Source organism: Enterococcus sp. DIV2453a, assembly GCF_050533535.1.
Classification (GTDB): Bacteria; Bacillota; Bacilli; order Lactobacillales; family Enterococcaceae; genus Enterococcus; species Enterococcus faecalis.
Window position 1 is genome coordinate 1,025,343 of the sequence record NZ_CP172899.1, and the last position, 461,373, is coordinate 1,486,715.

At 37.4% G+C, this 461,373-nt stretch carries 434 protein-coding genes, 3 tRNA genes, 6 pseudogenes, 5 riboswitches and 1 other annotated feature (2 of these 449 running past the window's edge); of the genes and pseudogenes, 295 read left to right on the forward strand and 148 right to left on the reverse strand.

Going from position 1 to position 461,373, the window contains the following annotated elements:
• The 5 genes from tagD to IGK03_RS05190 all read left to right on the forward strand — a co-directional run.
• A protein-coding gene (gene tagD, locus IGK03_RS05170; protein WP_002384695.1) for a glycerol-3-phosphate cytidylyltransferase crosses the window boundary here: on the forward strand, positions 1-2 show a 2-nt sliver of it. Its footprint begins 409 nt before the window's first position; just 2 of its 411 coding nucleotides fall inside the window; its start codon lies beyond the left edge, outside the window; its stop codon straddles the left edge of the window (only 2 of its three bases are visible, at positions 1-2).
• 138 nt (positions 3-140) lie between these two features.
• On the forward strand, positions 141-1,205 hold the full coding sequence (locus tag IGK03_RS05175; RefSeq protein ID WP_010713509.1) for a DUF916 and DUF3324 domain-containing protein: 1,065 nt from the start codon (positions 141-143) through the stop codon (positions 1,203-1,205).
• Positions 1,198-1,410 carry a hypothetical protein gene (locus IGK03_RS05180; protein ID WP_002357965.1) on the forward strand — a complete coding sequence of 71 codons (213 nt, stop codon included), beginning with the start codon at positions 1,198-1,200 and terminating at the stop codon, positions 1,408-1,410. The genes IGK03_RS05175 and IGK03_RS05180 overlap by 8 nt, the downstream gene beginning before the upstream one ends.
• Positions 1,411-1,636: 226 nt before the next feature.
• Entirely contained in the window at positions 1,637-2,515 is an 879-nt protein-coding gene (gene scrK, locus IGK03_RS05185) for a fructokinase ScrK (RefSeq protein WP_002357964.1), read from the forward strand.
• Positions 2,516-2,605: 90 nt separating this feature from the next.
• Positions 2,606-2,854 carry a YtxH domain-containing protein gene (locus tag IGK03_RS05190; RefSeq protein ID WP_002357962.1) on the forward strand — a complete coding sequence of 83 codons (249 nt, stop codon included), beginning with the start codon at positions 2,606-2,608 and terminating at the stop codon, positions 2,852-2,854.
• Positions 2,855-2,911: 57 nt separating this feature from the next.
• Here the strand turns inward: IGK03_RS05190 and nfsA are convergent, their stop codons facing one another.
• Positions 2,912-3,646 (reverse strand): oxygen-insensitive NADPH nitroreductase, encoded by a 735-nt coding sequence (gene nfsA, locus IGK03_RS05195; protein WP_002360554.1) that lies wholly within the window; start codon positions 3,644-3,646, stop codon positions 2,912-2,914.
• An 83-nt stretch (positions 3,647-3,729) separates the two neighbouring features.
• Entirely contained in the window at positions 3,730-4,188 is a 459-nt protein-coding gene (locus tag IGK03_RS05200) for an S-ribosylhomocysteine lyase (protein ID WP_016617202.1), read from the reverse strand.
• 206 nt (positions 4,189-4,394) lie between these two features.
• Between IGK03_RS05200 and IGK03_RS05205 the strand changes: the two genes are divergently transcribed.
• The 17 genes from IGK03_RS05205 (at position 4,395) to IGK03_RS05285 (ending at position 21,791) form a co-directional block, all read left to right on the forward strand.
• Positions 4,395-5,462, forward strand: coding sequence for an aspartate-semialdehyde dehydrogenase (locus IGK03_RS05205; protein ID WP_010823592.1), 1,068 nt, complete (start codon positions 4,395-4,397; stop codon positions 5,460-5,462).
• Between the two features lie 33 nt (positions 5,463-5,495).
• A complete protein-coding gene (dapA, locus tag IGK03_RS05210; RefSeq protein ID WP_002361644.1) occupies positions 5,496-6,368 on the forward strand; it encodes a 4-hydroxy-tetrahydrodipicolinate synthase in 873 nt (290 codons plus the stop codon).
• Positions 6,369-6,398: 30 nt separating this feature from the next.
• Positions 6,399-8,087 (forward strand): ribonuclease J, encoded by a 1,689-nt coding sequence (locus IGK03_RS05215; protein WP_002375145.1) that lies wholly within the window; start codon positions 6,399-6,401, stop codon positions 8,085-8,087.
• 124 nt (positions 8,088-8,211) lie between these two features.
• The gene (locus tag IGK03_RS05220; protein ID WP_202334800.1) at positions 8,212-9,594 is read left to right on the forward strand and encodes a bifunctional metallophosphatase/5'-nucleotidase; all 1,383 of its coding nucleotides are present in this window, start codon (positions 8,212-8,214) and stop codon (positions 9,592-9,594) included.
• A gap of 34 nt (positions 9,595-9,628) precedes the next feature.
• Positions 9,629-10,258 carry a YutD family protein gene (locus IGK03_RS05225; RefSeq protein ID WP_002377795.1) on the forward strand — a complete coding sequence of 210 codons (630 nt, stop codon included), beginning with the start codon at positions 9,629-9,631 and terminating at the stop codon, positions 10,256-10,258.
• Positions 10,259-10,263: 5 nt separating this feature from the next.
• On the forward strand, positions 10,264-11,034 hold the full coding sequence (locus IGK03_RS05230; protein ID WP_002357953.1) for a TIGR01457 family HAD-type hydrolase: 771 nt from the start codon (positions 10,264-10,266) through the stop codon (positions 11,032-11,034).
• Positions 11,022-11,675 carry a TIGR01906 family membrane protein gene (locus tag IGK03_RS05235; protein ID WP_002396099.1) on the forward strand — a complete coding sequence of 218 codons (654 nt, stop codon included), beginning with the start codon at positions 11,022-11,024 and terminating at the stop codon, positions 11,673-11,675. The genes IGK03_RS05230 and IGK03_RS05235 overlap by 13 nt, the downstream gene beginning before the upstream one ends.
• A gap of 126 nt (positions 11,676-11,801) precedes the next feature.
• Positions 11,802-12,371 carry a DUF1836 domain-containing protein gene (locus tag IGK03_RS05240; protein ID WP_002361647.1) on the forward strand — a complete coding sequence of 190 codons (570 nt, stop codon included), beginning with the start codon at positions 11,802-11,804 and terminating at the stop codon, positions 12,369-12,371.
• Entirely contained in the window at positions 12,364-13,224 is an 861-nt protein-coding gene (locus tag IGK03_RS05245) for a DegV family protein (protein ID WP_010823595.1), read from the forward strand. Before IGK03_RS05240 ends, IGK03_RS05245 begins: the two co-directional genes overlap by 8 nt.
• 117 nt (positions 13,225-13,341) lie before the next feature.
• Positions 13,342-14,043 (forward strand): MIP/aquaporin family protein, encoded by a 702-nt coding sequence (locus IGK03_RS05250; protein ID WP_052133323.1) that lies wholly within the window; start codon positions 13,342-13,344, stop codon positions 14,041-14,043.
• Between the two features lie 173 nt (positions 14,044-14,216).
• Positions 14,217-14,921: a response regulator YycF gene (gene yycF / locus IGK03_RS05255; RefSeq protein WP_002357947.1), complete on the forward strand. Its 705-nt coding sequence runs from the start codon at positions 14,217-14,219 to the stop codon at positions 14,919-14,921.
• Positions 14,922-14,927: 6 nt separating this feature from the next.
• Positions 14,928-16,757, forward strand: coding sequence for a cell wall metabolism sensor histidine kinase WalK (gene walK, locus IGK03_RS05260; RefSeq protein WP_002357946.1), 1,830 nt, complete (start codon positions 14,928-14,930; stop codon positions 16,755-16,757).
• A complete protein-coding gene (locus IGK03_RS05265; protein ID WP_002385989.1) occupies positions 16,754-18,064 on the forward strand; it encodes a YycH family regulatory protein in 1,311 nt (436 codons plus the stop codon). The genes walK and IGK03_RS05265 overlap by 4 nt, the downstream gene beginning before the upstream one ends.
• Entirely contained in the window at positions 18,064-18,918 is an 855-nt protein-coding gene (locus IGK03_RS05270) for a two-component system regulatory protein YycI (protein WP_002365516.1), read from the forward strand. Before IGK03_RS05265 ends, IGK03_RS05270 begins: the two co-directional genes overlap by 1 nt.
• Positions 18,919-18,974: 56 nt before the next feature.
• Positions 18,975-19,781: an MBL fold metallo-hydrolase gene (locus IGK03_RS05275; RefSeq protein WP_002357943.1), complete on the forward strand. Its 807-nt coding sequence runs from the start codon at positions 18,975-18,977 to the stop codon at positions 19,779-19,781.
• 210 nt (positions 19,782-19,991) lie between these two features.
• On the forward strand, positions 19,992-20,906 hold the full coding sequence (locus tag IGK03_RS05280) for a permease (protein WP_002357942.1): 915 nt from the start codon (positions 19,992-19,994) through the stop codon (positions 20,904-20,906).
• An 18-nt stretch (positions 20,907-20,924) separates the two neighbouring features.
• A complete protein-coding gene (locus IGK03_RS05285) occupies positions 20,925-21,791 on the forward strand; it encodes a TIGR03943 family putative permease subunit (RefSeq protein WP_002382171.1) in 867 nt (288 codons plus the stop codon).
• Between the two features lie 51 nt (positions 21,792-21,842).
• Here the strand turns inward: IGK03_RS05285 and IGK03_RS05290 are convergent, their stop codons facing one another.
• Both IGK03_RS05290 and IGK03_RS05295 read right to left on the reverse strand, forming a co-directional pair.
• Positions 21,843-22,343: a threonine/serine exporter family protein gene (locus IGK03_RS05290; RefSeq protein ID WP_025188862.1), complete on the reverse strand. Its 501-nt coding sequence runs from the start codon at positions 22,341-22,343 to the stop codon at positions 21,843-21,845.
• A gap of 5 nt (positions 22,344-22,348) precedes the next feature.
• Complete coding sequence (locus tag IGK03_RS05295) at positions 22,349-23,101, reverse strand: threonine/serine exporter family protein (protein WP_002357938.1); 753 nt, start codon at positions 23,099-23,101, stop codon at positions 22,349-22,351.
• 435 nt (positions 23,102-23,536) lie between these two features.
• Here IGK03_RS05295 and ireB point away from each other — a divergent pair, with 435 nt between their 5' ends.
• From ireB to IGK03_RS05315, 4 genes are all read left to right on the forward strand, one after another.
• Complete coding sequence (gene ireB / locus IGK03_RS05300) at positions 23,537-23,806, forward strand: regulatory phosphoprotein IreB (protein ID WP_002357937.1); 270 nt, start codon at positions 23,537-23,539, stop codon at positions 23,804-23,806.
• Entirely contained in the window at positions 23,803-24,225 is a 423-nt protein-coding gene (gene ruvX / locus IGK03_RS05305) for a Holliday junction resolvase RuvX (RefSeq protein ID WP_002357936.1), read from the forward strand. The genes ireB and ruvX overlap by 4 nt, the downstream gene beginning before the upstream one ends.
• A 37-nt stretch (positions 24,226-24,262) precedes the next feature.
• Positions 24,263-24,568 (forward strand): DUF1292 domain-containing protein, encoded by a 306-nt coding sequence (locus tag IGK03_RS05310; RefSeq protein ID WP_002357933.1) that lies wholly within the window; start codon positions 24,263-24,265, stop codon positions 24,566-24,568.
• A gap of 500 nt (positions 24,569-25,068) precedes the next feature.
• Complete coding sequence (locus IGK03_RS05315; protein ID WP_002385984.1) at positions 25,069-25,917, forward strand: helix-turn-helix domain-containing protein; 849 nt, start codon at positions 25,069-25,071, stop codon at positions 25,915-25,917.
• Between the two features lie 71 nt (positions 25,918-25,988).
• Here IGK03_RS05315 and IGK03_RS05320 read toward each other — a convergent pair whose 3' ends face one another.
• Together IGK03_RS05320 and IGK03_RS05325 are read right to left on the reverse strand one after the other, a co-directional pair.
• Positions 25,989-27,158 (reverse strand): NAD(P)-dependent malic enzyme, encoded by a 1,170-nt coding sequence (locus IGK03_RS05320; protein WP_033921766.1) that lies wholly within the window; start codon positions 27,156-27,158, stop codon positions 25,989-25,991.
• A 31-nt stretch (positions 27,159-27,189) separates the two neighbouring features.
• Positions 27,190-28,515 (reverse strand): 2-hydroxycarboxylate transporter family protein, encoded by a 1,326-nt coding sequence (locus tag IGK03_RS05325; protein WP_016617210.1) that lies wholly within the window; start codon positions 28,513-28,515, stop codon positions 27,190-27,192.
• Between the two features lie 147 nt (positions 28,516-28,662).
• On the opposite strand from IGK03_RS05325, the gene IGK03_RS05330 reads away from it, so the two are divergent.
• From IGK03_RS05330 to IGK03_RS05340, 3 genes are all read left to right on the forward strand, one after another.
• Positions 28,663-30,213, forward strand: coding sequence for a Spo0B domain-containing protein (locus IGK03_RS05330; protein WP_002371305.1), 1,551 nt, complete (start codon positions 28,663-28,665; stop codon positions 30,211-30,213).
• A complete protein-coding gene (locus IGK03_RS05335) occupies positions 30,194-30,886 on the forward strand; it encodes a response regulator (RefSeq protein ID WP_010713498.1) in 693 nt (230 codons plus the stop codon). The genes IGK03_RS05330 and IGK03_RS05335 overlap by 20 nt, the downstream gene beginning before the upstream one ends.
• A gap of 185 nt (positions 30,887-31,071) precedes the next feature.
• Complete coding sequence (locus tag IGK03_RS05340; protein WP_002357926.1) at positions 31,072-32,415, forward strand: NADH peroxidase; 1,344 nt, start codon at positions 31,072-31,074, stop codon at positions 32,413-32,415.
• A 52-nt stretch (positions 32,416-32,467) separates the two neighbouring features.
• On the opposite strand, the gene IGK03_RS05345 is transcribed toward IGK03_RS05340, so the two are convergent.
• Positions 32,468-33,379 carry an LCP family protein gene (locus tag IGK03_RS05345; RefSeq protein WP_002385983.1) on the reverse strand — a complete coding sequence of 304 codons (912 nt, stop codon included), beginning with the start codon at positions 33,377-33,379 and terminating at the stop codon, positions 32,468-32,470.
• A gap of 277 nt (positions 33,380-33,656) precedes the next feature.
• Here IGK03_RS05345 and alsS point away from each other — a divergent pair, with 277 nt between their 5' ends.
• The 3 genes from alsS to IGK03_RS05360 all read left to right on the forward strand — a co-directional run bounded on the left by alsS (position 33,657) and on the right by IGK03_RS05360 (position 37,257).
• The gene (alsS, locus tag IGK03_RS05350; RefSeq protein WP_010713497.1) at positions 33,657-35,309 is read left to right on the forward strand and encodes an acetolactate synthase AlsS; all 1,653 of its coding nucleotides are present in this window, start codon (positions 33,657-33,659) and stop codon (positions 35,307-35,309) included.
• An 11-nt stretch (positions 35,310-35,320) separates the two neighbouring features.
• Positions 35,321-36,025: an acetolactate decarboxylase gene (gene budA / locus IGK03_RS05355; RefSeq protein ID WP_002366507.1), complete on the forward strand. Its 705-nt coding sequence runs from the start codon at positions 35,321-35,323 to the stop codon at positions 36,023-36,025.
• 149 nt (positions 36,026-36,174) lie between these two features.
• Positions 36,175-37,257 (forward strand): PA2928 family protein, encoded by a 1,083-nt coding sequence (locus IGK03_RS05360; RefSeq protein WP_033921761.1) that lies wholly within the window; start codon positions 36,175-36,177, stop codon positions 37,255-37,257.
• A 114-nt stretch (positions 37,258-37,371) separates the two neighbouring features.
• Here IGK03_RS05360 and IGK03_RS05365 read toward each other — a convergent pair whose 3' ends face one another.
• Positions 37,372-38,133, reverse strand: a complete 762-nt coding sequence (locus tag IGK03_RS05365; RefSeq protein ID WP_025188861.1) for a WxL domain-containing protein — start codon at positions 38,131-38,133, stop codon at positions 37,372-37,374.
• Between the two features lie 230 nt (positions 38,134-38,363).
• On the opposite strand from IGK03_RS05365, the gene IGK03_RS05370 reads away from it, so the two are divergent.
• From IGK03_RS05370 to IGK03_RS05480, 23 genes are all read left to right on the forward strand, one after another.
• Positions 38,364-38,744 carry a hypothetical protein gene (locus IGK03_RS05370; RefSeq protein ID WP_002393185.1) on the forward strand — a complete coding sequence of 127 codons (381 nt, stop codon included), beginning with the start codon at positions 38,364-38,366 and terminating at the stop codon, positions 38,742-38,744.
• Positions 38,745-38,951: 207 nt separating this feature from the next.
• Complete coding sequence (locus IGK03_RS05375) at positions 38,952-39,788, forward strand: ABC transporter permease (protein ID WP_002382189.1); 837 nt, start codon at positions 38,952-38,954, stop codon at positions 39,786-39,788.
• The gene (locus IGK03_RS05380) at positions 39,781-40,560 is read left to right on the forward strand and encodes an ABC transporter permease (protein ID WP_002357916.1); all 780 of its coding nucleotides are present in this window, start codon (positions 39,781-39,783) and stop codon (positions 40,558-40,560) included. Before IGK03_RS05375 ends, IGK03_RS05380 begins: the two co-directional genes overlap by 8 nt.
• 38 nt (positions 40,561-40,598) lie before the next feature.
• Positions 40,599-41,639 carry an ABC transporter ATP-binding protein gene (locus IGK03_RS05385; RefSeq protein ID WP_002384674.1) on the forward strand — a complete coding sequence of 347 codons (1,041 nt, stop codon included), beginning with the start codon at positions 40,599-40,601 and terminating at the stop codon, positions 41,637-41,639.
• Positions 41,640-41,665: 26 nt separating this feature from the next.
• Entirely contained in the window at positions 41,666-42,730 is a 1,065-nt protein-coding gene (locus IGK03_RS05390) for an ABC transporter substrate-binding protein (RefSeq protein WP_002357914.1), read from the forward strand.
• A complete protein-coding gene (locus IGK03_RS05395) occupies positions 42,706-44,490 on the forward strand; it encodes an adenine deaminase (RefSeq protein ID WP_161975012.1) in 1,785 nt (594 codons plus the stop codon). Before IGK03_RS05390 ends, IGK03_RS05395 begins: the two co-directional genes overlap by 25 nt.
• A complete protein-coding gene (locus IGK03_RS05400) occupies positions 44,474-45,802 on the forward strand; it encodes an amidohydrolase (protein ID WP_202334803.1) in 1,329 nt (442 codons plus the stop codon). The genes IGK03_RS05395 and IGK03_RS05400 overlap by 17 nt, the downstream gene beginning before the upstream one ends.
• A 184-nt stretch (positions 45,803-45,986) precedes the next feature.
• A complete protein-coding gene (locus IGK03_RS05405) occupies positions 45,987-46,877 on the forward strand; it encodes a helix-turn-helix domain-containing protein (protein ID WP_002399965.1) in 891 nt (296 codons plus the stop codon).
• A gap of 219 nt (positions 46,878-47,096) precedes the next feature.
• Positions 47,097-48,032, forward strand: coding sequence for an FAD:protein FMN transferase (locus IGK03_RS05410; protein WP_085406256.1), 936 nt, complete (start codon positions 47,097-47,099; stop codon positions 48,030-48,032).
• A gap of 26 nt (positions 48,033-48,058) precedes the next feature.
• Complete coding sequence (locus IGK03_RS05415; RefSeq protein WP_002357907.1) at positions 48,059-48,667, forward strand: NADPH-dependent FMN reductase; 609 nt, start codon at positions 48,059-48,061, stop codon at positions 48,665-48,667.
• Between the two features lie 18 nt (positions 48,668-48,685).
• On the forward strand, positions 48,686-49,942 hold the full coding sequence (locus tag IGK03_RS05420) for an NADPH-dependent oxidoreductase (protein ID WP_002360528.1): 1,257 nt from the start codon (positions 48,686-48,688) through the stop codon (positions 49,940-49,942).
• A gap of 411 nt (positions 49,943-50,353) precedes the next feature.
• Positions 50,354-51,844 (forward strand): helix-turn-helix domain-containing protein, encoded by a 1,491-nt coding sequence (locus tag IGK03_RS05425; RefSeq protein ID WP_002380194.1) that lies wholly within the window; start codon positions 50,354-50,356, stop codon positions 51,842-51,844.
• Positions 51,795-52,469 carry an AP2 domain-containing protein gene (locus IGK03_RS05430; protein WP_029656440.1) on the forward strand — a complete coding sequence of 225 codons (675 nt, stop codon included), beginning with the start codon at positions 51,795-51,797 and terminating at the stop codon, positions 52,467-52,469. Before IGK03_RS05425 ends, IGK03_RS05430 begins: the two co-directional genes overlap by 50 nt.
• A 257-nt stretch (positions 52,470-52,726) precedes the next feature.
• On the forward strand, positions 52,727-53,617 hold the full coding sequence (locus IGK03_RS05435) for a metallophosphoesterase (RefSeq protein ID WP_016617220.1): 891 nt from the start codon (positions 52,727-52,729) through the stop codon (positions 53,615-53,617).
• A 291-nt stretch (positions 53,618-53,908) separates the two neighbouring features.
• Positions 53,909-54,820, forward strand: a complete 912-nt coding sequence (locus IGK03_RS05440) for an ABC transporter permease (protein WP_002382199.1) — start codon at positions 53,909-53,911, stop codon at positions 54,818-54,820.
• A 14-nt stretch (positions 54,821-54,834) separates the two neighbouring features.
• On the forward strand, positions 54,835-55,716 hold the full coding sequence (locus IGK03_RS05445) for a carbohydrate ABC transporter permease (protein ID WP_002357901.1): 882 nt from the start codon (positions 54,835-54,837) through the stop codon (positions 55,714-55,716).
• A 17-nt stretch (positions 55,717-55,733) separates the two neighbouring features.
• Complete coding sequence (locus IGK03_RS05450; protein ID WP_002357899.1) at positions 55,734-57,332, forward strand: ABC transporter substrate-binding protein; 1,599 nt, start codon at positions 55,734-55,736, stop codon at positions 57,330-57,332.
• Positions 57,333-57,388: 56 nt separating this feature from the next.
• A complete protein-coding gene (locus tag IGK03_RS05455; protein WP_010713489.1) occupies positions 57,389-57,982 on the forward strand; it encodes a DUF624 domain-containing protein in 594 nt (197 codons plus the stop codon).
• Positions 57,975-58,892, forward strand: coding sequence for an acetylxylan esterase (locus tag IGK03_RS05460; protein WP_002382200.1), 918 nt, complete (start codon positions 57,975-57,977; stop codon positions 58,890-58,892). The genes IGK03_RS05455 and IGK03_RS05460 overlap by 8 nt, the downstream gene beginning before the upstream one ends.
• Positions 58,873-59,637, forward strand: a complete 765-nt coding sequence (locus IGK03_RS05465) for an endonuclease/exonuclease/phosphatase family protein (RefSeq protein ID WP_002377753.1) — start codon at positions 58,873-58,875, stop codon at positions 59,635-59,637. Before IGK03_RS05460 ends, IGK03_RS05465 begins: the two co-directional genes overlap by 20 nt.
• 4 nt (positions 59,638-59,641) lie before the next feature.
• A complete protein-coding gene (locus tag IGK03_RS05470) occupies positions 59,642-61,792 on the forward strand; it encodes a glycoside hydrolase family 3 N-terminal domain-containing protein (protein ID WP_202334806.1) in 2,151 nt (716 codons plus the stop codon).
• 17 nt (positions 61,793-61,809) lie between these two features.
• Positions 61,810-65,085 carry a GH36-type glycosyl hydrolase domain-containing protein gene (locus tag IGK03_RS05475; protein WP_202334807.1) on the forward strand — a complete coding sequence of 1,092 codons (3,276 nt, stop codon included), beginning with the start codon at positions 61,810-61,812 and terminating at the stop codon, positions 65,083-65,085.
• Positions 65,086-65,100: 15 nt separating this feature from the next.
• On the forward strand, positions 65,101-66,066 hold the full coding sequence (locus tag IGK03_RS05480) for a LacI family DNA-binding transcriptional regulator (protein ID WP_002363772.1): 966 nt from the start codon (positions 65,101-65,103) through the stop codon (positions 66,064-66,066).
• Positions 66,067-66,098: 32 nt separating this feature from the next.
• Here IGK03_RS05480 and IGK03_RS05485 read toward each other — a convergent pair whose 3' ends face one another.
• Together IGK03_RS05485 and IGK03_RS05490 are read right to left on the reverse strand one after the other, a co-directional pair.
• A complete protein-coding gene (locus IGK03_RS05485) occupies positions 66,099-66,629 on the reverse strand; it encodes a DUF5067 domain-containing protein (protein ID WP_002384665.1) in 531 nt (176 codons plus the stop codon).
• A gap of 270 nt (positions 66,630-66,899) precedes the next feature.
• Positions 66,900-67,613, reverse strand: a complete 714-nt coding sequence (locus tag IGK03_RS05490; protein ID WP_002366529.1) for a GntR family transcriptional regulator — start codon at positions 67,611-67,613, stop codon at positions 66,900-66,902.
• A gap of 242 nt (positions 67,614-67,855) precedes the next feature.
• Here IGK03_RS05490 and IGK03_RS05495 point away from each other — a divergent pair, with 242 nt between their 5' ends.
• From IGK03_RS05495 to IGK03_RS05505, 3 genes are all read left to right on the forward strand, one after another.
• Positions 67,856-69,289, forward strand: a complete 1,434-nt coding sequence (locus IGK03_RS05495) for a glycoside hydrolase family 1 protein (RefSeq protein WP_010713484.1) — start codon at positions 67,856-67,858, stop codon at positions 69,287-69,289.
• Between the two features lie 24 nt (positions 69,290-69,313).
• Positions 69,314-70,363, forward strand: coding sequence for an oxidoreductase (locus IGK03_RS05500; protein WP_010712336.1), 1,050 nt, complete (start codon positions 69,314-69,316; stop codon positions 70,361-70,363).
• A gap of 473 nt (positions 70,364-70,836) precedes the next feature.
• Positions 70,837-71,295, forward strand: coding sequence for a DUF441 domain-containing protein (locus IGK03_RS05505; RefSeq protein ID WP_002357887.1), 459 nt, complete (start codon positions 70,837-70,839; stop codon positions 71,293-71,295).
• Positions 71,296-71,333: 38 nt separating this feature from the next.
• Here the strand turns inward: IGK03_RS05505 and IGK03_RS05510 are convergent, their stop codons facing one another.
• The 3 genes from IGK03_RS05510 to efbA form a co-directional block, all read right to left on the reverse strand.
• Positions 71,334-71,675: an iron-sulfur cluster biosynthesis family protein gene (locus IGK03_RS05510; protein WP_002391631.1), complete on the reverse strand. Its 342-nt coding sequence runs from the start codon at positions 71,673-71,675 to the stop codon at positions 71,334-71,336.
• A 73-nt stretch (positions 71,676-71,748) separates the two neighbouring features.
• Positions 71,749-72,012: a hypothetical protein gene (locus IGK03_RS05515; RefSeq protein ID WP_002381957.1), complete on the reverse strand. Its 264-nt coding sequence runs from the start codon at positions 72,010-72,012 to the stop codon at positions 71,749-71,751.
• A gap of 155 nt (positions 72,013-72,167) precedes the next feature.
• On the reverse strand, positions 72,168-73,880 hold the full coding sequence (gene efbA / locus IGK03_RS05520) for a fibronectin-binding protein EfbA (protein WP_002393195.1): 1,713 nt from the start codon (positions 73,878-73,880) through the stop codon (positions 72,168-72,170).
• Between the two features lie 219 nt (positions 73,881-74,099).
• Here efbA and IGK03_RS05525 point away from each other — a divergent pair, with 219 nt between their 5' ends.
• The 4 genes from IGK03_RS05525 (at position 74,100) to IGK03_RS05540 (ending at position 78,545) form a co-directional block, all read left to right on the forward strand.
• Positions 74,100-74,759 (forward strand): hypothetical protein, encoded by a 660-nt coding sequence (locus IGK03_RS05525; protein WP_033625509.1) that lies wholly within the window; start codon positions 74,100-74,102, stop codon positions 74,757-74,759.
• A 1,120-nt stretch (positions 74,760-75,879) separates the two neighbouring features.
• The gene (gene trpX / locus IGK03_RS05530; RefSeq protein WP_002391629.1) at positions 75,880-76,869 is read left to right on the forward strand and encodes a tryptophan ABC transporter substrate-binding protein; all 990 of its coding nucleotides are present in this window, start codon (positions 75,880-75,882) and stop codon (positions 76,867-76,869) included.
• 24 nt (positions 76,870-76,893) lie between these two features.
• Positions 76,894-77,781 (forward strand): ABC transporter permease, encoded by an 888-nt coding sequence (locus IGK03_RS05535; RefSeq protein WP_010713483.1) that lies wholly within the window; start codon positions 76,894-76,896, stop codon positions 77,779-77,781.
• On the forward strand, positions 77,778-78,545 hold the full coding sequence (locus tag IGK03_RS05540) for an ABC transporter ATP-binding protein (RefSeq protein ID WP_002357878.1): 768 nt from the start codon (positions 77,778-77,780) through the stop codon (positions 78,543-78,545). The genes IGK03_RS05535 and IGK03_RS05540 overlap by 4 nt, the downstream gene beginning before the upstream one ends.
• A gap of 31 nt (positions 78,546-78,576) precedes the next feature.
• On the opposite strand, the gene IGK03_RS05545 is transcribed toward IGK03_RS05540, so the two are convergent.
• Together IGK03_RS05545 and IGK03_RS05550 are read right to left on the reverse strand one after the other, a co-directional pair.
• Positions 78,577-79,038, reverse strand: coding sequence for a threonine/serine exporter family protein (locus IGK03_RS05545; RefSeq protein WP_002357877.1), 462 nt, complete (start codon positions 79,036-79,038; stop codon positions 78,577-78,579).
• 11 nt (positions 79,039-79,049) lie between these two features.
• Positions 79,050-79,826, reverse strand: coding sequence for a threonine/serine exporter family protein (locus tag IGK03_RS05550; RefSeq protein ID WP_002404495.1), 777 nt, complete (start codon positions 79,824-79,826; stop codon positions 79,050-79,052).
• A gap of 231 nt (positions 79,827-80,057) precedes the next feature.
• Between IGK03_RS05550 and IGK03_RS05555 the strand changes: the two genes are divergently transcribed.
• Positions 80,058-80,264 (forward strand): hypothetical protein, encoded by a 207-nt coding sequence (locus IGK03_RS05555; RefSeq protein ID WP_002357875.1) that lies wholly within the window; start codon positions 80,058-80,060, stop codon positions 80,262-80,264.
• A gap of 17 nt (positions 80,265-80,281) precedes the next feature.
• On the opposite strand, the gene IGK03_RS05560 is transcribed toward IGK03_RS05555, so the two are convergent.
• Positions 80,282-81,061 (reverse strand): Cof-type HAD-IIB family hydrolase, encoded by a 780-nt coding sequence (locus IGK03_RS05560; protein ID WP_002363786.1) that lies wholly within the window; start codon positions 81,059-81,061, stop codon positions 80,282-80,284.
• A 214-nt stretch (positions 81,062-81,275) separates the two neighbouring features.
• On the opposite strand from IGK03_RS05560, the gene IGK03_RS05565 reads away from it, so the two are divergent.
• Positions 81,276-81,995 carry a response regulator transcription factor gene (locus tag IGK03_RS05565; RefSeq protein WP_002381953.1) on the forward strand — a complete coding sequence of 240 codons (720 nt, stop codon included), beginning with the start codon at positions 81,276-81,278 and terminating at the stop codon, positions 81,993-81,995.
• Positions 81,995-83,452: an ATP-binding protein gene (locus tag IGK03_RS05570; protein WP_430602546.1), complete on the forward strand. Its 1,458-nt coding sequence runs from the start codon at positions 81,995-81,997 to the stop codon at positions 83,450-83,452. The genes IGK03_RS05565 and IGK03_RS05570 overlap by 1 nt, the downstream gene beginning before the upstream one ends.
• A gap of 38 nt (positions 83,453-83,490) precedes the next feature.
• On the opposite strand, the gene IGK03_RS05575 is transcribed toward IGK03_RS05570, so the two are convergent.
• The 3 genes from IGK03_RS05575 to IGK03_RS05585 all read right to left on the reverse strand — a co-directional run bounded on the left by IGK03_RS05575 (position 83,491) and on the right by IGK03_RS05585 (position 86,972).
• The gene (locus tag IGK03_RS05575; protein ID WP_202334808.1) at positions 83,491-84,042 is read right to left on the reverse strand and encodes a hypothetical protein; all 552 of its coding nucleotides are present in this window, start codon (positions 84,040-84,042) and stop codon (positions 83,491-83,493) included.
• Positions 84,043-84,056: 14 nt separating this feature from the next.
• Entirely contained in the window at positions 84,057-84,758 is a 702-nt protein-coding gene (locus IGK03_RS05580; protein WP_430602548.1) for a hypothetical protein, read from the reverse strand.
• 105 nt (positions 84,759-84,863) lie between these two features.
• Positions 84,864-86,972 (reverse strand): LTA synthase family protein, encoded by a 2,109-nt coding sequence (locus IGK03_RS05585; RefSeq protein WP_002357869.1) that lies wholly within the window; start codon positions 86,970-86,972, stop codon positions 84,864-84,866.
• 257 nt (positions 86,973-87,229) lie between these two features.
• On the opposite strand from IGK03_RS05585, the gene IGK03_RS05590 reads away from it, so the two are divergent.
• Positions 87,230-88,402 carry a class I SAM-dependent rRNA methyltransferase gene (locus IGK03_RS05590; RefSeq protein WP_010713480.1) on the forward strand — a complete coding sequence of 391 codons (1,173 nt, stop codon included), beginning with the start codon at positions 87,230-87,232 and terminating at the stop codon, positions 88,400-88,402.
• 66 nt (positions 88,403-88,468) lie between these two features.
• Here IGK03_RS05590 and rnhC read toward each other — a convergent pair whose 3' ends face one another.
• Positions 88,469-89,386 carry a ribonuclease HIII gene (gene rnhC, locus IGK03_RS05595; protein WP_010713479.1) on the reverse strand — a complete coding sequence of 306 codons (918 nt, stop codon included), beginning with the start codon at positions 89,384-89,386 and terminating at the stop codon, positions 88,469-88,471.
• A 218-nt stretch (positions 89,387-89,604) separates the two neighbouring features.
• Between rnhC and IGK03_RS05600 the strand changes: the two genes are divergently transcribed.
• The 9 genes from IGK03_RS05600 to IGK03_RS05640 all read left to right on the forward strand — a co-directional run bounded on the left by IGK03_RS05600 (position 89,605) and on the right by IGK03_RS05640 (position 99,787).
• A complete protein-coding gene (locus tag IGK03_RS05600) occupies positions 89,605-92,025 on the forward strand; it encodes a cation-translocating P-type ATPase (protein WP_025191341.1) in 2,421 nt (806 codons plus the stop codon).
• Between the two features lie 141 nt (positions 92,026-92,166).
• Positions 92,167-94,053 carry an Ig-like domain-containing protein gene (locus IGK03_RS05605; RefSeq protein ID WP_010713477.1) on the forward strand — a complete coding sequence of 629 codons (1,887 nt, stop codon included), beginning with the start codon at positions 92,167-92,169 and terminating at the stop codon, positions 94,051-94,053.
• A gap of 205 nt (positions 94,054-94,258) precedes the next feature.
• On the forward strand, positions 94,259-94,732 hold the full coding sequence (gene rimP, locus IGK03_RS05610; RefSeq protein ID WP_002357863.1) for a ribosome maturation factor RimP: 474 nt from the start codon (positions 94,259-94,261) through the stop codon (positions 94,730-94,732).
• A 143-nt stretch (positions 94,733-94,875) separates the two neighbouring features.
• Complete coding sequence (gene nusA, locus IGK03_RS05615; protein ID WP_002357862.1) at positions 94,876-96,075, forward strand: transcription termination factor NusA; 1,200 nt, start codon at positions 94,876-94,878, stop codon at positions 96,073-96,075.
• Between the two features lie 20 nt (positions 96,076-96,095).
• Entirely contained in the window at positions 96,096-96,395 is a 300-nt protein-coding gene (gene rnpM / locus IGK03_RS05620) for an RNase P modulator RnpM (protein ID WP_002363794.1), read from the forward strand.
• Complete coding sequence (locus tag IGK03_RS05625; protein WP_002357860.1) at positions 96,385-96,690, forward strand: YlxQ-related RNA-binding protein; 306 nt, start codon at positions 96,385-96,387, stop codon at positions 96,688-96,690. The genes rnpM and IGK03_RS05625 overlap by 11 nt, the downstream gene beginning before the upstream one ends.
• Positions 96,691-96,702: 12 nt before the next feature.
• Positions 96,703-99,099 carry a translation initiation factor IF-2 gene (gene infB, locus IGK03_RS05630; protein WP_002375041.1) on the forward strand — a complete coding sequence of 799 codons (2,397 nt, stop codon included), beginning with the start codon at positions 96,703-96,705 and terminating at the stop codon, positions 99,097-99,099.
• Positions 99,100-99,123: 24 nt separating this feature from the next.
• A complete protein-coding gene (rbfA, locus tag IGK03_RS05635; protein WP_002360497.1) occupies positions 99,124-99,474 on the forward strand; it encodes a 30S ribosome-binding factor RbfA in 351 nt (116 codons plus the stop codon).
• 82 nt (positions 99,475-99,556) lie between these two features.
• Positions 99,557-99,787 (forward strand): hypothetical protein, encoded by a 231-nt coding sequence (locus IGK03_RS05640; RefSeq protein WP_010713476.1) that lies wholly within the window; start codon positions 99,557-99,559, stop codon positions 99,785-99,787.
• A gap of 59 nt (positions 99,788-99,846) precedes the next feature.
• Here the strand turns inward: IGK03_RS05640 and IGK03_RS05645 are convergent, their stop codons facing one another.
• Both IGK03_RS05645 and IGK03_RS05650 read right to left on the reverse strand, forming a co-directional pair.
• Entirely contained in the window at positions 99,847-100,332 is a 486-nt protein-coding gene (locus IGK03_RS05645; protein ID WP_016617233.1) for a toxin-antitoxin system toxin component, read from the reverse strand.
• A 34-nt stretch (positions 100,333-100,366) separates the two neighbouring features.
• Positions 100,367-100,849 carry a helix-turn-helix domain-containing protein gene (locus IGK03_RS05650; protein ID WP_002357856.1) on the reverse strand — a complete coding sequence of 161 codons (483 nt, stop codon included), beginning with the start codon at positions 100,847-100,849 and terminating at the stop codon, positions 100,367-100,369.
• Between the two features lie 217 nt (positions 100,850-101,066).
• Between IGK03_RS05650 and IGK03_RS05655 the strand changes: the two genes are divergently transcribed.
• The 23 genes from IGK03_RS05655 (at position 101,067) to IGK03_RS05765 (ending at position 120,675) form a co-directional block, all read left to right on the forward strand.
• Positions 101,067-101,201 carry a hypothetical protein gene (locus IGK03_RS05655; protein ID WP_010713474.1) on the forward strand — a complete coding sequence of 45 codons (135 nt, stop codon included), beginning with the start codon at positions 101,067-101,069 and terminating at the stop codon, positions 101,199-101,201.
• Positions 101,202-101,246: 45 nt separating this feature from the next.
• A complete protein-coding gene (locus IGK03_RS05660; RefSeq protein ID WP_202334942.1) occupies positions 101,247-102,002 on the forward strand; it encodes a DnaD domain protein in 756 nt (251 codons plus the stop codon).
• A gap of 18 nt (positions 102,003-102,020) precedes the next feature.
• Positions 102,021-102,863, forward strand: a complete 843-nt coding sequence (locus IGK03_RS05665) for an ATP-binding protein (protein WP_002375035.1) — start codon at positions 102,021-102,023, stop codon at positions 102,861-102,863.
• Between the two features lie 66 nt (positions 102,864-102,929).
• Positions 102,930-103,322: a hypothetical protein gene (locus IGK03_RS05670; protein ID WP_025192052.1), complete on the forward strand. Its 393-nt coding sequence runs from the start codon at positions 102,930-102,932 to the stop codon at positions 103,320-103,322.
• Positions 103,323-103,341: 19 nt separating this feature from the next.
• On the forward strand, positions 103,342-103,749 hold the full coding sequence (locus IGK03_RS05675; RefSeq protein WP_002360491.1) for a RinA family phage transcriptional activator: 408 nt from the start codon (positions 103,342-103,344) through the stop codon (positions 103,747-103,749).
• A 221-nt stretch (positions 103,750-103,970) separates the two neighbouring features.
• Positions 103,971-104,387 (forward strand): hypothetical protein, encoded by a 417-nt coding sequence (locus tag IGK03_RS05680; RefSeq protein ID WP_002382237.1) that lies wholly within the window; start codon positions 103,971-103,973, stop codon positions 104,385-104,387.
• 12 nt (positions 104,388-104,399) lie between these two features.
• A complete protein-coding gene (locus IGK03_RS05685) occupies positions 104,400-104,912 on the forward strand; it encodes a phage major tail protein, TP901-1 family (protein WP_002381948.1) in 513 nt (170 codons plus the stop codon).
• Between the two features lie 33 nt (positions 104,913-104,945).
• Positions 104,946-105,305 (forward strand): tail assembly chaperone, encoded by a 360-nt coding sequence (locus tag IGK03_RS05690; RefSeq protein ID WP_002357848.1) that lies wholly within the window; start codon positions 104,946-104,948, stop codon positions 105,303-105,305.
• A gap of 17 nt (positions 105,306-105,322) precedes the next feature.
• On the forward strand, positions 105,323-105,691 hold the full coding sequence (locus IGK03_RS05695; RefSeq protein WP_002361692.1) for a hypothetical protein: 369 nt from the start codon (positions 105,323-105,325) through the stop codon (positions 105,689-105,691).
• Positions 105,681-108,614: a phage tail protein gene (locus IGK03_RS05700; RefSeq protein WP_202334810.1), complete on the forward strand. Its 2,934-nt coding sequence runs from the start codon at positions 105,681-105,683 to the stop codon at positions 108,612-108,614. Before IGK03_RS05695 ends, IGK03_RS05700 begins: the two co-directional genes overlap by 11 nt.
• Position 108,615: 1 nt before the next feature.
• Positions 108,616-109,542, forward strand: a complete 927-nt coding sequence (locus tag IGK03_RS05705; RefSeq protein ID WP_002365553.1) for a distal tail protein Dit — start codon at positions 108,616-108,618, stop codon at positions 109,540-109,542.
• Positions 109,543-109,554: 12 nt separating this feature from the next.
• Positions 109,555-111,012, forward strand: a complete 1,458-nt coding sequence (locus tag IGK03_RS05710) for a phage tail protein (RefSeq protein ID WP_202334811.1) — start codon at positions 109,555-109,557, stop codon at positions 111,010-111,012.
• A gap of 32 nt (positions 111,013-111,044) precedes the next feature.
• On the forward strand, positions 111,045-112,814 hold the full coding sequence (locus IGK03_RS05715) for a hypothetical protein (RefSeq protein WP_105194983.1): 1,770 nt from the start codon (positions 111,045-111,047) through the stop codon (positions 112,812-112,814).
• Positions 112,815-112,837: 23 nt separating this feature from the next.
• The gene (locus IGK03_RS05720) at positions 112,838-113,233 is read left to right on the forward strand and encodes a phage holin family protein (protein WP_002357842.1); all 396 of its coding nucleotides are present in this window, start codon (positions 112,838-112,840) and stop codon (positions 113,231-113,233) included.
• A 118-nt stretch (positions 113,234-113,351) separates the two neighbouring features.
• Positions 113,352-114,476 (forward strand): SH3 domain-containing protein, encoded by a 1,125-nt coding sequence (locus IGK03_RS05725; protein WP_016617240.1) that lies wholly within the window; start codon positions 113,352-113,354, stop codon positions 114,474-114,476.
• Positions 114,477-114,631: 155 nt separating this feature from the next.
• Complete coding sequence (truB, locus tag IGK03_RS05730; protein WP_010713466.1) at positions 114,632-115,552, forward strand: tRNA pseudouridine(55) synthase TruB; 921 nt, start codon at positions 114,632-114,634, stop codon at positions 115,550-115,552.
• A gap of 25 nt (positions 115,553-115,577) precedes the next feature.
• Complete coding sequence (gene ribF / locus IGK03_RS05735) at positions 115,578-116,528, forward strand: riboflavin biosynthesis protein RibF (protein WP_010775786.1); 951 nt, start codon at positions 115,578-115,580, stop codon at positions 116,526-116,528.
• Positions 116,528-117,124 carry a GNAT family N-acetyltransferase gene (locus IGK03_RS05740; protein WP_002357838.1) on the forward strand — a complete coding sequence of 199 codons (597 nt, stop codon included), beginning with the start codon at positions 116,528-116,530 and terminating at the stop codon, positions 117,122-117,124. Before ribF ends, IGK03_RS05740 begins: the two co-directional genes overlap by 1 nt.
• A gap of 149 nt (positions 117,125-117,273) precedes the next feature.
• Complete coding sequence (locus IGK03_RS05745; RefSeq protein WP_202334812.1) at positions 117,274-117,597, forward strand: PadR family transcriptional regulator; 324 nt, start codon at positions 117,274-117,276, stop codon at positions 117,595-117,597.
• A gap of 3 nt (positions 117,598-117,600) precedes the next feature.
• Entirely contained in the window at positions 117,601-117,942 is a 342-nt protein-coding gene (locus IGK03_RS05750) for a DUF1048 domain-containing protein (RefSeq protein ID WP_002357836.1), read from the forward strand.
• Positions 117,943-117,966: 24 nt separating this feature from the next.
• Entirely contained in the window at positions 117,967-118,227 is a 261-nt protein-coding gene (locus tag IGK03_RS05755; RefSeq protein ID WP_002360471.1) for a DUF2087 domain-containing protein, read from the forward strand.
• Positions 118,228-118,385: 158 nt separating this feature from the next.
• Positions 118,386-119,561, forward strand: a complete 1,176-nt coding sequence (locus IGK03_RS05760) for an FtsW/RodA/SpoVE family cell cycle protein (RefSeq protein WP_002357834.1) — start codon at positions 118,386-118,388, stop codon at positions 119,559-119,561.
• On the forward strand, positions 119,527-120,675 hold the full coding sequence (locus tag IGK03_RS05765) for an FtsW/RodA/SpoVE family cell cycle protein (protein WP_002357833.1): 1,149 nt from the start codon (positions 119,527-119,529) through the stop codon (positions 120,673-120,675). Before IGK03_RS05760 ends, IGK03_RS05765 begins: the two co-directional genes overlap by 35 nt.
• 61 nt (positions 120,676-120,736) lie before the next feature.
• Here IGK03_RS05765 and IGK03_RS05770 read toward each other — a convergent pair whose 3' ends face one another.
• Complete coding sequence (locus IGK03_RS05770) at positions 120,737-121,624, reverse strand: LysR family transcriptional regulator (protein ID WP_002357832.1); 888 nt, start codon at positions 121,622-121,624, stop codon at positions 120,737-120,739.
• Between the two features lie 23 nt (positions 121,625-121,647).
• Entirely contained in the window at positions 121,648-122,523 is an 876-nt protein-coding gene (locus IGK03_RS05775) for a LysR family transcriptional regulator (RefSeq protein ID WP_002382245.1), read from the reverse strand.
• A 252-nt stretch (positions 122,524-122,775) separates the two neighbouring features.
• A riboswitch (M-box (ykoK) riboswitch) is annotated at positions 122,776-122,946 on the forward strand.
• A gap of 113 nt (positions 122,947-123,059) precedes the next feature.
• Here IGK03_RS05775 and mgtA (IGK03_RS05780) point away from each other — a divergent pair.
• From mgtA (IGK03_RS05780) to IGK03_RS05835, 12 genes are all read left to right on the forward strand, one after another.
• On the forward strand, positions 123,060-125,720 hold the full coding sequence (mgtA, locus tag IGK03_RS05780; RefSeq protein ID WP_202334813.1) for a magnesium-translocating P-type ATPase: 2,661 nt from the start codon (positions 123,060-123,062) through the stop codon (positions 125,718-125,720).
• Positions 125,721-125,963: 243 nt separating this feature from the next.
• Positions 125,964-127,112, forward strand: coding sequence for a radical SAM family heme chaperone HemW (gene hemW, locus IGK03_RS05785; RefSeq protein WP_033625284.1), 1,149 nt, complete (start codon positions 125,964-125,966; stop codon positions 127,110-127,112).
• 225 nt (positions 127,113-127,337) lie between these two features.
• A complete protein-coding gene (hrcA, locus tag IGK03_RS05790) occupies positions 127,338-128,381 on the forward strand; it encodes a heat-inducible transcriptional repressor HrcA (RefSeq protein ID WP_002357828.1) in 1,044 nt (347 codons plus the stop codon).
• Positions 128,382-128,435: 54 nt separating this feature from the next.
• Complete coding sequence (gene grpE, locus IGK03_RS05795; protein ID WP_002357827.1) at positions 128,436-128,975, forward strand: nucleotide exchange factor GrpE; 540 nt, start codon at positions 128,436-128,438, stop codon at positions 128,973-128,975.
• Between the two features lie 59 nt (positions 128,976-129,034).
• A complete protein-coding gene (gene dnaK, locus IGK03_RS05800; protein WP_002357825.1) occupies positions 129,035-130,864 on the forward strand; it encodes a molecular chaperone DnaK in 1,830 nt (609 codons plus the stop codon).
• Positions 130,865-130,978: 114 nt separating this feature from the next.
• Positions 130,979-131,101: a hypothetical protein gene (locus IGK03_RS05805; RefSeq protein WP_002357824.1), complete on the forward strand. Its 123-nt coding sequence runs from the start codon at positions 130,979-130,981 to the stop codon at positions 131,099-131,101.
• A 54-nt stretch (positions 131,102-131,155) separates the two neighbouring features.
• Positions 131,156-132,325, forward strand: a complete 1,170-nt coding sequence (gene dnaJ, locus IGK03_RS05810) for a molecular chaperone DnaJ (protein WP_002357822.1) — start codon at positions 131,156-131,158, stop codon at positions 132,323-132,325.
• Between the two features lie 238 nt (positions 132,326-132,563).
• A complete protein-coding gene (locus tag IGK03_RS05815) occupies positions 132,564-133,298 on the forward strand; it encodes a metallophosphoesterase family protein (RefSeq protein WP_002392539.1) in 735 nt (244 codons plus the stop codon).
• 97 nt (positions 133,299-133,395) lie between these two features.
• Positions 133,396-135,588, forward strand: coding sequence for a Tex family protein (locus tag IGK03_RS05820; protein ID WP_075578514.1), 2,193 nt, complete (start codon positions 133,396-133,398; stop codon positions 135,586-135,588).
• 26 nt (positions 135,589-135,614) lie between these two features.
• Positions 135,615-136,076, forward strand: coding sequence for a SprT family protein (locus IGK03_RS05825; RefSeq protein ID WP_002365561.1), 462 nt, complete (start codon positions 135,615-135,617; stop codon positions 136,074-136,076).
• Positions 136,077-136,144: 68 nt separating this feature from the next.
• A tRNA-Leu gene (locus IGK03_RS05830) sits at positions 136,145-136,228 on the forward strand.
• Between the two features lie 300 nt (positions 136,229-136,528).
• A complete protein-coding gene (locus tag IGK03_RS05835) occupies positions 136,529-137,746 on the forward strand; it encodes a pyridoxal phosphate-dependent aminotransferase (protein ID WP_002357817.1) in 1,218 nt (405 codons plus the stop codon).
• 65 nt (positions 137,747-137,811) lie between these two features.
• On the opposite strand, the gene IGK03_RS05840 is transcribed toward IGK03_RS05835, so the two are convergent.
• A complete protein-coding gene (locus tag IGK03_RS05840) occupies positions 137,812-137,988 on the reverse strand; it encodes a hypothetical protein (RefSeq protein WP_002357816.1) in 177 nt (58 codons plus the stop codon).
• A 177-nt stretch (positions 137,989-138,165) separates the two neighbouring features.
• Between IGK03_RS05840 and IGK03_RS05845 the strand changes: the two genes are divergently transcribed.
• Positions 138,166-138,993 carry a helix-turn-helix domain-containing protein gene (locus IGK03_RS05845; RefSeq protein ID WP_002381942.1) on the forward strand — a complete coding sequence of 276 codons (828 nt, stop codon included), beginning with the start codon at positions 138,166-138,168 and terminating at the stop codon, positions 138,991-138,993.
• A gap of 100 nt (positions 138,994-139,093) precedes the next feature.
• The gene (gene nagA, locus IGK03_RS05850) at positions 139,094-140,242 is read left to right on the forward strand and encodes an N-acetylglucosamine-6-phosphate deacetylase (protein ID WP_002357814.1); all 1,149 of its coding nucleotides are present in this window, start codon (positions 139,094-139,096) and stop codon (positions 140,240-140,242) included.
• A 42-nt stretch (positions 140,243-140,284) separates the two neighbouring features.
• On the opposite strand, the gene IGK03_RS05855 is transcribed toward nagA, so the two are convergent.
• Together IGK03_RS05855 and IGK03_RS05860 are read right to left on the reverse strand one after the other, a co-directional pair.
• Positions 140,285-140,671 (reverse strand): hypothetical protein, encoded by a 387-nt coding sequence (locus tag IGK03_RS05855; protein ID WP_002360464.1) that lies wholly within the window; start codon positions 140,669-140,671, stop codon positions 140,285-140,287.
• A 13-nt stretch (positions 140,672-140,684) separates the two neighbouring features.
• On the reverse strand, positions 140,685-141,344 hold the full coding sequence (locus IGK03_RS05860; protein ID WP_002363828.1) for a DNA/RNA non-specific endonuclease: 660 nt from the start codon (positions 141,342-141,344) through the stop codon (positions 140,685-140,687).
• Between the two features lie 160 nt (positions 141,345-141,504).
• On the opposite strand from IGK03_RS05860, the gene IGK03_RS05865 reads away from it, so the two are divergent.
• The 8 genes from IGK03_RS05865 to IGK03_RS05900 all read left to right on the forward strand — a co-directional run bounded on the left by IGK03_RS05865 (position 141,505) and on the right by IGK03_RS05900 (position 148,027).
• Positions 141,505-142,206 (forward strand): ABC transporter ATP-binding protein, encoded by a 702-nt coding sequence (locus IGK03_RS05865; protein ID WP_202334814.1) that lies wholly within the window; start codon positions 141,505-141,507, stop codon positions 142,204-142,206.
• Between the two features lie 9 nt (positions 142,207-142,215).
• Positions 142,216-144,852 carry an FtsX-like permease family protein gene (locus tag IGK03_RS05870; protein ID WP_289858032.1) on the forward strand — a complete coding sequence of 879 codons (2,637 nt, stop codon included), beginning with the start codon at positions 142,216-142,218 and terminating at the stop codon, positions 144,850-144,852.
• Positions 144,853-145,035: 183 nt separating this feature from the next.
• Positions 145,036-145,569 (forward strand): hypothetical protein, encoded by a 534-nt coding sequence (locus IGK03_RS05875; protein ID WP_002369505.1) that lies wholly within the window; start codon positions 145,036-145,038, stop codon positions 145,567-145,569.
• Between the two features lie 16 nt (positions 145,570-145,585).
• Positions 145,586-147,055, forward strand: coding sequence for a flotillin family protein (locus IGK03_RS05880; protein WP_002365565.1), 1,470 nt, complete (start codon positions 145,586-145,588; stop codon positions 147,053-147,055).
• Between the two features lie 146 nt (positions 147,056-147,201).
• Positions 147,202-147,435 (forward strand): DUF2969 domain-containing protein, encoded by a 234-nt coding sequence (locus IGK03_RS05885; protein ID WP_002357806.1) that lies wholly within the window; start codon positions 147,202-147,204, stop codon positions 147,433-147,435.
• A 96-nt stretch (positions 147,436-147,531) separates the two neighbouring features.
• A tRNA-Tyr gene (locus IGK03_RS05890) sits at positions 147,532-147,612 on the forward strand.
• A gap of 9 nt (positions 147,613-147,621) precedes the next feature.
• Positions 147,622-147,693, forward strand: a tRNA-Gln gene (locus IGK03_RS05895).
• A gap of 154 nt (positions 147,694-147,847) precedes the next feature.
• Positions 147,848-148,027, forward strand: a complete 180-nt coding sequence (locus IGK03_RS05900) for a hypothetical protein (RefSeq protein WP_002357804.1) — start codon at positions 147,848-147,850, stop codon at positions 148,025-148,027.
• Between the two features lie 55 nt (positions 148,028-148,082).
• Here the strand turns inward: IGK03_RS05900 and IGK03_RS05905 are convergent, their stop codons facing one another.
• Entirely contained in the window at positions 148,083-148,694 is a 612-nt protein-coding gene (locus IGK03_RS05905; protein WP_002357803.1) for a TetR/AcrR family transcriptional regulator, read from the reverse strand.
• Positions 148,695-148,869: 175 nt separating this feature from the next.
• Here IGK03_RS05905 and IGK03_RS05910 point away from each other — a divergent pair, with 175 nt between their 5' ends.
• The 8 genes and pseudogenes from IGK03_RS05910 (at position 148,870) to IGK03_RS05945 (ending at position 159,794) form a co-directional block, all read left to right on the forward strand.
• Positions 148,870-153,117 (forward strand): acyl-CoA dehydratase activase-related protein, encoded by a 4,248-nt coding sequence (locus IGK03_RS05910; RefSeq protein WP_430602600.1) that lies wholly within the window; start codon positions 148,870-148,872, stop codon positions 153,115-153,117.
• A gap of 206 nt (positions 153,118-153,323) precedes the next feature.
• Complete coding sequence (locus tag IGK03_RS05915) at positions 153,324-154,031, forward strand: GntR family transcriptional regulator (protein WP_002357800.1); 708 nt, start codon at positions 153,324-153,326, stop codon at positions 154,029-154,031.
• A 662-nt stretch (positions 154,032-154,693) separates the two neighbouring features.
• Positions 154,694-155,827, forward strand: a pseudogene (locus tag IGK03_RS05920) (ThiF family adenylyltransferase).
• Positions 155,791-156,663, forward strand: a complete 873-nt coding sequence (locus tag IGK03_RS05925) for a hypothetical protein (protein WP_010713459.1) — start codon at positions 155,791-155,793, stop codon at positions 156,661-156,663. The pseudogene IGK03_RS05920 and the gene IGK03_RS05925 overlap by 37 nt, the downstream one beginning before the upstream one ends.
• 22 nt (positions 156,664-156,685) lie before the next feature.
• Positions 156,686-157,630, forward strand: coding sequence for an ABC transporter ATP-binding protein (locus IGK03_RS05930; protein WP_430602558.1), 945 nt, complete (start codon positions 156,686-156,688; stop codon positions 157,628-157,630).
• Positions 157,608-158,366 (forward strand): ABC transporter permease, encoded by a 759-nt coding sequence (locus IGK03_RS05935; protein WP_002382254.1) that lies wholly within the window; start codon positions 157,608-157,610, stop codon positions 158,364-158,366. The genes IGK03_RS05930 and IGK03_RS05935 overlap by 23 nt, the downstream gene beginning before the upstream one ends.
• Positions 158,367-158,374: 8 nt before the next feature.
• The gene (locus IGK03_RS05940) at positions 158,375-159,088 is read left to right on the forward strand and encodes an ATP-binding cassette domain-containing protein (RefSeq protein WP_002378341.1); all 714 of its coding nucleotides are present in this window, start codon (positions 158,375-158,377) and stop codon (positions 159,086-159,088) included.
• Positions 159,060-159,794: a hypothetical protein gene (locus IGK03_RS05945; protein WP_002382255.1), complete on the forward strand. Its 735-nt coding sequence runs from the start codon at positions 159,060-159,062 to the stop codon at positions 159,792-159,794. Before IGK03_RS05940 ends, IGK03_RS05945 begins: the two co-directional genes overlap by 29 nt.
• Positions 159,795-159,815: 21 nt before the next feature.
• Here IGK03_RS05945 and IGK03_RS05950 read toward each other — a convergent pair whose 3' ends face one another.
• Together IGK03_RS05950 and IGK03_RS05955 are read right to left on the reverse strand one after the other, a co-directional pair.
• Positions 159,816-160,847 (reverse strand): sensor histidine kinase, encoded by a 1,032-nt coding sequence (locus tag IGK03_RS05950; RefSeq protein WP_224785632.1) that lies wholly within the window; start codon positions 160,845-160,847, stop codon positions 159,816-159,818.
• A gap of 278 nt (positions 160,848-161,125) precedes the next feature.
• A complete protein-coding gene (locus IGK03_RS05955) occupies positions 161,126-161,830 on the reverse strand; it encodes a LytR/AlgR family response regulator transcription factor (protein ID WP_010713457.1) in 705 nt (234 codons plus the stop codon).
• 483 nt (positions 161,831-162,313) lie between these two features.
• Between IGK03_RS05955 and IGK03_RS05960 the strand changes: the two genes are divergently transcribed.
• Together IGK03_RS05960 and trxB are read left to right on the forward strand one after the other, a co-directional pair.
• Positions 162,314-162,745, forward strand: a complete 432-nt coding sequence (locus tag IGK03_RS05960; protein ID WP_010713456.1) for a cupin domain-containing protein — start codon at positions 162,314-162,316, stop codon at positions 162,743-162,745.
• 168 nt (positions 162,746-162,913) lie between these two features.
• Positions 162,914-163,828, forward strand: a complete 915-nt coding sequence (trxB, locus tag IGK03_RS05965; protein ID WP_002357780.1) for a thioredoxin-disulfide reductase — start codon at positions 162,914-162,916, stop codon at positions 163,826-163,828.
• A gap of 42 nt (positions 163,829-163,870) precedes the next feature.
• On the opposite strand, the gene IGK03_RS05970 is transcribed toward trxB, so the two are convergent.
• The 3 genes from IGK03_RS05970 to IGK03_RS05980 all read right to left on the reverse strand — a co-directional run bounded on the left by IGK03_RS05970 (position 163,871) and on the right by IGK03_RS05980 (position 167,487).
• Complete coding sequence (locus IGK03_RS05970; protein WP_010713455.1) at positions 163,871-164,332, reverse strand: hypothetical protein; 462 nt, start codon at positions 164,330-164,332, stop codon at positions 163,871-163,873.
• A 196-nt stretch (positions 164,333-164,528) separates the two neighbouring features.
• Positions 164,529-165,029, reverse strand: coding sequence for a plasmid sex pheromone cAM373 precursor (gene camE, locus IGK03_RS05975; RefSeq protein ID WP_010713454.1), 501 nt, complete (start codon positions 165,027-165,029; stop codon positions 164,529-164,531).
• 118 nt (positions 165,030-165,147) lie between these two features.
• Positions 165,148-167,487, reverse strand: coding sequence for an ATP-binding cassette domain-containing protein (locus IGK03_RS05980; RefSeq protein ID WP_010713453.1), 2,340 nt, complete (start codon positions 167,485-167,487; stop codon positions 165,148-165,150).
• 124 nt (positions 167,488-167,611) lie between these two features.
• Here IGK03_RS05980 and IGK03_RS05985 point away from each other — a divergent pair, with 124 nt between their 5' ends.
• Complete coding sequence (locus tag IGK03_RS05985) at positions 167,612-168,121, forward strand: MarR family winged helix-turn-helix transcriptional regulator (RefSeq protein WP_002365578.1); 510 nt, start codon at positions 167,612-167,614, stop codon at positions 168,119-168,121.
• A gap of 37 nt (positions 168,122-168,158) precedes the next feature.
• On the opposite strand, the gene IGK03_RS05990 is transcribed toward IGK03_RS05985, so the two are convergent.
• From IGK03_RS05990 to IGK03_RS06000, 3 genes are all read right to left on the reverse strand, one after another.
• A complete protein-coding gene (locus IGK03_RS05990; protein ID WP_002360454.1) occupies positions 168,159-169,022 on the reverse strand; it encodes a sugar ABC transporter permease in 864 nt (287 codons plus the stop codon).
• A gap of 3 nt (positions 169,023-169,025) precedes the next feature.
• Complete coding sequence (locus tag IGK03_RS05995; RefSeq protein ID WP_002357775.1) at positions 169,026-170,369, reverse strand: carbohydrate ABC transporter permease; 1,344 nt, start codon at positions 170,367-170,369, stop codon at positions 169,026-169,028.
• Positions 170,370-170,454: 85 nt separating this feature from the next.
• Entirely contained in the window at positions 170,455-171,705 is a 1,251-nt protein-coding gene (locus IGK03_RS06000) for an extracellular solute-binding protein (RefSeq protein ID WP_002382263.1), read from the reverse strand.
• Positions 171,706-171,964: 259 nt separating this feature from the next.
• Between IGK03_RS06000 and IGK03_RS06005 the strand changes: the two genes are divergently transcribed.
• The 9 genes from IGK03_RS06005 (at position 171,965) to lpdA (IGK03_RS06045) (ending at position 186,705) form a co-directional block, all read left to right on the forward strand.
• Positions 171,965-173,731 (forward strand): glycoside hydrolase family 13 protein, encoded by a 1,767-nt coding sequence (locus tag IGK03_RS06005; RefSeq protein WP_096397719.1) that lies wholly within the window; start codon positions 171,965-171,967, stop codon positions 173,729-173,731.
• A gap of 27 nt (positions 173,732-173,758) precedes the next feature.
• Positions 173,759-175,384 carry a glycoside hydrolase family 13 protein gene (locus tag IGK03_RS06010; RefSeq protein WP_016626466.1) on the forward strand — a complete coding sequence of 542 codons (1,626 nt, stop codon included), beginning with the start codon at positions 173,759-173,761 and terminating at the stop codon, positions 175,382-175,384.
• A gap of 1 nt (position 175,385) precedes the next feature.
• Positions 175,386-176,999, forward strand: coding sequence for a glycoside hydrolase family 13 protein (locus IGK03_RS06015; protein WP_430602561.1), 1,614 nt, complete (start codon positions 175,386-175,388; stop codon positions 176,997-176,999).
• A gap of 169 nt (positions 177,000-177,168) precedes the next feature.
• The gene (locus IGK03_RS06020; RefSeq protein WP_016617274.1) at positions 177,169-177,750 is read left to right on the forward strand and encodes a TMEM175 family protein; all 582 of its coding nucleotides are present in this window, start codon (positions 177,169-177,171) and stop codon (positions 177,748-177,750) included.
• Between the two features lie 81 nt (positions 177,751-177,831).
• Positions 177,832-177,999: riboswitch (M-box (ykoK) riboswitch) on the forward strand.
• 223 nt (positions 178,000-178,222) lie between these two features.
• Positions 178,223-180,835, forward strand: a complete 2,613-nt coding sequence (mgtA, locus tag IGK03_RS06025) for a magnesium-translocating P-type ATPase (RefSeq protein WP_002388982.1) — start codon at positions 178,223-178,225, stop codon at positions 180,833-180,835.
• 598 nt (positions 180,836-181,433) lie between these two features.
• Positions 181,434-182,549 (forward strand): pyruvate dehydrogenase (acetyl-transferring) E1 component subunit alpha, encoded by a 1,116-nt coding sequence (gene pdhA, locus IGK03_RS06030; RefSeq protein WP_002357768.1) that lies wholly within the window; start codon positions 181,434-181,436, stop codon positions 182,547-182,549.
• Positions 182,550-182,551: 2 nt separating this feature from the next.
• On the forward strand, positions 182,552-183,529 hold the full coding sequence (locus IGK03_RS06035) for an alpha-ketoacid dehydrogenase subunit beta (RefSeq protein ID WP_002357767.1): 978 nt from the start codon (positions 182,552-182,554) through the stop codon (positions 183,527-183,529).
• A gap of 142 nt (positions 183,530-183,671) precedes the next feature.
• Positions 183,672-185,291 (forward strand): dihydrolipoyllysine-residue acetyltransferase, encoded by a 1,620-nt coding sequence (locus IGK03_RS06040; RefSeq protein WP_002357766.1) that lies wholly within the window; start codon positions 183,672-183,674, stop codon positions 185,289-185,291.
• Positions 185,292-185,298: 7 nt separating this feature from the next.
• Positions 185,299-186,705 (forward strand): dihydrolipoyl dehydrogenase, encoded by a 1,407-nt coding sequence (gene lpdA / locus IGK03_RS06045; protein WP_002357765.1) that lies wholly within the window; start codon positions 185,299-185,301, stop codon positions 186,703-186,705.
• A 112-nt stretch (positions 186,706-186,817) separates the two neighbouring features.
• On the opposite strand, the gene IGK03_RS06050 is transcribed toward lpdA (IGK03_RS06045), so the two are convergent.
• Positions 186,818-187,804: a PocR ligand-binding domain-containing protein gene (locus IGK03_RS06050; protein WP_002382271.1), complete on the reverse strand. Its 987-nt coding sequence runs from the start codon at positions 187,802-187,804 to the stop codon at positions 186,818-186,820.
• A 160-nt stretch (positions 187,805-187,964) separates the two neighbouring features.
• On the opposite strand from IGK03_RS06050, the gene IGK03_RS06055 reads away from it, so the two are divergent.
• From IGK03_RS06055 to IGK03_RS06075, 5 genes are all read left to right on the forward strand, one after another.
• Positions 187,965-189,104 (forward strand): glycerol dehydrogenase, encoded by a 1,140-nt coding sequence (locus IGK03_RS06055; RefSeq protein ID WP_085406432.1) that lies wholly within the window; start codon positions 187,965-187,967, stop codon positions 189,102-189,104.
• 12 nt (positions 189,105-189,116) lie between these two features.
• Positions 189,117-189,515 carry a dihydroxyacetone kinase phosphoryl donor subunit DhaM gene (dhaM, locus tag IGK03_RS06060; RefSeq protein WP_002357762.1) on the forward strand — a complete coding sequence of 133 codons (399 nt, stop codon included), beginning with the start codon at positions 189,117-189,119 and terminating at the stop codon, positions 189,513-189,515.
• Entirely contained in the window at positions 189,516-190,499 is a 984-nt protein-coding gene (dhaK, locus tag IGK03_RS06065) for a dihydroxyacetone kinase subunit DhaK (RefSeq protein ID WP_002366604.1), read from the forward strand. It begins immediately after the preceding gene.
• A 12-nt stretch (positions 190,500-190,511) separates the two neighbouring features.
• On the forward strand, positions 190,512-191,114 hold the full coding sequence (gene dhaL / locus IGK03_RS06070) for a dihydroxyacetone kinase subunit DhaL (RefSeq protein ID WP_002360441.1): 603 nt from the start codon (positions 190,512-190,514) through the stop codon (positions 191,112-191,114).
• Positions 191,115-191,236: 122 nt separating this feature from the next.
• Positions 191,237-192,019 carry a hypothetical protein gene (locus tag IGK03_RS06075; RefSeq protein ID WP_179141026.1) on the forward strand — a complete coding sequence of 261 codons (783 nt, stop codon included), beginning with the start codon at positions 191,237-191,239 and terminating at the stop codon, positions 192,017-192,019.
• Between the two features lie 72 nt (positions 192,020-192,091).
• On the opposite strand, the gene IGK03_RS06080 is transcribed toward IGK03_RS06075, so the two are convergent.
• Complete coding sequence (locus IGK03_RS06080; protein WP_002357756.1) at positions 192,092-193,243, reverse strand: hydroxymethylglutaryl-CoA synthase; 1,152 nt, start codon at positions 193,241-193,243, stop codon at positions 192,092-192,094.
• 185 nt (positions 193,244-193,428) lie between these two features.
• On the opposite strand from IGK03_RS06080, the gene IGK03_RS06085 reads away from it, so the two are divergent.
• Complete coding sequence (locus IGK03_RS06085; RefSeq protein WP_430602564.1) at positions 193,429-195,840, forward strand: hydroxymethylglutaryl-CoA reductase, degradative; 2,412 nt, start codon at positions 193,429-193,431, stop codon at positions 195,838-195,840.
• A gap of 20 nt (positions 195,841-195,860) precedes the next feature.
• Here IGK03_RS06085 and IGK03_RS06090 read toward each other — a convergent pair whose 3' ends face one another.
• From IGK03_RS06090 to IGK03_RS06110, 5 genes are all read right to left on the reverse strand, one after another.
• Complete coding sequence (locus IGK03_RS06090; RefSeq protein ID WP_430602566.1) at positions 195,861-196,913, reverse strand: AI-2E family transporter; 1,053 nt, start codon at positions 196,911-196,913, stop codon at positions 195,861-195,863.
• Between the two features lie 16 nt (positions 196,914-196,929).
• Entirely contained in the window at positions 196,930-198,135 is a 1,206-nt protein-coding gene (locus IGK03_RS06095; RefSeq protein ID WP_002382277.1) for a YdcF family protein, read from the reverse strand.
• 155 nt (positions 198,136-198,290) lie between these two features.
• Positions 198,291-198,491 (reverse strand): cold-shock protein, encoded by a 201-nt coding sequence (locus tag IGK03_RS06100; RefSeq protein ID WP_002357750.1) that lies wholly within the window; start codon positions 198,489-198,491, stop codon positions 198,291-198,293.
• Between the two features lie 297 nt (positions 198,492-198,788).
• On the reverse strand, positions 198,789-199,910 hold the full coding sequence (locus IGK03_RS06105) for a hypothetical protein (protein ID WP_002360437.1): 1,122 nt from the start codon (positions 199,908-199,910) through the stop codon (positions 198,789-198,791).
• A gap of 335 nt (positions 199,911-200,245) precedes the next feature.
• Positions 200,246-200,596, reverse strand: a complete 351-nt coding sequence (locus IGK03_RS06110) for a helix-turn-helix domain-containing protein (RefSeq protein ID WP_002357747.1) — start codon at positions 200,594-200,596, stop codon at positions 200,246-200,248.
• Positions 200,597-200,787: 191 nt separating this feature from the next.
• Here IGK03_RS06110 and IGK03_RS06115 point away from each other — a divergent pair, with 191 nt between their 5' ends.
• The 5 genes from IGK03_RS06115 (at position 200,788) to IGK03_RS06135 (ending at position 205,848) form a co-directional block, all read left to right on the forward strand.
• On the forward strand, positions 200,788-202,221 hold the full coding sequence (locus IGK03_RS06115) for an MFS transporter (protein WP_002366610.1): 1,434 nt from the start codon (positions 200,788-200,790) through the stop codon (positions 202,219-202,221).
• 204 nt (positions 202,222-202,425) lie between these two features.
• Entirely contained in the window at positions 202,426-203,100 is a 675-nt protein-coding gene (locus tag IGK03_RS06120; RefSeq protein WP_002361745.1) for a metal-dependent hydrolase, read from the forward strand.
• A 9-nt stretch (positions 203,101-203,109) separates the two neighbouring features.
• Positions 203,110-204,429, forward strand: a complete 1,320-nt coding sequence (locus IGK03_RS06125) for a DRTGG domain-containing protein (RefSeq protein ID WP_002357743.1) — start codon at positions 203,110-203,112, stop codon at positions 204,427-204,429.
• Positions 204,430-204,442: 13 nt separating this feature from the next.
• Positions 204,443-205,396, forward strand: coding sequence for a DHH family phosphoesterase (locus IGK03_RS06130; protein WP_002357742.1), 954 nt, complete (start codon positions 204,443-204,445; stop codon positions 205,394-205,396).
• 113 nt (positions 205,397-205,509) lie between these two features.
• On the forward strand, positions 205,510-205,848 hold the full coding sequence (locus IGK03_RS06135) for a zinc ribbon domain-containing protein YjdM (protein WP_002357741.1): 339 nt from the start codon (positions 205,510-205,512) through the stop codon (positions 205,846-205,848).
• Positions 205,849-205,908: 60 nt separating this feature from the next.
• On the opposite strand, the gene IGK03_RS06140 is transcribed toward IGK03_RS06135, so the two are convergent.
• Positions 205,909-206,307, reverse strand: coding sequence for a hypothetical protein (locus IGK03_RS06140; protein ID WP_002382283.1), 399 nt, complete (start codon positions 206,305-206,307; stop codon positions 205,909-205,911).
• A 55-nt stretch (positions 206,308-206,362) separates the two neighbouring features.
• On the opposite strand from IGK03_RS06140, the gene IGK03_RS06145 reads away from it, so the two are divergent.
• The 16 genes from IGK03_RS06145 (at position 206,363) to IGK03_RS06220 (ending at position 225,772) form a co-directional block, all read left to right on the forward strand.
• The gene (locus IGK03_RS06145) at positions 206,363-207,544 is read left to right on the forward strand and encodes a VanZ family protein (protein ID WP_430602567.1); all 1,182 of its coding nucleotides are present in this window, start codon (positions 206,363-206,365) and stop codon (positions 207,542-207,544) included.
• 53 nt (positions 207,545-207,597) lie between these two features.
• Positions 207,598-208,956, forward strand: a complete 1,359-nt coding sequence (locus tag IGK03_RS06150; RefSeq protein WP_370627358.1) for a DEAD/DEAH box helicase — start codon at positions 207,598-207,600, stop codon at positions 208,954-208,956.
• Positions 208,957-209,504: 548 nt separating this feature from the next.
• Positions 209,505-210,188: a helix-turn-helix domain-containing protein gene (locus IGK03_RS06155; protein ID WP_002374960.1), complete on the forward strand. Its 684-nt coding sequence runs from the start codon at positions 209,505-209,507 to the stop codon at positions 210,186-210,188.
• Between the two features lie 345 nt (positions 210,189-210,533).
• Positions 210,534-213,176 carry an alanine--tRNA ligase gene (gene alaS / locus IGK03_RS06160; protein ID WP_071646689.1) on the forward strand — a complete coding sequence of 881 codons (2,643 nt, stop codon included), beginning with the start codon at positions 210,534-210,536 and terminating at the stop codon, positions 213,174-213,176.
• Positions 213,177-213,378: 202 nt separating this feature from the next.
• Positions 213,379-214,095 (forward strand): tRNA (adenine(22)-N(1))-methyltransferase, encoded by a 717-nt coding sequence (locus IGK03_RS06165; RefSeq protein WP_430602570.1) that lies wholly within the window; start codon positions 213,379-213,381, stop codon positions 214,093-214,095.
• Positions 214,079-215,197 (forward strand): Nif3-like dinuclear metal center hexameric protein, encoded by a 1,119-nt coding sequence (locus tag IGK03_RS06170; protein WP_002413840.1) that lies wholly within the window; start codon positions 214,079-214,081, stop codon positions 215,195-215,197. Before IGK03_RS06165 ends, IGK03_RS06170 begins: the two co-directional genes overlap by 17 nt.
• A gap of 29 nt (positions 215,198-215,226) precedes the next feature.
• Positions 215,227-216,456 (forward strand): peptidase T, encoded by a 1,230-nt coding sequence (gene pepT, locus IGK03_RS06175; protein ID WP_002360428.1) that lies wholly within the window; start codon positions 215,227-215,229, stop codon positions 216,454-216,456.
• A gap of 145 nt (positions 216,457-216,601) precedes the next feature.
• The gene (locus IGK03_RS06180) at positions 216,602-216,868 is read left to right on the forward strand and encodes a DUF1294 domain-containing protein (RefSeq protein ID WP_002357729.1); all 267 of its coding nucleotides are present in this window, start codon (positions 216,602-216,604) and stop codon (positions 216,866-216,868) included.
• Between the two features lie 19 nt (positions 216,869-216,887).
• Positions 216,888-217,916 carry a lysylphosphatidylglycerol synthase transmembrane domain-containing protein gene (locus IGK03_RS06185; RefSeq protein ID WP_002360426.1) on the forward strand — a complete coding sequence of 343 codons (1,029 nt, stop codon included), beginning with the start codon at positions 216,888-216,890 and terminating at the stop codon, positions 217,914-217,916.
• Positions 217,917-218,056: 140 nt separating this feature from the next.
• Positions 218,057-218,632: a molybdenum cofactor guanylyltransferase gene (mobA, locus tag IGK03_RS06190; RefSeq protein WP_002361748.1), complete on the forward strand. Its 576-nt coding sequence runs from the start codon at positions 218,057-218,059 to the stop codon at positions 218,630-218,632.
• A gap of 15 nt (positions 218,633-218,647) precedes the next feature.
• Positions 218,648-219,472 (forward strand): formate/nitrite transporter family protein, encoded by an 825-nt coding sequence (locus tag IGK03_RS06195; protein ID WP_010775809.1) that lies wholly within the window; start codon positions 218,648-218,650, stop codon positions 219,470-219,472.
• On the forward strand, positions 219,462-220,043 hold the full coding sequence (locus IGK03_RS06200; RefSeq protein ID WP_010775810.1) for a hypothetical protein: 582 nt from the start codon (positions 219,462-219,464) through the stop codon (positions 220,041-220,043). Before IGK03_RS06195 ends, IGK03_RS06200 begins: the two co-directional genes overlap by 11 nt.
• Entirely contained in the window at positions 220,031-220,519 is a 489-nt protein-coding gene (locus IGK03_RS06205; RefSeq protein WP_016617932.1) for an NAD(P)H-dependent oxidoreductase subunit E, read from the forward strand. Before IGK03_RS06200 ends, IGK03_RS06205 begins: the two co-directional genes overlap by 13 nt.
• An 11-nt stretch (positions 220,520-220,530) precedes the next feature.
• The gene (locus IGK03_RS06210; RefSeq protein ID WP_033624949.1) at positions 220,531-221,829 is read left to right on the forward strand and encodes a complex I 51 kDa subunit family protein; all 1,299 of its coding nucleotides are present in this window, start codon (positions 220,531-220,533) and stop codon (positions 221,827-221,829) included.
• A gap of 2 nt (positions 221,830-221,831) precedes the next feature.
• The gene (gene fdhF, locus IGK03_RS06215) at positions 221,832-224,552 is read left to right on the forward strand and encodes a formate dehydrogenase subunit alpha (RefSeq protein WP_430602572.1); all 2,721 of its coding nucleotides are present in this window, start codon (positions 221,832-221,834) and stop codon (positions 224,550-224,552) included.
• A gap of 17 nt (positions 224,553-224,569) precedes the next feature.
• Entirely contained in the window at positions 224,570-225,772 is a 1,203-nt protein-coding gene (locus IGK03_RS06220; protein ID WP_141439594.1) for a molybdopterin molybdotransferase MoeA, read from the forward strand.
• A gap of 525 nt (positions 225,773-226,297) precedes the next feature.
• Here the strand turns inward: IGK03_RS06220 and IGK03_RS06225 are convergent.
• Positions 226,298-226,513, reverse strand: a pseudogene (locus tag IGK03_RS06225) (hypothetical protein).
• A 219-nt stretch (positions 226,514-226,732) separates the two neighbouring features.
• Here IGK03_RS06225 and moaC point away from each other — a divergent pair.
• The 17 genes from moaC (at position 226,733) to IGK03_RS06310 (ending at position 243,622) form a co-directional block, all read left to right on the forward strand.
• Positions 226,733-227,242 (forward strand): cyclic pyranopterin monophosphate synthase MoaC, encoded by a 510-nt coding sequence (moaC, locus tag IGK03_RS06230; RefSeq protein ID WP_002366623.1) that lies wholly within the window; start codon positions 226,733-226,735, stop codon positions 227,240-227,242.
• Complete coding sequence (gene moaA / locus IGK03_RS06235; RefSeq protein WP_289858018.1) at positions 227,239-228,213, forward strand: GTP 3',8-cyclase MoaA; 975 nt, start codon at positions 227,239-227,241, stop codon at positions 228,211-228,213. The genes moaC and moaA overlap by 4 nt, the downstream gene beginning before the upstream one ends.
• Positions 228,214-228,215: 2 nt before the next feature.
• The gene (locus tag IGK03_RS06240) at positions 228,216-228,650 is read left to right on the forward strand and encodes an MOSC domain-containing protein (protein ID WP_002357714.1); all 435 of its coding nucleotides are present in this window, start codon (positions 228,216-228,218) and stop codon (positions 228,648-228,650) included.
• A complete protein-coding gene (locus IGK03_RS06245; RefSeq protein WP_016617934.1) occupies positions 228,643-229,125 on the forward strand; it encodes a MogA/MoaB family molybdenum cofactor biosynthesis protein in 483 nt (160 codons plus the stop codon). The genes IGK03_RS06240 and IGK03_RS06245 overlap by 8 nt, the downstream gene beginning before the upstream one ends.
• Positions 229,126-229,128: 3 nt before the next feature.
• Positions 229,129-230,100 (forward strand): molybdopterin-binding protein, encoded by a 972-nt coding sequence (locus tag IGK03_RS06250; protein WP_010713437.1) that lies wholly within the window; start codon positions 229,129-229,131, stop codon positions 230,098-230,100.
• Between the two features lie 18 nt (positions 230,101-230,118).
• Positions 230,119-230,919: a molybdate ABC transporter substrate-binding protein gene (gene modA, locus IGK03_RS06255; protein WP_002357711.1), complete on the forward strand. Its 801-nt coding sequence runs from the start codon at positions 230,119-230,121 to the stop codon at positions 230,917-230,919.
• Between the two features lie 8 nt (positions 230,920-230,927).
• A complete protein-coding gene (modB, locus tag IGK03_RS06260; protein WP_002360415.1) occupies positions 230,928-231,599 on the forward strand; it encodes a molybdate ABC transporter permease subunit in 672 nt (223 codons plus the stop codon).
• Complete coding sequence (locus IGK03_RS06265; RefSeq protein ID WP_085406594.1) at positions 231,596-232,600, forward strand: ATP-binding cassette domain-containing protein; 1,005 nt, start codon at positions 231,596-231,598, stop codon at positions 232,598-232,600. Before modB ends, IGK03_RS06265 begins: the two co-directional genes overlap by 4 nt.
• Before the next feature lie 121 nt (positions 232,601-232,721).
• Positions 232,722-234,824, forward strand: coding sequence for a heavy metal translocating P-type ATPase (locus IGK03_RS06270; protein WP_002398260.1), 2,103 nt, complete (start codon positions 232,722-232,724; stop codon positions 234,822-234,824).
• A 268-nt stretch (positions 234,825-235,092) separates the two neighbouring features.
• Positions 235,093-235,536 carry a cell division protein ZapA gene (zapA, locus tag IGK03_RS06275; RefSeq protein ID WP_002357706.1) on the forward strand — a complete coding sequence of 148 codons (444 nt, stop codon included), beginning with the start codon at positions 235,093-235,095 and terminating at the stop codon, positions 235,534-235,536.
• A gap of 19 nt (positions 235,537-235,555) precedes the next feature.
• Positions 235,556-236,104: a CvpA family protein gene (locus IGK03_RS06280; protein WP_002357705.1), complete on the forward strand. Its 549-nt coding sequence runs from the start codon at positions 235,556-235,558 to the stop codon at positions 236,102-236,104.
• Positions 236,105-236,214: 110 nt separating this feature from the next.
• Entirely contained in the window at positions 236,215-238,581 is a 2,367-nt protein-coding gene (locus IGK03_RS06285; protein ID WP_202334822.1) for an endonuclease MutS2, read from the forward strand.
• A gap of 97 nt (positions 238,582-238,678) precedes the next feature.
• Positions 238,679-238,993, forward strand: coding sequence for a thioredoxin (gene trxA, locus IGK03_RS06290; protein WP_002357703.1), 315 nt, complete (start codon positions 238,679-238,681; stop codon positions 238,991-238,993).
• A gap of 164 nt (positions 238,994-239,157) precedes the next feature.
• Positions 239,158-240,954: an excinuclease ABC subunit UvrC gene (gene uvrC, locus IGK03_RS06295; RefSeq protein WP_010775818.1), complete on the forward strand. Its 1,797-nt coding sequence runs from the start codon at positions 239,158-239,160 to the stop codon at positions 240,952-240,954.
• A gap of 151 nt (positions 240,955-241,105) precedes the next feature.
• Positions 241,106-241,363, forward strand: a complete 258-nt coding sequence (locus tag IGK03_RS06300; protein WP_010713433.1) for a DUF3884 family protein — start codon at positions 241,106-241,108, stop codon at positions 241,361-241,363.
• A gap of 104 nt (positions 241,364-241,467) precedes the next feature.
• Positions 241,468-242,367 carry an ABC transporter ATP-binding protein gene (locus IGK03_RS06305; RefSeq protein WP_002357699.1) on the forward strand — a complete coding sequence of 300 codons (900 nt, stop codon included), beginning with the start codon at positions 241,468-241,470 and terminating at the stop codon, positions 242,365-242,367.
• Positions 242,360-243,622: an ABC transporter permease gene (locus IGK03_RS06310; RefSeq protein WP_002357698.1), complete on the forward strand. Its 1,263-nt coding sequence runs from the start codon at positions 242,360-242,362 to the stop codon at positions 243,620-243,622. Before IGK03_RS06305 ends, IGK03_RS06310 begins: the two co-directional genes overlap by 8 nt.
• A gap of 35 nt (positions 243,623-243,657) precedes the next feature.
• On the opposite strand, the gene IGK03_RS06315 is transcribed toward IGK03_RS06310, so the two are convergent.
• Positions 243,658-244,656 (reverse strand): LacI family DNA-binding transcriptional regulator, encoded by a 999-nt coding sequence (locus tag IGK03_RS06315; protein ID WP_002360405.1) that lies wholly within the window; start codon positions 244,654-244,656, stop codon positions 243,658-243,660.
• A 141-nt stretch (positions 244,657-244,797) separates the two neighbouring features.
• Here IGK03_RS06315 and IGK03_RS06320 point away from each other — a divergent pair, with 141 nt between their 5' ends.
• The gene (locus IGK03_RS06320) at positions 244,798-246,192 is read left to right on the forward strand and encodes a 6-phospho-beta-glucosidase (RefSeq protein ID WP_033624954.1); all 1,395 of its coding nucleotides are present in this window, start codon (positions 244,798-244,800) and stop codon (positions 246,190-246,192) included.
• A gap of 25 nt (positions 246,193-246,217) precedes the next feature.
• On the opposite strand, the gene IGK03_RS06325 is transcribed toward IGK03_RS06320, so the two are convergent.
• Positions 246,218-246,724, reverse strand: coding sequence for a hypothetical protein (locus IGK03_RS06325; RefSeq protein WP_002357693.1), 507 nt, complete (start codon positions 246,722-246,724; stop codon positions 246,218-246,220).
• Here IGK03_RS06325 and IGK03_RS06330 point away from each other — a divergent pair.
• Positions 246,725-247,402, forward strand: a pseudogene (locus IGK03_RS06330) (ATP-binding cassette domain-containing protein); the annotation flags it as partial. It lies immediately after the preceding gene.
• A 40-nt stretch (positions 247,403-247,442) separates the two neighbouring features.
• Here the strand turns inward: IGK03_RS06330 and IGK03_RS06335 are convergent.
• Both IGK03_RS06335 and IGK03_RS06340 read right to left on the reverse strand, forming a co-directional pair.
• Positions 247,443-248,729: an NAD(P)/FAD-dependent oxidoreductase gene (locus tag IGK03_RS06335; protein ID WP_002361770.1), complete on the reverse strand. Its 1,287-nt coding sequence runs from the start codon at positions 248,727-248,729 to the stop codon at positions 247,443-247,445.
• Positions 248,730-248,851: 122 nt separating this feature from the next.
• Positions 248,852-249,910 carry a type I restriction endonuclease gene (locus tag IGK03_RS06340; protein WP_002357690.1) on the reverse strand — a complete coding sequence of 353 codons (1,059 nt, stop codon included), beginning with the start codon at positions 249,908-249,910 and terminating at the stop codon, positions 248,852-248,854.
• A 239-nt stretch (positions 249,911-250,149) separates the two neighbouring features.
• Between IGK03_RS06340 and gdhA the strand changes: the two genes are divergently transcribed.
• Complete coding sequence (gene gdhA, locus IGK03_RS06345; protein ID WP_002360402.1) at positions 250,150-251,496, forward strand: NADP-specific glutamate dehydrogenase; 1,347 nt, start codon at positions 250,150-250,152, stop codon at positions 251,494-251,496.
• A gap of 181 nt (positions 251,497-251,677) precedes the next feature.
• Entirely contained in the window at positions 251,678-253,027 is a 1,350-nt protein-coding gene (locus IGK03_RS06350) for a glucose-6-phosphate isomerase (protein WP_002357685.1), read from the forward strand.
• Between the two features lie 60 nt (positions 253,028-253,087).
• On the opposite strand, the gene IGK03_RS06355 is transcribed toward IGK03_RS06350, so the two are convergent.
• Positions 253,088-253,267, reverse strand: coding sequence for a hypothetical protein (locus IGK03_RS06355; RefSeq protein WP_002357684.1), 180 nt, complete (start codon positions 253,265-253,267; stop codon positions 253,088-253,090).
• A 58-nt stretch (positions 253,268-253,325) separates the two neighbouring features.
• Positions 253,326-253,769, reverse strand: coding sequence for a class Ib ribonucleoside-diphosphate reductase assembly flavoprotein NrdI (nrdI, locus tag IGK03_RS06360; RefSeq protein WP_002389303.1), 444 nt, complete (start codon positions 253,767-253,769; stop codon positions 253,326-253,328).
• A gap of 208 nt (positions 253,770-253,977) precedes the next feature.
• Positions 253,978-254,025: a sequence feature (sodium ion sensor (DUF1646 type); this cis-regulatory element may regulate processes involved in with the transportation of sodium ions), on the forward strand.
• A 116-nt stretch (positions 254,026-254,141) separates the two neighbouring features.
• On the opposite strand from nrdI, the gene IGK03_RS06365 reads away from it, so the two are divergent.
• From IGK03_RS06365 to IGK03_RS06410, 10 genes are all read left to right on the forward strand, one after another.
• A complete protein-coding gene (locus IGK03_RS06365) occupies positions 254,142-254,465 on the forward strand; it encodes a hypothetical protein (protein ID WP_002391201.1) in 324 nt (107 codons plus the stop codon).
• Positions 254,455-256,434 carry a V-type ATP synthase subunit I gene (locus IGK03_RS06370; protein ID WP_033624955.1) on the forward strand — a complete coding sequence of 660 codons (1,980 nt, stop codon included), beginning with the start codon at positions 254,455-254,457 and terminating at the stop codon, positions 256,432-256,434. The genes IGK03_RS06365 and IGK03_RS06370 overlap by 11 nt, the downstream gene beginning before the upstream one ends.
• Positions 256,435-256,461: 27 nt before the next feature.
• Positions 256,462-256,935 (forward strand): V-type ATP synthase subunit K, encoded by a 474-nt coding sequence (locus tag IGK03_RS06375; protein ID WP_002363905.1) that lies wholly within the window; start codon positions 256,462-256,464, stop codon positions 256,933-256,935.
• 16 nt (positions 256,936-256,951) lie between these two features.
• The gene (locus tag IGK03_RS06380) at positions 256,952-257,533 is read left to right on the forward strand and encodes a V-type ATP synthase subunit E (RefSeq protein WP_002365627.1); all 582 of its coding nucleotides are present in this window, start codon (positions 256,952-256,954) and stop codon (positions 257,531-257,533) included.
• 16 nt (positions 257,534-257,549) lie between these two features.
• The gene (locus tag IGK03_RS06385) at positions 257,550-258,551 is read left to right on the forward strand and encodes a V-type ATPase subunit (RefSeq protein ID WP_002398269.1); all 1,002 of its coding nucleotides are present in this window, start codon (positions 257,550-257,552) and stop codon (positions 258,549-258,551) included.
• Positions 258,541-258,852: a V-type ATP synthase subunit F gene (locus IGK03_RS06390; RefSeq protein ID WP_002357676.1), complete on the forward strand. Its 312-nt coding sequence runs from the start codon at positions 258,541-258,543 to the stop codon at positions 258,850-258,852. The genes IGK03_RS06385 and IGK03_RS06390 overlap by 11 nt, the downstream gene beginning before the upstream one ends.
• 17 nt (positions 258,853-258,869) lie before the next feature.
• Positions 258,870-260,651, forward strand: coding sequence for a V-type ATP synthase subunit A (locus IGK03_RS06395; protein ID WP_010713426.1), 1,782 nt, complete (start codon positions 258,870-258,872; stop codon positions 260,649-260,651).
• Positions 260,644-262,020 carry a V-type ATP synthase subunit B gene (locus IGK03_RS06400; protein ID WP_002357674.1) on the forward strand — a complete coding sequence of 459 codons (1,377 nt, stop codon included), beginning with the start codon at positions 260,644-260,646 and terminating at the stop codon, positions 262,018-262,020. Before IGK03_RS06395 ends, IGK03_RS06400 begins: the two co-directional genes overlap by 8 nt.
• A 4-nt stretch (positions 262,021-262,024) precedes the next feature.
• Positions 262,025-262,660 (forward strand): V-type ATP synthase subunit D, encoded by a 636-nt coding sequence (locus IGK03_RS06405; RefSeq protein ID WP_002357673.1) that lies wholly within the window; start codon positions 262,025-262,027, stop codon positions 262,658-262,660.
• Between the two features lie 74 nt (positions 262,661-262,734).
• The gene (locus IGK03_RS06410; protein ID WP_002371185.1) at positions 262,735-263,145 is read left to right on the forward strand and encodes a hypothetical protein; all 411 of its coding nucleotides are present in this window, start codon (positions 262,735-262,737) and stop codon (positions 263,143-263,145) included.
• A 58-nt stretch (positions 263,146-263,203) separates the two neighbouring features.
• Here IGK03_RS06410 and IGK03_RS06415 read toward each other — a convergent pair whose 3' ends face one another.
• Both IGK03_RS06415 and IGK03_RS06420 read right to left on the reverse strand, forming a co-directional pair.
• Positions 263,204-264,085: a serine hydrolase gene (locus IGK03_RS06415; RefSeq protein WP_033625285.1), complete on the reverse strand. Its 882-nt coding sequence runs from the start codon at positions 264,083-264,085 to the stop codon at positions 263,204-263,206.
• A gap of 154 nt (positions 264,086-264,239) precedes the next feature.
• Positions 264,240-266,120 carry a fructose-bisphosphatase class III gene (locus tag IGK03_RS06420; protein WP_033624956.1) on the reverse strand — a complete coding sequence of 627 codons (1,881 nt, stop codon included), beginning with the start codon at positions 266,118-266,120 and terminating at the stop codon, positions 264,240-264,242.
• Between the two features lie 197 nt (positions 266,121-266,317).
• On the opposite strand from IGK03_RS06420, the gene lysA reads away from it, so the two are divergent.
• Entirely contained in the window at positions 266,318-267,628 is a 1,311-nt protein-coding gene (gene lysA / locus IGK03_RS06425) for a diaminopimelate decarboxylase (protein WP_430602577.1), read from the forward strand.
• A 146-nt stretch (positions 267,629-267,774) separates the two neighbouring features.
• The gene (locus IGK03_RS06430; RefSeq protein ID WP_025192043.1) at positions 267,775-268,767 is read left to right on the forward strand and encodes an alpha/beta hydrolase; all 993 of its coding nucleotides are present in this window, start codon (positions 267,775-267,777) and stop codon (positions 268,765-268,767) included.
• A gap of 15 nt (positions 268,768-268,782) precedes the next feature.
• Here IGK03_RS06430 and IGK03_RS06435 read toward each other — a convergent pair whose 3' ends face one another.
• Positions 268,783-269,316 (reverse strand): hypothetical protein, encoded by a 534-nt coding sequence (locus tag IGK03_RS06435; protein ID WP_002360384.1) that lies wholly within the window; start codon positions 269,314-269,316, stop codon positions 268,783-268,785.
• 286 nt (positions 269,317-269,602) lie between these two features.
• Between IGK03_RS06435 and IGK03_RS06440 the strand changes: the two genes are divergently transcribed.
• Both IGK03_RS06440 and IGK03_RS06445 read left to right on the forward strand, forming a co-directional pair.
• Positions 269,603-270,457, forward strand: coding sequence for a hypothetical protein (locus IGK03_RS06440; protein ID WP_010713420.1), 855 nt, complete (start codon positions 269,603-269,605; stop codon positions 270,455-270,457).
• Positions 270,458-270,669: 212 nt separating this feature from the next.
• Positions 270,670-271,209, forward strand: a complete 540-nt coding sequence (locus tag IGK03_RS06445) for a GNAT family N-acetyltransferase (protein ID WP_010713419.1) — start codon at positions 270,670-270,672, stop codon at positions 271,207-271,209.
• Between the two features lie 97 nt (positions 271,210-271,306).
• Here IGK03_RS06445 and IGK03_RS06450 read toward each other — a convergent pair whose 3' ends face one another.
• A complete protein-coding gene (locus IGK03_RS06450; protein ID WP_002357660.1) occupies positions 271,307-271,651 on the reverse strand; it encodes a metal-sulfur cluster assembly factor in 345 nt (114 codons plus the stop codon).
• Between the two features lie 275 nt (positions 271,652-271,926).
• Here IGK03_RS06450 and IGK03_RS06455 point away from each other — a divergent pair, with 275 nt between their 5' ends.
• The 18 genes from IGK03_RS06455 to IGK03_RS06540 all read left to right on the forward strand — a co-directional run bounded on the left by IGK03_RS06455 (position 271,927) and on the right by IGK03_RS06540 (position 294,798).
• Positions 271,927-272,991 carry a dipeptide epimerase gene (locus tag IGK03_RS06455; RefSeq protein ID WP_202520357.1) on the forward strand — a complete coding sequence of 355 codons (1,065 nt, stop codon included), beginning with the start codon at positions 271,927-271,929 and terminating at the stop codon, positions 272,989-272,991.
• A 16-nt stretch (positions 272,992-273,007) separates the two neighbouring features.
• On the forward strand, positions 273,008-274,384 hold the full coding sequence (locus tag IGK03_RS06460; protein ID WP_137685764.1) for a transglutaminase-like domain-containing protein: 1,377 nt from the start codon (positions 273,008-273,010) through the stop codon (positions 274,382-274,384).
• Positions 274,385-274,401: 17 nt separating this feature from the next.
• The gene (locus tag IGK03_RS06465) at positions 274,402-276,054 is read left to right on the forward strand and encodes a peptide ABC transporter substrate-binding protein (protein WP_002363926.1); all 1,653 of its coding nucleotides are present in this window, start codon (positions 274,402-274,404) and stop codon (positions 276,052-276,054) included.
• 309 nt (positions 276,055-276,363) lie between these two features.
• Positions 276,364-277,197: a PRD domain-containing protein gene (locus IGK03_RS06470; protein ID WP_002357655.1), complete on the forward strand. Its 834-nt coding sequence runs from the start codon at positions 276,364-276,366 to the stop codon at positions 277,195-277,197.
• Positions 277,198-277,233: 36 nt separating this feature from the next.
• Entirely contained in the window at positions 277,234-279,231 is a 1,998-nt protein-coding gene (gene nagE, locus IGK03_RS06475) for an N-acetylglucosamine-specific PTS transporter subunit IIBC (protein ID WP_049095471.1), read from the forward strand.
• Positions 279,232-279,472: 241 nt separating this feature from the next.
• Positions 279,473-280,954: a BglG family transcription antiterminator gene (locus IGK03_RS06480; RefSeq protein ID WP_049095473.1), complete on the forward strand. Its 1,482-nt coding sequence runs from the start codon at positions 279,473-279,475 to the stop codon at positions 280,952-280,954.
• Complete coding sequence (locus IGK03_RS06485; RefSeq protein WP_049095474.1) at positions 280,944-281,399, forward strand: PTS sugar transporter subunit IIA; 456 nt, start codon at positions 280,944-280,946, stop codon at positions 281,397-281,399. Before IGK03_RS06480 ends, IGK03_RS06485 begins: the two co-directional genes overlap by 11 nt.
• Entirely contained in the window at positions 281,396-281,713 is a 318-nt protein-coding gene (locus IGK03_RS06490) for a PTS fructose transporter subunit IIB (protein WP_002357651.1), read from the forward strand. Before IGK03_RS06485 ends, IGK03_RS06490 begins: the two co-directional genes overlap by 4 nt.
• Before the next feature lie 19 nt (positions 281,714-281,732).
• Positions 281,733-282,182 carry a PTS sugar transporter subunit IIA gene (locus IGK03_RS06495; RefSeq protein WP_049095475.1) on the forward strand — a complete coding sequence of 150 codons (450 nt, stop codon included), beginning with the start codon at positions 281,733-281,735 and terminating at the stop codon, positions 282,180-282,182.
• Positions 282,183-282,291: 109 nt separating this feature from the next.
• Positions 282,292-283,392: a PTS fructose transporter subunit IIC gene (locus IGK03_RS06500; RefSeq protein WP_002369426.1), complete on the forward strand. Its 1,101-nt coding sequence runs from the start codon at positions 282,292-282,294 to the stop codon at positions 283,390-283,392.
• A gap of 137 nt (positions 283,393-283,529) precedes the next feature.
• The gene (alsE, locus tag IGK03_RS06505; protein WP_002420219.1) at positions 283,530-284,219 is read left to right on the forward strand and encodes a D-allulose 6-phosphate 3-epimerase; all 690 of its coding nucleotides are present in this window, start codon (positions 283,530-283,532) and stop codon (positions 284,217-284,219) included.
• Positions 284,220-284,509: 290 nt separating this feature from the next.
• Positions 284,510-285,127, forward strand: a complete 618-nt coding sequence (locus IGK03_RS06510) for a lysozyme family protein (RefSeq protein WP_002357646.1) — start codon at positions 284,510-284,512, stop codon at positions 285,125-285,127.
• A gap of 128 nt (positions 285,128-285,255) precedes the next feature.
• Positions 285,256-287,592 (forward strand): cation-translocating P-type ATPase, encoded by a 2,337-nt coding sequence (locus IGK03_RS06515; RefSeq protein ID WP_010713417.1) that lies wholly within the window; start codon positions 285,256-285,258, stop codon positions 287,590-287,592.
• A gap of 316 nt (positions 287,593-287,908) precedes the next feature.
• Positions 287,909-289,795, forward strand: a complete 1,887-nt coding sequence (dnaG, locus tag IGK03_RS06520) for a DNA primase (RefSeq protein ID WP_033624960.1) — start codon at positions 287,909-287,911, stop codon at positions 289,793-289,795.
• Between the two features lie 107 nt (positions 289,796-289,902).
• A complete protein-coding gene (rpoD, locus tag IGK03_RS06525) occupies positions 289,903-291,009 on the forward strand; it encodes an RNA polymerase sigma factor RpoD (RefSeq protein WP_002360364.1) in 1,107 nt (368 codons plus the stop codon).
• 151 nt (positions 291,010-291,160) lie between these two features.
• Positions 291,161-293,278: a cell division site-positioning protein MapZ family protein gene (locus IGK03_RS06530; protein WP_430602583.1), complete on the forward strand. Its 2,118-nt coding sequence runs from the start codon at positions 291,161-291,163 to the stop codon at positions 293,276-293,278.
• Positions 293,279-293,351: 73 nt separating this feature from the next.
• Positions 293,352-294,233, forward strand: coding sequence for a CvfB family protein (locus IGK03_RS06535; RefSeq protein WP_002361792.1), 882 nt, complete (start codon positions 293,352-293,354; stop codon positions 294,231-294,233).
• A gap of 115 nt (positions 294,234-294,348) precedes the next feature.
• Positions 294,349-294,798, forward strand: coding sequence for a Fur family transcriptional regulator (locus IGK03_RS06540; RefSeq protein WP_002357640.1), 450 nt, complete (start codon positions 294,349-294,351; stop codon positions 294,796-294,798).
• 50 nt (positions 294,799-294,848) lie between these two features.
• Here IGK03_RS06540 and gap read toward each other — a convergent pair whose 3' ends face one another.
• Positions 294,849-295,859: a type I glyceraldehyde-3-phosphate dehydrogenase gene (gene gap / locus IGK03_RS06545; RefSeq protein ID WP_002357638.1), complete on the reverse strand. Its 1,011-nt coding sequence runs from the start codon at positions 295,857-295,859 to the stop codon at positions 294,849-294,851.
• Between the two features lie 287 nt (positions 295,860-296,146).
• Here gap and obgE point away from each other — a divergent pair, with 287 nt between their 5' ends.
• The 5 genes from obgE (at position 296,147) to IGK03_RS06570 (ending at position 300,509) form a co-directional block, all read left to right on the forward strand.
• Positions 296,147-297,463: a GTPase ObgE gene (gene obgE / locus IGK03_RS06550; protein ID WP_002384537.1), complete on the forward strand. Its 1,317-nt coding sequence runs from the start codon at positions 296,147-296,149 to the stop codon at positions 297,461-297,463.
• A 138-nt stretch (positions 297,464-297,601) separates the two neighbouring features.
• Positions 297,602-297,904 (forward strand): hypothetical protein, encoded by a 303-nt coding sequence (locus IGK03_RS06555; RefSeq protein ID WP_002357636.1) that lies wholly within the window; start codon positions 297,602-297,604, stop codon positions 297,902-297,904.
• A 26-nt stretch (positions 297,905-297,930) separates the two neighbouring features.
• Positions 297,931-299,229, forward strand: coding sequence for a PTS sugar transporter subunit IIC (locus IGK03_RS06560; RefSeq protein WP_002363934.1), 1,299 nt, complete (start codon positions 297,931-297,933; stop codon positions 299,227-299,229).
• 218 nt (positions 299,230-299,447) lie between these two features.
• The gene (locus IGK03_RS06565; RefSeq protein WP_002360361.1) at positions 299,448-299,993 is read left to right on the forward strand and encodes a TetR/AcrR family transcriptional regulator; all 546 of its coding nucleotides are present in this window, start codon (positions 299,448-299,450) and stop codon (positions 299,991-299,993) included.
• Between the two features lie 141 nt (positions 299,994-300,134).
• Positions 300,135-300,509 carry a YxeA family protein gene (locus IGK03_RS06570; protein WP_002357632.1) on the forward strand — a complete coding sequence of 125 codons (375 nt, stop codon included), beginning with the start codon at positions 300,135-300,137 and terminating at the stop codon, positions 300,507-300,509.
• A gap of 43 nt (positions 300,510-300,552) precedes the next feature.
• Here IGK03_RS06570 and IGK03_RS06575 read toward each other — a convergent pair whose 3' ends face one another.
• Positions 300,553-301,302, reverse strand: coding sequence for a peptidylprolyl isomerase (locus tag IGK03_RS06575; protein ID WP_033625667.1), 750 nt, complete (start codon positions 301,300-301,302; stop codon positions 300,553-300,555).
• 181 nt (positions 301,303-301,483) lie between these two features.
• Here IGK03_RS06575 and IGK03_RS06580 point away from each other — a divergent pair, with 181 nt between their 5' ends.
• The 8 genes from IGK03_RS06580 (at position 301,484) to IGK03_RS06615 (ending at position 309,534) form a co-directional block, all read left to right on the forward strand.
• Positions 301,484-302,575, forward strand: coding sequence for a DUF871 domain-containing protein (locus IGK03_RS06580; protein WP_002360357.1), 1,092 nt, complete (start codon positions 301,484-301,486; stop codon positions 302,573-302,575).
• 194 nt (positions 302,576-302,769) lie between these two features.
• Complete coding sequence (locus IGK03_RS06585; RefSeq protein WP_010713413.1) at positions 302,770-303,699, forward strand: alpha/beta hydrolase; 930 nt, start codon at positions 302,770-302,772, stop codon at positions 303,697-303,699.
• Between the two features lie 168 nt (positions 303,700-303,867).
• Positions 303,868-304,758: a site-specific tyrosine recombinase XerD gene (gene xerD, locus IGK03_RS06590; RefSeq protein ID WP_002360354.1), complete on the forward strand. Its 891-nt coding sequence runs from the start codon at positions 303,868-303,870 to the stop codon at positions 304,756-304,758.
• A gap of 64 nt (positions 304,759-304,822) precedes the next feature.
• On the forward strand, positions 304,823-305,617 hold the full coding sequence (locus tag IGK03_RS06595) for a segregation/condensation protein A (RefSeq protein ID WP_002390627.1): 795 nt from the start codon (positions 304,823-304,825) through the stop codon (positions 305,615-305,617).
• Positions 305,614-306,219 carry an SMC-Scp complex subunit ScpB gene (gene scpB, locus IGK03_RS06600; RefSeq protein ID WP_010713412.1) on the forward strand — a complete coding sequence of 202 codons (606 nt, stop codon included), beginning with the start codon at positions 305,614-305,616 and terminating at the stop codon, positions 306,217-306,219. Before IGK03_RS06595 ends, scpB begins: the two co-directional genes overlap by 4 nt.
• A 3-nt stretch (positions 306,220-306,222) precedes the next feature.
• Positions 306,223-306,939: a pseudouridine synthase gene (locus IGK03_RS06605; protein WP_002357624.1), complete on the forward strand. Its 717-nt coding sequence runs from the start codon at positions 306,223-306,225 to the stop codon at positions 306,937-306,939.
• A gap of 151 nt (positions 306,940-307,090) precedes the next feature.
• Positions 307,091-307,210: riboswitch (FMN riboswitch) on the forward strand.
• A gap of 71 nt (positions 307,211-307,281) precedes the next feature.
• Positions 307,282-307,947 (forward strand): ECF transporter S component, encoded by a 666-nt coding sequence (locus IGK03_RS06610; RefSeq protein ID WP_002382314.1) that lies wholly within the window; start codon positions 307,282-307,284, stop codon positions 307,945-307,947.
• A gap of 255 nt (positions 307,948-308,202) precedes the next feature.
• On the forward strand, positions 308,203-309,534 hold the full coding sequence (locus IGK03_RS06615; RefSeq protein ID WP_430602603.1) for a zinc ribbon domain-containing protein: 1,332 nt from the start codon (positions 308,203-308,205) through the stop codon (positions 309,532-309,534).
• Between the two features lie 22 nt (positions 309,535-309,556).
• On the opposite strand, the gene IGK03_RS06620 is transcribed toward IGK03_RS06615, so the two are convergent.
• The gene (locus IGK03_RS06620; RefSeq protein ID WP_002357617.1) at positions 309,557-309,775 is read right to left on the reverse strand and encodes a ferredoxin; all 219 of its coding nucleotides are present in this window, start codon (positions 309,773-309,775) and stop codon (positions 309,557-309,559) included.
• A 35-nt stretch (positions 309,776-309,810) separates the two neighbouring features.
• On the opposite strand from IGK03_RS06620, the gene IGK03_RS06625 reads away from it, so the two are divergent.
• The 10 genes from IGK03_RS06625 (at position 309,811) to IGK03_RS06670 (ending at position 320,389) form a co-directional block, all read left to right on the forward strand.
• A complete protein-coding gene (locus IGK03_RS06625) occupies positions 309,811-310,845 on the forward strand; it encodes a helix-turn-helix domain-containing protein (protein ID WP_010713410.1) in 1,035 nt (344 codons plus the stop codon).
• A 6-nt stretch (positions 310,846-310,851) separates the two neighbouring features.
• On the forward strand, positions 310,852-312,288 hold the full coding sequence (locus IGK03_RS06630; RefSeq protein WP_025190538.1) for a RecQ family ATP-dependent DNA helicase: 1,437 nt from the start codon (positions 310,852-310,854) through the stop codon (positions 312,286-312,288).
• 75 nt (positions 312,289-312,363) lie between these two features.
• Positions 312,364-312,978 carry an SAG1386/EF1546 family surface-associated protein gene (locus IGK03_RS06635; RefSeq protein WP_010715196.1) on the forward strand — a complete coding sequence of 205 codons (615 nt, stop codon included), beginning with the start codon at positions 312,364-312,366 and terminating at the stop codon, positions 312,976-312,978.
• 236 nt (positions 312,979-313,214) lie between these two features.
• Positions 313,215-313,895, forward strand: a complete 681-nt coding sequence (gene cmk / locus IGK03_RS06640) for a (d)CMP kinase (RefSeq protein ID WP_002357612.1) — start codon at positions 313,215-313,217, stop codon at positions 313,893-313,895.
• Positions 313,896-314,008: 113 nt separating this feature from the next.
• A complete protein-coding gene (gene rpsA, locus IGK03_RS06645; protein ID WP_002360341.1) occupies positions 314,009-315,220 on the forward strand; it encodes a 30S ribosomal protein S1 in 1,212 nt (403 codons plus the stop codon).
• Between the two features lie 173 nt (positions 315,221-315,393).
• Complete coding sequence (gene der / locus IGK03_RS06650; RefSeq protein ID WP_002357608.1) at positions 315,394-316,704, forward strand: ribosome biogenesis GTPase Der; 1,311 nt, start codon at positions 315,394-315,396, stop codon at positions 316,702-316,704.
• 247 nt (positions 316,705-316,951) lie between these two features.
• On the forward strand, positions 316,952-317,227 hold the full coding sequence (locus tag IGK03_RS06655) for an HU family DNA-binding protein (protein WP_002357604.1): 276 nt from the start codon (positions 316,952-316,954) through the stop codon (positions 317,225-317,227).
• Positions 317,228-317,533: 306 nt separating this feature from the next.
• Positions 317,534-318,574, forward strand: coding sequence for a hypothetical protein (locus IGK03_RS06660; RefSeq protein ID WP_010816517.1), 1,041 nt, complete (start codon positions 317,534-317,536; stop codon positions 318,572-318,574).
• A gap of 9 nt (positions 318,575-318,583) precedes the next feature.
• Complete coding sequence (locus IGK03_RS06665; protein WP_024041751.1) at positions 318,584-319,840, forward strand: tetratricopeptide repeat protein; 1,257 nt, start codon at positions 318,584-318,586, stop codon at positions 319,838-319,840.
• 9 nt (positions 319,841-319,849) lie between these two features.
• Positions 319,850-320,389: a ReoY family proteolytic degradation factor gene (locus tag IGK03_RS06670; RefSeq protein ID WP_010823675.1), complete on the forward strand. Its 540-nt coding sequence runs from the start codon at positions 319,850-319,852 to the stop codon at positions 320,387-320,389.
• Between the two features lie 37 nt (positions 320,390-320,426).
• Here the strand turns inward: IGK03_RS06670 and IGK03_RS06675 are convergent, their stop codons facing one another.
• Entirely contained in the window at positions 320,427-321,311 is an 885-nt protein-coding gene (locus IGK03_RS06675) for a YitT family protein (RefSeq protein ID WP_002357595.1), read from the reverse strand.
• Between the two features lie 123 nt (positions 321,312-321,434).
• Between IGK03_RS06675 and IGK03_RS06680 the strand changes: the two genes are divergently transcribed.
• The 23 genes from IGK03_RS06680 (at position 321,435) to queG (ending at position 343,465) form a co-directional block, all read left to right on the forward strand.
• On the forward strand, positions 321,435-321,785 hold the full coding sequence (locus IGK03_RS06680; RefSeq protein ID WP_002363944.1) for a nucleotide pyrophosphohydrolase: 351 nt from the start codon (positions 321,435-321,437) through the stop codon (positions 321,783-321,785).
• Positions 321,778-322,557 (forward strand): 4-hydroxy-tetrahydrodipicolinate reductase, encoded by a 780-nt coding sequence (gene dapB, locus IGK03_RS06685; RefSeq protein ID WP_010775840.1) that lies wholly within the window; start codon positions 321,778-321,780, stop codon positions 322,555-322,557. Before IGK03_RS06680 ends, dapB begins: the two co-directional genes overlap by 8 nt.
• Positions 322,554-323,774, forward strand: a complete 1,221-nt coding sequence (locus IGK03_RS06690) for a CCA tRNA nucleotidyltransferase (protein WP_016617312.1) — start codon at positions 322,554-322,556, stop codon at positions 323,772-323,774. Before dapB ends, IGK03_RS06690 begins: the two co-directional genes overlap by 4 nt.
• Positions 323,774-324,148, forward strand: coding sequence for a thioesterase family protein (locus IGK03_RS06695; protein ID WP_010713406.1), 375 nt, complete (start codon positions 323,774-323,776; stop codon positions 324,146-324,148). Before IGK03_RS06690 ends, IGK03_RS06695 begins: the two co-directional genes overlap by 1 nt.
• An 89-nt stretch (positions 324,149-324,237) precedes the next feature.
• Complete coding sequence (locus IGK03_RS06700; RefSeq protein WP_002357586.1) at positions 324,238-324,693, forward strand: hypothetical protein; 456 nt, start codon at positions 324,238-324,240, stop codon at positions 324,691-324,693.
• A 487-nt stretch (positions 324,694-325,180) separates the two neighbouring features.
• Entirely contained in the window at positions 325,181-326,047 is an 867-nt protein-coding gene (gene aroE, locus IGK03_RS06705) for a shikimate dehydrogenase (protein WP_002369402.1), read from the forward strand.
• A 36-nt stretch (positions 326,048-326,083) separates the two neighbouring features.
• Complete coding sequence (aroF, locus tag IGK03_RS06710) at positions 326,084-327,109, forward strand: 3-deoxy-7-phosphoheptulonate synthase (RefSeq protein WP_002363948.1); 1,026 nt, start codon at positions 326,084-326,086, stop codon at positions 327,107-327,109.
• A gap of 22 nt (positions 327,110-327,131) precedes the next feature.
• Positions 327,132-328,208 carry a 3-dehydroquinate synthase gene (aroB, locus tag IGK03_RS06715; RefSeq protein WP_002357583.1) on the forward strand — a complete coding sequence of 359 codons (1,077 nt, stop codon included), beginning with the start codon at positions 327,132-327,134 and terminating at the stop codon, positions 328,206-328,208.
• Position 328,209: 1 nt separating this feature from the next.
• On the forward strand, positions 328,210-329,376 hold the full coding sequence (gene aroC, locus IGK03_RS06720; RefSeq protein ID WP_002357582.1) for a chorismate synthase: 1,167 nt from the start codon (positions 328,210-328,212) through the stop codon (positions 329,374-329,376).
• 33 nt (positions 329,377-329,409) lie between these two features.
• On the forward strand, positions 329,410-330,504 hold the full coding sequence (locus tag IGK03_RS06725) for a prephenate dehydrogenase (RefSeq protein WP_002382322.1): 1,095 nt from the start codon (positions 329,410-329,412) through the stop codon (positions 330,502-330,504).
• A 6-nt stretch (positions 330,505-330,510) separates the two neighbouring features.
• Positions 330,511-331,797 carry a 3-phosphoshikimate 1-carboxyvinyltransferase gene (gene aroA / locus IGK03_RS06730; protein ID WP_049095484.1) on the forward strand — a complete coding sequence of 429 codons (1,287 nt, stop codon included), beginning with the start codon at positions 330,511-330,513 and terminating at the stop codon, positions 331,795-331,797.
• Between the two features lie 19 nt (positions 331,798-331,816).
• Entirely contained in the window at positions 331,817-332,323 is a 507-nt protein-coding gene (locus IGK03_RS06735) for a shikimate kinase (RefSeq protein ID WP_010713403.1), read from the forward strand.
• Between the two features lie 7 nt (positions 332,324-332,330).
• The gene (pheA, locus tag IGK03_RS06740) at positions 332,331-333,179 is read left to right on the forward strand and encodes a prephenate dehydratase (protein WP_033624968.1); all 849 of its coding nucleotides are present in this window, start codon (positions 332,331-332,333) and stop codon (positions 333,177-333,179) included.
• A 143-nt stretch (positions 333,180-333,322) separates the two neighbouring features.
• Positions 333,323-334,495 (forward strand): LCP family protein, encoded by a 1,173-nt coding sequence (locus IGK03_RS06745; RefSeq protein ID WP_002365661.1) that lies wholly within the window; start codon positions 333,323-333,325, stop codon positions 334,493-334,495.
• A 75-nt stretch (positions 334,496-334,570) separates the two neighbouring features.
• Positions 334,571-335,419, forward strand: coding sequence for a DegV family protein (locus IGK03_RS06750; RefSeq protein ID WP_002382324.1), 849 nt, complete (start codon positions 334,571-334,573; stop codon positions 335,417-335,419).
• Between the two features lie 193 nt (positions 335,420-335,612).
• Complete coding sequence (locus tag IGK03_RS06755) at positions 335,613-335,807, forward strand: hypothetical protein (RefSeq protein WP_002357574.1); 195 nt, start codon at positions 335,613-335,615, stop codon at positions 335,805-335,807.
• Positions 335,808-335,818: 11 nt separating this feature from the next.
• The gene (locus IGK03_RS06760; RefSeq protein WP_002357573.1) at positions 335,819-336,295 is read left to right on the forward strand and encodes a hypothetical protein; all 477 of its coding nucleotides are present in this window, start codon (positions 335,819-335,821) and stop codon (positions 336,293-336,295) included.
• Between the two features lie 77 nt (positions 336,296-336,372).
• Entirely contained in the window at positions 336,373-336,705 is a 333-nt protein-coding gene (locus IGK03_RS06765; protein WP_002357572.1) for an ACP phosphodiesterase, read from the forward strand.
• A gap of 35 nt (positions 336,706-336,740) precedes the next feature.
• Entirely contained in the window at positions 336,741-338,795 is a 2,055-nt protein-coding gene (locus IGK03_RS06770; RefSeq protein WP_002360309.1) for a cation:proton antiporter, read from the forward strand.
• Positions 338,796-338,905: 110 nt separating this feature from the next.
• Positions 338,906-340,795 (forward strand): ABC-F family ATP-binding cassette domain-containing protein, encoded by a 1,890-nt coding sequence (locus IGK03_RS06775; RefSeq protein ID WP_002365663.1) that lies wholly within the window; start codon positions 338,906-338,908, stop codon positions 340,793-340,795.
• 17 nt (positions 340,796-340,812) lie between these two features.
• On the forward strand, positions 340,813-341,760 hold the full coding sequence (locus IGK03_RS06780) for a thymidylate synthase (RefSeq protein WP_002357569.1): 948 nt from the start codon (positions 340,813-340,815) through the stop codon (positions 341,758-341,760).
• 17 nt (positions 341,761-341,777) lie between these two features.
• Positions 341,778-342,272, forward strand: coding sequence for a trimethoprim-sensitive dihydrofolate reductase (dfr, locus tag IGK03_RS06785; protein WP_002360302.1), 495 nt, complete (start codon positions 341,778-341,780; stop codon positions 342,270-342,272).
• Positions 342,273-342,295: 23 nt separating this feature from the next.
• Complete coding sequence (gene queG / locus IGK03_RS06790) at positions 342,296-343,465, forward strand: tRNA epoxyqueuosine(34) reductase QueG (RefSeq protein WP_010713401.1); 1,170 nt, start codon at positions 342,296-342,298, stop codon at positions 343,463-343,465.
• Between the two features lie 13 nt (positions 343,466-343,478).
• Here queG and lexA read toward each other — a convergent pair whose 3' ends face one another.
• Positions 343,479-344,099, reverse strand: coding sequence for a transcriptional repressor LexA (lexA, locus tag IGK03_RS06795; RefSeq protein ID WP_002357566.1), 621 nt, complete (start codon positions 344,097-344,099; stop codon positions 343,479-343,481).
• A 150-nt stretch (positions 344,100-344,249) separates the two neighbouring features.
• Between lexA and IGK03_RS06800 the strand changes: the two genes are divergently transcribed.
• Both IGK03_RS06800 and tkt read left to right on the forward strand, forming a co-directional pair.
• The gene (locus IGK03_RS06800) at positions 344,250-344,492 is read left to right on the forward strand and encodes a DUF896 family protein (protein WP_002384502.1); all 243 of its coding nucleotides are present in this window, start codon (positions 344,250-344,252) and stop codon (positions 344,490-344,492) included.
• A gap of 71 nt (positions 344,493-344,563) precedes the next feature.
• Positions 344,564-346,558, forward strand: a complete 1,995-nt coding sequence (tkt, locus tag IGK03_RS06805; RefSeq protein WP_025193365.1) for a transketolase — start codon at positions 344,564-344,566, stop codon at positions 346,556-346,558.
• Between the two features lie 50 nt (positions 346,559-346,608).
• On the opposite strand, the gene IGK03_RS06810 is transcribed toward tkt, so the two are convergent.
• Positions 346,609-347,799, reverse strand: coding sequence for an MFS transporter (locus IGK03_RS06810; protein ID WP_002357563.1), 1,191 nt, complete (start codon positions 347,797-347,799; stop codon positions 346,609-346,611).
• A gap of 354 nt (positions 347,800-348,153) precedes the next feature.
• Between IGK03_RS06810 and IGK03_RS06815 the strand changes: the two genes are divergently transcribed.
• The 4 genes from IGK03_RS06815 (at position 348,154) to IGK03_RS06830 (ending at position 352,395) form a co-directional block, all read left to right on the forward strand.
• The gene (locus IGK03_RS06815; RefSeq protein WP_002357562.1) at positions 348,154-349,014 is read left to right on the forward strand and encodes a glucosaminidase domain-containing protein; all 861 of its coding nucleotides are present in this window, start codon (positions 348,154-348,156) and stop codon (positions 349,012-349,014) included.
• Between the two features lie 228 nt (positions 349,015-349,242).
• Positions 349,243-350,175 carry a cysteine synthase A gene (cysK, locus tag IGK03_RS06820; RefSeq protein WP_002357561.1) on the forward strand — a complete coding sequence of 311 codons (933 nt, stop codon included), beginning with the start codon at positions 349,243-349,245 and terminating at the stop codon, positions 350,173-350,175.
• Between the two features lie 138 nt (positions 350,176-350,313).
• Positions 350,314-350,757: a Fur family transcriptional regulator gene (locus IGK03_RS06825; protein WP_002357560.1), complete on the forward strand. Its 444-nt coding sequence runs from the start codon at positions 350,314-350,316 to the stop codon at positions 350,755-350,757.
• A 297-nt stretch (positions 350,758-351,054) separates the two neighbouring features.
• Positions 351,055-352,395 carry an NADH oxidase gene (locus IGK03_RS06830; RefSeq protein ID WP_002357559.1) on the forward strand — a complete coding sequence of 447 codons (1,341 nt, stop codon included), beginning with the start codon at positions 351,055-351,057 and terminating at the stop codon, positions 352,393-352,395.
• Positions 352,396-352,442: 47 nt separating this feature from the next.
• Here IGK03_RS06830 and IGK03_RS06835 read toward each other — a convergent pair whose 3' ends face one another.
• The gene (locus tag IGK03_RS06835) at positions 352,443-353,051 is read right to left on the reverse strand and encodes an NUDIX hydrolase N-terminal domain-containing protein (RefSeq protein ID WP_010713399.1); all 609 of its coding nucleotides are present in this window, start codon (positions 353,049-353,051) and stop codon (positions 352,443-352,445) included.
• A gap of 233 nt (positions 353,052-353,284) precedes the next feature.
• Between IGK03_RS06835 and IGK03_RS06840 the strand changes: the two are divergent.
• Both IGK03_RS06840 and IGK03_RS06845 read left to right on the forward strand, forming a co-directional pair.
• Positions 353,285-353,389, forward strand: a pseudogene (locus IGK03_RS06840) (GNAT family N-acetyltransferase); the annotation flags it as partial.
• 19 nt (positions 353,390-353,408) lie between these two features.
• Positions 353,409-353,936, forward strand: a complete 528-nt coding sequence (locus IGK03_RS06845; RefSeq protein ID WP_010707581.1) for a GNAT family N-acetyltransferase — start codon at positions 353,409-353,411, stop codon at positions 353,934-353,936.
• Between the two features lie 54 nt (positions 353,937-353,990).
• Here the strand turns inward: IGK03_RS06845 and IGK03_RS06850 are convergent, their stop codons facing one another.
• On the reverse strand, positions 353,991-354,809 hold the full coding sequence (locus IGK03_RS06850; RefSeq protein WP_010713398.1) for a helix-turn-helix transcriptional regulator: 819 nt from the start codon (positions 354,807-354,809) through the stop codon (positions 353,991-353,993).
• Between the two features lie 136 nt (positions 354,810-354,945).
• Here IGK03_RS06850 and IGK03_RS06855 point away from each other — a divergent pair, with 136 nt between their 5' ends.
• From IGK03_RS06855 to IGK03_RS06875, 5 genes are all read left to right on the forward strand, one after another.
• Entirely contained in the window at positions 354,946-356,694 is a 1,749-nt protein-coding gene (locus tag IGK03_RS06855) for an ABC transporter ATP-binding protein (RefSeq protein ID WP_002357553.1), read from the forward strand.
• Positions 356,687-358,465, forward strand: a complete 1,779-nt coding sequence (locus IGK03_RS06860; RefSeq protein ID WP_202334826.1) for an ABC transporter ATP-binding protein — start codon at positions 356,687-356,689, stop codon at positions 358,463-358,465. The genes IGK03_RS06855 and IGK03_RS06860 overlap by 8 nt, the downstream gene beginning before the upstream one ends.
• Before the next feature lie 88 nt (positions 358,466-358,553).
• Entirely contained in the window at positions 358,554-358,979 is a 426-nt protein-coding gene (locus IGK03_RS06865; protein ID WP_002385906.1) for an 8-oxo-dGTP diphosphatase, read from the forward strand.
• 139 nt (positions 358,980-359,118) lie between these two features.
• Entirely contained in the window at positions 359,119-360,129 is a 1,011-nt protein-coding gene (locus IGK03_RS06870) for a lipoprotein (protein ID WP_010775845.1), read from the forward strand.
• A 302-nt stretch (positions 360,130-360,431) separates the two neighbouring features.
• A complete protein-coding gene (locus tag IGK03_RS06875) occupies positions 360,432-361,868 on the forward strand; it encodes a catalase (protein ID WP_002408489.1) in 1,437 nt (478 codons plus the stop codon).
• Between the two features lie 212 nt (positions 361,869-362,080).
• Here the strand turns inward: IGK03_RS06875 and IGK03_RS06880 are convergent, their stop codons facing one another.
• The 4 genes from IGK03_RS06880 to IGK03_RS06895 all read right to left on the reverse strand — a co-directional run bounded on the left by IGK03_RS06880 (position 362,081) and on the right by IGK03_RS06895 (position 368,419).
• Positions 362,081-363,514: a cryptochrome/photolyase family protein gene (locus IGK03_RS06880; protein ID WP_049095494.1), complete on the reverse strand. Its 1,434-nt coding sequence runs from the start codon at positions 363,512-363,514 to the stop codon at positions 362,081-362,083.
• Positions 363,515-363,646: 132 nt separating this feature from the next.
• Positions 363,647-364,528: a helix-turn-helix domain-containing protein gene (locus tag IGK03_RS06885; protein WP_002394463.1), complete on the reverse strand. Its 882-nt coding sequence runs from the start codon at positions 364,526-364,528 to the stop codon at positions 363,647-363,649.
• A 272-nt stretch (positions 364,529-364,800) separates the two neighbouring features.
• Positions 364,801-366,729 carry a sucrose-specific PTS transporter subunit IIBC gene (locus IGK03_RS06890; protein WP_002360285.1) on the reverse strand — a complete coding sequence of 643 codons (1,929 nt, stop codon included), beginning with the start codon at positions 366,727-366,729 and terminating at the stop codon, positions 364,801-364,803.
• Between the two features lie 16 nt (positions 366,730-366,745).
• Positions 366,746-368,419, reverse strand: coding sequence for a glycoside hydrolase family 13 protein (locus IGK03_RS06895; protein ID WP_010713394.1), 1,674 nt, complete (start codon positions 368,417-368,419; stop codon positions 366,746-366,748).
• Positions 368,420-368,661: 242 nt separating this feature from the next.
• Here IGK03_RS06895 and IGK03_RS06900 point away from each other — a divergent pair, with 242 nt between their 5' ends.
• Both IGK03_RS06900 and IGK03_RS06905 read left to right on the forward strand, forming a co-directional pair.
• Complete coding sequence (locus IGK03_RS06900) at positions 368,662-370,122, forward strand: sucrose-6-phosphate hydrolase (RefSeq protein WP_025192037.1); 1,461 nt, start codon at positions 368,662-368,664, stop codon at positions 370,120-370,122.
• An 18-nt stretch (positions 370,123-370,140) separates the two neighbouring features.
• Positions 370,141-371,121, forward strand: a complete 981-nt coding sequence (locus tag IGK03_RS06905) for a LacI family DNA-binding transcriptional regulator (protein WP_033624974.1) — start codon at positions 370,141-370,143, stop codon at positions 371,119-371,121.
• 59 nt (positions 371,122-371,180) lie between these two features.
• On the opposite strand, the gene IGK03_RS06910 is transcribed toward IGK03_RS06905, so the two are convergent.
• The 4 genes from IGK03_RS06910 to cls form a co-directional block, all read right to left on the reverse strand.
• Entirely contained in the window at positions 371,181-371,342 is a 162-nt protein-coding gene (locus IGK03_RS06910; RefSeq protein WP_002361843.1) for a hypothetical protein, read from the reverse strand.
• Between the two features lie 108 nt (positions 371,343-371,450).
• Positions 371,451-372,860, reverse strand: a complete 1,410-nt coding sequence (locus IGK03_RS06915) for a glycoside hydrolase family 1 protein (protein ID WP_049095496.1) — start codon at positions 372,858-372,860, stop codon at positions 371,451-371,453.
• Complete coding sequence (locus IGK03_RS06920; protein ID WP_430602591.1) at positions 372,860-374,740, reverse strand: beta-glucoside-specific PTS transporter subunit IIABC; 1,881 nt, start codon at positions 374,738-374,740, stop codon at positions 372,860-372,862. Before IGK03_RS06920 ends, IGK03_RS06915 begins: the two co-directional genes overlap by 1 nt.
• 282 nt (positions 374,741-375,022) lie before the next feature.
• Positions 375,023-376,483: a cardiolipin synthase gene (gene cls / locus IGK03_RS06925; protein ID WP_010707571.1), complete on the reverse strand. Its 1,461-nt coding sequence runs from the start codon at positions 376,481-376,483 to the stop codon at positions 375,023-375,025.
• Positions 376,484-376,663: 180 nt separating this feature from the next.
• Here cls and IGK03_RS06930 point away from each other — a divergent pair, with 180 nt between their 5' ends.
• Positions 376,664-377,215 (forward strand): DUF2179 domain-containing protein, encoded by a 552-nt coding sequence (locus IGK03_RS06930; protein WP_002361848.1) that lies wholly within the window; start codon positions 376,664-376,666, stop codon positions 377,213-377,215.
• Between the two features lie 58 nt (positions 377,216-377,273).
• Here the strand turns inward: IGK03_RS06930 and IGK03_RS06935 are convergent, their stop codons facing one another.
• The 29 genes from IGK03_RS06935 to IGK03_RS07075 form a co-directional block, all read right to left on the reverse strand.
• Positions 377,274-378,158 (reverse strand): DUF1803 domain-containing protein, encoded by an 885-nt coding sequence (locus tag IGK03_RS06935; RefSeq protein ID WP_033624978.1) that lies wholly within the window; start codon positions 378,156-378,158, stop codon positions 377,274-377,276.
• A gap of 71 nt (positions 378,159-378,229) precedes the next feature.
• Positions 378,230-379,156 (reverse strand): manganese-dependent inorganic pyrophosphatase, encoded by a 927-nt coding sequence (locus tag IGK03_RS06940; protein WP_002360265.1) that lies wholly within the window; start codon positions 379,154-379,156, stop codon positions 378,230-378,232.
• 95 nt (positions 379,157-379,251) lie between these two features.
• A complete protein-coding gene (gene pflA / locus IGK03_RS06945) occupies positions 379,252-380,016 on the reverse strand; it encodes a pyruvate formate-lyase-activating protein (RefSeq protein WP_002357530.1) in 765 nt (254 codons plus the stop codon).
• A gap of 76 nt (positions 380,017-380,092) precedes the next feature.
• Positions 380,093-382,339, reverse strand: coding sequence for a formate C-acetyltransferase (pflB, locus tag IGK03_RS06950; protein WP_002357529.1), 2,247 nt, complete (start codon positions 382,337-382,339; stop codon positions 380,093-380,095).
• A 289-nt stretch (positions 382,340-382,628) separates the two neighbouring features.
• Positions 382,629-385,091: a DNA topoisomerase IV subunit A gene (gene parC, locus IGK03_RS06955; RefSeq protein ID WP_104801984.1), complete on the reverse strand. Its 2,463-nt coding sequence runs from the start codon at positions 385,089-385,091 to the stop codon at positions 382,629-382,631.
• Between the two features lie 12 nt (positions 385,092-385,103).
• Positions 385,104-387,161 carry a DNA topoisomerase IV subunit B gene (gene parE / locus IGK03_RS06960; RefSeq protein ID WP_002381887.1) on the reverse strand — a complete coding sequence of 686 codons (2,058 nt, stop codon included), beginning with the start codon at positions 387,159-387,161 and terminating at the stop codon, positions 385,104-385,106.
• A 204-nt stretch (positions 387,162-387,365) separates the two neighbouring features.
• Positions 387,366-387,794: a CoA-binding protein gene (locus tag IGK03_RS06965; protein ID WP_002363980.1), complete on the reverse strand. Its 429-nt coding sequence runs from the start codon at positions 387,792-387,794 to the stop codon at positions 387,366-387,368.
• Positions 387,795-387,881: 87 nt separating this feature from the next.
• Positions 387,882-388,325 carry an ethanolamine utilization protein EutQ gene (locus IGK03_RS06970; protein ID WP_002357522.1) on the reverse strand — a complete coding sequence of 148 codons (444 nt, stop codon included), beginning with the start codon at positions 388,323-388,325 and terminating at the stop codon, positions 387,882-387,884.
• 12 nt (positions 388,326-388,337) lie between these two features.
• Complete coding sequence (gene eutH, locus IGK03_RS06975) at positions 388,338-389,438, reverse strand: ethanolamine utilization protein EutH (RefSeq protein ID WP_002357520.1); 1,101 nt, start codon at positions 389,436-389,438, stop codon at positions 388,338-388,340.
• Positions 389,439-389,450: 12 nt separating this feature from the next.
• A complete protein-coding gene (locus tag IGK03_RS06980) occupies positions 389,451-389,714 on the reverse strand; it encodes a EutN/CcmL family microcompartment protein (protein WP_002357519.1) in 264 nt (87 codons plus the stop codon).
• 12 nt (positions 389,715-389,726) lie between these two features.
• Complete coding sequence (locus tag IGK03_RS06985; RefSeq protein WP_202334827.1) at positions 389,727-390,326, reverse strand: TIGR02536 family ethanolamine utilization protein; 600 nt, start codon at positions 390,324-390,326, stop codon at positions 389,727-389,729.
• Positions 390,327-390,340: 14 nt separating this feature from the next.
• Entirely contained in the window at positions 390,341-390,976 is a 636-nt protein-coding gene (gene eutD / locus IGK03_RS06990; protein WP_002357516.1) for an ethanolamine utilization phosphate acetyltransferase EutD, read from the reverse strand.
• A gap of 3 nt (positions 390,977-390,979) precedes the next feature.
• Positions 390,980-391,549 carry a hypothetical protein gene (locus IGK03_RS06995; RefSeq protein WP_202334828.1) on the reverse strand — a complete coding sequence of 190 codons (570 nt, stop codon included), beginning with the start codon at positions 391,547-391,549 and terminating at the stop codon, positions 390,980-390,982.
• 67 nt (positions 391,550-391,616) lie between these two features.
• A complete protein-coding gene (locus tag IGK03_RS07000) occupies positions 391,617-391,907 on the reverse strand; it encodes a BMC domain-containing protein (RefSeq protein WP_002357513.1) in 291 nt (96 codons plus the stop codon).
• A gap of 123 nt (positions 391,908-392,030) precedes the next feature.
• Positions 392,031-393,509, reverse strand: coding sequence for an acetaldehyde dehydrogenase (acetylating) (locus IGK03_RS07005; protein ID WP_002365684.1), 1,479 nt, complete (start codon positions 393,507-393,509; stop codon positions 392,031-392,033).
• Entirely contained in the window at positions 393,500-394,018 is a 519-nt protein-coding gene (locus IGK03_RS07010) for a BMC domain-containing protein (protein WP_002366723.1), read from the reverse strand. The genes IGK03_RS07005 and IGK03_RS07010 overlap by 10 nt, the downstream gene beginning before the upstream one ends.
• Before the next feature lie 13 nt (positions 394,019-394,031).
• Positions 394,032-394,685 (reverse strand): ethanolamine utilization microcompartment protein EutL, encoded by a 654-nt coding sequence (eutL, locus tag IGK03_RS07015; RefSeq protein WP_430602174.1) that lies wholly within the window; start codon positions 394,683-394,685, stop codon positions 394,032-394,034.
• Between the two features lie 13 nt (positions 394,686-394,698).
• Positions 394,699-395,610 carry an ethanolamine ammonia-lyase subunit EutC gene (gene eutC, locus IGK03_RS07020; RefSeq protein ID WP_002363986.1) on the reverse strand — a complete coding sequence of 304 codons (912 nt, stop codon included), beginning with the start codon at positions 395,608-395,610 and terminating at the stop codon, positions 394,699-394,701.
• Positions 395,611-395,627: 17 nt separating this feature from the next.
• Positions 395,628-396,992 carry an ethanolamine ammonia-lyase subunit EutB gene (locus tag IGK03_RS07025; protein ID WP_002380321.1) on the reverse strand — a complete coding sequence of 455 codons (1,365 nt, stop codon included), beginning with the start codon at positions 396,990-396,992 and terminating at the stop codon, positions 395,628-395,630.
• A gap of 17 nt (positions 396,993-397,009) precedes the next feature.
• Positions 397,010-398,458, reverse strand: coding sequence for an ethanolamine ammonia-lyase reactivating factor EutA (gene eutA / locus IGK03_RS07030; RefSeq protein ID WP_002382341.1), 1,449 nt, complete (start codon positions 398,456-398,458; stop codon positions 397,010-397,012).
• Positions 398,459-398,524: 66 nt separating this feature from the next.
• A complete protein-coding gene (locus IGK03_RS07035) occupies positions 398,525-399,958 on the reverse strand; it encodes a sensor histidine kinase (RefSeq protein WP_002357504.1) in 1,434 nt (477 codons plus the stop codon).
• Entirely contained in the window at positions 399,959-400,531 is a 573-nt protein-coding gene (locus tag IGK03_RS07040) for an ANTAR domain-containing response regulator (RefSeq protein WP_002357503.1), read from the reverse strand.
• Positions 400,532-400,558: 27 nt separating this feature from the next.
• Positions 400,559-400,906 (reverse strand): ethanolamine utilization microcompartment protein EutS, encoded by a 348-nt coding sequence (eutS, locus tag IGK03_RS07045; RefSeq protein ID WP_002345864.1) that lies wholly within the window; start codon positions 400,904-400,906, stop codon positions 400,559-400,561.
• A 159-nt stretch (positions 400,907-401,065) separates the two neighbouring features.
• Positions 401,066-402,196: a 1-propanol dehydrogenase PduQ gene (locus IGK03_RS07050; RefSeq protein ID WP_202520365.1), complete on the reverse strand. Its 1,131-nt coding sequence runs from the start codon at positions 402,194-402,196 to the stop codon at positions 401,066-401,068.
• A gap of 292 nt (positions 402,197-402,488) precedes the next feature.
• Positions 402,489-402,638: riboswitch (adenosylcobalamin (AdoCbl) riboswitch) on the reverse strand.
• Between the two features lie 44 nt (positions 402,639-402,682).
• A complete protein-coding gene (locus IGK03_RS07055) occupies positions 402,683-403,264 on the reverse strand; it encodes a cob(I)yrinic acid a,c-diamide adenosyltransferase (RefSeq protein ID WP_002360247.1) in 582 nt (193 codons plus the stop codon).
• The gene (locus IGK03_RS07060) at positions 403,261-403,704 is read right to left on the reverse strand and encodes a EutP/PduV family microcompartment system protein (protein ID WP_002363995.1); all 444 of its coding nucleotides are present in this window, start codon (positions 403,702-403,704) and stop codon (positions 403,261-403,263) included. The genes IGK03_RS07055 and IGK03_RS07060 overlap by 4 nt, the downstream gene beginning before the upstream one ends.
• 141 nt (positions 403,705-403,845) lie before the next feature.
• On the reverse strand, positions 403,846-404,613 hold the full coding sequence (locus IGK03_RS07065) for an ABC transporter ATP-binding protein (RefSeq protein ID WP_202334830.1): 768 nt from the start codon (positions 404,611-404,613) through the stop codon (positions 403,846-403,848).
• Entirely contained in the window at positions 404,610-405,617 is a 1,008-nt protein-coding gene (locus IGK03_RS07070) for a FecCD family ABC transporter permease (protein WP_002360246.1), read from the reverse strand. Before IGK03_RS07070 ends, IGK03_RS07065 begins: the two co-directional genes overlap by 4 nt.
• Positions 405,610-406,638 carry an ABC transporter substrate-binding protein gene (locus IGK03_RS07075; protein WP_002384486.1) on the reverse strand — a complete coding sequence of 343 codons (1,029 nt, stop codon included), beginning with the start codon at positions 406,636-406,638 and terminating at the stop codon, positions 405,610-405,612. Before IGK03_RS07075 ends, IGK03_RS07070 begins: the two co-directional genes overlap by 8 nt.
• A 118-nt stretch (positions 406,639-406,756) precedes the next feature.
• Positions 406,757-406,916: riboswitch (cobalamin riboswitch) on the reverse strand.
• A 205-nt stretch (positions 406,917-407,121) separates the two neighbouring features.
• On the opposite strand from IGK03_RS07075, the gene plsY reads away from it, so the two are divergent.
• Entirely contained in the window at positions 407,122-407,751 is a 630-nt protein-coding gene (gene plsY, locus IGK03_RS07080; protein ID WP_002360243.1) for a glycerol-3-phosphate 1-O-acyltransferase PlsY, read from the forward strand.
• 41 nt (positions 407,752-407,792) lie between these two features.
• On the opposite strand, the gene IGK03_RS07085 is transcribed toward plsY, so the two are convergent.
• The 12 genes from IGK03_RS07085 to IGK03_RS07140 all read right to left on the reverse strand — a co-directional run bounded on the left by IGK03_RS07085 (position 407,793) and on the right by IGK03_RS07140 (position 420,794).
• Positions 407,793-408,668 (reverse strand): aldose 1-epimerase family protein, encoded by an 876-nt coding sequence (locus IGK03_RS07085; protein WP_010823702.1) that lies wholly within the window; start codon positions 408,666-408,668, stop codon positions 407,793-407,795.
• A 33-nt stretch (positions 408,669-408,701) separates the two neighbouring features.
• Positions 408,702-409,484: a GTP-sensing pleiotropic transcriptional regulator CodY gene (codY, locus tag IGK03_RS07090; RefSeq protein WP_002357492.1), complete on the reverse strand. Its 783-nt coding sequence runs from the start codon at positions 409,482-409,484 to the stop codon at positions 408,702-408,704.
• Between the two features lie 20 nt (positions 409,485-409,504).
• Positions 409,505-410,908: an ATP-dependent protease ATPase subunit HslU gene (hslU, locus tag IGK03_RS07095; protein WP_002408464.1), complete on the reverse strand. Its 1,404-nt coding sequence runs from the start codon at positions 410,906-410,908 to the stop codon at positions 409,505-409,507.
• 14 nt (positions 410,909-410,922) lie between these two features.
• Positions 410,923-411,471 carry an HslVU peptidase proteolytic subunit gene (gene hslV / locus IGK03_RS07100; protein ID WP_002357489.1) on the reverse strand — a complete coding sequence of 183 codons (549 nt, stop codon included), beginning with the start codon at positions 411,469-411,471 and terminating at the stop codon, positions 410,923-410,925.
• Positions 411,472-411,499: 28 nt separating this feature from the next.
• Complete coding sequence (gene xerC / locus IGK03_RS07105; protein WP_002357488.1) at positions 411,500-412,399, reverse strand: tyrosine recombinase XerC; 900 nt, start codon at positions 412,397-412,399, stop codon at positions 411,500-411,502.
• Positions 412,400-412,610: 211 nt separating this feature from the next.
• Positions 412,611-413,918 (reverse strand): FADH(2)-oxidizing methylenetetrahydrofolate--tRNA-(uracil(54)-C(5))-methyltransferase TrmFO, encoded by a 1,308-nt coding sequence (gene trmFO, locus IGK03_RS07110; protein WP_002357486.1) that lies wholly within the window; start codon positions 413,916-413,918, stop codon positions 412,611-412,613.
• 107 nt (positions 413,919-414,025) lie between these two features.
• A complete protein-coding gene (gene topA / locus IGK03_RS07115) occupies positions 414,026-416,104 on the reverse strand; it encodes a type I DNA topoisomerase (RefSeq protein ID WP_002357484.1) in 2,079 nt (692 codons plus the stop codon).
• 184 nt (positions 416,105-416,288) lie between these two features.
• Positions 416,289-416,942: a CPBP family intramembrane glutamic endopeptidase gene (locus tag IGK03_RS07120; protein ID WP_202334831.1), complete on the reverse strand. Its 654-nt coding sequence runs from the start codon at positions 416,940-416,942 to the stop codon at positions 416,289-416,291.
• Positions 416,943-417,032: 90 nt separating this feature from the next.
• Positions 417,033-417,896: a DNA-processing protein DprA gene (gene dprA / locus IGK03_RS07125; protein ID WP_033625286.1), complete on the reverse strand. Its 864-nt coding sequence runs from the start codon at positions 417,894-417,896 to the stop codon at positions 417,033-417,035.
• A gap of 60 nt (positions 417,897-417,956) precedes the next feature.
• Positions 417,957-418,724, reverse strand: coding sequence for a ribonuclease HII (locus IGK03_RS07130; protein ID WP_002369352.1), 768 nt, complete (start codon positions 418,722-418,724; stop codon positions 417,957-417,959).
• A 1-nt stretch (position 418,725) separates the two neighbouring features.
• Entirely contained in the window at positions 418,726-419,577 is an 852-nt protein-coding gene (ylqF, locus tag IGK03_RS07135) for a ribosome biogenesis GTPase YlqF (RefSeq protein ID WP_002357480.1), read from the reverse strand.
• 275 nt (positions 419,578-419,852) lie between these two features.
• Complete coding sequence (locus tag IGK03_RS07140; RefSeq protein WP_002369351.1) at positions 419,853-420,794, reverse strand: 2-dehydropantoate 2-reductase; 942 nt, start codon at positions 420,792-420,794, stop codon at positions 419,853-419,855.
• 176 nt (positions 420,795-420,970) lie between these two features.
• Between IGK03_RS07140 and IGK03_RS07145 the strand changes: the two genes are divergently transcribed.
• Complete coding sequence (locus IGK03_RS07145; RefSeq protein WP_010775861.1) at positions 420,971-421,861, forward strand: LysR family transcriptional regulator; 891 nt, start codon at positions 420,971-420,973, stop codon at positions 421,859-421,861.
• An 8-nt stretch (positions 421,862-421,869) separates the two neighbouring features.
• On the opposite strand, the gene IGK03_RS07150 is transcribed toward IGK03_RS07145, so the two are convergent.
• From IGK03_RS07150 to ptb, 8 genes and pseudogenes are all read right to left on the reverse strand, one after another.
• Positions 421,870-422,922, reverse strand: coding sequence for a PTS sugar transporter subunit IIC (locus tag IGK03_RS07150; RefSeq protein ID WP_002384478.1), 1,053 nt, complete (start codon positions 422,920-422,922; stop codon positions 421,870-421,872).
• A gap of 143 nt (positions 422,923-423,065) precedes the next feature.
• Positions 423,066-423,998 (reverse strand): annotated as a pseudogene (locus IGK03_RS07155) (dihydrolipoamide acetyltransferase family protein); the annotation flags it as partial.
• Between the two features lie 195 nt (positions 423,999-424,193).
• Positions 424,194-424,364 (reverse strand): annotated as a pseudogene (locus tag IGK03_RS07160) (biotin/lipoyl-containing protein); the annotation flags it as partial.
• Between the two features lie 23 nt (positions 424,365-424,387).
• The gene (locus IGK03_RS07165; protein WP_002357475.1) at positions 424,388-425,374 is read right to left on the reverse strand and encodes an alpha-ketoacid dehydrogenase subunit beta; all 987 of its coding nucleotides are present in this window, start codon (positions 425,372-425,374) and stop codon (positions 424,388-424,390) included.
• A gap of 21 nt (positions 425,375-425,395) precedes the next feature.
• Complete coding sequence (locus IGK03_RS07170; protein WP_002360226.1) at positions 425,396-426,388, reverse strand: thiamine pyrophosphate-dependent dehydrogenase E1 component subunit alpha; 993 nt, start codon at positions 426,386-426,388, stop codon at positions 425,396-425,398.
• A 10-nt stretch (positions 426,389-426,398) separates the two neighbouring features.
• Positions 426,399-427,808, reverse strand: a complete 1,410-nt coding sequence (gene lpdA / locus IGK03_RS07175; protein ID WP_430602178.1) for a dihydrolipoyl dehydrogenase — start codon at positions 427,806-427,808, stop codon at positions 426,399-426,401.
• Between the two features lie 5 nt (positions 427,809-427,813).
• Complete coding sequence (buk, locus tag IGK03_RS07180; protein WP_430602180.1) at positions 427,814-428,896, reverse strand: butyrate kinase; 1,083 nt, start codon at positions 428,894-428,896, stop codon at positions 427,814-427,816.
• A gap of 18 nt (positions 428,897-428,914) precedes the next feature.
• Positions 428,915-429,736 (reverse strand): branched-chain phosphotransacylase, encoded by an 822-nt coding sequence (gene ptb, locus IGK03_RS07185; protein WP_002360223.1) that lies wholly within the window; start codon positions 429,734-429,736, stop codon positions 428,915-428,917.
• A gap of 282 nt (positions 429,737-430,018) precedes the next feature.
• Here ptb and IGK03_RS07190 point away from each other — a divergent pair, with 282 nt between their 5' ends.
• Positions 430,019-431,053: a YdcF family protein gene (locus IGK03_RS07190; protein WP_010707546.1), complete on the forward strand. Its 1,035-nt coding sequence runs from the start codon at positions 430,019-430,021 to the stop codon at positions 431,051-431,053.
• Between the two features lie 59 nt (positions 431,054-431,112).
• Here IGK03_RS07190 and IGK03_RS07195 read toward each other — a convergent pair whose 3' ends face one another.
• Both IGK03_RS07195 and IGK03_RS07200 read right to left on the reverse strand, forming a co-directional pair.
• Positions 431,113-431,835 carry a TraX family protein gene (locus IGK03_RS07195; protein WP_002357468.1) on the reverse strand — a complete coding sequence of 241 codons (723 nt, stop codon included), beginning with the start codon at positions 431,833-431,835 and terminating at the stop codon, positions 431,113-431,115.
• 104 nt (positions 431,836-431,939) lie between these two features.
• Positions 431,940-432,692, reverse strand: a complete 753-nt coding sequence (locus IGK03_RS07200; RefSeq protein ID WP_002384475.1) for a DUF7006 family protein — start codon at positions 432,690-432,692, stop codon at positions 431,940-431,942.
• A gap of 196 nt (positions 432,693-432,888) precedes the next feature.
• Here IGK03_RS07200 and IGK03_RS07205 point away from each other — a divergent pair, with 196 nt between their 5' ends.
• The 4 genes from IGK03_RS07205 (at position 432,889) to IGK03_RS07220 (ending at position 435,828) form a co-directional block, all read left to right on the forward strand.
• Positions 432,889-433,683, forward strand: coding sequence for an SDR family NAD(P)-dependent oxidoreductase (locus IGK03_RS07205; protein ID WP_002360217.1), 795 nt, complete (start codon positions 432,889-432,891; stop codon positions 433,681-433,683).
• 128 nt (positions 433,684-433,811) lie between these two features.
• Complete coding sequence (locus IGK03_RS07210; protein WP_002374757.1) at positions 433,812-434,240, forward strand: MarR family winged helix-turn-helix transcriptional regulator; 429 nt, start codon at positions 433,812-433,814, stop codon at positions 434,238-434,240.
• A gap of 10 nt (positions 434,241-434,250) precedes the next feature.
• Positions 434,251-435,213, forward strand: a complete 963-nt coding sequence (locus tag IGK03_RS07215) for a ring-cleaving dioxygenase (protein WP_033596522.1) — start codon at positions 434,251-434,253, stop codon at positions 435,211-435,213.
• A 12-nt stretch (positions 435,214-435,225) separates the two neighbouring features.
• Positions 435,226-435,828 (forward strand): alpha/beta hydrolase, encoded by a 603-nt coding sequence (locus IGK03_RS07220; protein WP_002361880.1) that lies wholly within the window; start codon positions 435,226-435,228, stop codon positions 435,826-435,828.
• A 79-nt stretch (positions 435,829-435,907) separates the two neighbouring features.
• Here IGK03_RS07220 and IGK03_RS07225 read toward each other — a convergent pair whose 3' ends face one another.
• The 14 genes from IGK03_RS07225 to IGK03_RS07290 all read right to left on the reverse strand — a co-directional run bounded on the left by IGK03_RS07225 (position 435,908) and on the right by IGK03_RS07290 (position 447,133).
• Positions 435,908-436,876 (reverse strand): NADP-dependent oxidoreductase, encoded by a 969-nt coding sequence (locus IGK03_RS07225; protein WP_002398751.1) that lies wholly within the window; start codon positions 436,874-436,876, stop codon positions 435,908-435,910.
• 90 nt (positions 436,877-436,966) lie between these two features.
• The gene (locus IGK03_RS07230) at positions 436,967-438,250 is read right to left on the reverse strand and encodes an ABC transporter permease (RefSeq protein ID WP_010775867.1); all 1,284 of its coding nucleotides are present in this window, start codon (positions 438,248-438,250) and stop codon (positions 436,967-436,969) included.
• A complete protein-coding gene (locus IGK03_RS07235; protein WP_002357457.1) occupies positions 438,251-438,931 on the reverse strand; it encodes an ABC transporter ATP-binding protein in 681 nt (226 codons plus the stop codon).
• A gap of 192 nt (positions 438,932-439,123) precedes the next feature.
• The gene (locus IGK03_RS07240) at positions 439,124-439,855 is read right to left on the reverse strand and encodes a hypothetical protein (RefSeq protein ID WP_002371093.1); all 732 of its coding nucleotides are present in this window, start codon (positions 439,853-439,855) and stop codon (positions 439,124-439,126) included.
• Position 439,856: 1 nt separating this feature from the next.
• Complete coding sequence (locus IGK03_RS07245) at positions 439,857-440,711, reverse strand: ATP-binding cassette domain-containing protein (RefSeq protein WP_010707542.1); 855 nt, start codon at positions 440,709-440,711, stop codon at positions 439,857-439,859.
• Complete coding sequence (locus tag IGK03_RS07250) at positions 440,708-441,076, reverse strand: GntR family transcriptional regulator (RefSeq protein ID WP_002365712.1); 369 nt, start codon at positions 441,074-441,076, stop codon at positions 440,708-440,710. The genes IGK03_RS07245 and IGK03_RS07250 overlap by 4 nt, the downstream gene beginning before the upstream one ends.
• 148 nt (positions 441,077-441,224) lie before the next feature.
• Positions 441,225-441,668, reverse strand: coding sequence for a hypothetical protein (locus IGK03_RS07255; RefSeq protein WP_202334835.1), 444 nt, complete (start codon positions 441,666-441,668; stop codon positions 441,225-441,227).
• A gap of 114 nt (positions 441,669-441,782) precedes the next feature.
• Positions 441,783-442,337 carry a signal peptidase I gene (gene lepB, locus IGK03_RS07260; protein WP_002382369.1) on the reverse strand — a complete coding sequence of 185 codons (555 nt, stop codon included), beginning with the start codon at positions 442,335-442,337 and terminating at the stop codon, positions 441,783-441,785.
• A gap of 18 nt (positions 442,338-442,355) precedes the next feature.
• Complete coding sequence (locus IGK03_RS07265; RefSeq protein ID WP_050590288.1) at positions 442,356-443,798, reverse strand: S41 family peptidase; 1,443 nt, start codon at positions 443,796-443,798, stop codon at positions 442,356-442,358.
• A gap of 87 nt (positions 443,799-443,885) precedes the next feature.
• Positions 443,886-444,104, reverse strand: coding sequence for a YozE family protein (locus IGK03_RS07270; protein ID WP_002364020.1), 219 nt, complete (start codon positions 444,102-444,104; stop codon positions 443,886-443,888).
• A gap of 5 nt (positions 444,105-444,109) precedes the next feature.
• Positions 444,110-444,625 carry a peptide-methionine (S)-S-oxide reductase MsrA gene (gene msrA / locus IGK03_RS07275; protein WP_002357448.1) on the reverse strand — a complete coding sequence of 172 codons (516 nt, stop codon included), beginning with the start codon at positions 444,623-444,625 and terminating at the stop codon, positions 444,110-444,112.
• A gap of 16 nt (positions 444,626-444,641) precedes the next feature.
• On the reverse strand, positions 444,642-445,295 hold the full coding sequence (locus tag IGK03_RS07280) for a YpmS family protein (RefSeq protein ID WP_002357446.1): 654 nt from the start codon (positions 445,293-445,295) through the stop codon (positions 444,642-444,644).
• Positions 445,288-446,187 (reverse strand): SGNH/GDSL hydrolase family protein, encoded by a 900-nt coding sequence (locus IGK03_RS07285; RefSeq protein ID WP_002365717.1) that lies wholly within the window; start codon positions 446,185-446,187, stop codon positions 445,288-445,290. Before IGK03_RS07285 ends, IGK03_RS07280 begins: the two co-directional genes overlap by 8 nt.
• A 103-nt stretch (positions 446,188-446,290) precedes the next feature.
• Positions 446,291-447,133, reverse strand: coding sequence for a DegV family protein (locus tag IGK03_RS07290; RefSeq protein WP_002357444.1), 843 nt, complete (start codon positions 447,131-447,133; stop codon positions 446,291-446,293).
• 131 nt (positions 447,134-447,264) lie between these two features.
• Here IGK03_RS07290 and trhA point away from each other — a divergent pair, with 131 nt between their 5' ends.
• Both trhA and IGK03_RS07300 read left to right on the forward strand, forming a co-directional pair.
• Positions 447,265-447,918 carry a PAQR family membrane homeostasis protein TrhA gene (gene trhA / locus IGK03_RS07295; RefSeq protein WP_002357443.1) on the forward strand — a complete coding sequence of 218 codons (654 nt, stop codon included), beginning with the start codon at positions 447,265-447,267 and terminating at the stop codon, positions 447,916-447,918.
• A gap of 193 nt (positions 447,919-448,111) precedes the next feature.
• Positions 448,112-448,309 carry a hypothetical protein gene (locus tag IGK03_RS07300; RefSeq protein ID WP_002360203.1) on the forward strand — a complete coding sequence of 66 codons (198 nt, stop codon included), beginning with the start codon at positions 448,112-448,114 and terminating at the stop codon, positions 448,307-448,309.
• A 106-nt stretch (positions 448,310-448,415) separates the two neighbouring features.
• On the opposite strand, the gene IGK03_RS07305 is transcribed toward IGK03_RS07300, so the two are convergent.
• The 9 genes from IGK03_RS07305 to IGK03_RS07345 all read right to left on the reverse strand — a co-directional run bounded on the left by IGK03_RS07305 (position 448,416) and on the right by IGK03_RS07345 (position 455,996).
• Complete coding sequence (locus IGK03_RS07305; RefSeq protein WP_002357441.1) at positions 448,416-448,928, reverse strand: adenine phosphoribosyltransferase; 513 nt, start codon at positions 448,926-448,928, stop codon at positions 448,416-448,418.
• Between the two features lie 2 nt (positions 448,929-448,930).
• The gene (recJ, locus tag IGK03_RS07310) at positions 448,931-451,243 is read right to left on the reverse strand and encodes a single-stranded-DNA-specific exonuclease RecJ (RefSeq protein ID WP_010707541.1); all 2,313 of its coding nucleotides are present in this window, start codon (positions 451,241-451,243) and stop codon (positions 448,931-448,933) included.
• A 154-nt stretch (positions 451,244-451,397) separates the two neighbouring features.
• Positions 451,398-451,865 carry a LapA family protein gene (locus IGK03_RS07315; protein ID WP_002357439.1) on the reverse strand — a complete coding sequence of 156 codons (468 nt, stop codon included), beginning with the start codon at positions 451,863-451,865 and terminating at the stop codon, positions 451,398-451,400.
• A gap of 16 nt (positions 451,866-451,881) precedes the next feature.
• Positions 451,882-452,670 carry an SDR family NAD(P)-dependent oxidoreductase gene (locus IGK03_RS07320; RefSeq protein ID WP_010823712.1) on the reverse strand — a complete coding sequence of 263 codons (789 nt, stop codon included), beginning with the start codon at positions 452,668-452,670 and terminating at the stop codon, positions 451,882-451,884.
• Positions 452,671-453,612 carry a ribonuclease Z gene (gene rnz / locus IGK03_RS07325; protein ID WP_202334837.1) on the reverse strand — a complete coding sequence of 314 codons (942 nt, stop codon included), beginning with the start codon at positions 453,610-453,612 and terminating at the stop codon, positions 452,671-452,673. It abuts the gene before it with no gap.
• Positions 453,613-453,826: 214 nt separating this feature from the next.
• Complete coding sequence (locus IGK03_RS07330) at positions 453,827-454,393, reverse strand: hypothetical protein (protein WP_002357436.1); 567 nt, start codon at positions 454,391-454,393, stop codon at positions 453,827-453,829.
• Positions 454,394-454,513: 120 nt separating this feature from the next.
• On the reverse strand, positions 454,514-454,759 hold the full coding sequence (locus tag IGK03_RS07335; RefSeq protein WP_002357435.1) for a KH domain-containing protein: 246 nt from the start codon (positions 454,757-454,759) through the stop codon (positions 454,514-454,516).
• A gap of 11 nt (positions 454,760-454,770) precedes the next feature.
• Positions 454,771-455,046 carry a 30S ribosomal protein S16 gene (rpsP, locus tag IGK03_RS07340; RefSeq protein WP_002357434.1) on the reverse strand — a complete coding sequence of 92 codons (276 nt, stop codon included), beginning with the start codon at positions 455,044-455,046 and terminating at the stop codon, positions 454,771-454,773.
• 146 nt (positions 455,047-455,192) lie between these two features.
• On the reverse strand, positions 455,193-455,996 hold the full coding sequence (locus IGK03_RS07345; protein WP_181035431.1) for a GNAT family N-acetyltransferase: 804 nt from the start codon (positions 455,994-455,996) through the stop codon (positions 455,193-455,195).
• A 141-nt stretch (positions 455,997-456,137) separates the two neighbouring features.
• Here IGK03_RS07345 and IGK03_RS07350 point away from each other — a divergent pair, with 141 nt between their 5' ends.
• Together IGK03_RS07350 and IGK03_RS07355 are read left to right on the forward strand one after the other, a co-directional pair.
• The gene (locus tag IGK03_RS07350; protein WP_002357432.1) at positions 456,138-456,692 is read left to right on the forward strand and encodes an NADPH-dependent FMN reductase; all 555 of its coding nucleotides are present in this window, start codon (positions 456,138-456,140) and stop codon (positions 456,690-456,692) included.
• A 117-nt stretch (positions 456,693-456,809) separates the two neighbouring features.
• Entirely contained in the window at positions 456,810-457,565 is a 756-nt protein-coding gene (locus IGK03_RS07355; protein WP_010707535.1) for a MerR family transcriptional regulator, read from the forward strand.
• A gap of 74 nt (positions 457,566-457,639) precedes the next feature.
• Here IGK03_RS07355 and ffh read toward each other — a convergent pair whose 3' ends face one another.
• The 3 genes from ffh to IGK03_RS07370 form a co-directional block, all read right to left on the reverse strand.
• Positions 457,640-459,058 (reverse strand): signal recognition particle protein, encoded by a 1,419-nt coding sequence (gene ffh, locus IGK03_RS07360; RefSeq protein WP_002360194.1) that lies wholly within the window; start codon positions 459,056-459,058, stop codon positions 457,640-457,642.
• A 4-nt stretch (positions 459,059-459,062) separates the two neighbouring features.
• A complete protein-coding gene (locus IGK03_RS07365; RefSeq protein WP_002357429.1) occupies positions 459,063-459,401 on the reverse strand; it encodes a putative DNA-binding protein in 339 nt (112 codons plus the stop codon).
• A gap of 83 nt (positions 459,402-459,484) precedes the next feature.
• Positions 459,485-459,949, reverse strand: a complete 465-nt coding sequence (locus IGK03_RS07370; RefSeq protein WP_002357428.1) for a DUF523 domain-containing protein — start codon at positions 459,947-459,949, stop codon at positions 459,485-459,487.
• A gap of 162 nt (positions 459,950-460,111) precedes the next feature.
• Here IGK03_RS07370 and IGK03_RS07375 point away from each other — a divergent pair, with 162 nt between their 5' ends.
• Positions 460,112-460,822 (forward strand): response regulator transcription factor, encoded by a 711-nt coding sequence (locus IGK03_RS07375; RefSeq protein WP_202334838.1) that lies wholly within the window; start codon positions 460,112-460,114, stop codon positions 460,820-460,822.
• On the forward strand, positions 460,819-461,373 hold the beginning of the coding sequence (pnpS, locus tag IGK03_RS07380) for a two-component system histidine kinase PnpS (RefSeq protein ID WP_010713362.1). It continues 1,221 nt past the right edge of the window; only the first 555 of its 1,776 coding nucleotides appear in the window; its start codon is at positions 460,819-460,821; its stop codon lies off the right edge, out of view. The genes IGK03_RS07375 and pnpS overlap by 4 nt, the downstream gene beginning before the upstream one ends.

Consider the following 461,373-nt stretch of genomic DNA (forward strand, 5'->3'; position numbering starts at 1 on the left):
AATAAAAAGTCTCCTTGGTATTTTTCAAGGAGACTTTTTTCAAGATTATCCTTCCCAAAGGACAAAGATTGATCAGCATTGTTTCGCTGGTTTGTTAGACTAGTAGGTACATTCAGCTTTATAAAGGAGATCTTGAAGAAATGAGTAGAAAAAAAGTCGGTGTTTTCTGTCTATTTCTGTTTTTCACATTTTTTATTATTGTTCCAAAAGTAGAAGCTACAGAAGAAATGAAGACTAAATTTACAGTAACGCCTGTTTTACCAGAAAATCAAGTGTCAGGAACATCTAGTTATTATGATTTAATTCTGGCACCAAAGCAATCTTCCACTATTGTCTTAGACATAAAAAATAAGACAGACGAAAAATTGTCCATCGTATTGACTCTAGCAAATGCATCAACAAATGATAATGGGTTGATTGTGTACAATGATTTTGATAAACCACTTGATTCATCGTTAAAGGTTCCGCTGACAGACTTGGTTACTTTAGAAAATGAGGAAGTGAGTGTGCCGCCTCATCAAACAGTATCAGCAAAGATGAAGGTGAAGGGACTTGATCAGCCTATCAAAGGAGTTGTTTTAGGCGGGGTTTATGCGCATCTCAAAGATGAAAAAACAGAGGAAGAGAACCAAACAATGGGATTAACCAGTCGCTACGGGTTTAATGTTGCGATTGCCATGAGGAGTGCTGAGAATGCTCCTTTAACAGAGGTGAACCAACTGAAATTAGTGAAAGTAACACCTACAATTGCTTTAGGGGCCAAATCACTAAAGGCGGTCATTCAAAATCCGTATGCTGCTATTTTTCCAGAAGTTCGTTTAGAAGGTCAAGTGATAAAAAAAGGATCCTCTAAAAAAATTGCACAACGGACACTAAAAAATGTTCGCTTTGCCCCAAATAGTTCCATGAATTTTCATCTTGATTTGGGCAAACAACCGCTAGATGCTGGGACTTATATATTTACAGGACGTGCTATTTTACAACAAGATGAACAACAGTCTTGGCCTTTTCAACAAGAATTTACGATTAACACTCGTGAAGCAAAAAAATTGAATCAAGAAGCTACGGTCAAATGGGTCCTACCTACATGGTGGTTACCGACTTTCTACACGTTGTTAGTAATCACAATTGGGGCAATTTATAGTGTCATTTGGCGCAATAATTATCAAAAAACAAGCGAAAAGGAGAGTGAGAATAATGGCTAGTTGGTTTTGGTTGTCTGGCGGTTTAGCGGTCATTTGTTTTATGTTTTTCCTCTTTTCTTTGCTGACTAGTATGAGTTTTATTCAGCATGCAAAAGAACCCAGAAGTATTCTAAAAGAAACGCTTTTGAGTTGGTTAATGCTTTTACTTAGTGGTGGGTGGATTACAATCGGACTATTGTTATATTTTTCGCTAAAGAATCAATAAACAAAAAACGAGCATTCATTGTTAGATAACCGTGAATGCTCGTTTTTTTGTTTTAGGAAAATGCTCTTTAGCAACTTGCCAGATTTCATTGGGCAACCTGACTGAAATTGTTAAATTGTTCTGTCGAAACGACAAAAAAGTGGTAAACTAAACGTGTATGTTAGTTATTTAATCAAAAGTAATGTATCCGCTTACTTATAAAATGGAAACGAAGGAGCATATTGCAATGACAGAAAAACTTTTAGGAAGTATCGAAGCCGGTGGCACAAAATTTGTATGTGGCGTTGGGACAGATGATTTGACCATTGTGGAACGTGTCAGTTTTCCCACAACAACCCCAGAAGAAACAATGAAAAAAGTAATAGAATTTTTCCAACAATATCCTTTAAAAGCGATTGGGATTGGTTCGTTTGGTCCGATTGATATTCACGTTGATTCTCCTACGTATGGTTATATTACTTCTACACCAAAATTAGCTTGGCGTAACTTTGACTTGTTAGGAACTATGAAACAACATTTTGATGTGCCAATGGCTTGGACAACGGATGTGAATGCTGCGGCATATGGTGAGTATGTTGCTGGAAATGGGCAACATACATCTAGTTGTGTATATTATACAATTGGAACTGGTGTTGGCGCTGGAGCGATTCAAAACGGTGAGTTTATTGAAGGCTTTAGCCACCCAGAAATGGGGCATGCGTTAGTCCGTCGTCATCCTGAAGATACGTATGCAGGAAATTGTCCTTATCATGGAGATTGTTTAGAAGGGATTGCAGCAGGACCAGCAGTTGAAGGTCGTTCTGGTAAAAAAGGTCATTTATTGGAAGAGGATCATAAAACTTGGGAACTAGAAGCTTATTATTTAGCACAAGCAGCGTACAATACGACTTTATTATTAGCGCCAGAAGTGATCATTTTAGGTGGCGGCGTCATGAAACAACGCCATTTGATGCCGAAAGTTCGTGAAAAATTTGCTGAATTAGTCAATGGATACGTGGAAACACCGCCTTTAGAAAAATACTTGGTGACGCCTCTTTTAGAAGATAATCCAGGAACAATTGGTTGCTTTGCCTTGGCAAAAAAAGCTTTAATAGCTCAAAAATAACCATTTATTCGCAGTTCATGCATTATATTTGAAGGAAATGGCTAAGAATGATACTCTTATTATGTAATTAATTATTTAGGAGGGATTAGCATGGCAGATTTAAAAGGACGTTTTGACGATGCAAAAGATAAAGTAGAAGGTACTGCAAAAGAAGCGCAAGGCAAAGTTACGGATGATAAAGGCAAAGAACTTGAAGGAAAAGCTCAATCAACCTTTGCTGACGTAAAAGACAAAGCACGTGATGCCGGCGACGACCTTAAAGAAGGCGCTGAAAAATTAACTGATAAAGTTAAAGAAGGCTTTGAAGACTTAAAAGACAAATTTAGTAAAGATAAATAAAAATTAACAAAAGAGCGTGGGCTTACGTTATTTCAACGTAAGCCCACGCTCTTTTGTTTAGACATCAAATCCTTGTTTTTGCAAGAAAATTTTTACTTCTGGGCGACGATTATAAGAAAAATAGGACAAAGATTTCTGTGACCAATCCGCTGTTTGGGCGTTACTTGAGCGGCTGGCATAATAATCTTTTAATAATTCATCATATGTGTGCATATCTGTCAATTTGTCTGATTGGTAGTGATTTTCGCTTAAAATATTTTCAAAAGGCATCCGTGGTTTTACACCATTTAACGTTTCTGGTACACCGATTGTTAATCCGAAAAGTGGTACAGTTAATTCAGGCAAAGATAAGCGTTTGGCTACTGTGTCTAAGTCATTTCGAATGCCGCCAATATAACAAATCCCTAAATCCATAGATTCAGCCGCAATGGCCATGTTTTGCGCAGCAATCGTTGTATCAACGGCAGCTACTAATAATGATTCTGGTGTCTTTAAGGGTTCCAATGATTGCCCCTCTTTTGACAAAATCGTTGCATGACGATACAAATCAGCAACAAAAACATAGAACACACCAGTGTTAACGACATAGTCTTCACAATTCGCTAAACGTCCCAATTCTCTGCGTAGCTCAGGATCTTTGATTTCTATAATTGTATAAGCTTGTAAAAAATTGGAGCTTGATCCTGCTTGAGCTGCAGTAATTAACTGTTGTTTCTGCTTGTCCGTTAACGCTTGCTTTTTAAAATGACGAACGGAACGGTGACTTAGTAATTGTTCGATTGTTTGATTCATAAAAAACCTCCGTTTAAATTAAGAAAGAGAACAGAAAAACCCACAGCTTAATAGTGGGTTTCTCTGTCGTTAATTGCTAAAGATTACAGAATACGTTCAAATGGATCTAAACTAATTCCTTGGTCTAAGACAATTTTTGCATATTCTTTCGCTGCAAATAAAGAATGATCTTTGTAGTTTCCACACTCTTTTGCAGAGACTGCTGGAACAACTTCTGTATTGATTACTTTGTTTAAAACGTTGACTAATGCATCACGGATTTCTTGTGGTGAATGTTGATTCCACATAATCATATAAAAACCAGTGCGGCAACCCATTGGCGAAATGTCAATGATTCCTTTTAATTCATCACGCATGTTAACTGCTAATAAATGTTCCAACGTGTGTAATGCGCCTGTTGGTAGGGCATCTTTGTTTGGTTGTAAGAAACGTAAGTCATATTTTTCGACTAACGCATCACCATTTTGTTCTGTGCCAGCAAGGCGAACATATGGTGCTTTTACTGTGTTGTGATCTAATTCAAAACTTTCTACGCGTGCCATGAAATTTCGCTCCCTTTATAATTAAATTCGTTTTAACTATAACAAATTTAAGTCAAAAGTCAATGGATAGTCCTTTGATGGGTAATAGTTTTAAAATATCATGGGAAAATAAAAAAATCATTTTTTTGACTATGTAGGTTTTTTCAATACTATGGTAAAATAGGACAAGTAGCTTTTACAAGAAGGTAAGAGGGGAGTATGAAAATATGGGAAAAGAATATCATGTTGCCGTGGTAGGAGCAACAGGTGCTGTCGGGACAAGAATGATTGAATTGTTAGCAGAAACAAGTTTGCCAATTGCCAGTGTGAGGTTATTGGCGTCTAAGCGTTCTGCTGGACAAGAGATTCAGTTTAAAGGACAACCTCTTATCGTGGAAGAATTAGTCCCGGAATCATTTGAAGGAATCGATTTAGCATTATTTAGTGCTGGTGGGGGTATTTCCGAAAAGTTTGCACCAGAAGCAGTTAAGCGCGGAGCTGTCGTTGTTGACAACACTAGCCATTTTAGAATGGCAAAAGATGTTCCTTTAGTTGTTCCAGAAGTGAATCCGGAAGCCTTGAAAAATCATCAGGGAATTATCGCAAATCCCAATTGTTCTACGATTCAAATGATGGTGGCCTTGGAACCAATTCGGCAAGCGTTTGGCTTAGAACGAATCATCGTTTCAACGTATCAAGCTGTGAGTGGCGCAGGTATCCGTGCAATTAATGAGCTAAAAGAACAAGCCGAAGATTTTTTAGAGGGAAAACCTGTCAGCGAATGGTCAGCTGAAATTTTGCCAGCTGGCAGTGACAAAAAACATTATCCAATTGCTTTTAATGCGTTACCTCAAATCGATGTTTTTTCAGAAGCAGGGTATACCTACGAAGAATGGAAAATGATGAATGAAACAAAAAAAATCATGGGAGACAACAAGCTAAAAGTCGTTGCTACCTGTGTCCGTATTCCGGTAATTTCAGGACATTCTGAATCTGTTTATATAGAAGTGAAACAAGCAGATGCATCGGTCTCAGCCATCCAAGAATTAATGGCTCAAGCTCCAGGTGTAATTTTGCAAGATGAGCCAAGTGAACAACTATATCCACAAGCGCTAAATAGCGTCAACCAGAAAGAAACATTTGTCGGCCGTATTCGTCAAGACGTTGACGTGAAGAACGGTTTCCATTTATGGATTGTGTCAGACAACCTATTAAAAGGAGCTGCTTGGAACTCGGTCCAAATTGCTGAAACGCTACACGAAATGAATTTGCTTCGTGTACCTGAAAACGACTAGAAGGTTTGTATTGTATACTCGGGAGGGAATAGGATGGATTTAACGAATGCAACAATTATTACGGCAATGGTTACGCCGTTTCAAGAATCGGGAGAAATAGATTTTGATAAACTACCGCAATTGGTAGACTATTTATTGGCCAATCATACAGAAGGCGTTATTTTAGCAGGAACAACTGGTGAATCACCCACGTTAACTCATGAAGAAGAATTACAATTATTCCAGCGAATTATTGAACTGATCGATGGACGTATTCCGATTATTTGTGGTGTAGGTACGAATGATACACGTGACTCAGTCGCTTTTGTGAAAGAGTTAGCGACAATCGCTGGTATCGATGCTGTTTTGGCGGTTGTTCCTTATTATAATAAACCAAATCAAGAAGGTATGTATCAACATTTTAAAACCATCGCAGAAGCAAGTGAACTACCAATTATTTTATACAATGTTCCTGGTAGAACGGCTGCATGTCTAGAAGTGGAAACTACTTTGCGCTTAGCACAATTGGAAAAAATTGTGGCGATTAAAGAATGTGCAGGGTTAGATGCAATTACTGAGTTGATTGAAAGAGCGCCAAAAGACTTTCTAGTGTATACTGGAGAAGACGGGTTGGCTTTTGCCACCAAGGCACTTGGCGGACAAGGGGTTATTTCGGTAGCCAGTCATGTCTTCGGTTCGTCAATGTATGAGATGTATCAAGCGCTGGAGCAGGGGAACTTGCCGGAAGCGGCTAAAATTCAACGACAGTTATTACCAAAAATGAACGCCTTGTTTTCAGTGCCTTCGCCGGCACCCGTGAAAGCGGCCTTAAATCATTTAGGTATTCCTGTTGGAAATTTACGTTTACCTCTAGTTGCTTGTACACCAGAAGAAGAGCAAAGAATTATTCGCACGTTAGAGATTTAAAGAACGTGTAATCATAGAGAGGTGAAAAGAGTGAGTACAATAAAAATCGTTCCATTAGGCGGCGTTCGTGAAAATGGAAAAAATATGTACGTTGCTGAAGTGGAAGATGAAATTTTTGTACTGGATTGTGGATTACAATATCCAGAGAACGAACTTTTAGGAATTGACGTTGTCATTCCGGATTTTACGTATTTAGAAGAAAATAGTGAACGAATTGCAGGGGTCTTTTTAACACATGGCCATGCAGATGCAATTGGGGCCTTACCGTATTTGCTTTCAAAAATTCAAGTGCCTGTTTTTGGGACAGAATTAACGATTGAACTAGCAAAACTAAGTGTCAACAGTCATGCGGAAACGAAGAAATTTAAAGATTTCCATGTGATTGACCCGCATACAGAAATTGATTTTGGTCAAGCAACGGTGAGCTTCTTTAAAACAACGCACACCATTCCAGATTCGATTGGTGTTAGCATCAAAACAAAAGAAGGCAACATTGTTTATACTGGTGATTTTAAATTTGATCAAAGTGCGATTGAGATGTATCAAACCGATTATGGCCGTTTGGCTGAAATTGGGAAAGAGGGCGTCTTGGCGTTACTTAGTGATTCATCAAATGCTGAAAACCCAGTCCAAGTTGCTTCCGAAGCCCAAATCGCTGATGAAGTGTTCGATACGATTCGCTATTGGGAAGGACGAATCATCGTGGCATGTGTGGCAAGTAATTTGCAACGGGTTCAACAAGTATTGAATGCAGCGGATCGTTCTGGTCGTAAAGTCGTTTTGACAGGCCAAGATTTTGAACGGATTATTCGGACGGCGATGAAATTAGAAAAATTACAATTGCCAAGTGAAGATCTATTAGTGAAACCAAAAGAAATGAAAAAATATGCACCCGAACAGTTATTAATTTTAGAAACAGGCCGAATGGGAGAACCTATTAAGTCACTTCAAAAAATGGCTAATAATACACATGGTGTCGTTCGAATTGAAGAAGGCGATTTAGTTTATATTACGACAACGCCAACAACGGCCATGGAAACAACGGTTGCCAAAACAGAGGATATTGTCTATCGGGCCGGTGCTACGGTGAAGCAAATTTCCGACAATTTACGTGTGTCTGGTCACGCTAATCCGAATGACTTGCAATTGATGCTGAACTTAATGAAACCAAAATATTTCATTCCTGTCCAAGGTGAATACCGCCAGTTAGCTGCGCATGCGGACTTAGCACACGAAATTGGCATGCCTTATAAAGATATCTTTATTACAGGTCGTGGGGACATTCTAGAGTATACAAAAGGTAGAATGTCGGTAGCTGGCAGCACAACGGCCGAAAATATTATGATTGACGGAATTGGTGTCGGCGATATTGGTAATATCGTTTTACGAGATCGTCGTATTCTTTCCGAAGATGGTATTTTTGTGGCTGTTGTGACAATTAATCGCCGAGAAAAACGAATTGTTTCACCAGCTAAAATTACTTCTAGAGGTTTTGTTTACGTTAAAACAAGTAAAGACCTAATGAAAGAAAGTAGCAATATTGTTACAGAAATTGTTGAAAAGCATTTAGAAAGTGACGATTTCGAATGGAGCAAACTGAAACAAGAAATCCGCGAAAACTTAAGCCGTTATTTATTTGAACAAACCAAACGTCGTCCTGTGATCTTACCAGTTATCATGGAAGCGACGCAACGCAAGCGTCCCAAAAATAACGCATAGTTCGTCCTGATAAAAGCAGGTGATTTTAGGAGAAATTCTTCTAAAGTCATCTGTTCTTTTTTGTAACTTTCTTCTATAAATATGGTACTATTAATCAGAGCGCTGAATAAAGGAGGCGATTTTAGTGGAAGAGATTGTGTTGTTCCATACCAATGATCTTCATTCTCACTTTGAAAATTGGCCCAAAATACGGCGTCTGGTTAAAGCCAAACGTTCGCTGTACCAAAAAGAGGGCAAAACAGTCGTAACCATTGATTTAGGTGACTTTTCAGATCGGTGTCATCCTTTGACCGAAGCAACAGATGGTCGAGCAAATGTAGCTATAATGAATACATTAGCGTATGACCTGGTTACAATTGGAAATAATGAAGGAATCGGCAATTCAAAGAAACAATTAGAGCATTTATATGATCAGGCAACATTTGAAGTGGTCTTAGCTAATTTAGAAGATCCAAAAACCCAAACGTTACCAGATTTTTGTCAAGCATATAAAATTATGACAACTAAAGAAGGCACGAAGTTAGGGTTTATTGGCTTAACCGCACCATTTCCTTTAACGTATAATCCCAATGGCTGGACAATCAAACAAGTGGAAGCAGTCCTTCCTCAACTGATTACAGAAGTTGCGCCTCAATGTGATGTTCTCATTTTGCTTAGTCACTTGGGGATAGATACTGATTTTATGATTGCGGCGAATTATCCTGAAATTCAAGTGATCTTAGGTTCCCATACACATCATTTATTTAAAGATGGGGAAAAAATTAATCATGTGCAACTAGCAGCTGCTGGCAAATATGGACAGTATATTGGTGAAGTGCATCTGTTTGTGGATGCCGACACGAAGCAAGTCACAAGTTATGCGAAAACGATTGAAACAGCAAGTTTAGAAGAGCAAGCAACTGAGGCCAAGGAAATTGCGGGTTACTTAACGGAAGGTCATCGACTATTGCAAGCGCAGCAAATTGCACAAATCCCTGAAACCTTGTCAACGGACTTACGGCAACCGCATGCCTTTATAACTGTTGCCTTGAAGGCGTTAAAAGAAGCGGGGCAGACCGAAGCGGCTGTGTTGAACAACGGGTTATTTTTAGCAGATTTACCAGAAGGAATAATCAATGCAGACCAATTACATGAGGCCTTGCCTCATCCAATGCATTTAATCAAGGTTACCTTGAAAGGGTCAGACATGAGCCGCTTGATTCGTGAAATGGAAAAAAGTCGTCAATTTCTGCGGAAATTTCCGATTCGCGGGATGGGCTTCCGCGGGAAAATTTTTGGCGAATTATGTTATGATGGGATTCGTTTTGAGCAAAATAGCCAGACCGTTTTTTGGCAAGGGAAACCTATTCAGCCAGAGCAGAAGTATACGCTGACAACAGTGGATCACTTTCAATTTGTTCCGTTTTTCCCAACGATTGAGTTAGTTGGAGAAGTCGAATTTTTATTTCCAGACGTTTTAAGAACTGTCGTGGCGAACTATCTGCATGCCCACTATCCAATCAAATAAAAACAAGGTATAATAAAAACTAGGTGGTGAAAAAATGACAGACAAAAAGACAACCGAAAAAAAAGAAACAGAAACTGCTGCAACCTTTACAGAAGAACTAACAGCAGTTCTTGAAGAAATAAAAGAAGAACCTGTAAAAGAAAAGAAAAAAGGGGAAATTGTCACCATTGTGAATGAAACAGATATTCAAATTGGTGAAAGAGAGTACCGAATTGTTAAAAATCATCGTGATGCCTTTGATCCTGAACGCTTAGGTGAACGATTTAGTGAAGTATTAGCGCGTTATGATTATATCGTAGGAGACTGGGGCTATGAACAGTTACGCTTGCGTGGCTTTTTTGATACTTCTAATCGTCGGGCAGCGCCGGATCAACGCATTGATACACTAGAAGACTATTTGTATGAATATTGTAATTTTGGCTGTGCCTATTTTGTAATTGAACGAACAGGGGAACGTAAAGAAAAAACAACGCATCGTCGTCGTCGCCATAAAAAGAATAATCGTTCTAACGCGTTTGTCGAGGAAAAGAGTGCGCCCGCTAATAAAAATAGCAAGCCAGTGATTCGTACGCGAAAAGAAGAAAATAAAAAAACGACTACACCCAAACAGCCTAGTTCCAAAAAATCTGGCAAAGGCTTTACGATTCGTCAACGTGAGGAGTAAACAGAGTGAAAAAAGACTATCAAGGATATTTAATTGATTTAGATGGAACGATTTATTTAGGAAAAGAACCAATTCCAGCCGGAAAACGTTTTGTCGAGCAGTTACAGGAAAAAGATTTGCCTTTTTTATTTGTAACGAATAATACCACTAAATCTCCTGAAACAGTGGCACAACGTTTAGCAAATGAATTTGATATTCATGTCCCAGCATCCCTTGTTTATACAGCGACTTTAGCGACGATTGATTACATGAAAGAAACCAATCGAGGCAAGAAAGTCTTTGTCATCGGCGAGGCTGGTTTAATTGACTTAATTTTAGAAGCAGGTTTTGAATGGGATGAAACAAATCCTGATTATGTTGTCGTGGGACTTGATACAGAATTATCTTACGAAAAAGTGGTTTTAGCTACCTTAGCCATTCAAAAAGGGGCGTTGTTTATTGGGACCAATCCAGATAAGAACATTCCGACAGAAAGAGGCTTATTACCTGGTGCAGGTTCAGTTGTGACGTTTGTGGAGACAGCTACTCAAACAAAACCAGTTTATATTGGCAAACCAAAAGCGATTATCATGGAACGAGCGATTGCGCATTTAGGCGTGGAAAAAGAGCAAGTAATTATGGTTGGAGATAATTATGAAACCGATATTCAATCAGGGATTCAAAATGGTATTGATAGCTTGTTAGTTACATCAGGTTTTACCCCTAAGTCAGCTGTTCCAACTTTGCCAACGCCACCAACCTATGTTGTTGATTCCTTAGATGAATGGACTTTTTGAGTATGATGAGGTCGAAATTGCGTTTAAGGGAAACGCTTGGACTCATTTGTTTGTTTTTAACGATTGTGGCTTTAAGTATCACGATCACGATTAATTTTCGTCCATTGTATCTTTTTGATATCCAACACTTAAATATTTTAAAAGACGTAGAGGTTGATCGTGTGACCTTGATTAAAAATTACGATCATTTAATGATGTACTTAAACAATCCTTTTGAAAAAACATTAGTATTTCCTGATTTTCCAATGTCTGATAGCGCGGCTTTTCATTTTTATGAAGTGAAAAAATTGTTTTTATTGTGCTATGGCGTATTACTAGTTACGTTGATGCCTAGTGTCCTTTATTTAAAATATTTGGTAAAAAATCAGCGTTTATGGACATTGATACGGCCATTTCAGTGGGGAATGTTTTTGCCTGTGCTTTTTGGCTTTTTCATGCTGATTGGCTTTGATCAATTTTTTATTGCGTTTCATGGATTATTTTTTAACAACGATGCTTGGTTATTTAATCCGCTGACTGATCCGATTATCAATGCCTTACCTGAAGCTTACTTTATGCATTGTTTTATCTTGTTTTTTGTTTTATTAGAAGGCCTGTTTTTGATAGGTATTTTAATCGGAAAACGTTCTTTAAAAAAATAAAGAGAGAAAAGTGAACAATTCCAAAATTGCTCGCTTTTCTTTTTTATTAAATCTAGTTTTAAAAACTAGATTGAATAATTGTCAAAAGTATGATATTCTTTTTTAGAAATGGTTAGGAGGGTTTTTATGGACGAGATAGAAAAATCACTACAAGATTGGGGCCAACAATTGGAAAACGTTCATTTGCCAAGATGGCATGAGTTACCAGATATTGAATTATATATGGATCAAGTGATTACTCTGATAGAAAAATACTTATCCCCATTGATTACACTGGAAAAACATACTTTGTTAACGTCATCGATGGTTAATAATTATGTCAAACACGGGTTAATCCCGGCCCCAGTGAAAAAGCGCTACAATCAAAAGCATTTAGCGTTTTTAATTGCGATTACGTTGTTGAAACAAGTGTTAACATTGCCAGAAATTAAGCAAGGCATTTTATTCCAAGGAGCTACGGTTGGTATTCGTGAAGCGTACAATTTATTTTGTCAAGAACAGGAACGAGCGATTTATGTGATTGCTGCTCAAGCGCAAGAAAAAGAAGTTCAGGCCAAATCACAAGAACCTATGGGGATTGAATATTTGGCTGTAAAAGCAGCGACAATGTCTTTTGCTACTAAAATGTTTAGTGAAAAAGTGATTGAATTGGAACAAGAATACTTAAAAGAAATGGATGAGATGACACATGAATAAAGAAAAGATCGCACTACTGGTTGATTCTGGGACAGATGTTCCAGAGGCATTAGTCAAACAATACGGCATGTATGTCTTGCCTTTACAGATTATTTATCCTGAAAAAACCTATACAGATAAGGTAGATATTACACCAGAAGAAGTGTATCAACGTTTAGAGAAAGAAATCCCTAGTACTTCATTACCAGATGGTGCAACAATCCAAGCTATTTTTGACAAAATTAAAGAAGCGGGTTACGAAAAAGTCTTAGCGGTGACCATTTCTAGTGGTTTAAGTGGAACGTATAATGTGGTTCGCTTGCTTGGAGAACAAACCGAAGGACTAGATGTATTTGTTTTAGATACAAAGAACATTGGTATCGGGGCTGGCATTCAAGCGATTCGAGCAGCAGAATTAATTGAAACAGGATTAGGATGGCAAGAATTACAACAAAAATTAACAGAAGAAGTAGCCAACGCAAAAGTATTTTTTAATGTAGCCACTTTAGAATATCTACAAAAAGGTGGACGAATTGGTTTAGTCACTTCTATTTTAGGGAATGCGCTAAAATTAAACCCCATTATTTCTTGTAATGAAGAAGGCATTTACTATACGGTGGCTAAGTCTCGCGGCCGTAAAAAAAGTCTTGATAAAACGTTTGAGTTGGTGAAGAACTTTATAGGCGAGGCACCCCGTTTTCGTTTGGCAGTCGCTCACGGTGCGGCAGAGGAAGAAGCAAAAGCAATGATGGAACGCTTGAAAGCGGCTTTTCCACAAGCAGAAGAAATTTACTTTGGAACGATTAGTCCGGCATTAGTTGTTCATACAGGACCAGGACTTTTAGGTGTTGGTATACAGTTATTAAATGATTAATTAAATGAAAAATCTCCTCAAATTTTTTTGAGGGGATTTTTCATTTAAGATTTCTCTTTTTCATAGAAATATCATTTTACTGAAAAAACAACGAAAATTATATTGAAAATTTCACGAATGTGTTACAATTTGTCTACAAAGGGGGAATTTTTTGTGAAAAAAGCAATAGCAGAATGTTTAGGAACATTTATTCTTGTCTTTTTTGGGACAGGAACAGCCGTTCTAGGAAATGGTATGGAAGGGATTGGAACAACGGGGATTGCCTTAGCATTTGGGTTAACAATCGTTGCTGCTGCCTATAGTATTGGCACAATTTCAGGTGCACATCTAAACCCAGCTGTTTCTATAGGAATGTGGCTTAATAAACGAATAACAACAATGGAACTAATCTACTATGTAGTGGGACAAATTGTTGGTGGCTTGATTGCCTCATTTGCATTATTAAGCATTCTAAAAGGTGCTGGTAAAAGTATTGAGAACTTAGGTCAAAATGGCGTAGGGGAATTAAGTGTTGCTGGTGCATTGACAGTCGAAATTATTTTAACATTTATTTTTGTTTTAGTTGTCATGACAGTTACAAGTGCTAAGAAAGGCAATGCTTCATTAGCAGGAATCGTAATTGGGTTAACACTAACAATGATTCACTTAGTCGGTATTCCTTTGACAGGAACTTCTGTCAACCCAGCTCGTAGCATCGCGCCAGCCGTTTTTGCGGGTGGTTCAGCGTTATCTGAGTTGTGGATTTTTATCGTTGCGCCATTAATTGGTGGATTATTAGCCGCTCTTGTAGCAAAATTCATCTTAGATACGGAAGAATAGATTAGCGGAAGAAGAATCTTTGATAACAAGCGTCAATTGTTGTCAGAGATTCTTTTTTTGTTATACTAGGAGAACCTGAAGGCGCATTTTTAGCTAAAGATGAAAACATCATCAAAATAAGGTATAATAGGAAAGTATCAAATAAGATTAGAAGGAAAAAGAGGTGTCTCTTTGTGAAGAAAATTTTAGTAGTTGATGACGAGAAGCCAATTTCAGAGATCGTTAAATATAATTTGGTTAAAGAAGGATATGAAGTATTTACTGCTTATGATGGAGAAGAAGCACTTGAAAAAGTGGAAGAAGTGGAACCAGACTTAATTATTTTAGACTTAATGCTCCCTAAAATGGATGGCTTAGAAGTCGCGCGAGAAGTGCGCAAAACACATGATATGCCAATCATTATGGTGACTGCAAAAGATTCTGAAATTGATAAGGTTTTAGGATTGGAATTAGGAGCCGATGACTATGTAACGAAACCATTTTCAAATCGTGAATTAGTTGCTCGTGTCAAAGCCAATTTACGGCGAGGTGCAACCAATGCGAAAGAAGCCGAGGTGACAACACAATCTGAATTAACGATTGGTGATTTAACCATTCATCCTGATGCATACATGGTCTCAAAACGGGGTGAAAAAATTGAATTAACCCACCGTGAATTTGAGTTACTTTATTACTTAGCAAAACATATCGGACAAGTGATGACTCGTGAACATTTATTACAAACCGTTTGGGGTTATGATTATTTTGGGGATGTGCGGACAGTGGACGTAACCGTACGTCGTTTAAGAGAAAAAATTGAAGATAGTCCAAGTCATCCAACGTATTTAGTTACTCGTCGTGGGGTTGGTTATTATCTAAGAAATCCTGAACAGGAGTAATCAGGTATGAAGAAAAAAGTTCACTTTTTTCAATCTGTTAATTTTAAGATTGCTTTATCATTTATTCTGCTGTTACTGATTGCGATTCAAATCATTGGTGGCTATTTCATTCGTGAATTGGAAGCCACTACAATTTCCGATTTTAAGAAAAATATGGATTCCCAAGTTGTCCAATTGTCAAATACGTTAAGTACGCAGATGAGCAACAAAGATCTCGAACGTAGTGATGTTGATGCAAATTTAAAAAAAGCGTTATCTGATTTTTCAAATGCAGATATTTCTGAAGCGAGAATTGTCGATGATAAAGGGATTATTCGGGCAACCAATGATTTAAATCAACAAAATATTATTGGGAAAAAGAATGATTATCGTGATTTAAATGACTTTACGAGTAAAAAATATCAAGCTTTAGATAATGATAAACGCGTGTATGTGAATGTTCAGCCGATTCAATCGCCTACTGGGGAAACAGTGATTGGTGTCCTTTATGTGAAAAGTAATTTAGAAAATAAATACCAAGAAATTACCAACACAGCAAGTATCTTTTTCACTGCTTCTATTATTGCCGCAGCAATCTCGATTATTGTGACCTTACTGATTGCACGATCAATCACGAAGCCGATTGGTGAAATGCGCGAGCAAGCCATTCGAATCGCTCGTGGTGATTACGCTGGAAAAGTAGAAGTCCATGGAAAAGATGAATTAGGCCAATTAGCAGAAACATTTAATCAATTATCAGAACGGATTGAAGAAGCACAAGAAACAATGGAAGCAGAAAGAAATCGTTTAGATAGTGTCTTAACGCATATGACAGATGGTGTCATTGCGACGGATCGCCGCGGAAAGGTGATTACGATTAATGAGATGGCCCTTTCATTATTAAATGTAAAAAATGAAAATGTGATTGGGACCTCGTTATTAGAGTTGTTAGATATTGAAGAAGATTACACATTGCGGAAGCTGTTAGAAGAGCCAGATGAACTGCTGATTGATCGCTCAACGTCTGATCGTGAAGAAGACCAAATGATTATCCGGGTAGACTTTACGATGATTCGTCGGGAATCAGGATTTATTACTGGCTTAGTTTGCGTACTGCATGACGTCACAGAACAGGAAAAAAACGAACGGGAAAGACGGGAATTTGTTTCCAATGTTTCTCATGAGTTGCGAACGCCTTTGACAAGTATGCGTAGTTATATAGAGGCTTTAAGTGAAGGAGCTTGGGAAAACCCTGAGATTGCGCCGAATTTCTTAAAAGTCACGTTAGAAGAAACCGACCGGATGATTCGTATGATTAATGATTTGTTAAATTTATCTCGGATGGACTCTGGGAATACACATCTTCAATTAGAATATGTGAATTTTAACGAATTGATTAATTTTGTCTTGGATCGCTTTGATATGATGATTGAAAATGAGCAAAAAAATTACAAAATTCGCCGTGAATTTACTAAACGCGATTTATGGGTAGAATTAGATACAGACAAAGTAATTCAGGTTTTAGACAACATTTTGAACAATGCGATTAAGTATTCGCCAGATGGCGGCGTCATTACCTGCCGACTAGTTGAAACACATAATAATGTCGTCTTTAGTATCTCGGACCAAGGTTTGGGCATCCCTAAAAAAGATCTCGGGAAAGTCTTCGAACGTTTTTATCGTGTGGATAAAGCACGTGCGCGAGCACAAGGTGGGACTGGTTTAGGTTTAGCAATTTCTAAAGAAGTAATTCGGGCCCATAACGGGAGTATTTGGGTGGAAAGTACAGAAGGTGAAGGATCGACTTTCTATATTTCACTACCATATGAACCTTATGAAGAGGATTGGTGGGAATGATGAAATTATCAGAATGGATTACAAGAATTGGCTTGATTTTGATGGTCATTTTAAGTATATATTTTTCAGTCAATATCTGGCTGAATTCTGCCAAAAAAATACCAGAAATGAAGTCGGGAAGCCAAGTCACAACAGCTGTCAATGAAAAAGCCATTGGCGATGTCTATTTACCTTTGCAATTGATTCGAATAACTGATGGAAAAGCGATGCAAAGTAATCGTGAAACATTAATTAGTAATGTTCAAAATGATATTAAAATGGCTACGTTTGGTAAATTGACACAAGTTGTGACAAAAAATGCAGAGCAACTTAAGCGCTACAACCAAATGGAACAAGGCATTGAACTTCTTTATCAAGGTCCCTTTTTAATCTCGGACTATGCTTCGATTTATAATCTATCCATTAATTTTACTAACTTTAATGAGTTGACGGACCAGTATTTTACGAAAATTCAATTGGATTTTAACGAAAATAAGATACGTTTTTTAGATTATGATCAAGCCAACGTCTATGAAGCACCTATGACTGTCAATAAGGCGCGCTTAATGGGAATTATCAATAAAGAGGGATTACAATATCAAGACGTTTCCGAAAATACGCTAACCAAACAAGGGCAATGTTATTTAACCAATGATATGAAGTTGAAAAAGTACAGTTATATCTTAGCTTCGCAACCAGTTACTCGTTTTAGGAATGCTTTTTTCAATGAAACGGAAGATATCCAAACCAATGAAGACAGTCAAGACTTAACCTATACGAGTAAAGAAGAACGATTGTTTGCAGAAGAAAAACTGGGGAAAATCGATTTTAAAGGGACCTTGCCAGAAGAGAATAAACGGGACTCAATCTATAATCAAAGCTTTTCTTATGTAAAACGTTTAGGAACCAATATGGGGAATTTACGTTACTTTGATCGAACGAAAGATAGTGTCAATTATCGGACTTTTGTGGAAGGTTTCCCAGTGTTCAGTAATGATTTAAAAGGCCAAGTGGATATTCGCATCACGAACAACGATGGTGCTGCACCAAGCGTAACCATTAACACAAGTGTGAATACAATCCAAGTGCCGATTCCTTCAGAAGAAGAAGTGACGCTGGAAAGCACGGAAAAATTGATTAAGCGTTTAGAAACGGCTGGTGCTAAAAAGGAAAAAATCCAATCGGCTGTTATCGGTTATACGTGGCAGACAATTGAAGAAGTCAAACAAGTCGTTGATTTAAGTCCGGAATGGTATGTCCTTTATAACAACAATTGGTACACTGCAACGGACTTGGTAAAACAATTACCAAGCTTGGAGGTGGGCTAATGGATTTTAAACGAATTGAGTGGATTTTCTTCTTAGCATTTTTAGGATTAAATATCTTTTTATTTGGAATTTATCGGGAAGGTCAACAAGAGGAGAGCAACGTCTCTTCTTCCAGCCAAACAGAATCGATTGAAAGTCGGTTGGAAAAAGATAACATCTCGTATAAAGGGACACTTTCTTCAGAACGATTGGAAGGCTATTATTTAAGTGGCGAACAAACCAATTTTTCTGCTGCTTTAAAAATCCAACGTGAAAAGAATAAAAACTTTTTGAGAAATGGGCTGCAAATTGCGGATAATACTTTAACGAGTGTACCTAGTAAAAACTATTTTATTGATCCTAAGAAAATTGATAAAGATTTAAGTACCTTCTTAAATGAAAAAAATGCTTTATTATTCGGAGACGAATATCAATACTTACCAGAATTTTCTCATTTAAAAGAGCCGACGGCAGAAATTGTGGCTGCACAATCATATAAAGGAATTCCCTTTAGAGACGACACGGCAAAATTAAGTATTTTAGCAGATACGTCAGGTGAATTATGGAAAATTAGTAAATATTCGCAAACGCACATTGAAAATATTGAAGAGTTACGAGACAAAACGGATTTATATTCCAATCGTGATGCGATAGACACGCTCTATATGAATAACCGGATTCCTAGTAATTCCAAAATAACATTCATTAAATTGGCCTATTCAAGAATTTATAAAATTCGTGAGAAAAATGTATACGTTCCAGTCTGGTTTGTAGGAATTTCTACTGGTGAAGATTCAGTTGAAATTGAACAGGTGAATGCCGTAAGTAATACCATCATCACAAATAATACTGTGCCAAAGGTGGAAAAACATTAAGGTCCGTTGTATAATGAAACACGTTAATGTTGTAATGTAGAAGGGAAGAGTTTTAAATGGATTCAGAGTTTGCTTTTAATATCAGTGTTCTTGCCAGTGGCAGTACAGGCAATTCCCTTTTTATTGAAACCAACCAAAAGAAAGTATTAGTAGATGCGGGTTTAAGTGGCAAAAAAATCACTTCACTGTTAGCAGAAGTCAATCGCAAACCAGAAGATTTAGATGCGATTTTAGTTACACATGAACATCGGGATCACATTCACGGCGTTGGCGTGTTAGCGCGAAAATATAAGTTAGATGTTTATGCTAATGAAAAAACGTGGCAAGCGATGGATCCCATGATTGGCAAAGTCGATGTCGCTCAAAAACATATTTTTGAAATGGGCAAAGTTTTGACCTTGGGAGATATGGACATTGAAAGTTTTGGTGTCTCACATGATGCGATTGCGCCTCAATTTTATCGTTTTCATCGCAATAATCGTTCCTTTGTTGTTCTAACGGATACAGGTTATTGTAGCGATCATATTCGTGGTACGATTGAAAATGCAGATGCTTATTTAGTCGAAAGCAATCATGAAATTGAAATTTTGCGAGCAGGACCTTATCCATGGAGTCTTAAACAACGGATTTTAGGAGATAAAGGCCATTTATCCAATGATGATGGTGCTCTTGTGATGGCGGATGTATTAGGTGATAAAACAAAACGCATTTATTTAGGTCATCTTAGCAAAGAAAATAATACGAAACTTCATGCGCGAATGGCCATGGAGTCTACTTTGAAGCAAAAGGATTTAGGCGTCGGTGAAGCATTTAAGGTATATGATACAGACCCCGATTCAGCCTCAGAGTTATTTCAAATTTAGAATAATGGTGGTTTATCAGTTTTTGAGCGTGGAGCAAAAATCCAAAGTGATTTTTGTCCCATGCTCATTTTTTGTTCTTTTATCCAGCTGGTTTGACAGAGACATCGGTGATAATATTTTTAAACTCTTAGTTAATTTTTTGACAAATACTTGTGTTTGTCTGGTGTTAGGAGTATAGTTAACTAGATTTTTACTAGTGGGAGGTCTATAATGTTTCAATTTTTACCAAACTCTGTTTTACAAATGAGCACTATTTTTCTTTCGATTATTATCGAAGCATTGCCTTTTGTCATGTTAGGTTGCTTGATTTCAGGCGCTTTACATGTTTTTTTAACACCAGAACGAGTAAAAAAAGTGTTACCTAAAAATAAATTTTTATCAATTTGTGTAGGGAGTTTCCTAGGGTTTTTCTTCCCTTCTTGTGAATGCGGGATTGTACCCATTGTGCATCAATTTGTTAAAAAAGATGTACCAACACATACCGCTTTTGCTTTTATGTTGACGGCACCAATCATTAATCCAATTGTGCTATTCTCAACATACGTAGCCTTTAGTGGCGCAACAAAATTTGTGATTTGGCGAGTTTTAGGCAGTATGATTGTCGCGTGGGTTATCGGCATTTGGTTAGCTTATTTTCGAAAAGAATCAATTTTAACAGAAAAAGAGTTGGCGCAGATTAAAGAAGAGCAGGTTGCTCATACGCATGAACACGTTGATGAAGCTCGTTCATTTTGGAAAAACGGCTGGTCAGCGTTAACCCATAGTATTGATGAATTTTTTGATACGGGTCGTTATTTAATTTTTGGTTCCTTGTTGGCAGCAATCATGCAAACCTATATTCCAACTGGTGCACTTATGCAACTGGGCCATTCAAAGATTTTAGCGATTCTAGTCATGCTAGTCATCGCTGCTACTTTATCACTTTGTTCAGAAGCAGATGCATTTATTGGTTCTTCTCTTTTGAGTTTGTTTGGAACAGGACCAATTGTCGCCTTCCTAGTTTTTGGTCCAATGGTAGATATTAAAAATTTATTGATGATGAAACGTTATTTTAAAATGTCATTCATTGTACAATTTGTTTTGATAGTGGCGCTTGTCGTAACTATTTATGCGGCAGTAGTTTAGAAAGGAGGCCTACAATCGATGATACGATTTATTATTTTAATTGGATATATGGGTTTGATGATGTATCTTCAAATTTCAGGTGAGCTGAACCAATATATCAATATTCATTATAATTACTTAGCTGTTTTATCAATGGTTTTAGCTTTTATTATGGCGATTGTCCAATTGATTTTGTGGAACCAAGCAGATCCATCAATGCAAAAAAAACATGAAGACATGCACCATCATGGGGGACATGAACATCATGGCCATCAGCATAATTTGGAAAAACCCAGCCAAAGAGGGCTTGCCTATTTACTACTTTCTTTACCGTTGATTGTTGGCTTATTATTTCCGACAGTTAGTTTAGACACAACAATTGTTGAAGCAAAAGGCTTTAACTTTCCGGTAAGTAAAGAATCAGTAGGGGATCCTGATATGCAAACGCAATATTTGAAACCTGATACAAGTATGTATTTCAATAAGACGGATTATGACAAGCAGATGGCAAAAGCCATGAAACAATATGATGGCCAATCTGTGATTTCAATTACGGATGAAAACTATTTGGAAATTATGGAACTAATCTATAATTATCCAAGTCAATTTGCAGGAAAAAGGATTTCTTATAAAGGCTTTGTCTATAATTCAAAACGAGAAGAAAGTGTTGACCAATTTGTTTTCCGTTTTGGGATTATTCATTGTGTCGCTGATTCTGGTGTTTTTGGCTTGTTGGTTCATTTTCCTGAACATACTCAATTTCAAAACAATGATTGGGTAACGATTACCGGAACCGTTGAGTTGTCCTATTATCCACCATTTAAACGACAAATACCAACTGTGCAAGTGGAGAAAGTCAAAGCAGATCAAGCACCAAAAAATCAATATGTCTATCGTTCCTTTTAAAAAAAGTTGGTTGCTTCCTTATCAAATGGAAGCAACCAACTTTTTTGCTGTCTATTTTTTAATTTTGTTGCGCTTACGACGAATAAAACCCAAAGATTCTCTTTTTTCCCGAAAGCTGCGGATATTCTGATTGAAAACCTCAGAAACGACTAAGCCTAACGCAATTGCCCCAGCAATCATTACAGCTTGCACGGTAAAATAGGCACCTTTTTCATAATTGCCAATTACGATATTCCGAACAGCTTGATAAGCTAAGCCACCAGGTACCAATGGAACAATACCAGGAATATTAAAAATCGTGACAGGCATTTTCAATATTTTTGAGAATAGGTAGCTTACTGCCGCAACACCGACAGCACCGATGAGGGAACCTAATGCCGCATTTCCACTAAAAACTTCAACGATTACCCAATAAAGCATCCAGCTTACACTACCAGTTAGACCACAAGCCACCAGTGATCGTCGAGGAACATTAATAATAATCGCAAACGCCGCAGAAGCTAAAAAACTAAAGATAAATTGTACCAAAACGATTCCTAGCAAGTAAGTCACTCCTTTTAATAGAAAAGTTGAAAGACAAAAGCAATACCAAAACCAATCATTCCTGAAGTCATTAATGCTTCAGTCCCACGAGAAACACCCGATAAGTAGTGTCCGGCTAGCAAGTCGCGAAGAGCATTGGTAATTTGCACACCAGGCACTAAAGGCATGACACAACCAATGATGATTAAATCTTGTGATTGTCCGAGTCCCAATTTGACTGAAAGAATAGCGGCTGCACCAATAAACAGCGAAGCTAAAAATTCAGATAAAAATTTAATCTTGAGAAACTTTAAACTAAAATAATAAAGACTATAGCCGCAACCACCAATCAGAAAAGTCAAGAACAAATCGGACCAGACACCACCAAAAAGAATCATAATTGTAGCGCTGACAACGGCCGCACTAACAATGCGTGCGCTAATTGGAAAATGTCGGTGTTCACTATCTATCACTTTTAGTTTATTCAGTAATTCCTCTAAAGAAAAATCACCAGCCACATAAGCACGAGACAGCTGATTCACACGAGAGATTTTTTCTAAATCAATGCCACGTTTCATTACTTGAACCATACGAATCGTGGAGGTTCCATCTATGCCAACAAATAACCCGGTTTGTGTCACATAGCTAACCATTCGATAGTTGCCAGAAGCAAGCGCAATTCGGCTCATTGTATCTTCAACACGGTACATTTCTGCATCGCTTTCTATCATAATTTTACCAGCTAACAAACAGGTTTCTAAAAGTAAATCCAAATGAGCAGGAGTCATTGAGCAAGCCTCACTTTATGTATTTTCTTCTAGTGTACTACAAACGAACCAAAAAGAGGAAATAAATAACAGCTGCAATCGAAAATTTACATCGTAAACAGATTGTTAGCGAATTGTAACATTAAAAGGCTGATATTATTTAATCATAGATATTTAAAAGTTTTTAAAAGAAAAACGTCGATTTTTTCGCAAAATGAATTGGAGGGAAAGGTGATATTCTGGCGATTTAGCAGAGTTTTATTCTTGTTTTATAAAGTTGTGTATTTATTTTTATAATTTTAAAATTATCGATGGCTGTCATTTTTTTGCGGAGTCTTTATTAATAAAAGACTAAGAAATAACAAAAAAGAGAGAAGGAGAAGAAATTTTGTTTGTAGTTTCGGTTCTTTTCTAGTAAAATGAAATTGTATAAAAGTAGAAGTGAGGTGTAGTAAAATGGGTTTTACAGACGAAACAGTACGCTTTGATTTTGATGATAATCGAAAAAAAGCAATCAGTGAAACGTTAGAAACCGTATATCGGGCATTAGAAGAAAAGGGATACAATCCTATTAACCAAATAGTAGGGTATTTACTTTCTGGGGACCCGGCTTACATTCCTCGTTATCAAGATGCTCGAAACTTAATTCGTCGTCATGAACGTGATGAAATCATGGAAGAATTAACCAAATATTACTTAGCGAACCACGGAATCGATATCAAATGAGGATCATGGGGCTAGATGTAGGTTCACGGACAGTCGGTGTGGCTGTTAGTGATTTATTAGGTTGGACAGCGCAAGGCATCGAAATTATTCGCATCAATGAAGAGGAAGAGAACTTCGGCTTTGAGCGATTAGGTGAATTGGTGAAAGAATACGAAGTCACGAAATTTGTCGTAGGTTTACCGAAAAACATGAATAATTCCATCGGTCCTAGAGCTGAAGCATCCATGGCATATGGTGATAAGATTCAAGAATTATTTCAATTACCTGTTGACTATCAAGATGAACGATTAACAACTGTCCAAGCAGAGCGTTTCTTGGTGGAGCAAGCAGATGCTTCAAGAGCCAAAAGAAAGAAAGTCATTGATAAACTAGCGGCAGTAATGATTCTACAAAATTATTTAGATGCACATAGCCGATAATTATCGAGCTTTGAATACATCAAGGGAGAGAAGAAGAATGACAGAACACAACCACGATCATGATCACGAAGGACATGAACACATTACTTTAGTAGACGAACAAGGAAATGAAACATTATACGAGATCTTACTAACTGTTGACGGTCAAGAAGAATTCGGTAAAAATTATGTTTTATTATATCCAGCAGGAATTCCTGAGGATGAAGATGTTGAATTGCAAGCTTACTCATATGTGGAAAACGCAGAAGGTACAGAAGGCGATTTACAGCAAATCGAAACAGACGCTGAATGGGATATGATTGAAGAAGTTTTCAATACATTCATGGCTGAAGAAGAAGAGTAAAACTGTAACGAGAGAAGCGCTACTTCTCCTATTGAGAAGTAGCTTTCTTAATAATAATTGTTATAATGTACATGTTGTTTCTATCATAAGATACTATCACTATCATTGAGTGTGGTGGATAAAGAAGGACAGCATTGTCTAGTTTTACAAGATGTTGTAAAAACGTAACATCCTTGTAATGACGTTAATTTGGCAACTATCTAGCATAATTTATAATTTGTGTTATACTAAGTATGAGGTTTTGGAAATACTGTTAATTTTATAATATTAAATAAAAAAATGGCTCCACCTACTGGCATAGGTAGAGCCGTCAGAAATTCAGTTAAACAAACACGTAATTATTGGTGTGGTGCATTGCCACGAACTGAAATTCCAGTTAATAAAGCAAGTAAATCAAACATATATTTCACCTCCTTTATTATGATAGCTTCATTATAACATTATCTGTAAAATGATGGTATGTTTAATACAAAAAAAATAGAAAGATTGGAGTTTTGACTGTGAGAGTAGCGGGAGAAAAAATCAAAACAGCGCGTAAAAAGAAAAAATTATCGCAAGCTGAATTGGCAAAAGGAATTTGTACACAAGCAACAATTAGTAACATTGAAAACAAAAATGTGTGTGACAGTTTAGACATTTTCTCATCTGTATGTCTACGTTTAGACTTACAAGTAGAAGAATGTATCGAAGGTTCTAGTGAGAAAAAACTCGAAAGCTTATTAAATAAAGTAGAAGAATTATGCTTTTACTTTAAGCACGATGAAGCCTATGATTTGTTGAAAGACTATCCAGATGATATCGAAAGTTCAAACAGAATTTTAGAAACAAAATTTTTCTATTATAAAGGAATTACGAGTTTATTAGGTAAGAAAAATAATAGCGAAGCATTGTTCTATTTACATCGTGGTTCTGAAATTAGTCGTGATATTAATATTTATAATATTTTGAGTATGAATGCGATCGGTATTTTATATGAATTAGAAGATGATATTGAAAAAGCAAAAGTTTATTACGATAAATCTTTACAATTGCTAAGCGAATTCAAATTAGATTATCCATTAGAGCAATGCCGTATTTATTATAATACCGCAAAATTCTATTCATTAATTAAAGATTATGCAAAGAGTATTGAATTAAGTGATAAAGGAATCGAAATTAATCGGACGCACAGTTCTATTTACTCTTTAGATTGCTTATTATACGAAAAAGCGTTTAATAAACAAATGCTAGGACTAGATGCTGTTGAAGATTATCGTATTGCGTACTACTTTACACGTTTCTTTGAAAATAAAAAATTACTTACTTATATTGAAAAAGATATGCAAGAGTTTAACATCAGTTTTAAATAATGAATTATCGTTTCAGATTTTAAAAAGAACAACCTAACTCAAGAGGAGTTAGGTTGTTCTTTTTTCTCTTTTTAATTTGTTTCTTTGACAGCGTTACGGACGCTTTCGGCGACGACTTTTGCGACTCCTTCTTGGAATGGATCGGGAATAATATTGGTCGGCGTGAGTTCATTATCGGGAATCAATTTTGCAATACCTTTGGCAGCGGCAATTTGCATTTCAATCGTAATCTTTTTCGCCCGAGCATCTAAGGCACCACGGAAGATACCAGGGAAGGCTAACACATTATTAATTTGATTCGGAAAGTCACTACGACCAGTTCCGACAATATAAGCGCCTGCCGCTAAAGCTTCATCAGGAAAAATTTCAGGAACTGGGTTAGCCATTGCAAAAATAACTGGCTGCTCATTCATCTGTTGAATCCACTGGGGTTTTAAAACACCTGGTGCTGAAACACCAACAAAGACATCAGCGCCTTCAAGAGCAGTAGCTAAATCACCAGTACGATGTTCCCGATTGGTTAGCTTCGCAATTTCTGCGTGGTGTGGTGGCAGAGCTGTATCTGTTTCGCTCAGAATCCCTGCACGGTCAACAATGATAATATGTTTTACACCAGCAGCTAAAAATTTTCTTGTGATCGAAAGACCAGCGGAGCCACCGCCGTTGATTACCACATGAATGTCCTCTATTTTCTTGTTGATTAATTTTAAGCTGTTGTACAAAGCCGCTAGAACAACAATCGCTGTCCCGTGTTGATCATCATGGAAAACGGGAATATCTAGTTCATCGATTAAACGCTGTTCAATTTCAAAACAACGAGGAGCGCTGATATCTTCCAAGTTAATTCCCCCAAAGGTTGGAGCCAAAAATTTCACCGTTTGAATAATTTCTTCAGTATCTTGTGTATCTAAAACAAGGGGAATCGAATCCACACCAGCAAAGCGTTTAAACAATGCAGCTTTTCCTTCCATGACAGGCATCGCTGCTTCAGGACCAATGTTACCTAAACCTAAAACTGCTGAACCATCACTGATAACGGCGACGGTGTTTTTCTTTGTCGTTAATTCGTAAGCGCGTTCTTTTTTTTCATGTATGGCAGAAGAAACAGCCGCAACACCTGGTGTGTAGGCAATTCCTAAATCTGCTTTTGTTTCAATCGGAACTTTAGGGCAGACTTCTAATTTTCCCCCAAATTTTTTTGCTTGCTCAATCGCTAATTCTTTTACATCTTTTGTTGACATATCATTTTCCTCCTAAATAATTCACTTATAGTTAAAAAAGCATTCTAAAAATAGCAGTCATTGTTATTACTGTAATGGCACCGCCTAAACGTGTCGCAACTTGTGCAAACGGCATTAAGTTCATTCGATTGGCTGTACTTAAAATAGCCACATCGCCAGTCCCACCCATACCACTCTGGCAAGCGGAGACAATGGCAGCCTCAACGGGATTCATATTCATGAAGCGTGAAACGGAAAATCCTGTAGCAATAACAGTGAAAACGACACTAATTACCACAATAAAATATTGCCAGCTAAGCATTCCTACGACATCTTTTAAAGGAATATATAACATACCTAAGCCGACCATTAACGGGAACGTAAAATTGCCAGAGATAAATTTATAAAGCTGTTTTGATCCGCGTTGGGTTTCTTTCGGTACTACGTTTAAGTATTTTAAAAAGGCTGCGACAACAATCATCAAAACAGGACCAGGAAAGCCTGTTAAGTGTTGCAATAAACCGCCTGTAATAAATAAGGTACACGCAATTAAAACACCAGCACCCATTAATTTTACATCAATTGGTGCTTTGTCTTCTTCTAAAGCATCACTTAAATCATCTGAATTAGTAATTTTGATCAACTGACCTTGTCCAGAAAGTTCAGGGCGTTTTTCTCCTAAACGACTAAGTAAACCAGAACACATAATAGCAAAAAAATTACCAATAATGGTTGCGGGAATTAATTGCCCCACTAATTGTTCACTTGGCAATCCAGTAATGGCACTATAACCAAGGGATAAAGGAAGAATGCCTTCACCAATTCCACCAGCTAAAACAGGAGTGACAATATAGAAAAGGCTATGTTTCCAACCGAGACCTAACAGCGTTCCAACTAGGGTCCCAACACCCATTGCTAAAATCATTCCTAATGCCATCGGGACAATCATGCGCATTAAACCTTGGACTAAAATTTTGCGGTTCATTCCAAGGATACTTCCACAGACCAAACATGCAATATAGAAATAGAGAAAGTTTGCTTGTTTCATTAAAATATCTGTTGAGTCTAAGACATTTTGGTTGAGTAAATTGAAAAAGACCATAATTGATGGTACTAATAAAGATAAAATTGCGGGACCGCCAAAATGTTTCAAAATAGGAATATTTCCACCAATTGTTCCAAGTAACCAACCCATTGTTAAAATTACGGCAAAACCACCTAACATATTGACTGGTAGTTGTTCTAATAGAGCCGTAACAAGAATAATGCTAGCTGTTACAAGATAAACAGGTAACGTAACCGAACCAATCCTCGTTTTGGTTAATTTGTTGCGCCAATCTGTTTCATTAGCAGCTGTTGCGTGCAATTTCTTTTCCATGCTATTTCCTCCTATAACTTTAATCTATATTCATCATAATGTAAACGTTTTCTGCAGAGTAGATTATTTAATTAATTTAACTAAAGAAAAGTTTTTTAACCAAATCTTCCTATGCTATACTTTATTTGAAGAGAAAAGAGGGATGGAATGAAGCGTGGCGGGAAATTATGGTGCTTCTTATCAGTGATTTTTATTGCAACATTAATTATTATGATTACTTTCTTTTACGGAGTAACGACGGTCCAAACAATTAAAGAAGTTCGTAAAAACCAAGAGCAAGCACTTTTAGCCGTCGGGGAACAGTTGGCTATTGAACCGAATGTTATTGAAGCCTTAAAGAATGATCACTATTCAGATGAATTGGAAGCGTATACGGTTCGTTTAGGTGAAATCCATCAGTTGGATTTTATCGTGATTATGAATATGCAGGGGATTCGTTTAACACATCCTGATCGCCAAAAAATAGGTAAGCATTTTGAAGGTGGCGATGAAGTGCGAGCATTAAAAGGGGAGGAACATTTGTCTGTTAGTCAAGGGAGTTTAGGAGAATCATTACGAGGTTTTGTCCCAGTCTATGATCAAGGAAAACAAATTGGGGTTGTGGCAATGGGCATTAAAATGACCTCGCTTTCACAATTGATTGAACGAACAAAAAATGATTACACAGTGAGTGTCCTTTTAAGTGTTGGTTTTGGCTTTATATTAGCCATCGTGGTTTCTTATTATTTAAAAAAACAACTTCACGATTTAGAGCCAAGAGAAATTGCTCGTCTATTAGAAGAGCGAAACGCCATGCTTGAGGAAACGAAAGACGCAATCCTTGTGATTGATACCGATCAAAATATTTTATTAGCAAATATTGAGGCGACTAAAATGTATCATAATATAACAAATAGTGAAGAAAATTTACTAGGAAAGAAACTTTCAGCATTGGTTTTATCTCCTGAAAAATTAGTCGTACATTCAAAAACAGAGCAATTCTATCGTCAAAATGGCCAGGATTATTTCGTCTCAATCGCCCCGATTAATGTCCGTAAAAAAACAATTGGGCATGTTATCTTTCTGAAAAATGCGACGGAAACGTTTATTGTCGCAGAACAGCTTGTCAGCACAACGACATATGCTTCGGCATTACAAAGTCAATCACACGAATTTATGAATAAGATGCATGTCATTTATGGCTTAGTCGATTTAGAAGATTACGAGGCGCTAAAACATTATCTAGCCGATTTATTGAAACCAGAAAAGGAATTTGCACAGCGCTTAGCTATTTTGGTTAGGAATCCTATTTTAGCAGGTTTTTTAAGTGGGGAAAGAATCAAGTTTGCAGAAATTAAAACACAATTAGCTATTGAAATTTATCCAGAAATTCCACCAAATAAACGAGATGAAGATACGCAAAATTTGATTGCTATCTACCGTTATATTCATCGTTTCCTGATGGAACAACCGTTACCAGAAGAGATCATTGAAACCATTGATTATCAGCCAGGAAGTTTGACGACGACTTATTCGTTTGCTTATCCAAAAGAACAACTGGAACGCTTTGAACAAGAGTTTTTCACTTCTTATTTGGCAAGATTATTAGAGAATGCGGAAGCGACATTGACTTGGGAAAACCAACAAAACAATTGGCTTGTCCTTCGCATAAATGTTCATTACGAAGGAGCAGAGGAAAATGAACCTATTGATTATTGAAGACGATCCTATGGTTGCATATATACATCAAAAATATCTTGAAAAATTAATTCACCAACCGACTATTTTTACGGCGGCAACAATTGCTGAAGGTCTACAACTAACGAAAGAAAAACAACCAGCACTTGTTTTATTAGATGTTCATTTAAAAGATGGCAATGGCTTGACCTATCTGGCAACAATTAGAGATGAAAAAATTGACACAGAAGTTATCCTGATTACGGCTGCCAACGAGTTAGAAAATGTTAAACGAAGCTTACATTTAGGCGTTTTAGACTATTTAGTTAAACCCTTTTCTTTTGAGCGATTTCAACAAAGTATCGAAAACTATCAGAAAAAAGCTGCTCAATTCACGCTGGAAACGAAGGAGCTTTCGCAAACAAAAGTGGACCAATTGTTTCATTCTTCACAGACAAACGCACGTAAAAATGAACAAGATCTTCAAAACATGTCCTTAGAAAAAGGACTAACACAAGCAACATTACAATTATTGTTAAAAAAAATAGACGAATTTACCGACTATTTTACGATTCAAGAATTATCAGAAGCGAGTCAGCTTTCACATGTTTCTGTTCGCAAATATGTGTTGTTTCTAGAAAAAAATAACCTTTTAGAAAGTAAAAATAGCTATTTAAAAGTGGGGCGTCCCTATCAATCGTATCGGAGAATTTAGTATTTTTTATTTTTTAGTAAATAAAAAAAGTAATTGAAAAGTGGCGAAATACAGAGGATACTCCTTTTTATTCTCATTTAAAGAACTTAATTGAGAATGGAAAAGAGGATATTACTTGTTATTTTTTGAGAATATATGATATTCTTTATTATGTAAGAAATAATATTATATGGGAGGAACGAGCGATGAAAGTTATTGTTTTAGGATCATCACATGGAGGTTATGAAGCGGTAGAGGAATTACTAAATCTTCATCCTGATGCAGAAATTCAATGGTATGAGAAAGGTGATTTTATCTCATTCTTGTCTTGTGGCATGCAGTTGTACCTAGAAGGAAAAGTGAAAGATGTTAATTCTGTTCGCTATATGACTGGCGAAAAAATGGAGAGTCGTGGTGTGAATGTCTTTTCTAATACTGAAATTACAGCGATTCAACCAAAAGAACATCAAGTGACAGTGAAAGATTTAGTGTCAGGTGAAGAACGTGTTGAAAATTATGATAAATTAATCATCAGTCCCGGAGCTGTCCCATTTGAATTAGATATTCCAGGTAAAGATTTGGATAATATTTACTTGATGCGTGGTCGTCAATGGGCCATTAAATTAAAACAAAAAACAGTAGATCCAGAAGTCAATAATGTGGTTGTGATTGGTAGTGGTTATATTGGGATTGAAGCTGCCGAAGCATTTGCAAAAGCCGGTAAAAAGGTTACCGTTATTGATATTTTAGATCGTCCATTAGGGGTGTATCTAGATAAAGAATTTACAGATGTTTTAACAGAAGAGATGGAAGCTAATAATATTACCATTGCAACTGGTGAAACAGTTGAACGTTACGAAGGCGACGGTCGTGTGCAAAAAGTCGTTACAGATAAAAATGCGTACGATGCTGATTTGGTCGTTGTAGCGGTTGGTGTCCGTCCAAACACTGCTTGGTTAAAAGGTACCTTGGAATTACATCCGAATGGCCTAATCAAGACGGATGAATACATGCGGACAAGTGAGCCGGATGTATTTGCAGTAGGGGATGCTACGTTAATTAAATACAATCCTGCAGACACAGAAGTAAATATTGCCTTAGCAACGAATGCTCGTAAACAAGGTCGCTTTGCTGTGAAAAACCTAGAGGAACCAGTTAAACCTTTCCCTGGTGTTCAAGGATCTTCTGGCTTGGCCGTCTTTGATTATAAATTTGCTTCAACAGGGATTAACGAAGTCATGGCTCAAAAATTAGGAAAAGAAACAAAAGCGGTGACAGTAGTAGAAGACTACTTGATGGACTTTAATCCAGACAAACAAAAAGCTTGGTTTAAATTAGTGTATGATCCTGAAACAACACAAATTTTAGGCGCTCAATTAATGTCGAAAGCAGATTTAACTGCAAACATTAATGCTATTTCATTAGCGATTCAAGCCAAAATGACGATTGAAGACTTAGCCTATGCGGACTTCTTCTTCCAACCAGCGTTTGACAAACCTTGGAATATTATTAATACAGCGGCTTTAGAAGCGGTGAAACAAGAACGTTAATAGAAGAGAAAATAAAACCCATGAGTATTTATAGTACTCGTGGGTTTTATTTTTATTTTGTATTCAATTGATTTTTCAACTCTTGTTGGACACGAGTTAATTCTTGTTCATCCACACGTTGATAGGAAACACCATCTTGCATAAAACCAGTACCTTGAAGTTGGTCTTGTTTCACTTTACCAAAGGCACTGCGATAATCTAAGGCAATTTTTTTCATGTCATCAAAACTTAAATCTGTCTTCATATTATCAGAAACAGCTGTTAAAATTTCTTGATAGTTGCTCACGCTATTAAGACTTAAGACTTTTTGGACGATGCCTTCAATCACTTTTCTTTGCCGTTCTTGGCGGCCGTAGTCACCATTAGGATCTTCGTAACGCATTCTTGAATAGGAGAGTGCTTGTTCACCATCCAATGAAATTTTACCAATCGTAAAATCATATCCGTCTTGAGAAAAAGTCAGATTATTGTTCACTTCGATTCCGCCAACCGCGTTGACTAATTCTTTTAAACCAGCCATATTAATTGAAACATAATGATTAATAGGTATATTTAAATAGTTTTCAACTGTGTCCATTGCTAAAGATGCGCCACCAAAAGCATAGGCGTGATTCAATTTATCTTGTTTTCCTTGACCTGGAATATCAACATAGGTATCGCGAGCAAGACTGACTAAGGTTGTTTGCTTGTCACGAGGATTAACTGTTGCAACAATTGTTGTATCCGAACGACCTTGCTCGACACGCCCATCATCGCCTGTATCAATCCCTAATAATAAAACAGAAAAAGGCTCCTTATTGTTTAAATTGACCTGACTTTTTTTAGATCGTTCTACTGTTTCATAGGTTTTATCCATTGATTTAGAAACATCCCAATAAAGTTTTGCTCCCATTCCAACAACTGCAAGAAATAGAACCAAGATAATTCCAAAGATAATGGCAAAAATTTTCTTCCCTTTTGACATATTTTTCCTCCAATAATTTATCACAGGTTGTGATTTTTTTCTTATAGGTTAATCTTACTAATTTTTAGTGAAGAAGTATATAATAATTGTTGAAAGACTATAAAACTTTAAGGTATTTTGCATTATTTTTGCTTAATCTTTTGAAATATCTCAATTCTATTAAAATATGCGAATTAGTATATTACACGTTTTCAAGGTGTTTCATTGTTGATTAATTAGAATTTTAGTGGTATTTTTGTATTTGTAATTAGTACAGATTTTAATTGGAGGTATAACAGTGAGTAAAAAAGGATCAGATATCATAGTAGAAAGTTTAATCAATCACGAAGTGCCCTATATTTTTGGGATTCCTGGTGCAAAAATTGATGGGGTTTTTGATGCATTAGTTGACAAAGGCCCAGAATTAATTTTAGCTCGACATGAACAAAACGCTGCCTTTATGGCACAAGGGATTGGTCGTTTGACGGGAGAGCCCGGCTTAGTTATTGCAACTAGTGGACCTGGTGCCAGCAATTTAGCAACTGGGTTAGTAACTGCGACTGCAGAAGGGGACCCTGTTTTAGCATTGGCTGGACAGGTGAAACGGTCCGATTTGTCAAAATTAACTCACCAAAGCATGAATAATGCTGCATTATTTAGTCCAATAACAAAATTCAGTACAGAAATTCAAGATCCAGAAACATTATCTGAAAATATTGCCAATGCTTACCGTATCGCCAAAACAGCGAAAAAAGGTGCAACGTTCTTATCGATCCCACAAGATGTCACAGATAGTCTGGTGACAGGCGAAGCAATTAAGCCTTTGTCGGCTCCGAAACTGGGCCATGCATCAGCAGAAACAATCGCAGCTTTAGCTGAACGAATCAAGCAAGCGAAATTACCTGTTTTACTTTTAGGAATGCGGGCCTCTGCACGAAAAGTTACCGCAGCCATTCGTGAATTGGTTGCTATAACTGGTTTGCCAGTCGTGGAAACGTTCCAAGGAGCAGGCATTATTTCAAAAGAATTAGAAGAACATTTCTTTGGGCGTGTTGGTTTATTTCGAAACCAACCTGGGGATCGTTTGTTAAAAAGAAGTGATTTAGTGATTGCGATTGGTTATGACCCAATTGAATATGAGGCACGTAATTGGAATGCAGAAAAAGATGCGCGCGTTATTGTTATTGATGAAGTTCAAATGGAAATTGACCAATATATGCAACCGGAAGAAGAGCTAATTGGTGATATGTCTAAAAATATTTTGAAATTATCAGAAGCATTTAGTGAACCAATATTAACAGAAGATGCGCAAGATTATTTAGAAACGCTTCAAGAAAAATTAACGATTAAAGAAGTAAAAACAAGTACAATTGAAAATCGATTACATCCATTAGAAATTGTTCAAACGCTTCAAGAAAAAACCACGAATGAAATGACAGTTACTGTTGATGTAGGGAGTCACTACATTTGGATGGCTCGCCACTTTAGAAGTTATGAACCGCGTCATTTATTATTTAGTAACGGTATGCAAACATTAGGTGTCGCTTTGCCTTGGGCAATCTCGGCTGCGCTGGTTCGTCCGAATACACAAATTATCTCTGTTTCTGGGGACGGCGGTTTCCTATTTTCGGCGCAAGAATTAGAAACAGCGGTTCGTTTAAAGCAAAATATCGTGCATATTATTTGGAATGATGGTAGTTATGATATGGTTAAATTCCAAGAAGAAATGAAATATAATCGATCCTCTGGCGTAGATTTTGGTCCAGTTGATTTTGTGAAATATGCTGAAGCTTTTGGAGCCAAAGGGGTTCGAGTACATTCACAAGCAGAATTTGCCGCAGCTTTAGAAGAAGGAATGCAAACAGAAGGCCCAGTGATTATTGATGTTCCTGTGGATTATTCAGATAATCAAGAATTAGGTAAAACATTGTTACCAGATCAACTTTATTAGGAGATGGAAAAATGAGCGAACAATATGTTTATCAACATGGTACGCTAGGCGGTTTAATGGAAAGTTTGATGGCAGGAACGGCAGAAATTGGTACGTTACTCACGCAAGGTGATTTTGGAATTGGGACATTAGAAGGCTCAAATGGCGAAATTATTTTATTGGACGGTATATTGTATCATGCGAATCAAACTGGCGAAATTACTATTTTAGAAGGCGAAGAATTAACGCCATATGCCGCAGTTACTCGTTTTCAAGAAGATGGCGCATTCCCTGTATCAACGGAAACCGATGAAAATATTAAAGCACAAATTTTAGAAAAAATTAGTCCTAATTTTTTTGCGGCAATTAAAATTAGCGGTCTTTTTGCGAAGATGCATGTCCGTGTGGCACCTAAACAAGAAAAACCATATCCACCATTTGTAGAAGCAGCACGCAATCAACCTGAATTTACAGCGGAGAATATTCAGGGAACAGTTGTAGGGTTCTTTACACCTAAATTATTTCATGGTGCTTCTGCTGCAGGATTTCATTTGCACTTTATCAGTGAGGATCACCAATTTGGTGGGCACATTCTTGATTTTGGCATTAAACAAGGGACTGTTTCGTGGATGGAAGCAGCAGAATTGCGGCAGCATTTTCCAGTTCATGATGCTGACTATCGGAATAAAGAAATTGATATTGCAAAAGCTTTGTCCGCAATTGAAGAAGCGGAATAACAAGGCACATTTCTCCACGCCCATTCAAGTTGACCTAGTTAGTCAACTTGAATGGGCTTATTGCTGCTCGTCGCTTTTTGTTGTTATTTTTCAAAAAAAAATAGTATCCTTTTTATAATAAGCAAATAACAATTGGAAAGGATGGCGTAATGGACACACTTTATAGAAGTTGGCAATTGTCTGGTTGGCTTTATCATGATATTTTTGTCATCATTGTAGCAATTATTTTTATAGTAATTAGTGGTATTTTGGTTATTTCCTTAATAAGAAGGCGGAGTACAAGGCGACTGGTTCCCTATGCGTTAATTTTGTTGGTTTATCTTGCAGTGGTACATTTTGCTGGTTTAATCTTTTTCGGAATGTTTCGTTCAGTAACGATTGAAGAGAAAAGTGCGACGTTTTATTCTGAAAAAACGAAAGGCTTAACTTCAATCGAGCGAATGATTATCCCAAATGGACGAACGAATGGCATTAGCACCAGTAACTCATTGTTCCAAGTGATTTCTGTTAATAGTCAGACGGGCGAACGAATGTGGAGTAAACGTTTAGGTTGGCGTGATTATTTAATTGGTCAAACAGATCAATATGTGGTTTTGAATAATGCTGATAACGAGGCCATTTACTTACTCGATACAAAAACAGGGAAAAAACAGTTTTCTGAAGCGGATTTAGTGAAGAAATTCCCTGAATTAAAAGACTATTTAAGCTCTGATTTCGTTGATTATCGTTTTATGGATAATCGCTATCTCTATATTTATGGATTAAACAATCGATATTATCAATTAGATTTGAAAAATTGGCAGTTAAAACAAGATCCAACTTTCAAAGAAGTCTTTCAAACACAAGAAGCGCCTAAATGGACGGTAGATTCAAATGAGAGTCAAATTGGTCAAAAGCTGTCATCGGAAGAGCGTACAACAGTGCAAGGAAAACTAGAAGAGCAACTAATAGCACCAGTTTTATTAGGCAAGCAAGATGAAGCGAATTATTATGTTCTGTCATACAAGAAAAGACAAAGTAATCAAGCGATAGTTGGCTTATACAATTGGCAGAAAAAAACATACGAGTGGCAAACACCGTTGCTTTTAACTAAAGAAAATGTACCTATTGAAGCTTTTCAAGTAGAGGATGCGTTATTCATTAAAGTCCCGCGTTATTTATACAAAATTAACCTGAATAATGGTAATCAAGAGTATCAGTTTGATTACCGTTGGGGCCAAGTGATTCGTTAAACGAAAAGTGGTAAAGCATGCTTAGACAAATAGAAGGAGCAAATAGTCCTTATGATATAAAAAAACGCTTAGAAGAGTAGTGATTCCGCTAGTTTTCTAAGCGTTTTTTTTATTTTATGCAGGTCCAGAGATTAAATTCCAGATAATCGAACCTGTATATGCGCCAGGAAATAATTGTGAAACAGGGGTTTGGATTGCAAGAGAAATATCGGTCATGCGGCCGCTCCACATTCCTTGTCCTTTTCTATCACCAGCGTTACTCATTAAAGTCGCACCGTTACCGATAATAATTGGGTTGGTCGGGAAGTCGGGTGCAGCAGGATCTTCTGAAAAATCCAGTCCATACATTGTATTTGTCATAAAGAAACGCCTTAACGTTTTGTCATAGCGGGCATAGCCGCCTGTTAATTGAAACGTAATGATGCCTAGTAAAGAATGAGCTTCGTTTCGCATGTGTGGGATTTCAGCAGTGACATGCCAACCAGTTAAGGCTCCGCGAACATCCCCCATCCCGAAGTGTCTCATTGTATGAGTATTGCCTTCAGAAGGTCGTATAGGAACTGACGTTAAATCACCAGAAATCGCTTGGGTTTCAAAAGTAAATTCTTTCGGAATAAAGAGCAAGTCAAAACTAGTGTTAGGATTTTCTAAGTCAGGATCAATGGCATCGTCAACCGATTCATCGCCAGGCAGCCCTCCAAGTTCTAGTTCAACTGAAACCGGCGTTTTTCCAGAACGGGTGGCAAAAGAAACCGATGGGTCAAAAGTAAAGAGACTGAATATTAGAAACAAGGCTGCCATTGATTGATAAGTGAGTAGATTTTTTTTATTCAAGAAAGTTCCTCCTTTAGGTGCTGATAATATAAGTATACGCAAAAAGAGCTGTTTTTATTTATCAGTAATTTACAGGGAATTCGAAAATATTGAGACAAATAGTTTTTAATATTAGTTGAGAAAGGTGAGTCGACAATTTTTACTTGTTGATTCTGTCTTTTTTGAGCACCATTCGTTATATCAAGCATGCTAAAATATAAAAGAAATCATCAGGTATCACTAATGAAAAGGGAGAGGAGGAGAAAACTTTGAGTAAGTGTTTGGGGTTGTTGATGATTTTATTTGTATTATCTGGCTGTTCAGGAAGTAGGGATTCACAACAGGAAGTCGTTATAGAAAAGTCTGCTAATAATGACAAAGTAAGACAATTTGTCGATCAAAAAAATCCGCATTTAGGAACGCAATTAGAAGCAGAATCTTATACTAAACAGGAAGCGATTGAATTTTTACAAAATGGTTTAGGGATACCAACGAATGACTCGGCGTTTCATTATACGTTTAAGCAGTCAAATAAAGGAAGTTATGTTGTTCAAATTATATCTGAAAAGAATAGTGTCTCAAAAGAGAATGAATTGTTCGGATATTATCAGGTGTATCAAGATGGTATTATAGTGAAAATGATGGAAAAGGATCAAACGTTCCAAGAAAATTAAGTGATAAATAAAAAAGTTGACAAAAAACACAAACAGTCTTGTTTGTGTTTTTTTGTTTAATGTTCGTGTTTTATTTTTTAATAACCTTTTTCGAAAAAATATACGAACGTTCGGGTTTAAAAACGAACAAAAAGATGAAAATGTGTTGAAATATACGTTTTCCTTGCGTATACTGATGAAGTGAAAAAACGAACGAGGAGTGTACGAATGAACAAGAAAGTTCCTTATTTAATTGTGGCACCGGGGCTAGTACTATTATTATTTTTCTTAATGATTCCATTAATTACTAGCATTTTGCCAACCATTTTTACTGATCATGGCTTGACACTAAATCAGTATGTTACTTTTTTTAAAGATGACTATAATGTTTCAATTTTCTGGCGAACGATAAGAGTTTCGTTAATAGTGACGGGTATTTCAATTGTGTTGGGCATTCCAACGGCATACTTTATTGCTGGAGTTTCCAAAAAATGGCGTGGCTTTTTAATGGCTATGACCTTGTTTCCACTATTAACCAACTCAGTTATTCGAAGTTTTGCTTGGATTAACATTTTAGGAAAAAACGGTGTAGTGAATACGTTGTTATTAAAAACGGGCTTAATTGAGCAACCGCTGAATTTATTGTATACAGAATTTGCAATTATTATCGGTTCAGTGTATTTATTTTTACCGACAATGATTATGACCTTAGTTGGGGTTATGGAAAACATTGAAGGAGAAATGCTAGAAGCGGCTGAGACGCTAGGCGCCAATCCAATGACGGCTTTTCGGAAAATTGTTTTACCTTTATCAATTCCAGGCACCATTGTAGGAAGTATATTAGTGTTTACAGGAACTTTAACGGCTTATACAACGCCACAGCTGTTAGGTGGTAACCAAAAAATGATGATGTCGACCTTCTTATATCAAAAGGCTAATACTTTAGGTGATTGGCAATCGGCGAGTGTTCTTGCATTTATTATGATTTTAACAACATTAATTGTGATGAAAGGCCTAGACATGGTCGCTAAGAAAGTAGATCGGAGAGAAGCAAATCATGCGTAAGCAAAAAGGACTATCTGTTATTGCAATTCTAGTTTTTCTGTTTTTATTTTTACCATTATGTTTGATTGTGGTGACTTCTTTTGGAACAGCCGCAGCGATTCAATTTCCGATTAAAGGTTTTACTTTAGATTGGTACGCCAAAGCCTTACAATCGGAAACGTTTATGGACAGTTTTAAGTTAAGTTTGTTGATTGGGGTATTAGCGACTGTTTTAGCATTAATAGTAGGGATTCCGGCTTCCTATGCGCTGGCACGTTATTCCGTTCGTGGGCGCAACTTTATTAAAAGCTTTTTCTTATCCCCAACTGTGATTCCAGGAATTGTGGTCGGGTATACGTTATTTCAATATATTGTTATTAAATTAGGTTTGCCTGTCTTTCAAGGATTGTTAATGGGGCATTTTTTAATTAGTTTGCCTTATATTATTCGAGTGGTTGGGTCAAGTATGGAACAACTAGATTATTCAATGGAAGAAGTAGCTTGGACATTAGGTTGTACAAGATTGCGAGCTTTCATTCAAATTGTTTTACCCAATGTGTCTTCGGGAATTTTTGCAGCCTTTATGTTAGCATTTGTCAATTCGTTTAACAATGTTCCTGTATCGATGTTTTTATCAGGTCCCGGTGTGACGATGCTGCCTACTTCTTTATTAAGTTATATGGAATACAATTATGATCCAACTGTTTCAGCAATTTCTGTATTGTTGATGCTACTAACAATGGGCTTAATGTTTTTAATTGAAAAAACGTTGGGACTAGCTTCCATTGCCTAAAACATGGAAGAAGCACGAGATAGAAAGAGGAGAAAATTTTGACTTTTGTGGATTTAAAAGATATTCGCGTCAGCTATGACGGAAAACAAGATATTTTAAAAGATTTAAATATTTCAATGGAAAAAGGAGAGTTAGTTTCTTTATTAGGACCGAGTGGTTGTGGTAAAACGACTACGCTAAGAGTGATTGCTGGATTAATTAAGCCAAACGACGGACAGTTTTTCGTTGACCAAGAAGAACTAACAAAGGTTCCTGTCCATAAAAGAAACTTCGGGATGGTTTTTCAAAGCTATGCGTTATTTCCCCATTTAACGATTGCAGAAAATGTCGCTTTTGGGCTGAAATTACGCAAAGAAAGCAAACAAACCATGGACCAAAAAGTCACGGAAATGCTAAAAGTATGTGGTTTAGAAAGCTTGGGCGACCGTTATCCAAAACAATTATCTGGTGGTCAAAGACAGCGGGTTGCGCTAGCACGTGCTCTGATTATCGAACCTAAACTATTACTACTGGATGAACCGTTGAGTAATTTAGATGCAAAATTACGAGTGGCAATGCGGATTGAAATCAAACGGATTCAACAACAATTAGGCATTACGACAGTTTTTGTCACACATGACCAAGAAGAATGTTTTTCTATTTCAGATAAAGTGGCCATTATGAATAATGGCGTGATTGAACAATATGATTCACCAGAAACGATTTATCGTTTGCCTCGTACTAAATTTGTCGCTGAATTTATCGGTTTTGAAAACTTTTTCTCTGTCGAAAAAATGGAAGCTGGTCATTATCGGACACAAACAAATCAAATAGTGAAAACGACTAATCCTGAACCAAATGTTACAACGACAGTGGCAACGATTCGTCCAGAGGACATTGAGATTGTTTCAGAAGCTGCTACTAATACTGTCGCAGGTACTGTCGCTGTCCGAACATTTTTAGGGAAAAGCTATCAATATGAAGTGGAAACAGCGTTAGGTACATTGCTGGTTAATGGAACAAGTGAACAGTTATATGAAACAAACGAAACCATTCACTTGGCTTTTCCAGCTGAGAAATTAGTTATTTTAGAAAAATAAAAACCATTTTGGAGGAAGATTTAAAAATGAAAAAACGCGTAATTTTAGGGACATTAGTCGCTGCAACGTTATTAATGACTGCTTGTGGAAACAGCGAAGCAACTACGAAAAGCGAGAGCAAAGGTGGAAGTAATGCTTTAGTCGTTTCAACTTTCGGATTAAGTGAAGATATTGTCAAAAAAGACATTATCGCTCCGTTTGAAAAAGAGAATGAAGCGAAAGTTACCTTAGAAGTAGGCAATAGCGCAGACCGCTTTACGAAATTAAAAAATAATCCCAATGCGGGAATTGATGTCATTGAATTAGCACAAGCAAATGCAGCACAAGGTGGAAAAGAAGGGTTATTTGAAAAAATTACAGAAAAAGAAGTACCTAATTTAAGTCAGTTAACGCCGGGAGCAAAAGAGGTTTTTGAAAGTGGTGCTGGCGTACCAATCGCTGTAAACAGTATCGGGATTGTTTACAACAAAGAAAAATTAGGCAAAGAAATTAAGAACTGGGATGACTTATGGTCAGCAGATTTGAAAGGTAAAATTTCTGTTCCAGACGTTGCCACGACGGCAGGTCCTTTAATGTTATACGTTGCTAGTGAACATGCTGGTCAAGATATTACAAAAGATAACGGGAAGGCCGCTTTTGAAGCGATGAAAGAATTAAAACCAAACGTTGTTAAAACGTATTCAAAATCGTCAGACTTAGCTAATATGTTCCAATCTGGTGAAATTGAAGCAGCTGTGGTTGCTGATTTTGCGGTTGATATTATTCAAGGCGCAGCAGAAAACGTGACGTATGTCGTCCCAGAAAGCGGCACGTATGCCAACTATAATACAGTCAATATTCCTAAAAAAGCACAAAACAAAGAAACCGCCTTTAAATTTGTTAACGCACGGATTAGTGAAGAATCACAAAAGGCCAAAGCGATTTCATTAAATGAAGGACCTACAAATCAACAAGTAACGCTAAGCGAAAAAGAAGCGAAAAATAAAACATATGGTGCCATTGCCGAACGTGCCAAAACAGTCGATTTTAATTTTATTAATAGTCAACTAGCGGATTGGATTGATCAATGGAACCGGACGATGAATCAATAGTTTTAGAAAAGAGGGACAAAATGAACGTCGATGTATTACTAAAAAATGTGTGGCTGTATCAAACAGTCACTCAAACATTCGTTCAACGAAATGTTGCGATTAAAAATGATAAATTTTATTACATTTATGAAGAAGAGAACGTCAATTTGCAGCCCCAAAAAACAATTAATGCCGAGAATCAATGGATGATTCCCGGCTTAATTGATGCACACATGCATATTGAAAGTTCCATGACGACACCTACTATTTTTTCCAAAGCAGTAGTGCGTTACGGTGTGACAACGGTGATTGCCGATGCCCATGAAATGGCTAATGTATTTGGCTTAGAAGGCTTAAAAGCTTTTATGGCCGCTGAAACAGAACTAGATATCTTTCACGCAATTCCTTCTTCGGTTCCTTCGACCACTCCCGAATTAGAAACAACTGGTGGGATTATCGGCTTAGCAGAAGTAGCAGAATTACTCAAAGAGCCAAAAGTGATTTGTTTAGGGGAAGCCATGAATTTTAAAGGGATTTCCTATGAGCCAGATTCTTTAATTCGTCAAATTATCGATTTGTGTCAAAAACAACGACCAACCATGCCTTTAGAAGGCCACTGTCCTAAAATCGAAGATCAAGAGTTAGCAGATTTTCTATATAGTGGTATCACTTCAGATCATACCCATCAATTTCCTAAAACGTTAAAAGAAAAAATTGAAGCGGGCGTCTTTATTCAATTTCAAAATAAATCAATCACTCCTGAAAACATTCAGGTGATAGTAGACAATGACTTCTACAATTATGCAAGTATTATCACGGATGACGTGATGGCCGATGATTTGCTAAAAGGTCATCTAAATGAAAATGTCAAAAAAGCCGTTCATGCAGGATTGCCTATCGAAAAAGCCATTTATATGGCAACTTATACGCCGGCCAAACGAATGGGTCTCCATGATCGCGGCGAAATTGCACCTGGTAAAAAAGCTGACTTTTTGTTATTAAATGACTTAGAAAGTTTTGATATTACTACGGTTTATAAATCTGGAAAGGTCGTTTTTGAAAAAGGCGAGCCCTTCCATTATCCAGAAAAAATCGAAGAGTTTCCAGCCGCTTACCAACAAACCATCCAATGTAAAAAGTTAACAGAAGAAGATTTACTTTTAAAGGTGGCTACAACAAAAGAAACAGTTCGTTGTAATGTGATTCAAAAACAAGAGATTGGCACATTTACAGAGCGAATTACAAAAGAAATTCCTGTTGAAAATGGGTTGTTGCAATGGCAAAAAGCCAACTGTGCCTTATTAATTGTGATGGAACGTTACGGAAAAAATGGTAATATTTCTTTTTCTTTAATGGATCAACCTCTTTCCGAGAAAGGAGCCATTGCGACAACCTGGGCCCATGATCATCATAATTTAATGGTGATGGGTAATACGATTGAGGATATTCTGTTAGCGCAGAATGAATTATTAGCGATGCAAGGCGGCTATTTGGTTGCTTCGGATCAGCAAGTGATGGCAACTTGTCCTTTACCAATTGGTGGGATTTTATCGCAAGCACCGATTGAACAATTAGGCGCTTCTTTACAAAAAGTTCGACAAGCTATGCAAGCTTTAGGCTATCAAAATATGAATGAAATCATGTCTTTTTCTACACTATCATTGCCTGTCTCGCCAGCCATTAAAGTGACAGATTTTGGGATGATGGATACGAAGTCACAACGTTTCTATCCATTAGTTTTTCCAGAGGATGGAGTTCTTTTGCATGAAAACACTCATTAAAAATGTGCATATACTAACAATGGATGAGCAATTTTCAGAAATCAAAGCCGGCTATTTAGTGATTGAAGAAGACACAATTGTGGAATTAGCACCAATGACCACACTTGATGAAAAGCGAATGCCTGCAAATCAAGTAATCGATGGTCAAAATGGAATTTTAATGCCTGGGATGATTAACACCCATACCCATGTAGGCATGATTCCGTTTCGTTCGTTAGGAGACGATGTGCCAGATCGACTCCGGCGTTTTCTTTTTCCATTAGAACAATTCATGACAAAAGAATTAGTAGGATGCAGTAGTGATTATGCAATTGCCGAAATGTTACTGAGTGGTATTACGAGCTTTTGTGATATGTATTATTTTGAAGATGAAATTGCTAAAAGTTGCGAAAAAATGAGTGTTCGCGCTTTGCTCGGAGAAACGATTATTGACATGCCCACTTGTGATAGTCCGGAACCTTCAGGCGGTCTTTTTTACGCGGAAACCTTTATTCGCAAGTGGCAAGGACATCCGTTGATTACGCCTATGCTTGCGCCACATGCACCAAATACCAACTCACCAGAAGTGTTAGCAAAAATTATTGAACTTAGTCGGCGATACCAAGTTCCTGTGACCATGCACGTTGCTGAAATGACTTATGAAATGGCTGAGTTTGAAAAAGCCTATCAAAAAACACCAATTGCTTTCTTAGAAGAACTGGGTTATTTGAGCGAGCCGTTTATTTTAGCGCATTGTATTTTGGCAACAGATGAAGATCTTGCGAGTTTAGCTGCTACTAATGGAAAAGCGCGTGTCGCTCATTGTATCGGTGCGAATACTAAATCAGCCAAAGGCGTAGCGCCGATTAAGCAAATGCTTGATCAAGGGATTATTGTCGGTTTAGGCACGGATGGACCTAGTAGTGGGAATACATTAGATTTATTCACCCAAATGCGCATGGTTGCGAATTTTCATAAGACAGCACACCAAGATCGCTCCTTGTTTCCTGCAAAAGAAATTGTTTATCTGGCAACGATGGGGGGCGCTAAAACGTTAGGTTTGGCGGAGCAAGTCGGTTCATTGGAAGTGGGCAAAAAAGCGGATATAACATTAATTGAAACGCAATCAGTTAATATGTTTCCGATTTTTGATGCCTATTCAGCGTTGGTTTATTCAGCAAATGCTAGCAATGTTGAAGCTGTTTGGGTGAACGGTCAACAGTTAGTTGCCAATAAAGAATTACAACAAGCTAATCTCAAAGAAATCAAGGAAAAATTATATCAGGCCATGAATACGTTTGTGAAAGAAGCTAAAAAAAGAGCTGCTCTCTAAACAGAGCAAGTAGGACGTATCGGATTGATTAAATAACGCTGAATTGACGTTTAGTGATTTAGGTTCTAATAGAGCGCAGACAAACTTTTAATGAAAGAGTTGTCTGTGTTCTTTTTTGTTATAAACATTTTTCTTTTTCTATATATATTTTTAAGGTAAGTTGTATTATAGTAAGTTTGAGAAGATGAGAATGAGAGGAAAAGCAATGAATATACAACGGTTTATAGAAAAACGCAAAGCACGTGGTTTGTCACAAAGTGAATTGGCTAAAGGGATTTGTACGCAAGTTACGGTTAGTCGCTTTGAAAAGAATGGTCAAGTCCCAACTTTAAAAATATTGATCCAACTATGTAATCGTTTAGAGCTACCTTTGGGGGAACTCTTCCCGCGCGTAGGGATTAAGCAACCTGAAATTCTTGAAAAAATGGAAGAAGCAGAATTCTTCTTGATTACTAGCGAACATGACCAATTGCAAACAATTTTAAAAAATATTCCTTTTGATGAAATCAAAGATTCCCAACTGTTATTAGAATATTATTATTTACAAGGCTTTGTCATGATTTTTCAAAATGCTTCGTTGATGGATTGCTTATTTACCTTTGAAAAACTTCTGTTTGAAGAGCAAAAATACACGAGCGATATTTACCGTTTGTTAGCTTTTACTGGAATTGGCATGGCCTATGCCAAAGAAGGCGAAATTGAGAAAGCGGAATTTTATTTCAATAAGGTCTTCAAGGAAATATATCTTTATACTATTCAATCAATGGAAGATACTTGGCGAGTATTAAATGTTGTCTTTCACTGTGGTGTTTTTTATGCAGAAAAAGGCGATTTAGAAACAAGTGATGCTTTGTTAGAGTATGCGATTTCCATCTGTTCTGATAATCACGTCACGTATTACTTGGCAAGAGCAGCTTTCCAGCTTGCGAAAAATGCCTTAGCTGAAGAAAAGCCGCAAGAGCAAATTTTAGAACTACTACAAGATGCCCGCGCGTATGCAAAAATCAATAAAAACCGCATCTTGTTGGAAGCAATTCAAACATTGAAAGAAACAATTTTATCTAAGGGGAATTAGTTTATATAGAAAATTATATATTTATTTTCAAAATATAATAAAAAAAGCGTTTTTTAAAAGAGTTCAAGACAAGTTACGACCTTAAATGAAAATTTTAAGGTCGTTATTTTATATAAAAAAATATATAAACGACTTGACTGGCATCAAATAAAGGCGTATGATTCATTTGTGAATAAATGTGAAATAAAACACAATCTTTCGTGGAGAGGAAGTCTTGAGGTGCAACAAAGTCAAACTATTTATTTGATGGGCACAGTAATAGATGTATTTGTAGACCATGAAGAACCTGAAAAAATTCTAGAAGAAGTGCACCAACGATTGATCACTTATGAACAACGTTTTAGTGCAAATGATTCAACTTCGGAACTGATGGCTGTCAATCAACAAGCTGGGCAAAAACCAGTTAGCGTTCATCCAGAGTTGTATCAATTAATTACATTAGGGAAAAAACATAGTTGTGATCCAGCTAGTCATTTGAATGTTACCATTGGCCCGTTAGTTCAAACGTGGCGAATTGGTTTTAAAGATGCCCGTGTCCCGTCAGAAAAGGAGATTAAAGCCTGTTTGAAAAAAATTAATCCAGAAAAGATTCACTTAAATCCCTTAAAACAAACGGTTTTTTTGGAAGAAGAAGGAATGAAATTAGATCTGGGGGCTTTAGCAAAAGGCTATATCGCTGATTTACTAATTGCCTATTTGAAAGAAGTCCATGTGACGTCTGCTTTGATTAATCTGGGCGGCAATATTGTGACATTGGGGCCCTCTACGCATCAAAACAAAAAATGGCGAATTGGTATTCGCAATCCGCAAAAATCCAGAGAAACAATCAGCTTACTTGTCGAAGTGGCTAATCAATCGGTTGTGACGTCGGGCATTTATGAAAGAAGTTTAACCGAAGCTGGGCGAGTCTATCACCATCTGTTGGATCCGACAACCGGTTACCCATTGGAAACTGAAATGGCCAGCATCACAATTATCTCGGATGCTTCAGTGGATGGTGAGATTTGGACAACGCGTTTATTTGGTTATCCAATTCCAGAAGCGCTTGAAATCCTCAATCAACTAGATGGGATTGAAGGAGTCATCATTACACAAGATCAGCAAATTTTATATAGCAGCGGGTTAGCAGATACTCTTCACATTATCCATTCATAGAACCGAAAAAGAAAGGACAGCTCATTATGAAAAAAATTATCGGCTTAGTAGGAACGAACTCAGAGCAATCAACCAATCGTCAACTTTTGCAATTTATGCAACACTATTTTGCGCAGGAGGCTGACATTGAACTAGTTGAAATTGTTGACTTTCCTATGTTTAACAAGCCAGAAGACAAAGTTTTGCCAGAAATAGTTAAAACGGTTGCTGAAAAAATTGAAGCAGCAGATGGCGTCATTATCAGTACGCCTGAATATGACCATGCGGTGCCGGCTTCTTTGATGAATGCCCTAAGTTGGTTATCTTACGGGATTTTTCCGTTTGTTGATAAACCAGTTATGATTACTGGTGCATCCTATGGCACGTTAGGTTCCTCTAGAGCACAAGCGCATCTGCGTCAAATTTTAGATGCTCCTGAATTGAAAGCACGAATTATGCCAAGCTCTGAATTTCTATTAGCGCATTCTTTACAAGCTTTTGATGAAAACAATGCGTTAAAAGATTCAGAACAAATAGATAAACTAGCTGGTTTGTTTGCAGATTTTTGTGTATTTATTGAAATTACAGAACAGCTGAAACATGCGCATGCGCAAAATAAAAAAGAAGCAGAAAATTTCTCATGGGAAACGATTTAACGAAATGGAGTGAATAAAATGAAATTAATTGGGATCGTCGGATCAAACGCTGATTCTTCTTATAATCGGTTACTACTGCAATATATTGGCAAAGAGTTTTATAAAATGTTCGACTTGGAAATTTTAGAAATTAAAGATATTCCAATGTTTAATCAAAGTAAGGATCAAACGAACAGTGTCTTGATTCAGAATATGAATCGCAAAATTTTACAAGCAGACGGCGTAATTATTGCGACGCCCGAACATAACCATACCATTCCTGCCGGTTTGAAAAGTGTATTAGAATGGTTATCTTTCAAAATTCATCCGCTGGAAAATAAACCAGTAATGATTGTTGGTTGCTCTTATTATGATCAAGGAACCTCGCGTGCGCAATTACATCTCCGTCAAATTCTTGATGCACCTGGTGTCAATGCAATCGTGATGCCTGGAAACGAGTTTTTATTAGGAAAAGCGAAAGAAGCATTTGATGAAAACGGCAACTTAATTGCGGAGGGAACACGTCAATTTTTAGAAAGCACATTACAAAAATTCGTGGAATTCATTGATGTGATTTCAAAATTAGAAGGGGCTAAGCCAAAAGACTTACCTGAAGATTTACATGCAAAAGGAACCATTGAAACAACGATCGAAGGGGTTGATATGGCAGCAGATGATTGGGTAGAACAAGCAGCAGAAGCGGTTCAGGCTGTGGAAGGCGACACATACGTAAAATTAGATCGAGGCATTTTAACCGTAGATCAGCTAAATTATTTCTTAAAATCAATGCCAATGGAATTGACTTACGCAGACAGTAATAATCAATTTTTATATTACAATAAAAAAATGGCTGCTGAAGAAATGTTTGCTAAACGGCAACCAGGACAGGTTGGTAATCCATTAGCGAATTGCCATCCGCCAAAAGCATTGAAAAATGTAGAATGGGTGATTCAACAATTACGGTCAGGAAAAACAGATGCTATTCGCGTTCATGTTCCAATGCACGGACCAGATACCTATGTAGTGCATAATTATCAAGCGATGTATGATGATAATGGAAATTACGCGGGAATTAATGAGTATATTTTAGACTTTAAACCAATTGTTGATTGGTATTTAAAACAAACAGGGCAAGAATTAGTCGGTGGAAAAAACGTCGATGCAGTCAGTGGTGCCTCCAAAAAAGAAGCACCAGAAACGGCAGATAGTGTCTCAAGTGCATCAGTCCATGAAGAAGAGTCAGCGACCGAAAAGCCAACAGTTGACAGCGTTTCTAGCGCTTCAATTAAAGAGTAAAATAACAGCAAAAAATAGCGGCAACAAGTAGTCATACTGTATTCAGATTAGCAATGCCAAATGAGGACTTTTATTGACAGAAGCTGATACTTAAAAGAGTAAGAACTTTATAGGAAGATAGTATAGAAGGCGAACCAAAAGTTTCAATCATTTTTGACGAATAGGCTAGAAAAGAAACAGAAAATTAGTCAAACAAATCAGCTTTTCTTTAAATTTAAAGTAAAAAAATAACAAAAAAAGCCTCCTTGGTGACGCAAGGGGGCTTTTTTTGGTTAAAATAATACTTTTCTATGAAGATTCCTAAATATCGAAAGAATCATTTTTAAATTTGTGGAAAAAATAAGCAAGATTGACACTCACGTCTTGTTAAAAAAATAGATACTTAAGGCGTGATAGTTTGGAGTTGAAAATGTGACTACTTTGTTAGATGAATTATTAGACCAAGAATTCCGAGATAAATTACTTATTTATCAAACTTTTATGAATAGTGAAGGTCCATTATTAAAAGAAGAATTTTATGGATATTTTGATTTATCCACTCAAAAGTTAGAATCGTTGTGCCGTCAAATAAATTATGAATGTACACAGATTTCTTCAAGGAGTCAAATTCTTTTTCCAGCTAAAGGACTGATTAGTGCGCAAAAATTATCGCAAATTGATTATCAAGCCTTAAGAAAATATTATTTTGATCAATCACTAATGGCCAAGTTGCTTCTTGATGTGGGCCTCTATCAAAAGCACACGATTCAAGAATTTTCTCAAATTCATTTTATGAGCAAAAGCAAAATTTATGCCTTCTCGTATAAACTAAATCTGATTTTAGCTAATTGGCATATTAAATTAAAGTCAACAGGCTTGGTTGGAGAAGAGAAAAATATCCGAAGTTTTTGTTTTCAATGCTTGTATTATTTTTATGGAAGTAATCAAGAAAGGCTGCCTAACATTTTGCTGGAAAATAGTCCTGGCATTAAACGATTTATAAACGATTTACAACTGATGTATCAAAGAACGTTTAGTCTTAATCAAAGCGCACAACTATTTATTCTTTTAACGATCCAACGTTTTCGTGTATTTTCTGATCATGTAGTGGACTCTTTTACGGAAGTTCATGTGCCTAGCTGTTTACAGCACGCGTTTGAAAAAATCTATACAAGCGAAACACCTCTTTTTAAAGAGGATTTTGGCAAAGAGACTTCATATATTTTTCTTTTTTTAAGTTTAAATGAATACATTGATAGTCCGATTGTTTTTCCAGATAAGTTAACCATGTTAGACGAATTTATTGATCATATGAATAGTGTTATTCCTTTCTTTGAAAAGCGAATTACGGTGGAAACAAAAGAAAAATTAAAGTTGATTTGTTATCGCTGGGACCGCCTATACTTTTCAGTGGCTGCATTTATTCCCGCCAAGCAGAGCAGTTTCTTTGAAGAGCGGTTTCCTCAAATTCATCGCGCCTTAGATGGTTTTATACAAAAGACAGAGTCGCTGCATCAAAAACGATTTTTAATGTATGAACGCGTGCATCTATATTATGATTTTATGTTTTGTTTGTTAAATGATCGTTCTTTTTGCGCAATTGAAAAAACGATTCATGTATTTGTTGATTTTTCTGGTGGGGAGGATTATAACCGCTTTATTGCAAAAATTATTGCTTCTTTCAATTATATGGATGTCATGATTGATCACAAATTAACCTTAGAAACCGATTTGTATTTGTCCGATTTTTATAGTTCGAAAGTACGGTGTCGTCAATTGACATGGCGTCATTTGCCGGAAACAAAAGATTGGCAAGTATTTGCTGAGGTGGTCAGAGAACTAAGAAAGGGAGAGACTCAGAAAAATGAGCACTATGAGAGAGACCCAATCGAGATGTGGCGAGAACAAGAATACGAAGGATAGTCAATTGAGACAAGCAGGTAACTATAAAGATTTAACTGGCCAAAAGTTTGGTGAGTTGACAGTAGTAGCACCAACGGCAAAAAGAAAAGAAGGGCTAATTGTTTGGGCCTGTCGCTGTTCTTGTGGGAGCTATACAGAAGCTTCAAGAAGACAACTAATTCGTGGGTATCGAACCAAATGTGCGCACCATCGCTATCAAACAATGTTGAAAAAAAACTATCATGAATTAGTCGTGGTACGGATCGAAAGTATTCAACAGACAATGAAAGCGTATTGTCTGTGTTCGTGCGGACAAGCTTGCTGGGTTCGCTGTGAAAATTTGTTGAATGGCCATACCAAAAGTTGCGGTCATCGTAAAAAGAAGGATTACCGACAAAGAGTTGCTGGCGTAATTCCAGGGAAGTTACAAAGTAAACGCCCCAAAAATAATAGCAGCGGACACAAAGGAGTGAGCCAGACCGCTTCTGGGAAATGGCTGGCTTATATCTCTTTGAAAGGCAAGCGTCATAACTTAGGTATCTTTACGAAAAAAAGTGAAGCAATTTTAGCAAGAAAATTAGCAGAACGTCGTCTATTTCAACCAATTTTACAACAAGAAATAGTGACTACAAATAAGGAAGTTTAGCAACAGAGAGGATGCGAAAGATGTTAGCAGGCTTATTTTCAGTAACTGGAATGATTTTATTGGGGATTTTATTTTGCTTAATTGGTTATCAAACGTTTCGAAAACATCATCATTAAGAGAAGAATGTTCTAGCTAGATAATTTCATCGACAGATGAAATTATCTAGCTTTTTTTATAAAAAAGCTAAGAAAAGGATAAGAGATTGTGGAAATTCTTTAGGTTGTTTAACAAAGCCTTAATTTCCTTTGTTTTAGATTGTGGTTAAGAAGATTTTTCTCTATACTAAGTCTTCGGAAATCAGAGAAAAGAAAGGAGCGAGTGATGTGGTTAAAAAAATTGGTTTAAGTATAATGCTCTTATTTTTTTTCTTAATTATCGCACTCCCAATCTATGCGTGGAAGATTGAGCCGAATTTAGTTCACGTTAATCAGGTGACTTTGGGAAAGAAAAATCAACGAGAACCATTGAATGTTGTGCAACTTTCGGATATACAAGTTTCAGAATTTTATGAAACGAAGCGGTTAGATAAAGTCATAAAAAAAGTCAATCGTGAAAAACCAGATATTATCGTTTTTACAGGTGATTTATTTGACAATTATGCCAAAAATCCGCAACAAAAAGAACCGATGATTGAAAAATTAAAACAGTTGCAAGCGACAATTGGAAAATATGCAGTTTGGGGAAATCATGATTACGGTGGCGGTGCTTCTGCGGTGTATGATGAAGTCATGGAGGCCAGTGGCTTTACCGTTATGAAAAACCAAGGAGAAACAGTAACCTTAGCAGATGGACGCCGTCTTTTTATTGGTGGTTTAGATGACTCGTTATTAGGAAATCCTTCCGTTTCAGAAACATTATCCTATCGAGAAACGTATGACTATGCGTTATTAATGACCCATGAACCAGATGTCGCGGATGCATTTGTTGGTACGGGTACACAGTTAGTTTTAGCAGGACATAGCCATGGTGGACAAATTTGGATTCCTTTTTATCCAATCACAAATGTTTTAGCAGAAAAGTATACCAGAGGATTGTATCAGTTGGACCAAGAAACGCAACTATATGTTAATACAGGCTTAGGGACGACCGCCATTCATGCCCGTTTTGGGGTGATCCCTGAAATTACACATTTTACTATCTATATTTAAAAAGTCTGGTCAATCCGACCAGACTTTTTTCTGTTATTTAACAGAATTATTTTTAAGAAAAAGGTGTTCATATTTTGGTGAAACGTTTCTATAAAATGCTTTAAAATATCTAGAAAAGAGTATTTTTATGGAAAAAGAATCAGGGAAAATAATTTCTTTATAAATGGTCTATAGCGCTTTTTAATGCTGTTATTTTTAAATAAAACCGTAATGTAAGGGTTTACAACCGTTTGAAGTGAATGTATAATCTGTTTGTAGAAACGTTTCACTAAAAAGAAAGGAACCCTGCTTATGAAAAAACTAAAAAAGTTTTATGATCAGCGGCAATTGCATTGGATGGTACTTCCGGGTGTAGCATTCATGATTGTCTTTAACTACATTCCAATTTATGGAATTATCATTGCTTTTAAAAATTATACGATTGTTGATACGGTTTCTTCTGCACCATGGGTTGGACTTGAAAATTTTCGAATCATTATGGAAGATAGTTTTTTTTGGGAAGCAGTTCGTAATACCTTAGCGATTAGTTTAATGAAACTTTTTTTAGGATTCGCTATTCCGATTATCTTAGCAGTAATGATTTTTGAAATGAGAGATGGACATTTAAAAAAAGTGATTCAGACAATTTCTTATATTCCGCACTTTTTTTCTTGGATCGTTTTAGGCGGGATGTTGATTTCGTGGCTTTCAACAAATGGCTTTATCAACCAAGTCATGATGTCGTTAGGCTTAATGAATCAGGGCGTCAATCATTTGTTAGATCCTGATAAGTATTGGTGGATTGCTGTTCTTTCTGATTTGTGGAAAGAAGTAGGTTGGGGCACGATTCTCTATCTTGCTGGCATGTCTCGTATTGATCCAACGTTTTATGAAGCGGCGAGAATTGATGGTGCTTCAAAATTAACACAAATCCGAACGATTACTTTGCCCTTATTAGCACCGATTATTTCGTTGAACTTAATTCTAAATGTTAGCGGTTTATTGGGATCGAACTTAGATCAAACGTTGGTTTTAATGAATGCTCAAAACCAAAACAAATCAGAAGTAATTAATTCATTTGTTTATCGTATGGGGCTAACGCAAGGGGACTTTTCTTATGCGACGGCAGTTGGTTTAGGGATTTCTGTTATTTCAATTGTTTTATTAGTCATTACAGATCGCATTACTAGAAAAATGAACAATGGTCGGTCGGTTATTTTATAAAGGAGGCAACAGCTGTGATTAAAAGAAAATCAAAAGAAAACAAATGGTTTTACTTTTTCAATACGTTAATTCTTGTGTTGTTTTCTTTATTAATTATCGTGCCAATTTGGAATATTTTAGTTTCCTCAGTTTCGTCAAGTTCGGGTTTAGCCGGTAAAGGCTTGGTTTTATGGCCGAAAGGATTTACGCTAGAAAATTATCGGAAAGTTTTTTCGGATAGTAGCATTCCGCGAGCGTTTTTGATTTCTGTTTTAAAAACAGTCATCGGTGCGTCGACGCATACACTGTTCTGTGCGATTGTTGCCTATGGACTTAGTAAATCTAGACTAGTCGGGCGTAACATTTATACAACGATGGGTGTTATTACAATGTACTTTGGTGGGGGCATGATTCCCACGTATCTTTTGATTAAGTCATTAGGACTCTTAGATACCTTCTGGGTATATATCATTCCAGCTTTATTTAGCTATTATGATGTAGTTATCTTAATGAACTTTTTCCGAGAAATTCCACCATCTTTAGAAGAATCCGCCAAAATAGACGGCGCCAGTGAGTTTCAAATTTTTTATAAAATCTTTTTACCTTTAACAAAACCGGCATTAGCCACCATTATTTTATTTAATGGGGTTGGTCAATGGAATGACTTTATGACCACGAAATTATACATTACCAAAGAATATTTGTATCCATTGCAGATGAAAATTTATGAAATTATTGTTCAATCAAACTTGAGTACCATGACAGAGAGCGGCAGTACAGATATGGTGGTGCAGGCAACGACACGTGGTGTTCAGCTGGCAACAATTGTCATTACAACGATACCAATTTTAATCATTTATCCATTACTACAAAAACACTTTATCGGCGGTATGATGGCCGGTGCAGTAAAAGAATAAAGAAAGTAGGGAACAATATGAAAAAAGTTTTAGGCGGTTTATTGGTGGCAACGGCGGTCGTTAGTTTAGCGGCCTGTAGCGGAGGGGAAAAGAAAGCTAGCTCAGATGTCTCAATTAAGGATCGGTATGAATTAGATGAAAAGACGCCTGCTTGGAAGTTAGATAAGAAGAAAGAACCGACCAAGATTAAATGGTATATTAACTCAGATTGGACGGCATTGCCTTTTGGAAAAGATGTGACCACTGCGCAGATTAAAAAAGATTTAAATGTGGATATTGAATTTATTTCCGGCGATGATTCAAAATTAAATGCCATGATTTCAAGTGGAGATATGCCTGATATTGTGACATTAACTGAAAAAACTGGACAAGCAGCATTGAAAGCAGATTCTTGGGCCTATTCTTTAAACGATTTAGCTAAAAAATATGACCCCTATTTAATGAAAGTTGTTAACCAAGATACGTTTAAATGGTATGCCTTAGAGGATGGAAAAACATATGGTTACCCTAATTACTCTAATACAAAAGCGGATTATGAAAGTGGAAATATCCCAGTAAATGATAATTTTGTTATTCGTGAAGATGTCTATAATGCATTAGGCAAGCCAGACGTTTCAACACCAGAAAATTTTGAAAAAGTCATGCAACAGATTAAAGAAAAATATCCTGAGATGACCCCAATGGGCTTCACCACAGTGGGCGATGGTGCAGGACCATTTTTAGACAAATTACAAGACTTCTTAGGTGTTCCTTTAGAGGATAAAAATGGTAAATACTATGATCGAAATTTAGATAAAGAATACTTAGAATGGTTAAAAACATTTAATGATGTTTACCGAGCAGGAAATATTAGTGATGATAGCTTCACAGATGATGGAGCGACGTTTGATGAAAAAGTGAAACAAGGAAATTATGCAACCATGCTCGTTGCTGGAACCAGTGGTCAAGGTGGGAACTTCACAGAATTTATGAAAAAATCTGGCACACGTTATATAGCCATTGATGGACCAAGTAGCACTTCTGGCCGAAAACCAACATTAAATCAAACCGGCATTTCAGGTTGGTTAAGTAATTACATTACGAAAGATGCGAAAGATCCAGCGAAAGTCACTCAACTGTTCACATATTTAATTGATGAACCGGGACAAATTTTAACAAAATATGGCGTTGAAGGAGTTACTTATGCGTACAATGATCAAGGAAAAATTGATTATTTACCAGAAGTGAAAAAATTAGAACAAACAGACAATGATGCCTACAACAAAAAATATGGCATTAGTCGTTTCCTATACTTTAACAATGACCGTGTTAATAAACTAAAAGTGCCAATGGAAAGTGCTTTAACGCAAATGCAAGAATGGGGCAAAGGAAAATTAGTCCCACATTTCGTAATTGAAAATATTAATCCAGATGCAGGAACGCCGGAAGCTCGGGCGAATGAAGCGATTGAAACCAAACTAAATACAACCGTTATTTCAATGATTCGTGCGAAAGATGATAAAGCCTTTGACAAATCTTTAGAAGACTACAAAGCATTCTTAAAATCAAATAAATGGGATGCAATTGAAAAAATAAAATCTGAGAAAATGGCAGAAAACAGAGACAAACTTAAGTAAGAGAGGAGGAGAGAAAAGCGGATAAAGCAACGAGAAATCCGCTTTTCTCTTTTAATATGAATAAGCTATTTGCATATGAAGGTTGGTATTATCGGATTTTTTCTTTTATTGCCAACTTGATCATTATTAATTTTCTCTTTTTAATTACCTGTATAACAGGCATCTTTAGCGGTGTCGGCTTAATTGCGTTGTATCGAACGATCTATCGTTTGTATCGTGAAAAAGATATTCCTGTTTTGCGAACGTTTTGGACAGCATTAAAAAATAACATCATGCGAGGTTTTATTTTAACAGGTGTCTTGTTCGTTGCTTTTTTACTGGGCGGTATTGTCGTAACAAGTTTATTTAAAATAGCCACTAGTTTAGGTTTCTTAGCTATTTTTCTATTAAGTTTTGTTGCATTATTTTTGACGAGTTTTCTTTTTCTCTTTTCCGTTTTTAATTGGTCCGTTAAAAAGACACTAAGTGAGACGGTTTATGTGGTCTTAAGTAATAGTGCCAATGCGATTATTTTGTTTATTTTACCTCTTTTAACGTTTGTTTTTTTCTATAAGCTTAATTTGTTTTTATATATTGCGTTAGGATTCGGGACAACGGCTTTTCTTCAAGTTGCGTTTTTTCAGAAAGTGTTAGGTGTGGAACATGAATGAGTATTTTGAGTTTTGGCAAAAGACCAAGGAAGAACTTCAAAAAATACCGCTAGATATCCATCGGCGGGTCATTGACTATCCATTGGAAAATGTTCAAGTGGAACAGGTCGACTTTTTAAGTTTCCTAGGTGAGCGCATCTTTGGCTATTTGTTACTTCCTAAAACGGCGGGGAAACAGCCAATAGTGATTGACTGTTTAGGCTATATGAATCATATTCAAGAACCTTGGCAATTTGCTCATTGGACACAAATTGGTTGTGCTTGTTTTGTCATTGATAATCGAGGTCAAGGGGGATTAACCAAAGATCGCGTGCCATATCAAACAATTTGGCATGAAGCACCAATGGGACGAGGATTTCTAGACAAAGAAGATTGGTACCAACGCCGCTTGTTTGCCGACCATTTACGTAGCGTAGAAGTGGTGCGGACCTTTACTGAAATTAATCAGGACCAAATCATTCTTCGTGGTGGTTCCCAAGGGGGTGGCGTAGTGTTAATGGTGAATAGTTTAGTCGACTTCCCGATTTTAGCTACTTTTGCAGATGTTCCAAGTCATTCTTGTTTAGAAAATCGAGTAGCAGAAGGAACGGGTTCGTATCAAATTATTCATCAGTACTTACAAGAGCATCCTCAAGCGCATGAAAAAATTGCCGCGGTTCTTCCTTATTTTGATAGTCGCCACTTTGTTTCGCAAATTAAAAATCCAGTCTTTGCTTCTGTTGGGAGTCACGATCCGATATGTCCAATGAAAGATTTTTTCCCTTCTTATCATCAGATAAAGGCAAGAAAAGCAGTCAGAGTGTATTGGAAAAAAGGCCATGGTGGCGGTGAAACAACCCAGATCCGTCGTGAGATGCGTCAAATTCAACAACTATTGCAGGAGGTTAAAAATGAAAATAGCTACGTATAATGTCCGGGTAGATACAGAGTATGACCAAGATTGGCAATGGTCTTTTCGTAAAGAGGCTGTTTGTCAGTTAATCAATTTTCATGATTGGAGCCTTTGTTGTATTCAAGAAGTACGACCGAATCAAGTCAGGGATTTAAAGGCGTATACAACATTCACCTGTCTTTCTGCGGAAAGAGAAGGGGATGGTCAAGGAGAAGGACTAGCGATTCTCTATAACGAACAAAAAGTTCAGGCTATTGATACAGGGTATTTTTGGTTATCTGAAACACCTCAGCAGCCAAGTATCCATCCTGAAGCTGGCTGTCCAAGAATTGCTTTGTGGGGACTATTTAAGGAAACGACTCAAAATACGCCTTTTTTAGTCATCAATGTTCATTTGGATCATATTTCAGCTCATGCTCGTTTAGCAGGAATGACCGTTATCTTAGAGGAGTTACATGACAAAATTGCACAGTATCCAACTTTATTAATGGGCGATTTTAATGCAGAGTCGGGGGAAGCGGTGCATCAACTTGTTCAAAAAAAATTTCAAGATAGCAAAAATTTAGCTACTCATTATGGCCCAAGAGGAACATTTCAAAATTTTACTTACACAAAACCTTGGGCGGAATTAGAAGAAATTGATTATATTTATGTAAAAGGTTGGCAAGTACAGCAAACCGCAAGTTTAACAGATAGTATCGATGGACGTTTTCCCTCCGACCATTTTCCTTTAGAAGCAGAAGTATGTATTGAAGAAAGGTGAGAGTATGAAAGAAAATCAACTGATTCAATTAGTCGAAGAAATGACAATTGATGAGAAAATTAATCAATTATTACAATTAGCAGCAGCGTTTTATTCAGATAAAGCAGAAGAAAAGACCGGCCCTATGTCAGAGCTAGGACTAAGTCAAGAAACGATTGATACGGCGGGGACAACACTAGGTGTTTCCGGTGCAAACGAAGCAAAACGTGTTCAAAAAGAATATATGCAAAATCATCGATTAAATATTCCAACACTTTTAATGGCGGATATTATTCATGGTTTCAGAACCATCTTTCCGATTCCTTTGGCTTTAGGAAGCACTTGGGATGAAGCAGCGGTTGAAAAAATGGCGGAGATTTCAGCAAAAGAAGCTGCTGTTTCAGGATTACATGTAACCTTTTCACCAATGGTTGATTTAGTGCGCGATCCACGTTGGGGACGTGTCATGGAGTCAACAGGTGAAGATCCATTACTCAACAGCCGCTTAGCTGCTGCAATGGTTAGAGGTTACCAAGGAGAAAATTTAAAAGAGGACAATTGGCGAGTAGCCGCGTGCGTGAAGCACTTTGCGGCATATGGTGGTGCCTTAGCTGGTCGGGATTATAATACGGTAGATATGTCTGAACGGCAGCTAAGAGAAATGTATTTACCTGGCTATAAAGCTGGATTAGATGCGGGTGCAAAACTTGTCATGACGTCCTTTAATACAGTGGATGGGATTCCTGCTACAGGCAACCAATGGCTGTTTAGAGACGTATTACGAAATGAATTTGGGTTTGAAGGAGTTGTGATTTCAGACTGGGGAGCGATTAAAGAATTAATTCCTCATGGCGTTGCCAAAGATGAAAAAGAGGCAGCAGAATTGGCTATCAAAGCTGGTGTAGATATTGAAATGATGACCACGTGTTATCCAGATTATTTAAAAGAATTACTTGAAGAAGGCCGGATTGCTGAAACACTTATTGATGAAGCAGTTATGCGAATTTTAAAACTAAAAAATGAGCTAGGCTTATTTGAAAATCCCTATCGTGGTGCGGATGAACAAGCGGAAGCAGAAGTGATTTTAAGCAAAGAACATCGAGAAATAGCTAAAAAGATTGCTCAAAAATCAATGGTTCTTTTAAAAAATGAAAATATTTTGCCTTTTACACCGCAAGAAAAAATCGCGCTTGTCGGCCCAGGGGCCCAATCACAAGATATTTTAGGGGCTTGGTCATGGCAAGGAAAGAAAGAAGAAGCCATTTCCCTCGTGGCTGGTGCCCAAAAATTAACCACAAATCTTCTAGTTGCCCAAGAACCCTTTGATTACTTTGAACCGACCGCGGCGGCCATTGAAGAGGCTTTAACGTTAGCTAGTCAAGCAGATAAAGTAGTAGTGGCACTAGGCGAAACAGATTGGATGAGTGGGGAAGCTGCCAGTCGCAGTGATATTCGTCTACCCGAAAAACAATTAGCAGTAGTGGCACAAATTATTGAGAAAAATCCCAATGTTGTTGTCACGGTCTACAGTGGCCGGCCCTTAGATTTACAAGGGATAGATGTTGCAAAAGGAATTGTGCAAGCTTGGCAACCTGGAACAGAAGGGGGCAATGCGCTAGCAGAAATTTTGTGGGGAGAGTACAATCCAAGTGGTCGTTTAAGTATGTCGTTTCCAGAAACGGTTGGTCAAGTGCCAATTTTTTACAATGTCGACAATACTGGGCGTCCTTATGAGTCAGCACCAGAAGAAAAATATGTTTCTAAATATTTAGATGTCTCTAATTACGCTAAATATCCCTTTGGATTTGGCTTAAGTTATAGTCATTTCTCTTATCAACCAATTCAACTAAGTGCATTAACATTTACCAAAGAACAACCAGTCACGGTCTCTGTTTTAGTAAGAAATGACAGTCCAATCGCTGGAGAGGAAACCGTGCAATTTTATGTACGTGATTTGGTGGGACAAGTGGTTCGCCCAATTAAAGAGTTAAAAGATTTCCAAAAAGTTTGGCTGGAACCAAAGGAAGAAAAAGAAGTTCAGTTTCTTCTTTCAGAGGATATGGTGCGCTATGTTCATTCAGATAATCAGGTAACCAGTGATGCAGGTGAATTTATCGTAATGATTGGTGGAAATAGTCGCGATGTACAAACCGCAACAGTCACGTTAAATGAATAAGATGGGAAGGATAAGTTATGCAGATAAAGAAGCTTAAGCAAGCAGACACAGTTGCTACATTTCTAGAGACAGGTGATTTAAAAGAATTGAATAGCTGTGGCATGATGATTAATCAATTAGAAGGTAATCCTTTAGACGGCAGTATGAACCAACTCTATTTGCGGATAATTACAGGGGACACAATTAATTATCGACCAATGATTGGTTCCAACAGTCAAAGTGAGTTTTATCTTTCAGATAATCAATTGACATGGCGGGGTGAATTTGAAGCGGTTCGTTACCAAGTTGACTTTCGTTTGGGGCCAAGCAATCAATGGTTCTGGCGGGTTAATGTCACTGGAACTGGCTTAGTAGATATTGTTTATGGTCAAGATATTGGCTTAGCGACAAAAGGAGCCGTTCAGTCAAATGAAGCGTATGTTTCGCAGTATCTTGATCATCACATTTGGCAAGAGGGCGAAGAGCTTGTTGTTTTATCAAGACAAAATCAACCGCAAAATGAGAAGTTTCCAGCCCTTATTCAAGGGAGTTTTCAAAAATTAGTAGGCTACTCAACGGACGGCTATCAATTTTTCGGACGTTCATTTAAACAAACAAACACACCAGAAGCATTGGGGAAAAGATATTTAGCAAATGAAGTCTATCAATATGAATTTGCTTACACCGCTTTACAAACGGAAGCCGTCCAATTAACGAATGAAAGTAAGGAATTTGTTTTTTATGGTGCGGTAACAGAAACACAGCCGCAAGCATTAGCTGAACCTTTTTTATCGAAAGAAGACTTACAAGCTATTTATGAAACTGTGACATTCGATTCATTAGAAGAAACACAGGACTTTCCTCCGAAACTTTTAGGAGAACCTATCACAGGAAATCCATTAACAGAAGAAGAGTTGGCTGCACTTTATCCCATTCAGACACAAATTGAAAAAGTAGCAGGTCAGACGTATTCCTTTTTCACGGAAAATTACCATCACGTTGTACTTCAAGAAAAAGAAATTGCCATGGAAAGAGCGCATGGCCACATTTTATTAAGTGGTAAAGGCTTAACGGTTGACGAACCTTTGCTTAGTACGACAGTGTATATGTATGGCATTTTCAATTCACAAGTAGTTTTAGGAAATACGACCATGAACAAATTAATGAGTAATAGCCGAAACGCTTTAAACGTTATGAAACGCTCTGGTCAACGAATCTACATTTTAGAGAATGGCTTATGGCGCTTACTAACAATGCCTTCTGCTTTTGAAATGGGGTTGAACTCTGCTACGTGGTATTATAAGTTGCCAAAGGATACAATTCGAGTGCGCACCTTCACTTCGCCTGATTCAAGAGTGATTCAATTGGAAGTGACCAGTCAAAAGGATGCATATATGTGGGCTGTTTCTAACCATTTGTTATTAGGACCTGAAGAAGTCCCAACCTATCAATTAGAACAAACTGGCAAAACACTTCGAGTGACGGGAAATCATTCTGCTACAGAAAATTATTACCCAGAACTAACCTATGCATTGACAGTTGATAAATCATTTCAAGTAACCGATAGCACATTATTTGGTGGAGCTGAAGCAGACTTATTAGTCTTGGCAATCGAAAAGACCCAAAAATTTTCACTACTTATTACGGGCAGTATAGAGGACCAAGCATTAGTCAATACACCATTAGATTTTGAAAAAGCAGAAAGTCAATATTTAGCATTCATTAATGGCTTGTTACATCATTTTGAGTTAACACACACAGACTCAAGTGTGCAGCAAATGAATCAATTAACTCGTTGGTATACTCATAATATGCTCGTTCATTATTTGTCGCCACATGGCTTAGAACAGTATGGTGGAGCAGCTTGGGGCACACGAGATGTGTCGCAAGGACCGACAGAATTTTTCTTTGCGACGCAACAGCCTAAGATCGTGGCCTCCATTATTCAGCATCTATTTGAAAATCAATTTGAGGACGATGGCAACTGGCCGCAATGGTTTATGTTTGACCGATACGAAGAACAAAAAGCCAGTGAAAGCCATGGCGATATTATCGTCTGGCCATTGAAAGTAGTGACTGATTATTTGGAACAAACTGCAGATTATTCAATCTTAGCTACGGAAATCCCTTATACAAGTCGCAAAGATAATCACAAAACAAAAGAAACAGCATCTTTATTTGAACATTTGAAAAAAGAAATAAATTATATTGAACAACATTTTTTACCAGAAACTTTTCTATCCTGTTACGGTGACGGCGATTGGGATGACACGTTACAACCTTATGATAATCGTCTTAAAGAGCAAATGGCTAGTAGTTGGACCGTTGCCTTAACGTATCAAGTGTTGAAAAAATTTGCGGCTTTAATTACGGAAATCGATGCTACTTATAGTCAGCACTTAACAATTTTAGTCGCAGGAATAAAGAACGATTTTCAAAAATATATGTTGGCGGATGAAACGATTCCAGGGTTTATTTATATGGAAACGCCAGAAACTTTTGAACAAATGATTCACCCAAATGACCAAAAAACAGGGATTCAATATCGATTATTGCCAATGACTCGTAGTATGTTAGCTGAATTATTAACACCGGAACAAGTAAGTCATCATTTAGAAATTATTGAAAAAGAATTAACGTTTCCTGATGGCGTGCGTTTAATGAACAAACCAGCGAACTATCGAGGCGGTGTGAGCACTAATTTTAAACGAGCAGAACAGGCGGCTAATTTTGGTCGCGAAATTGGTTTACAGTATGTTCATGCGCACATTCGCTATACAGAAGCGATGGCGAAAATTGGTCAGCGAGACAAAACCTGGCAAGCATTAATGCAAATCAATCCAGTTCAATTAAAAGAAGTGGTTCACAATGCAGAGTTACGCCAAGCCAATGCCTATTTTAGTAGTTCCGATGGCGATTTTAAAACAAGGTATGAATCACAAGAAAATTTTGGTAAACTAAAAGATGGAAGTATTGGGGTAAAAGGTGGCTGGCGAATTTATTCAAGCGGGCCGGGAATTTATTTAAATCAATTAATTACAGCTGTTTTAGGGATTCGGCAAAAGGCCCAAAGTGTGGTTTTCGATCCCGTGTTACCAGAAAAATTGTCTGGTTTAGCACTAACTTACCAATTGTTTGATAAACCTGTCACATATAAATTTTATCCAAATCAGTCAGCGAAAATAGTTATTGATGGTCAAGAGGTTCCGTTTAAGTTTGAAGAAAACCCTTATCGAGAAGGGGGAATGGAAGTTCAAAAAGACGAGGTGCTTTCATTATTAAATGAAGCAAGTGTTATTGAAATTTACCATTAGAAAGGAGAGTAGTCCATGGTAGGAATTAAAGATATTGCAAAAAAAGCAGGCGTATCAATCTCGACCGTTTCTTACGCATTGAATGGGAGTTCAAAGGTAACTGAAGAAACACGAACGCGCATCCAAGCAATTGCTGAAGAGCTAAACTATGTTCCTAACATGGCCGCTCGCACATTAAAACGTCGTCAAACCAATATTATTGGTGTCTATTTGGCCGATTATGGCGGTAGTTTTTATGGTGAATTGTTGGAGGGAATTAAGAAAGGCTTAGCACTGTTTGATTATGAGATGATTGTCTGCAGCGGTAAAAAGTCACATCTTTTCATTCCTGAAAAAATGGTGGATGGGGCAATTATTTTAGATTGGACATTTCCAACAAAAGAAATTGAAAAGTTTGCTGAACGAGGCCATTCAATCGTTGTCCTTGATCGAACCACTGAGCATAGGAATATTCGGCAAGTTCTCTTGGATAATCGTGGCGGTGCCACGCAGGCAATTGAGCAATTTGTCAATGTGGGTTCAAAAAAAGTTCTTCTGCTTTCTGGACCAGAAAAAGGTTATGATAGCCAAGAAAGATTGGCTGTTAGTACACGAGAATTAACTCGTTTTGGGATACCTTATGAAATTATCCAAGGCGATTTTACCGAACCTTCTGGCTATGCGGCTGCTAAAAAAATTTTGAGTCAACCACAGACAGAACCAGTCGATGTTTTTGCTTTTAATGATGAAATGGCGATCGGTGTCTATAAATATGTTGCAGAAACAAATTACCAAATGGGGAAAGACATTCGGATTATTGGTTTTGATAATTCTGAACTAGGTGCGTTTGTGCAACCGCGATTAGCAACAATTGCCTATTCTAAACATCGATGGGGCATGGTGGCTGCAGAGAAAATTATTCATTTAATGCGGGGAGAAGCTGCTGAGAGCGAACACATTTACACACGTTTTATAGAAGGAGAATCTTTTCCGTCTGAATAATAAATAAAAAGTTTGGTCCAATGCTAGCTAAGCTAGCGGACCAAACTTTTTTCTGTAATGGTAATTTCTTCTGATGCAATGGGTTCATCCAGACTGAGAAGGCGATCTCTAAATTTAAAATGGACCGGCTTGTTCTCATTAATAAATTCATACGGGTAAGCGCCTTGGATTGTTTCACCAGGATTGATTTCATCTGCTAAACGATCTAATTTGTCTTGGAAAGGTGAATCTGTTAAGACTGCATATTGTAAATTTTGGGCTTTTCCGTGGACAGTTTGGCTAACTTCCATAAAACTTTGAATCATTAGCTGAATATTTTGTGTTTTTTCGGTTGTATTGGTTAATTCAAACAGGACATAAAACATTGGTTTGCCTTGATAATCTTTTCCTTTATGCAAGGCAGTTAAGGCTAAACGTCCATCTGGAACCAACAATGTTCGATTTTCATACGTCCCAATACTTGTCGCCAACACTTCATCAGGTGCGGGCGCACTTTGACTTGCTGGGCTGCCACTTACAGTTGAACAAGCACTTAATAAGGTACTTAGAACGAGTAAGCTCATTAAAATGTAGGGTTTCCTCATATAAAGTCCTCACTTTGGTTGATTGACTATGTAAAAAACAAATTGCTTGTATCTATATAAAAAAGAGTGCTACAAGCAATATTTTAATCGTAGTTCTAGTAAATAGCAATACTTTTATCAAAATTCATGTTTGGAAATATAATTTGAAAAATATTTTTAACTAACAGAAAAACATTTCTAACAAAAAGTATTGGCTCAAAGTAAAGAGATCATTTTGTTAGAAATGAGAAATGGCAACATAAAAGTTTTCTATTTTTCTGCAATTAAGACAGTTTCAAAAGTGAATTCACTAGGAATATGATTCGCAATTGAGTATTCAAAAATATGTCCATTGCCTAGGTAAGCAATTTGTTCTGCACGCATCAGGAAATCATTATCGGTTAAGTTTAAATATTTTTTTTCCAACGCAGAAGGACGGATCCCAGAAATGCTGACCCGCGCACTTTGAATTTTTTGATGCAATTGTTCCGAAATATATTGATAAATGGAGACTTTCAATTCTTTCATTGTCAAGTTCGGAATTAAAGCAACGGGCATCCAAGTGTATTCAATAATTGAGGGCACATCTTCGATAATCCGTAAACGAATAATTTTGTAGACTAACTCTTCTTCTGTAATACTTAATTTTTCAGTCACCCAAGGCTCAGGTACTTCTGTTGCAAAGCCTAAAACCACGGATTCAACTTTTCCATCGTAGGTTGAGTAAGTGCCGGTTAACGGAGAAAATTTAGTAATGGTTCGATTTTGAAAGTCTTGAACAAAGCTGCCCGAGCCACGTCGTCTGACAACATAACCTTCTTGCACAAGCAAATGTAAGGCTTTTGTAATGGTTAGTTCGCTGACCTGATATTTTTCTGCAAGAAGACGACCTTGGGGTAACTTTTGATTAATGGGATAAACACCTGCTTCAATATCCTGTTTTATAGCTGCATAAATTTCTTTATAACGTGTATTTGTCCGCATCAGAGTCCTCCTTTATCACCAGTATTTCTCTCATTATACCATGAATTTAACATGTTAAAACTATATATTTATTTTTAACGTAACCACTTAATAATCAAGTACTTAAATAAAAGTAGTTGACTTATTCTTTTTAAAACTATATAGTTTTAAAAGTAAACAGAAGAACTTATTGATCTGATTGGTACTTTTTGTGAAAACCTTTTACAATAAAAGGGCAGCACAGAAAAGAGGGAGGTATGACAATGGAACATCACCAACTAAAAGCATTTCCGCAAGATTTTTTATGGGGCTCTGCTTCGGCAGCTTATCAAGTAGAAGGTGCTTGGAATGAAGACGGCAAAGGCGCCTCTGTTTGGGATGAATTTGTTCGGCTACCAGGAAAAACGTTCAAAGAGACAACTGGTGATTTAGCCGTCGATCATTATCATCGTTTCAAAGAAGATGTGGCTTTAATGAAACAACAAGGTTTAAAAGCATATCGTTTCTCGATTGCATGGACACGAATTTTACCTGAAGGACGTGGTCAAGTAAATCAAGCGGGACTGAAATTTTATTCAGATTTAATTGATGAGTTATTAGCGGCAGGAATTGAACCAATGGTAACTTTGTATCATTGGGATTTGCCAGCTGTTTTGCAAAAAGAATATGGTGGCTGGGAATCAAGAAAAATTATTGATGATTTTGTGGCCTATGCGAAGATTTTATTTGACGCTTTCCGTGGCAAAGTTCGCTATTGGATTAGTTTAAATGAACAAAATGTGTTTACTTCGTTAGGTTATCAATTAGCCGTGCATCCTCCCGGCGTAACAGATAATAAACGGATGTATGAGGCCAATCATATTGCTAATTTAGCCAATGCAGCAGTGATTAATGCGTTTCATGAATTAGAAATGCCTGGCAAAATTGGCCCTAGCTTTGCTTATACGCCTGTTTATGCCGTTGATGCGCATCCTGCCAATGTTTTGGCGGCAGAAAATGCAGAAGATTTGTTGTCGCATTTTTGGTTAGATGTCTATCTTTGGGGAGAATACCCAATTGCCGCATTAAATTACTTACAGGAGCAAGGTGTGGCCCCAACGATAAAAGAGGGCGATTTAGCGTTACTACGTTCAGCCAAACCTGATTTTCTAGGTATTAATTATTATCGGACGGATACGGTTGCTGCTAATCCATTAGATGGTGTTGGAATAGGGAAGATGAATACAACGGGTGAAAAGGGTTCTGAAACGGAATCTGGGGTACCGGGTTTATTTAAAAAAGTAAATAATCCATATGTTGAACGAACGAACTGGGATTGGGCCATTGACCCGCAAGGTTTGAGAATTGCCTTACGACGATTAGCTAGTCGCTATCATGTGCCTATTTTAATTACTGAAAATGGGTTAGGCGAATATGATACCTTAACAGAAGATAAACAAATTCACGATACGTATCGCATTGATTATTTGCGAAGCCATATCCAAGCGATTCAAGAGGCGATTACGGATGGCGTTTCAGTTATTGGTTATTGTACATGGAGTTACACCGATTTACTGTCGTGGCTTAACGGCTATCAAAAGCGTTATGGTTTTGTCTATGTGGATCAAGATGAAACACAAAAAGGTTCCTTAGAAAGAATCCCGAAAGACAGTTATTATTGGTATCAAAAAGTCATTGAAACAAATGGACTTATCTAATTATAAGAAAAGAGTGTGGAAAATATGACAGTAAAAATGGGGTTTATTGGATTTGGTAAAAGTGCCAACCGCTACCATTTACCTTACGTAATGATTCGAGAAACACTAGAAGTGAAAACGATTTTCGATTTACATGTTAATGAAAAAGCAGCAGCGCCCTTTAAAGAAAAAGGCGTAAATTTTACCACTGACCTTAATGAATTATTGACGGATCCAGAAATTGAATTGATCACAATCTGTACGCCTGCGCATACACATTATGATTTAGCCAAACAAGCCATTTTAGCTGGTAAATCAGTGATTGTGGAAAAACCATTTTGTGATACGTTAGAACACGCAGAGGAATTATTTGCATTAGGGCAAGAAAAAGGGGTAGTAGTGATGCCTTATCAAAATCGACGTTTCGACGGCGATTACCTAGCGATGAAGCAAGTAGTAGAGCAAGGCTTTTTAGGAGAAATCAATGAAGTGGAAACGCATATTGATTATTATCGACCAGGAAGTATCACGGAACAAGGACCTAAAGAAAATGGTTCGTTTTACGGACTAGGCATTCATTTAATGGATCGCATGATTGCTCTTTTCGGGCGTCCAGATCAAGTCACTTATGATATTCGTAATAATGAAGTGAGCGAGGCAGTCGATAATTATTTTGACGTTGATTTACATTATGGTTCAAAATTAAAAGTAAAAGTTAAAACGAATCATTCTGTCGCTAGTCCGTATCCACGTTTTATTGTTCATGGCAGCAATGGCTCGTTCATCAAATATGGCGAAGATCAACAAGAAAATGATTTAAAAGCCGGAATCATGCCGGATGCACCAGGCTTTGGAGAAGATTCACCAATGTATTATGGAGAAGTGACCTACCGTAATGGCAATGGCGACTGGATTAAAAAACAAATTAAAACGCCTGTAGGTGATTACGGTCGTTATTATGATGCCGTCTATGAAACGTTGAAAAATGGTGCACCGCAACTAGTAACTAAAGAGCAAGCATTAACTAACATCGAAATTTTAGAAGCAGGTTTTCTTAACCCAAGTCCAAGTGTTTATCGTTTGAAAGAAAACTAAAGCGTGTTTAAATGACTTGAAAAGCGCCTGCCCCACAGTCCAGACAACTGTGGGGCAGGCGCTTTTATTTATAAAGAGTTGTGAATTTTAATATAAGAAACGTATATTGTTAGTAAAAATAAAAAAAGGAAAGACATCTTAGTAGCACTACTTCCCCAAGAATTGCTACTAAAATGTCTTTTGTGATGCTCGCTCAATTGAAGAGCCTTAAATAGGATATCGAATATCCAGTATAAATGCAAGTAAACTACTTTATAGTTAATATTAGTATACTTCATAAAATAATTTTTCAAAGAGAAAAAGGCTTGTTATGAGAAAAAATTAATTTTTAACTTGTTTTTTCTAAGCAAGATTCGGGTGAAAAAGACAATAATTACTGAAGCTGAATGGTAATTAAAGAGGTTCTTTGCTAAAATAGGAAAGACAAGAAAGTTTGGTTAACGAAAGAACCAAATCAGAAAGGAGGACAACCAGTGGAAAGTTGGCTTTTTTTACTACTGATTGCCTTGATTGCGTTTGTTGCAAAAAATCAAAGTTTATTAATTGCGTCAGTTGTTGTGCTTGCTTTAAAAGCTTTACCAAATAGTGCGAAAATCATGTCGTGGTTGTCAGATAAAGGCATTAATTTAGGCGTCACAATTATTTCAATTACCATTTTAGTCCCGATTGCTACAGGACAAATTGGCTTAAAGGATTTAATTCAATCATTCAAAACACCGATGGGATGGCTGGGGATACTTTGTGGAATTCTGGTGGCTGTTTTATCCTCAAAAGGAGTAGGTTTAATTAATCAATCGCCTGAGATTACGGTGGCCTTAGTTTTTGGAACGATTCTTGGCGTCGTTTTTTTAAAAGGAATTGCAGCTGGTCCGATTATTGCATCGGGGATGATGTACGTAATCATTACTACCTTTCAAGCCTTTCAACACTAAAAAAGCAAACAAAACGCGTAAACGTTTTGTTTGCTTTTTTAGTGTTGATAAATGTCCACATTACTATCTAATATGCCACTTTCATTTTTTAAAGTAATGGTTCCCGCATTCGGATGAATCACTAGCTGTAAATGCCCTGTTAAAAACATTTGGTCATACGTTGAAGTATAGACGTGAAAAGAATCATTAGCAATTGTTTCGGTATAAGGCGCTTCTGCTTGATCAACAGGAACGATAATGAAACGATCGCCAATCATACAACAACCTTCTGCGGAAGAATAAGGATTAGAGCCGTCATTTGCTACCAACAAGAAGGTGTTCGTTTCAGTTAAGAAAGGGGCTAAACGTTGTTTTACTTCTTCAGAAATAGTCAGAGACATTTGCCTCACTCCTTTAAATAGTATGTAAAAGGAAGAGGGTAGCTTGTCGCTATGCCGCTCTTCAAAGGTTTTGTTATTTGCTTGTTTCTTTACTGCTTTTTTTGAAAAGAGCAATAGAAAAGGCGACAACTAAGACAACTGTTGCAGCTAAAACAAATGGATTTTTTGTTGCTGATGTGAACCCTAGGACTGTTGAACCAATCGCACCTACGTAAGATAAAATAATCGCTGCTTTCTTTGGTGTTGAAAGTTCTGTAAAGCTATCGCGGAAGGCGACACCTAAACCTAAAGCGCCAATAAAGGCAAACATCCCAAAAATAATGTGTAAAAAGACCATGAATTTCACCTCCAACAGTCAGTATAGAGAGAAATAGCTAGTTTGTAAACTAATTGAGCTTACTTGTGTTATTTATCACTTGATAAATGTCTTTGCCAATGCAAAAAAACAACGTACGATCAATCGGCAGTACGTTGTTTTTTAGTTTAATATAATTAGGAAGCAGAAGCCTTATTTTGCTGGATTTTTTTGATCGATTCTTCTGTTGGCGTCACATATAACGTTCGTTGGTTTTCATAAATCACATAACCTGGTTTTGCTCCATTGGGTTTATGCACATGTTTTACTTGGACATAGTCAACAGGCACTTGTGAAGAAAGTCGATATTTTGAAAAATAAGCTGCTAGAAGTGCGGCTTCAGTAAGGGTTTCTTCGCTAGGATGTGCGTCACGAATAATTACATGAGATCCAGGAATATCTTTGGCATGGAGCCAATAATCAGTTTTTTTAGCGGTTCGTAAAGTCAATTGATCATTTTGCAAATTGTTTTTTCCAACGAGAATAGGTGTGCTATCTGTGGCATAAAAAAGATCGGGTTGGCTTTTTTTCGGCTGTTTTTGTTTTTTATTTTTTTTACGTTTTAAATAGCCTTGCTCAATCAGTTCTTCACGAATCACTTCAATGTCCATTGGTGTCGCAATTTCAAGTTGTGCCACAACTGACTCTAAATAAGAAATTTCTTGTTGCGTTTGCTGAATTTGTGTCTTAACAACTCGGACAGCATTTTTCAATTTTTGATATTTTTGAAAATATTTTTGTGCATTTTGATTAGGTGAAAGTGCAGGATTTAGCGAGATACGCAACGGTGCATTTTCTTCATAATAATTTGGTAATTCCACCTCGGTGGCTCCTTTTGGGACTTGTGCCATGAAGGTTGTTAATAGTTCTCCGTCGCGACGGTAATTTTCAGCGTTTTCTGTATCGGCTAAGGTTTGTTGTAATTTTTTAAGTTTCTTTTGATTTCTTTTTAGTTCATTTTCAATTTTGCGAATTAGTTCGCCGCCTTGTTGTTTGACACGGTCTTTCTCTGCTTTACCAGAATAAAAGGCATCTAGTAATTCACTGAGTGTCGGATACGTTGTTTGTTCACCAACTAATGATTGATAAGGAATGGGCGTAAAATATTCTTTTTTTTCAGTGACGGTTAATGTCGGTACAACAGCTTCAGTGACTGAGGACCAAAATTCCGTCCAGATGGCCATTTTTTCATTTGGTTGTGCAAGTAAACGGGCACTTAATTCGTCTGCTGTATCTTTGCCTAGACCTTGGAAATGTTGTTGTAAATAGCGTCCGTTTAATTCAGGAGCTGTAGAAAGAAGCGCAAAGACTTCTTCTTTTGAGGCCGTGAGCGGATTAAGTCCCATTGGTTTTGGCGGTTCAATATAAGTTGCTCCAGGAAGCAACGAACGATAACTATTTTGGCTCATTCCAATGTGTTTTATCGCATCTAAGATTTTTCCAGAAGATTGGTTAACTAAAACGATTGTACTGTGACGTCCCATTAATTCAACAATCAAAACAATATTTTGTAAGTCACCTAGTTCATCTCTTTTTGAAAAGGTGAAGTGAATCACGCGATCATTTTCTATTTGTTGAATCGTTTCTAAAATGGCACCGTCCAGAAATTTTCGTAACATCATCACAAAATTAGGAGGTGTTTCTGGATTGCTATAGGTAATTGTAGATAGTTGTATGCGCGCATAACTAGGATGTGCTGATAATAATAATTTATGGTTTTTACCTTTCGCACGAATGACTAAAACGACTTCGTTTTCATAAGGTTGATGGATTTTTGAAATCCGGCCACTTACGAGTGTTTCTGTCAACTCATGAACCATGCTATGAGTAAATACGCCATCAAATGACATAATAAATCCCTCGTTTCTTTCCGACTAATAGCTTTATTATAGCGGAGTTTTTGAATTTAAGAAAGAAGCTTGTTAAAAAGGAGTTGGGTTTTCCTTAGAAAGCTGGGGAAGTTTGCTGGTTTTTTTAGTAATTAAAGCGCAAGGGTAGGCAAGAAAGAAAATGATTAGTATAATAGATAAGAACTAAAAGCGAGGAGCGATTAGAAGTTGAATAATTTTATGGAAGAACTAAAAGAGGCACTTTATGAATTAAGACAAAGAAAACTGTTAATGATTACCGCTATTGTAGCATTAGTATTAATAATTGGCTCAATCATTTTTATTCCAACGATGCAAAAAAATATTCGAGCTGCTCAAGTTGAATCGTTAGTCGCAGGACCCATCAAATCAGAGAAAGTCAGTGTCTTAGATTACAAAACAGCAGACAAGAAAATCCAAGAAACAGGAGCCATGTCAGTCATGTTTGCTAAACCATCTGGCAAGCAATACGATCAAATGGTGAAGCTGTTTAATTCAGATAAAATGAATGAATTTCATCGTTCGCTGTATATCTATCCGTTAATTTATAATGCTGGCAAAGCACAAGAGCAATACAATGTTAGCGGCGATGAGATCACGCTTGTTTTCTTTGAAAATGGCAAAGAAAAGACACGGACGGTTGTCGAAAAATCTATGGATTTAAAAACACAATTAATACCAGAATTAAATCGATTACCGATGGCTGGCGTTTTGAAAGACCAACAAAAGGCAGCCCAAGAAGCTGAAAAAGAAGCAGCAAAGACCGCGGAAACACAGACGACGACCAGCACGACTGGCGTTGCTCAATCTACTGAAACGACGATAGAAAGCACTGATACAGTACCAGAAACTGGTGAATAATAGCTAGCTATGTTAAACTTAGATTGTAGAAAGTTTTAAGGAACTAGAAAGAGGGGATTTTCGATGGCATTAGTAATTTCAATGACGATTTTAGTAAGTTTATGGCTGATTCAATCGCAAAAACAAGCAGTTAAAGTTCCCGTGAAAATTGAAAGAAACCGAAACAATTAAGTGGTAAATATGCTGAAATAAAGAAAAACGAGCCTCTCATAAGAGTGGCTCGTTTTTTAGAAGTAAAAGAAATGCAAGAAAATAAAAACTTTTTCTTGACGAACAAAATCAATATAGTGTAGACTACCTTTAACAACATAACTAGGAGGGAAAATACATGACACAATTATCTAACGTAAAAGAAATGCACCAATCATGGCAAAACTGGCGTAGATAGTTGTATGTATGATTCTTTCATAGATACAACTTTAGAAGACTTATTCTAAAAAGTGTATCTATGCTGGTTATATTCAAGAAGAAAAAACGACCACATAGAGGACCCGTCTATGTGGTTTTTGTTTTGCATAAAAACAACGACCACTCCTAAACACTTAGGATAAGTCGTTGTTTTTTTGCTACGAATCACTACGATTGGCACGAAGTGACAGAGTAGATGATGAGTAGCACAAGGTGAACGAAGAGAACGTTGTCCCATTCGTACAATCACTACGATTGGCACGAAGTGACAGAGTAGATGACGAGTAGCACAAGGTGAACGAAGAGAACGTTGTCCCATTCGTAGAAAAGTGCTCCTGCGATTCTCACCAAAGTTGCGATCCTCGTCGCAGTTAAATCCTGACAAGCACTACGATTGGCACGAAGTGACAGAGTAGATGCAGGCTGCGTATACTCGCCGCAGTTTGGCCTTTAAGAGTGATGAGTAGTACAAGGTGAACGAAGAGAACGTTGTCCCATTCGTAGAAAAAGTGCTCCTGCGATTCTCACCAAAGTTGCGATCCTCGTCGCAGTTAAATCCTGACATTTGTAAAAAAGTGTTCCTAGGATTTTGACTAAGCAGAGGATTACGAATCTCAGTTTCACTTTCAACGGAAGAAACGCCCTATAGATAATGGTTTTATTATTAAAAAGAAAAAGTTGCCAAACAAAAGGGCAGTTAGGAGAATGCAAAATGAAAAATAAACGTTTAACGTTTGTCGTGTCTTTATTAGCTATTTATTTAATTGGTGCTTTTTTTGTGAATCAAAAAGTGACGAATTCAAAGAAAGAAACCGTTACTGTAGGGGTTTTGCAGTTTGTCAGTCACCCCGCATTGGATGAAATTTATAAAGGTGTTGAGGAAGGGTTAAAGGAAAATGGCTATGACAAAGGCAAAAACTTAGAAATTATTTTTCAAAATGGTCAAGCCGACCAGAGTAAGTTAGCAATCATGAGTCAACAATTAGTACAAAAAAAGGCAGACGTTTTAATTGGTATCGCCACGCCAGCTGCGCAAGCGTTAGCCAACACTACCCAAGAAATCCCGATCATTTTAGGCGCCATTACGGACCCTGTTAGTGCAGGATTGGTGAAAGACAATCAAAAGCCAGGCGGTAATATCACGGGTGTTAGTGATCAATCTCCTTTGTCAGCCCAGATGGATTTACTAAAAGAATTGATACCAGCTGCCAAAAAAATAGGTATTCTCTATGCTTCCTCAGAAGAAAACTCTCGATACCAAGTAGCTGAAGCGCAGAAAGCAGCTGAAGCCAAAGGATTGACAGTGAAAACATATGCTGTGCCATCAAGTAATGAAATAGCACAAACGGTTCAAGTGATGACTAAGGAAACAGATGTGATTTATATACCAACTGATAATACGATTGCTAATGCTATGCAAACGGTAGTCGGAGAAGCAAATCGAACCAAGACGCCGATTATTCCTTCGGTGGATACAATGGTAGAACAAGGCGGTTTAGCAACTGTTGGGATTAATCAACATGCGTTGGGGGTACAAGCCGGCAAAATGGCAGCAGAGGTTCTGTCTGGGAAAAGTCAACCAGCAACTACACCCATTTATACCTTTAATACAGGCGACACAATTATCAATGAAAAACAAGCTCAAAAGTTAGGGATTACGATTCCCGCAGAGTTAGCAAAAAAATCGAAATTGATTAACTAATTATCAAAGAAAGTAGGAGAAGCGATGATTGTTTCAGCAATTGGACAAGGAATGTTATGGGCCTTGTTAGGACTAGGTATTTTTATGACTTATCGTATTTTAAATTTTCCAGATATGACCACAGAAGGTTCATTTCCGTTAGGAGGGGCGGTTTGTGTAACTGCCATTACAACAGGGGTTTCACCATTTGTAGCGACTCTTTTAGGGGTCGGAGCAGGAATGATTGCCGGTTTAGTGACTGGTTTACTATTTACAAAAGGAAAAATTCCAATTATTTTAGCAGGAATTTTAGTGATGTCTGGTTTAAATTCCGTGATTTTATTTGTGATGAAATCGCCAAATAAGTCTTTATTAAACCAACCGAAGATTCAAGATGTTTTTCAAAAAATGGCCTTACCCGATTATTATGATACTATTTTTTTAGGGATTAGTGTTTTGGCTGTGGTAATGATTTTACTGTTATTTTTCTTTAATACTAGTTTAGGACAAGCCTATATTGCGACAGGTGACAATGAAGAAATGGCTCGCTCGATTGGCATTCAAACGGATCGCATGAAAATTTTAGGATTGGTTTTATCGAATGGCTTGATTGGCTTATCTGGCGCTTTGATTGCCCAAAATGATGGATATGCGGATGTAAGTAAAGGAACAGGTGTCATTGTGATTGGCTTGGCTTCACTCATTATTGGTGAAGTACTGTTTGGAGAATTAACGTTTGGTGAACGGCTGATGGCGATTGTTGTAGGGAGTATTATTTATCAACTATTGATTTTATTAGTGATTAAATTAGGCTTTGATACGACGTATTTGAAAATCTTCTCAGCAGTGATTTTAGCAATCTGTTTAATGATCCCACAATTGAAAAAAGCATTACGACTACACGGCTTTTCTGATAAGGGGGGAACGAAATGAAACCAGTTGTTGAATTAAAAAATGCGACAAAAATCATTGATAATGGGATGAATGAAAAAAAAGTGATTTTGGATCATGTGAACTTAGCCATTTATCCTGGGGACTTCATTACTGTTTTAGGTGGAAATGGCGCAGGCAAGAGTACGCTATTCAATAGTTTAGCAGGAACTTTGACACTAACAGAAGGACAATTTTTAATTGAAGGAGTCAATCGCACCAATCTTTCTGAAGTCAAACGGGCCAAATCTCTAGCGCGTGTTTTTCAAGATCCTAAAATGGGGACAGCACCAAGAATGACTGTGGCAGAAAATTTATTGCTTGCCATGAAACGCGGACAAAAACGTCCCTTAACATTACGGAAGATAAATGAGCAACGCGCCTTGTTTACAAAAATCTGTCAAGAAGTTGGCAATGGCTTGGAAAATCATCTGGATACACCGACAGGTAACCTTTCTGGCGGTCAACGCCAAGCCTTAAGTTTATTAATGGCCACTATCACAAAACCAGAATTATTACTTTTAGATGAACATACTGCTGCCTTAGATCCCAAAACATCCAAGCAGTTGATGCACTTAACGGAACAACGGATTGAAGAAGGGAACTTAACTTGTTTGATGATTACCCATCGAATGGAAGATGCTTTACGATATGGCAATCGTTTAATTGTTTTACAAAAAGGTAAAATTGTTCAAGATTTAAACGCTGCTGAAAAAGCACAATTAACGCTACAAGATTTGTTGCTGTTCTTTGAAGAAGTAGAATAAAAAAACAAGCTCAGAAAATGAGCTTGTTTTTTTATTTTTTGACCAATCGGAAGAGTCGCTTGGGGAAAAAACGTTTGACAATTCGTTCCAGTAACGAGGTCACCATAAAGCCCGCTGCGATAGCTGCAGCAGTAAAGACAACTTTTAAAATCAACTGCAACCCGTCATCAATATTTCCTAACAAAATGCTCCGAACTGCTTGATAGGCAGGGCCTCCTGGTACTAAAGGAACCAAACTTGGAATATAAAAAATAATCATCGGCATTTTTTTGTAACGGGAAAAAAAGATACTAGCGATCCCTAACCCGACCGTTCCTAAAAAGTTTGCAAAGGTTTGACTAGCATCAAAAGTTTGCGTTAAGACATAATAAATCATCCAGCCTGTCATGCCAGTAATGCCACAAGCCACCAGTGCTTTACGAGGAATGTTCGTGATAATACCAAACGTCACAGTCGCTAAAAAACTAAAGAGAAGATGAAAAATTAGTTCCATTTGAACACTCCTTACATAAATAATTTAAAAATCAAGGCAATCCCTAGGCCAACAGACCCAGCAATAAAAATAGCTTCTGTTCCTCGCGCCGTCCCGCTGATGAGGTGGCCCGCTAAAATGTCGCGAAAAGAGTTCGTAATCGCCACACCTGGAACTAACGGCATTACCGCACCAATAATAATATTATCGATGTTGACTGCTAAGCGAAAATGCACAGCCAAATAGGCCAACAAACCAATGACAAAAGCGGCTGCGAATGAATCGAGGTAAGGAACTTGGAATAACTTTTGGGTAAAAAGATAACTGGCATACCCAATCACGCCAACAAAAAAAGTTGCAATAAAATCTTGCCAAGTGCCACCAAAAATGTACATTAACGTACAACTAACAATTCCGGCTGCTAACAAGCGTAACGAAATTGAAAAAGTGGGGGTATCCGTTTCTAATAGAGTTAAGCGCTGATAAAGCTCTGGTAGAGTAATCTCTTTTTGCGCAAATTCTCTTGATAATTGATTGACAAGGCTAACTTTTTCCAAATTAATCGAGCGCTGGGGGATGTTTTCTAATTGCGTATAATTACTGGAACGAAAGCCTACGAAAATCCCTGTAGCCGTCGTATAACAAACGCTCTCTGGCTCGCCAGCATTTGCAGCAATCCGAGTAATCGTATCTTCGGTTCTATATACTTCAGATCCGCTTTCCAGCATAATTTTTCCAGCTAAAATGCATGTATCAATAATTAATTGTTTTCTTTTTTCGCTATTAACCAAAGGAATGGCTCCTTTCATTTCGAGTTCACTTTTAGTGTATCATTTTTTTTAAGAACTGTACGCAATTTAAAACAGAGATAGAAAAAAAGTGTGATTTTTTACAAAAATGAAACGAATCTTAAGAATAAATGAAAACAAATAAGGAATTAGTAAAAATTATGGGTTAGTTGTAAGAATCTAGGATCTTTCCTTGCATTTTAGTAGGAAACATCCTATCCTAAACATAGAAAAACAAAGGGGTCAATAAAAATGGACAACCAATGGTTACTCTACGGAATTAGCAGTGTCGTATTAATTATTTTAATCAGAAGAACAATCCTATCAGGAAACATCGTATTAAGTTGTTTGTTGGGAGCGATTTTGCTGATTCAAGTAGTGGGAGTAGCTCTCTGTGCACAGCAGAAAAAGAAAAATGAACATACAAAAGAACTACCTTCTTCTAAAGTACATCAATAGAAGAAGGTAGTTTTCTCTTATAGTAAATCAAATTTTTTCAAGCCATTAACAATGCCATTTTCAGTATTTTTAGTTGAAATAAAGGTGGCTTTTTCTTTTAGTTCTTCTCGCGCATTACCCATGGCAATTCCATAATCACAGGCCTCAAACAGCGCCAAATCATTGATGCCATCACCAAAGGCATAAGTGGGAATGCCGTTTAATCCCAAGGTGTTAAAAAGATTTTTGACACCAGAGCCTTTAGAGACCCCTTTACGAACAATATCAATTGAAAAAGGACCATTGCGATAAAAGGTCAATTCAGGAAACCGCTCATAGTAATATTCATCATCATCGCCATGTTGACTTAAGACCAACATCATGTTGACGGCATCATTCTCATAACCTGTGGGATCAATTTCTGGAACAGCTGAATGAATATAATCATAGGCTTGTTTCACTGTGCCAGTATGCCCTGTACAAAAAATACGGCGCTCATTGTAAAAAGCCAATTCATGACCACGCTGTTTGACATGTTCATGCAGTGAAACACATTCCTCTGTTGTAAATTCATCTGAATAAATCGTTTTTCCTTCATAATGAATAAATTGCCCGTTCATTACAATCGCTGAGTCAATGCCACTGGCTTTCATAATTGGCTGAATCTCACACAAGGTCCGTCCTGTCGCAATTAAAGGTAAAATTTGATTGTCTTTCAAGGCCGCCACTGCTGCGGTAATCTCAGGAGTTATTTGCGATGTTCCATCTAACAAAGTTCCATCTAAATCAAAAAAAGTAATAGCTTTCATTTTATCCATACCCTAACATCCTCTCTACGCTTGTTATTTTAACAAACTTTTCTGAAAAGACAATGGGTTCCTTTCGTTTTCTTTAAAAGAGCAGGAAAAAAAGTGATTTTTGATGGTTCTGTAAAGGATTTTTGAAGAAATATAGAATCGGTTGGTACAAATTCAATTTTAGAGTATACTACAATAGAGCAGTTTTATGAAAAGTGAATAAGGAGTGAATGAAATGAATATATTAATGATTGAAGACAATGAATCCGTCTCAGAAATGATGCAAATGTTTTTCTTAAATGAAGGGTGGGAAGCTACCTTTAAAGATGATGGCAAAGAAGGATTGGCGACTTTTCTTGCTTCGCCAGAAAAATGGGACATGATTACGTTAGACTTAAACTTACCTAGTATGGATGGGATGGCTGTTTGTCGTGAAATTCGCAAAGTTTCAGCCAATGTTCCCATTATTATGTTGACCGCTCGTGATTCTGAAAGTGACCAAGTAATTGGCCTTGAAATGGGTGCGGATGATTATGTGACAAAACCATTTAGTCCATTAACTTTGATTGCACGGATGAAAGCTCTACATCGTCGTGCCGAGGTGGCAGAGGCTGCGCATGATACGTCTGAGAATACAGATGAAACATTTGATGTGATTACGGATCATTTTAAAATGAATACGAAAACACGAGAAACATATTTAGATAATCAATTAATTGAAGGCTTAACACCTAAAGAATTTGATTTGCTATACACTTTAGCAAAAAAACCACGCCAAGTCTTTTCACGCGAACAACTACTAGAATTGGTTTGGGACTATCAATACTTTGGCGATGAACGGACAGTTGATGCCCATATCAAAAAATTACGACAAAAAATTGAAAAAGTAGGTCCTCAAGTCATCCAAACGGTTTGGGGCGTAGGGTATAAATTCGACGATTCAGGTGTTGCTTAATGAAGTATTTGTATCAACAATTACTTGCTTTTATAGGTGTGATTGCTCTGATTATTCTCATTGTTGGAACGTCTTTCACACAATTGACCAAGCGCACAATGCAAGCTAACAACTATGATCAATTATATGGTTATGCAGAATCAGTCATAGAAACAAGGGGATTTTTCACCAATATAGCCGGAGTATCAGAACGAAATGCATTTGCTTATTCATTACAGTTAACTGAGCAAGTGTTACAAAAGCAAGATGTACAATTTGTATTTATTAAAAAGAATCGAGAAGTTCTATACCCAACAATTGATAGCACGAAAAAGTTAGACTTTTCTTTAATTGATAAAAATTGGGATCAAATTATGAAAGGTAACTACGTTTATGCAACAGAAAACGTTGATATTTATGGGGAAAAGAATACCTCAGCCTACGTGATGCTGCCTGTATTTGATAAAAATACTAAAACTCTGCTTGGAGCATTGGTGATTACACAACCTGCCAAAAACGTTGACCGAAGTGTCCAGTCCGTGACACAAAACTTGATTAAAGGCTTTATTTTTTCTGGTGTGATTGCCTTGTTACTAAGCTATCTATTTGCGACTTTCCAAGTGAAACGAATTAATCGGATGCGTAAAGCCACCAAAGAAATTACTAGTGGAAATTTTGATATTCAATTACCGGTCCATGACAAAGATGAATTTGATGACCTAGCAGAAGATTTTAATAAAATGGCCGCGTCTTTAAAAGAATCACAAGAAGAAATCAATCGGCAAGAAGAGCGCCGTCGTCAATTTATGGCGGATGCCTCTCATGAAATGCGGACGCCTTTAACAACTATTAATGGCTTGTTAGAGGGATTGCAGTATAATGCTATTCCTGAAAATCAAAAAGAGAATGCGATTAAACTGATGCAAAATGAGACCGCTCGCTTGATTCGCTTAGTCAATGAAAATCTTGATTATGAAAAAATTCGGACCAACCAGATTCAAATTGTTGTGAAGAAGTTCAACGGAACAGAAGCTTTAGAAAATATTGTGACTCAACTAACGGCCAAAGCTGAAGCCGCCGGTAATCAATTGTATTTAGACACCACTGAACCAATTGATGTGTATGCCGATTATGATCGTTTCGTTCAAGTAGTTGTCAATATTGTTCAAAATGCCATCCAATTTACTGAAAATGGCGAAATTCATATTGCTTTAGAAAAAGGCTATTTAGAAACCATTGTCCGTATTTCTGATACAGGAATCGGCATGACGGAAGAGCAAATTCTGAATATCTGGGATCGTTATTACAAAGTAGATCCATCCCGTAAAAATACGAAATATGGAGAATCAGGATTAGGCTTACCAATCGTTCAACAATTGGTCCGCTTGCATAAAGGAAAAATTAATGTTGAGAGTGAACCTGGTAAAGGCACCACATTTATTATTTCATTTCCTGATGTTGAAATCACTGAAAACTAAAGAAAACGTCTGGTCACAATCAGTGCCAGACGTTTTTTTTAGTTTAATAACGCATGTAGAGACAGGGGGTGCACATAGGGACTATCAATAATTTGTGGATCCTTTGTCAGAAATAGCAAGCGCTTGTTTCTTTTTTGAACTGCTATTTTTAATTGAGGTAAAATTTCTTGACGTTGTCCAATCGTTAATGAAGAAAAGATATCATCAATCACTAACGTACTTGTTTTTGAAAGCAAAAGTTGTATTATGCGCATTTTAATTTTTTCAAAAGTCGTAAAAGAAGTAAAGGAACGACCAAGTAAGGCAGGTTCTAATTGGAACACCTGGAAAGCTTCGGCTAGAACTATTTTTCGATCCCGTTCTTTGATCGTACTAGCGATAAATAAATTTTCTTCTAATGGCAAGTAAGGCAGAAAGGTTTCACTAGAAGAAAGCCTAGTAATGGTTAATTGGTTTGTTTGGAAAAAATCGGCCAATGCGAGTTCTTGTTCTGGAGCAGAATAAATGATTCCATAAACTTCTCGCAAAGCTAACGCGTCGAATGAGGATTTTTTTTCGGTTGTTTTTTTGAATGATGGTGTGACATTCATAGAAAATCCCTCCCTTATTTCTGATGTGTACGTAAATAAATCAATGTGAAAGGAGTCCCGCAAACAAGAGGAATGCCAAGCAAGATTAAGCAGTTAACAAAGCAATTACGGATTGTATAAAGCGACTGCATACTTTTAAAATCAAAAGAAAACGCTTGGATCGTTTGAATCCCTAAATGCTGGATATTTGTAATCGTGACATCCTGGTCGGTACTTTTAGCTAAAAATGCTGGAGTTTCCAAATGAGACCACTGTAAAATAGCATCACGAGCAGCCCAAAGAACAGTATTATACGTTTCTTGAAACATTAAAGTGAAAAGTAAAAAACTGAAAATTCCTAATAGAGCCGGTAAACATAACTCTAGTAAGAGCTGTTTGGTGACATACATATTTGAAAAGTGCATGTGATACCATGTATGTATTTCTTCCTTTTTTATGCGTAATGTCACATACATCAACAGAAGAAAAGTAACACCAAAGAAAATGACACTACCTAGATAGAGGTGCCAATAGTATTGGATCAGTTGGTAATGGTAACTAGTTTGTTTTTCAATATCGACAAAGTCTGGCATCGTTCGTAAAAACTCTTTTTCAAAATCAATTAAGTTAAACAGCCCAGTCAATAAGAAAGAGAACAGGAAGAAGAAGAGTGCAATGATTAACGTGATTTTTTTATGATAAAAACTACTAGCTGTAGCGTAACGGACACTTCTCATCAACTTTCACCTCTCTAAACTATCTTTAGTATAGTGAAATAATATGAATTAATTATGAAAAAGTAGCAAAAAAGCTTGAGCAAATTGCTCAAGCTTTTTGAAGATTTATTTACCAGTTTTTTGATAGCCTTGATAACTGTCAGTGTGATATTCATCAACGGTTGATTTATTATTGTTTTTACTGTAAACACTCGTTGATTTTTCACCTTTTTCTTTTTCAATTGCTTCCAGTTGTTGCAATTGGTTCTTGTAATCATAGTCTTCTGGGTTAACTGGTTTTAAGCCGCTATTGGTATAGAAACGAAGCAAGTCGCCGTTAGTAATTTGGTCAGACGTTTCTAATTGTTTCGTCGCTTTGGCTTTTAAATCAGCGACTTCTTTCTTAACTTCTTCGGTTGGCTCTGTAATTAAAGTGCCTGTTTTAGTATCGTAAATGCTAGAACCTAAAATAGTATATTTAGGTGTTACAACATTGCCGTTGCGGAAAGCAACGATTTGATTGTGTTGTTTAGAGAATAAATCTTGGCCTAACTGAATGTAGTTTTTCGTATCGACACCAAGCAAGTGTAGAAGGGTTGGTAAGGCATCAACTTGGCCGCCATACGTATGGTTCACACCGCCATTTTCTTGACCAGGAACGTGAATCATATAAGGAACACGTTGCATATTGGCGTTGTCAAAATCGTTCCAATCTGCTTTGGTTTTACCTACTAATTCTGCTAAGTTTTGGTTTCTTGAATTAGAAACCCCATAGTGATCGCCATAAAGAACAATGACTGAGTTTTCATAGAGACCTGAAGATTTCAAGTAGTTAAAGAATTCTTCGACCGCTTTATCTAAATAATTCGCTGTTGCAAAGTAACCATTAATTGTTTCGTCAGAGGTTTTTGCAATTGGGAATCCTGCTTCATCGTTTGTAAATTGAGAATAAGGATAATGATTGGATACAGCAATAAATTTAGAATAGAACGGTTGTTGTAAATGTTCTAAATATTGAACGGATTGATTAAAGAATGGTTTATCGTGTAACCCATATTGGAATGAGTTATCTGAATTAACATCATAATAACTAGCATCAAAGAAATAGTCATAGCCTAAACGTTTATAGGTTTCATTCCGATTCCAGAAGTTACCGGCATTTCCGTGGAAAGCAGCGCTAGTGTATCCTTGCGTTTGTTTTAAAATATCGGGTGCTGCTTCAAACGTATTTTTCCCACCAACTTGTGTAAAGAGTGAACCTTGGTCTAAACCAAATAGTGAATTTTCAAGTAACGTTTCAGCATCACTTGTTTTTCCTTGACCAACTTGGTGGAAGAAGTTATCAAAGCTAAAGGTACTTTTACTATTGTAAAGACTATTGATAAATGGTGTGACTTCGTGTTCTACGCCATTTTCATCTTTTAATTTGTAATTAACTAAAAATTGTTGGAAACTTTCTAAATGGATATAAATTACATTTTTGCCTTTTGCAATACCAAACTTACTATCATCGGGTGCCGCATATTGTTGTTTCACGTAATCTTCAACTTGTTTCATATCGTTAGCACTAGCTTCGGCACGGACTTGGTTTGTTTGGTAAGTTGTAATGCCATCGTACACGGTAAAGGCATTTAAGCCTAAGAATTTCACGATATAGTCACGAGAGAATTGACGTCCTAATAATTGGGGACGTTCTGTTTCAGCCATAAATAGATTGAATAAGAAAAAGACAACAGAAAGGAGTGTGACAGAGACTGCTACACGTGCGCGGACTGGACGCGCATCTGTTTTAATTTTTTTCGTTAATAATAATACGCCAATAATAATGAAGTCTAAGAAATAAATGACGTCATAAGGTCTAAAGAGACGTAAGGCACTTTCGCCAAGACCGCTAGCTACTTTGCCAGCACCAAGCATCGTATTAACTGTGATGAAGTCAGTAAATTCTCGATAATACACGACATTTGAGAAGAGCAGTAAACTCATCAAGAAGTAAATAATCATCATTGTAATATAAGAAGCTTTTTTACGGCGAACATACAAAGCGATGGCTAATAAAAAGACCGTTGTGGCAATTGGATTAATTAAGAGTATGAAATACTCGTTAATATTTTCCAAACGTAAATGGAAATCAACGGCGTACGCAAAGAGGTTTTTTAGCCACAGTAAGATGGCGATTAGCGAGAATAACCCCAGTCGCGTGTTCAAAATATTTGTTTTAAATAATTTTTTCAAAATAAACGTCCTTTCTAAACGATGATTCTATAAAAGTAAAATTAGGTAAATTTCGTATTTTACAATATCGCTTTAATTTTACTCTTTCACAAATTTTATGTCAATTCTTACCGAAGTGAGGAATGGTGATGTTAAAGAAAACTTACTATTTCCTTAAACTTTTTAGTTCGTTAAATGACGTGAAGCTTGAATCCTTTAAAGACAGATGGGCCTTTTTTTGCTATACTAGATAGGACTTTGAAAAGTAGGTGTACAGAATGAAACTTCAAGTAACTAAAAAAGCAGAACATAAATTTAAAAAAGGATATCCTTTAATTCAGAAAGAAGATTTGCAACAAGTGCCGGCGCCGTTGCCAACAGATTGGCTTACTTTGATTGATAGTAAAGGCCAGCGTTTAGCCGAAGGATATTTAGGCGAACAAAATAAAGGAATTGGTTGGTTGCTGTCATGGCATGGACCAATTAATCAATCTTTTTTTCAACAACTCTTTGAAATAAGTCGTGAGAAGCGGACGTCTTTTGAAAAGGATTCGCTGACAACCGCTTATCGATTATTTAATGGAGAAGGAGATGGCATTGGGGGTCTAATCATCGATCGCTATGCAGATTACGCCGTTTTTTCATGGTATAATGAAACCCTTTATCAGAAAAAAGCCGAACTTTTGACGGCGTTTCGCACAGTTTACCCTGATATTATTGGTGCCTACGAAAAGATTCGCTTTTCCACAAAAGATTTACCCGAATCACAGTTTTTGTATGGCGAACAAGCACCCGAGCCATTACTTGTCACTGAAAATGGCGTTCAATTTGCTACCTATTTAAACGAAGGATTAATGACAGGCATCTTTTTAGATCAAAAAGAAGTTCGTGGTCGATTAGTAGATGGTTTTGCAGTAGGTAAAACAGTCTTAAATATGTTTAGTTATACAGGTGCTTTTTCAGTAGCTGCCGCTATGGGAGGTGCCGTGGCCACCACTAGTGTGGATTTAGCTAAACGAAGCTTACCGAAAACGACTGAGCAATTTGAAGTCAATCATTTAAATCTTGCCCCGCAAAAGATTATTGTCATGGATGTTTTTGACTACTTTAAATATGCTTCACGTAAAGGCTTGAGCTATGACATGATCATTTTGGATCCGCCAAGTTTTGCTCGTAACAAAAAGAAAGTTTTTTCCGTTGCTAAAAATTATGGGGAGCTAGTGAAAGATTCTATTGATATTTTAACGGATAAGGGAACGCTTATTGCCTCAACCAATGCGGCAAATTTATCCTTAGCCAAATATAAAAAAATGGTGATTACTGCCTTGCAAGAGAAAAATGTTCGTTACAAGATTACGGACACGTATCAATTACCGGCAGACTTTCAAGTGAATCCTAATTTTCCAGAAGGTGATTACTTAAAAGTCCTGTTTATCGAAATTGAAAAATAATTTTTTACACCAAGCAAAAGTCCCAGCGCCGCTAATCGGCATTGGGACTTTTGCTTGGTGTTTATTTTATAGTAACTTTTGGGCTTTTTGGGTGTTTGCAAAATGCAGCTTCGCGTAGTTCGCTAATAAGTCTAGGCCGCCTTTTTTCAAAATACGGGCGGCTACTTGGTCTGATTTGCTGCCAGCACCAGAGGGCACAGAGAAACCCAATTCTGCAGATTCTTTGTCTAACTCTTCTAAAAAAGCAGCGCGGCTAATAATAGAGGCGGCAGCAACAGCAACATGATACTGCTCTCCTTTAGTGACGAAGAACAATTTTTCAGTGACTTGATTTTTTTCATTACGAACATATTTCCGATAGTTATTTTCAGGGGTGAATTGGTCAATCAAAATCCCTTCTGGCTTTGTGGGAGCCAACTCTTGTAGCAACAGATAAATCGCTTGGTTATGCAAAGCGACTTTCATGTGTACAGCATTGTAGTTTGGTTGGATCTCATTGTATTTTTTTGGTTCAACGATTAATAACTTGTAAGGAATCAGTTCTTTAATGACATGTGACAATTGAATAATTTGTGGGTCGGTTAATTCTTTGGAATCACGAACACCCAATGCTTTTAGTTTGCTAATCATGCTTTTGTCAACATAGGCAGAACAGACAGTTACAGGACCAAAATAGCTGCCATTACCGACTTCATCGGAACCTATCACAGACCAGTTGCCAAAATCAGCAGGCAGTGTAGTAGTCTGGGCAGAAACTTTTTTCTGTGGTGTGGTACTCGTTCCTTCCCAACGAGCGGCCTCTTTTTCAGCTTGAGGTCCCTGAAACATGACTTTACCTGATTGATAAGCAGTGATGGTAGTGGTGCCAACCTTGGCCACAAAGACAGTATAAGGGACCGTTTTATTTAAACGATTGGGTTGATAAACAGTGGTCATCTCTGCTAATGTTTTTTTACTAACTTTAATTACGTGATTCTGTGCCATCAATTGTTCCTCATTTCTTGATATTTCTTCTTTACTATAGTAAAGGAAAAACAAGTAAATGAAAAGGTTTTGCGTTAGCTTGTTCCTGAAAATGACAATGTTTAGGAAATGTATAATTTTTTTCTATAGTTGGGCGCTAGTTGTTATCTAAATTTTTATTCAGTGCTATACTGTGGGAGAGAAGGAGACGATGAAAGAGTCGACTAGAACAAGGGGTGATGTGTTTGAGAAGAAAAAAAGAAATGCAAGAAAATGAACCAATAGCAGTGACTGCTAACGCGGAACGCTATTATCCAGAAGATAAACAAGGCTTGACGGCCGCACAAGTTGAAGAAAGACAGCGAAAAGGCTTAGTCAATGCCGCCGTCGATACAGAGTTTATCACAACGAAACAGATTGTTATTAATAACGTATTTACGTATTTCAACTTAATTTTTGTGGTACTAGGTGTGTTATTAATGCTGGTACAATCTTATAAAAATATGACCTTTTTGCCAGTAGTAATCATTAATACGGTCATTGGAATTTACCAAGAAATTAAGTCGAAGAAAGTATTAGATAGCTTAAATATTCTAAACGCTACAAAAGTAACCGTTGTAAGGGATGGCCAAGAACAAGAAATTTCGCCAGATGAACTGGTTTTGGATGATGTGGTGCTCTTTAAATCGGGTGAACAGATTTCTGGGGATGCAATTGTCTTATCTGGTGAAGTCCGTGTGAATGAATCCTTGTTAACTGGGGAATCTGATGAGATTACCAAAGTAGCAGATAGCCAACTTTTGTCAGGTAGCTTTATTGTGTCAGGTTCTTGTTATGCAAGAATTGATAAAATTGGCGCTGAGGCCTATGTTCATCAATTAACGCTTGAAGCGAAATCAATTAAAAAAGGGGAACAATCAGAGATGGTCGGTTCCATTAACCGTTTGGTGAAATGGGTAGGGATTATTATTATCCCGATCGGCTGTGTTCTATTTTTCCAAAGTTATTTCATCAACCATCAAGGGCTTCATGACAGCATTGTCTCCATGGAAGCTGCCTTGATTGGGATGATTCCGGAAGGGTTGTACCTTTTAACAACCGTTGCATTAGCTGCCAGCACAATGCGCTTAGCGAAGCGCGGCGTTTTATTGCACAACATGAAAAGTATCGAATCCTTAGCACGTGTCGATGTGTTATGTGTAGATAAAACAGGAACAATTACTGAAAACACGATGGAAGTCCAAGAGTTGGTTCCTGTGGCGAGTATCGAAAATGATGGTACAGACTTAACCAATGTCGAAAAATTAATTGGCGATTTTTGCCGAACAATGTCAGCTGACAACGATACGATGAAAGCGATGAAAGAATTTTTTGTTACTAATAATCAGAGGGAAGCCGTTAGCTACACCTCGTTTTCGTCTGTCGAAAAATTTAGTAGCGTGACTTTCCCAGAAGCGACGTATATTCTTGGGGCGCCAGAGATGATTTTGAGAGACAATTATGAAATGTATCAATCTGAAGTGGAACATTATACAAGTCAAGGCTATCGCTTATTGGTGTTCGGAAAGTATTTAGGAGAATTTCAGGAAACGTTGGCAGCAGAGGTTCAACCTCTAGGCTACATTCTTCTTTGGAATCCGATTCGTAAAGAAGCCAAAGCAACTTTTGAATATTTCGCTGAACAAAATGTGGCCATTAAGGTCATTTCTGGCGATAATCCTTTAACAGTATCCAATGTAGCACAAGCGGCAGGCATTATTGGTGCTGAAAATTATGTGGACGCGCGAACATTAACTACAATGGAAGCCCAGACAGAAGCTTTAGAAAAATACACCGTTTTTGGTCGTGTCACGCCAGAACAAAAGAAACAATTTGTACTATTGTTGAAAAAATTAGATCATACAGTGGCGATGACAGGGGATGGAGTCAATGATATTTTAGCCATGAAAGAAGCAGATTGTAGTATTGCCATGGCTTCAGGAAATCAAGCTACAGCACAAGCCTCGCAAGTTGTGTTGTTGGATTCTGATTTTTCAACGATGCCGGAGGTTGTCTTTGAAGGCCGCCAAGTAGTTAATAACATTGAACGTTCTTCAAGTTTATTCCTTGTAAAAAATATTTTCTCCTTGCTGATGTCTGTCTTTGCTATGATTTTTGCCGTGACATATCCTTTACAACCGACACAAGTCACATTGATTAGTTTATTTACAATTGGTATTCCTTCGACATTTCTAGCTTTGGAACCAAATCATCGTCGCATTGAAGGGAAATTTCTTTTCAATGTGTTATCAAAAGCAATTCCTGGTGGGTTAACGGATATGTTAGTAGTCGGTGCTTTACTAATTTGTGGTGATATTCTTGCACTTCAAAAAACGGACATTTCAACGACTGCAACATTGTTGCTAGTTTCAGTCGGCTTTATGGTTCTTTATAAAATTAGTTCACCAATGAATCGTTACCGCAAGCGCGTAATGATTGGCTGTTTAATCGGAATGGTTATTACAAGTATTTCCATGAAAAACTTGTTCTCGTTAACTTCGGTATCGCCAACAGCCTTGTTACTTTTAGCCATTCTTTTCTTTGCAGCAGACTCAACTTTCCAACATTTATCAACCATTTCTGAAAAAGTTCAATTATGGTTTTATAAGAAAAGACATTAGGAGCAAAACACCGAGCCAAAATTATTTTGGTTCGGTGTTTTTTGTTTTTTATCGTTGGGAAAAATAAAAACACTTGCACCTAGTTAATCCTTGATAGTATAAACCTAACCAATTATTTTAGATAGGAAGGATTGAATAAAAATGAAAAAAAGAAGTTTTGTCTATTGGGGAATGTTTTTCATTCTTTTGTCGACGCTGATAACGCCTTTTCTGAAACTTGAAACAGGATATGCGCAAACGGAACCAACTAGTACCAGTGAAACCAATCAAATTTCTGCTACGCCAAACGTAATACCGCGTAAACAAGTGGGCAACATTGTGACAGCGATTCAACTAACGGACAAAGAGGGGAACCCACTTGGGACCATTAATCAATATACAGACATCTACCTCCGAATTGAGTTCAACTTACCGGATAATACCGTTAATAGTGGGGATACGAGTGTGATCACTTTACCCGAAGAGCTACGTCTCGAGAAAAATATGACCTTTAATGTAGTAGATGATACAGGTGCTGTGGTTGCAATCGCACAGACCGATGTAGCAAATAAAACGGTCACGTTAACGTATACAGATTACGTAGAAAACCATGCCAATATTAGTGGGTCTTTATATTTTACAAGTTTGATTGATTTCGAAAATGTCGAAAATGAATCCAAGATTCCTATTTACGTCACGGTGGAAGGGGAAAAAATATTTGCTGGCGATCTTGATTACCAAGGTGAAGGCGATGATGTTAACGAAAAATTTAGCAAGTATTCGTGGTTTATCGAAGACGATCCAACCGAAATTTACAATGTACTACGGATTAATCCAACAGGGCAAACGTATACTGATTTAGAAGTGGAAGATGTGCTAAAAACAGCAAGTTTAAGTTATATCAAAGACACTATGAAAATTGAACGAGGACAATGGACACTGGATGGAAATGCTATTTGGCAGTTCACGTCAGAGGAAGATATAACTGGTCAGTTGTCTGTCCAGTATGGTCCTGGTGACCGCAATTTTTCGGTGCATTTTGGCAATATTGGGACTAATGAATATCGTATCACCTATAAAACCAAAATCGATCATCTTCCCGAAAAAGGTGAAACCTTCACAAATTATGCAAAATTAACAGAAAATCAAACGGTGGTGGAAGAAGTCGAAGTGAGTCGTGTCTCACAAACGGGTGGTGGAGAAGCCAATGGTGAGCAATATGTTGTTGAAATTCATAAAGAAGATGAAGCAGGCCAGCGTTTAGCAGGTGCAGAGTTTGAACTCATTCGTAACTCAACCAATCAAACAGTGGCCAAAATCACAACAGATCAAAACGGAACAGCGATTGTTAAAGGCTTGTTAAAAGATAACTATACTTTAGAAGAAACCAAAGCACCTACCGGTTACCAGCTTTCGCAAAACAAGATTTCAATAACACCTGAAGACTTTGGTAAAAACTTAGTTGCACTGAAAACTGTTGTGAATCATAAGATTTCATATCAACCAGTCGCTGCTTCATTTTTAGCTGGAAAAGTTCTTTTAGGAAAACCACTAAAGGATGCTGAATTTCAATTTGAATTGTTAGATGAGAAAGGTACAGTACTAGAAACGGTTAGTAACGATACTTTAGGGAAAATTCAATTTTCACCATTAACCTTTGAAACTCCTGGAAACTATCAATACACCATTCGGGAAGTAAACACGCAACAGGCAGGTGTTTCCTACGATACGCACAACCTTCAAGTTCAAGTAACCGTCGAGGCGCTTTTAGGAAATCTTGTGGCGACTACTCAGTATGATGGAGGTCAAGTATTTACTAATCACTATACGCCAGAAAAACCTATAGAAAGTACCACACCACCAACGAGTGGGACAACAGATACTACCACGAATTCAACCACAGAAACTACTTCAATAACCATTGAAAAACAGGCGATTCGTAATAAGGAATTGCCAAAAACAGGAGAAACAAAAGAAAACGCGTTTCTTTTCTTAGGTAGCCTTCTTTTGATTCAAGGATTATTTATCTATTTTAAAACGAAAAAATAATCGCTTAGATAGTTTCAGTAATCGAGACAAAATGTGCAAATTTCGAGAGATTTAGCTTGTTCATTTGAGTTTGGAGTGGTTCTGTGCTATACTATCTTTAGCGTAATGATACTAGTTGGGAGTGAGCGGATTTCTGCTCACTCTTTTTGATGGAAAAGTCATCAGGACACGGTTCGTTACATCAATCTCGAAGGAGGCGAAAATTTTGAGTAGTGCTGTGGAAACTGTAACAAAGTTAGTCACACCAATCTTAGAAGAACAAAATTTTGAACTTGTGGAAGTAGAGTTTGTTAAGGAAGGAAAAAATTGGTTTTTACGAGTATTTATCGATAAAGAAGGTGGCATTGATATTGAGGAATGTGCCTTTGTCAGCGAAAAATTAAGTGAAAAACTAGATGCAATGGATCCAGATCCAATTCCGCAAGCGTACTTTCTGGAAGTTTCTTCTCCGGGAGCAGAACGTCCGTTAAAGAAAGAAAGCGATTATGAACAAGCGGTAGGCAAGTACATTCATATTTCTCTTTATCAAGCAGTTGATGGAGAAAAACAGATTGAAGGTACCTTAGTCCATCTTGATTCAGAACAATTAACATTAAGTGTAAAAATTAAAACCAGAGTGAAGGAAATGACTTTTGAACGTAAAAATATCGCAAAAGCTCGTTTAGCCATTCAATTTTAATCAACAGACTCGAATGTAAAAAAGGGTCCACTAAAAGTTTTACTTTTAGCTAGGCCTGTGACAAGTTTTAACGAGAAGTTTTTCCCTTGGAAGAAGAACCACTCGTTCAGCTTTAACGAATCCATAGGAGGAAAAGAAAAACAATGAGCAAAGAAATGTTAAATGCATTAGACGTATTAGAAGCTGAAAAAGGGATTCCTAAAGATACGGTGATTGAAGCGTTACAAGCAGCTTTAGTTTCTGCATATAAAAGACATTATGGACAAGCAAGCAACGTCGAAGTTGAATTTGAACCAAAAAAAGGCAATATTCACGTATATGCTGTCAAAGAAGTAACAGAAGAAGTATTTGATTCACAACTGGAAGTTTCATTAAAAGATGCCGTTGCATTAAATGGTGCATATGAAATCGGCGACAAAATTCGTTTTGAAGTTACGCCAAAAGACTTTGGCCGCATTGCTGCCCAAACAGCAAAGCAAGTAATTTTACAACGTGTCCGTGAAGCAGAAAGAACAATTATTTATAATGAATTTAGCGAATACGAAAATGACATCATGCAAGGAATTGTTGAACGTCAAGATCGTCGTTATATCTATGTAAACTTAGGCAAAATCGAAGCAGTCTTATCAAAACAAGATCAAATGCCAAATGAATTTTACCAACCGCATGATCGGATTAAAGTTTACGTATCACGTGTTGAAAACACATCAAAAGGCCCACAAGTTTTTGTAAGCCGTAGTCATCCAGATTTACTAAAACGTCTTTTTGAACAAGAAATTCCAGAAGTTTATGATGGAATTGTTGAAATCGTAAGTGTCGCTCGTGAAGCTGGCGATCGTTCAAAAGTAGCTGTTCGTTCAACAGATCCTAATATTGATCCAGTGGGTACCTGTGTCGGTCCAAAAGGCCAACGTGTCCAAGCGATTGTGAATGAATTAAAAGGCGAAAATATGGATATTGTGGAATGGAACGAAGATCCAGCTATTTATATTAGTAATGCCTTGAATCCAGCTCAAGTATTAGATGTTATTTTTGATCCAGAAAATAGCAAAGCATGTACAGTTGTTGTACCTGATTATCAATTGTCATTAGCAATTGGTAAACGTGGTCAAAATGCGCGCTTAGCTGCTAAATTAACGGGCCATAAAATTGATATCAAATCAGAATCTGATATGGCTGAATTTTATGAACAACAAGCCAATCAAGAAGTTGCCGAAGTGGCAGAAGAAATGGATGAAGCAATTATCCATTCAGATATGACGGCAGATGATTACGAAAACTTGGCTGCTGAAGAAGCAGTTGTTGAAGCAGAAATTACAGAAGAATTACCTGAACAAGAATAACGTTTTTGGAGGGTGAAAAAATGAAAAAGAGAAAAATTCCAATGCGTAAATCGGTTGTTTCAGGCGAAATGAAACCGAAAAAAGAATTAGTCAGAATTACTCGCTCCAAAGAAGGCGAAGTGGCCTTAGATCCAACTGGTAAATTACCTGGACGTGGCGCTTACGTTGATTTGGATCCTGCGGAAGTCCAAAAAGCTTGGGATAAAAAAATTCTTGATCGTGTCTTAGAAACAAAATTAAGTGATGAATTTTATCAAGAACTATTGGATTATGTAACACATCAAAAAGCCCGCAAAGAGTTGTTTGGCGATGGAAAATAAAACCAAAATTTTGAACCTTTTAGGTTTAGCAATGCGCGCCGGTAAATTAGTCACAGGCGAGGAATTAACCCTTAAAGATATTCGTGCAAACAAAGCGAAATTTGTGTTTGTTGCGCAAGATGCCAGTGAGAATACTAGAAAGAAAATCAAGGACAAAAGTTCTTATTATAATGTTCCTGTTAGCGAACTGTTCAGTCAATTCGAGCTCAGCCAAGCGATTGGGCGACCACGAATGGTTATCGGAGTAACTGATGCAGGATTTGCCACCAAAATCAAGGAATTACTAAAAGGTTAGGAAGGTGATTGCATGGGAAAAAAAAGAATTTATGAACTAGCAAAAGAAATGAATAAAGCAAGCAAAGACGTTGTCGATAAAGCGCATCAATTAGGTATGGATGTTAAAAACCATATGGGCGCAATTAGTTCCGAGCAAGAAACAAAGCTTCGTCAAGCATTCGGAGGAGGAAGTACCGTAAATACTCAATCAAAAGCAACAAACAACCAAAAGCAACAAACAACACAAAATAAACCAGCCAATAAGAAACCAATGAACAATAAACCTGGTGAACAAAGAAATAACCAAAATCGTCCAAACAATCAATCAACGAATGGACAACAAAGAAACAACAACAACCAAAATCGTCACGGCCAAAGCAACACACAAAACCGTAGCAATCAAACAAATACAAACAATCAAAACCGCAATACCCAAAACAATAACGGTTCTACAACGAATCAAAATCGGACCAACCAAAATAACAATGGCGGGAACAACCAAAACCGTGGCGGCCAAAACCGTAACAACAATTTTGGTGGCGGTCAAAATCGTAATAACCGGAATAACTTTAATAACCAAAACCGCAATCGTTTCAACAAAAAAGGGAAAAAAGGCAAACATCAACAAGAATCAGCGAAGCCAGCAGTACCAGCACGTAAATTCCGTGAATTACCAGATGTTTTAGAATATACAGAAGGTATGAACGTGGCGGATATTGCGAAAAAAATCCACCGCGAACCAGCGGAAATCATCAAAAAATTATTTATGATGGGTGTCATGGTTAACCAAAACCAAGCCTTAGATAAAGATACAATTGAATTATTAGCTGTGGACTATGGCATGGAACCGCAAGAAAAAGTTCAAGTTGATATTGCGGACATTGATAAATTCTTCGAACCAGAAGCAGTTGTTGAAGAAAACTTAACTACACGTCCCCCTGTTGTCACAATCATGGGACACGTAGACCACGGGAAAACAACATTATTAGATACATTGCGCCATTCTCGTGTGACTTCAGGTGAAGCAGGCGGTATCACGCAGCATATTGGTGCCTATCAGTTAGATATTGATGGCAAACCAATTACGTTCTTAGATACACCAGGACATGCGGCCTTTACAAGTATGCGCGCGCGTGGTGCCAGCATCACTGATATTACCATCTTAGTTGTTGCAGCGGACGATGGAGTAATGCCACAAACAATCGAGGCGATTAACCATGCGAAAGCGGCAAAAGTGCCGATTATTGTAGCAGTTAACAAAATTGATAAGCCTGGTGCGAACCCTGATCATGTGAAACAAGAATTAAGTGAACATGAATTAATTCCTGAAGAATGGGGTGGAGATACGATTTTCGTCAATATTTCAGCGAAATTCAATCAAAACATTGATGAGCTATTGGAAAATATTTTATTGATTGCTGAAGTAGAAGACTTAAAAGCTGATCCAACGCAAAAAGCAATTGGAACAGTGATTGAAGCGCGCTTAGATAAAGGTAAAGGTCCAGTTGCGACATTACTCGTTCAACAAGGAACTTTACATGTTGGTGATCCAATCGTTGTTGGTAATACTTACGGACGTGTTCGTGTGATGACCAATGACATGGGCCGCCGTGATAAAGAAGCAGGACCCGCAACTCCTGTAGAAATTACCGGATTAAATGATGTTCCTCAAGCGGGTGATCGTTTTGTGGTCTTTGAAGATGAAAAAACAGCACGTCAAGCAGGGGAAGAACGGGCTAAACGTGCGTTGCTTGAACAACGTTCAGCAAGTAGCCGTGTGACATTGGATAACTTATTTGAAAGCCTAAAAGAAGGCGAATTAAAAGAAGTTAATATCATTGTCAAAGCAGACGTACAAGGATCTGCCGAAGCCGTTTCAGCAAGTTTACAAAAAATTGATGTAGAAGGCGTTCGTGTGAAAATTGTTCACGCGGCAGTTGGGGCCATCAATGAAAGCGACGTAACTTTAGCCGCAGCAAGTAATGCGATTATTATCGGCTTTAACGTTCGCCCAACACCACAAGCGAAACAACAAGCAGAACAAGAAGAAGTTGATATTCGTTTACACCGTATTATCTATAAAGCCCTAGAAGAAATCGAAACAGCGATGAAAGGGTTATTAGATCCAGAATTTGAAGAAAAAATTACGGGTCAAATGACGGTTCGTGAATTGTACAAAGTATCTAAAGTTGGCACAATCGCTGGCTGTTATGTTACAGAAGGCTTTATTCGCCGCGATAGTGGCGTGCGTGTCATTCGTGATGGTATTGTTATTTATGAAGGTAAATTAGCAAGCTTGAAACGCTTTAAAGATGACGTGAAAGAAGTCAAACTTGGTTTTGAATGTGGCGCTATGATTGAAAACTTCAATGATTTACGTGTAGATGATGCGATTGAAGGCTTCATTATGGAAGAAATCAAACAATAATTTTAGTAATTGGAGGAAGACACTATGGCAAATTATCGTGACCGTCGTGTAGGTCAAGAAATCATGCGTGAAGTGAATGATATCTTGAACAAACGCATCAGAGATCCACGCGTCCAAGGCATCACTATTACAGATGTTCGTGTGACCGGTGATTTACAACAAGCAACGATTTATTACAGCTTGTTATCTGATTTAGCTTCCGAACAACAAAAAGCTCAACAAGGCTTAGACAAAGCCAAAGGACTGATTCGTAAAGAATTAGGACAACGGTTAACCTTGTATAAAACACCAGAGTTGATTTTTGAAAGAGACGAATCTGTCCAATACGGAAATCACATTGATGAGTTGATTCGTAAGTTGAATCAAGGTGAATAATTAAAAAGAAAAAGCACACCAGACGAATGGTGTGCTTTTTCTTTTCATGATTTCTTGATAAAATAGTCATGGAGGTGCAAAAATGAAAAGAATTGTTGGTTTCTATAAAAATGGAGATCGTTATTTAAAAGAAATGGGTTCAGGCAAGAGTTCCCTGTACTTTTTTCTGTTCTTCTTTGTACTACATAGTATGCGGGAACATATTATTCAGTTCATCGGATTTTGGCCGTCATTTATATTCGTCCTTATACTTGTCCCCAATCTTATGCTTGGCGTTGGACATATTAACCATTGGTACAAAAACCGCTCTTGAATTTTCCAGAATACTTTTAAGCATGGAACAAAATCCTTATTGATTTTGTTCCATGCTTTTTAAGTTAACCCAGTATTTAATACCACCACAGAATAATCCCTAAATTCAAAAATCCGTCCTTTATAAAGATAAGTGGCGCCATACTTTTGTCGATAGTACGTAATCACATTTTTTAATGTTTCAACATCGATTTCCAAAAATTCAGCACAAGAATAATGGTTACTTAAGCCAGCTTCAGAGCAACGAATTAAATCGTCTAATGTAACTAATTGCTCTAAGGCCACATTGCGGGCTTTCAACTCTTGCTTCCGATTTTCTGTACAATTTTGATTTAAAATAGTGCCAACGGATGTTTGATAATGCCCGTATTCCTCGGCTAAAATGTTCTTCTTTTGACGGGTACTCAATGTTTTTTCAATATAAATTTTGCCATTTCGATACAACCCATAACAACCTGTTTGATTGTATAAATCAATTTCTAAAACCGTCACATCCTTTTGAATGGAACTGACGAGTTTTTCATAATCATTCACTTTACCATTCACCTGCCATTACTTAATAAAAAGAGTAGATGGGAAGTTAATCCTCTTTTTTGTCAGAAGAAATCGATTGTTGATATTTGGCATCAATTTCATCCAAGTAATCGTGAATTTTCTCGATTTCTTCTTTTGAAAATATCTTTTCTGGATCCCCAGCGTGGGCAGCCAGTGTCATTTCGTCACGGCGAGGGAATGAGAGAATTTCTGCTTGCGTTTGTTGTTCGTGTAATTGTTGTTCGGCAAATTGATAAACGATGGCTTGTCGTTGGGGTTCTAATTTTTTATAAATGCGGTCGATAGTTGAGGCATTTTTTTCCATGGGAACTTCTTGTCCCATCAACCAGGCCTCATTAATGTCTAATGCATCTGCAATGCGATAAACTTTGTCTTGTTTTGCTTCGTAACGACCAGCTAGCCAATCGCTGATCGAAGATTTACCGATGCCAGTTTTTTTCGCTAATTCACTAGGTTTGATATTCTTGGCTGTTAAAGCCTCTTTTAAACGGATAGCAAAAATGTTCATATTTCCGAACCTCCTATTGTCTCAAAGTATACTATACCTGTTTAGAGAAGGCAAGTAACAATCTCAATTAAAATTAGCAGTTCACAAAACCGAACTTATGAGTTGACAGTGAAAATATTTGATGCTAAGATAGAGCCATTCAAATGTTCGGTTAACTGAACTAATTTTTTTAAACACTTTGTTCGGAAAACCGTATTTTGGTGGAAAGGGTGAAGAAATGAGTCGGAATTATAAAAAAACGTTGTCGGATATGTTACTTTTAGCAATTATTTTATTAATAAGCAGTGTCTCAATAAAAATTGGGGTCATCGTGATTGGTATGATTGGCCTCATGGAATTACTAACAGAGTAACAATAATTTAGTCAAAAGGAGAGAAGCGGATTGGCAGAACGACGCATGTTTGCAAAAACGATTATTGATAGTGATGCGTTTTTAGATATGCCTTTATCAAGTCAGGCCCTGTATTTTCATTTAGCGATGCGTGCCGATGATGATGGATTTATCAATAATCCCAAAAAATTGCAGCGAATGGTTGGTTGTGGGGAAGACGATCTAAAATTGCTAATGGTTAAAAAATTTATTCTAGTATTTGAAAGTGGTGTGATCGTTATCAAACATTGGAAAATTCATAATTATATTCGCAGTGATCGTTACAAACCAACCTTGTATCAAGAAGAGAAAAATCAGATTGTTGAAAAAAATAGCAAAGCTTATACGTTTAAAGTAGAATCGTCTGTCAGTGGTCAACCAGCTGACTACCAACGGTTACCACAGGAAAGCATAGTCCAGTCTAAGTTAGGTCAGAGTCAAGGTAGTAGTTCAGAAAACGATTGTTTAAAGATGATTTATCATTTTTATGAGGAAAACGGCTTTGGTACACTGGCCTCAAAAACAAGCCAAGATTTTAAGTATTGGTTGCAAGATTTTATGCAAAAAGGGGCTGGCCAAGAGGAAGCATGCCAATTAATCTTGCATGCTTTAGGAATTGCCGTTGATCGAAATAAACGGAATTACGGCTATATAAATGCTATTTTGAAAAGTTGGGAGCAGCAAAATTATTTATCCGTACATGAAGTTCTGATAAATGATAAAAAACAAGTGTTGGAGCATACGCCGCAAATGACAGAAGAATATCAAGAGTTAGGTTTTTAAAGAAAGGAGGAAATCAGTATGCATGCGACAGATCAAACTTTTCAAATACTATTGAGTCAATTGTTAGAAAAAGTTGAAGACCGTTGTCCTGAATGTGGCAGTGAACAATATGTTTGGCAACAAAAAAATAAAGATGGCACAGAACGTTGTGCCCCAACTTGTTGGTCGTGTGGGTATAAAATGCTAAAAAAACATGAACAAGAAGCCACTCAACAACGTTCTCAAGAGAGTTTTATGGCGCGTACACAAAAATTTTTTCATCAAGGGTCCTTAATTGCTGATGATGCGCTACGGCAATGTCGCTTAACCAATTACCAAACCACTGAATTAGAAACAAGACAAGCAAAAGAACGGGCCTTAGCAGCAGTTTCAGCGATTGTTGAAGGAAAGCCAATCCACGTTATTTTTTCAGGGAAACCTGGTGTCGGTAAAAGTCATTTGGCTATCAGTATTTTAGTTGAAGTCTTAGAACGCTCTGCATATCAAAAGTATTGTTTATTTGTCAGCTACTCTGAGTTATTAGAAAAACTAAAAATGTCCATGAATGAGTCGACCAAAAGCCAAGCAAAGGCTCAAGCGTATATTACTAGAATGAAAAAAGCAGACGTTTTGGTCTTAGATGATTTAGGTGCTGAATTAGGAATTAAAAATAAAGTTAGTACGGATTTTAATAATGACATCTTAAATCGAATTTTAGAAGCTAGACAGAATAAAGCAACTATTTTTACTACTAATTTTTCTGGAAAACAACTGGTGGAGGCCTATGGAACACGCATTATTTCTCGTCTAATGAAGCACGCCAGTGGCTATGTTTTCCAATATAAAGACACAACAGACAAACGAATGAGGAGTGTGAAATAAATATGTTAACAATTATTATTGGGTTTATCTTTTGGACAATGACACTAATGTTAGGTTATCTAATTGGTGAAAGAGAAGGCCGTAAACATGAGTAATTTAACAAAACGTAAAAAAGATTTATTTGAAATGAAAAGCGTTGTATTTAAAGATATTTCAAAGCAACAAAGCGAAAAAGCACAAAAAAGAAAACGACTCTTACAACTAATGAATCAATATCCCGATTGGGCAAGTCAAAAAAATAAACTTATTATGCAGGAAATTCAAGAATTAGGACAAGCAATCGGTAATTGGTCGATGGATCAATCAAGACCCATCCAATCCATTAAGGCCGCAACGTTTACAAAAAGCGAGTATCTCTATTTAATTTGGCTCGGTTATTCAGATGAAGTGATTCGTCACGGCTTAGAAATGTCGAAAGAGTGTTATTTTATTTATCGATTAACACTTTTAAATGAATAAAAGTAAAGGAGATTAACCAATGCGTACGTCAACATTTAATTATATCAAAGATATTTTAGCAGACTTTTATAAAACAGATGAGTATATCCGGCAACGGGAAGAAGAATTACGGCACCCTTATCAAGAAGCAGATTTAAATGCTGGTATTAGAGGACAAGGACTTCACTCTGTAGTGACCGAACGAATGGCGATTACGATAGCTATGGATCGTCGTCTGTGGAACTTAGAGAGAAATCGAGACATTATCAAAAATTGTTTAGCTGAAGCGGATGAACAAACGCGCGTGATTATTGAAGAACTATATATGAAAAAACGGCCCTCTTTAACATTAATTGGACTTGCCCAGCAATTATTTATTAGTAAAAGCCAAGCCTATAAATTAAGAAATCATTTCTTTGAAGCGGTGGCGGATGAACTAGGGATGTAAACATGGAAAAAGCGTGGAATTTTTTCAGGTGTCAACATGGTAAATTAATAGTGTCGAAAGAGATAGATAAACGTGAGGCAACCAAAAAAATGAAGACACGGAATTCTATGATTTTGACTGCTTTCTTGTGTCAGCTATGAAGGAGCAGAAAATGCCGGCTACTTTCAAGATCCTTCATTTTGACTAGAAGAGAGCCAATTTGTTAACCAATCCTGAATTTTTTGAATGGAAAGGTGGCGCTAAAAATGAATGAAGCGGAACAAGAGTTATATGAAGCCCTTGTTGCAATCTGCCAGACGTCAGGATTTTTGTTGCTAGAGGAACTGCCGACAGATTTACCAGATCAGCCATTTGTTTATTTAGGTGATAGTAAAGAATTACCTAAGCCAACTAAATCAGCTATTTTGGGAGAAATTGAATTAATAATGCATGTTTATGGTGCGTTATCTGAACGACAACAAATTTCTACAATTAAAGGAACGATTTTACGGCAGGCAACCAGTAACTTAAAACGAACGGCTCATTTTAATTGGGGTATCAAACATCAAGAAGTCAAAGCACAAATGGTAAAAGATACCAAACAAATGAAAAAAACAATTTGGCATGCTGTACTACCATTACACATGCAATTTTACTAGGAGGAATTATCAATGGGAGAAGTTATGCAAGGAAAAGACCGTATTTTATTAGTTCGTCGCTTGGATGAAGCAGCGACAAAGAAAGCAATGAAACCCTTATTTCAAATTGAACATGAATGGGAATTCTCACGTGAATCGAGCGGTACGCAAACAAAAGATGGCGTTGCGAATGCTGTTTCTGGTTTAGAAGTTACGTTATCGTTAAGCGGTTTAGCCTCTCGCGATGATGAAAATTTATACATGAAAGACGCAGTTGAAGATGGCATCTTAATGGAATTTTGGGATGTTGATTTAAAAGGTGAAAAAAATGCGGAAGGTAAATATCCAGCAATTTATGCCCAAGGTTATGTAAATTCATGGAGTTTACCAGCCAATGTAGAAGAATTAGTAGAAATCGAAACAGAAGCCTCTATTAATGGCAAACCACAAGATGGCTTTGCAACAGTAGAAGCAGATATTATTGCGGAAGCACAATATGCGTTCCAAGATACCGTTCCAGATAAAGCACCACAACCTGGCGCATAATCAAAAAAGTGTTGAATTTTAGGAGGATAAAAAATGAATTTAGAGATTAACGGAAAAACAATTGAAGTGAAATTTACGATTGGCGCGATTCGCGAATTAGATAAACGTTACCAAATTGAAAATGGCGCTGCCAAATTCGGCATGGGCATCAGTTCAGCAATGATTTATTTACGCCAATACAATCCAGTAATCTTAGTTGACATCATGGAAGCTTTACAAAGTGGGCAATTAAAAATAGGTAAGTCGGAAATTGAAGCATGGTTAATGACCCAAGATGTCAAAAAACTTTCAGATGACTTGCTTAAAGAAATGGGAAAGCAACCTCTTACAAAACCAATGATCGATCAGTTCAGCAAAGAAGCGAAGAAAGCAGAAGCGCAAGCGACCAACTAATTAAAACGAGCGATGACGTGTATCACGACATCGCTCTTTCTGCTTTTCGCTACTTAGGCTGTCGCTCATTTGAAGAAGTGGATCGGATGACCATGTCTGAATTTGAATTACGAATGATTGCTTTTAATTTAGCAGAAGTAGATGAAGAGCGGAAAAGGCACGAGCTTGCCTACTTAAATGTTAAAGCGCAAGCGACAAACAAAAAAGGAAAACCCGTTTTTGAAAGCTTTAAAAGTTTTTATGATTATGAAAAACGAGTTGCTGAAGTTCTGGCAGCTAACCAGCCACAACGAACAAAATTAAATGAGCGGAAAAAAACGCAACTTGCCACTGTGGCAGAGCGTCTACGCCGCTATCGAGAAGGGAGGAGAGTAGATGGAGAATGACAAAGAAAAAACGCCGTTATCGGAGGCAAAGAAAAGCCTTGCAGGCGTCCAACAAGCATTAAAAAGTATGAGCGGTGAGTATGCCTTATTAAGTGGATATTTAGGGAAAATTAGTGCGGGTGTCAATCAGTCAGCCACGGTCATGAACACATTTAAAACCGTCATGCAACAATCTGGAGAAACAGTGAAAAAAACAGGAGACGAAACAGCAAAGGCAGCAGATCAAATGAACACAGCGTTAACAGATTCTGCTGAACAAGCCGGTGAAGCAGCTAAAAAAGCGGGGAAAGAAACCTCTGATGGCTTTACTAATGCACAAAATAATATGCTGAGCTTTGGGACGGCCATGACTAGTGCCGTTTCCTTACCTATGCTGAACGTTTTAAAAACAGCTATGGGCGTCGGTGCTGGGGTCAGTGGCGAATTTCAAGGAATGCAAGGACTGATTATGGCTAGTGCAGGAGGGATTTCTGATTCATTGCAAGGCGAGTTGCAAGGGGCATTGACTCAGATGAATCAATCATTTGAAGCGGCGGCACAAGTGATTCAAAGCGTGATGGCTCCAGGAATGGAAATTTTGGTTCAAGTGGTTATCACAGTCGTCAAAGGCATTACAGCTTTGGTGAATTTATTTATCAAATTACCAAAACCCGTCCAAGTTTTTATTGTTGCCATTATGGGCATTTTAGCCGCCATTGGGCCCATGCTGATTATGGTAACGATGGCTCAGCAAAAATTTCAACAGTTTAGTGATGGTTTGGTTCTTGTAAAAGGAAACATTGGGAAGTTAGGTGGTGGCTTATCAAAACTAAGTGCTAGTTTTAGTGCCTTAAGTGGAGGACCGTTAATTTTAATTGTAGCAGCCGTTTTAGCAGCGGTAGCAGCGTTTATTTATTTCTATAAAACCAATGAAACATTTAGAAATAGTATCAATAGCTTAGCTAGTGCCATTCAAGGAGCTGTTTCAGCGGCGTTTGGCAAATTGGTAGGATTGCTACAACAGATCCAGCCGGCCTTTCAGCAAGTAATGGCAGTTTTTAAACAATTTTTTGCAGTAGGCTTAGAGAAAATGGCGACTATTTTTTCAACAATTGGTCGTGTGCTAACAGGCGTTTTTGCCAGTGGTTTGCAATTAGGTAGTAACTTATTAGGGCAATTTGGTGGCACCTTTGACAAAGCTGGTTTAGCGGTTGGTCTTTTGGTAAAAGTTCTGACAAAAGTTGCACTGGCTGCATTAGGAATTTCTGGGCCGTTTGGTCTAATTATTTCCTTGATTGTTTCATTCGTGACGGCCTGGATGAAAACCGGTGATTTGAGTGCGGGTGGTATTACCCAAGTCTTTGATAATTTAGGTAACACGATTACATCTGTTACAACAATGTTGGCAGCTAATCTACCGAAAGTTATACAACTTTTTACAACCGTCTTAACCAGTATTCTCGGGAAAATAACAGAAGCTATTCCAAGCATCGTAACCGCGTTATCTAGTTTAATTACGTTAATTGTTGGTGCGATCGTTGCCAATTTGCCAGTCTTAATTGAAGCGGCAACACAAATTATTACTACGTTGATTCAGGGGATTACAACAGTCTTACCAATGTTGATAGAAGTTGGTTTGAGCTTATTAATGACTTTAGTTAATGCGATTGTCACCGCCTTGCCAACAATTACAACTGCAGCGATTAATATCATCACTACATTAGTGACAGCTTTTGTCACAGCGTTACCAATGCTAGTTACAGCAGGTGTTTCAATTATCACAGCCTTAGTCAATGCATTTGTTACTATGTTACCGTTGATTTTGACTGCTGGTTTACAAATTTTGATGGCATTAGTCACTGGGATTATGACGATTTTACCTCAGTTAATTCAATCAGCGCTGACGATTATTCTAGCGTTAGTGACTGCGTTGGTAGGTGCCTTGCCACAGATTATCAGCGCAGGTGTCAAATTGTTAATGGCGTTAATTCAAGGAATTATTTCGATTTTACCAACCTTAGTTGCGGCAGCTATTACCTTAATTTTGACATTGGTAAATGCCTTAATTGGTGCCTTACCACAAATCATCAGCGCAGGTGTCAAATTGCTAATGGCTTTGATCCAAGGGATTATTTCAATTTTACCGCAACTGGTTACTGCAGCAATTACGCTCATTACCGCTTTAATGGGTGCGTTAATCAATGCGTTGCCACAGTTGTTAAGTGCTGGGATTCAACTGATTCAAGCCTTAATTAATGGTGTACTCAGTCTATTGGGTGCCTTGCTGTCCGCAGCAGGAACATTAATCTCACAAATGATCACGAAGATTGGTTCTTATTTTGGTCAACTGTTAGCTTCGGGCGGACAGTTAGTTGAAAATATCAAAAATGGGGTTACCAATGCAGCCAATCAGGTAAAAACTGCCATTGGTTCTGTAATTGAAGGTGCTTGGCAAGCAATCCAAGGTTGGTTTTCAAAATTCACCGATGCCGGTGCGAATATTGTCGGCATGATTGCTGATGGAATTACAGGCGCAATTGGAAAAGCCAAAGAAGCAATCGATGGGGTCGTCAGTAAAATTCGTAACTTTTTACCATTTTCACCAGCAAAAGAAGGTCCCTTATCTGATTTGCATAAATTGAATTTCGGCGGCACGATTGCTACGGGGATTTATGCAGGCGAAACAGCCGTTAGTAGAGCAATGGCTTCTATTTTAGACTTACCGCTGTTAAATGATTTTGCCCTGGACTTAGCTGGTCGAGGAAACTTCACAGCAACGATTGACCATCGTTTAGAAAATGATGCATACAATCGACCATTATTTGTGACAGTAGAGTCAACGTTAGATGGGAAAGTTGTCGCAGCAACTACGGCGCCTTATTTAGCAACAGAGTTACAACGACAACAAGTGAAACAAAATAACCGCTTAGGAAGGAGAGGATAACATGTATAAATTTGTTGATACCAATCAAGCAACTCATTCAACGCCTCTTCCTTCAGAAGCGTTGAATTTTAACGGTCAATTTTTAGAAAAAGTCATCCCTGGCTATCAAACATTATCAGTTTCAGGACGAGAATTAGTTCCAAGCGAAATTGAAAGCTATCAATTAGGGATTCGTGATGGCAAACGCCACGTTTATGCGCGGATTCCAGAACGAGAATTAACAGTCAAATATCGACTTTCAGCTGTGAATAATGAAGCGTTTCGAGATGCATTTAATCATTTAAATGTTGCTTTGTTTACGGAAAAAGACGTTTCTATTTGGTTTAACGATGAACCGGAAATGCTGTGGTTTGGTAGTAAGTCTTCAGTGAGTGATGTACCCGAAGGCGTTAACCAAGTAACAGGCACCTTTACTTTATTGCTTTCTGATCCGTATAAATACACACGGAGTGATGCGACTAGTGTGATGTGGGGTTCGCCAACCATTACATTTCAAGCAAATTACTTAATGGGGAATACAGGCTCAGGTGCAGTTGATTTTCCAATTTTAATTGAAGGCGGGGCTTATTGGGGATCAACCATGATTACGTTTCAAAATCGGGCTTACACGATGGGGGATTTAGGCAAAGAAGTTCGGCCAATTGAAATTTATCCTACGGTTGAAGGATTAAAAGTCAAACCGACCATTATTTTAACAGGAACCGGACGTGGTGTTTGGATTAAAACACGGAACGATACAATTAACTTAGGAGACTTTGATCGTTCGGAAATTATCATTGATACTGAAAATTTTTATCTGACAAAAAATGGTGCACCGATGATTCGACCAATGAACGATTTTTATCTATATCCTAATGAACCGCTGTATATTCAAGCCAAAGATAGCGACTTCCGCTTGACGATTCGCTATCCTAACCGATTTGTGTAGGAGGGTGATTAAATGTTAATGGCGCTGGATTTGAAAAGAACATATACGGCAATTTTGGATAATGCCTATCAAGTCAGTTATGAAAAAATAGAGAACAAAATTGGCAGTTTAGATTTTACCATGCCACTAGATGATCCTAAAAATGAATTTATTGCAGAAATGCAATGGGTGGAACTGACCGACAATGAGAATGAATATATTGGTTTATATCGCGTGATGCCAACCACAATTAAGAAAGATGCGAACAATAATCAAATTCACTACTCTGCCACAGAAGCATTATGTACCTTAGGCGATACTGTCCTATTTGGTTGTCACGAAATTAAAAACAAAACAACGAAAGAAGCCATTCAATTTCTATTGAATAAACAAAAAACAAAGCATTGGGTCCTGAAAAAATGTGATTTTTCAAGGAAATTAACCTATAAATGGGAGAATGAAAATGGGCTAGTCGAGCCTTTATTTAGCATCCCAGCCGATTTCGAAGAGGAATATCTTTGGCAATGGAATACAGAGGTCTATCCTTTTGAACTTTCATTAGTCAAACCACCAACAGAACCAGTTGCGCGAATTCAAGAAGGTTACAATATGCAAGGATTTGAAATAGAACATAATCCCAAGATGCTAATCAATCGGATTTATCCATTAGGTTCAGGCGAAGGTGTTAACAAAGTCAATATTCGCTCGGTCAATCAAGGGGTTCCGTATTTAGAGAACAAGGCCGCAATTGACCGCTATGGTTTATTGGAGTCAATTTGGGTAGAACAGCGTTTTTCTGATCCCAAGGCATTAAAGGAAAATGCTTTGCGAATGTTAGAAGAATGGACCAAACCACAAGTTTCTTGGGTAGTGACTGCAGCTGATTTAATTAAATTAACAGATCAACCTTTGGCAATCGATCGTTTGCGGTTGGGTACGGTTATCATGATTAATACGAATGAATTTGGGAGTGTCAACCTTCGTATCAAAAAAGAAAGTAAAAAAGATGTCTTTGGTGCCCCCCAAGACATTCAGCTAGAGTTGGGAAATCTGCAAGAAACAATTCATAGTACCATGACAGCTTTCAGTCGGAAACAAGAGATTAGCGAAACTTACGCACAAGGGGCGACGACACTTTTAAATCGTTCAATACAAGGAGAACTTAGCAAGACACAGCCAGTGGAGCTGAATTTATACTTTGACGAGGACATTCTTTATATAAACACCGCAGAATTAACGTTCAAGGCAACTGCTAAAGGACCTTCGCATTCTGTAACGAACATTGATTTGGTAGTGGATGGCAAAAAATTACCCCAACTATCATTGCAACAACAACGGCTAAACATTTTGAGTTATTTACGAAAAACAACAGATGGAAAAATCGAACGCGGCAATCACACGCTTCAATTTTTCTCTCATCAGCCACTATGGTTGGATGCTTCGGTCATCTGTCGTGTGTATATTCAATCCCAATTGGGTGGCCAGTTTTAATAAAATAATGAAAACTAGAGGAGTGTGACGAAATGTCAGTAGAACATATTGAAGAATTAGATACCCTGAATCAAGGTCGCCTTAAAATCAATGCAATCTTGGATCAGTCGAATGCATCAGCTGAGAAAGTAGATGCTTACCAAGTCCAGTTAACGAATGGAATTTCTGAAGCGAAAAACATCGCAGATGAAGCTGGCAAAGAAGCCGTACAAATTGCCACCGATGCAGGCAATCAAGCAAATGAAACAGCCAACCAAGCGATGAACAATGCCAAAACAGCCATCACGATTGCAGGAAATGCAGTTTCAACGGCAAATAATAATAAACAAGAATTTGATACTTTGCGAAATGATTTCGATCAATTAGTAGCAGAAGCAGGTGATAGTAATCCAGAAATTGTCCAAGCACGCACAGATACACAAGGCATCAAACAAGCTACTCTAGCGAATCGTCTTCAAATTGATTTGAATGACCGCATGACAAAAGCAGATGGCATTTCTTTATTGGCTAAGCCAACCACTGTCAAATTGAAGTTAGACTTTAACGGTAAAACGGCCGGCAATACAGCCACCAATGCAAACAGTTATTCCACTGATTTTACGGCTAAAATTCTTAAGAAGCCAACAGACGTTTGGGAGGAAGTTTCCCAAGCGGACTACAATAAAATGGCCAGCCGTGATGATGAGGGCGTGAAAACAGGTTCCACCCAAAGCGGTGTGATTCCGCAACAATTAGCGGCCTTCAATCTCGTTGAAGCCGCAAAAAAATTAATTCCACAAATGTTTGAAACATTCACAACTGACGAGGCGGTGGCATTTATTCGCCAGAACGTTCAATTTTTTACGATTAATCAACGTGTGAAAGCCGCTGCGCCCAATAATCAAACGATTAAAATCGCTACGTATTTACCAACTACGGATAATTGGGTAACTCAAATCCAAGAATCAGCAAAAGAGTTCGGCGATTTTTCAATTCAAATCAATGATCAGAAATTTATCACAGATGAAGGTTTCATTTATTTAATGAGCTATACAGATTCATCAAATGGGGTGACGCCAGCCAGCGTAGAAGTTGATTACGTGGGGCTTCATATTGGTCTGTCTGTTGATGCCCAAGCGGTTTTAGCGAAGAGTGGTTTTGTTCAGGCAGAGCAACTCAATACCCATGTGGAAAATCAGGATAATCCGCACCAAGTAACCGCTGAACAAGTGGGGCTGGGCAATGTAGAAAATTATGGCTTCGCATCAGACAGCGAAGCAGTCGCGGGAACTTTAACGAGTAAATATATGCACCCGAAAAACGTTGCGGAAGCGATTAAAGGTCAAGCTGTGACACAAACAGGTGACCAAGAGATTGCTGGGATGAAGAATTTTGTAACTATGCCAACCGTCAATGGTGTGCCTTTGGAATCCTCTAAAATGGCCATTTATGAAGCTAGTGGAGTCGGTGAAGTCGAGGCAAAATATCAGGCGGCCTTTAATAAAGTGAATATGAAATTTGTATTAATCAGAGTTGGAAATCGTGTCGATGCATTTGTAAGATGTAATTTGAGTGATCCAACGAAATTGAACAGTCAGGTGATCAAAGTTTTTAATGTTCCCACAGGTTATAGTATAAATTCTGTTCTCAAAAGAAATATTTGGAATATTCCTTTAACGGCAGTTCAATACAACTTTCCTCAACCAATTTGTACAGCCTTGTACGAAATAGATAATAAGGGAATTATATTCTGTTCTAACCGTGCTGGAAATATTTACCTCCAAGGAAGTTGGTACACAGACGATCCGTTTCCAACAAAATAACAAGCTAGTTTAGGAGTCTTTTTATGGAACGTTATCTCAACACAATAACAATGCTTTTAAGCATTTTCGGTGGGATTGTCGTACGTTTATTAGGTGGATTAGATCAATTGTTGGATGTCTTCCTCTTTTTAATTATTGTCGATTTCATCACAGGTTGGATTAAGGCAATCGCCACAAAAGAATTGTCCAGTCGGATTGGTATGCTCGGAATTGCGAAAAAAGTTACGATGTTATTTGTGGTTGCCGTAGCGGTTCGTGTTGAAAAAGTTGTGGGGAACAATTTGCCAATTCGGGAAATGGTTCTGATTTTTTACATTGCGAACGAAGGACTTTCTTTTTTTGAAAATATTGCGACCTTTATTCCTATGCCGAAAAAGTTAAAAGAGTTATTTATTCAGTTAAAAAATAAAGATGATTAAGTAGAAGTGGTCGGGACAAACGTAGAACTTTCGGCTGATTGCCGAAGAAATTACTTCTGTCCCGCCATTTATCTGCAGGTTTAAGCCGTGGAAGGGAAGTTGTTTTGACTTTCCTTTCATGGCTTTTTTAAGAAAGGAGCATGCTATGTTTAAAAGATTAATGATTCAACTTGCTTTAGTAATTGGCTTAAGTTTAACGATTCCGATGACGGCTTGCGCTTACACCATCGAAGCGGATCCAATCAACTTTACTTATTTTCCAGGCTCTGCAAGCAATGAATTAATTGTTTTACATGAATCTGGAAACGAGCGGAACCTAGGACCACACAGTTTAGACAATGAAGTGGCCTATATGAAACGAAATTGGTCAAATGCTTATGTCTCATATTTTGTCGGATCTGGTGGACGAGTGAAACAATTAGCTCCTGCTGGCCAAATTCAATATGGCGCAGGTTCTTTAGCTAATCAAAAAGCCTATGCGCAAATCGAATTGGCTCGAACGAATAATGCGGCGACGTTTAAAAAAGATTATGCTGCCTATGTTAATTTGGCCCGTGATTTGGCTCAAAACATTGGTGCTGATTTTTCGCTGGATGATGGAACAGGTTATGGAATAGTCACTCATGATTGGATTACAAAAAATTGGTGGGGAGATCATACAGATCCTTATGGTTATTTAGCGCGTTGGGGGATTAGTAAAGCGCAGTTGGCACAAGATTTACAAACGGGCGTTTCTGAAACAGGTGAGACTGTCATTATTCAGCCAGGTAAACCTAATGCGCCAAAATATCAAGTAGGACAAGCAATTCGTTTCACTTCAATCTATCCAACACCAGATGCTTTAATCAATGAACATCTATCAGCAGAGGCACTTTGGACACAAGTAGGAACAATTACAGCGAAATTACCCGACCGACAAAACCTTTACCGTATTGAAAATAGCGGACATTTGTTAGGCTATGTGAACGATGGCGACATTGCTGAACTTTGGCGCCCGCAAACGAAGAAATCATTTCTAATTGGTGTGGACGAAGGCATTGTTTTAAGAGCAGGACAACCTAGTTTGTCAGCACCTATTTATGGTATCTGGCCCAAAAATACTCGCTTTTATTACGATGCGTTTTATATTGCAGATGGGTATGTTTTTATTGGTGGAACAGATACGACAGGCGCGAGAATTTATTTGCCAATCGGACCAAACGATGGCAACGCACAGAATACATGGGGATCATTTACTAGCTAAAAAAAAAGCCACAAACTCTGCTTTTATCAGAGTTTGTGGCTTTTTTTGCATTTAGCAGAGATTTTGCCAAAGGGAATAAGCAACGGAGACTGCGAAGCTAGGTACTTTTATGCTATAATGACAAAGTTAGTATTATCGGAACTGGAGGAACTATAATGGACGGCATTTTACCGTTATGGAAAGAACGTGGCATGACAAGTCATGACTGCGTATTTAAATTGAGAAAAATTTTACATACCAAAAAAATTGGTCATGGTGGTACGTTAGATCCAGATGTCGAAGGGGTCTTACCCATCTGCGTTGGCAAAGGAACGAAAGTGATCGAATACATGGTAGATTCTGGCAAAACCTATGAAGGTGAAATTACACTTGGATTTGCTACGACAACCGAAGATGTTAGTGGTGAAATTGTTGAAAAAAAACCAGTTACAACACCTCTGCCAACTGAACAAATTGATCAAGCAATGGCCGAAATGACAGGTGAAATCACACAAATCCCACCGATGTTTTCTGCGGTGAAAGTCAATGGTAAACGTTTATATGAATATGCGCGGAACGGGGAAGAAGTTGAACGGCCCCAACGAAAAGCTATGATTTATTCATTTGAACGTACTAGTGAACCAATTTTTAATGAATCCGCTCAAACACAAAGTTGGCGGTTTAAAGTGGTCTGTGGCAAAGGAACCTATGTGCGGACACTATCCGTGGATACTGGCAAAAAATTAGGCTATCCTGCCCATATGTCGGATTTAACGAGAACGGCAAGTGGCGGTTTGCAAGCTGCGCAATGCTTAACGTTAGAAGAAGTAGCCAAACAAATGGCTGCTGAAACAATCGATCAATGCCTGTTGCCCATTGAGACAGCAGTAGAACAATTCCCACGAATTGATTTATCAGATGAATTGTATCAAAAAGTAAAAAATGGCATGCGTTTGCACAAAAAAGAACTAGGAATAAAGGCAATGCCAGAATCCTTAGTTGCCTTATTTTACCAAAATCAAGTGGTTAGTTTATACATGCCACACCCAACGCATGATAAATTATTGAAACCAAGTAAAGTTCTACGGAACAATTAAATAAAAAAGAAGGAAGTTTTTGCACATGCAAGTTATTCAACTACATCATCCCTATGAACCCACTCAAATTCCTAATGAAGAAGTCGTGATGGTCCTAGGCTTTTTTGACGGTGTTCACAAAGGCCACCAAAAAGTAATTGAAACAGGCAAAAAGATTGCTGAGGAAAAAGGCTTGAAGTTAGCTGTGATGACCTTCAACCAACACCCATCAATCGTTTTTCAAAAAGTTTTACCAGAAAATATGAAATATTTAACTAGCTTGGAACAAAAAGAACGCCTAATGGCCAACTTGGGCGTTGATATTTTATATATTGTCGAATTTACTTCAGCGTTTGCTCAATTAAAACCGCAAGATTTTGTCGATCAGTATATCGTTAATTTAAATAGTGCAGTGGCAGTCTCTGGGTTTGATTATACGTATGGTCCTAAAGAAATCGCTGGAGTCAAACAGTTACCAACTTATGCGCAAGGCCGTTTTGAAGTGGTGACAGTACCAAAAGAAGAAATGACTGGTGCCAAAATTAGCTCAACAAGAATTCGCGAAAAAATGGAAGCCGGCGAAATGGAGGAGGTCACGGAGTTGTTAGGATATATTTATGAAACAGAAGGAACAGTTGTCCATGGCGATGCTCGTGGCCGTTTATTGGGTTTCCCGACCGCTAATGTCAAAGTGAAAAGCACCGTGCGCTTACCAAGAATTGGCGTCTATGCTGTGCAAATCGAAGTTGGTGGCAAATGGTATGTCGGCATGGGCTCAATTGGTCATAATGACACCTTTGGAGAAGGACGCGATCTAACCGTGGAAGTCTATATTTTGGACTTCCATCAAGACATCTATGGTGAGCAAGTGGTGGTTCGTTGGAATCATTATTTACGTGACCAAGTGAAATTCAATGGGGCTGAAGCCTTGATCGACCAATTAAAACAAGATGAACGAGATACGGCTGACTATTTCCAACAATCTGAGGACAAATAATGAAGATTCGTCAAGAAAAACCTGCAGAGTATCAAGCTGTAGAGCGTTTAACGTATCAAGCGTTCAAGGAATTAAACTTGACCGAAAACTGGCGTCCCACAGAGCATTTTATCGTGCATTTATTAAGAGAAAGTGCCGACTTTATTCCGGAGTTGTCCTTAGTTTCAGAAACTGATCAAGGAAAATTAACGGGTCATATTATGTCTTCAAAAGCCAAACTACGATTACCTGATCATACAGAAAAGGCTGTTTTGACCGTTGGGCCGCTAAGTGTCCATCCAGAAGCACAGAACACGGGCGTAGGCTCAGCGTTAATTAAGCATTCTGTGCAGAAGGCCAAAGAATTAGGCGTCGGCGGATTGATTATCCTGGGCCATCCAACTTACTATACGAAGTTTGGTTTTGTTCCAGCGACTACTTTTCAGATTACGTTACCGGAAAAAGAAACATCAGAAGCATTATTGGCTTTGGAATTACTGCCAGGTTATTTTGGCACAAGTGGTGGGGAGTGGCATTTTTCAACATGCTTTGCTTATCCAGAAACACACCCTGCAGAATTAGAAGCCTTTGAAGCAGAACTCGGAATAAATGAATAAAGAATAATAAGACACGACAACCACTAGTTAAGTACTGGTAGTTGTCGTGTCTTTACTACTTTTTACTACAAAGTAGTTGACAGAACCGGTACTCAGTATTATTATGTAGTGGTACATAGTAATAAAGAGTAGTTCAGGGAGGAAAAGCAGTGAAGCAGACAGAGTTGCTAAAAGGCATTTTAGAAGGTTTAGTTTTAGCCATCATCCAAAGGAAAGAAACATATGGTTATGAAATTACAAAAATTTTAAATGACCAAGGGTTTACTGAAATTGTTGAAGGAACCGTTTATACGATTTTACTGCGTTTAGAAAAAAATCAATGGGTTATAGCTGAAAAAAAGCCTTCAGAAAAAGGGCCAATGCGGAAGTTCTATCGCTTAACCTCATCAGGAGAAGCAGAACTCGCTGATTTTTGGCAGCGGTGGACGTTGCTTTCAAAACAAGTAAACAAGATGAAAAAAACGGAGGGATAGAGCATGTCAAATTTTAAAGCGTTGATCAAAAAAGTTGTTGGGGATAAAAAAGAGTACAAAGAATATAAACGACGGATTGCAGCATTACCAGCAGAGTATCGACAAGTATTTCAAGAAATTGAAAAATATGCATGGCATTTTTCAGATCATAGCGGAGCCAATATGTTCAATGCGTTGACTGATTTACTTGATTTGTTTGAAGAAGGAGCTGCTAACGGAACACCTATCAAAAATATTACGGGAGAAAAAGTAGGTGATTTTGCTGAAACAATTGTCAATGAAGTCGCTGGCAAATGGACCGATAAACAGAAAGAAAAACTGAATCATCAATTTTCTAAACAATAGTCAAAACAAAAAAGGAGAATAAACATGGTTGAAAATTTTTTTAAAGAAGGAAAGTTGCTGGTTATTCCCAAGAAAAATGCGAAAAAAGTCCAAGTGTTTCAACGTGTGGCCAACCAATTTGAATTTGGGAAAGAATATACGGAAAAAGAAGTCAATCAGCGACTTAGAGAAATCTATGAAGATTATGCACTTTTGAGACGGTATTTAGTAGATTATCAGTATTTAGAAAGAGATAAGTTTGGAAAAATTTATCAGAAATGTGAGCAACACACAAAAATTATATAAATGTCTTTTTTTAAAAGTAGCGAAACTAGGTGAAATGAACCAAGTCTAGCTACTTTTTGTTATGTAAGCTTAGTAATAGTTCTATAAAAAACTCTCTATTTGTTTTCTAACTCAGACTGGTAAGATTGATTTAATTAGAAAAAGATAGAGGTGAGAGAATGAATCTACGTACTTTAGGTCTAACAAAAATTCTTTTGACCTTTATTATATTAAGTATTATTGGCGCGTTAATGATTTATAGCGCCAGTAGCTATGACTTGCTGATGCAAGGCGTGAAGCCCACTGCTGTGTTTATTAAACAAGGCATTATTATGTGTCTCAGCTGGGTGCTAATGTTCGTGATTTACAAAGTTCGACTAGAAGTGTTATTTAATAAAAAAATTGCAATTGGACTGCTTTTAGTTTCGGTACTATTACTGTTAATGGTTCGACTACCTTTTTTTGGTGTAGCAGCGAATGGCGCACAACGTTGGATTTCTCTCTTTGGAATCCAATTTCAGCCATCAGAGCTTTGTAATTTTGCGATTATTTATTACTTGAGTTGTTATTTAGGTGAAAAAGAAAATGGCTTGACAACGAAGCAGTTAAGGAAACAATGGCTGTTTGTTTTGGTCGTTGCATTTTTAGTTTTGATTCAACCCAAAGTTGGCGGGGCTATTCTTATTTTAGTTATTGGCAGTGTCTTAATTTTCTCAGCAAGTATTCATGCAAAATTTAGTGTAATTGCTGCGGGGATTGTCGTTGCTAGCGCGGCGCTTCTTTCTAAAATAATTATTTTTCTAGGCGATCACCGCTACTTACCACATTTTTTTGCGCATGTGTATGACCGCTTAGTTGTTTTGAAAAATCCGTTTTTATCCTTTCATGATCGCGGATTTCAGCCTTCAATGGCCTATTTAGCAATGTATAATGGTGGATTTTGGGGCACTGGATTAGCCAATGGTATGGTAAAAAAAGGTGGCTTGCCAGAAGGTCAAACCGATTTTATTTTTGCGGTGATTGTGGAAGAACTTGGTTTGATTGGCGGCTTACTATTACTATTTCTTTTGTTATTTTTAGCGGCCTCCATTTTGCGGAGTAGTTGTGTAATAAAGAATCATTGTTACGGCTTGTTTTTGTTAGGGGTCGGGACCTTGATCTTAGCTCAAACGGCGATTAACATTGGTGGCGTTTTGGGTTTGATTCCAATGACGGGAATTCCTTTACCGTTTGTTAGTTACGGTGGGACAAGTTATTTAATCTTTTCAGTGGCATTAGGAATCGTCATTAAAATTATTGCAAACGAAAGGCGGCAGTTAAATGGTCAATACAAAAAAATTCAACTTACATCTTAATTATGATTTATTATTGCCCATTTTTTTACTCACACTTTTATCTTCTGGTGTGCAATATTGGATTGCCGTTAATGAAGGAAAAGACGGAACTGTGCCAGCATTAAAACAACTTTTCTTTATTTTTGTTGGTTATGCGGGCATGTTTTTAGCTAGTCGGCTGTCACAGAAGTTTATTTGGAAAGTAGCTCCTTTTTTCTATGGGTTTTCATTAATCTTAATGAGTGCTTTGTATTTTTCCTATGACAAAGGAATGTATTTATTGACGGGCACAAAGCGCTGGTTAGATTTAGGGTTTATTAAATTTCAGCCATCAGAAATTGCGAAAATTGCGTTTATTTTAATGTTGGCAAAAATTATTGTCCAACATGAGCAACAAGACTGGTCTGATAAATGGCGTTCAGACAAGCAACTTCTAAAAAAAATCGTTGCGGTTAGTGTCCCTGTTTTTTTCTTGATGGCGGTACAAAAAGATTTTGGGACATCCCTTGTTTTCGTAACGATTATTCTATCTCTTTTAGTTATTTCAGGAATTGATCGCAAAATTTTAATCATTATTTTCAGTGCTTTAGCAACGTTAGGCGTGGTCTTGATTCTGTTAGTCTTTACAGAGTGGGGGCACAAAGTACTCTTCTTTTTACATTTTAAACAATATCAATTGGATCGAATTTTAGCATGGATTCATCCCTATGATTATGTCGATAAAATCTCCTATCAACAAGTACAAGGCTTATTGGCAATTGGTTCGGGTGGTTTATTTGGCAAGGGTGTGCATGGGATTGAAGTGTATGTTCCTGTTCGTGAGTCTGATATGGTTTTTACTTTTATCGGGGAAGCCTGGGGCTTTGTGGGCAGTGCCACTGTTGTTTTTCTCTATTTTTACTTGTTTTATCAAGTTTTAGTAGCTGGCTTGCGGAGCAATTCGCGTTTTTGTATGTACATCTGTGTCGCCCTCATTTTTTCGCTGGTTTTTCAAACGGTGGAGAATATCGGTGCGGTGATTGGACTGTTGCCGTTAAAAGGTATTCCGCTTCCGTTTTTAAGTCAAGGAGGCACTTCGTTAGTGATGGCTATCACTTCTTTAGGATTTGTCAAAGGAAGAGAAGCCGCTACCTGAAAACACAAATAAAAACCAAGACTGGAACTCGCTTGCCGACAAGCTCTAGTCTTGGTTTTTACTATTGAAATTGTTTTTGGCATTCAGCCAAAAGTTGTTGAAGTTGTCGACTCATGTAACGTTCTTTTAAATAATAAACTGCCATGTTTCGTTTAGGTAGTTCTTGGTAAGTCAGTGTATGGATCGAATTGTCTAAAAGTTGAATATTTGTGTATTCGGGGACAATAGCGAAACTATCGGAATGAGACACCAAGTGAGTAATAAGTGAAAGAGTATCCACTTGAATGACTTTCTCTGGAGAAAAATTAGAAAACGTAGTATCTAGCCAATTGGTTAATTTGTTTTGCTCGGAAAATTCGGTATTTAAACGGACGAAGGGGTACATTGTTAGTTCTTTTAAAATTTCTTCCGTCGTGGCTTTGGCCAAAGCTGGATGATCATTTCTTAAAATGAATTGATAATTTGCTGTAAATAAATCAATTTTACCAATATGTTCAGGTAATGGTAAGTCAGCAAAGGAAATACCAAAATCTGCATCCATTGTTTCCAAGGATTGAAGAATATTTTCTGTAATAATAGTATGGACTTGTAAGTTGGATGAACGATCCGTTAATGTTGTCATTAGTAAGTCATTCAATTTATATTCTAAATCACAGAGATAAGTGGCTACATAAATATGGTTGGAAGAATGATTAATTTCTTTTAGCTCTTCTTCAATTGAGACCAACTCATTGGTGATGCGCCAACAATATTTTTCTAAAATTAATCCAGCCGGTGTTAAGGTGGTAGTTTGACCTTGGCGATTAAAAAGTTCAGCGCCTAACGTTGCTTCAAGAATTTTTATTTGCTTACTTAATGCAGCTTGAGAAATTGCTAAATTTTCGGCTGCTTTAGTAAATTGTTTCACTTTGCATAACTCTAAAAAATAATGTAAACGAAATAGTTCCATGGGAATTCCTCCTTTTTCTATTCCTAGAATAAATAACGTAATTGTTCAAATAAATAACGGTGTGCTTCACAATGTCCGTGATGATTATTCTGAACTAAATAGATGGCTCGTTCTGGACTATCTTCCAGAGGAATACCAACTAAGTTACGTCTGTTTAGTTCATCAGTGAGTGAATAGGGAAGGATGCTACAGGCTTTTTCTCGTTGGACCATGTCTAAGACTAAATGAAGAGAAGGAAGTTCGATGACGATTTGCCGATTTTCCCAATTGATTTTACGTTCCCAACGTTTAAACACTTTTTTTTCATATACTTGATCGGAATATGCAGCAAAAGGTAAAGAACGAATTTCGTCAATCGTCACGCTATCGGCATGGGCTAAAGGATGATTTTTATTGACACAAAGGAGATAGCTTTCTGTATAAATTAATTCTTTCTCTAATGGAATCGAGGTATCCAAAAATATCCCAATCCCAATGTCAATTAAATCTGTTTCCAAGGCTGTTTCAAGATCGTAATAATACTTAAAATCAATACTTACATACGGATAGGATTGATTAAATAACAACAAGACTTCTCCAAATGCTTTATCTATATCAATTAAGTTTGTTCCAATCCGAATGGTCGTTGTCGATCCTTGGGTCACTAATTCATTAATCTCTTCTTGCGCTTCCTTAATGAGTGCAAAAATCATCTCTGTTCGCTTGGCGACGACTTCGCCTGCTGGAGAAAGCCGACAATGTTTCTTGTCTCTTAAAATTAATGAAGCACCTAATTCACGTTCCAACTCCTTGAGCTGGGTACTTAAATAAGGTTGACTCGTATGGAGCTTTTGAGAAGCTAAAGTAAAACTCGCATACTTTGAAACTGCCATAAAATATTCTAGTTGTTGTAATTTCATTTTCCTCACCGCCGTTTCTTTAACTATACAAAAAATAGCAGAAGAAAAGCTTCTCGACAAGGCTATCTGACGGTCTTTAGATTAATTTAACCAGTTATGATTCTATGAATAAATACGAATCATACCAGAAAACCATAGTAAATAAGCGGATTATTTTTCTTTTTGTTACTGAATGGACAAAAAGTTATCTGCTAAAAACTTTTTCTATATCGTTATTTTTTCAAGGAAGAATTATACTTGCTGTTGTAATTAAATAAGATTTGTTAGGTGAGGCTCCTATACAAACATAGGCTACTGCCCAAAAATGTCGAGAGACGCCAATGGGTAGAACAGGAACTGTCGAATGAAGGCTTTTCTTAAGGTAGCTAAAAGCAATCGCTTTTTACGTTGTATAGTGCTAAAGCTCAACGATAAGAACGATTATTCTTTGACACGTTGAGTTTTCAGCGTGTCTTTTTTTGTGGAAAGGGTGAGGAAAATGGAAGATGAACCGATCGTCAATTCAAGTCAACAACAGATAAATGAGGTGAAAGAAAATGGAAAAGAAAATGCGTCACTTGGGCCATGACTATAGTTACAAAAAGTTTGCCCACTCAGAAGCAGAAAAAGTTTTACAACGTTTCGGCTCAACTTGGGATGGCATTAAACACCAAGATATTGAAGAATTACAAGAACGTTATGGCCGCAACAAAATTATGAATGAAAAAAAAGCTTCACGGCTGCGACTTTTTATAAAATCGTATATCACGCCGTTTACTTTGGTGTTACTAGCACTAGCCACGATTTCATTTTTTACAGAATATGTCTATGCTGCCCCAGAGGAAAAAGATGTGACTGGCGTGTTAATTATGTTAGCGATGGTCATCTTAAGCGGCACGATGAGTTTTGTCCAATCAGTCAAATCAAGCAATGCAGTTGAAAAATTACAAAATATGATTAAAGTTACAGCGACAGTCATTCGTGACAAGAAGCAAATGGAAATTCCTATTGAGGAAGTTGTGTGTGGCGACTTAGTCCAACTATCCGCTGGCGATATGATTCCAGCCGATTTACGTTTAATCCAATCTAAAGACTTATTTGTTTCCCAATCATCCCTGACTGGAGAGAGTTTTCCCATTGAAAAACACGCGACTCATCAAAAAGATAGTGATCAAATTGATACAGAATATGACAATCTTTTATTTTTAGGAACAAATGTAATTAGTGGCACTGGTTTGGGCATTGTCATTAAAGTTGGTAATCAAACTTTATTCGGAAGGATGGCTTCTGATAACGGAGAAGAGCAGCAGCAGACGAGTTTTGAAACAGGAATTAATAAAACAACGTGGGTACTGATTCGCTTTATGTTGGTCATTACGCCAACTGTTTTTCTAATTAATGGGTTAACAAAAGGCGATTGGGTGGAAGCGTTAATGTTTGCGATTGCCACAGCTGTCGGCTTGACACCAGAAATGTTACCTATGATTGTAACAACCAATTTAGTCAAAGGTTCTCGAGAAATGGCTAAAGAAGGCACGATTATGAAAAATGTCAATGCCATTCAAAATTTTGGCGGGATGGATGTACTTTGTACGGATAAAACAGGTACCTTAACACAAGATAAAGTAATTTTAGAATACCACTATAATATTGGATGCCAAGAAGATCAAAAAGTCTTGGATTTAGCATTTCTAAACAGTTATTTTCAAACAGGTTTGCGTAATTTAATGGATAACGCCGTTATTCAAGCGGCGACACAAGAAAGTGATATACAATCAGATGATTTTTATAAAGTAGATGAAATTCCTTTCGATTTCAATCGACGTCGAATGAGTGTGATTATCAAAGAGTTTAAAACGCGAGAAACACGCTTAATTACCAAAGGTGCGGTTGAAGAAATGCTCTTGGTCTGCACACAGGTACTTTTAGATGGCGAAATTGTGCCCTTAACAGAGACGCTGCGTCAAAAAATTACCAAAGACGTTGAAGCTTTAAATCGAGATGGTTTGCGCGTTCTAGCAATTGCCGATAAAAAAGTCGAAGCGGCTGAATGGGAGTATACAACTAAAGATGAATCAGAGTTGATTTTACAAGGTTATCTTGCCTTCTTGGATCCGCCAAAAGAAACAGCAGCGGCAGCTATTCACACCTTGCATCAACATAATGTAGCTGTGAAAGTATTAACGGGGGATAATCAGTATGTGACGCATTCTGTTTGTAAAGAAGTTGGTCTGGCTGGCGAAAAAATTATTACAGGAAATGAACTTCAACAATTAAACCAAGAAGAATTAAGAAAAACCGTTCAAGCGTATAATATTTTCGCCAAAATTACGCCTGACCAAAAAGTTCGTATTGTAAATGCGTTAACTGAAAATGGTCAAACTGTTGGCTTTTTAGGTGATGGAATAAATGATGCTGGAGCAATGCGTGCTGCTGATGTAGGAATCTCTGTTGATACAGCTGTCGATGTAGCGAAAGAATCGGCGGATGTAATTTTATTGAGAAAAGATTTAATGGTTTTGGAAAAAGGAATTTTATCTGGACGGCGCGTGTTTACGAACACGATGAAGTACGTCAAATTAACAGCAAGTTCTAATTTTGGCAATGTGTTTTCCGTGATCCCAGCAAGTATCTTTTTACCATTTTTACCGATTGCTCCGATTCAATCGCTATTATTAAATCTAATTTACGATACTTCGTGTATGTCAGTTCCTTGGGACAAAGTAGATGAAGAATACGTAGAAAAACCAAAAAAATGGGAACCAAAATCAATTGGTAATTTTATGCGTTGGTTTGGCCCAACGAGTTCTATTTTTGATATTGTTACCTATTTATTTATGTATTTCATTGTGTGTCCGGCTATCCTAGGTGGCTCATTCTTTGAATTAAATGGAGCAGATCAATTGCTCTTTATCGGTATTTTCCATGCAGGGTGGTTCATTGAGTCCTTATGGTCCCAAATGCTCGTCTTGCATTTCCTACGAACAGAAAAAATGCCTTTCCTTCAAAGTAGTGCTTCTGGAATTATGACGTTAGTCACTACAGCAGGGATTGTTCTCGGAACTGTTTTACCCTTTACCGCTTTCGGTGCAGAACTAGGATTTGTCGGTTTATCACCAAGCTATTTCTTGTATTTAATCCCGACAATTGTTGCTTATTTAGCACTGGTTGCGTTCATTAAAGTTTTATACGTCAAACGTTACGGTCAATTACTGTAACTGATTTGTACTATTATATATAGAAAAATTTTTTTACTTTTCTTTCAAGGTTGAGGAGGTGTCGGTTTTTATGACAGCTCCTCGTTGTTGTTTTAAGTGACTGTGCGAATTTTTTTATGGATTTATTTGTCATTTACAGTTAGTATGGCTAGTAGAGACTTTCCAAAAAGAACGAGCTTTTTGGTAATAAGGAGATAAAACGAGCTAATGACCAAAACAAACCAACTTTCAACTTCAACGCCGATGTTCGATCGGTCGGCCTATATTCATATTCCATTTTGTGAGCATATTTGTTATTATTGCGATTTTAACAAGGTCTTTTTAGAAGGACAACCAGTTGATGAATATATTCAGAGTTTATTAAAAGAAATTCAACTTACGCAAGCATTGTATCCAGAACAAGAAATGAAAACCATCTATATTGGCGGAGGCACGCCAACTTCATTATCAGCGAAACAGTTAGATGTGCTACTAAAAGGGGTTCGCGAACAGCTAACGTTTGATGACCGAAATGAATTTACGGTGGAAGCAAACCCTGGTGATTTAACCCAAGAAAAATTACAAGTCATGAAAAACTATGGCGTCAATCGTCTTTCGATGGGCGTTCAGACATTTGATGATCGCTTGCTCAAAAAAATCGGCCGCAAGCACACCGCCGCAGATGTTTATGAAACAATGAAATTTTTAGAGAAAGAAAATTTTACCAATGTCAGTATTGACTTAATCTATGCTTTACCTGGACAAACATTGGAAAGTTTTCGCGATACTTTGACAAAAGCCTTAGCATTGGACTTGCCGCACTATTCGCTTTATTCATTAATTCTTGAAAATAAAACAATGTTCATGAACTGGGTTCGCCAAGGACGGTTACAGCTGCCTGAAGAAGAAATCGAAGCACAGATGTTTGACGAAACGATTGAAGCAATGGAGAAAAAAGGACGGCATCAATATGAAGTCAGTAATTTTGCTTTAACAGGAAAAGAAAGCCAGCATAATCTAGCTTATTGGAATAATGACCACTACTATGGATTTGGCGCAGGTGCCAGCGGCTATCTTGGACAAACTCGTTACAAAAATCACGGTCCAATCCAACATTATTTGAAACCCTTGCGAGAAAATCAATTGCCAATTGTGGAGACTGAAGAATTAACTCGTCTAAATCAAATAGAAGAGGAGCTATTTTTAGGCTTACGTAAAAAAGTAGGTATTTCTAAACAAAAATTCCAACAAAAATTTCATGAACCAATTGAAGCAATTTATGGAGAGGTCATTCAACGCTTAATCAAAGAAGAATTATTAATTGAAGAAGCAGATATCTTACGTTTAACGAAAAAAGGACTATTTGTGGGGAATAATGTTTTTGAAGCATTTTTGTTAAGTGAAAAAGAGTAAAAAAATAAAAAAATCATCGAAGTGTGACAAAGCATTTCGATGATTTTTTTATTACAAAAGTTGGTATTGATGGTTTTTGAAGGTGGTTTGCAGTGATTAGCACTCTTGTGTGAAGAGTGCTAAAAAGTTGCGTATTTCCCTTGACAAAAAGGTAAGGACTTGTTATATTAGTATATGTAGTTAGCACTTAGATGTTAAGAGTGCTAATGAAGGGTGGTAATAACGATGATTACAGAAAGACAACAAAATATCTTGAGACTTATCATCCAAAATTACACGAACACGGGCTTACCTGTCGGTTCTAAGAAATTGATGGAGGATGGCATTGCCTCTAGTTCTGCCACAATTCGTAATGATATGAAAGCATTAGAAGAATACGGCTTATTAGCTAAGACCCATTCTTCTTCAGGGCGAATCCCCTCAATGGCTGGTTATCGTTACTACGTGGATCATCTTTTACAACCAACACAAGTAGAAGAGAACGAACTTAGAAGGATCCGTCAATCTTTTGGAAAAGAATTTCATGAGATTAATGATATTATTCGACAATCAGCTGAAATTCTATCAGAATTGACAAGTTATACTGCTTTTTCATTAGGACCTGAAGTGAAAGAACGGAAATTAACCGGCTTTCGAATGGTTCCTTTGAATGATCGGCAAGTCCTTGCTATTATAGTGACAGATAAAGGCAATGTTGAAAACCAAGTATTTGCCATTCCTGCCGCTGTTTCTAGCCAAGATCTTGAAAAAATGACACAAATCATCAATGATAAGTTGGTTGGACAACCTTTGTTGACCGTTTATCATCGTTTGCGGACGGAGATTCCGATGATTTTACATCGCTATTTCCAAACGCCAGAAGGAATGATGAACTTATTCGATGAGATGTTAGGACATGCCTTTGAAGAAAAAGTCTTTGTCGGTGGTCGCATGAATTTGTTAGATTTTGGCATCAAACAAGATATTGAACAATTGAAATCTGTCTATTCCTTTATGCAAAATTCTGATGAGCTGACGCATTTATTAAATGGTTCTGCAACAACAGAAAATCCAATTGTTTTTCGTATCGGCTCAGAAATTGGCAACAATCTCTTAGAAGATATGAGCATGATCACTGCTACGTATGAAGTATCAGGACATGGCAAAGGAACAATTGCCCTGCTAGGACCAACCAGTATGCCGTATTCAAAAATATTCGGTTTGGTAGACACGTTTCGACATGAGCTAGCTTCACAACTAGGTGACTATTACCGTTTTTTAGGGAATTAAGCAAACCTTGTTAGGATAAGAAGTAGATGCATAAAGAGAAAGGAAGTTGCTGAAGTGAGTAAAAAAGAAGAGAAGCAAGAAGAATTACAAGAAGAAATGGAAGCTGTTGATGCTGCTGGCGTTTCTGAAGTAGAAGTTGAAGCAACAGAGATTGAAAATCTTAAAGCAGAGCTTTCCGAAATGGAAGACAAGTTCTTGCGGGCAAGAGCCGAAATTGCTAATATGAGCAATCGAAATAAAAACGAACGAGAATTATTAGTTCGTTACCGCTCACAAGATTTAGGTAAAAAGATTTTACCATCTATTGATAATTTAGAACGAGCAATGGCTATTGAAGTATCAGATGAACAAGGCGAAAGCTTGAAAAAAGGTATTTCGATGGTGCTAGAAAGTATTACTGTGGCTTTAAAAGAAGAAGGAATTGAAGAAATCCCAGCAATGGGTGAAACCTTTGATCCAAATTTACATCAAGCCGTTCAAACAGTCCCTGCTTCTGAAGAAACCCCAGCAGATACCATTGTTGAAGTTCTACAAAAAGGGTACAAATTACAAGATCGTGTGTTACGACCATCCATGGTCATTGTTGCACAATAACAAACGTTAATTAAAAATATATTATTATAGAAAACTAATACAGATTGGAGATATTCACTATGAGTAAAATTATTGGTATTGACTTAGGAACAACAAACTCAGCTGTCGCAGTACTAGAAGGCGGCGAAGCAAAAATTATTGCAAACCCAGAAGGTAACCGCACAACTCCTTCGGTCGTTTCATTCAAAAACGGCGAAATTCAAGTGGGCGAAGTAGCAAAACGTCAAGCTGTTACAAATCCTAACACGATTTCATCTATTAAACGTCACATGGGTGAAGCTGGCTACAAAGTTGATGTTGAAGGAAAATCATATACACCACAAGAAGTTTCTGCAATGATCTTACAATATTTAAAAGGTTTTGCTGAAGACTATTTAGGTGAAAAAGTTGAAAAAGCAGTTATTACAGTTCCTGCATATTTCAACGATGCGCAACGTCAAGCAACAAAAGATGCTGGTAAAATTGCTGGTTTAGAAGTAGAACGGATCGTTAACGAACCAACAGCAGCAGCTTTAGCTTATGGTTTAGATAAAACAGACAAAGATGAAAAAATTCTTGTCTTTGACCTTGGTGGTGGTACATTCGACGTGTCAATCCTTGAATTAGGCGATGGCGTTTTCGATGTATTATCAACAGCCGGTGATAACAACCTAGGTGGGGATGACTTTGATAATAAGATCATTGACTACATGGTTGCAGAATTTAAAAAAGAAAATGGCATTGACTTAGCTAACGATAAAATGGCATTACAACGTTTGAAAGATGCTGCTGAAAAAGCGAAAAAAGACTTATCAGGTGTAACAAGCACACAAATCAGCTTGCCATTTATTACTGCTGGCGAAGCAGGACCATTGCACTTAGAAATGAACTTAACTCGTGCAAAATTTGATGAATTAACAAGTGATTTAGTTGAACGTACAAAAGTACCAGTACGTCAAGCCTTGAAAGATGCTGGATTAAATCCTTCTGAAATCGACGAAGTTATCCTAGTTGGTGGTTCAACACGTATTCCAGCTGTAGTTGAAGCTGTTCGCAAAGAAACAAACAAAGAACCAAACAAATCAGTTAACCCTGACGAAGTAGTAGCAATGGGTGCTGCAATCCAAGGTGGCGTAATCACTGGTGATGTTAAAGACGTTGTCTTATTAGACGTAACACCGTTGTCATTAGGGATTGAAACTATGGGTGGCGTATTTACAAAATTAATTGATCGTAACACTACGATTCCAACAAGTAAATCACAAGTCTTCTCAACTGCTGCTGACAATCAACCAGCTGTTGATATTCACGTTTTACAAGGTGAACGTCCAATGGCCGCTGATAATAAAACATTAGGTCGTTTCCAATTAACAGATATTCCTGCGGCTCCTCGTGGTGTGCCACAAATTGAAGTAAGCTTTGACATTGATAAAAACGGGATTGTAAATGTTCGTGCGAAAGACTTAGGCACTCAAAAAGAACAAACAATCACGATTAAATCTTCTTCAGGTTTATCTGATGATGAAATCGAACGTATGGTGAAAGATGCTGAAGCAAACGCTGAAGCAGATAAACAACGTAAAGAAGAAGTTGACTTACGTAACGATGCAGATGCTTTATTATTCACTGTTGATAAAACATTGAAAGAATTAGAAGGCAAAGTAGACGCTGAAGAAGTGAAAAAAGCAGAAGATGCGCGTGATGAATTAAAAGCAGCCATCGAAGCAAACGATATCGAACAAATGAAAGCAAAACGTGATTCATTGAATGAAATCGTCCAAAACTTAACAGTAAAACTTTACGAACAAGCTGCGCAACAACAAGCACAAGAAAATCCTGAAGCTGCCCAAGGTGGCGCTGATGATGTTGTTGATGCTGATTTTGAAGAAGTAAATGGTGATGACAAATAATCAATAACAATTGATTTTAGGGACTGGATCATTAGTACAATGACTAATGTCCCAGTCCCTTGTCTTTTGTGAGAAAATCAACCACAATCAAGTTAGCAAGAAACTATTTAGGTTTTGAAAGAACTGTGGTATGATTACAACGATGTTAAACAAGCTGAAAATACCTATTCACAGCTAGTAACACTGATTCAAGGTGTGACAGATAATCCAACCAGAGAGACCGAAAGCAATCGATGAATTTGGCTGGTTCTAAACACATTGTAAAGTTTGAAGAAAGTTGGAGGGAAGTCAATGGCGACGAAACGAGATTATTATGAAGTGCTAGGATTAGCAAAAGGTGCTTCAGATGATGAAATTAAAAAAGCATACCGCAAACTTTCCAAAAAGTACCATCCAGATATTAACAAAGAAGCCGATGCGGAAGAAAAATTTAAAGAAGTTTCTGAAGCGTATGAAGTATTAAGTGATCCACAGAAAAAAGCGGCCTATGACCAATATGGCCATGCAGGAACTGATCCTAATTACGGTGGCGGCGCTGGTGGCTTTGGCGGTTTCGGTGGCGGCGGATTTAGCAGTAGTGGTTTTGGTGGATTCGAAGATATTTTCGATTCATTCTTTGGCGGCGGCGGTGGCCGTTCTGTTGATCCAAATGCACCAAGACAAGGCGCCGATTTACAATATACAATTCAATTGAAATTTGAAGAAGCTATTTTCGGTGTCGAAAAAGAGATTAAGTACAATCGAGAAGATACTTGTGCAACCTGTGGCGGTAATGGCGCCAAACCAGGCACACACCCAGAAACTTGTCATAAATGTCATGGCTCTGGAACAATCAATGTTGAACGTCAAACGCCATTAGGTCGTATGATGAGTCGTCAAACTTGTGATGTGTGTCATGGCACAGGGAAAGAAATTAAAGAACCATGTCCAACTTGTCATGGCACAGGTCATGAGAAAAAAGCACATACTGTCAAAGTAAATGTGCCTGCTGGAGTAGAAGACGGCCAACAAATGCGCTTAGCTAACCAAGGAGAAGCGGGTACCAATGGTGGACCATATGGTGATTTATATGTAGTCTTTCGTGTTGAAGATAGTGATATTTTCGATCGAGATGGCGCAGAAATCTACTATGATTTACCAGTAAGTTTCGTCCAAGCGGCTCTAGGGGACGAAGTAACTGTCCCAACTGTTCATGGTGACGTGAAATTAAAAATTCCGGCTGGAACACAAACTGGCACAAACTTCCGCTTAAGAGGCAAAGGTGCGCCACGTTTACGTGGTGGGGGCAATGGTGATCAACACGTGAAAGTGAAATTAATAACACCAAAAAATCTTAATGAAGAACAAAAGGATGCCCTACGAGCTTTTGCAAAAGCTGGCGGACAAAATGTAACTGAACAACAAGAAGAAGGCTTCTTTGATAAAATGAAAGATGCGTTTGGCGGTAAGAAGAAAAAATAAAACAAACGAGTCAGAGACAAAAGCAGTTAGCTCCAAGTGTTCATCACTCTCGAAGGCTAAATTGCAACGAGTAATTGTAGGTGCTGCTTTTGTTCAACTGATTATTTTAAGATTTAGAGAGTGGGACATAAGTCGTTTTGACTTATGTCCTATTTTCTTTTTTTACTTCCAAACATTTTACGAGAATATTTTAAAATTTAGCGTATACTTAATATAAGCAAGTTAGGAGGGCTTATTTATGAAACCATATGTTTATGTAATCAGTGATATTCATGGACAAGCAGATTTGTTTGATGCCTTACTCACAGACTATGACCCAGTCGAGCATCAGCTAGTTTTAATTGGTGATTTAAACGACCGTGGTCCGGATTCTAAAGCCTGTTTTCTCAAAGGAAAAGAACTTGTCGAGCAACACGGCGCTGTTTATTTACGAGGCAATCATGAAGAATATTTTTTGCAGTTTCTTCAAAATCCAGAGGACTGGTTTGCAGGATATGTTCGCAATGGTGGCAAGGAAACAATTGAAAGTCTCTTGCATCCAGGAGCTACTGCAGAATACTCACCAACAGAAATGGCCTTAATGATCCGTAGTCGCTATCCAGAGTTAATTGATTTTTTAACAAAACGACCACTTTATTTTGAATGGCAGCATTACTTATTTGTGCATGCTGGGGTTGATTTAACGATGGAAGATTGGCGGCAAACAGCACCTAAGGATTTTTTGTGGATTCGCGAACCCTTTCATCAAGGGAAAAATAATACAGGCAAGACCATTGTTTTTGGTCATACCATTACCCCGATGTTACATGGTGATATGCAGACCACGGACCTTTGGCAAAGTGATGGAAAAATCGGGATAGATGGTGGTGCTATTTTTGGCGGCTCTGTGCATGGTGTGATTTTTAATGAAAAAGGCATTGTCCAAGATATCGAATATCAAAAACGCACCCCTGCGTGGCAACCAGAATTTTGATTCCTTAATCGCACGAATCAGTTACCTCACTTCTATATTTAGAAGCAAAAATATGCTAAAATAGATAAGTATGCATAAGAAAAGAGGTATCTAGTTAATGGCAGAAGCTTATAACGAAGAAGTAGTAGCGCTACTTCAAAAAGAATTGACAACGTATCGTTCAAAACAAATAACAACGGTTTTAACTTTATTAAATGAAGGAAATACAGTTCCTTTTATTGCCCGTTACCGGAAAGAAATGACTGGAAGTTTAGATGAAGTCCAAATCCGTGAAATAGAAGAACGTTATCATTATTTACAAAACTTGAAAAAGCGGAAAGAAGAAGTTCTCCGATTAATTGAAGAGCAAGGAAAACTAACAAAAGAACTCAAAACAGATATTCAAAAAGCAGTAAAAATGCAACAAGTGGAAGATTTGTATCGACCATATAAACAAAAACGTCGGACCAAAGCGACTATCGCGAAAGAAAAAGGGTTGGAACCATTAGCAGATTGGTTGCTCTCTTTACCTGAAAACGCGGATATCTTAGCCAAAGCGGCTACTTTTATTAATGAAGAAAAAGAAGTTGCAACCGCCGAGATAGCCTTGCAAGGTGCTCATGAAATTTTAGCAGAACGTATTAGCGATGAACCAAAATACCGAACATGGTTACGTGATTATATGGTTAAACATGCGCAATACGTTAGCGTAGTTAAGGACGAAGAAAAAGACGAAAAGCGGACCTATGAAATGTATTACGATTTTGCAGAACCAGTTAGCAAAATGGTGCCGCACCGTGTCTTAGCAACGAATCGTGGTGAAAAAGAAGACATTTTAAAGGTTTCCCTTGTCGCTGATGAAACAAAAATTAATGATTATTTCCAACGTCAACTAATCGGCAAACAAGCAACAAGTTTAGCTGCTCAATACATTGAGGCTGCTTATTTAGATAGCTATAAACGATTCATTGGACCAGCGATTGAACGGGAGATTCGCAATGAATTAACAGAAAAAGCTGATGAACAAGCGATTGCAATTTTCGGTGAAAATTTACGTAATTTATTATTACAGTCACCACTTAAAGGAAAAGTTGTTCTAGGATTTGACCCGGCTTATCGGACAGGCTGTAAATTAGCAGTTGTTGATGAAACTGGTAAAGTTTTAGCAATTCAAGTGATTTATCCACATAAACCAGCGACTGCTGCGAAACGTGAAGCCGCTGGTCCAGCCTTTAAAAAGATCATTGAAGACTATCAAGTGGACATGGTAGCTATTGGAAACGGAACGGCAAGTCGTGAATCTGAATTGTTTGTGGCAGAGCAATTAAAAGCGGTGAAACGGGACGTCTTTTACGTAATTGTTAATGAAGCAGGGGCTTCCGTTTACTCTGCGAGTGAAGTGGCTCGTAAAGAGTTTCCTGATTTACAAGTCGAAGAACGAAGTGCGGTCAGCATTGCACGTCGTTTACAAGATCCGTTGGCAGAATTAGTAAAAATTGATCCCAAAGCAGTCGGGGTCGGTCAATATCAGCATGACGTATCACAAAAACGTCTTGCCGAGCAATTGGATTTTGTTGTAGAAACTGCGGTAAACCAAGTTGGTGTTGATGTGAATACAGCGAGTGCTCAACTTTTACAACATATTTCTGGCTTAAATAAAACAACGGCGCAAAACTTAGTCACTTATCGTGATGAAAATGGTGTCTTCACAGCACGAAATCAAGTCAAAAAAGTACCTCGTTTAGGACCAAAAGCATTTGAACAAGCAATTGGCTTTTTACGAATTCCTAATGGCAAAAATGTGTTAGATAACACTGGCATTCACCCAGAAAGTTATCCAGTAGCACAAGCAATTTTAGAAAAAGCAGAGATTGCTTCTAAAGAATTAGGGACAGCAGAAGCTATCGAAAAATTGAAACAGTTACCAGTGAATCAATTAGCTACTGAGTTAGAAGTAGGTTCAGAAACACTCACAGATATTATTGCTAGTTTAATCCAACCAGGTCGTGATATGCGCGATGAGATGTCCGCGCCGCTTTTACGTAAAGACGTGTTGACAATGGAAGATTTGAAACCAGGAATGGAAATGCAAGGGACTGTTCGAAACGTAATTGACTTTGGCGCGTTTGTCGATATTGGTGTGAAGCAAGATGGCTTAGTCCACATTTCTAAGTTAAGTCCTAAATTTGTTAAGCACCCAACGGATGTCGTTGCGGTGGGGGATGTAGTCACAGTTTGGGTAGAAGATGTTGACTTGAAAAAGGGGCGTATTAGTTTAACCATGTTGCCTCGTGCTGATAGAAAAGAGTAACAATGAAAGAGTCTCAACCAGTCTTGATGACAGATCAAGCGCTTCAAACGCTAGTGGAAAAAATTTCAATCGTATTTTTTCAGAAACCTTTTCTGCATCAAGCTACATTTAATCGGCGGTTAAAAACTACGGGCGGTCGCTATCATTTAGCTTCGCATCACCTGGATTTTAATCCAACTGTCTTTTTAAAGTATGGACAAGAGGAACTGGAAAAAGTTATTAAGCATGAGTTATGTCACTATCATTTACATTTAGCTGGCAAAGGCTATCAGCATAAAGATAAGGACTTTAAAGAGTTATTGGCTAAGACTGGCGGTGCCCGTTATGCACCGCCTCTAGTAGAACGGAAAAAAGCAGTTTTCCATCAGTACCAATGTCAGTCTTGTGGAGAAGTCATCCTCAGAAAACGACGAATTGATACGACACGATATGTCTGCGGAAAATGTCATGGGCGTTTGTCCTGGCAAGCGAAAAAAGAACAAATCTAACAATTCTGGTCTTTGTTATCTTGACAAAGACCAGTAATTATTTTAGGATAAATAAGTGCTCTTAAAATGCAGATGTGTTGGAATTGGCAGACAAGCATGATTGAGGGTCATGTGGACAGATGTCCGTGTGGGTTCGAGTCCCATCATCTGCATCGACTAGTATAACAAGAGGTCGGGACAGAAGTGTTTAACTCCGAGAAATAAGAAGGAATTTCCGAAAATTGTTCTTTAATTTTTGGAGAATTTCGGCTTATTTCCGAAGAAGTTGCTTCTGTTCCCACCGTTTATCAGTTTTTGAGCGTGGAGCAAAAATCCAAAGTGATTTTTGTCCTACGCTCTTGTTTATTACGGAAAAACCATCAATTTTTTATTAAATTCTGATATTTATTATTGCTTTTTCATTATAGTTGGCGTAACTTTAGAGTATAAATTTGTGAAGCGAGGGAGTCCGTGTGAGAAATTTTAAAAAATCCGATAAATTAAATAACGTAAGTTACGATGTCCGTGGTCCTGTTTTAGAAGAAGCAGAACGCATGCAAGAAGAGGGCATACGTATTTTGAAATTAAATACAGGGAATCCAGCGCCATTTGGTTTTGATGCCCCAAATGAAATTGTGCGCGACATGATTGTGAATGTTCGCGATTCAGAAGGTTATTCCGATTCAAAAGGTATTTTTTCTGCAAGAAAAGCGATTGAACAATATTGCCAATTAAAAAAATTTCCTAATGTAACGATTAATGATATTTACACTGGTAATGGCGTGAGTGAACTAATTACCATGTGTATGCAAGGCTTGTTAAATAACGGCGATGAAGTACTTGTGCCAATGCCAGACTATCCTTTATGGACTGCTTCTGTTTCTTTGGCGGGCGGTACACCCGTTCATTATATTTGTGATGAGCAAGCAGAATGGTATCCAGACATTGATGATATAAAATCAAAAATAACTTCGAATACAAAAGCAATCGTTATTATAAATCCAAATAATCCGACTGGTGCTTTATATCCGAAAGAGTTATTACTAGAAATTGTCGAAGTGGCACGTCAAAATGATTTAATTATTTACTCTGATGAAATTTATGATCGCTTGGTCATGGACGGTTTGGTTCATGTACCGATTGCTACATTAGCACCTGATTTATTTGTCGTAACATTGAATGGTTTGTCAAAATCACATCGAGTGGCAGGCTTTCGATGCGGTTGGATGGTGTTAAGTGGAGATAAATCACGAGTAAAAGGGTATATCGAAGGGCTAAATATGCTTGCTTCCATGCGGTTATGTTCGAATGTGTTGTCACAACAAATCATTCAAACCGCATTAGGCGGCTATCAAAGTGTCGATGATTTACTTTTACCAGGTGGCAGAATTTACGAACAACGAGAATTTATTTACAATGCGATAAATGATATTCCTGGTTTATCAGCCGTGAAGCCTAAAGCAGCTTTCTATATTTTCCCGAAAATTGATACGGCCAAATTTGACATTTATGATGATGAAAAATTTGTTTTAGATTTCTTACACAAACATCATATTTTATTAGTCCATGGTGGTGGGTTCAACTGGCAACAACCCGATCACTTCCGTATTGTTTATTTACCGAAGATGGAAGACTTAAAAACTACAGCAGATAAAATGCGTGAATTTTTAAGTACCTACAAACAAAAATAAAAGAACTACCAAAAAATAGCCTCTAACGAAGCTATTTTTTGGTAGTTCTTGTTTTATCAACAATACTATTCTGCGGTTTCACATGCTTTTTTACTAATAATCATTCGGTTGGTATATTTTTCTTCCATATCAGGACTAGGATTTGCTACTACGATGAGATAAGAATTTTCATACTCCTTCTCCACAAAGCCTGAATAATTTGTTTTTTCCCAAATGAAGTGAACCTTTTTCTCTTCGGCCATACAATAACACTCCTTTTTAATAAAAATGAACCTATTTATTTTCTAAGAAAACCTTAGATAATGTTCTTGCAGTATATTATGCAATAAAGTACAATAAAAGCATAATGCGAATTCGCATATTTTGACAAAATCCCCATTTTGCAAGGAAAATGGCCGATATAAATAGGAGCTATTGTGATGAATTCTTTAGGTGCAGTTATTAAAGAAATTAGAAAAAATAGAAAATTGACACAGAAAATGTTATCAGAAGACATCTGTTCGCAAAGCGTTTTAAGTCGCATTGAAAACAATGAAGAGTTGCCAAACGTTCTCGTAATGCAACAACTTTGTGATCGTTTAGGTGTGACTGTTGATCAGATTATGCGTTATAAATCTGGTGATGTGCACGTTGTTACGTATTCATTTGAAAAAATGGCTGAATATTTTCGCCATAAAAAATATCAATTATTATTAAATTATTTAAAGGAAAATCGTATTGAAGAACAATTGTATTTAGATACGGACTGGCAAAAATATTATTATTATTTAGGTAGTTGTGAATTGTTTGTTCTAAATGATTATGAAAAAGCTATTGCTAGCTTGCGTAAAGGGTTATCTTTCACCTATAAAGCCGATAAGTTAAATGTTTCTGATTTAGAGATTCAATTAATTAGTTGTCTAGGTGCTACTTATGGTTACATGGGCAATCGAGTAGAAGCAGAACGATTTTTAAGTTTGAGTATTCATTATTTTAATCAATTGCCAAATGAACGCAGTAATGCAGAATTAACGAAAATATTTTTTAATTATGCTGATTTCTTATTCAAAAATTATACAGAAAAAGATGCCGAAATTTATGTGGATCAAGGAATTACTTGGGCCCGCAAAAAAAATAGTTATTATTATTTAAGTGAATTATTAAATCTAAAATATTTAGTTTTAATGAGAAAGAATAAACATGAAGAAGCAGAACGTTATCTGAACTTAGCACAACAAATGAAAAATGTGGAAAGTGGCAATCTTTAAAAAATCCTCAGAATTGCTTAAAAGGTCTACACCATTTCTTGACTTTTGTACTGATTAAGAGTACTTTTGAAGTAAGTAAAATAAAGAAAGAAGGATGAAGATGAAAACATTTATCTTTGCAGACAAGTTCTTTTTAAAAAGCGATGTTAAAGGACCTGGTTATTTAGAAATCACGGATGGTATCTTTGGTAATTATACAAAAGATGAACCGCAAGGGGACGTAAAAATTATTCGTGAGGAAGGCAAATGGATTGCCCCAGGTTTAGTGGATACTCATATTCATGGTTACATGAATCATGACGTAATGGATAACGATGCAGAAGGCATTAAAGTGATGTCTGAAGGCTTATTATCTTGTGGTGTAACTTCATTTTTACCAACAACGTTAACTTCAAGTAAAGAACGTTTAACAGACGTTGCACGTACGATTGGTCAAGTCTACCAAGAAGTACCTGGTGCAAAAATTCAAGGGATTTACTTTGAAGGACCTTTCTTTACTGAAGAACATAAAGGCGCACAAAATCCAAGTTATTTTGGAGATCCAGACCTTGATACATTCCACGAATGGCAAGAAGCTTCAGGCGGAATTATTAAGAAAATTGCGTTGGCACCAGAACGTAATGGTGTGAAAGAATTTGTTGAAACCGTTACAGATGAAGGTGTCGTTGTTGCTTTAGGCCATAGTAATGCGACCTTAGAAGAAGCTGATGTGGCAGTTGAAGCAGGCGCTAGCGTTTTTGTTCATGCATATAATGGGATGCGCGGCTTAAATCACCGTGAACCAGGGATGGTTGGTGCATTGTTAACGTTACAACACGTTTTCTCTGAATTAATTTGTGATGGACACCATGTACATCCGCAAGCGGCTGAAGTATTGATGGAAAAAGCGGGCCATGATCACGTTGCGTTAATTACAGACTGCATGATGGCTGGCGGTATGCCAGATGGCAACTACAATTTAGGTGAATTTCCTGTTGTGGTAGCAGAAGGAACGGCTCGTTTGGATACTGGGAACTTAGCAGGAAGTATTTTAAAACTAAAAGAAGCAATTAAAAATGTAGTTGATTGGGGTATTGCAACACCTGCACAAGCAATTATGATGGCTTCATTAGTTCCTGCGATCAGCTGTAAAATTGATGATCAATGTGGCATGATTGCAAATGGTCGTGATGCTGACTTTATCGTATTAGAACCAACCATGGAACTAGCAGCTACTTATTTAGATGGCGTTGAACGTTATCGAGCATAAGACACAAGAAAAAGCTTGCGGAAATTTATCCGCAAGCTTTTTTTATAATTCTTTTGGTAAAATCGCAGAAGTGATTTCTTTGTTCTCGTAGGCAATAAAAAAATCGATTAATTGCTTGTCAAATTGCTCAATATCCTCTTTGTAAAGGGAGCTAGGAATCACAAAGGTTTGTTCTAGAGTGCCTGCTAGATAATCGCCATCTAAACTCTGGGCGACAACTAAAAATTCTTGTTTGCGCCAATGTTCCACATCTGTTTCAGAAATGGTTTCTGGAGAGGCTAAAAATTTACAATTTTCGACAAACTGTTCATCAATTTCTTCACTGAAAGTTAATTCAGCATCCTCTTCTTGAGGTTGAGAGAGGATTGCTTGCAAAAATGTTTGTGGTTTTGCATCGGGTAATGTTTCTTTTAGCTGTTCAAAATCCAATGAAAGTTCCTCCTTATTGTTTGTTTAAAATAGTTACTGAAAAATCAATGGGTGAATTTGTTTTAAGGCTTTTGGCTTCTAAGATGATTTTTTCAGCCAACAAATCGTTTCCGTTATATACAGGTGTCACGCGATAGCGAACGGTTTCGCCGCGATCAAGAGCTGCCCGAATCTGATTTTCATATTTCGTCATATAAGGAGTGTTGACAGGATTCTGATACAAGGTGGTTAAGTTACGTGGATCATCACCACTGCCTCCCATTTGACGGCCGATTAGGTGGCCACGCGAATGATTAGCTTTTCCTGAAATGAAACCAGCTGGTCGAATATCTTTATTAGCGGAAGTTCCTGTATTGACCATGGCGGGTTTTAATAGCGCATCAGCGCCTGTCGCTCGTTTTAGACGATCTAGAGAATGATAAGTAATCCAGCCGTTTGAGCTATCCTTTAATTCCTCTGCTGAAAATGTGGCTTTACCATTTTCAATGGGTCCAGGATTATCTCCTTTTGGTGCTGGTGTGCTTGAAGGGGTGGTTGTTTGTGGTTGAACATTAAATAAATCTTGTAAAGCATCAGGAACTTTAACGCCAACCGCGCCTAAAATTAAAATGATTAATGCGCCAATCAGCATGATGGTTGAATTAAATGGTGGTTTCTTCTTTCTGTTTGCCATAACGTGCTCCTCTAATTTTATACTTGCAATAGTCCAAATTTAAGTGGACCATCTTTTCTATTATACGTAAATTTGCTAAAAAATCAAAAAAGGCTTTTCTTTGAAAGACTTGTATTCTCAGATATGTTACTATTTTAATGTAGAAGGGAAGGGATAGTGGATGGCCTATATTGAAGTCAAAAATGAATACAAGCGTTACCAAATGGGAGAGACAACTATTACTGCGAATAACGGCATTTCTTTTGAAGTGGAAAAAGGAGAAGTAGCGGTTATTTTAGGCCCCAGCGGTGCTGGAAAATCAACTGTTTTAAATATTCTTGGTGGAATGGACAGCTGTGATGAAGGGGAAATTATTATTGATGGCACAGATATCGCTCAGTTTTCAGAGAAACAATTAACCACTTATCGACGCAATGATGTCGGGTTTGTTTTCCAATTTTACAATTTAGTCCCAAATTTAACGGCAAAAGAAAATGTCGAATTGGCTTCGCAAATCGTTGCGGATGCGTTGGATTCGACCAATGTTTTACAATCGGTGGGTTTAGGGGAACGTTTAGATAATTTTCCAGCGCAACTTTCTGGTGGTGAACAACAACGAGTAACCATCGCCCGTGCGATTGCTAAAAAGCCAAAGTTACTTTTATGTGATGAACCGACAGGAGCGCTGGATTATGAAACAGGGAAACAAATTTTAACCATTTTGCAAAACACTGCTCGTGAAACAGGAACGACCGTCTTAATTATTACCCATAATTCAGCCATTGCAGAAATGGCCGATCGGGTAATTCGAATTAATGATGCGAAAGTTCGTGAAATGACTGTGAATGATCAGCCTAAATTGGTTGCTGAAATTGAATGGTAGGTGCCTAAAATGAAGAAAACAGCGCTAATTAAAACAAGCTTACGTGAAATTAGACAATCTACTACACGGTTTTTATCGATTATGGGGATTATTTTCCTTGGTGTAATGGTCTTTGTTGGTTTGAAAGCTACTGGACCAGATATGATTAAAACCGCGAATAATTATTACCAGAAAGAGCAGCTTCCAGATGCGCGAATAATTTCTACAATGGGACTGGAAAAGAAAGATTTAACAACACTACAGTCTTTAAAAGATGTCGAAACAGTTGTGCCGCGGTATACAATAGATGCCACGATTGGGCCGCAAAATAATGCAGTAAAATTGTTTGGCTATCGAAAAAATCAAGCAGGATCGGTTAACTATCAAGTAGTTGACGGTCGGTTACCTAAACAAACAAATGAAATTGCATTAGATACATTAGCGAAAACTAGATATGACTATAAAATGGGTGATAAAATCACTTTAAACGATGCAGCGATTAAAGAAAAAGGACTGACGCAAACTCATTTTACTGTTGTTGGATTTATCAATTCACCAGAATATATTGATAATACATCCAGGGGAACCACAACGGTCGGGTCTGGAACGTTAAACTTTTTTGGCGTGGTTTCGGAAAAAGCCTTTGACAGTCAACGGTATCCAGAATTGCTAATCTCATTTCGTTCATTAAAACATCAAAATACGTATTCCTCTGATTATGAAAAGAAAAGAGAGCAGGCCTTGAATCAGGTAAAAGAGGCACTGAAAAATCGGCCAGAAGAACAGGTTGCGGCTCTGCGTGATTCGGCTCAGCCGGACATTAACCAAGGTCGGCAAGCGCTGGAAATGGGAAAACAAGCACTTGCGCAGTTGGATCAACAACCAGGAATTCCAGCTGAGATGCTTGAAAAGCAAAAAGACGAATTGGCTAAACAGGAACAACTGTTGGCTGAAAAAGAAACAGAGCTAGCCAATTTGAAAGCCCCAACGTATTATTATTTTACCAGGGAAGACAATCCAGGATTTTCTGAATATCAAGATAACGCTGATCGGATTTCTTCTTTAGCCACGCTATTCCCGTTGTTCTTTTTCCTAATTGCGGCATTAGTCAGCTTAACTACCATGACACGTATGGTGGAAGAAAAAAGAATGGAAATTGGTAGTTTGAAAGCTTTAGGTTATCGTAATCGTGAAATTGCTTCGATTTTTATTACCTATGCAACGGTTGCTAGCCTAACAGGTGCATTATTAGGATTGGCAGTTGGCTATTATCTATTCCCTAAAATAATTTTTGATGCCTACGGTCAAATGTACAATATTCCTGATTTAGTTACACCGTGGTACTTAAATTACAGTTTATGGGGCATCATTGTAGCCTTAGCTTGTACTGTGGGAGCGGCCTTAGTGACATTAAGAATCGATTTATTAAGTACCCCAGCTACCTTGCTAAGACCCAAAGCGCCGAAAGCAGGTCAACGGATTTTACTAGAACGAATCCGCCCTTTATGGCAACGCATGAGCTTTATTCAAAAAGTGACCGCTAGAAATCTGTTCCGCTATAAACGACGGATGCTGATGACCGTTATCGGAATAGCTGGTTGTATGGGGCTGTTAATTGTTGGTTTTGGTTTACGCGATTCAATTGTGGATGTCGCTACAATTCAATTTAATAAAATCTGGCATTACCAAGCAGTCGTGACTTTTAAAGAGCAAACAACAGCTGAAGAGACAAAAGAGTATCAAGAAACGTTGCGCAAACTGGATGGTTTGAATAAAACAATTCCGTTATATTCAGAAATCTTTAAAACGAAGGGCCAAGGTGCACCAACTCAAAATATTACTCTTTATGTGCCACAAGATCCTTCGAAAATGGCTGATTTTCAATTATTTAATGATCGAGTCACTGGAGAAAAATATTCCCTCAACGATGACGGTGTAATCATTAATGAAAAATTAGCTAAATTATTTGGCTATAAAGTCGGAGATCAATTAAATTTAGAAAATAGTGATAATCAAACCTATCACGTGAAAATTGCCGCGATTGCAGAAAACTACACGGGTCATTTTGTCTATATGACGCCGAAACTCTACCAGACGATGACGAAACAGAAGCCGGAGTATAATACAGAATTCCTACTTTTTGACAAAAAGTTATCCTCAAAACAAGAAACCTCAATCGGAGAGGCGTTGACAAAACAGCCGAAAGTGTTGAACATTACGTTTTTAACTGCGATGAAAGGTTCGTTTGATGATATGCTGAAAAGCCTTGATATTGTCATTTGGGTACTAATTGCTGTTTCTGGTTCTTTAGCGTTAATTGTGTTATATAATTTAACCAACATTAATGTTTCTGAACGGATTCGAGAACTTTCCACGATTAAGGTTTTAGGGTTTTACGATCGTGAAGTCACCACCTATGTTTACCGTGAAAACATTATTTTAACGTTCATTGGTATTATTGTTGGCTGCTTCTTTGGGAAAATTTTGCATCAGTATATTTTAGCAACCGTTGAAGTTGATTTAATTATGTTTTCGCCAATTATTCATTGGCCAAGTTATCTATATTCCGCAGTCATCACCATGTGTTTCACGTTGTTTGTGATGGTCATTATGCATCGGAAATTGAAGAAAATCAATATGATTGAAGCGTTAAAATCAAATGAATAGCACATTTTAAAAAACGAGGAGTCCGTAGAAGTTCGATAATTCTAGGACTGCTCGTTTATTGCTGCTTCTTTTATTAAGAAAAAATAGGTCTTAAGATGTATCTTTTGAGATTTATTTGGAAATTACTACTCTTTTTATTTAAAAATTGGTACACTATTACTAGGTTATAGCACAGAAAGGAGTGTGGGAAAAGTGTTAGAAGGTCTACCATTGGAAACGGTTTATTTTTATGCATTAGTGGGGAGCGCGGTCCTCGCTTTTTTACTAATTATTTTTGGGGATGTTTTTAATTTTGATGGACCGGTTGACCCAATGCTGATTATTCCATGGATTGCTTTTACCTCGCTGTTTGGGTACCTTGGGGAAGAATTAACAGCGGTGAATAGTTGGCTTATTTTAATTGTCAGTGGTATTCTTTCAACCATTATTGTTTTCTTCCTAAATTTTTATGTGTTGGTCCCTTTGAAAAATTCGGAGGCCACAATTTCTATTTCGGAAAAAGACATGGAGGGTCGTGTTGCTACTGTGATTACCCCAATTCCTGTCCAGGGAATGGGCGAGATTCAATTGAAGAGTGTCACAGGTTCGTTAAGTCGACCAGCAGCATTTTATGTGCCACAAGAAGTGGCTGCGCCAAGAGGTAGTGAGGTATTGATTATTGAATTGAAAGAACGGGTTTGTTATGTCATTCCTTACGAAGGCAGTCTAAAAATATAGAGTAGGAGAGAAGAAAATGGGGATTTTGTTACCGATTATTATTGCAGTTTTAGTATTATTAATGTTATTAATTGTGTTTGTTTCTAAATATCAGACAGCCAAACCTGATGAAGCGTTAATTATCAGCGGGAGCTATCTAGGGTCTAAAAATGTTCATGTAGACGAAGGTGGCAACAAAATTAAAATCGTTCGTGGCGGTGGTGCGTTTGTCTTACCAGTGTTCCAACGTTCAAATCGAATTAGTTTGCTTTCAAGTAAATTAGATGTTTCCACACCGGAAGTGTACACAGAACAAGGGGTTCCTGTGATGTGTGATGGGACATCAATCATTAAAATTGGTTCGTCAGTTGAAGAAATTGCGACAGCAGCGGAACAATTTTTAGGAAAAACAACGGAAGAATTAGAAAATGAAGCACGTGAAGTATTAGAAGGACATTTACGTTCGATTTTAGGTTCAATGACAGTGGAAGAAATTTACCAAAACCGTGATAAATTTAGCCAAAGTGTACAAGAAGTTGCCAGTGTTGACTTAGCTAAAATGGGCTTAGTTATTGTGTCGTTCACAATTAAAGAAGTTCGTGATAAAAATGGATACTTGGATTCATTAGGGAAACCAAGAATCGCTCAAGTTAAACGTGATGCAGATATTGCTGAAGCAGAAGCCTTGAAAGAAACCCGCATCAAAAAAGCAGAAGCAGAAAAAGAATCACAACAAGCGGAATTGCAACGTCAAACAGAAATTGCAGAAGCTTCAAAAGAAAAAGAATTGAAATTAGCGTTATACAAACAAGAACAAGATATTGCCAAAGCCAAAGCAGACCAAGCCTATAACTTGGAAAGCGCGCGTGCACAACAACACGTGGTGGAACAAGAAATGGAAGTCAAAGTCGTTGAACGTCAAAAACAAATTGAGTTAGAAGAAAAAGAAATTACGCGTCGTGAAAAACAATACGACTCAGAAGTGAAGAAAAAAGCCGATGCAGATCGTTACGCACGCGAACAAGAAGCTCTTGCTCAAAAAGCACGCGAAGTAGCAGAAGCCGAAGCAGAACGCTTCAAAGTTGAAGCATTAGCCGAAGCGGAAGCCAATAAAACGCGTTTAACAGGTCAAGCGCAAGCCGAAGCTATTTTAGCTCGTGGTGCAGCGGAAGCCGAAGCCAAACAAAAGATTGCTGATGCCTTCAAAGAATATGGTGAAGCAGCTGTGTTAAGTATGGTGATGGAAATGTTGCCACAATTAATGAAAGAAGCAGCACAACCACTGGGCAACATCGACAAGATTTCAGTGGTAGATACAGGCGCAGGTGGCGAAAATTCTGGCGCCAACCGTATTACCAATTATGCAACAAACTTGTTGGCTGGTACACAAGAAACACTAAAAGAAACAACGGGCCTCGACGTGAAAGAGCTAATTGAAAACTTTTCTAAAAAAGGTACCTCAAATAGCGTGAACTATCATGCAGCAGAAGGTTCAGAAAAAGAATAGAAATCAGCCTTTAAGGAGTAGCGAATCGCATTTCGTTACTCCTTAATGCTGCGTTGAAACGATAAACGAACAATCTGACAGAGAAATAGCGGGTGCTTGTTTTGTTTCAAAGATTCTGATAACATAGAGTTCTTGGAGGGATAGAGATGTCAAAAAAGAATAAAGATATTGAAGTACGTGTTGAAGAAGAAAAAGCCCAATACAATGGAGCAAATGTTTTAATGAACAAATTATTTATTGGTAAAAAAGAAATCGGTCGTGTCATTCCGCAAAATGATAAAAAATTCATCATTGAAATTGATGGCAAGCAAGAAGGTACAGCAAAAAATCTGGACGAAGCCTTTGAAACAATTATTCGTCAATGGAATTTAAGTGAATAAAAAATAAATAACAATTTTTTTAAAAAAAGGGTTGCTTTTTTCTGGAAAAGATTGTATTATAACTAAGTCAGGTCGTTACAGCGACAATGACTTTTTGGAGGAATAGCGAAGTGGCTAAACGCGACGGACTGTAAATCCGTTCCTTAGGGTTCAGTGGTTCGAATCCACTTTCCTCCATTTTCTTTTTGGGGTATAGCCAAGCGGTAAGGCAACGGACTTTGACTCCGTCATGCGTTGGTTCGAATCCAGCTACCCCAGTTTTCAGAACATTTCTGGTAGAGAGATGTTCTTTTTTTGTATAATTATATAACAAAAATGAGGTAAGATTTTCCTCATGTACAGGCTAGAAAAGTTTTCATTTATATAAGAATATGCTAAAGTATTAAGAAAGAATAGTCTGGAGTTGATAAGAATGAACTTTAAAGAAAAAATTACAGAAATGGTTGAAAATGTTTACGATTTAGCACGCGATGGTAAGTATGATGTCAAAGTTGACTTAATTCCTCGTAAAAAAGGCAACATCAAAAGTGGTGTTAAAGTCACTTCTTCAAGAAATACAGCCCACAATATCAAATGGCGTTCAAAAAACTAATTCGTCTTTAACAGAAACACCGGAGCAGACAACATTATTGTCTACTCCGGTGTTTTTATTTTTCTAATTCGATGCCTAAGACAGTTAAATGCCCATTACCAACTAATTTGATAACTAATTGGGCTAAGTGGTTGGGTGTCATATCCGTCTCGCTAGTAATCCACCAATGAAGGGTACCGATGAAGATAGAGGTCATGTATTCAATAACAAAATCTATCGGTACATCAATATCATTTTCGGTGATACGCAACTGCGAAAAAATCGTCGCATATTTTTCTTCGATAATTTCAGCTAAGCGTTTTCGAAAGTGTTCGTTGAAATTATTGTCCATGATAGTTAAGAAGAAAGATTTGTTCTCTTGAATATTAATATAGAGTTGCGTCAGAAGTTCTTCAATGTGCTTCACGCGGACACGGTTGCCATTAACCAGTTGTTGCGAATCAAGAATAGCGGTAAAAGCACTAAGCGTAAAGGTAAAGATTGCATCATATAAATGCTGTTTGTCTTTAAAATGAGCATAAAAAGTCGCACGATTAATCATAGCTTCATCAGCAATATCCTGAATCGTCACCGCTTCGTAGCCTTTCGTTTCTACAAGTTTAAAAAAAGCTTCAATAATCATTTTTCTGGTTCGTTGTACTCTAAGGTCTGTTTTCTTTGCCATCATAAATTCCTTTCGAGATAGTCAACATTCGCGGAAACTTTGTTGTTTATCTCACAAAATAGGGTAAATTGCTTGTTGCAAATTATTTAGAACCTTTCTAAAATAGGTATATCTATTATAACAAACAGTTTGTATAATAATCAACAAACTGTTGGGAAATGAAGGGGTATTTTAATTGATGGTTATGAGAGCAGGGATTGATGTTGGGTCAACGACAGTAAAATTAGTATTTTTAAATAAACAAAATCAGCCTATTTTTACAAAATATGAACGCCATTTTTCAGATGTCAAAGCAGCAACGGAACGCATTTTAAAAGAAGGGCTAGCAAGGATTGGTGCAGACCAACCTGTGACAATGACCATAACTGGCTCTGGTGGTATGGGGCTGGCTGAGGTATTAGGGATTCCCTTTGTTCAAGAAGTTATCGCGTGTACACGAACTGTTGAAACAATAATCCCAGAAACGGATGTTGCTATTGAACTTGGCGGAGAAGATGCAAAAATCACTTTTTTTGATGGTGCTTTAGAGCAACGAATGAATGGTAGTTGTGCAGGTGGGACAGGCGCCTTCATCGATCAAATGGCTGTTTTACTTAAAACGGATGCCAATGGAGTAAATGAATTGGCGAAGAATTATCAAACTATTTATCCGATTGCTTCCCGCTGTGGGGTTTTTGCCAAAACGGATGTTCAACCTTTAATCAATGAAGGAGCAGCGAAAGAAGATATCGCGGCGAGTATTTTTCAAGCGGTAGTTAATCAAACAATCGCCGGGTTAGCTGCTGGTCGCAAAATTAAAGGTAAAGTAGCATTTTTAGGGGGACCTTTATTTTTCATGTCAGAATTGAGAAAACGGTTTGTTGAAACCTTAGCAATTCAGCCAGAAGATGTTATTTTTCCAGAACAACCGCAACTGTTTGTAGCAATGGGAGCAGCACTTTATTCAGAAGATTCAGCCGAATGTACATTGGAAGAATTAATTCAGCGCTTAGTGAACAGCCAGGCTACTGATTTACAGCCAAGCGATACGTTACCACCGTTATTTAACAGCGCAGAAGATTTAGCAGATTTTCGAGAAAGACACGCGCAAGCCCAAGCAACGGAGAAACCTTTATCTCAACATACTGGCGTGGCCTTTTTAGGGATTGATGCAGGCTCAACAACGACAAAAGTCACATTGATTGATGAAGATGGTCATTTGTTGTTTTCTTTTTATGGTAATAACCAAGGGCAACCTTTAGAAACCACCATGACAGTACTGAAATCACTTTATCAACAACTGCCTGAAGAAGTTTTTATCGGAAAAGCGGCTGTTACAGGATATGGAGAACAGCTAATAAAAAATGCGTTAAAAGTCGATATTGGTGAAGTTGAAACGATGGCCCATTACAAAGCAGCCAACCATTTTCAGCCAGGTGTGGATTTTATTTTGGATATCGGAGGACAAGATATGAAAGCGATGACCATTAAAAATGGCGTGCTTTCCTCCATTCAATTAAATGAGGCTTGTTCTTCTGGGTGCGGTTCTTTTATTGAAACCTTTGCGCAATCCTTAAACTATAACGTGAAGGATTTTGCTTTGGCGGCTTTAGAATCGCAAGCGCCGGTTGATTTAGGTTCTCGGTGTACTGTTTTTATGAACTCAAAAGTGAAACAGGTTCAAAAAGAAGGGGCCTCTGTCGGCGATATTTCTGCTGGACTATCTTATTCAGTCATCAAAAATGCCATTTATAAAGTCATTAAGGTTCGCCGACCTGAAGAGTTGGGAGAAAAGATTGTCTGCCAGGGAGGAACATTTTACAATGAAGCGGTCTTGAGAGCTTTTGAAAAAATTAGCGGTCGTGAAGTGGTTCGTCCTTCTATTGCTGGTTTGATGGGGGCCTATGGGGCAGCGCTGATTGCTTTGGACGCTTATGGAATTGGGGAAGAAACCACGCTTCTTTCTTTAGAAAAGTTAGCGGAATTTACCTCTGAAAAGGAATTTACTCATTGCGGCTTGTGTGAAAACAATTGTCAATTAACGGTCACAGTGTTTTCGGATGGGCGCCAATTTATTACGGGAAATCGCTGTGAACGTGGTGCACGAATTAAAATTAAACGAGAAGAACGCAAAGTAAATTTGGTTGATTATAAGTACCGCAAGTTATTTAAGTACCGACCTTTGCGGGAAAATAAAGCGTTTCGTGGGCGCTTGGGTATCCCTAGAGTCCTAAACATGTATGAAAATTATCCTTTGTGGCATACATTTTTTACTGACTTGGGCTTTCGGGTCGAATTATCGCCACGTTCTAATAAACAAATCTATGAACAAGGCCTTGAAACGATTCCCAGTGATACGGTTTGTTACCCAGCGAAAATGGCGCATGGACATATTCAAGCATTAATTGATGCGCAAGTGCCAATTATCTTTTATCCTGGTGTTGTTTTTGAACAGCAAGAAACAGTGGAAGCGGATAATCATTTTAATTGTCCAATTGTGCAAAGCTACCCAGATGTCATTCGAAATAATGTGGATGCCATCAGAGAGGGCCAAGTAGATTATCGAAATCCCTATCTTAATTTAGCGAATGAAGCAGCAGTTGCCAAAGTTTTAGCTGAAAATTTTGCTGATTTAGGGATTTCCTTAGAAGAAATTCAAACAGCGCTGCATCATGGTTATCAAGAATTAGCAGCTTTTAAAAAAGAAATTCAAGAAAAAGGCGAAGAAACGTTAGCCATGTTAACTGAAAAAGGCCAGAGAGGGATTGTCTTATCGGGGCGACCGTATCACTTGGATCCAGAGATTAATCACGGCATTGCCGAAGTCATTACACAGGAAGGATTCCATGTCTTGACAGAAGACAGTATCTCGCATCTTGGAGACGTGCAGAATTTACGTGTGGTGAATCAATGGGTCTATCATTCTCGCTTATATGCGGCGGCTAAAGTAGTGGCTAAGACGAAAAATTTAGAACTTGTCCAACTGAATTCCTTTGGTTGCGGCTTAGATGCTGTGACAACCGATCAAGTAGAAGAAATCATGGATCGGTCTGGCAAAATTTATACAGTCCTCAAAATCGATGAAGGTGCGAATTTGGGCGCAATTCGTATTCGGTTGCGCTCCTTGAAAGCGGCTGTCAATGAGCGGGAGAAGCAACAGTTTGTTCCGCATATGCAAATGGAAGAGCCAGAGAAAATAGTGTTTACAAAACAAATGAAAAAAACACATACTTTACTGTTACCAATGCTTAGCCCGATTCATCAATCTGGATTAGTCGATGTAGCATTACAAGCTTCTGGCTATCATGTCGTCTGTTTGCCTGCGCAGGATAAAGAAGCCGTGAATGTCGGGTTAAAATATGTCAATAATGATGCGTGTTACCCAGCAATTATTTCTATCGGACAACTAGTTGAAGCTTTGGAAAGTGGTCAATATGATTTGGATAATGTCAGTGTCTTAATGACGCAAACAGGGGGCGGTTGTCGCGCAACGAATTACATTCCCTTATTACGAAAAGCCTTAAATGATGCCGGTTTTTCTCAAGTTCCTGTAGTTTCAGTTTCGATGGGCAATAAAGGAGTCGAATCCAATCCAGGATTTAAATTTACGTTGCCAATGATCAAACGCTTAGTAGTTGCCTTTTTATATGGTGACTTATTCGAACGAGTAGTTTATCGAACAAGACCTTATGAAACAGAAAAAGGAATGGTGGATCAACTACACCAAGATTGGCTAAAAAGAGTGGAAGCCAATGTCCGGAATGGTTCGCTGACACAATTTAATCACTTCATGAAAAAAATTATTCGGACGTTTGATGAAATTCCTTTACAAGAGATAAAAAAACCAAAAGTCGGTGTGGTCGGGGAAATTTTAGTGAAATATTCGCCGACAGCGAATAATGATATTGTGCGTTTGCTAGAAGAAGAAGGTGCTGAAGCAGTTGTGCCAGATATTGTTGGCTTTATGAACTATTCTTTGTACAATCAAATTTGGAAATACGAAAATATGGGCATGTCAAAACAAAGCAAACGTTTAGCAGAATTTGCGATAAAAATCATGGAATTGGTAGAAAAACCAATGGATAAGGCATTGAGAAAATCTGTCCGTTTTGATGGTATTCATTCCATTTATGATATGGCAGCAGATGCAAGTAAAATTTTATCAATTGGCAATCATACGGGTGAAGGTTGGTTTTTAACAGCTGAAATGATTGAGCTCTTAAAACACGAGGTGAATAACATCGTTTGTATGCAGCCGTTTGGATGTTTACCAAACCATATTGTTGGAAAAGGGGTCGTGAAAGAGCTACGACGTCAATATCCGCAAGCAAACATTGCGGCGGTGGATTATGATCCAGGGGTATCTTTGGTCAATCAGTTGAACCGAATCCGTTTGATGATGGCCACAGCGAACAAGTTGTTGAAAGAAGGAAATGTAAAAAGATAATAACTAATAGAAATTCGTTTAAAAACATTTGACTTGGTCACTTTTTACTGACTAAGCCAAATGTTTTTGTTATAAAAAGAAAGCATGCAACTAGACCAACTTTGATAAAAATTCCAATTCCTCTTTTATTTATCATTTTTTGGTTGTTTACACGGTCTATACCAGTTATAATAGAAGAGGAGATGAACGAAGAGGAGGAAGCGTAAATGGTTCAAAATATACCAATTTATATTCAAATTCACGATAAAATCAAAGAAGATATTGAAAAAGGTGTCTGGAGTATCGGGGATCGTTTGCCCTCTGAGCGAGAATTAGCCTTGAAATTTGATGTTAGTCGAATGACCTTACGCCAAGCCATTCAGACTTTAGCAGACGAAGGGATTTTAGAACGAAAAATTGGTTCAGGGACGTATGTAGCACGTAAGAAAGTTCAAGAAACAATGACAGGTACCACTAGTTTTACAGAAATTACCTTGTCTCAAAATCGCGTTCCTTCTAGTCGGACGGTGTCTTATTTTGTAGCGAAACCTAGTTCTAGTGAGATGGAAAAATTACAACTAGGTCCAGAAGATTCAATTTTACGAATGGAAAGAATTCGTTTTGCGGATGACATTCCGATTTGTTTTGAGGTGGCGAGCATTCCTTATTCATTGGTCTCACAATATGGCAAATCTGAAATCACGAACTCTTTTTATAAAACACTTGAAGCCAAATCTGGCCACAAAATTGGCCATTCTAACCAAACAATCTCTGCTGTTCAAGCATCGGAACAGATCGCAGAATATTTAGAGATTAAACGAGGCGATGCGATTCTGCGTGTGCGCCAAGTATCCTATTTTGAAAACGGACTACCTTTTGAATATGTTCGTACGCAGTATGCAGGAAGTCGATTTGAGTTTTATTTAGAGAAGTAGAGAAATGATAAGTATGGAAAAATGCCAAGAAATAGGCTGAGGTAAGATATTTTAACCTCCAAAAGTTGTATCTGAAAAATACAATTTTTGGAGGTTATTTTTTATGAACTTATCAGGTAGAATTCAAATTAAAATTAGTGAAAGCATCTCAATTCAAATAAATATTGAATAGAGTAGCAAGTCTGAATACCAGAAAAGTGAGATGGTTTGTCCCGCTATAAATATTGTTAAAAATAAACTTATAATAGCTGCTAGTTTATTTATTTTTATTCTTTTTTTGGCTGTAGTTCATTTTTGTCCATTTTTTACATTTCTTTTTTAAACTGTAACCTAATATAAGATATACCCGTTCAACGCTTTAATCAAATAGTTGCAAAATCAGCAGTTGTTTTGCAAATTGTTACATTGAAATTGTTAGTTATTACCAATCAATAATACTTATGATTGTCAAAGTTATTATATAGATATACTGAAAGAGAAATTTATTTTCTTTTTCAATAAAAAGTTTAGCGGAAGGAGTGATGCGGAATGAAAAAAATTAACGTACGTAAAGCCGATACAGTTGATGCAACAGCATGGTGGATTATTATCTAATTTGATAACCAAATAACGGTTAGACGAGATAGAAATATCTCGTCATTTTTTAATAAGGAGTGAAAAAAATGAAGTATAAATATCCCAGAATAAAACCAATCTAGCCATTATATCAATTAAATAAAGAGAGATTTAGAGTTGGGGCCCAATTAGGAATCACTATTGAATTTGATGATGATGAAGGTCAATTTTGGACATTATCTAATTTACTCGATGGAGTTAGATCGTTTGATGAAGTTGTCACAGAAATGAAGAGGAAATATCCGGAATTAACAGTAAAAGATATCGAAGAAGGGATAGATTTTTTAAATGATGAAGGTCTAATCGAGGAGACGTTTCCTGGTAGAATGATTGAAGATAGATACTTAGCTAATGTGAATTACTTTAGTAGGTACTGTAAAGCTGATGATGATAGATTTGAAATACAGGAAAAGATAAATAACTTGAAAATACTATTATTAGGTCTTGGTGGAGGAGGATTAAATATTCTAACGTTACTAGCGGGTCTTGGCCCCAAGATGATCAGAATGGTGGACTATGACCGAGTTGAAGCAAGTAATTTAGGTCGTCAATTACTATATAGAGAAGCAGATATTGGTGAGAAGAAAACTGTAGTTGCTAAAAGAGCCATTAATGAAATGAACTCAAATATTAACGTTGAAACTGTAGATAAAAAAATAATAGATGTGAATGATGTTGTTGAATTGACAGAAGGAATAGATATCATTGTTTGCGCTATTGATGAACCCCCTTTCCTTATACATAGAATTGTGAATGAAGCTATTGTAAAAGTTGGTTTGCCGTGCGTGTTTGGTGCCTCACAGGTTAGCCGAGGAAGAGTATACACTGTAATACCCCAGAAAACAGGATGCTTTGATTGCATGAATTTGAACTTCAGTAAAAATGACCCTAAATTTGTTGAACAATTTGTAGGTTTTAGAAATATTCAATTTGCTCCCCCATCCATAGCTTATGGTCCTGGTATCTTTCAATTAACAGCATCAATTGTAGATGAGTTAATAAGAGTGGTAACAAGATATGCTGAGCCAAAAAGTTTGGGAACGCAATATGAAATTAACTATGAGGACGGAAACTCGTTCACGCATAAAACTTGGCCAAGGTTTGAGAGTGAATGTCCAACTTGTGGTAAAGGAGATGTCTCCCAATGGGAAATATTTCAATATTATCAAGAGAAGAAATAGGCCGAGACTATACCGAAGCTCGTACGTTAAAACGTAAGCTAAACAATGGCGATTGGGTTTATGTATCAGAAGAAAATCAACTATTAGTGTTGAGTGATGAAGTGGCGAGACAAATTAATTCATCCGAACTAATCGAAGAAGAGGTACTTAATGAATTAGTTGAAAATAAAATTATGATAAAAAAAGCCGATCAGAGAGATGATTATAAGCCGCTATTTGTCGAGCCTAAGAATATCTTATTTAAAAGCTCCTCTTTCCTGATTGATGTTAACGGTATTGTTGCGTTTACGATTAGCATATTTTTATTCGTAATCAAGGGGTCTCCTTTTGGAAGTGCAGTAAATGTTTTGTTTACAAATCCTTTAAAATTTTTTCTAATTGCTATTCTTGTCTCAATCGTATCTACAACTTTTCATGAATTTATGCACATTATATTTTCAAGGAATTCAAGGAAAATCAATTTAAACATAGTTAAAGCCGTTGCTACGATACCTATGACTCATGTATGGACGTGGAGTAGGTTTGGTAGAATCACGGCGATCACTTCTGGAATGTCGTCGGATGCAATATTCTTGTTAGTTTTTTTGATTATGAATAATAAAAGTGTTGGAGTTAATTCTATTGCGGCATCAATACTTATAACAAGGATATTGTGGCAATTTATCATTATACAAAAAACAGATATTAACATTTTGATTTCTTTTGTGGTTGATAATCCTTTCTACTTTGAAGAGGTCGCAATTATGAAATTAATCATTATTAAAGTAATAAGCATAAGTGTGCTAGCAATGATAATTTGGTTATGGTTCCAACCTGTTATCAATCAATTTAATTAAGTCTAAATATAGGAGGTTTGCTTTGAATCAACAGTTAGAATTACATTCGCTAAGTAAAAAGTACAAGAAATCAGAGAGCTATGCAAATGATAATATAAATTTGCGCTTTAATAAAGGTGAAATAACTGCCATAGCTGGACATAACGGCGCTGGTAAAACAACAATGTTGAATCAGATTATAGGTATAACGAAATCAACAAAGGGCTCTATAACATTTAATGGTCTATCATTTGCGAGAGATAGTAAAATTGCAAGAGAATATGTCTCTATGATGCCTCAACTACATGCTCCCTTGGCAGGTATAACGATGGCTCAATCTGTCGAGTCAATAATAAGAATAAGAGGAGGCAGTCAGAAAATAGCTGAAGAAGAGTGTATTAAAATTTTAAAAGAATTAAAAATAGATGGATGGAAAGATATACCAGGACAGAAACTTTCAGGCGGACTTAGAAGGCTCACTTCATTTGCAATGGCCGTTGTATATCCTTCTCCAATAATAGTCCTTGACGAACCTACCAATGATGTGGATCCTATTAGACGGCAAAAAATATGGAGATATCTGAAAGAATTATCTAATAAGGGGCATATAATCATCGTGGTCACACACAATATTTTAGAAGTTGAAAAATATGCTGATAGATATATTTTAATGAATCATGGAAAGATTCTTGAGGATAAGAACTTAAAAAAACAGTCTATAAAAATAAACGATCGAAATTATATGACTGTTAACTTTCTTAATCTAAGTGATTTGAAGAGTGTAATAGTACCGAGTGCAATTCAGACTAACATAAACGATGAGGAATTAATGATAGAAATGGAATTAGAGAACAGTCAAGTGTTAGAAGCAGTTGACTGGGTCATGAAATTAGTAATAGAAAGAAAAGTTCAAAATTATAAAGTTTCCCCAAAATCCTTAAATGAAACCTATGGAGAGTTAATAGATGAAAATGATAAAAAATTATAGAAGAAAATCAATGATTAAGGAATTATTTGCTTTAGTAGGGTGGAGTTTATTAAGACATAAATACTTATTGCCTGTTTTTACATTAACTCAAGTATTTCTATCATTAGCAATTGTCTACGGGTTAGCACTTCTAATACCAGATGTGAATAATCAGACAGCTATCTATCTGTCATCTGGAGCAACTACTCTTGGGATTATTGCGGTAGGGTGCGTTCTTGCTGCTCAAATAGTAAGTACAGCAAAACAGGAGGGCATTGTGGACTATCAAAGGACATTGCCAGTTTCTCGGTTGAACATATTAATTTCCGACTTTATAATTTGGGGAATGGCCTCACTACCTGGGGTGTTTATGTCATTTTTAGCGGCATATTTAAGATTCGATGTCCAAATTAGATTCTCAATGAAGGCCCTAGCTATTCTTAGTCTAATTCAATTATGTATGATCTCTATAGGTTTTGCTTTGGCATATTGGCTAACACCTAATGTAGTAGGATTAGCAACTCAGATAATTATGATAGGTGGACTTTTATTCTCGCCTATTACTTATCCAACAGATAGATTGCCTTCTGCTTTAGTGAACTTTTTTGAATTTTTACCATTTGTTCCATCGAGTAATTTGATAAGATCACTGTTTTATGAACAGAATACTGTTAATGTTTCTAATATTATTGTAGTTTGTTTTTGGTTCGTGTTAACTACATTACTTTCACTTATTTCATTGTCAAGAAGGGACTGAATTGCAAAATGCAAACAATAAATATAAATAATTTATATAAAAAAGTAAGTGATACATTCAATTTAAAGGTTGATCAATTAGATTTAGAAGTAGGGAAAATTTATGGATTAGTTGGTCCGAATGGTGCAGGTAAAACAACTTTGATGAAATGTCTATGTAGTTTGCTTAGACCTGATAGTGGAATACTTAAAATAGACAATCGGCAAGTAGAAATAGCAGACCCTAAAATATTATTGCAGGTGGGTACTAACTTTGTTAACTCAGATAGTTTAAATGGATTTATGCTTGAAGATATATACAATGACCATGCTTTTTATTACAAGTTAAAAAATTTGTTAATGATAGAGACTCTATTAATGGATGTTGGTCTAAATGTAAATAAAAAAAGAAAGTTTAATACAATGTCTTTAGGAATGAAACAAAGGTTTTTGCTAGGTCTTGCTACAGCTCACAACCCTTCATTAGTATTATTAGATGAGCCATTTAACGGTTTAGATCCTGATGGTGTAGAGTTATTTATTGAGAATGTTAAGACCTTGTCCGAAAATAGAGTGTTGATAATTAGTAGTCATATATTGAGAGATATGGAAACATTTCTTGATGACGTTATATTTATAGAGAAAGGCAATGTACAAGAACCAAAATCAATGGTTGAGATTCGAGAAGAGTATAGAGAGGGGTTGAAAGAGTATTATGATGAACAAAAGAGAAAACATGATTAGTGACTCAAAATTGAATGTTTATAGATATGAATTAGATAAAATTAAAAATGTTTGGTTTAAAGTTTTCTTAATTACACTGGTAATCCAAATGTTATTTTTTATGTTTTTCTCATTTGTGGGAATATTTGATGAAAGTGCTGATACGATCTCGTCATTTCAAGGAATTATAGCATTATCGAACACTGTTTCTATGTGCGGCATATCAATTTATGGAGCTGTATTACTAAGGAAAGAGCTTGTACGATTTTATGTTGGCAATCACCGGAATAGAACGTTTCTTTTTCCGATTGATCGAAAAGAGCTTCTCGTAAAAAAAACAAGTTCTTTTTACGTGATAATCTTATCTAGCTTTGGAAGTGCGCTTCTTATTTCATTTGTGACTGAGGTTTTGCTTAACTTAATTTTGAAGTTTCATAGTTCAAATTTATTTTTTGAAATTTACCTTGGTCTTATTACCATAGTTACAAGTTGTAGTCTACTATTCGTAATTTTGATATTGTCAGAAATAATTTCAATTTGGAAACAATCGGAAATTGCTTCAATAATAACGTCAGTGGTACTAATGCTAATATATTCGAATTTTTCTGCTATGGGCCTTATGAATTTTCCAACTATAACGTTCCTATTTTCAACGATTATGGGATTGATGCTTGTTTGGTTATTTTTGAAATTTTCTGATAAATTATGCGACATGGAAGTATACTAAAAAATGCGGTGATTTACTTGATTAGTTATCACCGCATTTGTTTCCTTTGTATACATTAAATATAACTATAGTTACAAAATATCTACGTTCTTTCGTCCAGTGACGTTGAATACCACCTAATTGTTGTAAGAGATCACCAATGTTTTTCATTCCTAAACCTTTATCTTTTCTATGTTTTCTTGTAAAAATTTCTTCAGAATTATAGTTATTCGATACTTCAATAAATAAATCATTATTGACTTGCTTGATAATTATATTGACATATCTGTCAATCGGCTTGATTCTCTTCGATGCTTGTATGGCGTTATCAATTATATTTCCAATTACAATAGTTAGAACGTCATTATTAATTTTTATATTTTTAGAGACAAATATCTGATGATCAACATTAATTTGATTCTTTCTTGCTTCAGCAAGCTTTTCATTCAATAGGTAGTTTAATACTCCATCGGCAGCATAAGTTTTTGTTGGTGGTTCTAAAATATCAAAACTACTCTTAATATAATCGATAGCTTCATTAACTTCTTCATTTTCGATAAGTCCGAGGATTGTTAAGTATTGATTCTTCAAATCATGTTTTAATTTTAAAACGTTAGTTCTGTTTCTCTTTATTTCATTTAAAATTCTATACTCCACTTCGATATTTTTTTTTCTCAAAGTAAGATCATATTGATTTTTTTGATATTCTATAGTAATTTTATAAAGAAAAATTACACAGATGTTTAAAAATATGACACTAATCGTAATAGTAATCTCAGAAATTTTGTCATTGTTGTTTCCTATTAAAAGCCCAAATAAAATGATTATTGATAGTATGGGAATAGGTAATAAAATCACAATAAATGATAAGTTTGTCGATAATTCAGACTTTGCTTCTTTAACTATTGAAAATTTAAGTATGACTATCCAGGCTACCCCAATCAAAGTTGTAATTGTTATTGAAGTTATGAAAAAAGTAGGGCTACCATAGGATGTTAATTCTGCATTTAAAATTATTTTCGTAAAGTGTAACGACAATACTTCACAGATTAAATTTATTGATATAAGTGTCATTGTCCATACGGCCGAGTCGAGATAAGGGACCGAGTGTAGCATAGCAATAGTGTAAGTTAAAATGAAACTTAGTAATAAGTTAAGATACGGTAAATAAATGTTCGGTATGTAAGCATTGGATAATATAATCGTAACCATGGCTGATATGATTATAACAATCCAGATGACATTATAAAATTCTCTATGATTTTTAATAGCTGTTGACCAATTAGAAAAAAAATAAGAGATAAGAAATAAATAAACTAACAAACTTAGGCTTCGTAATGTTATATCAAGCATTATATCTTTCCTCTCATGGACATAACTATACTTTTATGAGCGGCGGCTTTGAAGCGCCTACTTATTGGTATTTCAATACATTTTTCTTTAGAATCCATTAATAGGAAATTTTTTCCTAACTCTTTTATATAAGCGCAATTTATTATGAAAGAAGAGTGGACTTGCACAAAATTCGTATCAAGTTGTTCGTTTATCTGATTCGTTGACATATAGGGTTTGTAGATTTCTCCAACTGTATGAATCAATACTTGTCTTTTATCTTTTTCGAAATAAATGATATCTTTGGTTGGTATTTTATAAGTAACTTTGTTACTAGAAAATACAAAGTAATTTCTTTTTTTTTCTAGCTGTTGTTTCAGTTTTTCCAAAACTTGGTGCAACCGATCTTCCGTAGGCGGTTTCAATAAATAATCAAAAGTTTGTACTTGGAAGACTTCTTCCATGTATTCTTTGTAACTCGTCAAAAAAACGATAGGTGATAAAATATCACGTTCTCGGATTTTTTTTGCCAAGTCTATTCCGCTCATTTCACTCATTTCTATATCTAAAATAAAAAAGTCAAAATTTTCTTGGTCAAGTTGATTGACTAACTTGAGAGGATTGTAGTAGGTATAGGTTTCAAATATATTTGGGTTATAATTAAATAGCATCGTGTTTATTTTTTCGGTTAACGTTGGATTGTCATCACAAATAGCAACTTTCAACAATAAAACCTCCTTTTTTTCATTCTATATATATTATGAATTAAATTATCTTTAAAAACAATCATTTTTTGTTAGCACAACTGATAAACCGACATAAGTAATCTGGATAAAAATATCAAAAATTCAGCTTACTGACAAACATTTAATTAGCATCTAAAAAATAATCATGTAAATTAAATGAACAGCGAAAACATCTGTTAGGGTGCTATCAATTTTTTTAAAATCTACATATGATTAAAACTTGATGCTATAATGTTACTAGTAAGGTTAATGTATACCATAGCGGTACTTGAGAAGAGTAGAAGTGTTTCTGATGAACAGATGGATTAGTGGAGATTGATACTGAACAGTCAATTGTTTAAAAAAGTGATTTTCAAATGGTAATAAAAGTATATTTAAAGGAACTCGAATTTTCAGAAAGTAGCTTCAAACTTAGTTTGAAAGAATAGCTTTCGGCTATAAAAAAGTTAAAAGGAGCCTGCCATGTTACAGAAATACATAGAAATTTTAACAAGAGACGAGGCCGTCTTTCGTAAAAAGCCAGATGGAACAGAAGTAAATTATTTTCTATTTCCAGAGTTTGAAATACATATAAATAGCTTGCCAGGAAAAACTGTGCAAGGTTGGCATAAGCATCACAAAATCGAGGAAGTTTTACTTGTGCAGTCGGGAAAAGTGAAAATAGAAGAGGTAGAAAATCAGCAAATTGTTTCAAGAATTTGTGCAGAAGGAGAACTTATTCGGATGCATAATAGTCTTCATCGGATTAGTAATCCTGATACGTTATCTGCATCATTTACAGTATTTCGTTTTGTTCCACAAGGGCAAAATCAACAAGAATGCATAAAAAATGATAAAGAAGAATTCTCTGATGCGGCAGTACAACGGCTTCTAAAAATCAATGATTCGTTGTGATCGTTATTTTTAAACTTTTCTTTTCCCCCTCCTAGAAAACACAAAACCGTGGTACAATAACTTACGTAATAGACACACCTACTCCGAATATCAAAAAAGGGCAGAAAAGTAGACAAGAAATTGTTTAAGGAGTAAAGTAAACTTACTTAAAATTTTGGGGGAAATAAAATGTATGATGTAATTATCATTGGTGCCGGTCCTGCTGGGATGACGGCAGCACTTTATGCATCACGGTCTAATCTTTCTGTATTGATGATTGAACGCGGTGCGCCTGGTGGGCAAATGAACAACACTGCTGAGGTAGAGAATTACCCAGGCTTTGATTCTATTATGGGTCCAGAATTGGCCTATAAAATGTATGAAAATGTAGAGAAATTTGGTACGGAAAATGCGTATGGCATTGTGATGGGCATTGAAGACCACGGATCTTATAAAGAAGTGATTTGTGATGACAAATCTTATGAAGCTAAAGCGGTAATTATTGCAACAGGCTGTGAACACCGAAAATTGGGTGTAAAAGGCGAAGAAGAATTTGCTGGCCGTGGTGTTTCTTATTGTGCCGTTTGTGACGGTGCTTTCTTTAAAAATAAACGCTTAGTAGTCGTTGGCGGCGGCGATTCTGCAGTTGAAGAAGCAATCTATTTAACGCAATTTGCTTCTGAAGTAGTGATTGTTCACCGTCGTGATGAATTGCGTGCGCAAAAAATCATTCAAGATCGTGCCTTTGCAAATGAAAAGATTTCCTTTGTTTGGGATACAGTTGTCGAAGAAATTGTTGGCAATGAAATGGTCGTGACAGGTGTGAAAGCACGGAATGTCAAAACAGATGAAGTTTCTGAAATTGAAGCAAACGGCGTGTTCATTTACGTGGGGCTAGATCCATTAACGGAACCATTTAAGAAAGCTGGTATTACGAATGAGGCTGGTTGGATTGAAACAGACCAAGAAATGAGAACAAAAATTCCTGGTGTTTATGCCATTGGTGATGTCCGTGAAAAAACATTGCGTCAAATCACGACAGCGGTCGGTGAAGGCGGTATTGCTGGACAACAAGTATTTAACTATATTGAAGAATTAAAATAAAAAAATGCTTTTGCCTTTAAGAATAAGGGCAAAAGCATTTTTTTAATAGGTTCCTTTAATGACAAAATAAGAGCCGCGAATGGTTCCAGCTAATTTTGATTTTTGACGAGCAAATTTGAATTTTCCTTCAAATTCTGCAGGGATTGCCATACCATCTGAAAGTTTAAACCCAACGGCGCGTTTGCCTTCATCAGCTAATGTGTACATCACGTTAACTGCTAAGCCGTTTTCATAAAATACATAGGCCATTTTTATGCCATCTAAAGTGAAAGAAGAAATTTCAAGTGGCTTGTAAGGGAAATGTAACGCTCGTTCCAATAAAATTTTTTCAATCCAGGCCAATGTTTCTGGAGCTTCAGCGGCAGGGACAGTCGTAAAGCGATGTTTGTATTTATTCCAAAAATAGCGAGCTTCATTCGCTCTTAGTCCAGCAAGAGCAGGTGCCACTGGTGAACTTTCTAAACCAAGAGTGGCTACTTCTTTAAAATCAACTGTATAAACCATGAATTGATACTCCCATCTTTTCTTTTAAACTAAGTATAACGGTAGCAGGGGTAACGAACAATTATTATTGCTTAAAAGAATGAAATTGGGACAGAACGATCGGCTTCAGAAAATGTTAAGCTTTCCGAAAGCGTAGGTTCTGTCCCGAAGAGTATTTTAAGATTTGGTTATTTCGTGATAAGTTATACGCTTGTGCTTATTTATTGGCATCTAAGGTAACTTTTTCATCTGCCGTAGTCGTTTTAACATCTACTGTATAAACAAGTTTGTTGTTATTTTTGGTTAACTTCCAAGTCAAAATACGTGGAGAAAGTCCTCCAACTTCTTTTTTCGCTTTGGCTAAGACGTCGTTAACAGCGCCTAATTCTTTGATTTCAGCAGCTGAAAAGGCTGTCTCGTTTTCGCCAAGTTGATTTGCTTCAGTATTTTTGGTGACTTTTCCTGTTTCAGGATTCACGTAAAGTGTTTCTGTATCGTTGGTAAAGATATAGCTGTAGTCACTTTCTGGTTTTGTATCAAATTGGACATTTACTATTGGTTTGCTGTCGCCGGCTTCTTTTTCGTAGATTTCAGCAGCTTGCTGCAAACTAACTTTGTACTTTGTATCCGTGACGGCATCTTTTCCTACGCCGCAACTAGCTAAAATAAAAATAGCTCCTAAAAGTGAAAAAAATAGTAAAAATGGTTTTTTTAACATGAAATTACCTCGTTTCCTTTTATTAAGTATTCACAATCATTTAGTATACGGAGGTTTTATAAAAATTACAAACAAAAAATAATCCTTTAAGAGAAATTAAAGGATTATTTTTTGTTATTTATTCTGCACGTAAAGCAACTGCCGCATCTTTTTTCGCTGCCATTCGGGCAGGAATATGGCCACCAATCATGGTTAAGATTGTGCTAATCACAATCAAAATAATCCCGTGAATTGGATTTAAGGTGGCAACATTTTCTAAATCAGTCAGGTTATAGAGCACTGCATTGATCGGAAATGTTGCGAGAAAGGCAATCACAACACCAAGAATACCAGAGGCAACGCCTAAAATAGCAGTTTCGGCATCGAACACCCGGGTAATATCTTTTTTACGAGCTCCTAACGCTTTCAGAATACCGATTTCTTTGGTCCGCTCAATGACAGAAGTATAGGTGATAATCCCAATCATAATCATACTTGTAACAAGGGAAATCCCAGCAAATGCAATCAGCACATAGGTGATGGCATCCATTAAACCACCTGTTAAGCGGGTCATTGTTCCAGCTAAATCAGAATAGATGATTTGGTCTTTTTTATCTTTTCCTTTGTTATAAGCATCTAAATAATCAAGAATTTTATCTTTTGATTTGAAGTCGTTTGGATAAATCATAATACTTGAAGGGATTTCGTTCGCTCCTAAATAAGACAATAGGTTTTCTTTCGCGGAAGCATCTAATGTTTCGTTAGTCATAACGTTAGTGTTGCTGGCTTCTTGCGCTTTAACAATATCAGAGGTTTTGTTTTTGGCAATCATATTAGTTGAAAGTGCATCGCTATAAGCAATTCCAGGTGCTAATAGATTCATTGTTGAAGAATCTTTAATTCGCAAAATCCCTGAAATTGTTAATTCAGTATTTTCTGGGTTATCGTAAACAGCTTGCAAATCTTGGTTAGGAATGAAGTTGCCTGTCGGTAATTTGGTGTAAAATGCATTATTATTGGCTAATTTCATTTTTGTGCCAACAATGTCTGAAAAGGCAATCTTTTGATTATCTTTCACGTCAAAGCCAAGATTTTTTAAAGCATTAATATTGGTGGTATTGTTACTATCGACGATTAAAACGACATCGGTTTCTTTTTCTGGATAATTTCCTTCGAGTAACGAGTAATTGTCTTTTAAGAAATTGTTTTTTCCATTTTCTAGTTGTTTAGGAAAAGCAGAAACGCCGACGCCAGTTTGGGCAGCCATCATAGAAGCCATCGCGTTTGATTGGCCGTCGGGTGCATCGTTTGAAAATTTGACAGCTTGTGCTTTCCTGTTGATTTCTCTTAATAAGTTCATATTGACTAGACGAGTATAGCCGATATTATTACTTAATTCAGGATCAATGTGATTGACATAGTCAATAAACTTTTGATCAATTAAATTCGTGTGTTGCGCACGGTCCGCATCGCTAATTTTAGCAGTCACTTCTTTTTCTTTCGGGAAGGTGCCTTTTTTGTCCTGGTTATTGAAACTTTCTGGATCTTGATCGGTCGCTATTTTAGAAATGGTAATCGGAAATTGCGCTAACGTTTCCGACTGAGTTTTATCAATTTGTTTCTGGAATCCTGTTGAAAGAGAAAGGACAATCGCGATACTGATAATTCCGATACTTGAAGCAAAGGCGGTTAAAAAAGTTCGCCCTTTTTTAGTGCGGATATTATTAAAAGATAAACGCAACGCAGTCGTGAATTTCATTTTGGTGCGTTTCAATTCGAAAGGTTCTTTTTTTTCATGTTCAATATGAGGACGCGAGTCATGACGAATTTGGCCATCTGAAAATTCAATAATTCGATCAGCGTATTCATGAGCTAATTCAGGGTTGTGGGTCACCATAATAACTAATTTTTCTTTCGAAAGTTCTTGGATAAGTGCCATAATTTGCAGACTGGTTTCTGAATCCAATGCACCAGTTGGTTCATCACAAAGTAAAATATCGGGATCGTTAGCTAAAGCACGAGCAATGGCAACCCGTTGCATTTGACCGCCAGATAATTGGGAAGGTTTTTTATGGATATGGTCCTTCAAACCGACACGGATGAGTGCATCTTCGGCTTTTTGGCGTCTTTCTGCTTTTGAAATACCACTCAGTGTCATACCAAGCTCGACATTATCCAAAATCCCTTGATGACTAATTAAGTTGTAACTTTGAAAAATAAAACCAATTGAGTTATTCCGATAAGCATCCCAGTCGGCTTCTTTAAAATTTTTTGTTGATTTGCCGTTAATGATTAAGTCACCAGAATCGTAATTGTCCAATCCGCCAATCACATTCAACATCGTCGTTTTACCAGAGCCGCTGGGACCCAGAATGGCTACAAATTCTTGTTTTCGAAAAGCGACAGAGACGCCATCTAAAGCTTTAGTGGTCGTTCCGCCGACAGTATAATATTTTTTTATCTCTTTGAGTTCTAGCATATTTTTCGCATCCTTCTTCCAATTTATCAACAACACAACCTTAAGTTAGTGTATAACGTAACATAATAGTTAACAAAAATCAATCATTACCATTTGATAATCAAGTGAATTTAGTATACACTAGGTGGGAAACGAGGGAGAACATATGGATAAAGAGAAGCATTCATCAAATTTAGATATTAGTGTCTTTACTGAAATTTTTTCATATATGAGCCAATTGCTTTTTAAAGACCTAGACTTGGAGGATCTAAAATTAACAAAGTTAGACATGTTAATTTTATTAATTGTGGCAACGAATGAAGGAATCAGTATGACAGAGTTAGCCAACCAAGTAGGAACGTCGAAAGTTCAAGTGAGTCGCTCTATTGCGGGGTTAGAAGAACGAGCGATTGTTCAACGTCGCCATAATCAAGAAAATCGCCGCGTGGTTAATGTTTATACGACAAAAGAAGGCGAGAAGCTCTTTAAGCAAAAAGAAAATCAAGTAAAACAGCAACTATCTGAAACGCTTAGTGTTCTTTCCTTAGAGGATTATCAAGAGGTCAATCAACACTTTTTGGCGGTCATGAAAATTTTGTCCAATTATCAAGCGCTACGAAGAAAAACGTGTAAGGAAAACAACGCCAAAAAATAAAAAACATCGTTTGGCTATAAACCAAACGATGTTTTTTCTAGCCTTTGACAGAGCCAGAAGTCACGCCTTCTACATAGAAACGTTGCATTAATATAAATAAAATAGTAATTGGAATGGCAATTAGCACACATCCAGCTGTAAAAGCCATGAATAGTGAATTGGCTGTTGATTTGGTCATCATCGAAAAGAGACCAATCGCAACGGTGTAATTTTCAACTTTATCACCCATAATAACTTTTGCGAAAATAAAATCCATCCAAGGGCCCATGAAGGCGGTTAAAGAAGTATAGACAATAATTGGTTTCGACAATGGCAACGTAATTTTTGTGAAAATTTGCCACTTGTTGGCACCGTCAATCATAGCCGACTCGTCTAAAGCCATCGGAATGGTATCGAAGAACCCTTTGGCGATGTAAAAACCTAGCGCCGAGCCTGCAGAGTAAACCAGAATTAAAGCGAATAAACTTTCAGTTAAATTTAAGGCTTTTAAAATATAGTAAACGGCAATCATGCTCATAAAACCAGGGAACATATTTAAAACGAGCGCCACTTTTAAAAAGGGTTTTCTTAAGCGGAAACGCAACCGGGACAGCGCATAAGCCATTGCGATTGTAATGAAAGTTGATAACAGACAGCTTGCGATGGAAACGAACAAGGTGTTCAAAAACCAACGGACAAAGGGGAAGTTGCCAGTCTGATTTGTTAATAATACTTTATAATTTTCTAAAGTGAATGTTTTGGGAATGATATAGGGAACAAATGCACCGCCTTCGCCACGAAAACTTGTTAAGATAATCCACACAATGGGGAACATCCAAAAAACTGCTAAAATGGTTAGAATGATGTAAACGCTGGTAAGTGCAGTGCGTTGTTTTTTCTGGTAACTTTTTGCTTTAGCCATAAGTTACGCCTCCTTAAATGAATTCGTCCGTGTATAGGCAATTAAACTGAAGACTGCGGAAAGAATGAAGATTAAAATACCAATCACAGAGGCTAAATTGTAATCCATTGTATCGACAGTCAATTTGTATAACCAGGTAACTAAAAGGTCAGTTGAGCCTGCACCGTAGAAGTTAGAATTGGCTGGACCGCCGCCTGTTAATAGATAAATGACATTGAAGTTATTGATGTTGCCAATAAACTGTTGAATCAGCGCCGGGGTCATCACAAATAGAATTTGTGGAAACGTAATACTTTTAAAAATTTGCCATTTATTGGCACCGTCAATTCTAGCTGCTTCGATTTGATCTTCAGGAAGGTTTTGGATAATCCCTGTAGAGATTAACATCGTAGCAGGAATACCAATCCACATATTGACAACAATAATGGTTAATTTTGCCCAATTCGGATCTGTTAAGAAGGGGATAGAAGAATCGATTAAGCCCCAGTTTAACAACAGAGCATTGATAGGTCCGGAACCATTTAAGAGGTTTCGCATAATTAAAAGTGAAACAAACGGAGGTACGGCCATCGTGATGACAAAAATAGTCCGCCAAAACGCTTTATATTTTAAGCCTTTTGTATTGATAAGCAAGGCTAAAATGATTCCAAAAAAGAAACAAGTTGCGGTTGCGAAAACAGCCCAAATCAAGGTCCAGCCAAGTACTGGAAAGAACGTTGAAGCCATATCGCCTGTGATTACATTGCCTAGATTTGCCAATCCAACCCAAGTAAAAAGGTTTTTCGGTGGCAAATGGTTATGGTCGTAGTTGGTAAAGGCAATGGAAATCATATATAACAACGGCAAGATGGTAAAGAAAAGAACGCCTAGTAAGGGAATCGTCATTAAAGTTGCATGGAAACGTTCGTTTAACAAGCTACGTAAATCATCCATAGTTGTTGGAATTTTTTTGCCGGCTGTCTTTAATTCATATAGGTGACGGGCGCTTTTTAAATTGATTACATATAAAATGATTAGCGATAAACAGACTAAAATTGCTGCAATTCCGAATAATAATAAGAGCATTGAATTATCGCCTTCTTTTAGAACTTCAATCCCTAAAGAATCATCATATACTAATCCTTGCTGTTGGGTCCCTAGTGTTCCTAGCATCATTAATGCGTGGAAACCATTACGGATTAACCAATAGATAAAGCCAATTTCAGCTGTTAAAAAGATGATTCCCTTTAACCACTGCTTGTTGGCAAAGTTTGCAGCACCCATAACTAAAAAAGATAGTTTTGTAGCGAAGTCGCCTTTTTTAAAGACCTCTCGAAATGACGTCTGGGCTTTCTTTTTCTTGAACATCTTCGTTCACTCACTTTCTACTTAAATAAAAAAGATAGAGGAAATGGGACAGCAGATTGAAGCTCGTCCCATTTCTTTACTCTTTTTATTCTTTTGCTTCTTTTGATGTGTCTTGGACTAATTTATCTAATTTTGCTTGATAGTCCGCAGGTTTGATATTGCCTTTGTACGTATCATTGATCACTGCATCCATCGCAGGCCAGAATGAAACGATTTCTGGGATTTTTGGCATTACCACAGAGTGGGTTGGTTGCGCCATTTCTAAGATAGCTTTTGCAACAGTATCTTGTGTGATTTCTTCGTTTGTTTGTAATTTTTTGTTTGAAGGGACAAAGCCGATTTCTTTAAAGTAAGTCATTTGTGCTTTTTCGCTGGTTAAATAGTTTGCTAATGTCATTGCGGCCAATGGTGCTTGTGTTTGTTGGTTGACAGCAAAACTACGAACGCCCAAGAAAGCTTTCATTTGTTTTTCTCCATTGCCAAAATCAATGGTTGGATAGGCAGCAGCCCCCATTTTGTCGCCAAGAGCTTTTTCTACATCGTTTTTAGACCAAGGGCCAGAAAGGAAGGCATCCGTTTTGCCAGAACCTAGATTAGACAATGCTTCTGTATTTGATTGGATCACACCAGGATTATTTTTTTGATCGGCAATCCATTGTAATACTTCTATACCTTGTTGGTTGTTAAAGTTGGTACCTTTTGGATCTTCGCCATTTTCACCATATAAGTAATCGCCGTTACTCATAAATAGAGGACCGAAGATATAATTTGCGCCATCTTCGCCAAAATTGGTACCGATTTTGCCTTTTTCAGTTAAAGACTTCCAAGTTTTGATTTCCTCTGGAGAATACGTATCTTTGTTATAATAAAGAACTTGTGACTCTACGGCATAAGGGTAGGCATAGACTTTGTCTTTCCAAGTGACCCCTGCGACTGCCGAGTCAATATTATTTTCTTTGACTTCTTTTTCATATTTTGTGTTAGGGTAAATCAGACCAGCTTCTGCCATTTGACCAATTTGATCATGCGGCATCATGAAAACATCTGCGGCAGCTTTAGGATCTTTTGCAATGTCTTTTTTAGCATCTGCCGAATTTCCAGCAGTTAAGTTAACTTTAATATCGGGGTTTTCTTTTTCAAAATCGGCGACAACTTTTTTAAAGACGCCCATATATTCAGTATCAACCCATAATTTTACGTCACCAGCTGCTTTATTTGCTGAACCGCTTTCATTTTCAGCTTTCGTTTTTTCTGCGCCACCACAGGCAGTAAGTAAAACCGCGGAAGCACTTAAAAGGATACCGCCCATTAAAATCTTTTTCCAATTCGCTTTCATTTTTGAACCCTCCAAAAATTATTTTTTACAAGTCTTATTATGCAACCGATTGCGGAAATAATCAAGTGTTTTTCATCAAGAAAGTTAAAAAAGTTTTTTTGTTATAAATAACATACTGTTTGTTTAAAGTGGTGTATACCACTAATTAAGCATTTTAAATAAAAAAATAAAAAAGGGTATACAAATGCAATCGTTTGCGCTAAAATGTGTTCGAGTATTAGAAAATACACGAAAAGCGACAATTAAAGGAGAGAATTAAATGAACACTGCTGCAATCTACCATCGTCCAGAAAGTGAATTTGCTTATCTTTATACAGAAGAAACAATGCATATTCGTTTGCGTACGGCAAAAGGCGACATTGCCTCTGTCCAATTAGTGCAAGGAGATCCTTATCTTTTAGGGAAAGAAAAGTGGTACCAACAGTCGTTAACTATGAAGAAGTTAGTATCTACGGAGTTATATGATTACTGGTTTATTGCATTAAGTGCAAAATTTAAACGCCTTTCATATGCTTTTACTTTAGTAGGGACGGATGGCTTGACGGCGTTTTATGGCGAACACGGCATTTATCCTTTAGAAGAAAAGTATTTAGCGATGGCGAATAATTATTTTCGGATGCCGTATTTTCATGAAATCGATCGTTTTAAAGCACCTGAATGGGTCAAAGAAACGGTTTGGTATCAAATATTTCCAGAGCGTTTTGCAAATGGTGATCCCGCCAATGATCCTGAAGGGACGTTGCCGTGGGGATCTAAAAGACCAGATCGACAAGATTTTTTTGGTGGGGATTTGCAAGGGGTGCTAGATCATCTTGATTACATTGAAGATTTAGGTGTTAATGGCTTATATTTTTGCCCGATTTTTGAAGCGTTTTCTAATCACAAATATGATACGATTGATTATTTAAAAATTGACCCAGCTTTTGGTGATGGTGCTACCTTTAAGCGTTTAGTCGAAGAGTGTCATCGACGGGGCATTAAGATTATGTTGGACGCCGTTTTTAATCATATGGGGGACACTTCGCCTCAATGGCAAGATGTGTTAAAAAATGGCCAGGACTCAATTTATGCCGATTGGTTCCACGTAAATGAGTTTCCAGCTAGCTATGAAGAAAGTGCTGATTTTGAAGAAGCAAGCAACATTACCTATGATACTTTTGCATTCACTCCGCATATGCCTAAATTAAATACAGCAAATCCAGAGGTGCAAGCCTATCTTTTAGAAATTGCTCGTTATTGGATTGAGGAATATGATATTGACGCCTGGCGTTTAGATGTGGCAAACGAAGTGGATCATGCGTTCTGGAAAAAATTCCGGCAAACATGTGATGACGCAAAAGAAGATTTTTATATTTTAGGAGAAATTTGGCACTCGTCGCAAAGCTGGCTCCAAGGAGACGAATTTCATGCAGTGATGAATTATGCATACACAGATGCGATTATGGGCTACTTTGTTAAGCAAGAACTGTCCTTGGAAAAGATGCTTTCTGAAATGAACAACCAGTTAATGCTCTATCGACAACAAACGAATCAAATGCAGTTTAATGTTTTAGATTCCCACGATACACCACGCTTATTGCATGAAACGAAAGAGGATAAAGAGTTGATGCGCCAAGTATTAGCGTTTACGTATATTCAACCAGGCGTCCCTTGTCTTTACTATGGTGATGAAATTGGTATGACAGGTGATATGGATCCTGATTGTCGTCGTTGTATGGTTTGGGAGGAAAATCAGCAAGATTTGGATTTGAAGGAATTTGTAAAATCATTGATTGCCCTTCGCAAAAAGTATGCGGCTGTTTTTTCTGGTGGAACAATCGATTGGACAGGAACTTCTTTTGAAACGGGGTTGATTAGACTCGCTTGTCGTTTGGAGGAACAAACGATCTATGGGATTTTTAATACTGGCCAAGAGACACAATTTGTTGATAGAACTGATCGAGAAGTTTTGCTAAGTTCTTCTATCGAAACTGCTTCAGAACAGATAATGGTTTTACCAAAAGGTTTTCTTTTATATCAAGCATAATAATTAAGCAAAGGAATGTGAAGAAGAATGGAAAAACATTGGTGGCAAGAAGTCGTGGTTTATCAGATTTATCCTCGCAGTTTTAAGGATAGCAATGGAGATGGCATTGGAGATTTACCAGGAATTATTGAAAAATTGGATTATTTGGAAACGTTAGGCATTGGGGCTATTTGGTTATCACCAGTTTATCAATCACCCAATGATGACAATGGTTATGACATTTCTGATTATGAAGCGATTATGACAGAGTTTGGGACGATGGCGGATATGGATCGTCTAATTGAGGAAGCGAAAAAGCGAAAGATTGAAATTATTATGGACTTAGTGGTTAACCATACGTCAGATGAACATCGTTGGTTTATTGAAGCGAAAAAAAGCAAGGAGAACCCCTACCGAGACTATTATGTATGGGCTGATCCTGCTTCAGATGGCGGTGTGCCTAACCGATTGAAATCTGCCTTTTCGGGTTCGGCGTGGACGTTTGATGAAGCGAGTGGGCAATACTATTTGCATTTGTTTAGTAAAAAACAACCAGATTTAAATTGGGAAAACCAACAAATGCGTCAGTCGGTTTACGAGATGATGAATTTTTGGATTGATAAAGGAATTGGCGGTTTCCGTTTAGATGTAATTGACTTAGTGGGTAAAATTCCAGGAGAAGAGATCACCGCAAATGGGCCTCATTTACATCGTTATTTACAAGAAATGAACGCCGCGACATTTGGCGGCAAAGAGCTGTTAACTGTAGGTGAAACATGGGGGGCCACACCTGAGATTGCAAAAATGTACTCTAGTCCAGAGCGTCATGAATTATCTATGATTTTTCAGTTTGAACATATGAGCTTGGATCAACAACCAGGTAAAGAAAAATGGGACCTTCAGCCAATGGAAGTTGCCAAGTTGAAACAGGTTTTTGCAAAATGGCAAACAGAATTAGGAAATGATGGCTGGAATTCTTTATTTTGGAATAACCATGATTTACCGAGAATGATTTCACGTTGGGGAAATGATCAGGAACATTGGTTGGAAAGTAGTAAGTTATTCGCTATTTTACTGCACATGATGAAAGGCACACCTTATATTTATCAAGGGGAAGAAATTGGTATGACCAATACGCCGATTACAGATATTCGTGAAGCGCGGGACATCGAAACGATTAACATGTACCATGAGTATCTAGAAAAAGGATATTCTAAAGAAGAAATTTTGCTGAAAATTAATACTAAAGGTCGCGACAATGCACGCCGGCCTATGCAGTGGACCGCTGAAAAAAATGCGGGCTTTACGACGGGTACACCTTGGATTGATGTTAATCCCAATTATCAAACGATTAACGTCGCTGCTGCTTTGGCAGATAAAAATTCACTATTCTATACGTACCAAGAAATGATTCGTTTGAGAAAAGAACATCCTTTAATTGTTTGGGGCAACTTTGAATTGCTAGAAACAGTGGACGAAGTGATCAGTTTTTATCGTACCTATGGTGAGGAACGCTGGCTTGTTGTAACGAACTTTTCTGACAAAGTTCAGCCATTTTCTGCAGACGTTCATGTAGAACAAGTAATGATTGAAAATATGCCGACAGATGTCACTGCTTTAGCAGACTATTCGTTAGCGCCTTGGCAAGCATTTGTTGTGAAAGTGAGTCAATAAGATGGAACAATGGTGGAAAAATGCTGTCGGTTATCAAATTTATCCTCGGAGTTTTAAAGATAGCAACGGGGATGGCATTGGTGATTTGCAGGGAATTATTGAGAAATTACCGTATTTAAAAGAACTAGGGGTCGATTTTTTATGGTTAAATCCGATTTACACTTCGCCAAACGTTGACAATGGTTATGATATTGCGGATTATCAAGGGATTCAGCCAGAATTTGGTACGATGGAAGATTTTCAAGAACTTTTGGATCAAGCGCATCAATTAGGTTTGAAGATTATTCTTGATCTGGTAGTCAATCATACCAGTGATCAACATCCGTGGTTTGTTGAAGCAAAAAAAAGTTTAGATAATCCGTATCGTGAGTATTATTTATGGGCCGATGCGACACCAGAACGTATGCCGAATGAATGGCAAAGCTTTTTTGGTGGCTCGACTTGGACGTATGACGAGGGTACAAAGCAAGCATATTTTCATGTGTTTGCAAAAAAGCAACCTGATTTGAACTGGAAAAATCCTAAAGTTCGTGAAGAGATTTATGCGATGATTCGCTGGTGGTTAGATTTGGGAATTGATGGTTTCCGATTGGATGCGATTAGTCATATCCAAAAAGAACCTTGGGATTTTAAGATTACCACGAATCCATGGGCTCCCTTTATGAATGTAAAAGGCATTGAAGACTATATGCTGGATTTGAAAGCTATTTTTGCTGAGTATGACATCATGACAGTGGGGGAAGCTAGTGGCGTTTCAAGTAAAAAAGCGGTGGAATGGACCAATGATGCGGGCTATCTGAATATGATTTTTGAATTAGAGCACAATGTTCGAGAAGGAAAGCCAGGAGAAGAACGGTTAAACATTTTAGGCTATAAAAAAGTAATGGCGCGCTGGCAAAAGCATTTAGGGACAGAAGGCTGGAATGCATTATATGTAGAAAATCATGATAATCCCAGAATCAATTCAATTTTAGGCGATGAAACCTCTCATTCTGCTAAGGCGATTGGAACAATCGCCTTGCTCTTGCGAGGAACGCCGTTTATTTATCAAGGACAGGAAATCGGCATGGTTAATTATCCGTTTCAACAGATTGACGAGTTAGATGCTAAAGATTCCCATAACCATTATCGTTTGCTTATAGAAAATGGCTACGATGCGAAACAAGCATTAAAAGAAGTGGCGCATTGGACGCGGGACCATTCGCGTACGCCTATGCAGTGGACGAATCAAGAGGCAAGTTCATTCACCTCGGGGCATCCGTGGTTAGCAATTCATCCCAATTTCAAAGAAATAAATGTGGCTGACCAAGAAACGGATGCGCAATCCGTGTTGAATTATTATAAAAAGTTAATTGCGCTGCGGAAAGAAAATCCAGTCTTTACAGATGGACAGTTTGAACTATTAGCGCCCAATCATCCGTCTGTTTTTGCTTTTTTAAGAAAAACAACTGAGGCAACAGCGTTAGTGATTGTCAATTTAAGTGGAGAAAAGTGCCAATTTGACTTGCCGAATAAATTACTAGGCAGAAAGTGGCAACAATTGTTAGGAAACCAAGAGTTTACAGTGGAGAAACGGATGCGGTTAGCACCTTATCAGGCAGGGGTCTTCCAATAACTGATTTGTTCTATAATGAGTGCAAGAGGCTTACTTTTAAGTAGGACTCTTGCACTCGTTTTTAGGAACTTCAACAACCGAGAGACTTCATAAATAATTGAATTTTTACAGAAATGCGTTATACTTACTTTGGGTAAGTTATTTAATTTTATGAAAGTAGGGGGAAATGATGCCGAAAACACGTGTAGAAGCATTTACAGATGCAGTCATTGCGATTATTTTAACGTTATTAATTTTAGAATTAAAAATTCCTGAAAAAGCAGATTGGTCTGCTCTGACTCAATCTGGACACAAAATCATTATTTATTTAATTAGTTTTGTTACTTTATTAATTTACTGGAACAATCATCATCATTTATTTCAAAGTGTCCGTAAAATTGATGGACGTGTCCTTTGGATGAATAATTTTCTAATTTTGACGTTGACGTTTTTCCCGTTTGTTACTGGTTGGGTAGGTGAACATCCGTTTTCTTGGCCGCCACAAGCTTTGTATGGCTTAGTAGTATTAGGAGCTGATGTTGCTTATTATCTAGTGGTGCGGGCATTGATTCAGGCAAATGGGCCCAAATCCGAAGTACAACGTTTGTTTGGCCACTATCCAAAATTAACGCTTTCGATTGTGTTGAATATTATTGCGTTGATTGTGGGTAAACTGGTAGCGCCAATCGCTGTTCTGATTATTGATACGATTGTTTTAGTCATGTGGTTTATTCCTGAGCGAAAAGCAGAAATAAAGGAAACTTTAAAGTAGTTATTTTTTATTTATAACAAAAAAGTCATAAATCTTTTGACAAGAATGTCAAACTCCTCTATTATAAGAAGTGGATAAAAACTGAATAATTGTTAGGTGAGGCTCCTATTTGGACAAATGCTGCTGCCGCGAAAGGATCGAGAGACCCTTAGTTGGTTGAACAGGAATAATCGTGAAGGTTATTCATAATGTAGCTGATACATGTTATCTACGCCCTATAGTGCTAAAGCTCAACGATAGAGAATCTTATTTAAAGATGATATTTTGGGACGTACTCTATTGTTGAGTAGGTCCTTTTTTGTGTGTTTGGCAAAAAAGCAATTATTCACTGGAAGTATAAATAAGAAAAAGAAAGGATGACTGTCATGGAAGACCCTGGAAGTGAACAGAGAAACAAAATACAGTCACCAACGAAAGGAGAAGATTTTAGCGCTCTTTTCGGCAGGTGACCACAACCTTGGAGGAAAAGAAAATGATGAACAAAAAAACAATGGATATGAGAAAAGCCACCAAAGATCAAGAATTACGTAAATTGGCGTTGCTTTCTGAACGGGAATTAATGATGGAATTACGGACATCTGAAAAAGGACTCTCGAATGAAGATGCCGAAAAAAGATTAGAGGAATTTGGACCAAATGAAGTTTCTGCACAAAAGCCAACCCCAGCAATTATTTTATTTTTAAGTGCATTCAAAGATCCGTTTGTCTATGTCTTAGCCTTATTGATGGTCGTTTCAACTTTAACGAAAGATTTCGAAGCCGCTATCGTGATGGGCGTGATGATTTTAGCCAGTGTCTTGATTGCTTTTATACAAGAATATCGTTCTCAAAAAGCGAGTTTGGATTTAAAAGAATTAATTGAAAACACCGCTGCAGTGACACGGGAAGGAATTACGAAAGAAATTCCAATGGACGAAATTGTTCCAGGAGACATTGTAACTTTAGCTACAGGAGACATGATTCCTGCAGATGCCGTGTTGATTTGGACCAAAGATTTATTCGTTAATCAATCGTCGCTAACAGGCGAATCCATGCCTGTTGAAAAATTTGTGGATGCAGGTGTGGATCGTCAACAAACAGAGGTTTCTGCATTAGATATGCAAGACCTAGTGTTTATGGGCACAGATGTCTTGAGTGGACAAGGAAAAGCGATTATTTTAAAAACTGGGCAACATACATTTTTTGGTGATATTGCTAAAAATGCTACAACACAACGAGGAAAAACTAGTTTTGACTTAGGCTTAGCAAAAGTCAGTAAGTTTTTATTACGAATGGTAATGATTTTGTTTCCAATCGTTTTCTTGATTAATGGTTTAACTAAAGGTGCTTGGGGCGAAGCGTTTTTCTTCGCGATTGCCGTTGCAGTTGGTTTGACACCAGAAATGTTGCCAATGATTGTTACGAGTAACTTAGCCAAGGGTGCATTATCCTTATCGAAACATAAAGTCATTGTTAAAGAATTAGCGGCTATCCAAAATTTGGGTGGTATGGATGTGCTCTGTACAGATAAAACTGGAACGATTACCGAAGATCGTGTAGTTTTGGTTCAACATTTGAATCCATTAGGTGATTTGAGTGACGAGGTTCTAAATTTAGCCTACTTAAATTCTTCTTATCAAACAGGTTGGAAAAATTTAATGGATATTGCCGTTATTAATTTTTATGAAGAGCATCAATGGAAAACGCCGTTTAAAAATGTCACTAAAATTGATGAAATTCCTTTTGATTTTTCCAGACGCCGCTTAACGGTTGTCGTGAATGCAGATGATCATCAATTGATGATTACGAAAGGCGCCGTGGAAGAAATGGAAGAAGTGTGCACGCATGCGCAAATTAATGGCGAAATTGTACCATTAAGCACTGCTGTACGAGAAGAACTACGCCGAGTGAATGTTCAAATGAACAAACAAGGGATGCGTGTGTTAGCGGTAGCTGTAAAAAAAGATGTCCATAAAGAAGCAGTTTATTCAGTTGAAGATGAAAAAGAGATGACATTGATTGGATTTATGGGTTTTCTTGATCCAGCAAAAGAGTCAGCCGTCAGCGCTATCCGCTCCTTACATGAACATGGTGTCAACGTGAAAGTGCTAACGGGCGATAATGACATTGTCGCCAAAAAAGTCTGTAAAGATGTAGGTATTGAAGTTTCCCATGTGTTATTAGGTTCTCAAATTGAAGCAATGACAGATGAAGAGTTGCGGGCGCAAGTGGAAGAAACTAATTTATTTGCCAAATTAAATCCGATGCAAAAATCTAAAATTATTGAATTGCTACAAGCAAAAGGTCATACGGTTGGTTTTATGGGGGATGGCATTAATGATGCACCGGCATTACGAAAAGCTGATGTGGGCATTTCAGTAGATACTGCAGCTGATATTACTAAAGATGCTAGCTCGATTATTTTACTGGAAAAAAGTTTAAATGTACTGGAATCTGGTGTGATTGAAGGACGAAAAGTATTTAGCAATATGATGAAATATATTAAAATTACCATCAGTTCTAATTTTGGGAATGTCTTTTCAATTTTAGTAGCCAGTGCCTTTTTACCATTTCTACCAATGCTTTCCTTACAACTCTTGATTCAAAATTTGATTTATGATGTAGCTCAGTTGACAATTCCTTGGGATAATGTCGATGAAGAAGAGTTATTAAGCCCTGTTCGGTGGGAAACGAACGGACTAGCGAAATTTACGGTATGTATTGGCCCGGTAAGTAGTATTTTCGATATTCTAACGTATCTTGTCATGTGGTTTGTGTTTAGCGCCAATAGTTTGGCCACTCAACATTTATTCCAAACAGGTTGGTTTATGGTGGGACTTGTTAGTCAAACGTTAGTTGTTCATATGGTCCGGACGCGGAAAATACCATTCATTCAAAGTCGTGCGTCAATGCCTGTGATGTTAAGTAGTTTAGGCGCGATTTTACTCGGTTTCTTGATTGTAGCAACGCCTATAAGAGAGGTTTTTGACTTTGTGAAACTTCCGGCTAACTACTGGCCATGGTTCTTTGGAATCATCATTGCTTACATGTTAACTGTTGAAGTAGCTAAACGTTTATATATTAAAATTACCAAGGAATGGATTTAGTAAAATCTACTGAAAGAGAAAAGAATTTGCTAAGCTGTATTACTCGTTTTGCGAAAATTTGGTGATTTTAAGCAATGAATGTTCGTGATAAAACCTAAGGTAAAGTATTTAGCAAAAAAACGAGCCAAAAAAAATAAAAATTAACGAAAAAAACTTTGTTCTCTAAAAAATAAAAAACCGCATGCTGAGTAGGTTACTCGGCTGACGGTTTTTATTTTTTGGTTTTTTCAAGATAATTTTCATGAAAACGCAAAGTTCGGAAATCAGATTACTAGCCAGTTCGGGGATAAGGGGGCTCAAATTAATAGAACTGTTATATAATATTTTCAAAATAGAATATAACAGTTGGGAGAAAAATAGTACAGAAGAAGTGTGGAACAGAAACCGTTTTCTCGTTTGTGAAAATTATCACTAAACCGCAAAAACATGCGGTTTTGCTCTTTTGTGAAAAAATGAAGAAATTAGAGTTTTTTTCTTGCGCTTTTTCGAATTTAGTGATAATTTGTTAAGTGTAGTCGATAAAAAGTAATACAGTTTCGCACTCTGTTTTACTTTTGTCGAAATTAAAGAAACGTAATAGAGAGGATTGTGTGACAAAATGGCAAAGGCTAAGAAACAAAAACCTATTGACTTTAAAGAGCTAATGGCTAAAGTCGACGCTGATTTCCCAACTTTCCAAATCTTGGATCAAGATGGAAAAATTGTGAATGAAGATTTAGTACCTGATTTATCGGATGAGGAATTAGTTGAATTAATGACACGCATGGTTTGGTCTCGTGTGTTAGACCAACGTTCTACTGCATTAAACCGTCAAGGACGCTTAGGATTCTTCGCGCCAACAGCTGGACAAGAAGCAAGCCAATTGGCAAGTCAATTTGCAATGGAAAAAGAAGACTACTTATTACCAGGTTACCGTGATGTACCTCAATTAGTACAACATGGTTTACCATTAAGAGAAGCTTTCTTATGGTCTCGTGGTCACGTAGCAGGGAACTACTACGCGGAAGATTTAAATGCATTACCACCACAAATTATCATCGGTGCTCAATACATCCAAGCAGCTGGTGTTGCTTTAGGATTGAAAAAACGTGGAAAAGAAAATGTTGTCTTCACTTATACTGGTGACGGCGGTTCTTCACAAGGGGACTTCTATGAAGCAATTAACTTTGCTGGTGCTTACCAAGCAAACGGTGTCTTCATTATCCAAAACAATGGTTTTGCGATTTCTACACCTCGTGAAAAACAAACAGCGGCTAAAACTTTAGCTCAAAAAGCTGTTGCAGCAGGAATTCCTGGTATTCAAGTTGATGGTATGGATCCATTAGCAGTTTACGCAATTGCAAAAGAAGCACGCGATTGGTCAGCTGCAGGAAACGGTCCAGTTTTAATTGAAACATTAACTTATCGTTATGGTCCACATACTTTATCTGGAGACGATCCAACACGTTACCGTTCAAAAGAAATGGATGACGAATGGGTACAAAAAGATCCATTGACTCGTTTCCGTAAATATCTAACAGATAAAGGCTTATGGTCTGAAGCAAAAGAAGAAGAAATTATTGAAAAAACAAAAGAAGAAATCAAAGTAGCGATTGCAGAAGCGGATAAAGCGCCAAAACAAAAAGTTTCTGATTTCTTGAAAAATATGTTTGAAGTTCAACCTCAAACAATTAAAGAACAAATTGCATTTTATGAAGCGAAGGAGTCGAAATAAAAATGGCACAAAAAACTATGATCCAAGCAATTACAGATGCCTTAGCTCTTGAATTAGAGAAAGACGAAAATGTCTTAATCTTCGGTGAAGACGTTGGTAACAACGGTGGGGTTTTCCGTGCAACTGAAGGTTTACAAGAAAAATTTGGTGAAGACCGCGTCTTCGATACACCTTTAGCTGAATCTGGTATCGGTGGATTGGCTTTCGGTCTTGCCTTGCAAGGTTACCGTCCAGTTCCCGAAATCCAATTCTTTGGTTTCGTTTTTGAAGTATTTGACGAAATCGTTGGTCAAATGGCTCGTACGCGTTACCGTATGGGTGGAACTCGTAATATGCCAATTACTGTTCGTGCCCCATTTGGTGGTGGTGTTCATACACCAGAACTTCACTCAGATAACTTAGAAGGATTAATCGCACAATCACCAGGTGTTCGTGTTGTTATTCCATCAAACCCTTACGATGCAAAAGGACTATTAATTTCATCTATTCGTAGCAACGATCCAGTTGTCTACTTAGAGCACATGAAATTATACCGTTCATTCCGTGAGGAAGTGCCAGACGAAGCTTATGAAGTGCCTTTAGATAAAGCGGCTGTAACTCGTGAAGGAACAGACGTATCAATCATCACTTACGGCGCTATGGTTCGTGAAGCGATTAAAGCAGCTGATAGCTTAGCGAAAGACAATATTTCAGCAGAAATCATTGACTTACGTACAGTGGCTCCTTTAGATGTGGAAACAATTATTAACTCTGTTGAAAAAACTGGCCGTGTGGTTGTCGTTCAAGAAGCACAAAAACAAGCTGGCGTTGGCGCTATGGTTGTTTCTGAAATTTCTGAACGTGCCGTATTATCATTAGAAGCACCAATCGGACGTGTATCTGCTCCAGATACAATCTTCCCATTCGGACAAGCAGAAAATATCTGGTTACCAAATGCGAAAGATATCGAAGCAAAAGCTAGAGAAATCGTCGAATTTTAATAGTTATTCGAAGTAGATAAACGAAGAATTAAACAGGTGGAATACGGCTATAGGCATGAAATGTTCAGCTACTATAGTCGTTTCCCCGCGTTTTGCTCCTAAGAAAATAGACAGATCCAACGAAGAAGGGAAGACTTAAAAAATGGCTTATCAGTTTAAATTACCGGATATCGGTGAAGGGATTGCCGAAGGCGAAATCGTTAAATGGTTTGTAAAACCTGGCGATACAATCAACGAAGACGATACGTTATTAGAAGTACAAAATGACAAATCAGTGGAAGAAATTCCATCACCAGTAACAGGTACTGTAAAAAATATCGTTGTACCAGAAGGAACAGTTGCAAACGTTGGTGACGTGTTAATCGAAATCGACGCACCTGGTCACGAAGATAACGATGCAGCACCAGCAGCTCCTGCACAAGAACAAACACCAGCACAACCTGCTGCTGTACCAACAACAGAAGCAGCTGGCGGATTTTTCCAATTCAAATTACCAGACATCGGTGAAGGAATTGCCGAAGGCGAAATCGTTAAATGGTTCGTTAAAGCGGGCGACACAATTAATGAAGATGATTCATTATTAGAAGTACAAAATGACAAATCAGTAGAAGAAATTCCATCACCAGTAACAGGTACTGTAAAAAATATCGTTGTACCAGAAGGAACAGTTGCCAATGTTGGTGACGTGTTAGTTGAAATTGACGCACCTGGTCATAATTCAGCAGCACCGGCAGCCGCAGCACCAGCTACTGACGCTCCTAAAGCGGAAGCATCAGCTCCAGCCGCTTCAACAGGCGTAGTTGCAGCCGCTGATCCAAACAAACGCGTTTTAGCAATGCCATCTGTTCGTCAGTATGCGCGTGAAAAAGACGTTGATATTACACAAGTAACTGCAACTGGTAAAGGTGGCCGTGTCATTAAAGCGGATATTGATGCCTTTGTCTCTGGTGGTTCTCAAGCAGCACCAGCTACTGAAGCTGCCGCAACAGAAGCAGCACCTAAAGCGGAAGCAGCTGCACCTAAAGCAGCGCCAAAAGCCTTTACTTCTGATTTAGGCGAAATGGAAACACGTGAAAAAATGACACCAACACGTAAAGCAATTGCTAAAGCAATGGTTAACAGCAAACACACTGCTCCTCACGTAACATTACATGATGAAGTAGAAGTTTCTAAATTATGGGATCACCGTAAGAAATTTAAAGATGTTGCTGCTGCAAATGGTACAAAATTAACATTCTTACCATACGTTGTAAAAGCATTGACTTCAACTGTTCAAAAATTCCCAATCTTGAATGCATCAATCGATGACGCAGCACAAGAAATTGTTTACAAAAATTACTTTAACATTGGTATCGCTACTGATACAGATCATGGCTTATATGTACCAAATGTTAAAAATGCTAATACGAAGAGCATGTTTGCTATCGCTGATGAAATCAACGAAAAAGCAGCATTGGCTATCGAAGGCAAATTAACTGCACAAGATATGCGTGATGGTACAATCACAATTAGTAACATTGGTTCAGTCGGTGGCGGCTGGTTTACACCAGTAATCAACTACCCTGAAGTTGCTATTTTAGGCGTTGGTACAATTGCACAAGAACCAGTTGTTAATGCAGACGGCGAAATCGTTGTGGGACGCATGATGAAATTATCATTAAGCTTTGACCACCGTATCGTTGACGGCGCAACTGCTCAAAAAGCAATGAACAACATTAAACGCTTATTAGCTGATCCAGAATTACTATTAATGGAAGGATGATTAACAAATGGTAGTAGGAGATTTCGCCATTGAACTAGATACAGTCGTAATCGGAGCTGGTCCTGGAGGATACGTTGCCGCAATTCGTGCCGCAGAAATGGGTCAAAAAGTTGCGATTATCGAACGTGAATACATCGGAGGCGTTTGTTTAAACGTTGGATGTATTCCTTCAAAAGCTTTAATTGCTGCTGGACATCATTACCAAGAAGCACAAGATTCTTCAACTTTTGGTGTAACAGCTAAAGGAGTCGAATTAGACTTTGCAAAAACACAAGACTGGAAAGATAACACAGTTGTTAAATCATTAACAGGCGGCGTTGGCATGTTATTGAAAAAACACAAAGTGGAAATTATTGAAGGCGAAGCATTCTTCGTTGACGAAAATACATTGCGTGTTATTCACCCAGACTCAGCACAAACTTACTCATTCAATAATGCTATTGTAGCAACAGGTTCTCGTCCAATTGAAATCCCAGGATTCAAATTTGGCGGACGCGTGTTAGATTCTACAGGCGGTTTAAACTTAAAAGAAGTTCCTAAAAAATTCGTTATTATCGGTGGCGGTGTCATCGGTGCTGAATTAGGTGGCGCTTATGCTAACTTAGGTTCAGAAGTAACAATTTTAGAAGGTAGCCCATCAATTTTACCAACTTATGAAAAAGATATGGTTAAAGTTGTCACAGACGACTTCAAGAAGAAAAACGTAACAATCGTGACTTCTGCAATGGCTAAAGAAGCTGTTGACAATGGCGATAGCGTCACTGTTAAATATGAAGTTAACGGAAAAGAAGAAAGTGTTGAAGCAGATTACGTAATGGTTACTGTTGGACGTCGTCCAAACACAGACGACTTAGGCTTAGAACAAGCGGGCGTTGAAATTGGCGAACGTGGTTTAATCCCAGTTGACAACCAAGGACGTACTAACGTGAAAAACATCTTCGCAATCGGCGACATCGTACCAGGTGCTGCGTTAGCGCATAAAGCAAGCTACGAAGCAAAAATTGCTGCTGAAGCAATTTCTGGTAAGAAAGTTGCAGTTGATTACAAAGCAATGCCAGCTGTTGCCTTTACTGATCCAGAATTGGCAAGCGTTGGTATGACTGTTGCAGAAGCAAAAGAAGCGGGAATCGAAGCAAAAGGCTACAAATTCCCATTTGCTGGTAACGGCCGTGCAATCTCTTTAGATAAAACTGAAGGATTCATGCGTTTAGTTACAACTGTAGAAGACAATGTCATCATCGGTGCACAAATTGCCGGTGTCGGTGCAAGTGACATGATTTCTGAATTAGCTTTAGCTATTGAATCTGGCATGAATGCAGAAGACATTGCTTTAACAATCCACCCACACCCATCATTGGGCGAAATTACTATGGATACAGCTGAATTGGCTTTAGGTTTACCAATTCATATTTAATAGTATCACTTTGTCGCACGACAGATATAATGCGCCTTTTGCACTTGTTGCATTAGCCACAGCAAGTGCAAAAGGTGTAAAAAAACAACGACTTCTCGGAGTCGTTGTTTTTTTATGCTCTGTTCTTTCTTTTACGGTATTTAAGAGGTGTTTCACCCGTTTCTTGTTTAAAGATACGGACAAAATAGCTATCTTCAACAAACCCTAAATCTTCACTGATTTGGGCGATCGTTTTATCTGTCTCCAAAAGAAGCTGTTTAGCCCATGTGATTTTTAATTGTCGATAAAATTGACTAAAGGGAATACCAAACTCCTCTTTTAATAAACGACTTAAATACGTCGGTGTCAAATGAACAAGGTCTGCCAGTTCTTGTAAATTTAAACGCAGCGATTTGTTTTCCCAAAGGGCATCTAAAACCGGTTGTAATTGCTTATTTTTAGTTTGATAGGCACTTGAAGGAGTTAATTGAGCAGTTAATAAAGTTTGTTGAATATCTTTTTGGATCATATTCAATGGCTCCAGCTCTTCTTTTCGCGAACTAATCTGTAAGGATTGTTTGTACGTATTGATTAAATAATCTTTTTTGATGGCTTCAGAAATAATATATTGGCTTAGATCAGCGATTAATGTAGCGCTCTTTTCTAAGTCTGCTAGTTCTAAAACAGGGTATTGTTGATACAGCTCTTGGTGTGTTACTAAAAATTCTTGAATGAAGGCATCATTCATGGTTAAAACCTGTTCTAACTCTTCTTGGTGATCTTCGAGCAAAACTTCACCAGCCATAATGGCTCCTACATACTGGTCATCAACAATAATGGGGATGGCCATATCAACGATGTTAAAGTGACAACGGTAGATAAAAGGCTGACCAGTGCGAACAGCTTCCAAGCCACCACGAGCATCACATTTTTCACAAAGTTTCGAGAGCTCAGGGGAGTGACGTACCAGTTGGCAAAAGGGTTGAACTTGACTATGTTTCGTCACAGGACGACCTTTATAATCGACTAAAATAATGGCTAAGCGAGTGCTTAAGGCCAATGATTCTTGCAATTTTTCCCACTTCTCTAAATCTAAAATATTTTTTAATTCTACAGTCATAAGGCAATCCTTCAATCTAAAGTTTAAAAATCATAATATTTTATTATTTCACAAAATAATTCTATCATTTTTTGCAAGAAAACGATACCAAAAGTTCAATGCTTTTTGTATGAAAGCGTTTTATACTATGTATGTAAACAAAATATAGGAGGCTATCAACATGAGAAAAGCATTGATTTTACCAACGAAATATGTTCAAGGGGAAGATGAATTACTAAACTTAGGTTACTTCGTTTCAACTTTTGGAAAAAAAGCGTTACTAATTGCAAATCCTGCTGACGTTGATCGTGTACGTCCACAATTGGAAGAAACAGCGAAAAAGTTTGACATTACCTTCGTAGAGGGTGGCTTTAGTGGAGAAGTAACGCGTGAAGAAACAAAGCGCTTGCAAAACGTTGGACAAAAAGAACAAGCAGACTGTATCATTGGTTTAGGTGGCGGTAAAGCAATCGATGCTTCAAAAGTCGTAGCAGAAGGTGAAAACTTAATTATTGTACCAACGATTGCGGCTCAAGATGCACCAACTTCGCATTCAGCTGTACTATATCATGAAGATGGCTCATTTGATGATTATGCTTACTTTAAACAAAGTCCAAGCGTCGTGATGGTTGATACAAAAGTGGTTGCCAAAGCGCCAACTAGATTTTTAGTTGCTGGAATGGGGGATGCCTTATCCACATATTTTGAAGCACGCGCAACACACAATTCATATTCTCGGGTTAATGCTAGTTTGCCAATGGGTTCAAGAGAAGGCTTAACGCCTGCTGCTAGCGGCACATATGCAGCTTTGGCCATGGCAAAACTTTGCTGGGAAAACCTACAGGAAGATGGGTTAAAAGCGAAATTAGCTTGTGATGCAAATGTGGTTACTGAATCATTGAATAAGATTATCGAAACAAATATCTTACTTTCAGGCTTAGGTTTTGAAAGTGGTGGTTTAGCTGCAGCGCATGCGATTCATAACGGTATGACAGTCTTACCTGGTGCGCACAGTTATTTACATGGTGAAAAAGTAGCCTTTGCAACGATTGCACAACTTGTATTAGAAGATGCAGCAAAAGACGAATTAGAAGCTGTTTTAGACTTTAGCGCTTCTGTAGGTTTACCATTAACGCTTTCAGACATTGGTGTCGATGAAATCACTTATGAAGAATCGTTGGAAGTAGCCAAAATTGCTTGCATTCCAGAAGAATCAATTCATTCAATGCCATTCCCAATTGTCGTTGAAGAAGTAGCGAATGCAATCATTGTTGCAGATAAAGTCGGACAAGAATATAAAACAAGACATAAATTAGATTAAGGAAGTGTCCACATGAAAGCAGATATTTTACTCGTTTCACATAGCAAAATGATTACAGATGGTATTAAAGAGATGATTGAACAGATGAATGCCAGTGAAGAAATTACGATTCATTCACTTGGTGGTACATCAGATGGTTCATTAGGTTCAGATCCAATGAAAATCATTGACACGATTAACGAAGCGGACTCTGACCGAGAATTTTTAATTTTTGCCGATTTAGGCAGTGCCGTTTTAAGTTCAGAATTAGCTTTTGATATGCTAGAAGAAGACCAACAGAAACATTATCATTTAGTCGATGCACCATTGGTTGAAGGTGCCTTTGCGGCAGCAATTACTGCAGGTGTCTCAGATGATTTGACGCAAATTTTAGCAGAAGCTCAAAATGCTGGTAAGAAAGGGTGGAACTAAATGAAAAAAATTATTAATGAACCTGGTAAAATTGTCGAAGAAATGCTCCAAGGAATTGTGAAAAGCTATGGAAACCTTGTTCATCAAGTCGAAGATTCTCGCGTGATTGCTCGCAACGACTCAAACAAACAAGTTGGGTTAGTATCTGGTGGCGGAAGTGGTCATGAGCCTGCACATGCTGGGTTTGTTGGTGATGGAATGTTAAATGCCGCAGTTTTAGGTGATGTCTTTACTTCACCAACACCAGATCAAATTTTAACAGGGATCCAAGCGGCAGACCAAGGGGCCGGTGTTCTGTTAATCGTAAAAAATTATACAGGCGATATTTTGAACTTTGAAATGGCCAAAGATATGGCTGATATGGAAGACATTCATGTAGAAATGGTCGTTGTCGATGACGATATAGCTGTCGAAGATAGCACCTATACCGCTGGAAAACGCGGCGTTGCCGGGACTGTTCTTGTCCATAAAATTTTAGGACATCATGCCCGCCAAGGTGCTTCTTTAGAAGAGCTCGTTTCTTTAGGAGAAAAGATTGTAGCAGCCACGAAAACAATTGGAGTGGCTTTAAAAGCAGCCACTGTGCCTGAAGTTGGCAAACCAGGTTTTACTTTACCAGAAGATGAAATTGAATTTGGCGTAGGGATTCACGGAGAACCAGGCTATCGTCGTGAAAAAATCCAACCATCGAAAGAGTTAGCGAAAGAATTAGTTGAAAAAACATTAAGTAGCTATGAACAACAACCACAAACAGTTGGGATACTTGTCAATGGCATGGGCGGCACGCCATTAATGGAACAATTTGTATTTATGAACGACGTGCTAACATTATTAGAAGATAAAGGTGTTCAAGTGACCTTCCATAAAGTGGGTAACTATATGACGTCTATTGACATGCAAGGATTATCTTTAACGATGATTGACTTGGCGACAAAAGACTGGCAAACAGCGCTAGAAAGCAATGTAACAACAATTTCTTGGTAAGGGTGATAAAAGATGGAATTAACAGTAAAAGACATTCAAACATGGTTAGACAATTATTCAAAAGTTATTGAAGAAAAAAAAGACTATTTAAGTGAATTAGACACGCCGATTGGTGATGGGGATCACGGTAACAACATGGCTCGTGGTATGGCTGAATACAAAATTGCGTTTGACAAAAAAGTACCAACAACAATCACGGAGACATTTAAAGTCCTATCCATGGCTTTGATTTCAAAAGTTGGCGGAGCTTCTGGTCCTTTATATGGTACTGCGTTTATGAATATGACTAAAGCGACAAAAGATTTGGAAACCATCAGTTCGCCAGAGCAATTAAAAGAAATTGTTCAGCAAGGTCTAGCTGGGATTCAGATGCGCGGCAAAGCTGAACCAGGAGATAAAACGATGGTTGATGTCTGGGCACCTGTTGCTGAAGTGATTGGAACGGAACAATTTAATGAAGAAAAAATTGAACAATTTGCTGAAGCAACAAAAGATTGGGTGGCGAAAAAAGGACGTGCCTCTTATTTAGGGGAACGAGCAATTGGTCATATTGATCCAGGAGCAGCATCTAGTGCATTATTATTTGAAGAACTAGTCAAAGTAATCAATCAATAGCAGTGAAAAAAAGTTTAGCAAGTGCCTCTCTTGAAGCACTTGCTAAACTTTTTTATAAATAATGGTTTCTTTTGTTCATCTATGGGATAATTTAAGTAACAAAAAATAACAAAGATAAACAAATGGGGGATTTAAAGATGAAAAAGCATGTGATTGTGGGATGTTTATTAATCGTTAGCTCAATGTTTGTAAGTGCTTGTGGAAATTCATCAGACGTGACCACGGAAAAAACCAGTGTCACAAAACAAGTCGAAGCTACGGGACAAAGCACATCATCTTCCGTAGACCAAACCAAGTATGATGCCATTATTACAGAAGCTAAAAAGTTAACGGCAGAGGGGCAATATAAAGAATCAGAAGAAAAATTAGCTACGATTCCTGTTAGCGATTTAGGGAAACCTCATTATTCAATCGTTAAAGAAACGGTTGAGAAACTAAATAATCAAAATAATGAAGGCTTAAAAAGACAAGAAGAAGTCGCGGTTGAAAAGCAAACGAAGTCGAGTCCGGCACCAACGGAATCACTTAAACCAATTCCAGATGAATTTGCTAAATGGGCAACCACGTATCTTTTTTATTATCCACGAGGAGATCAAAAGCAAGCGGGTTTAATCATTGAAGCGAATGGAGCAGTCACGCAGACGAATACGAATGGCGAAATTTACACAGGAAAAGCCGAAATAAGTGGAGCTTCGGGCACTATTTTAAGTTATGATACGACTAGTTATCGCCCGACGACCCAACCAGTTACAAAATCGATTACTCCAAATGTTAAAATCACTGTTACTTGGAACAATGGCGGCGGTGTTGATGTTTATTATGGCTACGTTTCTTATTCACAACGTTTAGCTTTGACAGATGGTATCGCCGTGACAGACGGGGTCAAAGAAGTTTGGCTTTCATAAAAAGAGCTAGACATTCAAGCAAAAACTTGAATGTCTAGCTCTTTTGTTGATTGAATAGGGGGATTTAAATACTTAGTTTCGATAAGAACGAACGGTATTATTAATAGCAGAAATACTATATTTTAATTCATCTTCTAACGTTTGATCAATGTCTGTGTCTAAAGTTTCTGCAAACATGGCTTCATATTCAGCGATAGAAAGTTCTGTCCGATTATCCAGCAGTGCTAAATGAGTTTCTTTTTGTAAATGATTTTGATAACCAGCTACTAATTCACCAGTGAAAAATTCAGCGACAGCACCAGAACCATAACTGAATAAACCAATTTGATTGCCTGCGGTTAAAGTCGTTGCATTTTCTAAAAGGGAAATGAGTCCCAGATAAAGTGAACCCGTATACAAGTTTCCTACGCGACGACTATAGATGATACTTTCTTCATAACGAGCTAAAATTCGTTCCTGTTCTGCTTCAGTTTGGTCGGAGATTTTTGCTAATAAGGCTTTTTTGCCCATTTTTGTGTAAGGAATATGGAACGCTAAAGCATCATAATCTGCAAAATCAAGACCGGTTCTTTTTTTATGTTCATCCCAGACTTGGGCAAAAGATTGGATGTAGGTTTCGTTTGACAAAGGACCATCGACCATAGGATACGGGTGGCCTGTTGGACGCCAAAAATCATAGATATCTTGCGTCAGCATCACATTATCCTCTTTTAAAGCCAAGATGCGCGGTTCACTAGCAACTAACATTGCAACCGCCCCAGCTCCTTGTGTAGGCTCACCGCCAGAATTTAAGCCATATTTTGCAATATCTGCCGCTACGACCAAGACTTTTTTATCTGGATGTAAGGCTACGTGATTCTTAGCTAACTGTAAGCCTGCTGTTGCTCCGTAACAAGCTTCCTTGATTTCGAAAGAGCGAGCGAAAGGTTGAATCCCCATTAAACGATGTAAGACAACTGCGGCCGCTTTTGACTCATCGATACTGGACTCAGTCCCGACAATCACCATATCAATGGCCTCTTTATCTTCTTTGGTCAAAATCGCTTCTGCGGCATTGGCTGCAAATGTCACAATATCTTGGCTGATTGGGTTCACCGCCATTTGGTCTTGCCCAATACCAATATGAAATTTTCCAGGGTCTACATTTCTGGCTTCAGCCAGTGCCGTCATATCAATATAATAAGGGGGCACAAAAAAACTAATTTTATCAATCCCAATTGTCATTTCTTTAACTCCTTTACGATAAATAGATTCATTATATAAAATAGCACGAAATGAACCAAAATGGGGAATTTTTGTATTAACTTCATAGATTATTAAAAAATATCTTATAAGTCTGTTAACATTCAGTAATTGGCACTTGTGATTCTGGGATTTTATGATATATTTCAAGATGGAGGTGCATTTAGTTGAAAACAGTAGTTATTATTGATGCATTACGAACACCAATTGGAAAATATAAAGGCAGCTTAAGTCAAGTAAGTGCCGTAGACTTAGGAACACATGTTACAACACAACTTTTAAAAAGACATTCCACTATTTCTGAAGAAATTGATCAAGTAATCTTTGGAAATGTTTTACAAGCTGGAAATGGGCAAAATCCCGCACGACAAATAGCAATAAACAGCGGTTTGTCTCATGAAATTCCCGCAATGACGGTTAATGAGGTCTGCGGATCAGGAATGAAGGCCGTTATTTTGGCGAAACAATTGATTCAATTAGGGGAAGCGGAAGTTTTAATTGCTGGCGGGATTGAGAATATGTCCCAAGCACCTAAATTACAACGATTTAATTACGAAACAGAAAGCTACGATGCGCCTTTTTCTAGTATGATGTACGATGGGTTAACGGATGCCTTTAGTGGTCAAGCAATGGGTTTAACTGCTGAAAATGTGGCCGAAAAGTATCATGTAACTAGAGAAGAGCAAGATCAATTTTCTGTACATTCACAATTAAAAGCAGCTCAAGCACAAGCAGAAGGGATATTCGCTGACGAAATAGCCCCCTTAGAAGTATCAGGAACGCTTGTGGAGAAAGATGAAGGGATTCGCCCTAATTCGAGCGTTGAGAAGCTAGGAACGCTTAAAACAGTTTTTAAAGAAGACGGTACTGTAACAGCAGGGAATGCATCAACCATTAATGATGGGGCTTCTGCTTTGATTATTGCTTCACAAGAATATGCCGAAGCACACGGTCTTCCTTATTTAGCTATTATTCGAGACAGTGTGGAAGTCGGTATTGATCCAGCCTATATGGGAATTTCGCCGATTAAAGCCATTCAAAAACTGTTAGCGCGGAATCAACTTACTACGGAAGAAATTGATCTGTATGAAATCAACGAAGCATTTGCAGCAACTTCAATTGTGGTCCAAAGAGAACTGTCTTTACCAGAGGAAAAGGTTAACATTTATGGTGGCGGTATTTCATTAGGTCATGCGATTGGTGCCACAGGTGCTCGTTTATTAACGAGTTTAAGTTATCAATTAAATCAAAAAGAAAAGAAATATGGCGTGGCTTCTTTATGTATCGGCGGTGGCTTAGGACTCGCTATGCTACTAGAGAGACCTCAGCAAAAAAAAAACAGCCGATTTTATCAAATGAGTCCTGAGGAACGCCTGGCTTTTCTTCTTAATGAAGGCCAGATTTCTGCTGATACAAAAAAAGAATTTGAAAATACGGCTTTATCTTCGCAGATTGCCAATCATATGATTGAAAATCAAATCAGTGAAACAGAAGTGCCGATGGGCGTTGGCTTACATTTAACAGTGGATGAAACTGATTATTTGGTACCAATGGCGACAGAAGAGCCCTCAGTGATTGCGGCTTTGAGTAATGGTGCAAAAATAGCACAAGGATTTAAAACAGTGAGTCAACAACGCTTAATGCGTGGACAAATCGTTTTTTACGATGTTGCAGACCCCGAGTCGTTGATTGATAAACTACAAGTAAGAGAAGCGGAAATTTTTCAACAAGCAGAGTTAAGTTATCCATCTATCGTTAAACGCGGCGGCGGCTTAAGGGATTTGCAATATCGTGCTTTTGATGAATCATTTATATCTGTCGACTTTTTAGTAGATGTTAAGGATGCAATGGGGGCAAATATCGTTAACGCTATGTTGGAAGGTGTGGCCGAGTTGTTCCGTGAATGGTTTGCGGAGCAAAAGATTTTATTCAGTATTTTAAGTAATTATGCCACGGAGTCGGTTGTTACGATGAAAACGGCTATTCCAGTTTCACGTTTAAGTAAGGGGAGCAATGGCCGGGAAATTGCTGAAAAAATTGTTTTAGCTTCACGCTATGCTTCATTAGATCCTTATCGGGCAGTCACGCATAACAAAGGAATCATGAATGGCATTGAAGCTGTAGTTTTAGCTACAGGAAATGATACACGCGCTGTTAGCGCTTCTTGTCATGCTTTTGCGGTGAAAGAAGGTCGCTACCAAGGCTTGACTAGTTGGACGCTGGATGGCGAACAACTAATTGGTGAAATTTCAGTTCCGCTTGCGTTAGCCACGGTTGGCGGTGCCACAAAAGTCTTACCTAAATCTCAAGCAGCCGCTGATTTGTTAGCAGTGACGGATGCAAAAGAACTAAGTCGAGTAGTAGCGGCTGTTGGTTTGGCACAAAATTTAGCGGCGCTACGGGCCTTAGTCTCTGAAGGAATTCAAAAAGGACACATGGCTCTACAAGCACGTTCTTTAGCGATGACGGTTGGAGCTACTGGTAAAGAAGTTGAGGCAGTCGCTCAACAATTAAAACGTCAAAAAACGATGAACCAAGACCGAGCCTTGGCTATTTTAAATGATTTAAGAAAACAATAAAAAAAACAGTTCAGCAGAAATTATTCTGCTGAACTATTTTTTTTCACATTAGGTAGCCGTTTCAGGCCACGAATTGGTTTTACTTTTAAGACATCTAAGAAGAAAGTGAACACAGGGATTCCTACAATAAGTCCCCATACACCAAAGAGACGCTCACTAACTAATAAAATGACAAACGTATAAAAGATTGGTAACTCTGTTTTACTAGACATGAATTTAGGATTTAGCACGTAAGATTCAAATAAATGGACGATTGTAATTAAAGCTAAGATATAAATCACATCGTTCAAGCCACCTTGGGAATAAGCGATGAAACTTAGCGGAATGCAGGAAATAATCACACCAGCAACTGGGACTAAGCTCAAAATGAAGATCATAATGGCTAAACTAGGTAACTGAGTAAAGCCGATTATCGCCAAGGCCAAGGTAGTAATGACTGTATTCACCACAGCAATGAAAAACTGAGCTTCCATTACGACACCAAATGTGTTAACGAACTTGTTGGCGAAATAATAGATATCCTGAAAAAACCAATCAAAATCACTTTTTAAAAATAACTTAGAAAAATCAGCCATTTGCTTCTTCTCAATCATAAAGAAGAAACTTAAAATAAAGGACATGACAAATGATAAACCGACAGCACCAATATCTTGAATGTAGCGTAAAATCATTGAAGCACCATTCTGGAGTTGAGAGAGTAAGTTAGATTTTTCCAAGTATTGATCAATAAATTGCAATACTTGATTTGTATCTGTATGTGGACTTTGATAAAAATCAACTACAGAATTAATCATTTGAGTCGTTTGGTTAACTAGAACGGGAACATATTTAGTAATCGCTAAATAGATTAGAAAAACAACCAATGCATAGGTTAAGAGAACGATGACAATCGTCGGGATTTTCATATAGCGTTGAACAAAATGGACCAAACGAACAGCTAAATAGGTAAAGATAAATGTTAAAAGAATTGTTGTAATCATGCTTCTGGATAAATAAAGCACAAAAATAATCAAAGCAAGGACGCAAAGACGTCGCAAACGTTCATTTTGAATAAATTTTTGATACAAACTCATAGGGGAAACTCCTTCTTTACTGAATAATCAATCCTGTTAAGAATAACATAACCATACCGATGGCAGCTAGGCCGCAAACAATAATATGGCGGCGTTTGTACATCACTACAATGGCGATGAACTCTCGAATAAACGCGTTAGGTAAAAAATAAAAAGCGGTTTTTGCACCAATGCCATCAGCTTTTAAGCCAGCCATTCGAGCGAAAAGACCCGCTCGGAAAAGGTGATAATTGTTTGTAGTAAAAATGGCTTGGAAATTAGCATTTCCAAAATCCTCAATCATTGTTTCTTTGGAAAAACGCATATTTTCCAGGGTGTTTTTTGAATGAGCTTCTACTAAAATATCATCATCAGGAATACCTTGTGTCAAAGCATACATTTTCATCGCGACACTTTCAGGAAGTAATTCATCGGGACCTTGGCCACCAGACATGACGATTTTTGGTGGATTTAACGTTGCGCGATTTTGAGCCTTGTAAAATTGAATGGCTTTGTTGATGCGGGCTTGCAATAATGGCGGCACAATCTCACCATTGATTAACCCCGAACCTAACACAACAATATAATCCTGTGTATATTTTGGCTGATTAAATTGATACAACGTAGAAACAGTTAAAAAATTATAAAAAACAAACGCGAAATAAGTCAAAATAAATGGCGCAATAGTTAAGGGTAAGGAGAGCCAAGTTGGTAACAACGATTGAAAAAAGAAATTATAAATTAATAGTAATGTTAAGCCAATTGCTAGCAACAACGTCAACAAGTTCCCTAGAGACCGACCTTCTTTTCTCATAACAACGACCGCATTCCAATAGAGGAAAATAATTAAGGCATAGAGTCCTAAAGCCAAAGCGATAAAAATCGCCAGCAGGGCAATAATTGCTAAGGTGATTAGAAAGTAGTTGTTTGTACGAATCGCAGTAATCCCTAAATAAGTCGCTAGAACCACAAGAAAAATATTAAATAATGTTCCATTCAGTAAACGCCTTTTTTCTTTGAAGTAGAAGAGCGCAAACAAGCCAAAAAAAGCAATGGGAATTAAAAAGAAGGCTGTGCCACGAATGATTTCTAAATATAAAACATATGAGAAGAACATAAAGACGGTCCAGCCAAACATCCACGGCAACCAATCGTGTTCTTTTTTCTTTTTTCGCCACGAGGGAATGAAAAAGAGACCCAATAAATAAACACCTAAAAAGGTTAAATCACCATAAAATTGCATAAATAAACTCCTTTAAAACATTTTTCCTCTTCAGTATAACGAAAACTCTTCAAAAAAAATAGAGGAAGCACTTAGTTTCAGAAAGTTTTCTTGTTCTTTTTTTTATAAAAAAAACCTGACGATTAACGTCAGGTTTTTGAGTCAGTATTGTTTAATTAAGCTTTAGTAACGTTAGTTGCTTGAGGGCCACGTTGACCTTCTTCGATTTCGAAAGTTACTGCTTGACCTTCTTCTAAAGTTTTGAAGCCGTCACCTTGGATAGCTGAGAAATGTACGAATACATCGTTTCCGTTTTCTGCAGTGATGAAGCCAAAGCCTTTGTCTGAGTTAAACCATTTTACTGTACCTGTTTCCATAATAAATATCCTCCTAGATGTGTGTTATAACACATTCATATTTTGCAATTACTTGAAAGGTGAAAAATGTGGAAGATGTTTATTTGAAACAGCTACCCATATTACCGAACAAAAACTACATCTATTACTATAGCATACTAACTGGTTTTTGTATAGCGATAACCTTATTTTCTTTTTTATCGGATGTTTTTTAAAAACTAGAAAGTGAAGATAAGGCTGTTATAGTGCTGTTTCAATAAGTCTCAGAAAAAAAGCCCATTGTAAGGCGCTTTCTTACAATGGGCTTTTTGCCTGTTTTTAATAACGGAGGATAGCCGTTAAAGACTTTTCATCTGGTGCAGCTTTTTGGTCTAAAACAAAAACTTGACCGCCGTTTTGAATGACTTGGTAAGCAATGGTGTTTAAAAGTTTGCGGCGATCGTACTCTTCAGATGACATTTCATTGTTTTCAGTAACAAAGAGTGACGTTGCAATAAAAAGATGGGAAATTTTGCCGTCAGCTGCCGCTGGCGAAATATCTGTAAATTGATCTAAGAATTTACGATCTAGTAATTTGTTATAAGAAGCTGTTTCTTTTTCTGTTAACTCTGCAGCTATTTTTTCACTAGCGCTGCGGATATCTTGAATGGTTGCTTGTGCAGGTGAAGCAGCAACTGAAATTGAGCAATCATAATAAGGGTTTTTAGCAATCTTTTTAAAGAGTGTTTGGTTTTCTGGTAAAGCATAAAGATAAAGTGGTAATTTTTCAGGATTATCCAGTTGATCTTTTAAGAAAGTATCGACTGCTTGATAGTAGTTCACCCAATCAATTTCAACTTCTTTATCTTTAGTATTGATGCTATGATAAGCGACACCTTCTTTAGAACCGTTAGAACTACCTTGAGTTGAAAAGTTTAAATTACCCCCCGTTAATTCATCACCTAATGCTGTGACCACGTCTGTTGGTGCATCTTTAGGCAATTCAACAGGAGTCACAGTCGTATGATCGACCTTGTAAAGTTTCATTGAATCGCGATTTAGAGCAAGTAGGTAATAATGGTAGTTAAATTGTTTGTCTTTGACTAGTCCAAGTAAATAAGGAATCGTGTCCACGTAATATTGATCGTCAACGGGCACATCTAATCGTTGAACAAAGGTGTTCTCTGGAGATAAGATGATTGAAACACTTGCTGTGCCGTTGCGCCAGAAGGAAGCATCAGCTAGAAGTGCGTCAATTTTTTCTTGGAAAACAGCCCATTTTTCCTCAGGAAATTTTTTTTCAAAGCGTGTTTTTGCCGCTTTTGCAAAATTTTTCAAAACAAGCGAATCTTTTTCTACGTTTTGATGAGCGACATGGGTGTTAAACAAGAAAGTAACAAACGGTCCATGAACTTCTTCAGAAAATAATGTTGATAAGCTATCTTTTTTTTGATTTGCCATAATAAAATCCCCCTTCTAAAAGTAAGTGTAGCACAGGAAATCGAATGTTTAAAACAATATGTTCAATAAAAGAAAACGCTTTAAAGAATCTAAATAAAGGACTGTTAATGGTGTTCTAATAAAAGTTTTATAAAAAATATAGCTGAAACTCATGATAAAAAAGGCACAAACCACTATACTTACGTTATGCCAATTATCCCGAATTGGTTTTTTCATACTTACTCCTACCAAGAGTAAATAACAACCTTCATTTCCACCACAGACGACGGTCGTGGTGGTTTTTTTGTTTAGGTTCTAGTTTTTGCTATTAATTGACTAGGAGAAGTGAACGCTCTTTAAGAATTTGTCATTTCAAATTTACGGAACCGCAAGAAACGATTTGCTTCTTCCTCTAACTGAGTAATTTCTTCTTCTGTTAACTCTTCCGTAGTAATGTGAATATGTAACTCTTTTTGTGTGCTTGTCATAGGTGCCTGATGATTGATCTCTGTTTGTTGGGTGCGGCCCATTAAATAGTCCAAGGAAACAGAAAAATAGTCTGCTATTTTTAAAAGATTCTCTACTTTAGGCGAAGAGGTATCCCAACGACGAATTTGTCCATTGGAAATGCCGACGTTTCTTTCTAATTGGGCGAGGGTTAATTGCTTTGACTGAGCTAGTTGTTTAATGCGAGAAATTAAGGTCATTTCAAGTCCTCCTTGTGTTTTCCGTTTGCTAATTTTAAATTAGCGTAAAAGCGAATGGTTGTCAATTGCGAGCGTGTAATAAGAAGGTGAACATCTCATGAGTGATTTTTTAGAAAATTTCCGATGAAAAAAAGAAGAAATAGAGTTATTATTAGTAAGTAAACTGTTTTGGAGCGAGAGGGGATGAATCAATGGAGAAAATTAAAAGTTACCAAGAGGATTCTGAAGTGCAAAAAAATCGTTGGTGGATCTTAGTTTCTGTGGCTATGTTTACCTTCATGTCTACATTAGATTCCAGCATTGTAAATATTGCTTTACCGACTATTTCAAAAGAAATGTCCGTACCCATGAATCAAGCGGAATGGGTCGTATCTATTTATTTAATGGTTGTCTGTGCTTGTTTATTATTATTTGGAAAAATTGGCGACAGTTTTGGAAAAATAAAAGTTTATCGAATTGGCACGGTTATTTTTACGATTGGTTCGTTACTTTGTGGCTTTAATCAATCGCTGAGCTTTCTATTATTTGCGCGAGTCGTTCAAAGTATTGGTGCTAGCATGACCATGGCGACCAATTCAGGAATTATTACGGAAGTATTCCCTTTAAATGAAAGAGGGCGGGCGCTTGGTGCAGTAGGTGCCTTTGTCTCTTTAGGCGCGATTGCTGGTCCTGGGATTGGTGGATTGATCTTATCAAACTTTTCTTGGTCGTATATTTTTTGGATTAATGTTCCTGTGGGGCTAGTTACAATTTTAATTGGCGAAAAGTTTCTACCAAAAGATATTACAAAAACAAAAGAAAAAATCGATTTTTCAGGATTTGCTTGTATTGCCATTGCGATTATGACGTTCTTCGGTGGGATTTTCCTCGGACAAGAGAGCGGGTTTGGCTCGTTACAATCCTATTTATTGTTCATTATTGCAGTAATCGCATTAGGATTATTTATAATGGTTGAACGAAAAAGAAAAAGCCCACTTATTAAGTTCGCAATTTTTAAAAACAAAATTTTTACATTAAGTTTATTGTCCGCCGTTTTAATTTTTGCCTCAAACTTTTTTGTAAATGTTGTCATTCCATTTTATTTGCAGGATGCACGCAAACTAAGTGCTAGTTATGCTGGTCTATTAATGATGGTATTTCCGTTATTAATGGTGGTTGGGGCTCCTCTGAGTGGCTATTTGACGGATAAAATTGGCCCAGCTATTTTAACGTTTGGCGGATTGTTGCTCTTGTGCTGTACGTCGTTAATGTATATGTTTTTAGATATGAACTCGCCCATCTGGTATTATGTGATTGCAACGGCCATTATGGGCTTGGGAAATGCACTTTTCCAGTCTCCAAACAATACAATGGTTATGAGCAGTGTTGAAAAGCAAGATTTAGGTGTAGCAGGAAGTATGAATTCTTTTGCTAGAAACTTAGGGATGGTCATTGGGATTGCATTGTCAACGACCATTTTATATCGTGGTATGAGCGAAGCCTATGGTGAACGAGTAACCACGTATCTGGCTAATCGCCCAGATATATTTATTGTGGGAATGCGTGAAACCTTTTTTGTCGCCTTTCTATTATGTGTGGCGGCCTTTATATTAACGATTTTACGTTTTCGGAAAACAACCAAATAAGTAAAAAGAAGCAGACGAGAAAGATTCATGATTTTTCTCGTCTGTTTCTTTACTAGCTAAGAAAATAAGCAAATGCGATTGTATATTTCTAATTCTCTGTTACAATAAAGAAAGTAAACTGTACTAAACTGTACTACTTTTAAGAATGAATTTGACGATTAATTATCATAAGAGTGTGTAGAAAATACCGTAGGAGGAATACAAATGGAACTGATAGGACATGGACATTCATGTATTGAAATTCGTCTAAACGACGGCACGAACCTTTTATTTGATCCTTTTATTAATGGCAACCCTTTAGCGGACGTTTCACTTGAAGATTTACACCCTGATTACATCTTAATCACTCACGGACACAGCGATCATATTGGCGATATGCTAGCAATTGCTCAAGCCAACAAGGCAACAATTATTGCGATAGCTGAAGTGGCTACGTATGCACAGTCGCAAGGGGTAAAAGCGCATGGAATGAATCTAGGTGGGCGTTATGTCTTTCCTTTTGGTTCGGTTAAATTTGTGCCAGCTTTGCATAGTTCCGGTTATGAAATAGACGGCGTAATGACCTACATGGGCGAAGCAAGTGGGATTATTTTAGAAGCAGAAGATAAAAAAATTTATCACGCTGGTGATACGGCGTTGTTTTCAGATATGCGCCTTTTTGCAAAAGACAAATCCATTGATGTAGCGTTCTTACCAATTGGCGATAATTACACGATGGGACCAGAGGATGCGCTAGAAGCAGTCTCTTACTTAAATCCCGAAATAACCATTCCAATTCATTACAATACCTTTCCTGTTATCCAACAAAATCCAGCAATATTCGTAGAGCAAGTAGTTGGCGGGAAAGTATTAAACCCAGGAGAGACGATCCTAGTTTAGGAGGAAATTATGGCGACGAAACATGATCAAATTTTAAAACATATTGAAGAATTACCAATTGGCGATCGAATCTCTGTTCGAAGCATTGCCAAAAGTTTAAGTGTTAGTGAAGGAACAGCGTATCGGGCCATCAAAGATGCAGAAAATATTGGGCTTGTTTCCACCATTCAACGTGTTGGTACGATACGAATTGAGCGGAAGTTAAAAAAACATATTGAAAAATTAACATTTGGTGAAGTGGTCCGGATTATTGAAGGGGATGTGTTAGGCGGTAGCTCTGGTCTAGACAAAGTCCTTAATAAATTTGTAATTGGTGCGATGACAGAAACCGCGATGACGCGATATATTACTCCCGGATCCTTAATGATTGTTGGTAACCGCCAAGGTGTGCAAAAGCTTGCTTTAGAAAATGGGGCAGCCGTTTTAATTACAGGTGGATTTGAAACATCTGAAGAGATTGCGCAGTTAGCAGATCGTCTGGGTATGCCTGTCTTGAGAACCACATATGATACATTTACTGTGGCTACTATGATTAACCGTGCTTTAAGTGATCAGCTGATTAAAAAAGACATTTTACTCGTCAGTGATATTTATACAGCGCTTGAAAAAACCAATTATTTATTGACAACTCAGACGATTGCAGATTATCAGGCATTATCTGAAAGTACCCATCATTCTCGTTTCCCAGTAGTAAATAAGAAATTACGTTTAGTGGGGATTGTCACAGCCAAAGATGTCATTGGTAAAAGTGAACATTTAACCGTGGATAAAGTCATGACAAAGGATCCCAATGTTGTGAAAAAGATGATGAGTGTAGCGAGTGTCAGTCATCAAATGATTTGGGATGGTCTAGAAGTCATGCCGGTGGTGGAAGATGATTTAGCGCTTGTTGGGATTGTTTCTCGCCAAGATGTGATGAAAGCTATGCAATTGGTGCAACGACAACCACAAATTGCAGATACAATTTCAGATCAAATTTCCGGGGAAGTGATGCCTGTTGAAGAAAATGGCAAAGAAACAACCCGTTTTCGTTTTTCGGTTGCGCCCCAAATGGTTAACAGTGTTGGTACCATCTCGTTCGGTGTCCTAAGTGAAATTATTTCTAACGTGACACAACGAACAATGTTGATGAATCAAAAAAGAAATGTACTAATTGAACAAGTGAATCTACATTATTTGCGGCTAATCCAGTTGGAAAGTGAATTGGACATTCGTCCACGGATTTTAGAAATTGGTCGTCGCTCTGCAAAATTAGATATTGAAGTTTATTTAGAAAATGTCATTGTGGCAAAAGCAATTGTTGTTTGCCAAGTGATGGAGAGAACGTAGGAGGCTACAAAGAATGGACGTAGTAAAAGAAATTATGGCAGCAATTAAACAATATGAAACAATTATTATTCATAGACATCAAAGGCCCGATCCAGATGCAATTGGCTCACAGGTTGGGTTAGCAGAACTCTTAAGAGCGAGCTTTCCTGAAAAAAATATTTATCAAGTAGGCGGACCAGTGGAAGGCTTAGAGTTTTTAGCTGAAATGGACGTTATTACTGACGATGTCTATCGAGGTGCATTAGTCATTGTAACAGATACTGCAAATGCTCCACGAATTAGTGATGCGCGTTTTTCTTTAGGCGATCAATTAATTAAAATCGATCATCATCCGAATGATGAACCCTATGGAGATTTAGTTTGGGTGAATACAAATGCAAGTAGTTGTAGTGAAATTATTGTTGATTTTTGGCAACAGCATTTAGCAGAATTAACGATGACAGATAATGCAGCTCGTTTATTGTATGCTGGGATTGTGGGGGATACAGGACGTTTTCTTTATCCTTCCACTTCGGCGCATACACTCGCTGTCGCTGCGCAATTGCGTACGTTTAACTTTAATGCCGCAGACTTAAATCGTGAGTTAGACCAAATGCCTTTAAAGGTTGCTAAATTAGCGGGTTATATTTATCAAAATTTAGAAATCGACGCAAATGGCGCTGCTCGTGTCGTTTTACCACAAAGTATTTTAAACAGTTATGATATTGTCGATTCTGAAACGGCAGCCATTGTTTCAATGCCAGGAAAAATTGAAGATGTTCTCTCATGGGCAATCTTTGTTGAACAGCCGGAAGGTTATTATCGCGTTCGGTTACGTTCCAAAGGGCCAATCATTAATACAATTGCTAAAAAACATCATGGCGGCGGCCATCCTTTGGCAAGTGGCGCTAATGCACGTGATGCGGCTGAAATTGAAGTGATTTACCAAGAAATCCAAGCAGCTTGCCAAGAGTGGGCTCAAAAATAAATAAGTAATTAGAAAGTAGTTATCGGACGTTGATAAATCATTAGGACTACTTTTCATTCACTAGAAAATAAGGTAAAATGAAAAAGAATTATTTTTTACAAAGGAGAACGTTAATGACAGAGCAATTACCAAACTGCCCTGAATGTGGGTCGGCATATGCCTATGAAGATCGCGGATTATTTATTTGTCCAGAATGCGGTCATGAATGGTCACCAACAGAAGAAGTTGCAGAAGAAGGCTTAGTAGTCAAGGACTCAAATGGCAATCTTTTAGCGGATGGTGACAGTGTTACTGTAATCAAAGATTTGAAAGTTAAAGGTGCCAGTGGCGCAATTAAACAAGGCACAAAAGTGAAAAACATTCGTTTAGTGGAAGGTGATCATAACATCGATTGTAAGGTAGATGGCTTTGGTCCAATGAAGTTAAAATCAGAGTTTGTTAAGAAAAATTAAATTTCATTTGAATGATGAGACAGTAAGAGTCTAGGACACAACCATCGTCCTAGACTCTTACTAATGTTTATCGGTCTTGTATTTTATCATTGTACGAAGGCCGTGCCAAGCGTTGTAAAGTGTGAGGATTAACCCGATACCTAAAGGAATCCATAACCATTGCGGAGAATAAGCGGCATCTTTTAACGTTTCAGGGTTGATGGTCCATGATTCTTGCAATACTTGGAAACTAAAAACCATGAGAAATGTTGAAATAAGTAACAAAATAAACCGTAAATAATGAATCGTTGTTTGACGGTGAATCAGTGCAAAGAGTAAGTAGAGCACAAGTAAAAATAGCGGCACTCCAAACGCAAAATATGGCTGTAACATGAGAACGTCCTCCTTTTTCTTAATGATACTGCAAAGGAGAGGATTTGCAAAATAAAATTTATTGTTGGTACATTTTTTTAGAAACAAGTATAGTGTTATTGAGGCATTCATACTTGAAATTGTTTATCTTGGAGGAATTTTTATGGCAGTATATAGCGAACCAATTAAATGGGCAATCATTATTTTCCCGTTTCTAGCATTTTTTATTTCTGGGGCATTATTAATCTATGAATACCGCAAATATGGTTCCTTTGTTTGGACACGAGCAATGATTTTGTATTCATTTGTTTTTTATTTATTATGTGCCTATTTCTTGGTGATTTTACCGTTGCCATCTCGGGCAGAAGTGGCTCAATACACAGGACCAACAATGGAACTGCGGCCTTTTCATTTTATTTCAGGGATTTTAAACGAAACTGTTTTTTCGCTCAAAGATCCTAGTACGTATTTGCCAGCATTAAAACAGCATGCCGTTTTAGAACCACTGTTTAATGTTTTATTAGTTTTACCTTTTGGTGTGTATTTACGGTATTATTTCAAATGTTCATTTTTAAAAACAGTTCTTGCGAGTTTTTTATTGTCATTATTTTTTGAATTAACACAGTTATCTGGCCTTTATTTTATTTATCCACGTTCGTATCGCTTGGCGGATGTCAATGATTTAATTAATAATACCGTCGGAGGCATAGTTGGTTATTGGTTGACGCCACTCTTTACCTTTTTATTGCCAACAAGAGAAGAAATTGATGCCACCTCTTATGAAAAAGGGCAGACAGTTAGCCTGTTAAGACGTTTCTTTGCATGGGGGATTGATTGGTTGGTGATTGGCTTTGTGCAAGGCCTGCTCGTTTTTGGACTAAATTTCATTCCAGCTTATAAAAATTGGGCAACCAATTATCCGATTTTTTCAGATCGGATGTGGTTCTTTATCATGGTTTTTGCGGTCTTTATCGTCATGATGAAACTGACAAACGGTCAAACGTTAGGGAAAAAAGTTGTTCGCATTCGGGTGGTTGAAACAGGACATGAAAAAATTCGTTTAAAAGTCTTGTTTGTTCGCTACGGTTATTTGTATTTTGTGTATGGTTTAATTAGTATTTATCTAGCCAATGCCACTGATTTATTGAATTCTTCTAATCGGATGTTGCAAATGGTGTCACTGCTTCTGTATTTGTTCTGTTTAATTTTATATTTACTGTTTTTGATCAACGTTTTGTTAACCTTGATTCGTAAAAAACGGCGTTTGTTTTATGAAAAAGCCAGCCATACTTATACAGTCAGTACATTAGAAGTTGCGAAAACAAAGGAATCAGCAGGTGAGTAAAAGTTGTTTTTGTGTTATAATGCCAAAGTGCATAAAGAATTTAACGAGAAGAGGTGAGGCAAGTGCCTTCATTTAAACAATTTCAATTTCAACCTTTTATCAACGAAGCACTCGCAGAAAAAGGGTTTGAAGAACCAACAGAAGTCCAAGAAAAATTAATCCCAATCATTAAGAAAGGGAAAAGTGTCATTGGACAATCGCAAACAGGAAGTGGAAAGACGCATACTTTTTTACTTCCATTAATGGATAAAGTTAAGCCAACTATCGACGAAGTACAAATTGTGATTACTGCGCCTAGTCGTGAATTAGCCAATCAAATTTATCAAGAAGCGCAGCAACTGGCTCGTTTCAGTCAACCAGAAATTCGCGTGTCAAATTTTGTTGGCGGAACAGATAAACAACGTCAATTAAATAAATTAAAGCATCAACAACCTCATGTGGTGATTGGTACACCAGGGCGGATTTTAGATATGATGAATGAACAAGCCTTGAAAGTGCATACGGCTTTTGCCTTTGTTGTCGATGAAGCAGACATGACATTAGATATGGGCTTTTTAGAAGAAGTCGATCAAATTGCTGGTCGTTTGCCAGAAAAATTACAAATGCTCGTTTTTTCTGCAACCATTCCAGAAAAATTACGACCATTTTTAAAAAAATATTTAGAAAATCCAGTGATTGAACATATCAAACCAAAAGCAGTTATTTCAGAAACAATTGACAATTGGTTGATTTCCACCAAAGGAAAAAACAGCAATCAAATAATTTATCAATTATTGACTATCGGGCATCCTTATTTAGCGATTGTTTTTGCAAATACTAAACAAAGAGTTGATGAAATCACCGATTACTTAAAAGATCAGGGCCTAAAAGTTGCCAAAATTCATGGAGACATTACACCACGCGAAAGAAAACGTGTGATGCGTCAAGTTCAAAATCTTGACTACCAATATGTGGTAGCTACTGATTTAGCCGCACGTGGGATTGATATTGAAGGGGTTTCACATGTCATCAATGCAGAAGTTCCACATGAATTGGACTTCTTTATCCATCGGGTTGGCCGCACAGGACGTAATGGATTGAATGGGACTGCCATAACATTATATTCACCAGCAGATGATGAAGCGATTACTCAGATTGAGCAGTTAGGTGTTTCTTTCAAACCAAAAGAAATTAAAAATGGTGAGATTGTAGAGACGTATGATCGCAACCGTCGAACAAAACGAGAAAAATCTCGAGAAGAATTAGACCCAACGTTAATTGGTTTAGTGAAAAAGAAAAAGAAAAAAATTAAACCAGGATACAAGAAAAAAATTAATTGGGCAATTGAAGACAGCAATAAGAAAAAACGTAAAATTGAACGTCGTCAAAAAGATCGTTCTGCTAGAAAAGCAAAAAAGAATTCTTCTAACTAAAAACGTTGTGGATTATAGAAAGTAAGGGACGAGAATCGTAAAGATTCTCGTCCCTTACTTTTTTATATGATAAATATTTAAGTCACTTTTAAAATAACTCTTTTTTTAAAGTGACTATTGCTAAAAGTAGAGAAATTTACCAATTAATTGTAAAGATTTTTGTCGAAAACATCAAAATGTTAGTGTTAAAGATCAACATTTTGATGTTTTCTCAAGAAAAAAATAATAAAATTACAGAATTTTTGGCGTGTTTTAGCAAAAAGTAGGAAGTTTCGGCTCTTTTTTTGTTAAAAAATCGGCTTTATTAGCTGATATTAAAGGAAATTCATTTTTTTTTACGGAGGATAAAAAAATTTTACACACAAAAAAATTCATTTTCTAATATAATATAAATAACCACCAAAATAAAGAATAAAGGAGCTAAGAGAGATGAAGATAAAAAGGTGTTTATTAATCAATCGCTGGAGGAAACACGCAATTTGGTAACGTAGTTTGGTTGGTGCGTTTAGTTATTGGTAGCAGAGAGAATTTTTAGGAGGAAAGAAGAAATGAGAAGGATTTTGGTATTAACAAAGAACATTTTAGTTGAGCAAACATTTCAGCAGCAATTACAACATTTAAATTATGAAGTCTTTTGTACGAACTGCTTTGAAGAAACTATAGAACATGAGTTAACTTTTTTTAATTATTTTGATGCAATTGTATTAAGCGAAACACTTTCTCAGAACGATTGCTTGAGATTATTAGGAAGTCTTTCATCGTTAGAGAAGCCGATTTATCGACGTTCACAATCGATGTGTAATAAACGTGAAGCGGAGATTTGGCAGGAAAGAGGTATTATCCGGTGGTTAGGCCTCAAAGATTCATTGGAAGATATTCGTGAAAAAATTGACACTGTCGATCAAAGTTTTGCCGAAGTCACAGCCGAGCTACTTGATGACCAAGTAAAAAAGATTCGCTTTACAAAAAACGAGCAACGCTTTTTAAAAATCTTGTATCAGCATGCCCACGAAGGGTTGGATCGTGATCAAATTTGTCGCTTGCTTTGGCAGAAAGAACCAGATGCTTCTACAAAATCGCAGCTGTCTTTCGTATGTAAACGAGTGAAACAAAAATTTAGTGATGCAGGTATGAACGAAGAGATTATTACAACCTCTTGGGGAAAAGGGTATCAAATAAATGAACAAATTTTGCCTTATTTAGAGCAAACGTTATTTGAAACAGCTCAGTAAGGAAAGATTCCTACGAAAACAATTGACTTTTTAGCAGATCTTTCTTATACTTTTGACTATAAGCTAAAGGATATGAGGAATCTTATTTTGATCACAGAAAGCCGTTCATTGCTGAGAGAAGGGCATCAGATAAATTTACTTGCTCCCTTTAGATGGACTTGATAGAAATATCAACGCGACTCTGCGTTATAGAGCTTAAGAGGTAATGATCCAACATCATTGCAATCAAGGTGGTACCGCGAGCAATCGTCCTTGACTGCAATGGTGTTTTTTGTGTTCACAATCTGCCACTTAAGAGGGTACAAAATATAAATAGTTAATTATTAATAGAAAGTAGGAAAATCAATGAAAGAATTAACAAGTAGTCAAGTTCGCCAAATGTATTTAGACTTCTTTAAGTCTAAAGGACATTCAGTAGAACCAAGCGCTTCTTTAGTACCAGTAAACGATCCAACATTATTATGGATTAACTCTGGTGTTGCGACCTTGAAAAAATATTTTGATGGCTCTGTTGTGCCAGAAAATCCAAGAATTACGAATGCTCAAAAATCTATTCGTACAAATGATATTGAGAATGTTGGGAAAACGGCTCGTCATCATACAATGTTTGAAATGTTAGGGAACTTCTCAATTGGAGATTATTTTAAAAATGAAGCGATTCACTGGGCCTGGGAATTTTTAACTGGTGCTGAATGGCTTGCTTTTGACCCAGAAAAATTATATGTGACTGTTTATCCGAAAGATACAGAAGCAAAACGCATTTGGCGTGATGAAGTTGGTTTATCTGAAGATCATATTATTGATGTAGAAGATAACTTCTGGGATATCGGTGCTGGTCCAAGTGGTCCGGATACGGAAATCTTTTATGATCGCGGCGAAGAATTTTTAGATATTCCAGAAGATGATCCAGAAAATTATCCTGGTGGCGAAAATGAACGCTATTTAGAAATTTGGAACTTAGTGTTCTCTGAATTTAACCATACACCAGAAGATACGTATGAACCATTACCACATAAAAACATTGATACGGGCATGGGCTTGGAACGTGTTGTATCTATCATTCAAGATGCACCAACAAATTTTGAAACTGATTTATTTATGCCAATTATTCATGCGGTAGAAGCTTTAGGAACTAACGTGAAATATGGAGATGCACCACAAACGGATGTTTCCTTTAAAGTGATTGCTGACCATATTCGTGCTTTATCCTTTGCAATTGGTGATGGTGCGCTTCCTTCAAATGAAGGTCGTGGCTATGTGTTACGTCGTTTATTACGTCGTGCGGTAATGCACGGGAAAAAATTAGGCATTAATGAAGCCTTTTTATACAAATTAGTGCCTGTTGTTGGCGAAATCATGGTAAGCTACTATCCAGAAGTATTACAACAAAAAGACTTCATCGAAAAAGTGGTTCGGACAGAGGAAGAACGTTTCCATGAAACCATCAATGAAGGTTTAAGCATGTTAAATGAGGTTATTAAAGAAGTTAAAGATGCAAAAGGCGATACATTAGATGGAAAAATTATCTTCAAACTTTATGATACTTTTGGCTTCCCCGTAGAATTAACGGAAGAAGTTGCAGAAGATGAAGGCTTGAAAGTCGACCATGCTGGGTTTGAAACAGAAATGGAAGCACAGCGTGAACGTGCTCGTTCTGCCCGCAGTAAAGAAACTTCAATGGGTGTTCAATCTGCTTTATTAACAGATATTAAAGTAGAAAGTAAATTTGTTGGCTATACAGAATTAACACATGATAGTGAATTATTTGTTATTATTCAAGGTGACGCACTAGTAAATGAAGCATCTGTAGGAACAGCCGAATTAATTTTTGCTGAAACACCATTTTATGCTGAAATGGGTGGACAAATTGCTGACCGCGGCTATGTAAAAAATACCGCAGGGGAAGTCGTTGCCAACGTGGTGGATGTGAAAAAAGCACCAAACGGTCAATTTTTACACAAAGTAGAAGTTTTGGCGCCATTAGCAGAAGGTCAAATTTATCAATTGCAAGTGGACGAACGGATGCGGACACGTATTTTGAAAAACCATACGGCAACCCATTTATTGCATCGTGCTTTAAAAGATGTGTTAGGGGAGCATGCCAACCAAGCAGGCTCATTAGTTGCACCAGGACATCTACGTTTTGACTTTACTCATTTTGGGCAAGTTACATCAGAAGAACTAGCGCGGATGGAAGCCATCGTTAACGAAAAAATCTGGGAAGCTATTCCTGTTGTCACAATTGAAACAGATATTGATACAGCGAAAAACATGGGCGCAATGGCGTTATTTGGCGAAAAATATGGCAAAGAAGTCCGTGTAGTTAATATTGGGGATTACTCTATCGAATTATGTGGTGGAACACATGTTGCTAATACAGAAGATATCGGGATTTTCAAAATTGTTTCTGAATCTGGGATTGGTGCAGGAGTACGCCGTATTGAGGCAGTGACGAGTAAAGAAGCGTATCAACTTTTACAAGAAGAAGAACGTCAATTGAAAGAGATTGCTACACTAGTTAAATCACCTCAATTAAAAGAAGTGGTTACGAAAACAGAGCAATTGCAACAACAATTACGTGATCTACAAAAAGAAAACGAACAATTGGCAGGCAAATTAGCGAACCAACAAGCTGGTGACATTTTTAAAGATGTCAAAGACATCAATGGTGTTCGTTATATTGCCGCTCAAGTCAATGTTAAAGACATGAATCAATTACGCCAATTGGCTGACCAATGGAAACAAAAAGAATTGTCTGATGTACTAGTTCTGGCAACTGCACAAGATGAAAAAGTAAGCTTGTTAGCGGCTATGACAAAAGACATGAACGGAAAAGGCTTAAAAGCCGGTGACTTAATCAAAGCAATTGCGCCAAAAGTTGGCGGTGGCGGCGGTGGTCGTCCTGATATGGCTCAAGCTGGTGGGAAAAATCCAGCAGGGATTGCGGATGCCTTAGCAGAAGTTGAAAACTGGTTGGCAAATGCCTAATTAAAAATGTTTTCCCTATTATTAATATAAGGAGAATGCTCTTTATAGCAATAATGACAGCCCTCTTCAAAGTTATGAAATTGATTTTGAAGGGGGTTCTTTTTTATAAGTGATTACGGAGAGAAAACAGTAGATTGCACGAATGTGTAAGTTTTCATCTTCAATTGACAATGGTATAATAAGCAACGGAGGAATCAAAAATATGAATGAAAATCAATTATCAAAACGTCTCGCAACGGTTGGTGATTTAATCCCTAGAGGAAGTCGCTTAGCAGACATTGGTTCAGACCATGCTTATTTACCAGTTGCTTTAATGTTAGAAAATAAACTGTCTTTTGCTGTGGCTGGGGAAGTGGTGGAAGGCCCCTATCAATCTGCCAAAACCCAAGTCAGTAAATCCAATTTGACGGATAAAATTATCGTACGTTTAGCGAACGGGCTAGATGCAATTGAACCTGAAGATCAAATAGACGTCATTAGTATTTGTGGAATGGGCGGCACATTAATCCGAGATATTTTAGAAGCTGGACGCAAAAAAAATCGTTTAACAGGGAAGGAACGCCTTGTTTTACAACCGAATATTGGTGAACCAACTTTACGACGCTGGTTAATGGTAAACGACTACAGTATTATTGATGAAACAATCGTGGAAGAAAACCGTAAATTGTATGAAATTATCGTAGCCGAAAAAACAGAGCAATCCGTTTCTTATACGGACCAAGAATTACTATTTGGGCCAGTTTTAATTAAAAAACAAGGACCCGTTTTTACCAAAAAATGGCAACGAGAATTAAAACAGCGCAAAACTGTTCTTGCACAACTAGCAAAAGCAAGTGGAGAACATATTGAAAAACAAGTGAAACTACAGCAAGACCAACAATTAATTGAGGAGGTGCTGGCCAATGGCTGTGAACGGTAAGACATTGATTCGACGCTTCAATGACTATTGTCCCGAGTGGCTAGCTGAAACGGGAGATCCTGTGGGCTTGCACATTGGTACGTTAGATAAACCAATTGAAAATGTGATGGTTACCTTAGATGTTCGTCCTGAGGTCGTTGCAGAAGCAATTGAGAAGCAGGTTGATTTAATTATTGCGAAACACCCACCTATTTTCCGCCCAGTTAAGCGATTAACCACAGATAATTTTCAAGAAAAAATGTACGCTGATTTATTAAAACACGATATTGCTGTTTATGCAGCGCATACTAACATGGATATTATTGACAATGGGCTAAATGATTGGTTTTGTGAATTATTGGGAATTAAACAGACCACCTTTTTAACTAAAACACATACTGTTCCTTATAAAAAATTAGCCGTTTTTGTGCCAATTGATGAAGCTCCGCAAATGAGAGAAGCTTTAGGTCTAGCTGGTGCTGGAGCTCAAGGTGATTATTCTAAAACAAGTTACTCTTTAATTGGAACAGGACGTTTTACACCAACACAAGGAGCAAATCCAACGATTGGCGAAATTGGTCAAGAAAGTGTCGTCCAAGAAGCAAAAATCGAAGTGATTTTCCCTGAAACTAAACAAGAACAAGTTCTTGCAGCTATGTTACAGGCGCATCCTTATGAAGAACCGGCGTATGATGTTTATACCATTGAAAATCAATCAAAAGAATTTGGTTTAGGTCGGGTTGGAGTATTAGACAAGCCTGTGAGATTCTCTGATTTTGTACAGCAAGTTAAGGAAGCTTTCCAATTGGATGGCTTGCGGGTCATTGCAAAAGATGATACTAAAATGATTCAACGGGTAGCCATTTGTGGTGGAAGTGGTGAAAAATTCTATCATGATGCATTACGTAAACAAGCCGATGTCTATATTACTGGTGATGTGTATTATCATACGGCACATGACATGATTGCTGAAGATTTACCAGTTATCGATCCTGGTCATTACATTGAAGCGCTTTGTAAGCCAAAACTTGTGGAATTAATGAATCAATGGAAACAAGAAAATGAGTGGGCTGTATCCATTTTTGAATCAGAAGCGAATACCAACCCATTTCGTTTTAAATAAAAAAATGAAGATTAAAGGAGTGTTCTTTTATGTATGAAAATCTATTACCTCGTTTTTTACGCTATGTGAAAACAGAAACACGCTCAGATGCAACTAGCACAACGACACCATCAACACAAACACAAGTAGCCTTTGCACAAACCTTAAAAAAAGAATTAGAAGAATTAGGGATGAGCGATGTTATTTATAACGAAACAAATGGTTTTGTGATTGCTACGTTACCTAGTAACGTGGAGAAAGACGTTCGTTCAATCGGCTTTATTGCCCATATGGATACGGCTGATTTTAATGCAGTGAATGTTTCTCCGCAAATTGTTGAGAACTATGACGGAGAATCAACGATTCCTTTAGATAAAGAAGGCAAATTCACTTTAAATACGAAAGACTTTCCTAACTTAAAAAATTATCGTGGTGAAACACTTATCACAACCGATGGTACCACTTTATTAGGGGCTGATGATAAATCAGGTATTGCGGAAATAATGACAGCCATGGAATATTTAATTAATCACCCAGAAATTAAGCATGGCACCATTCGTGTGGCTTTCGGTCCTGACGAAGAAATTGGTGTAGGTGCCGACAAATTTGATGTCGCTCAATTTAACGTGGATTTTGCTTATACAATGGATGGTGGGCCAGTAGGTGAATTACAATTTGAAACGTTTAATGCGGCGCAAGCAGAAATTACAATTCAAGGGAAAAACGTTCATCCAGGAACGGCGAAAAATACAATGATTAATGCGTTACAACTAGGAATTGATTTCCATAATGCCTTACCTGCTGACGAAGTTCCAGAAAAAACAGCAGGTGAAGAAGGCTTTTATCATTTAGCAGCGTTTGCTGGAACGCCAGAAGAAGCTACAATGACGTATATTATTCGCGATCACAATCGCGAGATTTTTGAAGCACGTAAAGCTAAAATTAAAGAAATTCAGCAAACATTGAATGCACCATTTGATGAAGAACGAATCAAAGTTGATTTATTTGATCAATACTATAATATGCGAGAAGTGATTGAAAAAGATATGTCCATTGTCGAAATTGCTAAACAAGCAATGGAAGAATTGTCAATTCAACCAATTATTGAACCTGTTCGCGGTGGAACGGATGGCTCAAAAATTTCTTATTTAGGGATTCCAACACCAAATATCTTTGCTGGTGGCGAAAATATGCATGGCCGTTTTGAATTTGTTTCATTACAAGCCATGGAAAAAGCGACCAATGTGATTATTAAAATTGCTGAATTAAATGCAAAATAAATGAGGTACTCAATAGGAAAGTAAGAAAACGGGCAACCGAGAGCTTACTTTCCTGTTGTAGTTTCATGAGTCATTGAAAATTTTTTTGCAATTAGAATCAGAACAAGGTATCCTAGTACAGTAACTAGTTAGGAGGCCAGAAAGAATGCTTCAGTGGATAGTAATCATTTATTTCCTCGTCATTAATTTAGTATTGTTTAGTATGATGGGTTATGATAAAAAACAAGCAAAACGTGGGGACTGGCGTATTCCAGAACGCCGCTTATTGACGATAGGACTTGTCGGTGGCGGTCTAGGTGGGCTAATGGGACAAAAGAAATTTCATCATAAAACCCAAAAACCAGTTTTTGCATTGTGTTATTCAATTGGCGTAATCGCGATGATTAGTTGCATCTATCTAACGTTTAAGTAAGAACAAAAAAGGAGAAGCGATGAAAGGAAAAGTAAAAATTGGCTTAAATATGTTGTTAATGATTATCGTTTTAGGCGTAATCTTTTATGTCATGGATAATTCATTAAGTGATATTTTTGCTCAACTGATGGAAACGAGTTGGCTGGTGCTGATTGCTGTTATTTTTTTTGGAGTAGTTTATCAATTTGCAGAAGGGCGCTCAATCAAGGAAATAGCTCGTTATTTTAACAAAGACTTTACAACAGTGGATGGTTTTTTTACTTCTTGTTATGTAGCATTTTATCGGATTATTTCATTTGGCACGGGAACCTTGCTTTCAGAAATTTATTTTTATAAGAAAAAGGGAATTCCTGTTTCTAAAAGTGTGGGGATAACGGCATTACATATGATTATGTACAAAGCAGCCGTGATTTTTTTAGCAATTATTGGTTTGATTATTCAATTTTCCCTGTTTTATGAAAATGCGCCTAAGATGATTCCATTCATTTTAGCAGGTGTTATTTTAACATTAGTAATAATTGCAGCATTACTTATTTTATCTAGTAGCTTAAAGTTGCAAGTTTTATTGGTTAAGTTTGCCAATCGTTGGTTTAAACGACCAAAACTAAGAGATTGGGTGGATAATTGTAATTTACAAATCTATTCCTTGCGGGCGGCTGTCCAAACAATTACACAAGATCGCTCAGCGTTGCTTCGAATCTTTTCATGGAATGTATTTAAATTATTATTTTGGTACATTATTCCTTACATTGTTTTAGTAGAAAATCACCCGAATATTGATTTATTATTAGTGATGTCCTTTACCAGTTTTGCTGTTATTCTTTCAGGAGTTATTCCAACACCTGCTGGCATTGGTCCATTTGAATTTGTTTACTTATTGTTGTTTAAACCATTGGTCGGCAATGTTGATGCTGTAGCATCTGTTTTACTGTATCGATTTGGTAGCTTTGTGTTACCCTTTTTGATTGGCTTGGTTTATGTCGCCATTGAGAAACGAAAATCATTACGCATTGAGATTGAAGAAATAAAACGTCAAACAGATGAATAAGGTAGAACGAGAAAAAGAGTCGCTCTTTTTCTCGTTCTTTTTTTTTAAAAGGAATTGACTTGTACGAGGGATGTCTTATAATAGACTTAATACATGACTAAAAAATATTTTTTTGAACTAATAAAAATTATGGTAAAGGGGTGGCGAAAATTATTGCTGATTGTACAGCAGTGCTGTTATGCGGCGGGAAAAGTTCACGGATGGGATTTGATAAAGCATTATTGAAAATTCAAGGCCAATACGTGATCTTGCAAACAGCTGAAAAGTTAATGGAACTGTTCGAAGAGGTTATTTTAGTAACGAATGATAGTCAAAAATTTCCTAAGGCGTTTAGAAAATGCACAATCATTCAAGATATGTATCTTGGAAAGGGGCCATTAGGTGGGATTGTGACAGCAATGAACTATACTCAGAAAGCTGAAGTGTTTGTAATTGCCTGTGATATACCAACTTTTTCTCCTAAACTTGTGTATCAGTTAGCCTCTAAGCGTGGACAAAATCAAGTAACAATCTTTGACTTTGAAGGTCGTCAAGAACCATTATTTGGCTTTTATCGATGTTCTTGTTTACCAACATTTCAAAAACAGCTTGCGCAAAATAACTATCAGATTCGGCAAGAATTTGAGCATCTATCTGTAAAAACGGTGCAACTATCAAAAGAGAATCAACTTAAAAATGTCAATCGAAAAGAAGAATTGTCTCAGTGGTATCGATAAAAAGGAGGAATCGTAATGGATTTTTTCAGTAGTGAAGAAATAGTTGCAAGCTTAGGTGATAAGGCAAAAATGAAAGGGAAATTATCGTTTGTTCGACTCTGTATTTTAGGCATCATGGCTGGTTTTTGTATTGCACTGGGTTACTTGGCGTTTATTCGTATCACTGGAACCGCCCCCACAGAATGGGGAAGTTTTAACAACTTTCTGGGTGGAGCTTTATTTCCAGTTGGATTGATAGCGCTTACTTTTGTTGGTGGTGAGTTAGCAACAGGCAATATGATGGTAATGACATTAGGCGTATTACAGAAAAAGGTTCGAGTGGGCACTCTTTGTTATAACTGGCTAGTTGTTTTATTGACCAATTGTCTAGGCGGATTTCTTGTGGCGTATTTATTTGGCCATATTGTTGGGTTAACTGAAGGTGCGTTTCTGGATAAAACAGTCGCAGTTGCTCAGGCGAAAATTGCTGATCCACCGCTAGTTGCTTTTGTTTCAGGGATTGGCTGTAATATTTTTGTTTGTTTAGCGGTTTATCTCGGAGCGTTGGCAAAATCATATTTAGGTAAAATGTTTGGCTTGTGGTTTCCTGTCATGGTTTTCGTTGTTTGTGGGTTTCAACACGTGGTCGCCAATGCGTTTATTATTCCAGCGGCAATTTTTTCACAAAGCACCACAATCAGTTGGTGGGATTATTTGCAAAATACACTATGGGTATTTTTAGGCAATGCAGTAGGTGGCAGTCTTTTTATGGCCGTACCATTGATCTTTATGACAAAACCAGCAACTGTCAAACCAAGAGTTGAGAAAACGATTCAGACGGAGGAGCTCTATGGCAATTGAGATACCAAACATGATTCAAATTGGTTCTACTGGTCGGAATAGTGGCAAAACGACATTAGCCGAAGCCCTTATTAAACAGTACCAAGAAGTCTATCCAATTTATGGCTTGAAGATTATTACGATTAGTGGTCAACGAGGGGTGTGTCAACGAGGCACAAAAGGATGCGGAATTTGTACCAGTATTACAGCTGGTTATGAATTAGTAGAAGAGCAAGAGACGATTGGCAATAAAGATACCATGAAATTATTAGCTGCAGGTTGTCAAAAAGTTTTTCTATTGAAAGTTTTTCAAGAAAATTTGGCGGAAGCCATTCAGCAATTTCTGAAAGCTGTGCCGGCCCAAGCATTAATCATTTGTGAATCAAATTCATTACGTAATGTTGTACAGCCAGGACTATTTCTTATGATGAATAACCAGAATCGCCAAAAAGAATCAGCAAAAAATGTTATAGATAAAGCCGATTTTTGTTTACTATCTGCTGAAATACCAAAAGAATTGCGTATCTATTATCAAGGAGAACAACTTCAAGTTTCACTAAAAAGGGGGAATAAAAAGGAATGTGTGCATTAAGCTTAATTGAAAAAGAAGCGATTATTCTAGCAAACGATGCTGATCCACAACGAATTTTAAATATTTTAATTGAATTACAATTTGCTTCAGAGGAAGGGTATATCGATCAGGAAACAGCTCAATTAGTTGCAGAGCATCTACATTTAACGGAAGCGCGAGTCTATGAAATCGTCAGTTTTTATGCCATTTTAAAGACGGAACCGCAAGCGAAGTATGTCTTGAAGATTTGTAACAGCACACCGTGTCATTATACTGGTGGGGCGATGGTTGCAGAGGTATTAGAAACCATTTTAGAAGTGCCAGAGAATCAGCCGACCCCAGATGGCTTATTTATGTATCACAGTATTCCTTGTATCGGGGCTTGTGATTTAGGTCCAGTAATTAAAATTAAGGACACCGTTTTTAGTCAACTAACAGAAGAGAAAATTTATCAATTAATTCAACATTTACAAAATGATTGCTATGAAGGACTGTAGGAGGTGAGTCAATGCTTAAGAGAAACCAACCAATGTTATTAGAGAGAATGGGGAAAATGCAATCTGCGACCGATGTTTCTGAATATTGTAAATACGATGGATTTGATGGTTTAAAAAGAGCAATTTCACTATCGGATGAAGAAATTTTAAACGAACTGGATATTGCGCACTTAAGAGGTCGCGGTGGAGCAGCCTATCCTTTAGGAAAAAAATGGCGCCATCTTTATCATGCAAAAGGAACCACAAAGTACATTGTTTGTAATGCTGATGAAGGCGAACCAGGGACCTTTAAGGATAAAGTACTTTTATCTGAAGATCCATTGAGTGTGATTGAAGGAATGATCATTGCTGGCTATTTATTTTCAGCAAAAGCAGGTTATATTTATATGCGAGGAGAATATCGCAGAATCCAAAAAACATTTCAAGAAGCACTGGATAATGCACGACAAGCTGGCTTTTTAGGGGAAAACATTTTAGGAATTGAAGGATTTAATTATGATATTACGATTATTTCTGGTGCTGGCGCCTATATTTGTGGGGAAAATTCAGCACTTTTAAATTCAATTGAAGGAAAAACGGGGCGGCCGCGTGTCAAACCACCACACTTAGCAGATGTTGGTTTATATTTGCAACCAACATTAGTAAATAATGTTGAATCATTTGCAAGTGTTCCTGTAATTTTACGAGAAGGTGGACAAGCCTTTTTAGAGATGGGTACTGCCGATGGTGGCGGAACAAAGCTAATTTGTTTGTCTGGACATATTAAAAATCGGGGCTTATACGAGGTCAACCTTGGAACACCATTAGAAGAAATAATTTATGGCGAGCAATACGGCGGAGGCTCTGCAACTGGTCGATCATTAAAATTTATTCACTTCGGTGGACAATCCGGTCCAATTGGTGCTGTCGCAACGTTAAGGGATTGTTTGTATTCCTACGAAGATTTATGGGCCCATGACTTATCTGTCGGCTCTGGTGCAATTGTAGTAATGGATGATTCAGTCAATGTTGTGGACTATTTAGTACACGTGGCGGCCTTTTTTGCTCATGAGTCCTGTGGTAAATGCACCCCTTGCCGATTGGGAACAACTAGGATTTTGGAATTATTGAGTAAATTCAATCGGAACGAGGCAACAGCTAGTGATTTGCCACGATTGGAAAAGATGCTCACGCATGTCACGCGATTATCAGCTTGTGGTTTGGGCCAATCCGTCGCAAATCCAATGAAGAGTGCATTGGATTTGTTTCCAGAAGAATTTGAAACGACTGCTGAAACAGAAATCTATGCCACCAGCAAAGGAGGTTGGTAAAAATGAAAACAAAGTTGCATACGCAAACAGTTACATTGTCTATTGATAACCAAGAAGTAACTGTGCCTAAAGGGACTACCATTCTCGAAGCAGCGAAAGGGCTAGGTGTTGAAATCCCAACGCTCTGTCATTTAAAGGAATTAGCGCCTGATGGTTCTTGTCGGATGTGCGTGGTTGAGGTGGAAGGCGGCCGACGTGGTGGCTTAACAACTGCTTGTACGGCACATTGTCAAGAGGACATGGTTGTGTCAACACATTCTGAAAAAGTTGCTGATTCCAGACGTTTTATTCTTGATTTATTATTGAGTAATCATAAATTAGACTGTTTTTCTTGTGGAAAAAACGGGGATTGTCAATTACAACAGTATGCGCTAGATTATGGGATTGATGCCACTAGCTTTACCGAGGGAAAAAGAATGCCTTGCCATCAAGAAGATACCAGTAATCCATTTTTCTCTTATGATCCAGAAAAGTGTATCATGTGTCGTCGTTGTGCTCGTGTCTGTCAATTGCGGCAGGGAAGAGATGTACTCAGTATTGCTAATCGTGGCTTTGAAACAAAAATGATGCCGAATTATGGGCAGGCGTTTGATCAATCTATCTGTGAATCATGTGGCAATTGTGTCTCTTCCTGTCCTACAGGAGCGTTAACAGCAAAAGATACGAAAGAGTACCGCAAATGGGAAACCCAGAAAATTCCTACAACTTGTCCACATTGTGGGACAGGCTGTCAGATGAATTTACTCGTTAAAAATAATCGTTTGGTGGGTGTTGAACCTCTGGATGGACCAGCTAATAAAAATTTACTTTGTGTGAAAGGAAAATTTGCTTCATATAAATTTGTTGGGTCAGGAGATCGCTTAACGGAGCCATTAATTAAACGGAATGGGATTTTTGAACCTGCTTCTTGGGAAGAAGCCTTAACGCTTGTTTCGTCAAAATTTAACGAAATTAAAGCAGAAAACGGTCCGGATGCTCTTGCTGGTTTTTCGTGCTCTAGAGCGACAAATGAAGATAATTATGTCTTTCAAAAAATGGTGCGTGCTGCTTTTGGTACCAATAATGTTGATAACTGTGCCCGTGTTTGTCATTCGGCTTCGGTCCATGGTTTAGCCCAAACCTTAGGCTCTGGTGCGATGACTAATCCTATTGCTGATATCACTGAAGATGTCGACATGATTTTATTAGTAGGTTCCAATCCAGAAGAAGCTCATCCAGTTATTGGTGCGCAAATTCGCCAAGCCATCCAAAGAGGAACGCAAGTTGTTGTTGTTGATCCGCGGAAAATTAACTTAGTGAAGGATAGTGCGCTGCATTTACAAGTTCAGGCGGGAACGAATGTCGCATTTGCTAATGGCATGATGCATGTGATTTTGAAAGAAGGTTTAGCAGATCGCCATTTTATTGAAGAACGGACAGAAGGATTTTTAGATTTAGAAAAAATGGTGGCTGATTATACGCCGGAAAAAGTCGCAGAAATTTGTCATATTCATCCAGAAGATTTAATTCAAGCAGCACGCATGTATGCAAAAGCAGAGAAAGCACCAATCATTTATTGTTTAGGCGTAACGGAACATTCGACAGGAACTGAGGGTGTTATGAGTATGTCTAATTTGGCAATGTTGGTTGGTAAAGTTGGAAAACCAGGCTGTGGTGTCAATCCTTTGCGAGGTCAAAATAATGTTCAAGGTGCTTGCGATATGGGCTGTATGCCTTATGATTTCCCAGGCTATCAAAAAGTCAATAATCCAGAAGTAATCGACAAATTTGAAAAAGCTTGGCATGTGCCGTTAAATCGAAACACAGGTTTAACTTCTACTAAAGTCTTGCCAGCAGCAACGGCAGGAAACGTCAAAGGCCTTTATATTTTTGGAGAAGATCCAATTGTTACGGATCCAGACACAGGACATGTTCGTCAAGCTTTAGAAAGTTTAGACTTTTTAGTCGTTCAAGAATTATTTATGACCGAAACGGCTGCTTATGCAGATGTTGTTTTACCTGGCATCAGTTATGCAGAAAAAGATGGGACATTTACAAATACAGAACGGCGCGTGCAAAGAGTCCGCAAAGCTGTTGAACCAAGGGGACAAGCGCGAGAAGACTATGAAATTTTTTGTGAAGTCATGACACGGATGGGCTATCCTTGTGCGTATGAATCTGCAAAAGAAATTATGAAAGAAATTTCAGCTGTGACGCCTTCGTTTGGTGGAATTAATTATGAACGATTAGAGAAGGAGAGCTTACAATGGCCTTGTCGTAGCTTGACAGATCCAGGTACGCCGATTATGCATGTGGGCAGTTTTGCTCGTGGGAAAGGTTTATTTAAAGCAATTCCGTATAAGCAAGCACAAGAATTACCAGATGAAGAGTACCCGTATTTAATGTCGACAGGCCGAATGCTTTACCATTACAATACCCGAGCAATGACAGGACGAACGGAAGGGATTAACCAAATAGCGAATCACTCTTATATTGAGATAAATGCAGTCGATGCACAAGCTCTGGGAATCCAAGAAGGTGACAAAGTTGAAGTTCATTCTCGACGTGGCAAAATTGAAACCTATGCGGCTGTCGGAAATCGAGTATTTCCGCAAGAAGTCTTTATGACATTCCACTTTCCAGATGGGAATGTTAACGAAATCACCAATGCTGTATTTGATGATATCGCCACAATTCCTGAATATAAAGTTTGTGCCGTTGCGATTAAACCAGTGAATAAATAAAAAAGGATGATTAAAACATGATCGAGTTGGAAGAAGCACGAGAGAAAATGACCCAACATATGAAGAGTCAATGTGAAACAGAAGAAGTGGCGCTGCTTGATTCCTTGGGGCGGATTAGCGGAGAAACCATTTTTGCAGAGACAGCGATTCCTCATTTTCCTCGTGCCGGGATGGATGGGTATGCCGTTCGTGCAGTAGAAACACGAGGTGCGACTGCTGAAAGCCCAAGTTGTTTAAAAGTCGTCGGCTCTTTAGTGGCAGGGGATTCCATGTTTTATTGTAATCAGACGAATAACTGTGCGATTAAAATAACGACAGGTGCTTTTATTCCAACCGATTTTGATGCTGTAGTGCCACAAGAATGGACGGATTTTGGGCAGGACCATGTTAAAATTTTTCGCTCTGTCACTGCGGGCCAAAACTATGCGGAAATTGGAGAAGATATTGCTTTTCAGCAAAAAATTTTAGCAAAACATCAACAGATTAATAGTCGCATGATTGGTTTGTTGGCAATGCAAGGGATTGATAAAGTTGTTGTTTTGAAGCGCATGAAGGTGGGGATTTTAGCGACCGGTAGTGAGTTAGTTTCTTTGGAAGAACCACTGTCAGTTGGGAAAATTTATAATAGTAATCTCTACATGTTAGCAGCTTTTGTCAAAGCGAGTGGCAATGAAGTAATCCACCTAGACCATTGTTCAGATGACCCTGAAGAATTAGCGAAGAGGCTGATTGAGATTTCACCGAAACTTGATGTATTAATTACTTGTGGTGGTGTTTCGGTAGGTGAAAAGGACAATTTACCTTTAGCGATTAAACGTATCGGAGGAACAGAGTTGTTTCATTTTGTAAATATGAAACCTGGAACCCCAGTTATGGGAAGTAAATTTCAAGAGACACTCATTTTAAGCGTTTCAGGCAATCCGTTTGCGGCAATGGTTAATTTACATCTTTTTTACTGGACATTATTAGCTACTTTTTTTAATTGTGTCGAGTTAAATCTCAAGGAACGAACAGTAATTTTAGCGCATGAATTAGCACCAAGTAGACTACGTCGATTTTACCGAGCGAAAGAAATAGATGGCACAGTAAATTTAGTGACAAAAAGTCATCTTTCATCCAATTTATCAAATACTTTAGAAACAAATTGCCTGCTAGAACAACCAGCTGGTGTACTACTCAAAAAAGGCGCGCTTGTAAAAGTCTATTATTGGCAAACTTGATGACAACCTGACCTAAGATTAGTATGAAAGTAAGAGCCTGGAACAAAAATCACTTTGGATTTTTGTTCCAGGCTTAAAAATTGATAAACGGCGGGAACAGAAGCAACACTACGCGTTGCTCCGATCTCAACAACTTCTAAGGTGTTTTCTCGACATGCGTCTCGTCACAGTACAGCCTTCAAAAGAGCTACAGCTCTAAGAGTTGCGATGTTTCACTGTGAAGCATGAACAGATGAAATCATCGTACCTACTTGGTGAAGGTCCTTCGGAAATAAGCCGAAATTGACTTTCTCACACAAGTGTTCGGCGTATCTTAATCCTTCCAAGTGTTGAGAATCACGAAGAACGTAGTGATTCGATGATGAACAATACCTACTTCGCAGAGCTCCGATCTCATCAATCTCTAAGTGATAAATCACTAAGAATTGAAGGACTTGGTCTCCAAAAATTAAAGAACACCGGGTCCTTCAATTCTAGCATGTTCCATGCGTAGAAATTGATGCGAACGAAACGGAGTGTAGTGTATCATGCAACATCAACTCGTTCCTCGTTGTGTTTTATGACAATTTTCGGAAATTCCTTCTTATTGGCTTTCTCATGTGAGCATTCGTCGCAGTTTAGCCTTCTTAAGTGCTGAGAAACACTATTTGCAAAGCAAATAGATGACATCTGCGATTACTCGATGTATTTGAGCCTTTGGGAGTGTTGAACAGTACCTACTTGGTTCTCGGAGTTAAGCACTTCTGTCCCGACCTCTTATTGCTTATCAAGTTTTAAGACTTAGACAAAAGTCTGGTCAGGCTAAGCGAAGCACGTAATTTTTGTCGCTTAACTTTTTTAACTTCGATTTCTCGCTAAAAAAAATTGTGGATGCCAGATTGTTTTTTTGATGCAAGAGTGATACACTTGAAAAAGAAGTATTGTGTAAACGTTAACAAATGTCAAATGTGAGGTGGAGAAATGGTTCAAAGTAAGGAATTTACGCACTTGAATACACAAGGAGAAGTGCATATGGTTGATATTTCGGAAAAAAATGACACTGAAAGAACAGCCCTCGCTTATGGAGAAATTCACATGTTGGAAGCGACAGCAGAAGCGATCCAGACCCAAATGATTAAAAAAGGTGAAGTATTACAGGTAGCAAGAGTAGCTGGGATTACCGCCGCAAAACGAACGTTTGAATGGATTCCTTTGTGTCATTTGGTTGCTTTGACAAAGTGTGAAATTCAGTTTGATTGGCGCAATCAAACTTGTTTAGAAGTACGTTGCTTTACAAAAACAGTGGGTTCAACTGGCGTTGAAATGGAAGCGCTAACAGGTGTGCAGGCAGCACTCTTAACAATTTATGACATGTGTAAAGCAATTGATCGAGGAATGACAATGACAAACATTGGTTTATTAGAGAAAAATGGTGGACGTAGTGGTCATTTCATTCGTTCTTCAATTAAATCAAAGGAAAGTGATGAGTGAACAGCATGAAAGATGCATTTAACCGTGAAATTGATTATGTTCGTTTGTCTTTAACAGATCGTTGTGACTTACGTTGCACGTATTGCATGCCAGCAACAGGTCTTTGCTTTTTAAAAAAAGAGCAGCTTCTAACAGATGATGAGATTATTTTTTTACTGAGGATATTAGCGAAAGAAGGCATCAAAAAAGTTAAATTAACAGGTGGTGAACCGCTTGTTAGACCAAATTTACTCTCTTTAATTAAAAGGATAAAGCAAATCTCAGGCATCGAAAAAGTAACCCTAACGACTAATGGCATGAAGTTAGCTCGTGAGGCTCAAGGGTTAAAAGAGGTGGGCTTGGACGGCATTAATATTAGCTTAGACACTTTGGATCCAGAAGAATTTCGAGAAATAACAAGAGTTGGTCAGTTAAGGAATGTTCTGGCGGGCTTAGAACAAGCGATTGATGTGGGATTACCTAATATCAAAATTAATACTGTAGCTAGGAAAGAGCTAAGTGAAGCAACAATTGTAGAACTGGCTGAAATCGCTAAGAAAGAGACTGTGCATCTTCGTTTCATTGAAATGATGCCAATTGGATTAGGGAAGGAGCATCCAGGTAAGCAACAAGAAGAAGTAGAAGCCATTTTAACCAAACATTATGGAACGTTACAACCATACCAAAAACCATTGGGCAATGGCCCTGCTAGTTATTACGCCTTAAAAGATTTTAAAGGAAAAATAGGTTTTATTAGTGCATTAGGGCATTGTTTTTGCGAGACGTGCAATCGAATTCGAATTACTGCAGACGGCCATTTAAAAACGTGCCTGCATTCTGCAGACGGCTACTCGTTAAAGGAAGCTTTAGCTAAGGAACAAACAGCAGAATTGTTAGGGATTATCAAGAGTGGCATTGCCTGTAAGCCTGAAAAACATCTTTTCTTGGAACAACAAGGAGAACAACGATTTATGTCACAAATAGGAGGGTAAGTATGAAAACAGGAGAAATTATTGCAATAAATATTAGCCCGCGAAGAGGCACACAGAAAAAGGAAATTCCTGAAGTCAACTTAATTAAAGGTTTCGGATTAGAAAATGATGCGCACGGCGGTAATTGGCATCGACAAGTCAGTTTGTTATCTTTTGAAGAAATAACGGCTTTCAATGAAAAAGGAGCTCGGGTTGGTAATGGTGCTTTCGGGGAAAATATTATCGTCTCAGGGATTGATTTACGTCAATTACCTGTTGGAACGAAAATGAAAATAGGCGATTCCGAATTGGTGGTTACTCAAATTGGGAAAGAGTGCCATAAACACTGTCAGATTTATGCGCGAGTGGGCGATTGCATCATGCCTAGAGAAGGAATCTTTGCAGTTGTTGTGACAGAAGGTCATATTAAAAAAGGAGATCAGTTAGACGTTGTTTAAAGTGGGCATTGTAACATTAAGTGATCGTTGCTTTCAAGGACTTGCTGTCGACCAATCGGGTTCCTTGATTCGTGAACAGTTACCTGCGCTCTACCAGGTAACCAAACAAACCATTTTACCAGATGAAGAAAATCAATTAGTAGAGCTATTGCAAGAGTGGTCTAAGACCTGTGATTTGATTTTAACGACAGGCGGCACAGGGTTGAGTGAACGGGATCGGACCCCAGAAGCTACCTTACGTGTAGCAGAGCGAATCATTCCTGGGATCAGTGAGGGCTTGCGTCAACTTAGCTTGGAAAAAACACCATTTGCTATGTTAAGTCGAGGCGTTTCTGTTCAAAGAGGACGCACGCTCATTGTTAATTTGCCTGGTAGTCCAAAAAGTGTAACAGAACATTTGCATTTTTTGTTGCCTGTTTTGCCCCACGCTTTGGATTTAATCACAAATAAAAAAATCATACATGATGAGGAATAAACCATGAAAACAATTCGAACAGAAGAGGCAGTTGGCCTTCCGTTGAGTCATGATATTACGCGAATTGACTATGGAAAGACCAAGGAAGTGTGTTTTAAAAAAGGACATATAGTTGTTCAAGAAGATATTCCAATTCTTTTATCATTAGGGAAAAAACATCTGTTTGTTTCCTTGGATCCAGCAGAAATACATGAAGAAGAGGCAGCGACATTTTTGTATAACCTGTTAACAGATGACTCATGTCAGCCGAGTGAAGTCCATGAAGGAAAAATTGTTGCTAAAGCTAGCACGAGAGGTCTTTTAAAAGTCAATCGAGAAAAATTAATTGCTTTAAATGAAATTGAAGGTCTTGCCTTGTCAACTAAAATTACCAATATAGAAGTTCAGAAAGATGAAAAAGTTGCAGCCTTTCGAGTGATTCCACTAACAATTTCTAAAAGCCAATTAGAAAAGGCATGCCAGTTCAGCACGTCTGAGCCACTAATCTCTGTGAAACCTTTCAAAAAAATACGGGTCGGGATTGTAACTACTGGCAGTGAAGTTTACACAGGATTGGTTGAGGATGCTTTTTACCCTGTGTTAAAAGCCAAGTTCTCCGCGTATCCTTTAGTTACGATTGTCAAGCAAGAAATTGTCGATGATCAGCCGCAAAAAATTACTGTTGCGATCAAAAAGATGTTAGCACAAGGGCTTGATCTGATTGTTTGTACAGGTGGTATGAGTGTAGATCCTGATGATTTGACACCGTTAGCAATTAAGCAGACAGGTGCTGAAATCGTAACCCATGGGACACCAGTCTTACCAGGCTCAATGTTTTTGCTGGCTTATAAAGGAGAGCAAACGATCATTGGCTTACCAGGTGGTGTTTTATTTTCAGAAAAAACTGTTTTTGATTTGTTGTTACCAAGATTAATGGCCAAAGAAGTGATTAAAAAATCTGAAATTATTGACTTGAGTTATGGCGGGTATTTATAAAAGAAAAGAGGCGTTCAAATGTCTAAACAAAAAAAGACTGTGTTCTTGCTTAGTTTATTCAGTTTAGTTGCCCTAATTGCTGCATGTACAAATCAGCCGCAAAAAGAAACAGTTTCAACAAAAAAAGAAGAAATAACCCTTGCGGCAGCAGCTAGCTTAGAATCAGTCATGGAGAAGAAAATTATTCCAGCCTTTGAAAAAGAGCATCCAGATATTCAGGTAACTGGAACCTATGATAGTTCTGGAAAATTACAGATGCAAATTGAAAAAGGCCTAAAAGCCGATGTATTTTTCTCGGCTTCGACAAAACAAATGAATGCATTGGTTGCAGAAAAACTAATTAATAAGAAAAGTGTCGTTCCTTTATTGGAAAACCAGCTTGTTCTTATTGTGCCTAACCAAGATCAAGCAAAGTGGCATGATTTTTCTGATTTAAAAAAAGCCCAAATGATAGCAATTGGTGATCCTGCGAGTGTTCCAGCTGGTCAATATGCCGAAGAAGGCTTAAAAGCTTTAGGTGCTTGGTCCTATGTAGAAAAACACGCAAGCTTTGGCACGAATGTAACAGAAGTCCTTGAATGGGTAGCGAATGCAAGTGCAGAAGCTGGCTTGGTTTATGCGACAGATGCAGCAACCAATTCAAAAGTAGCGATTGTTGCGGCCATGCCTGAAGCTGCTTTGAAGAAGCCAATCATCTATCCAGTTGGTAAAGTTGCCGCCTCTAAGAAACAAAAATCAGCGGATGCTTTTTTAAATTTTTTACAGAGTCAACAATGCAGAAAATATTTTGAAAATATTGGCTTTAAGTTAACAAAGTAGGTGGGAAAATGGATGTTCGACCAATTCTTTTATCTTTTCAGACAGCAATAATCGCCATTTTATTTACTTTTATTTTAGGAACAGGCGTTGCATATATTGTTTTTCGTTTGAAAAATCGTAAATTAAAAATTCTTTTGAATAGTTTATTTACGTTGCCATTAGTTTTACCGCCGACTGTTTTTGGTTTTTTTCTCTTAACTATTTTTGGTGTTCAGCAACCAGTCGGCCAGTTTTTACTTGATTTTTTTGCCATTCAAGTTGTTTTTTCGTGGCCAGCTACGGTTATTGCTGCCGTTGCTGTTTCATTTCCTTTAATGTATCGTTCAGCCTTAACGGCGTTTGAACAAATGGATAGTGAATTGTTGGCGGTAGCCCAGACACTCGGATTTTCGGAAAGTCGATATTTTAGAAAAATTGCGTTACCTTTGTCGATGAACGGTCTCTTGGCCGGTGGCGTGTTAGCCTTTGCCCGTGGGTTAGGCGAATTTGGAGCGACGACAATGTTAGCAGGGAATATTGCTGGCAAAACAAGAACGCTTCCTTTAGCTATCTACTCTGCTGTAGCAAGTGGGGATTGGCGCTTAGCCAATCAATATGTTGTGATTATGTTATTACTTTGCCTGATTATTTTATTTTTTACGGAATTTTTTAGTCAGCGCGCTTGGAGAAGATCGGAATGAGATTAATTGTTGATATTCAAAAAGAATTGAAAAGTCATACTTTGCAAATTCAGTTTGAAACAAAGACGCAAACAACAGGAATTTTAGGTGCTTCTGGTTGTGGCAAGAGTATGTTATTAAAATGTATTGCGGGTGTTGAGACTGCGGATAAAGGTCAGATTGTTTTAAATGATCAAGTCTTATTCGATGCTGAAAAAAAGATCAATTTGTCGCCGCAACAACGAAAAATTGGTCTTTTGTTTCAGCAGTATGCGTTGTTTCCTCATTTATCGGTAGTAGAAAATCTGACGTGCGTGACAAAAGATTTACAATTGGTCACTCAATTGCTTGCGTCTTTTCACTTAACTAAAGTCCAACAACAATATCCTAGTCAACTTTCTGGAGGACAAAGACAACGAGTGGCTTTTGCGCGAATGCTAGCGGCTCAGCCGGCTTACCTATTATTAGATGAGCCATTTTCCGCATTAGATGCACCCTTAAAGGAAGAGCTGCAAATTGAACTTCAACAGCGATTAAGTAATTTAAATCAACATGCCTTAATTGTGAGTCATAGTTTAGATGAACTGTATAAGTTATGTCAGAGTTTAGTGATAATCACAAAAAAACAAACACTTTTTGGTGCAACAAATCAATTATTTAACCAACCTCAAACGATTGAAGCAGCTAAACTCACTGGTTGTAAAAATATTTGGCCTGTCAAACGCATAGATGCGCACAGAGTCCAAGTGATTGGCTGGCAACAAACACTAACGGTTACACAAGAAGTTCCTATTTCTTGTCATTCTATTGGTATTCGGGCCCATGATTTCACAACAGAACCGCAGGCAACCAATCAAATCGAAGTGCATCACTTACAAACATTGTCAGCACCTTTTGAACAAAGTGCTTGGTTTCAACACCAACAAACCAAAATTTGGTGGAAAGGGAGCAATAGACTCAATCCGAAAGTTATTACTCAGTTATCCATTCCACCTACAGCAATTATGCCATTATGTCTATAAAATAGAAAAAGATTACGTGAAGCGGTTGACATATGATTGCATCTTCATTTATAATAGATTCATGAAAGGTTATTCATGTAAACGGAATAATCGCTATTATATAGGGAGTGAAGGTGTTTAAATGCAAAAGAGTTATAAACTAGAAGGACTTGATTGTGCAAGTTGTGCAGACAAAATTGAAAAATCTGTCCAAAAAATTCACGGAGTAGAAAAAGCGCGTGTGGACTTCATGGCTGAAAAAATGACACTGGAAGTTGAATCAGGACATGATTTAGAAGTCGAAAATGAAGCGCGTGCAGTGATTGGTAAGTTAGAACCAGATGTCAAAGTTATTTCTTTAAAAGATGTCAAAGAAGAAGAGGGACGTAATCCAAATAAGAATCGCTTAATTCGTATCATTATTGCATTTGTTTTATTTTTAGCACTTATTATCATTAAGCCAAGTAATAATTGGGTTGCTTTGGCGTCTTATTTAGTCGTTTATGTCTTAATTGGTGGCGACATTGTCAAACGAGCGGTAACGAATATTTTTCGTGGGGAAGTGTTTGATGAAAATTTCTTAATGTCTGTGGCAACGATTGGGGCATTCTTTATTGGGGAATATCCCGAAGCTGTGGCAGTAATGTTGTTCTACCAAGTCGGCGAATGGTTCCAAAGTGCTGCGGTTGATCAATCCAGAAAATCAATTGCCAAATTAATGGATATTCGTCCAGATTCAGCAAATCTTTTAGTAAATGGACAAATAAAAGCGGTCGCTCCAGATACAATTGAAATTGGGCAACAAATATTAGTGAAACCAGGTGAAAAAGTTCCATTAGATGGTCAAATTATTGATGGATCAAGTATGGTAGATACCTCTGCGTTGACTGGTGAATCCGTTCCAAGAACGGTCAAAGTCGGCGATGAAATCTTAGGTGGTTTTATCAATAAAAATGGGGCCTTGACCATTAATGTTACGAAAAAATTTGGGGATTCAACAGTTAGCAAAATTTTAGATTTAGTTGAAAATGCTAGCAGTAAAAAAGCCCCTGCAGAAAACTTTATTTCTAAATTTGCTCGTTACTATACACCAGTTGTCGTTGTTTTAGCTGTCTTATTGGCAGTGATTCCACCATTTATTTTCCCTGATACTTCTATTAATGAATGGGTTTATCGGGCATTAACGTTCTTGGTTATTTCTTGTCCATGTGCCTTAGTCATTTCTGTTCCTTTAAGTTTCTTCGGTGGAATTGGCGGAGCCAGCAAACTAGGTGTTTTAATTAAAGGGAGCAACTATTTAGAAATTTTAGCGAATACGGAAACGATTGTTTTTGATAAAACTGGTACGCTAACAAAAGGAAATTTTGTGGTTCAAAACATAACTAGTGTTGTTTTACCTGAAGAAGAGTTGTTGCGTTTAACAGCAACAGCAGAACAATTATCCACTCATCCAATTGCTATTTCTATTAAAGAAAGCTATGGCAAAGAAACTGTTCCAGCAACAGCAATTGAAGAGGTTGCCGGTCACGGTATCAAAGCCACAATTGAAGGTAAAACAGTTTTAGTCGGTAATGCGAAGTTAATGAGACAATTTGGTATCGAAGCACCAGAAGTGAAGGAAGCGGGAACTTTAATTTTTGTCGCTATTGATAATCAATTTGCAGGCTACTTAGTGATTGCGGATCAATTGAAACCAGACGCCATTTCAGCAATAAAAGAATTAAAAGCTGAAGGGGTCAAACAAACTGTTATGCTGACTGGAGACAATCAACAAGTTGCAGAAGCTATTGCAAAAGAAGTTGGTGTTGACAAAGTTTATGCGGAACTTTTACCAGATGGCAAAGTGGATCGTTTAGAAGAGTTGTTAAAAGCATCTTCACCTAAAAACAAAGTTGCCTTTGTTGGTGATGGTATGAATGATGCACCTGTTTTAGCCCGGGCTGATGTTGGGATTGCCATGGGTGGTTTAGGAAGTGACGCGGCAATTGAAGCTGCTGATGTGGTGATTATGAATGATGAACCAAGTCGTATCGCCTCTGCGATTAAATTATCAAGAAAAACATTGAGAATTGTTAAACAAAACATTATCTTTGCGATTGCTGTTAAAATCATTGTTTTGGTACTAGGTGCATTAGGCTTGGCTTCAATGCAAGCAGCAGTCTTTGCTGATGTTGGTGTAACTATTATCGCTGTTTTAAATGCTATGCGTTGTTTACGTGTAGAAAAGATGAAAGATAATAACTAAGCCTTAAAAAGTACAGCTGAAACAAACATTTTTAGCTGATTATCAGAGTTTGAGCGTGGGACAAAAATCACTTTGACTTTTTGTTCCACGCTTTTTCTCCTACACAATTTCTATTCGTTCTTAAATTGCCAGAGTTCTTGTAAAGAAATCTTTAAATTTTTCGCTTTGTGGCATATAATAAGAGAGAATTTGTACGAAAATTGCGCTTCGCTTTTTTTTCATGGTACAATAAGCAAGAATGGATTGATTTACAGGAGGGAACCTCAGCATGGCATCAAATGAAAAAACACGATATAAAGCAATCATTGCAGACCATACGTATACAATTATTGGCCAAGAGTCAAAACAACATATGGATTTAGTCACAAAAATTGTCAACGAACAACTGGCGGAAATTAAACATCTTTCTCCGCAAACTGATACGGAACAAGCTTCTGTTTTATTAGCAATTAATGCAATTTCAGATCAACTAAAAAAACAAGAATATGCTTTAAAATTGGAAAAACAAGTAGCAGATTTAAAACAGAAAACCATTCGTTTGGCTGAATTAGAGAATCGTGTGCGCCGAATGGAAATTATCGAAGAAGAAGCACGGGATGTTTTGAAAAAGAATGGACAAGAAGATGTAGAAATTCATAATCATGTGGAAGCCCAACAAATTTTGAATGAAAATCGAAAACAGCAGATTCAAAATAAAGGTGTTTCGGAGTAGTTCCTGAAAGGATGACAAGATGTTAACAATACTTATTTTATTACTTTTAGCCTTTGGATTTTATACAGGAGCTAAACGAGGCTTGATTTTACAAGTGCTCTATTCGGTAGGTTACTTAATTTCATATTTTGTTGCTCGAACCTATTACAAAGAGGTCGCTTCTCATTTAGAATTGTATATTCCATATCCATCGGTTACGCCAACGTCAAAGCTTGTCTTTTTTAATCAAGAGATTTCTTTAGACTTGGACAAAGCCTTTTATTCAGCGGTTGCGTTTTTATTATTGCTGTTTGCAGGCTGGTTGGTCGTTCGTTTTTTAGCTATCTTTTTACATGGATTAACATTTATTCCAGTTTTGAAACAGGTAAATGGACTATTAGGTGGCGTATTAAGTGTTCTTGTGTTATACGTGGGTCTTTTTCTAGTGTTAGCTACGGCGTCAATGATTCCGTCAGATATTGTCCAAAATCAGTTTCGGTCAAGTGGCTTGGCACGAGGCATTGTAAAAAATACCCCAATTCTAACAAAACAAGCATATGAATTATGGGTTGAACCAATTACGAAATAAAGCTGAATGGGACTGAGATAGAGATAAGAAGTAAGTGAGCAAAGCGAAACTTCTTATGTTATGTCTCAGTCTTTTCAACAAATGAAAAAGTTAGAAAAGTAGGTGGAAAAATGAATCAGCGTATTCTATCAACATTAGGGTTTGATAAAGTAAAACAACAGTTGTTGCAATTTATTGTGACAGCTCAGGGGACAAACGAAGTTTCGGAATTATTACCGATTGCTGATGAAAATAAAATTCAATCATGGCTAAATGAAACACAGGATGGTTTAAAAGTTCAACGATTACGTGGTGGAATCCCCATTCCTAAATTAGAAAATATCCAACCACACATGAAACGGATTGAAATTGGTGCGGATTTAAATGGCATAGAATTAGCACAAGTAGGCCGTGTCTTGTCGACTACTTCAGAACTGACTCGTTTTTTTGATGAGTTAAGTGAAAATGAAGTTGATTTTGAACGTTTATATATGTGGCGAGAGCAACTAGAAGTTTTGCCTGAATTAAATCGCCAACTCAAACAAGCCATTGATGATGATGGCTACGTCACAGATGAAGCTTCGCCAGCCTTAAAGGCAATTCGGCAAAATATTCGACGTAGTGAGCAGACCATTCGAGAAGAACTAGATAGTATTATTCGTGGGAAAAACGCACGTTACCTTAGTGATGCTCTTGTTACTATGCGAAATGAACGCTACGTGATTCCAGTCAAACAAGAATATAAAAATATTTTTGGTGGCGTGGTTCACGACCAAAGTGCTTCAGGACAAACCTTATTTATTGAACCTAAACAAATTTTAGAAATGAATAATCGTTTGCGACAACAACAAATTGCCGAAAGAAATGAGATTACTCGCATCTTGGCAGAACTGTCGGCTGAGTTGGTTCCTTATCGCCGAGAAATTACGCATAATGCTTATGTCATCGGTAAACTTGATTTTATTAATGCTAAGGCGCGACTAGGAAAAGAACTAAAAGCAGTTGTTCCAGAAGTTAGTCAAGCAAATCATGTAGTTTTTAAACAAGCCCGGCACCCACTATTAAATCCAGAAAAAGCTGTAGCCAATGACATTGTGATTGGAGAAGAATATCAAGCAATTGTGATTACAGGGCCTAATACCGGCGGGAAAACCATTACTCTGAAAACGTTAGGTCTTTTACAATTAATGGGTCAAGCTGGATTACCTATTCCAGTTGAAGAAGAAAGTAAAATGGGGATTTTTACAGAAGTATTTGCGGATATCGGGGATGAACAATCGATTGAACAAAGTTTAAGTACTTTCTCTTCACATATGACGAATATCGTGTCTGTCTTAAAGAAAGTCGATCATCAAAGTTTAGTACTATTTGATGAATTAGGTGCTGGGACAGATCCGCAAGAAGGGGCCGCTTTAGCGATTGCCATTTTAGATTCATTGGGCGCTAAAGGAGCCTATGTGATGGCAACAACCCATTATCCTGAATTAAAAGTGTATGGTTATAATCGAGCTGGAACAATCAATGCCAGTATGGAATTTGATGTAGATACCTTGAGTCCAACCTATCGTTTATTAATTGGCGTGCCTGGCCGAAGTAATGCTTTTGAAATTTCTAAACGTCTTGGATTAGACAATAGTATTATTGAAGCTGCAAAACAAATAATGGACGGTGAAAGTCAAGATTTAAACGAAATGATTGAAGACTTGGAAAACCGTCGTAAAATGGCCGAAACTGAATATTTAGAAGCTCGCCACTATGTTGATGAATCGGCCGCTTTGCATAAAGAACTGAAAGAAGCCTATCAAGTGTTTTTTGAAGAACGAGAAAAAGAATTACAAAAAGCGCGGAAAGAAGCAAATAAAATTATTGCAGAAGCGGAAGAAAACGCAGAAACCATTATTTCTGATATTCGCAAAATGCAATTGGAAAGTGGCCAACAAGGTGGTGTCAAAGAACATCAGTTAATTGATGCGAAAACACAGCTTTCTCAATTACACCATGAAGAAACCAAGCTTGCTAAAAACAAAGTGCTGAAGAAGGCGAAAGAGCAGAAAAAATTAAAAGTTGGCGATGAAGTAATTGTTAATACCTACGGCCAACGAGGGACCTTATTAAAAGACAACGGCAAAGGACAATGGCAAGTCCAATTAGGCATTTTAAAAATGAACGTATCTGAAGAGGATATGACGCCTGTCGCTCCACAAAAAGAAGCAAAACCAAGAGTTACAACGGTTCGTTCTGCAGAAAGCAGCCATGTTGGCACGCAACTAGACTTACGTGGCAAACGCTACGAAGAAGCATTGGCAGAAGTTGACCAATACATTGATGCTGCGATTCTAGCGGGCTATCCACAAGTAACCATTGTTCACGGCAAAGGAACAGGTGCATTAAGAACCGGAATAACGGAATTTTTAAAAAATCACCGCAGTGTGAAAAGCTATGAATTTGCGCCACAAAACCAAGGTGGTAATGGTGCGACTGTCGTAAAATTCCAATAAACAAGGACTTACAATAAGTAAGCAGAACACTCGCTATCTTAGAGATGACATGTTATACTAAGCATGTAATAAGAGTAAAGAGTAGGAGGTTTGTGAAATGACACAAGCAATTACCGATAAAGATTTTGCAACAGAAACAGATGAAGGATTAGTCTTAATCGACTTTTGGGCAACTTGGTGTGGCCCTTGTCGTATGCAAGCACCCATCTTAGAACAATTATCTGAAGAATATGATGAAGACGAAGTAAAAATCGTCAAAATGGATGTGGATGAAAATCCTGCAACACCAGCAAGTTTTGGAATCATGAGCATCCCAACATTGCTATTGAAAAAAGATGGCGAAGTTGTTGAAAAAGCAGTCGGTGTTCATACAAAAGACCAATTGCAAGCAATGATTGCCAAACACTTATAAACGTTGATTAGTCATTACGAATAGTCTGATTCAGTCTGAAGAGAAATCATTAGCGATTGTCTTTTCAGGCTGTTTCTTTCGTACATAAAGTAGCGGCTTTTTTTGTTTAATTACAAAAAGAGGTGTATAATAGATGAAGTATTTTGTTAGAAAGGAAGTATCGTATGAACGAACGAATAAAAAATAAATTAGCACTGCTTCCTGATCAACCTGGTTGTTATTTAATGAAAGATAAAAACGGCACGATTATCTATGTTGGGAAAGCCAAAATTTTGAAAAACCGTGTCCGGTCTTATTTTCGTGGTAGCCATGATACTAAGACAGAACGATTAGTCAGTGAAATCGATGATTTTGAATATATTGTGACAGAATCGAATATTGAAGCACTTTTATTAGAAATTAATTTAATCCATAAAAATAATCCCAAATATAACATCATGTTAAAAGACGATAAAACCTATCCTTTTATCAAAATCACAAACGAAAAATATCCTCGTTTAATGATTACTCGAAAGGTTTTAAAAGACAAAGCGTTATATTTCGGGCCATATCCAGATGTAAATGCAGCGAATGAAACAAAGAAACTGTTAGATCGGCTTTTTCCTTTGCGAAAATGTAATCCGTCGCAAAAAACACCTTGTTTGTATTACCATTTAGGACAATGTCTGTGTCCCTATGCTTTTGATGTGGATCCGCAAGTCTACAAAGATATGGTGGAAGAGATTAAAGGGTTTCTCTCTGGTGGACATACAGAAATTCAAGACCGCTTACAAGAAAAAATGGCTTATGCAGCTGCACATATGGAATTTGAAAAAGCTGCAGAATTTCGCGATCAAATCAAAGCGATTGAAACAGTTATGACTCGCCAAAAAATGACGAATGTGGATTTAATTGATCGTGATGTGTTTGGTTATGCTGTTGATAAAGGCTGGATGTGTGTCCAAGTATTCTTTGTCAGACAAGGAAAATTAATCGAACGTGATGTATCGATTTTTCCATTTTATGATGATGCCAGTGAAGCATTTTTAACTTTTATTGGACAATTTTATCAAGAGAATGAGCATTTTGTGCCAAAAGAAGTCTTGATTCCTGATGACATTGATAAAGAAAGCGTCGAAGCTTTATTAGTTACGAAAGTCTTGCAGCCGCAACGGGGAGAAAAGAAAAAACTGGTTAAATTAGCCAGTAAAAATGCTGCAGTTGCTTTAAATGAAAAATTTGATTTGATTGTACGGAAACAAGAACGAACAATTGGCGCAGTTGAAAAATTAGGCAATGCGATGAACATACCTGCGCCCATTCGAATTGAAGCATTTGATAATTCAAATATTATGGGAACAAACCCTGTTTCTGCGATGGTTGTGTTTATTGACGGACGGCCAGCTAAAAATGAGTATCGAAAATATAAAATAAAAACCGTCCAAGGTCCTGATGATTACGCTTCTATGAGAGAAGTCATTTATCGCAGATATTCACGAGTTTTAAAAGAAGGCTTGCCTTTTCCTGATTTAATTTTAATCGATGGTGGTAAAGGCCAAGTCGATGTTGCTAAAGATGTGTTAGCCAATCAACTAGGAGTCGATATTCCTGTAGCTGGATTAGCCAAGAACGACAAGCACAAAACGAGTGAACTTTTATTTGGTCCAAACTTAGAAGTTGTACCATTGGAAAGAAACTCACAAGAATTTTTCTTGTTGCAACGAATCCAAGATGAAGTCCATCGTTTCGCCATCACATTCCATCGTCAATTACGTAGTAAAAATAGTTTTGCTTCCAAATTAGATAACATTGAAGGCTTGGGACCGAAACGCAAAAAAAATCTTTTAAAAGAATTTAAATCGCTTAAAAATATTACGTCAGCCAGTGTTGAAGAATTAAGAAAAGCTGGGTTACCTGAAACTGTCGCAAAGAATGTGTATCGTCATTTGCGTCAAGAAACAACCTCTGAGATAGAAAAATAAATGAAAATGAACCAGACAAATTAGGTGCTTTTCCTAATTTGTCTGTTTTTTTTATTCAATTTTTTCATGAAAAGTTGAACTTTCAAGAAAATATGATAACGATTTCTTTCGTGATATACTAAAACTAACTTAAAAGAGAGGACGTCTGATCATGAAAATACTAACACCCGTTTATCAAATAAAATTTAAAAAAGTACCAAATCAATTACTGATTGATGAGCGTTTAATAAATGAATTGGGTACGTGGCTGAATCGTACAGGTCGAATTTGGGCCTGCCAATCATCAAAATCGGCAAAGGAATTTAAAAATACATTTTATGAAAGTACAGGCTTGTCCGCAAATGAAGTGCATATTTCTGCCGAGACGGATGGTCTTTTTCGTTTAGCAGAAAATAAAGCGTCTGATTAAAGTGCAGCATCTTTCCATAACAATTGTCATTGACAAGCCAACACAGTAAAGATACGATATGAGTAACTAAACAGCGGTTTAGAAAAAGTGAAGGGGGCGTTTATGTGTTAGAGGTAAAAGAGTTAGTCAAAACCTTTGGGGATTTTAAAGCAGTTGATCATGTATCCTTTACGATACCGGACGGGAAAATTTTAGGATTAATTGGCCAAAATGGTGCCGGGAAAACAACTACGTTTCGCTTGATTTTAAATTTTTTAACACAAGATAGCGGGTCGGTTTTATGGAATGGTCAACCATTAAACGAAAAAGAATACAATATTATTGGTTATTTACCAGAAGAACGGGGTTTATATCCTAAAATTACGATTGAAGACCAACTAATTTATTTCGCTTCATTGCGGGGGAAAACTAAAAAAGAAATTGAACCTAAAATTGACTTTTGGATGGAAAAATTTCAAGTTAAAGGCAAAAAAACGGATAAAGTTAAATCTTTATCAAAAGGCAATCAACAAAAAGTTCAATTGATTGCGACACTTATTCATGAACCGAAGTTAATTATTTTAGACGAACCATTCAGTGGCTTGGATCCAGTTAATGCAGAATTATTAAAAGACGGCATTATTGAATTGAAAAATCAAGGTTCTTGTGTCATTTTTTCCAGTCATAATATGGACAATGTGGAAAAAATCTGTGACCATTTAGTCATGTTAAAAAATGGACGCATGGTTTTAGATGGTCAGGTTCATGAAATTCGACAACAATTTGGTCGAACAAAATTATTTTTAGAATCACCGTTATCTGTTGAGGAAGTTGCTGCTACAGCAGGTGTGAAAGAAGCACACTTGCGACAAGATGGCGTCTTAGAAGCGACATTAGAAAACGCTGAAGTGGGCAAAGTGTTGTTTGATAAAGCGACAGCCAACGGCTACATTCCAATGTTTAATCAACAACCACCAACATTGGAAGAAATTTTCAAAATGAAAGTAGGTGGGCAAGATGAGTAAATTTTGGATTATTGCGACTGATGTCTATAAGAAAAATGTGAAGTCGCTGTCTTTCTTAATCATGATTTTAGCGCCATTTCTTCTTGTAGGAATTGTTTACTTAGCGGGCTCTCTAGCTAGCGGTTTTTCAGGAGATACTACCATTGGTCTGGTTTCGGAAAACCAAGCGCTGGTTAAAGAGTTGACAAAGAATAAAACAGAGGACTTTTCTTTCAAAGCTGTTTCTTCTGAGAAAAAGGCCCAAGAACAATTAAAAGACGAGAAAATTGATGCCTATTTACTTTTGGACACTACAGATAATCAGATTTCTGGTCAGCTTTACTCTGAACGCTCTTTAGGAAATGCAACCGAGATGCTAATTCCTCAAATGTTAAACCAATTACAAACAATGGCGAATGCCAATCGTTTAAACCTAACAGCTGAGCAAGTTGCCATGTTGAATCAACAAGCAACATTTAAAAAAGCCAAAATTAGTTTTGATGAAAATGGCAAAATAAAAACAGGAGAAGATAACACAGGGATTCAAATGGCGTTAGCAATGGGGATAACAATTTTGTTATTTGTCTTCATCAGCAGTTATTCTTCAATTATTGCCCAAGAGATTGCTTCTGAAAAAGGCACTAGAATCATGGAAGTTATTCTCTCTAGTACAAAAGCGCAAACCCATTTTTATGGCAAATTAACTGGGGTTATTCTAGTAGCTTTAACACAAATTTTTATTTACGGAGTGGCGTTTGTTCTCGGCTATTCTCAATTGAAAAATCTTGATTTTATGAAAAGTCTATTAAGTGGTATTTCACCACAAAGTATCTTTTCATCAACCTTTATTTTTACATTAGGCTTTTTCATTATTGGTATTCTCGTTTTTGCTGTTTTGGCAGCACTTTGTGGTTCTCTTGTTTCCAAACCAGAGGATACAGCAAAAGCAGTTCAGCCCATCATGTATATTGGTTTAATCGGTTATATGATTGGCATTACGTTTGGGACGAATGATCCACAAAATATCGTGGTGAAAGTGACTTCCTTTATTCCGCTGATTTCGTCATACATTATGCCAGTACGCTTGGCGACCGAAACGGCATCAACAATGGAAGCAATTGTCTCATTAGTGATTTTGGCAGTTTTTGGAATTATTTTAACAATCTTCTCTGCTCGTTTATACAAATCAAACGTTCTTGTATACAGCGAAGGCGGCATGATTCAATCCTTAAAACAGTCAATTTCTATTTTAAAAAATGAACAAAAGCATAAATAATTTTTGTTTAACTCTAAAAGGACCCGGTAAATCAGTCAAAGTGACTGATCTGCCGGGTCTTTTTTAGGCACCGTTCGTCGTTCAACTAGACGAACGGTTAATTTTTTTTCAGGAATGTTCGTCTGATTTAATTGGTTGTATAGGTAAATAAATGAGTTTTCGGCTTGATACTGAATGGCATAATCAACAGTCGTAATATGCATCAATTCACTGACATAACTATTATCAAAGCCAATGACAGCGACATCGCGAGGAACGGCATAATTTAGATTTTCAAGTTCTGAAATAAACTCAGCTGCTACGTGATCATTATAAAAGGCCAAAGCTTCTGGCTTTTCGGTTAATTGTTGCCAGTAATGGGCAATTTTGCGACCAGAATGGTTAGTATACTGATCATTAATCAGCCACTCAGCTTGCCAAGGTGCCTGAGTGTTTTCATAAAAATCTTTCATTGCACGTTTTCGTGCGTGCGTGTTTAAATTTTCGGGATTACCGAGGACATGACCGATTTTTTGGTATCCTTGTTGTTGTAAATATTCTAAGGAACGATAGTAACCAGAGTAATGATCAATGTAGGAAGAGTATATATTAGGTGAATCGATACGATGCCAGGTTGCTAAAGGGCCATACGCGCTGTAAGGCTCAATCACCGACCATTCATTTGTTCGTGTCAATAAAAACAAGCCATCTAATTGTTTGTATTTTAATTGGTTCAAGGCATCAATTTCTTTCTGTTGATCGCCATCTGTAAAAAATAAGGTTACGGAATAATTGTATTTTTTGGCAATTGAAATAAAGCGATTCAAGAAAATACCTAAGGAACCTAAATAGCTAGGGGCTAAAAAGCCAATAGTTTTTGTGGCACCTGCTCGTAAATTCCGCGCCACATAATTCGGGGTATAATTTAATTCTTTCATTGCTTTGAGAATTTTTTCTTGACTATCGGCACTCACATATCCTTTTCCAGAAATTAAGCGAGAAACAGTCGATTTCGAGACACCGGCAACTTTTGCTACATCAATGATAGACGTCATTTTTTACCTCCAAAGTGGAATGTATTCTTATAAGAAGTATAGCATACATTTTTTTGAAAATAGTGCTTGACATGGGAACATTCCCATAATTTATCCTAAAGATGTAAACGATAACAATTTAATCAAGGAGGAAGAAGACGGATGACAAGAGGAGCATTAAAAATTGCAACAATTGGTGGCGGTTCTAGTTATACACCTGAATTAATTGAAGGATACATTAAAAGAAAAGATGAACTGCCAATTAAGGAAATTTGGTTAGTCGATATTGAAGCTGGTAAAGAAAAATTGGAAATCGTAGGTGCAATGGCGAAGCGCATGATTAAAGCTGCTGGTTTAGATTGGGAAGTTCATTTAACCTTGGACCGTGAAGCAGCCTTAAAAGGGGCGGATTTTGTTTCAACACAGTTCCGTGTAGGATTATTAGATGCTCGCATTAAAGATGAACGGATTCCTTTGTCCCATGGAGTATTAGGCCAAGAAACAAATGGCGCGGGAGGAATGTTTAAAGCATTTCGAACAATTCCTGTCATTTTAGCTATTATTGACGATATGAAACGCCTTTGCCCAGATGCTTGGTTAGTGAATTTTACTAATCCAGCTGGAATGGTTACGGAAGCTGCAATTAAACATGGCGGTTGGAAAAAAACAGTTGGCTTATGTAATGTGCCGATTGGTCATAGAAAACAAGCGGCCGAAATGCTGGGAATTCCAGAAGAAGACTTATTCTTTAAATTTGCTGGAATTAATCATTTCCATTGGCACCGCGTTTGGGACAAAGAAGGACAAGAGCGAACACAAGAACTCATTGATTTAATTTACGGACCTAAGCAAGAGCAAGAAAGTCATTTGAAAAATATTTTTGATGCGCCGTTCCATTATGAACAGTTAAAAGATTTAGGAATGTTACCATGTGGTTATCATCGCTATTATTATATTGAAGATGAGATGTTGAAGCATTCCGTCGAAGAGTATGAACGGGGCGAAACAAGAGCACAAGTGGTTAAAGAAACGGAAGGTCGTTTGTTTGAATTGTATAAAGATCCCAAACTAGATTACAAACCAAAAGAATTAGAAGAACGGGGCGGCACACACTATAGCGATGCAGCTTGTGAAATGATCGCATCAATCTATAATGATAAACGAACGGATATGGTTGTTTCTACTGAAAATAATGGGACAATTACTGATTTACCGTATGATTGTGTTGTAGAAGTATCTGGACCTGTGACAGCACATGGCCATGAACCTTACAACTGGGGGGCCTTTCCGCCAGCAGCACGAGGAATTATTCAAAATATGAAAGCTATGGAAGAAACGGTTATTCGAGCAGCCATCAATGGTGATTACGGCGCAGCATTGCATGCTTTCACTATTAATCCATTAGTTCCTGGCGGCGTCATGGCGAAGACCTTGTTGGACGAATTATTAATTGCCCACAAAGCACATTTACCGAATTTTGCAGATGCGATTAATAAAATTGAAGAAACACAACCAGAAACAGTCACATATGTGGCCGAATTAATGAAAAGTAATTAAAAAATATCGCACGCTAAAGATTCGTTTAGTGTGCGATACTTTTTTTAGAATAGGAAGCAAAGGATTCCGTTTTTTTCTTGACAGTAAAATGATAGGTTTGTTGCCGGAACAGCCACTGAATACCAGAGTAAATTAAAATTTCAGCAATAATAAATGTCGAAAGTTTCTGTGCGGAAAGGAATAATAGCGTTAAAATTAAAAATAAGACGACACAGGTATAAAAAACGTGCTGTAATTTTTTAGAATTGATAATCGTGATTTCTTTGGTATCTTCAGTAACTTCAATGCGCCGATAAAATTGGAACCAGCCTTCATAGAACGTTAAAACATCACCAGGATCAGCCTCAATTTCAATAGGTACATTAGTAAAAAGTTTCCCTTGATGCACACCATTTTTATAAAATGTAAAATAGCGTAACGCGCCCCAAGCTGATGTTTTTCGTGTCAATGTAATCTTCATGGTTTTCACCTCCGTCTTTATTTTGCCATAGTTTCGGTAAAATTGTATCCTACTAAAGTCCGATTCTCTGATATTAGGGTCAGAATTGACAGATTACCCGATGTTGCGCAAGCAAAACAAGAGCGAAAAATTATTTTTCCTACTAATAATCAGTTCTCTTTATACAATCCATATCCAATTAGAATTGAAAATTTAACTTTCGCTTATGAGAATCGAACAATTCTTAACCAAGTGAACGTTCAAATTCCTTTAAACGAAAAAATAGCACTTTGTGGAAAAAATGGTGCTGGGAAGAGTACTTTCCTTCAACAAATTGAAGCCCGTCACCCGGCCATTTACTTTTCTCCCAAAGTCCGGTTAGGAACGTATCATCAATTAGATTATCGATTAAAAAATGATGAACCACTGTTGACTTATTTATTGAAGCGGACAAATTATTCTGAAAAGATTGTGCGTTCACTTTTATATCGGCTAGGTTTTCAACAAGAAAATTTACAGACAAAGATATCTTCTCTAAGTGGTGGCGAAGCCATAAAAATTACTTTGGCGCAATTATTTATAGAACCAAATAATATCATCTTATTGGATGAACCCACCAATTTTCTTGATTTAGACACAATCCAAGCACTTGAAGAATTTATAAGTGCCTATCAAGGAACAGTAATTTTCACCTCGCATGATGAAACGTTTGTGGAAAAAGTAGCCACCCGCACTATTTATTTAGAAAACGGGAAAATTATTGATAAATAAAAAAAGTAGACAAAAAGTCGCTATTTTAGCGACTTTTTGTTTAGACTTCTTCAATTGGTAAATAGGTGTATTCTGCAATTTCTGCGGCATGGGAGCCAGCAACATGTCCAGTGACAAATGCAGCTGTAACATTGTAGCCTCCAGTATAGCCATTAATATCTAAAAGTTCACCAGCAAAAAATAAACCATTGACTAATTTGCTCTCCATTGTTTTAGGGGTCACTTCTTTGAGGGAAATCCCACCGCCTGTGACAAAAGATTTTTCCAAAGGCAATGTTTTCGTAACAGTGAACTGAAAGTCTTTCAGTAGTTCCACAAAGGAAAGACGTTGCTTTTCTGTTAGTTGTTTGGCAGGCACTTCTTCAATTGCTAGTTTCTCTAGATAAAAAGTGAGCAGACGTTCTGGTATTAAAGAATGAAAGGCATTTTTTGCCACTTTATTTGGCTGTTCCTCAATCATGTAATCAACATTTTTCAGCACTTCTTCAAAAGATTTTGTCGGAAACACATCCAAGGCTACCGTGACAGGTTGATTGCCGTTGCGAGTTAATTCTTGGTTAATAAAACTAGAACAGCGGAGCGCGGCAGGTCCTGAAATGCCAAAATGTGTAAACAGCATATCCATTTGATGATTAACTAAAGGTTTTCCTTTTTGGTTCAAAACAGTTAAATTAATATCTTGTAAAGAGAGACCTTGCAACGTTTTATCAAGGATAAAAGGTTCTTCAGAAATAATAGGCGATTCGGTAGGGTAGAGTGGGCTGATAGTATGCCCCATTTTTTTGGCTAGTTTATAGCCATCACCAGTTGCTCCTGTGGAAGGATAAGTGCGGCCGCCAGTTGTTAATACAACACATGGTGCATAAATTTTTTCCAGTTCGGTTTCAACGCCAATTATTTGATCGTCTTTTCGTAGTAATTTTGTGACCTGTGTTTTTGTAAAAACAGTGACTCCTAATTCGTTAATGCGGTTAAATAGCGCATCAACAATTGACTTCGATTTATCTGTAACAGGGAACATGCGTCCGTGATCTTCTTCTTTTAAGTGAATACCATTGGATTCAAAAAAGTTCATGATATCATAGTTATCAAATTGTGAAAATGCGCTGTACAAAAATTTTCCATTCCCAGGAATAAATGAAATGATTTCTTCTGCGGGCCGATTATTGGTTACATTACAGCGACCGCCACCAGTCATTAATAATTTTTTCCCAACACGGCGATTTTTTTCAATCAATAATACTTGAGCACCAGCTTCTGCGGCCGCAATCGTGGCCATCATACCACTCGTCCCAGCACCGACAATAATTACATCAAATTTCTTCATAGTTCTCCTCCAATTCAATAGGTAGTGTACCATAATTACAGGATTTTTTCTGGATTTAAGGAAAAAAATAAATAAAACTAAGGAACCAGCTAATTGAAAATTTACTAACTGGCTCCTTAGTTTTATAAGAACTCGTTTACAATTTTTATTATTTTTTCTGAATGATTAGACACATCTAATGGTGATTCGATTGAAATTAATTCTTTTAATCCGTTGTTTAGTTCTATTTTCATACCATTATTATTCATGTAAAATCTTAAAATCCATTTTCTGATATTATTATCTAGGAGTACATTAAAGTAACTTTTATTATCTCGATAAAATATCCTATCCAACACTACTGTATCTTTTAAAATGAGTTTAGAAATTGTGTAAACTTCTAATTCTTCAGGAGTAGTAACTATATTATTCTCGATTTCATCTTCAGGCTGTTCAGACAAATCATCTTCTTTGTCCGAAACAGAAGTATTTAATGCAGCACTTAACTTTTCATTTACTTTTTCATTGATAAATTGATTTATTCCTTTTTTTATTATAGGTGTAAACTTATCTAATGTTTGTTTAGTTTTTACTCCGCCATAAATTTCTCCAACAAAATATTTTACAAAATCTTCTGAAGGGTCTAAAAGCTGATCTGATAAGAAAGCTTTAAATTTATTTAAATATTTCAATTCAGAAGCGCTACTTGTAATTTTATCAATATCAAATGTGTCTTTATGGAATTTAGCAATTTCTGGTATTTGTGTATCCTTCAAATTAGTTATATCAATAGTTAAAAATGGAGAGACGTCCATTTTGTTGGGTTCTTCCAAATCGGTAAAAAATTTATATTCTTTACCATTTGTTAATATTCCAAATTTTGATGTCGTAGTCCCAAAATATCTAAATAATTGAGAATCATGTTTTGTTAATTGCTCGTTGACAGATTTTGCTTCAATTAACATAGTAGGAATACTATCAATTACTATCGCATAATCTACTTTTTCCCCTTTCTTAATCCCTACATCAGCAGTAAATTCTGGAACGAATTCCAAAGGATTAAAAATGTCATAACCCAGTATTTGAAAGAAGGGCATAATTAAAGAAGTTTTGGTTGCTTCTTCGGTAGCAATATTTTCCTTTAATTTTGTTACTCTTTTACCTAACGATTTTAAATCATCTTTAAATTTTTCCATTTCCATAAATATTCCTCTTTTCTTTAAATACATCTTGATGTATAAGAGTGTATTTAATGCAAAATATCAACAAATTTTTATCTTTGCTTACTAATTTTATATTACATACTTTACAAAAATATGTCAACGCTTTCATTAGCGCAATAAAAATGCAAAAAAGAAATAAATAAAAAAATAAACGTTTGACTATGGTAATTTTTGAATTTTCAGTTAAAATAAACCTATAACAATGAGAGGATGATTAAATGGACGCAAAACAATATGTTAAAAATATTCAAGAAAAAATTCACCAATTAGACCAAGGTCAAACAGAATATTTACAAGCAGTCGATGAGTTTTTACCAACCGTAGAAGGTTTTTTAGAAAAAAATCCTCAATACATTGAAGCAAATGTTTTAGGTGTCTTGATTGAACCTGAACGTATTTTTCAATTTCGTGTGCCGTGGCAAGATGACCAGGGCAACTGGCATGTGAACAGAGGCTATCGTGTCCAATATAATTCAGCGATTGGACCATACAAAGGTGGTTTGCGGTTTCATCCAAGTGTGAATTTAAGTGTGATGAAGTTTTTGGCCTTTGAACAAATTTTTAAAAATAGTTTAACTGGTTTGCCAATCGGTGGCGGCAAAGGCGGTAGTGATTTTGATCCAAAAGGTAAGTCAGATGCTGAAGTGATGCGCTTTTGTCAAAGTTTCATGACCGAACTTCAAAAACATATTGGTCCAAGTACAGATGTTCCAGCAGGCGATATTGGCGTAGGCGCTCGTGAAATTGGTTATTTGTTTGGCATGTATAAACGCTTGCGCAACTATGATGCAGGAGTGTTGACTGGAAAACCTTTAGGATACTGGGGAAGCCAAGCAAGAACAGAAGCGACGGGTTATGGAACGGTTTATTTTGTTAAACATTTATTAGCAGATAAAAACGATACGTTTGAAGGCAAAAAAGTCGCTGTTTCTGGTAGCGGGAATGTCGCAATTTATGCCATGGAAAAAGCAACTGAGCTAGGCGCCACAGTAATCACATGTTCCGATTCGTCTGGTTTTGTCTATGATCCAGAAGGAATTGATGTGGCGTTAGTAAAAGAACTAAAAGAAAAAAATCGTGAACGCATTTCAAAATATGTTGAAACACGTAAAGGCGCAACTTATTATGATAAAGAATCTGTTTGGGATTTCGAAACAGCGTATGACATTGCGTTACCATGTGCAACACAAAATGAAATCAACGAAAAGCAAGCCGCTATTTTAGTGAAAAATGGAGTGAAAGTCGTGGCAGAAGGCGCAAATATGCCTTGTACACTAGAAGCAGTCGCCGTTTTTGCTAAATCAGCTGTAATTTATTGTCCAGGTAAAGCCGCTAATGCAGGTGGTGTTGCGGTTTCTGCATTAGAGATGAGCCAAAATGCTGAACGTTTAGCTTGGTCCTTTGAAAAAGTTGACGGTATGCTAGATCAAATTATGCAAAACATTTATGAGACTTGTCGTGATACAGCTAACGAATATCAGGCACGAGATAACTTTGTTTTAGGTGCGAATATTGCTGGCTTTGAAAAAGTAGCGGCAGCGATGCTGAGTCAAGGACTTGTTTAATAACAAAAAATGCTAGGATTTCCTAGCATTTTTTCTTGGTTTGTTTGATTAAGAGAATAAATATCTCTAATTAAATAGTTAAAATTAAACAATTGGTCTATCCAAAAGAATTTGCTTGAAAAAATGTCTAAAAACACGTAAAGTATACATGTAGTAAGTTTACTTTCGAGGAGGAAAAGGAATGTCACACATTCAATTAGATTATTCCAAATTAGCACCATTTGTTGCTGACCATGAATTGGAATACATGCAAACACAAGTCACTGCAGTGGACAAAGCATTACGTGAAGGTACAGGAGCTGGTAATGATTTTACTGGCTGGATTGATTTACCAGAAAACTATGACAAAGAAGAATTCGCGCGCATTAAAAAAGCAGCAGCAAAAATTCAATCTGACTCTGAGGTATTAGTAGTCATTGGTATCGGTGGTTCATATTTAGGTGCCCGTGCAGCAATTGAATTTTTGACACATTCATTTAATAATCTATTATCAAAAGAAGAACGGAAAGCGCCACAAATCTTCTTTGCTGGAAATAGCATCAGCTCAACTTATTTAGCTGATTTAATCAATGTGATTGGTGATCGTGATTTTTCTGTCAACGTTATTTCAAAATCTGGAACGACGACAGAACCAGCGATTGCTTTCCGCGTCTTTAAAGAGTTATTAATTAATAAATATGGCAAAGAAGAAGCCAATAAACGTATTTATGCGACAACTGACCGTGCTAAAGGAGCAGTAAAAGTTGAAGCCGATGCGGAAGGTTGGGAAACATTTGTGATTCCTGATGATGTGGGCGGTCGTTTCACTGTTTTAACGCCAGTAGGTCTTTTACCAATCGCTGTTAGCGGTGCGGATATTGATCGTTTAATGGAAGGTGCAAATGATGCACGTAAAGAATACGGCGCAACGAGCGACTTAAAAGAAAACCAAGCCTATCAATATGCTGCGTTACGTAACATTTTATATCGCAAAGGCAAAACAACTGAAATGTTAATTAACTATGAGCCTGGCATGCACTATTTCTCTGAATGGTGGAAACAATTATACGGTGAATCAGAGGGAAAAGATGGCAAAGGTATTTTCCCAGCAGCCGCAGACTTTTCAACTGACTTACATTCTATGGGTCAATATGTTCAAGAGGGTATGCGTAACTTATTTGAAACAGTGGTTAAAATTGAAAATCCACGCCATAGCATTTCAATTCCAGAACAAAATGAAGATCTAGATGGCTTAGGCTATTTACAAGGAAAAGAAATTGACTTCGTCAATACAAAAGCGTTCGAAGGTACGTTGCTTGCTCACACAGATGGTGGTGTGCCAAACATGATCGTTAAAGTGCCAACAATGGATGCTTATTCATTAGGTTATGTTATGTACTTCTTCGAAATTGCAGTGGGCATCTCAGGTTACTTAAATGGGGTTAATCCATTTGACCAACCAGGTGTTGAAGCTTACAAACGCAACATGTTCGCTTTATTAGGTAAACCAGGTTTTGAAGAATTAGCAAAAGATTTAAATGCACGCCTATAATTTAAACAGAAGAAAAGAGCCAGAAACGTAAGTGTTTCTGGCTCTTTTCTTCTGTTTAAATTATTTTTCCAAAGGTTCGTTCCATTTTTTAGGACTCCAAATAGTTCCTTCCAATGCAACTTGAAGACTTTCATTATCATCTTCTAATTGTTCAATATATTTGATGGTTTCCTCGATAATAAAAGAATTGGGCTCTTCGCTGATTGACTGAAGTTGTTCTGCTAACCATGTATTTCTCATTTTTCTTCACCTCAAAATGTAGTCTATCATAGGTGAGCTTTTTAGTAATGAAACTTGCTTATTGGTTTTCCTTTAAAATAGCATAAATTCGTTCAATATCCGCTTGAGTACCTCTTAATTCATAGTCAGCTAAGAAGGGGAAGTTAAATTGTTCCGCATACTGTTTAGCTGTCAGGCAGTATTGGTGGTTAAAGTTTTTATTGCCGCTGCCCACCACGCCAGAGCAATAACGATAATTATTTTCAAAAGCAAGATATTCTCGCATGACTTCTGTTAAAATTTCGGTATTGCCGTTGTTGATGCCATCGCCACCATCTAAATAGGTAGGCACAAAAGTAAAAAATGGTTCTGTTTCTACTTCTAACGGAGAATTTTCCGAAATTTCTTTGAAAGTAATCGTAGGATTTTTTTCGTTTTGCTGATGTTGCTCTTCAGCATAAGTTGTTAAACGTTGAACAAATGAGCGTGTATTACCAGAGATTGAAATATATCGTATATTCATCAGAGATCCCTCCAAATAAATTTAATTGTTTACGTAAGTATAGCACATCTATGTGAAAAAAATTCAAGATCAATAATTATAAAGCGAAAAAAATAATGCCTTTTTATTACCTATTATAAAAGTGAAAATTTGTTATTTTAATTCATTTGGGTAAGTATTGAATTTTGCGAAAAACTTTGCTAAGATGGTAGAGTATTGAATAAAGAATGGTTGGGCGAAAGCTTCAAGGATTCAGTTCTTCAAGGGGTGAGAAGAACAATTTTTGAGTTTGCGCCTTTTTGCATACCTAAAACAAAAGGGCTGAGCGTATCTCTATTTCGCTAGTCCTTTTTCTTATATGCTAAAGGTGTAAAAACTAAGGAGGTGGAGACAATGGTACAAGAAGTACTAGAGCAAATCAAGGCAGCGGAAGATGCGGTGGAAGAGCATCGGCAACAAGCTAAGATGAATTGTCGTTTATATGAAGAACAGAAGCAAGAACGTTTAGCTAAACTACGTCAAGAGAGTGAAGAAGCTGTTGAAAAAGTGCTGACGGATTCACTAGCAACGCAAGAAAAGATGTTACAACTTGAAAAAGAACAACTTTTAGATGAAACAAAGCGCACTGAACAAGCGCTTCACGAACGTTACGAAGCGAACAAAGAACAAGTCATTGATTCAATTATTGAGAGGGTGAAAGACGTTTATGGCAGTTAGTAAAATGGAAAAAATGACAATAATTGCCGCTGCCGAAAAAGAAGCAGCAATTCTACAAGCCATTCAAGGCTTGCAAATTGTCGAAGTAAAACGGATTTTTCATTCGCCTGAAGAAGAACAAGCCTTAAAGAGTCAATATTCTTTTTTACAAGCAGAACAGTCAACTGAACAGCTACGTAAATATGAAACGATGCTACAACAATTGCAAGAGCTTCTTTTATTTTTGACACGCTCTTCAGGAAAAGGCTTAAAGATAAAAAGAAAAGTCTACACCTTAGAAGAGTTGGAACAAACCTTTGATGAAGAAACATTACAAAGCTATTTGACGGAATTAAAGAATATTCAAGAATCTTTGAAACAAATTCAAACGGATCGTCAAGGATTAGAAGCTGAAGAAGAATTATTAGGCCGCTGGCAATATCTGGATATTTTACCGCATAAACAGCAGTTAAAAAGTAGTTATGTCGTTCATGGTTCGATAAATCTAGCCAATAAAGCCAGTTTCTTGAGCGCTTTGTCTCAATGGCCAACGGTTTATTTTGAAGAAATTTATCAAAGTATGCATCATAGTTACTTTACACTCGTTTACCTGAAGGAACATCAGCAGAGTGTAACCGAGTTATTAAACCAATATAGTTTTGAACCACTCCAATACCGTTATGATGTTCCACCTAAAGAGGCATATCAACAAGTCAAAGAACGATATGAAATTTTACAAAAAGAAGAAAAAACCTTAAAGCAACAACTGGCTTCTTATCATGATTTCTATGAAACGTTTTGCTTGGCTGAAGAAGTCTTATTGGCGGTTATCCAAAGAGAACAAGCACGTCAACATTTGTTAAATGCTTCATCATTTTTCATCTTGCAAACGTGGATTCCAGTCGAAGAAAAAGCCGAGATTTTGACAGCGATTGAAGAAAAAGTTCCTAAGGACGAAATAGCTCTTACTTTTGAAAATCCTACGAAGGCGGAAATTGAGACGGATATACCAGTTAAATTAGCGAATAATAAATTGGTGCAGCCGTTTGAAATGTTAACAGAGATGTATAGCTTACCAAAATATGAAGAAGTTGATCCGACACCTGCGATGATGCCGTTTTATCTAGTCTTTTTTGGTATGATGGTAGCGGATATTGGCTATGGCTTACTGATGCTACTCTTGTCTATTATTGCTCTGAAAGCATTTGTTTTACCGAGAGGCATGAAACGTTTTGCCGACTTTTTCTTGATTTTATCATTTCCAACAATTATTTGGGGCTTCATTTACGGTTCGTTTTTCGGTGCAGCATTACCGCCAATAATGTTTGGAATCAAATCACCATTTCCGATTTTATCAACGACCGAAGATGTAAATACGATTCTTATTTTATCGGTTATTTTTGGGTTTATCCAATTGGTTGTCGGTTTAATGATTAATGGGATTCAGTTATCAAAACAAAAGCGCTATTTAGATAGTATTAACGAAAGTTACGCTTGGTTAGGGATTTTGTTTGGTTTAGCATTGTTAGTCGTTGGTAAATTAGTGGTTAAAAATGAAGGCTTATTTACAGCAGGTGCGATTTTAGCTAGCCTTTCTGCCATTGCAATTATTGTGATTCCAATGATTCAATCGAAGGCCAAATTAAAAGGCTTAGCCAAAGGACTGTATGGACTATACGGTGTGACAGGTTATGTCGGTGATTTAGTTAGTTATACACGTTTGATGGCGTTAGGAATTGCTGGGGGAAGTATTGCTTCAGCGTTTAATATGCTCGTAGAGTTCATGCCGCCAGTTGCCCGTTTTAGCGTGGGCATCTTGCTGTTAATTGTTTTACATGCGTTAAACATATTCTTATCGTTATTAGGTGCTTATGTTCATGGCGCACGTTTGCAATATGTTGAGTTCTTTGGAAAATTTTACACAGGCGGTGGCCGGGCGTTTAATCCGCTAAAAACAAAAGAAAAGTATGTCAATGTTGAGAAAAAATAGAAAATTATTTATTGGAGGAAAATAGAGATGATGGATTACTTAATTAATAATAATGGTGGAATTGTTTTTGCAGTATTAGGAATGGCGATGGCGACAATTTTTGCTGGGATTGGATCAGCCAAAGGGGTTGGCTTTACTGGGGAAGCAGCAGCAGCTTTAACGACGGAGCAGCCAGAAAAATTTGGTCAAGCGTTAATTTTACAGTTATTACCAGGTACACAAGGACTATACGGTTTCGTTATTGCTTTCTTAATTTATATTAACTTAGGAAACGATATGAGTATGGTTCAAGGGTTGAACTATTTTGTAGCAGCTTTACCAATTGCTTTTGCAGGATTGTTCTCTGGGATTGCCCAAGGTCGTGTGGCCGCTGCGGGGATTCAAATTTTAGCGAAGAAACCAGAACATGCAACAAAAGGAATTATCTATGCTGCCATGGTTGAAACTTATGCCATCTTAGGGTTCGTAATTTCCTTCTTACTTGTATTGAACGTCAAATAATTGAGGAGGCAGATGGATGGATGCCATTGAAAAAATCATCAGTGAAATTAAGCAGCAAGGAAAGCAAGAAGTCGAAGCCTATGTCACCAGTGAACAAACGCGCATCGATCAAGAATTCCAAGCAGCACAACAAGAAATTTTGCTGAAGCAAGAACATGAAATAGAAAAACGACAACAACAATTATTAAAAGAATTTAAACAACGCCAACAACGGCAAACACTAGAAATTCGTCAGGATGCATTAAATAAAAAACAAGCATATCTTAACCAATTATTTGACGAAGTGGTCTTAAAGATGAGTGAATGGTCAGCGGAAGAATTTCAACAATTCATGAAAGCACAATTAGGTTCACTTGAATTAACAGGAAAAGCGACCATTCTTTTAGGAGAGTATTCTCAAACGAAAGTGACGCAAGAATGGCTGACCGCCCTTTCTGATGCTACTGTTCAATGGGAGCTTTCAGAGGAAGTTGTTCCAAAAGAAAGTGGCTTTATCGTTGCAAAAGACGGTTTGGATTATAATTTTCTCTTTTCAGCATTAGTTGAAGAGATTCAAAAAACAGAAGGCTTTAAAGTAGCAGAAAAACTTTTCAGTTAAGAAGGGAGGACGTAGCATGAGAAAACCAACGTATCATCAAATTAATCCGCTGATTCGTTTAAAAGAAACGGAGCTGCTTTCTGAGCAACAGTTTCAACAACTTTTAGAAGCGGAAACAGTTGAAGACGTTAAAAATATGTTAAAAAGTACGGTTTATCAACCTTATTTAACCGAAACTTTTGAAGAAAAATTTGACTACCATTCTTCTGAAGCGCTGGGAAATCTTTATCGCTGGTTATATGAAATGGCTCCAGAACCAGCTGTAGTAACGTTGTATACGATGCGTTTTACCTTCCATAACTTGAAAATTTTGACGAAAGCTGAGCAAACAGGTAAAGATTTTGATTATCTTTATTTAGAGGATGGTCGTTATTCTCTAAACACAGTCAAAAGTGCCATTCATACAAAAAACTCTTCCGAACTTGAGCCAGCATTATTAGAAGTGATTCGTGATGTTTTTGCCTATCTGGAAGAGGGCGGTTTACCACAAGCAATTGATATCCTTTATGATCGAGCATTTTTACAGCAACAACGAAAATTGGCGGATGAATTGGGCTATGAAGAGTTAACGAAGGAAGTCATCGCTTTTATTGATTTAACCAATCTATCAACGATGGCTAGAGGGATTGTTCAACATCAAAACAGTAACTTTTTATCAACCGTGCTTTCTAGCGCTGGCAGTCTCTCAAAGAAAGAACTGTTGACCTATGCGGAAAAGTCACTTGTAGAATTTACAGCATTTGTCAGAACAACGAATTACGGACAACTATTAGAAAAGATTATCAATAAAGAAACCAATGAATTAAATTTATTGGCTTTTGAAAAACTCAAAGATGATTACCTGACCTCAATGTATGAAAACGGTCGAACGGTCGCTTTTGGGCCGCTCCCATTACTAGCCTTTTTGAATGCGAAAGAAGTTGAATGGAAAAATTTGCGTTTAATTTTGGTCGGAAAACATAGTGGGTTTTCAAATGAAAAAATTCGAGAAAGGATGCGAAAAGTCAATGGGGTATAAAATTGGTGTCATTGGAGACAAAAATTCAATCTTACCATTTAAACTGTTTGGCTTTGAGGTCCATCATGCCATTTCAGAAATGCAAGTTAGAGAAGCCATTGAAACTATGGCAAAAAATAAGTTTGGGGTCATTTTCATAACGGAAGAAGCCTCTACTTTAGCAGAAGAAACGATTGAACGATACAAAGAACAAGTGACACCAGCGATTATTTTAATCCCAAGTCATAATGGTACAATCGGAATCGGTTTAAGTGAGATTGAAAAAAATGTTGAAAAAGCAATTGGACAAAATATTTTATAATGCAAAGGAGAATGAGCGTGCAAATTGGAAAAATTGTCAAAGTTTCAGGTCCTTTGATTTTAGCTGAAAACATGTCAGATGCTAGTATCCAAGACATTTGTCATGTAGGAGATTTAGGCGTTATCGGAGAGATTATTGAAATGCGAGGCGACGTCGCTTCGATTCAAGTATATGAAGAAACAACAGGCATTGGACCAGGAGAACCAGTTATTTCAACAGGAGAACCATTATCTGTTGAATTAGCCCCAGGTTTAATTGCCGAAATGTTTGATGGTATTCAACGACCATTGGATACATTTCAAGAAGTAACCCACAGTAACTTTTTAGGCCGTGGCGTTAAAATTGATGCGTTAGATCGTGAGAAAAAATGGACGTTTGAACCGACTGTGGCAGTTGGTGAAGAAGTGTCGGCAGGTGACATCGTCGGTGTGGTTCAAGAAACAGCGATTATTCAACATAAAATTATGGTGCCTTTCGGCGTTTCAGGAACGATTGCCGAAATTAAAGCAGGGGATTTTGCCATTGATGAAACAGTTTATTCAGTGGAAACGGCTAAAGGAACAGAAAGTTTTAGCATGATGCAAAAATGGCCCGTTCGGCGGGGACGTCCCATTTTAGAAAAACTAAGTCCCAAAGTACCGATGGTGACCGGACAACGCGTAATTGATACCTTTTTCCCAATTACGAAAGGCGGAGCGGCAGCAGTTCCAGGACCATTTGGCGCTGGAAAAACAGTCGTTCAGCACCAAATTGCCAAGTGGGCCGATGTCGACTTAGTCGTTTACGTTGGTTGTGGGGAACGCGGGAATGAAATGACAGATGTTTTAAATGAATTTCCAGAATTAATTGATCCAACAACTGGTGAGTCTTTGATGAATCGGACGATTTTAATTGCGAATACGTCAAATATGCCGGTAGCGGCACGGGAAGCCTCGATTTATACAGGGATTACCATTGCAGAATATTTCCGTGATATGGGTTACTCAGTCGCAATTATGGCGGATTCTACTTCTCGTTGGGCAGAAGCGTTACGAGAAATGAGTGGCCGGTTAGAAGAAATGCCTGGTGATGAAGGCTATCCAGCCTATTTAGGTAGCCGCTTAGCTGAATATTATGAACGAGCAGGACAAGTCATCGCGTTAGGAAAAGATCATCGTGAAGGAAGCATTACGGCGATTAGTGCGGTTTCGCCATCTGGTGGGGACATATCAGAACCTGTCACCCAAAATACGTTACGCGTTGTTAAAGTATTCTGGGGCTTAGATTCTCAATTAGCACAAAAGCGTCATTTTCCTTCTATTAACTGGTTGCAAAGTTATTCTCTTTACTCCACAGAAGTAGGGCAATATTTAGACTTGGAATTGCAAGGAAACTGGGCCGCTATGGTAGCTGAAGGGATGCGGATTTTACAAGAGGAATCTCAACTGGAAGAAATTGTTCGCTTGGTTGGGATTGATTCCTTGTCGGATAAAGACCGTTTAACGTTGGAAACAGCCAAATCATTACGGGAAGACTATTTGCAACAAAATGCTTTTGATGACGTGGATACGTTCACTTCTCGAACAAAACAAGCGAAAATGTTGCAATTGATTCTAACTTTTGGTGAAGAAGGTCAAAAAGCCTTAAGTTTAGGCACTTATTTCTCTGAGTTAATGGCGGGAACAGTTGAAATCCGCGATCGCATTGCTCGTAGCAAGTATTTACCAGAAGAAGAATTAGAAAAATTGGATCGTTTACAAGCAGAAATTAAAACAACGATAAAAGAAATCATTGCTGAAGGAGGAATGACGAATGATTAAAGAATATCGTACAATCAATGAAGTCGTTGGTCCTCTGATGATTGTTGAAAAAGTGGCAGGCGTAAAGTACGAAGAATTAATTGAAGTACGCATGCAAAATGGCGAAATTCGCCAAGGGCAAGTTTTAGAAATCAATGGAGATAAAGCGATGGTCCAAATTTTTGAAGGAACGAGTAACATCAATATTCGTGATTCAAAAGTTCGCTTTCTGGGACATCCTTTAGAATTAGGGGTTTCGCCAGATATGATGGGGCGCGTTTTTGACGGCTTAGGTCGCTTAAAAGATAATGGACCAGAATTATTACCTGAGAAAAAATTAGATATTAACGGCGAAGTTATCAATCCAGTTGCTCGTGATTATCCCGATGAGTTCATCCAAACAGGGATTTCAGCGATTGACCATTTAAATACCTTAGTTCGTGGTCAAAAATTACCTGTTTTTTCAGCATCTGGCTTACCTCATAAAGAATTAGCGGCACAAATTGCCAGACAAGCCAACGTGTTAAATAGTGAAGAAGAATTTGCCGTAGTTTTTGCGGCCATTGGGATTACCTTTGAAGAAGCGGAATATTTTATGGAAGATTTCCGTCAAACAGGCGCAATTGATCGTTCAGTCTTGTTTATGAACTTAGCGAATGATCCAGCCATTGAACGGATTGCAACACCTAGAATGGCTTTGACAGCCGCTGAATATTTAGCTTATGAAAAGGGCATGCATGTCTTAGTTATCATGACGGATATGACCAATTATTGCGAAGCGTTGCGAGAAATTTCAGCAGCACGCCGTGAAGTTCCAGGACGTCGTGGTTACCCGGGTTATCTTTACACGAACTTAGCAACGTTGTATGAACGAGCAGGCCGAATTCGTGGCTCAAAAGGTTCCGTAACACAGATTCCTATTTTAACAATGCCAGAGGAGGATAAAACACATCCAATTCCCGATTTAACTGGCTATATTACAGAAGGGCAAATTATCTTGTCCCGGGAACTATATAAGAGCGGTATCCAACCACCAATTGATGTCTTGCCATCACTTTCCCGTCTTAAAGACAAAGGAACTGGCGAAGGCAAAACGCGCGGGGATCACGCAGCGACGATGAATCAATTGTTCTCAGCCTATGCACAAGGGAAACAAGCCAAAGAATTAGCTGTCATTTTAGGAGAATCAGCTCTTTCTGATGTCGATAAAATTTACGCAGCTTTTGCCCAACGTTTTGAAGAAGAATATGTCAATCAAGGATTCGATACAAACCGTTCGATTGAAGAAACGTTAGATCTTGGGTGGGAACTATTAAGTATGCTACCGAGAACAGAACTAAAACGAATTAAAGAGGATATGCTCGATCAATATTTAACTGAAGGGAAGTAGAAAAATGGCTCGATTAAATGTTAATCCAACCCGTATGGAACTTTCCCGATTGAAAAAACAGTTAACTACGGCCACGAGAGGTCATAAGTTGCTGAAAGACAAACAAGATGAATTGATGCGACGGTTTATTGCGCTAGTCAAAGAAAACAATGAGTTACGTATTCAGGTTGAACAAGAAGTGACGGATGCGTTATCAAATTTTGTATTGGCAAACGCAACGTTGAACGAAGCCTTTATTGAAGAGTTAGTGGCAATTCCAGCCGAAAAAGTTGAATTAGAAATTATTGAACAGAACATCTTAAGTGTGCCAGTTCCTAAAATGATTTTTGATTACGATGAATCGGTTCAAGAAGCACCCTTAGATTATGGCTACGTGAATTCAAACAGCGAGCTTGATCAAGCTTTTGCTAAAATTTCAAGCATTTTACCGAAATTATTAGCACTTGCAAATGTTGAAAAGACGTGCCAATTATTATCAAAAGAAATTGAAAAAACGCGTCGTCGTGTCAACGCCTTAGAGTATATGACGATTCCGCAATTAGAAGAAACAATTTACTACATTCAAATGAAATTAGAAGAAAATGAACGTGGCGAAATTACACGTTTAATTAAAATTAAAAGCATGAACAAAGAAAATTAGTGGTTAGAAAGAACGAGTGCGAAGCCAGTTGGTAGCTTTCGTGCTCGTTTTTAATAAAAAAGGGAGTGGAAAAAATGAAAAATGAAGAACGCCGCAAAGCGATTGCACTGAATTGTCAAAAATACGAAAGTGATTATGCTCGCTTGGTGGAACCAATCAATGAGCTACTGTTAAACTTGGGAGCGGCTATTTCAGAAGAAGCCGCGAAGCAAATCATTCTGAATGTAAAACGCTATCATCACGGCGTGAAATATCTTCCTGAGTGTCATTTAGATGAAAGTAACCAGTTTATCGAAGATGGGCTTGAAGCTCTCAAAAAGGGAGATTTAGGCAACGGTGCGTTACAACTATTTGGGGCTGGCTTAAACTTTGCTAGTTTTGCAGCAAAAGCACAAGGAACCAAAAAAATTGATGCCCACCAAATGTTGGCAGAACGTTTTACGAAGTTGTTGTCTGTACAAACGGATAATGATAACAAACAATAAGAAAAATACCCTTAGTTTATTAAGACGACTTAATAAACTAAGGGTATTTTTTTAACTGTTATTGATTAGGATATTCAGACACCTGTAATTGCCATAACTTATCTGTCACTGAAGCAATAAACGCAGCACTCTTAGCATTATCAGGTCCTTTAGTAAAAATTGCTAAAGCAAAGGGGTGAGGTGTTTCTAAAATCCCCATATCATGAATAAATTCATCATAGGAACCAATTTTATGAGCAACTTTTCCTTGAGTTGTGGGAGTTTCCATTCTTTCATGGAAAACACTTTGTTTCATAGAATCATAAATCGCTTGGTAATCTGGTTTTGTTGCTTTTTCAGTATATAATTTTTGTAGAATAACTAGCGCATCTTCCGAAGAAAATTGTGGTTCTTCAATCGAAGGTGACTTGTGCAAATAACGCTGATACATTTCTCGTTTTGCTTTTGCATCACCACCCAATGTATCATAGAGCATATTTTTAGCGATATTATCAGAATAGGTGATGGCATATTCTTGTAACGTTTTTAATGGATATTCTGGTTGGATATTATAGGCAATGATCCCAGTTCCTTCTTCATAATCTTCTTCGGCGTTATAGGGAATCAGGTCTGTCCATTTTTTTTGACCAGAAGCAACCGTGTCAGCGACTAACATCGTCAGTGGCACTTTAATAGTACTAGCTGTATAAAATTCATGTTGGCCATTCACGGAACGCTGTTCGCCAGTTTCTAAATCCAAATAACTAATCCCGACCGTTCCTTCAAATTCTTTGACAGAAGCGACGAGCAGGTCATTTATTTTATCAAAAAATACTGTATTTGCTGAATTATTTTCTTCCTTGTCTTTCGTATGTTTCTCATGTTTGGCGGAATCAATTGTAACTTTTTGTTCAGATTCTTTGGCATAATCTTCGCCGCGACTTGAGAAGAAGAAGCCCACAATTAGGAAAAAGCAAAGAAAGAAAATGGTGCCGTAAAGTGAGAGTTGCTGTTTGTTCAATGTAAAACCCTTTCCGTTTCTCTAATAGATATTTTTCTCAACTCCTCCATTTAATCATTTTTCGGATAAGAGTGCAAGCGTCTTTTTAACGGCACTACTGGTTTTGTTTCATTTGTTTTTGGAGTGCTTGCGATTGCTTTAATAGCTCTTTACCGATAGTGGTATCTTTCACCAATAGCCGCTGTAAGGGGCGATCGATGACTTGTTTGATGGAATGAATGTCTTGATTATTTAAAATGGCTGTTTCTTTACTAGAAAAAGATTTATGCGCGGTCAGTTGTAACCCGAACGAGTTGTACAACAATGTATAACCAGCAATTCCAGTAATTGTCTGATAAGATTTTGAAAAGCCGCCGTCAATTACGAGAAGCGTGCCATTTGCTTTGATTGGTGATTCGCCTTTTGTTCGTTTAACTGGTGTATGACCATTAATGATATGTCGATTTTCACCAGTCACTTCAAATTCATCTAGGATTCTTTCACAAACTTCAACTGTATCACGCAAAGAGTAATAAGGATTCTTTTCTTCGTAATGTGTTTCTTTTTCAGCGAGAAAATAACGCTCGAAGGTTTTCATAGCTCGTTTGCCAAATAATGAGGAACCTTCGCCACACCAAAGATACCATAAACAATCTGTCGCATAGTCATCTGTAATAGCAGGCTGAGCGTATGCTTCTTCTAACATTTTCTGAAAGAAGTCAACTAAAGCTTTTCCTGAATAGGAGTGGCCTTTAAATGTATAAGCTTGAAAAGTACCGTCCGCATTCAGAGGCAGACAGCCATGAATCAATAAATTTTGATTATACACAAGGTAAAGAGAAGCTTTTTCCATTAGAAAGCGCATGTGTTTTGTTAACCGCGGTGAAGACTGAAATTGCGTTAATAAATCATCAATTATCTGTTTTTCCTCACGTGTTAATTGGTAAGGCTGCTCTTCAGAAACGGTTTGGAAACAGCTGTTAATTAATGTATAACGACATTCGTCAAAAGTAATAGTTTCCCCTTGAATCTTATCTAAGCGTAGCCGATGTGCCAAGTTAAAATCAGGGCGTCGACCAATAATTTGGCCTTCTAGTTTTTCTTGAATAATGGCAATGGCTTGTTGCACACGCATCGCTACTTGTTTTTCATCTTCAGTTAACGCACGATAGGGATTTTTCTTGGGTGCAAAAGCAGGATTTTCTTTATACGTTTCTAAACTAAATTTTTTTAAGGCGGTTAAATCGATAGCATAACGTTCTTCTAACAAATCTAAATTTCCATAGCGAGCACAAATACGCACTACATTGGCTAAACAAGCCAGTGAACCACTATAAGCAGCCAGCCAAATCATATCGTGATTGCCTAGTTGAATATCCAAGGAGTGATAGGACATTAATCGGTCCATAATTTTATCTGGTGCTGGCCCCCGATCATAGATATCCCCAATAACATGTAGGTGATCAATAATCAGACGTTGGATTAGATAAGCTAATTCTGTCACGAAACGTTTGGCTTCACCTAGTAAAATAATTTTTTCAATAATTTGTTGATAGTAACCGTTTTTGGTTGTTGTTTCATCATATTGATAAATCAATTCTTCGAGAATATACCCATAGGTTTCAGGAAGGGCTTTGCGAACTTTAGAACGTGTGTACTTCATCGAAGAAGAACGGACGATTTCAACCAGACGGCGAATCGTTAATAGCCACCATTCATAAGAGAGGGCGCTTTCATTTTCTAAAAGTGTTAATTTTTCTTCTGGATAGTAGATAATAAAACAAAGCTCGTCCATCTGATGGGCATTTAATTCTTGTTTAAATAAAAATTGAACTTTTTCTCGGATTCGCCCAGAACCATTTCTTAAAATATGGTCAAAAGCTTCAAATTCACCATGTAAATCACTGACAAAATGTTCTGTTCCTTTCGGTAAATTCAAAATTGCTTCCAAATTAATAATTTCTTCAATTTGTTGATCGCGGTTCAGTGTAGCCAAGTCCTCTGCCTTCTTTCTTTTTCGTATATACCAATTTTGATTTAAAAGATTAAAGTCTTGATAATAAAGGTTTTTTATTTGTATGCCAATTATTGTAGGCTATTTGGCGAAAAAAAGCAACAGGAGAAAGTCAGAGAAAAATGTGGAAAATTATAGGAAGCTACTGGGTTTTATGCTATGATTTTTAATAAAACAAAATGAAGGGGCGGGAAAACATGTTATTTGGTACAGCAAAAATGAATCGGGAAAATCATTTAGAAATCGGTGGTTGTGACACCGTAAAGTTGGCGCAAAAATTCGGGACGCCGTTATTTGTCTATGATGTCGCTCATATTCGCGCACAAGCACGTGGTTTTAAACAAACGTTAAATCAATTAGGTATCAAAAATAAAGTGGTTTATGCAAGTAAAGCATTTAGTTGTTTAGCTATTTATCAAGTGTTAAAGGAAGAAGATATTGCTTGTGATGTTGTCTCTGGTGGAGAACTATTCACAGCTTTAAAAGGGGGCATGGAGCCAGCGGAAATTGAATTCCATGGAAATAACAAAACCCCTGAAGAATTACGTTACGCCTTGGATAACAAAATAGGTACAATTGTCATTGATAATTTTTACGAAATTGACTTGTTGGAAGAATTATTAGCTACACGAAACCAAACACAAAAAGTTCTTTTTCGGGTGAGTCCTGGTGTGGATGCAGAAACCCATGATTACATTTTGACAGGCCAAGAAGATTCAAAATTTGGTTTTGATGTTGCAAGTGGCCAGGCAACAGAAGCGCTCGTTCGCCTTTTATCAAATCCCTCTTTTGATGTGCAAGGGGTCCATTGCCATATTGGCTCGCAAATTTTTGCTGTGGAAGGCTTTTTAGCTGCTGTTGAAAAAATGTTCACTATTTTAGAAGACTGGCGGCAAGTCCATCAATTTACAGCACGTGTTTTAAATATGGGTGGTGGTTTTGGTGTGCAGTACACGCAGCAAGATAAGCCATTAGCACCAGCAACATTTGTTGAAAAAATTGTTTATTCCTTGAAAGGTCATTGTGAACAATTAGGGTATCCACTGCCTGAGCTTTGGATTGAACCAGGCCGCAGTTTAATTGCCGAAGCGGGCACAACGATATATACAGTTGGCGCGCAAAAAGAGGTTCCTGGTGTTCGTCATTTTGTTTCCGTAGATGGTGGCATGGGTGATAATATACGGCCTGCTTTGTATCAAGCGGTTTATGATGGATTTCTAGCGAATCGTGATGGGCATGATTCAGTCAAGAAAGTCACAGTGGTTGGTAAATATTGCGAATCAGGAGATGTCTTACTTCGAGATATTTTATTGCCAGAAGTTAAAGCAGGGGATTTATTGGCCATTAGTAGTACGGGGGCTTACGGTTATTCAATGGCAAGTAATTACAACCGAAATCCTCGACCAGCGGTGGTTTTTGTCGAAGATGGACAAGCAAAATTAGTTGCTCGCCGTGAGACATATGAAGATATGACAACGTTGGATTGTTGATAGATTAAAAGTAGCCGCCTCTTTTTGAGACGGCTGTTTTTTTTTCAAAAAATAACAAAATGTAAGGGTGATTTCTTTCAGAAATGAAAAATCCATAGTATATTAAATGAAGAAGGAAATACTTTAGAAGAGGGTGTGATTTGCAGATGAAATGGCTCCTCGGGTTACTGATCATTTTTGCAATAATTGGCGTTGTTTTTTCTTTTTACATTGCCAATTATTTTTTGAAAATTGCGTTGCTTAAAGACAACCCTTGGTATCATAAAAAAGGGCATCGGTTATTAAATCCTGATAATTTTCAAGAACGTGAAACAAGATATACAAAAATAGAAGAACAACAAAAACAAGAAGGCGAAGCTTTTTGGACAGAGCCTTTTGCTGAAGACCGTTGGTTGAAAATTAAAGATGAAACATTGTATGCACGGTGCTTTATTCCTTATCCAGATAACCATCGTTGGGCGATTTGTGTGCATGGTTATCGTTCAAACGGAAAACGCGATATGGCATATACTGCATTACGTTTTGCAGAAGAAGGCTACAATGTTTTAGTTCCCGATTTGCGTGCGCACGGGAAAAGTTCAGGGGATAAAATTGGGATGGGATGGCTGGATCGGTTAGATTTATTAAGTTGGCTTAGTGAAGTTCTTGCCATTGATATGGAAGCAGAAATTATTTTAGTGGGCGGTTCCATGGGAGCGGCTACTGTCATGATGGCAAGTGGTGAAAAGTTACCAACGAATGTCCGCGGATTAATAGTGGATTGTGGCTACACTTCTGTTTATGATGAATTTAAATACGTCCTACATGAATCTTTTCATTTACCCGCTTTTCCTATTTTAACAATTGCTAATCAATTAGCATTAAATAACTATGGCTTTCAATTGAAAACCGCTTCTTCCGTGAGACAATTACACAAAAATACGTTGCCGACATTTTTTATTCACGGTACAGGTGATCGCTTTGTTCCAATGACAATGTTTGAAGAAAATTTAGCGGCAACTCAGGGGATAAAAAAAGGTCTCATTGTTGCTAAAGCACCACATTTATCTTCAAGTGTCTACGAACCTGAAAATTATTACAGTAGTATTTTTGAATTTTTGGAAGAAAACTGTCCTGCAGTAAAAACAACATCCGACTAAAAAAGACATGGTTTTTCATGATTCCATGTCTTTTTTTTGTCTGACTCGTTTAGTTAAATTTAAAGTGCTTAAAAAGAAAAATAACGGCGCCAAACTACCAAGGCAAAGAAACCATTTCATTGAATAAGTTAACTCTTGCTGTAAAAGAGATTCTCGTATATAGCTGAAACCTTCGCCATGGACCCGCAAATAAATATAAATGTAAGCAAAAAGAATCACTAAAGGCAAAATACAGACTTCTAATATTTCCAAAAGATAAGGAAAGGTTTTATTTAATAATTTGAGGCGTGTCTTATTCAATAGATAAGCAAAAATGAAAATTGACCATAAAAAACCAAAAAAACTAATCAAATAAAAAATCAGATTCGCACTTCCTGCGTTCATAAAAGCTTTCGGGAAAAGTAGTCTGCCGATGAATGTATTTTTAATTGTAAAAGGAACATCAAAAATGGAAATATAAAGACAAAAAAGTACTAATGTTAACAAGGCATGCCAAATCTTTTTCTCCATTTCATTTAAAAAATATCTAATTACTTGGTACATTTCCATAAACTGTCGCTCCGTGTTTGAAATAATCGTAGTTTTGACTATACCATAGCTGTGCTCAATTTTCTTGAAAAAAATACACGCAACCAGCCTCGACTATACGAAACACACAGAGTGTCTAAAAAATAAGTTGCCGATCGCATTTTTTCGCATGCTAGTGTTGCACTTCTGTTTCGTTGGTGTTTTCTAATTGATGATTTGTTGATTAAAAAAGGGCAGGAGGGAGCGTTTTTCTAGTATAATAATATAAAAGAATATAGAGAAAATCGTAGGATGGGAGTTATTCAAAGTGGCGGAGATTACAGTTAAGACAATTTCAGCGAAAGATGATTTAAAGAAGTTGCTTTTGGGTCAAGAGTATGACCACCAGCAGCCGGTTAAAAATATTTTAAAAGCTAGAACATCGAATGTCCATATTGAAAAGTACGAGGTTGTGGAGGATGTTTTTTTAAAGTTAACTGGGAAGGCGACCGTGCACAAAGATATTATGAACTCATTTTGGACAACGTATAAAATTATGTTACAACTTGTTTATCCCGATTTCTTTAGACCAGCGGAAGTAATTGGGGAAAATCAAGAAAGCTATTTAGAAAAACCTTCTGAACAGAATTTGCTTGCAGTAAATAGCAAGTATCCGCCTCATGATTCCGGGGCATCGGCTGTGATTTCGGACCGATATTTAACTTATTTTGACCAAGCTTTTCCTGACTATTTACCAAATCCTGTACCCAAAAAATATACATGGAATGAATTCCTTCTCGACAATTTTACTAAATTTGATCGAGTCCATCAGGACCCACAATTAAAGCGTTTTGCCGAACTTACCCATTCAATTGGAAACATTACAGTAGTTCCACTAGGATTTAACAGTGGAAGAAGCTTATCGTTTAAAGATTATTGGGATTATTCTTTAGAACAACTTTCGATATTTTTAGCTTCGTTTCATTCATGGGAAAGCTACGTTCATACGTATGAGATGCAACCATTTTTAAATGAACAGTATCAACCAGTAGCGCTATGGAAAAATCATTTGAAAAAAGACTCGTTTATCTTACCTCAGAATCTAGAGGAGATAAATGAATATTTAGTTCAAGTAAATCAACGAATAGAAAAAAGAGGGCAGCGAATAGTGAATAGGTTGTAATGAAATAAGAATCGACTTTTCACTAAACGTTGAAAGTCTCGAATCTTGTGCTCTTTTATTGACTCAGGAACAGAGAACGATTAAACTACTAGATTAGTATCAAAAAATAATTGCGTATAGGGATAACCAGTCGCATGTTTAAATGACTTTTAGGTCTTATGTAAGTAACAAAAGTTATTAGTACGAAGCAATCATTTTAGAAAGGAGCTTTTATGCAATTCACATTATTAAATCAAGGAAATCAAGCCTATTGGGAAGCAACCTACATAGAAGCTTTTCCAGAAGAAGAGAGACTGCCGTTTGATCAATTATTGACGTCTTCTCAAGCAGGAAAATTTCATTTGTTTGTTATTCAAGAGGCGGATGAGAACGTGGGGATTTTGTTAAATAGTCAAATTGCACCTGAAGCAACCTATGTCTTTTTCTTTGCAATTGATCAGCACCACCGAAACCAACGATTAGGTTCAACCGTGTTAGCGTTATTGAAGACACGTTATCCTAAGGGGGTTCTTTTGGAGAGTGAAGAAATTGGCAAAAATGCAGCGAATGAAGCCCAAAGAGAAAAACGTTATCAGTTTTATGAAAGAAATGGCGTGCTGGATACAGGGTATCTGATTATGGATAGAGGACTCACTTTTCATATCATGTTTGCTGGAGCATCAGGCTTCAGTGGAACGCAGCTACAGTTTTTATTAGACTTCCATCCAGTAGCAAAAATTTGGAAAAAGCCAAGTATTGATGGCATCAGGTAATTTTTATCAAATAAGTAAATTAAACAAACAAAAAAACATATGAAAGAACGGACCAATCGGTTCTTTCATATGTTTTTTATCATTAGCCTCGAAATAACTAGCGAATACCCAAAGCAATTCGTGCGTAACGGCTCATTTTATCCGTTGTCCAAGCAGGGTACCAGACTAATTTTACTTCGATATTATTCACTTCAGGAATATCTTTTAAAACACCATGGATTTGTTCTGTTAAAACATCTGCTAACGGACAACCCATTGTGGTTAAGGTCATTTTGATGACAGTATCACCAGTTTCTTCTGCAAATTCAACTTCATAAATTAGTCCTAAATTAACAATATCGATGCCTAATTCAGGGTCAATCACTGTTTCTAATGCAGTTAAAATATCTTCTTTAATTGCTTCAACTTCTTCGGTTGAACGTTGTTGAGGTTGTTCACTCATTCGTCTTCTACTCCTTTGCAAGTTGCCTCTTTACTATCATACCTTTTTTAAGAATGTTTGTAAATGAGAAGTATCTCACATGTCATGTAATTTACTGATTTATTAAAAAAGCTCATAAAATTCGAAATTCATTTTATTTTAATCGAAATCTCATTATTTTGTTGACATTAGAAAACAATGAGTTTAGAATGGTCGATAACAATCTAAATTTAATTTTTGGATATTTTTAAAAAACTGAATTTTCAGTCAATTAGAAATATCAAAGGGAGGATTTTATGAAAATTAAGCAGGTACATGTTAGGGCATCGAAAATTAAACTGAAAGAAACATTTACGATCGCTTTGGGGACGATAGAATCAGCGGATAGTGCAATTGTGGAAATTGAAACAGAAGAGGGATTAGTTGGATATGGAGAAGGAGGGCCAGGCATTTTTATTACCGGTGAAACGTTGGCTGGCACGCTTGAAACGATCGAATTATTTGGCCAAGCAATCATTGGCTTAAACCCCTTTAATATTGAGAAAATTCATGAAGTGATGGATAAAATATCTGCTTTCGCTCCAGCGGCAAAAGCAGCAATCGATATTGCTTGTTATGATTTGATGGGTCAGAAAGCTCAACTGCCTCTTTATCAATTGTTAGGCGGCTATGATAACCAAGTAATAACGGATATTACACTAGGTATTGATGAACCAAATGTGATGGCACAAAAAGCCGTCGAAAAAGTCAAACTAGGTTTTGATACATTAAAAATTAAAGTCGGAACAGGAATTGAAGCTGATATCGCAAGAGTAAAAGCGATTCGTGAAGCAGTTGGCTTTGATATCAAGCTCCGCTTAGATGCGAATCAGGCTTGGACGCCCAAAGATGCAGTTAAAGCGATTCAAGAATTAGCAGATTATCAAATTGAATTAGTGGAACAGCCAGTTAAAAGACGCGATTTAGAAGGTCTAAAATACGTTACTTCACAAGTTAATACGACAATTATGGCTGATGAAAGCTGTTTTGATGCTCAAGATGCGTTGGAATTAGTTAAAAAAGGCACAGTCGATGTTATCAATATAAAATTAATGAAGTGTGGCGGCATTCATGAAGCGCTGAAAATTAATCAGATTTGTGAAACAGCAGGCATCGAATGCATGATTGGTTGTATGGCGGAAGAAACAACCATTGGTATCACGGCTGCTGCCCATTTAGCTGCTGCTCAAAAGAATATCACACGAGCAGATTTAGATGCGACATTCGGTTTAGAAACTGCGCCCGTAACTGGGGGCGTATCCTTAGAAGCAAAACCATTATTGGAATTAGGAGAATCAGCTGGATTAGGCATTTCTCATTAAAAAAGGAGTAAAGCAAATGAAGTATGATTTAAAGTATCTTAGTGTCCCTTTGCCTGAGGAAATTCAAAGGGTGAAAGAATTTGGCGATTTTGCAAGTGCGGATATTGCCATTGATTTTTGGTTGACAAAAGAACTTCCGCAGGCATTAAAAGAACGTTTGATAATTGAAAAAGATGTCATTAAAATGATGCGTATGAATGAGTATCCTCATAGCTTTGCAAAAGCTGATCAAATGATGAGAGACACTTTTCAGGATTATCAAACAGAGGAATTAATTCGTTTAAAAGAAACGGGATTAGTGGACTGGGTTTATATTGACGGTGAACCGTATTTCCAACTTCGATTTTTGGCCAATTTAATTAAAACAAATGCGGCATATGTTGCACGTTTGCGGGAAGCAGAAAGCAATCAATTAGAAATTCTCCGCAAAAAAGAACTAAAAGAGAACATCGAACAAATGCAAAAAAACGGTGGTAGAAAAGTGAAAACAACAATTAAAGCCACCATTCAGGTGAAAAAAGAATTTGAGCGTCCAGGTGAGCGTGTTCGTGTCCATTTGCCGCTGCCCAAAGCGTGTCAACAACAATCAGAAATTGAAATCCTAGCTACGTCACCTGAGGCAACCTATATTGCGGCAGAAGATGCGCCTCAACGAACACTGTGTTTTGAAACAATCTTAAAAGAAAATCAAACGTTTACAGTTGAATATTGTTATGTTAATCGGATGGTTTACCAACAGTTAGAAGAAAGTAACGTAGACAAAATGCAACCAAGCTTTGATTTAGAGGAACAGTTACCGCATATTCGATTCACGCCTTATTTAAGAAATTTAGCAGATGAGATTGTGGGCGATGAAAGTAATCCCTTAAAAAAGGCACGCTTGATTTATGACTTTGTGACGACAAAGATTCATTATTCTTTCATGCGTGAATATTTTACAATTACCAATATTTCAGAGTATGCTGCAACTAATTTAAAAGGTGACTGCGGCGTGCAAGCGATTTTGTTTATCACGCTTTGTCGGATTACAGGGATACCAGCCAAATGGCAATCGGGATTATATGTTTCTACACATTATACAGGCTGTCATGATTGGGCACAATTTTATATAGAACCGTACGGCTGGCTCTTTGCGGATTTATCTTTTGGCGGAGGTGCTTACCGAGACGGGGATAGACAGCGGTGGAATCATTATTTCGGCAATTTAGATGTTTTTAGAATGGTCGCAAATAGTGAGATCCAGGCAGACTTTCACCCGGCAAAAATGCAATTACGTGCAGACCCAATTGACAACCAGCGGGGAGAATTTGAGTACGAAAATGAGGGCTTGCCCTACGCATGCTTGATAGTTTCGCAAGAACGGCTTTCCATGGAAGAGTTGCCGTTTGATTGACACATAGGGGGAATAGTATGAAAAAGTTAAAAATGATGGGGATTATGTTATTTGTTAGTACGGTCTTGGTAGGTTGTGGCACAACAGCAGAAACAAAAATAGACGAGAAAGCAACTGAGAAAACCAGTGTCTCGAAAAAAGTTTTAAATTTAATGGAGAACTCGGAAATCGGTTCAATGGATTCTATTTTTACACAAGATGAAGCCAGTATTAACGCACAGTCCAATGTCTTTGAAGGGTTATATCAATTGGATGAAAAAGATCAACTAATACCAGCTGCCGCTAAAGAGATGCCTGAAATTTCTGAGGATGGCAAACGATATACCATTAAACTAAGAGAAGATGGTAAGTGGTCCAATGGTGATGCTGTAACAGCCAATGATTTCGTTTTTGCTTGGCGTAAATTAGCGAATCCCAAAAACCAAGCCAATTACTTTTTCTTGTTAGAAGGAACGATTCTGAACGGAACAGCTATTACAAAAGAGGAAAAAGCACCAGAGGAATTGGGTGTCAAAGCGCTTGATGATTATACTTTGGAGGTTACTTTGGAAAAGCCTGTACCATATTTTACGTCCTTATTGGCATTTTCTCCATTTTTCCCACAAAACGAAGCATTCGTGAAAGAAAAAGGACAAGCCTATGGCACTTCTAGTGAAATGATTGTATCTAATGGTCCGTTTTTAATGAAAAATTGGGATCAGTCAGCGATGTCGTGGGATTTTGTGCGTAATCCCGACTATTACGATAAAGAAAAAGTAAAATCAGAAACGATTCATTTTGAAGTTCTTAAAGAAACCAATACCGTTTATAATTTGTACGAATCAGGTGAATTAGATGTGGCTGTCTTAACAGGAGATTTTGCTAAACAAAATCGAGACAACCCAGACTATGAAGCAATCGAACGGTCAAAAGTATATTCCTTACGTTTAAACCAAAAAAGAAACGAAAAACCATCCATTTTTGCAAATGAGAATGTCCGCAAAGCTTTAGCTTATGCTTTGGATAAAAAAAGTTTAGTCGATAATATTTTAGCAGATGGCTCAAAAGAAATTTATGGGTACATTCCAGAAAAATTTGTATATAACCCAGAAACGAATGAAGATTTTCGTCAAGAAGCAGGCGCCCTTGTCAAAACAGACGCCAAAAAAGCCAAAGAGTATTTAGATAAAGCAAAAGCAGAGCTAAACGGAGATGTAGCCATTGAACTTCTTTCAAGAGATGGTGATAGTGACCGAAAAGTTGCTGAATTTATCCAAGGCCAGTTACAAGAAACGTTGCCTGGTCTCACTATTAATGTCAAAACAGTTCCTTTAAATAATGCGATTGAATTAATGAGAAAAGGGGATTATGAATTGTCTGTTGGCATGTGGGGACCCGATTATCAGGATCCAATGACTTTTTTAGAAAGCTCAGTTAGTGGTAACCGTATGAACTATTCTAGCCCAACGTTTGATCAACTAATTGAAGAAGCAACAACTAAATACGCAAATGATCCTGAAACTCGTTGGCAAACATTAATTAAAGCTGAAAAAGTATTGGTGGAAGAAGATGCCGCTTTAATTCCTTTATACCAAGAGGCCCGTAGTCAGCTTGTACGACCAGGTGTCAAAGGCATTCAGTATCATAACTTCGGTGCAACGAGCACATATAAGTATGCCTATAAAGAATAAATTAGTGAAAAAAAGTACCTTTAGCTGAAGGTACTTTTTTTCCGATAAGAGCTTCTTTTTTGTTAATAGTCAACAATTAATAAAAAAATAATTGAAAAAGGTTGACAAAAATAATGATACTCGTTAGAATAAGCACTGTTAACAAATGAATAGCGTTTTCATGTGACTGGATAATACTAGGCATGGAAGAATTTCGTAATACAATGTGGTGTACAATGGTTACGCAACATGTTTAACGGGATTGTTCTATGCTTTTTTTGTTGTTTTCACTGAAAATGTTAGAATTACTTCTGCAGAAGAGGGTCATTTATGAAAATTAAAAAGGTGCTAAATCAAAATGCTGTACTTGTTCTTGACGAAGGACAGGAGAAAGTAGCTGTCGGTAAAGGCGTCGGGTTTAATAAGACTAAAAATGATGTCTTATCTCGACAATTGGTGGAGCGGATGTTTGTGATGGAGCCAGAAGGACTGAAAAAACTTCAAGTATTGCTATCACAAATTGAAGACAAATACTTTTTAGCGAGTGAAGAAATTATCCAACATGCTGAAACGGTATTGGGTGAAAAGTTGAATGAACATATTAATATTGGGTTGAGTGATCACATTGCTTTTGCAGCTGAAAATATTCAAAATAATATTATTGTTCGGAACAAGCTTTTAAGTGAAATTGAGATTTTATATAGTGAAGAATTTGCTATTGCTCAATGGGCTGTAGAATATTTAACACAAACCTTAGAGATTCCATTTAGTTATGATGAAGCGGGGTATATTGCAATTCATATCCATAGTGCTCGCAGCGGGCGTACTGATAATAGTAAAAGTATCCGTGAAGTTACAATCGTTTCTGAAATTATTCATTTAATCGAGCAGGAATTGGCTATTGATATTCATGATGATAAAAATAGTCTCAGTTATTCACGTTTGGTGAATCATTTACGTTTGTTTATTCATCGCTTCCAACAAAATCAATATGCTGTTTTAGATGAAGAAATTTTGGAAGTCGTAAAGAAAAAGTATGCTGAAAGCTATGAAATCTCAAAAAAAGTACAAGTCTTATTAATGAGAAATTTTCATTATCAAGTACCAAATGAAGAACTTGGTTATTTATCGATTCACATTGAACGATTAAGAATGACCAAATAATAAAAATTAAATAGTTTATGTGAGGAGTTACGTATAATGAAAGCGTATATGCAAAGAATGGGACGTTCGTTAATGTTACCAGTTGCTGTATTACCGGCGGCTTCTTTATTAGTCGGTATTGCCAACTGGATCGTGGGAACAATCGGCGCTAGTCCAGCCACAACTTTTCTAATGAATGGTGGTTTGGCTATCTTAAACAACTTAGCATTATTATTTGCGGTTGGTTTAGCGTTAGGAATGTCAAAAGATAAAGATGGATCGGCAGCATTAGCTGGTTTAGTCGCTTATTTAGTGCCAAAAACTGTTTTAGCGCCTGCTTCTATCCAAGCCATTAAAGGCTTCAAGGATATTGCTGAAGTAAACCCAGCCTTCAACAGCATGGACAACAATGTCTTTGTCGGGATTGTCGCTGGTTTAGTTGCTGCGGCAATGTATAATCGTTTCTCTGGTGTGAAATTGCCAATGGCTTTATCATTCTTTAGTGGAAAACGTTTAGTTCCTATTATGTCAGCTATTTCGATGTTAGCAATCTCAGCTGTCTTATTCTTCTTCTGGCCAGTTGTTTATAACGGATTAGTTGCTTTTGGTAAAGGAATCTCTAGCTTAGGTTTCGTAGGAGCTGGCTTGTATGGTTTCTTTAACCGACTATTAATTCCAACAGGCTTACACCATGCTTTGAATTCTGTTTTCTGGTTTGATGTTGCTGGTATCAATGATATTGGGAACTTTTTAGCTGGTCAACAAGCGTTAGATACTGGTAAAGCAATTGTAGGACAAACAGGGATGTACCAAGCTGGTTTCTTCCCAGTAATGATGTTTGGTTTACCAGCAGGCGCGTTTGCTATTTATCAATGTGCGCGTCCTGAGAAGAAAAAAGTTACAGCTTCATTAATGTTAGCTGCTGGTTTTGCGGCTTTCTTTACAGGCGTTACTGAACCTTTAGAATTCTCATTTATGTTCGTTGCTTGGCCTTTATATGTTTTACATGCAGTCTTTACAGGTATTTCTTTAGCATTCGCTGCGTTTATGCATTGGACAGCTGGCTTTGCCTTTAGTGCAGGTTTTGTAGACTTCTTCTTAAGTTTGAAAAACCCAGTCGCGAATCATCCAATGATGTTGGTGGTTCAAGGACTTGTCTTTGCAGCAATTTACTACTTCGGTTTCCGTTTTGCAATCACTAAGTTTAACTTAATGACACCAGGACGTGAAGAAGGCGATGGCGAAGAAACGCCAGATGTTGCAGAAGGTGACAACAAATTTGCTTCTCTAGCTCGTCGTATTTATGATGGTTTAGGCGCTGATGCTAATGTAACTTCTATTGATAACTGTACAACTCGTTTACGCTTAACAGTGAAAGATACAGGCAAAGTGGATCAAGCAAAAATTAAAGCAACTGGGGTTCCTGGTGTGAAAGTCATTGATGACACCAATATCCAAGTGATCGTTGGTACGGAAGTACAATTTGTTGCTGACGAAATGCAACGATTATATAACCACCAAGCGCCAGCAACACCAGTCAAAGAAACACCTGTTTCTAAACCAGTTGTTGAAGAAAAAGCACCAGTTTCAACAAAAGAAACTGAATTATATTCTGTAGCGAATGGGAAAGTTATTCCTATTTCTGAAGTACCAGATGATGTTTTCTCAGCAAAAATGATGGGTGACGGTTTTGCTGTCGTTCCAACAGACGGCGAAGTTTCAACACCCGTTGCTGGTAAAATTACTAGCATTTTCCCAACAAAACATGCGTTAGGTATCCAAACAGATTCAGGCATTGAAGTATTATTACACATGGGTCTAGATACTGTTGAGTTACAAGGTGGACCATTTACATTACATGTTGAAGAAGGCCAAGTTGTAAAACAAGGCGATAAAATTGCAACTATTGATTTAGCCGCATTAGAACAAGCTGGCAAAAAATCAGATTTAATTGTTGTTTTCACAAATCAAGATATCGTTGCTCAATACGATTTACAAAAAGCAGGTCAAAAGACTTCAATAAATGATGTAATCGGAAATGTTACCGTAAAATAAAAGTAAAAAAGGGCTAGCCGTAAGGCAGCCCTTTTTTTATATTCTTTGAAAGTATTAGTGTCTGTAGAGACAGTAATTCAAAATAGCTTGCTCTACAGATTTTTATTTATAAATAGCCTTAGAAAGTTTCGCATAATTGAACACTTTAACCACTCACAAAAATGGCCAATGTAACGGACAAAAAACAAGGAAGCGTTTTCTTTTATATGGATTATAATAAATATATCAAGGAGGGGTTGCTATGAGTTCGAAAAAAGAACGTGGACAAAAATTGTTGTTACTTCTCTCAAAAAAACAAGATTATATGACTGCAGAAGAATTGGCAAACTGCCTAAGTACTTCTCCTAAGACAGTTTATCGTTTGATAAAAAAAATTAACGATGAATTTTCAGAAGGTTCACTCATATTATCTGAGAAAGGACGAGGATACAAGCTAGACTATGAACGATTTATGGAACAGAATCGACATTTAGTCGAAAAAGAAAGTGATTTTTCGCCAAGGGAAAGACGCAATCGAATTCTGGAGGAATTGTTGTTGGCTTCTCCACAAGCTAAAAATGTTTATGAATTATTTGCAAGATATTATGTTGGCGATTCTGTGATATTTAGCGATGAACAACAATTAGCCGAAGATTTAAAGAAATATGATTTAACACTCAAACGTAAAAATCGAACGTTGGCAATTATCGGGGAGGAAAGAGCTATCAGGAAAGCCATTTCCGATAGAATACAACTGTTGAACATTATCGATATTGAGGATCTTCGAAACAACAAAGCATTAAATTTTAATAATTATGATGTCCTTTTTACGTTAGATCAAGTCAGGAACATTGAAAAGAAACTGGATATTACTATTCCACATCCATATAACGTAAACATCTTTTCGCATCTTTATATCTTAATTAGTCGTTCACGAAAAGTAGCTATTTCTGAAAAATACCAATTATCTAACGAAGAAGAACAAGAATTAACAAAGGACTTAGTACTCAAAAAGGTCGCGCAAACAACGATTCAACAGATTGAAACTTATTTAAATAAGAGACTGCCTAACGTTGAAATTTATTACTTATATCAATATTTGGTTTCTTCTAGGATGCAAGGTTCATTTAGTAAAGTAACTAATTTTTCTTTCAAAGTAATGCAAATTACTCAATTTTATTTAGAGGAAATGAGTGCACAACTAAAAATTTTAACTGATAATGATCAGCTACTTCTTGAATTGGCTAGTCATATAAAACCAATGATAAATCGTCTTGAAAACGGCATACATGTTAAGAATAGTTTATTGGATCAAATAAAAATGACGTATGAAACAATTTTCAGAAAAATTGTGCAAGTTTCTAAGCAAGTAAGTAAAAACTATCAACTGCCGGCTATAAACGAAGATGAGAATGGGTTTATTACATTGTATTTTGCGCGAATGATTGAAACCAATCAGTTACCTATTCGTACTTTGATTATGTGTACCACTGGAATTGGAACTTCAGAACTATTGAGAGTAAAAGTTGAAAAGAAATTCCCTGAATTACAAATTGTTGAAATTATTGCCACACGAAATATAAAGAAATCATTAAAAGATTATTCTGATATTGAATTGATTCTTACAACGATTCATTTACAGGAAAAGGTCCCCATTAAATCATTGTTGGTAAGTGCCATGTTTACAATGGATGATCAGTATCGATTACAAAGAAAAGTTGAGGAAATCTATCATGAACGTTAATCCTTTATACCAAGTTTTCCTAAATCAAGAACTTCTTTCAAAACAGCAAGTATATCAATTCATTGCAGAAACAGCAGCACCTTTGTTAACGCTCGAAGAAAAAAAGCAGATTGAGGAATCTTTGGTAAATCGTGAGAAGATGGGAAGTAATCAGATTGCAGAGCAAATTGTCTTGCCACATTTAGAGAATGCACTCTTGAAAAAAAGTGAAATATATCTGATTGGCTTAAAAACAGAAATCCAAGAATGGACGGCAGACATTAAGCAAGTGAAATTAATTATTGTCATCTTACTAAAAGAAAATGAACAGTTAAAAGTAAAAAAAGAAATCAGTCGATTTACTAGAAAATTAGCAAATGAAGACTTCTTAGAAAAGTTGTTGCGTTTAAAAACAGAAACAGATTTTTATAAAATTATAGAAAAATTTGAGGAGGAAAAACAATGAAGATAGTCGGCGTAGCAGCCTGCACAGTAGGAATTGCTCACACATATATCGCACAAGAAAAATTGGAGAACGCTGCAAAAAAAGCAGGAGTTGAGATTCATGTAGAAACACAAGGGACCATTGGGATTGAAAACAAACTAACGGATGAACAAATTAAGGAAGCGGACATTGTTATATTAGCCATTGATGTAAAAATTTCTGGAAGAGAGCGTTTTGATGGGAAACGAATCATTCAAGTACCTACAGAAGTTGCTGTAAAATCACCCACTAAACTAATTGAAAAAGCAGAAGAAGTTATGACACAAGAAAAGTAATCTTCTAGGAGGAATTGTAATGGAAGTAAAGGATATCATTGACTTAAAAACCGTTAAAACGAATATGAATGTAAATACAAAAGAGGAAGCGTTAAAAGAATTAGCCAATCTTTTGCTTGAAAATGGCAATATTTCAGATGAAAAAGGCTTTATAAAAGATATCTATGCTAGAGAGGCGGAAGGCCAAACAGGCATCGGAAACTATATAGCCATTCCACATGGCAAAAGTGCGTATGTAAAAAAAATAGGCGTGGCCATTGGTATTAATGGTACAGAAATTCCTTGGGAATCTTTAGATGATAATGGCGTAAAAGGAATCATTCTTTTTGCTGTGGGTAATGATCATAAAGAAACAACTAGCCATCTTAAACTATTATCATTGTTTGCCAGAAAACTCGGAAATGATGAAGTAGTGAGAGAATTCCTTCAATCAAAATCGCCAGAGGATGTAGTAAAGGCATTCTCTTAATGAAATTACTAAGACAGCATATTGTGGATGTTTTCTACAGAAGAATCCACAACAGTAATTTTTTTAAATAGAAAATAAAATGAAAAGAACAATGTTTAGGAGGATAAAAATGAAAAAACTAAAAGAGTTAAATCTTAAAGGTCATTTATTAACAGCAATCTCATATTTAATTCCAATTGTCTGTGGCGCTGGCTTTTTAATTGCAATTGGTATGGGGTTTGGTGGCTCAAGTCAAGGAACCTTGGTGCCAGGTGAATTTTCACTTTGGGATGCTTTAGCTACTATGGGTGGCGCTGGCTTAGGCTTACTGCCGGTTGTTATATCTACTGGCATTTCCTTTTCAATCGCTGGTAAACCTGGAATTGCTCCGGGCTTTATTATTGGGTTAACTGCGAATGCAGTTGGCGCTGGCTTTATTGGTGGTATCTTAGGTGGTTACTTGGCAGGATATCTTGTATTAGCTATTTTAAAATATGTGAAATTACCAAACTGGGCGAGAGGGTTAATGCCAACATTAATTATTCCATTTTTAACCTCAATTACTGGTGGATTAATCATGGTATATATTATCGGGACCCCAATAACGGCATTTACTTCATTATTAACGAACTTTTTAGATAGCTTAGGTAACTCGTCATTATTAATTTTTGGTGGTGTAATTGGTTTATTAAGTGGTATAGACTATGGCGGACCCATTAACAAAACTGTTTTTGCCTTTGTTTTGACAATGCAAGCGGAAGGACTTAATGGACCAATTACAGCATTGCAATTAGTAAATACAGCAACGCCAATAGGCTTTGGATTAGCTTTCTTCTTTGCTAAATTATTTAGAAAAAATATTTATACAAAACTAGAAGTTGAAACGTTAAAGTCTGCCGTACCAATGGGCGTGATTAACATTGTTGAAGGTGTTATTCCTTTAGTTATGAATGATATTGTCCGAGGAGTCATTGCTACAGCGATTGGCGGCTTCGTGGGTGGCGCAACAACAATGATCTTAGGGGCAGATGCGACAGTTCCATTTGGCGGTGTTTTAATGATTCCAACAATGAGTAAACCGCTGGCTGGCATTATTGCAATTGTTGTAAACGCTGTGGTTACCGGTTTAGTTTTAGCTATTATTAAGAAAGATGTAACTGAGAAAGATATGGAAGCTTTAGTAGAAAAAGAAGAAGAGGAGATAAACTTGGAAGATATTCAGATTTTCTAAACAAAATGAAAAAGCGCAACAAAATTAATGCAATTTATATTGCCTGTCAGAGATGTGTCAACGTCTGAATATAACGAGTTAGAAAAATTTTCAAAAACATCAACCAAATAATCAGATAGAAAGAGTTGAAAATTAGAATGAACAAAGTTGAATTTTCTCCGTCACTAATGACGATGGATTTGGACAAGTTTAAACAACAAATCACCTTTTTGAATGATCATGTTGCTTCGTATCACATAGACATTATGGATGGTCACTATGTGCCAAACATTACATTATCTCCGTGGTTTATTGAGGAGTTAAGAAAAATTTCGAAGCTCCCAGTATCTGCCCATCTAATGGTTACGAATCCAAGCTTTTGGGTACAACAACTAGTAGATATCAAATGTGAATGGATTTGTATGCATGCAGAGGTTTTAGATGGTCTAGCATTTCGCCTAATTGACCAAATTCACAATGCTAATCTTAAAGCAGGGATCGTCCTTAATCCCGAAACGCCTATTGAATCAATCTTTCCATATATTGAATTGTTGGATAAAATCACAATCATGACCGTTGATCCAGGCTTTGCTGGCCAACGATTTATTGAAGGAACACTTGATAAAATTGTTGCTCTTCGTAATTTACGTGAAGAAAAAGGTTATCGTTATGTAATTGAAATGGACGGCTCATCGAATAGAAATTCATTTAAGCGAATTGATGCTGCAGGACCTGATATTTATATTGTTGGTAGAAGCGGATTGTTTGGATTGAACAAAGATATTGAAAAAGCTTGGAGAATGATGAGTAGAGACTATGAAGAAATGACTGGGAAAAAAATTCCATAAAACATTTGACTGTTTGTTAAAAGAATAGATAAGTTGTATAAAGTCAAGCCTAGAAAAGAATTTTGTTCATTCTTATCTGGGCTTTTTTGATGCAATAAATAAGCGTCAATAGAACAAAATTACTTGTTATTCTATTCTAGGTGAAAACGTTCAATCTTGCGAAGTTACGGTTTGTTCACAAAAAAGTTACTTTTATTAAATAAAACTAAAGAAGTAACAAAAACTTCGCTTTTTTCAGTTATTTCAAGTAACATAGAACGTATCTTAAAAGAAAAAGTTTGGATGATTCGATGCGTAGAGTAAGAAAAATAATTTATAAAATCATGCTACTTTTGTTTGTTGGTTTAGTTGCTGGTCTTGGCTATCTTGGCTATAAAATACATCAAAATGTTGAAACGGTAATGACCTTTGAAAAACAAGTAGAAGCAGAAGTCAAAAAAAATAAAATACCTGAATACAAAACATTAGCTTTAGCGATTATCTATACAGAATCTAAAGGAAAATCTGGCGATATTATGCAGAGCAGTGAAAGTGTTTATGGACAACAAGAAGTGATTGAAACACCAGAAGAAAGTATCGCACATGGCGTCAAATTTCTCGCGGAAGCGTTAGCGAAAGCAAAAGAAGCTGGCTGTGATGAATGGACAGGCGTACAAGCATATAATTATGGACTGGATTATATTCAGTTTGTTAAAGAACGTGGCGGGAAACACACGACAGAGTTAGCAGAAGAATATTCAAGAGAAGTCCTTTCACCGTTGCTAGGGAATGACCAAAATACGAAATATCGTTATTATCGTTGGCAAGCGTTAGTTTACAATGGTGGTTACCTTTATCAAAATGGTGGCAATATGTTCTATGCGGAAATTGTCAAAATGAATCGTTGGTTTATTGAAAAGTTAAATTAAAACGAGAAAAGTCTAAAGAATTCTTTCAACTTACAGGAATTTTTTAGGCTTTTCTTGCAGTTTCATGAAAATGCAAGTAAACTAGAAGGGATGTAACTGATTAATTGAAAAGGTAGGGAAAGAGCTGGATGTTGAATAAAGTCGACCTGAAAAAAGGGTTAAGTACAGAAGAAGTTGCCAAGCAGAAAGAGTTAGGCCTTCAAAATAATTATGAGGAAAATGTAGCGAAATCTACAAAAGATATTATTTTTGATAACGTCATGACGTTATTCAACTTTTTAAACTTTGCAATCGCTGTTTGTTTACTATTTGTCGGAGCGTATTCCAATCTGGCTTTCTTAGCGATTATTATTGTGAACATGTCAATCGGGATTTTCCAAGAAATTCATGCCCGTAATTTAGTTCAAAAATTATCTATTGTGGCAAAAGAAAATGTTCATGTTGTTCGAAATGGCGTACAACAAGAAATTGATACAAAAGAACTAGTTATGGAAGATATTGTTATTATCTCTGCAGGGGAACAAGTTCCTTCTGATATGGAAGTTATTGACGGTAAAGTCGAAGCGAATGAAGCGTTGTTAACAGGTGAATCAGATTTAATTGAAAAGGAAATCGGCGATACCTTGCTTTCTGGAAGTTTCATTGTTAGCGGACAAGCCTATGCCCGTGTTATCCACGTTGGTGCCGAAAACTATGCTGTGAAAATCACCCAAGAAGCCAAAGTGCATAAACCAATTCAATCAGAGTTAGTCAATTCGATTCGTAAAGTCTCTAAATTTACAAGTTGGGTGATTATTCCTCTAGGGATTATTTTATTTGTTGAAGCTTTTTGGTTAAGAGATGCTGGCATTAAAACATCTGTTGTTGCTTCTGCAGCTGCTTTGTTAGGGATGTTACCAAAAGGATTAGTACTATTAATTAGTATTGCGCTGACAACAGGTGTCATTAAGTTAGCCAAAAAACGTATTCTAGTACAAGATATGTACTCAATTGAAACATTGGCCCATGTGGACACTTTGTGTTTAGATAAAACTGGAACGATTACAGAAGGTAAAATGAAAGTGCAAAAGGCGATTATCTTGCATGACAAATATGAAGAACTCTTCCCACAGATTATCGGAAGCTACCTATCTGAAAGTACGGATAATAATATTACAATGCAAGCAATTCGTGATCATTATGAAGTATCCAATCGATTTGGCGCAAAAGAAGTCTTGGCTTTTTCTTCTGAACGAAAATGGGGAGCTATTGAATTTCCAGAAATTGGGACAGTTTATTTAGGGGCTCCTGAGCGTTTGGTAGACGATAGTCGGTTGCCAGAAGCTGTTTTTACAGCACAAGAGAATGGTTATCGCGTCTTGATGTTAGCTATTGCGGAGCAACAACCGTTAAACGAAACCAAAATGCCTTATTTAGAGCCATTAGCAATTCTAGAAATTGATGATCCAATTCGCCAAAATGCCAAAGAAACACTGGCTTATCTAAAAAAAGAAGGAATCGACTTAAAAGTAATTTCTGGTGATAATCCGGTGACTGTTTCAAATATTGCTCGTCGTGCTGGGCTACCCGGTTATGAGTCTTATATTGATTTGTCGACCAAAACGACAGAAGCAGAAGTGCGTGAAGCGGTTCAGCAATACACAGTGTTCGGACGTGTATCGCCTCAGCAAAAACGAACCATTGTACGTGAGTTGAAAGACACAGAGCATGTGGTGGCGATGACCGGCGATGGGGTCAACGATGTTTTAGCGTTACGAGAAGCGGATTGTAGTATCGCTATGGCAGAAGGAGATGGCGCTACTCGGCAAATTTCTAATCTAGTTTTGCTAGATTCTGATTTTACAACGTTACCAGATGTCTTGTTTGAAGGACGGCGTGTGGTAAATAATGTAACCCGAGTTTCCAGCGTTTTCTTCATTAAAACGATTTATTCGTTTATTCTCTCAATCATTTGTGCTTTAACGGCCATTGCGTTCCCGTTCATTCCGATTCAAGTGACCTTGATTGATTTAGCAATTGAAGGATATCCAGCCTTCTTCTTATCTTTCGAAGGGGACAAACGAAAAGTTGTCGGGAAGTTTTTACCAACGGCTTTGAAAAATGCGTCTGTTAATGCGCTTTTAGTTGTAGCGAATATTATTGCTGTTTATCTGATTGGACAAAATCAAGGATTTTCTTCTTTAGACACCACGACGTTAATGTATTATTTATTAGTTGGAATTAGTTGTATGGCTGTTGTTCGAGCATGTCTGCCTTTAAATCCATTACGCATTTTCTTGGTTTTCAGTACCATTATTGGTATTTATGTAGCAGCTATGTTATTCCACAACATTTTAGAAATTGGTTTCTTAACTTCGCAAACAATGGGTCTCTTCTTTATTATGATGGCCATTAATATTGTGGTGCGTGTAACAATTGGTTTCGTACAAATGAAACGTGCTGGAAAAACAATTAAAGATTTATAAAAAACAGAGGTTGAGCTAAAAGCATTCGTCTCCAGAAATGCAGTTCTTCTTTAAATCTTGAAGGAAGTCGGAGCAAGCTTGATGTTTAACTGATTATTTTAAGAGTTAGTGTCTGAGGCAGGAGTCAGGATGACTTTTGTCCTAGATACTTTCTTTTTTTGTTGAGTTGAAACAAGATACTTGAAAAACAGAGATTATGTGATACAATAAATCATGTGTAAATGTGTCCATTGGAATTCGCACTGAAATGACAGTGCGTTTTTTAAACGGTCAATCACATGAGTTAGCACAATGCTATTCTTAGGAGGTGAGGACAATGGCACAACGCATTCCTCAGGAAGTCATTGAGGAAGTTCGTCACCGAACGAATATAGTAGATATTATTGGGCAGTATGTCCAGTTAAAAAAATCCGGTAAAAATTATATGGGTTTATGTCCGTTTCACGAAGAACGTTCCCCTTCATTTTCAGTAGCAGAAGACAAACAAATTTTTCACTGTTTTGGCTGCGGGAAAGGTGGAACTGTTTTTAATTTCTTGCAAGAAATTGAAGGCATTAGTTTTCCAGAATCCGTGAAACGTGTTGCAGATTTGGAACATTTATCTGTGGACTTTGATTGGTCAGAGCCGCGTGAAGTAGCGGATACCCCAGAACACCAACAAAGACGGAGTTTGTTACAACTGCATAGTAAAGCCGCAGAACTTTACCATCATATTTTAGTGAATACTAAAATTGGCGAACCCGCATTAAACTATTTATTAGAGCGGGGGTTAACACAAGAACTAATTGAGACCTTTCAAATTGGATTTGCGCCGCAAAAACGTGATTTCTTAAGTCAAGTTTTTAAAAATGAACAACTGGATGAAACGCTTTTTGAGCCTTCTGGGCTGTTTGTCCAAAGAGATAACGGTACGTTTTTGGATCGTTTCTATCAACGAATCATGTTTCCAATTAATGATCCCCAAGGCAATGTCATCGCCTTTTCTGGTCGCTTGTTAAAAACAGCTGATTTTCCAGGAGATGAGATGCCTAAATACTTGAATAGTCCTGAAACAACACTTTTTAATAAGCGAGAAACGCTGTTTAACTTTGATAGAGCCAGAAAAGAAATTCGTAAAGAAAATACAGTATTGCTTTTTGAAGGATTCATGGATGTTATCGCTGCTTGGCAATCAGGCGTAAAAAGTGGGGTGGCTTCAATGGGGACTAGTTTGACCAATGAACAAATTCGGCGTTTGGAGCGGGTCGCTAAGGAAGTAGTTATTTGTTACGATGGCGATAATGCCGGTGTTCAAGCCACAAACCGTGCGATTCAATTATTGCAAGAAAACAGTCATTTTGACTTGAGTATTGTCAGCATCCCTGAAAAGCTGGATCCTGATGAATATGTGCGGAAATATGGCGCAGAAGCTTTTCAAAATTTAGCCAATCATGGCCGAGAAACAGTTTTTAGTTTTAAAATGAATTATCATCGGTTAACTAGAAACATGAATAACGAAAAAGAACAATTGGATTATGTGAACGAATTGTTACGGGAGTTAACCAATGTTCAATCTCCTTTGGAACGTGATCGTTATTTAAACCAAATTGCTCAGGAATTTCAACTTTCTGTTCATAGTTTGGAAGAGCAATTCAATCAATTGAAGCAGGAGCAACGTTCAGTCCAACGGCAAGAAAGGCAACAATTTTATCAAGATGAAATGATGCCACCACCAATGGAAGAACCTGTTTTTGAAGAGAATCACGTCCAGAACAAGTTACCGTTAACCCAAGTTCAAAAAGCAGAACGTTCATTATTATTTCGTTTAATGAATGAACAAGGAGTACGGCAAACCGTTCAACAATTGCCAGATTTTTCGTTCGCTCATGATGAATACCAAGAATTATATTTCTTGCTAGAAAGTTATGCGACACTGCATCAAAGTTTCGACATTGCCGATTTTATTAATTTCTTGCAAGATAATCAAACCAAACAATTAGCAATTGAAATTGCGTATCAGAATTTATCGGAAGAAAGCTCTGAGCGAGAAGTTGCCGATTTATTACATGTAATTGCCTTATCAAGTATTGCAGAGGCAATTGAGCAGAAAAAGATTCAACAGCAAGAAGCAAAACGAGTGGGCAACCAACAGCTTGAAGCCGAATTAACAATGGAGATTATCCAATTGGCTCGACAGCTTAAAGCTCAACGAACATTTACTTAAGCAATAAATGAATAGAACTAAGCGTTTTGTTCATTTTATTTTGATAAGTCCGAGTGATTTATCAGTTATTTCAAGCGTGAACCGAAAAATGAAGGGGGCCTTCTTTCATGGAAAAAGAAACAAGTAAAAAATATGAAGCTGCAGTGGCAGCATTTATCAAAGAAAACAAGCCTAAAGGAACAGTGGTTTATGATGATTTAGCGAATCAATTAGCCACACCGTATACTTTGGATGCAGAAGCTATGGAAAAATTGATCCAAAAAGTTGAAGATGCTGGTATCAGCGTGGTCGATGAAAATGGAGACCCAAGTGAACATAGCTTGAAAAAAGATGAAAAAGAAGCGGAAAAGGCCCAAGCAGAAGACTTATCTGCGCCAACAGGTGTTAAAATTAATGATCCCGTGCGTATGTACCTAAAAGAAATTGGGCGCGTTCAATTGTTAACTGCCGCAGAAGAAGTTGAATTGGCACTTAAAATTGAAGAAGGCGATCAAGAAGCAAAACAACGTTTAGCAGAAGCCAACTTACGTTTGGTTGTTTCAATTGCCAAACGATATGTAGGTCGTGGTATGCAATTCTTGGATTTAATTCAAGAAGGTAATATGGGCTTAATGAAAGCTGTTGAAAAATTTGACTACCGTAAAGGGTTCAAATTCTCTACGTATGCTACTTGGTGGATTCGTCAAGCGATTACGCGGGCAATTGCGGACCAAGCTAGAACAATTCGAATTCCTGTTCACATGGTTGAAACAATCAATAAATTGATTCGGATTCAACGCCAACTATTGCAAGATTTAGGTAGAGAACCAACGCCAGAAGAAATTGGTGCGGAAATGGATTTACCAACAGAAAAAGTTCGTGAAATCCTAAAAATCGCACAAGAGCCAGTCTCTTTAGAAACACCAATTGGTGAAGAAGATGATTCACATTTAGGTGATTTCATTGAAGACCAAGATGCTACAAGTCCTGCTGAACATGCAGCTTACGAATTGTTAAAAGAACAACTAGAAGATGTTCTGGATACTTTAACAGACCGTGAAGAAAATGTTTTACGTTTACGTTTTGGTTTAGATGATGGTCGGACACGTACGCTAGAAGAAGTCGGAAAAGTTTTCGGTGTCACTCGCGAACGTATTCGTCAAATTGAAGCAAAAGCGTTAAGAAAACTAAGACATCCTTCTCGTTCAAAACAATTAAAAGACTTTTTAGAATAAACATACCGTTTAGCGGCTCTTTTCGTGCATGCGAGAAGAGCCGCTTTTGATTTTTAAAAAGTCTCTAAATGTCATTGCTAGTTATTGGAAGAAGGCGCAAGTTGTGGTAAATTAGAAGTAATGGAATATTAGCAGAATGTGAGGCGGAAGAATGACAAAAAAATGTCCGAAGTGCGGGAACGAATTCGATGCAGAATTAACGACCTGCCCAACATGTGGCTATTCACTAACTGACACAACAGTTGATAAAGAAGAAGCGGAAACGACTTCAACAAATATAGATTTTGAAACACAGGAAAATGAACAACACGAAGATCAATTAAATGAGAATATTGAGTGGTCTGAGTTAAAAGATATGAGCTTAGGCCATGTGATGGAACTGTTTGGCGAATCACCAGAAGAAGAAAGTAATGATGACAAAAAAGAAGAGTCGATAGAAGATAACTTAATAGTCTCTGATTCAGAAGCAGCGCTTCAAGAAGGGGCTAGTGAGGAGACTCATGATTCGGTGGAGGAGTCGATACCAGCGACAGAAGAGACGCCTACTCATTCAACAGAAGAAGAACTAGCAACGGACGAAGCAGTTAATTTAGAGGAAACAACGGAAGAAACAACGGAAGAAACAACGGAAGAAACAACGGAAGAAACAACGGAAGAAACAACGGAAGAAACAACGGAAGAAACAACTACTGTTGAAGCAGAAACAGCTGAAGTATCTGAGACGGTGAAGTCAGAAGAGGAAGCTTTAACAGAGATTTCAGGAACTGAAGTTATCTCTACCACTTCTGAAGAAGAAATTTTTTCACAACCACCGATAGAAGATCAAGATGTCACACCAAACGAAACTTTGCAAGCTTATATTCAAGCGCATCGAGCAGATACAGAAATGTCTGAAAATCCATCAGAAGAAACAGCAGAGACCCAAGAGTTAGAAAACAGCGGTGAGGCAGTATTAACCCAAGCCGAAACACCAACTGAATCCATTTCAGATTCTGAAGAAGGGCTAACAAGTGCAGCGTCGCTAGAGGAACCGAGCGAAGCTGATACAACCGAGGAAAAAGTTTCAGATTCAGGTGTGATACCACCGATGAATGAAACTGGGAATGCTCAACCAGCGCCTGCTCCAAAGAAACCATCAAAAAAAGTGGCTTTCGTTGCGCTTGCGGTTGTTTTATTAGCTGGAGGTAGTGCTTGGGCGTATCATGATCAAACGCAAAAAGCTGCCGCACAAGAGGCGGCGGCACTATCCAAGAAAACAGGTACGCTGAAAGATGAACTAGCAGCCTTTTATACCACAAAGGAGCAAGTTTTTATTAAACCCGATATGGTGACTGTTAGTCCAGAAAAACTCTCAAAACAAGTCGCGGAAATTAAAGATTCAGAAGAGTATTCTCAATTAAATAAACAAATTCAAACATTGAAAGAGAAACAACAAACCATTCAACAAATCAACCAATTATTTGAGGCCCCGATTGTCAATGGCAATGAGTTGAAACCGGCGATTCTAGCTGCTGATCAACCAATTTCCGTAAAGAAATTAACAGGAAATGATCCGTTTGACCAATTGATGAACCAAGCAATCGATCAAGCGAACCAACAATACAACCAATTACAAAAAGCTAAAAAAGCGGTTGAGGTCATTTATAAAGATGGAAAAACTACCAATCAGCTGAATCGAGACACGTATCAAGCTGCTAAGGCAGAAGTAGATAAAGTAACAAGTGATAAGCTGAAAAAAGAACTGGTCAAACAAGTGACGACAGCTGACCAAGCGTTAACCAAGGTTGAAGAAGAACAGAAAAGAATTGCAGAAGAACAAGCTGCCGCAGAGCAAGCAAAACAAGCAGAAGAACAAGCGAAACAAGCTGCTGCCGCAAAAAAAGAGGACGCTAAGAAGGAAGAAACAGCAAAAACAGAAGCGAATGGCTACACGGCGCCGAATAGTGACGGGGTGTACACTAGTCCGCTTTATGCGCCAGATGCTGCCGATATCGCTGATAGTAGCAATCCAGCGTGGACATGGGCACCAGGTGTGAAAGAAAAAGTCTTAGACACAGTGATTGCTCGTGGCTATGTGGTTCCTGGCGGATATTCTTTAGAACCTGCCAAAATTGTGAATGGCGAAGGTTACTACAATCTTTATGCAACAAACAATCAATCAAAATTATTAGAAGGCACTACAGAGAAAAATGTTCACATGTATTTAGTTACAATCAATGCTAAAACAGGTTGGTTCAAAGGGAACGCTTCTCGTAATGCAGGGCAATAAAAGAAAATAGAAACAATCGAACAAAAGCGGAAATCTTTTGTTCGATTGATTTTCCTTGAGGAGTTAATGATAAATGAGAGAATTACTAGCAACAACATTTACCGGCATTGTGGTCGATGAAAATGAACAATTTTATTTTGTTCAAAAAAATGGCATCACATTCCGTTTAAAAAAAGAAGAAGGTACGCATGCTATAGGGGAGGCTGTAGAAGGGTTTGGTTATTTAAATCAAAAACAAGAGCCAGCACTGACAACTACAATTCCTACTGTGCGCATTGGTAGCTATGGCTTTGGTACTGTCACAGGAACAAGACGTGATTTAGGTGTCTTTGTGGATGTTGGCTTACCAGATAAAGATGTCGTTATTTCGTTGGATGAATTACCAACCATGCGGGAACTTTGGCCTAAAAAAGAAGACCGAGTAATGGTTACTTTAAAAGTGGACAGTAAAGACCGCATTTGGGGCGAATTAGCAGATGAAAAAGTCTTTAAAGCCATGGCAAAACGCGGGAATGCTGAAATGCAAAACCAAAACTTAACTGGGCATGTGTATCGTCTGAAACTTGCAGGAACGTATATTTTAACTGATGATTTATACATTGGATTTATCCATCCTTCTGAACGATTCCAGGAACCACGTTTAGGTGAAAAAGTAGTGGGACGTGTGATTGGCGTGCGGCCGGACGGCGTATTGAATCTTTCATTAAAACCAAGAAGTCATGAAGTAATCAGCGATGATGCGTTAATGATTCTAACTTTCTTAGAAAGAGCAAACGATCATCAAATTCCTTTCACCGATAAATCAAGTCCTGATGAAATTAAACAGACTTTTGGTATTAGTAAAGCTCAATTTAAACGCGCTTTAGGTCATTTAATGAAACAAAAATTAATTAAACAAGAAGATGGTAAAACAATTCTAATTGGCTCGTTGGAACAATCAAAAGAAAAAAATTAAGGTAGCTAATTGAGAATATCTTGCAAATTACAGTTATTTCTTTTATAATTATTTTAATTTGATTGATAAATTAAGTTTCTTAATTTGTAATCATTCTAAACAAGGAGCTGTAATAATGGATTCGACTGCTGCTTTAAAAAAGACAAAAAAACAATTACATGAATCAGGCTTTAAATTAACACCACAACGGGAAGCAACCGTACTTGTATTATTGGAAAATGAAAAAGATCATTTATCAGCAGAAGAAATTTACTTCTTGGTAAAACAAAAAAGTCCGGAAATTGGTCTAGCAACAGTCTATCGAACGCTAGAAATTTTAACAGACTTAAAAGTCGTTGATAAAGTGAGCTTTAACGATGGTTTAGCTCGCTATGATTTAAGAAAAGAAGGCGCCAAACACTTTCACCACCATTTGTTATGCTTAGAATGTGGCACAATTGAGGAAGTGGAAGAAGACTTGCTTGGTGAAGTAGAGCAAATTGTTGAAAGTCGGTATCATTTTTTAGTCAAAGATCATCGCTTAACTTTTCATGGTATTTGTCAAAGTTGTCAAAGTAAACATTAAAAAAACTGCCTTGCATTAATTTATGCAAGGCAGTTTTTTATTCATTGGAATTATAAATTAGCGAATTTTTCCAATAAGCGAATCATTTGGCAAGTAAAACCATATTCATTGTCATACCAAGCCACAGTTTTCACCAATTGGAAATCGCCAGCTGTCGTTACTTCTGTTTGCGTTGGGTCAAAAATCGAACCTTCTGTCGTGCCGATTATGTCCCCAGAAACAATTTCACGATCATCATAACCGAAAGAAGGGTTATCAATGGTGTGTTTTTTCATTGCTTCATTTACTTGATCAGCTGTTACTTTTGTTTTTAAAATGCTAACTAATTCTGTTAAGGATCCATCCACAACGGGAACACGTTGGGCATGGCCTTGTAATTTTCCATTAAGTTCTGGAATAACTAAGCCAATTGCTTTAGCAGCACCAGTTGAATGGGGAATAGTATTGTCTGCAGCAGAGCGTGCCGCACGAAGATTTCCGCCACGAACAGGGCCATCTAATAGCATTTGTGTTGATGTGTAGGCATGAACAGTTGTCATGGTACCAACTTCAATACCAAATTCATTATTTAAAAAGTAAGCCATCGGTGCTAGACAGTTTGTCGTACATGAGCCGGCAGAAATGATTTTATCGTTGGCATCAAGTGTATCATCATTGACGTTATAAACGATTGTTTTCATTGCGCCTGCAGGAGCAGAGATAACCACACGTTTCACACCTGCATCTAAATGAGCTTGTGCTTTTTCTTCAGAGGTATAAAAACCTGTACATTCAAGGACAATGTCTACTCCGTTTTCTTTAACCCAAGGGATTTTACTTGCATCTGGTTCTGCGTAGACACGGGTTTCTTCGCCGTCAACCACAATGCCATTTTCAGTGGCTGTCACGGTGCCAGGATAGGTGCCATGCGTAGAGTCAAATTGTAATAAGTGAGCCAACATTGTTGGGCTAGTCAAATCATTGATAGCCACAACTTCAATATCATCAGAAACTTCTTTTATTCGGCGAAAGGCTAAACGACCAATTCTTCCAAAACCGTTAATTCCTACTTTGACTGTCATAACAAAAATTCCTCCTTTAGATGTTTGTGTTTCTTTGGACCCTTGCTGAAAAAGTGATTTTCTTCAACTATCTATAGTATGAACCTCTAAAATTTTTTTGTCAAAAGACTGATAGCGAAGCGACAAAAAGAAAGCGAAAGATTCATGAGAAATTTTGCTTTTTCCAACGATAACTAACTAGAATTGCTAGACAAACGGTTGTTTTCCCGATACAATAATAAAGACTTTCAAATCACGCTTTTTGAGGTGATTAAAGATAGTAGAAGTAGAATAGGAGGACAAATTATATGTCCATGTTTTTAGATCAAGTGACGATTGATGTCAAAGCTGGTAAAGGCGGCGACGGAATGGTTGCTTTCCGTAGAGAAAAATATGTACCAGACGGGGGTCCCGCTGGTGGTGATGGCGGTCGCGGTGGCGACGTTGTTTTAGTTGTTGAAGAAGGATTACGCACATTAATGGATTTCCGGTTTAATCGTCATTTTAAGGCGACACCTGGAGAAAATGGTATGAGTAAAGGAATGCACGGTCGTGGTTCAGAAGATTTACTTGTCAAAGTTCCACCAGGTACAACAGTTCGTGATGCAGAAACTGGAGCCTTAATTGGGGATTTAATTGAGAATGGTCAGACCTTAGTAGTAGCAAAAGGCGGACGCGGTGGTCGCGGGAATATTCGCTTTGCTTCCCCAAGAAATCCTGCACCAGAAATTGCCGAAAACGGCGAACCGGGTCAAGAACGTAAAATCGAATTAGAATTAAAAGTTTTAGCAGATGTTGGCTTAGTTGGGTTTCCTTCTGTAGGGAAATCAACGTTACTCTCTGTTATCTCGTCCGCTCGTCCGAAAATTGGTGCCTATCATTTTACGACGTTAGTTCCAAACTTAGGGATGGTGACTACTAGTGATGGTCGAAGCTTTGCTGCAGCAGATTTGCCAGGCTTAATTGAAGGAGCTTCTCAAGGTGTCGGCTTAGGAACACAGTTCTTACGCCACATTGAACGGACGCGTGTTATTTTACATGTCATTGATATGAGTGGCATGGAAGGACGCGATCCTTACGAAGATTATTTGGCAATCAATAAAGAATTGGCTTCACACAATTTACGCTTGATGGAACGACCTCAAATTATTGTTGCCAATAAAATGGACATGCCTGAAGCAGAAGAGAATTTAGCGAAATTTAAAGAGCAACTTGCGAAGGAACGCACCGATGAGTATGCCGATGAGCTACCTATTTTCCCAATCTCTGGGGTTACTCGTAAAGGTATTGAACCTTTATTAAATGCAACAGCTGACTTGTTGGAAGTAACGCCTGAATTCCCATTATATGAAGATGAAGTGGTAGAGGAAGAAACCGTTCGTTATGGCTTCCAACCAGAAGGTCCAGAATTTACGATTGATCGTGAACCAGATGCTTCATGGGTTTTATCTGGTGAAAAATTAGAAAAATTATTTGAAATGACGAATTTCGATCATGATGAAACAGTAATGCGTTTTGCACGTCAATTACGTGGTATGGGTGTCGATGAGGCATTACGAGCACGTGGCGCGAAAGATGGCGACATTGTTCGGATTGGTAATTTTGAATTTGAATTTGTCGAATAAGCATAAAACCAGTTCACTCAGTGAACTGGTTTTTTATTTTAAAATTAGTATTAAATCACTGAATAGATTGAAATAATATTTTTAATAGCTTATAATTTTAAATGTAACAAAATAACAAACGAAAGGAGCGAAATTGAAATGGAAAACAATCAAGCAATGGTTCCTAAGTTTTCAGTTAAAAGTGCCGGTTTTCTTTTTAGTATGGGGCTCTTATGTGGTGTCCTGTTGCCGAGTGTTTTATTATGGACTTTCAATCTGCCGTTTAATATTGGTGCCATGATTTTTTTGCCTGTTGGGATTGCTTTTGCGTTAGCGTATAGTCATTATTTTATTGAAACGAAAACAGGTTTTTGTAAGCGTTTTATTTGGTTGTTTTTAATTTCTCTTATTTTATTAGAGCTTATCTCTTATTTATGGCTGATTAAAGGAGTTATTTTTTAAGAGAAAAACAGAGGAGAGTGTTATTTATGTTAGATAAACTGACTGTTTGGATTGAAAATCATCTAGCTGGACCAATGGCTAAAATTGCCAATCAGCGCCATTTACGTGCGGTGCGGGATGGGATTATTGCGACATTACCTTTAATTATTGTCGGTTCTTTTTTTCTAATTATTGCGTTTCCGCCGTTACCAGAATCTTGGGGCATTACTCAATTTTTAACAAGTAATGCTGCTACAATCTTATTGCCTTACCGAATGACAATGTACATTATGGCGTTATATGCGACTTTTGGCATTGGCGCTAGTTTAGCGAAATCATATAATCTTGATCAAGTCTCTGGAGGGATTTTGGCTACGATTGCTTTTTTATTAACATTAGTACCTGTAGCGATTCCTGAAGAAGCCAGTAAAGCAGCTGGCGTTTCTGGGTTTGTTTTACCAATGGCTAATTTGGGTGGTGCAGGGATGTTTGTCGGGATTGTGACGTCAATTATTGCTGTCGAAATCTATCGAGTAACAGATAAGTCTAAGTTCAAAATTACAATGCCTGATAACGTTCCACCTGCTGTTGCTCGTTCATTTGAATCATTGACTCCGACGTTAATTGTCATGTTATTGATTGGTTCAATTACTTATTATTTAGGCTTTGATTGGCACACATTTGTAGGGAACTTAGTAGGACCACTAGTTCAAGCAGCAGACTCTTTATTGAGTGTCTTGCTGTTAGTCTTTTTAACAACATTTTTCTGGTTCTTTGGGATTCACGGCGCTTCAATCGTAGGATCGTTGGCGCGTCCTCTATGGCTACAACTATTAGAGGAAAACACGACTGCTAAAGCAGCTGGCGAAGCATTGCCTCGGATTGCGGCAGAGCCATTTTACCAATGGTTCATTTGGATTGGTGGTGCTGGAGCCACAATTGGTTTAGCTATATTATTAGCCTTCCGGGCAAAATCAGAATATGGTTCAAAACTAGGAAAAGCTATTTTAGCACCGTCTATTTTTAATATTAATGAGCCAGTTATTTTCGGTGTACCGATTGTCTTAAATCCTATTTTAATGATTCCTTTTATCTTTGCACCAATGGTTTTAGCAACGATTGCTTGGTTTGCCACAAAATTAGGTTTAGTAAGTGAAGTTGTCTTTACCGCTCCTTGGACCTTACCAGGACCAATTGGCGCCTTTATGGCGACAGGCGGCGATTGGCGTGCTGCTGTTTTGAATATTGTTTTAATTCTAGTGGCCATCTTGATTTACTATCCGTTCTTTGTAGCTTATGATAAAAATGAGCTTGCCAAAGAACAAGGCAAACAAATAGAAGAATAAAGAGTGTAGCCGTTTAGTGTCCAGAACAAAAGGTGATGACCTTTTGTTCTGGACCTATTTGTTTATAGGCGATGAAAATTCTCAATTTTTTTGAAATGTATAGAAAATTTTGAGAAAAGAAACGCATAAAAAAGTGTAAAATATTATATATATAATGAAAATGGTTTTCTTTTGTGTGAACATAATAAAGTTATTGTTAACTAAAAGAGAAAAGGGGTATGAAAATGGTTAGAACGAAGGTATATACAAAGGAAAAAATCTTAAACGTAGCTGAAAAAATTTTAGTAGATAAAGGTTTTTCTAATTTAACTGCTAGAAATATTGCAGATACTATGGGGATTTCTACGCAGCCAATTTATTTAGAATTTGTCAACATGGACGATTTAAAACGAACCTTAATTAAATCGTTATTTCATCGTATGCAATTATTTTATAAAGCAGATGTCGGTGCCTCAGACCCAGTGATTGCATTGGGTCTGAACTTTATATTATTTGCCCAAAAACATCAAAAAATCTATACGGCGTTATTTATGAAAGCACATGGTTATGAAGAAGAATTGCAGCAAATGCTTCAAACTTTTTTTGAAGAGCGTTTATTATTGGATAAAAAATATGTACAAATGGACAAAGGAAAATTTGTCGAATTATTTCCTAAAATGGTGGTAATCTATTTAGGTTTAGCCACAGCGGTTACAATGAAAACAATTGACTTAACTAAGAATCAAGAAATTCAATTATTAAGTCAATTATTGATAGAAGAGTAGTGTTTTGTTATTTATTCAAAATAAAAAAATACGACATAAGTCTGAGAAAAAACTGGTCGTTGCGCCCGAGGAAGGATTGTTTAAATCTTGCTATACTTTGGAAGAAGTAACAGAGAATAATTACTCGGGAGGATTTATGTGATGAAATTTATTAAATTTTTAGTGGTGACAGCAATTGTTATTGGTGGTGGTTTATTTGGGGCCAAGTTTTACGCAGAGAAGAACTCTGGCGAATTAGCTGGTGTGTTAGATCAATTAAATCCATTGGTTAAAGAAGGAAATGTGTATGTTAAAACAAAGAAAGCCGATAGCGTTAATGGCTATGGAATTGCTAGTTATACGCAAGTAGCCGCAGATGAGGAAGGCAAAACGCGAGAAATAACTTTCACAGCGGACCATGAATTAAAAACAGATCATTATCTAAAAGTCTCAAATAAAGGGGCCCACATCAATACGTATGAAGAGGTCAATCAAGACCAAGTACCAGAAAAGGCATTACAAGCGATTCAAAAATAACAAAAAGTCAGAACGTATCTTCAGCGTACGTTCTGACTTTTTGTTATTTTTTTGCTTCTTGAAGAATATTGATTTTTTCAATTTTAACATCGGTTTTTGGTTTATCGTTGGCACCAACTTCGACTTTGGCAATTTTATCGACAATATCCATTCCTTTGGTTACTTGACCGAAAACAGTATGTTTTTTGTCAAGAGAAGGATAGCCGCCTTTTTTGTAAGCATCAATGATTGCTTTTGGATAATCATCATATAAAAGACCATCAGATTGATCATCTGTATTTTGGACAATAAAGAACTGACTGCCGTTAGTATTAGGTCCTGCATTCGCCATTGATAATGCGCCACGAATGTTATATAACTGGTTTGAAAATTCATCTTCAAATGGTTTATTCCAGATGCTGTTTCCGCCAGTTCCATCACCGCTAGGATCGCCACCTTGGATCATAAAGTTATTGATGACGCGGTGGAAAGTCAAGCCATCATAATAGCCATCTTTGGCATGTTTCATAAAGTTCTCGACAGTTTTTGGAGCCTGTTTAGGAAATAGTTTGATTTCAATATTTCCCATTGAAGTAACCATTTGGACTAAGTCTTGATCTTCGGCAACTTTGTCATCTAGTTGTGGTAAATCTAGTGAATTTAAGTCGACCGAATCCTTTGTTTTGCTTTCACTGGATTTAGCGATAGAATCACTCGTTGCGGTCGTGCCTTTATTATTGGTCGTGTTACAGCCTGCTAAAAGCAAGGTGAATGCTGCAACTGAAGCAACAGCAAGCATTTTCTTATGTTTCATCTGTTTTCCTCTTCCTTTCACACTGACAATTAGGTTCTTTTTTATCATAACAAAAGAGAAGATAACAAACCAGTGGAATTTTTATAAGATTTCCTATAGGAAAGGTGTAGACCACTTTTGTTTTTTTTGTTACAATGTAAGCAGATACATTATTATGTTTTACAATTTAGGAGGCAATCACATGGGAAAATTAGGTATTTCAATTTATCCAGAACGTTCAACATTTGAAAAGGACAAAGCATATTTGGATTTGGCTCATAAATACGGCTTTAAGCGTGTCTTTACTAGTTTATTGCAAATCAATGATGATCGGGAAAAGGTATTAGCAGAGTTTAAAAAAGTTGTAGATTACGCCAACCAATTAGGTATGGAAGTGATGGTCGATATTAATCCTGCATTGTTCGAACAATTAGGCATCTCTTATGATGATTTATCATTTTTCCATGATATGGGCGCTTACGGTATTCGTTTAGATCTTGGTTTTACTGGGCAAGAAGAGGCGAATATGACAAGAAACCCTTATGGCATTAAAATTGAAATTAATATGAGTTCAGGGACAAGCTATGTAGATAATATTATGGCCTACTCACCAAACACAGAAAATTTACTAGGCTCACATAATTTCTATCCACATCGTTATACAGGCTTAGGCTATGAGCATTTTGTTTATTGTTCAGAAAAATTTAGAAAATATAATTTAAATACGATGGCGTTTGTGAACTCACACGATGCTACATTTGGGCCATGGCCGACACAAGATGGGTTATGTTCTTTGGAAGACCACCGCGATTTAGAAATTGCAACGCAAGTTAAGCATTTAGTTTTAACAGGATTAATCGATGATATTTCTGTCGGAAATGCTTATGCCTCAGAAGCAGAATTAGCAGCAATGGCAGAAGCCTTTCATGCACCGTATCCTTCGATCAAAGTGGATACAGAACCAGAAATCACAGAAGATGAAAGAATTGCATTGTTCGATAACTTACACAGTTATCGTGGAGATCGTTCTGATTACGTTTTGCGTTCAACAATGACACGTGTTTACTATAAAGATCGTCCTTTCCCAGCTCATACAACGAGAGATATTGTTCGAGGCGATGTCTTGATTGACAACGTTGGCTATGGACAATACAAAGGGGAAACACAAATTGCTTTAAAAGAAATGAAAAATGATGGCCGTGTAAATGTGGTTGGTCGTATTTCTGATGACGAACGTTTCTTATTAGAATTTTTGAAACCATGGTCAAGTTTTAAACTTATTGAAAATAAATAATTTTTAGTTTCCTATAAATAGATAAGTGGAGCATAGCGTAAAAGGTAATATTTTTGTGCTATGCTTTTTTTGTCGCAACAAAATTGTCTCATTGTAGTGGTAAAGAAAGATGGTTGAATCTTTGAATGGTAGTTGTCAAAAAAAGGGTGACAACTTATAATGAATCATACAGTTTAAATAAAAGGAGTACGTAGATGAATCGATGGTTAAAAATTTTGATTGCGCTTATTGTAGTAATTGCAATTGGTTTAATTGCGGCAGGCTTATATTTTTATAATTATGCAGTAGTTCCAGGAAAGAAAGACTTTATAAATGAGAACACCCCAGGGTCAAAAGTAGTCCAGACACCTGAAGGCGCGTGGTTTAAAGATGACAAAAATCGACAAGAATGGTCAATTACTTCGAAAGATGGGCTACGTCTAAAGGCCATTTATTTACCAGCTGACAAAAAAAGTAATCGTACCGTTATTATGGCGCATGGTTATATGGGTTCGGCAGAAACGATGTCTGTCTTTGCGAAAATGTATCATGATTGGGGCTACAATGTGTTAGCGCCAGATGCGCGTGGTCATGGGAAAAGTCAAGGAGATTATATTGGGTTCGGCTGGCCCGATCGTAAAGATTATGTCCAATGGATTGAGAAAGTTTTAACCGAAAATGGTCAGCAAGAACAAATCACTTTATACGGTGTCAGTATGGGTGCTGCTACAGTCATGATGACGAGCGGGGAAAAATTACCAGATAACGTGAAAGCCATTGTGGAAGATTGTGGCTATTCTACAGTCAATCAGGAGTTGCAATATCAATTGAAAGAGCTTTTCAATTTACCAAGTTTCCCATTAGTTAATGTTACTAGCGGGATTACGAAACTTAGAGCTGGCTATTTCTTTGGGGAAGCAAGCGCTGTTAAGCAATTGCAAAAGAATCATTTACCAATGCTCTTTATTCATGGTGAAAATGATACGTTTGTGCCGTTTAGTATGTTAGACGAAGTTTATAATGCAACCCAAGGACCTAAAGAAAAATATGTCGTGCCTGGAGCAGAGCATGCGAAAGCTTATAATAAAAACCCAGAAAAATATAAGGAAACAGTAGCTGCTTTTCTAGATAAATATATAAAATAACAAATTTATTCTTTACTAATAGTAGCAAAAACAAAAGACTTGTTCTTAAGTTAACGACTTAGTGAACAAGTCTTTTGTTGTCAGTTGATTTTTTTTAATAAGTTGGAATTTACCCATGCAATCTAGGGCATAATCTGATAGGATAGTACTAGAAATGAGGGAAGGATAATGGAAGAACAATTAGTCGATTATTTACACTATTTACAAATAGAGCGGGGCTTATCAAATAACACACGACGGAGTTACGAACGAGATTTAAAAAAATACGTAGCCTTTTTACAAGAACAAGGCCTGCATTCTTGGGACGAAGTTGACCGTTACATGATTACAGAATTTTTGCAATCCCTTCACGAAGAACAGCAAGCTTCAGCAAGTGTGATTCGGATGATTTCTAGTTTGAGAGGATTTCATCAATTTTTACGTCAAGAACGCTTAAGCGAACATAATCCGATGCAACATATTGACTCCCCCAAGAAAGTTCAAAAATTGCCAAGTACATTATCTGTTGACGAAGTGACTCGATTAATTGAAACGCCTGATACAAGTAAACCACTAGGTATGCGGAATCGTGCTATTTTAGAAGTGATGTATGCAACGGGCCTGCGAGTTAGTGAGCTAATTGAAATAAAATTAGGGGATCTGCATTTATCCATTGGTTTATTGCAAACAATCGGAAAAGGGGACAAAGAACGAATTATTCCTTTAGGCGATTATGCGATTCAATGGATTGAGCGCTATATGAACGAAGCCAGACCTCAATTGATTAAAAATCATCCGAATGAAACACACCTGTTCGTTAACCATCATGGTGAACCGTTATCTAGACAGGGCATTTGGAAAAATTTAAAACAGATTGTCCGAGAAGCCCAGATAGAGAAAAATATTACGCCGCATACATTACGGCATAGCTTTGCGACACATTTGTTGGAAAATGGCGCAGATCTTAGAATCGTGCAAGAATTATTAGGACATGCAGATATCTCCACGACACAAATTTATACACATATTACCAAACAACGAATGGCAGATGTTTATAAGGAACATTTTCCTCGGGCTTAATTTGCGAGAATGCCCACAAACGAATAAATTTATGGTAAACTAGGAAGTCGAGAAAAGAAAGTAGGTGTCGTTTTTGCAAGAAATTAATTTAAAACTAGATGTCTTTGAAGGACCACTGGATCTTCTACTACATTTAATTCAAAAATTAGAAATCGATATCTATGACATTCCCATTACAGCAGTAACTGAACAATACATGTCTTATATTCATGCGATGCAAACCTTAGAGTTAGAAGTCGCTGGAGAATATCTAGTCATGGCTGCCACCTTAATGGCTATTAAAAGTCAGATGTTGCTTCCAAAACAAGAGCTTGAAATCATTGATGATGAAGATTTTTTTGAAGAGGAAGACCCACGGGAAGCTTTAGTAGCTCAGTTATTGGAGTATCGGAAATTTAAATATGCAGCGACTGTTTTACATGAAAAAGAAGAAGAACGTAAACTCTATTATACAAAAGAACCAATGGATATGGATGATTATAAAGAGGAAGATACAACACTACCGCCTAATCAAATCAATACAATTGATTTATTTCTAGCCTTTCATGCCATGTTAGAAAAGAAAAAAAATCGCCAGCCTGTTGAAACAACTGTTGCTAGTGACGATGTTTCCATCGAAGAAAAAATCACCGCTATTTCAGAACGTATGCGTCAAGTACAGAAAGGGAAGGCAGTGTCGTTTGATTCTTTCTTCGATTCTTATTCCAAACAAGAAATTGTGACAACGTTCATGGCTCTTTTAGAATTAATGAAAACAGGCGTGATTTATGCTGAACAAGAAAATAATTATAGTGAAATTTTGTTATTTAATACAGAAACCCAGCAGGAAGATACAACAGAGGTGGAGGAAACACAGTGACATTAGTTAGTCAAATTGAAGCAATTTTATTTGTGGTTGGCGAAGAAGGAATTGGCTTGGAAGAGCTTGCGTACTTATTAGAGAAGTCAACAGCAAAAACCTATGAAGAATTAACGAAATTGAAAGAACATTATGCTTCTGACAATAAATCGGCGTTGAATATTTTAGAAGTCGGCAATCATTTTGTCTTAACAACGAAGAAAAAATATGCCTCATTACTAAAAAAATATGCGCAATCGCCTATGTCGAACGTCTTATCACAAGCGGCGCTAGAAACATTATCCATTATTGCTTATAAGCAACCAATTTCGCGTATTGAAATTGATGAAATTCGTGGCGTACAGACTTCTGGCTCGATCCAAAAGTTAGTTGCCCGTCAGTTGATAGAAGAAAAAGGCCGCGTAGATGGTCCTGGTAGAGCAATTTTGTATGGCACAACGAAGTATTTTATGGATTACTTTGGGTTGAAAAGTTTAGATGAATTACCAGATATCCAACAAATGGAAGATGAATTAGAAGAAGAACTACCAATGGATCTATTTTTTGATCGTTATCAAGAAACGAACCCAATGTCTGAAACAACAGAAGGCGAGGAAGCTTAAACAATGGAAAGATTACAAAAAGCAATTGCTCATGCTGGGGTGACTTCGCGTCGCAAAGCAGAGGAATTAATTGTCAAAGGTCGCGTAAAGGTCAACGGCCAAGTGGTCAAAGAATTAGGAACGCAAGTAAGTAAACAAGATACTGTTGAGGTTGATGGTGTACCAATTTATCAAGAAGAATATGGTTATTATTTATTCTATAAACCAAGAGGGGTTATTTCTGCGGTGTCTGACGATAAAGGCCGTAAAGTAGTAACGGATTATTTTACAGATGTTACTGAGCGAATTTATCCAGTCGGTCGTCTGGATTATGATACTTCTGGGTTGTTACTTTTAACGAATGATGGAAGTTTTTCACAAAAATTAACCCATCCTAAACATGAAGTAGATAAAGTCTACGTAGCAAAAATTAAAGGTGTACCAACTAAACGAGATCTATTGCCATTAGCCAAAGGCATTCGCATTGATGGCAAACGCACAGCACCAGCCAATTTTCAAATTCTTTCAGCGGATATTAAAACAGGTAGCAGTGTCGTGGAATTAACGATCCATGAAGGGCGTAATCATCAAGTGAAGAAAATGTTTCAAGCTGTTGGTTTCCCTGTTCAAAAATTAAAACGTGAACGTTACGGTGAGTTGACCTTACAAGGTTTGCGACCAGGGCAATATCGTGATTTAACTAAAAAAGAAATCAGTCAATTATTAAATCAAGCTAAATAAGATAAAATGACTCGATCTCTTCGCGCTTATGGCGAAGGGATTGTTTTTTTTGAGAAATGAAACAATCAATGAAATTTAATAAAAAAGCTTAGTTAGTTGCATTCATTGTTCAAATCGGTTACACTAAGTAAGTAAAAAAATATAATACAAGGTTCGTCTTCAGGGGCAGGGTGTAATTCCCGACCGGTGGTTATAGTCCACGACTCGTTTTTAACGATTGAATTGGTGTAATTCCAATACCGACAGTATAGTCTGGATAAAGAAGATAGGGCTTATTTGAGACGCTTTTTCATCAGATAATCCTACTCTATTTTTCCCTGCAGAAAAATAGGGTTTTTTTGTATGACAAAGAAGCGAATCAAAAAGTTCGTTGAAGATGGGTCCTTAATTGGAGGATTTCAGATGAACAACAAGGTACAAAAAATGGTCAGCATTGCAATGTTGGCCGCAATCGGTACAGTATTACAATTTGTGGCATTTCCGATTATGCCGGCGTTTAGTTTTTTGAAAATCGATTTTAGTGATATTCCGATTCTACTCGGAATGTTCTTGTACGGACCGTTAGCAGGAGTAATTACTGCTTTTGTTCGTTCGTTGCTACACCTGTTCTTAACCGGATTAGCACCGCAAAATATGGTGGGAGATTTCGCTAGCTTTTTAGCAAGTAGTATTTTCACCTTGCCAATTTTTTATTTCTTTGGTAAAAAGAAAAATATCCGTACAAATCGGATAGTGGGCTTAGTAAGTGGGATCTTAGCCTTGACAATTTTCATGAGTATTGCGAATTATTTTGTCATTACACCCATTTACTTACAATTATATGGTGTGACCACACAACAATTTTTAGGAACATCTTTAGCAAGCTATGTGGCGATTGGTATTGTGCCATTCAACCTTATTAAAGGCCTCTTAGTCAGTGGTGTTTTTCTAGTACTACATGCGAAGTTATTGCCATGGCTATCAAAAAAACAACATACTATTCAGAAAAAAACACCGTTAACAAAATAAATGATAAAAAACCTGCTGTTGAACAATGTTTGACAGTGGGTTTTTAAAATTTACGCCTAAAAGAAAAGAGGTTGTCATAATCTGTCATCATTCTGTTAAAAAATACTAAACCATCTGCATTGTAATTTTAACTTTCCCTTGGTATGATAGAAATCATCAAAGAAAGAGGAGTTTTCCTGAGTGAAAAAGTGTAAAAATTGTCGTCACGTGAATCGTGATACGGAGTCCTTTTGTGAAGAATGCGGCGCTCCGCTAATGAATGAATCAATGCATCAAGAGGAAAACCAAGCACAACCATCAATGAATAAAGGGAACGAATCTACTCCTCTCAGATCAAAAAGAAGCTGGATCTGGGTGTTTCTTTTTGTGTTCATCGTTCTTGGAGCGGGTAGCTATTTTCTCGGGACGCATTATTTTTCTAAGGAACAACAAATTTCTCATTTTATTGAAGCGATTGAGAATGGTGATGCACAAGAATTAAGTAAAAAAATGAGGACGAACGAGTCTGAATTTCAAGTGAATCCGCAAAGCATTAAGCCTTTAATCACTTATTATCAAAAAAATCCAACTGAGCTAAAAAAATTAGAAAAAGCGCTATTAAAGGATAAAAAGCTACATGGTTTAACTATTCGTGAAACAAGTCAAACAGCATTTTTCTTTCACCGTTATCAATTCATTTTAACGCCTGTTTCTGTTCAGTTAACGACGAATCAGCGCGGTGTGACGCTGGCAATGAACGGGCGGGAAGTGGGCACTTCCGACTCAACCACTTATCAAAAGGAATTGGGACCCTTAGCGCCAGGACAATATACCTTTACAGCCACAGTGAAAGATAGCACCGGTGAACCTGTTATCACAGAAGAGTATCGTTTATTAGAAGAGGAAAATTATATTTCTAGTATTCCTTTAGATTTTAAACGAATGAATTTTGTTGTGGAGAGCAATCTGCCAGACACAGATATTTATATTAATGATCGGAAAGTTGGTACGCTAACGAATGGAAGCAAAACGATTGGCCCTTTGTTCTGGTCCAAAGGGATGACGATTCAACTTAAAAAGACGATTAATGGAGAAGAAATTCAAACATCAAAAGAAACGATTGGTGAAAATGATTTTGTCGAAGCGCTCTCCGATAATCCAACGCTACAATTGAATTTTCCGTTAGCTAGCGACTATGATGCCCGCAAAGCGCTAGAAACCTTTTATCAAGCATTTGCCAAACAAGTGAAAAGTCATACGGATAGTACAGAATTTGCTGAAAAATATCTCGTTGGTGGGGAAAATAATCCTCAATTTCCTTCTTTTATAGAAGCACTTGAACGATTACGTGAAAAGAAATCGACCGATGTTTCACCAGATTTTGAAGTAACCATTAATACGCTACAATTGGATGGTAAAGAAAATTACCATGTCAATTATTATTTAGAAGCTAAAAATTCTAAAGCAAAAGAAAATGGTCTTCGTTATGAATGGATCAATGGCCTAAATGATCAAATTCATTTAGTCAAAGAACCGCTAAAAGAAGGACAATTACAGTTTGTTTCGATAGATGAGCAAACACTTGCTTGGCTCGAAAAAATACTCTAAGCAAAAATGAGTGCTAAATAATTTAGCACTCATTTTTGCTTATTTCTATTGCACGCGTGGGACATTTGCGGTACGCTTTTAACACATTCTCGCGTTCGTTTTCTGGAATAAATTGTTGTCGAGCATGCGGCTCGTCTTTAAAAAGGACAATCCCATGATCATCATAATCAAATATATTGGGCGCATAAACTTGACAAAGTCCACAAGCAATACATTTTTCAGGAACTAAACGTGATTGCATAAACAGTGACACATCCTATCTAAAAGAGGTTTACTATGGAAGCAACTTTTATTTTAGCGTTATTATCTCACGGATACAAGGTACGTGCATCAACTTTGTATCATCTTTTAAAAGGCAAACGGACTAGCTCTGTTTTGATTTATGGTTTTTTATATGATTGTTTACGATTCATTGGCTGGTGGCCAACGATTTCCGAACAAGCCTATTTTCAATTTCTTGAAAAACTTTCAAAGGCGAAACAAATTCAGTATCACAAAGAGACAAATGAGATTCAACTAACAAAAGAAGGGCAACTATTTTTAAAGGAGCACCATTTTTCGTTGCTGGATTATCCTGCAATTGATCTTTATCGTTTTGGCAGAAGTGATCGAGAAAGTTGGCAACTCATTCAATTTGCCGTGCAAGTGACTTCGTATTTATCATTTGAGGAAAAACAGTATATTCCACTTTTATCAACACCGATTCCGCAACTATATTTGAAACGATGGTTACAACAAGACAAGAAAGAGCAGCGCATTCAATCAATCAAAGAAGAACTGTTGCGAGGGTTTGAGTTACTACCTGAAGCAGAAAGCGACTATTTGGTTGCGCAACTTTCTGGTTATCAGCAAACTGGCAAAGTTCCTCAGCAATTAACAAGCCATAAGACAGCTCTTGAACAGCGTTTATGGCATACGCAAGCGGTTCATCATTTACTGCAGTTGATAATGTACGGAGGAAACTATCCTGCTTTACGAACGCTTGTATGGCCGTATCTAGAAAAAAATCTAAACCAAAGTATGCAAGAAACCCAACGATTGTTAACGGAAGGCAAGACGCTTCAAGAAATTGCTGAGCAGCGAAAAATAAAACCGAGTACCATTCATGACCATCTATTAGAGTTGGCTATTCAAGGGCAGCTGCAGGCGTCTGTTTATCTTGAAAAGGAGGCAATACTCCAAAACTTGGCTCAAACAGAACAAGATCCGCGGTTGTGGGTGTATCGGGATTGGCGAGCGCAAGAAGATACGCTTTCTTATTTAGATTTCCGGTTATATCAAATCCAACAAATTTGGCAAGAAAAGGAGTGAGTATTGTTGACATTAGAACAAGAATTATTCACTCGATTTGGTTATGCAGCGTTTAAGCCTGGTCAAAAAGAAGTGATTACAAACTTACTTGACGGTATGAATACATTGGCTGTTTTGCCAACAGGCACTGGCAAATCATTGTGTTATCAATTTGTGGGCCAGAAGTTAGAGGGACTAACGGTAATTGTTTCTCCTTTACTTTCGTTAATGGAAGATCAGGTGCATCAATTACAAAGACAAGGAATTAAAGGTGCGGTTGCCTTAAACAGTACGTTACAATATTCAGAAAAGCGTTATATTTTAGCGAAAATGTTCCAATACGATTATCTGTTTTTAAGCCCAGAAATGCTTTTGCAGCAAGAAGTACTTAGTGTGTTACAACGCCAAAAAATTGCATTATTTGTGGTGGATGAAGCCCATTGTGTTTATCAGTGGGGCGTCGATTTTCGCCCTGAATATAGTAAATTAGATCTAGTCCAAAAACAGCTAGACTTTCCTTTGACCTTGGCGTTAACTGCCACAGCGACACCCGTTGTACAGCACGCAATTATAAAACAATTATTTTCTCATGGTAGCTATCAAGAAGTTCTTTCTTCAGTGAATCGAAAAAATATTGGCTTGTTCGTGAAGGAAACGTCAGAAAAAGAAGAAGTGTTACTAGATTACTTATCTAAAACGGCTGGTAAAATCATTATCTATTGCGCCACGCGCAACAAAACAGAACAAATCAGTCAACTTATTCAGGCAAAAACCAGTTTTAAGGTAGCCTATTATCATGGGGGCTTGGAGGCTAGTGAACGTAGTCGCTTGCAAGAACAATTTATTGATAATCAAATCGATATTCTTTGTGCAACGAATGCTTTTGGAATGGGAATCGACAAACCTGATGTTCGTGGAGTGATTCATTTTGATTTGCCTGATAGCTTAGAAAATTACCTGCAAGAAATCGGGCGAGCTGGACGTGATGGTCAAAAAAGTTGGGCGCTATTATTGTATAAAAAAGGGGATGAATTTATTCATCGGTTTTTCTTAGAAGAGACAAGAGCGAATCGAGCGACCTTAAAATCGCTGATTGAAGGAGAAGAACAAGCAGGTTTGTTAGAAAATGCCACCGAGTTACAACAAAAATGGGTCCAAGGCTATTTAGCCAAGGATTATTCTTTTGAAGAGCTAGAGCATCGTTTAGAGGAGAAAGAAAAAGATCGCCAAGCACAATTAAGAGGGATGCTGACGTATATTGAAACCACAACCTGTCGAAGAACGTTGATTCAAACTTATTTTCAAGAACCGATTGTAAAACAATCACCGGAAACTTGTTGTGATAATTGTGCGTTATTCTTTGACATTTACCAAGATTCAATAGTAAAATCGAACAAGACCAGCAATCAAAATGAAGAAGATTGGCGTTCTAAATTTCTAAAATTATTTAAAGAACGTGATTAATTCATTTTTTTAGTCGGCAGTTGGCAAAAGCTATGATATAATAACAAGCGAGAGAAGTTTAGGAGGAAATTAGCAGTGAGTAAAAAGGACAAAAAGAAAAACCAAGCTCGTGAGCCATGGGAACAATCAATTTATGAACCTGATCAAAATGGTGGTGGTTCTCGTTTAGCAAAACGCCAACAGCAACGAGGAAATTCATTATTTCTAACTGTTTTAGTTATTTTGCTATTATTAATTATTGCCATTCCAATTGGGACTTTCTTATGGATGATGCAAGACAAGAAACCGAACGAAAGTGCTAGCAAAAATAGCCAGCCATCTTCTTCATTAGTCCAATCATCATCAAAAGAGAAGAAAAAAGAAAGTACGTCAAAATCAGTGGAAAGCTCAGAACCAGCAAGTAGCCAACCAGCTGAAAATACAACACCTTCAAGTTCAGATGCTGCTGCACAGCAACAACAGGACCAACAAGCACAACAACAACAGCAACAGCAACAACAACAAGAAGCTCAAAATCAACAACAGCAACAAGCGCAGAACCAACAACCTGTTTATGATACCGTTCAAAGTGGCGAAGGGGCACGTCAAGTTGCCGAACGTAACGGAATGACATTAGAACAAATTTTAGCGTTAAATCCTGGGATTGATACATCTGTGTTTTATCCAGGACAACCATTACGTATTAAATAATCCAGAAAAAGAGGTTTGGACAGCACTTTCAAGGGCTAAACCGCGACGAATGATTACATGAGAATGCCAATAAGCAGAAATTTCCGAAAGATGGTTTGCGTCTTTCGAGGGATTTCGGCTTATTGCTTTTTCGTTAGAGACTCGTCATCAGTTTAAATCCAAGTTCTTTTCTTCTGATTTTAATATAAAAGAAGAAGCGCATTTTAAAGGATGCATATCAGTTAAGGAGTTTTTTCATGGGGAAAATCAGTATTGCTATTGACGGACCAGCTTCGTCAGGCAAAAGTACAGTTGCAAAAATTTTAGCAAAACAATTGAATTATGTGTATTGTGACACGGGGGCCATGTACCGAGCGATTACGTATTTGGCCTTGCAAAATCAAATCGACATTCAAGCGGAAGAACCATTAGTAGCGCTTTGTGTCAACCACACTATTTCTTTTCAGCAAGCAGAAAATGGCCAACGTGTTTTTATCGATGGTCATGAAGTGACCGAAGCGATTCGCCAGCCAGATGTAACGAATGCTGTTTCAGCTGTTTCAAAACATGCAAAAGTTAGAGAAGAAATGGTGGCGTTACAACAGAAAATTGGTCAAGCCGGCGGAGTTGTCATGGATGGTCGAGATATTGGTACTGCAGTTTTACCAAAGGCCGAAGTAAAGATATTCTTGGTGGCTAGCGTTGAAGAACGTGCAGAACGTCGTTTTAAAGAAAATCAAGAAAAAGGGATTGAGACGGATTTTGAAACCTTGAAGGCGGAGATTGAACGTCGGGATTATTTAGATTCAACCAGAGAAGTATCACCCCTTGTCCAAGCAAGTGATGCTGTGAAAATCGATACAACAGGCTTGACGATTGAAGAAGTCGTCGCCGCCATACAAAATGTGATTAAACAAAAAGGTTTTGAACTTTTTTAAAGAATTTTAAGAAAAATAGAAGAAATCGCTTTATTTTTTTACAAAAATCTCGTACTATGTAAGTATATATAGCTAAGTTTTGGAATTTTTGTTGGCATAGGAGGATAAGAGGCATGACAGATTTTGAAGACAAACAAGTAGCAAACAACGAAACAATGGAAGATGCAATGAACAGCGTTCAAGAAGTCAGTGTTGGCGATATTGTTAAAGGCGAAGTTTTAGCCATTGAAGACAAACAAGTTGTTGTCGGCATTGAAGGAGCGGGCGTTGAAGGCGTTGTTCCTGCAAAGGAATTATCGACTTTACCAGTTGAAGATGTACACGAACTTGTGAAAGTCGGTGATGTGTTAGATTTAGTTGTTATCACATCAATTGGCAAAGATAAAGAAAACGGCAGTTATTTACTGTCAAAACGCCGTTTAGATGCTAAAAAAGTTTGGGAAGAAATTGAACAAGATTTCCAAGCGGGCAAAGTAATCGAAGCACCTGTTACAAATGTTGTTAAAGGTGGTTTGGTTGTTGATGTTGGTGTTCGCGGATTTGTTCCTGCCTCAATGGTTGAAGATCATTTTGTTGCAGATTTTTCTGAATATAAAGGTCAAACACTAGCATTTAAAATTATTGAAATCGAACCTTCAGAAAACCGCTTAATTCTTTCACATAAAGCAGTTGTTGAAGCTGAAAAAGAATCGAAAAAAGAAGAATTACTTTCTTCTTTACATGACGGAGACGTTGTTGAAGGGAAAGTAGCTCGTTTAACAGATTTCGGCGCATTCATTGATTTAGGTGGCGTGGATGGTTTAGTTCATGTTTCTGAAATTGCTCATCAGCATGTGGGCAAACCAAGTGATGCGTTAACTGTTGGCGAAGACGTTCAAGTAAAAATTCTTTCAATTAATCCAGAAGAAGGACGTATTTCTTTATCTATTAAAGAAACATTGCCTGGACCATGGACAGATATCGAAACAAAAGCAGCCGCTGGGACTGTTTTAGATGGAACAGTGAAACGCCTAACAAGCTTCGGTGCCTTTGTGGAAGTTTTCCCTGGTGTGGAAGGATTAGTGCATATTTCTCAAATTTCTCACAAGCATATTGCAACGCCTCATGAAGTCCTTCATGAAGGGGATCAAGTACAAGTGAAAGTTTTAGAAGTTAATCCAGAGGAACATCGTATTGCTTTAAGTATCAAAGCGTTAGAACCAAAACCTGAGTCTCAAGAAGAACCAAAAGAAGAACAGGAATATGAATTGCCTGAAGAAAATACTGGTTTTACCATGGGCGATATTTTAGGTGACGCTTTATCTGATGCGAAAGAAGAGGAATAACACGTTACTTTCTTGAAATTTATGAGTTTGACATAGCCGTAAACAGATCGGCTATGTCAAACTCATTTTTTCTTGAATTGGTTAGAAAATCAGCAGAAACTAAAACTTTTCTTGCACTTTAAGGTTTGATTAGGTAAACTAGTAAGGATTGAAATTCTCAAGGAGGGAATCAAATGGCAAATCCAACTATTGCGATTGTCGGTAGACCGAATGTCGGTAAATCGACTATTTTTAACCGCATTGCCGGTGAGCGTATCTCGATTGTAGAAGATACTCCCGGCGTAACACGCGACCGTATTTATACAACTGGAGAATGGTTAGGGCGTGAATTTAGTATTATTGATACAGGTGGGATTGATTTAGGTGACGAACCATTTATGGATCAAATCAAACACCAAGCAGAAATTGCGATTGATGAAGCAGATGTGATTATCTTTGTTGCTAGTGGCCGTGAAGGAATTACTGATGCAGATGAGTTAGTAGCAAAAATTTTATATCGTAGTAATAAACCAGTGATCTTAGCTGTTAATAAAGTTGACAATCCTGAAATGCGTAATGATATTTATGAATTTTATGCTTTAGGACTAGGGGATCCTTTCCCAGTTTCTGGTAGTCATGGTTTAGGCATTGGCGATGTGTTAGACGAAGCAGTTAAACATTTTCCTAACACTTCAGAAGAAGAGGACGAAGATACAATTAAATTTAGTTTAATCGGGCGTCCAAATGTCGGTAAATCATCATTGATTAATGCTATTCTTGGTGAAGATCGTGTGATTGTTTCAGATATTGAAGGAACAACGCGAGATGCAATCGATACGTATTTTGAATCTGAAGAAGGTCAAAAGTTCTTAATGATTGATACGGCTGGTATGCGTAAACGTGGGAAAGTATACGAATCAACTGAAAAATATAGCGTCATGCGCGCAATGCGGGCGATTGAACGCTCAGACATTGTTTTAATGGTCTTGAATGCAGAAGAAGGTATTCGTGAGCAAGACAAGCGTGTGGCGGGCTATGCCCATGAAGCAGGTCGCGGTATTATTATCGTGGTCAACAAATGGGATACAGTCAAAAAAGATACAAATACAATGCGTGATTTTGAAGCGGAAATTCGTGATGAATTCCAATATTTAGATTATGCACCTATTATTTTTGTGTCTGCATTAACCAAACAACGTTTAAATAAACTGCCTGAACTAATTGAAACAGTAAGTATGAATCAAAACTTACGGATTCCTTCAGCGTTGTTAAATGACGTTGTAATGGATGCTGTAGCAATTAATCCAACACCAACCGATAAAGGAAAACGTTTGAAGATTTTTTATGCAACACAAGTGGCAGTCAAACCACCTACATTTGTTATTTTTGTCAACGAAGAAGAACTAATGCACTTTTCTTATGCCCGGTTTTTAGAAAATCAAATCAGAAAAGCATTTACGTTTGAGGGCACGCCGATTAAAATCATTCCGCGACGCCGAAAATAGTGCATTCTACCATACTTTTTTTAGATATTCAAATAAATTTATCAACTTTGAGAAAAAATGATTATTTTTTGAAAAAACTGGTTAAAATACACTAAAAACCTTGCTATTACAACTTTCTTATGCTATCTTGTTAACAGAATATTGAACCAGATCAATATTTGCTGTCTGTTTTTGGACCACTCAAAAATAGACGGAACTTTAGGTGTGTAAAAACATCGTATCTCTTATAGAGGAGGTGAAATGATCCATGGCAAATAAAGCAGAATTAATCGAAAACGTTGCATCTTCAACTGGTTTAACTAAAAAAGATGCTACTGCAGCAGTAGACGCTGTCTTTTCAACAATTCAAGAAACTCTTGCTAAAGGTGAAAAAGTTCAATTAATCGGTTTTGGTAACTTTGAAGTTCGCGAACGCGCAGCTCGTAAAGGACGTAACCCACAAACTGGACAAGAAATTCAAATCGCTGCAAGCAAAGTACCTGCATTCAAACCAGGTAAAGCATTGAAAGATGCAGTGAAATAAGACAGACAATTAGAACCCTTGGTTTCCAAGGGTTCTTTTTTGAATCATACATAAAAAATGTTATTTTAAGAGGTGGTCGAAACAGTACGCTAAAAGGCTAAATTGTAACGAACCTTGGGTGAGAAAAACGTGCTTCGCTCCGAGAATCAAGCGGGAACGGTTCGACACTCGCTCCTTGCTTTTTTGATAAAAAGAGAAAGATTTATGAATGAAGGACAAAAATAAGTTGTTGCCAGTAGCTGTTTTTTAGTGGTTATGCTAGACTTGGGGTGAAGGAAGAGGAAACAGTCTTAAGGTGGTGAATCAATGAAATACAACTATTCTAGAGGGGAAAACAAGGTCGCTATTATTTATGGAGAAACATTTGCTTCCGTCCTAAAAAAACGACCAGTAACGACGGAGTCAATCGTTGTTTTGGCGAATCAGCGTTACTATGATCTTTTTTCGGAGAAGATTAATTATGCCTTTGGGGAACAGTTGGGATTAAACTGGTATATTTGTCGCAATGATGTTCATTGCAATGACTTATCAGAATTAGAAAGTGTGTTACGTTTCTTAGCTGATTGGCCAGAAAATCAGGATGTTTTATTGATTGGTTTGGGTAATGAAGGGGTACTACAATTAACCGCATTTCTGCACCAAGTAAGTAAGTGTTCCTCCAAATGTTGGCTGATGCCTGTGTCTGTTCAAGCGTTACGGCAAGGACTTTTACCAAGTGTCACAATTCAGCAAGCACAGCATGCAACTATGCATATAGAAAATCATTCAGAAGAAATTTTGTTTGATAGTACCTTGACCAATAAAAAAGGTGCTGCCCCTTTAATTGATTTGCTCGTTTTTATTCGAGCGGGTCTTGTCTGTGATTATACTTATTTACAAATGCTATACCAAACGTATCCAGATAAAAAACGGTTGAATCAAACGTCATTTAATGGTATTTTAGACGAGTTGTTATCTTTGTATGAACAAGCAGGGGAAAAAGTGGATCAATTTGGCCGAGTTTTTGAAGTGGCCTTTGCTACAACCGAAAATGGCCATTTGTTATCAGGTCCCATGAAACGATTATTAGGATTGTTGTTACAAGTTTTATGGAGCCAGCAAGTCAATCACTTTGATTTTCAATTTAAAAATTTTATCGTTTGGTTTATTCGCTTAGGTTTTCCGGTGGCGTTTCCAAAAGAAATTTTAAGTGCTGATTACGCAGAACAAGTTTTGCTTCACACAGAAACACTAGGTCCTCCTATGGTGTTGGAAAAAATCGGTCAACTAGGAGCAGCTTTAAAGCCAACGCCCGATCAACTGTTAACAACGATTGAAAGATACCAAGAAATTTTAAAAGAGATTTGAGGGGAAATTATGTCATATAGTGAAAAAATGGTTCAAGCATTACAAGCTGAAAATTTAGCAGAAGCACAGTTAATGTTTGAAGAAGCATTAAAGAAAGATGATGAAAATACCTTAGCTGATTTAGGGGAAACGTTATTATCTTTAGGTTTTCTAGAAGAAGCCAAACAAATTTTCCAACAGTTGTTGGAACAATTTCCCGATGCAGATGGCTTAAACATTCCATTAGCAGAAATCGCCATTGAAAATAATGAAATAGATGACGCATTCATCTATTTAGAAAAAATTCCAGAAACTAGTGACAGTTATGTCCAAAGCCTCTTAGTTACTGCGGATTTGTACCAAGTTTTAGGGATTCCAGAAGTCAGTGAAGCGAAATTAAAAGAAGCAGCCAATCTTATGCCAGAAGAGCCGTTAATTCAATTTGCTTTGGGAGAACTATACTTTACAAATGGTCAATTTGTCGAGGCTATTACTCGTTATCAAAGCATTGTAGAAAGCGGGACAGCGCAAATCTCTGCTATTTCCTTGAATGAACGCTTAGGAAGTAGTTACAGCATGTTAGGTGATTTTGAAGAAGCAGTTCCTTATTTGGAAGCCGCGGTCAAAGAAGAACAAACAGACGATCGTTTATTCCAGTTAGCTTTCACTTATTTACAGTTACATGAGAATCAAAAAGCCATTGCGTTGTTCCAGCAATTAAAAACACTAAACCCACATTATCAATCACTTTATCTATATTTAGCGGAAGCGCTCCAAGAAGAAGAGCAATTAGAGGAAGCAAAAGCGGTGATCGAAGAAGGAATTGCGGAAAACCCCTTCCAAGTAGAGTTATACCAATTTGCCTCTGAAAATGCCTATCGCTTACACGATATTGCTGGTGCTGAAAACTGGTTGTTAAAAGCTTTGGAATTAGGTGAGAAAACAGATGAAAGTCGTTTGACCTTAAGTAATCTCTACCTCACGGAAGAGCGTTTTGAGGAAGTAATTACTATTTTAAATGATTTAGAGGAAACGGATCATCCTTATGCTGAATGGAACTTAGCAAAAGCGTACAACGAATTAGAAGACTTTGCCGTCGCTAAAGTTCATTACGAACAAGCAGCGCAAGAATTGTCTCACGAACCAGAATTTCTAAAAGAATACGCATTGTTCTTACGAGAAGAAGGCGAACTTGAAAAAGCAAAACACTTGTTGCACCATTATTTGGAACATGAACCTGGTGATGTCGACATGCAATCTGTGCTAGCAGATATGGAAGAAAGATAGGAAACGACGATGTTTGTTAGTTTATCAGAAAAGAAAAAATTTTTAACTTGGTTAGTGAATACAGTGCCTTTTGGAAGAAGAGAAGTACTGTGGATTTTAAATTACTTATTAACGCACGATGCGATTTTAAATAATGTTCATTTTGTTGAGAACGTAGAGAAAACCGATCGGGGGATCCGTGTGGTAGCGGATGGTTTAGGTAAGGAGCCGTTATTGCTTTTTATCCAAGCACAAGAATTTACAGATCCGGAACAAATTTTTCACGAGATTCGGATGAATTGGCGGAAAGCTCTTTATTTAGAATGTGTATTTCCAGAGGCTTGGCAAACGAGCCAGTATTTATCTGTTTTAGAAGATAATCCGTTTGCGCCATGGAATGAACAAGTGGATCAGGAAGTTGCCAGAGTGATTGATCAATACTTTAAGCAAGAAGAACAAACGCAGCGAATGGCATTAATTAAAGCTCAAATTGATGATGCTTTAGAAACAGGCAACAAAGAAGCGTTTTTAGAATTATCCGATGAATTAAATCGTTTGAAGCAACAATAAATAAAACCCAGCATTTATTGAAAATGCTGGGTTTTATTTATTGTTTTAATTTAAAGCGCCGTTGTTTGCTGGGTTTTGCATAAGTAAAGCCTTCGCCAATTGCTTCATGTACGTTAATGATGGACACAAAGGCTTTTTCATCTATTTCATTAGCAATCCGTTTGACTTCCATTATTTCTCGAGGGCTGACTACCGTGTAGAGAACCCGTTTTTCCACTTGTGAATAAGCACCTTCACCATTTAAATATGTTACCCCGCGTTCTAAAGAAGCCATTAAACTTTGACCGATTTCTTCGGAATGATTGGAAACAATTAAAATTCCTTTCGCAGCATAGGCTCCATCGAGTACAGAATCGACAACACGACTGAAAACAAAGGACACAATTAAAGTATACATCATTCGTTTGACATCAATATAGGTCAACGAGAGGAGTAAGACTGCAACATCAAAAAGTAACAACGAGCGGCCCATGCTAATCCCAAAGTATTTTTCGAAAATGCGGGCAATGACGTCGGTCCCACCAGTGGTTCCGCCTACGCGGTAAACAAGGCCACTCCCAAATCCTGCGGCCAAACCAGCTAAGAGAGCAGCAATCAATAAATCATGATCTAAATTAATTTCAACAGGAAATTTTTGCCAAAACCACAAAAATACTGATAACGACACGGTGCCAATTAGCGTATAATAGAGGGAGCGTTTGCCTAAAATTTTACCACCAATTAATAAGAGCGGAATATTGATTAATAATGTCGTATATGCTGGGTTAAAATGAAATAAGGCTCTTAAAATCAAAGTAATCCCCGTGACACCACCTTCGGCCAGGTCATTGGCAATATTGAAAGTAACCAAACCAAAGGCATAGATACAGCTTCCTAATACAATAAATAACACATCTTTAAAATAAAATCTTTGTTCTTCCATTTAATCACGTCCTTTTACAGTATAAACTGTATCATTCTCTATATAAAACAACAAGTAGAACCTTTCCAGATAGCCGAGTTTTTGATAAGATGTAGGAGGTAGAGTAAGAAAGGTTGGGGTAAAATGTCAGAATCAGAACAACGTAGTTTGCAATCGATGCAAACAGAAGTTGATGATTATATTCAACAGTTTAAAACAGGCTATTTTTCACCATTAGGACAAATGGCTCGTTTGACGGAAGAGGTCGGAGAATTAGCCCGTGAAGTCAATCATTATTATGGTGAAAAACAGAAAAAAGCAGACGAAAAACCAAAGACAGTATCAGAGGAACTTGGAGATGTCTTTTTTGTATTGATTAGCATGGCAAATTCTTTAGAGATTGATTTAACCGAAGTTTTTGAAGAAAATATGGCCAAATTTAACAAGCGGGATCGCTATCGCTTTGAAAGAAAGGATGGGAAAACACATGATTAAAATAATTGTCGCTGGGTTTAAAGGACGGATGGGCAGTACTGCTACACAAATGGTCATAGAAACCGCAGACTTTGAATTAGTAGGTGTGTATGATCCTCATGAAGCACAAGAAACTGTTTCTTTCAATGATGAAACAGCAATTCCCGTTTTTCAGCGCTTAGAAGAAGTCCTAGCTGTCAAACCAGATGTTTGGATTGATTTTACGGTTCCTGAAGCCGCCTATCCAAATACACGTTTTGCGTTGGAACATGGTATGGCGCCAGTTGTTGGGACGACAGGCTTTACGGAGGAACAAATCAACGAATTGACAAACCTATCTCGAGAAAAAGCCATCGGCGGCTTAATTGCGCCAAATTTTGCAATTGGGGCAGTTTTAATGATGCAATTTGCCCAAAAAGCGGCACAGTATTTTCCGGATGTGGAAATCATTGAATTACATCATGATAACAAATTAGATGCACCAAGTGGAACGGCTATAAAAACTGCAGAAATGATTCAAGAAGTTCGGCCAGCAAAAAAACAAGGGAATCCGCAAGAGGTAGAATCAATACCAGGGGCACGCGGGGCTGATTTCGAAGGTCTGCGAATCCATAGTGTCCGCTTACCTGGTTTAGTGGCACACCAACAAGTCCAATTTGGCAGTGTAGGTGAAGGGCTCACTATTCGGCATGATTCTTATGATCGGCGTTCATTCATGACAGGAGTAGCGTTAGCTTGTCGGCAAGTGGTACAGAGAACAGAACTACTTTACGGATTGGAACAGATGCTATGAAATTGACAACTATTCCAAACGAATTTAAAGAAGCCGCTCCCGTTATTCGTGAAATCAATGCACAGGGCTTTGAAGCGTATTTTGTCGGGGGCAGTGTGCGTGATGCTTTATTAAATAAACCAATCCATGATGTCGATATTGCGACAAGTGCCTATCCAGAAGAAATTAAGCAAATTTTTAAACGAACCGTTGATGTGGGCATCGAACATGGCACAGTCCTTGTATTGATGGAAGACCAACAGTATGAAGTAACAACCTTTCGTACCGAGTCAACTTATCAAGACTTTCGCCGACCAGATGAAGTCACCTTTGTTCGCTCCTTGAAAGAAGACTTAAAACGGCGAGATTTTACGATTAATGCCTTGGCGCTTGACAGCACAGGCGAAATCATTGATTTATTTGATGGTATCGAAGATTTAACTAATCAAACCATTCGTGCAGTCGGCAATCCCCATGAGCGGTTTCATGAAGATGCTCTGCGGATGATGCGGGGCTTACGCTTTGCTAGCCAATTAGATTTTAAAATTGAAGAAAAAACCTTAGCCGCTATCGCTGAATTTCATCCTTTATTAGAAAAAATTTCAGTAGAGCGCATTACGATTGAATTTGTAAAAATGCTTTTAGGGGTTAATCGACAAGGTGGCTTAGCTCCGTTTATTGAAACAGAATGCTATCAATATTGTCCCAAATTACGAGAACAAGGGGCTGGACTTTTTCGTTTAATGGACTTGCCTGCTCGTCAAATTGAAACAGAAGCAGAAGCGTGGACGTTACTTATCCAATCATTGAATTTACCAGAAGCAGAAATCCGCCCCTTCTTAAAGGCTTGGAAACTTTCAAATCAATTAATTCAAAACGTTTCACAATTAGTACGTGGTCTGCGTTTTCGTTTGAGTAACGACTGGCAGCCAATGATGCTTTATGAATTAGGCGAAGAATCAGCAGTACTTGTTGAAAGACTTTTATATTATTACCAACAAGAGAGTCAAGTACAAGTAACAAAAGAGTTAGTTAAGGCATTACCCATCCATCAAAGACATGAATTGGCCATCACAGGAAAAGACCTTTTAGCCGTCTTAGAAGAAACACCAGGCAAATGGTTAGGGGAACTGATTGCTGAAATCGAGCAACACGTTGTTGAAGGTAGCTTAGAGAATAAACAAGAAGTTCTGCTTTCGTTTGCTAAAAAACAACGTTCAAAAGGAGAGAAAGCATAATGCCAACAGAAATGTTTACAAAAGAATTTTTGGTGAAAGAATCACAAACGGCTAAAATGCTCGGTTCTGGTGACTTAGAAGTTTTAGGAACCCCTGCTTTAGCTGCCATGATTGAACAAACAGCCAAAGAAGCTGTGAAGGACCAATTATCAGTTGGGGAAACAACTGTCGGAACGGTGTTAGAATTGCGCCACTTATATCCATCTGCGGTAGGGGCGACAATCGTTGTTACGATGACCAGCATTGAACAGACTGCACACAAAATACGCTATGAATTTGTTGCTTATGAAGGAGAGCGACAAATTGCCAAAGGTTCTCACCAACGTGCAGTAGTTGAGATTGATTCTTTTTTTAAAAGAATAACAAAAGATTAAGAATCTACAGCGAAAGTTTGTGACCGTTTATCAAAAGTATGGTAAACTAATAATGTAAGAAATTATTTTTAAGTAAGGAGATTTGTGCTATGGCTAGAGAAATGACAGGACTTAAATTTTATTTCAGAAATGGTGAAACTTGGACGATTGATCGTCGTTTTATTGGTGATTTATGGATCAAACATATTACAACAAGTTTTGGCCGTATCCATGGTAGTGAATTTGTTGAAATTCATCCATGTGAAGGGTTCAAAATTGAAATTTTCCAAGAAGGAGATCATGTTCAAACCCACGATATTAACTTAGGTGGCTTAGAATTAGGGATGTTCTCTCGTGCTTTAAAATATGAAGATATCGAACGTATGGAAATTCTTTACAAAAATGGCACACCAGATTTAGTTTATTTCCCTTACAAAGATAAAACAGATGAGGGCTTGGATAACATCTATCAATCTACAAAAGTCAGCGAAAAAACTAAAAACTTATACATTGTTATCGACCCAACACAAACAGTTGATGATGTATACGCTGAAGAATTAAAATAATTTTTGCCCCACAGGAATCAGTGAAATGACTGGTTCCTGTGGCTTTTTTAGTCTTTTGGCGAATAAAATAACATTGGTTTTAATGGAATAGTCGAAAAAATAAGCGAATAAGTGTTGACACATGTTTTTTCTAGCGGTATACTGTTAACAATTCTTAATTAAATCAGTTTTGGAGTGATTCTTATGACAACAACGAAGAAAAACCATACACAACTGAATAACTTTTACTTTAGCTATTTTAGATAGGTTTGTATTCATAACATTATGGGTACAGACAACAAACGTTTGTATCTATAATGGCTAGGGAAATTTAAGATGACTTTCAGCCATGTAGATTTAAGAAAATCTATAGTGGCTTTTATATTGCTTTTTTGTAGGGTATTCACTGTAGATTTTTCTTAAAATTTACTGTGAATATCCTTTTTGTTTGGCCAAAAATTAGGATTTCAGAAACTTACTAAAAAAATTTCGTAAAGGAGCACACAGGATGAAAGAAATAACTGGAGCCACTCGTTTAGCTGGGCTATTCGCGAAACCCAGCCAACACAGTATTTCACCGTTGATTCATAATACAGCATTTCAAAATTTAGGAGTTGATGCTCGGTATCTGGCGTTTGACGTTGGACAAGAGACATTGCCACAAGCAATTGAAGCGATTCGAACGTTTCACATGTTAGGGGCCAACTTATCAATGCCCAATAAAGTGGCGGCTGTAAGTTATATGGATGAACTAAGTCCTACCGCTCAACTGGTTGGCGCAATTAATACGATTGTCAACAAAGATGGAAAACTTTACGGAGACAGCACGGATGGTACTGGTTTTATGTGGAGTTTGAAAGAGAAAAAGGTTGACGTTTTTCAGAATAAAATGACCATCTTAGGAACAGGTGGTGCAGCCTTATCAATCATTGCCCAAGCTGCTTTAGATGGCGTGAAAGAAATCGCCGTTTACAACAGGAAAAGCGCGGGGTTTAACGACAGTCAAAAAAAACTGGCAAATTTCACTGAACGAACCAACTGTGTAATCCATTTAAACGATTTAGCGGATACTGAAAAACTAGCAAAAGATGTTGCTGAAAGCGTCTTGTTAGTTAATGCAACGAGTGTGGGTATGCATCCACATGCACATAGTAGTCCTATAGAAAATTATGCAATGATTCAACCGAAGTTATTCGTGTATGATGCTATTTATAATCCCAGAGAAACACAGTTATTAAAAGAAGCCCGTTTACGTGGCGCAGAAACAAGCAACGGCTTGGACATGCTACTTTATCAAGGAGCTGCTGCTTTTGAACAATGGACAGGACAAAAAATGCCTGTATCAGTCGTAAAACGTAAAATTGAAAATAGATAAAAAGAGCGCCGTTTAAAGGCATGAGGAGAGAATATAATGATCGTAATTATGAAAGAAAATGCAACCGAAAAGCAAATGAAACAAGTCATTGATTTAGTAACAGGTGCAGGCTTAACTACTCAAACAAGTCAAGATAATGGAAAAACAGTGATAGGCTTGATTGGTGATACAGAAAAGTTAGTTGAAGCAGAGTTAACAGCATTAGAAGGCGTGGAGAAAAGTGTCCGCATTTCGTTGTCATACAAACTAACGAGTCGTTTATTTCATCCAGAGAATACAGTGGTTGATGTGAACGGTGTTAAAATCGGTGACGGCAGTATGACCATGATGGCGGGCCCTTGTTCAATCGAAAGCTTAGATCAGATTCGTGAATGTGCGCGAATTGCTAAAGCTGGCGGTGCAACAATTTTACGAGGTGGTGCATTCAAACCTAGAACGTCGCCATACGCTTTCCAAGGACTAGAAGAAGAAGGACTAAAATACATTCGCCAAGCGGCTGATGAATTAGATATGCAAGTCATTACAGAAGTAATGGATGAAGCGAATTTAGAACTTGTCGCAAAATACAGTGACATTTTACAAATCGGTGCGCGCAACATGCAAAATTTCAAGTTATTACAAGCGGTTGGTAAAACTGGAAAACCTATTGGCTTAAAACGCGGGATTGCTGGTACGATTGATGAATGGCTAAACGCAGCTGAATACATTGCTGCGCAAGGGAATTTCAATGTGATCTTCATTGAACGTGGGATTCGTACGTACGAAACCGCTACGCGCAATACACTTGATTTAAGTGCGGTGCCTTTAATTAAAAAATTAAGTCATTTTCCAATTATTGTTGATCCGAGTCATGGTGTTGGTATCTGGGATTTAGTACCGCCAATGGCCCGAGCAGGTGTTGCTTCAGGTGCGGACGGCTTGATTGTAGAAATTCACCCAGATCCAGCGAATGCGTGGTCAGATGGGCCACAATCCTTGAATGAAAAAACTTACCTACGTATGATGAAAGAAGTTCATATCATCGAAAAAGCAATGAAAGAAATTAATGCTTTAGAAGATTAGTAAAGACAGAGGAGTAGAGGACATGAAATTAACCGTAACGTTACCTACACATTCATATGATTTAACCATCGAAACAGGTGCCTTAGATAAAATTGGCACCTGGGTACGTAGCCTGTGGCAGCCACAACGGGTAGCGATTATTACCGATGAAACGGTGAATAAATTATATGGCGCAGCTGTTGAGAAAGAATTGCAAGCTGCTGGTTTTGAAACATCATTGATTGCTGTAGCGGCAGGTGAACAAAGTAAGAGCCTCGAAACAGCTCAACTGCTTTATGATTTTTTAGCGGAACAGCAATTGACTCGAAGTGATGGTCTAATTGCTTTAGGTGGAGGCGTTGTGGGAGATCTAGCTGGATTTGTCGCTTCAACCTATATGCGCGGTATTCACTTTTTGCAAGTACCAACAACCTTACTGGCACAAGTAGATAGTAGCATTGGAGGTAAAACAGCGGTTAACACTAAAAAAGCCAAAAATCTTGTTGGTACTTTTGCCCAACCAGATGGGGTTTTAATTGATCCTAATACACTTAAAACATTAGAACCTAGACGTGTTCGTGAAGGAATTGCAGAAATTGTAAAATCAGCAGCTATCGCTGATGTTGAATTGTGGCACCGTTTATCCTCTTTGGAAAATGAACAAGATTTAGTGGCACATGCAGAAGAAATTATCACGGCCTGTTGCAAGATTAAACGTGATGTCGTCGAAGAAGATGAATTAGATTTGGGCTTACGTTTGATTCTGAATTTTGGGCATACGATTGGCCACGCATTAGAAAATACAGCTGGTTACGGGGTGATTGCTCACGGTGAAGGCGTTTCTTTAGGAATGATTCAAATAACTCAAGTCGCAGAACAACAAGGGCTTTCTCCACTTGGGACTACCCAAGAGTTGGTCACCATGCTAGAAAAGTTCCATTTACCAGTAACGACAGATCGTTGGTCAGAAGAACGTCTCTATCAAGCCATTACACATGATAAAAAAACACGTGGGGGACAGATTAAAATCATTGTCTTAGAAAAAATTGGTCAAGCGAAAATTGTCTCTTTACCAACGGAAGAAATTCGAGCATTTTTAAATAGAGAAGGAGGAATTTAAGATGCGCTTTATTACAGCAGGCGAATCACATGGACCTGAATTAACTGCTATTATTGAAGGCTTACCAGCCGGCTTGCCTTTAAGTAGCGAAGAGATTAACCGAGAATTAGCAAGACGTCAAGGCGGTTACGGTCGTGGGGGACGGATGAAAATTGAAAAAGACCAAGTACGTATTACTTCGGGTATTCGGCATGGTAAAACACTTGGCTCACCAGTAACGTTGATTGTCGAAAACAAAGACTGGAAAAATTGGACCTCCGTGATGTCAGTAGAGCCAGTTCCTGAAAAACAAAAGAAAATCCGCCGCGTCAGCAAACCACGTCCAGGACATGCTGATTTAGTCGGTGGCATGAAATATCAACATGATGATTTACGGAATGTTTTAGAACGGTCTTCGGCACGAGAAACAACGATGCGTGTGGCGATTGGTGCGGTTGCTAAAAAACTCTTAGCTGAATTGGATATCCAAGTTGCTGGGCATGTCGCGGTATTAGGTGGGATTGAAGCTACGATCCCTGAAAATTTAACGATCCGTGAAATTCAAGAACGGTCTGAACAATCTGCAGTTCGCGTATTAGATCCTTCCGTAGAAGAAAAAATGAAAGAACTAATTGACCAAACCAAGAAAAATGGCGATACAATTGGTGGGGTAGTAGAAGTACTTGTGGGTGGCGTTCCAGCTGGCTTAGGTAGCTATGTTCAATGGGATCGTAAACTAGATGCCAAAATTGCGCAAGCTGTTGTAAGCATCAATGCTTTTAAAGGTGCTGAGTTTGGCATTGGATTTGAAATGGCGCAACGCCCTGGTAGTCAAGTGATGGACGAGATTGTTTGGGACGAAAGTACAGGTTATACCAGAACTTCCAACAATTTAGGCGGTTTTGAAGGAGGAATGACCAACGGAATGCCAATCATCGTTCGTGGTGTCATGAAACCTATTCCAACCCTTTATAAACCATTGCAAAGCGTAAATATTGATACAAAAGAGCCTTATAAGGCCAGCGTTGAGCGCTCTGATAGCACGGCAGTACCGGCCGCTAGCGTTGTTTGTGAAGCCGTTGTTGCAACGGAAGTAGCGAAGGCTATGCTCGAAAAATTTGATAGTGACTCATTTGAACAAATGAAAGAAGCAGTGAAACGTTATCGCCTATATACTCAAAACTTTTAATGGAAGAAAGTCGCAAGTATATGGAGGGAAAAAATGAAGAAACGTATTTTAATCGTAGGATTAGGGCTAATCGGGAGTTCACTGGCTTTGTGTATCAAAAAAGGACATCCCAACAGTGAGATTATCGGTTTCGATAATCAAGCGGAGGCAACTGAATTTGCTAAGAAAACGGGTCTAATTGATGAGATAGCTGAATCTTTAACAAGTGGGGCAAGACGAGCAGAGATTATTTTTCTTTGTTCCCCAGTTAAAGCAACTTTAGTACAACTAGAAGAATTAAACCAATTATCACTAGAAACTGCTCTGATCACAGATGTGGGTAGTACCAAGGTGGAAATTAATCAGTTAGCAACAAAGCTTAACATGAAAAATTTTATTGGTGGTCATCCAATGGCTGGTTCACATAAATCCGGCGTAACAGCCGCTGATGAACGTTTGTTTGAAAATGCCTACTATATTTTTACCGATGACCATGGCGAAAAAAACAAACAGATTCAGGAGTTACAAACGTTACTAAAAGGAACGCATGCGAAGTTTATTACGATGCCTGCACAGGAACATGATGAAATTACTGGTGCTCTAAGTCACTTGCCACATATTGTTGCCGCAGCTTTAGTGAACGAAAGTCAGCAACTGAATACCACTTACCCTAGAGCGCAGCAGCTAGCGGCTGGAGGATTCAGAGATATTACTCGAATTGCTTCCTCTGATGCAACGATGTGGACGGATATTTTATTAAGCAATCGCTTAGTATTATTGGACTTACTAGAAAATTGGCAAAAAGAGATGACTACTGTTTGCCAATGGTTAACAGAAAAAAATGCCCCAGCTATTCGTAATTTTTTTGATAAGGCCAAAGAAACACGTGCTCAGTTGCCCATTCATAAAGAAGGCGCAATCCCAGCTTTCTATGATCTGTTTGTTGATGTACCAGATCAACCAGGAATCATTGCTGAAATTACGCAAATTTTAGGCGAAGCGGACCTTTCTCTTACAAATATTAAAATTTTAGAAACGAGAGAAGAAATCTATGGGATTCTTCAATTGTCTTTTAAAAATCAACCAGACTGCCAAGCTGCAAAACAAATTTTATCTAAAAAAACGAACTATACGTGTTACGAAAAATAAGAGGTGATGAGGGTGCAACTACGTACAAATGTGAAACATTTACAAGGGACTCTGATGGTTCCTAGCGACAAATCGATTTCCCATAGAAGTATTATGTTTGGAGCGATTTCTTCTGGAAAAACGACGATTACAAATTTTCTAAGAGGCGAAGATTGTTTAAGTACCTTAGCGGCGTTTCGTTCTTTAGGTGTGAACATTGAAGATGACGGGACGACAATCACCGTTGAGGGGCAAGGATTTGCAGGTTTAAAAAAGGCGAAGAATACAATTGATGTTGGAAATTCAGGGACAACAATTCGTCTGATGCTGGGCATTTTAGCTGGCTGTCCCTTTGAAACGCGCCTAGCTGGTGATGCGTCTATTGCTAAACGACCGATGAATCGTGTGATGCTTCCTTTAAACCAAATGGGAGCGGAATGTCAAGGGGTTCAGCAAACGGAGTTTCCGCCAATTTCTATTCGCGGGACTCAAAATTTGCAACCGATTGACTACACAATGCCTGTTGCAAGTGCTCAAGTTAAATCGGCTATTTTATTCGCCGCTTTGCAAGCCAAGGGCACTTCTGTAGTGGTTGAGAAAGAAAAGACACGTGATCATACAGAAGAGATGATTCGAAAATTTGGTGGGACGCTTGAAGTAGACGGTAAAAAAATTATGTTAACTGGACCGCAACAATTAACAGGTCAAAATGTGGTAGTTCCTGGTGATATCTCTTCTGCAGCTTTCTTTTTAGTTGCGGGTTTAGTAGTCCCAGATAGCGAGATACTTCTGAAAAATGTTGGCTTAAATCAAACGCGGACAGGTATTTTAGATGTGATTAAAAACATGGGTGGTTCCGTCACTATTTTAAATGAAGATGAGGCCAATCACTCTGGCGATTTACTTGTAAAAACGAGTCAATTAACAGCTACAGAGATTGGTGGCGCTATTATCCCACGTTTAATTGATGAGTTACCGATTATTGCTTTGTTAGCTACTCAGGCTACTGGCACGACAATCATTCGAGATGCAGAAGAATTGAAAGTCAAAGAAACCAATCGGATTGATGCAGTAGCGAAAGAATTAACAATTTTAGGCGCCGACATCACGCCTACTGATGATGGCTTAATTATACATGGACCAACTTCTTTACATGGTGGAAGAGTTACCAGTTATGGGGATCATCGTATCGGGATGATGTTACAAATTGCTGCATTACTTGTAAAAGAAGGCACTGTTGAATTAGATAAGGCTGAAGCAGTTTCAGTTTCTTATCCAGCATTTTTTGACGACTTAGAACGTTTAAGTTGTTAACGAAGGAGGATAACGAACCATGGAAAGCATTGTTTTAATTGGTTTCATGGGTGCGGGTAAAACAACTATCGGCCAAAGTTTGGCCAATAAACTAAAGATGCCTCATCTTGATTTAGATACAGCGTTAATGGAAAAAATAGGACGCTCAATTCCTGACTATTTCGAAAAATATGGTGAAGCAGCTTTCCGAGAACAGGAAACCCAACTTTTAAAGGAGCTGTCAAAAAATACAGCCGTCCTTTCAACTGGGGGCGGGATTGTTGTCGGACCAGAAAATCGTAGCTTATTAAAATCTTTTCAGCAAGTGATTTATTTACATGCGACACCAGAAGAGCTGTTAAAAAGAATCGCAGAAGATACTGAAAACCAACGCCCCTTAGCTATAGAACGTTCTTCAAAAGAAATCATTACTTTATTTGAGTCTCGTAAAAATTTTTATGAAGAATGTGCGAAGATGACAATTGATACGACCAATCGCTCACCAGAAGAAATTATCAATGAAATTCTGCAACAATTAAAGGAGTAGAGAAACGATGAAAGTTGGTTATTTAGGTCCGATTGGTTCCTTTACGTACAGTGCAACGTTGGCTGCTTTTCCTGAAGCTACGTTGATGCCGTACGCATCGATTCCAGCTTGCTTGAAAGCAATTGAACAGCAAGAAGTGGCATGGAGCATTATCCCAATAGAAAACACGATTGAAGGAACTGTTAACGCATCGATAGATTATTTGTATCATCAAGCGCAGTTACCTGTCCAAGCAGAGTTAGTTTTACCGATTCAACAACAATTAATGGTGGCAAAAGAGAATCAAGCGATCTGGCAACAAAGTCAGAAAATTTTATCACATCCGCAAGCATTAGCTCAATCGCAGATGTTTCTAGCGAAAAACTTTCCAGAAGCGATTTTAGAAGCAACGCCTTCAACAGCTTACGCCGCCAAATACATTGCAGAACATCCAGAATTACCTTTTGCAGCTATTGCACCAAAACTTTCTGCGGAAATGTATGATTTGACCATTGTTGAAAAAAATATACAAGATTTATCGATAAATCAAACACGATTTTGGGTTCTTGGTTCTGAAAATTTAGCGATTTCTTTCCCGCTATCTGAGAAAAAAATAACGCTGGCGATTACGATGCCAAGTAATGTTCCTGGCTCTTTACACAAAGCATTAAGTGTGTTTAGTTGGCGAGGGATTAATCTTAGCAAAGTAGAATCGCGGCCGTTGAAAACAAAGCTCGGAGAGTACTTCTTTTTAATGGACTTAGTGAATGATCAACCAGAAAAACTAATTGAAGCAGCTTTAACAGAACTGGAACTGATTGGCGCAGAAATAAAAATTTTAGGGGATTACCCGATCTATGTTTTGTCCACACTTTAAAGAGTTAAAAATGAAAATGAAGCTTACTTATTAGATAAAGTGAGTTTCATTTTTTATTAAATTACATATTTGTAATAGGAATTTCCTGCGAAATGAGGTATCCTAAGAAAGGTGATAAAACACAGAGGTAAAGGAGTGACACGATGAGTCGTGTAGATCGTTATAAACATATTCATGAAAAATCGAGACCAGCAGAGCATAAAAAGACCTTTAATCCCCGAAAATCAATGGGTGAACATAGAGAAGAAGAACCAGAAGAACTAGCTGAAAGCCTTCAAGAGCCAGTTTACGAAGACAGCTATACTGAGGACAGTCGCAGAAGTGAGAGGCGACATCAAACAGATTCAGGTGGTGGCAACGGTTCTGACCAACCACCCCGCGGAAAAAAAGACAAGAAACCAAAAAAGAAACGTAAAAAATCAAAAACAAAACGCTTTTTCAAATGGCTAGTGATCCTATTGATTCTGTTATTTGCCTATAGTACAGTCATGTTTTTAAAAGGAAAATCTGCAGCAGAACATGATGACTCGTTGCCTCAAGAAAAAGTAGAAACATTTAATGGTGTCAAAAGTAGCAATGGGGCTAAGAATATTTTAATTCTTGGCAGCGATACACGTGGGGAAGATGCTGGACGAGCCGACACAATAATGGTTCTCCAACTAAATGGACCATCAAAAAAACCGAAATTAATTTCATTTATGCGTGATACATTCGTGGACATTCCTGGTGTCGGGCCGAATAAAATTAATGCCGCATACGCTTATGGCGGTGCTGAATTGGTTCGTGAAACGTTAAAACAAAACTTTAATTTAGATACGAAATATTATGCTAAGGTAGATTTCCAATCATTTGAAAAAATTGTTGACTCTATGTTTCCAAAAGGTGTCAAAATCGATGCAGAAAAATCACTGAATTTAGATGGTGTTGATATTGAAAAAGGGCAACAGGTCATGGATGGACATGTCTTACTTCAATACGCTCGCTTTAGGATGGATGAAGAAGGCGACTTTGGTCGGGTTCGTCGCCAACAACAAGTTATGTCAGCTGTAATGAGCCAAATGAAAAACCCAATGACTTTATTAAGAACCCCAGAATCACTTGGGAAATTAGTCGGCTATATGTCGACAGATGTGCCTGTTAGTTTCATGTTAACGAACGGACCATCATTGCTGATTAAAGGAAAAGCAGGGGTTGAGTCATTATCGGTTCCGGTACCAGATTCTTGGAATTTTGGTGAATCCTCTTATGCAGGCAGTATTTTAGAAGTAGATGAACAAAAAAATGCTGACGCCATCGAAAAATTCCTGAACGAATAAGGAAAGCATTTTAAAATATCCTTTTTTATGCTATATTAGAAACAACGTGGAAAATTAGTGAAACGAGGTTACAAAATGAAAATTGCTATTGTGACAGATAGTACAGCTTATTTACCCGAGCGCATTAAAGATCATCCGAATCTTTTTGTAATTCCCATCCCAGTCATTTTAGATGGAAAAATATACAACGAAGGCATTGACATTGAAGCAGATGAATATTATGCATTGCTAAATAATAGTAAAGAATTTCCGACGACTTCACAACCTGCTTTAGGAGAAGTGTTAGAGCTTTACAAATCAATCGCTGAACAAGGGTACGACACCATCATCAGCATTCATCTTTCTTCAGGAATCTCTGGTTTTGTTCATACATTGCACGGACTTACTGATGAAATCCCAGGCGTTGCTTTGTATCCATATGACTCAAAAATTACAAGTATGCCAATGGGACACATGGTAGAAGCTGCTTTAGATTTAACAGAAGAAAAAGCCAGCTTAGAAGAAATTTTTGCCAAATTAGATTTAATTCGTGATAATACGTATGCATATCTAATTGTAGAAGATCTGAACAACTTAGTTCGTGGCGGTCGCTTAACGAATGGCGCAGCCTTGATCGCTGGGCTATTGAAGATTAAACCTATCTTGACTTTTGAAGATGGAAAAATTGTATTATTTGAAAAAATCCGTTCAACAAAGAAAGCTTTTGCTCGTGCAGAAAAGATTATTGGTGAACGAAACGCAGGGATTGAAGCACCAGTTAAACTGTATGTGATTCATGCTAATAACCGCATCGTTGCTGAAAAAGAACAAGCAAAATTACAAAAGCTATACCCAAATGCAGAAATTGAAATCGGTCATTTTGGTCCAGTTATTGGGACCCATCTAGGGGAAAAAGCAATTGGTTTAGCGATTTCAGCTCAATAATAAAAGATGAGACAAAAGTAAACTACTTCTGTCTCATCTTTTATTCTATTATTTTGTCGTTCGCTGCTGTTACTCAGCCGAATACTTTTTGTTTATAAGAAAATGTAAAATTACTCCTTTTTATTAGAAAATATCTTGCAAATTAAGCAATTCCTTACAAAGTAATGTATACTAAGGAAGAGGAGGCGGTTAAATGAAAAGAAATATAGCCTTGTTGCAAAGCGAAAAAATGAAAAAAGTTCAAGCTTTAGCAAACTACTACCAAGAATCAATTGACTTACCGCCTGGAAAAAACCGTGAGGCGGTTATCAAAAAGATTAACGAATCAAAAAAAGAAATTAAAGAAATAAATGATATATTAACAGATATTCAAAAGAAAAAGAAATAAAGGAGTCGTTTGTGATTATCGATGGATTTACGTTATTGCTATTTTTATTTGTCGTCGTTATGTATGGTTACTTTTACTTCGTACGTAAAAGTATTGTAATTCCGGCTGCAAAACATCCTACAACAAAATATTTAGTTGCTTTTTTTAGTTTAATGATTCTGGCCAATGCATTTTCGGCAGGAGATAAAATTGAAATGATTCGAAGTGTGTTATATATTTTGATTATCTTCAGTTTTCTTTACGATGCAAGAGGTTTTGCGGAGGACTGTATTATTACGCATCCTTTTGACAATCGGGGCACGGCCTTTAAAGATATCGAAAAGATTGTCCTCGTTCAAAAGTCGAACGGTATTCGTTTAGGGTATTTAAAAAAAGGCAGAAGAGGGGTGGTTTTACGCTTTTCTGCGCCACTAGAAGAAATGGTTCTTTTTCTTTCAACACGGATGAATGAAGAGGCAGAAATTGATATTATTGTTAATGAAGATTAACCATGTTCAGCTCCTAGAAATCAGCTTTTCCCGCGTTAAGTTTTGTCTGAATTTCTTTTTAAAAAAAGAAAGCAATTTTGCTTGTACTTTTGGTAAAATTTGTTATAATTAGTCAGATTAAATTTTGGAAGGAAGTTGTTTCGGTGAGTGAAGAATTTGAAAAGTGTGTCGCTGACTTGAAAAAGAAATATCAAGCAATCCCTGAAGAAAAACGACAACACTTTGCAGAACGTATGCAAAAGAAAAATTTCTTACGCTACAAAAAAATTGAATTAATTAAAGGAGAACTTCTTCGTTTAGAAGCACGACGCGCTCAATTGGAACTTTGCGAACGCAGTTCTGAGTTAGAAGAAGTCGAAAAGAAAATTATTCTTAAAAAGAAAAAATTACTTAAATGTTTTGATCGGTAAGTCAATAAAAATTTAATATAGAAGGGAATGATAGGATGGAATTTACCTTTCTAATCATTGTTTTTGCACTGTCTATTACCTTCTCAAACATATTCAACCGGATTGTTCCCGTCATTCCGCTGCCAATTGTGCAAATTATTGTAGGCGTTCTAATTGGTTTAACTAAAATGGGGCAGGAAATTGAATTTGAGCCTGAAGTGTTTTTAGTAATGATTATTGCACCGCTTTTATTTAGAGAAGGGGAGCTAATCAATCTGAAAGCAATGATGAAAAATTTCGGGATGATTCTTTTCTTGGCCTTTTTTGGTGTGTTAATTACCTTAGTTGGAGTCGGCTGGACCCTGCATATGATTTTGCCTACTTTACCATTAGCTGCTTGCTTCGCTTTTGGAGCGGCTTTAGGGCCAACGGATGCGGTGGCGGTAGGTTCGTTATCAGGTCGAATTGACATTCCTGAACGTTCGATGAACATTTTATCTGGTGAAGGACTCATTAATGATGCATCAGGCGTTACAGCCTTTCAATTTGCTTTAGCGGCTTTATTAACGGGGTCATTTTCGCCGGTGGAAGCGGCAGGGACCTTGGTTATTTCCAGTATTGGTGGAGCGGTAGTCGGAATCGTGTTAGTTCTATTAAAACAGCAAATTGTTCATTTACTTGAAACTGCAGTGGCAAAAGATGTTACAGGCTACTTGTTGATTGAATTACTCTTGCCATTTATTGCTTATTTAATTTCAGAGTTGATTGGCGTTTCTGGAATTATTGCTGCTGTGATTGCTGGAATTATGCAAGCATCTAGTTTGAAAAAAGTTTCGCTTTTTGAAGCAGAGCTGTCAAATGTTGGCGAAAGTATTTGGAGTATGATTGAGTTCACCTTAAATGCCTTAGTTTTCTTATTCTTAGGAATTGAACTTTCTCAAGTGTTTTCGCCAATTTGGATTGACCAACAATATTCAAACTGGTTCCTACTAATGGTTGTTCTAATTATTAGCGCCGTTGTCTTTTTGATTCGTTTCTTAGCCATTTTCAGTGTTTACACGCTTCAACATGGACTTAAGAAAGTTAAAAACGCAATGAATGAAATGCTGATTTTAACTTTTGGCGGTGTTAAAGGAACAGTGAGTTTAGCCACCATCTTTATTTTGCCAACAGCGATTAACGGCGAGCATTTTAAAGAACGACCGTTATTACTATTTATTACGGCTTGTGTTATTTTGGTGACTCTGATTGGCGGGATTCTAGTTTTACCATTTTTAACTGATTCAGAGACGGAAGTGGAAAATGAAGAGTCAGTCGAAATTGATTTATTACGTGATGTCATTGATGTCTTAAAACAGCAAAATGAAGAGAATCCTCGTGGTGAAATGAATGCGGTCATTGAAAATTATCAAGATCGTTTAAAAGAATTGTATACCGAGCAGCTAAGTGCGGAACGAAAACAAGAAGTGCAAGAGTTGCGGACGTTAATTGTGTCCATTGAACGAGACGGCTTAGAAGAAAGTCTGAAACAAGGAGAAATTAGTGTCAGAAGTTATCGTATGTATCAACGCTTGATTACACGGATGCAACGGTCGATTGCCAAACAATTATTATCGATTGTAGGCTTTTGGTTATTATTTGCTCGACAAATCATTTCGATTCTTTTACATCCTAAGTTATTTTTCAATCGTGGTGAAGCTTCTGAAGAAGAAAAAGAATTACGAAATGAAGAACTAGAAAATATTCGCCAAGTTTTTCTAAGAAATTCTCAAGTTATTCTGAAGAGTTTAGATAATTTGCGCGGTGTCTATGATGATGATTTAATTGATTTCTTCATTGACGGACGCTTGGATTTAGCCCATAAGTTTGAAAAAGGCGAATTTATTGATTCGTATATTGTTCATACGGAGACAGACTATGTCAAAGACCTATTATTAGGCTTCCAAGAAGAACGACGGATGATTGATCATTACGAACAATCTGAACGCATTTCAATTATCGAAGCGAACGAGTTACGAAAAAATGTCAATTTATTAGAGAGTTATTCGATTAGCGGCGAAGTGAATAACGTTCCGCTGAAACGATTTGTTAAAAATTTTAATAAAGAATAAGTAATAGTGTATGAGATGAAACCAAGACGATTTTTATCTCATGCACTTTTTTTATAATCCAATTTTTGATACAATAAGCAAGACCAAAATAGAAGGAGTTGGTAGTGTCGGTGAAAGAATTAAAAGTAACAGATTTAACCAAAACATATGGGGAAAAAACACTATTTGATCATCTTTCTTTTTTGATTCATGAAAAAGATCGCATTGGTTTAATTGGGATTAACGGCACAGGGAAAACCAGTTTATTAAATATTATTGCTGGCGTAGATAGCGGTGATGGTGATCTTGCTGCGATTCAGCAGCCAAGTGATTATCAAATTGGGTACCTTTCCCAGAATCAAACATTTGACGAGAATATTACGATTGCAGAAGCCGTGTTTCAGGGAGACAGCCCAATCATAAAAGCGGTCAAAAATTATGAATTAGCGTTAGCTGCTTTAAGTGAGAATGGTTTAGACGAAGGGGTTCAAAGACGTTATACGCAAGCAGAAGAAGCCATGAATAAACAAGATGCTTGGACAGCAGATACCAATGCAAAAATTATTTTACAAAAATTAGGCATTCCCACATTGGAAAAGAAAATAGGTGAGCTTTCTGGTGGGCAGTTAAAACGAGTAAGCTTGGCGCAAGTCTTAATTGAAGCGCCTGATTTACTGTTATTGGATGAACCAACGAACCATCTGGATTATGAAACGATTGAATGGCTGGAAAACTTTTTAAATAACTATCGTGGTGCGGTTTTAATGGTGACCCATGACCGTTACTTTTTAGATCGAGTAACCAATCGGATTTTCGAACTTTCTTTTGGAAAACTGTATGAATACAAAGGAAACTATGAAACGTATGTGATGGAAAAAGCCGAACGTGAACGTGTCGCTGTAGAACAAGAAGAAAAAAGAAAACGCCTCTTCAAACAAGAACTAGCGTGGATGCGAGCAGGCGTTCAAGCACGAGGAACGAAACAGCAAGCAAGAATTGATCGGTTTCAGGATTTAAAAGAAAACTTGCATCAGGTACAAACCAATGGCACCTTAGAAGCAGACTTTGCCACGCAGCGTTTAGGGAAAAAAGTTCTGGAAATCAAGGAAGGAAATTATGCCATTGATCATAAACAGCTTTTGAAAGACTTTAATTTACTCATTCAAGCAAACGATCGAATTGGCATTACTGGTAAAAACGGTGCAGGCAAATCCACATTATTAAATATTTTAGCTGGCCGCATTCCTTTAGAGAGTGGTCTATATAGTATCGGTGAAACCGTCCGAATTGGCTATTATACCCAGCAAAACGAAGAAATGGATCCTAATCAACGGATGATTGCTTATTTGCAAGAAGCAGCAGAAGAAGTGAAACGCAGTGATGGAAGCAGCGTTGGGGTCGCTGAAATGTTAGAGCGCTTTTTATTTCCTCGTTTTATGCATGGTACACTGATTGGCAAACTGTCTGGTGGAGAAAAACGCCGGTTATATCTCTTAAAATTATTAATTAGTCAGCCTAACGTGTTATTATTGGATGAGCCAACCAACGATTTAGACATTGATACGTTGACCATTTTAGAAGATTATATTCAAACGTTCAAAGGAGCGGTAATTGCGGTTTCTCATGACCGTTATTTCTTGGATAAAACAATGGACAAATTGTTAGTTTTTCAAGGAAATGGTCAGATCCTATCATTTTATGGCACGATGAGTGAATATTTGGCGAACCAAAAAGAACAAGAAAAGGTCAAAGAAAAACCACTCAATAAACCAGTAAAAGAAGCATCGACAGAAAAGAAAGAAAAAACAAAGCTGACTTATATGGAACAAAAAGAGTGGGCAACAATTGAAGAAGATATCACACAATTAGAAACGAAATTAGAAACATTAACTGAAGAAATGAATCATCAGGGTGATGATTTTGTTCGTTTACAAGAATTGCAAGAAGCAGTAACAGCAACGGAACAATTGTTAGAAGAAAAAATGAATCGTTGGGAATACTTGAGTGAATACGCGGATTAAGAGACGGAGGGAATAAGATGGAAGAAGCATACTTAGCGCTAGGAAAAAAGATTTTAGAAGAAGGTCATTTTAAAGAAGACCGTACAGGAACTGGGACGTATAGTTTATTTGGCTATCAAATGCGTTTTGATTTGGCCAAAGGATTTCCCTTACTAACAACCAAACGAGTACCGTTTGGCTTGATTAAAAGTGAGTTATTGTGGTTTTTAAAAGGCGACACGAATATTCGCTATTTGTTAGAGCGAAATAATCATATTTGGGATGAATGGGCGTTCGAACGTTACGTAAAAAGCGCAGATTATCAAGGACCAGACATGACGGATTTTGGGCATCGTGTCTTACAAGATCCAGCGTTTGCAGAACAATACAAAGAAGAACATCAAAAATTCTGTGATGCCATTTTAAATGATGCAGAGTTTGCAGAAAAATATGGTGAATTAGGGAATATTTATGGTGCGCAATGGCGTCACTGGGAAACCAAAGATGGTAGCTTTATCGATCAATTAGCTAATGTGATTGAAATGATTAAAACCAATCCTGATTCTCGCCGTTTAATTGTTTCCGCTTGGAATCCAGAAGATGTGCCTTCAATGGCGTTGCCGCCTTGTCACACTATGTTTCAATTTTATGTAAATGAAGGAAAATTAAGCTGTCAACTTTATCAGCGCAGTGCCGATGTTTTTTTAGGTGTTCCTTTTAACATTGCAAGCTATGCTTTATTGACACATCTGATTGCACATGAAACAGGTTTAGAAGTGGGGGAGTTTGTACACACGCTAGGAGATGCCCACTTATATCAAAATCATGTGGAGCAAATGCAAGAACAATTATCACGAGAAGTTCGTTCTTTTCCAACGCTCGTTTTGAATCCAGACAAGGCTTCTGTTTTTGATTTTGATATGGAAGATATTAAAGTAGAAGGCTATGACCCACATCCAACGATTAAAGCGCCGATTGCCGTATAAAAAAGGAGAGAGAAGCTATGTTAGCAGCTATTTGGGCCCAAGATGAACAAGGAGTGATTGGTAAAGAAGGCAAATTGCCTTGGCATTTACCCAACGACTTGAAATTTTTCAAGGAAAAAACAATTCATAATACATTGGTCTTAGGACGTGCAACTTTCGAAGGCATGGGATGTCGTCCGTTACCAAATCGAACAACGATTGTTCTTACCAGTAATCCGGATTACCAAGCTGAAGGCGTTTTGGTTATGCATTCCGTAGAGGAAATTCTTGCGTATGCTGACAAGTATGAAGGCGTGACCGTTATTGGTGGAGGTTCTGTCGTTTTTAAAGAACTGATTCCCGCATGCGATGTCTTATATCGGACGATGATTCATGAAACATTTGAAGGCGATACCTTCTTTCCAGAAATTGACTGGTCTGTTTGGGAAAAAGTTGCCACTGTTCCCGGCGTCGTGGACGAGAAAAATCTCTATGCACATGACTATGAAACGTATCATCGAAACGATAAATAATAAAATGAAGGGAGGCATGAGCAATGCCGACATTGAAAGAAAAAATTATTCAAGAGAGTCAACGTTTAGGCATCGATAAAATCGGCTTTACTCATGCTGAACCATTTATTGAATTAGAAGATTCTCTGCATGAACAACGAGAGCGAGGATATAACTCGGGATTTGAACATCAAAATGTGGAAGAACGAATTTACCCAGAAAAAACGTTTGAGCATCCTAAAAGTATTATCTCCATTGCTTTAGCTTATCCCACCAAAGCTCAGGAAAAAATGCCTAGAGATGAAAAGCGTGGACAATTTGCGCGAGCCTCTTGGGGAATTGATTATCATCACATTTTGCAGGATCGGTTGCAAAAATTAATTGCTTTTATTGAAGAGCAAGCTGCCACTGAAGCAGAAAAAGAACACTGGCGCTTTCGGCCACAAGTAGATACTGGCGAATATGTTGACACCGCTGTTGCTCAGCGGGCGGGTTTAGGATTCATTGGTAAAAATGGTCTACTGATTACCGAAGAATTTGGTTCCTTTGTATATTTAGGTGAGGTGACCACCAACATTCAATTTGAACCAGATGAACCTGTTCCAAATGGTTGCGGTGATTGTACTCGTTGTATCACAGGGTGTCCTACAGGGGCTTTGTTAGGGGACGGTCGAATGAATGCTCAAAAATGTTTGTCTTATCAAACGCAAACAAAAGGCATGATGCCTGAAGAGTATCGGAAAAAAATGCGTAACGTCATTTATGGTTGCGACATTTGTCAGCTGGTTTGCCCTTATAATAAAGGAAAAGATTTTCATTTTCATGAAGAGATGGAACCAAAGATTGAAGAAGTTTATCCCCAATTGGCACCGTTATTAACTATTTCCAATAAAGAATTTAAACAGCAATTCGGACACTTAGCAGGCTCTTGGCGTGGTAAAAAACCATTGCAACGGAATGCTTTAATTGCGTTAGCGAATTTGGGCGGCCGTGAAGCTATCCCACAAATTATTCTCTGTTTAAATGATCAGCGTCCTGTCATTCGCGGAACAGCTGCTTGGTCGTTAGGTCAGCTCGCAAAAAGAGAACCCGAGCAAAGTTTAGAAGCTTTAAATTATCTACTTTCTGTAGAAACTGAAGAAGAGGTTATCGAGGAAGCCCAAAAGGCTATTCACTTGTTAACAAGCAAAAAAGGAAGCCGCTCAACGGAGTGACTTCCTTTTTTTATTAAATATGATTGCGATATAAACCAACAACTTTACCTAAAATTGTAACGTTATCTAAAAGAATAGGCGCTAATGCATCATTTTCAGGCTGCAAGCGGATATGATCTACTTCTCGGAAGAATCGTTTACAGGTTGCTTCATCTTCATCGGTCATTGCGATTACGATGTCGCCATTATTGGCATTCGATTGCTTACGAACAATCACTTGGTCGCCATCTAGAATACCTGCGTTAATCATACTTTCTCCTCGAATCGTCAACATAAATAAAGCATTTTCTTCTGTACGTAAATCAGGAGGTAACGGGAAGAAATCTGATGCTTCTTCCACCGCTAAAATTGGTTCACCAGCAGTTACGACACCTAACATCGGAATAGTTGTCGGTTGAATTCCGATCTTTTCCAAGCCTTCTGGTGTTAATTCGATTGCTCGCGGTTTTGTTGGGTCACGTAAGATTAGACCCTTTTTTTCAAGACGAGCTAAATGTCCGTGAACGGTAGAAGTTGAGGATAAATCAACAGCCTTCCCAATTTCGCGAACGGTTGGCGGATAACCCTTTAATTCGACTTGTTCGTATATATATTTAAGTACTTCTAATTGTCTTGTTTCTGTACGTTTCGCCAAAACCCGCACCTTCTTTCAATTGATAAAATTAGTGTACCATAAAATGCGAACGAAATCAAACAAGCGTTCGTGTTTTATAAATATCAGAATATAGTTGTTTTTTTAAGGCAGTTCTTATAATATAGACAGTGAGAGTAAGGAGGGATTTTGATGTTATCGAAAGAAAAAATTGCCCGTATAAATGAATTAGCGAATAAAGCAAAAGTGGAAGAACTTAGTGCGAAAGAAAAAGTCGAACAACAAGAATTACGTAAAGAGTATTTAGAAGCATTTCGTGGAGGGATGCGTCACCATATCGAAGGAATGAAGGTCGTGGATCAAGAAGGGACCGATGTGACTCCTGAAAAACTAAAACAAATTCAACGTGAAAAAGGACTTCATAACAGAAAGTAATTGCTTTCATTGTCGAAATAAGCTACACTATGAATAAAGGTAAAAAAAACCTAAATTAGGAGATGATTTTTTTGTTTGACAAGACAGATCAATTGGGCGTTAATACAATCCGGACATTAAGTATTGAAGCCGTACAAAAAGCGAACTCAGGACATCCTGGTTTACCAATGGGTGCTGCCCCAATGGCGTATGCACTTTGGACAAAACATTTAAAGGTGAACCCAACAACTTCTAGAAACTGGGTTGATCGTGATCGTTTTGTACTTTCAGCAGGCCACGGCTCTGCAATGTTGTACAGCTTATTACATCTATCAGGATACAACGTAACAATTGACGATTTGAAAAATTTCCGTCAATGGGATAGTAAAACACCAGGGCATCCAGAAGTGCACCACACAGATGGTGTTGAAGCAACAACAGGACCTCTAGGACAAGGGATTGCTATGGCTGTTGGTATGGCAATGGCTGAAGCGCATTTAGCTGCAACTTATAATCGTGATAGTTTCCCTATTATGGATCATTATACGTACGCAATTTGTGGTGACGGCGATTTAATGGAAGGTGTTTCTCAAGAAGCAAGTTCAATGGCTGGTCATATGAAATTAGGTAAATTAATTGTCTTGTACGATTCAAATGACATCTCATTAGATGGACCAACTTCTAAAGCCTTTACTGAAAATGTTGGGGCTCGTTATGAAGCATACGGATGGCAACATATTTTAGTTAAAGATGGCAATGATTTAGATGAAATAGAGGCTGCGATTGAAGCGGCTAAAGCTGAAACAGATAAACCAACATTGATTGAAGTTAAAACAGTCATTGGTTACGGAGCACCAAAAGAAGGAACTTCTTCCGTTCACGGCGCGCCAATTGGTGAAGAGGGCATTACAGCGGCTAAAGCTGTTTATGGTTGGGAATATCCTGACTTTACTGTGCCAGAGGAAGTCGCTGCTCGTTTTAAAGAAACGATGATTGACGAAGGCCAAAAAGCAGAAGCGGCTTGGAATGAGATGTTTAAGAACTATGAACATGCGCATCCAGAATTAGCCAAACAATTTAAAGAAGCTTTTGCCAACCGATTACCTGAAGGTTGGGAACAAGAATTACCTAAATATGAACTAGGAACAAGTGCCGCAAGTCGTGTAACAAGTAAAGAAACGATTCAAGCTATTTCAAAAGTTGTTCCAAGTTTCTGGGGCGGTTCAGCCGATTTATCTGCCTCAAATAATACAATGGTTGCTGCAGAAAAAGATTTCGAACCTGGTCAATACGAAGGCCGTAATATTTGGTTTGGTGTTCGCGAATTTGCAATGGCTGCAGCAATGAACGGGATTCAATTACACGGTGGTAGCCATGTTTATGGCGGAACATTCTTCGTCTTTACTGACTACTTACGTCCAGCAATCCGTTTAGCCGCTTTACAAAAAGTTCCTGTAACTTACGTCTTAACGCATGACTCTGTTGCGGTGGGTGAAGATGGGCCAACACACGAACCAATTGAGCAATTAGCAAGTGTTCGTTGCATTCCAAATGTTCATGTGATTCGTCCAGCAGACGGCAATGAAACTGTTGCTGCTTGGAAAATTGCTATGAATTCTACGGAAACACCAACTATTTTAGTTCTAAGTCGTCAAAACTTACCTGTTTTAGAAGGAACGTTAGAACACGCTTCTGATTCTGTTCAAAAAGGTGCTTATGTATTGTCACCACAAAAAGGTGAACAACCAGCAGGGATTTTAATTGCGACTGGTTCTGAAGTAAATCTAGCAGTGGAAGCACAAGCGAAATTAGCGGAAGAAGGCATCGATGTATCTGTCGTGTCAATGCCAAGTTTTGATTTATTTGAAAAACAATCTGCTGAATATAAAGAAAGTGTGTTACCTAAAGCTGTGACAAAACGTGTGGCGATTGAAGCTGCAGCAAGCTTTGGTTGGGAACGCTATGTAGGAACAGAAGGCAAAACAATCACAATTGATCACTTCGGCGCTTCTGCACCTGGCGGTCTAGTTCTTGAAAAATTCGGCTTTACTCCTGAAAATGTGGTTAATACCTATAAATCACTATAAATAAACATTAAAAAACCTGAATGCTTGTGATAGCATTCAGGTTTTTTGCTTCATTTCTTTTTGGGAGCAAAGAGCATAAAGTGAAAAAATAATGCGAACAATTGGAACCCAATACCAGTTAAAGTAACACCAGACCAACCATAGTTTTGCCACATTAATGTACCAATCAATGAACCCAGTGAACCGCCGATGAAATAGAAAAACATAAAGACGGTATTGTTACGATTGCTGGCTTCTTCTCCCAAATTTTGGACGCGTGTTTGATTGGCTACTTGCCCAAATTGAGTACCGATATCTAAAACAATAATTGCTAAGATTAGTAAGACCACATGTGTTCCACCTAGAAAAAGTAAGATAAAACTACCGAACTGCATCAGCAGGCCAATCAAAACAATCTTCCGCTCTGGATAATAATCGGATAGACGACCAATGATGGGTGCTACGAAAGCCCCTGATAACCCAAAAATTGCTAAAATACCGACTTCTTTCGGTCCCCAATAATAAGCTGGACTACTAACAAAGAAAATTAATGTAGACCAAAAGATTGAAAAGGTTGCAAACATAAAAAAGCCATTGACAGTTGCTTCTCTTAACAAAGGTTGCGATTTGATTAGCTTAGGAAGACTTTTCAAAGAACCTAAATAAGTTAATCGATTTGAAGTTTGAGTATGTATCACTGTTTTGGGCAATTTTAATTGAAGTAGAACGACCAATGCTAACACGAATATTACGGCGATTAGGTACACTGTTCGCCAAGAAGCTGCACTAGCAATGAAACCCGAGATCGTTCGAGACAATAAAATTCCTGTCAATAGTCCGCCCAGCATTCGACCTGTTACTTTACCACGGTTCGCTGGTCCCGCCATGACCGCAGCATAAGGAATAATAATTTGGGCGACAATAGAGAGCAGCCCAATAAAAAAAGAAGAGAGTGCAAACAGGAGAAAACTTGGTGCAAAAAACGCAGCACTTAGAGACAGCGAGGAGAGCGCAGCTACTCGAATGATTAATTTGCGACGATCAACGACATCGCCTAATGGAACAAGAAAAAGTAAGCCTAGCGCATAGCCTAATTGGGTCAGCATAGTAACAAAACCAATAGAACCAATACTGACTTGAAAGGCCTGAGCAATTTGGGTGCCAATTGGTTGAATATAATACATATTGGCGACCACGACCCCGCAAGTTAACGCTAATAAAAACGTCACTTGATTTGTTAAACCCGATTGTTGTTTCTTCATCTAACCACCTACATTTCTATGTAATTCATTTTGTAATACAACAACTACTCGGCAATAGTTGTTTTGATTACAAAAACAGACTTCTCTTATAAAGTTTGTTCAAAAAGTGACAAGTCCATTAAAAATTTTATCACAATAAATAAAGAAAAGTAAGAGGATAAATAACAAAAATCTCATCAAATTGAAAAGAAGAAGTGGTTGTTTTCACAAGTGTGAAGAGGGTTAATTAAATACAAACAAGATTTCAATTACATTACAGAAATTTTAAAACTCAAAATTTAATACGTTTATTTCTTGTTTCAATAGGAAATTAACGGTAAAATAGAAAAGTGAGACAGTGAGGAGGAAAAATGAATGAGCGAACAGTTAACAAGAAGTAGTAAACATATTCAAAAAGCTCTTAAAAAGCAAAAAGCTTATAAACGTGCTACCGCCGTTGCGGGGACTTCAATGATTTTAGCACCTGTGGTTGGTGCTGCGGTACCTGCCCAAGCAGAATCAAGCCAGCAAGCATTTATTAATGAAATCGGAAATTCAGCAGCAGCCGTTGCCAATAGCAATGATATGTATGCTTCCGTCATGATTGCTCAAGCGTTGCTAGAAAGTAGTTATGGTAGTTCTGGGTTAGCATCTGCACCGAACTATAACTTGTTTGGTGTAAAAGGAAGTTATAATGGACAATCTGTTTATATGCCAACAAAAGAATATTTAGACGGACAATGGGTGACCGTCACAGCAGCATTTAGAAGTTATAATTCTTATGCGGAATCGTTCCAAGATCATGCCAATGTTATTCGTTCCACTGCTTTTGGGGATACATACCATTATTCAGGCGTTTGGAAGAGTAATACTAGCAGTTATCGCGATGCAACAGCCGCTTTAGCTGGAAGTTATGCAACTGATCCAGGCTATGCCGAAAAATTGAATTGGTTAATTGAAGCATATAATTTAACTCAATATGATTGGGGAGCACCAGTCGCTCAAACCACTAGTTATTCAGATACAACGGGAACCGTTGATACAACAATCGATACAGCGGCTTCTGCAACAGCAACAGCAGAAACTGTAGCTAGTCAAAGTTACACTGTCGCAAACGGCGACACATTGTGGGACATTGCTGCACGTTTTGGAACGACAGTTGATAATTTAATGTCACTAAATGGATTAACATTGGATTCTGTTTTATCGGTGGGTCAAACCATCCAAATCGGTTAATTTTGCAATTATTTAGTTGAAGAAAGACCTTACAAAAGCAGTAGTTTTTGTAAGGTCTTTTATCGTGAAAATAGGTAGGGCCAGCAGCAATTATTTGATGAGCATAATCCGTTTTTTTATTTAATTTTTCACAAACTAAAATTCGTTTTTCTGGTAGAAATCGTTTTTTTGAGCTATGCTTAGAGAAAGAATTATTATATTGTTTGTAAAATTGGAGGATGTAGGATTATGACTAAAGGTTATGTAAAATCAGTAACAGAGTTAATTGGTCAAAGCCCAGTTGTGAAATTAAAACGGATGGTACCAGAAGGAGCTGCAGATGTTTTTGTTAAACTAGAATTCTTTAATCCTGGTGGCAGTGTGAAAGATCGAATTGCTTTAAGCATGATCCAACAAGCCGAAGCAGATGGTCGCCTAAAACCTGGACAAACGATTATTGAGCCGACTAGTGGTAATACAGGCATTGGGTTAGCAATGGTAGGTGCTGCGTTGGGATATCCAGTTAAGATTGTGATGCCAGATACTATGAGTATTGAACGCCGCAAATTAATGCAAGCATATGGGGCTGATCTATTATTAACCCCTGGTGCCGAAGGAATGAAAGGGGCAATTGCAAAAGCCACAGCATTAGCAGAAGAACACGGATACTTCATGCCTTTGCAATTTAATAATCCAGCTAATCCAATGGTACATGAACAAAAAACAGGAAAAGAAATTGTTGATGTCTTTGGTAAACGTGGCTTAGATGCGTTTGTTTCTGGTGTTGGCACTGGAGGAACCGTTACAGGAGTTGGCCATGAATTGAAACGGATTTTTCCAGATATTGAAATTGTTGCAGTAGAACCAACAGAGTCGCCTGTTTTAGAAGGTGGCGAACCAGGTCCACATAAAATCCAAGGAATAGGCGCTGGTTTTGTCCCAGAAGTTTTAGACACCACCGTTTATCAAAAAGTTGCCGCTGTTTCTAGTGAAGACGCATTAGAAACTGCTCGTTTAATGGGGCCAAAAGAAGGCATCCTTGTGGGGATTTCAGCAGGGGCAGCAATTAAAGCTGCCATTGATTTGGCAGTTGAATTAGGCGCAGGCAAACGTGTCTTAGCGCTGGTTCCAGATAACGGTGAACGTTATCTTTCGACAGCTCTTTACGAATTTCCAGAATAAAAAACACGCCAAAAAACGAGCATTTCTCTTAGTTTAGTAAAATGCTCGTTTTTTCCACGAGAATCCTACAATAATTCTTGTCAATCGTAATAAGAAATAGTATTATTTAAGAAAGATAGACAGGGGAGGGATACAAAGATGGACAACGTATTGGTTAAAAATGCACTTGCTGAATTAAAAGAAGCCAATATCCGAATTACTCCGCAACGTTATGCTATCTTGGAATATTTAATCGAAAATCATACACACCCAACAGCTGATGAAATTTATCGCGCACTAGAAGATCATTTTCCAAATATGAGTGTAGCAACGGTTTACAACAATCTACGTTTATTTACTGAAATCGGTTTCGTTCAAGAAATGAGTTATGGCGATGCATCTAGTCGTTTTGATTTTAGTTCGAAGAAACATTATCACGTGATTTGTCAAAAATGTGGTAAAATCGTTGATTTTCATTATCCAGGGTTAGAGGACGTTGAAATGGCCGCTAGTAAATTAACAGGCTTCGAAATTAATGAACATCGTTTAGAATTATATGGATTATGTCCAGATTGCCAACAAGCACAACAGGAGAATGTGTAAAAAATTACATACTGTTAAAAATTTATCAAAAGATAAGTCACTTGTCTAGGCAAATTTCACAAGCGTAAGAGTTTTCACTCTTACGCTTGTTTTTTTGTGTGGTTATTGACTTTTAAATTCTTAAAAACAAAAAATTAACTAGCTATTATTAAGAATTAGCAACAGTTTGTGAATTTTTTTATATGCGATTCACAAGCATAGAACTCGAATAAGCTTGATTCCTCTGATATATTTTAAACAGACAGAGGGAGACGTCACCTCTGCAAAACAAAGATTGTGAAAGAAGGGATTTACAACATGAAAGTCGTAGTCGTAGGATGTACCCATGCTGGAACTTCAGCAGTTAAAAGTATTTTAGCAAATCACCCGGAGGCGGAAGTCACTGTATATGAAAGAAATGACAATATTTCCTTCCTATCTTGCGGAATTGCCTTGTACGTTGGAGGCGTAGTTAAAAATGCTGCTGATTTATTTTATTCAAATCCAGAAGAACTGGCTTCTTTAGGAGCAACAGTGAAGATGGAACACAATGTTGAAGAAATCAACGTGGACGACAAAACTGTTATAGCGAAAAACTTACAAACGGGTGCAACTGAGACCGTTTCTTATGATAAATTAGTGATGACAACTGGTTCTTGGCCAATTATTCCACCAATTCCAGGAATTGATGCTGAAAATATTTTATTATGTAAAAACTATTCACAAGCCAACGTGATCATCGAAAAAGCGAAAGATGCCAAACGTGTCGTTGTCGTTGGTGGCGGTTATATTGGTATTGAATTAGTAGAAGCTTTTGTAGAATCAGGTAAACAAGTTACTTTAGTTGACGGGTTAGACCGCATTTTAAATAAATATTTAGATAAGCCATTCACAGATGTTCTAGAAAAAGAATTAGTTGATCGTGGCGTTAATTTAGCTTTAGGTGAAAATGTCCAACAATTCGTAGCAGATGAGCAAGGAAAAGTAGCAAAAGTTATTACACCAAGTCAAGAATTCGAAGCAGATATGGTGATTATGTGTGTTGGTTTCCGTCCAAATACAGAATTATTAAAAGATAAAGTTGACATGTTACCAAATGGTGCAATTGAAGTCAATGAGTATATGCAAACAAGCAATCCTGATATTTTTGCTGCGGGTGATAGTGCAGTTGTTCACTACAACCCAAGTCAAACAAAAAATTATATCCCATTAGCAACGAATGCTGTTCGTCAAGGTATGCTAGTAGGTCGTAATTTGACTGAACAAAAATTGGCTTATCGTGGCACACAGGGAACTTCTGGCTTATATTTATTCGGTTGGAAAATTGGTTCAACAGGTGTGACAAAAGAAAGTGCCAAATTAAACGGACTAGATGTCGAAGCAACTGTTTTCGAAGATAACTATCGTCCAGAGTTTATGCCAACAACTGAAAAAGTTCTGATGGAATTAGTCTATGAAAAAGGAACACAACGCATTGTTGGTGGTCAATTGATGTCTAAATATGATATCACACAATCTGCCAATACTTTATCATTAGCGGTCCAAAATAAAATGACTGTCGAAGATTTAGCGATTTCTGATTTCTTCTTCCAACCACATTTTGATCGCCCTTGGAACTACTTAAACTTATTAGCCCAAGCCGCTTTAGAAAATATGTAATTAATAATAGAAAAAGGATGAAGAACAGAAGTTCTTCATCCTTTTTGTTAGTCACTAAGCGCTCCAGTTGTTTGGTTCATTAATGCCATTAATTGCTCTTTCGTTGTTCGTTTGATAGAAAGAGGGGGGAGATTATCTAAAGAAAAATAAGCACAATTCGAGGTTTCAATGTTTTTTTCAAAGGGATGATTTTCTAAAATCTCACAAGAAAAAATCATTTTATAGTACTGAAATAGTTGAGGAATGTCTTTTCGTTTATCTGTATCATAAACAGCAAGCAATTCTTTTGCTGTAACAACTAAGCCAGTTTCTTCCAATACTTCTTTTTCAATATTTTCTTTAGGGGAGCAGCCAATTTCGGCATAGCCACCAGGTAATGACCATTCTTTGGTCCGTAAATCTTCAACTAATAAAAAACGATTCTCTTTTTTTATCAAACCGCGAACATCTACTTTCGGTGTTGGATAACCTTCCTCTTTAGTTAAGATTTTTTCTAAGTCGGGCAAGACAGTCGCTTCGTGTCCGGTTGCGCTAATAAGTTGTAACGTAAGTTCCCGTAGTTCTTGGTAACGTTCTTGATCAAAAGCATCTTTCCCGTAAAAAAGACCTGCATCTGCCAATGCTAGCAACCGCTTGTAGATGTTTAGATAATCCATATACGCACGCTCCTCATAGACTTAATACGTTTAGTTTAACAGAAAAAAACAAAGGAAGGGCAGATTTAGCGAGAAAAGGAGTCGGTTTAAGGAAATAATAAAGAATAAATGACTAACTTACATTTTTAAACTACCTATGCTATTATTTAATAAAAAAGATTGGGTATACAATAATTTTGTTATGTAAACAAAGCAAAAAGATTGACGTCATTCGCTAGACAGGTTAATATCATACTATTCGTTTTTACGAATCATTGGGTTTTAAGCGCCTTGAGGTTTTTCCGACATTATGGGACGCTTGGAATCCTTGTTTAATTTTAATTAAACAGTTGATTTAATCTACAAAGGAGTTTTAGTATGTCAGTATTTATTAGAGAGTGTACCGTCGCAGACGTACCAGAATTAGAGGCCATTTGCCAAGAGACTTTTGCAGATACTTATGGAGATGGCGAAAACGAAGAGGATTTACAGGCACATTATGAGAGGAAATTTAGTCCAGCAGTTTTAGAAAGCGAAATCTTACATAAAGATTCGCAATATTTCTTTGCTTTTTATAATAATGAACTTGCAGGTTATGTGAAATTAAATCACGGTGATGCTCAGATTACCTATCAACATCCACAAGCGTTACAAGTTGAGCGCATTTATATTCGTAAATCTTTTAAGCGTTTAGGCTTAGGCAAACATTTGATTACGAAAGCAATTGAATTAGCGGAAGAAGCAAAAAAAGAGACGGTTTGGTTAGGTGTTTGGGAACATAATCATCCAGCGCAAAAATTTTATCAATCATTGGGCTTCGTCAAAACAGATGAACATGATTTTTATATGGGAAATGAACGCCATACCGATTATACAATGACGAAACAGTTAAAAGAGTCAACGTAAAGCAAAAACAAGGAAACGGACGCAGTGAAGCCGACGATTCCTTGTTTTTTTATCTTAAAATTGTGAAGGAGATTTTCCATAATATTTTTTGAATAATTTACTAAAATGATAGGCATCTTCGTAACCAACCGTTTTTGCTACTTCTTTGACACTTAAGGAATCATTTTTCAGCAATTCTTTCGCATGGTTTAAGCGGATTTGAATTAAATAATTGATTGGCCCAACGCCTGTGGCCGCTTTAAAGGTTTTCGACAAATAAGTCGGGGTCACATATAGCATTTCAGCTAACTGTTCCAAAGTAATTTCTTCGTCATGGTGCGTTTCCAGATAATAAATCGTATGATTGACTAAATTTCGTTTTCTTTTTTCCGTTTTCGATAGCCGAGTTTCAATTTTATTTTCTTGATCAACTGCTAAACTTCTTAAAATATAGACCAATAGTTCAATAACTAAAGCTTTAATTTGTAACGCTGATTCAACTTCTTGATGGTTTAATTCATGAACAATTTGCCAAGCTTTTTCTAAAAAAGCACCATGTAAATGACTTAAATCTAATAAAGCTGATTTATTTGGAAATACGTTTTGCGCTAAGCCTTCTAAATAGAGATTTGAAATGCCAATGTGTAGTTGATGTGAGTAAGTTCCTGCTTTTTGTTGCTCACCATGTTCCGTTCGCGGATTAAAAAGAAACACCGTACCAGCAGTGGCATGGTACTGTTGCCCTTGAACAATATATTCAGATTCACCTTCTAAAAGAATAGATATTTCCAGAAATTCATGATGATGACAATTATAAGGGTGGGTCTCTTCGTTCCAAGGATCGAAGGCATATAAAATTTCAGGATTAAACGTTCGACTATTTGTGTAGTTCATAAAAAATCACTCCTACTTGTATCCGCTTTCTATACTATATTGTACATCAAAATATACAAGAATGCCCATTTCTTTTCCTATAAAAAAACAGTAATCTTATACACGTCCATAAAAACAAGAGAGAGTAGGGGAGAAAATGAATAGTTTTGAATGGATTTGGCAATATGCTAAAAAAAATAAGAATAAGTTACTGCTAGCTGTTATTTTTGTCGTTATTAACGCTATTTTAATTGTTATTATTCCATTGTTATCTGGCAGAATTGTAGACCAAGTAATCAATCAGGGGAAAACTGAAGAGCTTGTCCCAATTCTTGGGATTATGATTGGGGTGACCGTTATTCGGACAGTTGTTCGTTATAGTTATCAAGTCTTGTTTGAATCGGTTGGACAATCTGCGTTATTTGACTTAAGAAAAGATATGTATGTCAAACTTCAAGAATTAGATTTTGATTTCTTTAATCATACACGTGTTGGCGATATTATGGCGCGAATGACAGGGGATACAGACGCTATCCGCCATTTCGTTTCTTGGGTCACTTATAACCTTTTAGAATGTATTTTATGGTTCATCGCAGCCGTGATTGTGATGGGGACGATTAATTGGCAATTGATGCTGGCATTAATTTTAATTACGCCTTTGATTTTTCTGTTAACACAAAAAATGTCGAAGGAATCGCATCCGGTATTTTTTGAGATTCGGGAAAGTTTTTCTCGGTTAAATTCAATGGTCGAAGAAAATATTGGTGGAAATCGGGTGGTTAAAGCTTTTTCTCAAGAACCTTATGAAATTGAAAAGTTTAACAAGCACAATGAAGACTATAAAAAATGGAATATGGCTTCCGCAGATGTCTCTAAAAAATATTTACCGTGGTTAGACGGTTTTGCAGGTAGTTTAAATGTTATCGCCTTAGTTCTTGGTGGCCTCTTTGTAATTCAAGGTCGGATGACAATTGGTGATTTAGTGGCCTTTAACGGCTTTCTTTGGATGTTGAACATGCCGATGCGAATGAGTGGCTGGTTGATCAATGATGTGCAACGCTTTACGGCATCGTCCATTAAAATTCGTCAGTTATTAGCAACGAAACCGAAGATTCCCATTGCTCGGGAAAAAGAAGCAGAACCAATCCAAGGCTATGTGACGTTTGATCACGTGTCCTTTCATTTTTCAGATGATCCAGAAACCCCCATTTTATCGGATGTTTCATTTTCAGCAAAACCTGGTGAAACAATTGGTATTTTAGGGGAAACTGGTTCAGGAAAAACCACTTTAGTTAACTTAATCGCTCGGTTCTATGATCCAACAAAAGGCACTGTTTATATTGATGGAAAAGATGCTAAAAGCTATTCTGTTCGTAAATTGCGAGAAAATATCTCCATGGTTATGCAAGATGTCTTTCTTTTTTCCAATACGATAGAAGATAACATTGCTTTTGGTAACACATTGGCTAACTTGGAACAAGTGCAAATGATGGCTGAAATTGCTGATGCCCATAGCTTTATTTCCAGAATGCCTGAAGGTTATGCAACAATTGTTGGTGAACGCGGCGTTGGCCTATCTGGTGGCCAAAAACAGCGGATTTCACTGGCCCGTGCCTTAACCAAAGATCCAGCTATTTTAATTTTAGATGACACAACTTCCGCTGTTGATATGGAAACAGAATCAAAAATTCAAAAAGAACTAGGTCGTTTGACGGAAAAGAAAACGACATTTATTATTGCCCACCGAATTTCTTCTGTGAGAGAGGCCAATTTAATTTTGATGATGGAAAAAGGCCGTGTGGTGGAAAGCGGTACGCATAGCGAATTAGTCGAACAAAAAGGCAAATATTTTGACGTATATCAAAAACAATTAGGTCTGACAAAGGAAGGTGAGTCGCGTGGCTAGAAATACGTTTGATGTGGATGAGACTTTAGAAAAAGAATTTAATTGGTCTCATTATAAACGATTAGGCGCCTATATTAAGCCTTACAAAAAAGCTGTTTTTAAAACATTATTTGTCATCATATTAGCTAATCTGGCAAGTATGTTAGGCCCTTACTTTACTAAAATTGCGATTGACCAAGTAATTCCACAAAAGAATCTCTCGTTACTCTTGATACTAGGGGCTATTTTCCTATTTTCCTTGGTGATTATTGGTTGGTGTATGCGTTATCGAATATATGCCATCACAGAAATTGGACAAGATATTTTAAAAGATATGCGTTTTTCAATTTTTGAGCATCTACAAAAATTACCATTTTCTTACTTTGACAGTCGGCCGCATGGAAAAATCTTAATTCGGGTGGTCAATTACATCAATACGTTAAGTGATTTATTAAGTAACGGATTGATCAATTTAATTTCTGATTTATTTAATGTGATTATCACCTTAATTTTCATGTTATTTATTGATGTGAAATTAACCTTATACAGTTTACTGCTATTGCCTGTGTTGTTCGTGATGGTTCTGTTTATTCAAGGGAAACAACGGAAAGCTTACCAAGAGCTTAGCAATAAACAATCAAACTTAAATGCCTATATTCATGAAAGTATTTCAGGAATTAAAATTACACAATCTTTTGCACGAGAAGATGAAAATTTCCAAATTTTTAACGAGGTAAGCGAAGAATATCGTCAATCCTTTATGAAAGCTGTGCGTGTCCAGTATTTATTATGGCCAGCAGTGCAAAATATATCCGTCATTACGACTTGTTTTATCTATTTCGTAGGAATCCGTCAATTAGGTATGTCCGTTACTACTGGGACGCTAATTGCTTTTATCGGTTATATCAATAACTTTTGGAATCCGGTCATCAATATTGGTAACTTCTACAATTCTCTGATTACTGCAACTGCTTATTTGGAAAGGATTTTTGAAACGATGGATGTTGTTCCAGAAATTCAAGATGCGCCGCATGCTATTGCGTTGCCGCCAATTAAAGGAACCGTCGACTTTCAGCATGTTTATTTCCGTTATGAAGAAGGAAAAAATATTTTGACCGATGTTAGTTTTCATATTGAGCCAGGACAAACAATCGCCTTGGTTGGGCCAACAGGTGCGGGTAAAACAACAATCATCAATTTGTTAAGTCGTTTTTATGATGTGAATGAAGGGGCCGTTAAAATTGATGGTTATGATGTTCGCGATGTGACACTCCGTTCGTTAAGGAAACAAATGGGGGTAATGCTTCAAGATACGTTTATTTTTTCAGGAACAATTATTGAAAACATTCGGTACGGAAATTTAGCAGCCACAGAGGAAGAAGTTATCCAAGCCGCAAAAATTGTTCGTGCGCACGACTTTATCAAGGATTTAAAAGATGGCTATGAAACAGTTGTGGAAGAGCGGGGTAGTACACTCTCGGCAGGACAACGCCAATTAATTTCATTTGCTCGTGCTTTACTGGCAGATCCCAAAATTTTAATTTTAGACGAAGCAACCTCCAGTATTGATACAAAAACAGAAGAATTGTTACAAGAAGGACTACAACAACTTCTGAAAGGACGGACATCGTTTATTATTGCTCATCGACTTTCTACCATCAAAAATAGCGATAAAATTTTCTATATTGATGGTGGTCGTATTGTGGAAGAAGGATCTCATGATCAACTAATGGCAAAACATGCGTTATATCATCATTTATATCAATCGCAATACGACTTATTAAAGAGCTAGATGATAAAACAGAGAAAATTCTTAGTTGAATCTTTCTCTGTTTTTCTGTATCGTAACCTTAACAAAGGAAAAAATGATGAGGTGCCAAATGAATCGGAATTTTGAAGTAGAATTAACAACATTATGTATGATTAGAAATCAGAAAAATGAAATCCTTGTGCAAGAACGACAAAAAAAGGATTGGCCTGGTTGGACGTTCCCTGGCGGACATGTTGAAAAAAACGAGGGCATGGAAACAGCCATGGTTCGCGAACTCCTTGAAGAAACAGGATTAGTGCTGAAACCACAATTAGTAGGTGTTGCAGAATGGCTGAATGATTGTTCGGGTGCGCGGGAATTAGCCACATTATTCATTGCAGAAACAGCGGATGAACTACCAGAAGAAACGGAACAACCCTTGTTTTGGGTCACTGAAAAAGAATTGCGAGAAGGTCCTTTAGCTGGCAGTTTAGCAGAACTTTTCCCAGTATTTTTTGGCGAAAAGCAATTTTATTTTAAAAATAATACAGCTTAATGATTCAAACCTAAAAGATTAAATCAATCCCACTTATTAAAAGAGAGGAAATCTAAAATTAAACATTGCTATTTATAAGCAATGTTTGCTATTCTTAATAAAAGGGAATTAATTTTTTATATAATGAGGGGGAAAAAGTGTGTTAAAAAGAAAAGTGGGGATTATTGCAGGCGTTTTCTGTTCAGCTTTGTTATTGACAGGCTGTGGCAAAAGCGCGAAAGATGAGTTCATTCAAGGGATTGGCAATCAAAACGCACAAGAATCTGGGGTTTGGGATTTCTCTATGTCAATTAGTGACATGAAATTTTCACAAGAAGATGGTGCACAAACGAATCCTATGATCGGGATGCTCATCACGCAAATCAAAGACGCATCGCTTTCTGGGAAGATTCAAGTAGATGCCAAAAAAGAAAAAGCATTCAACTTAGAGATGAAATTAAAAGCGATGGGCATGGATGTACCGATTTCATTGGTTGGATCATTAGATAACGAGGGCAAAGAGCCAAAACTCTATTTAGCAACAGATATGATGGAATATATTGTCGCTGTCGCAGACTCAATGACTGACGGTGCTATTGATAGTTCTCAGTTAGATACAGAAAAACTAAAAGGAAAATACATTGATCTTTTAGCCATGAACGAGGAAAGTACGAAAGAATGGCAAGATACAATCAAAGAGTATCAAGAATCGGAAAAAGAACGAAAACAGTCTGCTAAGGAATACAAAGAGTTTTTAGAAGGATTAGACAAGGATACGTTCGAGAAAAAAGGGGATACCATTACCCATACGTTTACAAAAAAAGAATTACAAAAGTTAATCAAAATTACGACAGAAACATCTGAAAAAGGTAAAGAACAAGATCCTTTCGAAAAAATCAAAGATGTTTCTGCCAAAGTTTCTGTTAATACAAAAGAAAATAAAACAAATATGTTGATTAATGTGAAACCGCAGCAAGACAAGAACGTTGACATGGGACTTGAATCATTATCTAGTAAAATTAGCATTACACAAAAAGCCAAAAAAGCGACGATTTCAATGCCTAAGAAAGAAAATATTTTATCAGAACAAGAAGTTGAAAAAATTTTTTCCGATAGCACCTCTATGACAGGTCTATCGACTGAAGACACGACTGTTGCGATCAATCAATAACGCTGAATGACCAATAAAAACGACCGCTCAAAAAAAGTAACGAAAGACCTAGCATGATTGGGATGCTAGGTCTTTTTTGAATAAAAAAACAGCATTTTAGTTTTCTTTGAATTATTGGTTGTTATTTTAGATGGTGTAAACAGTTTAAAATTAATACATTTGTTTTTGATTTAAATTCTACTGCTATTTTTAATCATTCTATTAAATAACAAATGTTTTCGAGTGTTTTTAAGCATTATTTTTGTTATGCAGAGTGGTTTTTTTATACAATGAGTATAATTTTAGATGAAGGAGTGTTTTAGGTGAAAAATCAACATTTAACTACGTCACAAGGAAGTCCAGTTGGCGATAATCAAAATTCGCTAACTGCAGGAGAATTTGGACCTGTCCTAATCCAAGACGTTCATTTATTAGAAAAATTAGCTCATTTCAATCGTGAGCGCGTACCAGAACGGGTTGTTCATGCCAAAGGTGCTGGTGCTCATGGGATTTTCAAGGTGAGCCAATCAATGGCACAATATACTAAAGCCGATTTTTTATCTGAAGTTGGCAAAGAAACACCTTTATTCGCTCGTTTTTCAACTGTAGCTGGAGAATTAGGTTCATCAGATACATTGCGTGATCCTCGCGGTTTTGCGCTTAAATTCTATACAGACGAAGGAAATTACGACTTAGTTGGCAATAATACGCCCATTTTTTTCATTCGTGATGCAATTAAATTTCCAGATTTTATTCATAGCCAAAAAAGAAATCCACGGACGCATTTGAAAAGTCCAGAAGCTGTTTGGGATTTTTGGTCTCATTCACCTGAAAGCCTTCATCAAGTAACAATTTTAATGAGTGATCGTGGCATTCCGTTGTCGTTCCGTCATATGCATGGTTTTGGTAGCCATACATTCAAATGGGTCAATGCTGCTGGAGAAGTATTTTTTGTTAAATATCACTTCAAGACGAATCAAGGAATCAAAAATCTAGAGAGTCAATTAGCAGAAGAAATTGCTGGGAAAAATCCAGATTTCCATATTGAAGATTTGCATAATGCAATTGAAAATCAAGAATTTCCTTCTTGGACATTATCTGTACAAATTATCCCGTATGCAGATGCGTTAACAATGAAAGAAACTCTTTTTGATGTAACAAAAACGGTTTCTCAAAAAGAGTATCCGCTGATTGAAGTTGGCACGATGACTTTAAATAGAAATCCAGAGAATTATTTTGCAGAGGTTGAACAAGTAACCTTTTCACCAGGAAATTTCGTTCCTGGTATTGAAGCTTCTCCGGATAAATTATTGCAAGGACGTTTGTTCGCTTATGGGGACGCACATCGTCATCGCGTGGGCGCTAATAGTCACCAATTGCCGATCAACCAAGCAAAAGCGCCTGTAAATAACTACCAAAAAGACGGCAATATGCGTTTTAACAATGGCAATAGCGAAATTAATTACGAACCAAATAGTTATACTGAAACACCAAAAGAAGATCCTAAGGCGAAAATTAGTTCCTTTGAAGTTGAGGGAAATGTTGGTAATTATAGCTATAATCAAGATCACTTTACACAAGCAAACGCTTTGTATAATTTGCTGCCAAGCGAAGAAAAAGAAAACTTAATTAACAATATAGCGGCATCTTTAGGTCAAGTGAAAAATCAAGAAATCATCGCGCGTCAAATTGATTTGTTCACTAGAGTAAATCCAGAATATGGAGCACGTGTCGCACAAGCCATCAAGCAACAAGCATAATTTATATAACGTACGTGACAAAACCAGTCTAGATAAACTAAGGACTGGTTTTGTTTGCTTTTCAATGCTTTTTATTCTACTTTGTATAATGTATATTATGTAAACTAGAATAAAATAAAAAACTTTAGCCGATAAATTGCACCTCTCTTTCGACTAATTAATTTACCCAACTAACCTTACAAGTTGTTTGCTAAGCTAGTTGGGTTTACTGTTTATTGAAACCTTGGATTGTTCATTTCTTGATGAATTTCTTTGCTCGCTTCATATAGAAACAATGTTTGTTTTTTACTTGATGCATAATCGACAATGGGTTTTGGATAATTTTCTCCTAAATGTACATGATATTGCGTTTGTAAAGCTTCGTTCATTAGATTTGGTTGATGAATATACTTTTGTGGCACTTGCTTAAGTTCTGGAACATATTTTTTGATGAACTGGCCGTCATTATCAAATTTTTTTGACTGGATAATTGGATTAAAAATCCGAAAATACGGGACAGCGTCCGTTCCTGTCGAAGCAGCCCATTGCCAGCCACCGATATTATTGGCGGCATCATAATCAATCAACATTTTTTGAAAGTATTTTTCACCCCAACGCCAATCGATGTGTAAATTTTTAACTAAAAAAGAGGCAGTAATCATTCTTAAGCGGTTGTGCATCCAACCAGTTTGATTCAGTTGTCGCATTGCGGCATCAATTATAGGGTACCCCGTCTCCCCTTTTTGCCACTTGACAAACATTTCTGGGTCATTTGTCCATTGAATATAACGAAATTTTTCTTGAATAGCTTCCTCTTTTTGTTGTGGAAACGTACTATAGATCATATTGTAAAAGTCGCGCCAAGCTAATTCTTTTTTGAAGGTTTCTTTACTTAAGCTAGAAGGCGCAGATGCAAGCTCTTGCCAAATGGTGCGAATCGAAAGTTCTCCCGTTCTTAAAAAAGTAGACAGATGACTCGTTTGATCCTGATAAGGGAAATCACGCTTATTTTCATAGGATCGAAGTTTTTGATCAATAAAAGTATTTAAGCACCTTCTGGCTGTTTTTTCGCCGACACTATAGTGTGTTAAAGGAATCCTCGCAATCTGTTCACGATAAGCTGCTTCCTCTTCTGGAAAAAGACACGCACTAAAAATTTTTTCAGCTGTATAGGAAACAGGAATCGGTGTTTCTTTAGGCGCCTCTTTCCATTTATTGTAATAGGGCGTAAACACTTGGTACTTGCTGCCATCGTTCTTCTTAATTTCTTCAGAGCCATGCAAATAGGCATCTTGAAAAGAGAAAGACTGAATATTATTTTCTTCAAAAAAGCGCATAGCTTGCTGGTCCCGCTTTGCCCCAAAGCCACAAGTATCTTCATTAAAATAAATGGCCTGCCAATCGGGTAATTTGCGTTTCAAACGTGAAAATAAATCTAACGGTTCGCCGACCATGATTTGTAAATGTGCCTCTTGATCGATTCGTTCTTTAAACGAGGCTAAACTTGCAAAAAAAGCGTTATGATTAGCACTTTCTTGAATAAATTGTTGAGGATTCATTTGGAATAATAAAATCAATTCATCAGCTGCAGAATTTTGTAACGCGTGTGCTAATGCTTTATTATCCTGTAATCGTAAATCACGTCTAAACCACATTACTGTTTTCATTTTTAAATCCTCCTAAATACTTCGTCTTGCTTATCGTAACCGTGACTGCTGATTTTTAAAAGCAACTTGCCTAGACTTTTCAAAAAGCCGATAAAAACTGGGTTTTCAGCTTTTATCGGCTTTTTGATTAAATTAATAGGAAATATTAAAAGCTTTCATATCTTTCTCAATATATTGTAGGACTTCTGTATTGCCAAAAAATTGTGTAAAATAATAGGCTTGACGATAGTCATCGGCTGTGTCTTCCCCGAGCATTTGTTTGTTAAAGGCTTTTTCATATAAAAGATAATCTAGCAAATAAATGGAGTGTTTGTCACGACAAATCTGAATCCCTTTTTCGCTTAAAATGACACTTTTTTGGTAATCTTTTATTTCCGAGTAGAATTTAGCAGAATTATAATAAATTCTACAACGCTCCAAGGAACATTCTAATTTAAATTGTTCCAATTCTTGTAATGATTTTTCGTAATACACTTGCGCTTTTCTCATATCTTTTTCCAGTTCATATAGCGTACCTAGCGCATTCAGGCTTAAAATGTTGTAAATATTGACTTTACGGTCAATTTCCGCGCCCCGATATAGGTAAAACAAGGCCTCTGCTTTATCTTTTTTTCCTAATAAACAAGTAATTCCCTTATAATATAACAATTTAGTCGTTAGTTCATTATTAGATAAGATAAGACCTTCAGGCACTTCTTGTAATAAATTGTAGGCCTCTAAGTGAAATAACCGTAAAGATAAATCCTCGACTTTGTTTAGTAGATTTTCAATTTTCTTTTCTTCAGAAATCATCATACATTCTTCTACTTCTAAATCTAATCGGAGGCAAATAGATGAGAAAATATCTAAACTGTCACATAGATTACGGTTTTCAATATTACTAATTGTTGCTTGCGTACAGATGCCGTTAGCCAGCTCTGATTGTGTGATTTTTTTAAGTTTTCTCGCTTGTTTTATTTTGTCTCCTGCTACCTTCACGAACAGACCTCCACTTGTATTATTATGTAAATTCATTAAAAAATGTTATACTTTGATTATCAATTAAAGGAGGTACATGCTATGTTTGATTTACTTGCATTATTGACTGGAACATCAACTTATGGCAACGTTCCCCATGTTTAATTAGTCAATGCGTGTCAAGTATGGTCTTCCATACTTGGCATGTTTCCTTTAAAACTGACTCAATCATACTACAAACGGACAGACAAATACAACAGAAAATCATTGGTTTTTTATTAAGAAAAAGAACAGCAAGAAGTGATAACTACTTCTTGCTGTTCTTTTGTTTAGTTAGGTGTATTTAGATTTAAAATGATTTGTTCCGGCGTAATTTCATTATGATCTGACATCATTGGCTCTACGCTTAAATAACTTGAAGTATTTGTAATGATAACCATGACAGTTGAGTCAAGCCCAGCTTCTTTAATGGCTTTTCGATCGAACGTTCCTAAAAGATCTCCTTTTTTAACACGGTGACCTTGGGTTACTTGTGTCTGAAAGACCTCCTGCCCCAATGTGACAGTATCAATTCCTATATGAATTAATACTTCAGCTCCTGCGTCCGTTTGGATACCATAAGCGTGCCCAGTTTCTGCAACCAAGTTTAATAAACCATCTGCAGGCGCGTAAACCTTGTTCGCTGTTGGCATGATTGCTAAACCTTTGCCCATCATCTCGCTTGAAAATACTGGGTCATTAACAGCAGTAAGATTCATGGCGTAACCAGTTACCGGAGAAAAAAGTTGTTCATCTAAGGTGTTATGTTGCATTTCAAAGACTTCGCGTTCTTCCTCTTCGATTACTTTATCTGAAATTAAAACCTCTTGTGGAATTGCAAATAGACTGGTTAATGCATAACATACACCGACAGATAAAAGTGCGACTAATAAATAGATCACTAATTGATGTGCACTATAGATATACATTAAGAAAGAAGGAATAACGGCTAATCCATAAGAATTTGATTGAATATGAAAAATAGCTAAGATTGCTCCGCCTAAACCTGACGTAAACAAGACACATAGCAGCGGTTTTAAGTTCCAACGAATAAGTAATCCAAATAACACAGGCTCACTAACTCCAAATAATTGAGACAACATAGAACCAATGGCTGTCGACTTCACTTTGCTATCTTGCGCTTTTTTCGCAAAGGCTAAACAACTGCCAACGTTGGCAAACCCATACATGGCACATATTGTAATCAATGCATTAAATCCTGTATTTGCTAATAATGATGTTTCTACCATAGTTAGTGTATGATGAATACCAATCAAAACCATTAAAGGATATGAGGCACCAATCACGAAACCACCTAGTCCTAAGGGCAACCCAATCAACCATTGGACAACATCTACCATGCCTAACTCAACGGTATGCAAAATTGGGCCAATTCCGAGAATCATGATTAAAAAAGTAATTAACATAGTCATAAAAGGTGTAAAAATTTGATCAAGAATATTTGGCATCTTTTTTCGGAAAAAAAGTTCAATCTTTGCGCCAATTATACCAGCAGCAATTGCACTTAAAACGGATCCTTGTGCACCGACAACTGGGATAAAACCAAAAGCCATAATAGCTTTCACGCCAGAATCTGGTGTTGCAACTGCATAAGCGTTTGGTAAAATGGGTGATACCATCATTAAACCAATAACAATCCCGATTACAGGCGTCGCATTAAATGCTTTAAAGGTAGACCAAACAATCAAAGCTGGCAAAAAGGCAAAGACGGTATCTGTAATGACAGAGACAATTTGTTGAAAGCTTTCAGGAATATTGGCTACACTTGCTCCGAATAATTGTAAAAAAGTATCGTTAAAAATAACACCTTTTAACCCTAGGAACAATCCTGTTGCTGCAATTACTGGAACAATTGGAATGAATATTTCACTTAAAATGCGCATTGTTTTGCGCATGCCCGTTTCATTATTTTTTAAAATTGCTGTTTGCTCTGCTTTTGACACAACATTAATTCCAAGTTTTTCTATTTCATCATACACTTTAGTCACAATACCAGTTCCTAAAATCACTTGGTATTGACCACCATTATAAAAAACACCCTTGACTAAATCGATTTTTTCTAGTTGTTTACCATCTACTTGTTCGTGGTCCTTCAAAATAAAACGTAACCGCGTTTGACAATGGGTGACCGATATAATGTTATCCATACCGATTAATTGAATAATGTCTTTGGCTGCCTGCTGATAATTTTCTGCCATGTTATACTCCTCCTAGCTACTCATTTATAGTAATCAATAGTCCTTGATAGCTTTTTAATAATGTTCCCTGCTGAACTAATTGCTCTCGTTCTTCAGACTGTGTATCAAAAATAACTGTGCCATTAACTAAATAATGAGGGATTGGAACCGCCTCACCAAAATTAAAAAAAGCGTAAATCGTTTTTTCATTTAATTTGCGTTTATAAGCAATAACATTATCTGGAAGATTTGATAGTCCCTCAAATGTTCCATAAAGTAAGATGTCTGTATAGGGACTCTTTTGACGAAATGCAATCATCCGCTTATAGAAATGAAAAATACTTTGACTATTTTTTATTTCTGCTTCGGCATTGATTTCTTTATAATTATCCACCATTCCTAACCAAGGCTTGACGCTTGAAAAACCGCCATACATAGAATCATTCCATGGAAAAGGCGTGCGGGCATTGTCTCGACTACGCAAATTGACAAACGCCAAGGCTTCTTTGGGCGTAAATCCTTCTTTTATTGCTCGATAGTATTGATCAATGCTAGAAATATCATCGAATTCATCAATCGAACCCCTTTCAAAATTGGTCATTCCTAATTCTTGTCCTTGGTAAATAAAAGGCGTGCCTCTTAAAAAGAAATACATGGCGCCGAATGTTTTAACCGCATTTGGCTGTTGAGCCTGTTCTTTTAAATATTTCGTTGTCGCTCGAGGTTGATCATGATTTTCGATAAAATTTGCACTCCAACCAGCCTCTTGCATGGCTTCTTGCTGTTTGAAAATTAATGTGCGTAAATCATTCCAAGACCAATCGATTCTATAAAACCATTCGCTTCCTGATTTCACATCCAAATCAGCCCATTTGAAGTCAAAAATCATGTCGAAATACCCTGTTTCTCCAATAAATTCTGATAAATTTGGATAATTGACGCCGGCCGCTTCGGCAACTGTGACAATATCAAAGCCAGCAAAAGCTTTTTCTTTTAATTCGTTCAGAAAGTCACTCATTCCTGGCATGTTTCTACTCGCTTTTGTTACTTTGGCTAATTGATCTGCCCCATCAGCAGGTAAGTTTGTCCAAGTCAAATCTTTCTTAATAAAATTAATCGCATCTACACGAAAACCAGCAATTCCTTTGTTTAACCAAAAACGAATCATTTGATAGATTTCTTTGCGTAGTTCAGGATTTTCCCAATTTAAATCCGGCTGTTTTTTATGAAAGGCATGAAAGTAGTAGGCATCTTCCCCAGGTAATTTTTCCCAAACACTACCACCGAAGTTAGACCGCCAATTTGTAGGTGCTTCTCGTCCTTCTTTTATAATATAAAAGTCTCGAAAACGACTTTGAGGATTTTTTAAAACATCTTGAAACCAAGCATGTTCATCAGATGTATGGTTTACCACTAAATCTAAAATAACTTTTATGTTTCGTTTTTTTGCTTCTTCAATGAGTTCATCGAAGTCTGCCATTGTACCAAAATCGCTAGAAATACCATAATAGTCTGAAATATCATATCCATTGTCAGCCATTGGCGATGGGTACATTGGACTCAGCCAAATCAGCGTAATTCCTAAATTTTCTAAGTAATCCAGTTTTTGAATAATGCCTTGTAAATCACCAATTCCGTCATTATTACTATCCGAAAAGCTACGTGGATAAATTTGATAGGCCACTTCTTTTTGCCACCAATTTCTGTTCATTCTGGTTCTCCTCACTCTTAAACTAGTCCTGTTAATTTTTTCTGTAACCGTTTTTACATTTTGTATGATACTCGTTTTTGCGTAATATGTCAAACGTTTATCATAAATAAATGTAAATTATAATATTCTTTTGATTTAAATAGATTTATACATGTTATACGTTTGACTTTTTTCTGATTTGTTTATACTATTAGACTAACTACTATTTTCTAATAAAGGAGACATTACTTATGTCAAGCATCATGAACCAATGGACTGATGAATTACGTTATGCGCCTTATTCTTCTTGGACATCTGCTCACCTCGAAAATCTAACTTCTATTATCGCGCAATCTAGTTGGCGTTTTAAGTATCATATTCAACCACAGACAGGACTACTAAATGATCCCAACGGTTTTTCGTATTTCAATAACCAGTGGCATTTATTTTATCAAGCGTTTCCTTTCGGGAGTGTTCACGGACTAAAAAGTTGGGCCCACTTAACTTCCTCCGACTTAATTCACTGGGATTATGAAGGAATTGCCCTTTATCCCGACTCTGAATATGATTCTCATGGCGTCTATTCAGGCTCAGCTTTACCAATAGATAACCAACTATGTTTATTTTATACAGGGAATGTTCGTGATCAAACTTGGCAACGATTTGCATATCAAAATATTGCATGGCTGAATTCTTTAGGTGCGATCACAAAGGAAGCAACACCATTCCTACCAATTGACCCCAATTATTCTTCCCATTTTCGTGATCCGATGGTATTTCCTTATCAAGAAGGACTTGTTTTATTAATTGGTGCTAGTGATTTAAATGGACAAGGAAAAATTGTGGTCTATTTTTCTAAAGATCGAAACGTACACAATTTTCATCAACTTGGCGAATTGACGTTCACCGACCAAGAATTAGGCTACATGGTTGAATGCCCCAATTTGGTATTTATTGATGGCCAGCCTGTCTTATTATTTTGCCCACAAGGTCTATCTCCATCTGTAAAAAGTTATCAGAATATCTATCCGAATATGTACACATTGGCCGAAACGTTTGATTTGGAGAATCTTTCTTTAGTTCAGGCTGGACCTTTTGAAAATTTAGATGAAGGGTTTGATGTCTACGCCACTCAAGCCTTTAATGCGCCAGATGGTCGTGCACTTGCGGTCAGTTGGATTGGGTTGCCAGAAATCACTTACCCAAGTGATGTGGAGGGTTGGGCAAATGGCTTAAGTCTGGTTAAAGAACTCACAATTCACAACGGGAAACTATTTCAATATCCAGTTTCTGAAACAGAAATGCTTCGTCAATCCGCCACTACTTTATCAAATGGCTGCCATTTTTTATCTACTGCTTCTTTTGAATTAGAAGTGGATATTCCCAAAAATGAGATTGCTTTTATTCGGCTTTTAGCGAACGAAACGGGTTCAAAAGGACTTTTAATTACAATTGATACGATTCATGGTAAAATAACCCTTGATCGAACATTTGCTGGCCAACCTTTTGCTGAAAAGTATGGCACAATTCGTGAAACTAAAATTAGGAAAAATAAGTCAGTTCAGTTAACTATTTTTGTTGATTGCTCTGTTGCAGAAATCTATGTAAATAAAGGTGAAAAAACGATGACTGGTCGCTTCTTTCCAGATAAAGCGCAACAGTATCTTCATCTATCCAAGACGGCAAAAGCTTGTTTTTATGAGCTGGAAAATACGAATAATTAGGAATGATGGTGAATTTTGATGGTGGTTAAATTAACGGATGTAGCAAAGCTTGCTGGGGTGAGCCCGACAACGGTAAGCCGCGTGATTAATAATTATGGTTATCTTAGTCAAAAAACAATTGATAAAGTTCATCAAGCGATGGAAGAATTAAATTATCAACCTAATGGATTAGCCAGAAGCCTCCAAGGAAAAAGTACGCAGCTGATTGGTTTAGTCTTCCCTTCTGTTAGTCATCCATTTTTTGGTGAACTAATTGAAACACTGGAAAGAAAGCTTTTTGTTCAAGGATATAAAGTGATTTTATGTGATAGTGAAAAAGATCCAGAAAAAGAGCGCGCCTATTTACGAATGCTCGCTGCAAATAAAGTGGACGGTGTAATCACTGGTAGCCATAACTTAGCTATTAACGAATATGAAAATGTTTCACTACCTATTGTTTCCTTTGACCGTTTCTTGGCACCTGGCATTCCAATTGTCTCTTCGCAAAACTTTCAAGGCGGCCAAAAAGCCACTGAAGCCTTATTTGCAAGTGGTGCACAAAAGATTGCAATTATTACTGGTGCTAATAACACAGGCGCACCTAGCGATTATCGATTGGCTGGTTATAAACAAACGATGGAAAAATATGGCGCAGAAAAAACGATTCTACAAATTGATAATGGAACCTCAACAACATTAAAAAATCTAGAAATCGAACGTTTGCTTCAAAATAAAACTGTAGACGGCATCTTTTGTACCGATGATTTGACAGCAATTACAGTTATGAATATTGCTCAAAAATTGAAGATAGCCATTCCTGAAGAATTAAAAGTAATTGGTTATGATGGGACAAAATTAATCAAAAGAATTGCCCCACAACTATCAACCATTGTGCAGCCAATCGACGAGATGTGTGACGTTATGATTGACTTACTGATTCGTAGAATGAAGGATCCTGATGTTGCGCTCGAGGAAAATTATCCTATTCCGATTCAGCTATCATTGTCTGAATCCTGTTAAAAAAGACACCTGAAAAGGTGTCTTTTTTTATTCTTAATTCCTCATTTGCCCATTTTCCCTTAATTCCAAAGCACAGAGATTAAATAATACAACAACATGATCCCTACAAATACACCGAGCATTAGTAAAACATACCACCAATTTTTGGCGCTATAGGTTTCATTTTTATCTTTTTCGGTTCGTTTCCCGGCAGCCCATTTCCATAAATCGTAATTATTCATCTCTCTCACCACCTTTAATGGGTTTGTTAACTTAAGTCTAACACGGAATGAGAGAACTTGAAAACAAAAGGATCACCCACTTATGCAATGGATGATCCTTTTGGGGCACTATTCTTCTGGTAACCCATTATTTTTAATCACTGATTGGTACCAATAAAAACTATCTTTTTTAATACGTCGTAAATCTTTTAACTCATGGTCTTCACGATTAACGTAAATAAAACCGTAGCGTTTTTTGAATCCTTGATGGGAACTTAAAATATCCATGACCGACCAAGGGCAATAACCAAACAACTCAACACCGTCAGAAATAGCCGCATGACAAGCAGCAATATGATCATGCAAATACGCAATTCGATAATCATCATGAATTTTTCCGTCCTCTGTTAGGTGATCTGGTGTGCCTAAGCCGTTTTCTGTAATGATTAACGGTAAACGGTATTGACGATAATAATCATTTAAAACTAAACGTAGACCAGTTGGATCAATTTGGGCACCATACTTAGAGGTTTTTAAATGTTGATTTTTTTCGATTTTGAAATAACCGTATAGATCAAAATCAATGTCCTTTTCTTTCGTACCCAATGGGTGTTGCTCATCTGTCGGTAAATAGCTAGCAACTAACGTCCGATAATAATTAAGGGCGATAAAATCTGGTTTAGCGGCTTTCAGAATTGCTTGATCTTCTGGCTGTGTTTCGGGATAAATGCCGCATTTGGTTAAATACTCTTGATAGTAACCTGGGTATTCGCCAAAACAATACATTTCTAGAGCATAATTCGTTTTAAAGTTATCATTCATACGAGCCGCCCAAACATCTTCAGGCTTATTGGAACTAGGATAAGTCATCGTTGAGGAAACAGAGGGACCGACTTTTCCCCCAGCAACCAATTGGTGACAATCATTCGTCGCTAACGCATGGGCAACAAACATATGGTAATCCATTTGTGCACGAATTTTTTCAACATTTTCTGGTGCAACATCGTACATATTCATTCGTTCATCAACACGAATCATTAAGTTTTGTTCGTTCGTAACTTGCCAATTTTTGACTCGATCACCAAACGCTTGATAACAAACTTGCGCATAGCGTTGAAATGCGGAAACGCAGCGACGATCCGCCCAACCATTGTATTTTTCCACCAACGCAAAAGGTAAATCAAAATGATACAGTGTGACAAACGGCAAAATATCGTTTTCTAAAAGTGTATCAATGACGGTATTATAAAAATCGATGCCGGCTTGATTGATTTCGCCATCACCTGTTGGAATGATTCGTGCCCATGAAAGAGAAAAACGATAGGTTTTTAAGCCTAATTCTTTCATTAACGCAATGTCCTCTTTGAAATGATGGTAAAAATCGCTGGCGACTTTCGTATCTGCTTGTACAGCTGACTTTTTAAAAGAATTGTAATCAGCAACTGTTAGGCCTTTGCCGTCCTCATTCCAAGCTCCCTCAATTTGAAAAGCGGAGGAAGAAGCTCCCCATAAAAAATCGTTCTTAAATTGTTTAACCATTAGTTTTGCTCCTTTACTTGCATGAAAAATAAATTTGTTTGTGGTGTAATCTCTGTTTGTTTGGTTGTCTCAATTATAGCCATTTCCACAGTATTTGTTACGATGACTAAGACGGTTGGATCATAACCAGCAGCTTGGATAACTTGTTTATCAAAAGAGAGCAGTTTTTGTCCTAGTCTGACCCTTTCTCCTACTTTTACGAACGTTTCAAATCCCCGCCCTTTTAATTCGACTGTATTGATTCCAATGTGAAGGAGGATTTCAGCACCATTGTCTAACTTTAAGCCAATTGCATGATGAGTTGGATATAAAGCCGTCACTTGCCCATTTCCTGGTGAAACAATTTGTTCCTCTGTCGGATAAATAGCTAGCGTTTTTCCCATTTGTTGAGAAGCAAAGACTTCATCGTTGATTTGGTCTAAAGATACGAGTTGTCCTTGAACAGGTGCTTGAATCCGTTGCTTTTCTTTGACTGTCGTTGCCTCTGTCTTTATGCCGGATTCTTGACGTGAATCGTCAAGCGGTAAATCATTAAAGCCTAGAAAAATCGTTAATAGAAATGCACCAAAAAAAGCAATGCCACAACCTAATAAATAACAAATAAAGGCTTTGGTTCCTGCTTCTGCATAAACTGGGATGGTCAAGAGTCCTTGGTTAGCGAAGGCTGTCCCATAGGAGCCGCCCCAGCCCATTAAGGCCCCACCTGCTGCTCCGCTAGCCACCGCATAAATCATCGGTTTTTTTAGCCGCAAGTTTGCACCATAAATGGCTGGTTCTGTGATACCAAATAATGCAGTCACTGTTGCAGAGGCAGCAACGGCTTTCAAGCCTTTATTTTTTGTGCGGACAAACACGCCAAATGCGGCGCCCGCTTGAGAAAAGTTCGCTGCACCAGCAAACGCTAGCAAATTTTGCCGTCCTGTTCGAGCGACATCATTAATCCCAATTGGCACAAGCCCACGGTGAGCCCCAAAAATGACTAAGACACACCAAATTCCGCCGATAAAACCGCCTAACAAGATGGGACTAAAATTCATTATATAATAATACAACCAATTCACGCCGTCACCTAAATAAATCCCTATCGGTCCAAATAATAATAAAGTGGCTGGAATCATTAAAAGTAATGATAGCGTAGGAACCATAATAATTTTTAGAACTTCTGGAATCACTTTTTCCAAAAAGCGTTGCACATAAGCTAACATAAAAATTGCAAGAATAATAGGAATTACCGTGGAAACATAATTGGCTTTGGTCACATGTAATCCAAACAAGGTAACCGCTGATTCTTCAGTCATTAATGAAACGATGGTCGGATAACATAAGGTGGCACCAATTACCATAGCGATATATTCGTTTGTTTTGAAAACCTTAGCAGCTGAATAACCTAAAATAACTGGCATAAAATAAAAAAGTGCATCGGAAGCGGCGCTTAAAATAATATACGTATTCAAAGGTTTTAAATCGACCTGGTAAAAATTGTTTGCGACCATCACAGCAATAGCTAAAATTCCTTTTAACATGCCTGAAGCGGCAATTGCTGGTACGACAGGTGTGAAAATCGCGGCAACAGTATTTAAAATTCGATTACCTAATGAATTTTTTTCTTTTGTGGATGTTTTGGTCGTAAGTTGCTGAGCCAACAAAGGTTCTAGAGCATTATAAACATGCGCGACTTTATTGCCTAAAACCACTTGATACTGCCCGCCACTTTCAACAACAGAAATGACACCTTCTGTTTGTAGTAAGGCTTCTTTGTTCGCTTGTTTCGTATCTTTCAATATGAAACGCAATCGTGTATAACAATGTGTGACATCCACGATATTGTCTTTGCCACCTACGTCTTTCAAAATTTCTTTTGCTATTGCTTGGTAGTCCATGATGACCACTCCTTATCTATAAAATAACAGCTCAATAAAAAAGATCAAATCACACATGCACGTTTCAGCAAACACACTCAATATTTGCTCGTCGTGAATGTCCCTTTGATCTGATCTACGTAATAACTATGTTTCTCACGATAGAATAGCTGATTGAATTTATTTTTAATTTACCATTATTTAGAGGGATTATCAATGAATTAGGTAGACCAACTCAGTGTTTTGTTACTAAAATCAGCAGTGAAAATAGTAGTTTACTACATTCACTGCTGATTCATTTGATTACAAGACTGGTGACAACAAGCGTGAAAAGTTTTGCTTGAAGCGTAGCCAGTACCCTTGTTTTTTAATTATCTCGTCGGTTAGTAAGACACTTTTTTCTATATCTTCTTCAAAGATTTGCGCTAATATCCACGCAATGTCGGGATTGTAAATAAACGTACTCACCTCAAAATTCAATGAATAACTGCGAATATCTTGGTTTGTTGTGCCAACCATAGCTAATTCATCATCAATCACCATTGTTTTTGCATGAATAAACCCACTATCATAAATATAAATTTTAATGCCACGTTTGTGTAAGTAATTTGCGTAATATTGTGTCGCGCGGTAAATAAAGGGATGGTCAGGCATACAAGGAATCATAATTCGCACGTCGACACCTGAACGAACCGCCACTAACAACGCATTAATCATACTATCATCAGGGATTAAATACGGTGTTTGAATCCAGACACTCTTTTCTGCAGAGAAAATCATCCGAACAAACCCGCTTTTCAAAATTTCTTCTTCTGAATCAGGACCATCTGAAACAACTTGTAAGGACAAATGCTCCACTTCATGATCTTCTGGTAATTTAAAATATTTTTCATGATACGTCATACGTTCTTCAGGATATTTGACTGAAGCATTCCAATCCATGATAAATATCTCTTGCAATGAAAATACGGCCGTCCCGACCAAACGAATATGGGTATCTCGCCAGTAACCAAATTTTTCGGTGACATTCAAATATTGATCCCCAACATTGAACCCGCCGGTCCAGCCAATTTTCCCATCGATGACAACAATTTTCCGATGCAAGTGATAATTTAGACGTGTTTTACGGATCATATCGCGAGAAGTAATAAAGGGAGCTACTTTTCCTCCAGCGTCAACGTAACGAGCAAAAAACTTTTTATTTGCGCCGGGTGAACCCCAAGGATCGTAAATTAAGTAAACTTCCACGCCTTCATGTAACTTTTCGATTAATACATCTAAAAATTGATTGCCAATCGTGTCATTAAAAAACGCATAATATTCCACATGAACGGTTTCTTTCGCTGCACGAATATCTTCAAATAATGCTTGGAATTTTTCTTGGCCATCTGTGAATAATTGTAAACTATTTCTTTTGGCCAACGGTGATGCGTCCATATTCCGGAAATAACGATTTAAAACTTTCGCATCATAAAGTAAATCATAACGTTTATCGCGCCCTGCTTTTTTGTTATCGATGTCCACTTTTTCTTTAATTCGTTGAACCATTTGTTTTTCATCATCAGACAATTTAAAAACTTCTTGTCCATCGATACCTCGCCCACAGAATAAGTAAATAATAAAGCCGATACCAGGCAAGAAAATCAACGTCATCATCCATGCTAAAACGCTGGAAATACTACGAGGTTTTCTAAAAACAGTAATTAAGGCAGCAATAACGTTAATTACTAATAAAAATAACAAAATCCAAACAAAAATTTTCATCGCTTACCTCCTTTTTACTTCATACTAAGATTATATCAAATAACAGTTAAATTAGGCGAATAATATGAGCGAGTATTCAAAAAAGAATTCATTTCTATAAGTGTTTCGCCTTTGATTCTCAGTTTTTCTGTACTATAATGAGGGCTAGATGTAAAGATTTTGAAAAGAGGTACTTATTTTATGGTCGTTGATTTGAAAATGTTAGCTATGATTTTTATCATTAATTTTGCGTATATTACCTTAAATACTATTCGTTTTATGTTAACGATGAAAGGTTATCGGGTTATTGCACCGCTGGTTAGTATGGCTGAAATAACAATTTATGTCTTAGGGCTAAGTATGGTTCTGAATCGGTTAGACAATCCTTTAAATTTACTTGTTTATGCGCTTGGTTACGCTGTTGGCATTAGTGTAGGAATTAAAATCGAAGACTATTTGGCCTTGGGTTATATTATGGTATCGGTTATCCTCCCTTCTACTACTGAACAATTTCATTTACCAGAAACACTTCGTGAACACGGCTATGGTGTTACGCAAAGTGTCGCCTACGGACGCGAAGGAGAACGAATGGTTTTAGAAATCCTTTCCCCAAGAAAAAACGAACGTACATTGTACAAATTAATCAATCAATTAGAGCCGAGAGCATTTATCATTTCCTATGAGCCTAAGTTCATTTCTGGTGGTTTTTGGACGAAAAAAGTTCGCAAAAGAAATGACGCCATTTCTCACTAAGAAGCGGCGTCATTTCTTGTTATTGATTTTTAGTTTACATAATAATATTATCGTAACTTTAATTTATTCTAAGATAACTTAGAGAGTTCGTACCTAGTTGCTCAATCAATTGTTGCATAAAAACTAAGCGTTCGATGGCCGATCGGTTAGCAATTTTTTCATAATAAAATGCTAGAATATCCGACTGTGCTTCTAAAGGCTCGGCTTGTTCCGTTGCTACTGGTAAAAGGAGTTTTAAGTGGTCCTGGTCAATCGCAATCACTTGGGTCAGGTGCAAACTTTCTTGAAAAATATTAGGCACAGTACTGACTTTTCGGCCTCGCAGAGCTTGTTTAATGACTCTTCTCGCTTGCGAAAGATAGTATTCAGGATTTACGTCCCCTAGCAAGTCATATAAAGCGCTGAAGGCTTCTGGCAAGGATTGCTCTTTGCCCAAGTAATCAAAATAACGAGGCATTGTTGGAACCTCTGTCTTTTCTTTTTCAAGCGTAATTATAGATAGTTGTGCCGAGGCCAATCTTTGTTTTTGATAAAATGAGGGGCCACCGCTCACGCCAAAAAAATAGTCTTCCTCTTCTGGAAACACTTGTGGCCAAAAAGATTCAGCTAGCCAAAATAATTGCTCTGTTACAGTTCCTTTAAACTTAGGAAGTTCGTCTTCAGCCAAGGTCAAACTCGCAACTTCAGCTGCCGTATAAATAGGAAAATTCAAACGATATTGACGATTTTCCCGAATGATTAACTGACAATCAATCATTTCTGATAAAAATTGTTCTAACTTGGCTTCTGTTGCAAAGGCCGCTTTTAATTGTCTTAAAATGATTCTTTCTTCCCGATGTTCATACATAAAAGTAACAAGAGGGAAAAAAAGTGATTGGTTGAGCAAATGATTGTATTGTTTCGTTTGTTGCGGAGAATGATAGTAAATTGCTAAATCATTCATGTTAACGCCCCTTTACTAGTGAAGCGCCTAAGCAACAAGGAATTTATCGCGTTGCTTAGGCGCTTACGGTTTTAGTTAAAGACTTCTGTTAATTGTGGTACTACTTGTTTTTTACGAGAAACAACGCCGGGTAAGAACGCACGATTGTTAACTAATGTTACATTGAACGCTGCTTCAATTTTGGCTTGTTCCGCACCAATCGCTAATAATTCAGAATCACTGTCTAGGATATTCGTAATAATTAAGACAAACAAGTCATAATTATTGGCTGCATTTTCTGCGGCCATAGCTGCTTCTAATTCAGCTTGACGATCTAAAACTTCTGCTAAGTCGACGGTATTTACTTGGGCAACGCGAACTGTTTTGCCGTTCATTGGGAAGCTCTTAGCATCTAAATCTAAAAGAACTTCAGCTGATTTATCGCTTAAGTTTGTTCCTGCTTTTAATAAGTCAAGACCATAGCCTTCTAAATTGATTTCAGCAATATCAGCTAGGGCGTGCGCTGCATCGATGTCTTCTTGTGTGCAAGTTGGTGATTTAAATAATAATGTATCAGAAATAATCGCTGAGACCATCATACCAGCAATTTGAGCTGGAATTGTCACGTTATTTTCTTTAAACATTTTATAGATGATTGTACTGGTACACCCAACTGGTTCTGCACGATAATACAATGGATCTGCTGTTTCGAAGTTGGCAATCCGGTGATGATCTACTACTGCTAAAATGTTTACTTCAGCGATATCTGAAATGCTTTGTTGGAATTCGTTATGATCCACTAACATGACTTGGTTTGTTTCGCTAGCTGCTTCAGTGACAACACGTGGTGCTTCAATATTGAAGTAATCTAAGGCATATTGAGTTTCTTCACTTGGTGTTCCTAAAGCGACAGCTTCTGTCTCTTTTCCTAATTCTTTTTGTAAGTAAGCAAAACTAATTGCTGCTCCGATAGCATCTGTATCAGGATTTTGGTGTCCAAAAACTAAAATTTTTGACATAATACACACTCCTTGGTTTTGATTCACTCTTAATGATAACAAAAAATAGAAAAGAAACAACAAAAAAATTGTCTTCTTTTCTATTTTTTCGTTTGTTAACGTGCTAGATAACCTTGATAGTCCTCGACATGTAGTAGTTTTTTCGCATTTTCAACACGATCATTTTTAGGAGGCTCAATTCCTTCTAATGGATAAGGAATACCTAGTTCTTCCCATTTGTACTTGCCCATCGTATGGTAAGGAAGCACTTCAACTTTATCTACATTGTTTAATGTTTTTATGAAGGCATCCAGACGGATTAAATATTCGTCGTAATCACTACGTTGAGGCACCAATACGTGGCGAATCCAAACAGGTTTGTCAATTTCAGATAAATAGGTAGCCATCTCTAAAATATTATCATTTGATTGCGTTGTTAACAGTTTATGCTGCTCGTTATCAATATGTTTGATGTCGAATAAGAGTAAATCTGTGTACTTCATCAATTCATCAAATTGACTAATGAAGGGTTCTTCCCGAGTAAAAGGTTTGCCACACGTATCTAAGGTTGTATGAATGCCTTGTGCTTTGGCTTTTTTAAATAAATCGATTAAAAAGTCCATTTGCAATAGCGGCTCACCACCACTGACAGTGATACCACCCTTTTCGCCCCAATAAGAGCGAAAACGTAATGCTTCCTCTAATACTTCGTCAGTCGTCACCACACGACCACCGGAACCAATTTTCCAAGTATCTGGATTATGACAGAATTGACATCTCATGCGACACCCTTGTGTAAATACGATAAAACGGACACCTGGGCCATCAACGGTACCAAAATTTTCTGTTGAATGAATTCTACCTGTAACTGGTGTTGTCATAATGATCCCTCTTCTTTCAAACGAAAAGGATGACACGTTAAATGTCACCCTTTCAGTTAAATAATGTAAATGTTTTTTATAGTCTGTCGTGTGAAGTTCTTGAAATAACGTCTGCTTGTTGTTCAGGAGTTAAGTCACGGAATTTCACGGCATATCCAGATACACGGATAGTTAAGTTTGGATATTTTTCTGGATGTGCTTGTGCATCTAATAATAATTCGTTTGTAAATACGTTTACGTTTAAGTGGTAACCACCTTTATCGAAGTAGCCATCTAATACGTTACGTAAGTTGTTAATTCTTGTGTCGTCGTCTTTACCTAAACCATTAGGGTTGATGGTTTGTGTATTAGAAATACCATCTAAAGCGATTGTATATTCTAAACGAGCTGTTGAGTTTAATGAAGCTAACAAGCCATTTTTCTCACCTAAGAATTTACCGTCTTGATAACTTGGGTTCGCACCTGGTGCAAGAGGTTTGCCGGCACGACGTCCGTCAGGCGTGTTCCCTGTTGCTTTACCATAAACAACGTTTGAAGTGATTGTTAATAATGAAGTCGTTGGTTTAGAGTTACGGTATGTGTGTTGACGTTTAATTTGTGTCATAAAGTAATCTAAAATCCAGTTAGCCATTGCATCGGCTTCTTCGTTATCGTTTCCGTATGTTGGGAATTCTTTTGTTGGTACATAATCAATTGCCATACCATCTTCGTCACGGATTACTTCTACTTCACCGTGTTTAATTGCCATGATACTATCAGTCGCATGAGAGATTCCGGCAATACCAGTTGCGAATGTCCGTTGTAAATCAGTATCCATTAAAGCTAATTGTGGTGCTTCATATGCATATTTATCATGCATGTAATGAATAATGTTTAATGTGTTAACATACAATTCAGCTAACCAGTCTAAGATGTCTTTATAGCGTTCCATGAATTCATGGTAATCTAATTTGTCACCAGTCATTGGACGATATTTTGGTGCTACTTGCATTTTAGTTTTTTCGTCGACCCCGCCGTTAATTGCATAAAGAACAGCTTTCGCTAAGTTCGCACGAGCGCCGAAGAATTGCATATCTTTACCCATAACTGTTGCAGAAACACAACATGCGATTGCACAGTCGTCAGAACCCCAGTTTTCACGTAATAAGTCATCGTTTTCAAATTGGATAGATGAGCTTTCTTTCGCGATTTTAGCTGCATATGTTCTGAAGCCTTCTGGTAAGTGAGAAGAATACAATACAGTTAAGTTCGGTTCTGGAGATGGTCCCATGTTTGTTAAGGTGTGTAAGATACGGAAGTCATTTTTAGTAACTAATGAACGACCGTCAATACCCATACCAGCAATAGATAATGTTGCCCAAATTGGATAACCAGAGAATAATTGGTTGTATTCTGGTGTCCGTGCAAATTTAACCATACGTAATTTCATGATTAAATGGTCAATCATTTCTTGTGCTTCAAATTCAGTGATTAAACCAGCTTCTAAGTCACGTTGGATATAGATATCTAAGAATGCTGAGATACGACCAATTGACATTGCCGCACCATTTTGAGATTTAATGGCACCTAGGTAACCAAAGTATAACCATTGGATTGCTTCTTGCGCATTTGCAGCAGGACGAGAAATATCGAAACCATAAGAAGCAGCCATTTGTTTTAAGTCATTTAACGCACGGTATTGTTCAGAAATTTCTTCACGTAAGCGAATAACATCGTCTGTCATTTCTTTGTTACCAGTGTTATCATGATCTTTTTTCTTTTGTTCCATTAAGTAGTCGATACCGTATAATGCGATACGACGATAGTCACCGATAATACGGCCACGGCCATAAGCATCTGGAAGACCAGTAATGATTTTGTTTTTACGTGCTAAACGCATTTCAGCTGTGTAGGCATCAAAAACACCTTGGTTATGTGTTTTTCTGTATTCTGTGAAGATTTTTGTCATTTCTTCGTCAGTTTCATAACCATTTGAAACTAAGGCATTGTTCGCCATTTTAATACCACCGAATGGCATAAATGCTTGTTTTAATGGTACATCTGTTTGTAAACCGACAATTTTTTCTTCTTCTTTGATTAAGTAACCAGGTTCATGTGACGTAATAGTTGCTGGGATATCGCTATCCATGTCATAAACGCCATTTTTTTCATGTTGGATTTCAAATAATTCTTGTAGTTTTGTCCATAATTTGTCAGTGCTCGGAGCGATTGGTTCTAAGAAACTGTCGTCGCCTTTGTACTCTGTGTAGTTGTTTTGAATAAAATCACGAGTGTCAACGCTTGTTCTCCATTTGTCGCCTTTAAAGCCTTCCCATTGTTTCATGAAGTGTTTGCCTCCTTAGTTAACTGCTACTTGATTGTATGTAACAGCTTTATGTGATTAGTATAACACATAACCTTTTAGATGCAAGCGTTTTTTTATTATTTATTGCACTTTCTTAATAAATAAATGGGGAGCAAAGATTCTAAATGCTGATATATAAACATTTATACTTGTGAAAATAAGAACGATTTATAGTTGTTATCACTTGTGAAAAATGTACTTCTGTATTAAAAACAGCAGCCATCTGTATTAATACAGATGGCTGCTGTGGAGATATTTATAACACAGTTTAGTTTGTTTGTTCTTCTTCAATCACTGCAGAATGCATCTCGTGGACTTCCATTACTTGGCCATCTTTTTGTTCATCGATGACAAAGGAACCGTTGGATGTTCGTTCACTGATTGGATAGTTTTTCGACTGAATAACTTCTTGTGTGCCTTTTTGCGTAGTAACTAATAAATCTAAATCGGTACTTTCAGACATAAAGACAACACGATGTGGATTTTTCTTCAATTCCCGTAAGACCATTAATCCACGTTTTGCTCGTCCTAATTGTGTTAATTCTTGGGCTAACATACGTTTAACACCGCCACGTTGGGTAACGATGACAATCGGTGTATCCCCTTCAGAATGAACCAGCAAACCATTAACGACATAATCGTCTTCTTTGAGGTTCATTGATTTAACTCCAGCCGCTTTACTACCCACGACTGGTACTTCATATAATGGATAACGTAAGCCAAAACCGCGATTGCTAACGAGGAAAACATCCAATAAGTCTTGATCATTTGTTAAATAAACATTGGTAATTTCATCTTGGTCTGATTTTAATTTCATACAAGATGTCGGGCGGCTCTTATACGTGCGCCAAGGCTCAAAATCAGCCATTTTGGTTTGTTTAATCATGCCAGCTTTTGTAATGAAAACAAAGGTTTTTGTCGGACTTAACTCTTTATAAGGATATACAGCAATAATCGATTCATCGATAGCAAGATTTAAAATGGTTTGAGAAATATGTTCGCCAATTTCTTTCCAGCGTAAATCTGGCAACTCATGGACGGGGCGATAGATCATATTCCCTTTATTTGTTACTAGTAAAAGATGATCTAATGTATTGACTTCGCCAGCATATAGTAAAAAGTCGCCTTCTTTCATGCCGATTTCTTCTGGTTTTGATGCTGTATAAGAACGAATACTACTCCGCTTGATATAGCCTTCGTGCGTCACGGTTACGACCACGTCTTCCTGCGCAACTAACACGGCTGTTTCAATCTTGATTTCTTGGATTTCCTCTTCAATTTTAGTTAAGCGCGGATTGCCATATTGCTTTTTAACTTCGCGAAGTTCTTTTTTCATGACTGAGAATAGTTCTTTTTCATTGTTTAAAATATTCAATAACTCAGCAATTTGTTGTTCTAAAGTTTTCGCTTCTTCTTGTAAATCAGTAATATCCGTATTGGTTAAACGGTATAGCTGTAAAGTAACGATTGCTTCAGCTTGTTCTTCAGTAAACGCATAGTCGGATACTAAGTTCTTCTTCGCATCTTTTTTATCTTTACTGCCACGGATTGTTGCAATCACTTTATCTAAGATAGACAATGCTTTAATTAAACCAGCAACAATGTGCTCACGTTTGCGAGCTTTGTCCAACTCAAATTGACAACGGTTAATGATAACTGATTTGCGGTGCGTAATGTAACTTTCTAAAATCCGTTTTAGTCCCACTTGTTGCGGGGTCATGTTGTCAATGGCTACCATGTTAAAGTTGTAATTGATTTGCAATTCAGTGTTTTTAAATAGATAATTTAAAATACCTTCTGCATTGACATCTTTTTTTAGTTCAACAACAATTTGCAAGCCAGTTCTGTCACTTTCGTCACGAACTTCGGCAATGCCGTCTACTTTTTTATTTAAACGGATTTCATCCATCTTCTTCACTAGCGTTGCTTTGTTGACTTCATAAGGAATTTCAGAAATGACAATTTGTTGTTTGCCGCCTTTTAAGGGCTCAATCTTTGTCTTCGCACGTAAAATTACTTTACCACGGCCGGTTTCGTAGGCTTTTTTAATTTCTGCTTTTCCTTGTAGGATCCCACCTGTTGGGAAATCTGGTCCTGGAATGTATTCCATTAATTTCTCTAAACTTGCATTAGGATGATCAATTAAATACACAGTTCCATCAATGATTTCCGCTAAATTATGTGTAGGAATTTCTGTTGCATAACCTGCTGAAATCCCCGTTGAGCCATTTACCAATAAATTAGGATATTTGGCTGGTAAAACAGTGGGTTCTTTTTCTGTATCGTCAAAATTCCAGACGAAATCGACGGTATTTTTGTCGATATCTTTTAACAACTCACCACTTAACTGTGATAAACGAGCTTCTGTATAACGCATCGCCGCTGGTGGGTCGCCATCCATACTTCCGTTGTTTCCGTGCATTTCAATTAGTACTTCCCGTAATTTCCAGTCTTGACTTAGACGGACCATCGCTTCATAAATACTACTGTCGCCATGGGGATGATAATTCCCCATAATGTTTCCGACAGATTTTGCCGATTTACGAAAGCCTTTATCAAAGGTATTGCCGTCTTTATTCATTGAAAAGAGAATGCGGCGTTGTACTGGTTTTAGCCCATCTCGAATATCTGGTAGGGCCCGTTCTTGAATGATGTATTTGGAATATCTTCCAAAACGATCGCCCATTACTTCTTCAAGGGTTAATTCTTGAACTTCTTGGCGTTTTTCCAAAATTGTCACTCCCTACTCTATGTCAAACAAACTGATTTCAGTGTCATCGGTTTGTTCTGCTTCTTTTGTTTTTTCCGCATCTAAAAGACTTTCTCCTGTTGGTGCAGAAGTGTCTTCTTCTGAACGATCTAAAATACTGCCATCTTCTTCCAACGTAAATTGAACATGTTGCTCAATCCATTTTCGACGAGGTTCGACTTTGTCGCCCATTAATGTGGTCACACGGCGTTCTGCTTGAGCTGCATCATCAATCCGAACACGAATTAAGGTTCTAGTTTCAGGATCCATCGTTGTTTCCCAAAGTTGTTCTGCATTCATTTCCCCCAGACCTTTATAGCGTTGGAGCATATAGCCTTTACCAACTTTATCAATCACTTCTGCCAATTCACCATCGGTCCAAGCATACTCAATGACTGATTTTTTTCCAGTTCCTTTAGAAACTTTATAAAGAGGTGGTAAGGCAATATAGACTTTGCCGGCTTCAATTAATGGTTTCATATAACGATAGAAGAACGTTAATAGCAACACTTGAATATGGGCACCATCGGTATCCGCATCGGTCATGATGATGATTTTATCATAATTACAATCTTCAATTGAAAATTCAGGACCAACGCCTGCGCCAATCGTATAGATCATAGTATTGATTTCTTCGTTTTTCAAGATGTCTTGCATTTTCGCTTTTTCCGTATTAATGACTTTTCCTCGTAGCGGTAAAATGGCTTGAAATTTCCGGTCGCGTCCTTGTTTTGCTGAGCCACCAGCCGAGTCTCCTTCGACAAGATATAGTTCATTTTTCTTAGGATTTCTAGATTGAGCCGGTGTTAATTTTCCAGAAAGTAACGATTCACCTTTTTTCCGTTTTTTACCGTTCCGGCTTTCTTCACGAGCTTTGCGAGCCGCTTCACGGGCTTCACGGGCTTTAATCGCTTTCCGAATTAATGATTGACTCATTTCACTGTTTTCTTGTAAATAGAAGCCCATTTGTTCGCCTACGACGTTGTCGACAACGGTTCTTGCTAAAGGTGTACCTAATTTCCCTTTGGTTTGGCCCTCGAACTGTAGTAAGTTTTCTGGTACTCGAATAGAAAGGACGGCTGCTAAGCCTTCGCGGAAGTCGCTACCTTCTAAATTTTTATCTTTTTCTTTTAATAGTCCCACTTTCCGTGCATATTCATTGTACGCCTTTGTCATTGACGTTTTCATACCGACTTCGTGGGTACCGCCATCTTTTGTGCGGACATTGTTAACGAAAGATAAAACATTTTCAGAATAGCCATCGTTGTATTGATAGGCTAATTCAACTTCAATACCTTCTTTGGCTCCTGAAAAATAAACAACGGGTGTTAATGTATCTTTTTCTTCATTTAGATAGGCAACAAATTCTTTAATGCCTTCTTCGTAGTGGAAGACTTCTTCTTTGGGTTCTTCCCCACGTTCATCCGTTAAAGTAATTTTGACGCCTTTTAATAAGAAAGCTGATTCTCTCAAACGTTCTGCTAAAATTTCGTAAGAAAAATTTGTCGTAGAGAAAATGGTGTCGTCAGGTAAAAAAGTAACGGAGGTGCCGTTGCGTTTTTTTGTTTTGCCGATTTTTTTTAAGGTACCAACTGGTTTACCGCCGTCCTCAAATCGTTCCATGTATTCTACGCCATCACGAACAATATGAACTTCTAACCACTTAGATAAGGCATTAACAACACTGGCACCCACCCCATGGAGTCCGCCTGAAGTTTTATAGCCACCTTGGCCAAACTTACCACCCGCATGTAAGACAGTAAAAATAACTTCTACTGTTGGGATACCAGAAGCATGCATCCCTGTTGGCATTCCGCGGCCAGAGTCTGCAACACAAATACTATTATCTTTTTGGATAGTTACGTTGATTTCATTCCCGTAGCCAGATAACGCTTCATCGACTGCGTTATCGACAATTTCATAGACTAAGTGATGGAGTCCACGGCTATCGGTTGAACCGATATACATACCAGGTCTTTTCCTCACTGCTTCCAATCCTTCTAGGACTTGGATAGAGGCATCATTGTACTCATTGTTAATTTTTTTAGCCAAAGAAAAAACTCCTTATACTTAGATTCTCGTTTAGTTAATAAGCGTACATTAACTATTTCTTAAAGAATTAGAAGAAGAGTGAGCCGGTTTCTTGCGTTTTCCGTTCGCTCCTTCTAAAACCATCATTACAATAATACTCTATCTGGGTCAAAAAAAAAAGAGCTTTCCGTTCAGGACGCTCTTTCTTTATAAAATTACACGTGTTTATTCAGCATCTGCCATTTTTGCCAATTCAATTTTAATACAACGGTTCATAATAACTTGACGACCTTCATTTAATAACAAGTTCGCTGCCTCTTCATTTTCCAAACCTAGTTGGGCCCAAAAGACAGGCGCTTCTGTTTTCAATGTTTCTGCGGCCACTTCTGGCAAAAATTCACTCCGCCGAAAGACGTCAACAATATCAATCTTTTCAGGAATCTCTGTTAATGTCCCATAAACCGTTTCGCCAAGCACCGTTTCACCTTTTAAAACTGGATTGACAGGCAATACACGATAGCCATGTTGCTGTAAAATTTCCGCAATTTTGTAACTCGTGCGGTCGGGCTTGTTACTCAAACCAACCACCGCAATATTTTTTGCTTGTTTTAAAATATCAAAAATTTGATTTTGACTTGGATTCTCAAATGTCATTCACTCAACCCCTTTTTTCGTTCTTATTTATTATAACGCTGAGTAAAGGTTTTTTGCAAAATTATTCTCTGACTGCCGGTAAAATAATTATTGGCTTTGCCAATCTGCTGGATAAGTCACGTAGACAAAGCGGGCATCACCCGTCACTGAAAATTGAATTTTGCTACTTTTCGGGATTAAAATAATTTCGCCGGCTGTTGCAGAAATTTTACGTCCGTCAATCAGTATATCCAGTTGTCCTGAAATAATATAATCAATTTCATCGTATTCTAGTGTCCAGTCGAAGGTGGTATCTTTCATCACCATTAAACCGCAACCAAGGCGCGGGCTTTCTTCTAAAGAAAACAGATCTTTTGTGTAAACAATGTCCGCTGGGTTGCCTGTATCTAAGCGATCGTCTTCTGTTACGTCAATTTCGGGTAATTTGATGGACATAATTCCACTTGGATCCACTTGTTTAGTCGGCATTAATTTTTCTGTGACAATTTGTCGAACAAGCGTTTCAATCATTTCACGATTTAATTCTGTCATATTCACACCTCATTATTTCACTTCTGTTTCGGGTTTCCCTAGCATTCGATTTGCCATAAAGATAGCCACAAAAATGGCGGTAATCCCTCCAACTAATTTGCCAACAATCATTGGAAAAATCATTTCTTTTGCTACGCCTGCAGTAAAACCAAGGTGATCACCTAAAACGAAAGAAGCCGAAACAGCAAAAGCGATATTAATAATTTTTCCTCGATTATCCATGTCTTTTAACATTTGGAACATGGGAATATTGTTAGCTAATGTAGCAACCATTCCTGCAGCCGCTACTTCATTCATTCCTAAAACTTTTCCTAGTTTCATCAATGGTTTATTAAAGACTTTCGTAATCACTGCTACTAAACAGAAAGCGCCAGCTAAAGTTAAAGCAATCCCGCCAACGACTTCAATTCCTTCAGTAACTGGTGCAATACCAGGAATCACTGTAATTCCTAATAATAGTTGAATCGCCCCCACAACTAAACCAAAGATAGCGACAATCACTACGCCTTGGCCAAAAATTTGGAAGCCTTTAATCATGCCTTTTGGCGCTAACCATAAACCTAAAATAATTAAAGCGGCAACAATAATAATTGGAATTAAGTTAGGAATAATCAATGACAATGGCATGCCAGCTGTTAAACCACCTGCTAATAAACCAAAAGGAATTGTAATAATCCCGCTCAAAACACCTGTTGCTAAGAATTGTTGGTCGTCTTTTTGGATAATGCCAAGCGCTACTGGAATTGTAAAGACTAACGTTGGCCCCATCATTGCGCCTAAGATTGCCCCCGCAAATAAACCAGCTTGTGGATCATTGGCTAATTGTTGCGCTAACGCAAAGCCGCCCATATCATTAGCCAATAAGGTTGTGGCAAACATTGCTGGATCAGCCCCTAGTAATTCATAGACAGGAACGACAATCGGGCTTAAAAGATTGGCTAAGACAGGCGCTAAAGTGATAATCCCTACCATAGAAAGCGCTAGAGAACCCATAGCCATAATCCCTTCCTCAAATTGCTCCCCTAAACCTAGTTTGTTGCCAATACATTTATCGATTCCTCCAATAATCATGAAAAGAACCATAATATACATAATAATTTCATTAATGCTCATGTCTCGTCCTCCCTATTCTTCCTCTGTAGAATCAATGACACCAACAATCATTGCATCAATTGGGACATTCGGATCTTCTGCCGAAATACGGGCAGCATTGCCTTGACTAATTAACACTTTGTCCCCGACACCAGCTCCAGCGTTGTCAGCAGCAATTAGAAATCCTTGCTTTTCGTCCTCTTGATTCAAAATATCAACCATCATAAATTTCCAGCCATTTAATTTTTCATCTTTTCTTGTTGACCAAAGGCTACCAGTCACTTTTCCTAAAAGCATCGTTTTTCCTCCTTACGTCAGCAATTGATGTTTCCGAGCATAATCTGTCGCTAACGGGGTTAAATAGGCCTTTTTACTTAAAGAAACACCTGCTTCTGTCATTCTTATCAATTGTTTTTCAGTAATGTAGGTTCGTTTGGTCTCCGCCAAAGAACGAAGTTGTTTTTGACAGGCCGCCTGAAACACAGCGTAATTTTCTGAATCATGATAAAAAATCAGCCCAAACTGTTGGCACATGTCCACGTTTTCCTGAATCGTTTGTTTCAAACGATACTTCAATCGGGAATTTTTAGTCACTGAAGGTATTGGGGTTAAAACCAATACCGGCTTACCTTCAAATAAGAATGCTAAGATGTTTTTGACTAATTCATCCGTTTCCTGTAAATGCGCAATCGCGTTTACTTGGGAAATCGTTAGCCTCTTTACAACCAAACCTCGTGCTAGCTTCTGCTCCTTGGTTACCCAATTTACATCAGGAAAACGAACAAACATTTCTTCAGGAAATGCTTCTTTTGCTTCTGCTAAAGCCACTGAATAAGACGACGACAGCAATTGTTGGCAAATTCGATCAGTAATCTGTTGAATCAAATTTTCCATTTCAGAAACGTTCATTGTCCTTCCTCCTTTTACTTAAGAATATAGCCACGAGCTCCTTTGGTTAAGCCGCAAGCGTTGGCTTCATCGTAGTCAATATGCATGTACGTTGCAAATCGCGGACTGATTCGCACAACTACATCATCAAAGATTAACGGACGTGTGCCTTCCACTTTGACTTGCACAATTTGGCTATTGCTTACTTTATTTTTCAAGGCGTCTTCGGGTGTCATGTGAATATGACGTTTGGCAACAATTAAGCCGTGACTTAATGTCACAACTGCTGATCCGTTCATCAGCGTGACACCTGGTGTCCCTTCTGTCTTGCCACTCTCTCTAACTGGGGCGTTAATTCCTAAAATACGTGTATCCGTCATAGAAACTTCAACTTGTGATTCGCTACGTTCAGGGCCTAAAATAACCACATTTTGAAAAAGTCCTTTAGGTCCAGCAACCGTAATTCGTTCTTTACAAACGAACTGTCCAGGTTGTGATAAATCTTTCACTTTTGTTAGTTGATATCCTGGTCCAAATAATGCATCAATCTCTTGACGAGACAAATGAACATGTCGGCCAGAAGCTTCAACTTCAAAAGTATTTTGTTGTTGTTGCTGAATTCGTTTAACAACTTCTTCAACAATTTCATTCATTGAATCCAATTTGTTCATCTCCTAGTTTCGTGATATTTCAGCCATGGTGCTAATTAATTCTGTAGCCCAAGATTGAAAAAGGCCGAACAGTTGTGATTCTCCTTTTAACTGGAGAATAATTTTATCTAGTTGTAATTGAATTTCTTTTGAGGAATAGCGCCATTGTCTCTGTTGGTTAGTTAGAATAGTTACCTTTGATTCCAAAATGACTGGTTCCATTACAAGCGACTGTTCTAAAATAAATTTCTCTAACCACAGTTGTTGTTGTTCGAAATATAACCAACCTTCTGTTGATAACGCTTCATTCGTTAAGAAAGGCAAATACAATAGATGGCTTAAGTGCCGAATCTCATAAATTGTTTCTTTTGATAAATGTTCTTGTTTTTGTTTTTGTGAGGAGGCCTTCACTGAATGAACCTCAGAAAGCAATGGGATTGTTGAAGAGAAGCTGCTATTAATCCGATGCTCGCGTAGATAGCTTTTGGCGGCTGGCGTCAGAAAACTGCCTACAGGAAACACAAAATCCGTGCCATCTTCTAGTTCTTTTTTAAGCCTTTTGTTGCGAAGCATATCTTCTGTAATAACTGTCATAACACCCCTCCTCAATGAAAGTTTAGGACAGAAGTAATGAACCTACCTCTGCCCCAAAAAATCAAAATTATAATTCAGTTGTTGCGTGTGGTAAAATAGCGTCTACTTCTGTATGTGGACGTGGAATTACATGGACAGATAATAATTCGCCAACACGTTCTGCTGCAGCAGCACCAGCATCTGTTGCTGCTTTCACGGCACCAACGTCACCGCGAACCATTACTGTAACTAAACCGCCACCGACTTGTTCTTTTCCAATTAAAGTAACGTTTGCCGCTTTCACCATTGCATCGGCTGCTTCAACAGCACCTACTAAACCACGAGTTTCGATCATTCCTAAAGCATTTGTACTTGACATTATAATTTCCTCCTAAGATGTATGTTTTATTTTTAAAAATTTGGGACAATTAGCAATTTGACTTAGGTCCCAAACCCTAAATCCAATAATTCATTTGTTTTACTCTTACTCGCTCGTTTCTTGTTAGTTTAAGCGAGCTAAAACTTGAGCCACCACGGCATTTACTAGTTCTTCTTGATTGGTTGTTTCGCAAGAAGTAGCCACAGATGTGGTTGATGTTTGACCAAATTCTTGACGAATCTCTTCTAAATCACGCACGCCATATGCAACACGACGTAAATTGAACAGATTTTCAACCCCAATATTATCAGAAGTTGAGCTGCCACCAACTGCGCCACAGCCAAGTGTTAATGCTGGCACTAAGTTAGTTGAAGCACCAATGCCGCCAAGTGTACCAGAGGTGTTAACAAGCAAACGAGAGACGGGTTTTCTTAAGCCAAATTCACGAATGACTTCTTTGTTTTCTGTGTGAATACCCATCGTATGACCCGCACCTTCACCTTTCAAAATTTCAATTGATAACGCGCAAGCTGCTTCCCAGTTTTCAACTGTATAGAAAGCAATAATCGGTGCCAATTTTTCTCTTGAAAATGGATATTTCAAGCCTACATGTGTTTCCTCGGCAACAATTAAGCGGCGATCTTTTGGAATAGATAAACCAACTAATGAAGCAATATGTTGAACGGAACGACCCACGATTTGCGGGTTCATTGTACCGTTTGGTCGTAAAATAAATTTAGCTAATTTGTCGGCTTCGGCTGGACTTAAGAAATACGCGCCCTGCTTAATTAACTCTTCTTTGACCGCTTCACGGTTGACAGTTTCAACAATAATTGATTGTTCCGATGCACAAATTGTACCGTTATCGAAAGTTTTTGAATCCATTATTTGTTTCACTGCATGAGGAACATTTGCGCTTCGTTCGATGTAGGCTGGTCCATTACCAGGCCCAACACCGATTGCTGGTGTTCCAGAAGAGTACGCTGCTTTAACCATTGCGTTTCCACCAGTAGCTAAAATTAAATTTGTTTCTTTATTTTTCATTAATTCGCTAGTCGCTTGCATGGTTGGCGTTTTGATGACCGAGACACAACCTTCTGGTGCCCCTGCAGCAATAGCCGCTTTTTGGATAATTTCCACTGTTTCAATAATCGATTTCAACGCATTGGGATGTGGTGAAAAAACAATGCTGTTGGCAGCTTTTAATGAAATTAATGCTTTGTAAATGACTGTTGATGTCGGGTTGGTAGAAGGAATTAATCCTGCAATCACACCAACTGGGACAGCAATTTCAGTGACTTTTTTGGCAGCATCATCATTGATCACACCAACTGTAGCTTTGTCCTTCATTTCGTCATATACTACTTTTGAAGCGAAAGCATTTTTGATGATTTTATCTTCATAAATACCAAATCCTGTTTCTTCATTGGCCATTTTCGCTAACTTTTCTCGTTGGTTAAATGTAGCCTCTGAAACTGCTTGGACAATCGCATCGATTTGTTTTTGCGAAAATGTTGCTAATACTTGCTGTGCCTCTTTGGCTTTTCTGATTAAATTTCTTGTTTCTTGGATGGAACGTAAGTCTTTATCTACTAATTCCACTCGTCTTCACTTCTTTCTATTTCCGCCATGATTGCTTGAATTAAAGCTTCTTTATTGGCAAATTTAATCTCACTTTTCTTTAAACTACTTAGGTTCATTTTGTAGGCTTGTTTGCGTAAATCAACCACGCGTTGTGTTTCTAATTTTTGGCGTATGCCAGTGTGTTCTTCCGAATCTGGTGTTTCAATCTCTTCTTCAATTACTTCTACTTGTTCCATCGGTTCAGGTGCTGACTTGGGTTCTGGATCTGATAAAATCACTTCCGTTTGAGCATCAACCCGTGAGATCACATGATGAGCAATTAAACAATTTAATTCTTTAGCTACTTCCGTTCCTACTTCAACGGCAGCTTGAACCGCGGCAACGTCACCAATCAGTTCCACAGTTGTTAAACCGCCATTAATAATTTCAGCTTTTAACAAAGTAACGTCGGCGGCTTTCAATGCCGCATCGGCCACACTAATGGCACCTAAAAATCCTTTGACTTCGACCATTCCTAATGCTTTCATTCAGGTCACATCCTTAATAACTCAACGGATTGTCAGCGATATTTTGAATGGCTTGTTCAAACGCACTGCAAGCAGCTTTACATGCAGATTGACTACCTGTCAATAAGGCACCGCCAAAGTTCGTTTCAGAAGGTGGGCCATAAAAGACACCCATTTGAACATCGGCAGCTTTCATTGCTGCATCTAAGCCAACCATTGCTTCTAGCGGTGGTGCAATCAGATAAGCAATCGCTTCACCTTCAGGAATATTCGCTTGTTCAGATAAAAAGCTACCCGTTCTTGATACTACATGTGCAAAATAAACAATACTGTCATCTTCGTTAGCACTATAGAAGCTGGCTTCTTCTTCAATGACTTGCGTAATGACACTCAAGCCACTATTGACTTCAGCAGGACTCGGACCAGCAATAATGCCAATCACTTCACCGGCTAATTTGGTTGAAGCATTTGCTGCGCCAGCATACATACTTTTACCGTAAACTACAGTAACATCGGCGGCTTTGGTTGCTTCATCTAATGCAACATAAGTGACATCATCACAATCGGAAGTAACAATTCCTAATGAGCGATGTTCTGGTTTCAATGATAATTCTTTTGCTAATGCCGGATCGACATTGGGAATGACTTTCATACTTAGGACATTTGCGCCTAGACGATCATTTTTCATGAGAAATCCTCCTTTATTCAGCTTCTTTTAAATCAATACCAGATTTTTTCTTGTCTAACATTTTTTTGATAATTTCGGCAATGTAGGCCCCTGCTTCAACAGCCGGTGTCCCACCTTTGTGAATATTTGAAATAACTGTCCGCCGTGCTTCTGGCATACCGACAGTTGGTTTGTAAGCAATGTAGGCACTCATAGATTCAGCTGTTACTAAACCAGGACGTTCGCCAACTAGCAAGCAAACAACATCAGCGTCAGTGATTTCACCAATTTTATCCATTGCTGGCACGCGACAATATTTAACAAAAACTACATTGTCGAAATCTAAGTTGTACATGTTTAATCCTTGTTTAATTGCTGGTAGGACTTCTTTAATATTCGCTTCGATAGCAGCTGAACTAAGGCCATCCCCTACGACCATTTGGATTTTGGCTTTTGGTGTCGTATTTTTCCGAATGATTTCACTATTTTCTTCATCAAATTGACGACCATAATCTGGACGTGTTAAATATTCATCTTTACTGTTACAGATTGTTTTTGTAGAAATAAAATTCATTTCTTTTACCAAGTCTTCGCTTACGTCTGAAAAGACCGCATCTTGTGCTGCCGCATGGTCCGCTCGGAAACGTAATGTTGAACTAGTCATATAACGCGTCCCTGCACGACCAACGCCTAAACGAGCTGGCGAGAAAGCTTTCATTTTTAATAGTGCTTCAGGATCTACGGCATTTTTCAATAGTAATTGTTTACGTAAATCTACTTCAGTAATGTCAGGAATTAGGCCTTCTTCAATTTCTGTCGTTTCAGTGACGTGTGTTGTGACTGGTTTTTCTTCAGCAGTCACAGTGGCAGTCGAAACCGCTTGATTGTCAGCGACCATTTCTGTTAAAATTCCGGCAATCATTTCTTTTAATTCTTTTTCGTTCATTTGTATTCTCACCTCGTTTATTTAATAAATACAGATGCATCGCCAGCGCGACTTGTTAATTTTCCGTTTTCCATTAAGCCCATTTTTTCCATCCATTCTTCAAATTCTTTAATTGGACGTAAGCCTAATGTTTCACGAATCGTCGCAGTTTCATGGAACCCAGTTGTTTGATAATTTAACATGACATCATCGCCATGAGGAATCCCCATGATATACGTACAACCAGCTGTTGCTAATAACATTGCTAAGTTTTCCATATCATTTTGATCAGCTTTCATATGGTTGGTGTAGCAGACATCACAGCCCATTGAAATTCCAGTTAATTTGCCCATGAAATGATCTTCTAAACCAGCGCGGATGACTTGTTTTGAATCGTAAAGATATTCTGGTCCAATAAAGCCGACAACAGTATTTACAATATACGGATCAAATTTTTTGGCTAAGCCATAACAACGCGCTTCCATTGTGACTTGGTCTGCGCCAAAGTTCGCTTCAGAAGAAAGTTCTGAGCCTTGACCTGTTTCAAAATACATCACATTAGGACCAGCTGCTTGACCACTGTGAAGCGCTAAATCTTGTGCTTCAGCTAAAATTTCTGCATTTAAACCAAATGCTGTGTTTCCTTTTTCTGAACCAGCGATGGATTGAAAGACTAAGCCAGTTGGCGCGCCTTGACGCATGGCTTCCATTTGTGTCGTTACGTGAGCAAGCACGCAAGTTTGTGTTGGAATTTCCCATTCGTTGCGGAACTCTTCAAATTTGTTTAAGATCCGTTTAACACTTTCTGTAGAATCATCAACAGGATTCAAACCAATTAACGCATCACCGGCGCCATAAGAAAGACCTTCCATAACTGAAGCCATAATGCCATCGACATTATCGGTTGGATGGTTCGGCTGTAAACGATTTGAAAAAGTTCCGGGACGGCCAATCGTTGTGTTGGCGGTTTTTTCAATATTGATTTTTTTTGCGCCAACAATTAGATCCATATTGGACATTAATTTACAGACAGCAGCAATCATTTCTGAAGTGAGTCCACGGGAAATTCGTTTGATATCAAAATCGGTTGTTTCCGAAGATAAGATAAATTCGCGTAATTCTGCAACTGTCCAATGTTTAATACTTTCAAAAATTCGCATATTGACTTGGTCAATAATAATGCGTGTCACTTCGTCTTCGTCATAATCAACAACAGGATTGTTAAACAAGTCATTTAAGGACAATTCCGATAAAACGACTTTCGCCGCCACGCGTTCTTCGGCTGAATTAGCAGCTACGCCAGCTAACTTGTCGCCAGACTTTTCTTCATTGGCTTTGGCTAAGACTTCTTTAACGGATGTAAATTGATAGACTTTGCCAAATAGTTTGGTTTTTAAAATCATCTTTGTGTCGCTCCTTTTTAATTAAATACTAAGGTCTTAACAATGACTGGAAGGACGGCTCCTTCTGCCACTGGTAAACCGATATCTACATAATCACCGTTTTCTACTTTGACCGAATCAAGACAGATAAACGGATAGTCTTTTGGCAGATGGGCACTTAAGGCATGCCCTAAAGCTTTCGCCATGTCTTCATCCACCATAACAATAATGGGAATTTGTTCAGCAACTAAACTAGCTAATCCTTCCACAATCCCTTGACCATAGCGTTGAATATCAGCAAATGTTGGATTGCTCATGCCTCTAATTGCTAGGGCAATCTGGGGTGTTTCTTCAATACGATGCCAATTGAGTTTTTCTTGGATTCGCTGGCCTAATTCTGTCACAGTAAGGGTTTCATCCTCTTGCGCTAATTTTAGAATTGGGATATTTTTTACCGGCAAAATTTGCTCACGATAAGCGATCGTGCTTCCGCTAATTTCAGCAGTGTGTGAACCTGCTCCGACGACCGTCGCTCGGATTGTTTCTGCGCTTTCTAAGACTTCTTTTTCCGAAAAAATCAGTGACTTTCTCAAGTATTTCCCTAAAAGTAAGCCGATGTCCCCATATTTAAAGAGATTCGTACTTGTCGTATTTAAGCAATCAGCCACACCACCAGAAAATGTTACAATTGGTAATTCCTCACCTTTTCGTAGTGGATGGTTGGTTACTAATAACTGGTAGAACGGACTTTGTGTCCCCAAGCCAATGCTATTTTCTAACACGGCAACTAATTCCGAAATAATTGGCAGTAAGTTTTGTTCGGTGGCTTGGTCACCAAGGTGCAAGGTTAGCCCTTTTTTATTTATAATTTCTTGAATCTTCGGAGCTATATAGGTGATTTTTTGTTGTTGATCTAATTTAATTAAGCGTCCGCCAATGTCAAAACAAGCCGTGTCAATCACTTCGCCATCTTTAAAGACAGCTAAATTTGTCGTTCCACCACCAATGTCTAAATTAACCACTGGTTTGCGTTTCGTTTCAGAATAAGTTTGAGCACCAGCGCCTTTCCCGGCAATGATACTTTCTAAATCAGGACCAGCCGTAGCAACGACAAAATCACCTGCATAGCCACTAAGTGCTCGTAGCACATTGTTGGCATTGCTTTTTCGAGCAGTTTCACCTGTGATAATTACCGCACCCATTTGAATATCTTGTTTATGAATGCCTGCTTGGCGATATTGCTCCGCTACAAACGCTTTGATAGGTTCTGCATCAATCTCTGATTGGTTAAGTAAGGGTGTAAAGATAATGTCACTTCGGTAAATGACTTTTTTATCAGAAATGCTGATACGTGGTACTGTAAACGCAGAGGCAAAATTTTCAACAGTTAATTCTGACAAGACTAATTGGGTTGTAGACGTCCCTAAATCAATCCCTACGGTTAAAAGTGTTTCCTTCGACATCGCCTGACTCGCCTCCTTTTGCATACAAAAAGGCACTTAAAGAATCGTTAGAAAATTTCTTTCTACTTTTCTTTAAGCGCCTTTGCTTAATCAATGAACAACATCACTGGTGTTCTGTTCGAAATAGAAACAGGTTTTAGTTCCCTGTTTATTGGATTCAATTGTAATTTTTCCTTTTAATTTATCTTTTACGTAGCTTTTGACAATCATCAAACCTAAACTGGTCTCGTTACTTTGATGAACGTCATAGCCTTTACCATTATCTGTAACAGTAATGGTAATCATTTTATTATCTAATGTTCCACTAAGTTTAACAACGCCACTTGTTTGTGGCTCAAATGCGTGATCAAAAATGTTTTGTAATAGTTCGTTGACAACAAGGGAAATGGTGACCATTTGTTCGCTAGAAACCATAATGGCTGGATCAACATCCATCATCATCTCAATGGGTTGTGCGCCTTGAAAAAGATGTCTAAAATTATACATCACTGCTTCCAATGTTTGCCGTAAAGCAACGTCATCTTTGACTTGTTTTGACAGCAATTCATGGGTGGCTGCAATCGCCATAATTCGATTGACACTTTCATGAAGGACTTTTTTTGCTTCGGGGCTTTGCGTTCGCCGTTCTTGAATACGCAATAAGGAAACCACCGATTGCAAGTTATTTTTAACACGATGATGAATTTCACGAATCGCAACAGATTTGGAAATAATTTCCGCTTCTTTTTCTTTAAATTCTGTATTGTCTTGAATAATCATAATCAGTTGTTCTTCTGATGCCAACCATACTTTCCGAACCTTAAAATAATAATTAAGGTAGGTCGTTTTGCTTTCAATTGGTTGATTACTCATTTTATATTTCATTTGATACAACACATATTCAAAAGTTGTATAATCGATGGACAAATTGTCATAACTCATTCCAATGATATTATCCCGATAACCAAGTTTGCGATAAAGCTCTTGTGCATTGTGATTGGTAATTAATAAGTGACCCGCCGCATCAAAAATCAAAACGGCTTCTGCCAATTGATCAATAAATAATGCGTCGACTTGACTAGTTGATTTCGCTACTTTTGCTAACTGGCAGTTATTTAGCTCCTCTTTTTGTAAGTCCGCTTGAATCTCTTCATCTGCCGCAATCTCGACAATGATGACACCAATCGTTCGATGTTCATTGCGAATGGGATAGATATTTTGCTTAATCAAACGATTTTCCTGAGTCACTGCTAACAAACCAATGCTATTTAAGCTAGTCTGCATGGTACGCAGAACACCAGGTTCATTTTTTAATAAAGCTTCCATCCCGACGACATCTCCGCTATATAAAGAAGTTGTCTTCGCAGGCGGCTTATGATAAACGACTAGTGCTTGCTGTGACATTTCCTTATACACATCAATAAAAACATCTGCACTTTGATAGAGTGTCGTCGAAGAAAGATAACGTGCTGTACGTTGTAATTCTTTAATGTCTGATTCTGAAAGATTGGTATATTGGTGACATAATTGCTCTAATCGTTTCATTTATTCATCATCCATTACAATCAATTCTGCAATTTCACTCATACGTGCGCGTTTGTTCATACTTAACGTACGCAACATTTGGTAGGCTTCTTCTTCCGATATATGATTTTCTTTTACAAGAATACCTTTGGCTTTTTCGATAATTTTACGTTCTTCTAATTTTAAACTTAATTTATCGATTTGATTTAGTAACAGCTGCGTTTGTTTGCCTCGTTCAATGCTCATTTCAATTGTAGGTATTAATGATTTTTCGTCTAGAGGTTTAACTAAATAACCCAGTGCACCTAATTTTTTAGCCTTGTCCGTATTTTGTACGTCACTGTATGCAGATAAAAAGACAATACTACTGGCTAGTTGGTCTTGAACAATTTTTTTACCTGCTTTTAGACCATCTAAAATTGGCATTTGAATGTCCATTAATACTAGGTCAGGTTGTGTTTTTTTACATACTTCAATTGCTTCAAAACCATCAGCTGCTTCACCGACTACTTCGTACCCTGCTTCTATCACAATATCACGAATATCGAGTCTCGTAATAGGTTCATCATCGACTATTACAATTCGTCCATCCATTTTCTTCACGCCCTTGTCCTTTCAACGCTATGTTCTGGTAATTTTACAAGTTACAGAAAAGTTTAAAATCTGTTGTAAACCTTCAATCACCGCTTGTAAGGCTGCTTCCACTGAGCTTACGTCACCAGAAATGACTACCGATCCAGAAAAACGATCAATAAAACCGATTTGGATATCTCCGCTTTTAGTCGCAATATCAACAGCGATAATTGCCGCTTCGCTCGGAGTGATTGTCAAAATACCTAGTGCATTGCTGGTGCCTTCTGGCAACCCTAATTTTGTATAAATTTCTTTATTAGGACTAGCAATGATGTGCGCTAACGTTACTTGTTTCCCAGGAACATATTCTTGAATCATTCGTTGTTTTTCTTCCAACCAGACTCGCTCCTTTAATTTAGCAAATAAAAAATCCTCAATAAAAAACGTAAAGGTTCCACTTTCGCTTTCTACTAAGGAGCTTCTTTGCTCTTAAATTTTGAAGCACGCCGTTGTGCTACCCACATTATATGTTATCGATTTCATCCTGTCAATCGCTTATAAGATAGAATTTAAAATTTTTGTCACTTCTGCTGCTGTTGGTTGGACAGGATTTGTTTTGGTGCAGCCATCCATCAATGCGCCTTCAGCTATTTTTGGGATCGCAGCTTGGACTTCTTCTTTTGGTAAACCATAGTCACTAAAAGTGGCAGGCATGTTTAATTTTTGACGGAGTTGCTTGATTTGTCGAATAAATTGTTGAACACCAATCCGTGCATTGGTTGTCTGTGTATCATTTAGACAATTTGCTAACTGCGCATAACGTTTAGCTGTTGGTTCGTTGGTGACTTTGCCATTCGCTAAGCCACTGTTATATGCAATGACTTCAGGTAAGAGCATTGCATTCATTCGTCCATGTGGCACATGTAAACGCGCACCGGCCGCATGAGCAATACCGTGATTCAAGCCTAACGAAGTAACATTAAACGCCATCCCTGCCATACATGAAGCTAAATGCATATTTTCACGGGCTTGTTGGTTGCTACCCTCATTAAAGGCTATTTCTAAATTGTCGAATACTAAGCGAACGACTTTTTCGCACAACGCATCTGAAATCGGATTTGCTTCTGTTGAAACATAAGCTTCAATAACATGCGTTAAGACGTCCATTCCTGTATCCGCTGTGGTTTTTGGTGGCATACTCATCACTAAATTTGTATCTAAAATCGCAATTTCTGGTTGAATTTCATCTGTTACAAGCGGGATTTTGGTGCCAGTTTCAGCAACCGTAATCACTGAAAAATTCGTAACTTCTGAACCAGTTCCACTAGTTGTAGGAACCGCAATAAACTCAGCAATCTGAGTTTGCAAAGTACGTTTGCCAAAAAATTTCATTGCTTTGGCCGCATCAATAGCAGATCCCCCACCTAAAGCTAATATCGTATCTCCTTGAAATGTCGCTAACTGCTTAATTCCCGCAGCGATCTTATCAATTGGTGGATCGGGGATGATGTCACTAAAAATTTGCCATTCACTTTTTGTTAAATGCTTTGTCACTTCATTCACAAATCCAGAGTCAACCATGAATGGATCTGTGACAATGAAAACACGTCTATCATGAAGTGTTTCCAAATTGGCTAATGCGCCTTCTCCTACCCATAGTTCGGTAGGGAAATGAATTGTTTTCATCTCAATTCCTCCTTAATAAAATACAAAAAGACACTTCAAACAAACGAAAAATCATCTGTCTGAAGCGTCTTTGCTTCCTTATGTATACGCCATTGTACACGAAACCTTATCCATAGAGTACAACGCCTTTAATTAATTGTCAATAAAAAAAGGGAATATAGCAGTACGTCATTGTACCTGAAATCTCCTTCAACATTGAAAGACCAGCCCAAAATTCCCAAAAGCACTTCCTCGTGCCATTAATTGGATTAATACAAATATCTTGGGCTGGATTTTCAACACAAGCGTTGTTAAGAAACATCCTGTTTTGCCTCGAAACAGCATGCCCAATAATGAAAAAATGAAAAGACCTGACTTAAAAGCAACCTTGCTTCTTCACAGTGGCGGGACCGTGCCAGATTCTCACTGGCTTCCATTCATATTTTTCATAAAATATTCGTTTAATCTATCTGAAATTTACCATAAGTTTTTTAGAAAAGCAACTGTTTACAATCCATCTTCTTTAATTTTATGGAAAACCTTTTCGCTTCGTTCATAAAAAACATCAGGTCGTTGTGCTTGAACATTTAAATAGCGAGCCAACGCATAAAAATAATCTGATAAACGATTGGTAAAAATTAATACCTCTTCGTTAATTTTGGCTGTCCAATTTAAACGAACAATGATGCGTTCTGCGCGCCGTGCAATCGTCCGAGCCACATGAACCATACTGGCTGCTGGGGTTCCGCCAGGTAAAATAAAACGATCAATATCTGGTGATTGTGCAGTGTAGAAATCAATCCGCTGTTCTAGCCAATGCACACTTTCCTTTTGTAATTTAAATGGTCGTTGTGCTTCAATCGGTGTTGACAAATCTGTTCCCGCATCAAAAAGTAAATGTTGTAAAGCTTCTAGTTCTTCTTTAATTTCTTGATTTTCTTGTGGAAGTTGGCTGATAATATAGCCGACCCAAGAATTCAATTCATCAATCGTTCCATAACTTTCAACTCGATCAGAATCCTTAGCGACGGTTGAGCTGCCGACTAATTTCGTCATTCCCTTATCGCCAGTTTTTGTATAAATTTTCATTCTGCTTCATCCTCCTCTAAATAATCTACTAATTCTTGCAAGCCAATTTTTTCAACAGAAGAAATTTCAAAAATTCTTGTTGCACCCGCACTTTTTAATTGTTGCCGAACAATCTCTAACTGCTGAGAATCTTGTGCTAAATCAATCTTGGTTAAAATACCAATGATTTCTTTCGGGAAAATACTACCAAATCCTGGTGAAAAAACTTGTTGTGTTTCTACAGCACTTTGAACCAAACCAATCACATCTGCTTCTGCCGCTGTGACGTTTAACGCATTATAATATTGTCGATGCAAAATAAACTCGCCCGGTGTATCAATCATTTCTGTATGAAATTCCACCGCCTGTGTTTTATCATAAATTAATTCTTTGCCTTGCAGAGCTTGACATAACGTGGTTTTGCCACAACCGATAGCTCCCATTAAAATGATTCGTTTCATCGCTACCTCCATAAAAAAGGAGCCCAAAGCAAGTACCATCACGTACTTAGTCTTGGGCTCCTTTGCCGATTTGTTAAAACACGCCATTGTGTTTCTGATTCTTTGCCTTTATCTTACCTGTTTCCAAAAAACTTGTCAAAATTATTGAATAGTTTCCCAAACTTTATGTTGTTTCTGAAAATAGGAGACAATATCTGTTTCAAAAATTGTTTGTAAAAATTCTTTGGAAGCCAACGTTTGAAAATCACCTTGCACGGCCACTTTCCCTTGCTTCATAAACACAATTTTTTCACTTAGCGTTAACGCTAAACGGATATCATGAAACACCCCGATTAACGTTTTCCCTTCTTGCGCACTCCACTCATTTAACTGCTGAATCAATTCTTGTTGATACCGAATATCCAAATGATTATTGGGTTCATCCAATAAAATAATTTCTGGATCTTGTACAAATAATTTAGCCAAAAATACTCGTTGTTGTTGTCCTCCTGAAAGCTGATTGACAACTTTATCTTTTAAAGGCAATAAACCCGTGCGTTCTAAATAATAAAGGACTCGTTCTTTTTCTTGTTTAGAAACAATAGGTAAAAAACGTTGTGCTTGTTGTCGATACGCCCCCATCAAAACTGTTTCGTAAACCGTATAATCAAAAGCAACTGTCGTGAATTGACTCATCATCGCTACTTTCGTTGCCAATTCCTTCCGCTTTTGTCCATGAACTTCTTGACCATCAATTAAAACAGAACCACTATAAGGGACAAGTCCGGCAATCGTTTTTAAAAGTGTCGTTTTACCGCAACCATTTGGACCTAAAATACAAGTTTTACTACCTGTCGGAAAAACGAGGGAAATATCTTTTAAAATGGGGGTTTGTTGGAGCGTTACAGCTGTTTCTTTTAATTCAATCATGCAGCAACGCCCCTTTTTTTAAAGTAAATATACAAGAAGAATGGCGCTCCGATCAAGGCTGTTACGGCCCCGATGGGAATTTCTCTTGGTGATAAAATCGTGCGGGCAATTGTGTCCCCTAGTACCATGATGGTCCCACCTAAGATTGCTGAACCGGGAATCAGCCAGCGATGAGTCGCCCCTAGATAGCGACGGACAATATGTGGCGCTATTAAATCAACAAAACCAATCACACCGACAAATGAAACCGCACTTCCTGCTAGTAAACTAGCCAAAAGAATAATGCGTAGTTTTGCTGTTTTGACTTCTACTCCCGCTAACATCGCATGTTCTTCTCCTAAGCCAAGAACATCCAATGCGTTGGCATCAAACCAAAGAAACAAACTGCTGACAAGCAAGATTGGACAATAAATAGCAATTTTTTGCCAATTACTGCCAGAAAAACTACCCATTTGCCAAAAGACTAATTGTTTCAAATAATCTTGGAAAAGTGCTGTAATCAACGTCAAAATAGCACCGACAAACAAGGTCATAATCATCCCCACTAAAACAACTGTTTGATTAGACATTTGACTATCCATTGTTTGCGTAAATAACAAAACTAAAAAGACCGTTGCTAAGCCAAAGATAAAACCAGTTAAAGGCAATAAAAATGCCCCTAAAATCGAAGCAGTTACTCCAGTTACCATGATTAACGCAGCGCCTAAGGATGCTCCCGCTGATACGCCCAAAGTATATGAAGAAGCTAAAGGATTACCTAAGAGTGATTGCATCACCGTGCCACTTACTGCTAAGCCTGCGCCCACGAGATAGGCCATCACGACACGCGGTAACCGTACATTCCAGATGATTCCCTCTAAAATCCCGTCTTCTGAAACCGTCTTTTTCACTAAAATTTGAAGCAAATCCGTTAACGAAATCTGAACACTTCCAATTTTAATACCCAAAAAGAGCATGCTCATACTGATCAAGAGCATCAGTATGAGACACGTTTTTTTACTCATCTTTTAAATCCTTGTATTCCTCTGGATAAACAGCTTTTGCCATTTGTTTTAATGCTTTGGTAATGTGGTTATTTGGTAAAGAGCTAGACATGTTATCGATTTCGAAAACTTCTTTGTTTTGAACTGCAGGAACGTTTTCCCAGTTTTTACGAGCTAAAATTTCTTTGGCGGGATCTTTCATATAGTTAACATTGGTTAAAATGACTTCTGGTTTTGCAGCAATGGCCGCTTCTTCTGTCACTGGTAACCAGCCTTTTTCATTTGCCAAAACATTTTTTGCCCCAATTGTTTCAATCATTTCATTTAAAAACGTCCCATTACCAAAGCTGTAAATGTCTGGTAAGGCAGCTACTTCAAACAAAACAGTTTTTGGTTTTTTAATGGTTTTACCAATTTTGGCCACTTCGTCGATTTCTTGATCCATTGTTTTGATTAACTTTTGTCCTTTTTCATGTTCAGATAAGCTATCCGCGATGAATTGGACGTCTTCTTTGATTGCTTTGATACTTGTACTAGTGGGGATATTAACGACTGTAATTCCAGCATCTTCCACTTGCTTCCAAACACTTTCTGAGCTAGCTAAATTGATGTCATTCACATAAACAATTTGTGGTTTCAAGGCAATCAATTTTTCTGCATCGACAGCCATCATATCCATTTGTGGTAATTTTTTTAAATCAGTCATCATTGTACTACTTTGAGTATCAACTGCGATTAATTGGTCGGTTTTACCTAAGTCTTCAATCACTTCTGTTGTTGATGGTACTAGGGAAATAATTTTGGTTGCTTCTTTGGGTAAAGTAATTTCTTTGCCGCTACGGTCTTTGGTTGGTAACGTTACTTCTGTTTTTTCAGAAGAGGTAGTTGCTTTCTTTTCCTGTTTGCCACACCCTGCTAAGCCAAGTGTTGCTACTAAACCTAAAGTCATCATTGTTAAAGTAAATTTTTTCATTTTTTCATCCTCGCATTCGTCTATTTTATTTTGGGGAAAATTTTCTGAAATGAACCTCCTTTGTCTCAACGTCAAAACAATACAAAAAAACCACTTTTTTCTCCAATAGAAAAAAAGCAGTCACTTAACTATGCTAATGATATACTCAGCCAGTTATCTTCAAAGCCCCTTCTTTTTCCTACAAAAGAATGATTAGACTTATCAAGCCGGTATCCTGACTTAGCTTCTTCTTACTCCCAATCCTTCCAGAATAATCTGTGGTCTTATTGGTTTCATCCACCATACAGTAGGTAGGTCTGTAGAGGATTCGCACCTCTTTCCCTGACACTTCATAAGTACATATATATTGTATCTTCGTTGATAACTAATTTTCAAACCAGTGATTAGACGTCTTTGTCTAATGACACACATTTATTATAACGGTTATCAACCATTTGTCAACGCTTCCTCAAGCAAAAGAAAAACTTTTCTTGTTTTAGTTATTAGACGTTGTTCCGTTTTTCTATTCATGATAAAATAAATCCTAGTTTGAATAAGAAAGAGGTTAACTTGATGAAAATCGTCATTTTGTTACTTGTTGCCTATTTATTAGGTTCAATTCCCTCAGGTGTTTGGATTGGCAAACTTTTCTTTAAAAAAGATATACGCCAATTTGGGAGTGGGAATACAGGAACAACCAATACATTTCGTGTCTTAGGGAAACCTGCCGGAATTACGGTATTATTAATGGATATCTTGAAAGGAACGTTAGCCACTTCATTACCCTATTTGTTTGGTTTACAAGGCGTGAATCCGCTCTTCTTTGGGGTAGCAGCTGTTTTAGGGCATACCTTCCCTATTTTTGCCAATTTCAAAGGTGGTAAAGCCGTAGCCACTAGCGCTGGCATGTTATTAGCATACAGCCCCACATTTTTTATTTATTCTGCTCTTATTTTTGTGATTTGTCTGTATCTAACCAGTATGGTGAGTTTAACAAGTATGATTAGCGCTGTACTAATTACACTTTCTACTATTATTTTGCCTTTCACTGTCCCAGCTATTTTACCAACATTTAACTGGTTATTAACTGTGATTGCGATTGCTTTGACTACTTTTATCTTTGTCCGTCATCGTGAAAACATTCAGCGAATTAAAAATGGAACAGAAAGTCGCCTTTCTTTTGGCTTACGTGCAAAAAAATAAAGAAAAAGGCTGTGAACATTATTTGTTCACAGCCTTTTTCTTTATTTTACACTAATCATATACTGTGTTTTAAATAGTTCGTTAGCTGGTAACTTATTGATGCCAAATTTTTCAGCAAGTTGGCCAGTTGTGTCGACAGCATCAGCAATCCCGCACCAAGGTTCGATACAGACAAAAGGCGCTTCTTTCGGTGTCGGTGACCAAATCCCCACAAAAGGCATTTCTGGATAACTCAAAGTGACTTGATGGTCACTTTCGTCTGTGGCAATTGTAATCGCTGTTTGACCTTTTGTTTCAAAAATCATTGCATCATTTTCAAATAATTGATGCGTTAAGTCAAAGCTGGTATTCGTTTGGGCTAGCGTTTTATTCGCTAAATCAATAAACGGGCCTGCTAAGGGAATTTGTGTCCGTGATTTTTTAGGTGAAAAACTTAGATAATAATCTTCAAACGTTAGTGAAGATTCTAAAGGTACATTAAAGGCTGGATGACCACCAATCCCAAAATACATCTCTTCTTTCCCTGTATTTTCTACTTGGTAGTTTACAGTCAATTCTTGGTGTTCTAATGTATAAGTAATCACTAGTTCAAAATCAAAAGGATACTTCTTCTTGGTTTCTTTTGTTGATTTTAGTGAAAAAGAAACTTCTTCTCCACCTTTTTCAATCACATCAAATACTTGATCACGAGCAAAACCATGTTGAGTTAAATGATACGCTTGATTTTGGTACATATACGTATCTTCTTTTAGACGACCGACAATCGGAAAAAGTACGGGCGCATGGCGGGCCCAAAATTCAGGATTTCCTTGCCAAATATATTCAATGCCGGTTTCTTTTGATTGTAAACTTACTAATTCTGCTCCTTCTTCAGCAAATGTTGCGATTAGAAATTCATTTTCAATTTGTACAGTCATTGCGTTGTCCTCCTAGTTGATACGAGCAATTGCTTATTTTTCCAACTCTTTAATAAATTGTTGATTTAACACTTTTAAATAAGTCCCTTTCATACCAAGAGAACGTGATTCAATAATTCCAGCTGATTCTAATTTTCTTAAGGCATTCACAATTACGGAACGAGTAATGCCTATTTCATCTGCAATACTTGAAGCAGTTAAACGACCTTCTTCGCCATCTAAGGCTTCAAAAATGGCATGGACGGCTTTTAATTCACTATAGGAAAGAGTGTTGATGGCCATTTGCACGGCAGTCGCACTGCGAACTTCTGCTTCAATTGTTCTGGATTGATGATACAAAATTTGCATGCCGACAACGGTCGCACTATATTCAGCTAACACTAAATCATCCTCGTTAAAGGATTTTTCAACACGCGCTAAAATAATCGTACCCAAGCGTTTGCCAGCACCGTACAAAGGCACAATAGTGGTTAACCCAAACGGATACAGCTCTCGTGATTCAAAAGGAAATGCAGTTAAATCACTGTCTATTGGAATATTGGCTTCGGTTACTTTGAGCATATCCACGGCCTCGGTGTATCCTTGAGGAAATTTTTTCTCTTTAAACATATTTTTGATACGGGCATTATTAACATCTAATTTTTCAGTATACCCCAACAAATCCCCTGAACTGCTAATAATATACGCATTACTTTCTAAAATATCCCCTAAAATCATTGCCATTTTGTTGTACGGAAGTTCTGCTTGTACGTCAAACAGATTGTTTTTTTGCAAAAGCTCGTTCACTTGACGTGTTTTTTCTAATAATGTAGCCATCTTTTCTCCTCCAGCCTTTTTTATAAGATGTAACGACTTAAATCTTCATTTTGAACAATGTCATTCAATTTTTCATTGACATATGCTTCGGTAATCGTAATTTCACCCATTTGCATATCTGGTGCTTCATATAATAAATCTTCTAATAAACGTTCTAAAATTGTGTGTAAACGACGCGCCCCAATATTATCTGTATCACGGTTTACATCATAAGCGATGTGTGCTAACCGTTCAATTGCTTCTTTTGTAAAGATGACTGAAACATTTTCTGTGCCAATTAATGCTACATATTGTTTAATTAAAGCATTATTTGGCTCAGTTAAGATACTTACGAAGTCATCCGCCGTTAAATCATCTAATTCAACTCGAATTGGGAAGCGGCCTTGTAATTCTGGAATCAAGTCACTTGGTTTTGACAAGTGGAAAGCACCTGAAGCGATAAATAAAATGTGATCCGTTTGTAAAGGACCATACTTCGTGTTAACTTGGGAGCCTTCAACAATTGGCAAAATGTCTCTTTGTACTCCTTCACGAGAGACTTCGCCCGAATTTTGTTGGCTTTTAGAGGTGATTTTATCAATCTCATCGATAAAAATAATTCCGCTTGATTCAGCTAAACGAATCGCTTCACTATGAATATCAGCGTCATTGACAATTTTTGCTGATTCTTCTTTCACTAATAAGTCTTGTGCTTCTTTCACCGTTACAGTACGTTCGATTTTTTTCTTTGGTGACAGAGCGCCTAACGTTTCATTTAAGTCGATGCCCATTTGTTCTAGGCCATTGTTCATAGCTGGCATCGTTTTCTTCGGTTCTTCAATTTCAATTGTTACTTCTCGATTATCTAATAGACCTTTTTCCAGCTGTTCCAAAATTGTTCGGCGATTCGCTCGAATATCTTCCGTTACTTCTTCTTGTGCTTCTTGCTGTTGCTGAGCCATGTTAAACATGTTCATCATTTGTTCAAATTGATTACCGCCAGCCTGTTTTTGTTCTTTTTTAATTCCAGGCACTAATACTTTGACTAAACGTTGATTGGCCTTTTTCAACGCTTGCGCATACACGCGACTGTATTGTTGTTTTTCAACAATTTGGATCGCATTTTCTACTAAATCCCGCACCATTGATTCGACATCCCGACCGACATAGCCTACTTCTGTAAATTTGGTTGCTTCAACTTTTACAAAAGGCGCATTGACAATTTTTGCGAGACGACGAGCAATCTCAGTTTTACCAACACCTGTTGGTCCAATCATTAGTAAGTTTTTAGGCGTAATATCTTGTTGCATATTTTCTTCTAATTGCAAGCGACGATAGCGGTTACGTAAAGCTACCGCCACTGATTTTTTGGCAGCTTGCTGTCCAACAATATATTGATCTAGTTCTTTGACTATTTCTTTTGGTGTTTTGTTTAATTCATTCATGGATTTTCCCTCGCTTATAATTCTTCTACAATGATATTATGATTCGTAAATACACAGATATCTGCAGCAATATTTAAGGCATTTTTAGCAATCTCTTTCGCTGGCATTTCTTTATCGCCAAAGTTTTTCATGGCTCTTGCAGCGGACAAAGCAAAATTACCGCCTGAACCAATTGCTAAAATACCATCGTCTGGTGTGATGACTTCCCCAGTTCCTGAAACTAAGAGCATTTCTTCCTTATTCATCACAATCAGCATAGCTTCTAATTTTTGCATAGACTGTTGTGTCCGCCACTCTTGGGCTAACTCAACCGCAGCTCTCGTTAAGTTTCCGTTGTATTCATTTAATTTTCCTTCAAACTTTTCTTCTAATGTAAAGGCATCTGCCACACTTCCTGCAAAACCGACAACGACTTCATCATTGTAAATACGGCGCACTTTTTTGGCCGTACCTTTCATAACGACAGATTCCCCCATTGTTACTTGGCCGTCACCAGCCATTGCAAATTTTCCATCTTTTTCGACTGCACAAATTGTTGTAGAGTGAAATTGTGATTCAACCATTATTGTTCCTCCTAGACGTTTACCTCCATTATGCACGAGGATGAAACGTTCGATAATTTTTTTGTAAACTTTCTTTTGTCACATGCGCATATATCTGAGTTGTTGATAAATTAGCATGTCCTAATAATTCTTGAACTGTCCGCATATCGGCGCCATTATTTAATAAGTGTGTCGCAAATGTATGGCGTAACATGTGGGGATGAATTTCCGCATTTAATGAACTTTTTTTAATTAGTTGGTTTAAGACATATTCAATCCCTGTTGGCGTGATTTGTTCACCATGATGATTAACAAAGACATACGGATGCTTTTTTTGATATTTTGTCATTAATAGCGCGCGGCCATTCTCTAAGTAATCCTTTAAGGCGTCTTGTGCAAATGAACCAAAAGGCACATAGCGATCTTTATTTCCTTTTCCGTGAACCAATAAAACAGAAGCTTGAAAGTCAACTGCGTCCACCGTTAAGTTCGCGCATTCACTGACCCGAATACCAGTCCCATACAGAACTTCTAGCAACGCTTGATTTCTCAAATCAAGCGGTTGCTCCCCTTGTGCGCTCTCAAATAATGCATCCATTTCTTTTTCATAAAAAAAACGGGGCAACCGTAACTGTTTCTTTTTCATATGAACATAGGAAAAAGGATTTTCTTGGATTGCTTCATTTTTTAATAAGAATTGATAAAAAGAACGCAAACTGGCAATTTTTCGACTAATCGAATTGCGGCTATATTCCTGATCATATAATTCGCTCAAATAAGCCCGAACATCCAAATGTTCTACAGTCAAATAATTGTCATTACCTGAAGTCTTTAAAAACGAAAAAAAATGTTGTATATCTTCTTGATATGCTTTTTTTGTTTTTTCTGAATAGCCTCTTTCGACAATAAGATAACGAGCAAATAACTCAGGCCAATTCTTTTCTTCCATGTGATAGCCCTCCTCATTCGATTACAAAGTAACTTTAGCATAACCTTTTTCAAAAGACAATTAAGTTGTCAGAATTTAATCAATATTTCTAAATATGTTCACAATTTTAACTATTCTTTAGCTTTTGTTATTTTTTTCTAAAAATTAAAAGACTGAGTATCATCGCATTTCTTAGCAATGATGCTCAGTCTTTTCTCATATTTTTTCTAATTTAGTCTAAAGATTGGATAACTTGAGCTTGAACATCTAAGGCCCGATTAGCAATCGCTTCATAGCGTTCTTTTTTGTCACGAATTCGTTCAGGTAACTCTGGGAAAAGCCCAAAGTTTGCATTCATTGGTTGGAAATGTTTGCCTTCTGCATGTGTAATATAATAAGCCATACTTCCTAAAGTCGTTTCGCGAGGGAATTCAATCGGCTCTTCCCCTTTGGCAAGACGAGCTGCGTTAATACCTGCAAGTAAACCACTTGCCGCGCTTTCAACATATCCTTCAACACCAGTCATTTGTCCAGCAAAAAACAGATCGTCACGTTTTTTTGATTGGTAGGTTGGTTTTAGCAACTCTGGAGAATTCATAAAACTATTACGATGCATGACGCCATAGCGAACAAATTCAGCATTTTCTAATCCCGGAATCATACGGAATACTCGTTTTTGTTCACCCCATTTTAAATGCGTTTGGAAACCAACAATATTGTATAAAGAAGCTGCAGCATTGTCTTGACGTAATTGAATTACAGCATAAGGGCGTTTACCTGTTTTAGGGTCTTCTAGTCCGACAGGTTTCATTGGGCCAAACAACATGGTTTTAATACCACGTTGCGCCATTACTTCGATGGGCATACAGCCTTCGAAAAACTTCTCTTTTTCAAACGTGCGTAAAGGAACCACTTCTGCATTGACTAGCGCTTCATGAAAAGCATTGAACTCTTCTTCAGTCATCGGACAATTTAAGTAAGCCGCTTCCCCTTTGTTATAACGAGATTTTAAATAAACTTTATCCATGTCAATTGTTGATTTATCAATAATTGGTGCTGCTGCATCGTAAAAATAAAAGCCTTCAGAACCATTAAATTCTTGAATTTTTTGAGATAAGCTTTCAGAGGTTAAGGGCCCCGTTGCAATAATTACAATCCCTTCTGGAATATCAGTGATCTCTTCATTTTTGATTGTAATTAATGGATGACTTTTAATTTTTTCAGTGATTGTTTCAGAAAAAGAATCACGGTCAACTGCTAAGGCGCCGCCAGCTGGTACAGCGGTTTGATCTGCACTACCAATAATGATTGAATTTAAACGGCGCATTTCTTCTTTCAAAACACCTACCGCATTGGTTAAACTATTTCCACGTAATGAATTAGAACAAACTAACTCTGCAAAATTTTCTGTTTGATGCGCTGGTGTCTTTTTGACAGGGCGCATTTCATATAAATCAACTGGTACGCCAGCATTGGCCACTTGCCATGCCGCTTCACTTCCGGCTAAACCGGCACCAATAATTGTGACTTTTTTTGTCATGTATAAAAATTCCTTTCTATGTCAAGAAGTTAAGAGCTGTCTCTTACAAACTCAATTCATTTTACTAAAAGAGAAGACCGAAGTAAATTCTTCGGTCTCAATTTTTCTTATTTTTGGACGTTTTCTTCATAATCGCCATTGATACAAACGACTTGTTTGCCGCCTTTAACTTTTTTCTCTACTAAATATTGCCCACATTTTGGACATGGCCGGCCTACTGGTTTGTCCCAAGAAGTGAAGTCACACTCTGGGTACCGACTACAGCCATAGAAAATTCGATTTTTCTTTGATTTGCGTTCGATAACTTGTCCTTCGTGACACACAGGACACGTCACGCCAATTTCTTTGACAATCGCTTTTGTATTCCGACAATCTGGGAAATTACTACATGCATAAAATTTCCCGTAGCGACCCAGTTTAATCACCATTGGATGTCCACATAGTTCGCAGTCAAAGCCTGCTGGTTCATCTTTAATTTGGATTTTTTCAATTTTTTCTTCGGCATTTGTTAATTCTTTTTCGAAGGGCTTGTAGAAGCGATCGACAACTTCAACCCATTTTTCTTGGCCTTCACCGACTTTATCTAGGTCCGTTTCCATTGTCGCTGTAAAATGTGTATCGACAATTTGTGGGAAAAACTCTGAAACTAGGGAATTCACAATTTCACCTAATTCCGTTGGTTCAAACCGTTTATTGGTTAGCTTCACGTAATAACGCCGTTGAATGGTTTCTAATGTTGGCGCATATGTTGATGGTCGGCCCACACCATTTTCTTCTAAAGTCCGGATTAACGTGGCTTCACTAAAACGAGCCGGTGGTTGAGTAAAGTGTTGTTTCGGTTCGATATCGACCGATTTAACAACGTCACCTTCCACTAATTCAGGTAAAATATTTTCCTTGTCTTCTTTACCATCATCGCGTCCTTCAACATATACTTGCATAAACCCTTTAAATTTCACTTTAGAGCCATTGGCAATAAACGTTACGCCGTTTTGTTGAAGCGTGACCTTCATGGTATCTAAAATCGCTGGTGTCATTTGACTAGCAACAAAGCGCGACCAAATAAGAGTATATAATTTTAATTGATCTTTATCTAAATACTTCTTCATTTCATCAGGTGTTCTTAAAACGCTTGACGGACGAACCGCTTCATGGGCATCTTGTGCACCTTGCGTATTTTTTGCTTTGCGGCCGCCATGTGCTGAGAACTCATCTCCGTAGGTCTTTTCAATGAATTCAGCAGCTTCTGCTTTGGCGGAATCGGCAATTCTGGTTGAGTCTGTACGCATGTAGGTAATCAGCCCCACAGTGCCTTGTTTCCCTAAAGCAATTCCCTCATACAATTGTTGCGCAACCATCATGGTTTTACGGGTACGGAAATTTAATTTACGTGCCGCTTCTTGTTGTAAACTACTGGTTGTAAAAGGTAATGCAGGATTACGTTTCCGTTCTTTTTTCTCAACTTTTGTAACATCGTAATCTTTACCGTCAATTCGAGAAGTGATTTCTTTCACCGCTTCTGCATTTGGTAATTTTTTCTTTTTACCATCTACGCCCCAGAAATTTGCTTTGAATTTCTTGCGACCTTTTTGGAAATTCCCATCAATGCTCCAATATTCTTCAGGTTTAAATTCTCGAATTTCATTTTCTCGATCAATAATCATTTTTAAAGCAACAGATTGCACACGACCAGCACTCAAACCTTTTTTGACTTTACGCCATAAAATAGGACTAATCGAGTATCCAACTAAACGGTCTAAAATGCGCCGTGCTTGTTGTGCATCAACTAAATCAACGTTGATGGTTCTAGGTTCTTTAAATGCCGCTTTTACTGCTTCTTTAGTGATCTCATTGAATACCACACGGTTTTTATCTTTTAAATCAAGGCCAAGAAGATAAGCTAAATGCCAAGCAATTGCTTCACCTTCTCGGTCCGGATCGGCTGCGAGATAGACTTTTTCAGCTTTTTTTGCAGCCGCTTTTAAACTTTTGATGACATCGCCTTTTCCGCGAATCGAAATATAATGAGGTTCATAATTATTTTCAATATCAATCCCCATTTTACTTTTTGGTAAATCGCGAATGTGACCAACACTGGCAACCACCTTGTAGTTTCTTCCTAGATATTTTTCAATTGTTTTGGCTTTGGCAGGTGATTCTACAATCACGAGATACTTATAGGCCATTCAATTAGCTCCTTTCGTGTTCGCTTTCCTACTATATAATATATGTAAAAAACGCACAAATCGTAATACATCATATGCTATATAGAATAGGTTTGTCAAGACTAGGCTTTCTAACATTTCTGTCATTTCTGTTTGACTGTCCGAATTTATAAATAAAAAATGCCTATGATTTATAGATTTTATCCTAAAGCATTAAAATACCCAAAACATTCCAAATAAAATGAGTCAAGACAGCAGCTTCAAAGCGACCCGTGCGTAGATAGACCCAACTTAACGCTAAACCCATGCCCCAATAAATAATAAAACTACCTATATCTGTGGGCGTGTGCACAAGTGCAAATAAAATAGAAGAAACGAGTATGCCTATTTTTGAAGCTGGCTTGAAAAACGCTTGAATCCCGACACGAAAAATTCCCTCTTCGAAAATTGGCCCAATCACACCTGCAAAAATAAGTATAAGCCCTTTAGGAATGGCTTGGACAATTTCTTCAACACTTTGTTGGTTAGAGGTCGTCTCTAATCCTTCCAGACGTAATAAGAAATCACCAAATATTCCCACACAAAAGATTATCACCAAACCTAACAAGACCACTGGCAAGGTTTCTTTGATTCCTAAAAAAGTCCAAGTTATGAGCTTTTTCTTTTTCAAAAAAGCAACAAATAGATAGACGAAATAGGCACCAAGTCCAACAGCCACTAATCCACTAACAAAGCGAAACCAAAAATTTTCTGTAGAACATTGAACAACTGAGACCATCATCAAAGGAATTTGATCCAAAATCAAAAAGCCCAGTAGCTGCATACCAAACAACCATCTTTTTCTAACAACCGTTTCCATTTAGACACTCCTAACTACCAACCAAAAGATTAAAATCTGATTAAATAGTACCGAAGTGAACGTAGGTTGTCAATTCACAATTAGTAAAAGTCACAATTCTTCACAAATATCATCAATTGTCTGAACACATTTAGCGCCGTCCTGAATTAATTCATGGCAGCCTGTTGAAAAAGACTGGAAAATACTTCCCGGTACGGCAAATACCTCGCGCCCGTAATCCATCGCCGCTTGTGCAGTAATTAAAGAGCCACTATTCTTACGAGCTTCCATCACGCAGACCCCTAAAGATAATCCAGCAATAATGCGATTACGTGCAGGAAAATGATATTTTTTCGGCCCACTCCCATTCACATATTCTGTTAAAACAAGCTGATTCTGCTTCATAGTTTGCTGTAATTCTTTCTTTTCATACGGATAATATACATCTAATCCAGTGCCTAAAATTCCAATTGTCTGACCCCCGTTCTGGATGGCCATCTCATGGCTACGACTATCAATGCCTTTGGCAAGTCCACTGACGATTGTGAATCCTTCTTTGACTATTTTAGGAACCAGAGCTTCAGTCACTCTTAACCCATACGAAGTGGCATAGCGAGCGCCGACGATGCCAATTTTCCTTCTGCTTAACAATTGTAAATTTCCTCTATAAAAAAGAATTGCTGGTGGATTATAAATTTCTCGTAATAATTTAGGATAGACGGCATCTAAAATTGTCATAAATTGGTGTTGGCATTGTCGTATATATAACGCTTCACTATGAATCGTATGGTGTAACCAAGATTGTTCAAATAATTCACGATATTTCTTGATTTCAGCAATTCTAATAATTTCTGTACTGGAAAAATCAACACGCTTTTGTGCGATAGCTGCTTGTAACACTTTTAAGATACCTAAATTGCCAATTCCTTGGCATACCGCTAATTTAAATAATAATTGTCGTTGTAAAATTTCCAACAAAAAACACCTCTTTCACATCTTCTTAAAATAAGAATACGTAAAAAAAGTGTTTTATTTTTAAATCATATCTTTTATTGGCGCAAACGTACGTCGATGAATGGGTGTTACACCGTATTTTTCTAACCCGAGAAGATGTTCTTTTGTTCCATAGCCTGCATTGTTTTTAAATCCATATCCAGGATATAATTCATCATATTCTTCCATTAATCGATCTCTTGTTACTTTTGCAATAATACTAGCTGCTGCAATCGAAATGGAGCGTGCATCCCCTTTAATCAAACTTTCTTGTGGTTGGGGAACGTCTAACTGCATTGCATCAATTAATAAATAATCTGGTGTAAAAGCTAAATCGTCAATTGCCATTTTCATCGCTTGTTTAGTTGCTTGATAAATATTAATTTGATCAATGACTCCTTGATCAGCGATACCTAACCCGATAGCGACAGCCTGTTCTTGAATCTGGTTATATAACGTTTCCCGTTTTTTAGCAGATAGTTTTTTTGAATCATTTAAGCCTAATAATTGACAATCTTTCGGCAAAATAACTGCAGCTGTCACAACAGGACCAGCTAATGGTCCGCGGCCTACTTCATCAATTCCCGCAATTAAACGATGGCCTTTTTTATAGGCCGCTTCCTCAAATTGACTCATTTCTTTAAAAAGTTGCCACTCTTTTTCTTTGGCTAACTGGCGACGTTCCCATTGTTTGATCGCTTGTTGCACTCCTGAACGTTCATCTTCTCGCCAGCTTGCTAATCGTTCATCGGTTGCATCAGTGACAGTTAACAACGCTTCTTTGATTGCCTGAATCGACTCTTTTGCCATGTTATTCGTCTCCTAGTTCTTCCCAGCGGTCCAAAGTATACGTACCTAATTTTCCACTGCGAATTTCTAAAATAATCATTTCGCTGGCTCGATTATAATCATCTCTAAAACCACGTTTTTGGCTAATTAACATCAACTGTTCTGGGGCAGGTAAAAATAGCTCTTCCTCTGTTAAACCATATCGTTCCGTTAAACGTTGTGGATAAAAACGTGCAAAAAATTCTAATCCATAAATCGCCAAATCATCTAAATGCAATAATTGATCTTTTATAGCGCCAGTTAAAGCTAATTTTTTCCCAATTTCTTCATCTTCAAATTTTGGCCAGAGAATTCCTGGTGTATCCAGTAATTCCAATTGGGAACCAGAGCGTAACCATTGTTGGCCTTTTGTCACGCCTGGCTTGTTCCCAGTTTGCGCAATTTTTTTTCCGACTAAACGATTCATTAAAGTTGACTTACCAACGTTGGGAATCCCAATACACATTGCGCGAATCGCACGCGGTTTCAAGCCTTTCGCCTGTTCACGAGCCAATTTTTCTTTTAACGCTTCCTTGGCTGCTGGCACAATTTTATTGATTCCTTTATTTTGTTGGGCATTGATAACTAGGGTTTGGTACCCTTTCTTTTGAAAGTAATGTTGCCATTTTTTATTTTGGTCGTTATCTGCTAAGTCCCCTTTATTTAAAAGGACTAATCGTGGTTTTTGTTGGACAATTTGGTCCATCATTGGGTTACGGGAAGAAAGCGGTAACCGCGCATCAACTAGTTCAAATACAATATCGACATATTTGATTTTTTCAGAAACTTCTCTTCTTGCTTTGGCCATATGGCCGGGAAACCATTGAATGGTCATAATCTGTTCAAATCCCTTCTTTAACACATTGTTTCTTTGATTCAATTCTTCAACGAGTCCTGTGTTCCGCGTAGATTCTTGCGAAAAAACACCTTCTCTAGTTTAACATATTTTTCACGGATTTGATTTATTTTCTGTAGTGTTCTTTAAAAAACAAAAAAGCTGAGCCAAACTCACTTTGGATTTTGTCTCAGCCTTGTACACTGGCAAAGTATAGAAAGAAGTAGGTCAAGCTCTTCTCAAGACCGACTCAAGAGTATTTCTGTTTTTACTTGTTATTTAGCATGAAGTAAATTTTCTTTACAATGAATTAACTCTGTTAAAAACTGACAGTACGGTGTAGCAATCCCATAGACTTTCCCTTTGCGAACAATTGCTCCATTGATATAATCAATTTCGGTTAAACGATGATTGGTTATTAAGTCCTGATACATCGATGGATGGTGCAAACCAATTGTTTCTCGATTATAACACGAGCGGATTTGTTGAAGAACTGCTTGTTTATCTAACGTAACTTGTTCCGCTTCAGCGACTGCTAAAAATTCATTAACTATTTGTTGAACAATTTGATCTGCTTGCTCTGTTTCGCCAAAGTCTGCCATATTACAATCCAACAAAGTACATAAACCATTCATTGTTCCATTTACGCAAGCCTTCTTATAAATGGATGATAAAATATTCTCTGAATAACGTGCATTTAAGCCAGCGTTATTTAATACCTTAATGACTGCTTCTGCCGCTTGTTCACTTTGCGCTCCTAAATTTTGTAAATCAATCGAACCATTGCCAAATAATTTTACTTTGCCAGGTCCTTCTAACCCAGCGGTCCACATTGTGTTTCCTAATAAAATATTTTCGTATGGCACGTATTTTTTGATAATATCTTCGTGCCCAATTCCATTTAACAAGCATAAAACTTTCGTATTTTTATTAAGGAAATGTTCTAATGCTTCAAGCATTCCTGCCAGTTGCATTGCTTTTGTAAATAGAATAACTAAGTCTGCTGTAAAATCGATGCTTGCTACTTCTGTCTGAGGATAGATAGGAATTTTAGCGGTCACCACTTCGCCATTAAAATCAGCAACTAACCCGTTTTTTCTTATTGCTTCAATATGTTCTGGCCAACCATCAACAAAAATAACGTCATTTCCTGCTTGATGTAACATTAGTCCAAAACGACTGCCCATAGCGCCAGCACCTGCGATAATAATCTTCATTTCTTTTCCTCCGTTCAATTTTTTATTTTTAGGTAAAAATCTGCTAAGAAAATCTCTATCTCTTACTTTTATAGCAATAAAAAGGCAAAACATATGTTATATTATAAGTGATCTATTTGTTATTTTTTATCCAAGCACATTTGTGTAAGCGCTTTTAAAAAGAAAGGGAGTTTCTGATGAATATTCAGCTTTTAAAGTACTTCATTGAAATTGTTAATACCCGCAGTTTATCGGCGGCCGCTCGCAATTTATTTGTCACCCAACCAACACTTTCTTTAGCATTGAAAAAAATGGAATCTGAGTTAGGCACAGCGTTGTTTGATCATTCTGATCAACCGTTTCAATTAACCGATACAGGTCTTTATTTATATGAACATGGCCAAGAAGTTGTTTTTCAATTCGATCAATTGGTAACAGATATTCGTGAAATGAACCAGAAACCAGTTAAAAAGCAATTGCGTTTAGGCTTAACTACTTTATTTGCTGTACAATTTATGAAAGAAATTTCACGATTTTTAACAACCCATCCACATGTGAATTTAATATTACAGCAAGATGGCTCGCCAAAATTACAAACGATGTTAGCAAATAAAGAAATTGATATGGGACTAATTTCTTTCCCAAATACCTTACCTGAAATTATTCATATTGAACCTTTAGAAACGACTACCAAAGGCTACCATGTTTATGTCGTGGTACCAGAATCAAATCCTCTCTCTCAACATGAAAAATTAACTTTTAAAGATTTGAAAGATCAACGATTTTCATCGTTAAGTGATAATTTTATGATTGGTCGCCTACTACTAGATCGGACTCGGAGCTTCGGTTATGAGCCGAATATCATTTTGCATAACGATGATTTACAAGTACTTCTTTATAGTTTACAAAAAAATAATTCGATTTGTTTGCTACCGATTGAATATTATGAAGTGGGAAAAAGTCAGGGACTGAAATGGATTCCTTTAAAAGATAAGTTTGACTATTTCCCCATCGGCATTGCTTTGCGCCGCGATTTTAGTATGACAGAAGATGTTAGAGATTTTATCCAAATCATTAAAGAAAATTAATGGATAGCCTAGCCTTGATAAGCAAAGACGACTTTACTATCATAAAGTTTCAACACTTTTTCAAATAAGAATTTTGAGAATAAACCCGCGACAATTGGAACAACAAACCAAGAAAAGAGTAAAGGTAAGATCCCTAAGCCCGCATCCAATGAAGCAAGTGGCCCCACGAGTCCAACCAAGCCAAATCCAGCCGATTGTGGGGTTCCTGAAATGTTGAATAGAACCACAGGAATTGCTGAAATAGTCGCTGTAAATAAACAAGGAATTAAAATAATTGGGTATTTAAATAAGTTAGGCATCATCATTTTCATACCGCCCAAAGAGACAGCCAGTGTCACTCCCGATTGGTTGACATTCCAAGAATTAATCACAAGAACAACAGTTGTGGCTGCAATTCCCATTGCGGCAGCACCTGCAGACAAGCCATTCAACTGAATCGCCAAACCGATTGCCACAGTAGTGATTGGTGAAATAATCAGTGCAGCAAATGAACAAGCAATTAAAATACTCATGATAATTGGCTGGAAATCAGTAAAATTGTTAATCACTTTACCAATGGCGACCGTGATCTGTGTCACATATGGGTAAATCAACATGCCAAACAAGCCTGCACCTACTCCAACAACGATCGGTAAAGCAATGATTTCCACTGAACCGAATTTTTTATCGATGACTAATAAAAGTAAGACTGCAACAGAAGCGGTAATCATAATATTAATGATGTCACCAGTGCCTGCACCAATAAAGCCTTTCACTTCTGAATTAAATTTAATCACGCCAGAGCCAGCAAATGCTGCACCGCCAGCAATCATCATTTTCTGTGGCGTTAAGCCAAATTGAAAAGCAATCAGTCCACCAATAATTAAAGGGGTGGCTAGTTGGAAAATTTGCGCCGCATGAATAATCATTTCGATAATCTTGTATTCTGCAAAATATTTTAAAATGGCTCCTAATACAGCATTGGGAATTAAGGCGATAATGGTGCCGGAAGCTGTTCCAGCTAACACTTTGTTAAAAAATATTCTTGGGGTTAATTGAGCATCCAGTTTATCAGTGGGCATTTTCAACACTCCTATTGATTATTTTTGTTTTTTTTAAACAAGTTTGAGAATGATTGAACTTTCTATTAGATAAAGAGCAGCCTCAAAGAAGAGCGCTTATTTCTTTGAGGCGCTTTTTATTTAACTAAAGCAAGGAACGATTTTTAATATACATCCGTATCCGCATTATATTTCGCTAAATTATCTTTAACATCTCGCAAGAACTTACCTGCTTGTTGTCCATCTAAAATTCGATGATCAATAGAAAGACATAAATTAACCATATCTGCCACTTTAAAGCCTCCATCTGCGGTTGGCACAAGGCGTTTATTAATTGACTCTACTTGTAATATCGCAGCTTGTGGATGGTTAATAATTCCCATCGATTGGACGGAACCTAGTGTTCCAGTATTATTAAGAGTAAAGGTCCCTCCTTGCATTTCTTTGCTTGCTAGCGTTCCTTGTCGGACTTCTTGTGCCAAGCGATTGATTTCTTTAGCTAGCCCTGCAATCGAATAGTTATCCGCTTGTTGAATCACTGGCACATAAAGATGCTCGTCTGTCGTTACAGCTATGGATAAATTAACATCTTTATGATAAATAATTGAGCCATCATCCCAAGATGTATTGATTTTTGGATTTTTCTTTAACGCTTGAATGACTGCTTTGGCAAAAAATGGGAAGAAGCTTAGAGACAGGCCTTCTTGTTGTTTAAATTCATCTTTTAATGAATTTCTAAGTTGGACTAAGTTGGTCACATCCGCTTCCACCATTAACCAAGCGTGAGGGATTTCGTTGACACTTTGGACCATTTTTTTAGCAATTGCTTTACGTACAGGATCTGCAGAGACAATTTTATCTGTGGTTGTTTCAGTTGGACTAGCTGTTGCGGCGCTTTCATTTTGCGAAGCAACTGGCTCCTCTGAAATTGAAGGGCTAGTTCCTGGACTCACTGTTTTCTCAGGTGTTCTTGCCTGTGTTGGTGTAAAGTTTGTGACATCTTTTCTAGTAATTCGGCCATCACGACCTGTCCCTGTAACTTGTGTTAAATCAATCTTTTTTTCTTGGGCAATTTTAAGGACTGCTGGGGAATAACGACCATTATTTTTTTGATGGGACGTCGCAGTGCTTGTTGTTTCAGCCGTTTCATGTTCTTGCGCTTGTTCCGCACTTGCTTCTTTCACTGGTGCTAAAGTAGCTTCTTCTGTTTTTTCGGTTGTTTCTTCTGTCTCTAACGTCATCACCGCTGTTCCGATGGGCACATCTGTATCTAGAGAAATCAGAAATTCTTTTACTACACCATCAAAATCTGATGGGACTTCCGTGGTGACTTTATCAGAAACGACTTCCATTAAGGGATCATAGCGTTTCACTGAATCTCCTGGTTTAACTAACCATTGGACAATGGCTGCCTCTGTGACACTTTCGCCTAGATGAGGCATTTTGATTTCTTTTGTGGCCATTTATTTTTTCCTCCTTGCTTCAATTAAAATTCTGCTAATTCTTTCATTGCTGCTAATACTTGCTCTTCATTGATTAAAAATTCTCTTTCTAAAGGTAATGCATAAGGCATGCTTGGACAATCAGGTCCTGCAAGTCGTTGAATCGGTGCATCTAAATCAAAGAGAGCATCTTCTGAAATCATTGCCGCAATTTCACTCATCACGCTGCCTTCTTTATTGTCTTCTGTTACGAGTAAGACCTTCCCTGTTTTCTTAGCTGCAGCTACTAATGTTTCGCGATCTAAAGGATATAATGAGCGAACATCGACGATTTCGGCATCAATTCCTTCAGCGGCTAGTTTTTCCGCCGCAGCTAAAGCTAATTGCAAGGTCATGCCGTAACTAATCACGGTTAAATCACTACCCGTTCTAACGACATTGGCTTTGTCAATTGGTACGATATAATCATCTGCAGGCACTTCATCTTTTAGTAAACGATATAAACGCTTATGTTCGTAAAAAATGACTGGATCATCGGAACGAATCGCTGCTTTAATCATCCCTTTTGCATCATAAGGATTAGAGGGGGTCACCACTCTTAATCCTGGTTGTCCACAAAAAACTTTTTCTGTAGACTGAGAATGATACAGCCCACCACGAACACCGCCGCCATAAGGTGTCCGATAAACGATTGGCGCAGTCCAATCGCCTTTTGTTCTATAGCGCATTGTCCGAGCCTCTGATAACAATTGATTGGTTGCAGGCAAAATGTAATCCGCAAATTGAAATTCACCAATTGCGCGATAGCCCATTAAACCTAAGCCGACAGCTAAACCACCAATTAAGCCTTCTGTTAACGGTGTATTAAAACAACGCTCGTCACCGTATTTAGCAGCCAAGCCCTTTGTTACACCGAATACGCCGCCTTTGTCGCCGCCGACATCTTCCCCAAAAATAACTACTTTTTCATCCCGAGCCATTTCTTCAGAAATTCCTAAGTTAATTGCTTCTAAATAAGTCATCTCAGCCATTATATTTCTTCTCCTCTTCTCTTATTTTGCATATACTTCTTCTAAAATTGATGTCGGTACAGGATCTGGCATTGCTTCTGCTTCATCCGTTGCTTGATTGATTTCTGCACGAATTTCTTCATCAATTTTGGCAATGTCTTCGTCTGTTAAATAGCCCTCTTCTAATAATTGTTTTTCAAAAAGCTTCACTGCATCGTTCTTTTTCATTTCTTCAATTTCTTCTTTTGAACGATAAACAGATTGATCATCGTCAGCGGAATGAGAAGTCAAGCGAGAAACCATTAATTCAATCAATTTTGGTCCTTTTTTCCCGCGAGCCGCTTTTACTGCTTCTTTAAATGCTAGATAGACTTCAGTAAAATCACTACCATCAACGGTTACACCTTCAAAGCCATAAGCTTTCGCGCGATCGGCCATTCGTTTATTGGCATACTGTTCTTCAATTGGGACAGAAATCGCATATTCATTATTTTCAACAACAAAAATGACTGGTAATTTTTTTACGCCTGCAAAGTTCATAGCTTCTTGGACTTCTCCTTGATTGGCAGAGCCTTCCCCAGTGGTGGTCAATGCAACAAAATCAGCTTTTTGAAGTTGCGCTGCATAACCAACACCTGTCGCTAATGGCATTTGTGTACTTACTGTTGAAGAGAAGGAAACAATATTATGCTCTTTTGAACCATAATGATTCGGCATTTGACGACCATGGGAAGAAGGATCCGCTTCTTTTCCAAAAGAACCCATTAAAATATCTTTGGAGGTCATGCCCCAAACCAAGCACGCGGTCATATCACGATAATACGGTAAAAAATAATCTTTTTGAGGATCAAAAGCCATCGCCATCGCTACTTGTGCAACTTCTGCCCCTTGACCAGAAATATTGAAAGAGGTCTTACCAATCCTTGTTAATTGCCACAACCGTTCGTCTAAACGACGTCCTCGTAGTACTTGACGATATGCCTGAATCAATTCTTCTTTTGATAAACCCGATTTTTTAAGCGTTTTCATTTTCATCAACCTTTCTCTATTTGTGAATCGCTAAGCCATAAGTATCTAAGGCTGCTTCTTGCAATACTTCTGTCATTGTTGGATGCGCATGGATTGCTTCACCAATTTCAATGGGCGCGGCATCTAAATACATGGCAGTACTTGCTTCGGCAATTAAATCCGTGACATGTGGCCCAATCATAGAAACCCCTAATAAATCATCGGTCTTCTTGTCACGAATTACTTCTATAAAGCCATCTGTTTCTCCATAAACAAGTGATTTACCATTACCATTAAAATTAAAGGTACCAATCACTACTTCTTTATCTGCTGGTAAAGTTTCTCTAGTATAGCCGACACTTGCTATTTCAGGATTTGTATAAACACCTCGAGGCACGTTTGTATAATTTAAAGGTTCAACTGTCTCGCCTAAAAGATGCTGAACAGCTAACTCTCCTTCTTTCATAGCCACATATGCTAGTTGGAGTGTATCGATACAATCACCGATCGCATAAATATGTCCTTCTGTGGTTTGATAAAATTCATTTACTTCAATGCCTTTGTCAGTATATTTCACTGAGGTATTCTGTAACCCTAACTTATTGATATTGGGTTGACGCCCAATTGCTACCATGACTTTGTCAACAGCGAGGCTTTCTTGTCCTGCAACTTCTACTTGAACCTTCTGCCCGATAACTTTCGCTTCTTGGACTTTGCTACCTAATAAAATGTTGATTCCTCGTTGCTCTAAACGTTTCTTTAATTCTTTAGAAATTGTTGCACTTTCATTTATAAGTAACCGATCCAAAAATTCAATGATAGTTACGTTGACACCTAAACTATTTAATAAAGAAGCCCACTCGACACCAATAACGCCACCACCAATAATTGCAATTGATTCTGGTAGCTCTTCTAATTCAAGCATCCCATCAGAAGATAAGATAAATTCTTCATCCAGTGGCAAATTAGGTAACGTTTTAGGACTAGAGCCTGTCGCAATAATGACATTTTTAGGAACGATAATTTCTTCTTCTCGTGTTGGATCATTAAACGTAACTGCCACTGCGCCAGAGACTGGTGAAAAAATGGAGGGACCTAAAATCGCACCTTCGCCTGCTAAAATTTTGATTTTATTTTTCTTGCATAAGCCTTCAACACCTTTGTGCAACTGCTCAACAATTCCTTCTTTTCGTTGTTGTATTTTAGAAAAATCAATGGACGCTGCCTCTGTTTCAATCCCAAAAGAAGCCGCTTGTTTTAAGGTATCAAAAACCTCTGCGCTTCTTAATAAAGCTTTTGTAGGGATACAGCCTTTGTGCAAACAAGTGCCACCTAATTTGTATTTTTCAACAATTGTGACGTTTAGCCCTTTTTGTGCGGCTCGAATTGCTGCTACATAGCCTCCTGTTCCGCCACCTAAAATCAGTAAATCTGTTTGTTCCGCCATTTTGATCACTCCTGCTCAATTTTTGCTTCACTATAATTTAAAGCTTGTTCTTCCCCTGTTAATACTCGATTGACGCCTTCATATAAAGCAGCCATCTCCATTTCACCTGGGTAAACCTTAATTGGTGCAATCCAAGTGACTTTTTGACTAATTTCTTGAACAACGGTTTGCGAATAGGCTGCGCCCCCTGTTAAAATAATTGCATCAATTGTGCCTTCAAGAACCACGGCCATCTCGCCAATACTTTTTGCGATTTGGTAACACATTCCTTTTAAATAGTAATTTGCTGTTTGATCACCTGCAGCTATTTGTGCTTGGATATGCCGTAAATCTGTTTCACCTAGGTATGATTTAAGGCCGCTATTACCCGCAATTAGCTTTTTCACTTGGCTAATCGTTAACTCCTGTTCAAGTATCCATTGCGCAAATTCAACGAGCGGTAAGGCACCACTGCGTTCTGGCGTATAAGGACCTTCACCATCAAGCCCATTTACCACATCCACCATGCGGCTTTTTTGATGCGCCCCCAAGCTAATGCCCCCACCTAAATGAACAACGATAAAATTGCTTTGCTCATATGTTTTCCCTAAATCCTCAGCGATTTTTCGAGCGACCGCTTTTTGATTTAAGGCGTGACCAACGCTACGCCGCTGAATGCCTTTTAATCCAGAAATCCTGGCTAATGGCTGTAGCTCATCTACAACAACAGGATCGACAATAAAGGCTGGCACGTGATATTTTTCTGCAAACTCATTAGCTAAAATCGCCCCTAAATTTGAAGCATGGGTATTAAAGCGTTCTGTCCGCAAGTCTTCTAGCATTTGTTGATCGACAAGATACGTACCGCCAGGAATAGGCTTAAGCAAACCACCACGCCCCACGACAGCGGCTAATTGTGTGATGTTATGTGTTTCTAAAAATTCCGCGATCATTTGTTTTCGAAATGGTGTTTGACTGACAACATTTTCAAAAGGTGCCAATTCTTGGACGCTATGTCTAAGCGTTTCTTCCGCCAAGCAATCATGATTAGCAAAAAGCGCTAACTTAGTGGAGGTCGAGCCAGGATTAATAACCAATACTGTTTCCATTGTTTTCTGCTCCTTTTTTTAAACTTGTCTCATGGCAAATCTTAATGAATGGAATTTGCTTTCTGTTGAATCGCTTCTAGATGTTAAAACGACTGGGACTTTTGTGCCAACAATCGTTCCTCCCACTTTGGCGTGCCCAAACAAGGTTAATGATTTGTATAAACAATTTCCAACATCAATAGTTGGGACCACTAAAATATCTGCATCCCCCATGATAGGACCGCTGTAACGTTTATGCGCAACCGCTTCTTCAGAGGTCGCTAAATCAAGCGAAAGTGGCCCAAAAACCGTAGCCTCTTGTTGATCATTAAAATGTGCCGTGACTTCTTTTGCTAAAACAGACGAAGGCATTTTAGGATTGAAATTTTCCGCTGCGCTTAACAAAGCAATTTTCGGGTGATGCAGTCCCAATTTTTGGGCGACTTCTTTAGCATTTTCAACAATTTCAATGAGGGTCGCTTGAGTGGGGGCGATATTCATCGCACAATCGGTTAACAAGAAGGTTTTCCCCGCAGGCAGCTCCACCATTGCTACATGAGAAAGAATCGGTTTATTTTTTAATTGATGCTCGCTTTTCAACATTTCTTTTAGTAATGTGTGGGTCTGAATAATTCCTTTCAATAAAATTTGTGCTTGACCAGTTGCGACTAAACTGACAGCTTCCTGTGCTACCGCGGCCTCATCTGAGCAATGAACATATTTCCAGAGATTTTCAGTATCAAGATTTTCATTTGTATCAAATACAATAAACTGCAACGGTTGCTCGGCTTCTTTTAGTGCTTTTTTAACTAGCTGTAAAATCTCTGGTTGTGAACCTCCTGCAATTGAAACAGTGATCATTTTCTCACCTCATTTTTTCTTCTTTACACTTTAAATCTACCTTAGTATGTAAGCGCATACAAATTGTTAATTTTTATGTCCTTATTAATATTTTTTATAGAGAAGGAAAAGCTTAGTAAATCAAGCTTTTCTTTCTCTAAACAATTGTTATCTAATTTACTTTTCATGAAAAAACTTCTTTTCTAAGAATGAAAGGAAAACTTATGCTTCGGCACAGCTGTTTATTTATGTCAGATCCTAAAGCATGTTATACTTTAGATACTTATTTTTAGGAGGAATTAAATGGCACTACTACTATTCTTTTTGTTTATCGCCCTACTAGGATTTGGTATATTAAAAATTAATAACCGCAGTATCCTCGGCGGTATCACTCTGGCTTCTGGCACCTTATTGTCATTAGTCACCTTACTATTTATCGGACTAGACAAAATTTATTTACATTTTAAGAATGGCGACCTAATTACTTTGGCCATTGCTTATCTATTAATTCCCGCTGTGTTTATCGGCATTTGCCTTTACTTTATTTTTAATTCACGTACGATGCAAACGAAAGAAGGCAAAAGTGTCACGGCTAAATTGTCTGCTAGCCTAGGACTGAACTTATTAATTGCTTTACCCGCCTTTCTATATTTATTATCAGTTGGCACAGCGCAAATACCTTATGTGCTTTTTCTGCTCTTACTTTTTCTATTGTTAATGGATCTTTTGCTGACCTTTCTATTTGCTGCTTACGTCTTGTATTCATGGATGTACCAAATGATTCCTTTAAAAAAAGCGGTTGATTATATCATTGTTTTAGGTTCGGGAATTCGTAGCGAGGAAGTACCTCCACTTTTGAAGAGTCGGTTAGATAAAGGGATTGAATATTATGAAAAAAATCCCACCGCTAAATTTGTAGTCAGCGGTGGTCAAGGTCCTGACGAACCTGTGGCCGAAGCTTTCGCAATGAAAAAATATTTGCTTTCACAAAATATTCCTGCAGAAGCAATTTTGATGGAGGACCAATCCACAACCACTTATGAAAATATGTTGTTTTCTAAAGCAATAATTCAGGCAGATTGGCAAAAGATGCCGTCTGATTCTAAACAACCCTCTGTTATTTTTTCAACAAATAACTATCATGTCTTACGAGGAGCTATGTATGCCCATCGTGTCGGCTTAAAAGCTGAAGGTGTCGGGGCGCCAACTGCCTTATATTTTTTACCAACTGCTCTAATCCGAGAATACATTGCCTTACTGGTTCATGATAAGCGAATTGTGCTTTTTGTTTTTCTACTTGTCACTCTTCTTTTAGGAATCAGTATCTTACCCATCTAAAAAAACAGCGACTCACATTTTTGTGAGTCGCTGTTTTTATTCTTTTAATATAAAAAGGTTTAATGAACGTAATTGGCTATCAATGCAATCAGCCATAAATGAAGCGGATAGAATCCGTAAAATAAATATTTGAAAAATGGTGCTTTGCTTCCTCTCTCACCATTGTAAAGCGATATAAATGGTAACACAGTGATAAACATAAAATCAGAATTATAAGCTAACATTTCAATTGTCGTTGGCCAATCTCCCAACCATTGAAAACTTGTAACTAAGAAAAAGAGCGCTAATGCACCATATAAACAGTTCCGTAAGACAAGTCTCTTTCTGGCTAAATACGTAATCAACATAAAAGGTAACATCACAATGCCACCTTCAGCAAACATTGCTCCTATTCCTAAAATTGCTAATATACTAATCAATAAAACAATTTTTAAACTGATTTTTGGCATCTCTAGCATCGCTTTTGTCACAATTAACATACTGACACCCAGGGCTAAGGTGAAGAAAATATTGTTGTGAACAGCAACAGCTGGATTATTCACTAAATGATTTAGAAGCGTATTTCCAACAAACATGATTGCTGCCCAAATATACAAACGACCATTGTAACGATAAACATTCCGTGTATAGTTGAACCCTTCTACAGCCATGTAACCAAAAAATACACCGACACAACGAGTAATTACATGAAAAATCAGTGCCCATTCTGGCGGAACAAAATAACTAATATGGTCAAGAACCATTAACCCCATCATCAATAACTTTAAGCGATTTGCGTTCATGAATCGTCTCCTTTATTTTTTCTACAGAAACTATCATATCTTTTTATATAACAGAAAACAACGAACATTCTTGTTAGATTCAACCATTCTTTTTGTCACTTCCGTTAAACTTGGTACCGCAAAGATAAGTCTTCAAATAAATAATGTTGGTATTTAAATTGTTCAAAATGAATTTTTCGAATTTCTTGCTTAATGGCTGTTAAGCATTCATCGACCGTCATCAATGATTCTTCTTTTAGAAGCGCCTCTTCTATTAATAATTTGCATTGGCAATCAATCAATAAAAGTTGACTATAGAATGTGTAAAATGTTTCTTTATTTAATTTTTCAATCAAATTTTTAGCTTGATTCTGCAGCTTTTGATAACATTTGGTCAATTTTTGATAATCCATTAAATCAACTAACTGACCTTGTTTTAACATGTTACTAAAGTCTAAATCCCAAAGCATTTCTTTAGTCGGCTGTTGCAATAAATAATACATAGAATGACTACTAATAATTTCAGTGGTCGGTTCTTCAATTGTTTCATAAAAAGTCACAAAATATTCTCGCTCAATCACAGTAATAATTTCTTCTTCTGAAAGCTCACAATCTTCTAAATTTTGATAGAATATCAATAATTTAATCCGCTCATCTATTTTATTCAGCGAAGCGACTAATTCAGGAAAAAGAACCGACTGACAATTCTCTACTAATTCTCTTGCCTTATTTTGTTCATTTTTATAAAAGCTGTATAACTTTTTCCGCTGTTTTAACGAGTTTAATAAGTTATCGGGTATATTCCAGTAATATTGTTTCTTCATAGCATTCCCACTCTTCTTTTTTATGTACAATTTTACAAAATTGGTCTTAGCCAATTTCGTCTCTAGTTATTCTATCAAAAAAGTGACGCTTTTTTACTGACAATAATTACTCGTTTTACGCCCAAAAAGTGAAAACTCAACTGTTAAGTAATTATTGGGGCTTGTTTCTCGCGGGCCGAAAAAACTTTTTCCTTTTAAAAGTCCAGAAAAAGACCTACACTAGAGATAGACAAACGTTGGAGGGATTTAAATGGATTTACACTTAACGAATAAATTAGCATTAATTACTGGTTCAACCAAAGGAATTGGCAAAGCAATTGCGATTGAAATGGCTCGTGAAGGGACCGATGTCATTATCAATGGGCGCAATGAAGCCGAAGTAATCAAAGTTGTTGAAGAAATACAAACAATGTTTCCAGACACTCATCCTCAAGCAGGAACTGCCGATATTTCCATTGAAAGTCAACGAACTACTTTACTTGAAAAATTCCCTAAAGTCGACATTTTAGTGAACAATATGGGGATTTTTGAGCCAATGGAATACTGGGACATCGATGACGCCACTTGGGAAAAATTTTTTACTGTGAACGTGTTGTCAGGCAATGCATTAGCAAAAGCTTATCTACCTAAAATGCTTGCACAAGATTTTGGTCGCATTATTTTCATTGCTAGCGAAGAAGCGGTGATGCCTTCTGGCGAAATGCCCCAATATAGCATGACAAAAACGATGAATCTTTCCTTAGCTAAAAGTTTATCTAACTTAACTGTTGGCACACATGTCACCGTTAACACGGTTATGCCTGGCTCAACCCTTACCGAAGGTGTAGAAAAAATGTTGGAAGATATGTACGCTGATTCAGACATTCCCAAAGAGGATTGGGAAAAAGATTTCATGAAAAATCATCGTTCTCGTTCACAAATCCAACGGCTCATTCGACCAGAAGAAATTGGTCGTTTTGTTACCTTTGTGGCCAGCCCAGATTCTTCTTCTTTCTCAGGAGAAGCCTTAAGAATCGATGGCGGCTTAGTTCCAACAATCTTCTAAAATAAACAAAAAAGACAGCCAGCAAAAATTCACATTTTTTGCTGGCTGTCTTTTTAAGCATATTAATTGATTACTTACCAAAAGTAAGTTATATTTATCTCGAATTCGAAATAAAAAGAGGTGAAACAATGACCCAACAGCAAGAAGCTTTAAAAGCCTATATCGGTTTATTAAGAACCAGCCATCAACTAGAGCAACTTGCCAAGCAAGATGTCACTTGTTATGACTTAAACATTACAGAATTTTCAGTGTTAGAGCTGTTACTCCATAAAGGTCCTCAGACCATCCAAAAAATTAAGGAGAAAATTTTAATCGCTAGCAGTAGCACCACTTATGTTATTGACCAATTACATAAAAAAGGCTATGTAACGCGCACCCCCAGTGAAAAAGACCGACGCATTACTTACGTTGAATTAACAGAAGCTGGAAAAACATTAATTAAAGAAATTTTCCCGACGCATGCAAAGCGAATTGCAGAAGCATTTGAACAACTCTCTTCCGAAGAATTAACACTTCTTCAAAAAACTTTACGAAAAATAACAAATGAAACGAAATGAGGAAATAATGATGAAAAAAGAAGATCAATTATTAGGAATCCACCACGTTACAGCTATGACAAGTGATGCAGAAAAAAACTATCACTTCTTTACGGACGTTTTAGGGATGCGTTTAGTCAAAAAAACAGTGAATCAAGATGATATCTATACTTACCATACCTATTTTGCCGATGATTTGGGTACACCAGGTACAACCATGACCTTTTTCGATTTTCCCAATAACCCTAAAGGATTAAAAGGAACCAATACAATTTCAAGAACAGGGTTCCGGGTTCCTTCAGATGCAGCTTTGACTTATTATGAAAATCGCTTCAATGAATTTGCTGTCAAACACACAGGTATTTCTGAAGAATTTGGCAAAAAAGTCCTTCGCTTCTGGGATTTTGATGATCAAGCGTATCAATTAATCTCTGATGAATTAAATCAGGGCGTTGCAGCGGGCACCCCTTGGAAAAAAGGACCTGTCCCTACAGAATTTGCGATTTATGGCTTAGGACCTGTCGAAATAGCTATTTCCTATTTTCATGAATTCAAAGAAGTCTTTGAAGAAATTCTAGGCTTTCACGTAGTGGCACAAGAAGGCAATCGCTATTTACTAGAAGTTGGCCAAGGTGGCAATGGTGCCCAAGTCATTTTGGTAGACGATGATACTAGCTCACAAGCGCAACAAGGATATGGTGAAGTACATCACGTTGCATTCCGCCTAGCGGATCGTAAATCACTTGGGACTTGGCAAGCGCTCTTTGATCATTTAGGCTTACAAAACTCTGGCTATGTCGATCGTTATTACTTTGAATCATTGTATGTTCGTATTGGGCATATTTTAGTCGAATTAGCCACCGATGAACCAGGATTTATGGGGGATGAACCTTACGAAACATTAGGAGAAAAGTTATCTCTTGCGCCATTTTTAGAAAACCGTCGTGAGTATATTGAGAGTGTTATCAAGCCTTTCAATACAAAACGAGCCTAAGGAGGAAAAAACATGCATTCAATTTTTAAAAAAGGACATCCTGAAGCACCTGTCTTTGTGCTACTTCACGGTACAGGTGGTGATGAAACATCTCTCCTACCAATTGCCCAAGAACTAAATAAACAAGCTACTGTGCTAAGTATTCGTGGTGATGTTTCAGAAAATGGAATGAATCGTTATTTTAAGCGCCTAGCGGAAGGTCATTATGACTTAGAAGATCTAGAAAAACGCGGCGAGGCGCTTCATAAGTTTATTCAACAAGCCGCTAACGAGCATCAATTTTCATTGGATAAAATTATTTTTATTGGCTATTCAAATGGGGCCAATATCGCTATTCAATTATTGCTTACTCATCCCGATAGTTACCATCAAGCTGTCCTCTATCATCCCATGTTTCCTGTTGAATTGACCAATCAACCAGACTTGACCGACACTTCTGTTTTATTATCTCTAGGAGAGCATGACCCGATTGTTCCACTTCCTGAGAGTATGCGTGTGATTCAACTATTTCAGAATCATGGAGCAACCGTACAAGAGGTTTGGACACAAAGTCATCAATTAACTTATCAAGAAATTAAGGAAACACAAACTTGGTTGGCACATCTGTCCTCTTAACAAAAAAGTGGGTGCTAAGTCGAAATGACTTAGGACCCACTTTTTCTATTTTGAGATAATTCACTGTCTGAGCTTCTTTTTATTCTGCCATTTGAACAACTATTTTACCAACTGCATGGTGCGTTTCACTGAGTGCATGTGCATCATAAATCCCTTGTCTAGAAAAAGGGAAAACTTCACCAATAATTGATTTCACTTTTCCAGCTGCCATCAAATCAGCAATTTTTTGTAATTGTTCTCCATTTGGTTGAAGCCAAATACTTTCAGCAGAAATATTTTTTTCGGCTGCCAATTGTTTATCTTCAATGCCCACAATTGAAACAAGACGACCGGTGTTTGGTTTTAAGACGTCAAAACTATTTTTTTGAACCTCACCCCCCATTGTATCAAAGACCAAATCAACATCAGTTAATACCTCTGCAAAATTCGTTGTATGATAATCAATCACTTCATCTGCACCAATTTTTTTCAGTAAGGCATGATTTTTTGCGCTAGCGGTCGTGATGACATGTGCGCCCGCTTCTTTTGCTAGTTGAATCGCATAAGTACCGACCCCACCTGCACCAGCATGAATTAAAACAGTTTCTCCTTCTTTAAGGTGCCCATGATCAAACAATGCTTGCCAAGCGGTTAAACCAGCCAACGGAACGGCAGCCGCTTCTTCAAAGCTAATTGTTTCAGGGATTTTTGCTAATAAATGATCATCCACAATCGTTACTTCTGCATAGGTCCCAAAACGAGTAGTTTCAGGACGAGCAAAAACTTTATCGCCAACTTGCCAATCCGTTACTTGACTCCCCACCTCTGTAATCACACCAGCGACATCCCAACCAAGAATAATCGGAAAGGACCAATCAAACATCTGTTTTAAATATCCTTCACGCAATTTCCAATCAATCGGATTAATTGATGTCGCGTATTCTTTTACCAACACTTGATGTTCCGATAATTCTGGCAGTGTTACTTCTGCTTCTTCAAGTACCTCTTTACTTCCGTACTGATTAATCACAACAGCTTTCATAAACCAACTTCCTCTCATTTGTTTCATTTTTCACACTTTTAGTATACGCCTATTGCCTTCTTTTTATATAAGAATATGCTTTAGTTAAATTGAGAGAAAGTAGCTGTTTTTAGTCTATTATTCATAACGTAAAGATTCAATTGGATCTAATTTGGCTGCTCTTCGAGCTGGTAAAGTTCCTGCTAAAAAAGCAATAAACATAATAACTAAGATAATCATTAGTGAAGATGGCAATGAAAATTGAATTAATTTAAATCCTGTTAAAGCCTTTAAAAAAGAATCCGTTGCCAAACGATTAACTAAATTTCCAACCCCAACAGCTCCTAAAATGCCTAACATTGAGCCAAAAAAGCCAATTAAAGCCGCCTCAACACTAAAAATTGTAAAGACTTTCCCATTGCTAAGACCCATGGCTTTCATTAAACCAATTTCTCGCGTTCTTTCTTGGACAGACATATACAGCGTGTTAATAATGCCAAAGCTTGCAGCTAACAAGGCAATTGCACCAAACATGGTTAAAACACCAGTGATTGCATTGATTATATTACGAATCATACCAATTTCATCTTCGACAGTAGTCGCTAAATAGCCAGCTTTATCTAAGTCTTTTTTGATGTCCTTAATCTGCTCTGGCGTGCTGTCTTTTTTAACTTCAGCAATAATCATCGCGTATTGATTTTTTAAATGTTCTGGAAGATCTGCTTGATTGATTGAGACAACTTTATCAATCAATGCTTTATTCATCAGCGAGAGCCCATTTTGAATGACACTGGTATTTCTAACGCCAACAATTTTTGCTTCAATAACTTGCTCTTGTCCTTTCAAGGAACTTGAGATACCTAATTGAACTGTTTCTCCCACGGCAGCTTTACTAGATGTATAGCCGAGTGCCTTTACATATTCTGGTGACAAATTAATTTCGAAGTCCTGGCTCGTTTGCGAAACTTTACGGCCAGCCGCTAAATCAATGGTCATCTCATCTAGCGCAGAAGTTGCTGAAAATACATATTTATGCTTATCTGCTCCTTTTATATAATCGATAGCAACGGATTTCATTGGTTCCACTGATGTAATATCCGAGATTTTTTTAATCTTCTCAATATCTTTTTCAGCAAGCATACTTTGTTGTTGAATCGTACTGGTTTTTTTCTCTGGATTATATTTACTTGGTTCTGTTCCGTTACCAACATTCATCTCCATTTTTGGCTGAATAAATAGCTGATTTGCACCACCGACACTGCCGACTTGTTTGTCAATATAATCATTTACACCAATATTGACTCCTGTAGTTAAAGCTATGGTAAATGCTCCAATAAAGATTGCAATAATGGTCAATACGGTTCGGCCTTTATTACGCATTAAATTGGTACTAGCTGATTTTAAAATATCTCTAAATTTCATTTACTCATCTCCTCCTACAATCAAGCCGTCTCGAACATGAACTTGCCGATCACAACGTGCTGCTAAATCTGGATCATGTGTCACAATAATTAAGGTAATTCCTTTATTTTTATTTAAATCAAATAATAATTCTTCAATTTTCTTCCCAGTGGCAGAATCTAAATTCCCTGTAGGTTCGTCCGCAAAAATAATTTGCGGATTATTAACTAAAGCACGCGCTATGCATACCCGTTGTTTTTGACCACCAGATAAATTATTCGCTTTGTTTTGAACTTTATCTTCCAAACCGACTGCTTTTAACGCATCTAAAGCCATCTTTTTCCTCTTGCTACCGGAAATTCCACCAATTTTTAATGGTAAAAGAACATTATTTAAAACTGTATCCTTGGCATTCATAAAGAATTGTTGAAAAACAAAACCAAATTCTTCATTTCTCGTTTTATTCAGCACTTTCTTTCTAATACTAGTAACATTTTTACCATTTAAATAAATATCTCCTGAAGTTGGTTGATCTAACAATGCCAAAATGTGCATAAATGTTGATTTCCCAGAGCCACTTTTACCAATTATGGCCACAGATTCACCTTTTTCAACTTTTAAATCAACACCTTTTAACGCATCAAATTTTGTTTCGTTCTTTCCATAACTTTTTTTAATATTTTTTGCTTCAATTACCGCCATGTTACCCCTCCATTTTTCATTCTTTGTCGTTTACTTATTTACAAAGTTTTTTACTCTTTTCATACTCCTTTCTTCTCTTTCTATTTTGACGGAAGCCCTTTCCTTTGTCATGGTACTTCCGATGTATCTCTCAATTAAAACAATAAGAACATGTTCCAAATTCACCTCATTGAACATGTTCTTATTAATTAGTTATGCATTTACGCGTTTAATTTCACGATGTTTATTCAATAAATAGGCCAAACCAAGATTAATGCCAACAAAGCAACTGATTGTCAGAAGAAGTGGTAGGACCGTAAAACCAGTGGATTGATAACCAACCATTGCTTGCAAGACATGGAGCATTCTCAGGCGCATTGGTGCCCCCCCTAATTGTGCAATCGTGCCCAGTAAAATAGGAATCATTAATAACAGCAATAAAACAATGAGTTTTTTTACGCCATCTATCCGATCATTAAAGACACCTGCTAACAAGCCAAGTGAGCCGCTAAGCATTAGTAAGATAAAAAAGAGCAACCACGACATGAAAAAGTTTCCTTGCGCATAGACATCAATTAATTTCATTGATAATTGAAAATGAGAAATGAAATTGCCGCTAAATACTTTAATCAGTACAAGTACAGCCAAGGATCCAACCAAAGATAAAATAGCATTACTTACAAAATTAACCAAAAAAATCGTCCAGCGGGAAAGCCCGTTTTGAATAAACAGTTTAAAATCTGTGTTTACCCCTAAAAATGATAGTATCCCCATAAAAACCAGACAAGGAATTACTGCATCAGAGCTGACAGTGTTCACGTCGTTAGAAAAGAGCAACCCAATAAGAGGAAAAAGAATGCCGAACAAAGCATAAAAGCCAAAATAAATTGCTAAGGAACGGACTTGATAAATAACACGATACCGCAAAGCTGTTTTAAATTTCATTTTACTTTTCCTTCTTTCTATTGGTTAATTGTACAAAATATGTTTGTAAATTTAGCGGCGCAATTTGAACCTCTGCTTTTTCAGTCGGCAAGTCGCCGTACACGTAAGCCGTAACTGCTCCACCTAAAGTGTCCATGCCTAAGATTTCCAATGACTGAGTATAGCGCTCTACTTGTTCTTTCGGCCCAGAAACAATGCGACCGTTTTTCAAAATTGTTTCAATAGATTCTGCGCGAATCAATTTTCCTTGATCAATGATGATAATATCTTCTAATAAATTCGCAATTTCTTCAATCAAATGGGTGGAAATCACAAACGTACGGGGACGTTCTTGGTATGTCTCAATTAAATAAGTATAAAATAATTCCCGATGATTGGCGTCTAAACCTAAGACTGGCTCATCTAAAAAAATATACTCACAGGGGACGGATAGCGCCACTATTAGTTTAGCAATACTCCGATAACCAGTTGATAATTTTTTGAATGTCTTTTTACTATCTAAACCAAAATCGCTTAACATTTGTTCGGCCAAAGACCAGTCAAAGGATCCATAAAAACCTTCAGTCGTTTTAAAAATATCTTTAATTTTTAACTGAGGAGGAAACAAATTATCTTCACTCATTAAGTAAATATGAGTCAAAGCAGCCTCATTATCGGTCACTGTTTCTCCCGCCAATTGAACGGAACCTGAAGTGGCAAAACTTCGATTATTTATGATATTTAATAACGTACTTTTACCAGCCCCGTTTCTGCCTAAGAGCCCATAAATCGTTTCTTTTTCAAAAGTAATTGAAATATTATCTAGTGCTTTTTTTTGATGATATTTTTTACTTACTGATTCCACCCGCAAACTCATGCTTCATACCCTCTTTCAATTAGTTGTTTTAATTGTTCAGCTGTAATCCCTAATTTTTTAGCTTCTGCGACAACTTCTAAGACTTCTTTATTTAAAAATTCTTCTTTCCGTGCACTTCTTACTCTCTCTTGAGCGCCTGGTAAAACAAACATGCCAATCCCCCGTTTCTTTTCAATCAGCTGTCGTTCTACTAATAAATTCATTCCTTTTAAAACGGTGGCTGGATTGATTTGGTAACTTTTTGATATTTCTGTGGTTGAGGGAATTTGTTCGCCTTCTAAGTAAGCGCCATTAAAAATTCCTTCGGCAATCTGATCGGCTACTTGCTGAAATAAAGGCTTTTCCCCCGAAAAATTAAATTCCATTTTTACACCTCGCTTAAACGGTTAACTGCTTATGTAACTAACTATATATCTTAGAAATTCTTTTGTCAACAAAAAAACCATTGTTTCCAAAGAAATTTTTCTTTGAAAACAATGGCGATACTTTTGAGTTTATTGAATGGTTTCGTTCTTATAGGGTTCCATTGTATAACAATTCATCGGTTGTTTCGTTGACAATTTTTAAGCGATTTTGTTTTTTTATCAAAATACTTTTATAGGTCGTTCCTGTAGCCTTTTCTTCCATCACAAGAATGCGTTTATACTCATTATCAGTGACTTGCTTAATCGTTGTTTGATTTAAGGACGGGATTTTTTCTTTTAGCGTTTTTTCTTCCGCCAGACCTTTTAAGATTTCTGATTCTGTAGTGGAACTTGTGGATTTACTAGAATCGCTTGATACACCTTCGTTATTAGACGCACTTTCAGATGACTTGCGACTTGATTCGGTTACTTTAGGCTGTGATGATTCACTGGTATTGGTTGAATTCATTTGGGTTTGATTCCCACATGCACCAATTAGCAACCCAACGCCTAAGATAGAGCTTGCTAAAATAGTTTTTCTAATCATTTGCATGACCTCCTACATCTATCATTACTTTAACCTTAACATTTTTCAGCTAAGAGAACAATTTTTCAGATTAGAAAAGACCACTAGTCGTTATTTAAATAAACGAACTAGTGGTCTTACTTATTTAGGAATGATCTTCATATGAGTGAGTGGGTAATAAACAAATTGTGCTTTCCCTAAGATTTGATCTGCATGTATTGCACCAAAAGAACGGCTGTCTTTGGACATACGGCGATTATCACCAAGCACAAAATAGCTATCTTTAGGTAATTTTTCTTGCATTAACAATTCTTTTGAATCAAAATTCGTAGTGTAAGGCATCGTTTCATGATCTTTTTTTCTGTTTTTAGTTAAATAGGGTTCAGCGATTGGCTGATTATTGACATATAATTGATCGTTTTCGTAACGCACAGCTTCCCCTGGTAAACCAATCACACGTTTAATCAGAATCGATCCTGTGTCTGTTTTAAAGACCACCACATCAAACCGTTTAATGGCGGAGAATTTTTCCATCACAATCATATCTCCTTGATTCAAGGTTTTTTGCATAGAATGGCCATCCACCCGAACAGGAATCAGGAAAAATCCTCTTAAAATAAAAACGGCTACGATTGCTGGTACTAAGATTTTCAAAAAGTACATTAAATACCCAACATAATCACGTTTCTTCTTCAACTTCGTGCCACCTTTTTTCTAGTTTTTTTGAATTTCTTTGACTGCTGTATCGTAGGCAGCGTCATTTTCAAGAATTAATTTACCTAAAGTGGCTTCAATTTTTGTGGCTGTTTCATTGTCGATTTCTCCAGTTACAGGCAAGCCATTTTTCTGTTGAAGATCGCTAACCGCTGCTTTTGTTTCTGCGGTGTAGTTTGCATTGTTTTCATCAACAGGATACGCTAATACAGCTAAAATAGCATTTAAGTTCTGAATATCTTCAGATTGATCTCCTTCTTTTAGCGTTTTATCGCGAGGAATCAATTTTAAATAGGCATACTCGGGGTAATCAGCTTTGATGGTTGGTTCAATTCCTTTTTCGTTGATCCATTCGCCTTTTGGTGTTAACCATTTTAAAACAGTCAATTTTATTTCGGTTTGGTCATTTAAATCCTTCACCGTTTGGACCGTTCCTTTGCCAAATGTTTTCGTTCCAATTAATGGGACATTCGCAGATTCATGCAGTGCTGCAGCAAAAATTTCGGATGCACTGGCACTATTGCCATCAATGATAACTGCAACAGGTTCTTTTACTTTAAAGCCGCCGTCTAATTCTTTGGAAGCAACTTCTTTCATCGTACGTCCTTTTTTGTCTTCAAATTGAACAATTGTTTCGCCATTTTTTAAAAACATACTGGCCATTCGCTCTGCTTGATCTAGCAGTCCACCAGGATTTTGGCGTACATCAATTACAAAGGATTTAGCTCCTTTGTCTCGTAAATTCGTGATTGTTTCTTTCAATTCCTGATATGTTTTTTTACCAAAGGACGTAATTTTAATCGAGCCAATTTGTGCATCTTTTTTGTCTAACTCACCTGTCACTGTTTTAACGGGAATTTTCCCACGTTTGATTGAGATATTTTTAGTTTCTCCCTCTCTTTGGATAGTCAATTCAACGGAAGTTCCTTTTTTACCTCGGACTTTTGACACGACTTCTGCTAGTTTCATCCCTTTTGTAGCTGTACCATCAACTTTTTCAATAATATCGCCTTCTTTGATTCCCGCTTTTTCAGCTGGGGAATCTGCTACAGGTGCCTCTGCTACAACTGGTTCGCCATCTTTCATTGTCATAGTGGCACCAATTCCTTCAAAATCGCCAGATAAGCTTTCGTTTAAATCATTGGCAGCAGATTCATTTAGATAAGTTGAGTATGGGTCTCCAATGGCTTCAGACATGCCTTTTAAGGCGCCTTCAACTAATTCATTTTTATCTACTTCACCTACATAATTGGTACTAATTTCATTATATAAATCCTGCACTTTGCTTAAATCAGCATTGGTAATTGCCCCTTCTTGACTCATCTTTTTAACACGATGATCAAAATAAATATAACTACTTCCTCCAGCTAAAAATGCGACACAGAGGAGCGAAATAATATATTGATAAAAAGGAACAGTTCGTTTGTTCTTCATAGATTTCATCTCATTTCTAACAAATTCGTCACTACTTTTGTTTACTATAACATGAATGAAAAAAGAGGAAAAGCTTTGTTTGCTTTTCCTCTGGATTTATTTATTGTTTTCAAGGTACTTTTCCCATAACTCATCAAAGATGTCCATGTTGCTTAAATAGTCAGCATTCATTTCTAAATAAGAAGAAAGTTCATGATAATCCTCGGTTTGTTTTGGAAACTGAATATCTTTGGCCGCTTCATTGGCAAAATCAGTTTCAGAATCTTTAGCCGGACCTTTTAATGTCATTAAGTAATGGTAAAAGCTTCGTCTCATGTAAATTAATCACTCCATTTTTCTTCGATAAATTCACTTCTACGTTGATGGGACAATCCATAACGCAAAGCGTCTTTTTTATAAAAGTCTTGATGGTATTCTTCAGCAGGATAAAATGGTGCTGCTGGTTCGATGGTGGTAACAATTGGTTCTGTAAAACGGCCGCTATTAGCTAGACGTTCTTTACTTTTCTCAGCAATTTCTTTTTGTTCTTGAGAACGATAAAAAATAACTGGCCGATAATTATCGCCGCGGTCTTGAAACTGACCGAAAGCATCAGTAGGATCCGTTTGTTGCCAATAAATGTCCACTAATTGTTCGTAAGAAATAATCGCTGGATCAAAGGTGATTTCTACTGCTTCCGTATGGCCTGTTGTGTGTGTTAGAACCTGTTCATATGTTGGATTAGGCACGTGCCCACCTGTATAACCCGAAACAACTGAGATAATCCCTGGTTGTGTATCAAAAGGCTGCACCATACACCAGAAACAGCCGCCTGCAAAAATTGCTTTTTCTTCCATCTCTAACACTCCTTTTTTATTTCTCTTTTGGCAAGTATATATTCATCCGAATGTCATCGTCAACTAAATTAATCTTTTCTGCTCGAACAAATAGACCATTTTGCATTCTAAACTGATCTAAACGTAATAAAACAGTTTGATCATCTGGATTGATTTCAACCCATTTAGGTAGTTTGTAAGAACGTTTAGCAAATTTCAATACTTCTTTAATTGGCAAGCCTAACGTTCCTATAGATAAACTTTTTGCTTTTAATTGTACATTACCATTCGCCATCACGTAAGGATCAAAATATAAGTAAAAAGGAATGTCATGCCCTAACACCTGAAATGTTCCATTTAATAAAGCATCATTTTCTAAATAAAATTTATATTTGATCTCCGAACCTTTTTGAAAGTCGGCTAAATAAAAGTCAATCAGTTTGTTCACTTGTTGTTTTTTTGACTGAATGGTGACGACTGGCTCGCCTTCTTTTTCAACAATTGCTGGTATTTTCTTTAAATCTGGTTCGCGAACTTGTGTTGCTCGAAATGTCACGAAAGCTACACTACCAATGACTAAACCCACTAGAACAAGAAAAGCGATTTTCCAGGGATTTCGTTTAAGATTGGTTGGTTGTGTCTTTTTAATTGATTTACTTGTTTTTGGCTTTTCTTCATTCATTTTATTCACTACCTTCTGATTTGGTTATCCATTCTTTCTCTGTCTTGACCATTTCATCCCGGACAGCTCCGGCCATAATTTGGTAGCCAAGATTATTCGGATGGAAGCGATCTTCTTCATATAACAAATTGTTTAAATCCTCTTTGCTAGCACTACTTCCTGTAGTTTCTGAGTCGCCACCGGTTACGCCAACTTCATCGCCACGACCTTTATAGAGTAAATCATTGATAGGAATGAAATAGGCTCGTTTTTGCTCTTGAACCATTTCTTCGGTTGCTTGATTCCAGTTATCAACGATTTCTTGCATTTCTGTAATTTCGGAAAAGTTTAAGTAGAAGGGATTGTAAATTCCTAAGACATAAATAGGGGCCTTCTCGTTGTACTCTCGGATTTCTTCAAGTAGTCGTCTTACTCGGCGTTGATAGGCTTTTTGTGGACGATTGAACGAGCTGACTTTCAAGTCGAAAATATTACTACTAATTACTTTCATTAAGTCATTTCCACCAACCGTTAGCGTAATCACGTCCGCAGAGGCAAGGCCCTTTTGAATTTCAGGTTTCTCTTTGATTCGTTTTAAAATTTGATCACTACGATCCCCATTTTTCCCAAAATTGTCTGTTTGAACACCGTTCAAGTTGTAGTGTTCTTTTAAATCATCTGCCACAATAGGAACAAAACCTCCACTATTCGTCAAATCGCCAATTCCTTCAGTTAAAGAATCACCGATAGCTGTATAATGAATGACTTCTTTTTGATTTTTTTGAGCAGTTGTGGCCACTTTCTCTTGCTTTAATAGTGGCTTTGCTTTGGGGATGGCCACACTTAACAATGTAAAAACACCTAGCGCAATGAGGATAGGTGTTAAGACGGTCAGCAAAATATGCTGTGTTTGTTTTTTCATCTTCGTCACTTCCTTTTAAATAAACCAACAAGAAATTTTCCTTTTCTTGTTAGAAAGAGGTTGCGTCTACTCATTTAAGAGCGAGACCCAACCTCGTTATTTCTTAGTCTGTATAGTACATAATAGCAAAGGCATTTTTTCCTGTATGTGTTGCAATGACTGGATTCGTATGTAATACGGGAATATCCATGTCTTTAAAGATTGCTTGTAATCCTTCTTTGAATCCATTTGCTAGTTCTAGCCCATCCGCATGAGAAATGCCAATTTGTCGAACATTTGGAATCTTACTTAATTCTGATTTCAATTCGTCAAACCATTTATTAAACGTTTTAACGCCTCGGCCTTTCGCTACAGGAATCAATTCCGTATTTTCAAAGTCCATGACAACTTTCATATTAAAAATGTTTGATAATAATCCTGTTGTACGGCTGATTCGTCCACCTTTAACCAAATTATCCAATGTTGAAATGCCAATGTATAATTTGGTATTTTGTTTGACGCGTTCAATTTCAGCTAAAATTTCTGGAACACCCGCTCCCGCTTGTGCCAATTTTGCTGCTTGAATGACTTGGAAAGACAAACCTTGGTCTGTAAAATCGCTATCAATCACCGTTACTTTACTTGATGATAAGTTGCTAGCTTGACGGGCCGCTTCAACCGTTCCACTTAAGCCTTTTGTCATGTGAATCGAAATTACTTCACTGCCATCTTCACCTAAGCGATCATATAATTCTACAAATTCACCAATTGGTGGTTGACTCGTTTTGGGTAAGGCCTTCGCATTAGCCATCATGTCCATAAATTTTTCGCCTGGCAAATGATCATCATCTGGATAAACAACGCCATCAACCATAATTGATAAAGGCATCATATGGATATTTAATTCATCTCTAAGACTTTTTTCCATCGTACATGAAGAATCCGTTACGATTTTAACGTTTGTCATAAATTTATCACTCTTTCTTTAAAAGGAACCTGTTTTCATGGTAGAATACCATTAAACGGTTAATTATCTAGTTATAGTATAACAGACACTGCCGAATTTTTCATCAAATTAAAATAAAGGAAGTGAATTTATTGGAAAAAACGCATTTCTCAAAAAAATACCTAATCGTGAACGAAGTCTTGAATGCAGTTACACATGGCATAGGCGCAGGTTTAAGTATTGCTGGTTTAGTCATTTTACTTGTTAAAGGGGCTCGTTTAGGCTCACCAATTCACGTGGTATCTTATGCTATTTATGGCTCCATGTTGATTCTACTTTTTTTATCTTCAACGTTATTTCATAGTTTAATTTTTACTAGAGCCAAAAAGGTCTTTCAGGTCTTCGATCATAGTTCTATTTTCTTATTGATTGCTGGCAGCTATACGCCGTTTTGCTTAATTAGTATTGGCGGTTGGTTAGGTTGGACCTTGTTCAGTTTAGTCTGGTTAATCGCCATTGTCGGTATTGTCTATAAATCCCTCACGTTGCATAAACAAGAAACAGTGAAAAACATTTCAACGATTATTTATATTGTTTTAGGTTGGCTCTGTATCATCGCTGCTCGTCCGTTATATGAATCTCTTGGATTTACAGGAACAGCGTTATTGGTCGCAGGGGGTGTGTCTTACACATTAGGTGCCGCCTTCTATTCATTGAAAAATGTGCGGTTTATGCATGTGGTTTGGCACTTGTTCGTCATGCTTGCAGCGATTCTCATGTATTTTTCTGTTCTCTTTTATACGTAATCACAGCACAATAAGAACACGATGCTCAAAGCATCGTGTTCTTTTATTGCCCTAAATCTCTTTATTATAAAGGATTATTCTTCTTTTCGAATTATTTTAACATAAATTAGTAGAAAAGACTTTACAAAACGAACATACATTCGTATAATAACAATACGAACACTCGTTCGAATCAAATGAAGAGGTGATACACATGGAAGCAATTCGTCGTGTTGGATTTTTATTTTTTGTATTGGTTATAGGTATTTTTTTGGGAACATTAGGATTACGTCTTGCTTTTATGATCGTGACGCCGTTATTTATTCTTTGGTTTATGTCATGGGATGAGAAGCGTTATACACGTACACGTAAACAACAGCAAGCAAGATACGTTTATCGTAAGTTCCCTTAATAAATAATAAAACGGTGTGTTCCCCCCAAGCTATGCTCCGTTTTTATAAATATGTCAAAGAAAGAGCGAAGGATTAAATTCCTTCGCTCTTTCTAATTAAATTAGATTAGTATTCCATTAAGGTAACAATATCGTAGCCATCAATTTTATCGCGGCCATGTAAATCCATTAATTCAATTAGGAACGCACAACCAACCACAATACCACCTAATTGTTCGACTAATTCGATGGTTGCTTTAATTGTACCACCAGTTGCTAGCAAGTCATCACAAATCAAAACACGTTGACCTGGTGTGATGGCATCTTTGTGCAACGTTAATGTATCTGAACCATATTCTAAGTCATAAGTCACTTCGATGGTTTCACGAGGAAGTTTTCCTTTTTTGCGAACCGGAGCAAAGCCAACCCCTAATTCATAAGCCACTGGACAGCCGACAATAAAGCCACGAGCTTCCGGTCCTACAACCATATCAATTCTTTTTTCTTTCGCGTAATCCACGATTTGTTTCGTTGCTTCACGATAGGCATCCCCATTAGCCATTAATGGAGAAATGTCACGGAACACGATCCCTTTCTCAGGATAATCTGGAATGCTTGCAATGTAATCTCTTAAATCCATTTTTATTTGTCCTCCTCATTCCACAGCCATTGTTGTATTGTTTGACAATCACTGTAAAGTAGAAATTCTTCTGTTTTTATTTTTTTCAATCGTTGTTGGTACACTTGACTTTCAGTCAATGGTCGATTGTCGGGTTTCTCAATACTGTTTAAAACACCGCTTTCTATTGTAACAAATCCTAAGTCAAAAAACACCTGTATCATGAAAATTAATAATTTTTCTTGGATATTTAAGTAATTTGCCACCTTCGATAGCTGAGAACGTAGATTTACTTCTTTTTGCTGCAAAATAAATTTATACAATGTTGCAAATTGTTCACGTGAAGCCATACCGTTTAAATAAGCTTCTTCTGGTGAAATAAACATCATGTATATACGTTGTATCTCAGTTGCTTCAACAATTTCTTTAACCGTGATTGATTCCACAGGACAGTCGACAAAAACCAGTTGTTCGATTTGATTTTGAGAAACAGCTTCCACCAATTCTTCTTGGTTTGACCAAACAATAATATTAGCGGTTGGATCTGAAATGAATTTTTGATTTTTTTCATCAAACAAAAGATAAGCTGTTGCTTCTGAAGGAATTGGTTTCGTTTGATTATTTTTGCCACGAAAATCAAATAATTGTCTTCCAGATACAGCAAAATCAGTCACCATTAATTGTGGTTTCTTACGACCATTCCATTCATTGATGGAAAGTTGGCCTGCCACATCGGCGGTTCCTTGTGCTAGTTCATCCGCTTGAGGCCCCATTTGAAAAGCAATTGCATCCAATTGTGCCCCTTCTTGATTCATTTGAAATTTCAGATGTGTATTATCTGCACCAATTTGCCGAATTTGCGTAGGCGTGATTTCCTTAAATACAAAAGTTGGCACAGTATTATCGGTCCCAAAAGGCGCCAAAATACGCAATTGATCAATAAAAGCAGTCGTTGCCTGCGAAACCGCTAAGCTCTCACTAATAAGTAACTCTTGTCCATTAGCCATATCAATTTGATTTTTTTCAATAAAGTGTGCCAAATGTTCTTGAACAAAAGGAATATTTTCAACAGGTAAAGTCATTCCCGCTGCCATATGATGCCCACCAAAATGAGTGAATTGCTCACGCACTTCGTTCAACGCCTCATAGAGATTCAATGCGCTAATGCTACGTCCAGAGCCTTTAGCGGTCGTACCAGATTCATCTATTGCTAAAATAATGGTTGGTTTCCCCGTTTCTTGCATAATGCGGCCCGCGACAATCCCTAAGACGCCTTCATGCCAGCCTTGTTTCGCTAAAATATGGACCGGCGCATTCGGGTCGATTAAATCCAGCGCTTCTTTGGCAATCGTCGTTACAATGTCTTTTCGTTCATTGTTTTGTTGATCGATATATTTAGCGATTTCCAGCGCTTGTTCTTCATCAAATGTAGTCATCAATTCAACACCTGGTGCGGCTTCCCCTAATCGACCTAATGCGTTTAAACGAGGTCCAATGGTAAAGCCAATTGATTCTTCTGAAACAGCTTCCTTTTTCACACCCGCTTCTTGTAATAAAACGTCTAAACCAATTCGATCACCAGTTTGAATCATTTGAAGGCCCATTTTGACAAACGTTCTATTTTCATCGGTTAATGAAACCAAGTCAGCAATTGTCCCAATTGCTACCAAATCTAATAACTCAATTGGCAATTCACCAAGTAACGCAGTAGCGACTTTGAAAGCCACACCAACACCAGCTAAATCTCCAAAAGGATAGTCACCTTGCGGATGTCTAGGGTGGACAATCGCAAAGGCTTCTGGTAATTGTTCAGGCAATTCATGATGGTCAGTAACGATTACATCTACCCCTTGAGCCATAGCGTAGCTAATTGCTTCATGTCCGGCTACACCATTATCAACGGTTACAATTAATTGGACTCCTTGTTCAATTTGTTCAGCAAATACGTCTTTATTAGGTCCATATCCATGAACAAAACGATTCGGTAGAAAGTACTGAACCATGCCACCGACTAATTCGATTGCTTCTTTCATAACCGTGGTACTAGTGATGCCATCTGCATCATAATCCCCATAGACAAGGATTTGTTCACCCGCTTCGACAGCTTGCTGGATACGGGCTACCGCTTTCTCCATATCATGCATTAAGAACGGATCATAAATATCTTCGATAGTCGGATGTAGAAACTTACGTAATGCTTCTTCTGTCCGGATATTGCGGTGCCATAAAAGTTGGCCAATTAATGGATTAATTTCTTCTTTTTTTAATTGTTCTATAAATTCTACAGGTAATTCTGTCTTTGTCTGTAACTGCCATTGATAGTTTGATTTTTTCACGACGTCACTCCTAACCAAGTAATTATAGCAAAATTTTTCCAAAAACTAAAGAAAGCATTTTTTTAAATCTGAGAAAAAAACTGTGATATCTGTTAGATAAATAGCAGATATCACAGTTTTATTTTAAAAGAAACTTAGTGATAAAGTCTCTTCCTTATTTTTGTTCCTCTTCATTCACACGAGGTTTCACATAACGATCAATACGACTACCTGACACAGGCGTGGCATCTACTTCTGTGTTTGATGTTTGTTCGTTGACCACTGGTTCTGCGACTTGTGGTGCTGCCGCTTGTTTGGCTTGCAAATCAGCCAATTGATTATCAAATGAACGTTGAACTTTTTCCGTTTCTTCTTTGACTAATTTATCCATATCATTTTTATAAATATCCAACTCTTTTTGTACAGCTTTTAATTCTTTACGTTGGTTCCAAATAGTGGTTGTGGAGGTTAGTAACCCAACTAGTGCGCCAATAATTGCAGAACCTAAAATAATTAAGATTAACGGTCCACTAATTTTAGTAAAACCAAAGTTTACTGGAACAGCTTGATTATTTAAAACAGCAAAAATAACAACAATTAAGACCAACACAAGGCCCAAAATAACACGCCATTGATTTTTCATGACTTGATCGACTCCTTTATTTTTTATTTAAAATATTTCCCGCTATGAAATCTCCTAAATGTGGAAACAATGTATAAAAGCGGGCAGCTGCTTCCATGACAAACGGACGATTAATCTCACGTCGAGAAGTCCCCATACTCCCAACCACTTCTTTCGCTAATTTCGTAGGGTCCAAAACAATTTTATCCACCGCAGCTAGATAAGTGCCTGTCGGGTCCGCTTTATCAAAGAATTCTGTTTGGATTGGTCCTGGATTGACAGTCGTTACTGCTACACCCAACGGTTTCAATTCTAAACGTAAAGCATTTGAAAAACCTAACACAGCAAATTTCGTTGCAGAATAAACGGTTGATTTAGCTGTAGCCATCTTCCCAGCCATTGAAGCAACGTTGATAATATGTCCTTGCCCAGCTTCAATCATTTTAATAGCTACTTTTTGAGTAAACGTCATCATTCCTAGAACGTTGACATCAAACATTTGGCGTGCAACAGCCAAGTCAATTTCAACAAAATTTTCAAACAAGCCAAAACCAGCATTGTTGACTAAAACATCTATAGGACCAACTTCTGCTGAAATAGCTTCAACCACACGTTCAACACTTTCTGGATCGGCAATATCTAATTGATAAGAAAATGCTTCTCGTCCGCTTAAAGTGGCACACTGCTCGCGAACTTTACCAATCAAATTAATTCTGCGGGCGCAGACAACGACGACCGCTCCTTGTTTAGCTGCTTCATAACAAATTTGTTCACCTAAACCAGCTGAACCTCCAGTTACGACAACGACTTTATTTGTTAAATCCATCTAAGCTCCTCCTTCATTGGCAAATGGAATCTCAATGATATCCATATCTTTCACGATTTTTGTATTGGGGAAAATTTCTTGGGCTTCTTCTTGAAGCTGACAGGCCTCTTTGGTTAAATAACGGGCACTAATATGCGTTAAGATAAGTTGTTTTACTTGCGCTTCTTTTGCAACTTCAGCTGCTTGTTGACTGGTTGAGTGGAAGTAGGCTTTTGCCATTTTTGCTTCGTGTTTATTAAACGTACTTTCATGGACTAAAACATCCGCTCGTCGTGCTAAGGTTACACTATTTTTAGTTTTGCGAGTGTCTCCTAAAATCGTCACGATTCGTCCAGGTTTACGCTCTCCCACAAACGCTTGTCCATTAATTTCCTGTCCATCAAAAACAATCGTTTCACCACGTTTGAGTTTGCCATACAACGGCCCAGAAGGAATCCCTAAAGCTTGAAGTTTCTCTACTTGTAATTCTCCTTCATGCGCTGCTTCCTCAATTCGATAGCCAAAGCTCGTGATGCCATGGTCCAAGATATTACAGCGAACAGTGAATTGTTTATCTTTAAAAATAACGTCATTCTCTTTCGTTAATTCAATAAATTTCAGTGGATAGGACAACCGCGATTGCGAGACCCGTAAAGAAGTCTTGACAAAGTCAGCAATCCCAACTGGTCCATAGATTTCTAAAGGTTCTGTCCCGCCCTGAAAAGAACGACTACTTAACAAACCAGGTAAACCAAAAATATGATCCCCATGTAAATGTGTAATAAAAATCTTTTCAATTTTTCTTGGGCGAATACTACTTTTTAAAATTTGCAATTGAGTCCCTTCCCCACAATCGAAGAGCCAAACTGCATTTCGTTCATCTAATAATTTCAACGCAATCCCTGTGACATTGCGATGTTTTGCTGGCACACCAGCGCCTGTTCCTAAAAATTGTATTTCCATCTGCTACCATACTTTCTTTTAAACTTCCTTTTTATTTTAGAAGAAGTTTGCTCCTTTAGCAAATAATAATTTATCTATTTTCTCAAAGTTTTCTTCTTAGTTTACCGCATTTTACGATAAAATAACAAAAAATTAGCAAACTACCATAAAAAACCGTGATTTCTTAGTATTTTAAAAGACTGTTTCCCTTTATTCAGAAAACAGTCTTTGATCCTTATTCTTCTTTCGATGTCGCTTCTTTATGTTGTTCTTTTTTTGCTTGCCACGATTGTTTCGCTTCATTTGCAACTTCGTTCGCATCGTTAATTTCTTGTTGGACTTCCTCTAAATCAAGCCGCGTGATTTCGCCACCTAAGTCAAACATAACCAACTGGTTGAGTGGACGGTTGTCTTCTTCTTCTGCAATTAATAACAATCCCGTTTGTCCTTCATCAATCTTTTGAATCACATGTTCAAAAACCGTTTGTGCTTCTTGAATTTCTTTGGCATCTTTGCTTGCACCATACATACTTCCAGCAAACCAGCCAAAAAGAATGCCCAGAGGACCACCTAATATGCCTACTAGCATCCCAATCATGCTATCTTTTGATGTATGATTGTTGCCTGTAAAATCGATAAAATCATTGATTTTAAATTGATGCTGGCCATCATTAACATGCGTAACAACCGCCATTTGCTCACCTTTAAGCTGTCTTTCTGCCTGCATCTTTTTTATTTCGGAAAATGCTTGGTACGATTTACTTTCAATATCAAAGTTCATAATGATAATTCGTTTTGCCATACAAATCGCTCCTTTATTCTGGATACATCTATTTTAGCAAGAAAGGCCTGTCTCTAGCAATGAAAACTTTTTGGTTATGTATAAAAAAAGAAGATAGCTAGGCTACCTCCTTGTTAATGCTTATTTACCATCAAGAATATTTAAACGGACCTTTTTCGGACCATCGATACGTACACTATAAACAATTGTCCGAATTGCTTTTGCAACACGCCCTTGTTTACCAATGATACGTCCAATATCTTCTTTGGCCACAGTCAAATTATACTCGAGGAAATCAGTTGATTCCTCAATTTCTAATGAGACTGCTTCAGGTTGACTGACTAACGGACGGACAATAGTTAAAATTAACTCTTTCACATCTGCCATATTCAATCACCTTATTTCTTAACGTTTTTAGCTTCATGATGTTTTTTCATAACGCCTTCTTTTGAAAGGATGTTACGAACTGTATCAGAAGGTTGCGCACCTTTAGATAACCAATCTAAAACTAAATCTTCTTTTAAAACTACTTCTGCAGGGTCTTTCAAAGGGTTGTAAGTACCTACAGTTTCGATGAAACGTCCATCACGAGGAGAACGAGAATCAGCTACTACAATACGGTAAAAAGGACTCTTTTTAGAACCCATACGTTTTAAACGAATTTTAACTGCCATTATTAAATACACCTCCATTAACTTAATCACAAGAGTTAGTTTAACAGATTAACAACAACCTGTAAAGAGTTTTTTCTTGACACCTTTACTTTTTTTCAATTTTTTTAGCCAATTTGCAGGAAAACAAACGAAATAATGAAGAATTTTTACAAAATTTGATAATAGTTGTACTGGTTTCTCACTTGAAAGCCTTCTGTTTGATAGAGATGAAGCGCTGCTTGATTTTCTGTTTCAACTTCTAAAAAAATAGTCGCTGAGGCTGAATTTTCTAAAATCATTCGGAGCGCAGACTGTAACACTTGACGGCCAAGACCGCGACCTCGTTGCGTTTTTGTCACAACAAAGCCATAAATCCCCCATTCGTTTTCAAAATGATCCAAACGTAGCGTGGCTAAAAGTTGATTGTTTTCTTTATAAATAAGTGTTCGTTGAAGGTCCTCCGGTAAAGGCGTACCTTCTAGTAACCTAGCCAAGGAATCCAAATCAGCCGCTTGTGGTCGGAGAAGTGTCAGCTTCGCCAACTCCTGTGAGTAAGTTTTTCCTTGAAAAACCAGATACTGTTCTGAAAAAGCTGGCATAATTCCTTGTCTATTAAAATAATTCAGGCCAACAGATTGCTTGTCGTCCATCACGAGAAAGACTTCTTTCATTCCCCACAAAGCTGCTTGCTTTTCGAGTTCTTGAACAAGTTCTTCAAAAAATGGTCCTACATTTGGCGCAACAATCGTCGCTTCCAAGGTTTCCCCATCAAAACAATACCCTACGATATACGCTTGAATGGCTTGTCCCTTCCTGTATAAACCATAATAAGTATAAGCTGATTCCTCAGGAAATGTTTGTTCCAATTTATAAAAAGTTCCTTGTTTAATCATTTCCTTGTTTTTTAATTCAGTCAATGTTTGTTTCTCCGACGGTGTTAATTGTCGGCGCCAATTTATTTTTTTATTCAAGCAGTTGCTCCTTTACTCATCCTTTTACTAGCTATTATACGTGAAGTTACGAAGTTCAACAATGTACAAGGATAAAACGTTTGCGCTTTTTTTGAAAAAGTACTATCATAAAGTAAGTAAAAGAAAAATGGAGGGATTTACATGACAAAAAAAATTGGTATTTTTGTAGGGAGTTTAAGAAAAGATTCATTTAACAAATTGGTAGCAAAAACAATGGCGGACTTATTTCCAGCTGATTTCGAACCTGTTTTTATTAACATTGGTGATTTAGAATTATACAATCAAGATTTGGATGATGAAGGAACCCCCACCGAAGCTTGGACAACATTCCGTGAAGAAGTTAAACAAGTAGATGGCGTGATGTTTGTAACACCAGAATATAACCGTTCAGTACCAGCTGTTTTAAAAAATGCATTGGATGTCGGTTCACGTCCGTATGGCGAAAGCGTTTGGGATAAAAAACCAGGACTTGTGGTGAGTGTTTCACCAGGTGCAATTAGCGGATTTGGTGCAAACCATCATTTAAGACAATCATTAGTCTTCTTAAATGTTCCAACTTTACAACAACCTGAAGCCTATATTGGCGGTATTACGAACTTAATTGGTGAAGATGGTAAAATTATTGATGGCACTGTTGGTTTCTTACAATCAATTGTAGATGCTTACGTGGATTTCTTTAATCGCTTAACTGCCTAATTGAATCAATCGAGAAAAAGTGAGGCAACTTTTTACAGGTTGTCTCACTTTTTTTATTTTTTTGCTTGACCCTCTCGTTACGTAAAGGTTTATGATAGATTTTGTCAGGAGGAATGAATGATGGAATATACAATTAAAAAAATGGCTTCACTATCTGGCGTCAGTGCACGGACGTTACGATATTATGATGAAATTGGTCTTCTTCAACCAGCCAGAATTAATTCTTCTGGTTATCGAATTTACGGGCAAGCCGAGGTGAATCGTTTGCAACAAATTCTTTTTTACCGTGAATTGGATCTGAAACTAGATGAAATTAAAGAAATTTTGGAGCAACCTGACTTTAATGTTGAACAGGCTTTATACGAGCATCAGCAAAAACTATTGGAAAAGCGCAATGAAATTGATCGTCTTTTAGCCTCTGTTCAACAAACCTTACACCATTACAAAGGAGAGATAAACATGTCAGATCAGCAAAAATTCGAAGCATTCAAACAACAACGAGTTCAAGAAAACGAAGAAAAATATGGTAAAGAGATTCGGGAAAAATATGGCAACGAAACGATTGAACAAGCCAACAAAAAATATTTAAACTTGACGGAAAAAGACATGCAAGCAATGCAGAACGTGGAAAAAGATTTATTTTCTAAGTTAGCCATGTATCAAAAATCACCCAAGTTGACTAGGCAACTTGCGCAAGAAATTTTCCAATTACACAAAGATTGGTTAATGTACTCTTGGTCAAGCTATTCGCCAGAAGCACACAAAGGGTTAGGCCTTATGTATGTTGGCGATGAACGATTTACGTCATATTATGAACAACACGGTGCTGGTTTTGCCGAAGCATTAAACGCAATTATCCAAAACTACGCTTAAACAGAAAGTGCGCCATTAGTCTCTTCGACTGATGGCGCACTTTCTGTTTCTTCCAATAATTAACTAAAGCCTGTTTATCTTTTTTTCTTTTTCTTCTTTTTGTTTTTCTTCATCATACGATTCATGGCCATTTTACCTAGCTTGCCTTTAACGCCGCCACCTAACATTTGATCCATACCAGGAATGTTCATATCCCCTTTGGACATTTGTTGCATCATTTTTTTGGATTCTTTAAATTGTTTAATCATACGATTGACTTCAACCACACTATTTCCTGAACCAGCTGCAATTCTGCGGCGGCGACTAGGATTTAATAGATCAGGATTTTCACGTTCTGCAGGGGTCATTGATAGGACCATCGCCCGTTTCCGTGCCACATCTTTTGGATCGACTTTGACATTTTCAATACCAGGCATGTTACTCATTCCAGGGATCATTTTTAATAAGTCTTCAATCGGTCCCATGCCCATAACTTGATCCAATTGCTCAATGAAATCGTTAAAGTCAAAACTGTTTTCTTTCATTTTTTGAGCAAGTTCTTCTGCTTTTTTCTCATCGTAATCTTGTTGCGCTTTTTCAATTAGCGTCAACATGTCCCCCATACCTAGGATACGACTCGACATACGATCGGGATGGAAAATTTCTAAATCGGTTAATTTTTCACCAGAACCGACAAATTTAATCGGAGCGCCCGTTACTGCCCGAATTGACAGCGCAGCCCCCCCACGAGTATCGCCGTCCATTTTGGTAATAACAACCCCAGTAATTCCAAGCTGTTCATTAAAACTATCTGCAACGTTGACAGCATCTTGCCCCGTCATCGCATCAACAACTAACAGAATTTCATTGGGATTAGCCAACTCTTTAATTTGTTTCAATTCGTCCATTAAAGCTTCATCAATGTGTAAACGGCCGGCCGTATCAATTAAGACATAATCATTTTTCTTTTCTTTTGCTAACGCTAACCCTTGACGAACAATTTCCACTGGATTAGCATCGGTTCCCATATCAAAAACGGGAACTTCTAATTGTTGACCTAAAACCTTCAACTGATCAATCGCTGCTGGACGATAAACGTCACCAGCGATTAAAAGCGGACGAGCGTTTTCAGTTTTCATTAAGTGTTTGGCTAATTTACCAGTAAAAGTTGTTTTACCAGCCCCTTGTAACCCTGTCATCATAATCACTGTCGGGATTTTTGGAGATTTATTCAGTTCAACCGTTTCTGAACCTAACGTTTTCGTTAATTCTTCATCAACAATTTTTACAATTTGTTGGGCTGGTGATAAGCTTTCTAATACTTCGACTCCTACTGCCCGTTCTCTGACGCGTTTTGTGAAATCTTTGACCACTTGTAAATTAACGTCGGCTTCTAATAAAGCCAAACGGATTTCTCGCATCATTTCTTTTACGTCGGCTTCGGAAACTTTTCCCTTACGACGGATTTTACTCATTGCCTGTTGTAGGCGGTTTGTTAAACTCTCAAAAGCCATAGTTTCATTCCTCTATTTCTTGAATTTGTTCAATATATTTTTTGATTTCACTATCTTTGGGATAAGTTTCTTGAACATACTGCTGTAGCTGTTCAAGATATTCTTTCCGTACAACATAGTTTGAATAAAGATGTAACTTTTTTTCGTATTCTTCTAAAATTTTTTCGGTTCGTTTAATGTTATCATAAACCGCTTGGCGACTAACCTCATATTCTTCCGCAATTTCTCCTAAAGAAAAGTCATCAGCATAGTAAAGCTCCATATAATTCATCTGCTTTTCCGTTAATAATGTCGAATAAAATTCAAATAACGCATTCATGCGGTTTGTTTTTTCCATTTCCATGAGCCGTGCTCCCATCTTCAATCCCTTATAGGTTACCGATTTCATAGGGAATAGTCAATCTTTTTTTACTAAGTTTTTACCTTTTAAAAAGAAATGTCCGCAAGTTGCCATGTTTCTTCAGAATAAACGGTCATTCCTTGTTGAATAAAATAAGCAGTTGCGACTCCAACTCCAGCTTTTTTAATGCCAGAAAATTGTCCATCATAAATCAGCTGGCTGCCACAGCTGGGACTTTTTTCTTTCAAGATCAAGGTTGTAATTTGTTGAGTTTTTAATTTTTGATACGCGCGCTGTGCCCCTGCTTTAAACGCCTCAGTGACATCTTCCCCATTATCCGTATATACATAAGCAGTATTCGCCCAAACATCAAAGCCGTCCCCGCCAATGATTTCTGCTGGCGGACGTGGAATGGGCAACTCTCCTAAAACTTCGGGACAAATCATTATTGCTTTTCCATTAGTTACAAGTTGTTTTAACGCTTCTTGTTCTTGAGATTTTCCATCGTAACGGCAACAAATCCCACCTAAGCAACTACTAATACCAATCATTCGCTTCTCCTCATTTCATTTCTCTATTATACCATGAGTTGACTTTTCTCAAAAGTAGCATTCTCGCTTACTTTAAAGTACGTTCTTCCTCTAAAAATATGTTAAACTAACAATAGTGAAATATACACTTATTTTCAGAAATTTCTTGAAGGAGTTATGTAAATGAAAAAAGTTCTTGTCGTCGATGATGAACCATCGATTTTAACTTTGTTAACCTTTAATTTGGAAAAAGAAGGCTATCAGGTGACTACTTCCGAAGATGGTAAAAACGGCTTCGAATTAGCTTTGTCTAATCAATATGATTTTATAATTTTAGATGTAATGCTTCCTGGTATGGATGGCTTAGAAATTACCAAAGCACTTCGTCGAGAAAAAATTGACACGCCTATTTTGATTTTAACTGCCAAAGATGAACAAGTAGATAAAATCATTGGCTTGGAAATTGGGGCAGATGATTATTTAACAAAACCTTTTAGTCCCAGAGAAGTCCTAGCACGCATGAAAGCTATTTTTCGTCGTTTAAAACCTACCACGACCGAACCGCTTCAAGAGGACACACCTAAAACTCCGCTTGTGATTGGCGAGATTCGTGTGGATGAACAAAATTATGAAGTTTTTGTGCGCAATCAGCCCATTGAACTAACACCGAAAGAATTTGAATTACTCGTTTACTTTATGAAACGCAAAGATCGGGTCATTAATCGGGAAACCTTGTTGGAACGAATTTGGCAATATGACTTCGCTGGACAAAGTCGCATCGTCGATGTCCACATTAGTCATTTACGTGATAAAATCGAGCCCGATCCTAAACGGCCCGTTTACTTAGTAACTGTCCGTGGCTTTGGCTACCGTTTTCAGGAGCCAAAACGATGAAAAAGAGACTGCGGATTGAATATTTTTTAGTTGCGGCAGTCATGCTTTTATTATTTGTCGGGAGTATTGCAGCGACCAATTTTTTCTTTCAAAAAGAAATGGTTGCTCAGCAAGAAACCTATTTAAGAAGAAAAAATACCCTTTTAACAGACCAGTTGCCCCCTTCCGTTTTCGAAAAAGGGCAACTGACAAACCAACAACAACTCCTTGTCACCCATGCGTTAGATGATGCAGAAGAACGGGTAACTTTGTTGCAAAAAAATGGTACCGTCTTTTTTGACAGCAGCCAAAATGAACCGCTAGAGTCGCACAAAAAACGACCTGAAATCGCTGCGGTTCTATCAGGAGCTGCCTATGGTTCAGCTTTACGAAAGAGTAAAACGTTAAATAAAGAACTTCTGTACGTTGCCACGCCTGTTTTAAAATCAGGAGAAATCGTTGGCATTATTCGGATTTCGGAACAAACCGCGCTATTTTCTAAAAATATCCAATCTTTTCGTCGCTATATTATCTTTACATTTGGCATCTTGTTCCTACTAATTACCTTGTTT

Excerpts from the sequence above, each read along its gene's own strand:
- IGK03_RS05175 (WP_010713509.1), top strand. The coding sequence starts at position 141 with ATGAGTAGAAAAAAAGTCGGTGTTTTCTGTCTATTTCTGTTTTTCACA.
- IGK03_RS05180 (WP_002357965.1), top strand. The coding sequence starts at position 1,198 with ATGGCTAGTTGGTTTTGGTTGTCTGGCGGTTTAGCGGTCATTTGTTTT.
- scrK (WP_002357964.1), top strand. The coding sequence starts at position 1,637 with ATGACAGAAAAACTTTTAGGAAGTATCGAAGCCGGTGGCACAAAATTT.
- IGK03_RS05190 (WP_002357962.1), top strand. The coding sequence starts at position 2,606 with ATGGCAGATTTAAAAGGACGTTTTGACGATGCAAAAGATAAAGTAGAA.
- nfsA (WP_002360554.1), bottom strand. The coding sequence starts at position 3,646 with ATGAATCAAACAATCGAACAATTACTAAGTCACCGTTCCGTTCGTCAT.
- IGK03_RS05200 (WP_016617202.1), bottom strand. The coding sequence starts at position 4,188 with ATGGCACGCGTAGAAAGTTTTGAATTAGATCACAACACAGTAAAAGCA.
- IGK03_RS05205 (WP_010823592.1), top strand. The coding sequence starts at position 4,395 with ATGGGAAAAGAATATCATGTTGCCGTGGTAGGAGCAACAGGTGCTGTC.
- dapA (WP_002361644.1), top strand. The coding sequence starts at position 5,496 with ATGGATTTAACGAATGCAACAATTATTACGGCAATGGTTACGCCGTTT.
- IGK03_RS05225 (WP_002377795.1), top strand. The coding sequence starts at position 9,629 with ATGACAGACAAAAAGACAACCGAAAAAAAAGAAACAGAAACTGCTGCA.
- IGK03_RS05235 (WP_002396099.1), top strand. The coding sequence starts at position 11,022 with ATGGACTTTTTGAGTATGATGAGGTCGAAATTGCGTTTAAGGGAAACG.
- IGK03_RS05240 (WP_002361647.1), top strand. The coding sequence starts at position 11,802 with ATGGACGAGATAGAAAAATCACTACAAGATTGGGGCCAACAATTGGAA.
- IGK03_RS05245 (WP_010823595.1), top strand. The coding sequence starts at position 12,364 with ATGAATAAAGAAAAGATCGCACTACTGGTTGATTCTGGGACAGATGTT.
- IGK03_RS05250 (WP_052133323.1), top strand. The coding sequence starts at position 13,342 with ATGTGTTACAATTTGTCTACAAAGGGGGAATTTTTTGTGAAAAAAGCA.
- walK (WP_002357946.1), top strand. The coding sequence starts at position 14,928 with ATGAAGAAAAAAGTTCACTTTTTTCAATCTGTTAATTTTAAGATTGCT.
- IGK03_RS05265 (WP_002385989.1), top strand. The coding sequence starts at position 16,754 with ATGATGAAATTATCAGAATGGATTACAAGAATTGGCTTGATTTTGATG.
- IGK03_RS05270 (WP_002365516.1), top strand. The coding sequence starts at position 18,064 with ATGGATTTTAAACGAATTGAGTGGATTTTCTTCTTAGCATTTTTAGGA.
- IGK03_RS05275 (WP_002357943.1), top strand. The coding sequence starts at position 18,975 with ATGGATTCAGAGTTTGCTTTTAATATCAGTGTTCTTGCCAGTGGCAGT.
- IGK03_RS05280 (WP_002357942.1), top strand. The coding sequence starts at position 19,992 with ATGTTTCAATTTTTACCAAACTCTGTTTTACAAATGAGCACTATTTTT.
- IGK03_RS05285 (WP_002382171.1), top strand. The coding sequence starts at position 20,925 with ATGATACGATTTATTATTTTAATTGGATATATGGGTTTGATGATGTAT.
- IGK03_RS05295 (WP_002357938.1), bottom strand. The coding sequence starts at position 23,101 with ATGACTCCTGCTCATTTGGATTTACTTTTAGAAACCTGTTTGTTAGCT.
- ireB (WP_002357937.1), top strand. The coding sequence starts at position 23,537 with ATGGGTTTTACAGACGAAACAGTACGCTTTGATTTTGATGATAATCGA.
- ruvX (WP_002357936.1), top strand. The coding sequence starts at position 23,803 with ATGAGGATCATGGGGCTAGATGTAGGTTCACGGACAGTCGGTGTGGCT.
- IGK03_RS05310 (WP_002357933.1), top strand. The coding sequence starts at position 24,263 with ATGACAGAACACAACCACGATCATGATCACGAAGGACATGAACACATT.
- IGK03_RS05320 (WP_033921766.1), bottom strand. The coding sequence starts at position 27,158 with ATGTCAACAAAAGATGTAAAAGAATTAGCGATTGAGCAAGCAAAAAAA.
- IGK03_RS05325 (WP_016617210.1), bottom strand. The coding sequence starts at position 28,515 with ATGGAAAAGAAATTGCACGCAACAGCTGCTAATGAAACAGATTGGCGC.
- IGK03_RS05330 (WP_002371305.1), top strand. The coding sequence starts at position 28,663 with ATGAAGCGTGGCGGGAAATTATGGTGCTTCTTATCAGTGATTTTTATT.
- IGK03_RS05335 (WP_010713498.1), top strand. The coding sequence starts at position 30,194 with ATGAACCTATTGATTATTGAAGACGATCCTATGGTTGCATATATACAT.
- IGK03_RS05340 (WP_002357926.1), top strand. The coding sequence starts at position 31,072 with ATGAAAGTTATTGTTTTAGGATCATCACATGGAGGTTATGAAGCGGTA.
- IGK03_RS05345 (WP_002385983.1), bottom strand. The coding sequence starts at position 33,379 with ATGTCAAAAGGGAAGAAAATTTTTGCCATTATCTTTGGAATTATCTTG.
- budA (WP_002366507.1), top strand. The coding sequence starts at position 35,321 with ATGAGCGAACAATATGTTTATCAACATGGTACGCTAGGCGGTTTAATG.
- IGK03_RS05360 (WP_033921761.1), top strand. The coding sequence starts at position 36,175 with ATGGACACACTTTATAGAAGTTGGCAATTGTCTGGTTGGCTTTATCAT.
- IGK03_RS05370 (WP_002393185.1), top strand. The coding sequence starts at position 38,364 with ATGATTTTATTTGTATTATCTGGCTGTTCAGGAAGTAGGGATTCACAA.
- IGK03_RS05375 (WP_002382189.1), top strand. The coding sequence starts at position 38,952 with ATGAACAAGAAAGTTCCTTATTTAATTGTGGCACCGGGGCTAGTACTA.
- IGK03_RS05380 (WP_002357916.1), top strand. The coding sequence starts at position 39,781 with ATGCGTAAGCAAAAAGGACTATCTGTTATTGCAATTCTAGTTTTTCTG.
- IGK03_RS05390 (WP_002357914.1), top strand. The coding sequence starts at position 41,666 with ATGAAAAAACGCGTAATTTTAGGGACATTAGTCGCTGCAACGTTATTA.
- IGK03_RS05395 (WP_161975012.1), top strand. The coding sequence starts at position 42,706 with ATGGAACCGGACGATGAATCAATAGTTTTAGAAAAGAGGGACAAAATG.
- IGK03_RS05400 (WP_202334803.1), top strand. The coding sequence starts at position 44,474 with ATGAAAACACTCATTAAAAATGTGCATATACTAACAATGGATGAGCAA.
- IGK03_RS05405 (WP_002399965.1), top strand. The coding sequence starts at position 45,987 with ATGAGAATGAGAGGAAAAGCAATGAATATACAACGGTTTATAGAAAAA.
- IGK03_RS05415 (WP_002357907.1), top strand. The coding sequence starts at position 48,059 with ATGAAAAAAATTATCGGCTTAGTAGGAACGAACTCAGAGCAATCAACC.
- IGK03_RS05420 (WP_002360528.1), top strand. The coding sequence starts at position 48,686 with ATGAAATTAATTGGGATCGTCGGATCAAACGCTGATTCTTCTTATAAT.
- IGK03_RS05430 (WP_029656440.1), top strand. The coding sequence starts at position 51,795 with ATGAGAGAGACCCAATCGAGATGTGGCGAGAACAAGAATACGAAGGAT.
- IGK03_RS05440 (WP_002382199.1), top strand. The coding sequence starts at position 53,909 with ATGAAAAAACTAAAAAAGTTTTATGATCAGCGGCAATTGCATTGGATG.
- IGK03_RS05450 (WP_002357899.1), top strand. The coding sequence starts at position 55,734 with ATGAAAAAAGTTTTAGGCGGTTTATTGGTGGCAACGGCGGTCGTTAGT.
- IGK03_RS05455 (WP_010713489.1), top strand. The coding sequence starts at position 57,389 with ATGAATAAGCTATTTGCATATGAAGGTTGGTATTATCGGATTTTTTCT.
- IGK03_RS05460 (WP_002382200.1), top strand. The coding sequence starts at position 57,975 with ATGAATGAGTATTTTGAGTTTTGGCAAAAGACCAAGGAAGAACTTCAA.
- IGK03_RS05465 (WP_002377753.1), top strand. The coding sequence starts at position 58,873 with ATGAAAATAGCTACGTATAATGTCCGGGTAGATACAGAGTATGACCAA.
- IGK03_RS05470 (WP_202334806.1), top strand. The coding sequence starts at position 59,642 with ATGAAAGAAAATCAACTGATTCAATTAGTCGAAGAAATGACAATTGAT.
- IGK03_RS05475 (WP_202334807.1), top strand. The coding sequence starts at position 61,810 with ATGCAGATAAAGAAGCTTAAGCAAGCAGACACAGTTGCTACATTTCTA.
- IGK03_RS05480 (WP_002363772.1), top strand. The coding sequence starts at position 65,101 with ATGGTAGGAATTAAAGATATTGCAAAAAAAGCAGGCGTATCAATCTCG.
- IGK03_RS05485 (WP_002384665.1), bottom strand. The coding sequence starts at position 66,629 with ATGAGCTTACTCGTTCTAAGTACCTTATTAAGTGCTTGTTCAACTGTA.
- IGK03_RS05490 (WP_002366529.1), bottom strand. The coding sequence starts at position 67,613 with ATGCGGACAAATACACGTTATAAAGAAATTTATGCAGCTATAAAACAG.
- IGK03_RS05495 (WP_010713484.1), top strand. The coding sequence starts at position 67,856 with ATGGAACATCACCAACTAAAAGCATTTCCGCAAGATTTTTTATGGGGC.
- IGK03_RS05500 (WP_010712336.1), top strand. The coding sequence starts at position 69,314 with ATGACAGTAAAAATGGGGTTTATTGGATTTGGTAAAAGTGCCAACCGC.
- IGK03_RS05510 (WP_002391631.1), bottom strand. The coding sequence starts at position 71,675 with ATGTCTCTGACTATTTCTGAAGAAGTAAAACAACGTTTAGCCCCTTTC.
- IGK03_RS05515 (WP_002381957.1), bottom strand. The coding sequence starts at position 72,012 with ATGGTCTTTTTACACATTATTTTTGGGATGTTTGCCTTTATTGGCGCT.
- efbA (WP_002393195.1), bottom strand. The coding sequence starts at position 73,880 with ATGTCATTTGATGGCGTATTTACTCATAGCATGGTTCATGAGTTGACA.
- IGK03_RS05525 (WP_033625509.1), top strand. The coding sequence starts at position 74,100 with ATGGAAGAACTAAAAGAGGCACTTTATGAATTAAGACAAAGAAAACTG.
- trpX (WP_002391629.1), top strand. The coding sequence starts at position 75,880 with ATGAAAAATAAACGTTTAACGTTTGTCGTGTCTTTATTAGCTATTTAT.
- IGK03_RS05535 (WP_010713483.1), top strand. The coding sequence starts at position 76,894 with ATGATTGTTTCAGCAATTGGACAAGGAATGTTATGGGCCTTGTTAGGA.
- IGK03_RS05540 (WP_002357878.1), top strand. The coding sequence starts at position 77,778 with ATGAAACCAGTTGTTGAATTAAAAAATGCGACAAAAATCATTGATAAT.
- IGK03_RS05545 (WP_002357877.1), bottom strand. The coding sequence starts at position 79,038 with ATGGAACTAATTTTTCATCTTCTCTTTAGTTTTTTAGCGACTGTGACG.
- IGK03_RS05550 (WP_002404495.1), bottom strand. The coding sequence starts at position 79,826 with ATGAAAGGAGCCATTCCTTTGGTTAATAGCGAAAAAAGAAAACAATTA.
- IGK03_RS05555 (WP_002357875.1), top strand. The coding sequence starts at position 80,058 with ATGGACAACCAATGGTTACTCTACGGAATTAGCAGTGTCGTATTAATT.
- IGK03_RS05560 (WP_002363786.1), bottom strand. The coding sequence starts at position 81,061 with ATGGATAAAATGAAAGCTATTACTTTTTTTGATTTAGATGGAACTTTG.
- IGK03_RS05565 (WP_002381953.1), top strand. The coding sequence starts at position 81,276 with ATGAATATATTAATGATTGAAGACAATGAATCCGTCTCAGAAATGATG.
- IGK03_RS05570 (WP_430602546.1), top strand. The coding sequence starts at position 81,995 with ATGAAGTATTTGTATCAACAATTACTTGCTTTTATAGGTGTGATTGCT.
- IGK03_RS05575 (WP_202334808.1), bottom strand. The coding sequence starts at position 84,042 with ATGAATGTCACACCATCATTCAAAAAAACAACCGAAAAAAAATCCTCA.
- IGK03_RS05580 (WP_430602548.1), bottom strand. The coding sequence starts at position 84,758 with ATGAGAAGTGTCCGTTACGCTACAGCTAGTAGTTTTTATCATAAAAAA.
- IGK03_RS05590 (WP_010713480.1), top strand. The coding sequence starts at position 87,230 with ATGAAACTTCAAGTAACTAAAAAAGCAGAACATAAATTTAAAAAAGGA.
- rnhC (WP_010713479.1), bottom strand. The coding sequence starts at position 89,386 with ATGGCACAGAATCACGTAATTAAAGTTAGTAAAAAAACATTAGCAGAG.
- IGK03_RS05600 (WP_025191341.1), top strand. The coding sequence starts at position 89,605 with ATGTGTTTGAGAAGAAAAAAAGAAATGCAAGAAAATGAACCAATAGCA.
- IGK03_RS05605 (WP_010713477.1), top strand. The coding sequence starts at position 92,167 with ATGAAAAAAAGAAGTTTTGTCTATTGGGGAATGTTTTTCATTCTTTTG.
- nusA (WP_002357862.1), top strand. The coding sequence starts at position 94,876 with ATGAGCAAAGAAATGTTAAATGCATTAGACGTATTAGAAGCTGAAAAA.
- rnpM (WP_002363794.1), top strand. The coding sequence starts at position 96,096 with ATGAAAAAGAGAAAAATTCCAATGCGTAAATCGGTTGTTTCAGGCGAA.
- IGK03_RS05625 (WP_002357860.1), top strand. The coding sequence starts at position 96,385 with ATGGAAAATAAAACCAAAATTTTGAACCTTTTAGGTTTAGCAATGCGC.
- infB (WP_002375041.1), top strand. The coding sequence starts at position 96,703 with ATGGGAAAAAAAAGAATTTATGAACTAGCAAAAGAAATGAATAAAGCA.
- rbfA (WP_002360497.1), top strand. The coding sequence starts at position 99,124 with ATGGCAAATTATCGTGACCGTCGTGTAGGTCAAGAAATCATGCGTGAA.
- IGK03_RS05640 (WP_010713476.1), top strand. The coding sequence starts at position 99,557 with ATGAAAAGAATTGTTGGTTTCTATAAAAATGGAGATCGTTATTTAAAA.
- IGK03_RS05650 (WP_002357856.1), bottom strand. The coding sequence starts at position 100,849 with ATGAACATTTTTGCTATCCGTTTAAAAGAGGCTTTAACAGCCAAGAAT.
- IGK03_RS05655 (WP_010713474.1), top strand. The coding sequence starts at position 101,067 with ATGAGTCGGAATTATAAAAAAACGTTGTCGGATATGTTACTTTTAGCA.
- IGK03_RS05660 (WP_202334942.1), top strand. The coding sequence starts at position 101,247 with ATGTTTGCAAAAACGATTATTGATAGTGATGCGTTTTTAGATATGCCT.
- IGK03_RS05665 (WP_002375035.1), top strand. The coding sequence starts at position 102,021 with ATGCATGCGACAGATCAAACTTTTCAAATACTATTGAGTCAATTGTTA.
- IGK03_RS05675 (WP_002360491.1), top strand. The coding sequence starts at position 103,342 with ATGCGTACGTCAACATTTAATTATATCAAAGATATTTTAGCAGACTTT.
- IGK03_RS05685 (WP_002381948.1), top strand. The coding sequence starts at position 104,400 with ATGGGAGAAGTTATGCAAGGAAAAGACCGTATTTTATTAGTTCGTCGC.
- IGK03_RS05690 (WP_002357848.1), top strand. The coding sequence starts at position 104,946 with ATGAATTTAGAGATTAACGGAAAAACAATTGAAGTGAAATTTACGATT.
- IGK03_RS05700 (WP_202334810.1), top strand. The coding sequence starts at position 105,681 with ATGGAGAATGACAAAGAAAAAACGCCGTTATCGGAGGCAAAGAAAAGC.
- IGK03_RS05705 (WP_002365553.1), top strand. The coding sequence starts at position 108,616 with ATGTATAAATTTGTTGATACCAATCAAGCAACTCATTCAACGCCTCTT.
- IGK03_RS05710 (WP_202334811.1), top strand. The coding sequence starts at position 109,555 with ATGTTAATGGCGCTGGATTTGAAAAGAACATATACGGCAATTTTGGAT.
- IGK03_RS05715 (WP_105194983.1), top strand. The coding sequence starts at position 111,045 with ATGTCAGTAGAACATATTGAAGAATTAGATACCCTGAATCAAGGTCGC.
- IGK03_RS05720 (WP_002357842.1), top strand. The coding sequence starts at position 112,838 with ATGGAACGTTATCTCAACACAATAACAATGCTTTTAAGCATTTTCGGT.
- IGK03_RS05725 (WP_016617240.1), top strand. The coding sequence starts at position 113,352 with ATGGCTTTTTTAAGAAAGGAGCATGCTATGTTTAAAAGATTAATGATT.
- truB (WP_010713466.1), top strand. The coding sequence starts at position 114,632 with ATGGACGGCATTTTACCGTTATGGAAAGAACGTGGCATGACAAGTCAT.
- ribF (WP_010775786.1), top strand. The coding sequence starts at position 115,578 with ATGCAAGTTATTCAACTACATCATCCCTATGAACCCACTCAAATTCCT.
- IGK03_RS05740 (WP_002357838.1), top strand. The coding sequence starts at position 116,528 with ATGAAGATTCGTCAAGAAAAACCTGCAGAGTATCAAGCTGTAGAGCGT.
- IGK03_RS05750 (WP_002357836.1), top strand. The coding sequence starts at position 117,601 with ATGTCAAATTTTAAAGCGTTGATCAAAAAAGTTGTTGGGGATAAAAAA.
- IGK03_RS05755 (WP_002360471.1), top strand. The coding sequence starts at position 117,967 with ATGGTTGAAAATTTTTTTAAAGAAGGAAAGTTGCTGGTTATTCCCAAG.
- IGK03_RS05760 (WP_002357834.1), top strand. The coding sequence starts at position 118,386 with ATGAATCTACGTACTTTAGGTCTAACAAAAATTCTTTTGACCTTTATT.
- IGK03_RS05765 (WP_002357833.1), top strand. The coding sequence starts at position 119,527 with ATGGTCAATACAAAAAAATTCAACTTACATCTTAATTATGATTTATTA.
- IGK03_RS05770 (WP_002357832.1), bottom strand. The coding sequence starts at position 121,624 with ATGGAACTATTTCGTTTACATTATTTTTTAGAGTTATGCAAAGTGAAA.
- IGK03_RS05775 (WP_002382245.1), bottom strand. The coding sequence starts at position 122,523 with ATGAAATTACAACAACTAGAATATTTTATGGCAGTTTCAAAGTATGCG.
- mgtA (WP_202334813.1), top strand. The coding sequence starts at position 123,060 with ATGGAAAAGAAAATGCGTCACTTGGGCCATGACTATAGTTACAAAAAG.
- hemW (WP_033625284.1), top strand. The coding sequence starts at position 125,964 with ATGTTCGATCGGTCGGCCTATATTCATATTCCATTTTGTGAGCATATT.
- hrcA (WP_002357828.1), top strand. The coding sequence starts at position 127,338 with ATGATTACAGAAAGACAACAAAATATCTTGAGACTTATCATCCAAAAT.
- dnaK (WP_002357825.1), top strand. The coding sequence starts at position 129,035 with ATGAGTAAAATTATTGGTATTGACTTAGGAACAACAAACTCAGCTGTC.
- dnaJ (WP_002357822.1), top strand. The coding sequence starts at position 131,156 with ATGGCGACGAAACGAGATTATTATGAAGTGCTAGGATTAGCAAAAGGT.
- IGK03_RS05815 (WP_002392539.1), top strand. The coding sequence starts at position 132,564 with ATGAAACCATATGTTTATGTAATCAGTGATATTCATGGACAAGCAGAT.
- IGK03_RS05820 (WP_075578514.1), top strand. The coding sequence starts at position 133,396 with ATGGCAGAAGCTTATAACGAAGAAGTAGTAGCGCTACTTCAAAAAGAA.
- IGK03_RS05825 (WP_002365561.1), top strand. The coding sequence starts at position 135,615 with ATGACAGATCAAGCGCTTCAAACGCTAGTGGAAAAAATTTCAATCGTA.
- IGK03_RS05840 (WP_002357816.1), bottom strand. The coding sequence starts at position 137,988 with ATGGCCGAAGAGAAAAAGGTTCACTTCATTTGGGAAAAAACAAATTAT.
- IGK03_RS05845 (WP_002381942.1), top strand. The coding sequence starts at position 138,166 with ATGAATTCTTTAGGTGCAGTTATTAAAGAAATTAGAAAAAATAGAAAA.
- nagA (WP_002357814.1), top strand. The coding sequence starts at position 139,094 with ATGAAAACATTTATCTTTGCAGACAAGTTCTTTTTAAAAAGCGATGTT.
- IGK03_RS05860 (WP_002363828.1), bottom strand. The coding sequence starts at position 141,344 with ATGGCAAACAGAAAGAAGAAACCACCATTTAATTCAACCATCATGCTG.
- IGK03_RS05865 (WP_202334814.1), top strand. The coding sequence starts at position 141,505 with ATGGCCTATATTGAAGTCAAAAATGAATACAAGCGTTACCAAATGGGA.
- IGK03_RS05870 (WP_289858032.1), top strand. The coding sequence starts at position 142,216 with ATGAAGAAAACAGCGCTAATTAAAACAAGCTTACGTGAAATTAGACAA.
- IGK03_RS05880 (WP_002365565.1), top strand. The coding sequence starts at position 145,586 with ATGGGGATTTTGTTACCGATTATTATTGCAGTTTTAGTATTATTAATG.
- IGK03_RS05885 (WP_002357806.1), top strand. The coding sequence starts at position 147,202 with ATGTCAAAAAAGAATAAAGATATTGAAGTACGTGTTGAAGAAGAAAAA.
- IGK03_RS05900 (WP_002357804.1), top strand. The coding sequence starts at position 147,848 with ATGAACTTTAAAGAAAAAATTACAGAAATGGTTGAAAATGTTTACGAT.
- IGK03_RS05905 (WP_002357803.1), bottom strand. The coding sequence starts at position 148,694 with ATGATGGCAAAGAAAACAGACCTTAGAGTACAACGAACCAGAAAAATG.
- IGK03_RS05910 (WP_430602600.1), top strand. The coding sequence starts at position 148,870 with ATGGTTATGAGAGCAGGGATTGATGTTGGGTCAACGACAGTAAAATTA.
- IGK03_RS05915 (WP_002357800.1), top strand. The coding sequence starts at position 153,324 with ATGGTTCAAAATATACCAATTTATATTCAAATTCACGATAAAATCAAA.
- IGK03_RS05925 (WP_010713459.1), top strand. The coding sequence starts at position 155,791 with ATGGGAAATATTTCAATATTATCAAGAGAAGAAATAGGCCGAGACTAT.
- IGK03_RS05935 (WP_002382254.1), top strand. The coding sequence starts at position 157,608 with ATGAAAATGATAAAAAATTATAGAAGAAAATCAATGATTAAGGAATTA.
- IGK03_RS05940 (WP_002378341.1), top strand. The coding sequence starts at position 158,375 with ATGCAAACAATAAATATAAATAATTTATATAAAAAAGTAAGTGATACA.
- IGK03_RS05945 (WP_002382255.1), top strand. The coding sequence starts at position 159,060 with ATGATGAACAAAAGAGAAAACATGATTAGTGACTCAAAATTGAATGTT.
- IGK03_RS05950 (WP_224785632.1), bottom strand. The coding sequence starts at position 160,847 with ATGACACTTATATCAATAAATTTAATCTGTGAAGTATTGTCGTTACAC.
- IGK03_RS05960 (WP_010713456.1), top strand. The coding sequence starts at position 162,314 with ATGTTACAGAAATACATAGAAATTTTAACAAGAGACGAGGCCGTCTTT.
- trxB (WP_002357780.1), top strand. The coding sequence starts at position 162,914 with ATGTATGATGTAATTATCATTGGTGCCGGTCCTGCTGGGATGACGGCA.
- IGK03_RS05970 (WP_010713455.1), bottom strand. The coding sequence starts at position 164,332 with ATGGTTTATACAGTTGATTTTAAAGAAGTAGCCACTCTTGGTTTAGAA.
- camE (WP_010713454.1), bottom strand. The coding sequence starts at position 165,029 with ATGTTAAAAAAACCATTTTTACTATTTTTTTCACTTTTAGGAGCTATT.
- IGK03_RS05980 (WP_010713453.1), bottom strand. The coding sequence starts at position 167,487 with ATGCTAGAACTCAAAGAGATAAAAAAATATTATACTGTCGGCGGAACG.
- IGK03_RS05990 (WP_002360454.1), bottom strand. The coding sequence starts at position 169,022 with ATGGCTAAAGCAAAAAGTTACCAGAAAAAACAACGCACTGCACTTACC.
- IGK03_RS05995 (WP_002357775.1), bottom strand. The coding sequence starts at position 170,369 with ATGTTCAAGAAAAAGAAAGCCCAGACGTCATTTCGAGAGGTCTTTAAA.
- IGK03_RS06000 (WP_002382263.1), bottom strand. The coding sequence starts at position 171,705 with ATGAAAGCGAATTGGAAAAAGATTTTAATGGGCGGTATCCTTTTAAGT.
- IGK03_RS06005 (WP_096397719.1), top strand. The coding sequence starts at position 171,965 with ATGAACACTGCTGCAATCTACCATCGTCCAGAAAGTGAATTTGCTTAT.
- IGK03_RS06010 (WP_016626466.1), top strand. The coding sequence starts at position 173,759 with ATGGAAAAACATTGGTGGCAAGAAGTCGTGGTTTATCAGATTTATCCT.
- IGK03_RS06015 (WP_430602561.1), top strand. The coding sequence starts at position 175,386 with ATGGAACAATGGTGGAAAAATGCTGTCGGTTATCAAATTTATCCTCGG.
- IGK03_RS06020 (WP_016617274.1), top strand. The coding sequence starts at position 177,169 with ATGCCGAAAACACGTGTAGAAGCATTTACAGATGCAGTCATTGCGATT.
- mgtA (WP_002388982.1), top strand. The coding sequence starts at position 178,223 with ATGATGAACAAAAAAACAATGGATATGAGAAAAGCCACCAAAGATCAA.
- pdhA (WP_002357768.1), top strand. The coding sequence starts at position 181,434 with ATGGCAAAGGCTAAGAAACAAAAACCTATTGACTTTAAAGAGCTAATG.
- IGK03_RS06035 (WP_002357767.1), top strand. The coding sequence starts at position 182,552 with ATGGCACAAAAAACTATGATCCAAGCAATTACAGATGCCTTAGCTCTT.
- IGK03_RS06040 (WP_002357766.1), top strand. The coding sequence starts at position 183,672 with ATGGCTTATCAGTTTAAATTACCGGATATCGGTGAAGGGATTGCCGAA.
- lpdA (WP_002357765.1), top strand. The coding sequence starts at position 185,299 with ATGGTAGTAGGAGATTTCGCCATTGAACTAGATACAGTCGTAATCGGA.
- IGK03_RS06050 (WP_002382271.1), bottom strand. The coding sequence starts at position 187,804 with ATGACTGTAGAATTAAAAAATATTTTAGATTTAGAGAAGTGGGAAAAA.
- IGK03_RS06055 (WP_085406432.1), top strand. The coding sequence starts at position 187,965 with ATGAGAAAAGCATTGATTTTACCAACGAAATATGTTCAAGGGGAAGAT.
- dhaM (WP_002357762.1), top strand. The coding sequence starts at position 189,117 with ATGAAAGCAGATATTTTACTCGTTTCACATAGCAAAATGATTACAGAT.
- dhaK (WP_002366604.1), top strand. The coding sequence starts at position 189,516 with ATGAAAAAAATTATTAATGAACCTGGTAAAATTGTCGAAGAAATGCTC.
- dhaL (WP_002360441.1), top strand. The coding sequence starts at position 190,512 with ATGGAATTAACAGTAAAAGACATTCAAACATGGTTAGACAATTATTCA.
- IGK03_RS06075 (WP_179141026.1), top strand. The coding sequence starts at position 191,237 with ATGGGGGATTTAAAGATGAAAAAGCATGTGATTGTGGGATGTTTATTA.
- IGK03_RS06080 (WP_002357756.1), bottom strand. The coding sequence starts at position 193,243 with ATGACAATTGGGATTGATAAAATTAGTTTTTTTGTGCCCCCTTATTAT.
- IGK03_RS06090 (WP_430602566.1), bottom strand. The coding sequence starts at position 196,913 with ATGAGTTTGTATCAAAAATTTATTCAAAATGAACGTTTGCGACGTCTT.
- IGK03_RS06095 (WP_002382277.1), bottom strand. The coding sequence starts at position 198,135 with ATGCAATTTTATGGTGATTTAACCTTTTTAGGTGTTTATTTATTGGGT.
- IGK03_RS06100 (WP_002357750.1), bottom strand. The coding sequence starts at position 198,491 with ATGGAAACAGGTACAGTAAAATGGTTTAACTCAGACAAAGGCTTTGGC.
- IGK03_RS06105 (WP_002360437.1), bottom strand. The coding sequence starts at position 199,910 with ATGGCAAATCAAAAAAAAGATAGCTTATCAACATTATTTTCTGAAGAA.
- IGK03_RS06110 (WP_002357747.1), bottom strand. The coding sequence starts at position 200,596 with ATGACCTTAATTTCTCGCATTAAACAACTAGCTCAGTCAAAGCAATTA.
- IGK03_RS06115 (WP_002366610.1), top strand. The coding sequence starts at position 200,788 with ATGGAGAAAATTAAAAGTTACCAAGAGGATTCTGAAGTGCAAAAAAAT.
- IGK03_RS06120 (WP_002361745.1), top strand. The coding sequence starts at position 202,426 with ATGGAACTGATAGGACATGGACATTCATGTATTGAAATTCGTCTAAAC.
- IGK03_RS06125 (WP_002357743.1), top strand. The coding sequence starts at position 203,110 with ATGGCGACGAAACATGATCAAATTTTAAAACATATTGAAGAATTACCA.
- IGK03_RS06130 (WP_002357742.1), top strand. The coding sequence starts at position 204,443 with ATGGACGTAGTAAAAGAAATTATGGCAGCAATTAAACAATATGAAACA.
- IGK03_RS06135 (WP_002357741.1), top strand. The coding sequence starts at position 205,510 with ATGACAGAGCAATTACCAAACTGCCCTGAATGTGGGTCGGCATATGCC.
- IGK03_RS06145 (WP_430602567.1), top strand. The coding sequence starts at position 206,363 with ATGGCAGTATATAGCGAACCAATTAAATGGGCAATCATTATTTTCCCG.
- IGK03_RS06155 (WP_002374960.1), top strand. The coding sequence starts at position 209,505 with ATGAGAAGGATTTTGGTATTAACAAAGAACATTTTAGTTGAGCAAACA.
- alaS (WP_071646689.1), top strand. The coding sequence starts at position 210,534 with ATGAAAGAATTAACAAGTAGTCAAGTTCGCCAAATGTATTTAGACTTC.
- IGK03_RS06165 (WP_430602570.1), top strand. The coding sequence starts at position 213,379 with ATGAATGAAAATCAATTATCAAAACGTCTCGCAACGGTTGGTGATTTA.
- IGK03_RS06170 (WP_002413840.1), top strand. The coding sequence starts at position 214,079 with ATGGCTGTGAACGGTAAGACATTGATTCGACGCTTCAATGACTATTGT.
- pepT (WP_002360428.1), top strand. The coding sequence starts at position 215,227 with ATGTATGAAAATCTATTACCTCGTTTTTTACGCTATGTGAAAACAGAA.
- IGK03_RS06180 (WP_002357729.1), top strand. The coding sequence starts at position 216,602 with ATGCTTCAGTGGATAGTAATCATTTATTTCCTCGTCATTAATTTAGTA.
- IGK03_RS06185 (WP_002360426.1), top strand. The coding sequence starts at position 216,888 with ATGAAAGGAAAAGTAAAAATTGGCTTAAATATGTTGTTAATGATTATC.
- IGK03_RS06195 (WP_010775809.1), top strand. The coding sequence starts at position 218,648 with ATGGATTTTTTCAGTAGTGAAGAAATAGTTGCAAGCTTAGGTGATAAG.
- IGK03_RS06200 (WP_010775810.1), top strand. The coding sequence starts at position 219,462 with ATGGCAATTGAGATACCAAACATGATTCAAATTGGTTCTACTGGTCGG.
- IGK03_RS06205 (WP_016617932.1), top strand. The coding sequence starts at position 220,031 with ATGTGTGCATTAAGCTTAATTGAAAAAGAAGCGATTATTCTAGCAAAC.
- IGK03_RS06210 (WP_033624949.1), top strand. The coding sequence starts at position 220,531 with ATGCTTAAGAGAAACCAACCAATGTTATTAGAGAGAATGGGGAAAATG.
- fdhF (WP_430602572.1), top strand. The coding sequence starts at position 221,832 with ATGAAAACAAAGTTGCATACGCAAACAGTTACATTGTCTATTGATAAC.
- IGK03_RS06220 (WP_141439594.1), top strand. The coding sequence starts at position 224,570 with ATGATCGAGTTGGAAGAAGCACGAGAGAAAATGACCCAACATATGAAG.
- moaC (WP_002366623.1), top strand. The coding sequence starts at position 226,733 with ATGGTTCAAAGTAAGGAATTTACGCACTTGAATACACAAGGAGAAGTG.
- IGK03_RS06240 (WP_002357714.1), top strand. The coding sequence starts at position 228,216 with ATGAAAACAGGAGAAATTATTGCAATAAATATTAGCCCGCGAAGAGGC.
- IGK03_RS06250 (WP_010713437.1), top strand. The coding sequence starts at position 229,129 with ATGAAAACAATTCGAACAGAAGAGGCAGTTGGCCTTCCGTTGAGTCAT.
- modA (WP_002357711.1), top strand. The coding sequence starts at position 230,119 with ATGTCTAAACAAAAAAAGACTGTGTTCTTGCTTAGTTTATTCAGTTTA.
- modB (WP_002360415.1), top strand. The coding sequence starts at position 230,928 with ATGGATGTTCGACCAATTCTTTTATCTTTTCAGACAGCAATAATCGCC.
- IGK03_RS06265 (WP_085406594.1), top strand. The coding sequence starts at position 231,596 with ATGAGATTAATTGTTGATATTCAAAAAGAATTGAAAAGTCATACTTTG.
- IGK03_RS06270 (WP_002398260.1), top strand. The coding sequence starts at position 232,722 with ATGCAAAAGAGTTATAAACTAGAAGGACTTGATTGTGCAAGTTGTGCA.
- zapA (WP_002357706.1), top strand. The coding sequence starts at position 235,093 with ATGGCATCAAATGAAAAAACACGATATAAAGCAATCATTGCAGACCAT.
- IGK03_RS06280 (WP_002357705.1), top strand. The coding sequence starts at position 235,556 with ATGTTAACAATACTTATTTTATTACTTTTAGCCTTTGGATTTTATACA.
- IGK03_RS06285 (WP_202334822.1), top strand. The coding sequence starts at position 236,215 with ATGAATCAGCGTATTCTATCAACATTAGGGTTTGATAAAGTAAAACAA.
- trxA (WP_002357703.1), top strand. The coding sequence starts at position 238,679 with ATGACACAAGCAATTACCGATAAAGATTTTGCAACAGAAACAGATGAA.
- uvrC (WP_010775818.1), top strand. The coding sequence starts at position 239,158 with ATGAACGAACGAATAAAAAATAAATTAGCACTGCTTCCTGATCAACCT.
- IGK03_RS06300 (WP_010713433.1), top strand. The coding sequence starts at position 241,106 with ATGAAAATACTAACACCCGTTTATCAAATAAAATTTAAAAAAGTACCA.
- IGK03_RS06310 (WP_002357698.1), top strand. The coding sequence starts at position 242,360 with ATGAGTAAATTTTGGATTATTGCGACTGATGTCTATAAGAAAAATGTG.
- IGK03_RS06315 (WP_002360405.1), bottom strand. The coding sequence starts at position 244,656 with ATGACGTCTATCATTGATGTAGCAAAAGTTGCCGGTGTCTCGAAATCG.
- IGK03_RS06320 (WP_033624954.1), top strand. The coding sequence starts at position 244,798 with ATGACAAGAGGAGCATTAAAAATTGCAACAATTGGTGGCGGTTCTAGT.
- IGK03_RS06335 (WP_002361770.1), bottom strand. The coding sequence starts at position 248,729 with ATGAAGAAATTTGATGTAATTATTGTCGGTGCTGGGACGAGTGGTATG.
- IGK03_RS06340 (WP_002357690.1), bottom strand. The coding sequence starts at position 249,910 with ATGGAAATGGAAAAATTTAAAGATGATTTAAAATCGTTAGGTAAAAGA.
- gdhA (WP_002360402.1), top strand. The coding sequence starts at position 250,150 with ATGGACGCAAAACAATATGTTAAAAATATTCAAGAAAAAATTCACCAA.
- IGK03_RS06350 (WP_002357685.1), top strand. The coding sequence starts at position 251,678 with ATGTCACACATTCAATTAGATTATTCCAAATTAGCACCATTTGTTGCT.
- IGK03_RS06355 (WP_002357684.1), bottom strand. The coding sequence starts at position 253,267 with ATGAGAAATACATGGTTAGCAGAACAACTTCAGTCAATCAGCGAAGAG.
- nrdI (WP_002389303.1), bottom strand. The coding sequence starts at position 253,769 with ATGAATATACGATATATTTCAATCTCTGGTAATACACGCTCATTTGTT.
- IGK03_RS06365 (WP_002391201.1), top strand. The coding sequence starts at position 254,142 with ATGGTACAAGAAGTACTAGAGCAAATCAAGGCAGCGGAAGATGCGGTG.
- IGK03_RS06370 (WP_033624955.1), top strand. The coding sequence starts at position 254,455 with ATGGCAGTTAGTAAAATGGAAAAAATGACAATAATTGCCGCTGCCGAA.
- IGK03_RS06375 (WP_002363905.1), top strand. The coding sequence starts at position 256,462 with ATGATGGATTACTTAATTAATAATAATGGTGGAATTGTTTTTGCAGTA.
- IGK03_RS06380 (WP_002365627.1), top strand. The coding sequence starts at position 256,952 with ATGGATGCCATTGAAAAAATCATCAGTGAAATTAAGCAGCAAGGAAAG.
- IGK03_RS06385 (WP_002398269.1), top strand. The coding sequence starts at position 257,550 with ATGAGAAAACCAACGTATCATCAAATTAATCCGCTGATTCGTTTAAAA.
- IGK03_RS06390 (WP_002357676.1), top strand. The coding sequence starts at position 258,541 with ATGGGGTATAAAATTGGTGTCATTGGAGACAAAAATTCAATCTTACCA.
- IGK03_RS06400 (WP_002357674.1), top strand. The coding sequence starts at position 260,644 with ATGATTAAAGAATATCGTACAATCAATGAAGTCGTTGGTCCTCTGATG.
- IGK03_RS06405 (WP_002357673.1), top strand. The coding sequence starts at position 262,025 with ATGGCTCGATTAAATGTTAATCCAACCCGTATGGAACTTTCCCGATTG.
- IGK03_RS06410 (WP_002371185.1), top strand. The coding sequence starts at position 262,735 with ATGAAAAATGAAGAACGCCGCAAAGCGATTGCACTGAATTGTCAAAAA.
- lysA (WP_430602577.1), top strand. The coding sequence starts at position 266,318 with ATGAAGGGGCGGGAAAACATGTTATTTGGTACAGCAAAAATGAATCGG.
- IGK03_RS06430 (WP_025192043.1), top strand. The coding sequence starts at position 267,775 with ATGAAATGGCTCCTCGGGTTACTGATCATTTTTGCAATAATTGGCGTT.
- IGK03_RS06435 (WP_002360384.1), bottom strand. The coding sequence starts at position 269,316 with ATGGAAATGTACCAAGTAATTAGATATTTTTTAAATGAAATGGAGAAA.
- IGK03_RS06445 (WP_010713419.1), top strand. The coding sequence starts at position 270,670 with ATGCAATTCACATTATTAAATCAAGGAAATCAAGCCTATTGGGAAGCA.
- IGK03_RS06450 (WP_002357660.1), bottom strand. The coding sequence starts at position 271,651 with ATGAGTGAACAACCTCAACAACGTTCAACCGAAGAAGTTGAAGCAATT.
- IGK03_RS06455 (WP_202520357.1), top strand. The coding sequence starts at position 271,927 with ATGAAAATTAAGCAGGTACATGTTAGGGCATCGAAAATTAAACTGAAA.
- IGK03_RS06460 (WP_137685764.1), top strand. The coding sequence starts at position 273,008 with ATGAAGTATGATTTAAAGTATCTTAGTGTCCCTTTGCCTGAGGAAATT.
- IGK03_RS06465 (WP_002363926.1), top strand. The coding sequence starts at position 274,402 with ATGAAAAAGTTAAAAATGATGGGGATTATGTTATTTGTTAGTACGGTC.
- IGK03_RS06470 (WP_002357655.1), top strand. The coding sequence starts at position 276,364 with ATGAAAATTAAAAAGGTGCTAAATCAAAATGCTGTACTTGTTCTTGAC.
- nagE (WP_049095471.1), top strand. The coding sequence starts at position 277,234 with ATGAAAGCGTATATGCAAAGAATGGGACGTTCGTTAATGTTACCAGTT.
- IGK03_RS06480 (WP_049095473.1), top strand. The coding sequence starts at position 279,473 with ATGAGTTCGAAAAAAGAACGTGGACAAAAATTGTTGTTACTTCTCTCA.
- IGK03_RS06485 (WP_049095474.1), top strand. The coding sequence starts at position 280,944 with ATGAACGTTAATCCTTTATACCAAGTTTTCCTAAATCAAGAACTTCTT.
- IGK03_RS06490 (WP_002357651.1), top strand. The coding sequence starts at position 281,396 with ATGAAGATAGTCGGCGTAGCAGCCTGCACAGTAGGAATTGCTCACACA.
- IGK03_RS06495 (WP_049095475.1), top strand. The coding sequence starts at position 281,733 with ATGGAAGTAAAGGATATCATTGACTTAAAAACCGTTAAAACGAATATG.
- IGK03_RS06500 (WP_002369426.1), top strand. The coding sequence starts at position 282,292 with ATGAAAAAACTAAAAGAGTTAAATCTTAAAGGTCATTTATTAACAGCA.
- alsE (WP_002420219.1), top strand. The coding sequence starts at position 283,530 with ATGAACAAAGTTGAATTTTCTCCGTCACTAATGACGATGGATTTGGAC.
- IGK03_RS06510 (WP_002357646.1), top strand. The coding sequence starts at position 284,510 with ATGCGTAGAGTAAGAAAAATAATTTATAAAATCATGCTACTTTTGTTT.
- IGK03_RS06515 (WP_010713417.1), top strand. The coding sequence starts at position 285,256 with ATGTTGAATAAAGTCGACCTGAAAAAAGGGTTAAGTACAGAAGAAGTT.
- dnaG (WP_033624960.1), top strand. The coding sequence starts at position 287,909 with ATGGCACAACGCATTCCTCAGGAAGTCATTGAGGAAGTTCGTCACCGA.
- rpoD (WP_002360364.1), top strand. The coding sequence starts at position 289,903 with ATGGAAAAAGAAACAAGTAAAAAATATGAAGCTGCAGTGGCAGCATTT.
- IGK03_RS06530 (WP_430602583.1), top strand. The coding sequence starts at position 291,161 with ATGACAAAAAAATGTCCGAAGTGCGGGAACGAATTCGATGCAGAATTA.
- IGK03_RS06535 (WP_002361792.1), top strand. The coding sequence starts at position 293,352 with ATGAGAGAATTACTAGCAACAACATTTACCGGCATTGTGGTCGATGAA.
- IGK03_RS06540 (WP_002357640.1), top strand. The coding sequence starts at position 294,349 with ATGGATTCGACTGCTGCTTTAAAAAAGACAAAAAAACAATTACATGAA.
- gap (WP_002357638.1), bottom strand. The coding sequence starts at position 295,859 with ATGACAGTCAAAGTAGGAATTAACGGTTTTGGAAGAATTGGTCGTTTA.
- obgE (WP_002384537.1), top strand. The coding sequence starts at position 296,147 with ATGTCCATGTTTTTAGATCAAGTGACGATTGATGTCAAAGCTGGTAAA.
- IGK03_RS06555 (WP_002357636.1), top strand. The coding sequence starts at position 297,602 with ATGGAAAACAATCAAGCAATGGTTCCTAAGTTTTCAGTTAAAAGTGCC.
- IGK03_RS06560 (WP_002363934.1), top strand. The coding sequence starts at position 297,931 with ATGTTAGATAAACTGACTGTTTGGATTGAAAATCATCTAGCTGGACCA.
- IGK03_RS06565 (WP_002360361.1), top strand. The coding sequence starts at position 299,448 with ATGAAAATGGTTAGAACGAAGGTATATACAAAGGAAAAAATCTTAAAC.
- IGK03_RS06570 (WP_002357632.1), top strand. The coding sequence starts at position 300,135 with ATGAAATTTATTAAATTTTTAGTGGTGACAGCAATTGTTATTGGTGGT.
- IGK03_RS06575 (WP_033625667.1), bottom strand. The coding sequence starts at position 301,302 with ATGAAACATAAGAAAATGCTTGCTGTTGCTTCAGTTGCAGCATTCACC.
- IGK03_RS06580 (WP_002360357.1), top strand. The coding sequence starts at position 301,484 with ATGGGAAAATTAGGTATTTCAATTTATCCAGAACGTTCAACATTTGAA.
- IGK03_RS06585 (WP_010713413.1), top strand. The coding sequence starts at position 302,770 with ATGAATCGATGGTTAAAAATTTTGATTGCGCTTATTGTAGTAATTGCA.
- xerD (WP_002360354.1), top strand. The coding sequence starts at position 303,868 with ATGGAAGAACAATTAGTCGATTATTTACACTATTTACAAATAGAGCGG.
- IGK03_RS06605 (WP_002357624.1), top strand. The coding sequence starts at position 306,223 with ATGGAAAGATTACAAAAAGCAATTGCTCATGCTGGGGTGACTTCGCGT.
- IGK03_RS06610 (WP_002382314.1), top strand. The coding sequence starts at position 307,282 with ATGACAAAGAAGCGAATCAAAAAGTTCGTTGAAGATGGGTCCTTAATT.
- IGK03_RS06615 (WP_430602603.1), top strand. The coding sequence starts at position 308,203 with ATGAATGAATCAATGCATCAAGAGGAAAACCAAGCACAACCATCAATG.
- IGK03_RS06620 (WP_002357617.1), bottom strand. The coding sequence starts at position 309,775 with ATGCAATCACGTTTAGTTCCTGAAAAATGTATTGCTTGTGGACTTTGT.
- IGK03_RS06625 (WP_010713410.1), top strand. The coding sequence starts at position 309,811 with ATGGAAGCAACTTTTATTTTAGCGTTATTATCTCACGGATACAAGGTA.
- cmk (WP_002357612.1), top strand. The coding sequence starts at position 313,215 with ATGGGGAAAATCAGTATTGCTATTGACGGACCAGCTTCGTCAGGCAAA.
- rpsA (WP_002360341.1), top strand. The coding sequence starts at position 314,009 with ATGACAGATTTTGAAGACAAACAAGTAGCAAACAACGAAACAATGGAA.
- der (WP_002357608.1), top strand. The coding sequence starts at position 315,394 with ATGGCAAATCCAACTATTGCGATTGTCGGTAGACCGAATGTCGGTAAA.
- IGK03_RS06655 (WP_002357604.1), top strand. The coding sequence starts at position 316,952 with ATGGCAAATAAAGCAGAATTAATCGAAAACGTTGCATCTTCAACTGGT.
- IGK03_RS06660 (WP_010816517.1), top strand. The coding sequence starts at position 317,534 with ATGAAATACAACTATTCTAGAGGGGAAAACAAGGTCGCTATTATTTAT.
- IGK03_RS06665 (WP_024041751.1), top strand. The coding sequence starts at position 318,584 with ATGTCATATAGTGAAAAAATGGTTCAAGCATTACAAGCTGAAAATTTA.
- IGK03_RS06670 (WP_010823675.1), top strand. The coding sequence starts at position 319,850 with ATGTTTGTTAGTTTATCAGAAAAGAAAAAATTTTTAACTTGGTTAGTG.
- IGK03_RS06675 (WP_002357595.1), bottom strand. The coding sequence starts at position 321,311 with ATGGAAGAACAAAGATTTTATTTTAAAGATGTGTTATTTATTGTATTA.
- IGK03_RS06680 (WP_002363944.1), top strand. The coding sequence starts at position 321,435 with ATGTCAGAATCAGAACAACGTAGTTTGCAATCGATGCAAACAGAAGTT.
- dapB (WP_010775840.1), top strand. The coding sequence starts at position 321,778 with ATGATTAAAATAATTGTCGCTGGGTTTAAAGGACGGATGGGCAGTACT.
- IGK03_RS06690 (WP_016617312.1), top strand. The coding sequence starts at position 322,554 with ATGAAATTGACAACTATTCCAAACGAATTTAAAGAAGCCGCTCCCGTT.
- IGK03_RS06695 (WP_010713406.1), top strand. The coding sequence starts at position 323,774 with ATGCCAACAGAAATGTTTACAAAAGAATTTTTGGTGAAAGAATCACAA.
- IGK03_RS06700 (WP_002357586.1), top strand. The coding sequence starts at position 324,238 with ATGGCTAGAGAAATGACAGGACTTAAATTTTATTTCAGAAATGGTGAA.
- aroE (WP_002369402.1), top strand. The coding sequence starts at position 325,181 with ATGAAAGAAATAACTGGAGCCACTCGTTTAGCTGGGCTATTCGCGAAA.
- aroF (WP_002363948.1), top strand. The coding sequence starts at position 326,084 with ATGATCGTAATTATGAAAGAAAATGCAACCGAAAAGCAAATGAAACAA.
- aroB (WP_002357583.1), top strand. The coding sequence starts at position 327,132 with ATGAAATTAACCGTAACGTTACCTACACATTCATATGATTTAACCATC.
- aroC (WP_002357582.1), top strand. The coding sequence starts at position 328,210 with ATGCGCTTTATTACAGCAGGCGAATCACATGGACCTGAATTAACTGCT.
- IGK03_RS06725 (WP_002382322.1), top strand. The coding sequence starts at position 329,410 with ATGAAGAAACGTATTTTAATCGTAGGATTAGGGCTAATCGGGAGTTCA.
- aroA (WP_049095484.1), top strand. The coding sequence starts at position 330,511 with ATGAGGGTGCAACTACGTACAAATGTGAAACATTTACAAGGGACTCTG.
- IGK03_RS06735 (WP_010713403.1), top strand. The coding sequence starts at position 331,817 with ATGGAAAGCATTGTTTTAATTGGTTTCATGGGTGCGGGTAAAACAACT.
- pheA (WP_033624968.1), top strand. The coding sequence starts at position 332,331 with ATGAAAGTTGGTTATTTAGGTCCGATTGGTTCCTTTACGTACAGTGCA.
- IGK03_RS06745 (WP_002365661.1), top strand. The coding sequence starts at position 333,323 with ATGAGTCGTGTAGATCGTTATAAACATATTCATGAAAAATCGAGACCA.
- IGK03_RS06750 (WP_002382324.1), top strand. The coding sequence starts at position 334,571 with ATGAAAATTGCTATTGTGACAGATAGTACAGCTTATTTACCCGAGCGC.
- IGK03_RS06755 (WP_002357574.1), top strand. The coding sequence starts at position 335,613 with ATGAAAAGAAATATAGCCTTGTTGCAAAGCGAAAAAATGAAAAAAGTT.
- IGK03_RS06770 (WP_002360309.1), top strand. The coding sequence starts at position 336,741 with ATGGAATTTACCTTTCTAATCATTGTTTTTGCACTGTCTATTACCTTC.
- IGK03_RS06780 (WP_002357569.1), top strand. The coding sequence starts at position 340,813 with ATGGAAGAAGCATACTTAGCGCTAGGAAAAAAGATTTTAGAAGAAGGT.
- dfr (WP_002360302.1), top strand. The coding sequence starts at position 341,778 with ATGTTAGCAGCTATTTGGGCCCAAGATGAACAAGGAGTGATTGGTAAA.
- queG (WP_010713401.1), top strand. The coding sequence starts at position 342,296 with ATGCCGACATTGAAAGAAAAAATTATTCAAGAGAGTCAACGTTTAGGC.
- IGK03_RS06800 (WP_002384502.1), top strand. The coding sequence starts at position 344,250 with ATGTTATCGAAAGAAAAAATTGCCCGTATAAATGAATTAGCGAATAAA.
- IGK03_RS06810 (WP_002357563.1), bottom strand. The coding sequence starts at position 347,799 with ATGAAGAAACAACAATCGGGTTTAACAAATCAAGTGACGTTTTTATTA.
- IGK03_RS06815 (WP_002357562.1), top strand. The coding sequence starts at position 348,154 with ATGAGCGAACAGTTAACAAGAAGTAGTAAACATATTCAAAAAGCTCTT.
- cysK (WP_002357561.1), top strand. The coding sequence starts at position 349,243 with ATGACTAAAGGTTATGTAAAATCAGTAACAGAGTTAATTGGTCAAAGC.
- IGK03_RS06825 (WP_002357560.1), top strand. The coding sequence starts at position 350,314 with ATGGACAACGTATTGGTTAAAAATGCACTTGCTGAATTAAAAGAAGCC.
- IGK03_RS06830 (WP_002357559.1), top strand. The coding sequence starts at position 351,055 with ATGAAAGTCGTAGTCGTAGGATGTACCCATGCTGGAACTTCAGCAGTT.
- IGK03_RS06835 (WP_010713399.1), bottom strand. The coding sequence starts at position 353,051 with ATGGATTATCTAAACATCTACAAGCGGTTGCTAGCATTGGCAGATGCA.
- IGK03_RS06845 (WP_010707581.1), top strand. The coding sequence starts at position 353,409 with ATGTCAGTATTTATTAGAGAGTGTACCGTCGCAGACGTACCAGAATTA.
- IGK03_RS06850 (WP_010713398.1), bottom strand. The coding sequence starts at position 354,809 with ATGAACTACACAAATAGTCGAACGTTTAATCCTGAAATTTTATATGCC.
- IGK03_RS06855 (WP_002357553.1), top strand. The coding sequence starts at position 354,946 with ATGAATAGTTTTGAATGGATTTGGCAATATGCTAAAAAAAATAAGAAT.
- IGK03_RS06865 (WP_002385906.1), top strand. The coding sequence starts at position 358,554 with ATGAATCGGAATTTTGAAGTAGAATTAACAACATTATGTATGATTAGA.
- IGK03_RS06880 (WP_049095494.1), bottom strand. The coding sequence starts at position 363,514 with ATGAAAACAGTAATGTGGTTTAGACGTGATTTACGATTACAGGATAAT.
- IGK03_RS06885 (WP_002394463.1), bottom strand. The coding sequence starts at position 364,528 with ATGAATTTACATAATAATACAAGTGGAGGTCTGTTCGTGAAGGTAGCA.
- IGK03_RS06890 (WP_002360285.1), bottom strand. The coding sequence starts at position 366,729 with ATGGCAGAAAATTATCAGCAGGCAGCCAAAGACATTATTCAATTAATC.
- IGK03_RS06895 (WP_010713394.1), bottom strand. The coding sequence starts at position 368,419 with ATGAACAGAAATTGGTGGCAAAAAGAAGTGGCCTATCAAATTTATCCA.
- IGK03_RS06900 (WP_025192037.1), top strand. The coding sequence starts at position 368,662 with ATGAACCAATGGACTGATGAATTACGTTATGCGCCTTATTCTTCTTGG.
- IGK03_RS06905 (WP_033624974.1), top strand. The coding sequence starts at position 370,141 with ATGGTGGTTAAATTAACGGATGTAGCAAAGCTTGCTGGGGTGAGCCCG.
- IGK03_RS06910 (WP_002361843.1), bottom strand. The coding sequence starts at position 371,342 with ATGAATAATTACGATTTATGGAAATGGGCTGCCGGGAAACGAACCGAA.
- IGK03_RS06915 (WP_049095496.1), bottom strand. The coding sequence starts at position 372,860 with ATGGTTAAACAATTTAAGAACGATTTTTTATGGGGAGCTTCTTCCTCC.
- IGK03_RS06920 (WP_430602591.1), bottom strand. The coding sequence starts at position 374,740 with ATGGACTACCAAGCAATAGCAAAAGAAATTTTGAAAGACGTAGGTGGC.
- cls (WP_010707571.1), bottom strand. The coding sequence starts at position 376,483 with ATGAAAATTTTTGTTTGGATTTTGTTATTTTTATTAGTAATTAACGTT.
- IGK03_RS06930 (WP_002361848.1), top strand. The coding sequence starts at position 376,664 with ATGGTCGTTGATTTGAAAATGTTAGCTATGATTTTTATCATTAATTTT.
- IGK03_RS06935 (WP_033624978.1), bottom strand. The coding sequence starts at position 378,158 with ATGAATGATTTAGCAATTTACTATCATTCTCCGCAACAAACGAAACAA.
- IGK03_RS06940 (WP_002360265.1), bottom strand. The coding sequence starts at position 379,156 with ATGTCAAAAATTTTAGTTTTTGGACACCAAAATCCTGATACAGATGCT.
- pflA (WP_002357530.1), bottom strand. The coding sequence starts at position 380,016 with ATGACAACACCAGTTACAGGTAGAATTCATTCAACAGAAAATTTTGGT.
- pflB (WP_002357529.1), bottom strand. The coding sequence starts at position 382,339 with ATGAAACAATGGGAAGGCTTTAAAGGCGACAAATGGAGAACAAGCGTT.
- IGK03_RS06965 (WP_002363980.1), bottom strand. The coding sequence starts at position 387,794 with ATGACATTTGAGAATCCAAGTCAAAATCAAATTTTTGATATTTTAAAA.
- IGK03_RS06970 (WP_002357522.1), bottom strand. The coding sequence starts at position 388,325 with ATGACAGAATTAAATCGTGAAATGATTGAAACGCTTGTTCGACAAATT.
- eutH (WP_002357520.1), bottom strand. The coding sequence starts at position 389,438 with ATGAGCATTAATGAAATTATTATGTATATTATGGTTCTTTTCATGATT.
- IGK03_RS06980 (WP_002357519.1), bottom strand. The coding sequence starts at position 389,714 with ATGCTTTTAGGAAAAGTGACTGGTAGCCTTTGGTCAACAAGAAAAGAT.
- IGK03_RS06985 (WP_202334827.1), bottom strand. The coding sequence starts at position 390,326 with ATGAACGTTTCTGAAATGGAAAATTTGATTCAACAGATTACTGATCGA.
- eutD (WP_002357516.1), bottom strand. The coding sequence starts at position 390,976 with ATGAACAAATTGGATTCAATGAATGAAATTGTTGAAGAAGTTGTTAAA.
- IGK03_RS06995 (WP_202334828.1), bottom strand. The coding sequence starts at position 391,549 with ATGACAGTTATTACAGAAGATATGCTTCGCAACAAAAGGCTTAAAAAA.
- IGK03_RS07000 (WP_002357513.1), bottom strand. The coding sequence starts at position 391,907 with ATGTCAAGTACAAATGCTTTAGGAATGATCGAAACTCGTGGTTTAGTA.
- IGK03_RS07010 (WP_002366723.1), bottom strand. The coding sequence starts at position 394,018 with ATGAAAGCATTAGGAATGGTCGAAGTCAAAGGATTTTTAGGTGCCATT.
- eutL (WP_430602174.1), bottom strand. The coding sequence starts at position 394,685 with ATGAAAAATGATCGTCTAGGCGCAAATGTCCTAAGTATGAAAGTCATT.
- eutC (WP_002363986.1), bottom strand. The coding sequence starts at position 395,610 with ATGAACGAAAAAGAATTAAAAGAAATGATTGCCGGAATTTTAACAGAA.
- IGK03_RS07025 (WP_002380321.1), bottom strand. The coding sequence starts at position 396,992 with ATGATTTTAAAAACCAAACTATTTGGCAAAGTCTATCAATTTACATCC.
- eutA (WP_002382341.1), bottom strand. The coding sequence starts at position 398,458 with ATGCAAAAGGAGGCGAGTCAGGCGATGTCGAAGGAAACACTTTTAACC.
- IGK03_RS07035 (WP_002357504.1), bottom strand. The coding sequence starts at position 399,958 with ATGAAACGATTAGAGCAATTATGTCACCAATATACCAATCTTTCAGAA.
- IGK03_RS07040 (WP_002357503.1), bottom strand. The coding sequence starts at position 400,531 with ATGGATGGACGAATTGTAATAGTCGATGATGAACCTATTACGAGACTC.
- IGK03_RS07050 (WP_202520365.1), bottom strand. The coding sequence starts at position 402,196 with ATGAAAACAATTCATTTCCCTACCGAACTATGGGTAGGAGAAGGCGCA.
- IGK03_RS07055 (WP_002360247.1), bottom strand. The coding sequence starts at position 403,264 with ATGAAAATTTATACAAAAACTGGCGATAAGGGAATGACGAAATTAGTC.
- IGK03_RS07060 (WP_002363995.1), bottom strand. The coding sequence starts at position 403,704 with ATGAAACGAATCATTTTAATGGGAGCTATCGGTTGTGGCAAAACCACG.
- IGK03_RS07065 (WP_202334830.1), bottom strand. The coding sequence starts at position 404,613 with ATGATTGAATTAAAAGAAACAGCTGTAACGCTCCAACAAACCCCCATT.
- IGK03_RS07070 (WP_002360246.1), bottom strand. The coding sequence starts at position 405,617 with ATGAGTAAAAAAACGTGTCTCATACTGATGCTCTTGATCAGTATGAGC.
- plsY (WP_002360243.1), top strand. The coding sequence starts at position 407,122 with ATGAAAATCGTCATTTTGTTACTTGTTGCCTATTTATTAGGTTCAATT.
- IGK03_RS07085 (WP_010823702.1), bottom strand. The coding sequence starts at position 408,668 with ATGACTGTACAAATTGAAAATGAATTTCTAATCGCAACATTTGCTGAA.
- codY (WP_002357492.1), bottom strand. The coding sequence starts at position 409,484 with ATGGCTACATTATTAGAAAAAACACGTCAAGTGAACGAGCTTTTGCAA.
- hslU (WP_002408464.1), bottom strand. The coding sequence starts at position 410,908 with ATGAATGAATTAAACAAAACACCAAAAGAAATAGTCAAAGAACTAGAT.
- hslV (WP_002357489.1), bottom strand. The coding sequence starts at position 411,471 with ATGGTTGAATCACAATTTCACTCTACAACAATTTGTGCAGTCGAAAAA.
- xerC (WP_002357488.1), bottom strand. The coding sequence starts at position 412,399 with ATGGAAGAAAAGAATTGGCCTGAGTTATTTGCTCGTTATCTTATTGTC.
- trmFO (WP_002357486.1), bottom strand. The coding sequence starts at position 413,918 with ATGACAAAAAAAGTCACAATTATTGGTGCCGGTTTAGCCGGAAGTGAA.
- topA (WP_002357484.1), bottom strand. The coding sequence starts at position 416,104 with ATGGCCTATAAGTATCTCGTGATTGTAGAATCACCTGCCAAAGCCAAA.
- IGK03_RS07120 (WP_202334831.1), bottom strand. The coding sequence starts at position 416,942 with ATGGAAACGGTTGTTAGAAAAAGATGGTTGTTTGGTATGCAGCTACTG.
- IGK03_RS07130 (WP_002369352.1), bottom strand. The coding sequence starts at position 418,724 with ATGGCAAAAGAGTCGATTCAGGCAATCAAAGAAGCGTTGTTAACTGTC.
- ylqF (WP_002357480.1), bottom strand. The coding sequence starts at position 419,577 with ATGACCATTCAATGGTTTCCCGGCCATATGGCCAAAGCAAGAAGAGAA.
- IGK03_RS07140 (WP_002369351.1), bottom strand. The coding sequence starts at position 420,794 with ATGAAGATTATTATCGCAGGTGCTGGCGCTATGGGCAGTCGTTTTGGA.
- IGK03_RS07145 (WP_010775861.1), top strand. The coding sequence starts at position 420,971 with ATGAATATTCAGCTTTTAAAGTACTTCATTGAAATTGTTAATACCCGC.
- IGK03_RS07150 (WP_002384478.1), bottom strand. The coding sequence starts at position 422,922 with ATGCCCACTGATAAACTGGATGCTCAATTAACCCCAAGAATATTTTTT.
- IGK03_RS07165 (WP_002357475.1), bottom strand. The coding sequence starts at position 425,374 with ATGGCTGAGATGACTTATTTAGAAGCAATTAACTTAGGAATTTCTGAA.
- IGK03_RS07170 (WP_002360226.1), bottom strand. The coding sequence starts at position 426,388 with ATGAAAATGAAAACGCTTAAAAAATCGGGTTTATCAAAAGAAGAATTG.
- lpdA (WP_430602178.1), bottom strand. The coding sequence starts at position 427,808 with ATGGCGGAACAAACAGATTTACTGATTTTAGGTGGCGGAACAGGAGGC.
- buk (WP_430602180.1), bottom strand. The coding sequence starts at position 428,896 with ATGGAAACAGTATTGGTTATTAATCCTGGCTCGACCTCCACTAAGTTA.
- ptb (WP_002360223.1), bottom strand. The coding sequence starts at position 429,736 with ATGATCACTGTTTCAATTGCAGGAGGTTCACAACCAGAGATTTTACAG.
- IGK03_RS07190 (WP_010707546.1), top strand. The coding sequence starts at position 430,019 with ATGGCACTACTACTATTCTTTTTGTTTATCGCCCTACTAGGATTTGGT.
- IGK03_RS07195 (WP_002357468.1), bottom strand. The coding sequence starts at position 431,835 with ATGAACGCAAATCGCTTAAAGTTATTGATGATGGGGTTAATGGTTCTT.
- IGK03_RS07205 (WP_002360217.1), top strand. The coding sequence starts at position 432,889 with ATGGATTTACACTTAACGAATAAATTAGCATTAATTACTGGTTCAACC.
- IGK03_RS07210 (WP_002374757.1), top strand. The coding sequence starts at position 433,812 with ATGACCCAACAGCAAGAAGCTTTAAAAGCCTATATCGGTTTATTAAGA.
- IGK03_RS07215 (WP_033596522.1), top strand. The coding sequence starts at position 434,251 with ATGAAAAAAGAAGATCAATTATTAGGAATCCACCACGTTACAGCTATG.
- IGK03_RS07220 (WP_002361880.1), top strand. The coding sequence starts at position 435,226 with ATGCATTCAATTTTTAAAAAAGGACATCCTGAAGCACCTGTCTTTGTG.
- IGK03_RS07225 (WP_002398751.1), bottom strand. The coding sequence starts at position 436,876 with ATGAAACAAATGAGAGGAAGTTGGTTTATGAAAGCTGTTGTGATTAAT.
- IGK03_RS07230 (WP_010775867.1), bottom strand. The coding sequence starts at position 438,250 with ATGAAATTTAGAGATATTTTAAAATCAGCTAGTACCAATTTAATGCGT.
- IGK03_RS07235 (WP_002357457.1), bottom strand. The coding sequence starts at position 438,931 with ATGGCGGTAATTGAAGCAAAAAATATTAAAAAAAGTTATGGAAAGAAC.
- IGK03_RS07240 (WP_002371093.1), bottom strand. The coding sequence starts at position 439,855 with ATGAAATTTAAAACAGCTTTGCGGTATCGTGTTATTTATCAAGTCCGT.
- IGK03_RS07245 (WP_010707542.1), bottom strand. The coding sequence starts at position 440,711 with ATGAGTTTGCGGGTGGAATCAGTAAGTAAAAAATATCATCAAAAAAAA.
- IGK03_RS07250 (WP_002365712.1), bottom strand. The coding sequence starts at position 441,076 with ATGGAATTTAATTTTTCGGGGGAAAAGCCTTTATTTCAGCAAGTAGCC.
- IGK03_RS07255 (WP_202334835.1), bottom strand. The coding sequence starts at position 441,668 with ATGCAAATGATTAGAAAAACTATTTTAGCAAGCTCTATCTTAGGCGTT.
- IGK03_RS07265 (WP_050590288.1), bottom strand. The coding sequence starts at position 443,798 with ATGAAATCTATGAAGAACAAACGAACTGTTCCTTTTTATCAATATATT.
- IGK03_RS07270 (WP_002364020.1), bottom strand. The coding sequence starts at position 444,104 with ATGAGACGAAGCTTTTACCATTACTTAATGACATTAAAAGGTCCGGCT.
- msrA (WP_002357448.1), bottom strand. The coding sequence starts at position 444,625 with ATGGAAGAAAAAGCAATTTTTGCAGGCGGCTGTTTCTGGTGTATGGTG.
- IGK03_RS07285 (WP_002365717.1), bottom strand. The coding sequence starts at position 446,187 with ATGAAAAAACAAACACAGCATATTTTGCTGACCGTCTTAACACCTATC.
- IGK03_RS07290 (WP_002357444.1), bottom strand. The coding sequence starts at position 447,133 with ATGACAAACGTTAAAATCGTAACGGATTCTTCATGTACGATGGAAAAA.
- IGK03_RS07300 (WP_002360203.1), top strand. The coding sequence starts at position 448,112 with ATGGAAGCAATTCGTCGTGTTGGATTTTTATTTTTTGTATTGGTTATA.
- IGK03_RS07305 (WP_002357441.1), bottom strand. The coding sequence starts at position 448,928 with ATGGATTTAAGAGATTACATTGCAAGCATTCCAGATTATCCTGAGAAA.
- IGK03_RS07315 (WP_002357439.1), bottom strand. The coding sequence starts at position 451,865 with ATGAAAAATCAATGGCGTGTTATTTTGGGCCTTGTGTTGGTCTTAATT.
- IGK03_RS07320 (WP_010823712.1), bottom strand. The coding sequence starts at position 452,670 with ATGGATTTAACAAATAAAGTCGTTGTCGTAACTGGAGGTTCAGCTGGT.
- rnz (WP_202334837.1), bottom strand. The coding sequence starts at position 453,612 with ATGGAAATACAATTTTTAGGAACAGGCGCTGGTGTGCCAGCAAAACAT.
- IGK03_RS07330 (WP_002357436.1), bottom strand. The coding sequence starts at position 454,393 with ATGGCAAAACGAATTATCATTATGAACTTTGATATTGAAAGTAAATCG.
- IGK03_RS07335 (WP_002357435.1), bottom strand. The coding sequence starts at position 454,759 with ATGGCAGATGTGAAAGAGTTAATTTTAACTATTGTCCGTCCGTTAGTC.
- rpsP (WP_002357434.1), bottom strand. The coding sequence starts at position 455,046 with ATGGCAGTTAAAATTCGTTTAAAACGTATGGGTTCTAAAAAGAGTCCT.
- IGK03_RS07350 (WP_002357432.1), top strand. The coding sequence starts at position 456,138 with ATGACAAAAAAAATTGGTATTTTTGTAGGGAGTTTAAGAAAAGATTCA.
- IGK03_RS07355 (WP_010707535.1), top strand. The coding sequence starts at position 456,810 with ATGATGGAATATACAATTAAAAAAATGGCTTCACTATCTGGCGTCAGT.
- ffh (WP_002360194.1), bottom strand. The coding sequence starts at position 459,058 with ATGGCTTTTGAGAGTTTAACAAACCGCCTACAACAGGCAATGAGTAAA.
- IGK03_RS07365 (WP_002357429.1), bottom strand. The coding sequence starts at position 459,401 with ATGGAAATGGAAAAAACAAACCGCATGAATGCGTTATTTGAATTTTAT.
- IGK03_RS07370 (WP_002357428.1), bottom strand. The coding sequence starts at position 459,949 with ATGATTGGTATTAGTAGTTGCTTAGGTGGGATTTGTTGCCGTTACGAT.
- IGK03_RS07375 (WP_202334838.1), top strand. The coding sequence starts at position 460,112 with ATGAAAAAAGTTCTTGTCGTCGATGATGAACCATCGATTTTAACTTTG.